The 408,165-nt window shown below is 70.2% G+C and carries 311 protein-coding genes, 6 tRNA genes, 1 rRNA gene, 1 other RNA gene and 4 pseudogenes; 173 read left to right on the top strand and 150 right to left on the bottom strand.

Going from position 1 to position 408,165, the window contains the following annotated elements; translation table 11 throughout:
- Positions 1-168: 168 nt before the first annotated feature.
- Positions 169-285: ribosomal RNA gene (gene rrf, locus ACFZDJ_RS07625) — 5S ribosomal RNA — on the top strand.
- 108 nt (positions 286-393) lie between these two features.
- Here the strand turns inward: rrf and ACFZDJ_RS07620 are convergent.
- Genes ACFZDJ_RS07620 through ACFZDJ_RS07600 form a run of 5 tightly spaced genes read right to left on the bottom strand, consistent with a single transcriptional unit; the run spans position 394 to position 5,992 of the window.
- Positions 394-1,704: a DUF58 domain-containing protein gene (locus ACFZDJ_RS07620; protein WP_391056774.1), complete on the bottom strand. Its 1,311-nt coding sequence runs from the start codon at positions 1,702-1,704 to the stop codon at positions 394-396.
- Positions 1,704-2,693, bottom strand: a complete 990-nt coding sequence (locus tag ACFZDJ_RS07615; RefSeq protein ID WP_384911216.1) for an AAA family ATPase — start codon at positions 2,691-2,693, stop codon at positions 1,704-1,706. Before ACFZDJ_RS07615 ends, ACFZDJ_RS07620 begins: the two co-directional genes overlap by 1 nt.
- Entirely contained in the window at positions 2,693-3,883 is a 1,191-nt protein-coding gene (locus tag ACFZDJ_RS07610; RefSeq protein WP_391056771.1) for a DUF4350 domain-containing protein, read from the bottom strand. Before ACFZDJ_RS07610 ends, ACFZDJ_RS07615 begins: the two co-directional genes overlap by 1 nt.
- Positions 3,880-4,626, bottom strand: coding sequence for a DUF4129 domain-containing protein (locus ACFZDJ_RS07605; RefSeq protein ID WP_391056768.1), 747 nt, complete (start codon positions 4,624-4,626; stop codon positions 3,880-3,882). Before ACFZDJ_RS07605 ends, ACFZDJ_RS07610 begins: the two co-directional genes overlap by 4 nt.
- Positions 4,627-4,630: 4 nt before the next feature.
- On the bottom strand, positions 4,631-5,992 hold the full coding sequence (locus ACFZDJ_RS07600; protein WP_391056766.1) for a glycerophosphoryl diester phosphodiesterase membrane domain-containing protein: 1,362 nt from the start codon (positions 5,990-5,992) through the stop codon (positions 4,631-4,633).
- A gap of 140 nt (positions 5,993-6,132) precedes the next feature.
- Between ACFZDJ_RS07600 and mtnA the strand changes: the two genes are divergently transcribed.
- The 7 genes from mtnA to ACFZDJ_RS07565 all read left to right on the top strand — a co-directional run bounded on the left by mtnA (position 6,133) and on the right by ACFZDJ_RS07565 (position 15,031).
- On the top strand, positions 6,133-7,278 hold the full coding sequence (mtnA, locus tag ACFZDJ_RS07595; protein WP_391056763.1) for an S-methyl-5-thioribose-1-phosphate isomerase: 1,146 nt from the start codon (positions 6,133-6,135) through the stop codon (positions 7,276-7,278).
- A gap of 8 nt (positions 7,279-7,286) precedes the next feature.
- A complete protein-coding gene (gene mtrA / locus ACFZDJ_RS07590) occupies positions 7,287-7,976 on the top strand; it encodes a two-component system response regulator MtrA (RefSeq protein WP_015659998.1) in 690 nt (229 codons plus the stop codon).
- A 1-nt stretch (position 7,977) separates the two neighbouring features.
- The gene (gene mtrB, locus ACFZDJ_RS07585; RefSeq protein ID WP_391056760.1) at positions 7,978-10,086 is read left to right on the top strand and encodes an MtrAB system histidine kinase MtrB; all 2,109 of its coding nucleotides are present in this window, start codon (positions 7,978-7,980) and stop codon (positions 10,084-10,086) included.
- The gene (locus ACFZDJ_RS07580) at positions 10,076-11,911 is read left to right on the top strand and encodes an LpqB family beta-propeller domain-containing protein (RefSeq protein WP_391056758.1); all 1,836 of its coding nucleotides are present in this window, start codon (positions 10,076-10,078) and stop codon (positions 11,909-11,911) included. Before mtrB ends, ACFZDJ_RS07580 begins: the two co-directional genes overlap by 11 nt.
- A gap of 210 nt (positions 11,912-12,121) precedes the next feature.
- Positions 12,122-13,072: a ComF family protein gene (locus ACFZDJ_RS07575; protein ID WP_390926732.1), complete on the top strand. Its 951-nt coding sequence runs from the start codon at positions 12,122-12,124 to the stop codon at positions 13,070-13,072.
- A gap of 313 nt (positions 13,073-13,385) precedes the next feature.
- Positions 13,386-14,078, top strand: coding sequence for a ribosome hibernation-promoting factor, HPF/YfiA family (gene hpf / locus ACFZDJ_RS07570; RefSeq protein ID WP_373306561.1), 693 nt, complete (start codon positions 13,386-13,388; stop codon positions 14,076-14,078).
- A 206-nt stretch (positions 14,079-14,284) separates the two neighbouring features.
- A complete protein-coding gene (locus ACFZDJ_RS07565) occupies positions 14,285-15,031 on the top strand; it encodes a response regulator transcription factor (RefSeq protein WP_067380003.1) in 747 nt (248 codons plus the stop codon).
- A 43-nt stretch (positions 15,032-15,074) separates the two neighbouring features.
- Here ACFZDJ_RS07565 and ACFZDJ_RS07560 read toward each other — a convergent pair whose 3' ends face one another.
- Both ACFZDJ_RS07560 and ACFZDJ_RS07555 read right to left on the bottom strand, forming a co-directional pair.
- Complete coding sequence (locus tag ACFZDJ_RS07560) at positions 15,075-16,250, bottom strand: DNA glycosylase AlkZ-like family protein (RefSeq protein WP_391056756.1); 1,176 nt, start codon at positions 16,248-16,250, stop codon at positions 15,075-15,077.
- 343 nt (positions 16,251-16,593) lie between these two features.
- Positions 16,594-17,172: a GNAT family N-acetyltransferase gene (locus ACFZDJ_RS07555; protein ID WP_384910761.1), complete on the bottom strand. Its 579-nt coding sequence runs from the start codon at positions 17,170-17,172 to the stop codon at positions 16,594-16,596.
- A gap of 244 nt (positions 17,173-17,416) precedes the next feature.
- Here ACFZDJ_RS07555 and secA point away from each other — a divergent pair, with 244 nt between their 5' ends.
- Entirely contained in the window at positions 17,417-20,233 is a 2,817-nt protein-coding gene (gene secA, locus ACFZDJ_RS07550) for a preprotein translocase subunit SecA (protein WP_168508986.1), read from the top strand.
- 143 nt (positions 20,234-20,376) lie between these two features.
- On the opposite strand, the gene ACFZDJ_RS07545 is transcribed toward secA, so the two are convergent.
- A complete protein-coding gene (locus ACFZDJ_RS07545; protein WP_391056754.1) occupies positions 20,377-20,961 on the bottom strand; it encodes an Rv3235 family protein in 585 nt (194 codons plus the stop codon).
- A gap of 354 nt (positions 20,962-21,315) precedes the next feature.
- Between ACFZDJ_RS07545 and ACFZDJ_RS07540 the strand changes: the two genes are divergently transcribed.
- Both ACFZDJ_RS07540 and ACFZDJ_RS07535 read left to right on the top strand, forming a co-directional pair.
- Positions 21,316-21,831, top strand: coding sequence for a DUF6912 family protein (locus ACFZDJ_RS07540; RefSeq protein WP_060897407.1), 516 nt, complete (start codon positions 21,316-21,318; stop codon positions 21,829-21,831).
- A gap of 46 nt (positions 21,832-21,877) precedes the next feature.
- A complete protein-coding gene (locus ACFZDJ_RS07535; RefSeq protein ID WP_168508984.1) occupies positions 21,878-22,549 on the top strand; it encodes an HAD family hydrolase in 672 nt (223 codons plus the stop codon).
- 228 nt (positions 22,550-22,777) lie between these two features.
- On the opposite strand, the gene ACFZDJ_RS07530 is transcribed toward ACFZDJ_RS07535, so the two are convergent.
- Positions 22,778-23,344: a DJ-1/PfpI family protein gene (locus ACFZDJ_RS07530; RefSeq protein ID WP_168492169.1), complete on the bottom strand. Its 567-nt coding sequence runs from the start codon at positions 23,342-23,344 to the stop codon at positions 22,778-22,780.
- Positions 23,345-24,055: 711 nt separating this feature from the next.
- On the opposite strand from ACFZDJ_RS07530, the gene ACFZDJ_RS07525 reads away from it, so the two are divergent.
- From ACFZDJ_RS07525 to ACFZDJ_RS07510, 4 genes are all read left to right on the top strand, one after another.
- Entirely contained in the window at positions 24,056-28,996 is a 4,941-nt protein-coding gene (locus ACFZDJ_RS07525; RefSeq protein ID WP_390926741.1) for an NAD-glutamate dehydrogenase domain-containing protein, read from the top strand.
- A 219-nt stretch (positions 28,997-29,215) separates the two neighbouring features.
- Positions 29,216-29,722: a GtrA family protein gene (locus tag ACFZDJ_RS07520; RefSeq protein WP_168508982.1), complete on the top strand. Its 507-nt coding sequence runs from the start codon at positions 29,216-29,218 to the stop codon at positions 29,720-29,722.
- A 105-nt stretch (positions 29,723-29,827) separates the two neighbouring features.
- Positions 29,828-32,737 (top strand): CDP-glycerol glycerophosphotransferase family protein, encoded by a 2,910-nt coding sequence (locus ACFZDJ_RS07515; protein ID WP_391056751.1) that lies wholly within the window; start codon positions 29,828-29,830, stop codon positions 32,735-32,737.
- Entirely contained in the window at positions 32,734-33,885 is a 1,152-nt protein-coding gene (locus tag ACFZDJ_RS07510) for a glycosyltransferase (RefSeq protein WP_385368779.1), read from the top strand. The genes ACFZDJ_RS07515 and ACFZDJ_RS07510 overlap by 4 nt, the downstream gene beginning before the upstream one ends.
- Before the next feature lie 148 nt (positions 33,886-34,033).
- On the opposite strand, the gene ACFZDJ_RS07505 is transcribed toward ACFZDJ_RS07510, so the two are convergent.
- Both ACFZDJ_RS07505 and ACFZDJ_RS07500 read right to left on the bottom strand, forming a co-directional pair.
- Entirely contained in the window at positions 34,034-34,858 is an 825-nt protein-coding gene (locus tag ACFZDJ_RS07505; RefSeq protein ID WP_248297710.1) for an ABC transporter ATP-binding protein, read from the bottom strand.
- A 1-nt stretch (position 34,859) separates the two neighbouring features.
- A complete protein-coding gene (locus tag ACFZDJ_RS07500) occupies positions 34,860-35,771 on the bottom strand; it encodes an ABC transporter permease (RefSeq protein ID WP_075029020.1) in 912 nt (303 codons plus the stop codon).
- Positions 35,772-35,942: 171 nt separating this feature from the next.
- Between ACFZDJ_RS07500 and ACFZDJ_RS07495 the strand changes: the two genes are divergently transcribed.
- The 3 genes from ACFZDJ_RS07495 (at position 35,943) to ACFZDJ_RS07485 (ending at position 38,640) form a co-directional block, all read left to right on the top strand.
- Positions 35,943-36,599 (top strand): TetR/AcrR family transcriptional regulator, encoded by a 657-nt coding sequence (locus ACFZDJ_RS07495; RefSeq protein WP_225900326.1) that lies wholly within the window; start codon positions 35,943-35,945, stop codon positions 36,597-36,599.
- 174 nt (positions 36,600-36,773) lie between these two features.
- Complete coding sequence (locus tag ACFZDJ_RS07490) at positions 36,774-37,967, top strand: histidine kinase (protein ID WP_391056748.1); 1,194 nt, start codon at positions 36,774-36,776, stop codon at positions 37,965-37,967.
- A gap of 25 nt (positions 37,968-37,992) precedes the next feature.
- Positions 37,993-38,640: a response regulator transcription factor gene (locus ACFZDJ_RS07485; protein WP_099922356.1), complete on the top strand. Its 648-nt coding sequence runs from the start codon at positions 37,993-37,995 to the stop codon at positions 38,638-38,640.
- Positions 38,641-38,711: 71 nt separating this feature from the next.
- Here ACFZDJ_RS07485 and ACFZDJ_RS07480 read toward each other — a convergent pair whose 3' ends face one another.
- On the bottom strand, positions 38,712-39,326 hold the full coding sequence (locus ACFZDJ_RS07480; RefSeq protein WP_391056745.1) for a WHG domain-containing protein: 615 nt from the start codon (positions 39,324-39,326) through the stop codon (positions 38,712-38,714).
- A 117-nt stretch (positions 39,327-39,443) separates the two neighbouring features.
- On the opposite strand from ACFZDJ_RS07480, the gene ACFZDJ_RS07475 reads away from it, so the two are divergent.
- Positions 39,444-40,403: an oxidoreductase gene (locus ACFZDJ_RS07475; protein ID WP_384910794.1), complete on the top strand. Its 960-nt coding sequence runs from the start codon at positions 39,444-39,446 to the stop codon at positions 40,401-40,403.
- A gap of 156 nt (positions 40,404-40,559) precedes the next feature.
- Here the strand turns inward: ACFZDJ_RS07475 and galE are convergent, their stop codons facing one another.
- The 3 genes from galE to ACFZDJ_RS07460 all read right to left on the bottom strand — a co-directional run bounded on the left by galE (position 40,560) and on the right by ACFZDJ_RS07460 (position 44,585).
- A complete protein-coding gene (gene galE / locus ACFZDJ_RS07470; protein ID WP_391056743.1) occupies positions 40,560-41,540 on the bottom strand; it encodes a UDP-glucose 4-epimerase GalE in 981 nt (326 codons plus the stop codon).
- A 113-nt stretch (positions 41,541-41,653) separates the two neighbouring features.
- Positions 41,654-43,249 (bottom strand): glycosyltransferase, encoded by a 1,596-nt coding sequence (locus tag ACFZDJ_RS07465; RefSeq protein WP_390928601.1) that lies wholly within the window; start codon positions 43,247-43,249, stop codon positions 41,654-41,656.
- Positions 43,250-43,304: 55 nt separating this feature from the next.
- Positions 43,305-44,585 (bottom strand): glycosyltransferase 87 family protein, encoded by a 1,281-nt coding sequence (locus tag ACFZDJ_RS07460; protein ID WP_391056740.1) that lies wholly within the window; start codon positions 44,583-44,585, stop codon positions 43,305-43,307.
- Positions 44,586-44,693: 108 nt separating this feature from the next.
- Between ACFZDJ_RS07460 and ACFZDJ_RS07455 the strand changes: the two genes are divergently transcribed.
- Positions 44,694-46,214: a glycosyltransferase family 39 protein gene (locus ACFZDJ_RS07455; RefSeq protein ID WP_391056738.1), complete on the top strand. Its 1,521-nt coding sequence runs from the start codon at positions 44,694-44,696 to the stop codon at positions 46,212-46,214.
- A 101-nt stretch (positions 46,215-46,315) separates the two neighbouring features.
- Here ACFZDJ_RS07455 and ACFZDJ_RS07450 read toward each other — a convergent pair whose 3' ends face one another.
- Positions 46,316-46,831, bottom strand: coding sequence for a MarR family winged helix-turn-helix transcriptional regulator (locus ACFZDJ_RS07450; protein ID WP_384910804.1), 516 nt, complete (start codon positions 46,829-46,831; stop codon positions 46,316-46,318).
- A gap of 124 nt (positions 46,832-46,955) precedes the next feature.
- On the opposite strand from ACFZDJ_RS07450, the gene ACFZDJ_RS07445 reads away from it, so the two are divergent.
- On the top strand, positions 46,956-47,369 hold the full coding sequence (locus ACFZDJ_RS07445; protein WP_054229732.1) for an organic hydroperoxide resistance protein: 414 nt from the start codon (positions 46,956-46,958) through the stop codon (positions 47,367-47,369).
- Positions 47,370-47,444: 75 nt separating this feature from the next.
- Here ACFZDJ_RS07445 and ACFZDJ_RS07440 read toward each other — a convergent pair whose 3' ends face one another.
- The 10 genes from ACFZDJ_RS07440 to ACFZDJ_RS07395 all read right to left on the bottom strand — a co-directional run bounded on the left by ACFZDJ_RS07440 (position 47,445) and on the right by ACFZDJ_RS07395 (position 65,747).
- A complete protein-coding gene (locus tag ACFZDJ_RS07440; RefSeq protein ID WP_391056735.1) occupies positions 47,445-49,085 on the bottom strand; it encodes a hypothetical protein in 1,641 nt (546 codons plus the stop codon).
- A 46-nt stretch (positions 49,086-49,131) separates the two neighbouring features.
- Positions 49,132-50,502, bottom strand: a complete 1,371-nt coding sequence (locus tag ACFZDJ_RS07435) for a hypothetical protein (protein WP_391056910.1) — start codon at positions 50,500-50,502, stop codon at positions 49,132-49,134.
- An 8-nt stretch (positions 50,503-50,510) separates the two neighbouring features.
- The gene (locus tag ACFZDJ_RS07430) at positions 50,511-52,721 is read right to left on the bottom strand and encodes a CDP-glycerol glycerophosphotransferase family protein (RefSeq protein WP_391056732.1); all 2,211 of its coding nucleotides are present in this window, start codon (positions 52,719-52,721) and stop codon (positions 50,511-50,513) included.
- A 1-nt stretch (position 52,722) separates the two neighbouring features.
- The gene (locus ACFZDJ_RS07425; protein WP_391056729.1) at positions 52,723-54,960 is read right to left on the bottom strand and encodes a CDP-glycerol glycerophosphotransferase family protein; all 2,238 of its coding nucleotides are present in this window, start codon (positions 54,958-54,960) and stop codon (positions 52,723-52,725) included.
- Between the two features lie 165 nt (positions 54,961-55,125).
- Complete coding sequence (locus tag ACFZDJ_RS07420) at positions 55,126-57,390, bottom strand: CDP-glycerol glycerophosphotransferase family protein (protein WP_390926767.1); 2,265 nt, start codon at positions 57,388-57,390, stop codon at positions 55,126-55,128.
- Between the two features lie 149 nt (positions 57,391-57,539).
- Entirely contained in the window at positions 57,540-58,448 is a 909-nt protein-coding gene (locus tag ACFZDJ_RS07415; protein ID WP_391056726.1) for an ABC transporter permease subunit, read from the bottom strand.
- On the bottom strand, positions 58,445-59,785 hold the full coding sequence (locus ACFZDJ_RS07410) for a carbohydrate ABC transporter permease (RefSeq protein WP_384910823.1): 1,341 nt from the start codon (positions 59,783-59,785) through the stop codon (positions 58,445-58,447). The genes ACFZDJ_RS07415 and ACFZDJ_RS07410 overlap by 4 nt, the downstream gene beginning before the upstream one ends.
- A gap of 7 nt (positions 59,786-59,792) precedes the next feature.
- Positions 59,793-61,226, bottom strand: a complete 1,434-nt coding sequence (locus tag ACFZDJ_RS07405) for an extracellular solute-binding protein (RefSeq protein ID WP_391056724.1) — start codon at positions 61,224-61,226, stop codon at positions 59,793-59,795.
- Positions 61,227-61,451: 225 nt separating this feature from the next.
- Entirely contained in the window at positions 61,452-62,285 is an 834-nt protein-coding gene (locus ACFZDJ_RS07400; RefSeq protein WP_391056722.1) for a 2-phosphosulfolactate phosphatase, read from the bottom strand.
- Positions 62,286-62,318: 33 nt separating this feature from the next.
- Positions 62,319-65,747 (bottom strand): FHA domain-containing protein, encoded by a 3,429-nt coding sequence (locus ACFZDJ_RS07395; protein ID WP_391056907.1) that lies wholly within the window; start codon positions 65,745-65,747, stop codon positions 62,319-62,321.
- Between the two features lie 478 nt (positions 65,748-66,225).
- On the opposite strand from ACFZDJ_RS07395, the gene ACFZDJ_RS07390 reads away from it, so the two are divergent.
- The 4 genes from ACFZDJ_RS07390 (at position 66,226) to ACFZDJ_RS07375 (ending at position 71,614) form a co-directional block, all read left to right on the top strand.
- Positions 66,226-67,980: a protein kinase gene (locus ACFZDJ_RS07390; RefSeq protein ID WP_390926773.1), complete on the top strand. Its 1,755-nt coding sequence runs from the start codon at positions 66,226-66,228 to the stop codon at positions 67,978-67,980.
- 147 nt (positions 67,981-68,127) lie between these two features.
- The gene (locus tag ACFZDJ_RS07385; RefSeq protein ID WP_384910838.1) at positions 68,128-69,369 is read left to right on the top strand and encodes a serine/threonine-protein kinase; all 1,242 of its coding nucleotides are present in this window, start codon (positions 68,128-68,130) and stop codon (positions 69,367-69,369) included.
- Between the two features lie 206 nt (positions 69,370-69,575).
- Positions 69,576-70,682: a peptide chain release factor 2 gene (gene prfB / locus ACFZDJ_RS07380; RefSeq protein WP_054229629.1), complete on the top strand. Its 1,107-nt coding sequence runs from the start codon at positions 69,576-69,578 to the stop codon at positions 70,680-70,682.
- 311 nt (positions 70,683-70,993) lie between these two features.
- Positions 70,994-71,614 carry an LPXTG cell wall anchor domain-containing protein gene (locus tag ACFZDJ_RS07375; RefSeq protein WP_391056719.1) on the top strand — a complete coding sequence of 207 codons (621 nt, stop codon included), beginning with the start codon at positions 70,994-70,996 and terminating at the stop codon, positions 71,612-71,614.
- A 162-nt stretch (positions 71,615-71,776) separates the two neighbouring features.
- On the opposite strand, the gene ACFZDJ_RS07370 is transcribed toward ACFZDJ_RS07375, so the two are convergent.
- Complete coding sequence (locus tag ACFZDJ_RS07370; protein ID WP_121415978.1) at positions 71,777-71,968, bottom strand: hypothetical protein; 192 nt, start codon at positions 71,966-71,968, stop codon at positions 71,777-71,779.
- Between the two features lie 392 nt (positions 71,969-72,360).
- Between ACFZDJ_RS07370 and ftsE the strand changes: the two genes are divergently transcribed.
- The 7 genes from ftsE (at position 72,361) to ACFZDJ_RS07335 (ending at position 78,839) form a co-directional block, all read left to right on the top strand.
- Positions 72,361-73,050, top strand: a complete 690-nt coding sequence (gene ftsE, locus ACFZDJ_RS07365) for a cell division ATP-binding protein FtsE (RefSeq protein ID WP_067379910.1) — start codon at positions 72,361-72,363, stop codon at positions 73,048-73,050.
- Between the two features lie 31 nt (positions 73,051-73,081).
- Positions 73,082-73,999 (top strand): permease-like cell division protein FtsX, encoded by a 918-nt coding sequence (gene ftsX / locus ACFZDJ_RS07360; protein WP_384910846.1) that lies wholly within the window; start codon positions 73,082-73,084, stop codon positions 73,997-73,999.
- Between the two features lie 67 nt (positions 74,000-74,066).
- Positions 74,067-75,233, top strand: coding sequence for a S41 family peptidase (locus tag ACFZDJ_RS07355; protein ID WP_390926777.1), 1,167 nt, complete (start codon positions 74,067-74,069; stop codon positions 75,231-75,233).
- Positions 75,234-75,302: 69 nt separating this feature from the next.
- Entirely contained in the window at positions 75,303-75,845 is a 543-nt protein-coding gene (gene smpB / locus ACFZDJ_RS07350; protein WP_054229635.1) for an SsrA-binding protein SmpB, read from the top strand.
- Positions 75,846-75,950: 105 nt separating this feature from the next.
- Positions 75,951-76,339, top strand: a transfer-messenger RNA (tmRNA) gene (gene ssrA, locus ACFZDJ_RS07345).
- A gap of 277 nt (positions 76,340-76,616) precedes the next feature.
- Positions 76,617-77,360 carry a hypothetical protein gene (locus ACFZDJ_RS07340; protein ID WP_391056716.1) on the top strand — a complete coding sequence of 248 codons (744 nt, stop codon included), beginning with the start codon at positions 76,617-76,619 and terminating at the stop codon, positions 77,358-77,360.
- Between the two features lie 75 nt (positions 77,361-77,435).
- Positions 77,436-78,839, top strand: coding sequence for a hypothetical protein (locus tag ACFZDJ_RS07335; protein WP_391056713.1), 1,404 nt, complete (start codon positions 77,436-77,438; stop codon positions 78,837-78,839).
- Positions 78,840-78,845: 6 nt separating this feature from the next.
- Here the strand turns inward: ACFZDJ_RS07335 and ACFZDJ_RS07330 are convergent, their stop codons facing one another.
- The 7 genes from ACFZDJ_RS07330 to ACFZDJ_RS07300 all read right to left on the bottom strand — a co-directional run bounded on the left by ACFZDJ_RS07330 (position 78,846) and on the right by ACFZDJ_RS07300 (position 89,759).
- Positions 78,846-81,779: a glycoside hydrolase family 3 C-terminal domain-containing protein gene (locus tag ACFZDJ_RS07330; protein WP_391056710.1), complete on the bottom strand. Its 2,934-nt coding sequence runs from the start codon at positions 81,777-81,779 to the stop codon at positions 78,846-78,848.
- An 11-nt stretch (positions 81,780-81,790) separates the two neighbouring features.
- Entirely contained in the window at positions 81,791-82,804 is a 1,014-nt protein-coding gene (locus tag ACFZDJ_RS07325) for a LacI family DNA-binding transcriptional regulator (protein WP_168508955.1), read from the bottom strand.
- The gene (gene yicI, locus ACFZDJ_RS07320; protein WP_391056709.1) at positions 82,804-85,122 is read right to left on the bottom strand and encodes an alpha-xylosidase; all 2,319 of its coding nucleotides are present in this window, start codon (positions 85,120-85,122) and stop codon (positions 82,804-82,806) included. The genes ACFZDJ_RS07325 and yicI overlap by 1 nt, the downstream gene beginning before the upstream one ends.
- An 11-nt stretch (positions 85,123-85,133) precedes the next feature.
- Positions 85,134-85,955, bottom strand: coding sequence for a carbohydrate ABC transporter permease (locus ACFZDJ_RS07315; RefSeq protein ID WP_168492121.1), 822 nt, complete (start codon positions 85,953-85,955; stop codon positions 85,134-85,136).
- Positions 85,952-86,929 carry an ABC transporter permease subunit gene (locus ACFZDJ_RS07310; protein WP_391056706.1) on the bottom strand — a complete coding sequence of 326 codons (978 nt, stop codon included), beginning with the start codon at positions 86,927-86,929 and terminating at the stop codon, positions 85,952-85,954. Before ACFZDJ_RS07310 ends, ACFZDJ_RS07315 begins: the two co-directional genes overlap by 4 nt.
- Positions 86,926-88,218 (bottom strand): extracellular solute-binding protein, encoded by a 1,293-nt coding sequence (locus tag ACFZDJ_RS07305; RefSeq protein ID WP_391056704.1) that lies wholly within the window; start codon positions 88,216-88,218, stop codon positions 86,926-86,928. The genes ACFZDJ_RS07310 and ACFZDJ_RS07305 overlap by 4 nt, the downstream gene beginning before the upstream one ends.
- 236 nt (positions 88,219-88,454) lie before the next feature.
- Complete coding sequence (locus ACFZDJ_RS07300) at positions 88,455-89,759, bottom strand: MFS transporter (protein ID WP_391056701.1); 1,305 nt, start codon at positions 89,757-89,759, stop codon at positions 88,455-88,457.
- Between the two features lie 83 nt (positions 89,760-89,842).
- On the opposite strand from ACFZDJ_RS07300, the gene ACFZDJ_RS07295 reads away from it, so the two are divergent.
- From ACFZDJ_RS07295 to ACFZDJ_RS07270, 6 genes are all read left to right on the top strand, one after another.
- Positions 89,843-90,826, top strand: coding sequence for a LysR family transcriptional regulator (locus ACFZDJ_RS07295; protein WP_391056698.1), 984 nt, complete (start codon positions 89,843-89,845; stop codon positions 90,824-90,826).
- 1,686 nt (positions 90,827-92,512) lie between these two features.
- Positions 92,513-93,340: a hypothetical protein gene (locus tag ACFZDJ_RS07290; protein ID WP_391056696.1), complete on the top strand. Its 828-nt coding sequence runs from the start codon at positions 92,513-92,515 to the stop codon at positions 93,338-93,340.
- A complete protein-coding gene (locus ACFZDJ_RS07285) occupies positions 93,340-95,550 on the top strand; it encodes a glycosyltransferase (RefSeq protein ID WP_391056693.1) in 2,211 nt (736 codons plus the stop codon). Before ACFZDJ_RS07290 ends, ACFZDJ_RS07285 begins: the two co-directional genes overlap by 1 nt.
- A complete protein-coding gene (locus ACFZDJ_RS07280) occupies positions 95,547-96,851 on the top strand; it encodes an acyltransferase family protein (protein WP_391056690.1) in 1,305 nt (434 codons plus the stop codon). The genes ACFZDJ_RS07285 and ACFZDJ_RS07280 overlap by 4 nt, the downstream gene beginning before the upstream one ends.
- Before the next feature lie 210 nt (positions 96,852-97,061).
- Positions 97,062-98,441, top strand: coding sequence for a nitrate/nitrite transporter (locus ACFZDJ_RS07275; RefSeq protein ID WP_384910890.1), 1,380 nt, complete (start codon positions 97,062-97,064; stop codon positions 98,439-98,441).
- Between the two features lie 100 nt (positions 98,442-98,541).
- A complete protein-coding gene (locus tag ACFZDJ_RS07270; RefSeq protein ID WP_390926797.1) occupies positions 98,542-99,702 on the top strand; it encodes a uroporphyrinogen-III synthase in 1,161 nt (386 codons plus the stop codon).
- Here ACFZDJ_RS07270 and ACFZDJ_RS07265 read toward each other — a convergent pair.
- Positions 99,651-100,205: an anthrone oxygenase family protein gene (locus ACFZDJ_RS07265; RefSeq protein WP_391056687.1), complete on the bottom strand. Its 555-nt coding sequence runs from the start codon at positions 100,203-100,205 to the stop codon at positions 99,651-99,653. The genes ACFZDJ_RS07270 and ACFZDJ_RS07265 overlap by 52 nt on opposite strands.
- A gap of 179 nt (positions 100,206-100,384) precedes the next feature.
- Here ACFZDJ_RS07265 and ACFZDJ_RS07260 point away from each other — a divergent pair, with 179 nt between their 5' ends.
- The 6 genes from ACFZDJ_RS07260 (at position 100,385) to ACFZDJ_RS07235 (ending at position 107,777) form a co-directional block, all read left to right on the top strand.
- The gene (locus ACFZDJ_RS07260; protein ID WP_390926801.1) at positions 100,385-100,972 is read left to right on the top strand and encodes an ABATE domain-containing protein; all 588 of its coding nucleotides are present in this window, start codon (positions 100,385-100,387) and stop codon (positions 100,970-100,972) included.
- A 293-nt stretch (positions 100,973-101,265) separates the two neighbouring features.
- Positions 101,266-101,802, top strand: coding sequence for a sigma-70 family RNA polymerase sigma factor (locus tag ACFZDJ_RS07255; RefSeq protein WP_054229655.1), 537 nt, complete (start codon positions 101,266-101,268; stop codon positions 101,800-101,802).
- 38 nt (positions 101,803-101,840) lie between these two features.
- Complete coding sequence (locus ACFZDJ_RS07250; RefSeq protein WP_390926802.1) at positions 101,841-102,629, top strand: zf-HC2 domain-containing protein; 789 nt, start codon at positions 101,841-101,843, stop codon at positions 102,627-102,629.
- An 83-nt stretch (positions 102,630-102,712) separates the two neighbouring features.
- The gene (locus ACFZDJ_RS07245; RefSeq protein WP_391056684.1) at positions 102,713-105,139 is read left to right on the top strand and encodes a UvrD-helicase domain-containing protein; all 2,427 of its coding nucleotides are present in this window, start codon (positions 102,713-102,715) and stop codon (positions 105,137-105,139) included.
- Between the two features lie 412 nt (positions 105,140-105,551).
- Positions 105,552-106,973 (top strand): malic enzyme-like NAD(P)-binding protein, encoded by a 1,422-nt coding sequence (locus ACFZDJ_RS07240; protein WP_390926806.1) that lies wholly within the window; start codon positions 105,552-105,554, stop codon positions 106,971-106,973.
- 522 nt (positions 106,974-107,495) lie between these two features.
- Complete coding sequence (locus ACFZDJ_RS07235; RefSeq protein WP_007382399.1) at positions 107,496-107,777, top strand: HU family DNA-binding protein; 282 nt, start codon at positions 107,496-107,498, stop codon at positions 107,775-107,777.
- Between the two features lie 157 nt (positions 107,778-107,934).
- Here ACFZDJ_RS07235 and murA read toward each other — a convergent pair whose 3' ends face one another.
- Entirely contained in the window at positions 107,935-109,281 is a 1,347-nt protein-coding gene (gene murA / locus ACFZDJ_RS07230; RefSeq protein ID WP_101404898.1) for a UDP-N-acetylglucosamine 1-carboxyvinyltransferase, read from the bottom strand.
- A gap of 280 nt (positions 109,282-109,561) precedes the next feature.
- Between murA and ACFZDJ_RS07225 the strand changes: the two genes are divergently transcribed.
- The 12 genes from ACFZDJ_RS07225 (at position 109,562) to ACFZDJ_RS07170 (ending at position 123,256) form a co-directional block, all read left to right on the top strand.
- The gene (locus ACFZDJ_RS07225; RefSeq protein WP_054229660.1) at positions 109,562-110,137 is read left to right on the top strand and encodes a YqgE/AlgH family protein; all 576 of its coding nucleotides are present in this window, start codon (positions 109,562-109,564) and stop codon (positions 110,135-110,137) included.
- 30 nt (positions 110,138-110,167) lie between these two features.
- Positions 110,168-110,464, top strand: a complete 297-nt coding sequence (locus tag ACFZDJ_RS07220; RefSeq protein WP_075029065.1) for a DUF3039 domain-containing protein — start codon at positions 110,168-110,170, stop codon at positions 110,462-110,464.
- A gap of 301 nt (positions 110,465-110,765) precedes the next feature.
- A complete protein-coding gene (locus tag ACFZDJ_RS07215) occupies positions 110,766-112,061 on the top strand; it encodes an extracellular solute-binding protein (RefSeq protein WP_391056905.1) in 1,296 nt (431 codons plus the stop codon).
- A gap of 4 nt (positions 112,062-112,065) precedes the next feature.
- Complete coding sequence (locus tag ACFZDJ_RS07210; protein WP_390926808.1) at positions 112,066-113,010, top strand: ABC transporter permease subunit; 945 nt, start codon at positions 112,066-112,068, stop codon at positions 113,008-113,010.
- A 2-nt stretch (positions 113,011-113,012) separates the two neighbouring features.
- Positions 113,013-113,861 carry an ABC transporter permease subunit gene (locus tag ACFZDJ_RS07205; RefSeq protein ID WP_390928607.1) on the top strand — a complete coding sequence of 283 codons (849 nt, stop codon included), beginning with the start codon at positions 113,013-113,015 and terminating at the stop codon, positions 113,859-113,861.
- A gap of 1 nt (position 113,862) precedes the next feature.
- Positions 113,863-115,539 carry a family 20 glycosylhydrolase gene (locus ACFZDJ_RS07200; RefSeq protein WP_391056682.1) on the top strand — a complete coding sequence of 559 codons (1,677 nt, stop codon included), beginning with the start codon at positions 113,863-113,865 and terminating at the stop codon, positions 115,537-115,539.
- Between the two features lie 280 nt (positions 115,540-115,819).
- On the top strand, positions 115,820-116,713 hold the full coding sequence (locus ACFZDJ_RS07195; protein ID WP_101404900.1) for a xanthine dehydrogenase family protein subunit M: 894 nt from the start codon (positions 115,820-115,822) through the stop codon (positions 116,711-116,713).
- Positions 116,710-118,344: a 2Fe-2S iron-sulfur cluster-binding protein gene (locus tag ACFZDJ_RS07190; RefSeq protein ID WP_391056679.1), complete on the top strand. Its 1,635-nt coding sequence runs from the start codon at positions 116,710-116,712 to the stop codon at positions 118,342-118,344. The genes ACFZDJ_RS07195 and ACFZDJ_RS07190 overlap by 4 nt, the downstream gene beginning before the upstream one ends.
- Entirely contained in the window at positions 118,341-120,647 is a 2,307-nt protein-coding gene (locus tag ACFZDJ_RS07185; RefSeq protein ID WP_390926814.1) for a molybdopterin cofactor-binding domain-containing protein, read from the top strand. The genes ACFZDJ_RS07190 and ACFZDJ_RS07185 overlap by 4 nt, the downstream gene beginning before the upstream one ends.
- On the top strand, positions 120,644-120,808 hold the full coding sequence (locus ACFZDJ_RS07180) for a hypothetical protein (RefSeq protein WP_266413573.1): 165 nt from the start codon (positions 120,644-120,646) through the stop codon (positions 120,806-120,808). Before ACFZDJ_RS07185 ends, ACFZDJ_RS07180 begins: the two co-directional genes overlap by 4 nt.
- 203 nt (positions 120,809-121,011) lie before the next feature.
- Positions 121,012-122,190, top strand: a complete 1,179-nt coding sequence (locus ACFZDJ_RS07175; RefSeq protein ID WP_391056676.1) for an SUKH-4 family immunity protein — start codon at positions 121,012-121,014, stop codon at positions 122,188-122,190.
- A 637-nt stretch (positions 122,191-122,827) separates the two neighbouring features.
- Positions 122,828-123,256, top strand: coding sequence for a hypothetical protein (locus tag ACFZDJ_RS07170; RefSeq protein ID WP_391056673.1), 429 nt, complete (start codon positions 122,828-122,830; stop codon positions 123,254-123,256).
- A gap of 226 nt (positions 123,257-123,482) precedes the next feature.
- Here the strand turns inward: ACFZDJ_RS07170 and ACFZDJ_RS07165 are convergent.
- A tRNA-Cys gene (locus ACFZDJ_RS07165) sits at positions 123,483-123,554 on the bottom strand.
- A gap of 218 nt (positions 123,555-123,772) precedes the next feature.
- On the opposite strand from ACFZDJ_RS07165, the gene ACFZDJ_RS07160 reads away from it, so the two are divergent.
- The 5 genes from ACFZDJ_RS07160 (at position 123,773) to dapE (ending at position 131,232) form a co-directional block, all read left to right on the top strand.
- Positions 123,773-125,215 carry an MFS transporter gene (locus tag ACFZDJ_RS07160; RefSeq protein ID WP_391056671.1) on the top strand — a complete coding sequence of 481 codons (1,443 nt, stop codon included), beginning with the start codon at positions 123,773-123,775 and terminating at the stop codon, positions 125,213-125,215.
- Positions 125,216-125,470: 255 nt separating this feature from the next.
- The gene (locus ACFZDJ_RS07155; protein ID WP_390926822.1) at positions 125,471-127,270 is read left to right on the top strand and encodes a DEAD/DEAH box helicase family protein; all 1,800 of its coding nucleotides are present in this window, start codon (positions 125,471-125,473) and stop codon (positions 127,268-127,270) included.
- A gap of 433 nt (positions 127,271-127,703) precedes the next feature.
- Positions 127,704-128,348: an IclR family transcriptional regulator gene (locus ACFZDJ_RS07150; RefSeq protein WP_101408088.1), complete on the top strand. Its 645-nt coding sequence runs from the start codon at positions 127,704-127,706 to the stop codon at positions 128,346-128,348.
- A 296-nt stretch (positions 128,349-128,644) separates the two neighbouring features.
- Positions 128,645-130,159 carry an amino acid permease gene (locus ACFZDJ_RS07145; protein ID WP_390926826.1) on the top strand — a complete coding sequence of 505 codons (1,515 nt, stop codon included), beginning with the start codon at positions 128,645-128,647 and terminating at the stop codon, positions 130,157-130,159.
- Complete coding sequence (gene dapE / locus ACFZDJ_RS07140) at positions 130,156-131,232, top strand: succinyl-diaminopimelate desuccinylase (RefSeq protein WP_391056667.1); 1,077 nt, start codon at positions 130,156-130,158, stop codon at positions 131,230-131,232. The genes ACFZDJ_RS07145 and dapE overlap by 4 nt, the downstream gene beginning before the upstream one ends.
- A 38-nt stretch (positions 131,233-131,270) precedes the next feature.
- Here dapE and ACFZDJ_RS07135 read toward each other — a convergent pair whose 3' ends face one another.
- A complete protein-coding gene (locus tag ACFZDJ_RS07135) occupies positions 131,271-132,965 on the bottom strand; it encodes a helix-turn-helix domain-containing protein (RefSeq protein ID WP_391056665.1) in 1,695 nt (564 codons plus the stop codon).
- 167 nt (positions 132,966-133,132) lie between these two features.
- Here ACFZDJ_RS07135 and ACFZDJ_RS07130 point away from each other — a divergent pair, with 167 nt between their 5' ends.
- Genes ACFZDJ_RS07130 through ACFZDJ_RS07120 form a run of 3 tightly spaced genes read left to right on the top strand, consistent with a single transcriptional unit; the run spans position 133,133 to position 135,861 of the window.
- On the top strand, positions 133,133-133,939 hold the full coding sequence (locus tag ACFZDJ_RS07130; RefSeq protein WP_391056662.1) for a chorismate synthase: 807 nt from the start codon (positions 133,133-133,135) through the stop codon (positions 133,937-133,939).
- Complete coding sequence (menC, locus tag ACFZDJ_RS07125; RefSeq protein ID WP_390926834.1) at positions 133,936-135,057, top strand: o-succinylbenzoate synthase; 1,122 nt, start codon at positions 133,936-133,938, stop codon at positions 135,055-135,057. Before ACFZDJ_RS07130 ends, menC begins: the two co-directional genes overlap by 4 nt.
- A 15-nt stretch (positions 135,058-135,072) precedes the next feature.
- Positions 135,073-135,861: a PDZ domain-containing protein gene (locus ACFZDJ_RS07120; protein WP_168508928.1), complete on the top strand. Its 789-nt coding sequence runs from the start codon at positions 135,073-135,075 to the stop codon at positions 135,859-135,861.
- An 82-nt stretch (positions 135,862-135,943) separates the two neighbouring features.
- On the opposite strand, the gene ACFZDJ_RS07115 is transcribed toward ACFZDJ_RS07120, so the two are convergent.
- A complete protein-coding gene (locus ACFZDJ_RS07115) occupies positions 135,944-136,414 on the bottom strand; it encodes an Lrp/AsnC family transcriptional regulator (RefSeq protein ID WP_054229681.1) in 471 nt (156 codons plus the stop codon).
- 122 nt (positions 136,415-136,536) lie between these two features.
- On the opposite strand from ACFZDJ_RS07115, the gene hppD reads away from it, so the two are divergent.
- Complete coding sequence (gene hppD, locus ACFZDJ_RS07110) at positions 136,537-137,682, top strand: 4-hydroxyphenylpyruvate dioxygenase (protein WP_391056660.1); 1,146 nt, start codon at positions 136,537-136,539, stop codon at positions 137,680-137,682.
- A 111-nt stretch (positions 137,683-137,793) separates the two neighbouring features.
- Here the strand turns inward: hppD and ACFZDJ_RS07105 are convergent, their stop codons facing one another.
- Positions 137,794-139,401 carry a tetratricopeptide repeat protein gene (locus ACFZDJ_RS07105; RefSeq protein ID WP_391056657.1) on the bottom strand — a complete coding sequence of 536 codons (1,608 nt, stop codon included), beginning with the start codon at positions 139,399-139,401 and terminating at the stop codon, positions 137,794-137,796.
- A 92-nt stretch (positions 139,402-139,493) separates the two neighbouring features.
- Here ACFZDJ_RS07105 and ACFZDJ_RS07100 point away from each other — a divergent pair, with 92 nt between their 5' ends.
- Positions 139,494-140,900 carry an FAD-binding oxidoreductase gene (locus ACFZDJ_RS07100; protein WP_384910958.1) on the top strand — a complete coding sequence of 469 codons (1,407 nt, stop codon included), beginning with the start codon at positions 139,494-139,496 and terminating at the stop codon, positions 140,898-140,900.
- A 133-nt stretch (positions 140,901-141,033) separates the two neighbouring features.
- Here the strand turns inward: ACFZDJ_RS07100 and ACFZDJ_RS07095 are convergent, their stop codons facing one another.
- Positions 141,034-141,513, bottom strand: coding sequence for an SsgA family sporulation/cell division regulator (locus tag ACFZDJ_RS07095; RefSeq protein WP_391056654.1), 480 nt, complete (start codon positions 141,511-141,513; stop codon positions 141,034-141,036).
- Positions 141,514-141,767: 254 nt separating this feature from the next.
- Here ACFZDJ_RS07095 and ACFZDJ_RS07090 point away from each other — a divergent pair, with 254 nt between their 5' ends.
- Together ACFZDJ_RS07090 and ACFZDJ_RS07085 are read left to right on the top strand one after the other, a co-directional pair.
- Positions 141,768-143,399: an RDD family protein gene (locus ACFZDJ_RS07090; protein ID WP_391056651.1), complete on the top strand. Its 1,632-nt coding sequence runs from the start codon at positions 141,768-141,770 to the stop codon at positions 143,397-143,399.
- 121 nt (positions 143,400-143,520) lie between these two features.
- The gene (locus ACFZDJ_RS07085; RefSeq protein ID WP_384910967.1) at positions 143,521-144,201 is read left to right on the top strand and encodes an RDD family protein; all 681 of its coding nucleotides are present in this window, start codon (positions 143,521-143,523) and stop codon (positions 144,199-144,201) included.
- 81 nt (positions 144,202-144,282) lie between these two features.
- On the opposite strand, the gene ACFZDJ_RS07080 is transcribed toward ACFZDJ_RS07085, so the two are convergent.
- The gene (locus ACFZDJ_RS07080) at positions 144,283-144,615 is read right to left on the bottom strand and encodes a hypothetical protein (RefSeq protein ID WP_390926844.1); all 333 of its coding nucleotides are present in this window, start codon (positions 144,613-144,615) and stop codon (positions 144,283-144,285) included.
- Between the two features lie 509 nt (positions 144,616-145,124).
- Between ACFZDJ_RS07080 and ACFZDJ_RS07075 the strand changes: the two genes are divergently transcribed.
- Positions 145,125-147,470 (top strand): immune inhibitor A domain-containing protein, encoded by a 2,346-nt coding sequence (locus tag ACFZDJ_RS07075; protein ID WP_390926846.1) that lies wholly within the window; start codon positions 145,125-145,127, stop codon positions 147,468-147,470.
- 121 nt (positions 147,471-147,591) lie between these two features.
- Positions 147,592-147,933, top strand: a complete 342-nt coding sequence (locus tag ACFZDJ_RS07070) for a hypothetical protein (protein WP_168508919.1) — start codon at positions 147,592-147,594, stop codon at positions 147,931-147,933.
- 40 nt (positions 147,934-147,973) lie between these two features.
- Here ACFZDJ_RS07070 and ACFZDJ_RS07065 read toward each other — a convergent pair whose 3' ends face one another.
- Positions 147,974-148,558, bottom strand: a complete 585-nt coding sequence (locus tag ACFZDJ_RS07065) for an isochorismatase family protein (RefSeq protein ID WP_391056647.1) — start codon at positions 148,556-148,558, stop codon at positions 147,974-147,976.
- A 275-nt stretch (positions 148,559-148,833) separates the two neighbouring features.
- Positions 148,834-150,162 (bottom strand): nicotinate phosphoribosyltransferase, encoded by a 1,329-nt coding sequence (locus ACFZDJ_RS07060; RefSeq protein WP_391056644.1) that lies wholly within the window; start codon positions 150,160-150,162, stop codon positions 148,834-148,836.
- Between the two features lie 119 nt (positions 150,163-150,281).
- Here ACFZDJ_RS07060 and clpS point away from each other — a divergent pair, with 119 nt between their 5' ends.
- The 7 genes from clpS to ACFZDJ_RS07025 all read left to right on the top strand — a co-directional run bounded on the left by clpS (position 150,282) and on the right by ACFZDJ_RS07025 (position 155,306).
- Positions 150,282-150,599 carry an ATP-dependent Clp protease adapter ClpS gene (clpS, locus tag ACFZDJ_RS07055; RefSeq protein ID WP_054229692.1) on the top strand — a complete coding sequence of 106 codons (318 nt, stop codon included), beginning with the start codon at positions 150,282-150,284 and terminating at the stop codon, positions 150,597-150,599.
- 98 nt (positions 150,600-150,697) lie between these two features.
- On the top strand, positions 150,698-151,303 hold the full coding sequence (locus ACFZDJ_RS07050) for a DUF2017 family protein (RefSeq protein WP_391056642.1): 606 nt from the start codon (positions 150,698-150,700) through the stop codon (positions 151,301-151,303).
- A gap of 423 nt (positions 151,304-151,726) precedes the next feature.
- Entirely contained in the window at positions 151,727-153,187 is a 1,461-nt protein-coding gene (locus ACFZDJ_RS07045) for an amino acid permease (protein WP_384910986.1), read from the top strand.
- A 122-nt stretch (positions 153,188-153,309) separates the two neighbouring features.
- On the top strand, positions 153,310-153,732 hold the full coding sequence (locus ACFZDJ_RS07040) for a Mov34/MPN/PAD-1 family protein (protein WP_168508916.1): 423 nt from the start codon (positions 153,310-153,312) through the stop codon (positions 153,730-153,732).
- A 101-nt stretch (positions 153,733-153,833) separates the two neighbouring features.
- The gene (locus ACFZDJ_RS07035; RefSeq protein ID WP_312638615.1) at positions 153,834-153,935 is read left to right on the top strand and encodes a putative leader peptide; all 102 of its coding nucleotides are present in this window, start codon (positions 153,834-153,836) and stop codon (positions 153,933-153,935) included.
- A 124-nt stretch (positions 153,936-154,059) separates the two neighbouring features.
- On the top strand, positions 154,060-154,338 hold the full coding sequence (locus ACFZDJ_RS07030) for a MoaD/ThiS family protein (protein ID WP_054229696.1): 279 nt from the start codon (positions 154,060-154,062) through the stop codon (positions 154,336-154,338).
- Between the two features lie 17 nt (positions 154,339-154,355).
- Positions 154,356-155,306, top strand: a complete 951-nt coding sequence (locus ACFZDJ_RS07025; RefSeq protein ID WP_099941603.1) for a cysteine synthase — start codon at positions 154,356-154,358, stop codon at positions 155,304-155,306.
- A 209-nt stretch (positions 155,307-155,515) separates the two neighbouring features.
- On the opposite strand, the gene ACFZDJ_RS07020 is transcribed toward ACFZDJ_RS07025, so the two are convergent.
- The gene (locus tag ACFZDJ_RS07020) at positions 155,516-155,986 is read right to left on the bottom strand and encodes a type II toxin-antitoxin system PemK/MazF family toxin (RefSeq protein ID WP_389596009.1); all 471 of its coding nucleotides are present in this window, start codon (positions 155,984-155,986) and stop codon (positions 155,516-155,518) included.
- Positions 155,987-156,245: 259 nt separating this feature from the next.
- Here ACFZDJ_RS07020 and ACFZDJ_RS07015 point away from each other — a divergent pair, with 259 nt between their 5' ends.
- Entirely contained in the window at positions 156,246-156,998 is a 753-nt protein-coding gene (locus ACFZDJ_RS07015) for an MBL fold metallo-hydrolase (RefSeq protein ID WP_168508912.1), read from the top strand.
- Between the two features lie 144 nt (positions 156,999-157,142).
- Here ACFZDJ_RS07015 and ACFZDJ_RS07010 read toward each other — a convergent pair whose 3' ends face one another.
- Positions 157,143-158,408: a PTS transporter subunit EIIC gene (locus tag ACFZDJ_RS07010; protein ID WP_101404929.1), complete on the bottom strand. Its 1,266-nt coding sequence runs from the start codon at positions 158,406-158,408 to the stop codon at positions 157,143-157,145.
- A gap of 180 nt (positions 158,409-158,588) precedes the next feature.
- Complete coding sequence (locus ACFZDJ_RS07005; protein WP_390926858.1) at positions 158,589-159,878, bottom strand: PTS transporter subunit EIIC; 1,290 nt, start codon at positions 159,876-159,878, stop codon at positions 158,589-158,591.
- Positions 159,879-160,052: 174 nt separating this feature from the next.
- Between ACFZDJ_RS07005 and ACFZDJ_RS07000 the strand changes: the two genes are divergently transcribed.
- The 4 genes from ACFZDJ_RS07000 to rdgB all read left to right on the top strand — a co-directional run bounded on the left by ACFZDJ_RS07000 (position 160,053) and on the right by rdgB (position 162,332).
- A complete protein-coding gene (locus ACFZDJ_RS07000) occupies positions 160,053-160,286 on the top strand; it encodes a glucose PTS transporter subunit EIIB (RefSeq protein WP_030569190.1) in 234 nt (77 codons plus the stop codon).
- Between the two features lie 157 nt (positions 160,287-160,443).
- On the top strand, positions 160,444-161,178 hold the full coding sequence (gene rph / locus ACFZDJ_RS06995) for a ribonuclease PH (RefSeq protein ID WP_390926861.1): 735 nt from the start codon (positions 160,444-160,446) through the stop codon (positions 161,176-161,178).
- Positions 161,179-161,302: 124 nt separating this feature from the next.
- Positions 161,303-161,695: a hypothetical protein gene (locus ACFZDJ_RS06990; RefSeq protein WP_391056639.1), complete on the top strand. Its 393-nt coding sequence runs from the start codon at positions 161,303-161,305 to the stop codon at positions 161,693-161,695.
- A gap of 34 nt (positions 161,696-161,729) precedes the next feature.
- Complete coding sequence (rdgB, locus tag ACFZDJ_RS06985; RefSeq protein ID WP_390926865.1) at positions 161,730-162,332, top strand: RdgB/HAM1 family non-canonical purine NTP pyrophosphatase; 603 nt, start codon at positions 161,730-161,732, stop codon at positions 162,330-162,332.
- Between the two features lie 52 nt (positions 162,333-162,384).
- Here rdgB and ACFZDJ_RS06980 read toward each other — a convergent pair.
- Both ACFZDJ_RS06980 and ACFZDJ_RS06975 read right to left on the bottom strand, forming a co-directional pair.
- A tRNA-Leu gene (locus tag ACFZDJ_RS06980) sits at positions 162,385-162,468 on the bottom strand.
- Positions 162,468-162,578, bottom strand: a pseudogene (locus ACFZDJ_RS06975) (HNH endonuclease); the annotation flags it as partial. The gene ACFZDJ_RS06980 and the pseudogene ACFZDJ_RS06975, both read right to left, overlap by 1 nt.
- Before the next feature lie 88 nt (positions 162,579-162,666).
- Between ACFZDJ_RS06975 and ACFZDJ_RS06970 the strand changes: the two are divergent.
- Complete coding sequence (locus tag ACFZDJ_RS06970) at positions 162,667-163,389, top strand: hypothetical protein (protein WP_168508907.1); 723 nt, start codon at positions 162,667-162,669, stop codon at positions 163,387-163,389.
- Between the two features lie 16 nt (positions 163,390-163,405).
- Here ACFZDJ_RS06970 and sugE read toward each other — a convergent pair whose 3' ends face one another.
- From sugE to ACFZDJ_RS06955, 3 genes are all read right to left on the bottom strand, one after another.
- The gene (gene sugE, locus ACFZDJ_RS06965) at positions 163,406-163,726 is read right to left on the bottom strand and encodes a quaternary ammonium compound efflux SMR transporter SugE (protein WP_095854410.1); all 321 of its coding nucleotides are present in this window, start codon (positions 163,724-163,726) and stop codon (positions 163,406-163,408) included.
- Between the two features lie 177 nt (positions 163,727-163,903).
- On the bottom strand, positions 163,904-164,206 hold the full coding sequence (locus ACFZDJ_RS06960; RefSeq protein WP_187285621.1) for a co-chaperone GroES: 303 nt from the start codon (positions 164,204-164,206) through the stop codon (positions 163,904-163,906).
- Positions 164,207-164,415: 209 nt separating this feature from the next.
- Positions 164,416-164,754, bottom strand: coding sequence for a DUF3618 domain-containing protein (locus tag ACFZDJ_RS06955; protein ID WP_391056637.1), 339 nt, complete (start codon positions 164,752-164,754; stop codon positions 164,416-164,418).
- Positions 164,755-164,899: 145 nt separating this feature from the next.
- Between ACFZDJ_RS06955 and bcp the strand changes: the two genes are divergently transcribed.
- Positions 164,900-165,367, top strand: a complete 468-nt coding sequence (gene bcp, locus ACFZDJ_RS06950; protein ID WP_067379715.1) for a thioredoxin-dependent thiol peroxidase — start codon at positions 164,900-164,902, stop codon at positions 165,365-165,367.
- Between the two features lie 25 nt (positions 165,368-165,392).
- Here bcp and ACFZDJ_RS06945 read toward each other — a convergent pair whose 3' ends face one another.
- Complete coding sequence (locus ACFZDJ_RS06945; protein WP_391056635.1) at positions 165,393-167,876, bottom strand: transglycosylase domain-containing protein; 2,484 nt, start codon at positions 167,874-167,876, stop codon at positions 165,393-165,395.
- 210 nt (positions 167,877-168,086) lie between these two features.
- Between ACFZDJ_RS06945 and ACFZDJ_RS06940 the strand changes: the two genes are divergently transcribed.
- The 4 genes from ACFZDJ_RS06940 to ACFZDJ_RS06925 all read left to right on the top strand — a co-directional run bounded on the left by ACFZDJ_RS06940 (position 168,087) and on the right by ACFZDJ_RS06925 (position 171,721).
- Complete coding sequence (locus ACFZDJ_RS06940) at positions 168,087-168,887, top strand: ABC transporter permease (RefSeq protein ID WP_384911022.1); 801 nt, start codon at positions 168,087-168,089, stop codon at positions 168,885-168,887.
- Between the two features lie 61 nt (positions 168,888-168,948).
- A complete protein-coding gene (locus ACFZDJ_RS06935; RefSeq protein WP_390926871.1) occupies positions 168,949-169,797 on the top strand; it encodes an ABC-2 family transporter protein in 849 nt (282 codons plus the stop codon).
- A 6-nt stretch (positions 169,798-169,803) separates the two neighbouring features.
- Positions 169,804-170,805: an ATP-binding cassette domain-containing protein gene (locus tag ACFZDJ_RS06930; protein ID WP_390926873.1), complete on the top strand. Its 1,002-nt coding sequence runs from the start codon at positions 169,804-169,806 to the stop codon at positions 170,803-170,805.
- A 10-nt stretch (positions 170,806-170,815) separates the two neighbouring features.
- A complete protein-coding gene (locus tag ACFZDJ_RS06925; RefSeq protein ID WP_391056632.1) occupies positions 170,816-171,721 on the top strand; it encodes a DUF1707 domain-containing protein in 906 nt (301 codons plus the stop codon).
- 113 nt (positions 171,722-171,834) lie between these two features.
- On the opposite strand, the gene ACFZDJ_RS06920 is transcribed toward ACFZDJ_RS06925, so the two are convergent.
- On the bottom strand, positions 171,835-173,166 hold the full coding sequence (locus ACFZDJ_RS06920; RefSeq protein WP_391056631.1) for a GDSL-type esterase/lipase family protein: 1,332 nt from the start codon (positions 173,164-173,166) through the stop codon (positions 171,835-171,837).
- Positions 173,167-173,461: 295 nt separating this feature from the next.
- On the opposite strand from ACFZDJ_RS06920, the gene ACFZDJ_RS06915 reads away from it, so the two are divergent.
- The 3 genes from ACFZDJ_RS06915 (at position 173,462) to ACFZDJ_RS06905 (ending at position 177,063) form a co-directional block, all read left to right on the top strand.
- Positions 173,462-174,889 (top strand): DUF445 domain-containing protein, encoded by a 1,428-nt coding sequence (locus ACFZDJ_RS06915; protein WP_384911036.1) that lies wholly within the window; start codon positions 173,462-173,464, stop codon positions 174,887-174,889.
- A gap of 94 nt (positions 174,890-174,983) precedes the next feature.
- Positions 174,984-176,480 carry an MFS transporter gene (locus tag ACFZDJ_RS06910; RefSeq protein ID WP_390926879.1) on the top strand — a complete coding sequence of 499 codons (1,497 nt, stop codon included), beginning with the start codon at positions 174,984-174,986 and terminating at the stop codon, positions 176,478-176,480.
- 76 nt (positions 176,481-176,556) lie between these two features.
- A complete protein-coding gene (locus ACFZDJ_RS06905; RefSeq protein WP_391056628.1) occupies positions 176,557-177,063 on the top strand; it encodes a hypothetical protein in 507 nt (168 codons plus the stop codon).
- A 49-nt stretch (positions 177,064-177,112) separates the two neighbouring features.
- On the opposite strand, the gene ACFZDJ_RS06900 is transcribed toward ACFZDJ_RS06905, so the two are convergent.
- The gene (locus tag ACFZDJ_RS06900) at positions 177,113-177,643 is read right to left on the bottom strand and encodes a levansucrase (protein ID WP_391056626.1); all 531 of its coding nucleotides are present in this window, start codon (positions 177,641-177,643) and stop codon (positions 177,113-177,115) included.
- Between the two features lie 16 nt (positions 177,644-177,659).
- Positions 177,660-178,184 (bottom strand): DUF2269 family protein, encoded by a 525-nt coding sequence (locus tag ACFZDJ_RS06895; RefSeq protein WP_391056623.1) that lies wholly within the window; start codon positions 178,182-178,184, stop codon positions 177,660-177,662.
- 194 nt (positions 178,185-178,378) lie between these two features.
- On the opposite strand from ACFZDJ_RS06895, the gene ACFZDJ_RS06890 reads away from it, so the two are divergent.
- A complete protein-coding gene (locus ACFZDJ_RS06890; protein WP_391056620.1) occupies positions 178,379-179,407 on the top strand; it encodes a helix-turn-helix domain-containing protein in 1,029 nt (342 codons plus the stop codon).
- Here ACFZDJ_RS06890 and ACFZDJ_RS06885 read toward each other — a convergent pair.
- Complete coding sequence (locus ACFZDJ_RS06885; RefSeq protein ID WP_390926888.1) at positions 179,317-179,823, bottom strand: MarR family transcriptional regulator; 507 nt, start codon at positions 179,821-179,823, stop codon at positions 179,317-179,319. The two genes, ACFZDJ_RS06890 and ACFZDJ_RS06885, sit on opposite strands and share 91 nt — an antisense overlap.
- A gap of 95 nt (positions 179,824-179,918) precedes the next feature.
- Between ACFZDJ_RS06885 and ACFZDJ_RS06880 the strand changes: the two genes are divergently transcribed.
- The gene (locus tag ACFZDJ_RS06880) at positions 179,919-180,302 is read left to right on the top strand and encodes a 4-oxalocrotonate tautomerase family protein (RefSeq protein ID WP_385369287.1); all 384 of its coding nucleotides are present in this window, start codon (positions 179,919-179,921) and stop codon (positions 180,300-180,302) included.
- Positions 180,303-180,430: 128 nt separating this feature from the next.
- On the opposite strand, the gene ACFZDJ_RS06875 is transcribed toward ACFZDJ_RS06880, so the two are convergent.
- The 6 genes from ACFZDJ_RS06875 to ACFZDJ_RS06850 form a co-directional block, all read right to left on the bottom strand.
- Positions 180,431-180,733 carry a hypothetical protein gene (locus ACFZDJ_RS06875; protein WP_351750768.1) on the bottom strand — a complete coding sequence of 101 codons (303 nt, stop codon included), beginning with the start codon at positions 180,731-180,733 and terminating at the stop codon, positions 180,431-180,433.
- A 98-nt stretch (positions 180,734-180,831) separates the two neighbouring features.
- The gene (locus ACFZDJ_RS06870) at positions 180,832-184,938 is read right to left on the bottom strand and encodes a discoidin domain-containing protein (RefSeq protein WP_391056618.1); all 4,107 of its coding nucleotides are present in this window, start codon (positions 184,936-184,938) and stop codon (positions 180,832-180,834) included.
- A gap of 323 nt (positions 184,939-185,261) precedes the next feature.
- Entirely contained in the window at positions 185,262-186,608 is a 1,347-nt protein-coding gene (locus ACFZDJ_RS06865) for a DUF222 domain-containing protein (protein ID WP_391056615.1), read from the bottom strand.
- Between the two features lie 641 nt (positions 186,609-187,249).
- A complete protein-coding gene (locus tag ACFZDJ_RS06860) occupies positions 187,250-187,711 on the bottom strand; it encodes a deaminase (protein WP_391056903.1) in 462 nt (153 codons plus the stop codon).
- Between the two features lie 32 nt (positions 187,712-187,743).
- Positions 187,744-187,944: a DUF397 domain-containing protein gene (locus ACFZDJ_RS06855; RefSeq protein ID WP_391056612.1), complete on the bottom strand. Its 201-nt coding sequence runs from the start codon at positions 187,942-187,944 to the stop codon at positions 187,744-187,746.
- Positions 187,941-188,789: a Scr1 family TA system antitoxin-like transcriptional regulator gene (locus ACFZDJ_RS06850; RefSeq protein WP_391056900.1), complete on the bottom strand. Its 849-nt coding sequence runs from the start codon at positions 188,787-188,789 to the stop codon at positions 187,941-187,943. Before ACFZDJ_RS06850 ends, ACFZDJ_RS06855 begins: the two co-directional genes overlap by 4 nt.
- Before the next feature lie 217 nt (positions 188,790-189,006).
- On the opposite strand from ACFZDJ_RS06850, the gene ACFZDJ_RS06845 reads away from it, so the two are divergent.
- Complete coding sequence (locus ACFZDJ_RS06845; protein WP_391056610.1) at positions 189,007-189,645, top strand: ATP-binding protein; 639 nt, start codon at positions 189,007-189,009, stop codon at positions 189,643-189,645.
- A 158-nt stretch (positions 189,646-189,803) separates the two neighbouring features.
- Here ACFZDJ_RS06845 and drmB read toward each other — a convergent pair whose 3' ends face one another.
- The 5 genes from drmB to ACFZDJ_RS06820 all read right to left on the bottom strand — a co-directional run bounded on the left by drmB (position 189,804) and on the right by ACFZDJ_RS06820 (position 201,934).
- Positions 189,804-191,669 carry a DrmB family protein gene (gene drmB / locus ACFZDJ_RS06840; RefSeq protein ID WP_391056607.1) on the bottom strand — a complete coding sequence of 622 codons (1,866 nt, stop codon included), beginning with the start codon at positions 191,667-191,669 and terminating at the stop codon, positions 189,804-189,806.
- Positions 191,666-194,914, bottom strand: coding sequence for a helicase-related protein (locus ACFZDJ_RS06835; protein WP_390926897.1), 3,249 nt, complete (start codon positions 194,912-194,914; stop codon positions 191,666-191,668). The genes drmB and ACFZDJ_RS06835 overlap by 4 nt, the downstream gene beginning before the upstream one ends.
- On the bottom strand, positions 194,911-196,815 hold the full coding sequence (locus ACFZDJ_RS06830) for a UvrD-helicase domain-containing protein (protein WP_390926899.1): 1,905 nt from the start codon (positions 196,813-196,815) through the stop codon (positions 194,911-194,913). The genes ACFZDJ_RS06835 and ACFZDJ_RS06830 overlap by 4 nt, the downstream gene beginning before the upstream one ends.
- Entirely contained in the window at positions 196,812-201,575 is a 4,764-nt protein-coding gene (locus ACFZDJ_RS06825; protein ID WP_391056605.1) for a sacsin N-terminal ATP-binding-like domain-containing protein, read from the bottom strand. The genes ACFZDJ_RS06830 and ACFZDJ_RS06825 overlap by 4 nt, the downstream gene beginning before the upstream one ends.
- A gap of 209 nt (positions 201,576-201,784) precedes the next feature.
- Positions 201,785-201,934, bottom strand: a complete 150-nt coding sequence (locus ACFZDJ_RS06820; RefSeq protein ID WP_390926902.1) for a hypothetical protein — start codon at positions 201,932-201,934, stop codon at positions 201,785-201,787.
- 589 nt (positions 201,935-202,523) lie between these two features.
- Here ACFZDJ_RS06820 and ACFZDJ_RS06815 point away from each other — a divergent pair.
- Genes ACFZDJ_RS06815 through ACFZDJ_RS06805 form a run of 3 tightly spaced genes read left to right on the top strand, consistent with a single transcriptional unit; the run spans position 202,524 to position 206,548 of the window.
- Complete coding sequence (locus tag ACFZDJ_RS06815; protein WP_390926904.1) at positions 202,524-204,674, top strand: helix-turn-helix domain-containing protein; 2,151 nt, start codon at positions 202,524-202,526, stop codon at positions 204,672-204,674.
- Positions 204,675-204,677: 3 nt separating this feature from the next.
- Positions 204,678-205,673: a hypothetical protein gene (locus ACFZDJ_RS06810; RefSeq protein WP_390926906.1), complete on the top strand. Its 996-nt coding sequence runs from the start codon at positions 204,678-204,680 to the stop codon at positions 205,671-205,673.
- Positions 205,670-206,548, top strand: coding sequence for a DUF6339 family protein (locus ACFZDJ_RS06805; protein ID WP_390926908.1), 879 nt, complete (start codon positions 205,670-205,672; stop codon positions 206,546-206,548). The genes ACFZDJ_RS06810 and ACFZDJ_RS06805 overlap by 4 nt, the downstream gene beginning before the upstream one ends.
- A gap of 18 nt (positions 206,549-206,566) precedes the next feature.
- Here ACFZDJ_RS06805 and ACFZDJ_RS06800 read toward each other — a convergent pair whose 3' ends face one another.
- The 5 genes from ACFZDJ_RS06800 to ACFZDJ_RS06780 form a co-directional block, all read right to left on the bottom strand.
- Complete coding sequence (locus tag ACFZDJ_RS06800) at positions 206,567-207,913, bottom strand: DNA cytosine methyltransferase (protein WP_390926909.1); 1,347 nt, start codon at positions 207,911-207,913, stop codon at positions 206,567-206,569.
- Positions 207,914-207,924: 11 nt separating this feature from the next.
- Positions 207,925-208,920 carry a DNA cytosine methyltransferase gene (locus tag ACFZDJ_RS06795; protein ID WP_390926911.1) on the bottom strand — a complete coding sequence of 332 codons (996 nt, stop codon included), beginning with the start codon at positions 208,918-208,920 and terminating at the stop codon, positions 207,925-207,927.
- The gene (locus tag ACFZDJ_RS06790; RefSeq protein ID WP_390928612.1) at positions 208,908-209,318 is read right to left on the bottom strand and encodes a DNA mismatch endonuclease Vsr; all 411 of its coding nucleotides are present in this window, start codon (positions 209,316-209,318) and stop codon (positions 208,908-208,910) included. The genes ACFZDJ_RS06795 and ACFZDJ_RS06790 overlap by 13 nt, the downstream gene beginning before the upstream one ends.
- Before the next feature lie 54 nt (positions 209,319-209,372).
- On the bottom strand, positions 209,373-212,261 hold the full coding sequence (locus tag ACFZDJ_RS06785) for a Z1 domain-containing protein (RefSeq protein ID WP_391056897.1): 2,889 nt from the start codon (positions 212,259-212,261) through the stop codon (positions 209,373-209,375).
- 119 nt (positions 212,262-212,380) lie between these two features.
- Entirely contained in the window at positions 212,381-213,961 is a 1,581-nt protein-coding gene (locus ACFZDJ_RS06780; protein ID WP_391056603.1) for an ATP-binding protein, read from the bottom strand.
- Between the two features lie 384 nt (positions 213,962-214,345).
- On the opposite strand from ACFZDJ_RS06780, the gene ACFZDJ_RS06775 reads away from it, so the two are divergent.
- Positions 214,346-214,822, top strand: coding sequence for a hypothetical protein (locus ACFZDJ_RS06775; protein WP_391056894.1), 477 nt, complete (start codon positions 214,346-214,348; stop codon positions 214,820-214,822).
- 84 nt (positions 214,823-214,906) lie between these two features.
- Here the strand turns inward: ACFZDJ_RS06775 and ACFZDJ_RS06770 are convergent, their stop codons facing one another.
- Complete coding sequence (locus tag ACFZDJ_RS06770) at positions 214,907-216,484, bottom strand: substrate-binding domain-containing protein (RefSeq protein ID WP_391056601.1); 1,578 nt, start codon at positions 216,482-216,484, stop codon at positions 214,907-214,909.
- A 240-nt stretch (positions 216,485-216,724) separates the two neighbouring features.
- Positions 216,725-217,744: a hypothetical protein gene (locus ACFZDJ_RS06765; RefSeq protein ID WP_391056598.1), complete on the bottom strand. Its 1,020-nt coding sequence runs from the start codon at positions 217,742-217,744 to the stop codon at positions 216,725-216,727.
- A gap of 188 nt (positions 217,745-217,932) precedes the next feature.
- Here ACFZDJ_RS06765 and ACFZDJ_RS06760 point away from each other — a divergent pair, with 188 nt between their 5' ends.
- Positions 217,933-218,778, top strand: coding sequence for a class E sortase (locus ACFZDJ_RS06760; protein ID WP_391056595.1), 846 nt, complete (start codon positions 217,933-217,935; stop codon positions 218,776-218,778).
- A gap of 28 nt (positions 218,779-218,806) precedes the next feature.
- Here the strand turns inward: ACFZDJ_RS06760 and ACFZDJ_RS06755 are convergent, their stop codons facing one another.
- The gene (locus ACFZDJ_RS06755) at positions 218,807-220,213 is read right to left on the bottom strand and encodes an MFS transporter (RefSeq protein ID WP_391056593.1); all 1,407 of its coding nucleotides are present in this window, start codon (positions 220,211-220,213) and stop codon (positions 218,807-218,809) included.
- 133 nt (positions 220,214-220,346) lie between these two features.
- On the opposite strand from ACFZDJ_RS06755, the gene ACFZDJ_RS06750 reads away from it, so the two are divergent.
- From ACFZDJ_RS06750 to ACFZDJ_RS06735, 4 genes are all read left to right on the top strand, one after another.
- Positions 220,347-220,874, top strand: coding sequence for a winged helix-turn-helix transcriptional regulator (locus ACFZDJ_RS06750; RefSeq protein ID WP_391056590.1), 528 nt, complete (start codon positions 220,347-220,349; stop codon positions 220,872-220,874).
- 76 nt (positions 220,875-220,950) lie between these two features.
- Positions 220,951-221,268: a DUF6412 domain-containing protein gene (locus ACFZDJ_RS06745; protein WP_391056587.1), complete on the top strand. Its 318-nt coding sequence runs from the start codon at positions 220,951-220,953 to the stop codon at positions 221,266-221,268.
- A 167-nt stretch (positions 221,269-221,435) separates the two neighbouring features.
- Positions 221,436-222,143 (top strand): membrane protein insertase YidC, encoded by a 708-nt coding sequence (locus tag ACFZDJ_RS06740; RefSeq protein WP_390928617.1) that lies wholly within the window; start codon positions 221,436-221,438, stop codon positions 222,141-222,143.
- Positions 222,144-222,266: 123 nt separating this feature from the next.
- Complete coding sequence (locus ACFZDJ_RS06735) at positions 222,267-223,124, top strand: fumarylacetoacetate hydrolase family protein (RefSeq protein WP_391056585.1); 858 nt, start codon at positions 222,267-222,269, stop codon at positions 223,122-223,124.
- Positions 223,125-223,333: 209 nt separating this feature from the next.
- Here the strand turns inward: ACFZDJ_RS06735 and ACFZDJ_RS06730 are convergent, their stop codons facing one another.
- Entirely contained in the window at positions 223,334-223,822 is a 489-nt protein-coding gene (locus ACFZDJ_RS06730) for a heme-degrading domain-containing protein (protein ID WP_390926928.1), read from the bottom strand.
- Positions 223,819-224,898, bottom strand: coding sequence for a Gfo/Idh/MocA family oxidoreductase (locus ACFZDJ_RS06725; protein WP_391056583.1), 1,080 nt, complete (start codon positions 224,896-224,898; stop codon positions 223,819-223,821). Before ACFZDJ_RS06725 ends, ACFZDJ_RS06730 begins: the two co-directional genes overlap by 4 nt.
- 48 nt (positions 224,899-224,946) lie before the next feature.
- On the opposite strand from ACFZDJ_RS06725, the gene ACFZDJ_RS06720 reads away from it, so the two are divergent.
- From ACFZDJ_RS06720 to ACFZDJ_RS06690, 7 genes and pseudogenes are all read left to right on the top strand, one after another.
- Positions 224,947-226,215, top strand: a complete 1,269-nt coding sequence (locus tag ACFZDJ_RS06720; RefSeq protein WP_391056580.1) for an ROK family protein — start codon at positions 224,947-224,949, stop codon at positions 226,213-226,215.
- A 224-nt stretch (positions 226,216-226,439) separates the two neighbouring features.
- A complete protein-coding gene (locus tag ACFZDJ_RS06715) occupies positions 226,440-227,513 on the top strand; it encodes a hypothetical protein (protein WP_391056577.1) in 1,074 nt (357 codons plus the stop codon).
- Positions 227,514-227,561: 48 nt separating this feature from the next.
- A pseudogene (locus tag ACFZDJ_RS06710) lies at positions 227,562-228,088 on the top strand (GntR family transcriptional regulator).
- Between the two features lie 314 nt (positions 228,089-228,402).
- Complete coding sequence (locus ACFZDJ_RS06705) at positions 228,403-229,182, top strand: HAD-IIA family hydrolase (protein WP_168491935.1); 780 nt, start codon at positions 228,403-228,405, stop codon at positions 229,180-229,182.
- Between the two features lie 126 nt (positions 229,183-229,308).
- Positions 229,309-229,947 carry a hypothetical protein gene (locus ACFZDJ_RS06700; protein WP_391056574.1) on the top strand — a complete coding sequence of 213 codons (639 nt, stop codon included), beginning with the start codon at positions 229,309-229,311 and terminating at the stop codon, positions 229,945-229,947.
- Between the two features lie 13 nt (positions 229,948-229,960).
- Entirely contained in the window at positions 229,961-230,626 is a 666-nt protein-coding gene (locus ACFZDJ_RS06695; protein WP_384911243.1) for a class F sortase, read from the top strand.
- A 372-nt stretch (positions 230,627-230,998) separates the two neighbouring features.
- A complete protein-coding gene (locus tag ACFZDJ_RS06690; RefSeq protein WP_391056573.1) occupies positions 230,999-232,015 on the top strand; it encodes a glycoside hydrolase family 6 protein in 1,017 nt (338 codons plus the stop codon).
- 91 nt (positions 232,016-232,106) lie between these two features.
- On the opposite strand, the gene ACFZDJ_RS06685 is transcribed toward ACFZDJ_RS06690, so the two are convergent.
- From ACFZDJ_RS06685 to ACFZDJ_RS06675, 3 genes are all read right to left on the bottom strand, one after another.
- Positions 232,107-234,044: a galactose oxidase-like domain-containing protein gene (locus tag ACFZDJ_RS06685; RefSeq protein ID WP_391056571.1), complete on the bottom strand. Its 1,938-nt coding sequence runs from the start codon at positions 234,042-234,044 to the stop codon at positions 232,107-232,109.
- A complete protein-coding gene (locus ACFZDJ_RS06680) occupies positions 234,041-236,056 on the bottom strand; it encodes a glycosyltransferase family 2 protein (RefSeq protein WP_391056569.1) in 2,016 nt (671 codons plus the stop codon). Before ACFZDJ_RS06680 ends, ACFZDJ_RS06685 begins: the two co-directional genes overlap by 4 nt.
- Before the next feature lie 492 nt (positions 236,057-236,548).
- Positions 236,549-236,622: transfer RNA gene (locus tag ACFZDJ_RS06675), tRNA-Lys, on the bottom strand.
- Between the two features lie 206 nt (positions 236,623-236,828).
- On the opposite strand from ACFZDJ_RS06675, the gene ACFZDJ_RS06670 reads away from it, so the two are divergent.
- From ACFZDJ_RS06670 to ACFZDJ_RS06615, 12 genes are all read left to right on the top strand, one after another.
- Positions 236,829-238,265, top strand: a complete 1,437-nt coding sequence (locus tag ACFZDJ_RS06670; RefSeq protein WP_391056566.1) for a peptidoglycan-binding protein — start codon at positions 236,829-236,831, stop codon at positions 238,263-238,265.
- A 45-nt stretch (positions 238,266-238,310) separates the two neighbouring features.
- Positions 238,311-239,468, top strand: a complete 1,158-nt coding sequence (locus ACFZDJ_RS06665) for an SPFH domain-containing protein (RefSeq protein WP_101404977.1) — start codon at positions 238,311-238,313, stop codon at positions 239,466-239,468.
- Positions 239,469-239,622: 154 nt separating this feature from the next.
- Positions 239,623-240,276 carry a lytic polysaccharide monooxygenase gene (locus ACFZDJ_RS06660; protein ID WP_391056563.1) on the top strand — a complete coding sequence of 218 codons (654 nt, stop codon included), beginning with the start codon at positions 239,623-239,625 and terminating at the stop codon, positions 240,274-240,276.
- 129 nt (positions 240,277-240,405) lie between these two features.
- Positions 240,406-240,900 (top strand): DUF3592 domain-containing protein, encoded by a 495-nt coding sequence (locus ACFZDJ_RS06655; protein WP_391056561.1) that lies wholly within the window; start codon positions 240,406-240,408, stop codon positions 240,898-240,900.
- Between the two features lie 26 nt (positions 240,901-240,926).
- The gene (locus ACFZDJ_RS06650) at positions 240,927-242,591 is read left to right on the top strand and encodes an AMP-binding protein (RefSeq protein ID WP_391056558.1); all 1,665 of its coding nucleotides are present in this window, start codon (positions 240,927-240,929) and stop codon (positions 242,589-242,591) included.
- 348 nt (positions 242,592-242,939) lie between these two features.
- Positions 242,940-244,136 carry an MFS transporter gene (locus tag ACFZDJ_RS06645; protein WP_391056891.1) on the top strand — a complete coding sequence of 399 codons (1,197 nt, stop codon included), beginning with the start codon at positions 242,940-242,942 and terminating at the stop codon, positions 244,134-244,136.
- Entirely contained in the window at positions 244,090-247,344 is a 3,255-nt protein-coding gene (locus tag ACFZDJ_RS06640) for a beta-ketoacyl synthase N-terminal-like domain-containing protein (RefSeq protein ID WP_391056556.1), read from the top strand. Before ACFZDJ_RS06645 ends, ACFZDJ_RS06640 begins: the two co-directional genes overlap by 47 nt.
- The gene (locus ACFZDJ_RS06635) at positions 247,341-253,019 is read left to right on the top strand and encodes a MupA/Atu3671 family FMN-dependent luciferase-like monooxygenase (RefSeq protein ID WP_391056553.1); all 5,679 of its coding nucleotides are present in this window, start codon (positions 247,341-247,343) and stop codon (positions 253,017-253,019) included. Before ACFZDJ_RS06640 ends, ACFZDJ_RS06635 begins: the two co-directional genes overlap by 4 nt.
- A gap of 6 nt (positions 253,020-253,025) precedes the next feature.
- Entirely contained in the window at positions 253,026-254,318 is a 1,293-nt protein-coding gene (locus ACFZDJ_RS06630; RefSeq protein WP_168508860.1) for a M18 family aminopeptidase, read from the top strand.
- 40 nt (positions 254,319-254,358) lie between these two features.
- The gene (locus ACFZDJ_RS06625) at positions 254,359-255,081 is read left to right on the top strand and encodes an alpha/beta fold hydrolase (protein ID WP_391056551.1); all 723 of its coding nucleotides are present in this window, start codon (positions 254,359-254,361) and stop codon (positions 255,079-255,081) included.
- A 68-nt stretch (positions 255,082-255,149) separates the two neighbouring features.
- Positions 255,150-255,998 (top strand): SDR family oxidoreductase, encoded by an 849-nt coding sequence (locus tag ACFZDJ_RS06620; protein ID WP_391056888.1) that lies wholly within the window; start codon positions 255,150-255,152, stop codon positions 255,996-255,998.
- Positions 255,999-256,026: 28 nt separating this feature from the next.
- Positions 256,027-258,552: an amino acid adenylation domain-containing protein gene (locus tag ACFZDJ_RS06615; RefSeq protein WP_391056548.1), complete on the top strand. Its 2,526-nt coding sequence runs from the start codon at positions 256,027-256,029 to the stop codon at positions 258,550-258,552.
- 33 nt (positions 258,553-258,585) lie between these two features.
- Here the strand turns inward: ACFZDJ_RS06615 and ACFZDJ_RS06610 are convergent.
- The 6 genes from ACFZDJ_RS06610 to ehuB form a co-directional block, all read right to left on the bottom strand.
- Positions 258,586-258,659: transfer RNA gene (locus ACFZDJ_RS06610), tRNA-Lys, on the bottom strand.
- A 102-nt stretch (positions 258,660-258,761) separates the two neighbouring features.
- On the bottom strand, positions 258,762-259,520 hold the full coding sequence (locus ACFZDJ_RS06605; protein WP_384911192.1) for an IclR family transcriptional regulator: 759 nt from the start codon (positions 259,518-259,520) through the stop codon (positions 258,762-258,764).
- 216 nt (positions 259,521-259,736) lie between these two features.
- Positions 259,737-260,513, bottom strand: a complete 777-nt coding sequence (gene ehuA, locus ACFZDJ_RS06600) for an ectoine/hydroxyectoine ABC transporter ATP-binding protein EhuA (RefSeq protein WP_391056885.1) — start codon at positions 260,511-260,513, stop codon at positions 259,737-259,739.
- Between the two features lie 10 nt (positions 260,514-260,523).
- A complete protein-coding gene (gene ehuD, locus ACFZDJ_RS06595; RefSeq protein ID WP_391056546.1) occupies positions 260,524-261,174 on the bottom strand; it encodes an ectoine/hydroxyectoine ABC transporter permease subunit EhuD in 651 nt (216 codons plus the stop codon).
- Positions 261,171-261,890: an ectoine/hydroxyectoine ABC transporter permease subunit EhuC gene (ehuC, locus tag ACFZDJ_RS06590; protein ID WP_390926963.1), complete on the bottom strand. Its 720-nt coding sequence runs from the start codon at positions 261,888-261,890 to the stop codon at positions 261,171-261,173. Before ehuC ends, ehuD begins: the two co-directional genes overlap by 4 nt.
- A complete protein-coding gene (ehuB, locus tag ACFZDJ_RS06585) occupies positions 261,887-262,816 on the bottom strand; it encodes an ectoine/hydroxyectoine ABC transporter substrate-binding protein EhuB (protein WP_391056543.1) in 930 nt (309 codons plus the stop codon). Before ehuB ends, ehuC begins: the two co-directional genes overlap by 4 nt.
- A 107-nt stretch (positions 262,817-262,923) precedes the next feature.
- Here ehuB and ACFZDJ_RS06580 point away from each other — a divergent pair, with 107 nt between their 5' ends.
- Positions 262,924-263,418 carry a DUF3830 family protein gene (locus ACFZDJ_RS06580; RefSeq protein ID WP_384911207.1) on the top strand — a complete coding sequence of 165 codons (495 nt, stop codon included), beginning with the start codon at positions 262,924-262,926 and terminating at the stop codon, positions 263,416-263,418.
- Positions 263,419-263,451: 33 nt separating this feature from the next.
- Here the strand turns inward: ACFZDJ_RS06580 and ACFZDJ_RS06575 are convergent, their stop codons facing one another.
- Both ACFZDJ_RS06575 and ACFZDJ_RS06570 read right to left on the bottom strand, forming a co-directional pair.
- A complete protein-coding gene (locus tag ACFZDJ_RS06575) occupies positions 263,452-264,867 on the bottom strand; it encodes an amidase (protein WP_391056540.1) in 1,416 nt (471 codons plus the stop codon).
- Between the two features lie 29 nt (positions 264,868-264,896).
- The gene (locus tag ACFZDJ_RS06570) at positions 264,897-265,820 is read right to left on the bottom strand and encodes a D-2-hydroxyacid dehydrogenase (protein WP_217566777.1); all 924 of its coding nucleotides are present in this window, start codon (positions 265,818-265,820) and stop codon (positions 264,897-264,899) included.
- 332 nt (positions 265,821-266,152) lie between these two features.
- On the opposite strand from ACFZDJ_RS06570, the gene ACFZDJ_RS06565 reads away from it, so the two are divergent.
- From ACFZDJ_RS06565 to ACFZDJ_RS06555, 3 genes are all read left to right on the top strand, one after another.
- Positions 266,153-266,935 carry an aspartate/glutamate racemase family protein gene (locus ACFZDJ_RS06565; protein ID WP_384911248.1) on the top strand — a complete coding sequence of 261 codons (783 nt, stop codon included), beginning with the start codon at positions 266,153-266,155 and terminating at the stop codon, positions 266,933-266,935.
- Complete coding sequence (locus ACFZDJ_RS06560; RefSeq protein ID WP_390926969.1) at positions 266,932-267,663, top strand: decarboxylase; 732 nt, start codon at positions 266,932-266,934, stop codon at positions 267,661-267,663. Before ACFZDJ_RS06565 ends, ACFZDJ_RS06560 begins: the two co-directional genes overlap by 4 nt.
- 324 nt (positions 267,664-267,987) lie before the next feature.
- Entirely contained in the window at positions 267,988-269,082 is a 1,095-nt protein-coding gene (locus ACFZDJ_RS06555) for an MsnO8 family LLM class oxidoreductase (RefSeq protein WP_391056537.1), read from the top strand.
- Between the two features lie 53 nt (positions 269,083-269,135).
- Here the strand turns inward: ACFZDJ_RS06555 and ACFZDJ_RS06550 are convergent, their stop codons facing one another.
- Positions 269,136-271,205, bottom strand: a complete 2,070-nt coding sequence (locus tag ACFZDJ_RS06550) for an EAL domain-containing protein (protein ID WP_391056535.1) — start codon at positions 271,203-271,205, stop codon at positions 269,136-269,138.
- Positions 271,206-271,762: 557 nt separating this feature from the next.
- Between ACFZDJ_RS06550 and ACFZDJ_RS06545 the strand changes: the two genes are divergently transcribed.
- Positions 271,763-273,268 carry a M6 family metalloprotease domain-containing protein gene (locus ACFZDJ_RS06545; protein ID WP_390928624.1) on the top strand — a complete coding sequence of 502 codons (1,506 nt, stop codon included), beginning with the start codon at positions 271,763-271,765 and terminating at the stop codon, positions 273,266-273,268.
- An 81-nt stretch (positions 273,269-273,349) separates the two neighbouring features.
- Here ACFZDJ_RS06545 and ACFZDJ_RS06540 read toward each other — a convergent pair.
- The 7 genes from ACFZDJ_RS06540 to ACFZDJ_RS06510 all read right to left on the bottom strand — a co-directional run bounded on the left by ACFZDJ_RS06540 (position 273,350) and on the right by ACFZDJ_RS06510 (position 279,848).
- Positions 273,350-273,423: transfer RNA gene (locus ACFZDJ_RS06540), tRNA-Lys, on the bottom strand.
- Positions 273,414-274,049, bottom strand: a complete 636-nt coding sequence (locus tag ACFZDJ_RS06535; protein ID WP_384918765.1) for a bifunctional DNA primase/polymerase — start codon at positions 274,047-274,049, stop codon at positions 273,414-273,416. Before ACFZDJ_RS06535 ends, ACFZDJ_RS06540 begins: the two co-directional genes overlap by 10 nt.
- A 193-nt stretch (positions 274,050-274,242) precedes the next feature.
- Positions 274,243-274,626 carry a hypothetical protein gene (locus ACFZDJ_RS06530; RefSeq protein WP_101404994.1) on the bottom strand — a complete coding sequence of 128 codons (384 nt, stop codon included), beginning with the start codon at positions 274,624-274,626 and terminating at the stop codon, positions 274,243-274,245.
- Positions 274,627-274,785: 159 nt separating this feature from the next.
- Positions 274,786-276,120: an AAA domain-containing protein gene (locus ACFZDJ_RS06525; RefSeq protein WP_384918768.1), complete on the bottom strand. Its 1,335-nt coding sequence runs from the start codon at positions 276,118-276,120 to the stop codon at positions 274,786-274,788.
- Complete coding sequence (locus ACFZDJ_RS06520; protein WP_390926975.1) at positions 276,117-277,721, bottom strand: hypothetical protein; 1,605 nt, start codon at positions 277,719-277,721, stop codon at positions 276,117-276,119. The genes ACFZDJ_RS06525 and ACFZDJ_RS06520 overlap by 4 nt, the downstream gene beginning before the upstream one ends.
- On the bottom strand, positions 277,712-278,899 hold the full coding sequence (locus ACFZDJ_RS06515) for a hypothetical protein (protein WP_391056882.1): 1,188 nt from the start codon (positions 278,897-278,899) through the stop codon (positions 277,712-277,714). The genes ACFZDJ_RS06520 and ACFZDJ_RS06515 overlap by 10 nt, the downstream gene beginning before the upstream one ends.
- Positions 278,850-279,848: a phosphatase PAP2 family protein gene (locus ACFZDJ_RS06510; protein ID WP_384918775.1), complete on the bottom strand. Its 999-nt coding sequence runs from the start codon at positions 279,846-279,848 to the stop codon at positions 278,850-278,852. Before ACFZDJ_RS06510 ends, ACFZDJ_RS06515 begins: the two co-directional genes overlap by 50 nt.
- A 275-nt stretch (positions 279,849-280,123) precedes the next feature.
- Here ACFZDJ_RS06510 and ACFZDJ_RS06505 point away from each other — a divergent pair, with 275 nt between their 5' ends.
- Positions 280,124-280,720 (top strand): histidine phosphatase family protein, encoded by a 597-nt coding sequence (locus ACFZDJ_RS06505; protein ID WP_390926978.1) that lies wholly within the window; start codon positions 280,124-280,126, stop codon positions 280,718-280,720.
- A gap of 21 nt (positions 280,721-280,741) precedes the next feature.
- Here ACFZDJ_RS06505 and ACFZDJ_RS06500 read toward each other — a convergent pair whose 3' ends face one another.
- Positions 280,742-282,190, bottom strand: coding sequence for a hypothetical protein (locus ACFZDJ_RS06500; RefSeq protein WP_390926980.1), 1,449 nt, complete (start codon positions 282,188-282,190; stop codon positions 280,742-280,744).
- 285 nt (positions 282,191-282,475) lie between these two features.
- On the opposite strand from ACFZDJ_RS06500, the gene ACFZDJ_RS06495 reads away from it, so the two are divergent.
- Together ACFZDJ_RS06495 and ACFZDJ_RS06490 are read left to right on the top strand one after the other, a co-directional pair.
- On the top strand, positions 282,476-282,922 hold the full coding sequence (locus ACFZDJ_RS06495) for a hypothetical protein (protein WP_384918781.1): 447 nt from the start codon (positions 282,476-282,478) through the stop codon (positions 282,920-282,922).
- A 74-nt stretch (positions 282,923-282,996) separates the two neighbouring features.
- The gene (locus ACFZDJ_RS06490) at positions 282,997-283,914 is read left to right on the top strand and encodes a fused MFS/spermidine synthase (protein ID WP_391056532.1); all 918 of its coding nucleotides are present in this window, start codon (positions 282,997-282,999) and stop codon (positions 283,912-283,914) included.
- 81 nt (positions 283,915-283,995) lie between these two features.
- Here the strand turns inward: ACFZDJ_RS06490 and ACFZDJ_RS06485 are convergent, their stop codons facing one another.
- Positions 283,996-284,523 carry a hypothetical protein gene (locus ACFZDJ_RS06485; protein WP_384918784.1) on the bottom strand — a complete coding sequence of 176 codons (528 nt, stop codon included), beginning with the start codon at positions 284,521-284,523 and terminating at the stop codon, positions 283,996-283,998.
- A 119-nt stretch (positions 284,524-284,642) separates the two neighbouring features.
- On the opposite strand from ACFZDJ_RS06485, the gene ACFZDJ_RS06480 reads away from it, so the two are divergent.
- From ACFZDJ_RS06480 to ACFZDJ_RS06470, 3 genes are all read left to right on the top strand, one after another.
- A complete protein-coding gene (locus tag ACFZDJ_RS06480; protein ID WP_168508839.1) occupies positions 284,643-285,344 on the top strand; it encodes a response regulator transcription factor in 702 nt (233 codons plus the stop codon).
- Positions 285,341-286,717, top strand: coding sequence for an ATP-binding protein (locus tag ACFZDJ_RS06475; RefSeq protein ID WP_391056529.1), 1,377 nt, complete (start codon positions 285,341-285,343; stop codon positions 286,715-286,717). The genes ACFZDJ_RS06480 and ACFZDJ_RS06475 overlap by 4 nt, the downstream gene beginning before the upstream one ends.
- Before the next feature lie 211 nt (positions 286,718-286,928).
- The gene (locus ACFZDJ_RS06470) at positions 286,929-288,416 is read left to right on the top strand and encodes a cellulose binding domain-containing protein (protein ID WP_391056526.1); all 1,488 of its coding nucleotides are present in this window, start codon (positions 286,929-286,931) and stop codon (positions 288,414-288,416) included.
- Positions 288,417-288,466: 50 nt separating this feature from the next.
- On the opposite strand, the pseudogene ACFZDJ_RS06465 reads toward ACFZDJ_RS06470, so the two are convergent.
- The 5 genes and pseudogenes from ACFZDJ_RS06465 to ACFZDJ_RS06445 all read right to left on the bottom strand — a co-directional run.
- Positions 288,467-288,598, bottom strand: a pseudogene (locus tag ACFZDJ_RS06465) (methyltransferase domain-containing protein); the annotation flags it as partial.
- Between the two features lie 60 nt (positions 288,599-288,658).
- Entirely contained in the window at positions 288,659-290,095 is a 1,437-nt protein-coding gene (locus tag ACFZDJ_RS06460; protein WP_391056523.1) for a GH1 family beta-glucosidase, read from the bottom strand.
- 129 nt (positions 290,096-290,224) lie between these two features.
- Complete coding sequence (locus ACFZDJ_RS06455; protein WP_067380947.1) at positions 290,225-291,133, bottom strand: carbohydrate ABC transporter permease; 909 nt, start codon at positions 291,131-291,133, stop codon at positions 290,225-290,227.
- A 12-nt stretch (positions 291,134-291,145) separates the two neighbouring features.
- Positions 291,146-292,159 carry an ABC transporter permease subunit gene (locus tag ACFZDJ_RS06450; RefSeq protein ID WP_391056879.1) on the bottom strand — a complete coding sequence of 338 codons (1,014 nt, stop codon included), beginning with the start codon at positions 292,157-292,159 and terminating at the stop codon, positions 291,146-291,148.
- A 5-nt stretch (positions 292,160-292,164) separates the two neighbouring features.
- Positions 292,165-293,496, bottom strand: coding sequence for an extracellular solute-binding protein (locus tag ACFZDJ_RS06445; protein ID WP_390926991.1), 1,332 nt, complete (start codon positions 293,494-293,496; stop codon positions 292,165-292,167).
- A gap of 429 nt (positions 293,497-293,925) precedes the next feature.
- Here ACFZDJ_RS06445 and ACFZDJ_RS06440 point away from each other — a divergent pair, with 429 nt between their 5' ends.
- Together ACFZDJ_RS06440 and ACFZDJ_RS06435 are read left to right on the top strand one after the other, a co-directional pair.
- Entirely contained in the window at positions 293,926-294,981 is a 1,056-nt protein-coding gene (locus ACFZDJ_RS06440; RefSeq protein ID WP_266582615.1) for a LacI family DNA-binding transcriptional regulator, read from the top strand.
- Positions 294,982-295,017: 36 nt separating this feature from the next.
- Complete coding sequence (locus ACFZDJ_RS06435; RefSeq protein WP_390926995.1) at positions 295,018-295,848, top strand: serine/threonine protein kinase; 831 nt, start codon at positions 295,018-295,020, stop codon at positions 295,846-295,848.
- Between the two features lie 2 nt (positions 295,849-295,850).
- Here the strand turns inward: ACFZDJ_RS06435 and ACFZDJ_RS06430 are convergent, their stop codons facing one another.
- The 5 genes from ACFZDJ_RS06430 to ACFZDJ_RS06410 form a co-directional block, all read right to left on the bottom strand.
- Positions 295,851-296,366, bottom strand: a complete 516-nt coding sequence (locus tag ACFZDJ_RS06430; RefSeq protein WP_391056519.1) for a GNAT family N-acetyltransferase — start codon at positions 296,364-296,366, stop codon at positions 295,851-295,853.
- 113 nt (positions 296,367-296,479) lie between these two features.
- Positions 296,480-296,552 (bottom strand) — tRNA-His (locus ACFZDJ_RS06425).
- A 106-nt stretch (positions 296,553-296,658) separates the two neighbouring features.
- The gene (gene orn / locus ACFZDJ_RS06420) at positions 296,659-297,261 is read right to left on the bottom strand and encodes an oligoribonuclease (protein WP_390926999.1); all 603 of its coding nucleotides are present in this window, start codon (positions 297,259-297,261) and stop codon (positions 296,659-296,661) included.
- A 131-nt stretch (positions 297,262-297,392) separates the two neighbouring features.
- The gene (locus ACFZDJ_RS06415) at positions 297,393-298,622 is read right to left on the bottom strand and encodes a helix-turn-helix domain-containing protein (protein WP_390927001.1); all 1,230 of its coding nucleotides are present in this window, start codon (positions 298,620-298,622) and stop codon (positions 297,393-297,395) included.
- A gap of 378 nt (positions 298,623-299,000) precedes the next feature.
- A complete protein-coding gene (locus tag ACFZDJ_RS06410) occupies positions 299,001-300,086 on the bottom strand; it encodes a hypothetical protein (protein ID WP_391056516.1) in 1,086 nt (361 codons plus the stop codon).
- 324 nt (positions 300,087-300,410) lie between these two features.
- Here ACFZDJ_RS06410 and ACFZDJ_RS06405 point away from each other — a divergent pair, with 324 nt between their 5' ends.
- Both ACFZDJ_RS06405 and ACFZDJ_RS06400 read left to right on the top strand, forming a co-directional pair.
- Entirely contained in the window at positions 300,411-300,938 is a 528-nt protein-coding gene (locus tag ACFZDJ_RS06405) for a universal stress protein (RefSeq protein WP_384918831.1), read from the top strand.
- Between the two features lie 182 nt (positions 300,939-301,120).
- Positions 301,121-301,690 carry a GPR1/FUN34/YaaH family transporter gene (locus ACFZDJ_RS06400; protein WP_384918833.1) on the top strand — a complete coding sequence of 190 codons (570 nt, stop codon included), beginning with the start codon at positions 301,121-301,123 and terminating at the stop codon, positions 301,688-301,690.
- 180 nt (positions 301,691-301,870) lie between these two features.
- Here ACFZDJ_RS06400 and glmS read toward each other — a convergent pair whose 3' ends face one another.
- Positions 301,871-303,688 carry a glutamine--fructose-6-phosphate transaminase (isomerizing) gene (gene glmS, locus ACFZDJ_RS06395; protein ID WP_168508827.1) on the bottom strand — a complete coding sequence of 606 codons (1,818 nt, stop codon included), beginning with the start codon at positions 303,686-303,688 and terminating at the stop codon, positions 301,871-301,873.
- A 13-nt stretch (positions 303,689-303,701) separates the two neighbouring features.
- Complete coding sequence (locus ACFZDJ_RS06390; RefSeq protein ID WP_075029205.1) at positions 303,702-303,959, bottom strand: hypothetical protein; 258 nt, start codon at positions 303,957-303,959, stop codon at positions 303,702-303,704.
- Positions 303,960-304,123: 164 nt separating this feature from the next.
- Here ACFZDJ_RS06390 and ACFZDJ_RS06385 point away from each other — a divergent pair, with 164 nt between their 5' ends.
- Positions 304,124-305,689 carry a fibronectin type III domain-containing protein gene (locus ACFZDJ_RS06385; protein ID WP_390928629.1) on the top strand — a complete coding sequence of 522 codons (1,566 nt, stop codon included), beginning with the start codon at positions 304,124-304,126 and terminating at the stop codon, positions 305,687-305,689.
- Between the two features lie 38 nt (positions 305,690-305,727).
- On the opposite strand, the gene ACFZDJ_RS06380 is transcribed toward ACFZDJ_RS06385, so the two are convergent.
- Positions 305,728-306,597: a DUF4429 domain-containing protein gene (locus tag ACFZDJ_RS06380; RefSeq protein WP_391056514.1), complete on the bottom strand. Its 870-nt coding sequence runs from the start codon at positions 306,595-306,597 to the stop codon at positions 305,728-305,730.
- A gap of 85 nt (positions 306,598-306,682) precedes the next feature.
- Between ACFZDJ_RS06380 and ACFZDJ_RS06375 the strand changes: the two genes are divergently transcribed.
- Entirely contained in the window at positions 306,683-308,269 is a 1,587-nt protein-coding gene (locus ACFZDJ_RS06375) for a family 20 glycosylhydrolase (protein ID WP_391056511.1), read from the top strand.
- 57 nt (positions 308,270-308,326) lie between these two features.
- Here the strand turns inward: ACFZDJ_RS06375 and ACFZDJ_RS06370 are convergent, their stop codons facing one another.
- The 6 genes from ACFZDJ_RS06370 to ACFZDJ_RS06345 all read right to left on the bottom strand — a co-directional run bounded on the left by ACFZDJ_RS06370 (position 308,327) and on the right by ACFZDJ_RS06345 (position 315,551).
- Positions 308,327-310,099, bottom strand: a complete 1,773-nt coding sequence (locus ACFZDJ_RS06370; RefSeq protein ID WP_391056509.1) for an IucA/IucC family protein — start codon at positions 310,097-310,099, stop codon at positions 308,327-308,329.
- Positions 310,096-310,665, bottom strand: coding sequence for a GNAT family N-acetyltransferase (locus tag ACFZDJ_RS06365; RefSeq protein WP_391056506.1), 570 nt, complete (start codon positions 310,663-310,665; stop codon positions 310,096-310,098). The genes ACFZDJ_RS06370 and ACFZDJ_RS06365 overlap by 4 nt, the downstream gene beginning before the upstream one ends.
- On the bottom strand, positions 310,662-311,948 hold the full coding sequence (locus tag ACFZDJ_RS06360; RefSeq protein ID WP_391056503.1) for a SidA/IucD/PvdA family monooxygenase: 1,287 nt from the start codon (positions 311,946-311,948) through the stop codon (positions 310,662-310,664). The genes ACFZDJ_RS06365 and ACFZDJ_RS06360 overlap by 4 nt, the downstream gene beginning before the upstream one ends.
- Positions 311,932-313,389, bottom strand: coding sequence for a lysine decarboxylase DesA (desA, locus tag ACFZDJ_RS06355; protein WP_391056501.1), 1,458 nt, complete (start codon positions 313,387-313,389; stop codon positions 311,932-311,934). The genes ACFZDJ_RS06360 and desA overlap by 17 nt, the downstream gene beginning before the upstream one ends.
- Before the next feature lie 153 nt (positions 313,390-313,542).
- Positions 313,543-314,397: a siderophore-interacting protein gene (locus ACFZDJ_RS06350; RefSeq protein ID WP_391056499.1), complete on the bottom strand. Its 855-nt coding sequence runs from the start codon at positions 314,395-314,397 to the stop codon at positions 313,543-313,545.
- Between the two features lie 104 nt (positions 314,398-314,501).
- The gene (locus ACFZDJ_RS06345) at positions 314,502-315,551 is read right to left on the bottom strand and encodes an ABC transporter substrate-binding protein (protein ID WP_391056497.1); all 1,050 of its coding nucleotides are present in this window, start codon (positions 315,549-315,551) and stop codon (positions 314,502-314,504) included.
- 369 nt (positions 315,552-315,920) lie between these two features.
- Here ACFZDJ_RS06345 and ACFZDJ_RS06340 point away from each other — a divergent pair, with 369 nt between their 5' ends.
- From ACFZDJ_RS06340 to ACFZDJ_RS06325, 4 genes are all read left to right on the top strand, one after another.
- Positions 315,921-319,652, top strand: a complete 3,732-nt coding sequence (locus tag ACFZDJ_RS06340; protein WP_391056495.1) for a LamG-like jellyroll fold domain-containing protein — start codon at positions 315,921-315,923, stop codon at positions 319,650-319,652.
- Positions 319,653-319,800: 148 nt separating this feature from the next.
- Positions 319,801-326,349, top strand: a complete 6,549-nt coding sequence (locus ACFZDJ_RS06335) for an RHS repeat-associated core domain-containing protein (protein ID WP_391056493.1) — start codon at positions 319,801-319,803, stop codon at positions 326,347-326,349.
- Positions 326,324-326,716 carry a hypothetical protein gene (locus tag ACFZDJ_RS06330; RefSeq protein ID WP_390927021.1) on the top strand — a complete coding sequence of 131 codons (393 nt, stop codon included), beginning with the start codon at positions 326,324-326,326 and terminating at the stop codon, positions 326,714-326,716. Before ACFZDJ_RS06335 ends, ACFZDJ_RS06330 begins: the two co-directional genes overlap by 26 nt.
- A gap of 213 nt (positions 326,717-326,929) precedes the next feature.
- Positions 326,930-327,058 (top strand): Imm1 family immunity protein, encoded by a 129-nt coding sequence (locus ACFZDJ_RS06325; protein ID WP_391056876.1) that lies wholly within the window; start codon positions 326,930-326,932, stop codon positions 327,056-327,058.
- Positions 327,059-327,226: 168 nt separating this feature from the next.
- On the opposite strand, the gene ACFZDJ_RS06320 is transcribed toward ACFZDJ_RS06325, so the two are convergent.
- The 7 genes from ACFZDJ_RS06320 to ACFZDJ_RS06290 all read right to left on the bottom strand — a co-directional run bounded on the left by ACFZDJ_RS06320 (position 327,227) and on the right by ACFZDJ_RS06290 (position 336,224).
- Positions 327,227-328,471, bottom strand: a complete 1,245-nt coding sequence (locus tag ACFZDJ_RS06320) for an IS701 family transposase (protein ID WP_391056874.1) — start codon at positions 328,469-328,471, stop codon at positions 327,227-327,229.
- A 115-nt stretch (positions 328,472-328,586) separates the two neighbouring features.
- Positions 328,587-329,024, bottom strand: a complete 438-nt coding sequence (locus ACFZDJ_RS06315) for a hypothetical protein (protein WP_391056490.1) — start codon at positions 329,022-329,024, stop codon at positions 328,587-328,589.
- Between the two features lie 493 nt (positions 329,025-329,517).
- Positions 329,518-330,180, bottom strand: coding sequence for a DUF4232 domain-containing protein (locus ACFZDJ_RS06310; RefSeq protein WP_391056487.1), 663 nt, complete (start codon positions 330,178-330,180; stop codon positions 329,518-329,520).
- Positions 330,181-330,509: 329 nt separating this feature from the next.
- Positions 330,510-331,670: an acyl-CoA dehydrogenase family protein gene (locus ACFZDJ_RS06305; RefSeq protein ID WP_352047054.1), complete on the bottom strand. Its 1,161-nt coding sequence runs from the start codon at positions 331,668-331,670 to the stop codon at positions 330,510-330,512.
- An 11-nt stretch (positions 331,671-331,681) separates the two neighbouring features.
- Positions 331,682-332,638: a hydroxymethylglutaryl-CoA lyase gene (locus ACFZDJ_RS06300; protein WP_168508815.1), complete on the bottom strand. Its 957-nt coding sequence runs from the start codon at positions 332,636-332,638 to the stop codon at positions 331,682-331,684.
- Entirely contained in the window at positions 332,635-334,593 is a 1,959-nt protein-coding gene (locus ACFZDJ_RS06295; protein WP_391056484.1) for an acetyl-CoA carboxylase biotin carboxylase subunit, read from the bottom strand. Before ACFZDJ_RS06295 ends, ACFZDJ_RS06300 begins: the two co-directional genes overlap by 4 nt.
- Before the next feature lie 14 nt (positions 334,594-334,607).
- Entirely contained in the window at positions 334,608-336,224 is a 1,617-nt protein-coding gene (locus ACFZDJ_RS06290; protein ID WP_391056482.1) for a carboxyl transferase domain-containing protein, read from the bottom strand.
- A gap of 98 nt (positions 336,225-336,322) precedes the next feature.
- Here ACFZDJ_RS06290 and ACFZDJ_RS06285 point away from each other — a divergent pair, with 98 nt between their 5' ends.
- From ACFZDJ_RS06285 to ACFZDJ_RS06260, 6 genes are all read left to right on the top strand, one after another.
- Positions 336,323-336,925 (top strand): TetR family transcriptional regulator, encoded by a 603-nt coding sequence (locus ACFZDJ_RS06285; RefSeq protein WP_391056479.1) that lies wholly within the window; start codon positions 336,323-336,325, stop codon positions 336,923-336,925.
- Between the two features lie 52 nt (positions 336,926-336,977).
- Positions 336,978-337,157, top strand: coding sequence for a hypothetical protein (locus ACFZDJ_RS06280; RefSeq protein WP_391056478.1), 180 nt, complete (start codon positions 336,978-336,980; stop codon positions 337,155-337,157).
- 36 nt (positions 337,158-337,193) lie between these two features.
- Positions 337,194-337,373 (top strand): hypothetical protein, encoded by a 180-nt coding sequence (locus ACFZDJ_RS06275; protein ID WP_390927030.1) that lies wholly within the window; start codon positions 337,194-337,196, stop codon positions 337,371-337,373.
- 261 nt (positions 337,374-337,634) lie between these two features.
- Entirely contained in the window at positions 337,635-338,792 is a 1,158-nt protein-coding gene (locus tag ACFZDJ_RS06270) for an acyl-CoA dehydrogenase family protein (RefSeq protein ID WP_384918904.1), read from the top strand.
- Positions 338,793-338,838: 46 nt separating this feature from the next.
- Positions 338,839-339,711 carry an acyl-CoA thioesterase II gene (gene tesB, locus ACFZDJ_RS06265; RefSeq protein ID WP_168508811.1) on the top strand — a complete coding sequence of 291 codons (873 nt, stop codon included), beginning with the start codon at positions 338,839-338,841 and terminating at the stop codon, positions 339,709-339,711.
- 53 nt (positions 339,712-339,764) lie between these two features.
- Positions 339,765-340,754, top strand: coding sequence for a cation diffusion facilitator family transporter (locus tag ACFZDJ_RS06260; RefSeq protein ID WP_390927033.1), 990 nt, complete (start codon positions 339,765-339,767; stop codon positions 340,752-340,754).
- Between the two features lie 37 nt (positions 340,755-340,791).
- On the opposite strand, the gene ACFZDJ_RS06255 is transcribed toward ACFZDJ_RS06260, so the two are convergent.
- Both ACFZDJ_RS06255 and ACFZDJ_RS06250 read right to left on the bottom strand, forming a co-directional pair.
- Positions 340,792-341,577: a phosphatase gene (locus ACFZDJ_RS06255; protein ID WP_390927035.1), complete on the bottom strand. Its 786-nt coding sequence runs from the start codon at positions 341,575-341,577 to the stop codon at positions 340,792-340,794.
- Positions 341,578-341,696: 119 nt separating this feature from the next.
- On the bottom strand, positions 341,697-343,232 hold the full coding sequence (locus ACFZDJ_RS06250; protein WP_391056476.1) for a PucR family transcriptional regulator ligand-binding domain-containing protein: 1,536 nt from the start codon (positions 343,230-343,232) through the stop codon (positions 341,697-341,699).
- Between the two features lie 221 nt (positions 343,233-343,453).
- Here ACFZDJ_RS06250 and ACFZDJ_RS06245 point away from each other — a divergent pair, with 221 nt between their 5' ends.
- The 7 genes from ACFZDJ_RS06245 (at position 343,454) to ACFZDJ_RS06215 (ending at position 353,825) form a co-directional block, all read left to right on the top strand.
- Positions 343,454-344,935, top strand: a complete 1,482-nt coding sequence (locus tag ACFZDJ_RS06245; RefSeq protein ID WP_391056475.1) for a sodium:solute symporter — start codon at positions 343,454-343,456, stop codon at positions 344,933-344,935.
- 197 nt (positions 344,936-345,132) lie between these two features.
- Positions 345,133-346,137, top strand: a complete 1,005-nt coding sequence (speB, locus tag ACFZDJ_RS06240; RefSeq protein ID WP_067380849.1) for an agmatinase — start codon at positions 345,133-345,135, stop codon at positions 346,135-346,137.
- A complete protein-coding gene (locus ACFZDJ_RS06235) occupies positions 346,134-347,825 on the top strand; it encodes a thiamine pyrophosphate-dependent enzyme (protein ID WP_391056473.1) in 1,692 nt (563 codons plus the stop codon). The genes speB and ACFZDJ_RS06235 overlap by 4 nt, the downstream gene beginning before the upstream one ends.
- Before the next feature lie 110 nt (positions 347,826-347,935).
- Entirely contained in the window at positions 347,936-349,213 is a 1,278-nt protein-coding gene (locus ACFZDJ_RS06230) for an AAA family ATPase (protein WP_391056470.1), read from the top strand.
- A complete protein-coding gene (locus ACFZDJ_RS06225) occupies positions 349,213-349,893 on the top strand; it encodes an RloB domain-containing protein (protein ID WP_391056467.1) in 681 nt (226 codons plus the stop codon). Before ACFZDJ_RS06230 ends, ACFZDJ_RS06225 begins: the two co-directional genes overlap by 1 nt.
- 94 nt (positions 349,894-349,987) lie before the next feature.
- Positions 349,988-352,606 carry an N-6 DNA methylase gene (locus ACFZDJ_RS06220; protein ID WP_391056465.1) on the top strand — a complete coding sequence of 873 codons (2,619 nt, stop codon included), beginning with the start codon at positions 349,988-349,990 and terminating at the stop codon, positions 352,604-352,606.
- Entirely contained in the window at positions 352,599-353,825 is a 1,227-nt protein-coding gene (locus tag ACFZDJ_RS06215) for a restriction endonuclease subunit S (RefSeq protein WP_391056462.1), read from the top strand. The genes ACFZDJ_RS06220 and ACFZDJ_RS06215 overlap by 8 nt, the downstream gene beginning before the upstream one ends.
- A gap of 65 nt (positions 353,826-353,890) precedes the next feature.
- Here the strand turns inward: ACFZDJ_RS06215 and ACFZDJ_RS06210 are convergent, their stop codons facing one another.
- From ACFZDJ_RS06210 to ACFZDJ_RS06200, 3 genes are all read right to left on the bottom strand, one after another.
- Positions 353,891-354,112, bottom strand: a complete 222-nt coding sequence (locus ACFZDJ_RS06210; protein WP_391056459.1) for a DUF397 domain-containing protein — start codon at positions 354,110-354,112, stop codon at positions 353,891-353,893.
- Between the two features lie 64 nt (positions 354,113-354,176).
- Positions 354,177-355,526, bottom strand: coding sequence for a tol-pal system YbgF family protein (locus tag ACFZDJ_RS06205; RefSeq protein ID WP_391056457.1), 1,350 nt, complete (start codon positions 355,524-355,526; stop codon positions 354,177-354,179).
- A 101-nt stretch (positions 355,527-355,627) separates the two neighbouring features.
- On the bottom strand, positions 355,628-356,026 hold the full coding sequence (locus tag ACFZDJ_RS06200) for a hypothetical protein (protein WP_391056454.1): 399 nt from the start codon (positions 356,024-356,026) through the stop codon (positions 355,628-355,630).
- 20 nt (positions 356,027-356,046) lie between these two features.
- Between ACFZDJ_RS06200 and ACFZDJ_RS06195 the strand changes: the two genes are divergently transcribed.
- The 3 genes from ACFZDJ_RS06195 (at position 356,047) to ACFZDJ_RS06185 (ending at position 360,943) form a co-directional block, all read left to right on the top strand.
- Positions 356,047-356,418: a hypothetical protein gene (locus tag ACFZDJ_RS06195; RefSeq protein ID WP_391056451.1), complete on the top strand. Its 372-nt coding sequence runs from the start codon at positions 356,047-356,049 to the stop codon at positions 356,416-356,418.
- Between the two features lie 162 nt (positions 356,419-356,580).
- Positions 356,581-360,156, top strand: coding sequence for a type I restriction endonuclease (locus tag ACFZDJ_RS06190; RefSeq protein ID WP_391056871.1), 3,576 nt, complete (start codon positions 356,581-356,583; stop codon positions 360,154-360,156).
- Between the two features lie 4 nt (positions 360,157-360,160).
- A complete protein-coding gene (locus tag ACFZDJ_RS06185) occupies positions 360,161-360,943 on the top strand; it encodes a YgjP-like metallopeptidase domain-containing protein (RefSeq protein ID WP_391056448.1) in 783 nt (260 codons plus the stop codon).
- Between the two features lie 48 nt (positions 360,944-360,991).
- Here ACFZDJ_RS06185 and ACFZDJ_RS06180 read toward each other — a convergent pair whose 3' ends face one another.
- Entirely contained in the window at positions 360,992-361,795 is an 804-nt protein-coding gene (locus ACFZDJ_RS06180) for an endonuclease I family protein (RefSeq protein WP_168508806.1), read from the bottom strand.
- A gap of 200 nt (positions 361,796-361,995) precedes the next feature.
- Positions 361,996-364,275: a glycosyltransferase family 39 protein gene (locus ACFZDJ_RS06175; RefSeq protein ID WP_391056445.1), complete on the bottom strand. Its 2,280-nt coding sequence runs from the start codon at positions 364,273-364,275 to the stop codon at positions 361,996-361,998.
- Positions 364,276-364,532: 257 nt separating this feature from the next.
- On the opposite strand from ACFZDJ_RS06175, the gene ACFZDJ_RS06170 reads away from it, so the two are divergent.
- The 3 genes from ACFZDJ_RS06170 to ACFZDJ_RS06160 all read left to right on the top strand — a co-directional run bounded on the left by ACFZDJ_RS06170 (position 364,533) and on the right by ACFZDJ_RS06160 (position 370,437).
- Positions 364,533-365,471, top strand: coding sequence for a serine hydrolase (locus ACFZDJ_RS06170; RefSeq protein WP_390927047.1), 939 nt, complete (start codon positions 364,533-364,535; stop codon positions 365,469-365,471).
- 53 nt (positions 365,472-365,524) lie between these two features.
- A complete protein-coding gene (locus ACFZDJ_RS06165) occupies positions 365,525-366,613 on the top strand; it encodes an esterase-like activity of phytase family protein (RefSeq protein ID WP_391056442.1) in 1,089 nt (362 codons plus the stop codon).
- Positions 366,614-366,690: 77 nt separating this feature from the next.
- Positions 366,691-370,437, top strand: coding sequence for an ABC transporter transmembrane domain-containing protein (locus ACFZDJ_RS06160; RefSeq protein ID WP_391056439.1), 3,747 nt, complete (start codon positions 366,691-366,693; stop codon positions 370,435-370,437).
- A gap of 2 nt (positions 370,438-370,439) precedes the next feature.
- Here ACFZDJ_RS06160 and ACFZDJ_RS06155 read toward each other — a convergent pair whose 3' ends face one another.
- Positions 370,440-370,916 carry a hypothetical protein gene (locus tag ACFZDJ_RS06155; RefSeq protein WP_391056438.1) on the bottom strand — a complete coding sequence of 159 codons (477 nt, stop codon included), beginning with the start codon at positions 370,914-370,916 and terminating at the stop codon, positions 370,440-370,442.
- Positions 370,917-371,146: 230 nt separating this feature from the next.
- Here ACFZDJ_RS06155 and ACFZDJ_RS06150 point away from each other — a divergent pair, with 230 nt between their 5' ends.
- Positions 371,147-371,473, top strand: a complete 327-nt coding sequence (locus ACFZDJ_RS06150) for a hypothetical protein (protein WP_391056868.1) — start codon at positions 371,147-371,149, stop codon at positions 371,471-371,473.
- Positions 371,474-371,580: 107 nt separating this feature from the next.
- Positions 371,581-373,029: a S28 family serine protease gene (locus ACFZDJ_RS06145; protein WP_391056436.1), complete on the top strand. Its 1,449-nt coding sequence runs from the start codon at positions 371,581-371,583 to the stop codon at positions 373,027-373,029.
- Between the two features lie 49 nt (positions 373,030-373,078).
- Here the strand turns inward: ACFZDJ_RS06145 and ACFZDJ_RS06140 are convergent, their stop codons facing one another.
- Complete coding sequence (locus ACFZDJ_RS06140; protein WP_390927055.1) at positions 373,079-373,711, bottom strand: hypothetical protein; 633 nt, start codon at positions 373,709-373,711, stop codon at positions 373,079-373,081.
- 159 nt (positions 373,712-373,870) lie between these two features.
- Positions 373,871-375,544, bottom strand: coding sequence for a glycoside hydrolase family 3 N-terminal domain-containing protein (locus ACFZDJ_RS06135; protein WP_391056432.1), 1,674 nt, complete (start codon positions 375,542-375,544; stop codon positions 373,871-373,873).
- A 546-nt stretch (positions 375,545-376,090) separates the two neighbouring features.
- On the opposite strand from ACFZDJ_RS06135, the gene aroA reads away from it, so the two are divergent.
- Positions 376,091-377,332 (top strand): 3-phosphoshikimate 1-carboxyvinyltransferase, encoded by a 1,242-nt coding sequence (gene aroA, locus ACFZDJ_RS06130; RefSeq protein ID WP_391056430.1) that lies wholly within the window; start codon positions 376,091-376,093, stop codon positions 377,330-377,332.
- A gap of 27 nt (positions 377,333-377,359) precedes the next feature.
- Here the strand turns inward: aroA and hemC are convergent, their stop codons facing one another.
- Entirely contained in the window at positions 377,360-378,295 is a 936-nt protein-coding gene (gene hemC / locus ACFZDJ_RS06125; protein ID WP_391056427.1) for a hydroxymethylbilane synthase, read from the bottom strand.
- An 83-nt stretch (positions 378,296-378,378) separates the two neighbouring features.
- On the bottom strand, positions 378,379-379,179 hold the full coding sequence (locus ACFZDJ_RS06120) for a TIM barrel protein (RefSeq protein ID WP_390927061.1): 801 nt from the start codon (positions 379,177-379,179) through the stop codon (positions 378,379-378,381).
- On the opposite strand from ACFZDJ_RS06120, the pseudogene ACFZDJ_RS06115 reads away from it, so the two are divergent.
- Positions 379,075-381,207 (top strand): annotated as a pseudogene (locus ACFZDJ_RS06115) (ABC transporter substrate-binding protein); the annotation flags it as partial. The gene ACFZDJ_RS06120 and the pseudogene ACFZDJ_RS06115 sit on opposite strands and share 105 nt — an antisense overlap.
- Positions 381,208-381,220: 13 nt before the next feature.
- Here the strand turns inward: ACFZDJ_RS06115 and ACFZDJ_RS06110 are convergent.
- A complete protein-coding gene (locus ACFZDJ_RS06110; protein ID WP_390927063.1) occupies positions 381,221-382,153 on the bottom strand; it encodes a GNAT family N-acetyltransferase in 933 nt (310 codons plus the stop codon).
- Between the two features lie 659 nt (positions 382,154-382,812).
- Positions 382,813-383,862, bottom strand: a complete 1,050-nt coding sequence (locus ACFZDJ_RS06105) for a LacI family DNA-binding transcriptional regulator (RefSeq protein WP_384905805.1) — start codon at positions 383,860-383,862, stop codon at positions 382,813-382,815.
- Between the two features lie 287 nt (positions 383,863-384,149).
- On the opposite strand from ACFZDJ_RS06105, the gene ACFZDJ_RS06100 reads away from it, so the two are divergent.
- Genes ACFZDJ_RS06100 through ACFZDJ_RS06090 form a run of 3 tightly spaced genes read left to right on the top strand, consistent with a single transcriptional unit; the run spans position 384,150 to position 387,279 of the window.
- Positions 384,150-385,301, top strand: coding sequence for a Gfo/Idh/MocA family oxidoreductase (locus ACFZDJ_RS06100; RefSeq protein ID WP_391056424.1), 1,152 nt, complete (start codon positions 384,150-384,152; stop codon positions 385,299-385,301).
- Complete coding sequence (locus ACFZDJ_RS06095; protein ID WP_391056422.1) at positions 385,298-386,452, top strand: DUF993 family protein; 1,155 nt, start codon at positions 385,298-385,300, stop codon at positions 386,450-386,452. Before ACFZDJ_RS06100 ends, ACFZDJ_RS06095 begins: the two co-directional genes overlap by 4 nt.
- Positions 386,449-387,279: a TIM barrel protein gene (locus ACFZDJ_RS06090; RefSeq protein WP_390927069.1), complete on the top strand. Its 831-nt coding sequence runs from the start codon at positions 386,449-386,451 to the stop codon at positions 387,277-387,279. The genes ACFZDJ_RS06095 and ACFZDJ_RS06090 overlap by 4 nt, the downstream gene beginning before the upstream one ends.
- A gap of 262 nt (positions 387,280-387,541) precedes the next feature.
- Here ACFZDJ_RS06090 and rbsD read toward each other — a convergent pair whose 3' ends face one another.
- From rbsD to ACFZDJ_RS06060, 6 genes are all read right to left on the bottom strand, one after another.
- Positions 387,542-387,931, bottom strand: coding sequence for a D-ribose pyranase (gene rbsD / locus ACFZDJ_RS06085; protein ID WP_168508783.1), 390 nt, complete (start codon positions 387,929-387,931; stop codon positions 387,542-387,544).
- Positions 387,928-388,827, bottom strand: a complete 900-nt coding sequence (locus ACFZDJ_RS06080) for a PfkB family carbohydrate kinase (RefSeq protein ID WP_390927071.1) — start codon at positions 388,825-388,827, stop codon at positions 387,928-387,930. Before ACFZDJ_RS06080 ends, rbsD begins: the two co-directional genes overlap by 4 nt.
- Before the next feature lie 112 nt (positions 388,828-388,939).
- A complete protein-coding gene (locus tag ACFZDJ_RS06075) occupies positions 388,940-390,889 on the bottom strand; it encodes a substrate-binding domain-containing protein (RefSeq protein WP_391056420.1) in 1,950 nt (649 codons plus the stop codon).
- Complete coding sequence (locus ACFZDJ_RS06070) at positions 390,879-392,423, bottom strand: ATP-binding cassette domain-containing protein (RefSeq protein ID WP_390927075.1); 1,545 nt, start codon at positions 392,421-392,423, stop codon at positions 390,879-390,881. The genes ACFZDJ_RS06075 and ACFZDJ_RS06070 overlap by 11 nt, the downstream gene beginning before the upstream one ends.
- Positions 392,420-393,454: a substrate-binding domain-containing protein gene (locus ACFZDJ_RS06065; protein ID WP_391056418.1), complete on the bottom strand. Its 1,035-nt coding sequence runs from the start codon at positions 393,452-393,454 to the stop codon at positions 392,420-392,422. Before ACFZDJ_RS06065 ends, ACFZDJ_RS06070 begins: the two co-directional genes overlap by 4 nt.
- Before the next feature lie 201 nt (positions 393,455-393,655).
- Positions 393,656-394,387 carry an NAD(P)H-binding protein gene (locus ACFZDJ_RS06060; protein ID WP_391056415.1) on the bottom strand — a complete coding sequence of 244 codons (732 nt, stop codon included), beginning with the start codon at positions 394,385-394,387 and terminating at the stop codon, positions 393,656-393,658.
- Between the two features lie 203 nt (positions 394,388-394,590).
- Between ACFZDJ_RS06060 and ACFZDJ_RS06055 the strand changes: the two genes are divergently transcribed.
- Both ACFZDJ_RS06055 and ACFZDJ_RS06050 read left to right on the top strand, forming a co-directional pair.
- Positions 394,591-396,855, top strand: coding sequence for an ATP-dependent RecD-like DNA helicase (locus ACFZDJ_RS06055; RefSeq protein ID WP_391056413.1), 2,265 nt, complete (start codon positions 394,591-394,593; stop codon positions 396,853-396,855).
- A gap of 363 nt (positions 396,856-397,218) precedes the next feature.
- A complete protein-coding gene (locus ACFZDJ_RS06050) occupies positions 397,219-398,508 on the top strand; it encodes a citrate synthase (protein WP_067370471.1) in 1,290 nt (429 codons plus the stop codon).
- Positions 398,509-399,089: 581 nt separating this feature from the next.
- Here the strand turns inward: ACFZDJ_RS06050 and ACFZDJ_RS06045 are convergent.
- The 4 genes from ACFZDJ_RS06045 to ACFZDJ_RS06030 form a co-directional block, all read right to left on the bottom strand.
- Positions 399,090-401,366, bottom strand: a complete 2,277-nt coding sequence (locus ACFZDJ_RS06045; protein WP_390927083.1) for a heavy metal translocating P-type ATPase — start codon at positions 401,364-401,366, stop codon at positions 399,090-399,092.
- A gap of 182 nt (positions 401,367-401,548) precedes the next feature.
- Complete coding sequence (locus tag ACFZDJ_RS06040) at positions 401,549-401,788, bottom strand: cation transporter (RefSeq protein WP_390927085.1); 240 nt, start codon at positions 401,786-401,788, stop codon at positions 401,549-401,551.
- 64 nt (positions 401,789-401,852) lie between these two features.
- Complete coding sequence (locus ACFZDJ_RS06035; protein ID WP_391056411.1) at positions 401,853-402,803, bottom strand: PrsW family glutamic-type intramembrane protease; 951 nt, start codon at positions 402,801-402,803, stop codon at positions 401,853-401,855.
- A gap of 201 nt (positions 402,804-403,004) precedes the next feature.
- A complete protein-coding gene (locus ACFZDJ_RS06030) occupies positions 403,005-403,721 on the bottom strand; it encodes a TetR family transcriptional regulator (RefSeq protein WP_390928634.1) in 717 nt (238 codons plus the stop codon).
- A gap of 443 nt (positions 403,722-404,164) precedes the next feature.
- Here ACFZDJ_RS06030 and ACFZDJ_RS06025 point away from each other — a divergent pair, with 443 nt between their 5' ends.
- Together ACFZDJ_RS06025 and ACFZDJ_RS06020 are read left to right on the top strand one after the other, a co-directional pair.
- Positions 404,165-406,402, top strand: coding sequence for an MMPL family transporter (locus ACFZDJ_RS06025; protein ID WP_391056408.1), 2,238 nt, complete (start codon positions 404,165-404,167; stop codon positions 406,400-406,402).
- 44 nt (positions 406,403-406,446) lie between these two features.
- Positions 406,447-407,481, top strand: coding sequence for a zinc-binding dehydrogenase (locus ACFZDJ_RS06020; RefSeq protein WP_390927091.1), 1,035 nt, complete (start codon positions 406,447-406,449; stop codon positions 407,479-407,481).
- Between the two features lie 108 nt (positions 407,482-407,589).
- Here ACFZDJ_RS06020 and ACFZDJ_RS06015 read toward each other — a convergent pair whose 3' ends face one another.
- Positions 407,590-407,787: an AlpA family transcriptional regulator gene (locus tag ACFZDJ_RS06015; RefSeq protein ID WP_168508774.1), complete on the bottom strand. Its 198-nt coding sequence runs from the start codon at positions 407,785-407,787 to the stop codon at positions 407,590-407,592.
- Between the last annotated feature and the right edge of the window lie 378 nt (positions 407,788-408,165).

Genomic DNA, 408,165 nt, shown 5'->3' with positions numbered 1-408,165 from the left:
GGTTGATAGGCCGGATCTGGAAGGCGGGTAACCGCTGGAGGTGACCGGTACTAATAGGCCGAGGGCTTGTCCTCAGTTGCTCGCGTCCACTGTGTTGGTTCTGAAACCACGAACAACCCCATGCCCAGGGCCACTGGGTGTGGTGCGGTAGTGACAGTTTCATAGTGTTTCGGTGGTCATAGCGTGAGGGAAACGCCCGGTTACATTCCGAACCCGGAAGCTAAGCCTCACAGCGCCGATGGTACTGCAGGGGGGACCCTGTGGGAGAGTAGGACGCCGCCGAACTCATTTTAGGGAAAACCCCCGTACCGGGAAATCGGTACGGGGGTTTTCTGCGTTCGGGATCATTTTTTTGGGCCTCTCGATTCGAGAGGCCCCCTTTTTTGTGCCGGTTTACAGCCGTCCCGCTGCCTTGAGTGCCAGATACGCATCCGCGAGGGCAGGCGCCAGGTTGTCCGGAACCGCGTCGACGACGGTTACTCCGTGCCGCTGAAGTTGTTCGGCCGTGCGATGGCGTTCCGTCTGGGCCTGGGCCGCGGCTGCCGCCTCGTACACCGCCTCGGCGCTTCCCCGAGCCGTAGCCATGTGCGCGATGTGCGGGTCGGCCACTGAAGCCACGAGCACTGTGTGGCGGTGGGTGAGACCGGAGAGTACGGGGAGCAGGCCCTCTTCGATGGGGGCCGCGTCGAGGCTGGTCAGCAACACGATCAGGGAGCGGCGAGGGGCCGTACGCAGGGCCGTGGCAGTGAGGCCGCGGGCGTCCGTTTCGACGAGCTCCGGCTCCAGGGTCGCCATCGCGTTGACCAGGGAAGGGAGGACGTCGCCGGCTGAGCGGCCCTGGACCAGGGCGCGTACCCGGCGGTCGTAGGCGAGGAGGTCCACGCGGTCACCGGCCCGGGAGGCCAGGGCGGCCAGGAGGAGTGCCGCGTCCATGGAGGCGTCGAGGCGCGGGGCGTCGCCCACGCGGCCGGCCGAGGTTCGGCCCGTGTCGAGGACCAGAAGGATGTGGCGGTCGCGCTCGGGACGCCAGGTACGCACGGCGACCGTGGTCTGGCGGGCCGTGGCGCGCCAGTCGATGGAGCGGGTGTCGTCGCCGGGGACGTACTCGCGCAGGCTGTCGAATTCCGTGCCCTCGCCGCGGGTCAGGACGCTGGTGCGGCCGTCGAGTTCGCGTAGGCGGGCCAGTTTGGAGGGGAGGTGCTTGCGGCTGGTGAAGGGTGGCAGGACTCGTACGGTCCAGGACACCTTGTGGCTGCCCTGGCGGGAGAAGAGACCGAGGGGGCCGTACGAGCGGATGGTGACGCGGTCCGCCTTTCTGTCGCCGCGCCGGGTGGGGCGTAGGCGGGTGGTGAGGCGTCGACGCTCGCCGGCGGGGACCGTCAGGCGGTGGCGGGAGGCGGCCACCTCGGTGCCCGGTTCCCAGCTGCTGGGTGGCCAGGCGTCACGGAGGCGGGCGCGCAGGAGGCGGCCGGAGGGGTTGGTGACGGTCAGGGTGACATCGGCGGTTTCGCCGAGGCGTACGGAGGTGTCGCCGGAGCGGGCCAGGCCGAGACGGCGTACGGGTGCGGCCAGGGCGGCGTCGCAGGCGCAGGCCAGGGCCAGGGGAGCGTTCACGGCGAGGATGCCCGCCCAACTTGGCTCCCAGATGCCGACGGGGAGTGTGCCGAGGGCCGCCAGCAGGGCGGCGCGTCCGGTGAGCGCCATCAGCGGGGGACGGGGACGTGGGCGAGGATCGCGTTGATGACCGAGTCGGCCGTCACGCCTTCCATTTCGGCCTCGGGGCGGAGCTGGATGCGGTGGCGGAGGGTGGGCAGAGCCAGGGCCTTCACGTCGTCGGGGATGACGTAGTCGCGGCCGGTCAGCCAGGCCCAGGCGCGGGCGGTGGCGAGGAGGGCGGTCGCGCCGCGCGGGGAGACGCCGAGGGTGAGGGACGGCGATTCGCGGGTGGCGCGGCAGATGTCGACGACGTAGCCCGTGATTTCGGGGGAGACCGATGTCTTGGCCACGGCGGCGCGGGCGGCTTCCAGGTCGGCCGGGCCTGCTACGGGGCGTACACCGGCGGCGCGCAGGTCGCGCGGGTTGAAGCCCTCGGCGTGGCGGGTGAGGACGTCGATCTCGTCCTGACGGGACGGCAGAGGGATCGTCAGTTTCAGCAGGAAGCGGTCCAGTTGGGCTTCGGGCAGAGGATACGTTCCCTCGTACTCGACCGGGTTCTGGGTCGCGGCGACCAGGAAGGGCTCCGGGAGCGGGCGGGGGGTGCCGTCGACCGTGACTTGGCGCTCCTCCATCGCTTCGAGGAGGGACGACTGGGTCTTGGGCGGGGTGCGGTTGATCTCGTCGGCCAGCAGGAGGTTCGTGAAGACCGGGCCGGGCTGGAACGAGAACGCGGCGGTGCGGGCGTCGTAGACGAGAGATCCGGTGATGTCGCTCGGCATCAGGTCGGGAGTGAACTGGACGCGCTTGGTGTCGAGTTCGAGCGCGGATGCGAGCGCGCGGACGAGCAACGTTTTGGCGACTCCGGGGACTCCTTCTAGTAGAACGTGTCCGCGGCAGAGGAGGGCGACGACGAGGCCGGTCACGGCGGGGTCCTGGCCGACCACGGCTTTGGCGATCTCGGCGCGCAGGGCTTCCAGGGAGGAGCGGGCGGCGCCCGGATCCCCGGCGTACCCGGCGTTGTCAGTGGTCGGGGCCATCATGAACGGCGTACCTCTCTTTCGAGGGCGTCGAGTTGGTCGGCGAGGGAGATGAGGGCCGCGTCGTCGCTGGGCGGCGGGCCGAAGAGGAGGGTGTGCAGGGCCTGTCCGTCGCCGTTGAGGCGGGCGGACAGGGCGGGGAGCAGTGCCTCGGGCGCATGCGCCTGGGCGGGGGAGACGCCGATGAGGGGGGCGAGTCGGGTGCGGGTGGTGGAGCGCAGAGCGGCGGCCGCGCGGTCGCGCGCGTTGGCCTTGCGGTAGAGGCGGGCGCGGCCTTCGACGGTTTCGGAGGCGCGGATGGCGACGGGGAGGCGTTCGGGTACGAGGGGGCCGAGTCGGCGTGCCCGCCAGAGGGCGGCCAGGCCTGCCGCGATGAAGAGTTGAAGGGTGCCCCAGAGCCAGCCCGAGGGGAGCAGATCGAGGAAGGTCTTTTTGCCCGCGTCGGTGGCCGAGGTGTCTGAGAGGGAGGGGAGGTACCAGACCAAGTGGGAGCGGGAACCGAGCAGTTGGAGGGCGAGCGAGGCGTTGCCCTGCTTGTCGAGACGGTTGTTGTAGAGGATGTCGGGGGCGCCGATGACGACGGTGTCGCCGTTCCCGGTGGCCGCCGGGATGCGCAGCAGGGTGGGCAGGCCGTCGCTGGGGTAGCAGACGTCGGCGCCGACGTCGTTGGTGCTGTAGCGGATGCCGCCGGTGTCGGCGCTGCCCGCGCGGCGGGCGGCTGGCAGGTCGCAGCCGGGGGAGAGCGTCGAGTCGAAGCTGATCGTGGGATCGGCGGTGACTCCTGGGGCGAGGGTGCCGAGGGAGGGCGAGTCGGGGGCGATCAGGATCGTGCGGCCGCCGGAGTTCTTGGTCGCCGCGCGGAGGCCGGCCTGCTGATGGTCGGTCAGCAGGTCCGGGGCGGCGACGAGGAGGGTGGTGTCGGCGCCGGCCGCGGCGCGGGCCTCGTCCAGGGTGGTGACCACACGCGTGGAGACCCCGCGGTCGCCGAGGAGTTCGGCGGTGGCGCGGCTGCCGTAGGGATCGGCGGAGCGTGGATCGAGGCGGCCGTGCTGGGCGCCGGAGCGGATCACGGCGATCGCGACGGCGGCCGCCAGCAGGATCACGACGGCGAGGACGATGCCTCGGGTGCGGGTCCACACCTGGCGGGCGGTGGGCGACGCCGAGGTGGACCTGAGGGTGGCCTCGGTCATGAGGCGGCCCCCTGGCGGCTGTTGTGGTCCGTGCTCTGGGCGCTGCTGGTGAGTACGGGTTTGGTGCGCTCGAGGTCGCGGTCGAGTTCGGTGAGGCGGTGGTATGTGTCGGAGCCCGCGGACCGGCCGCCGTATGTGACCTCGTCGAAGTCCCGGGCGGCGGCGCGCAGTCGGTCCGTGTGGGAGGGCAGTGTGCGGGCCGCTTCGGCGGCGGCCTCGTCCGCGGTGCGGCCGGGGCGTGGGTCGAGCAGGGCGCGCTCCTCGAGGGAGCGCACGACGGCGCGCATGCGTTCCTGGACGGCTTGGTTCCAGTGGCCCTGGGCGGCGTGTGCTTCGGCGGCCGCGCGGTGTTCGGCGGCGCTGCGGGGGCGATCGTCGAAGAGTGCGGCGGAGGAGGTGGGGGTGCGGTGCGGGGTGCCGAGGCGCCACCAGAGGGCGGCCACGACCGCCAGCACCGCCACCACGATGACGACAAGTCCGAGTGTGCCGCCGGGAGTCGCCGTGGAGGCGGCGCTGAACAGTTTGTCGACCCAGTCCCAGAAGGTGTTCAGAGCGCGTTGCACCGGGCTGGGGTCGTTCTCGTGGTACATCCGTTTGGACAGTTCGCGCTTGGCCGCCTCCCGTGCGGGGTCGCGCGGGATCGTCACCGGTGGTTCGTCGTCGCGCGGTAGCGCGAGTACGGCCGTGGCGCCGGTGTGCGGCAGTGCCAGTACCGCTGTGAGAACTCCCCCCGCCGGACTCACCGCATCAGCTCCCCGGAGTGGTGCCGGGGGTGCTGGAGCCGTAGTTCTGGACACCGGCGGCACGGGCCAGGTCGAGGTCGAGGGCCTCGCGGCGGATGCGCTGGTCGATGTAGAGGAGCACGGTGACGCCCGCGGAGATCGGGAAGGTGATCATGGAGCCGATCACCGAACCGATACCGCTGACGATGAGGAACGTCCAGCCGGGGCTGCCGCCGCTGCTCAGGAAACCGGCGACGCCGTCGCCGCTCAGGGCGGAGGCGATGAGGGCGAAGGGGATCACGACGATCGACGCCACGATGTTGGCGATGATCGTGGCGAGCAGTTGGATGCCGAAGACTCGCCACCAAGAGCCGCGGACGAGCTTCGCGGAGCGGCTCATCGACTTCAGGACGCCCTGCTTCTCCAGCATCAGGGCGGGCGAGGCGAGCGAGAAGCGGATCATCAGCCAGAGGGCGACGACGCCCGCGCCGAGCCCGCCGAGGACCGCGAGCGCGGCGCCCGCGCTGCTCGAGCCGGCGACGGCGATGAGCAGGCCGGGAAGAGTGCCGACGGTGATGATCGCGACGGCGATGAGCGGAAGCAGGAAGGTCAGGGCGAACAGCCTCGGCAACCGGGGTCTGGCGTCGCGCCAGGCCTCGGCGGTGGTCACCGGCTTGCCGAGTACCGCGCGGCTGGTCACGGAGGTGAGCAGGGCCGTGGCGACGATGGTGCCGAGCAGGCTGATGAGCACGACGACGCCGGAGCTCAGCAGAGTGTCGCCCAGGGCGCGGCTCAGCTCGCCGGCGGTGGCGCTCGGGTCGTTGAGGACGTCCGTGCTCGCGCTGTCGTCCAGGACCAGGCCCTGGAGCAGGATGACCGCGATCTGTGTGACGACGGCGACGGTGAGCGAGATGCCCAGGACGGTACGCCAGTAGGTCCGCATCGTGGAGACCGCGCCGTCGAGGATCTCGCCGACGCCGAGCGGGCGCAGGGGGATCACGCCGGGCTTGGCGGCGGGCGGCGGACCGCCCCAGTTGCCGCCCCAGCCACCGGGACCTCCTGGGCCTCCGTAGCCACGGCCGGGGCCTCCCCAGCCGCCGTAGCCTCCGCCCTGGCCTCCGTGGCCGCCCGCGCCCGGGGGCTGCTGACCGCCCCAGCCGGGGCCGGGGGGCGGTGGCGGCGGGGCCTGTCCGGGGCCCTGTGGGCTGGGAGCGGACCACTGGCCGGGCGGGGGCTGCTCCTTGGACCACTTCGAGGGCGGCTCCGGCTGGTTCGTGCCACCTTGGTCCACGGGCTGCTCCGGGGGCTCGGCGGTGCCGGAGTTGTCCGGCTCCTGCCCGTCGGAGGGGGCAGATCCGGGCGAGGCCCAGCCCGGAGTGTCTTTCATCGTCGCTCCTTCACGGTGCCCGTCCGCGGTCGCGGGGGCAGGTTGGCAGCCATCGTGCCACGGTGTGCCCGGCATGGGACCGGCCCCCGTATGGGGTGGACACCTTCAATTGTCCGCCTGCTACGGGGCAGACTGGGCGGATGGCTGATCAGTACGCGCAATTCCGCGAGGGCGACGGGCCACTGGAGATACCGGCGATCCGCTGGGACGAGCCGCCCGAAGGGCCGGTGCTGGTCGTTCTCGATCAGACACGGTTGCCGGCCGAGGAAGTTGAGCTGGTGTGCACGGACGCTCCCGCGCTGGTGGAGGCGATCCGCACGCTGGCCGTGCGAGGGGCGCCGTTGCTGGGTATCGCCGGGGCGTACGGAGTCGCGCTCGCCGCCGCGCGCGGCTTCGACGTGGACGATGCCGCCCAGGCGCTGGCGGGCGCCCGGCCCACCGCGGTGAACCTGGCTGTCGGTGTGCGCCGGGCGCAGACGGCGTACCGTGCCGCGCTCTCCGGCACCGGTGATCAGCGGCAGGCTGCCGAGGCGGCGCTCGAAGCGGCGCGGGCTCTGCACCGGGAGGATGCTGCGGCCAGTGCACGGATGGCCGAGCATGGGTTGGCGCTGCTCGACGAGCTGCTGCCGGGTGGCGGGCACCGGATTCTGACCCATTGCAACACCGGGGCGTTGGTGTCCGGTGGGGAGGGTACGGCCTTCGCGGTGGCCCTCGCGGCGCATCGGGCGGGGCAGCTGCGGAGGCTGTGGGTGGACGAAACGCGTCCGTTGCTGCAAGGTGCTCGCCTGACGGCTTACGAGGCGGCGCGCAACGGAATGGCGTACACCTTGCTCACGGACAACGCGGCGGGATCACTGTTCGCGGCGGGGGAGGTGGACGCGGTGCTCATCGGGGCCGATCGGATCGCTGCCGACGGTTCGGTGGCGAACAAGGTGGGGAGCTATCCGCTCGCGGTGCTGGCCCGGTATCACCATGTGCCGTTCATCGTGGTGGCGCCGGTGACGACGGTGGACCCGGACACCCCGGACGGAGCATCCATCGAGATCGAGCAGCGCCCCGGTCATGAAGTGACCGAGGTCACAGCACCCCAGGTGCCTGTGGTGGGAGTGGAAGCGGGAGGCGGGATACCGGTGGCACCCCTGGGGACCCAGGCGTACAACCCGGCATTCGATGTGACGCCCCCCGAGTTGGTGACGGCGATCGTGACCGAAGAGGGCGCTGTGTCGCCCGTGACAGCTGAGGCACTCGCTGAGCTGTGTGGCAGGTCACGCCAGGTAACGATTTAGTTAATGGGATGATGTCGTTTATGAAGGGACGAGTCCTTGTCGTCGATGACGACACCGCACTGGCCGAGATGCTCGGCATTGTGTTGCGTGGTGAAGGTTTTGAGCCGTCTTTCGTAGCCGACGGCGACAAGGCGCTGGCCGCTTTCCGTGAGACCAAGCCCGATCTGGTGCTCCTGGACCTGATGCTTCCCGGCCGGGACGGTATCGAGGTGTGCCGCCTGATCAGGGCGGAGTCAGGGGTGCCGATCGTGATGCTCACCGCGAAGAGCGACACCGTCGATGTCGTGGTCGGCCTCGAGTCGGGCGCCGACGACTACATCGTGAAGCCGTTCAAGCCAAAGGAGTTGGTGGCGCGGATCAGGGCGCGGCTGCGTCGTTCCGAGGAACCGGCGCCCGAGCAACTGGCCATCGGCGATCTTGTGATCGATGTGGCCGGTCACTCTGTGAAGCGGGACGGGCAGTCGATCGCCCTCACGCCGCTGGAGTTCGACCTGCTGGTGGCACTGGCCCGCAAGCCGTGGCAGGTGTTCACGCGGGAGGTGCTCCTCGAACAGGTGTGGGGCTACCGACACGCGGCGGACACCCGCCTTGTCAACGTCCATGTCCAGCGGCTGCGCTCCAAGGTCGAGAAAGACCCTGAGCGGCCGGAGATCGTGGTGACCGTCCGTGGTGTCGGTTACAAGGCCGGACCGAGCTGACATGTCCCGGGACAGTGCCGCTTCGGCGCCCGGTGAGTCGGGGGACCGTTCGGGGCGGCCTGTCGGCCGGAAGGTGACGGGCTCCCGGTGGGGACGCTTCTTGGAGGGCGGGCTGCTGCAGGGCGGAGTCCAGGGCAGCCCGGTCCTTCGGTTGTTCATGCGCTGGGTGCGCCGTCCGTTGCTGCCCGTGATGAGGCTGTGGCGGCGCAACATCCAGCTCAAGATCGTCGTCACGACGCTGCTGATGTCGCTGGGTGTTGTGCTGCTGCTCGGCTTCGTGGTCATCGGGCAGGTGCGCAACGGTCTGCTGGACGCCAAGGTGAAGGCCTCCCAGAGTCAGGCCACGGGTGGTTTCTCGGTGGCCAAGCAGAAGGCGGACGCGGCCGTGACGGCCAACGGCGACGACGGTTCGAGTCCGGACGGCCGCCCGTCCAAGAACGTCAGCCGCTGGATGAGCGAACTCGTCGTCTCCCTTTCCAGTGGCGGCCAGGGCGCCTTCGACGTGGTGACGCTCAGCTCCACCACGGCCGGCAACGGTGGCGCCGGGCTCGGGCCGCGTTCCTCGGGCGGCGTCGATCCGACACTGAGCATCCCGGAGAACCTGCGCGCCCGCGTCGACAGCAACACGATGGCGGCCCAGAGCTACACCAGGGTCGTCTACAAGGACGACACGGAGTCGCAGGCCGCGCTGGTCATCGGCAAGCAGATCCTGGACCCCAACGGAGACTCGTACCAGCTCTACTACCTCTTCCCGCTGACGCAGGAGGAGAAGTCGCTGAGCCTGGTCAAGGGGACGCTCGCGACGGCCGGACTGTTCGTCGTGGTGCTCCTGGGAGCCATCGCCTGGCTGGTGGTGCGCCAGGTCGTCACTCCGGTGCGGATGGCGGCCGGGATCGCCGAGCGGCTTTCCGCCGGGCGCCTGCAGGAACGGATGAAGGTCACCGGCGAGGACGACATCGCGCGGCTCGGTGAGGCCTTCAACAAGATGGCGCAGAACCTTCAGCTGAAGATCCAGCAGCTGGAGGACCTGTCGCGGATGCAGCGCCGGTTCGTGTCCGACGTGTCGCACGAGCTGCGTACGCCGCTCACGACCGTCCGGATGGCGGCCGACGTCATCCACGACGCGCGCGTGGACTTCGATCCGGTGACCGCTCGGTCGGCCGAGCTGCTCGCCGATCAGCTGGACCGGTTCGAGACGCTGCTCGCGGACCTGCTGGAGATCAGCCGGTTCGACGCGGGCGCGGCGGCGCTGGAGGCCGAGGCGATAGACCTCCGGGAAGTCGTACGACGTGTCGTCAGCGGGGCCGAGCCGCTCACCGAGCGCAAGGGCTCGCAGATACGCGTGGTCGGCGACCAGCAGCCGGTGGTCGCCGAGGCGGATGCCCGGCGGGTGGAGCGGGTGCTGCGCAACCTCGTCGTCAATGCCGTGGAGCACGGCGACGGCAAGGAAGTGGTGGTCAAGCTCGCCGCGGCGGGCGGGGCGGTCGCCATCGCGGTGCGTGACTACGGCGTAGGCCTCAAACCCGGCGAGGCGACCCGGGTCTTCAGCCGCTTCTGGCGTGCCGACCCGGCACGCGCGCGTACCACCGGCGGCACGGGGCTCGGGTTGTCCATCGCTCTGGAGGACGCCCGGCTGCACGGCGGCTGGCTGCAGGCGTGGGGTGAGCCGGGCGGCGGTTCGCAGTTCCGGCTGACGCTGCCGCGGACCGCGGACGAGCCGCTGCGAGGGTCTCCGATACCCCTGGAGCCCATGGACTCGCGGCGCAATCGTGGACTTAATGACGCGGGACTGCCCTCCGGCGGCGGCGACAAGCTCGCCACGGTGCCGATGCAGGCCGCGGGCGGGAAGGCGGCACCGCCGATGCAGCGGACGTCCGTGGTGCCGCGACTGGCCGGGGCGTCGCCCACGGCCGATCCGACGGCGCTGCCGGGCAACGGCGCGCGTGTGGTGCCGAGGCCCTCCGGGGCCGTGCGCCGGCCGGACGACATGCCTGCCGTAGGTGGGGAGCGGACCGTGCAGGAGCGTGGCCGGGGCGGCGGCGGGCCTGAAGAACTCGGACAAGGAGAGCCCGAGGAACTCGGGCAAGGGGAGGCTTTTCGTGGGCGCTGACCGCGAGGGGAGCGGCCGTCTGCGTCCTGCGCGTGTGGGGGTGTACATCGGCTGCGGCGCACTGCTGCTGACCGGGTGTGCCTCGATGCCGGACAGTGGGGATCTGCGCGGGGTCGAGTCGACGCCGAGGCAGGACTCGCAGGTCCGCGTCTTCGCGCTGCCGCCGCGCGAGAACGCTCCGCCTGCGGAGATAGTGCAGGGCTTCCTGGAGGCACTGACCAGTGACGACGCGCAGTACGAGACGGCGCGCAAGTATCTGACGGCGAGCGCCCGCAAGGCGTGGGATCCGTACCGCTCCACGACCGTCCTCGCGGACGGCCCCAACCCCGAGTCGGAGCGCTCGGGCACCAGGGAGGGCGACTACTCGTACACGCTCTCCGGCAGCAAGGTCGCCACGGTGGACGAACAGCACGCGTACGCGCCGGACGCCGGTTCGTACCGGACGACGGTGCACCTCACGCTGCAGAAGGACACCAAGCAGTGGCGTATCGACGCGCTGCCGCAGGGCGTGGTGATGGGCAACTCCGACTTCCAGCGCAACTACGTGTCCGTCAACAAGTACTACTTCGCCTCCAATGTGCACTCCGGGTCGGGCGGACTGCTGGGGACCGTCGCCGATCCCGTCTATGTGCGGGACAAGGTGGACCCGATGACGGAGATGGTCCGATCACTCCTGAAGGGGCCCACACGCTGGCTGGATCCGGTGGTGACGTCGAGCTTCCCCTCCGACACGGAGTTGAAGAAGGGCGTCACGTCGTTGTCGCCCGACGACCGCAACAGGGTGACGGTCCCGCTGAACAAGAAGGCCGACCGGGTCGGAGAGACCCAGTGCGACAAGATGGCCACCCAGCTCCTCTTCACGCTCCAGGATCTGACGCCCACGGGCGTCGACGAGGTGGAGCTGCAGCGGTCGAACGGTTCGCAGTTGTGCGTGGTCACCAAGAGCCGGGCACAGACCATCGCTTCGCACGGCACGGCCAAGCACCCCGAGTACGAGTACTTCATCGACGGCAAACAGCGGCTCGTACGGCTGCCCAGCGCCAACAGTGACAAGCAGCCCGAGCCGGTGCCCGGTGCGCTGGGAGTGGGCGACAAGAAGCTGCGGTCGGCCGCGGTGTCGCGGAGCGAGGACAGCGCGGCCGGTGTGTCGGCCGACGGGAGTTCGCTGTACGTCGGATCGCTGGTGTCGGGCGCCTCGCTGGGGGACGCGGTGCTGCACAGCCAGGGGGCGACGGCGGACGACCGGCTGACGACGCCCAGTTGGGACGGACAGGGCGACCTGTGGGTGGCCGACCGCGATCCGAAGAACCCACGGCTGCTCCTGCTGGAGAAGGGCGCGGGTACTCCGCTGGCGGTCACCGCGCCGGGCATCGACGGCCGTGTCCAGGCGGTGCGGGTGGCCGCCGACGGGGTGCGGATCGCGCTGATCGTGCAGAAGGACGGCAAGAGCTCACTGCAGATCGGGCGCATCCAGCGCGACACCAAGACCGGCGGACGGCCCCTCATCTCGATCCTGGAGCTGCGCTCCGTGGCGCCGCAGCTGGAAGAGGTCACCGCCATGTCGTGGGCCGGGGACAGCCGGCTCGTCGTCGTCGGGCGCGAGTCCGGTGGGGTGCAGCAGATGCGCTACGTCCAGGTCGACGGCTCCACTGCGGTGGGTGCCGCGCCCTCCGCGCTGACGGGGGTGAAGGAGGTCGCCGCGTCCGAGGACGAACGACTGCCGCTGGTGGCGCACTCGGAGGAGGACGGGATCGTGCGGCTGTCGTCCGGGGAGCAGTGGCAGAAGATCGTCAAGGACGGCACGGCACCGGTCTATCCCGGGTAGGGACCTTCTTCCTCCCGGGTAGGGATCTCGCCGGGCCTCCCTCTTCGGGCAGGCCCGGCTGCCGTACGGGGTGGACCTGACCGTCGTACGAGGTGGACCTGGCCGCCATTGCGCGGTGGGTCCCCCGGACGGGTGACGGCCGTGGAGTTGTCCACAGGCGGTTGTCCACAGGGGTGGCCGGTCGGCCCGCGCGTTGGCACAGTGGTGGGCATGCGGGGGTGGTGGCAGGACCTCACCGATCTGGTGCTGCCGGCCGAGTGCGGAGGCTGCGGAAGGCCTCGCACGGTGCTCTGCCCGGAGTGCCGTGCCGCCCTGAGCGGGGCCGTACCGCGCCGGGTGCGACCGGATCCGGAGCCGCCCGGGCTGCCGGTGGTGCACGCGGCGGCCCCATACGAGGACGAGGTGCGCGCGACGCTCCTCGCTCACAAGGAACGGGGGGCGCTGACACTTGCGACACCTTTGGGAACGGCCCTGGCGGGGGCTGTACGGGCAGGGCTGGGGCGTCTGTGCCTCCCCGTCCCGGAGAGGCTGCCCACTGCCTCGGACGGGTGCCTGAGGGGCGGCAACGGGCAACTGCGGCCCAGGGGTGGTCACGGGCGCGCCCCGCTTTCCGGTACAGGGCCTCTGCTGCTTGTTCCCCTGCCGTCCTCGCGGCAGGCGGTGCGGGCGCGGGGTCATGACCCGGCGCGGCGGATCGCACTCGCGGCGGCGGGGGAGCTGCGGCGCACGGGAACACCGGCCCGGGTGCTGGCCGTGCTGCGGCAGCGGCGCGCCGTGGCCGACCAGTCGGGGCTCAACTCGCGGCAGCGACTGGACAATCTCGCGGGCGCCCTGGAGGTGGCCGCCGGAGGTGTCCGGCTGTTGGCGAGTGGGGGCCCGGTCGTACTCGTGGACGACCTGATGACGACGGGCGCCTCGATGACGGAGGCGGCCCGTGCCGTACGGGCGGCGGTGGCGCGCATCGATCCGTACCTGGACGTCGATGCATGCGTCGCGGAAGCGGGGGAAGCAACGGGAGAACGGATGACCGAGGCAACGACAGCGGATACCGATCGGACACAAGCAGCCCGGGGAATGGCGGGTATGAGCGGAGTCGGCGACATGATCTGCGCGGCCGTGGTCGCGGCCCCGCCGGACTCTTTCGAAATAAACCGGAACTGACCGGGAACTTCCATCGTTGCAGGTAATGACCAGGTCAATTCACCTGAACGGAGGTACGCCGCAGTAGAGGGTGACGACATCCGTCCAGGCGAGATATGTTCGGTTGTGAGGCAATGGCGCAGGCCGTACCTCGCCCATCCGAATGTTGTGCTGCGGGTTTCTGAATCACCCGTAGCGATGGGGTGTAGATCTTGCCCATGGGGGAGGAGGAGGTGAAAGTCACCAAGTCCGAGGTTCCGGCACTCACCGGGGCCTGGTGCAAAAGGGAGACGCTCCGCCAGTGCAGCGGAGCAATCCGGGAACGGAGTTCTGCGTGGACATCGTCGTCAAGGGCCGCAAGACCGAGGTGCCCGAGCGGTTCCGCAAGCACGTGGCCGAGAAGCTGAAGCTGGAGAAGATCCAGAAGCTCGATGGCAAGGTGATCAGCCTCGACGTGGAGGTGTCCAAGGAGCCCAACCCCCGGCAGGCCGACCGTTGCGACCGAGTGGAGATCACGCTCCACTCCCGCGGTCCGGTGATCCGGGCGGAGGCGGCGGCAAGTGACCCGTACGCGGCACTCGACCTGGCGGCGGACAAGCTCGAAGCCCGCCTGCGCAAGCAGCACGACAAGCGCTACACCCGCCGCGGCAACGGCCGGCTCTCGGCCGCCGAGGTCGCCGACCACGTCCCCGGCGCCGCGACGCTCAACGGGAACGGGACCGTCGTCCACGAGGACGACACGGACAGCGTGCCGACGAAGAAGATCGGCTCCCTCGAGGTCATGGGCGAAGGCCCCCTCATCGTTCGCGAGAAGACCCACGTGGCCGCCCCGATGACGCTCGACCAGGCGCTCTACGAGATGGAGCTGGTCGGGCACGACTTCTATCTCTTCGTCGACTCCGAGACGAAGGAACCCAGTGTCGTCTACCGGCGGCACGCGTACGACTACGGCGTCATCCACCTCAGCACGGACCCCATGGTCACCCAGGCCGGACCGGACGCGCCGGGCGGTGCGCTCGGCGGCTGACCCGCCCCGATGACGGCTGAGCCGGTGCCCCTGGAGCGCGCGTGCGCCCCCAGGGGCACCGGTGTGCGACCACTTCGCGACCCGCTCTGTCACCGCACTGTCGTCCGGGCATGGAATCATGGCCGAACCGGCCCCAACCGGTGGGTCGTTGCCTCGGATTGGCGATGGCACAGGAACGCAGGCCACGGCCTTCAGGGGGAGGAACGATGGCGGACAGCTTCGGACCGATGCGTGATGGGGATGCCGACGGCGGCGTCGTCGGCATGGGCCCGGACGCGGGCTCTCCACGCAAGGAGCCCATTCGGGTCCTCGTCGTGGACGACCATGCCCTCTTCCGCCGCGGTCTGGAGATCGTGCTCGCGGCCGAGGAGGACATCCAGGTCGTCGGCGAGGCGGGTGACGGGGCGGAGGCGGTCGACAAGGCGGCAGACCTGCTCCCCGACATCGTGCTGATGGACGTACGCATGCCGAAGCGGGGCGGCATCGAGGCGTGCACCTCCATCAAGGAGGTGGCTCCGAGCGCGAAGATCATCATGCTGACGATCAGCGACGAGGAAGCCGATCTCTACGACGCGATCAAGGCGGGCGCGACCGGTTATCTCCTCAAGGAGATCTCCACGGACGAGGTGGCCACGGCCATTCGTGCGGTGGCGGACGGGCAGTCGCAGATCAGCCCGTCGATGGCGTCGAAACTTCTCACCGAGTTCAAGTCGATGATTCAGCGGACGGACGAGCGTCGGCTCGTGCCCGCGCCGCGGCTCACGGATCGCGAGCTGGAGGTTCTCAAGCTCGTCGCGACCGGGATGAACAACCGGGATATCGCCAAGGAGTTGTTCATCTCCGAGAACACCGTGAAGAACCATGTGCGCAACATCCTGGAGAAGCTGCAACTGCACTCCAGGATGGAGGCGGTGGTCTACGCGATGCGGGAGAAGATCCTCGAGATCCGCTGAGTCGGCGCCAGGCAGGTCGGGCCGGTCACTCCGGCCGGCCAGGTCAGGCCAGTGCGCGGGTGAGTTCCTTCGCGAGGGGCTCGCGGAGGTCCGGGGCGTCCACCCGTTCCACGCGTACGTTTGTGCAGTCCACCCAGCTCGCTGCCTCCAGCAGGGCCTGGGCCACGGCAGGGACCGCCTTGGCGCCGTCCAGCGTGACCTGTTTGGCGACCAGGGTGCGGCCCTCGCGGGCGGGGTCCACGCGGCCGACGAGCCGGCCCCCGGCGAGGACCGGCATCGCGAAGTAGCCGTACACCCGCTTCGGCTTGGGCGTGTACGCCTCCAGTCGGTGGGTGAAGCCGAAGATCCGCTCCGTGCGGGCCCGCTCCCAGATGAGTGAGTCGAACGGGGACAGCAGCGTCGTACGGTGGCGGCCGCGCGGCGGTGTCTCCAGGGCCGCCGGGTCCGCCCACGCGGGCTTGCCCCAGCCCTCCACCGTCACCGGGACCAGGCCCGAGTCCGCGATCACCGCGTCGACCTGTTCGCCCTTGAGACGGTGATAGTCGGCGATGTCCGCGCGCGTGCCGACGCCCAGGGACTGGCCGGCCAGGCCGACCAGGCGGCGCAGGCACTCCGTGTCGTCCAGCTCGTCATGGAGCAGGGGCTCGGGGACGGCGCGCTCGGCGAGGTCGTACACCCGCTTCCAGCCGCGGCGCTCCGTGCACACCACCTCGCCGTACATCAGCGCGCGCTCTACGGCCACCTTGGTGCCCGACCAGTCCCACCACTCGCTGGTCTTCTTCGCGCCGCCCAACTCCGTGGCCGTGAGGGAGCCTTCGGTGCGGAGCTGCTTGATGACCTGGTCGTAGGTGCCGTCCGGCAGGTCGTGGTTCCAGTGCGGGCGGGAGCGGTAGGCGCGGCGGCGGAAGGCGAAGTGGGGCCATTCCTCTACCGGGAGGATGCAGGCGGCGTGGGACCAGTACTCGAAGGCGTGGGTGTCGGTCCAGTAGGCCTGGTCCACGGCTTTGCGGCCTACCGCGCCCAGGCGGGCGTACGGGATGAGTTCGTGGGAGCGGGCCAGGACGGAGATCGTGTCGAGCTGGACCGCGCCGAGGTGTCGCAGGATTCCGCGGACGCCGGCCTTGCGGTCGGGGGCGCCCAGGAAGCCCTGGGCCCGTAGGGCGATGCGGCGGGCTTCTTCGGCGGAGAGGTCGGTGGTGGGACGCGGGAGGCTCGTCATGTTCCACACGGTAGGCGGTGCCACTGACAGTGGACTCGCCCCCGCCGCCCCTACCCGCCCCAGCCCCCGCCAGGGGCTCCGCCCCTGCACCCCGCCGGCGGGGATGCGCCCACGGAACCCCACTGGGGGATGCGCCCCGGCACCCCACAGGGACTGTGCCTCTGGACTCCCGAGGGCTGTCGCCCTCGCATCCAGCCGGGACTGCCCTCTCAGATCACCGCAAGGCTTCGCCCACCCCGGCGGGGCTGTGGCCCTGGACCCTCCTGGGGCTGTCGTCTCGGACCCGCTTCGGGCTGATGAGGTCTGGACTTGGCCTTGGACGGTGGGTGGGGTGGGGGGTGCTTTACGGGGTGGGGGGAGGGGACGGCAAGTACGGGGCCGTTGATGGCAGGCCCAGGTCTGAGGGGAGTAGGGAGCCGATCCAGCAGTCGCGGCGTACGCCTTTGTTGTTGAGGGCGGAGCGGAGGGTGCCTTCCAGGGTGAAGCCGGCGCGTTCGGCGACCGCGCGGGAGCCCTTGTTGCCGACCTCGGCGCGCCATTCCAGACGGTCGACGGCGAGGCTCGTGAAGGCCCAGCGGGCGGCGGTGAGGGTGGCCTCGGTGATGTAGCCGTAGCCGCGGTGCTCCTTGGCCGCCCAGAAGCCGACCTCGCCGACGCCCAGGGAACGCATGCTGATGGAGAGCATGCCCACCAAGTCCCCCGACAGGAGGAAGGCACCGAAGGTGAACATGGAGCCGTCCGCCCAGCCGTCCGGCACCATCTGGTCCGTGAAGCCCGTCGCATGCTCGCGGAGATAGGGCGAGGGGATCGTGGTCCAGCGCTGGATATCGGGGTCCTGGACGGCTTCGTACACCGCGTCGGTGTCGTGCGAGTCCACGGCGCGCAGGAGCAGCCGGTCGGTGTTGAGCGTGACGGGGTCCATCGGCCGATTCTGCTAGGGCCGCCGAAAGGGCGCCATTCCTTTGCGGCGAGTGACGGTTCGGTTACTTTTCGCAGCGCGGGCACGGCACCTTCCGCAACCCCTGTCCGTTGTCCTAGTGGCTGTCACTGGCAGACCTCCCGGCGCGGTGGGGTCCTCGCTTACGATGGCCGTTGCTCAAGCTGTGATTTGAATCTGACATTGAACCCGACCGTCCCAGGCCCGACCGGCAAGGAGACAAACCCCCGTGTCCGTCCTCTCGAAGATCATGCGTGCAGGCGAAGGCAAGATCCTGCGCAAGCTGCACCGCATCGCGGACCAGGTCAACTCCATCGAAGAGGACTTCGTCGACCTCTCCGACGCCGAGCTGCGCGCCCTCACTGATGAGTACAAGCAGCGGTATGCGGATGGGGAGAGCCTGGACGACCTGCTCCCCGAGGCCTTCGCCACCGTGCGTGAGGCCGCCAAGCGCGTCCTCGGTCAGCGTCACTACGACGTGCAGATGATGGGTGGCGCCGCGCTCCACCTCGGCTACGTCGCGGAGATGAAGACCGGCGAGGGCAAGACCCTCGTCGGCACGCTGCCCGCGTATCTGAACGCCCTCTCCGGAGACGGCGTCCACCTGATCACGGTCAACGACTACCTGGCCGAGCGCGACTCCGAGATGATGGGTCGCGTCCACAAGTTCCTGGGTCTGAGCGTCGGCTGCATCCTCGCCAACATGACGCCGGCCCAGCGCCGCGAGCAGTACGCGTGCGACATCACGTACGGCACGAACAACGAGTTCGGCTTCGACTACCTTCGCGACAACATGGCCTGGTCGCAGGACGAACTCGTCCAGCGGGGCCACAACTTCGCGATCGTCGACGAGGTCGACTCCATCCTCGTCGACGAGGCCCGTACGCCGCTCATCATCTCCGGCCCGGCCGACCAGGCCACCAAGTGGTACGGCGACTTCGCCAAGCTGGTCACCCGGCTGAAGAAGGGCGAGGCCGGCAACCCCCTCAAGGGCCTCGAGGAGACCGGGGACTACGAGGTCGACGAGAAGAAGCGCACCGTCGCCATCCACGAGCCCGGCGTCTCCAAGGTCGAGGACTGGCTGGGCATCGACAACCTGTACGAGTCGGTGAACACGCCGCTGGTGGGCTACCTGAACAACGCCATCAAGGCCAAGGAGCTCTTCAAGAAGGACAAGGACTACGTCGTCATCGACGGCGAAGTCATGATCGTCGACGAGCACACCGGCCGTATCCTCGCCGGCCGCCGCTACAACGAGGGCATGCACCAGGCGATCGAGGCGAAGGAAGAGGTGGACATCAAGGACGAGAACCAGACGCTCGCCACGATCACCCTGCAGAACTTCTTCCGCCTCTACGGCAAGCTCTCCGGCATGACCGGTACGGCGATGACCGAGGCCGCCGAGTTCCACCAGATCTACAAGCTCGGCGTCGTCCCGATCCCGACCAACAAGCCGATGGTCCGCAAGGACCAGTCGGACCTGATCTACCGCACCGAGGTCGCCAAGTTCGACGCGGTGGTCGACGACATCGCCGAGAAGCACGAGAAGGGCCAGCCGATCCTCGTCGGTACGACGTCGGTCGAGAAGTCCGAGTACCTTTCGCAGCAGCTCTCGAAGCGGGGCATCCAGCACGAGGTGCTGAACGCGAAGCAGCACGACCGTGAGGCCCCGATCATCGCCCAGGCCGGCCGCCGGGGCGCCGTGACCGTCGCCACGAACATGGCCGGTCGAGGCACGGACATCAAGCTCGGCGGCAACCCGGACGACCTCGCCGAGGCGGAGCTGCGTCAGCGTGGCCTCGACCCCGAGGAGCACATCGAGGAGTGGGCCGCAGCCCTCCCCGCCGCCCTGGAGAAGGCCGAGCAGGCCGTCAAGGCGGAGTTCGAAGAGGTCAAGGAGCTCGGCGGCCTCTACGTGCTGGGCACCGAGCGCCACGAGTCGCGTCGTATCGACAACCAGCTGCGCGGTCGTTCCGGCCGTCAGGGCGACCCGGGCGAGTCCCGCTTCTACCTGTCGCTCGGTGACGACCTGATGCGGCTGTTCAAGGCCCAGATGGTCGAGCGCGTGATGTCGATGGCCAACGTGCCGGACGACGTGCCGATCGAGAACAAGATGGTCACGCGCGCGATCGCCTCCGCCCAGTCGCAGGTCGAGCAGCAGAACTTCGAGACGCGCAAGAACGTCCTGAAGTACGACGAGGTGCTCAACCGGCAGCGCGAGGTCATCTACGGCGAGCGCCGCCGCGTCCTGGAGGGCGAGGACCTCCAGGAGCAGATCCAGCACTTCACGGACGACACGATCGACGCCTACATCGCGGCCGAGACCGCCGAGGGCTTCGCCGAGGAGTGGGACCTGGACCGGCTGTGGGGCGCCTTCAAGCAGCTCTACCCGGTGAAGGTCACCGTCGACGAGCTGGAGGAGGCGGCCGGTGACCGTGCCGGTCTGACCGCCGAGTTCATCTCCGAGTCCATCAAGGACGACGTCCACGAGCAGTACGCGGCCCGTGAGGAGCAGCTCGGCTCCGAGATCATGCGGGAGCTGGAGCGGCGGGTCGTCCTGTCGGTCCTCGACCGCAAGTGGCGCGAGCACCTCTACGAGATGGACTACCTCCAGGAGGGCATCGGCCTGCGCGCCATGGCGCAGAAGGACCCGCTGGTCGAGTACCAGCGCGAGGGCTTCGACATGTTCTCCGCCATGATGGACGGCATCAAGGAGGAGTCCGTCGGCTATCTGTTCAACCTGGAGGTCCAGGTCGAGCAGCAGGTCGAGGAGGTCCCGGTCGAGGACGCCGCGCCGTCGCTGGAGAAGAAGCAGGACGTCGTGCCCGCGGGTGCGCGTCCCGAGATCCGCGCCAAGGGGCTCGACGCCCCGCAGCGTTCCGACCGGCTGCACTTCTCCGCGCCGACCGTGGACGGTGAGGGCGGCATCGTCGAGGGCGACTTCGCCAGCGACGACGACGAGCCCGTGCGTTCCGAGGCGGACGGCCTCACGCGCGCGGAGCGCCGCAAGCAGCAGAAGAGCAACGGGCGGCGCCGCAAGAAGTGACCGATCGGCTCGCGAGAGCTGACGAGAGCTGAGTGGTGGTGAAGGGCCGGGCACCTGCGGGTGTCCGGCCCTTTGCGTTGCTCAGTGCGGGTTCAGGGGCCCGCGGGACTTGCCAGCGGGGCGTTCAGGGCCCCAGGAGCTGCTCAGTCGTCGTCCGGGCGGGGCATGCGGGGGCCGCCCAGTTCCACCGCCGTGCAGCGCCAGCGGAGGTCGGGGCCCTGTTCCAGGCGGAAGGCCATCGCGCGGAGCCGGTCGCCCGCGCCGATGCGGGCGAAGGCCTCGATCGCGCCGGGCCGTGGCACGTAGTAGCCGATGTCGCGGACGACCGGGTGGGTGCCGCGGGTGCGCAGGGGGCCGCGTTCGGCGAGCCAGGCCAGCTCGTCGTAGGCCCGGCCCGCGGTGTGGCGCAGCATGCAGTGGACGGGGCGTTGGCCGCTGAGCACGGCGAGGAGGCGGTCGGCGAAGAGGTCGGTGGGGCGGGGCTGCGGCGGCGAGGACGGCGGTGAGGACGGCGGCGACGGCAGTGGGTGGTCGACCGGTGGCGGCAGGAGGAGGGTGCGGGATGCGGCCTGCGCCGGGGGCGCCTGCGGTGGGCTGTCTCCCGGGGCCGGGCGGGGTGCGCCCGCGCCCGGGGTGCGCGGTGGTGTGGTGCCGGGGCGGCGGGTGTCGTGGCGGCCGGGTGGGCGGGTGCCCGGGCGGCGCTTCGTCCTGGTCATCACCTTGTTCATGCGTCGTCCCCGTTCATGCGTCGTCCCCGTTCGCCGCGACCGGTTGATACCGGGCGGTAACTTCGTGTTGGGGATCTTCTACGAGGCGGGAGCGGGTCTCCGCAAGGACGCCCGGCGCGCGCCGCGGCGGCCGGAAGGTTCACCTATCAGAGTGAGAGGGAGGGGCGGGAGGCCTGACGGGGCAGGGCTGCACCGGGTGAATCGCGGGCCGGGGGTGGACGCCGTACGGGGAAGGTACCGGGACCCGAAAGGGGACGCCCGCACGTATCCTGAAGGCCTTCCCGGGAGGCGCGGGACCGCCCTTCCGGGAGCCCTCCGACCCGGGAACCCTCCCGACTACGAAAGCGGCCAGCCATGCGCGTCTACGTCCCCCTGACCCTCTCCGGTCTCGCCGAGGCGTACAAGACGGGGGAGCTGGCGGCGGGACCGGTCGTCGCGTACGCCGTCACGCCCGCCTTGCGCGAGTGGTACCTCTCCGACGACATCGAGGAGCTCGAGTACGCGGCGCTGAACCGGGCCGCGCTGGCCTCGCTGCGGCTGCTCGCGGGGGAGTCGGGCGCGGTGCGGCGGCGGGTGGTCGTCGCGGTCGACGTACCCGACCGGGCCGCGGTCGCCGATCCCGACCGGGGGCTCGATCCGGTGGCGCTCGGTGAGGTGCGGGTGTCGGGTCCGGTGGCCCTGTCCAAGGCGGCCGCGGTGCACGTGGACGCCGATGACGCCGGGGAGGATGTCTCGGCCGCCGTGGACGCGCTCGGGGCGGCCGATCACGGGGACGACGACGCGCAGTTCATCGTGGACGGGGCCGAGGACCACGAGTTGTTGTGGTTCGCGACGCAGGAGATCCCCAACCTGGTCGGGCTGGAGGACTGAGCCTGCGCCGAGGGGCGTTGTCAGTGCGGGCGGGTAGTTTCTTGGTATGGGGAAGCAGGGCGCAGCAGCGCACATCGTGTGGGACTGGAACGGGACGCTGTTCCACGACAACGCCGCGATCATCGGGGCGACGAACGCCGCGTTCGCCGAGTTGGGGTTGGAGCCGCTCACGCTGGAGCGATACCGGGAGTTGTACTGCGTGCCGGTGCCGAAGTTCTACGAGCGGTTGATGGGGCGGCTGCCGACCGATGCCGAATGGGTGGTCATGGACGAGACCTTCCATCGGTACTACGCGGAGCACCGCATCACGTGCGAGCTCACCGAGGGGGCGACGACGTTGCTCGCGGACTGGCGGTCGGCGGGGCGCAGCCAGTCGCTGTTGAGCATGTATGTGCATGAGGAACTGGTGCCGCTGGTCAGGGGGTTCGGGATCGAGCCGCACTTCGTGCGGGTGGAGGGGCGGGTCGGGCCGTCCGGCGGCAGCAAGGCCGAGCACATGGTGCGGCACATAGGTTCGCTCGCGGGCGTGGACCCGGAGCGCACGGTGGTGATCGGGGACGCCGCCGACGACGCGGTGGCCGCCCTGCACGTGGGGGCGCGGGCCGTGCTCTACACCGGCGGTTCGCACAGCCGCGCCAGCCTCGAAGGGGTCGGCGTGCCCGTGGTGGACAGCCTGGAGGAGGCGGTCGAGGAGGCCGAGCGACTGATGGCGGCGTAGGCCTGTTGTTCGAGCTCGCTGCCCGGGGTGTGCGGTGCCCCTCGCCGGCGGGGCAGCCGCGTACCCGGCGCAGATCTCGCCGGCGGGGCAGCCGCGTACCCGGCGCAGACCTCGCCGGTGCTGAGCCGCGTACCCGGCTCACATCTCGCCGCACGCGAGCCGCCACGCCGCCGGCACCTCACCGCACGCCGGCCGCCTACCCCCGTCCGCCTCACCGCCCCGAGGCGATCAGTCCACCGGTGCCTTCGTCCTCAGCACCGTGAGGAACTCGCGCATCCAGGCCGGGTGGTCCGGCCAGGCGCGGGCGGAGACGAGGGTGCCGTCGACCACCGCCTCCGCGTCCTGGAAGGTCGCTCCGGCGGCCTGCATGTCCAGTTCCAGTGCCGGGTAGGCGGTGACGCGGCGGCCGCGCAGGGCGTCGGCGGCGGCCGTGAGGAGCGGACCGTGGCAGATCTGGGCCACGGGCTTGTCGGCGTCGAAGAAGGACTTGAGGATCTTGCGGAGTTCGGGGTCGTTGCGGAGGTACTCGGGCGCGCGGCCGCCCGGGATCACCACGGCGGCGTACTGGCCGGGGTCGACCTCCGAGAATGCGAGGTCGGCGGGCCAGGTGTAGCCGGGCTTCTCCGTGTACGTGTCGAAGCCGGGTTCGAAGTCGTGGACCACGAAGCGGAGCTGCTTGCGGGTGGGGGCCGCGATATGGACCTCGTAGCCCTCCTCGCGCAGGCGCTGGTAGGGGTACAGGACCTCCAGTGATTCCGCCGCGTCGCCGGTGACCATCAGGATCTTCGGTGTCATGTCGGTGCCGCTCCCTTCGGTAGAGCTTCGGTGGAGCTTCAGCGGGTCCCCAGCGGGTCCCAGCAGGTCCCAGCAGGTCCCAGCGGGTCCCAGCAGGTCCCAGTAGGTCCAGCAGGTCCAGCGGGTCCTAGCGGGACTTCAGAGGGGCTACAGGTCTATTCCGCCTCTGCTCCACCGCCCTCGTCAACGTGGTGCCGTAGGAGAGGGTTACCGGAGGACTGCACGTTCCCGTCCCTTTCGTCCCTGTGCATACTGTCAAAGTTCCACCCCCGGTTTTGTACACATACGGCTCATGACGGGCCCCGGGTAGGGAGCGATAGCCTGGTGGCGTGATCAGCGCGATATCTCGCGGGGGCCCAGTTGCCCCTGCCTCGCGCCCGGAGCGCACGGACGACATCCGTGACCGGGCGGCGATCGCTGATCTTCATGGGCGGGACGGAGCGGCGACCGCGTCAAGCACCAGCGGAAACGCGGACGCAAGCGGAATCGTGAGCGTGCTCCGTAGGCCGCGGACACCCCGGGGACGGACGACGCAGAGATCAGCGTCACAGTCGCCGCAGGTGCCGAGAATGGCCGATACCACCCCGCTCATCTCTCCATGCGGCATAGCGTCGGACCAGACCGGACACCCCGCGTCACGGCGTTACGTCGGAGAAGAGACCGTACTTCCTTCTACGTCACGCAACGGCGCGCGACAGGAGCCAGAGGACAATGCAGACCAAGCTGGACGAAGCCAAGGCCGAGCTGCTCGAGAGGGCTGCCCGGGTAGCTGAGAACAGCCCGGTCGGGGGGCACCTACCGACTGGGACGACGAGCGAGGGCACTCCGGACAAGGACACCGTGCTCGCGTTCCTCCAGCGCTACTACCTGCACACCGCCCCGGAGGACCTGACCGACCGCGACCCGGTCGATGTCTTCGGAGCCGCCTTCTCCCACTACCGACTGGCCGAGAACCGCCCCCAGGGCACGGCCAACGTCCGAGTGCACACGCCCACCGTCGAGGAGAACGGCTGGACCTGCAGCCACTCCGTCGTCGAGGTCGTGACCGACGACATGCCCTTCCTCGTCGACTCGGTCACCAACGAGCTGTCCCGGCAGGGCCGCGGCATCCACCTCGTCATCCACCCGCAGTTCGTCGTACGGCGCGATCTGACCGGCGAGCTCATCGAGGTGCTGCCCGGCCGGCCCACCATCGAGGATCTGCCGCACGACGCGCACGTCGAGTCCTGGATCCATGTCGAGATCGACCGTGAGACCGACCGTGCCGACCTGAAGCAGATCACCGCCGATCTGCTGCGCGTCCTGTCCGACGTCCGCGAGGCCGTCGAGGACTGGGAGAAGATGCGCGACGCCGCGCTGCGCATCGCGGAGGAACTGCCCACCGAGCCGACCGCCGACGACCTGCGTGACCTGGAGGTCGAGGAGGCCCGTGAGCTGCTGCGCTGGCTCTCGGACGACCACTTCACCTTCCTGGGGTTCCGCGAGTACGAGCTGCGCGACGACGACTCGCTGGCCGCCGTTCCCGGCACCGGACTCGGCATCCTGCGCTCCGACCCGCAGCACGGCGGTGACGACAGTCACCCGGTCAGCCCGTCCTTCGAGCGGCTGCCCGCCGACGCCCGCGCCAAGGCCCGTGAGCACAAGCTGCTCGTCCTCACCAAGGCCAACAGCCGCGCCACCGTGCACCGGCCGTCCTACCTCGACTACATCGGTGTGAAGAAGTTCGACGCCGAGGGCAACGTGATCGGTGAGCGGCGCTTCCTGGGCCTGTTCTCCTCGGCCGCGTACACCGAGTCCGTGCGCCGCGTCCCCGTGGTCCGCCGCAAGGTCGAGGAGGTCCTCAAGGGTGCGGGCTTCTCGCCCAACAGCCACGACGGCCGCGACCTGCTCCAGATCCTGGAGACCTACCCGCGCGACGAGCTCTTCCAGACGCCCGCCGACGAGCTGCGCTCCATCGTCACCAGCGTCCTCTACCTCCAGGAGCGGCGCCGGCTGCGCCTCTACCTGCGTCAGGACGAGTACGGCCGCTACTACTCGGCCCTCGTCTACCTCCCGCGCGACCGCTACACCACCGGCGTGCGCCTCAGGATCATCGACATCCTGAAGGAGGAGCTGAACGGCACCAGCGTCGACTTCACCGCCTGGAACACCGAGTCGATCCTCTCCCGGCTGCACTTCGTGGTCCGTGTCCCGCAGGGCACCGAGCTGACGCAGCTCAGCGACGCCGACAAGGACAGGCTCGAGGTGCGGCTCGTCGAGGCCGCCCGCTCCTGGGCCGACGGTTTCGCCGAGGCGCTGAACGCCGAGTGCGGCGAGGAGCGCGCGGCCGAGCTGCTGCGCCGCTACGGCAGCGCGTTCCCCGAGGGCTACAAGGCCGACCACACCCCGCGCGCCGCTGTCGCCGACCTGGTCCACTTGGAGAAGCTCACCCGCGACCGGAGCAAGGACTTCGCGCTCAGCCTGTACGAGCCGGTCGGTGCCGGTCCCGGCGAGCGCCGCTTCAAGATCTACCGCACCGGTGAGCAGGTCTCCCTGTCCGCGGTCCTGCCGGCCCTCAACCGCATGGGCGTCGAGGTCACCGACGAGCGCCCGTACGAGCTGCGCTGCTCGGACCGTACGACGGCCTGGATCTACGACTTCGGGCTGCGTCTGCCCAAGTCGCTGAACGGCAACGGCGACTACCTCGGCGACGACGGCCGTGAGCGCTTCCAGGAGGCCTTCGCCGCCACCTGGACCGGCGAGGCCGAGAACGACGGCTTCAACGCCCTCGTGCTGAGCGCCGGGCTGTCCTGGCGGCAGGCGATGGTGCTGCGCGCGTACGCCAAGTACCTGCGCCAGGCGGGCTCCACCTTCAGCCAGGACTACATGGAGGACACCCTCCGAAACAATGTCCACACCACGCGGCTGCTGGTCTCCCTCTTCGAGGCGCGGATGTCGCCGGAGCGCCAGCACGCGGGTGTCGAGCTGACCGACGCGCTGATGGAGGAGCTGGACGCCGCTCTCGACCAGGTGGCCAGCCTGGACGAGGACCGGATCCTGCGCTCCTTCCTCACCCTCATCAAGGCGACCCTGCGCACCAACTTCTTCCAGGAGGCGCTGGGCGGCAAGCCGCACGAGTACGTCTCCATGAAGTTCGACCCGCAGGCCATCCCGGACCTGCCGGCGCCGCGACCGGCGTACGAGATCTGGGTGTACTCGCCGAAGGTGGAGGGCGTGCACCTGCGCTTCGGCAAGGTCGCGCGCGGTGGTCTGCGCTGGTCCGACCGGCGCGAGGACTTCCGGACGGAGATCCTGGGCCTGGTCAAGGCGCAGATGGTGAAGAACACCGTCATCGTGCCCGTCGGCGCCAAGGGCGGCTTCGTCGCCAAGCAGCTGCCCGACCCGTCCGTGGACCGCGACGCCTGGCTCGCGGAGGGCATCCGCAGCTACCGGACCTTCATCTCGGCGCTGCTCGACATCACCGACAACCTGGTCGCCGGTGCGGTCGTGCCTCCGGTGGACGTGGTCCGGCACGACGGGGAGGACACCTACCTCGTCGTCGCCGCCGACAAGGGCACCGCGACCTTCTCCGACATCGCCAACGAGGTCGCCGAGAGCTACAACTTCTGGCTCGGGGACGCCTTCGCCTCCGGCGGCTCCGCCGGATACGACCACAAGAAGATGGGCATCACCGCGCGCGGTGCCTGGGAGTCCGTGAAGCGGCACTTCCGGGAGCTGGGCGTCAACACCCAGACCGAGGACTTCACCGTCGTCGGCGTCGGTGACATGTCCGGTGACGTGTTCGGCAACGGCATGCTGCTCTCCGAGCACATCCGCGTGGTCGCCGCCTTCGACCACCGGCACATCTTCCTCGACCCGACCCCGGACGCGGAGACCTCGTACGCCGAGCGCCGTCGTCTCTTCGAGCTGCCGCGCTCGTCCTGGGCCGACTACAACACCGAACTGATCTCGGCCGGCGGCGGAGTCTTCCCGCGGACGGCCAAGGCGATCCCGGTCAACGCGCACGTCCGTGAGGCCCTCGGCATCGAGGCCGGTGTCATGAAGATGACCCCGGCCGACCTGATGAAGGCGATCCTGCAGGCGCCGGTCGACCTGCTGTGGAACGGCGGCATCGGTACGTACGTCAAGTCGTCCGCCGAGTCCCACGCGGACGTCGGCGACAAGGCCAACGACGCCATCCGCGTCGACGGCGCCGACCTGCGCGTCAAGGTCGTCGGCGAGGGCGGCAACCTCGGTCTGACCCAGCTGGGCCGGATCGAGTTCGCGCAGCACGGCGGCAAGATCAACACCGACGCCATCGACAACAGCGCGGGCGTGGACACCTCCGACCACGAGGTGAACATCAAGATCCTGCTCAACGCTGTCGTGAGCAACGGCGATCTGACGGTCAAGCAGCGCAACAAGCTGCTCGCCGAGATGACCGACGAGGTCGGCGCGCTGGTCCTGCGCAACAACTACGCGCAGAACGTGGCGATCGCCAACGCGCTCGCCCAGTCGCCGAGCATGCTCCACGCCCAGCAGCGCTTCCTGCGTTTCCTGGTCAGGGAGGGCCACCTCGACCGGGCGCTGGAGTTCCTGCCCAACGAGCGGCAGATCCGTGAGCGGCTCAACTCCGGGCAGGGCCTGACCGGTCCGGAGACGGCCGTGCTCCTCGCGTACACGAAGATCACCGTCGCCGACGAGCTGCTCGCCACCTCGCTGCCCGACGACCCGCACCTGCAGAAGCTGCTGTTCGCGTACTTCCCCACCGCGCTGCGCGAGAAGTTCCGCGAGCAGATCGAGGCGCACGCGCTGCGCCGCGAGATCGTGACGACCATCCTGGTCAACGACACGGTCAACACGGGTGGTACGAGCTTCCTGCACCGCCTCCGTGAGGAGACGGGCGCGTCCCTGGAGGAGATCGTCCGGGCGCAGACCGCGGCCCGCGCGATCTTCGAGTCGAGCAAGGTGTGGGACGCGGTGGAGGCGCTCGACAATGTCGTCGCCGCTGACGTCCAGACCAGGATCCGGCTGCACTCGCGTCGTCTCGTCGAGCGGGGCACGCGCTGGCTGCTCAACAACCGGCCGCAGCCGCTCCAGCTCGCCGAGAACATCTCCTTCTTCCGCGAGGGCGTCGCGGAGGTCTGGGGCGAGCTGCCCAAGCTGCTGCGCGGTGCGGACCTGGAGTGGTACCAGCAGATCTTCGAGGAGCTGACGGGCGCCGGCGTCCCCGAGGAGCTCGCCACGCACGTGGCCGGGTTCTCCTCGGCCTTCCCGACGCTGGACATCGTCGCGGTGGCCGACCGCACGGGCAAGAACCCGATGTCCGTCGCCGAGGTCTACTACGACCTCGCCGACCGCCTGAACATCACCCAGCTGATGGACCGCATCATCGAGCTCCCGCGTGCCGACCGCTGGCAGTCCATGGCCCGCGCCTCGATCCGCGAGGACCTGTACGCGGCCCACGCGGCGCTCACCGCGGACGTGCTCGCCGTCGGCAACGGCACCTCGACCCCGGAGGAGCGCTTCAAGGCCTGGGAGGAGAAGAACGCCGCGATCCTGGGCCGCGCCCGCACCACCCTGGAGGAGATCCAGACCTCGGACTCGTTCGACCTGGCGAACCTGTCGGTGGCGATGCGCACGATGCGGACGCTCCTGCGGACGCACTCGTAGGCCACCTCTGGGTGCGCTTGACTCACTCGTGAGTGCACTTGTTTCACTCGATCGGATGTACGTCGATGGGGGCAGCCCCGGCCGGGATGGCCGGGGCTGCCCCCATTTGCGCAGGTAGGCGCAAGCGCTTCGGCCGCCCTCTTGCCTCGCTCTTGCAGATCTCTCGGGAAAACCGGAACTGGAATTTACCTATTGCTGATAAAAGGGACAATTGTGACTGTGAACCTCTCCGAGGGGCGGGCCCGTGTAGGCCGACAGGCCCCCGCACCGGCCCAGCCCGCACCTCCCGCCACTCCTCCCGGGGCGATCGAAAGGACCCGGCGGATCGTCCTCGAAGTGGTGAAGTTCGGGGCCGTCGGCGGTAGCGGTATCGCAGTCAACTTCCTGGTTTTCAACCTTCTCCTGCACGGCCTGATGTGGGCCCCGATGGCCGCCACGGTCATCGCCAGCTGTGTCGCCATGGGCAGCAATTACCTCGGCTTCCGCTTCTTCGCCTACCGTGACCGGGCCTCGCGCACCCGACGCCAGATCGTCCTGTTCTTCGCCTTCAGCGGCATCGGTGTCATCATGGAGAGCGCGCTGTTCTACATCGGCTACCACGGCCTGGGCATGGACACCCCGCTCGGCTCCAACCTGGCCAAGGCGCTGTCGATCGTGCTGGCCTCGGCGTTCCGTTTCCTGGTGTACCGCACCTGGGTGTTCGAGCAGGTGAAACACAGTCGTTAGACAGTCACCCGCAACCCTTGGCTGGCGATCGGCATCTACCTAGGTGATACGCAAATGGACTAGATCGCCTAGGTTGAACCATCAGGAATGTCTAGCATTAATAGGATGAGTGTGGATCACCCCTGCCCGCCAGCAGAAACAGCAGCCCTGCCCGCCGTGTCGGTGGTCGTGATCGTCTACAACGACGCGTCCCGGCTGACGACGGCCGTGCGCTCCGTTCTCGACCAGACCCTGCGCGCTGTCGAGGTCGTGATCGTCGACGACCGCAGCACGGACGGCTCGTACGACGTGGCGCAGCGGCTGGCCGCCGCGCACCCGGACCGCGTCCGGGCCTTCAGGCTGCCCGAGAACAGCGGCGGCTGCGGCGCCCCCCGCAACCACGGCATCCAGCAGGCCCGCGGCGACTACGTCCTCTTCCTCGACAGCGATGACGTCCTGGAGCGCAACGCCTGCCGCAACATGCTGGAGGCCGCCGAGTCCACCGGCGCCGACCTCGTCTCCGGCCTGTGCGTGCGTGTGCACGTCGACTCGCGCACCGGCAAGGAGGTCAAGTGGTACCCCTGGCTGTACGACCGCACCCGCACCCTGGAGTCCATCTCCGAGCTGCCCGACCTGCTGGTCTTCGACACGCTGTCGACGAACAAGTGCTACCGCAGGCAGTTCCTGCTCGATGAGGGCCTTCAGTTCCCGGTCGGGATCCACTACGAGGACCTGCTGTTCTCCGCGCAGGCCTACGTGGCCGCCCGGCGCATCACGCTCATCCCGAACCGGGTGTACGACTGGCGGATCGTCGAGAAGGCGGCCGCGAAGTCCATCAGCAACCGGCGTGACGAGATCGCCAACTTCACGCACCGCATGGAGATCCACCGCCGGGTCGACGAGCTCCTCGCCGAGCACGGTCTGCTGGAGCTGAAGTTCGCCAAGGACGTCAAGTGGCTCAAGCACGACCTGGTGCTGCACCTGCGCGAGCTGCCCTTCCGTGACGAGACCTACCGCCAGGAGTTCGCGCAGATCGCGCGTACCTACCTGGAGTCGATCGACCGCGTCGCCTTCGACGAGATCGAGCCGATCCACGCCATCTGCGCGTACCTCCTCCACGAGAGCGACTGGGACAACCTGCTGCCCGCCGTGGACACGCTCAGCAACCGCGACAAGATCTCCTCGCCGCTCGTCGAGCACGACGGACGCGTGTACTGGTGTGCCGAGCACATCGAGCACGACGCCTTCGCCCGGCACGTCCTGGACGTCACCGAGCTCGGCTACCACACCAAGCCGGTCGAGAAGATGTTCCTGCGCAACGCGCTGACCGGATACGAGGAGGCCGACGGCACCGTCCGGCTGGCCGGGCGCATCACCAACCCGCTCGGTGTGATCCCGCCCGACGCCCGGCTCTCCGCGCAGCTGGAGTTCTACGCCCGCCGTCCGGGCGTGCGCTTCCAGACCTTCCGCTTCCCCGTGGCCACCGTGCGCCACGAGGGCGAGGCCATCGCCTGGGAGGCCTCGGCCGACCTCGCCAAGGGCCTGCGCCCGCTCGGCATCGTGGACGCGGTCTGGGACGTACGCCTCCAGCTCGCCGTCGCCGGCGAGGGCGAAGGCGCCAAGACGGTCCGCACCACGACCCGGCTCACGACCTCCGAGCCCGAGCTGGCCCAGGGGCACCTGCCCGTCCGGCCCCGCCTCACCCGGCTGGTCGCCGACCGCATCGAGCCCGAGGTCTCCTCCCGCGGCCACCTCTCCTTCCGGCTCGTCCCGGACAAGAAGGCCAACGAACTCGTCCAGCGCGGTGTGCAGGGCCCGACCGGGCGGCTCGCCAAGACCGGCTACCGCAAGGCCAAGGCGCTGCGCAAGGAACTCGCCTCCGGTGACACCAAGCTCCGCGTCTACCACGACGTGTTCAGCCGTCTGCCCGTCAAGAAGGGCCTCGTCGTCTTCGAGAGCCACCTGGGCCGGCAGTACAGCGACAGCCCCAAGGCCATCTACGAGGAGATGCGCCGCCAGGGCATCGAGTTCGAGGCCGTGTGGGCCTACGCGGACAGTCCCCAGGGCTTCCCGGAGGACGCCACCCTCGTACGCCGCTGGTCGCTGCCGTACCTCAGGGCGCTCGCGCAGGCCGAGTACTGGGTGGACAACCAGAGCTACCCGCTGAAGGTCGCCAAGCGGCCCGAGACGACGTACATCCAGACCTGGCACGGTTCGGCGCTCAAGCGGATGGGCTTCGACGAGCCGGAGTGGAAGCTCAAGTCCCGTGAGGAGCAGGCCGAGCAGCAGAGCACCCTCGACCGCTTCGACCGCTTCCTGATCCGCTCCGAGCACGACGTTCGTACTCTCGCGCGGGCGTTCCGCCTCCAGGAGCGGACGCTGCTGCGGGTGGGCTACCCGCGCAACGACGCGCTCGTCCAGGCCAAGCAGCGCGAGGAGGCCACCGGGCAGCGGGAGCGCGGCGCACTGGCGGCCGAGTTCGGCATCCCGGAGGACAAGCAGATCCTGCTGTACGCGCCGACCTTCCGGCAGCGCGGCGGCAAGCGCCGGTTCGAGCTGCCCTTCGACGTGGAGCGCTTCGCCGACACCTTCGGCGACCGCTATGTCCTCCTGGTCCGCTCGCACTACCTCAACCACGTCGTGCTGCCGCCCTCCGTGCGCGGCCGGATCATCGACGTGACGAACTATCACGACATGACCCCCCTGCTGGCGCTCGCCGACGGTCTGATCACCGACTACTCGTCCGTGATGTTCGACTACTCCCTCCTCGACCGCCCGATGTTCTTCTTCACGTACGACTACGACGAGTACGTGCACGAGGGCCGCGGAACCTACTTCGACCTGCTGGAGAGGGCCCCCGGCCCGGTCGTCCGCACCGAGGACGAGCTGCACGCGGTCCTGGACTCGCTGGAGGAGCAGAAGGTGAAGTACGCGGCTCCGCGCGAGCGGTTCGTCGCCGACTTCGGCGAGTTCGACCAGGGCAACGCCGCGCAGAGCATCGTCGACCAGTTCTTCTCCCAGTGGAGGCGCGCGTGACCGCGTACAGCGAGCGGGACGTCTTCTTCGTCTCCAACAGCGTCGACGAGCTCGGCGGCGTGACCAGCTGGTCGCACCAGATGGCCCGGCTGTTCACCGAGCGCGGCCACCGCGTCCACGTCATCGGCATCACCGAGCCCGCGGTCGTCCAGGAGCTCGGCGAACTCCCGTACCCCACCACGACGTTGTACGACGCCCACCCGCCGCGCGTGGGCTCCGCGCGCGGCATCAAGGGGCGGCTCAACGTCGCCGAGCGCAGGCTGCGCGCCGAACGGGCGGCGGGCATGCGTGAGCAGGCCGCCAAGCTGACCCGGCTGTTCCGGGCCGCGCGTCCCGGCGCCGTCGTGATCGTCACGCAGGTGTGGGCGATGGAGTGGGTGGAGCTCGCCGACACCACCGGTCTGACCGTCATCGGCATGAGCCACGAGTCCTTCGCGTACTCGAAGGCGACCTCGCGCTTCGGGCGGGTGCAGAAGCACTACAAGGACGTCGACCGGATGCTCGCGCTCACCCGCGAGGACGCCGACCTGTGGATCCGCCAGGGCCTCGACAACGCGTCCTTCATGCCGAACCCGATCCCCTTCATGCCCGAGGTGCCCTCCTCGCGCACCGAGAACGTCGTCGTCAGCGTCGGCCGGCTCTCGGACCAGAAGGGCATCGACATGCTCCTCGACACCTGGGCCGAGGTGGCGCCCCGCCATCCCGACTGGACCTTGCGGATCTTCGGCTCCGGCGAGGACGAGGAGATGCTCAAGAAGCAGTGCACCGCCCTCGGCCTCGACGACTCCGTCGAGTGGATGGGCCGTACCAGCGACGTACCCGGCGCCCTGCGCGGCGGCTCCGTCTTCGTCCTGTCCTCCCGCGGCGAGGGCTTCCCCCTCGCCCTCATGGAGGCCATGGCGACCGCCCTGCCGTGTGCCGCCTTCGACTGCGCGCCCGGCGTGCACGAGATCATCCAGGACGGCGAGGACGGTCTCCTCGCGGCCCTGGGCAACACCGGCGAACTGGCCCGCCGCCTCGACACCCTGATGTCCGACAAGGACCTGCGCGACCGCATCGGCGAGGCGGCCCGCGTCAACATCCAGCGCTACACGACGGACGAGATCGTCCGCAGGTGGGAAGACCTCTTCACCTTCTTGGAGAGGTAGAAGTTCTTGGAGAGGTAGAAGTGAATGTGGTGGGCCGGATGATTCCGGCCCACCGAGGCGCGCACCGAAGGGGCGCGGGGAACTGCGCGCTCAGCCGCGCACAACCCGCAGCCGACAGCACACAGTTCCCCGCACCCCTGAGTCGCCCCTACTTCCCCGTGAACTTCTCGTACTCCGCGAGCACATCCTCCGTGGGCCCGTCCAGCCGAAGCTCCCCCCGCTCCAGCCAGAGCACGCGGTCGCACGTGTCCCGGATCGACTTGTTGTTGTGGCTCACCAGGAACACGGTGCCCGCGTGCTTGCGCAACTCCCGGATCCGCTCCTCGGAGCGCTTCTGGAAGGAGCGGTCCCCCGTGGCGAGGGCCTCGTCGATCATCAGCACGTCGTGGTCCTTGGCCGCCGCGATGGAGAACCGCAGCCGCGCCGCCATCCCGGAGGAGTACGTCCGCATCGGGAGGGTGATGAAGTCGCCCTTCTCGTTGATGCCGGAGAAGTCGACGATCTCCTGGTAGCGCTCCCTGACCTGCTCGCGGGACATGCCCATGGCGAGTCCGCCGAGGTAGACGTTCCGCTCACCCGTGAGGTCACTCATCAGGGCCGCGTTGACGCCGAGCAGCGAGGGCTGGCCGTCGGTGTAGATCTTGCCGTTCTCCACGGGAAGGAGGCCGGCGACCGCCTTGAGCAGGGTGGACTTGCCCGAGCCGTTGGTGCCGATCAGCCCGATGGCCTCGCCGCGGTAGGCGGTGAAGGACACGTCCTTGACGGCGTGCACCTTGCGTACGCCCGCGGCCTTCTCGGTCTGCTTGCGCCGCAGCATGCGGTTGAGCGCGGCGGTGGCGCTGCCCCGCCCCGCGCTGGTGCCGTTGACCCGGTAGACGATGTCCACGTGGTCGGCGACGACGGTGGGGACGAGCGCGTCGGCGCTGCCGGCCGCGCCCTGGGGCCGCGCGTCCTGCGTGAGGGTGTCAGCCATGTCAGCCACGTCCGTACGTCTCCTCGGCCTTCCAGAAATAGATGAAGCCGCCGACTCCGGCGAGCAGCGCCCAGCCGATCGCCAGCGCCCACACGTGGTGCGGCAGCTGGTGGGCGTGGAAGCTGTCGATCAGCGCGTAGCGCGTCAGGTCGATGTAGACGGCGGCCGGGTTGCTCTCCAGGGCGACCATCGCCCAGTGCGGCATGTGGCTGTGCTTGAGCGTCGAGGCGATGCTCCACATGACACCGGAGACGTACATCCAGGTGCGCAGCACGAACGGCATGAGCTGCGCGATGTCCGGCGTCTTGGCGCCCATGCGCGCCATGACCATCGCCACGCCCGCGTTGAAGACGAACTGCAGCGTCAGGATCGGCACGACGAGCAGCCACGACGCGCTCACGGGAATGCCGAAGCAGAGCAGGATGACGACCAGCGCGGCCATCGAGAACAGCAGCTGCTGGAGCTGCTGGATGGCGTACGACACCGGCAGCGCGGCCCGCGGGAAGTGCAGGGCTCGGACCAGGCCGAGGCTGCCGGAGATCGCCCGGGTGCCCGCCATGATCGAGCTCTGTGTGAAGGTCCAGATGAAGACGCCGGTGACCAGGAACGGCACGAAGTCGGGCACACCGTGCTTGGTGCCGAGCAGCACACCGAAGATGAAGTAGTAGACCGCCGCGTTCAGCAGCGGGTTCGCCACCTGCCAGACCTGGCCGAGCTTTGCCTGGCTGTACTGGGCGGTGAGCTTGGCGGTGGCGAAGGCGGTGATGAAGTGACGCCGTGCCCAGAGCTGGCGGACGTACTCCGGCAGGGTCGGGCGGGCGCCGCTGACGGTGAGGCCGTACCGGGCGGCGAGCGCCGCGGGATCGTCGGTGGGGGGAACCGACGTCGGCGGTGTGTGGAGGACCTGGCTCACATCCGCTGCTTTCGCTCGGGGGGTGGGATGCGCGGGCCGTCCTTGACGTTTCTTAACTGCCGCTTTGCCAGTCTCTTACGTCGGGACGGGACCGTATCGTCGCAACGCGAGACTATGGCTTCTCGACGTCGGAACGCAACCGTTTCGTCGTCACGCCCTATGCTGGAAGGCATGACGACGAACGCCGACACCACGAGTGCCGCCGCGAACGCGGGGAGTGCTGCCGGGAAGGCCCCGCGTCGTAGGGCTCCGGCGGGGGCGGCCGTGCTGCGCGAGGACGTGACCGAGGCGATCCGGGCCGCCGTTTTCGAGGAGCTCGCGGCCGTCGGCTACGCCCGGATGTCCATCGAGGGCATCGCGCGCCGCGCGGGCGTCGGCAAGACGGCGGTGTACCGGCGATGGCGTTCGAAACTGCACCTGGTGCTCGACCTGGTCTCCGCCATCGCGGTCCAGGGACTGCCCGCCCCCGACACGGGCTCCCTGGAGGGCGACCTGCGCCTGCTGTACGAGGTCACCTCCCGTGCGCTGCGCCACCCCGTGGCCGGCCAGATCATCCCGGACCTCCAGGCGGAGGCGGCCCGCAACCCCGACATCGCGGACGCCATGCAGAAGGCGCTGCGGGAAGGCCAGCAGGGAGTGGCGAGCGGGATCGTCGCGGCTGCGGCCGCGCGGGGCGAGGTGCGCGAGGGGATCGACCAGGAACTCGCGCTCGACCTCATGTCGGGCCCGCTGTACTGGCGGGCGGTGGTGGTCCGCGGGCCCAAGCTGCCGAAGGGGTACCTGGCGAGCCTGGCCCGGGCTACGGCGGCGGCGTTGCGGGCGCTGTGAGGGCGCCCGTCCGACGGGCGGGACCGGCTTGGACGGCAGGAGTGCCCTCATGAGGATGTTTCCTTCCAACGGGGCCTGGGGCGGCCTGTTTTCCGCGGTCGGTGTTCCCCGTTGAGATCGACTCTGCCGTCACCTGTTCGCCCACGGTGGCTGCCGTTCGCCTAACCTGTGCCCATGCGAGAGACGGTGCGGCAGGCGGCGCGGGCCACGGCCGGCCTCGTCATGTCCGCCGCGCTGGCCTTCGGCACGATCCTCTTCATCACCGTGCTGCTGATCACGGCCACGCTGACGCTCGCGGTCGTCGGCGCCGGGCTGCTGCCCGAGACGGTGCTGCTGATCCGGCGGATCGCCGGGGCCAAGCGGAACCTGGTGGTCCAGTGGACGGGCAAGGTGATCCCCGAGGCCTACCAGCCTATCGAGGGCCCACTGCGGCAACGGCTGCGCACGGCGGTCCGCGGCCCCGGCACGCTCGGCGACTTCCGCTGGATGATCTGCCACTACGTCTACGGCTTCCTCGGACTGCTCACCGCCCCGCTGTGGCTGCTGGGCCTGCCCGTCGACGGCGTACGGCAGGGGCTGCTGGGCCGTTCCCCGCTCGTCCTGCCGCTGATCGGCCGGCTCGCGGACCTCGACGCCGCCTGGTCCACCGCCCTGCTCAAGCCCTCCCCGGAGGCGCTGCTCGCCGTCCGGATCGAGGAGCTGACCGAGACCCGGGCCGGTGCGATCGCCGCGCACGGCGCCGAACTGCGCCGCATCGAGCGCGACCTGCACGACGGCACGCAGGCCCGGCTGGTCTCCCTGTCGATGCGCATCGGCATCGCCAAGCGGGCCTACGAACGCGACCCGGAGACCGCGCTCAAACTTCTCGAGGACGCGCAGAGCCAGGCCGAGGAGGCGCTGACCGAGCTGCGCCACGTCGTCCGTGGCATCCACCCGCCGATCCTCACCGACCGGGGACTGGCCGGCGCCGTGCGGGCGCTCGCCGCGAGCAGCGGGCTGGACGTCACCGTCGTCGTGGACGGCCTGGAGGACGGGGCGCAGAGCGGGTCCCGGGCCCCGGCGGCGGTCGAGGCGGCGGCGTACTTCGTGGTCGCCGAGTCGCTGACGAACGCGGCCAAGCACAGCGGATCCGAGCACGCCGAGGTGCGGCTGGTGCGCAAGCGCGGCGGGCTGAGCGTCCGGGTCGCCGACGAGGGGCAGGGTGGAGCTGGGGGCACCTCCCAGGCTTTCGGCTCTGGGGGAGAAGGGGGTGGCTCCGGGCTGCTCGGTATGCAGCGACGCGTGGCCGCGCTCGACGGGACCCTGCTGATGACCAGCCCCGTCGGGGGGCCGACCGTGATCGAGGTGGAGCTGCCGTGCGTGTGGTGACCGGGACAGTGGAGACGAGGCCGCCGTGCGTGTGGTGATCGCCGAGGACAACGCCCTCCTGCGGGAGGGGATGGTGCTGCTGCTGACCTCCGCCGGGCACGAGGTCGTGGCCGTCGCGGGCAGCGGCCCCGAGGTGCTGCCCGCCCTCCTCGAGCACCGGCCGGACGTCGCCGTGCTCGACGTCCGGATGCCGCCGGGCTTCCGCGACGAGGGCCTGCGCGCGGCCCTGGAGGCACGCAAGGAGATACCCGGCCTGCCGGTGCTCGTGCTCTCCCAGTACGTCGAGGAGTCGTACGCCGCCGAACTGCTCGGCGGTGGTGCGAGCGGGGTCGGCTATCTGCTCAAGGACCGGGTGGGCAGGGTCGACGAGTTCCTCGACGCGCTCGACCGGGTCGCCACGGGCGGTACGGCTCTCGACCCCGAGGTGGTCACCGAGCTCCTCACCCGCCGCCGTGACGACCCGCTCGACACGCTCACGCCCCGCGAGCGCGAGGTCCTGAAGCTGATGGCCGAAGGCCGCGACAACACGACCATCGCGAAGACGCTGGTCGTCACGGAACGCGCCGTCAGCAAGCACATCGGCAACGTCTTCCTGAAGCTGGGCCTGCCGCCGAGCGACAGCGGCCACCGCCGGGTACTCGCGGTACTGGCGTACCTCAACAGGGACTCGTAAACCGCACCGGGCACCGGAGTCCTGCCCATCCTGTGGATGACCCCTCGAACCCTTGAGGGCGGGGCATGGGGTCAGTGTGGTGTGGGGGTGTCCGGGGCGCAGCCGCGGAGGGTGTGGGCGATGACGTGTTCCAGGTCCCTGTCCAGGGTTTCGCTGGGCAGGGTGACGCTGACCGCGAGCCGCGCGAAGCCGTTGAGGGTGCTGAAGATCGGGATGGCGATGGTCTCCAGGGGGCCTTCGCGGACCTCGCCCCTGCGCTGGGCCGCCGTGATGAGTTCCGCGGCCAGGCCCCCCATGCTCTGGGAGGCCTTGACCAGGGCCTCGGACGCCTCCGGGTCGTGCTTGACGGCGAACATGAGGTCGAGGAGTTCCGCGTTGGCGGTGGCGAAGCCCACGTAGGTGCGGGCCAGGGCGCCGAGCCGGTCGGCGAAGGACTCGCCCGTGGTCTCCTGCGACGCGGTCAGGGTGGCCAGGAGCCGTTCGAAGCCGGCCAGGGCCAGCGCGTCCAGCAGGGCCTGCTTGTCCTTGAAGTGCCGGCTCGGGGCCGCGTGACTGACGCCCAGGTCGCGGGCGAGTTCGCGCAGGGACAGGGCGCCGGGGCCCCTCTCCTCGAGTGTTTCCTCGGCGCGGGTCAGCAGTGCGGCGCGCAGGTCTCCATGGTGGTAGCGGCGAGGGCGGGTCTGCATGCCCGACAGTCTATCCGGTATGTAACCGGCGACTACATTGTTGGCGCTGTCAGCTTTGTTGGCATCGTCATCATTGTTGTCGTTGACATCATTGTTGTCGGCGTCTACATTCGGGGCATGGCTACCAAGCACTCGGCTGACCAGAACAGCAAGTGGAACGCGGGCGGCATCGGTGACCAGCGCGGCCGCACGGCCGTGGTCACCGGCGCCAACAGCGGGCTCGGCATCGCCACCGTCGACGCCCTCGCCCGGGCCGGCGCCCATGTCGTCCTCGCGGTACGGGACCCGGAGCGCGGTGAGGCCGCCGCCCGCACCGTCAACGGAAGCGTCGAGGTGCGCCGACTGGACCTCGCGGACCTCGCGTCCGTGCGCGAGTTCGCCGCGTCCTGGCGGGGCGCACTCGATCTGCTGATCAACAACGCGGGCGTCATGAACATCCCCGAGGCCACCACGAAGGACGGCTTCGAGATGCAGTTCGGGACCAACCACCTGGGGCACTTCGCCCTGACGAACCTGCTGCTGCCGCACCTCACCGACCGGGTGGTCACCGTGTCCTCGGGGGCACACAAGGGGCCCGGCACCCCCCGCATCCACTTCGAGAACCTGAACCTGACCGGCGAGTACTCGCCCGTCGCCGCCTACAGCCAGTCCAAGCTCGCCAACCTGCTGTTCACCCTGGAACTCCAGAGCCGGCTGGCTGCCGCGGGGTCGTCCGTACGGGCCCTCGCCGCGCACCCGGGCTGGGCCGCCACCGGCCTCCAGGGCCGGGACGCCAGCGTGCTGCGGCGCGGGCTGATGGCGGTGGGCAACCGGTTCATCGCCCAGGACAACAAGGCCGGCGCCCTGCCCACGCTGTACGCCGCGACGCAGGACCTGCCCGGCGCCAGCTATGTGGGACCCGACGGGCTCGGCGAGATGCGCGGCGCGCCGACACTGGTCGGGCGCTCGGCCGCAGCCAGCGACCCGGTGTCCGCGGTCCGCCTGTGGGCGGCCTCCGAGGAACTGACCGGCGTCACCTTTCCCCGGCTGGAATCCGAGCAGATCCAGGGCCGGACCCCGCAGACCGTCTCGGTCTAGGTCCTGACAGCCCGGCAAGACCTGGACCGGCAAGACCTGGACCGACGGGCTCTGGGCCGACGGGGCCTGGGCCGACGGGGCCTGGGCCGACGGGGCCTGGGCCGACAGTGCCTGGGCCGACGGGGCCTGGACCGACAGGCTCTGGGGCGACGAGCCCTACGAGCGCGCCGCGCCGGGGTGCAGTCGTACCCACCCCGCCCATGCCGACGTGATCATGTCCTGGACGTCGTACTTCGCCTTCCAGTCCAGTTCCACCGCGATGCGGTCGGCGGAGGCGACGACGCGCGCCGGGTCGCCGGGGCGGCGCGGCGTGGTCACCGCGGGACGGTCGTAGCCGGTGATCGCGTTGATCCGGTCGATCATCTCGCGGACCGAAACGCCTTCTCCGCGACCGATGTTGAGGGTCAGGTCGCGGCCGGGAGAGGCCTCCAGGGCGCGGGCCGCGGCCACGTGGGCCTCCGCCAGGTCCACCACGTGGATGTAGTCCCGTACACACGTCCCGTCGGGCGTCGGGTAGTCGTCACCGAAGATGCGCGGCGGCGCGTCCTCCGTGAGCTTCTCGAAGACCATGGGGACGAGGTTGAAGACACCGACGTCGGCGAGTTCGGGGGTCGCCGCCCCCGCCACGTTGAAGTAGCGCAGCGACGCCGTGGACAGGCCCGTGGCGCGGCCCGTCGCACGGACCAGCCACTCGCCCGCCAGCTTCGTCTCGCCGTACGGGCTCATGGGTGCGCAGGGGGTCTCCTCCGTCACCAGGTTGACGTCCGGCATGCCGTAGACCGCGGCGGAGGACGAGAACACGAAGGAGCCGACGGACGCCGCCGTCACCGCCTCCAGGAGAACCCGCAGGCCCTCGACGTTCTCGCGGTAGTAGTGCAGCGGGAGGTCGACGGACTCACCGACCTGCTTCTTCGCCGCGAGGTGGACCACACCGGTGATCGCGTGTTCCTCGATCGTGCGGGCCAGCAGCTCGGCGTCCAGCGTCGAGCCGACCACCAGCGGCACGTCGGAGGGAACCCGCTCGGCGATGCCCGTGGACAGGTCGTCGTAGACCACGGCCTCCTCGCCCGCGTCCCGCATCGCGCGCACCACGTGCGCCCCGATGTAGCCGGCGCCGCCGGTGATCAGCCAGGTCATGAACGGTTGTCCCCTCGGGAGTGAGATAGGTGTGAGAGCGGTGTGAATCGGTGCGAGATCGGTGCTGCGAGATGTGAGAGCAGCGCCGGTGAGATCGCCGAGACGCTCGCGTATCAGTGAAGCAGGCGCTTGAGCCGACGGCGCACCACGTCGGTCATTCCTCCCCATCCGGGCGCCAGGCGCAGCGCCAGCGCCCCCGCGTGGGTGCGGTACGGCTGCACCAGCAGGACGCCGTAGCGCAGGTTCGGGACCGCGCGGCGGCGCAGCAGGCCCCCGCCGCCGACCGCGTGCGCGGTGACGTCCCGGCTCGAACCGTCACGGTAGTGAACCCGCAGCCGCAGGTCCCAGGTGCCCGAGCCCAGCGCCGACAGGTCCACCGGCAGCTCGCCCGACCAGGTGTCCCGGTCCGCGTCCGGTGTCAGCTCGACCGGCAGGCTCAGCCCGATCCGGCCCTCGTCCCGGTGCGTGAACTCCACGTCCGCCGAGGCCGGACCGGCCTCCGCGAGCCGTCCGTACAGGTCGTGCAGGCGCAGCCGCAGCCGTGCCGCACGCGCCTGGGGACGCAGTTCCGCGTCGACCGCGACGGGCAGCATGTGCGCGGGGCGTTCCAGGTAGTGGTCCAGCGTGACCTGGGGGAGGTCGTCCGACCAGACGGGCGTGCCGTCGGCGTCGCGGGCGTACGGCGGGCGCAACCGGGCCGGGCGGGCGGCGAGTTCCTTGAGGCGGGGCAGGTCGCGGGGCTCTTCGGAGGCGAGCACGACGCGGGCGATCAGCCGGCCCGGGGCGGTCGGGTTGACGGTGAAGTCGCCGGCGTCGAACGTCGACAGGTACGTGCGCGTGAGCTCCCACCAGCCCCGCCGGTAGTCGGCGTCGCGCAGCTCCAACTCGCGGGCGTACATGCGCAGTTCATGGTCGAGGAACTTGGCGTTGGCGGCCCGGGCGAGCTGCTTCTCACCGGCGCCGAGCAGGATCTCGTGGGCCGTGCGGTGCGCCTCGGTGCGGGAGCGCCAGTTCTCGATGTCCGCGCGGTCCAGCGAGATCGACAACTGCTGGGCGCCGCGCCGCACATGCCACACGTACACCGTGTCGGGGATCAGTGCGATGCGCGGTCCGGCGGCCAGCACGCGCGCGGTGAACACGAAGTCCTCGTAGGGGTGACGGCCCTCGGGGAAGCGGATCGTGTGTTCACGAAGGAAGTCGGTTCGGTACAGCTTGTTGACGCACAGCGTGTCGTGGACCAGGCGGGGCCGCTGCGACGGGTGGGGGATCAGCGCGGGCTTCGCGTACAGGTCGCGCTCCCAGGGGACCTCGCGGCCCGAGGGCAGTTCGCGGCGTACGCACAGACCCGCCGCGACCTCCGTGCGCTGGGCCCGCGCCGCTTCGAGCAGCGCGTCCACGGCGCCCGGCGGCAGCACGTCGTCGCTGTCCAGGAACATCACGTACGGGGCGGTGGCCGCGTCGATGCCGTCGTTGCGGGGGCTGCCGCAGCCGCCGCTGTTCTCGGAGCGGCGTATGACCTTCACGCGCGGCTCATCGGCGGCGAGGCGGTCGAGGAGGTCGGCGCTGCCGTCGGTCGAGCGGTCGTCGACGGCGAGCACCTCCCGGACGGCCGGGCCCTGAGCGAGTGCCGAACGCACCGCGTCCGTCACGTGGTCGGCGTCGTTGTAACCGATGACGACGACACAGACCTGCGAGTGGTGAGGTTTCATAGGATCCACGGGCCGAAATCGTAGGGCTTGACAGTAATTTTCCGTTAAGAGGTACTTAGTGGCCGGTCCGGAAGACGACAGGAATTGGGTGGGGGTTCCTTTCCTGCGTGTCGTTTTCCGGCCGATCCACCACGAGCACGGGAAGTCCGGAGTGCCAGAGCCGGGTGAAGGACAGCACCGCCGCGGCCGCCAGCAGACCGTTGCGGATGAGCATGAGCAAACAGCCCGTCCACGTGCTGTCGATGACCTCCCCGTACAGGGCAGGGTAGGCCACGGAGCTGACCGCCGTCGCCACGACGACGAGTGCCGCCACCGGGCGCTGTGTGGTGTGCCGCGAGGTCAGGCACACGGCGGCCAGACCGAGCAGCCACACCATGTACTGGGGGCTGATCACCCGGCTCGTCACCGTGAACATCAGCACGGCGGCGAACGCGGCGTCGTACGGCGTCGCCGCAGTCCAGTGCCGTGCGCGCACCCGCCACAGCAGCAGGAGCGCGAAGGAGACGGCCGTCAGGGCGAGCGAGAGGGTCGCGACGGTCTGGACGTAGGGGCCCACGAACTCCATCGCGCCGTATTGGTAGCGCACGCTGCCCCGCCAGCCCGCGTGGCGTGCGAAGCCGAGCACGGTGCCGCCGAGCGACTCGATCTGCACGCCCCGGCCCCCCTGCTGGCGCAGGAAGTCGAAGGGGTCGCTGAAGGCCGTCGCGAGGACGGCGAGCAGGGTGACCGCCGTGAGCGCTGCCGCCGTCCAGGCCTCCCGGCTCGTACGGCCCCGGGGCGTGCCGATGAGGGCGAGCGCGGGCCAGACCTTCACCAGGGCGCCGAGCGCGGCGAACGCGCCGCCCGTGCGCGGGGAGCGCTTCAGCGCCAGCAGGGAGACGACGGCGAGTGCCGTGACCTGTACGTCGTAGCGGGCGAGCGGGATGTGCAGCAGCAACGGCAGGCCCAGCGTCCACAGTGCCGCGCCGCGCAGGCTGCGGCCGGGTCTGCTGCCCGCGCGCGCCAGGGCCAGCACGATCACGGCGTCCGCGACGAGCGTCAGGGCCACGAAGGCGTGCGGGTACGTCAGGCCCGGCAGCAGCCCGGGCGAGAGCAGTACGGGGCCCGCGCCCGGCGGGTACTGCCACAGCCGGTCGCCCGCCGGATAGGCGCCGTGCGACAGGGTCTCGTACCAGCGGAAGTAGAGGTGACTCACCTCGCGGGAGACCCCGCCGCCGCCCAGCACGGAGAGGTCGTCGTGCGCGAGCAGCCACAGCATCAGGGCGCGGGTCGCCACCCAGGCGGCGGCGAGGGGGAACAGGCGGGATCGGCCTCGGGGGCTCAGGTATGCGCTCATCAACGCCGGATCGTAAGCTCTCGGATGCCTCGCGGGGGCCGATACGTCATCAAGAGCTAACGAAGGTTAGTTAATAGTAAGAATTTGGACATGGGGGTAAGAGTGTTAATGAAACGGTCCGGCGCCGACCGCCAGGAGGCTCCGGAGGCCTCGGCCGAGCGCGTGGCGCGGGTCGTCGCCGTGGGGCTGCCCATGGTCGTCATGCTCACGCTCGGCCTCTGGAGGCTCGACCGCGGGGGCATGTGGCGCGACGAGGCGGCCACCTACCAGGTCGCGCGGCGCTCGGTTCCGCAGATCTGGCATCTGTTGCACCACGTCGACGCGGTGCACGGTCTGTACTACCTCTTCATACATCTCGTCCTCGTCCCCGCCCCCAGCGAGGTCGCCCTGCGTCTGCCCTCGGTCGCCGGCGCCGCCGCGACCGCGGGTCTCGTCGCCGCCCTCGGGATCCGCCTGTGCAACCCTCGCGTCGGCCTCTGGGCGGGACTGCTGTACGCGGTCACCCCCCTGGCCGGGCACTTCGCCCAGGAGGGCCGCTCGTACGCCCTGGTCGCGGCCGGGGCGACGGCGGCGACCCTGCTCCTCGTGAGGGCCCTGCGCGGGGACAGGGGCTGGTGGGCGTACGGCGTGACCGTCGCCGTCACCTGCCTGCTGCACGAGTTCGCCGTACTCCTCCTGCTCGCGCACGGCGCGACCCTGGCGCTGACGCGGATGCCCTGGCGGGTGTGGTGGCGATGGGGTGTCGCGGCGGGGGCCACGCTGCTCGTCCTGTCGCCGCTCGCGCTCGTCTCCCACCGGCAGTCGGCGCAGGTGGCATGGCTGGCGGTGCCGAATCGCAAGAGCGTGGACCACCTGATGCACGCGTTCCTCAGCCAGGCCCAACTGGTGTTCGTGCCCTACGTGTTCCTGATCGCACTCGCCCTGTGGCGCCCGTTCTCGCGACGCGGCGAGGTGACCCTCCCGGCGGTCGCCCTGCCGCTGCTGCTGGTCCCGCCGACGGTCCTGATCGCGGTCTCCCGCTTCCGGCCGCTGTACGACGAGCGGTATGTGCTGTACGCGCTGGCGGGGGCGCCGCTGCTGGCGGCGGCGGGGGCCGAGCGGCTGACCGGATGGGTGTCGCGGCTGCCGAGCGCCGCGGCTCCCCGCCTCGTCGCCCTCGCCGGTGTCCTCGCCATCTCCCTCGTCCTCGCCGTCCAGTTCCCCCTGCTCCGCAAGGACCGCGACCCCGCCCGCCGTCCCGACAACCTGGCCGCCGTCTCCGCCGCCGCCGGTCGTGAACTGCGGCCCGGCGATCCGGTGTTGTACCTGCCGTCGCTCACACGTCGCTCGGCGCTGGCCTATCCGGCCGGCTTCCGCGGGGTGCGCGACGTCGCCCTGAAGACGTCCGCCACAGTGTCCGGGACGCTGTACGGGACGGAAGTGGGCCCGCGCGAACTGCGCAGCCGGCTCGACCGGCTCGACCGGGTGTGGCTGATCTGCGAACCGTTCGTGTTCCGGCCGCACTGGCATCCGGACACCTCGGTCGCGACCGAGGACACCAAACGCGCCGTACTCGCCGGGGAATTCACCCTGCGCGAGCAGATCGTCCGCAGGGGCGTCACCCTTCGCCTGTACGTACGCCACCGCTAGGACCTGTCCGGCGGATCATGCCGGAGACGCGGGGCTTGGCACGCACATCTGTGCTTATGAGGCGCCGTCGCTTCCCTCCGACCTGATCCGCCGGACAGGCCCTAGGAGACGTCCGCGCCGGCCGCGTCCAGGGTCGCGGGGTCGAGTGCCGCCGCGTCCAGCGCCGCCGTGAGCCGGTCGAGCCGGGCCTGCAGCTCCTGGATCTCCTCGAGGTTCGCGCCCGTCGCCGCGGCGATCCGGCGCGGCACGAGCAGCGCACGCTCGCGCAGGGCCGTGCCCTCGTCCGTGAGGTGGACGTGCACGGAGCGCTCGTCCACCGCGCTGCGCTCCCGCCGCACCAGACCGGCCGCCTCCAGCCGCTTGAGCAGCGGGGACAGCGTCCCGGAGTCGAGCCGCAGATGTTCGCCGACCTTCTTCACGGGCAGCTCGCCGTGCTCCCACAGCACCAGCATCACCAGGTACTGGGGGTAGGTGAGCCCGAGGTCCTTGAGGATCACCCGGTAGACGCCCCCGAAGGCGCGCGAGGCGGCGTTCAGGGAGAAGCAGATCTGCTGGTCGAGACGGAGGTAGTCCCCGTCGGACGGGGCCTGGGGGCTCGGGGTCGGCATGGCGGTCATGGCTCCAGGATAGCTCTTGCCCGCCATTAAGTTGTGCGCAATTGAATTGCGTGCTCTAATTGAGGCCGTGAGGCGGTCGGACCGGCTGCCCCGGCAAGACCTTGACTTGAGAGGGATGGTCTCCATGGACGCGCTCTACACCGCTGTCGCCACCGCCACCCACGGCCGCGAGGGCCGCGCCGTCAGCTCCGATGGCAAGCTCGACCTCCAGCTGGCCATCCCGGTGGAGATGGGCGGCAGTGGCCAGGGCACCAACCCCGAGCAGCTGTTCGCCGCCGGCTACGCCGCCTGTTTCGCCAGCGCCCTCGGCCTCGTCGGCCGCGCCGCGAAGGTCGACGTCAGCGAGGCCGCGGTGACCGGTGAGGTCGGCATCGGCAAGCAGGGCGAGGGCTTCGGCCTGGCCGTCACGCTCCGCGTCGAGCTCCCCGACTCCGTGGACGAGGCCACCGGCCGCAAGCTGGTCGAGCAGGCCCACCAGGTCTGCCCGTACTCCAACGCCACCCGCGGCAACATCCCGGTCGAGCTCGTCATCGAGTAGTTCGGGAGAGTTCCGTCGAGGTCGTGAAACGCGCCCTGCGCCCCGTGCCCCTTCAGGGGTGCGGGGAACTGCGCGTCAGGGGTGCGGGGAACTGCGCGTTCGGCCCCCACTGCCCGCGGTCTGCGAACACCTCTTCACGCACGCCCCCACCCGAGCCAGCACCTCGCCGGTCTGAGAACTCCAGGCCACCACCGTCGCCTCCTCCGGCACCCGACGCTCCCGGGTCAGCAACAGCCACCGCACGTGATACCGCCGCACCACCGCGGAGCGCCCGGCGCGCGTCGACGCGGGGTCGAGATAGCCCCGGACGGCCGTGAGCCGCCGTACCCGCTCCCGTTCGTCCAGTCCCGCGTCCGGCCACACGGGCGCGGCCAGGTTCGGGCCGTAGCCCGGGATCAGACGGGCGGCGTAGTACCCGTCGGCGATCACCACCTCGCCGGGCTTGATGTGCCGCGCCGCCCAGTCGTACGAGGGCCAGCGCGGCGGCTGGTCGAAACTCACCGGATCGAGTGAACGCGGTACGACGGCACCGGCCTGCACCGTGAGGAAACCGACGCAGGCGCCGACAGCCGCCACCACGCCCAGCGCCCGCCGCCACACCGGCCACGGCCGCGTCGCCGCCAGTTCGATCGCGAGCGCGAACTGCGGTGCCACGAGCGCGAGTCCCAGGATCCTGCCGTAGCTGTAGTGCCCGCTGACCCAGCCGTACGCCACCGCCAGGCAGTCCAGCGCGAACATCAGCACCAGTGGGTCACGCCAGGAGCGCCGCGCGCGCAGCCACAGTGCCGGTACCCCGATCAGCGCCAGCCAGAAGTGCCCGGGCACCCCCTCGTACAGCCGCCGGTGCATCGCGTCCATGCTGTGGTCCCCGGGCAGCGTGAGGACGTCGAAGTACGGCCAGAGGTGGGCGGTCAGCAGCGCCGTCGCCCCCGTGATCGCCCACCGGGCCGCCACGGCGGCGCGCCATCCCCGCTGCCACCCGGCCACGAACGCCACCGCCCCGAGCGCCGCCGCCGACGCGGTGATCGGATGGACGAGCAGGATCAGCCCGTAGAGGACGCCGAGCCCCTTGTACCCGGACAGGCTCCGCAGCCCGCTCGGGCCGACGTATCGGACCGGGCCGCCGATCCCTCCCGCGAGCGTGCCCGTGAGCGCCCAGGCCCAGAAGGTGAGCCCGATGGCGAACGTCGACGGATAGCCGAGGTTCCCCGTCATCGACATCAGCCCGAGGTAGCCGCTCGACCAGGCCCGCTCGGTACCCCACAGCAGCACCATCGCGAGCAGCGCGCACACCGGGGCCCAGGGGCGGCGGGGCGTCAGGACGCGGACGAAGCGGCCGATCCCCGTCAGCAGCACCAGCAGGTTCAGCGGCACCGAGAGCCGGACCACCTCCCAGCCCGCGAGGCCCGTCAGCCGGGCGAAGGCGCCCTGCGCCACGGTGTACGGCGAGTAGAAGGGGCTGCCCTCGCCCGGCAGGTCCGCCGTCGGATGGGCCGGATGCAGGAGGTTCGTCCGGAGGCGCTCGACGACCGCCGCGTGCTGGCCGAAGTCGCAGCACATCGGCACCCGCCAGGAGGCGAGGCACAGCACCAGCCCGAACAGTCCGCCGAAGACCTGATAGGGCGTGGGGCGCCAGGGGGCGCCGTGCAGCGCGGTCGCGCCGCGGGCGGTCCGCCGGACGAGGAGGTCGCCCTCGGTCTGAGCTGTTCGGGTCATTTGTCGTATATGCCCACCGAAGCCGACGGCTTTGCCGAACTTCACCTCATCGAGCGACTCCGACGTCCATTCCGGCGTCCATCCCGGCGTCCGTTGCGGTGTTCAGCCCCGCGTCCGCCCGAAGAGGGCCCGGCACCGTGTCGAGACCCCGCACCCGCGGCCGTACGACCTGTTCCAGCAGCAGCGGAAGTCCCACCACCGGCAGCACCCACGCCAGCACGATCAGCCGGTCGCCGTGGATGCTGATGTCGGGGTGTGCGGCCTGGTTGAGGACGCCGGTGAGCGCGCCCGCGACCAGGAACACCCCGAAGGCCGGACGCTGCCGCAGCGCGCCCCGGGCCCCGGCCAGCAGGGCCGTCAGGAAGAACGGCTCCCAGAGCTCGCGGCGCAGCCACTCCACCCAGAAGTTGACCTCCAGGTCCAGGAACTCCGGCCACGGGCGGCTGCGGTCGGGCCGGGAGAAATGGGCCGTGAGCAGGTCCTGGAGGGACTCCGACTCGGACGGGTAGCCCAGCACCTTCGCCGCGAGCAGGGTGACGGCCACCCCGCAAGCCGCCACCACCCCCACCTCCCGCAGCGGCCGCGCGAGCCTGCGCAGCGGTTGCCGGACCCCTCCGCGCCGGATGCCGAGCACCGCACACGCGCCCGCCAGGCACAGCCCGAGGAACAGGGCCTGCGAGTGCTTGACGGCGAAGAGCGCGGCCAGGGACCCGCCGACCAGCGCGGTCGCGGCCCGCGTCCGGCCCCCCAGAGCGAGTGCGCAGCCCCACAGCGCGGCCAGCGTCAGGGCCAGCAGCAGGCCCTCGGTCATGGGCCGCATGGCGGTCGTGCCGCACGGCAGGACGTAGAAGAGGGCCTGTCCGGTCAGCGCCGCGACGGCGGGGGCGCGCAGGGTGCGCAGCACCAGGAAGGCGAATACGCCCCCGGTGACCGTGATGAGGACACTCGACGTCCACAGGCCCCACTTCACACCGAGGACGGTGATGAAGGGGACCAGGAAGACCGGGTAGCCGGGGCGCGCCTCGAAGATCCGCATGAAGCGCGGCGGCATGAACGGCACGGTGTGGCCCGCCGTCTGACCGGCGCTCAGCCGCTTCGAGACCCACCCCCACTGGTCGCGTCGGCACTCCTCGACGACCTGCCCGGCCGGGCTCGGCTCGCGGAAGTGGACGACGTTGACGCTCTGGTCACGGCGCGCGATGGACGCCCGGCCGGCGCAGGCGTAGTCGATGGTGGCCGCGGCCGCCTCGTGCTTGCTCGCGCCGCGCAGACTCAGGGCGTACGACAGGTAGTTCTTGGTGTCGGGGGTGTCGCGGCCGGTGACGTTCGCGAGCTGGAGCACGGCGAACACGGCGGCCAGGACGATCACCCAGAACCGGGGCGGTCGCGGCTTCACGAACGGGCCGAGGACGGTCATGAGGGCGCTCACGACGGCGTGAGGACGTCGTGTCCCGCCTGCGCGGGCACCACCGCCACCGACACCGGGTGCTCGAGGCGCTCGCCGAGCATCAGCGTCCGTACCACCCGCTCGGCCGCCCGCCCGTCGTCGAACGCGCAGAACCGCTCCCGGAACCCGGCCCGCAGCCGTGCCGACTCCTCGTCCCGCCAGGACCCGGACGCGAACATCCACGCCAACTCGCGGTAGGAGCCGGCCACATGGCCCGGCGCGTCGGCCGTGATGTCGAAATATGCGCCCCGGCTCGCGGCGTACGCGCCCCAGTCGTCCGCGTGGATCACGATCGGCCGGTCCAGGTTGGCGTAGTCGAACATCAGGGCCGAGTAGTCCGTGATCAGCACGTCGGAGGCGAGCATGAGGTCCTCGACGTGCGGCTCGTCGGTCGCGTCGAGCACGACCCCGCGCCGGTGCAGCTCGGACAGGCCCCTCCCGCGCGAGGGGCCGTCCGTGAGCGAGGGGTGCAGCCGTACGAGGAGGGTGTGGCCCTCGCCGAGGTCGTCGGCGAACCGGGCGAGGTCGATCCGGTCGACGAGCCCGCCGCGGACGTAGTCGCGGCGCGTCGGCGCGTACAGCACCACCCGGTGGCCGGCCGGGATGCCGAGGCGGGCGCGGACCGCCGCACCGTCCTCGGGCCGGGCCCGTACGAGGACGTCGTTGCGGGGGCTGCCGGTGCGCAGCGAGGTGAAGTGGCAGGGGTAGGCGCGGTCCCAGACCAGTTCGGAGTGGCGGTTGGCGACCAGGCTGTAGTCCCAGCGGTCGGCACGGCGCAGCATCTGCGGCACGTCGAAGCCGTGCCGGGCGCCGGGCTTGTCGCGCAGGTCGGCTCCCATGTACTTCAGCGGGGTGCCCTGGTGGGTGTGCACATGCACGCTGCCCGCGCGCTTGACCAGGGTGCCGGGCCAGTTGACGTTGTTGATCAGATAAGTGGCGCGGGCGGTGACCCGGCGGTAGCCGAGCGAGTCCGGCAGGACGTACTCGACGCCGGGCGGCAGCAGCGGCACCTGGTCCTCGCGCACCACCCACACCCCCCGGACGTGCGGGGCGAGTTCGCGCGCCGCGTGATAGATCGCGCCCGGGTCGCCGAGCACCCCGCGGTGCGAGAACGCCGAGTACACCGCGAGGTCCGGGTCCAACGACCGGTGCTCGTACGCCGCGGACCAGCCGCTCTTGACCCGGGTGGCCGCCGCCCTGCGCACCTGGAGCCCGCGCCGCCCGAGTTCCGCGCCGAGCCGGCCGGACTGGCGCCGGACGAGGTAGGTCGCGTAACCGCCCTGAAGGACGCGCAGTTCGCGCGGCACCGGGCCGCCGCCCTTGTGCTTGCGGAAGAGGGCGGCCGTACGCCGGAAGAACTCGCCCTTGTCGGACGCGGGCAGCCGGTCCGGCTTGGCGAGGATGTCCAGACAGTGCTCGCCCATCTTGCGGTGCAGGAACGGGCGCCAGCTCGACAGCTGCGGGCGGGAGTCGACGAAGGCGAAGACCCGCTCGTACTGGTCGTGGATGTCGAAGTGCTTGCGGCTGGTGGTGGACAGGATGTTGCCCTGACGGCGCTGCCGGTAGTTCAGGCAGATCCGGTCCAGGGTGGCGATCCGCTCCGCGCTGAGCAGGACCGGGAAGGTCCAGGGGGTGTCCTCGTAGTAGCCGGGCGGGAAGGTGAAGCCCTCCCGCTCGACGAACGCGCGGCGGTAGACCTTGTTCCACACGACCATCAACAGGTCGAGGATCTCCGGGTGTTCGGCGGCCGTGAAGCAGCCGTCGCCGCCCTCGGCCAGCACCTGCGCGAGGACGTTGCGGCGCGTACCGCCCCACCAGTAGGTGCGCGCGTAGTCGAAGACCAGCACATCGGGGTCGGCCGTCTCGTCGAGGCGGTCGGCCATGGCGCGCAGGGCGCCCGGCGTGAGGGAGTCGTCGCTGTCGAGGAAGAAGAGGAAGTCCCCCGTCGCGTACGGCATTCCGGCGTTGCGGGCGCGGCCGAGGCCCACGTTCTGCGGCAGGTGCAGCACTCGCAGGCGCGGTTCGCGGGCGGCGTACTCGTCGAGGATCGCGCCGCAGCCGTCCGGCGAGCAGTCGTCGACCGCGATCACCTCGATGTCGGTGTACGACTGGTCCAGGACCGAGTCGAGGCACTCGCGCAGAAAGCCCTGCACCTTGAAGACGGGGACGATGACGCTGAAGCGGGGCACGTCAGCTCCTTACGAGGGTGGACGCGGCGGGGGCCGGAAGGCGCTCGGCGAGGGGGATCACCGGGGGGATCGCCTCGGGCGGCCGGCCCAGCAGCACCCTGCGGACGACTCGCTCGGCGGCCTGCCCGTCGTCGAACTGGCAGAAGCGCTCACGGAACGCGGCCCGCAGGGCCCGCGAGGAGTCGTCCGCGTAGGAGCGGTCACGGAAGGCCCCCGCGAGCTCCCCCGGGGTGCGCACCACCGGGCCCGGCGGTGCCTCCATCAGGTCGAAGTAGACGCCCCGCGTCTCCCGGTAGACCTCCCAGTCGTCCGCGTACACGACGATCGGGCGGTCGAGGTTGGCGTAGTCGAACATGATCGACGAGTAGTCCGTGATCAGCGCGTCGGCGGCCAGACAGACGTCCTCCGAGGACCGGTGCCGGGTCACGTCGATGATCCGGCCGCTGCTTCTGCCCCTGCCCTCGTCGTAGAAGTAGTGGGCGCGCAGGAGCACGACGAACTCGTCGCCGATCTCCTCGCAGAAGGCCTCCAGGTCGAGCCGGGACTCGAAGCCGGTGCTGTAGTCGCGGTGCGTGGGCGCGTAGAGGAGGGCGGTCCTGCCCTCGGGGACGCCCAGTCGGGCGCGGACGCGGGCCACGTCCTCGGCGGTCGACGTGTAGTAGACGTCGTTGCGCGGATAGCCGTACTCCAGGGCCTCGTACGTGCCGGGGAAGGCCCGCTCCCACATCTGGGTGGAGTGCCGGTTGGAGGAGAGGTTGTAGTCCCAGCGGTCCATCCGGGCCAGCAGCTTGGTGAAGCTGCCGGTCGCGGCGGCCACGATCGGATACGTCGACTGGTCGACGCCCATCGTCTTCAGCGGTGTGCCGTGCTGGGTCTGCAGGTGCACGCTGCCGGGCCGCTTGACGACACCGTCCGCGAAATTGGCGTTGTTGACCAGGTACTTGGCACGGGCCAGCACCTCCCAGGCGCGCGGGCTGCCGATCACCGCGTACTCCAGACCGTCCGGGACCTGGTCCACCGCGTCGGCCTCGACCAGGAACACCGAGCGCAGATGCGGGGCGAGTTCGAGGGCCTTGGCATGGATCGCGGCCGGGCTGCAGGCGTAACCGCGGCCCCAGTAGGCGCAGTACACGACGAGGTTCTCGTCGAGGGGGAGGCGCAGTTGCACGGCGTACCGTGCGCGGGCGCTCAGCCGTCGGGGACGTGGCAGCTTCCCCCAGGCTCCCGACTTCGCTCGACCAGGGGGGACCCCCATCCCCGCCCTCGTCATCCGCCGGCTGACGCCGCGCAGCGCGCGGAACGCGCTGTACGCGCCGGCCGCCAGGAGCCGGTACTGCACCCCGATGCGGCCCGGCGGCGGCCGGAACCCGGCGGGCCGGTGGCGCCGGTAGAGGCGGCCCGCACGCCGGAAGAAGGCCCGGCGCCGGTGCAGCGGAAGCCGCTTGGGATGGGCGGCCGACTTCAGAACCGCCGCGAAGAGGTCGCCGAACAGCGCCCGCGACCGCTCCACGGACAGCTCCTCCTCGGCCGCCCGGCTCAGCACCAGGTCGATCTGGTCGAGGAGCTGGAACTGGTGCTCGCCCGGCGTGTTCAAGCGGCTGCCCTGCCGCCGCGGCCGGTGCCGTACGACGACCTGGCGCAGCACCGCCAGCCGCCCGGCGGCGACCGTCACCAGGCCGCCCCAGCCGAGATCCGTGAAGTGCCCCGGGGGAAAGGCGAGGCGCCGCTCCCGCAGGAACGCCCGGCGGTAGGCCGCGCTCCACGCCGGAAGGCCCGCCCCGGTCAGCCGCGGCGCCCGGTCCGGGGTGAACACCCCCTCCGGGGTCTTCGGGAGCGGCGGTGTGCTGGTCTCGACGTCCCACCAGTGGACGCGTTCGTGCCCGAAGTAGAGGACGTCCACCTCCTCGCGCCCCTCCTGGAGTCTGTGGTCCAGGGCGGCCAGCGCGCCCGGCACCAGGACGTCGTCGCCGTCGAGGAAGAGCAGATACGTGCCGCCCGCCGCCCCGGTCCCGGTGTTGCGCGCCCCGCTCAGTCCGTCCGCGGGCGGTGAGTGCACCGGGGCGACCCGGGAGTCCCGCGCGGCGTACCCGGCGGCGACCTCGCCCGCCGGGGAGTCCGGCCCGTCGCAGACCGGGATCAGCTCGAAGTCGCCGAAGGACTGGTCGAGGACCGAGTCCAGTGCGAGGGCCAGGCGCCCGGCGACTCCATGAGTGGGGACGATGATGCTGAAGCGGGGCATTCTGCTCTTTCTCTGCTTACTTCACTGGGCTTGCTTCTCTGGTTGCTTCTTGGGCTACTGCTGGGGTGCCGGTGGGTGTCAGCGCCCGGGCCGCCCGGCGGGGCGCCAGGTGACGGGTCTCGTCGGTGTGGGCCGGGAGGGGCTGGAGGGCATGCCTGCTCCGGTTCAGAGGGTCTCGGCGACGGTGACGGGGGTGGCGGGCGCGGGCACGGTGGCCAGGGGAGTCCGGGTGCGGGCGGCGGCCGACGGGACCGGGTGGCGCTGCGCGGGCGACAGCACCCGCGGCAGCCCGCCGCTCTCGCCCAGCACGACATGGCGTACGACCCGCTCGGCGGCGCGCCCGTCCTCGTACGGGCAGAACCGCTCGCGGAACGCGGTCCGCAGCTGGGTCGAACGGGAGCCGCGCCAGTGGCCGGTCGCGAAGATGTCGATCAGCTCGTCCTCGCTGCGCGCGACCGCGCCCGGCGGGAAGTCCCGCAGGTCGAAATAGGTGCCCCGGGAGGCCTGGTACGCCTCCCAGTCGTCCGCGTGGATCACGATCGGCCGGTCCAGGACCGCGTAGTCGAACATCAGGGAGGAGTAGTCGGTGACCAGCGCGTCCGAGGCCAGGCAGAGGTTCTCGATGCTCGGGTGGTCGGAGACGTCGATGAGCCGGGCCCCGGAGCGGGTGCTCAGCGCGGCGGCGTACGAGTGGTGGGCGCGGGTCAGGACGACGAACCGGGGGCCGAGCCGGCGCAGGACGCGCTCCAGGTCGAGGGCGAGGCGCTGGGTGCGGCGGTAGTCGCGGTAGGTCGGCGCGTACAGGACGGCGACCGTGCCCTCGGGGATGCCGAGGGACTGGCGCAGCCGGGTGACGTCCGTCGAGGTCGCCCGCTGGAACACGTCGTTGCGGGGGAGGCCGTACTCCAGCGTCGTGTACGAGGCGGGGAAGACGCGCTCCCAGATCAGGGTGGAGTGGCGGTTGCCCGACAGGCAGTAGTCCCACTTGTCGGCGCTGCGCAGCAGCTCGGCGAAGTCGGTGTCACGTGCGGCCGCCGGGCGGTCCTGGAGATCGAGGCCCATGTACTTGAGCGGGGTGCCGTGCTGGGTCTGGATCATGATCTGGCCGGGGCGCTTGACCAGTCGGCGGTCGAAGTTGACGTTGTTGACGAGGTACTTGGAGCGGGCGAGCGCCGTCCAGTACGCCGTCGTACCGGGCCGCAGGCGGCGCGTCGAGGCCGGGATCGTGTGGTGGTGCTCGGGGTGCGCGATCCACGCCGTACGGATGTGCGGGGCGAGCTCGCGGAACGCGGACTCCAGGGCGCCCGGGTTGCAGCCGTGGCCGCGCCCCCAGTAGCTGGAGAAGACGGCTCGGTCGGCGCGCAGCGGCAGGCGGAGCTGGACGCGGTAGTGGAACTGGAGGGCGCCGCCGCGGACCTTGCGCAGCAGTCCCTTGACGCCGCGCAGGACCTTCTTGTGGGTACTCGTGGCCAGGCCGAGCAGGCGGTACGTGCGGTGGTTGCCGAGCCGGACCAGGGCGTGCCGCAGGCGGGTGCGGGGGCGGACGGGGGCGCCCGGGGCGCGGTAACGGCGGTAGTGGGTGCGGGCCTTGCGCAGGAACTCGGCGCGGGTGCCGCGCGGCAGCCGCCCCCGCTTGGTGAACACCGTGGAGAGGTGGTCGACCATGCGGCGGAACAGGACCGGACGCCAGCGTGCCAGCTCCGGGTGCGCGTCGAGATGCGCGAAGACACGGTCGTACTGCTCGAAGATGTCGAAGTGCCCCCGGCTGCTGGTGCCGAGGATGTTGCCCTGTCGGCGCTGGCGGTAGTGCACACAGACCCGGTCGAGGGTGGCGATCGTCTCGGCGGAGATCAGCGCCGGGTAGGTCCAGGGGGTGTCCTCGTAGTAGCCGGGCGGGAAGGACAGGCCCTCGCGCTCGACGAACTCCCTTCGGTACGCCTTGTTCCACACCACCATCAGGACCCTGAGCAGCCCCGGCCGGTCGTCGAGCCGGAAGGGCGCGGGGCCTCGCTCGCTGAGCTGCTCGGCGAAGTGGTTGCGGACGATGTCCCCGTTCCAGTAGGTGCGCGCGTAGTCGTAGACCAGGACGTCCGGTTCGGCGGTCTCCTTCAGCCGGTCGGCGATCGCGCGCAGGGAGTCCGGGGTGAGGGTGTCGTCGCCGTCGAGGAAGACCAGGTAGTCGCCGGTGGCGTGTTCGAGCCCCGCGTTGCGGGCGCGGCCGAGGCCCACGTTCCCCGGCAGGCGGACCGGGCGGACCCGGGAGTCGCGGGCGGCGAACTCGTCGATGATCGCGCCGCAGGCGTCGGGCGAGCAGTCGTCGACGGCGATCAGTTCGAGGTCCGGATAGGACTGCTCCAGCACGGATTCGAGGCATTCGTGCAGGTACGCCTGAACCTTGTACGCGGGGACGATGACACTGAACCTGGGCAAGGGACATCCATGGGTCGGCGCGGGCATACTGCCCGGCAACGGCCGAAGGAGTGACTTGGTTACGCCAGATGTGGCATACGGGGGATTCCGGGTGAACGCCGAGGGGCGAGCCGGTGTCCGGCTCGCCCCTGATGTGGTTATTTGTCCGGCTACTTCACCGCGCCCGCCATCACCCCGGACACGAACTGACGTTGGAACGCGAAGAACACGGCCAGCGGGATGACCATCGAGATGAAGGCGCCGGGCGCCAGCACGTCGATGTTGTTGCCGAACTGGCGTACCTGCGTCTGGAGTGCGACCGTGATCGGCTGGCTGCCCGCGTCGGAGAACACCAGCGCGACCAGCATGTCGTTCCACACCCACAGGAACTGGAAGATGCCGAGCGAGGCGATCGCGGGACCGCCGAGCGGCATCACGACCCGCAGGAACAGGCGCAGTTCACCCGCGCCGTCGAGCCGGGCCGCCTCCAGCAGCTCCCGGGGGATCTCCGCGAAGAAGTTCCGCAGCAGGAACACCGCGAAGGGCAGACCGAAGCCCACATGGAAGAGGATCACCCCGAAGATCGTGCCGAAGATGCCGATCTTGCCGAAGAGTTCGGCGATCGGGATCAGCGCCACCTGCACGGGGACGACCAGCAGACCGACCACCGCCAGGAACCACCAGTCGCGGCCCGGGAACTCCATCCAGGCGAAGGCATAGCCCGCGAGCGCGCCGATGACGACGACGAGGACGGTCGCCGGGACGGTGATCAGCACCGTGTTCCCCAGCGAACCGGTGATGTCACTGTTCTCCAGGAGCTTCTGGTAACTGTCCACGGTGAGCTGGGAGGGCTCGCTGAAGACCTTCCACCAGCCGGACGCGCTCATGTCCTCCGGTGTGCGCAGCGAGGACAGCAGCAGCCCGACCGTCGGCACCAGCCAGAACAGGCCGACGAGCAGGAGGAAGACCCGGACGATCCCGCCGCTGACACCGCTCGCGAGCCGGGAGCCGAGCGACTGCCTGGCCTTGACGCCGGTGAGGGGCGCGGTCTTCGTCGGACCGCCGACCTGGGTGGTCATCGCCGTACCTCCCGTCGCAGTCGACGCACGTTGAACCACACCACCGGGATCACGAGCAGCAGCAGGAACACGGCGATCGCGCTCGCGATGCCCGGCTGGTCCTCGGAGAAGCCCTTCCGGTACAGCTCCAGGGCCAGCACGTTCGCGTCGTCCTGGGACGAGCCCGGCGGGATGATGAAGACCAGGTCGAAGACCTTCAGCACGTTGATCATCAGCGTGACCAGGACGACGGCGAGGACGGGCGCGAGCAGTGGAACGGTGACCCTTCGGAACACCTGCCACTCATTCGCCCCGTCCACCCGCGCCGCTTCGAGGAGTTCACGCGGCACACCGGCGAGCCCCGCCGCGATGAGCACCATGGCGAAGCCGGCCCACATCCAGACGTACGCTCCGATCACGGCCGGGGTGACGAGCGACGGGCCGAGCCAGTCGACGCCGTTGTACGGCTCGCGGAAGTTGCTCGCCGGGAGCCGGAGCCGAGCCCCGTCGGCCTTGTCGGAGAGCGTGAAGGTGCCGTCGCCCCGCACCTTCGCCGAATCGACGACCTTGCCGTCCTTCACCGCCTCGATCTTCATCCCCACATAGCCGAGTTCGCCCGGGTCGACCTGGCCGAGCCTGCCGACGCCCTTGCCCCGGGTGAAGTCCTGCCAGGCGGTGCCGGTGACCTTGCCGGGCTCGGACGGTGCCTGTACGGCCTTCTTCGCGCCGCTCGGCATCTTGTCCGGGGCGACCCCGACGAGCGGAAGGGTGACGGACTGCCCGGCGTGCACGGCCTGTTGGGTGAGGAACCCGCCCTTCTCCGGCCGGAGCGGCGACTGCCGTCCCGGGTGGGCGTTCGGGAACGCCGACGACTCGGCGAAGGTGTCGTGCACCCCCACCCAGACCGCGTTCGCGACCCCCTTGTTCGGGTCCTGGTCGTACACCAGCCGGAAGATGATCCCCGCGGCGAGCATCGAGATCGCCATCGGCATGAAGACGACCAGCTTGAACGCCGTGCCCCAGCGGACCCGTTCGGTGAGGACCGCGAAGACGAGACCGAGCGCGGTCGCGACGGTGGGCGCGAACACGACCCAGATGACGTTGTTCTTGAGGGCGGTACGGATGCCGTCGTCGGTGAACAGCGCCTTGTAGTTGTCGACCCCGGCGAAACCGTCGCCGGACTGGTTGACGAAGCTGCGGATCAGCGAGTACCCGATCGGGTAGACCACGAGCGCGCCGAGCAGCACGAGACAGGGCAGCAGGAACAGCACCGCCACGGTCCTGCGCGTGCCGGTCACGCTCTTGCGCGTTCGGGCCGGAGGAGCCGGTGCGGTTCCTCCGGCCGTTGCCGACGTCATCGCCGGATCAGCTTCCGCTGCCGTACGCCGCCGCCGCGTCCTTCTCCAGCGTCGCCTGGGTGCCGGCGACGTCGGTCGGGTTCTTCAGGAAGTCCTGGAGGTCCTTCCACTCACCCTTGCCGGGCGTGCCGCCGAAGGCCTGCGGGGCCTGGTCGGACATGTCGAAGCGGAAGTCGTCGCCCGACGCGATCAGGGACTTGGCGATCTTCTGCTGCACCGCGTTCGGGTACGCCGAGTTCGGCACGTTCTTGTTGGGGGAGAGGTAGCCGCCCAGCTTGGCCTGGATCGTCGCCGCGTCCGGGGAGGCCAGGAAGGTGGCCAGTGCCTGCGCCGCCTTGGAGTCCTTCAGGATGACGGCCGCGTCGCCGCCGGACACCACGGGCGCCGCGCTGCCCACGGCCGGGAACGGGAACACCTTCGCGTCCGTGCCCACCTTGGCCTTGGTCTCGCCGATGTTGACCTGTGCGAAGTCACCCTCGAAGACCATGCCCGCCTTGGGCTGGTCGCCGCCGGTGAAGGTCTGGGTGACGGAGCCCGGGAACTCCGTCTGCAGGGCGCCGTTCGCGCCGCCCGCGACGTAGTTCTTCTTGCCCCAGATCCCGGCGAGGGTGGTGAGGGCCTGCTTGACGGACGGATCCGTCCACTTGATCTTGTGCTGGCTCAGCTGGTCGTACTTCTCCGGGCCCGCCTGGGAGAGATACACGTTCTCGAACCAGTCGGTGAGGGTCCAGCCGTCGGCGCCGCCGACGGAGAACGGAGTGACACCGGAGTCGTAGACCGTCTGCGCGGTGGTCAGCAGCTCCTGCCAGGTCTTGGGCTCCTTCGCGCCCGCGTTCTCGAAGACCTTGGCGTTGTACCAGATCAGCGACTTGTTGGCGGCCTTGTAGTACACGCCGTACTGCTTGCCGCCCACCTTGCCGATGTCCTGCCAGCCCTGCGAGTAGTTCTTGGCGAGTTCGGCCAGGGCCTCGGGACCGAGGGGTTTGGCCCACTTCTTGTCGACGGCCTGTTTGATGGCGCCGGGCTGCGGGAGCAGCGCGACGTCCGGCGGCTGGCCGCCCGCGATCTTCGAACCGAGGAAGTTGATGATCGGGTCCTGGGCCGCCACGAAGGTCACCTTCGCGCCGGTGCGCTTCTCGAACTCCGCTAGGACCGTCTTGAAGTTCTTCTGCTCCTCGCCGGTCCAGACGGCGGCGACTTCCAGGCTCTCGCCGTCGAGTTTGGGGAGGGTGACGGTGTCGCCGCTCGCACTGGCACTGCTCGTACCGCCGTTTTCCTTCTTGTCCTTGCTGCCACCGCCACACGCGGTGAGGGCGAGCGCGACGACGACGGCGGCTGCTGCGGCCTGTGCGGCCCTGGGTGACCTGCGGTTCTGTGCGGCTCTGCGTGACCTGTGCGTCGAGTGGTTGGGCGACCTGTGTGTACGAAGAGCTCTGTGCATCACTGCCCCGTTCTCGTTCTTCGTCGAACGTCCGGCGCTGTCCCGTGCGCTCTGGTCTACGCCTGGGGCATCGAGGGCGGCAAGAGCGCCTGCGCTGTCAAGTGGGTGATCGTGATTGGGTCGTGACGTGGGCGGCTGTGCGAACGCGGTGCGGACTCTGTGCGGCGGAGGCGCTCCGGCGGTGGAATGGGCGCACGGAGGACTCGAACGCCGGGTGATGGCGGGTCAGTCGGGCGGCGTGGGGTGGACGGTGCCGGTGTGGGCCGAGCCGTCGAGAGGGCTACCGGCGGTGTGAGTGCCCGCGGTGAAGGCGCCGTCGGTGAGGACGGGCACGGTCGTACTCGCGTCCACCTCGACCGCGATCGCCACGTCGTCGGCGAAGCCGCTTTGGGCCAGTTCCAGGGCGGAGGAACAGGCGGCCACGGCGCCGGCCGCGTCGGGGGTCCCGGTGTAGGCGGTCCCTGCGGCGGCGGCCTCGGGCGACAGCGGTCCGGCGCAGCCCGTCGCCCGGAGTGCGGCGATGACCGCTCCTGCTCCCATCAGGTCCTCCAGCCCGGGCCGCAGGCTGCCGTCCGGCCGGCGCTCGCCCGCGGCGATCACGGCGAGTGGCCGTTCGAGGGTCCCGTAGCCATGGAGCGCCAGCCATCGGCCGACGGCCGACGCGTTGCGCAGACAGCCCGCGACCACGGTCGATCCGGCCGCCGCCGCGGCGATGGCGGATCCGTTGGGCGAGGGGAGGACGAGCCGGGGGGTGAACGGGGCCCGACGCAGCGCGGCGGGGGACAGCGACCAGGGAGAGGCCGGGGTGACCGCCCGCCGTCCGACGGCCAGTTTCGCGGCGTTGTCCCGGGCGAAGACGGGCGCCGTCTCGTCCCGCCAGGCATAGGGGTGGACCCGGGTCCCCGCCTCGACGGCGACGTTCACGGAGGTGGTGAACGACAACACGTCCACCACCACGAGACACCCGACCCCGCCCGCGACCTGCTCCGCCCCACCGGCCTCCCACTCGAACCGGACCCCGTACGCCTGCTGCAGATACCAGTCACTCACGTCACTCATGACGGCCGAGTGTGGCGTACGGCCGTCGAAGACCTACAGCAACGACGGCATCTCCACCGCCGCCACCGACCTCGCCGCCCGCTCCAGCGCGCTGGCCAGCAGGGCCAGGTCCGTGGGGCCGTTGCCGAGTTCGCGGACGGGGCGGCGGGCCGGGGGGTCGCCCATGCGGTGCCATTCGAGGGGGACGACCGTGGGGCGGAGGGTGGCCGTGCGGGGGATGCGGCCCGTGACCCGGCCGGCCTGGAAGGGCGTGAGGCGACCGTCGGGAGTGGACAGGCGGCCCCGGCCGGGGGCGGGTTCGTCCGCGCCGGGGGACACCGGGTCGAGGGAGATACGGAGCGAGGCGGCGCGGCCCAGTTCGGTGGTCGCCGTGCGGCCGTCGTCCGCGGCGGCCGCCACCAGGTGCACACCGAGGCGGTCACCCTCGCGGGCGACGGCCTCCAGAGCCCGTACGACCGAACCGGCCGCCGGCCGTCCCGGGGAACCCAGCGCGGGGGAGAGCAGCGCGTCCAGGTCGTCGATGATGACGACGAGACGGGCCAACGGGGGGCCCGGATCCGTCCGTTCGCGGGCAGCCGCCGGGCGCAGCCGCAGGGTCGAACTGGGGGGCGCGTCGAGATCCGCGGCGCCGGAGGCGGAGGGAGAGGCCGGGCCGGGCTTCGCTCCCGGGGTGGGTTTGGGCGTGCGCTGGGCGACCATCCGGCCCGACACCTCGCCGCGCGTGTGCCACTCCGCGAAGCCGAGCCGGCCCAGAAGCTCGGCCCGCCGCTTCAGCTCGGCGCTGAGCGACTGGGCGAACTCCCGCATCCGTACGGGGTCGTTGGCGGTGAGGTGGGTGGTGACATGGGGCAGGTCCGTACAGACCCGCAGCCCCTCCGCTCCTTGGCCCGCGCCGTGGCCCCCGGTGCTGTCCCGACCGTCCATCAGCACGATCCCGAGCCGGTCGGGGCGCTCCGCGGCGGCCAGGGACGCGGCGATCGCGCGGAGCAGCTCCGTACGACCGCTGCCGGGCGGGCCCTCGATCAGCAGGTGCGGGCCCTCGGCGGGGAGGTCCACCGCGACCGGGCCGCGCGGCCCGGCGCCGAGGACGGCCCGGCCGCGGCCGCCGAGCGCTTCCGTGTCGTCCGCCGCGTCCGCCCAACGGGCCATGAGCGACGCAGGGGTGGCCCGGGCCAGCCCCAACTCGTCCAGCAGGCGGGCCGCTTGAGGGAGCGGCGCGGACACGCGCGCGTGGCGGTCGGCATGCGCCCCGTCCGTACGGAGGGGGGCGAGGGCGCGGGCGAAACGCTCCGCCCAGGCCAGTGACACCGCGTCCACCGCGGCGACCGTGCCGTGCCCCACGGGTCCCTCGGATCCCACCCGCATCAGCCGCAACGCCGTCGCCACGTCCCCGCTGAGCAGCGCGACCGCTCCGCACTCCCGGAACGCCGGTGACGCTTCGCAGGCCGCCTCGTACGTCTCCGTCACCGGGGACGCGGGCGACGCGGACACGGTCTCGGCCAGACACACCACATGTATGCCTGCCCGCGCGCCCTCGTGCGTCAGCCGCAGCACCGCCTCCCGTACGTCGGCGCCTCCGGGGTCCCCGTCCACGACGAGCACGGTGAACGGCCCCTCGAAGTCCCGGTCCCCGCCCGTCGGGTCCTCGTCGCGGGCCCAGGACGGGCGCCGTGCGCCGCCCCGCGCGTCCACGGGGACGCGATCGGCCTTGTCGTACGCACCCCGGGCGCCGCCCGTTTCCGTCAGCTGGTCCTCCAGGCGGCGCAGGAGCTCGTCCGTGCGGGCCGTCGCCTGTTCACGGTCGTAGGCGAGGAGGAGACGGCAGTCCTGGCCGTGGGTGGGGCGCAGATGCGGGAGCCAGCCGAGCCAGGACCACTCGGCGGTGCGCTCCTCCACCGTGCGGGAGCGGTCCGCGCTGATCAGGACGATGTCGAGGGCATCGGGGGAGTGCAGCGCGGCGAGCTGGGCGACCACCGAGCGGGCCAGCCCGGCCAGCCGCGCCCGCGGCCCCGCCAGGCCCAGTGAGCCGATCTCCCGCAGGCCCGCGGTCACCGGCACCGCCGGTACCAGCCCCGAACCGTCGGGCGCCGCCCGGTCCGCCGTCCCCAGCCGCACCGTCAGCGTCTCCGGGTGGCCCGGGCCGCGCTCCCACAGCCGCGGTCCCGGACCCAGCGCGGTGAGCAGCAGCGTCGCGGGATCGGGCCAGCTCTCCGGGGCCTGCGGGGGCAGGGAGGCCGTCAGGAACTCCGCCGCCCCGTCATCCCCGTCCGTGTCGTACGGATCCCCCGGTCCGGTGCCCGGCAGCTCGTCCCGGCCGCCGGCCAGCCGACGCGCCCACGCGCCGAACCCGCCCCGCTTGCGCACACCGGGCGGTACGTCGGTGCCCCGCGTGGGGGTGCCTTTGCGGGTGCCCGGCTCGGGGCCGGCCGCGGCTCGGGGCGCGGCTTCGCCCGCCGACGTGCCGGAGCCGGACGGCCGCGCGGGCCCGCCCTCGATCCGGGGCGCACGGCTCTCGATCCGGGGCGCCCGGCCCTGCTCGGGCACGACCGGGCCGTGCTCCTGCGCTCCGGGGACGCCACCCGCGGCCCCCCACTCCGCCGATCCGAAGCCGTGATGTGTGTCACCGACGGGCGGCACGGGCAGCGCGCCGGCACCGGAGCCGCCCCCCACGCGCGCGTGGGGCACGACAGGAGCGGAAGGACCGGCGGGGGCCGCGGGAGCGGTGGAGGACGACGAGGGGCCGGGGCCGGTGGGCGGCTTCGGGCGGGCGGCCGTACCGGTCGGGGTGGTGACCCTGACGTGGCCCTCCCCGTCGGGCGTCGTGCCCACCGGATCCGCGCCACCGGGCGGAGCCAGTCGCAGGGCGGACTCGCCGACGCGCAGGAGCGCGCCCTGCCCGAAGCGGACCGGGCGGGTGCCGACGTGGGTGCCGTCCAGCGTCGTGCCGTTCGTGGAGCCCAGGTCGGCGACCGAGACGCGGCCCTCGGGAGTGACCGTGACCGCGCAGTGCAGGCGGGAGACGTCGGGGTCGTCCAGCGGGACGTCCGCGTCGGCGGAGCGGCCGATGTCGATCCGGCCGCCGTGCAGCAGATGGACGCCGCCCGCGTCGGGGCCCGCGACGACATGGAGCCGGGCCGCGACCCCGTCCACGTCGGGACCGGGTTCGGCGGGGGAGCCCAGGGACAGCACGGCGCCGTCCGTCAGGGGCGGCTCGCCCAGCGTGCAGCGCTGGCCGTCGAGGCGCTCGGCGCCCGCGTACAGCACGACGGGACCTCCGCCGAGCTCGCGACCGCGGTCGTGCTGGCCCGCGCCCTCACCGCCGACCGCCGAGGCCAGACCTGTCGCCACCGCTGCCAACGCCGTCCCGGCGGGAGCGGTGACCAGCACATCGCAGGCCGCGGCCCGCCCCCGCGGCTCCGAGGGAGAGCCCAGCGGGTCTACGACGGTCAGCCGGATCTGCATCGCCGCCAGCGGTCCCTTCCGCGCAGGCACCCGCGAGGAGGGCGAGGCAGTGCCGCGGTCCCCCCACCGCAGATTCCCCCACCGCACACGGGCACGTCGGCCAGTACTGAAGGCATCCTCGCACCTGTCACTGACAACACGCCCGCCACCCACCGGCAAGTGATCTTGATTGGTCGGCTCTGCCCGTAAAAGTGCCTGACCAGTGCCCGACCGGTGCCCGCTTGAGATCGGTCACGTCGCCCCCGCGGGCGCCGTTCGGCAACCAACAGCCGCATGCGAGCGTCTTTCCATCGAACATGTACGGGACCGCGTACGTAAGCGCTTATGCGAAACACAGGCGCTTATGGGAAGCAGTGGAAGGCACAGGAAGACGACAGTCCGGTGCCAGGTGTCTCGGCACTACAGTGGGGCGGAAACCGCCGCAGCACGTTGACGACGGCGGACGGACCAGGCAAGCAAGCAACAGGGAGCGCATGACGTGCGGCCGGTAGGGAGCAAGTACCTCCTTGAGGAGCCGCTTGGGCGCGGCGCCACAGGCACCGTCTGGCGAGCCCGCCAGAGGGAGACCGCGGGCGCCGAGGCGGCCGTCGCCGGCCAGCCCGGCGAGACCGTGGCGATCAAGGTCCTCAAGGAAGAGCTCGCCAACGACGCGGACATCGTGATGCGGTTCCTCCGGGAGCGCTCCGTCCTGCTGCGCCTGACCCACCCGAACATCGTGCGGGTACGGGACCTCGTCGTCGAGGGCGACCTGCTCGCCCTGGTCATGGACCTGGTCGACGGCCCCGACCTCCACCGCTACCTGCGCGAGAACGGCCCGTTCTCGCCCGTCGCCGCCGCCCTGCTCACCGCCCAGGTCGCCGACGCGCTCGCCGCCAGCCACGCCGACGGCGTCGTGCACCGCGACCTGAAGCCCGCGAACGTCCTGCTCAAGCAGGACGGCGGCCAGATGCACCCGATGCTCACCGACTTCGGCATCGCCCGGCTCGCCGACTCCCCGGGCCTCACCCGGACCCACGAGTTCGTCGGCACGCCCGCGTATGTCGCGCCGGAGTCCGCCGAGGGGCGCCCGCAGACGTCCGCCGTCGACATCTACGGCGCGGGCATCCTGATGTACGAGCTGGTCACCGGGCGTCCCCCGTTCGCCGGCGAGTCCGCCCTCGAAGTGCTGCACCAGCACCTGAGCGCCGAGCCGCGCCGCCCCTCCACGGTCCCGGACCCCCTGTGGACCGTCATAGAGCGCTGCCTGCGCAAGAACCCGGACGAGCGGCCCAGCGCCGAGAACCTCGCCCGCGGGCTGCGCACCGTCGCCCAGGGCATCGGTGTACACGCCAACTCCGCACAGATCGCCGCCGCGGAGGGCGTGGGCGCGCTGCTCGCCCCCGACCCGGCGCCGGCCGCGGTGCCGGGCGTACCCGGTGCGGCCGACCCCACGCAGGTGCTGCCGCACGGCGCCCCGGGGGCCTACGACCCGAACGGCGCGACCAGCGTCCTGCCGCACACCGGCGCCCCCGGCATGCCCGGTGCCGCCGACCCCACCGCCGTACTGCCGCACCGCGGCGCGGCCGACCCGACCGCCGTCATGCCGCCGGTGCCCCAGCACCAGCCGGGCGGACAGCAGGGACAGCCGGGGCAGGGCGAGGACCCGCACCCCTGGCAGAACCAGCTGCGCGCGGCCCGGGACCGCAACGAGCAGACCCAGGTCCAGTACCTCGACCCCGACCAGGACCCGCTGCGCCGCCGTCCCCAGCGACAGGTCGCGCGACCCCAGCAACAGCAGCGCCCGCCGCAGGGCCAGCAGCCGCCGCCCGGATACGGGTATCCGCAGCAGCAACAGCCGCAGCAGTACGCGCAGCAACAGCCACAGCAGTACGCGCCCCAGCAGCAACAGCCGCAGCGCCGCCAGCGGCAGCAGCAGCCGCAGGGGTACGCCCCCGCGCCCCAGCAGCAGCCTCAGCGGTACGCGCCCCCGCCGCAGCAGCCCGAGGCGCCGGCGCCCCGGCAGTCGCGCGAGCCGCGGCAGCGCAGCGCCAACCCGATGAAGATCCCGGGACTCGGCTGCCTCAAGGGCTGCCTGTTCACGATCGTCATCCTGTTCGTCGCCGGCTGGCTGGTCTGGGAGTTCAGCCCGCTCCAGCATTGGATCGGGACGACCAAGGGGTACTGGGGTGTGCTGAAGGACGGGTTCAACACCGCCACCAAGTGGATCGGGGATCTCGGCGGTTCCGGTAATTAGCTCCCGCCGATTCCCTTTTGATTCCCGGTGAATCCCTCGCGACTCTGGGGATTTGTCGACATCTGACGGGTGATTTCCGTCTCCGGAGTGAAGGTTGGCTCTTCGGACGCGTACTTTTAGCGGCAACACGCGTCAGTAGGAGCAGTCTTGGCACGGAAGATCGGCAGCCGGTACACCGCCCACCAGATTCTGGGGCGGGGCAGCGCCGGCACGGTGTGGCTCGGCGAGGGACCTGAGGGGCCCGTCGCCATCAAGCTGCTGCGCGAGGACCTCGCGTCCGACCAGGAGCTGGTGGGCCGCTTCGTACAGGAGCGCACGGCTCTGCTCGGGCTCGATCACCCGCACGTCGTGGCGGTACGGGACCTCGTCGTCGACGGCAATGACCTCGCACTCGTCATGGACCTCGTACGGGGCACGGATCTGCGCACCCGGCTCGACCGGGAACGGCGGCTGGCGCCCGAGGCCGCGGTCGCGATCGTGGCCGACGTCGCGGACGGGCTGGCGGCGGCGCACGCGGCCGGGGTCGTGCACCGGGACGTGAAGCCGGAGAACGTGCTGCTGGACATGCAGGGTCCGCTGGGCCCGGGGGGCTCGCACCCCGCGCTGCTCACGGACTTCGGTGTGGCCAAACTCATCGACTCGCCGCGGCGGACCCGGGCCACGAAGATCATCGGGACGCCGGACTATCTCGCCCCCGAGATCATCGAGGGGCTGCCGCCGCGGGCCGCCGTCGACATCTACGCCTTGGCGACGGTGCTGTACGAGCTCCTCGCCGGGTTCACGCCCTTCGGGGGCGGGCATCCCGGTGCGGTACTGCGGCGGCACGTGACGGAGACCGTCGTACCCCTCCCCGGTATCCCCGAGGAGCTGTGGCAGCTGCTCGTGCAGTGCCTGGCCAAGGCGCCGGCGTCGCGGTTGCGGGCGTCCGAGCTGGGGGCGCGGCTGCGGGAGCAGCTGCCCTTGCTGGCGGGCATGCCGCCGCTGGACGTCGACGAACCGGACGGGGAGTCGGCGGAGGACGCCCCCGAGGCGGGCGAGACGGCGGAGCCGACGGCGCCGGCCTCGCGCGCGCGGCGGGGGGCGGTGCCGTTGGTGCCGGGGGCTGCGCCGGACTCCAACCGGGACACGCATACGTCGATGCGGGTGCCGGGGCCGGACGAGCTGGCGGGTGGGGCGCGCGGGACGGCTCGGGTGCCGCGGGCGGCGGGGGCGCCTCGGCCGGGGTCGGCTCGGCACCGGGCGTCGGCGCGGCGACGTCGGATCACGTTGGGGGTGGCGGGGGTCGTTCTTGTCGCCGCGGTGGGGGTCGGTACGTGGCTGGCCACGTCGGGTGACGACGCGGGCGCGACACCGCACGACACGAAGAACTCGGCCCCGGCGTCTCCCTAGCCCCCACTCCGACCCGGGGCTCCGCCCCCGACCCCGGGTTGTTTCGTCTGGCTGCGGGTGGGTGGGGGCTGGTCGCGCAGTTCCCCGCGCCCCTGGGGGCGGGGGCTTCGCCCCGAGCCCCGGGCCGGGAGCCCCCGGGGAGGGCTTGCGTCGCCCCCGTCGGGCGAGGGGCAAGCCTCGCTTGCGGCAGCCGTTACGCTGGAGGCGTGGCAGTCGTCGATGTATCCGAAGAGCTCAAGTCCCTCTCCTCGACCATGGAGTCGATCGAGGCCGTCCTGGACCTCGACAAGCTGAGGGCAGATGTCGCCGTGCTCGAGGAGCAGGCGGCCGCGCCGTCCCTGTGGGACGACCCGGACGAGGCGCAGAAGATCACCAGCAAGCTGAGCCACCTCCAGGCGGAGGTCAGGAAGGCCGAGGCGCTGCGCGGGCGTATCGACGATCTGAGCGTGCTCTTCGAGATGGCCGAGGAGGAGGACGACCCGGACACCCGTGCCGAGGCCGAGTCCGAGCTCGTCGCCGTCAAGAAGGCCCTGGACGAGATGGAAGTCCGGACGCTGCTCTCCGGGGAGTACGACTCCCGTGAGGCCGTCGTCACCATCCGTGCCGAGGCCGGCGGCGTCGACGCCTCCGACTTCGCCGAGAAGCTCCAGCGCATGTACCTGCGCTGGGCCGAGCGCCACGGATACAAGACCGAGCTCTACGAGACCTCGTACGCGGAAGAGGCGGGCATCAAGTCCACCACCTTCGCCGTCCACGTCCCGTACGCGTACGGAACGCTGTCCGTGGAGCAGGGCACCCACCGCCTCGTGCGCATCTCGCCGTTCGACAACCAGGGGCGCCGCCAGACGTCCTTCGCGGGTGTCGAGATCCTGCCCGTCGTCGAGCAGACCGATCACATCGAGATCGACGAGTCCGAGCTGCGCGTCGACGTGTACCGGTCGTCCGGCCCGGGCGGCCAGGGCGTCAACACCACCGACTCCGCAGTGCGCCTCACCCACCTCCCCACCGGCATCGTCGTCTCCTGCCAGAACGAGCGGTCGCAGATCCAGAACAAGGCGAGCGCCATGAACGTGCTCCAGGCCAAGCTGCTCGAGCGGCGCCGCCAGGAGGAGCAGGCCAAGATGAACGCCCTCAAGGGCGACGGCGGCAACTCCTGGGGAAACCAGATGCGTTCGTACGTCCTGCACCCCTACCAGATGGTCAAGGATCTGCGGACCGAGTTCGAAGTCGGTAACCCCGAGGCCGTTTTCGGCGGGGAGATCGACGGATTCATCGAGGCCGGAATTCGCTGGCGCAAGCAGCAGGAGAAGTAGTTCGAGGTATCAACATCACCTCGATGCCTCTTTGTCGACAAGGCAACTGCCGCCCATCGGGCGGCAGTTGCCTTTTGTGTGGGGGAATTCTGGGTTTTACGTCACAGTCACATGTCCGCACGGCAGGCAAATGTCATTGATCCGGACATCGCGTACGCAACGACCTTGACGTTGCTGTGAAAACTGGGAATGGTGGCGCGTGGCATGCGTATCTCTGGGGCGCATGTGAACCGGGGGGCTGAGAGCCACCTGTGACGCCGTGGCCCCGGGCGCTGCTCCATTGACGATCAGCTACTGGGGGTAGCAAACAAATGACCAAGAAGACGCGGATCCGCGTGGCACGCATAGCAGCCGGTGTGGTGATCGCCGCCGGTGCTTCGCTGACTGCCGCGGGTGCCGCCTCGGCTCTCGACATCAACGTCGGTGTCACGGTCGACGGAGACCCGAGCGCCACCCCGACCGTCACGGGCATTCCGACCGACCCGCCCACCACCCCGACCGACCCGACGACGGACCCGGGCACGCCGACGGACCCGGGTACGCCCACCATCCCGAGCACGCCGACCGGCCCGGCCACGCCGACCACCACGCCGCCGACGGACGAGCCCACCGACCCCACCGAGAACCCCACCGAGCCCACCGACCCGACGGACAGCCCGACGGACGGTTCCGGCACCGGCACCGGTGGCAATGACAGCAACCCCGACGGCGGCTCCAAGCCCGTCGAGCAGGGCAAGGGTTCCTCCGGCCTGACCGACACCGGCGCGAACACCTCGTCCGACACCTCCGCCCAGGGCAAGAAGGGGCAGCTGGCCGAGACGGGTGCCGCCGAGACCACGTTCCTGCTGGTCGGTGCCGCCACGATGATCGCGGGCGGTATCGGCTTCCGTCTGCTGCCGCGCCTCGCGAACGGCCGCGGCGCCGCTGCCTGACGCAGCTGATCGCAGCACAAGAGGGGCCCGGAGCAGCTTGCTCCGGGCCCCTCTCGCGTCAGACACATCAAGGATGCTTCAAAAGGTGACCGCCTCAGATGGTGACCGCCATAGCGATCGCCTCAGAGGGTGACTGTGGTCACACCGCCGCTCTCACGAGACTCATACCGTCTGGTGCGCCAGCAGTGCCATCGCCGCGATCAGCACGGCGAGCAGCGCGATCAGCGCCATCGGGTTCAGCCCCGCGAAGGGGCTCTCCTGCTGCAACCGCTCCCGGTTCGCGCGGCAGACCGGGCAGCGGCCCTCGCTGACGGGCGCCGCGCAGTTCGCGCACACCAATCGGTCGTACGTCATGCGCTTGCCCTCCTTGCGCCGTCCTCCGCCGTCTACATAACGCTGCGGGGAACGCAACCGTTCCCCTTCCACTGTGCCAGGTTCCGCGGGAAACGGCGCGGCTCGCCTTATCCTGCCCTGTGCTCCGCGGGTTAGGCGGGGAAACGGGCGCTTCCGGAGGGGCGGCCGGCGTCGGGATCGCGGCCGCCGACCGGTGGGGGCCGGGCGCGCAGCTCCTCGCGCCCCTACGGGGTGCCCGTACAAAGGCCCGTACAAAAGGGCCGCGCAAAAGACCTGCACAAAAACGCACAAGCACCGCACAACCCCCGCGCAACCCTGACCGGCGACTGCGCTCGTGCACCCGGTTCGCGTATGGTCACGCTCACCTACCCCCGGCGACCCGTGGTGCATCCGTGATCCGATTCGACAGTGTCTCCAAGGTCTACCCCAAGCAGACCCGCCCCGCTCTCAGGGATGTCACCCTGGAGGTCGAGCGTGGTGAGTTCGTGTTCCTCGTGGGATCCTCCGGCTCCGGAAAGTCCACCTTCCTGCGGCTGATCCTCCGCGAGGAGCGGACCAGCCAAGGCCAGGTGCACGTTCTGGGCAAGGACCTCGCGCGCCTCTCCAACTGGAAGGTGCCGCAGATGCGCCGCCAGCTGGGAACCGTTTTCCAGGACTTCCGCCTGCTGCCGAACAAGACGGTCTCCGAGAACGTAGCCTTCGCGCAGGAGGTCATCGGCAAGTCCCGCGGCGAGATCCGCAAGTCCGTGCCCCAGGTGCTCGACCTCGTCGGGCTCGGCGGCAAGGAGGACCGGATGCCCGGGGAGCTGTCCGGTGGTGAGCAGCAGCGTGTGGCCATCGCGAGAGCCTTCGTGAACCGGCCCAAGCTCCTCATCGCGGACGAGCCGACCGGCAACCTCGACCCGCAGACCTCCGTCGGCATCATGAAGCTGCTCGACCGCATCAACCGGACGGGCACCACCGTGCTGATGGCGACGCACGACCAGAACATCGTGGACCAGATGCGCAAGCGCGTCATCGAGCTGGAGCAGGGCCGCCTCGTCCGCGACCAGGCGCGCGGCGTCTACGGCTACCAGCACTGACGACGGTCCACGGAAAGGCTTAGCAGACGCCATGCGCGCCCAGTTCGTTCTGTCGGAGATCGGTGTCGGTCTCCGTCGCAATCTGACCATGACCTTCGCGGTCGTCGTCTCGGTCGCCCTCTCCCTCGCCCTGTTCGGCGGTTCGCTGCTGATGAGCGACCAGGTGAGCACCATGAAGGGCTACTGGTACGACAAGGTCAACGTCTCGATCTTCCTCTGCAACAAGAGTGACGCGGAGTCCGACCCCCACTGCGCCAAGGGGGCCGTGACCACCGAGCAGAAGGACCAGATCCTCAGCGACCTCAAGAAGATGACCGTGGTCGAGAAGGTCGCGTACGAGTCGGCGGACCAGGCGTACAAGCACTACAAGGAGCAGTTCGGCGACTCCCCGCTGGCCAGCTCCCTCACGCCGGACCAGATGCAGGAGTCGTACCGCATCAAGCTGAAGGACCCGCAGAAGTACCAGGTCATCGCGACCGCCTTCGACGGCCGTGACGGCGTGCAGTCCGTGCAGGACCAGAAGGGCATCCTGGACAACCTCTTCGGGCTGCTCAACGGCATGAACTGGGCCGCGCGCGCGGTCATGGCGATGATGCTCGTCGTCGCCCTGATGCTGATCGTCAACACGGTGCGCGTCTCGGCGTTCAGCCGGCGCAGGGAAACCGGCATCATGCGGCTCGTGGGCGCCTCCGGGTTCTACATCCAGGCGCCGTTCATCATGGAGGCCGCGGTCGCCGGACTGATCGGCGGAGGTGTCGCCTGCGGATTCCTCTTGGTCGCGCGGTACTTCATCATCGATCACGGCCTCGCGCTGTCCCAGAAGCTGAATCTGATCAACTTCATCGGCTGGGACGCCGTGTTTACCAAGCTGCCGCTCATCCTCGCGACGAGTCTGCTGATGCCCGCGCTTGCGGCGTTCTTCGCGTTGCGCAAGTACCTGAAGGTGTGACGCATGCCAAGGGGGCCGTACTGCCAACCGGCGGTACGGCCCTTTGCGTTGTCCTAGACTCACCGCCATGTCAGGCCGAGACCTGTTCTGCCAGCCCCGCCGCGCAGGCCGCGGGGCCGCCCTGACATTGCTTTTCGCGAGTGTCCTCGTCGCGGGGGCCGCGACCGGGTCCTTCGGTGATCCCGACCGGAAAACCGCGCCTCCTTCGGCGCGTTCGACCTCGGCGGCCCACCGCGAGACGGTCACCGACGCCGCCGCCGAGGCGATGGCCGACGGCAAGTCCCCCATGGAGGCCGCGGAGCGGGCCGTCAGCCGCAGCGGGGACCGCTGGGGCGCCGTCTACTCCCAGGGCGAGTACGAGGAGTTCGAGGAGGCCCTCGACGGCCAGTACACGGGCGTGGGGCTGTGGGCCCGGCGCGGGCGTGACGGCCGTATCGAGGTGACCCGGGTGCAGAGCGGCTCGCCCGCTGCCGCCGCCGGGATCCGTACGGGCGACCGGCTGCGCAGCGTCGACGGCGAGAAGGTGGACGGCCGGCCGGTCACCGAGGTCGTCTCGTTACTGCGCGGGGACGCGGACGACGCCGCCGCCGGTACGAAGGTCTCCCTCGGCCTGGAGCGCGGCACGCGCGCGTGGAGCCGGACGCTGCGCCGGGCGAGGCTGTCCACGGACTCCCTGACCGTCCACAGGCTTCCCGGCGGCGTCACCGTGATCAAGGTCGCCGCCTTCACCAAGGGCGTCGGCGACGCCGTACGGAACGCCGTCGAGCAGGCCCCCGAGCACGCCGGGATCGTCCTCGACCTGCGCGGCAACTCCGGCGGACTGGTCACCGAGGCCGTCACCGCCGCCTCCGCCTTCCTCGACGGCGGCCTCGTCGCCACCTACGACGTCAACGGCGCGCAGCGCTCCCTGCACGCCGACCCCGGCGGCGACACCACCAGACCCCTGGTCGCGCTCGTCGACGGCGGCACGATGAGCGCGGCCGAACTGCTCACCGGAGCCCTCCAGGATCGCGGCCGTGCGGTCGTCGTGGGCTCCAGGACCTTCGGCAAGGGCTCGATCCAGATGCCGAGCCGGCTGCCCGACGGCTCCGTCGCCGAGCTGACCGTCGGCCACTACCGCACCCCCGCCGGGCACGCCGTCGACGGGCGGGGCATCACCCCCGACCTGGAGGTGGACGCGGAGGCCCTGGAGCGGGCGGAGACCGTACTGAGCGGTCTCGGCGACCCTTCGTAGTCGCCGCGCTCGGTGCTCTTGTAATCGGCTTTCCCCCGGACCCCCCTGTAGTGCGAAAATGGCAGCACTATGAGTAAGGGAATGTACGTACCGAAGGAGTCCCAGCCCAAGCAGGGCGGAGGGGCCGCGAAGGCCAAGGACGGCAAGCGCAAGATCGTCGCGCAGAACAAGAAGGCACGGCACGACTACGCGATCATCGACACCTACGAGGCCGGGCTCGTGCTCACCGGCACCGAGGTGAAGTCGCTGCGCCAGGGACGCGCCTCGCTGACCGACGGCTTCGTCCAGATCGACGGGAACGAGGCGTGGCTGCACAACGCCCACATTCCCGAGTACAGCCAGGGCACCTGGACCAACCACACGGTGCGTCGCAAGCGCAAGCTGCTCCTGCACCGCGAGGAGATCGACAAGCTGGCGTCGAAGTCGGAGGAGACGGGTCACACGATCGTGCCCCTCGCCCTGTACTTCAAGGACGGCCGGGCCAAGGCCGAGATCGCGCTCGCCCGCGGCAAGAAGGAGTACGACAAGCGGCAGACCCTGCGCGAGAAGCAGGACCGCCGGGAGTCGGACCGCGCGATCGCGGCGGCGAAGCGGAAGCAGCGGGGCGAGTAGCCACGGGGAATACGGTGGCATCGACGTGCGTTGGTCACGTACGATGGGATCTGCACCTCACAGCGGGTGCGCAACCCTCCTCGGAGGGGCTTGAAAAAACAACATGGGGATGATCGGTTTCGACAGCGGCTGTCGAAGCAGGGGAAGCGTGTCGAGGAAGCGACAATGATCTCGTTAACCATATGTCGCAACCAATAATCGCCAATTCCAAGAGCGATTCCCAGTCCTTCGCCCTCGCTGCCTAATAAGCAGTGAGTGAAGGACCCTTAATGGGTGTCAGCCCGGGGGTGTTCCCGACCCGGACCCTGGCATAATCTAGGGAACTAAACCATCGAGCCCGGTCACGGGGTTCGATGGGAAATCAAACAGTGACTGGGCCCGTCGGCGACTTGTTCGCGTGATCACCGGGGCCGAGAAAATCGCAGCGAACTGCACACGGAGAAGCCCTGATTCTGCACCGGTGGACGCGGGTTCGATTCCCGCCATCTCCACGATCAGGAGGTCCTCCCGGACCTCCACATCCCATGTGGGCAAAGGCCCCGTCGCTTTCGAGCGGTGGGGCCTTTGTCATGCCCGGCGACCGACGCGCCGACCCTGCCGGGCCCCGGTTCTGCGCCACCACCAGCCCGCGGTTCGCGCTCGCGGACGTGACCGTGGCACATAAGGAGGTGACACCCGGTGGAGCGCTTCACCGCATTCGATTTCGGTGCCTCGTGGGTGATGAGTCCTTTCTCTGAACGGAGTGCATCGTCACATGGTTGGCCGTCCATCGTGATCGACAACGAACGCCGGCACCTGCTCGTCCGCGCCAGGGGCGAGCCGTCTCCGTTGTACGAGCCGGAGGGTCCCGAGACTTACGAGGACCCGGGCGCCTTCACCCGTAACACCCCGCTGAACGATGACGGGCTGCTCCTCCCGGCGGACTTGGCGGATGCGCTGCGTTCCTGGTCGTCGTCCCGCCCGGCGGACGGTTTCCCGTCCCGTCGGCACAGGCGGAGGCACGTCGAACGGGGCCTGGAGGTCGCCCAGGCGGTGGCGAGACACCTGGGCTCCGCATGGGTGGTGCGGTACTGGGACGAGAGGCAGGCCAGGGCGAAGTTCGTGTGCTGGGGATGCGGACGCCTGGACTGGGCCCTCGACGAGCACGGCGAGCCCCCGCACCCGCTCCACATCGTGGTCGAAGGCGAGTTCAAGTGGTATCCGCTCCGCGCGGAGGGATTCGGAGACTTCGCGCCGGACGGTCCCGTGGGCGGTCTTCATCTGTCCGAGGAACTGGTGGCCGATCTGTACACGTGGGCGAAGAGCATCGACACCACGGTGAACCTGGACCTGCGGGACCGGGAGGACGGCAAGTACGACGACGAGTGGGAGCGGCTGTTCCACGAAGGGACGGAGCTGGCCAGACGTGTCGCGCGCGAGCTCGGCCCTGCCCGGAAGGTGACCTACAAAGGTCTGGCGAACGGTGGTCCGGCCGCCATGACGTCGGTCACCTGGCAGGGGGACCGGGAGGTGTGAAAGTCCGTTGGACGCGACCGGTGAAGTGCGTTTCGTGTGTGCCGTGAGAGGCCTGAAAGGGTGGAGGGGACGACTGTGACGGGACGGCAAGAGCCGTACTACGTGGACTACGACGCAGACTTCGGGCTCAGTGGGCTGACCGAGGCGTTCACCCTCTCACCCGCTCCGCAGAACACCGGCGCGGCACTGGGGCTCGTGACGGCGAAACTCGACGCGTACGACCGTGAGTGTCCTGTGGGCAGCGTCGACCATCTCAGCGCGGATGAGCGGAGCATCCTCGGCTATGACACCAGCCACGACGAGTGGGGGTACGCCGAGGAGCTGCGCGAGGACGTGCGCGGGCTCGTCGAGTCCCCGCTGGCGGACGAGGCGATCCGGGCCGTATGGCGAGCGGCCGCCGGGGACGCGTGGGATCCCGCGGCGCACGGCATGAGCGCCCGTGACTGGCTGCGGCGCATCGACGAGACCTGCGCCGCACGCCCGCCCCGGAAAGTCCCCGGGCGGCGCCCAGCACCTTCCTCGTGGTGGGGCGCCTGGCGGCCGGCGGCCGACGAGGTGCGTGACGACGTCGTCGCGGAGATACGGTCCTGTCGCGAGCAGTCGGCAGGCCCCCTCCCTTCCCCCGGCCCCCTCCCTTCCCCCGACACCCTGTCGGCCCTCGAAGAGGTGGCCGCCCGCGTGCATCCCGATCTCGGCTTCCGGCTCTTCCTCCGCGCGCTGAAGGTGCACTCCGTGCGGATCGAAAAGGCGCGCTACGACCGGTTCCAAGCGCTCGGTGAGAGGTTCGGCCACGCCGCTCCGCTCATCGACTTCGGTCTCGACGTCGCGTGGCCGCCCATCGACACCGCCCGCCGCGATGCCACCTGGGACTTCGGGCTCTCCCACCTCGCCGGGCAGGCACATCAGGACTGGTGTGCAAACCGGGAGGAGCTCCGGAAGGCAGCCGAGGGCGACGGCATCGGGCAGACCCCGGGCTCCGGGGCGGCCGTCCTCCTGGAGGACGCGCTCCGGCTGCTGCGGTCCGCACTGCCCGACGCCGCGGTCACCGCCCTGTGGGCCGGCGCCTCGGACAGGCCAGGGAGTACCGACGGCCGGGACTGGCTTCGGCTGATCGCGGACGTGTGCCGGGAGCGGCTGAGGGAGGCCGCCCCCGCGTACACACCCGTTGTGGCGCCCGCCCGCACCGAACTCGCCGACACGGTGCTGCGGGAAGTCCGGGAGACAGCACCCGCGGTGGTGGACAAGGTCATCAGCCCCCACTGGCATCCCGTTCCCGCTACGGACGTCATGGACGCGCTGGAACACGTGGTCACCCGGATCGATCCCGATCTCGGGTTCCGGTTGTTCCTCCGCGTCCTGAACGCGCTGTCCGTGCGACTCACGCAGGAGCAGTACGACCGGTACGAGGCGATCGGCGAGCGCTTCGGGTACGGCGAGTATCACGTCTCCGACGTGGATCACCTGATCGAGGCCGGCTGACCCGCCTCAGCGCAGGGTGAACGTGGACAGCCGCACACCCCCGCTCAGCACCAGGTACACGCCCGTACGCCCCTTCGCCGCGCCGGAGAGGGCGGTGGTCACCGTCGTGTAGTCGTACGGGGATGCCGTGCCGTCCGTACGAGCGGTGCCGACGAGCGGGCCGGTCGGCGAGCCCAGCCGGACCTCGACCGTGCCGGACGAACCGGCGACGCGTGCGCTGAACTCGGACGCGCCAGAACCCAGTTGGGCATCCGCGAACCTCAGCCAGGCCCCGTCGGCCGTCGCGCCCACCGCCGTCCCGCGCGCCTTCGACTCGTCGACCAGACGGACGGAGGCGGGCGAGTAGTCGTCGAAGTTCTCGGCGCGCGTCATCTTCGTGAGGTCCCGGGGCGGGATCGTCTCGCCCCGCACCGTCCATGACGTCCGGGAGCGGATGTCCGAGGACGAGGCGCCGACCAGGACGTCGTACGTGCCGCTCTCCACCACCCACTTCGAGCGGGTGACGTCCCAGTGCGCGAGGTCCTTCGCATGGACCTTCAGCCGGACGGTCTTCGTCTCGCCCGGCTTCAAGGACACCCTCGCGTACGCCTTCAGCTGCTTCAGGGGCTGCTTGTCCCTCGATGCCCGCTGGTGGGTGTAGAGCTGTACGACCTCGTCGCCCGCCCGCTCGCCCGTGTTCGTGACCGCCACCTCGTAGCCGCCCAAGACGTGCTTCAGCGCCCCGTAGCGGAACGTCGTGTACGACAGGCCGTAGCCGAACGGGTAGAGCGGCTGCCCCTGGAAGTACTGGTACGTGCGGTCGGACTTGATGATGTCGTAGTCGAGGATCGAGGGGAGGTCCGGCATCGACCGGTACCAGGTCTGGGTGAGGCGGCCCGCCGGGTTCGTGTCGCCGTAGAGGACGTCGGCGAGCGCGTTGCCCGTCTCCTGGCCCGCGTGGGTGGTCCACAGGAGGGCCGGGACCTCCTTCTGGAGGGCGCCGAGAGTGGTCGGGTAGCTGTTCTCCACGATCACGACCGTCTTCGGGTTGGCCGCGCGCACCGCCCTGACCAGGGACTCCTGTGACGGGGCCAGGCCCATGTCGGTACGGTCGTGGTTCTCCCGGCCGTTGATCGACGGCATCGAGCCGACCACGACGACCGCCGTGTCCTTGCCCTTCACCGCGGCGACCGCCTCGTCCACACCGCTGCGGACGACGTCCTTGGAGTAGTGGGCGGCCCCCGACTTCTCGACCAGGCCCAGGGTGCCGTCGGGGCCCGTCGGGCCGAGGTAGACCGGGTTCGACCACCAGGACTCGGTGGTCTCGTATCCGGCGTACCGGAGCAGGTACGTGCCGTCGTCCTGCTGCTCCAGCTTGAACTGCTGCTGGACGTACCAACCGTTCGGCTGGACCTGGTCGTTGACGAAGTTCGACCAGTTGTATCCGACGTACTTGCCGTTGGCGGCCGAGCGCAGGGTCACGATGCCGGAGCCCCAGTCGAACGCGTCGAACTGGGCCGCCACCCCTGTCTCGGTGCTCTCCTTCAGGGCTCCACCGGCCTGAGACGCCCCCGCCGTCACGTACTTCCCCGTCGCCGTGTCCTTCAGCGCGATGCGGTCGACGCCCTCGCTGCTCCCCACCGGGGTACCCAGCTTCGTGGCGATGCCGTCGGCGGGCGTGACCGCGTACGGCAGTGTGCCCGAGTACCAGTCCGTATAGAGGGTGTCGGCGAGCGGTCCGACCACGGCCACGTTCTTCGCCGAGGTCTTCAGGGGCAGTACGCCGTTGTTCTTGAGCAGGACCGCGCTCTCCGCCGCCGCCTTGCGGGCCAGCTTCTGGTGGGCCGGGCTGTTGATCACGGACTGGTCGATCGAGCCGTATGTGCCGCCGTTCGGGTCGAACTCGCCGAGCCGGACGCGGACGGCGAGGATGTGGGAGACGGCCGTGTCGACGTCCGACTCCTTCAACAGGCCGGAGGTCAGGGCCGACGTGACGGCCGTGGTCGTCGGGGTCGAGTCGCCGTTGTTGTCCGTGAAGCTGTCGATGCCCGCCTTGAGCGCCGCCGCGTCGCCCTCGGCGAGGGTGTCGTAGTAGTTCTGGGTGCTGGGGAGCAGGTTGCCCGGGGCGAAGGCGTCGGTGACGTTCAGGAGATCTCGGGAGGTCCACGTCCGCACGACGTCGTCCAGGTCCGGGTTCACCGTGTCGGGGCGGCCGTTGACCAGGTTGTACGACGCCATCACGCCCGTCGTCGCGTCCGCCTCGACGGCCGGTTTGAAGGCCGCCTCGTCATACTCGTGCTGGACGCGTGGGCGCAGGTCGGAGGACGTGGTCGCGCGGTTCACCTCGTTGTTGTTGGCGAGGTAGTGCTTGAGGGTGGGAGCCGTCTTGAGGTGGTCGGGGTCGCCGCCGGTCAGGCCCTCGCCGTACGCCGTGGAGATCGAACCGGTGAGGTACGGGTCCTCGGAGTAGCCCTCCTCGTTGCGTCCCCAGCGCGGGTCGCGCAGCAGGTTGACCACGGGCGCCCACAGATTGAGGCCCCATCCGTCGGGGCGTTCCCGCTGGAAGCCGCGCGCCTCGTCGCCGACCGCCGAGCCGACCTGCTGGATCAGTGCCGGGTCCCAGGTGGAGGCGAGGCCGATCGCCTGGGGGAAGACGGTCGCCCTGCCGAGCCAGGCGACGCCGTGCAGGGCCTCGGTGCCGGTGCGGAAGGACTGGATGCCGAGGCGGGGGATCGCGGGTTCGTACTGGTGGAGGAGGGAGACCTTCTCGTCGAGGGTCAGCCTCCCGAGCAGGTCGTTCACTCGTTCGGTGACGGGGAGGCGGGGGTTGCGGAAGGCGTACGCGGGGTCGTCCGCCCCCGCCGGAACGGTGGCTGTCAGACCGGCGGTCAGCGCGAACGCCAGGACGAGGGAGGCCCGCTGTCTTCTCCCGCTTCCTCTGCTTCTCTTGCCTTTCCTCATGTCACGGCTCCTCAAGAGGTCAGCGTGCGCGGTGCGGTACTCGCGCGTTCCGTCAGCCGGGGTGCGAGGAGCGTGGCCTCGGGTACGTCGGTGCCGCCCAGCTTCTTCATCAGCAGTTCCACCGCCCGCGCGCCCACCTCGGTGGACGGGATGGCGACGGAGGTGACGGGGACACGGACGTTCTCGGCGAGCTCGTCCGGGCAGATCGCGGTGACGGAGAGGTCCACGGGAACGCGCAGACCGAGCTGCTCGAAGGCGTCGATCAGCGGTTCCAGGACCGGTTCGTTGTGCACGACGACGCCGGTGAGCGCCGGCTGCTCGCGCAGGAGCTGTTCGGCGATCCGGCGGGCGGCGGCGGGCGAGGCCTCGCAGGGATGGACGCAGGACGCGAGTCCGTTCCGGTCGGCTGCGGCGGTGAAGCCCTCCACCACGCGCTGGGCGAACGCCGTCCCCCGTACGTACACCTCCGGCGGCGACCCGACCAGCGCCACGACCCGGTGCCCGAGCCCCGCCAGCCGCTCGACGCACAGCTCGCCCGCCGCCTTGAAGTCCAGGTCGATGCAGGTCAGCCCGGCGGGCCCGGCAGGGAACCCGATGAGGACGGAGGGGCGGTCCAGGGCGCGCAGCAGCGGCAGCCTGGGGTCGTGGAGCTGGACGTCCATCACGATCAGGGCGTCCACGAGCGCGGTGTCCGCGACCCGCCGCAGCCCCTCCTCGCCCTCCTCCTGCGTCAGCAGCAGGACGTCGTGGTCGTGTTGCCGCGCCGCCGTCACCACCGACACCGCGAACTGCATCACCACCGGCACGTGGATGCCCGCCCGCAGCGGCACCACCAGCGCCAGGACGTTGGACCGGCTGCTGGCCAGCGCCCGAGCCCCCGCGTGGGGGCGGTAGCCGAGCTCGCGGATGCTGGCCTCGATGCGCTGCCGGGTCTCCTCGGAGATGGGGCGCTTGCCGCTGAGGGCGTAGGAGACGGTACTGGGGGAGACCCCGGCGTGCCGCGCCACATCGGTGATCTTCACCATCACTCGGACTCCAGCTCCAGCTCCAGCTCCAGTTCGGGTTCCAGGTCCAGGGACAGGAATCCCGTCCCCGCCTTCGCCCGTACCTCGCGTCCGCCCGCCGTCAGCCCCCAGGGCGCCGCCGGATCACTCGACGAGGCGCGCAGGGTGTTGCCCTCACGGACGACGGTGAAGGTCACCCCGCCCACCGGCACCGTGACCTGGGCGCCCCGCTCCAGGCCGTACGCGCGCAGGGTGACCCCGTCGGCGTAGACGTAGTCGGGCCGGTCGTCCACCGCGCCCACCGGGATCACCGCGCCCGGCCGCACCAGCAGCGGCACGCTCAGGAAGCCGTGCCGCTCGCGCACCCAGCGCGGACCGGTCACCGTCCGCCCCGTGAGGAAGTGGGTCCAGGTGCCGTCCGGAACGTAGTAGGAGACGTCTCCCTCGTCACTGAAGACGGGCGCGACCAGCAGGTCGGGGCCGAGCATGTACTGCCGTTCCAGATGAGCGCACCCCGGATCGTCGGGGAATTCGAGGACCATCGCCCGCATCATCGGTACGCCCTCCGCGTGGGCGGCGCGCGCGGCCTCGTACAGATAGGGCATGAGGCGGAGCTTCAGCCGGGTGAACAGCCGCAGCACGTCCACGGCCTCCTCGTCGAACAGCCACGGCACCCGGTACGAGGACGAGCCGTGCAGCCGGCTGTGGGAGGAGAGGAGGCCGAAGGCGATCCACCGTTTGAAGAGGGCGGGTGTCGGCGTTCCCTCGAAGCCGCCGATGTCGTGGCTCCAGAACCCGAACCCCGACATCCCAAGGCTCAGCCCACCCCGCAGCGACTCGGCCATCGACTCGTACGTCGCCTCGCAGTCGCCGCCCCAGTGCACCGGGAACTGCTGGCTGCCGGCCGTCGCCGAGCGCGCGAAGACGACGGCCTCCGCCTCGCCCCGGTGCTTGCGCAGCACCTCGAAGACGGTGCGGTTGTAGAGGTAGGTGTAGTAGTTGTGCATGCGTTCCGGGTCGGCGCCGTCGGCGTACGCCACGTCGACGGGGACCCGCTCGCCGAAGTCGGTCTTGAAGCAGTCGACGCCCTGGGCGAGCAGCGCCTCCAGTTTCGAGGCGTACCAGTCGCGGGCGGCCGGGCTGGTGAAGTCGACCAGTGCCATGCCCGGCTGCCACAGGTCCCACTGCCACACACTGCCGTCGGGCTTCCTGAGCAGATGACCCAGGGCCTTGCCCTCCGCGAAGAGCGGGGAGCGCTGCGCGATGTACGGGTTGATCCAGACGCAGATGTGCAGGCCCTTGTCCTTCAGCCGGGTCAGCATGCCTTCCGGGTCGGGGAACACGCGCGGGTCCCACTGGAAGTCGCACCAGTTGAACTCGCGCATCCAGAAGCAGTCGAAGTGGAAGACGGAGAGGGGGAGTTCGCGCTCCCGCATGCCGTCGATGAAGGAGGTGACGGTGGCCTCGTCGTAGGAGGTGGTGAAGGACGTCGACAGCCACAGGCCGAAGGACCAGGCGGGCGGGAGGGCCGGGCGGCCGGTGAGCTGCGTGTACGTGCGCAGGATGTCCTTCGGGGTCGGCCCGTAGATCACGTAGTACGTCAACTGCTGTGTCTCGGCGCTGAACTGGACCCGTGAGACCGCTTCCGAGGCGACCTCGAAGGAGACCCGGCCCGGATGGTCGACGAAGACTCCGTAGCCCGCGTCCGTCAGATAGAACGGCACGTTCTTGTAGGCCTGCTCGGTGGCGGTGCCGCCGTCGGCGTTCCACATGTCCACGACCTGGCCGTTCTTGACGAGCGGGCCGAAGCGCTCGCCGAGGCCGTAGACCTGGGTGCCGACCCCGAGGTTCAACTGCTCGCGCAGATAGTGGGCGCCGGTCGCGTCCCGCATGATGCCCATGCCCTTGGGGCCGCTGGTGGTGAGGACGCGGCCGTGGGCGAGGAAGTCGACGTGCCAGGGGGTGGTACGGGCGACCCGGACGGACAGGGCGCCCGCGGTGAGGGTCGCGTGCTCGTCGTCGTGCTCCACGGTGGGGGTGCCGTGCTCTTCCGGGGGACATCCCCCGGACCCCGGGACGCCCCTGTGCAGCTCGAAGCGGGGGCCGCGCGGTTCCTCGCCCTGGAAGTGTGTGAACGTGACGCCGATGACGTCCGGCATCGGCGCGTGCGCGCTGATCGTCACGACCGGTCCCTTCAGCAGGTCGCCGCGGTGGCGGATGGGCTGGGTCGGCGCGTGGATGTCGAGGGTTCCCTGTGCTGCGCTGACGTCGAGGACCTCGACCGGGTGGGCCGCGGTGACGCCTTCGCGCAGCAGCCAGTAGCCGTCGGTGAACTTCACGCCCACACCCCTTACTTGACCGCGCCCACGGCGATGCCGCGGGTCAGAGTCCGCTGGAAGACGAGGAAGAAGACGATCGCGGGGAGCACGCCCAGGAGGGCCGCCGCGTTGGTCATGGTCGCGTCCATCAGACGCTGGCCCTGGAGGACGCCGAGCGCCACCGACACCGTCTGGTTGTCGTTGGAGATCAGCATGACCAGCGGCAGCAGGAACTCGTTCCAGGTCCAGATGAAGAAGAAGACCAGGAGGACGCCGATGGTGGGGCGGCTGACCGGCACCACGATCCGCCACAGCACCTGCCACTTGTTCGCCCCGTCGATCCGGGCGGCCTCGATGATCTCGCGCGGGAACCGCCCGAGGACGGAGGACAGGAGATACGTGCCGAAGGCCGCCTGGACGACGGTGAACACGATGATCACGCTGAGCCGGGTGTCGTAGAGGCCCGCCTGCTTGCTCAGGTAGTAGATCGGGTAGACCAGCGCCTCCTGCGGCAGCATGTTCGCCAGCACGAAGAAGGCGAGGACCCAGGTGCGGCCCTTGATGCGGCCGATGCCGATCGCGTACGCGTTCAGGACGGACAGCACGGCGGCGCCGATCGCCACCGAGCCGGAGATCAGGATCGAGTTGACCAGCTTCTGGCCGTAGTCGACGCGCTGCCAGAAGTCCTTGAGGCCGTCGAGGTAGAGGCCGTGGGGAAGGCTGAGGGGCCCGTTCGAGGAGTACTCGGCCGGGGACTTGACCGCGTTGATCGCGACGATGCCGAACGGCAGCACCATGAACAGGGCCGCGATGATCAGGGCCACGAGGACGGGATAGCGGCGTACGGCGGTCATGCGCGGAGTCCTTCCTCGGCGTCCTCGGCGCGGGTCTGGAGCTTCAGACCGATCAGGGCGAGTACGAGGATGATCACGGTCAGCACGGTGGAGATCGCGGCGCCGTAGCCGACCTGGGTCTTCTCGAAGAAGGTGGTGAAGGAGAAGTAGGACGGCACGTCGGTCGCGCCGCCGGGACCGCCCTTGGTGAGGACGTACACCGCGCCGAACACCTTGAGCGCGGCGATCGTGCACCAGAGGAGGACGACGTAGATCTCCGGGCGGATCTGCGGCAGCGTGATGTGCCAGAAGCGGCGCCACCAGCCCGCGCCGTCCAGCTCCGCCGCCTCGTACAGCTGCGGGTCGACGCGTTGCAGCCCCGCCATGAAGACGACCAGCGGGAAGCCGATCTGCACCCACACCATCACGCCCATGACGCTGTAGAGGGCGAAGTCGGGATCGCCGAGCCAGTCCCGCTGGAGCGAGCCGAGGCCCACCGCCTTCAGGAGTGCGTTCAGGGAGCCGTTGTCGGGGGCGAGGATCCAGCTCCAGACGATGCCGGCGACGGCGATGGGCAGGACCTGGGGGAGGTAGAAACAGGCGCGCAGGACGGCGGCGATCTTCGTACCGAAGTGCTTGCCGACGAAGTCGAAGAGGGCGGCGGCCAGCACGAGCCCGAGGACCGTCGGTACGGCGGCCATGGCGACGACCATGAACAGGCTGTGCCGGAACGACGCCCAGAACTCGGAGTCGTGCGTCAGCTCGCGGTAGTTGGCGAGCCCCGACCACTTCGGCGAGCCGACGCCCTGCCAGTCGGTGAAGCTCACGCCGGTGTTCATCAGGAACGGGACGACGATCACCGCGAGGAAGGCGAGGACGCCGGGGAGAAGGAAGAGGGCGTAGGAGGTGTGGGGGCGGCGCGGGCGCGTCGTACGGCCGTGGTGCCGTTGGCGCCCCCGCACCACCCGGCTGCCCCGTTCGACGGTGACCGTCATGTCTTCGGCGCGCCCTTGTCGTACGCCGTCTGGAGCGCGCTCAGATAGGCGTCCGGTTTCTCGCTCCCCGTGATCAGCTTCTGGGTCTCGGAGACGAGGACGTCGTAGAAGCCGGCGACCGGCCAGTCCGGGTAGAAGGCCAGACCGTCCTTGCCGGAGAGCGTGTTGAAGTCGGCGATCAGGGTCTTCGCCTTCGGGTCGGTGATGGCGGCGGTGTCGGCGCCCACCGGGACCCCGCCCTTGTTGCCCAGCAGGTTCTGGATCTTCCGCGACATGGTGATGTCGATGAAGTCGTAGGCGAGGTCCTTGTTCTTGGCGCCCTTGGGGACGACCCAGAGGTTGCCGCCGGAGCCGAGGGTGAGGTTGCTGCCCGGCCAGAGGAAGGTGCCCCAGGCGAACTTGTTCTCCGTCTGGAACCGCCCGTACCACCAGCTGCCGCTGAACAGGATCGGGCTCTTGCCCTGGATGAAGGAGACGCCCGCGTCCTCGGCCTTGAGCGAGGTGGACGTCTTGCTGATGTAGCCCTTCTTCACCCAGTCGGCGAAGGTCGTGGCGGCGTACGTCCAGGCGGCGTCGTGGAAGTCCGTCCTGCCCTTGTAGAGCTCGTACTTGTCGACCCACGAGCGGTCGGCCTTGGAGAGGGCGAGCTGGTACAGGTACTGCTGGGCGATGTACTCGGCGCCCGCATTCGCCAGCGGGGTGATGCCCTTCGACACGAACGTGTCCATGGCGGCGGTGAGTTCGTCGAGGGTGGTGGGCTCCGCGATGCCGTACTTCTTGAAGAGGTCCTTGTTGTAGAAGACCATCGTGTACTCGGCGTAGTTGGGCACGCCGTACCACTTGCCGGAGCCCATGACCCCGTTGGTGTCGTACTGGCTGGTGGTGCGCACACCCGCGCTGAGCTTCTTGTCCCAGCCGCGCTTGGCCGCCTCGGCGGTCAGATCGGTGAGAAGCCCCTGCTTGGAGAGCAGTCCGGCCGTCGCGTTGCCCTTGTTGTACTCCATGATGTCGGGCGCGTCGTTCGAGTTGAGGACCATCGGGGCCGTCTTCTGGATCTGCTCGAAGCCCTTCTCCTCGAACTTCACCTTGACGCCGGGATGCTTCGCCTCGAACTCCATGACGGCCTCGTTCCAGGCCACGCCCATCGCGCTGTCCGGCGCTTCGTAGTGCCACAGCTTCAGCGTCTTGCCGTCCGAGGAACCGCTGTCCGAACTGCCACAGGACGCCAGCAGCAGGGAGCCCGCCAGGGCCGCCGCCGTCGCCACCGCACGCCTTCGTGTCGTCAACATCCATTGCCTCCGGGGGAGTTGGATGGGTTTCGGGACCGTCACGCAGCGTTCGTCGAATCGTTTCGATGCGTGACGTCGAAGCGCTTCGACGGGGGAAGGTATGTGGGGGTCCCGGGCGCGTCAATGGGGTGCGCGGGAATTGGGGCCGAGGGATTGGCGGCGGTTCGGCGGGTCGGACGAGCGGTAGGCGTCCCGTGTCCTTGACGCGCGGGTGGGCGTGAGCGGGTACGCGTCCGTCACCGGGCCCTGAGCCGGGAGAGGGCCGGTGGGATCGCGAGGGAGATCCCCAGCGCGCTCCCCGCCGCCGCGACCGGCACCCCGTACCCCGCCGTCGCCGAGATGTGTTCGACCACCCAGCCGCCGGTCGCCGAACCGCAGGCGATCCCGCCGAGCAGGCCCGTCACCGCGAGGGTCATGCCCTCGTTCAGCCGGCCCTCGGGAGTGCGCTGCTGGACGAGGGCCATGCCGGTGACCATGGTCGGCGCGGTCGCGGCTCCGGCGAGCAGCAGCGCGCCCGCCAGGGCCGGGAGCGAGCCGGTCAGGGAGGCCGCGAGCAGAGGGAGGGTCAAGAGGGCCGTCATGGCGGCGAGGCACAGCGGATGGCGCCGCTCGGCCGGACCGGTCGGCTTCCGCGCCCCGTACAGCAGCCCCGCCACGCACGACCCGGCCGCCTGGAGGGCGAGCACCGCGCCCGCCGCCGACCGGTGCCCCTGCGCGTCCGCGAAGGCGATCGTGACGACCTCCATCGAACCGAACACGGCACCGGTGGCGAGGAAACAGAGAAGCAGGGGCGGCATTCCGGCGGCCAGGAGGGGCGACTTGGAGGGGGTACGGGGCTGGGGCGGCGGTTCCGTCGAACGCTGGGCGGTGAAGATCAGCACGCCGGTCATCATCAGCACGCCGGCCACCAGCGTGCCCGCCTCCGGGAAGAACGTCCCGCACAGGAAGGCCGCGCACACCGGGCCCAGCATGAAACAGAGCTCGTCCGCAGCTTGTTCGAAGGAGTTTGCGGTGTGCGCGGCGGCCGGGTCGTCGCGGAGGAGGTGGGCCCAGCGGGCGCGTGACATGCCGCCCGTGTTGGGGGTGGTGGCCGTGGCGGCGTACGCGGCGAACAGGGTCCAGTCCGGCGCCCCGAAGCGCACGCACAGCAGCAGCGCGATGCTTCCCAGCAGGGCGAAGGCCGTGGCCGGCACCGCGATCCGGGCCTGGCCGTGGCGGTCGACGAGCCGTGCGGTCCAGGGGGCGACCAGCGCGGTCGCCGCGAGGCCGGTCGCCGTCACGGCGCCGGCGAGGGCGTACGAGCCGCGCGAGCCCGCGATCATGATCACCGCGCTGACGCTGAACATACCCATGGGGAGCCGGGCGAGCAGGTTCCCGACGGTGAAGGCGCGGGTGCCGGGGATGGTGAAGAGGCGGTGGTACGGGGTTGTCCGGCGGCGCGGGGCCGTCCGACGGCGCGGGCGGAAGTCGGCGATCACCAGGCTGTCGCCGGTGGCGGTGAGCAGGGGCAGGAACACGTGCTCGGAGGGCTGTTGCGGCATGGGTCAACCGTCGCCGGGTGTGGGGTGGACGGTCCAACACTTACTCCGTGGCCATTGACGCACCCGCGTTGTAAGTTCGCGCGATGCCCGCCCCTCTCCATCACCACCTCGATCCCCGACTCCTGCGCGGATTCCTCGTCGTCGCCGAGGAACTGCACTTCACGCGGGCCGCCGCCCGGCTGTACGTCGCCCAACAGGCCCTCAGTCGTGACATCCGGCGACTGGAGCGCGAACTCGGGGCGGAGCTGTTCGTGCGGACGACCCGGCAGGTGACGCTGACCGCCGACGGCGAGCGGCTGGTGCCGTACGCGCGGCGGGTGCTGGAGGCGCAGGACGCGCTTCTGTCCGCGTTCGCGGGGGACGGACCGGAGCGGCCGCTGCTCGTCGACGTCAACTCCCCGGGCCTCGTCTTTGACCGCGTCCTGGACCGGGCCCGTGCGCTCGCGCCCGACTGCGAGCTGATGGCCCGCTTCGAGAGCGGGCTCACCGGCGCGGCGGGGGAGATCCTCGCGGGGCGCCTGGACGCGTCGTTCGGACGGTTCGCGGGCCTCGATCCGGCGGTCCGGACCCGGCTCGAACAGCAGCCCGTACGGTACGAGCCGATGGCCGTGATCCTGCCCGAGGACCATCACCTCGCCGCCCTGGACGCGGTGCCGTTGGACGCGCTCGCGGGCGAGACCGTGTACGCCGGGGCGGGGAATCCGCGGACGCGGGAGTGGACCGACTTGGCGCTTCACCTTTTCGAGGGACGCGGTATCGCGCTGGCGCCACCCGCGCCGGTGGCCGTCGGAGCCGATGAGTTCCGGCGGGTCATGGCCAAGAAGCGGAACCCTGTCCTCGCTGTGGTGGATTTTCCGGCCATGTCTGAAACCGTGCGGAAACCGCTTGTTGGACCCGTGCCGTTGTCACCCGTGTCATTGGTGTGGCGGAAGGGGCTGGTGCACCCCGGGATCGATGCCCTTCGACGAGCCGCCGGCGAGCTGGCTGCAGAGGAGGGGTGGCTGCGGCGCCCAGCGGACGGTTGGATTCCGGCCAGCGATGAGCTGGTGATGGCGGGGCAGGATTGACACATAAGCACACGGGTCTTCTGCATGCGCTACATTCATGGTCCGGGTGCAGTGTGGTAAAGGGGGGCGCTCGGGACGGGTGGGGGCTCGTTCCGGACGACATATACGTAATACCCGGAGTCGTGCGCGCACCCGAAACCTGTCCCTGGGGGGATGTGCGTGCACGTGGAGAAGTGGCGGAAAGACGCCCAACCTGATCACCGAGATGTCGATCAGGCGGAGGGGTGTGGAGCCGGGGAGTCGGCCGCGCCGGCGGGGTCCGGAGAGTCGGTGGTGTGGCCCGAGCCCGCCCGTGCGACGTCGACGTGGCCGCAGATCGCGGGCGGCGCCACCGTGGGGCTCGCCGCGGAAGCGGAATCTGACACCGATGTCGAACGCGGTGTCGAAAGAGAGCCCGGAGCTGGCGTGGAAGGCCGATCGGGCGCCGATGCGAGAACGGGGACGGAACGTGGATCGGGCGCGGAGGGTGTGCTCGGCGCGGGCCGGTCGCCGGGTGCGGGCCGTTCGTCCGGTTCCGAGGATCTGTCCGGTTCGGTTCGTCCATCCGGTTCTGAAGTTCTGTCCGGTGCGGGTCGTTCGTCCGATATCGGTCGTCGGTCGGGTGTTGAACGACGGTTCGGTGTGGACCGTCGGGTGAGCGCGGACGACGACGCGGGCGCGGACCGCCTCGGCGCGGAGCGTCACGAAGAGGCGAACCATGGAGAAGCGGCGGATCTGTGGGCCGGGGCGGGCCGTCGTGCCGGGGTTGTCGACCGGGCGGCCGGACCGGACGACGTTGCCGGGGTGCCCGATCAGCCCGCCGGGCCGCGTGACCGTACGGGAGTGGATCGAGGAGAAAAGGCTGCCCTGGAGGCCGGGTTGGCCGGCCGGGCCGCGGCGGCTGCCCGTGCCGGGTCGGACCGTCGTGCCGGGGCTGCCGGGGCTGCCGGGGTTGCTGGGGCTGCCGGGACTGCTGGGACTGCTGGGACTGCGAGGTCTGCTGGGGTTGCCGGGACTGTTGGGACTGCGAGGGCTGCTGGGGTTGCCGGGACTGCTGGGACTGCCAGGGCTGCTGGGGTTGCCGGTGGGGCGGTCGGATCGGACGGTCTTGCCGGGGTGCCCAACCAGCCCGCCGGGCCCAAGTCCAGCGCCGGGGTGCCCGACCGGCCCGCCGGACCGCGCGACCGTGCCAGAACGGATCAGCGCGCCGGGGTGCTTGATCAGTCTGCCGGGCCGCACGACCGGGCCGGGGCGGATCGGCGTGCCGAGGCGACCAGCCAATCCGCTGGACCGCGTGACCGCATCGCACCGGATCAACTCGCCGGAGTGCCCGACCAGCCCACCGGACCGCGCGACCGCGCCGGAGCCGATCGCCGCGTCGGCAAGGACGATCGGCCGGTCACGGGTGGCTGGCCGGACGCGCGCAGGCGACCTGACGGCCTCGGCAGACCTGACACCCTCGGCAGACCCGACAGCCTCGGCCGATCCGACACCCTCGGCCGACCCGAGATGCCCAGCCGACCCGACACGTCCAGCCGACCCGACACGTCCAGCCGACCCGACACGCCCGGCCGACCCGACACGCCCGGCCGACCCGACACGCCCGGCCGACCCGAGAGGGGAGGCTGGCCGGTCGTGGACCGGAGGCCGGACACGCTCAGTCGGCCGGTAGCGGACCGCAGGCCGGACACGCTCGGTCGGTCGGCCGTGGGCCGTGGGGCCGACACGCCCGGCAGGCCCGCGGCCTCGCCCTGGGAGCAGTCCGGTGAGCCGGGACACACCCACGATCCGCACGAGGTGACGGTTCAACTCGACGGAGTCGGACGGCGCAAGACGGAGGGCTGGCTGGTTCAGCAGGCCAAGGACGCTCCCGGTGCCCAGGACGGCTCGGACGGCCCGGTGTTCGTCGACGAGTCCGGCCGCCGCAGCCGCAGGTTCCGCCGGCTCGGCATCCTCGTCGCCGTCGCCTGCGCGGTGTACGCCGTCGTCATCGTCGCCACGCTGCTGTCCGGGAACTCCAACGCGCCCTGGCTGCCGGTGCCCGGCCAGCAGGACGACACGCCGGCCGGGAAGGTCGAGACCTCGCCGCTGCCCACCGACTCGGTATCGCCGTCCGGTTCGAGCGGCGCCGCACCCGGCGCGAGCGCCTCGGTGAGCGACGGTACGGCCCCGGCACCGAGCGTCAGCCCGACACCGGGCGCCTCCGCGAGCGCCACCGGTCCGGGCACGTCCGCGGACCCGAAGCCCTCGACGTCCGTCACCACCAGGCCGAAACCGAGCACCAGCACCACCAGGGACCCCGTCACCCTGCCGTCCCTCCCGGTGTCCGACTCGCCCGACCCCAGCCCCTCGGAGGACGGCGCCGCCTCGCCGAGCCCCTCGGAGAGCACGGTCGGCGCCGGCGGCACCGACACGGTCGCCGACAGCCCCGTAGAACCGGGCCCCATCGCGTCCGAGCCCGGCATCACCCGCTCCTCGTCCCCGGAGAACCCGGTGAGCCCGGCGACCCCGCAGAACCTGGAGAACATCCTCTGATGGCATCCCGTACCAACGCGCACGGGCCCGCTCCCCGCGCGCGGCGTCCGGCACCCGATGTCCGGCGCCGACGGCTGCCCATGCGCTGGCTGCTGCCCTCGCTGCTCCTCGTCGCCATGCTGGCGATGCTGATGCTGCGCGGCTATGTGCACAGCGAGATCCTCGCCGACCACCGCATCCAGCCCGAGGCCGCCACCGACAAGGTGCCGGACAAGATCCTCGACGGCGGCCCGGTCATCGACACCCGCGGTGGCCGCACGAACAGCCTGAACATCCCTGACCACCGGCTCGTCCTCACCTTCGACGACGGTCCGGACCCCACCTGGACGCCCAAGGTCCTCGATGTTCTGAAGAAGCACCACGCCCACGCCGTCTTCTTCGTCACCGGCACCATGACCTCGCGCTATCCGGAGCTGGTGAAGCGCATGGTCGAGGAGGGCCACGAGGTCGGCCTGCACACCTTCAACCACCCCGACCTCTCCTTCCAGTCCACGAAGCGCATCGACTGGGAGCTCTCCCAGAACCAGCTGGCGCTGGCCGGCGCGGCGGGCATCCGCACCTCGCTCTTCCGGCCCCCGTACTCGTCCTTCGCGGACGCCATGGACAACAAGTCCTGGCCGGTGACGGAGTACATAGGCACGCGCGGTTACATCACCGTCGTCAACAACACCGACAGCGAGGACTGGCAGAAGCCGGGCGTCGACCAGATCATCCGCAACGCCACGCCCAAGGGCGGCAAGGGCGCGATCGTCCTGATGCACGACTCCGGCGGCGACCGCCACCAGACCGTGCAGGCGCTGGACAGGTTCGTGCCGGAGCTTCAGGAGCGCGGGTACCGGTTCCAGAACCTCACCGAGGCCCTCGACGCGCCCAGTGCGCACACCCAGGTCACCGGCCTCGAACTGTGGAAGGGCAAGGCCTGGGTCTACCTGGTGCGCGCCTCCGACAACGTCACCGGCGTCCTGGTCGTCGGCATCGCGATCATCGGCGTGCTCGTCTTCACCCGCTTCGGCATGATGCTCCTGCTCTCCGCCCTGCACGCCCGCCGGGTGCGACGCGAGGACTTCCGCTGGGGTCCGGCGCCGGTCACCGAACCGGTGTCGGTGCTCGTGCCGGCGTACAACGAGGCCAAGTGCATCGAGAACACGGTCCGTTCCCTGATGGCGAGTGAACACCCCATCGAAGTGCTCGTCGTCGACGACGGTTCGAGCGACGGCACGGCGCGGATCGTCGAGGACCTGCTGCTGCCGAACGTCCGCGTAGTGCGCCAGCACAACGCGGGCAAGCCCGCGGCCCTCAACCGGGGCCTGGCCAACGCCCGTCACGACATCGTCGTGATGATGGACGGCGACACGGTCTTCGAACCGGCCACCGTCCGTGAACTCGTCCAGCCGTTCGCCGACCCGAGCGTCGGCGCGGTCGCGGGCAATGCGAAGGTCGGCAACCGCGACTCCCTCATCGGGGCCTGGCAGCACATCGAGTACGTGATGGGCTTCAACCTCGACCGCCGGATGTACGACATCCTCGGCTGCATGCCGACCATCCCCGGCGCGGTCGGCGCCTTCCGCCGCTCCGCGCTGGAGAGGGTCGGCGGCATGAGCGACGACACGCTCGCCGAGGACACCGACATCACGATGGCCCTGCACCGCGACGGCTGGCGGGTCGTCTACGCGGAGAAGGCACGCGCGTGGACGGAGGCGCCGGAGTCCGTCCAGCAGCTCTGGTCCCAGCGCTACCGCTGGTCGTACGGCACGATGCAGGCGATCTGGAAGCACCGCAGAGCGCTCGTCGAACGGGGCCCGTCGGGCCGCTTCGGCCGGGTGGGTCTGCCGCTGGTCTCGCTGTTCATGGTCCTGGCCCCGCTGCTGGCCCCGCTGATCGACGTCTTCCTGCTGTACGGGCTCGTCTTCGGCCCGACGCAGAAGACGGTCCTCGCGTGGCTGGGTGTCCTCGCCGTCCAGGCGGCCTGCGCGGCGTACGCCTTCCGGCTGGACCGTGAGCGCATGAGGTATCTCATCTCGCTCCCGCTCCAGCAGATCCTCTACCGGCAGTTGATGTACATGGTCCTTCTCCAGTCCTGGATCACCGCGCTCACCGGAGGCCGGCTGCGCTGGCAGAAGCTGCGGCGCACGGGCGTCGTGGAGGCACCGGGATCGATCCCGCGGCAGCGGGCGGCACAGAGCGGGAACGATCGGAGGCCGGTCGCATGACCACGCACGAGTACACGGCGGGTGCGACGCCGCCGCTGGGATCGGCCCGGGTCCACCCCGAACCGGCACCATCGCCGACACCCACCCTGGGATCGGCCCCGGGACCAGCCCCGGATTCGGCCCCGCGGTCCGCTTCCGCGCCCAAGAAGCCCGGCCGTGACCGCTACCTGGACCTGCTGCGCTCGATCGCCCTGGTCCGTGTGGTCGTCTACCACCTCTTCGGCTGGGCATGGCTGACGGTCGTGTTCCCCTCCATGGGCGTGATGTTCGCGCTGGCGGGCTCGCTGATGGCCCGCTCGCTCAGCCGCCCGGCCCTCGGTGTGATCCGCGGCCGCGTCCGCCGCCTCCTGCCACCCCTGTGGGCGTTCAGCGCGGTGGCCCTCGCGCTGATGTTCGCGGGTGGCTGGAACGTGGTGAAGGACCCCGACAACGGCGGCACCTGGGGCCTCGTCAAGCTGATCGACTACGTCATTCCGATCGGCGCCCCGCCCTTCCCCTGGCACGTCGGCTCCAAGTCCGGCCTGCTGGAGGACACCTGGGCGGTCCAGGCGGCGGGCCCGCTCTGGTACCTGCGCGCCTATCTGTGGTTCGTGATCGCCTCGCCCCTGCTGCTGTGGGCCTTCCGCAGGGTGCCCTGGGCGACGCTGCTGGCCCCCCTCGCCCTGACGGCGGTCCTCGGCACCGGCCTGGTCACCATCCCCGGCGAGACGGGCAACGCGATCTCCGACTTCACGGTCTACGGCGGCTGCTGGGTCCTGGGCTTCGCCCACCACGAGGGCGTCCTGCAACGCGTCCCCCGCTATCTGGCGATCTCCTGCTCGGCCCTGCTCATGGCCTTCGGCCTGTGGTGGGCCTCGGGACACCTGGGCCCCGACGGCTGGGACCTGAACGACATCCCGCTCGCCCAGGCGGCCTGGTCCTTCGGCTTCGTCGTCATCCTGCTCCAGTACTCCCCGTCCTGGCAGGAACTCCCCGGCCGGCTGGCCCGCTGGGACAAGCTGATCACCCTGTCCAACAACCGGGCCGTCACGATCTACCTCTGGCACAACATGCTGATCATGGCCACGGTCCCGATCATCGACCAGGCCTACAACCTCCCGTTCATGCAGAGCGACAGCGCGGTGGCCGCGCTCGACTCCTCGTACATGGTGTGGATGTTCCTCCTGGTCTGGCCCCTCATCGGCCTGACGATCCTGGCCTTCGGCTGGATCGAGGACATCGCCGCCAAGCGCAGCCCGAGGCTGTGGCCCAACGGCGCGAAGAGGAAGCAGGGCGGCTCGCGGGGGAGTCACCGGGTCTAGACGCAGGCAGGGGGGCGACGGCACCCCGGACGTCCTCACCCGGACGTTCACATCCGGAAGTCCTCACCGTCGCCCCCTCCCCCTCGTGAGAGCAACGTTCCTTTCCGGTCACTCACAGCCACAGCCTCGAAACGCGTCCTCCCTACCTTCGGGACTCAGTCAGTCGTTGTACGACACCTGGGCATCGCACCGGAGAACCGTGGAGGCGTCATGACAGCCCCTAGTACAGCCCCCGCACCGAGCAGGGGAGGCCGCTGGATCCAGGAGTGGGATCCGGAGAACGAGACCTTCTGGAAAGAGACGGGTGAGAAGGTCGCCCGGCGGAATCTGCTCTTCTCCGTGCTCTCCGAGCACATCGGGTTCTCGATCTGGACCATGTGGTCGGTGATGGTGCTCTTCATGGGCCCCGAGTACGGGCTCACCCCGGCCGACAAGTTCATGCTCACCTCGATGGTGACGCTGGTCGGAGCCGTGGTGCGGGTGCCGTACACCTTCGCGGTGGCGATCTTCGGCGGCCGGAACTGGACCATCGTCTCGGCGAGCCTGCTGCTCGTCCCGAGCGTCGCCGCGTTCGCGGTGATGAAGCCGGGGACCTCCTTCAACACCTTCCTGCTGGTCGGGCTGCTCGCCGGCATCGGCGGCGGCAACTTCGCCTCCAGCATGACCAACATCAACGCCTTCTTCCCGTTGAAGAAGAAGGGCTGGGCGCTCGGCCTGAACGCGGGCGGCGGAAACATCGGCGTGCCCGTCATCCAGCTCGTGGCGCTCGCGATCATCGGCGCGAGCGGGGGGCCGAGGGTCCTGCTGGGGATCTACATTCCGCTGATCGTCGTGGCCGCCGTGCTCGCCGCCGTCTACATGGACAACATCGCGTCCGTGAAGAACGACACCGGCGCCGCCAGGGACGCCGCGAAGGACGCCCACACCTGGATCATGTCCTTCCTCTACATCGGCACCTTCGGGTCGTTCATCGGCTACAGCTTCGCCTTCGGGCAGGTGCTCCAGAACCAGTTCGGCCGCACTCCGCTGCAGGCGGCCTACGTCACCTTCATCGGCCCGCTGCTCGGCTCGCTGATCCGGCCCGTGGGCGGCTGGCTCGCCGACCGCTACGGCGGCGCGCGCATCACGCTGTGGAACTTCGTCGCCATGGCCGGCGCGACCGGTGTCATCGTCGTCGCCTCCACCCAGAAGTCGCTTCCCCTGTTCACGATCGCGTTCATCGCGCTGTTCGTGCTCACGGGGCTCGGCAACGGCTCGACGTACAAGATGATCCCGGGCATCTTCCAGGCCAAGGCCGTCGCCAAGGGCCTTGAAGGGGAGGAGGCGGCCTCCTACGGGCGGCGGCTGTCCGGGGCCTCCATGGGCCTCATCGGCGCGGTGGGCGCGCTCGGCGGCGTCGGGATCAACCTCGCCTTCCGGCAGTCCTTCCTCTCCTACGGCTCCGGCACCGGCGCCTTCGTGGCCTTCCTCGCCTTCTACGCGGTGTGCTTCCTGGTGACCTGGGCCGTATACCTTCGCGGCCCCGCCACCCAGACCCGTACGGCCACGGCCGCAGAGGCGAAGCCGCAGCTCAGCTACGTCGAGGTCTGACGTAACACGGGTGACATCAAGGGGTACCGAGCCTGTCACGGGGCGTTGACAGGCTCGGTCGGCCGTATCCGCACGAAGCCCCCAGCGCGAGACGAGAGCCATGGACGACGAACAGCAGCGACCGGCCCGGCAGGACTGCGGCCCCCTCGCGGGGTTCACCGTGGGCGTGACGGCCGCGCGTCGGGCCGACGAACTCGGGGCTTTGCTCCAGCGACGCGGCGCCGCCGTCCAGCACGCGCCCGCCCTGCGCATCGTGCCGCTCGCCGACGACAGCGAACTCCTCGCCGCCACCAAGGAGCTGATCGACCAGGCGCCCGACATCGTGGTCGCCACCACCGCGATCGGCTTCCGCGGCTGGGTCGAGGCCGCCGACGGGTGGGGGCTCGGCGAGGCCCTGCTCGGTCGGCTGCGCGGGGTCGAACTGCTCGCGCGCGGCCCCAAGGTCAAGGGCGCCATACGGGCCCAGGGACTGACCGAGGAATGGTCGCCCTCCTCCGAGTCCATGGCCGAGGTGCTCGACCGGCTCCTGGAGGAGGGCGTCGAGGGCCGCCGTATCGCCGTACAGCTGCACGGCGAGCCGCTGCCCGGGTTCGTGGAGTCGCTGCGGGTCGCCGGAGCCGAGGTCGTGGGGGTCCCCGTCTACCGGTGGATGCCGCCGGAGGACATCGGTCCCGTCGACCGGCTCCTCGACGCCACCGTCACCCGGGGCCTGGACGCGCTCACCTTCACCAGCGCGCCCGCCGCCGCCTCCCTGCTGTCCAGGGCCGAGGACCGCGGCCTGCTGTCCGAACTCCTCGCCGCCCTCCACCACGACGTCCTGCCCGCCTGCGTCGGCCCCGTCACCGCGCTCCCTCTGCAGGCGCACGGCATCGACACCGTCCAGCCCGAGCGCTTCCGGCTCGGCCCCCTCGTCCAGCTGCTCTGCCAGGAACTCCCCAGCCGGGCCCGTACGTTGCCCATCGCCGGCCACCGGGTCGAGATCCGCGGCCACGCCGTGATGGTCGACGGGGCGCTGCGGCCCGTACCGCCTGCCGGGATGTCGCTGCTGCGGGCCCTGTCCCGCCGCCCCGGCTGGGTGGTCGCCCGGGCCGAGCTGCTGCGGGCGCTGCCGGGCGCGGGGCGGGACGAGCACGCCGTCGAGACGGCCATGGCCCGGCTGCGTACGGCACTCGGCGCGCCCAAGCTCATCCAGACCGTCGTCAAGCGCGGCTACCGACTCGCGCTCGACCCGGCCGCCGACTCCAAGTACGCCGACGGGTAAGTCCGTCGGTACAGGAGCAGGGCGCGGGCGAGGCAGGCCAGGGCGAGCGTCGACAGCAGGGCCCGTACGACGTTCCAGGCGACCCAGGTGTCCTCGAACCTCTGGCGTACGGCGGCCGGGTCGGCGATCGTCGCGGGGTTCCCGGCGTTTGCCAGGCGGTTGTTGAGCGGGATGTTCACGGCGAGCGTGAACAGGAAGGCCAGCGCGTACGCGGCGAGGGCGGCGAACACCCACCACCGGTGGGGGGACTTCCGCGACTGCCAGGCGCAGACCGCCGTGAGCACCAGTGCGCCCATGAAGCTCAGGAAGAACACCGGGTTCTGGATCACGTCGTTGATGTTCTGCATGACCTCGATGAAGACGCGGTCGTCACTGCGGGCCAGTGACGGCATGATGTCGCAGGCGAAAATGTAGAAGACCCCGGCGATCAGGCCCATCGCGACCGTGGCCGCACCCAGGACACCTCCGGCGGTGATACGCCGCCCCGTGCTGTTCTCTGTCATGTCATCGAGTCAACCGGCGTGGTGCGGCTGCGGACATGGCCGAGGCGCGCGGTCCCATAAGCGGGCGTCCACCCCCCTGACCGGCACAGGTCTTCCGGTCGCGGGTGCAGCCATGCACTGTAGGGGGTACGACCCCTACCGACCCCTCACGGCGGTAACCCCAAGGTGGTGACAGGCACATGGCATCGGGCATGGCCACGGCCTCGTACGAGCTGAGGTTCGACTCCGGGCGGATCTGCCTGGACCTCCTGGCGACCACCCACCCCGAGGAACGGCTCGACGCGGTGGACCGGCTGCGCGCCTGGATCACCCGCTCCGGGCTCGTCCCCGCGGGCACCCCGCTCGCGGCGGCCGACATCTCCTGGCTCGTGGGCTTTCACGAACTACGCGCTCATGTCGCCCAGTTGGTCCGCGGTGAGCTGGACGCGCGGCCCGCCGACACCGCGCTCGCCCGCGTCAACGCCATCGCGCTCACCGCCCCGCCCGCCCCCTGGGCCGTACGCGCGGACGACGGCTCGCTGCGGCGTCGGCTGCACACCCCGCCCGGCTGCCCCGGGCTGCTCGCCGTCATCGCCCGCGACGCCCTCGAACTGCTCACCGACCCGGTGGCGCGCGCGAGCCTGAGACAGTGCGAGGGGGACAACTGCCCGATCGTCTACCTCGACACCTCCCGGGGGCGGCGCCGGCGGTGGTGTTCCAGCGAGGTGTGCGGAAACCGGGAGCGGGTGGCCCGGCACCGGCGCCGGGCGGCCCTCGCCCGCGCGTGAACCGTGCGTGACTTGCGTGAACCGTGTATGAAACGCGTCACAGCGTTGCGGTCCCGGCGACTCGATCCGGAGCCTTCGCTTCACCCCTATGTGATGTGTTGATCGCTTGTAGTGATCAACAAAGTTCCTTCACAACTCTTCCAAGAAATATGTCCCACCTCTTTGAACATGCGCACGCCCAGACACGTACTCCGGGACGAGCGACCGACTGGGGGATCCCCCGGACACCGGAGGTAGGCGTGCGCAAGGATTCCGCCGTGGCTGATGAACGAAGGTCAAGGGCCCGACATCGCATGAATCCGTCTGCGTCGGCTTCGTCGAACGAACCCGACGAGGAGCTGATGCGTGCGCTGTACCGGGAACACGCGGGTCCGTTGCTCGCGTATGTGCTGCGGCTGGTCGCGGGGGATCGGCAGCGTGCCGAGGACGTTGTGCAGGAAACACTCATCCGTGCCTGGAAGAACGCCGGTCAGCTCAATCGGGCGACCGGTTCGGTACGACCCTGGCTGGTGACGGTCGCCCGGCGCATCGTCATCGACGGCCACCGCAGCCGGCAGGCCCGGCCGCAGGAGGTGGACCCGTCACCGCTGGAGGTCATCCCCGCGGAGGACGAGATCGACAAGGCGTTGTGGCTGATGACACTGTCGGACGCGCTGGACGACCTGACCCCTGCTCACAGGGAAGTTCTGGTCGAAACGTACTTCAAAGGGCGTACGGTCAATGAGGCGGCCGAGACGCTCGGCATACCCAGCGGCACCGTGCGCTCCCGGGTGTTCTACGCCCTGCGGTCGATGAAGCTGGCGCTGGAGGAGCGGGGGGTGACGGCATGAACACATACGGGGGTTACGGAACGGGCGGTCCAGGAGCCATGCAGGGACCACGGGGACAACAGAACCCCGGTGACAACATTCACGAAACCGTCGGCGCCTACGCCCTCGGCATCCTCGACGACGCCGAAGCGACAGCCTTCGAGGCCCACCTCGCCACCTGCGAATGGTGCGGCCAACAGCTCGACGAGCTCGCCGGGATGGAACCGATGCTCGCCGCGCTCGCGGATCTGCCCGCCTCGCAGGGCACCCCTGCCATCGGTGAGTCGCTGGCCGCACGCCCGAGCCCACGGCTCGCGGAGCGGCTGGTCGACGAGGTGTCCGAGCGACGCGCGGTCAAGCGCCGGCGCGGCCTCTACCTGGTGGCGGCCGCGGCCGCGCTGATCATCGGCGGCCCGCTGACGGTGATGGCCGTCAACGGCGGCGGCACCACCACCACCGCGTCGCCCGACAAGGCGATGGCCACCAGCCCGGCCAAGGCCGCCTTCGACGTCATGACGGACAAGAAGTCGGCCACGGACCCGAGCACCAAGGTCAACGCGGTCGTCGCGATCGAGAAGAAGGACTGGGGCACCCACGCCGTCCTCCAGCTCAAGAACGTCAAGGGCCCGCTGAAGTGCTCCCTGATCGCGGTCGGCAAGAACGGCGAGCGCGAGACGGTGACCTCCTGGGCCGTCCCGAACTGGGGCTACGGCATCACGAACGCCAAGACGGAAGAGGCGAAGAAGCCCCTCTACGTCCACGGCGGCGCGGCCTTCAGCCCGAACGAGATCGACCACTTCGAGGTCATGACCTTCGACGGGAAGCGGCTCGTCGAGGTGAACGTGTGAGCGATCTCAGGGCGCGCACGTAGCCTCACGGGGTCCCCTTCGCGTACGGTTGACGGCTGCCCAGCACGTCAGAAGGGGGCCCGGTGGCCGCTCAGGCTCAGCAGGAAACCGCGCTCGACCAGATCCACGATTCCGCACAGGACGATTCCGTACGGGATCGTGAGATCAGCGTCGAGCAGCAACATCTGGACCGGGTGTACCGGCGCCTCGAGGAGAAGATCCACGAGGCGGAGTTCCTGATGAACGACGCCGCCCAGCGCGGCCAGGTCGGTACACCGGGGGCGCTCGCGGAGCGCGACGCCCAGGTGTTCCGCGCGGGGATTCATCTGAATCGCCTGAACAACGAGTTCGAGGACTTCCTCTTCGGCCGGATCGACCTGCTGCTCGGGAAGGACGGCCAGAAGGGTCCGGACGGCGCCTACACGGCCGTCGAACCGGCCGAGGGTGTCGTACAGGTGGACGAGACCGGTCAGTACGCCTCCATCGCCGAGACGCTCCACATCGGCCGCATCGGGGTGCTGGACGCGGACTACGCGCCGCTGGTCATCGACTGGCGGGCGCCCGCCGCGGCCCCCTTCTACCGCTCGACACCGGTCGACCCGGGCCGCGTCGTACGCCGCCGGGTCATCCGCTCCAAGGGCCGCAAGGTCCTCGGCGTCGAGGACGACCTGATGCGTCCCGAGCTCAAGGCCACCCTCGACGGCCGGGAACTCCCGGTGATCGGCGACGGAGCCCTGATGGCCGCGCTCGGCCAGGCCCGCAGCCACACCATGCGCGACATCGTGGCGTCCATCCAGGCCGAACAGGACCTGGTGATCCGCGCCCCCGCCGCGTCGGTGACCTACGTGGAGGGCGGCCCCGGCACCGGCAAGACGGCCGTGGCCCTGCACCGGGCGGCCTACCTCCTCTACCAGGACCGCCGCCGGTACGCGGGCGGCATCCTGATCGTCTCCCCGACCCCGCTCCTGGTCGCCTACACCGAGGGCGTGCTGCCCTCCCTCGGCGAGGAGGGCCAGGTCGCCATCCGTGCCATCGGCTCCCTCGTCGACGGCGCGGAGGCCACCCTGTACGACTCCCCGGCCGTCGCCCGTGCCAAGGGCTCGTACAGGATGCTCAAGGTGCTGCGGAAGGCCGCCCGGGGCGCGCTGGAGACGTCCGGCACCGGCCCGGGCCGGTCCACCGCCGACCGGGACCGGTCGGAGCAGCTCGCCTTCGGCGAGGAGGCCGCCCCGGCCCCCGCGGGCACCCCCACCCGCCTGCGCGTCGTCGCCTTCGGGCGGCGCCTGGAGCTGGAGGCCGCCGAGCTCGACCGCATCAAGCACAACGCGCTGAGCGGAACCGCGCCGGTGAACCTGCTGCGCCCGCGCGCCCGCAAACTGCTGCTGGACGCGCTGTGGGCGAAGTCCGGGGCCGGTACGCGGCACACGGACCCGGAGCTGGCCGCCGAGCTGCGGTCGTCCTTCGACGAGGACGTCGCCTCCGAGGACAGCTTCATCGACTTCGTGAACGCGTGGTGGCCGGAGCTGACCCCGCGGGGCGTCCTCGACGCCATGGCCGACGAGCGGCGCCTGGGCCGCTGGGCGCGGCGGATCCTCAACCCCGGCGAGGTGCGCCGGGTCGCGCGCTCGCTCAAGCGGGACGGGCTGTCCGTCCACGACGTGGCGATGCTGGACGAGCTCCAGGCGATCCTGGGGATGCCCGTCCGGCCCCGCAGGCGCCGAGAGCTGGACCCGCTGGACCAGCTCAGCGGTCTCGAGGAGCTCATGCCCGTACGCGAGGAGTCGCAGCGCGAGCGGGCCGAGCGGCTGGCGCAGGAGCGCGTCGAGTACGCGCACGTCATCGTCGACGAGGCGCAGGACCTCACGCCCATGCAGTGGCGGATGGTGGGCAGACGCGGCCGGCAGGCCACCTGGACCGTCGTGGGCGACCCGGCGCAGTCCTCGTGGTCGGACCCGGACGAGGCCGCGGAGGCCCGTGACGAGGCCCTGGGAAGCCGTCCCCGGCGCCGCTTCACCCTCACCGTCAACTACCGCAACCCCGCCGAGATCGCCGAGCTGGCCGCCAAGGTCCTCGCCCTCGCCATGCCCGGCTCCGAGTCCCCCTCGGCCGTACGGTCCACCGGGGTCGAGCCGCGTTTCGTGGCGACGAACAACGCGGGCGCCGGCGTACGGGACTCGCTCGCGGGGACCGTGCGCGCCGAGGCCGCGCGCCTGCTGGACCGTGTGGACGGCACGGTGGGTGTCGTGGTGGCCATGAACCGGCGCGAGGAGGCCGCCCGCTGGCTGGCCGGGCTCGGCGAACGGGTGGTGGCGCTCGGGAGCCTGGAGGCGAAGGGACTGGAGTACGACGCGACGGTGGTCGTCTCGCCGGCGGAGATCGCCGACGAGTCGCCCGCGGGGCTGCGGGTGCTGTACGTCGCCCTCACCCGGGCCACGCAGCAGCTGACGATCGTCTCCGGCGACCGCGACGAACCCGACGCGAACGGGGTGCCGGATCTGCTCCGGGACTGACGCCCCCGGGGCCGACGCCCCAGATGAACTCTCGGGGTGGGAATTGCCTTACGGGGATCGTTTGTTACCTTGGATGTGACACCGGCCCGATCCAAGCCCCCGGGCCCAACCTTCGTCGCTACGAGCGACCACTTGCCGCGAGGCGAGCATGGCGGGTCGGTGTCACTGAACGAGGAGAGGCTCACGTCACCTGACGTGAGCCTCTTTCGTTGTCCGGCTTTCGTCGGTCGACCGTTTCCTCTAGGGGCACGTCTTCTCGTATGGTGGAAGCCGCCTTCCGAAATTGTGCGCCCTACCTGCGAACAAAACGTTCGCAATCCGGGGCGGCTACCACGTACTGAGGGGTAGGTGCGACGATCGGACGGCGTACCCGCGACACAGCAGTACACGGTGAAAGCAGAGGAAGTCGGCCATGGCAACGGCGCCCAGCGTCTCCTACTCGATTACGGTCCGGCTGGAGGTGCCCGCGAGCGGAACCGCGGTCTCCCAGATCACCACGGCCGTAGAGTCCCACGGAGGCTCGGTGACCGGCCTCGACGTGACCGCCTCAGGCCACGAGAAGCTCCGGATCGACGTCACCATCGCCGCGAGCTCCACGGCCCACGCGGACGAGATCGTCCAGCAGCTGCGCGGCATCGAGGGCGTCACGCTCGGCAAGGTCTCCGACCGTACGTTCCTCATGCACCTCGGCGGCAAGATCGAGATGCAGTCCAAGCACCCGATCCGCAACCGTGACGACCTCTCCATGATCTACACCCCGGGCGTGGCCCGCGTGTGCATGGCGATCGCCGAGAACCCCGAGGACGCCCGCCGCCTCACCATCAAGCGCAACTCCGTTGCGGTCGTGACGGACGGCTCCGCCGTACTGGGCCTCGGGAACATCGGCCCGATGGCCGCCCTCCCGGTCATGGAGGGCAAGGCGGCCCTCTTCAAGCGCTTCGCCGGCATCGACGCCTGGCCGCTGTGCCTGGACACCCAGGACACGGACGAGATCGTCGCGATCGTCAAGGCCATCGCCCCCGGCTTCGCGGGCATCAACCTCGAGGACATCTCCGCGCCGCGCTGCTTCGAGATCGAGGCCCGGCTGCGCGAGGCCCTCGACATCCCCGTCTTCCACGACGACCAGCACGGCACCGCGATCGTCGTCCTCGCCGCCCTCACCAACGCCCTGCGTGTGGCGGGCAAGGCCATCGGTGACATCCGGGTCGTCATGTCCGGCGCGGGCGCGGCTGGTACGGCCATCCTGAAGCTGCTCATCGCCGCGGGCGTCAAGAACGCCGTCGTCGCCGACATCCACGGTGTCGTGCACGCGGACCGCGCGGACCTCGTCGACGCGGCCTCCGACTCGCCACTGCGTTGGATCGCCGACAACACCAACCTCGAGGGCCTCACGGGCACGTTGAAGGAGGCCGTGCGCGGCGCCGACGTGTTCATCGGCGTCTCGGCCCCGAACGTGCTCGACGGCGACGACGTGGCCGCCATGGCCGAGGGTGCCATCGTGTTCGCGCTCGCGAACCCCGACCCCGAGGTCGACCCGGCAATCGCCCGCCAGACCGCGGCAGTTGTCGCCACCGGCCGCTCCGACTTCCCCAACCAGATCAACAACGTGCTGGTCTTCCCGGGCGTCTTCCGCGGCCTCCTGGACGCCCAGTCCCGCACGGTCAACACCGAGATGATGCTGGCCGCCGCGGCCGCGCTCGCGGACGTGGTGACCGAGGACGAGCTGAACCCGAACTACATCATCCCCAGCGTCTTCAACGACAAGGTCGCGGGCGCGGTCGCCGGAGCGGTGCGCTCCGCGGCGAAGGCGGCGGGTGTGACCGCGGCGGAGTAGGGCACTCGGCGCTGGTGCGGGCGTCGCCGGGGGCTGCCGCCCCCGCACCCCGCACCGGCCCGGACGGCCTCGTCCTCGAACGCGAGACGGGCCGGGCGGCCCCGCCGGATGATCGCGGCCGGTGGTGATTCAAGCGGTGTGACTTGCTGTGACGATCGCCACGACCGCGGCGCGTCGGCGCGTCGCGGGATGCGGGGTCCCTGGCCGCCCTCTAGGGTGGCGGCCAGGCTCAGGCCTCCCAGGCCCTGCGGTCCGCTGCCGGGAGCGGACGGAGCGTCACCACACTGAGGCAGTGGCGCTTTTCGTGTGACTCCCAAGGGTGTTCGTGTGACTCCCAGGGGTGCCGGATTGGCTTTCCCGCCGCAGGTGGGGGCAGGATGCGTCTTCGGGCGCGAGGGTCTGGCTACGGACCCGGGTCCGGGGACCGACCGAGGGCCCTGGCAGCATCGGCTTCGCCGCATCCAACATGCGGCTCTGCCGCGTGGCACGCCTCAACGGCAAGAAGAACACGGGAGTAACAACATGAACCGCAGTGAGCTGGTGGCCGCGCTGGCCGACCGTGCCGAGGTGACCCGCAAGGACGCCGACGCCGTTCTGGCCGCGTTCGCCGAGACCGTCGGCGAGATCGTCGCCAAGGGCGACGAGAAGGTCACCATCCCCGGCTTCCTGACCTTCGAGCGCACCCACCGTGCCGCTCGCACCGCGCGCAACCCGCAGACCGGCGACCCGATCCAGATCCCGGCCGGCTACAGCGTGAAGGTCTCCGCGGGCAGCAAGCTCAAGGAAGCGGCCAAGGGTAAGTAAGCCGCGTCCGTGTGCCACGGGACGGCGCACGAACCGCAGTAACGCCAATGGGGCGGCCCCCTTGACCGGGGGCCGCCCCATCGTCGTACGTACGCCTGGAGCTGTCGCCCGCGCGACAGCGTGGCTGTCCGGACGACAGACAGCCGCGCCGTCCGAGCTATCCGAGCGCCTTGCCCGGCAGTTCCACCTTCGCGCCCAGCTCCACCAACTTCTCCATGAAGTTCTCGTAGCCGCGGTTGATCAGGTCGATGCCGTGGACGCGGGACGTGCCCTGGGCCGCGAGCGCGGCGATCAGGTACGAGAAGCCGCCGCGGAGGTCGGGAATGACCAGGTCGGCGCCCTGGAGCTTGGTCGGGCCCGAAACGACGGCCGAGTGCAGGAAGTTGCGCTGGCCGAACCGGCAGACGGAGCCGCCGAGGCACTCGCGGTAGAGCTGGATGTGCGCGCCCATCTGGTTCAGCGCGGAGGTGAAGCCGAGGCGGGACTCGTACACCGTCTCGTGGATGATCGACAGCCCCGTGGCCTGCGTCAGGGCGACCACCAGCGGCTGCTGCCAGTCGGTCTGGAAACCGGGGTGGACGTCCGTCTCCAGGGCGATGGACTTGAGCTGCGAGCCCGGGTGCCAGAAGCGGATGCCCTCGTCGTCGATCTCGAACGCGCCGCCCACCTTGCGGTAGGTGTTCAGGAACGTCATCATCGAGCGCTGCTGGGCGCCGCGGACGTAGATGTTGCCCTCGGTCGCCAGCGCCGCGGAAGCCCAGGAGGCGGCCTCCAGGCGGTCCGGGAGGGCCGCGTGGGTGTAGCCGCCGAGCGAGTCCACACCGGTGATGCGGATCGTCCGGTCGGTGTCCATGGCGATGATCGCGCCCATCTTCTGCAGTACGCAGATGAGGTCCTCGATCTCGGGCTCCACGGCCGCGTTGGACAGTTCGGTGACGCCCTCCGCGAGCACCGCCGTCAGCAGCACCTGCTCGGTCGCGCCGACGGACGGGTACGGCAGCTGGATCTTCGTGCCGCGCAGCCGCTGCGGGGCCTCCAGGTACTGGCCGTCCTCCCGCTTCTCGATCTTCGCGCCGAACTGCCGCAGCACCTCGAAGTGGAAGTCGATCGGCCGGCCGCCGATGTCACAGCCGCCCAGACCCGGGATGAACGCGTGCCCCAGACGGTGCAGCAGCGGGCCGCAGAAGAGGATCGGGATGCGCGACGAGCCCGCGTGGGCATCGATGTCGGCGACGTTCGCGCTTTCCACGTGCGACGGGTCGAGGATCAGCTCGCCCGGCTCCTCACCCGGACGGACCGTCACGCCGTGCAACTGCAGCAGCCCGCGCACGACGCGCACGTCGCGAATGTCGGGGACATTGCGCAGTCGGCTCGGAGCGCTGCCCAGCAGGGCGGCGACCATGGCCTTCGGTACGAGGTTCTTCGCACCGCGGACACGGATCTCGCCCTCGAGCGGGGTTCCGCCGTGGACAAGCAGTACATCGTCAGAGCCGTTGACGGTCATGTATCTCGCGTTCCGATGAGTTGGGCAGGAGTATGCGTCGGCAGGCCGGTTGGGCGGGAGCCGAAGAGCAAGGGTAATCGCCGCCTACCCCCCTTAAGTAAGCCCAAGGACCACCCAGCTAGGTCATAGCTTTGCCACAACACGAACCGTTCCGAATCGGGCACACGGGGTCACCGGTGACCGTGTGCGCGGGGGACGCTCCTCTGCGCCCTGAGCTGCATTCACTCGGGTACGGGTATTGGGTCCCCCTACGCGGGGAAGATGCGGGATCATGTCTGGCATGACCGAGGTGTCCTCGCTCACAGGGCGGCTGCTCGTGGCCACGCCCGCCCTGGCGGACCCGAACTTCGACCGCGCGGTGGTGCTGCTCCTCGACCACGACGAGGAGGGCTCGCTCGGTGTCGTCCTCAACCGGCCGACCCCGGTGGACGTCAGCGACATCCTGGAGGCCTGGGCCGACCTGGCCGGGGAGCCCGGCGTCGTCTTCCAGGGCGGCCCGGTGTCGCTGGACTCGGCGCTGGGCGTCGCGGTGATCCCGGGCGGCGTCGCCTCCGGGGAGCGCGCACCACTCGGCTGGCGGCGGGTGCACGGCGCGATCGGCCTCGTCGACCTGGAGGCCCCGCCGGAACTCCTCGCCTCGGCCCTCGGCTCCCTGAGAATCTTCGCCGGATACGCGGGCTGGGGCCCAGGTCAACTGGAGGACGAACTGACCGAGGGTGCCTGGTACGTGGTGGAATCCGAACCGGGAGACGTCTCCTCCCCGTCCCCGGAGCGCCTCTGGCGCGAGGTCCTGCGCCGCCAGCGCAACGAACTCGCGATGGTGGCGACGTATCCGGACGACCCTTCACTTAACTGATGTCCGTGACCTTCAGTACCCTTGGCCTTTATGAGCACTCTTGAGCCTGAGACCCAGCCCCAGCGAGGCACTGGGACGGGGACCCTCGTAGAGCCGACGCCGCAGGTGTCGCACGGCGACGGGGACCACGAGCGCTTCGCCCACTATGTCCAGAAGGACAAGATCATGGCGAGCGCCCTGGACGGCACGCCCGTCGTGGCCCTCTGCGGCAAGGTGTGGGTCCCGGGCCGCGACCCGAAGAAGTACCCCGTGTGTCCCATGTGCAAGGAGATCTACGAGTCCATGGGCGCCGGCGGCGACAAGGGCAAGGGCGGCCAGGACAAGTAACGGGCGCCGCCGAGGACCGGCGGCCCGACGATCACAAGGCCCTCGGGGCGCGTTCCGGCGCGCCCCGAGGGCCTTTGCGTCGTGTGCGCCGATGGTCTTTGCGTCGTAGCGCCGATGGTCTTCGCGCCGGGTGCCGTTGCACATGGTGCGCCCCGTGGTCACAGAGTGGTTGAGACCTCTTGTGGACATGTTCATGTAGTCCATAGCCTCCGGTGTGTTGTGCAGAGCGAAACCGCCATTGCGTATGTTGCAACGCCCCCCCATCGGAGGATGCTCGATGAAGCTCTCTGCGAAGCTGCCCGTGAAGCTCCCCGCCCGAACGGCCGTCGCCCTCGCCGCCCTTGTCGTCGCCACCGCCTGCGCCCCCCAGACCTCCGGCAACTCCTCCTCCGGAACGGACGAGAAGACCGGCACGCTGCGGGTCTGGCTCTTCCAGGAGGTCAACAACGGGCCGAAGGAGAAGGTCGTCGACGCGGCCGTCAGCACCTTCAAGAAGGCCCACAAGGACACCAAGGTCACCATCGAGTACATCCCTGTGGAGACCCGCGCCCAGCGCATGAAGGCCGCCTTCAACGACCCGAAGAGCGCCCCCGACGTCATCGAGTACGGCAACACGGACACCGCCGGATACGTCAAGGACGGCGGACTCGCCGACGTCACCAAGGAGTTCACCGACTGGAGCGAGGCCAAGGACGCCGACCCGACCGCCAAGCAGTCCGTGACGGTGGACGGGAAGATCTACGGCGCCCCGTTCTTCGTCGGCGTCCGCGCCCTTTACTACCGCACCGACATCCTCAAGGACCTCGGCCTCGAAGCCCCCAGGACCCAGGCCGAGTTGGTCTCCACCGCCAAGAAGATCCGTGCGGCCGAGCCCGGCCTCTACGGACTCGTGGTCGGCGGCGCGTACACGTACGGCGCGATGCCCTTCATCTGGTCCCAGGGCGGCGAGATCGCCCAGGGCAAGGGCGGCTCCTACGCCGCGACCATCGACAGCGCGGACGCCCAGAAGGGCATCAAGGCCTACACGTCGCTGTTCGGCTCCGACAACTGTCCCGCCGCCAAGTGCGCGGGCATGACCGGCAACGACACCGTCACCGCGTTCTCCTCCGGCAAGGCGGGCATGGCCATCGGCGGCGACTTCAGCCACGCCGCGATCGAGGCCGGGAAGATCAAGGGCAAGTACGCGGTCGTGCCACTGCCCGGTGTGAAGCCGGGCTCGGTGGCGCCGGCGTTCGCGGGCGGCAACAACATCGGCGTCCTGAAGAGCACCTCGCACCGCACCCTCGCCGTCGACCTGATGGAGCAACTGGCGAGCAAGAAGACCCAGAGCGAGCTCTTCGACGCCATGGGGTTCCTGCCGACGTACACCGACGTGCGGGACGAGGTCGCGAAGAAGCAGCCGTTCGTCGCGCCCTTCGTGAAGACCCTGGCCTCGGGCGCCAAGTTCGTGCCCGCCTCGGCCGCCTGGTCCCAGATCGACGCCTCGCTCGTCCTGCCGACGATGTTCCAGGAGGTCATCAGCGGCAAGAAGGACGTGGCGGCGGCCTCGAAGGACGCGGCGAAGAAGATGAACGACGCGTTCAGCTCCGTGGGGTGAGCGGATGACCACGCAAGAGGCCGTCGCCGAACCGGTCACGGTCCCGAAGGCCGTGGCCGGCGCCCCCGGCCGCCGGCGCGCCCGCTGGACCCCCTGGCTCTACCTCGCCCCCGCCCTCGTCGTCCTCGGCGCCCTGCTCGTCTACCCCATCTACCAGCTCGGCCTGATCTCGCTCCTGAAGTACACCCAGGCACAGGTCAGCGGCGGTGAACCGACCGCCTTCGAAGGATTCGGCAACTACACCGCCCTCTTCGCCGACGACCAGTTCTGGCAGGTCCTGATCGCCACGCTGGTGTTCGCGGCGGCCTGCGTGCTCTCCACCCTGGCCGTCGGCTGCGCCCTCGCCGTGCTCCTCACCCGCGTACGGGCCCTGCCGAGGCTCGCGCTGATGCTGGCCGCGCTCGGCGCCTGGGCGACCCCGGCGGTCACCGGGTCCACGGTCTGGCTGTTCCTGTTCGACCCCGACTTCGGGCCCGTCAACCGGGTCCTCGGAATCGGCGACCACTCCTGGACGTACGGGCGCTACAGCGCCTTCGCGCTCGTCCTGCTCGAAGTGGTCTGGTGCTCCTTCCCGTTCGTGATGGTGACGGTCTACGCGGGGATCCGCGCCGTACCGTCCGAGGTGCTGGAGGCGGCCGCCCTGGACGGCGCCTCGCAGTGGCGGATCTGGCGCTCGGTGCTCGCACCGCTGCTCCGCCCGATCCTGGTGGTCGTCACCATCCAGTCGGTCATCTGGGACTTCAAGGTCTTCACGCAGATCTACGTGATGACGAACGGCGGCGGCATCGCCGGCCAGAACCTCGTGCTGAACGTGTACGCCTACCAGAAGGCCTTCGCCTCCTCGCAGTACGGCCTCGGCTCGGCGATCGGTGTGGTCATGCTGGTGATCCTGCTGGCGGTCACGCTGGTGTACCTGCGGCTGCTGCGCAGGCAGGGGGAGGAACTGTGAGCCTGATACCCGGCTTCGTACGGCGTCCCCGGCGCCCCTGGCGGCTCGCCGCCGAGGCGTCCGCGCTGCTGATCGCGGTGGTCGTCGCCTTCCCCCTCTACTGGATGGTGCTCGGCGCCTTCAAACCGGCCGGGGAGATCGAGTCCACCGAGCCCCGGCCGTGGACACTTTCGCCCTCCCTGGATTCGTTCCGGCGCGTCTTCGGGCAGCAGGAATTCGGCCGCTACTTCGTCAACAGCCTTGTGGTGGCGGGGTCCGTGGTCGTCATCTCGGCGCTGATCGCGTTTCTCGCGGCGACAGCGGTCACCCGATTCCGCTTCCGTTTCCGGACCACCCTGTTGATCATGTTCCTGGTCGCGCAGATGGTGCCCGTCGAGGCGCTGACGATCCCCCTCTTCTTCCTGATGCGGGACTTCGGCCAGCTGAACACGCTGGGCTCGCTGATCCTGCCGCACATCGCCTTCTCGCTGCCGTTCGCGATCTGGATGCTGAGGGGTTTTGTGAAGGCGGTTCCCGAGGCGCTGGAGGAGGCCGCGTACATCGACGGGGCGAGCCGTACGCGATTCCTCTGGCAGATCCTTTTCCCGCTCGTCCTCCCGGGGCTGGTGGCCACGAGTGTCTTTTCCTTCATCTCGGCCTGGAACGACTTCCTGTTCGCCAAGTCCTTCATCATCAGCGACACCTCGCAGTCCACCTTGCCGATGGCCCTCCTCGTCTTCTACAAGCCCGACGAGCCGGACTGGGGCGGCGTGATGGCGGCGTCCACGGTGATGACGATTCCGGTGCTCGTCTTTTTCGTACTCGTACAGCGACGCCTGGTCTCCGGCCTCGGCGGAGCGGTGAAGGACTGACGTGAACGATGTGATTCCGGCGCCCCGCGCCGTCGAGGGCCCCCTGCGCTGCGGGGTCGAACTCGACGCGGAGACCACCCTGTGGGCCGCGCCCGGCACGGACGCCACGGAGCGCTGGCTGCGCGCCACGCTCGGCGCGGGGCTCGGCCTGCCGCTGCCACCAGGGCCGCAGGACGCCCGCAACGCCGTACGGCTGCTCCTCGACGACACCCTGGAGCCGGAGGCGTACAAACTCAGCGTCGTCGTCAACTGGGGCATCGAGATCCGGGGCGGCAGCGCGGCCGGGGTGTTCTGGGGCGCGCAGACGCTGCGGCAACTCCTCGGCCCCGATGCCTTCCGCCGTGCCCCCGTCCGGCCGGGGAGGACCTATGGAATCGCGCACCAGATCATCGAGGACGCCCCCCGATTCCCGTGGCGCGGCGTCATGCTCGATGTCTCCCGGCACTTCATGCCCAAGGACGGCGTCCTGCGTCACCTCGACCTCATGGCCGCCCACAAACTCAACGTCTTCCACTTCCACCTCACCGACGACCAAGGCTGGCGTGTTCAGATCAAGCGGTACCCGAAGCTGACGGAGGTCGGATCCTGGCGGGCGCGCACGAAATTCGGCCATCGTGCCTCGCCCCTGTGGGAGGAGAAGCCGCACGGGGGCTTCTACACGCAGGACGACATCCGCGAGATCGTCGCGTACGCGGCCGAGCGGCATATCAGTGTCGTCCCCGAGATAGACATCCCGGGGCACTCGCAGGCCGCCATCGCCGCGTATCCGGAACTGGGCAACACCGACGTCATCGACACGACCTCCCTGACCGTCTGGGACACCTGGGGCATCTCCAAAAACGTACTCGCCCCCACTGACAACACCCTGCGCTTCTACGAGGGGGTGTTCGAGGAACTCCTCGAGCTCTTCCCGGCGGACGCCGGCCCGCTCACACCGTTCGCGCCGTTCTCGGGGTTCGCGCCGTTCTCTGGGTTCGTGCACATCGGCGGCGACGAGTGCGCCAAGGACCAGTGGAAGCAGTCGCCGACCGCGCAGGCGCGCATCAGGGAACTGGGGCTCGCGGACGAGGACGAGTTGCAGTCCTGGTTCATCCGGCACTTCGACAACTGGCTCTCCGCGCGCGGGCGTCGGCTGATCGGCTGGGACGAGATCCTGGAGGGCGGGCTCGCGGCCGGGGCCGCGGTGTCCTCGTGGCGCGGCTACCAGGGCGGCATCACGGCCGCCCGCGCCGGCCACGACGTGGTCATGTGCCCCGAGCAGCAGGTGTACTTGGACCACCGGCAGGCCGCGGGTCCGGACGAGCCGGTGCCGATCGGATATGTCCGCACCCTGGAGGACGTCTACCGCTTCGAACCCGTTCCGCCCGAGCTCACCGAGATGGAGGCACGGCATGTGCTGGGCACTCAGGCGAACGTGTGGACCGAGGCGATGGAGGACCCGGCGCGCGTGGACTACCAGACCTTTCCCCGGCTCGCGGCCTTCGCCGAGGTCGCCTGGAGCGCCCTGCCCGCCCCCGCCGAGCGGGACTTCGCCGACTTCGAACGGCGGATGGCCGCCCACTACGGGCGGCTTGACGCCCTGGGAGTGGCCTACCGCCCGCCCACGGGCCCCCTTCCGTGGCAGCGGCGCCCAGGTGTGCTCGGACGTCCGATCGAGGGGGCGCCCCCAAACGTGTGAGGTGACTCCCGACCGGCGTGTCCCGGCCCGCTCGCCCCGACGCAGTGGCCCCACAAGGCAAAAGGCGCCCAAGGGCCACCGAAGAGTGGCAATCCGTACCGACCGGCGATGCCGTAGGAAAACGGACCATCTCCCTGGTGAGGGGGCGAATGCCTCCTAGCGGACCCCCGCGTCGAGGTCCGGGGAAGATGTGCCAGAGTTGCCACGTCCGCCCTGTCAGCACGTACCGTACGCGCAACACAGGTGGGACCAGGTGGGGCAGCGGGAAGGGGCAGCCGGTTTGACCACGCACGCACCGCAGGCGGCGCAGGCCGTGACGCTGCCCGCCTCGCTGGACGAGGCAGTGGCGGCGCTGGCCGCCATGCCCGCCGCCGTCCCCGTGGCCGGCGGCACCGACCTCATGGCCGCCGTCAACTCCGGACAGCTGCGGCCCGCCGCGCTCGTCGGCCTCGGCCGGATCAGCGAGATCCGCGGCTGGCAGTACCAGGACGGCCACGCGCTGCTCGGCGCCGGCCTCACCCACGCCCGTATGGGGCGCCCCGACTTCGCGGCCCTCATCCCGGCGCTCGCCGCCGCCGCGCGCGCCGCGGGACCGCCGCAGATCCGCAACGCGGGCACCCTGGGTGGCAACATCGCCTCGGCGGCTCCCACGGGGGACGCGCTGCCCGTGCTGGCAGCCCTGGAAGCCACGCTGATCATCGCGGGCCAGGGCGGAGCCCGCCGCGAGATCCCGGTGTCGCACCTGCTCGCGGGCATGGAGATGCTCCGCGGCGGCGAACTCATCGGCTACGTGCGTGTGCCGCTGCTGCACGCGCCGCAGGTCTTCCTGAAGGCGACCGGACGCACCGGACCCGGGCGCGCCATCGCGTCCGTGGCGCTCGTCCTGGACCCGGCGCGGCGCGGCGTGCGGTGCGCCGTGGGTGCCATAGCGCCGATGCCGCTGCGGCCCCTGGACGCGGAGGCGTGGGTCGCCCAGCTGATCGACTGGGACAACAGTCGGTCGATCGTGCCGGAGGCGCTCAACGCCTTCGGGGAGTACGTCGCCGCGGCCTGCATCCCCGATCCCGTCCCGGCCGAGGACGGCTCCGTACAACAGCTTCCGCCGGCCGTACTGCACCTGCGGCGCACCGTCGCCGCGCTGGCCCGACGAGCACTGGGGAGGGCACTGTCGTGACCGACGACCAGCACGGAGAGGGCACTCCGCGGACCAGCGGCAGGTGGGACCCCCTCCCGCAGGGGGACTACGACGACGGCGCCACCGCCTTCGTCAAGCTCCCCGAGGGCGGAATCGACGCCCTTTTGGCGGAACGTGAGACGCCCCTCGCGGCGCCCGGCCACGGCTATGTGCCTCCCCGGATCGCCGCTGCGCCCCCGGCGGCCGACCCCGGGGCGACGGGCACCTGGGCCGCACCGGCCGAGGCCGTCCAGTGGCCGGACCCCAACGCCGCACACCAGGAAGCCGTACGCCACGAGACCGGGCGCCAGGAGTCCGGGTATCAGCAGGCCGCGCACGACGGGTTCTCGTACCACCCCGGCGCCACCGGCCAGTGGGACTTCGGGGAGGCCGCCCGGGAGGGTGCCTCCTCCGGTCACCACCCGGCCGACGCGCCCGGGCACGACGTCACCGGACAGTGGTCGATTCCGGTCGCCGAAGGTGATCTTCCGGACGAATCGGGCGAGTTCACCACGTCGGCCCTGGTCGAGCAGTGGGGCGGCACCCCGCCGGCCACGCTCCCGGGCGGCGCGGCAGCGCCCTGGGCGACCACGGAGATCGGTGAGCCGTGGTCCGCCGCACCGCGAGCGGCGACCCCCGAGGCCCCGGGGGCCTCTGAGGGCCCCGTGGAGCCCGCGCGGCACACGCATGCGGAATCGGCCGCCGAGGCCGCCCAGGCGGCCGCGCAAGCCGCTCACGCGGCTCCTGAGCCGGTCGCCGGGCCCATGTCCGCGACGGCCGAGGCGTACGGGACCCCGGACGGGGTCGAACCGGACCCCGACCCGGCCACGCCGGCCGCCCCGGCAGCGGTCCCGGAGGACTCCTCGGAGTACGTTTCGGAGCGTCGTTCCGAGCACCCTTCGGAGCACCCCGAGTCCCCCGCGCCGGACGCCCCCGGCGCGGAGGCGAGCGACCCGGACACCCCTGCGCCGCCCCCGCACGACGAACACCCCCTGGCCTCCTACGTCCTGCGCGTCAACGGCGCCGACCGCCCCGTGACCGACGCCTGGATCGGCGAGTCGCTGCTCTACGTCCTGCGCGAGCGCCTCGGCCTCGCGGGCGCCAAGGACGGCTGCTCGCAGGGCGAGTGCGGAGCCTGCAACGTGCAGGTGGACGGGCGGCTCGTGGCGTCCTGCCTGGTGCCCGCCGTCACCGCCGCGAGCAGTGAAGTGCGTACGGTCGAAGGCCTCGCCGCCGACGGACAGCCCTCGGACGTGCAGCGCGCCCTCGCCAAGTGCGGCGCGGTGCAGTGCGGTTTCTGCGTCCCGGGCATGGCCATGACCGTGCACGACCTCCTCGAGGGCAACCCGGCCCCCACCGAACTCGAGACCCGCCAGGCGCTGTGCGGCAATCTGTGCCGCTGCTCCGGCTACCGCGGGGTCCTGGACGCCGTACGCGAGGTCGTCGCCGAACGCGAGGCGCACAGCGCGGCCGCCGCCGAGGCCACGCCGGACGTCGACGAGCCGCGCATCCCGCACCAGGCGGGGCCCGGCGCGGGCGGCGTCAACCCGTCGGCGTTCGAGGACCCTTCCCCGTACGACTCCCAGGCGCCGTATGAGCAGCCGTACGGCCAGGACGGAGGCCAGGCGTGAGCAACGAGACCGCGACCGCTACTCCCGCGGCACCCGACACCGGCCCCGAGCCGCTGCCGCACGGGCTCGGCGTGTCGCTGCCCGCCGCGGAGGCCCGCGCCAAGACGGAGGGCACCTTCCCGTACGCGGCCGACCTGTGGGCCGAGGGCCTGCTGTGGGCGGCCGTGCTGCGCTCGCCGCACCCGCACGCCCGCATCGTGTCCATCGACACCAGCCACGCGCGCGAGATGCCCGGCGTACGGGCGGTCATCACCCACGAGGACGTGCCCGGCGCCGCCCTGCACGGCCGCGGCCGTGCGGACCGTCCGGTGTTCGCCTCCGAGGTCGTACGCCACCACGGTGAGCCCATCGCGGCCGTCGCCGCCGATCACCCGGACACCGCCCGGATGGCCGCCGCGGCCGTCATCGTCGAGTACGAAGTGCTCGAGCCGGTGACCGACCCCGAGCAGGCGTTCGAGGCCGAACCCCTGCACCCCGACGGCAACCTGATCCGGCACATCCCGCTGCGCCACGGAGACCCGGACGCCGTCGGCGAGATCGTCGTCGAGGGCCTGTACCGCATCGGCCGCCAGGACCCGGCCCCGATCGGCGCCGAGGCCGGACTCGCCGTGCCCCGCCCGGACGGCGGCGTCGAGCTCTACATCGCCTCCACCGACCCGCACACCGACCGCGACACCGCCGCCGCCTGCTACGGCCTGGAGCCCGAGCGGGTGAAGGTCGTCGTCACCGGAGTGCCCGGCGCCACCGCCGACCGCGAGGACCAGGGCTTGCAGCTCCCGCTCGGCCTGCTGGCCCTGCGGACCGGCTGCCCGGTGAAGATCACCGCGACCCGCGAGGAGTCCTTCCTGGGCCACGCCCACCGGCACCCCACCCTCCTGCGCTACCGCCACCACGCCGACACCGAGGGCAGGTTGGTGAAGGTCGAGGCGCAGATCCTGCTCGACGCGGGCGCCTACGCCGACACGTCCGCCGAGTCGCTGGCCGCCGCGGTCTCCTTCGCCTGCGGCCCCTATGTCGTCCCGAACGCCTTCATCGAGGGCTGGGCCGTGCGCACCAACAACCCGCCCTCCGGCCATGTGCGCGGCGAGGGCGCCATGCAGGTCTGCGCCGCGTACGAGGCGCAGATGGACAAGCTCGCCAAGAAGCTCGCCCTCGACCCCGCCGAACTGCGCCTGCAGAACGCGATGGCCACCGGGGACGTGCTTCCGACGGGCCAGACGGTGACCTGCCCGGCCCCGGTCGCCGAACTGCTCCAGGCCGTACGCGACTACCCTCTGCCCGCGCTCCCCAAGGACACCCCCGAGGACGAGTGGCTGCTCCCGGGCGGCCCCGAGGGCGCCGGCGAACCCGGCGCCGTACGCCGCGGGGTCGGCTACGGCCTTGGCATGGTCCACATGCTCGGCGCCGAGGGCGCGGACGAGGTCTCCACGGCCACGGTCAAGGTCCACGATGGCGTCGCCACCGTCCTGTGCGCGGCCGTCGAGACCGGCCAGGGCTTCACGACACTGGCCCGCCAGATCGTCCAGGAGACCCTCGGCATCGACGAGGTGCACGTGGCGCCGGTCGACACCGACCAGCCGCCCGCGGGCCCCAGCTGCCGTGGCCGCCACACCTGGGTGTCGGGCGGAGCGGTCGAACGCGCCGCGAAGATGGTCCGTACGCAGCTCCTGCAGCCCCTGGCGCACAAGTTCGGCATGTCCACGGAGCTCCTCCAGATCACCGACGGCAAGATCACCTCGTACGACGGTGTGCTCTCGACCACCGTCACGGAGGCGATGGACGGCAAGGAGCTGTGGGCCACCGCGCAGTGCCGCCCGCACCCGACCGAGCCGCTGGACGAGGCGGGCCAGGGCGACGCCTTCGTGGGCCTGGCCTTCTGCGCGATCCGCGCGGTGGTGGACGTGGACATCGAACTGGGCTCGGTACGGGTGGTGGAGCTGGCGCTCGCCCAGGACGTCGGCCGGATCCTCAACCCCGCCCAGCTCACGGCCCGTATCGAGGCGGGCGTCACCCAGGGCGTCGGTGCCGCGCTCACGGAGAACCTCCGTACCGCCCGTGGCCTGGTCCGCCACCCCGACCTCACGGGTTACGCCCTCCCGACCTCCCTGGACGCCCCCGACATCCGCATCGTCAAGCTCGTCGAGGAGCGCGACGTCGTCGCCCCCTTCGGCGCGAAGGCGGCCAGCGCGGTGCCGGTCGTGACGTCCCCGGCGGCCGTCGCGTCCGCCGTACGGGCGGCGACGGGCCGCCCCGTCAACCGCCTCCCGATCCGTCCGCAAGCCGCCGTGGTGACCGCGTCATGAGCACCCCCGAGCCGACGACCCACGATCCCGAGCCGACGACCCACGATCCCGAGCAGCCGCGCTACGAGCCTCCGCCGAGCGTCGGGAAGCTGGCGCTGTGGGTACTGCTGTTCGTCGTGGCGGCCGTGGTGGTCGTCCTGGGCGGCGTGTACTTCACCTGAGACGGCTGACGGCTGACGGCCGCGGCAAGGCGCCCCCCGATGGCTTGAACCCGCGTGTTTCCGGGCCGTACGGCCTGCGTGCCTGCGGGTTTCCGGCGTTGTCAGTGGGGCGGCGTATGGTTCTCGGTCAGTGGGGAACTGCCGCTGGGCGGCGGCGAGTTCCCCGCGGGAAGCACATATGCGTTCACATGCGCGGGGGAGCCATGAGTACGACTGACACCGATGTCGTCGGCGCGATCACGCTGACCGAGGACGAGCTGGATCCATACATCACACACACGGACACACGGCAGTGGCTGACGGGGCCCGGGCTGCCGGCCGAGGGCACGCTGCTGGGCTTCGGCGCACTGCGGGAGCACGGGCTGCGCAGGGTCGCCGACCTCGCCGGTGACGCCGACAAACTCGCCACGGAGCTCCAGGACCAGCTGGTCGTGGGAGCCCTGCGGACCTTCGACCGGGACCTGGAGTCGATCGTCCTGGACGGGGCGACGGGGAAGGTCGCCACGACGTACTTCTTCTCCGACCCGGCTCTGATGGACCTCGCGCCCCTGGCCCCCTCCCTGGAAGCCCTGGTGCGCTTCTCGGCGGCGACAGAGGAACTGACGGCGTCCCGCGGACGGTTCGCCTCCTACGAGGGCCGGTTCGGCCCGAAGGCGGTCACGGAGGCCTCCGAGTCCCTCGCCGCGGTCTTCGGGGCGGGCGCGGGCGGCGAGGTGGCGCCGTACTGGCGGATGGCCGCCCTGATCCGCCCCCTCGCCCGGATCGCGGGCCCCGGCGAGGGCCTCGCCCTCGACCTGCCCAAGCGGCTGCTGGACGAGGAGTTCGGCGCGGGCGCGATCATGCGCTTCGAGGATGTCGACTTCCCGCCCGCGCTCGTGCACGAGCCGACCCGTCGCTTCCTGCGCGAGACCGGCCTGCCCGAGGACGGCCTCCTCTTCCAGCTGGACACGGAAGTGCCCCTGCCGGCCCTCACCGACTACTACGCGGACCAGCGCCCCGACGACTTCTCCACCGACGAACTCCCCCCTACGGCCGACCGTCTGATACGCCTCGGCTACCTCATCGAGGACACCAGCCTCGTGGTGGACGGCACCACGGGCGCGGTCCTCGCCTGGAGCGAGCCGGACATCACCCTGCGCCCCCTCAACGCCGACATCTCCACCCTCGCCTTCACCCTCTGGCTGCTCCACCGCGAGAAGGCCCTCGACGCGACCCACGACCTCACCGACTCCTACGAGCAACTGGCCGCCACCATGGCCCAGACCCTCGCCACGGTCGACCCGGTCGCCTGCGACCCCACCCCCACGCTGGAGGGCGACGACGGCTGGCGCTACTGGCCGGAGATATTCGAGGACGAGGCGGGCGGCACCCTCCACGGCTAGTCCACGGACGGCCACACCTCCCACGCACGGATCGGCCGCCCCCGAGCCACGGGAACGGCCGATCCACCTCGCAGGAGGCCGTGGTGGACCTCGACAGCGCGACAGCCGTGGGACGGGCTCGCGAGAGCCTGCCCGCTACCCGGGTCGCGCCGACGACGCGCGGCGAGCACTGGATCTACCTCGGGGTCACAGGAGTTCGGGGTGGCGCGCTTCCTTGCTGCACAGCATGCCCTGTGCCAAGGCGCTTCTCGCAGAGGCGAAGGTTCGCAACGGACTGATCCGGAAGACCGAGACGGACCGGCCGGACGACGACGACGGCGCGGCCGGGGCTCTCGTCTCAAACGCGTTGACAAAGGGGGCGGGCATTTGCGCCTGCCCCCTCCTCGTGTCACTAGCTGGCACTCGTCCAAAAGCCGCGCCAAAGCACTGAACGTGGCGAGTTGCTCCCATACATCCTGCTCGGTCAACTTGTCGCTCAGCGTTCAGACCGGAAACCACGACAAACAGGGGAAACGAGATAGCCCCGCGATGCCACGGTAGAAACATGATCGAAAAATATGTTCACCATCTAATTAGATGACGTAGTGTCACAACGGCTCGCCGGACTGCCCGAGCGAGCGTAAGGAGGGGGTACACGATGCGCCACAAGATCGCGGCCTTAGCCGCAACCACCGCTTTCCTCGCCGGCGGGGCACTCGCCACGGCGACGTCGGCGTCGGCAACTGTTGATCCGCCCAGCGGCGGTTGGGACCACACGTGGACCACCACGGACTCCACTCCGGGTGGCACGGTCTACATCGCTGAGTACGGCGACATCGTCTCGCTCTGCGACACGGACGCCGACGGATACGCTCCCCGGGTCCAAATCGCCAGCCAGGACGGTTCCGGCGCCTATGACATCCGCTACACACTCACCGCCTCGGGCGGAGAGGGAGCATGCGTCTCGGCCCGTGCTTCGCAGGGGGGCGTGTACGACCTCCCTGAGAACACTGAAATCGGCGTCACGATCTGGCTGGGTCCGAACCGCGACTATCAGGCCACGCACTATTACCTCAACGACAACTAGCCGGCGTGCAGGGGAGGAAATGCCCCTGCACGCCCTGCGTGGCCAACGCGCCGGCGCCGCTGGACCTCCGTCGCCAAACCTCTGAGGTCAACTGAGTCGGAAACCGGGACGGAAACCGGGACGGAAACCGGGACGGAAACCGGGACGGAAACCGGGACGGACGGTCAAAAGGGCGGCACCCTGCGGGGGTGCCGCCCCTTTCGTTCTGACCGGTCAGGACAGGTAGAGGCCGTGGCGGGAATTGAACCCGCGTAACTCGCTTTGCAGGCGAGCCCCTGAACCACTCGGGCACACGGCCGTTCTCAGGTGCGGCACGGCTCACTCGTTCCGAACCTGATGGGTTGAACGTAGGCGGGGCGGAGGATGGGCTCAAGGGGTGCGGCGGCGCTGCAACGGGACTGCCATACGCCGTTCATGAATGCCGGTTCTCGGACCCTGGGCGTACGACCAAAGGCCCAGACGATCACGGTCTTCGGACAGGAGTCACTGTCGGTTGTGGCCCTTACGCTGGCGGCCATGACAGCGCTGGAAGCACGTGACGCCGCGACCGCCCCGCCCGAGGACAAGGGCGCGGGAGGTGTGCTGAGCCGTCCCTACCGGGCGCTCAGCATCGGGATCGTGTTCGTGGAGCTGCTGATCGCCTTCGAGGCCACGGCCGTCGGAACGGCGATGCCCGTCGCGGCACGGGAGCTCGACGGGGTGTCGTTGTACGCGTTCGCGTTCTCGGCGTATTTCACGACGAGCCTGTTCGGGATGGTGTTCGCCGGGCAGTGGGCGGACCGCCGCGGGCCCCTGGCGCCGCTGACCACGGGGATCACGGCCTTCGCGGCGGGACTGCTGCTGTCCGGGACGGCCGGGACCATGTGGCTGTTCCTTCTCGGGCGGGCGGTGCAGGGGCTCGGCGGCGGTCTGGTCGTCGTGGCGTTGTACGTCGTCGTGGTGCGGGCCTACCCGGAGCGGCTGCGCCCGGCGATCATGGCGGCGTTCGCGGCGAGCTGGGTGATTCCATCCGTGGTCGGACCGTTGATCGCGGGCACGGTCACCGAACACCTGGGCTGGCGCTGGGTGTTCACCGGGATACCGGTGCTGGTCGTGTTTCCGCTGGCGCTCGCGCTGCCGCGGATACGACGGCTGTCGTCCGGGCGGTCGGCGGACGCGGGGACCGCCGGTCGCGAGCCCTTCGAGCGGCGGCGCATCCGGCTGGCGCTCGGGATCTCGCTCGGCTCCGGACTCCTCCAGTACGCCGCCCAGGACCTGGACCCGCTCTCGCTCGTCCCTGGCCTCGCGGGCGCCGCGCTGCTCGTCCCGGCCGTCCTCGGGCTGCTGCCGCGCGGCACCTACCGGGCGGCGCGCGGGCTGCCGTCCGTGGTGCTGCTGCGCGGGCTCGCGGCCGGGTCCTTCATCGCCGCCGAGTCCTTTGTGCCCCTCATGCTGGTCACCCAGCGCGGGCTGTCGCCGACGCTCGCCGGGTTCTCCCTCGCGGCGGCCGGCGGGACCTGGGCGCTGGGGTCGTATGTGCAGTCGCGGCCACGGACGGAGCCGTACCGGGACCGGCTGATGTTCCTCGGGATGGTGCTGCTCGCGGCGGCCATCGTCGCCGTGCCCAGCGTGCTGATTCCCGCGGTGCCCGTGTGGATCGTCGCCGTCGCCTGGGGGTTCGGCTGCTTCGGGATGGGACTGGTGATCGCCTCGACCAGCGTGCTGCTGCTGCGCCTCTCGACGCCGCAGGAAGTCGGCTCCAACTCCGCCTCGCTCCAGATCTCCGACGGCCTCTCCGACATCGTGCTCCTCGCGGCGGGCGGCGCGGCCTTCGCGGCGCTGGGCGGCGGCAAGGTCGCGGAGACGGCCACCTCGACGGCCGAGGGTTCCCACCCCACCGCGTTCGCCGCCGTGTTCCTGCCGATGGCGGGGGTGGCGTTGGTGGGGGCCTGGGTGACCACGCGATTGCGAGAGCGCTGATCTGGAAGGAGAGCGGTGTTCCGGTTCGGCCGAGTGCGGTCATCGGAACCGCCCGAGCTCGTACTGCCTGGTCATCGCCATGGCGGCCGGTGAAGAGCACGACATCGGGGTGATCGGTGGGCGGTCACGGTGTTTGTGAGGTGGGTCCCATCCGCGGGTGACCCGGCGTCGTCCGCGCGTTGACCACTCCGGGGCGCCGGTAGGGTGGCCCGGTTGTCATACGTAGCCGAGCCGCTCGACCAAACCACGGAGACCGTGACTACCACCGCCGCCAGCGCATCCACCTCGCACCACCTCTCACCCGCCTTCCCCGGCCGCGCCCCCTGGGGTACCGCCAGCAAGCTGCGCGCCTGGCAGCAGGGGGCGCTGGAGAGGTACATCCAGGAGCAGCCGCGCGACTTCCTGGCCGTCGCCACGCCCGGCGCCGGCAAGACGACGTTCGCGCTGACGCTCGCGTCCTGGCTGCTGCACCATCACGTCGTGCAGCAGGTGACCGTGGTCGCGCCGACCGAGCACCTCAAGAAGCAGTGGGCGGAGGCCGCCGCGCGGATAGGGATCAAGCTGGATCCCGAGTACAGCGCCGGTCCGCTCAGCAAGGAGTACCACGGCGTCGCCGTGACGTACGCGGGTGTGGGCGTGCGGCCCATGCTCCACCGCAACCGCGTCGAGCAGCGCAAGACCCTCGTCATCCTCGACGAGATCCACCATGCCGGTGACTCGAAGTCCTGGGGCGAGGCGTGCCTCGAAGCGTTCGAGCCCGCCACGCGGCGGCTCGCGCTCACCGGTACGCCCTTCCGGTCCGACACCAACCCCATCCCCTTTGTGACGTATGAAGAGGGAAACGACGGGATTCGGCGGTCTTCCGCCGACTACACCTACGGGTACGGGTCCGCTCTGGGGGACGGGGTCGTGCGGCCCGTCATCTTCCTCTCCTACAGCGGCAACATGCGGTGGCGCACGAAGGCGGGGGACGAGATCGCGGCCCGGCTCGGCGAGCCGATGACCAAGGACGCCATCTCGCAGGCCTGGCGCACCGCGCTCGACCCGCGCGGCGAGTGGATGCCCAGTGTGCTGCGCGCCGCCGACCAGCGGCTGACCGAGGTCAGGAAGGGCATCCCGGACGCGGGCGCGCTCGTCATCGCCTCCGACCAGGACTCCGCGCGCGCGTACGCCAAGCTCATCCGTGAGATCACCGGGACGAAGGCGACCCTCGTCCTGTCCGACGACACGGGCGCGTCCAACAGGATCGACGAGTTCAGCCACAGCGAGGACCGGTGGATGGTTGCCGTCCGCATGGTGTCCGAGGGCGTCGACGTGCCGCGGCTCGCCGTCGGTGTGTACGCCACCACCATCTCCACGCCCCTCTTCTTCGCGCAGGCCGTCGGCCGTTTCGTACGGTCCCGGCGGCGCGGCGAGACCGCCTCCGTCTTCCTTCCGACCGTCCCCGACCTCCTCGGCTTCGCGGGCGAGATGGAGGTCGAGCGCGACCACGTCCTCGACAAGCCCAAGAAGGAGGGCGAGGAGGACCCGTACGCCGAGTCCGAGCAGGAGATGGACGAGGCGAACCGGGAGCAGGACGAGGACACCGGCGAGCAGGAGCAGTTCTCCTTCGAGGCGCTGGAGTCCGAGGCCGTCTTCGACCGAGTGCTCTACGACGGCGCCGAGTTCGGGATGCAGGCCCACCCGGGGAGCGAGGAGGAGCAGGACTACCTCGGGATTCCGGGGCTGCTCGAACCCGACCAGGTGCAACTGTTGCTGCAGAAGCGGCAGGCGCGGCAGATCGCGCACAGCCGCAAGAAGCCCGACGACGAGGCCGACCTTCTCGAACTGCCCGCCGAGCGGCGGCCCGTGGTCTCGCACAAGGAGATGCTGGAACTGCGCAAGCAGCTCAACACCATGGTCGGCGCGTACGTCCACCAGAGCGGCAAGCCGCACGGCGTGATCCACACCGAACTGCGCCGCGTGTGCGGGGGGCCGCCGAGCGCGGAGGCGACGGCGGGGCAGTTGCGGCAGCGGATCGCCAAGGTGCAGGAGTGGGCCACCCGAATGCGGTGACGCTGGGCGCTGTGCCGGGGCGGTTGCGGTTCGTGGGGCGACGGGTTGTGCTTCGGCTGTGGGCCGGTGGGGGCTGGTCGCGCCCACGCGGCGGAGCCGCATGATGTCAGCGCCCCGCGCCCCTTTCAGGGGGCGCGTTCCTGTGCGTGTGCGCTGTACGTACGAGGACAAAGGTGCCGCAAAGGGGAAGAGTTCGTACCAGGTCATGACCGGATTCTGGACGGAGACTTCCGCTGAGCGAACCGGCTCGCTACTGTCCCGCTACGCACACGCCCCGTGGCAGCGCCGCCGCGGAGCGCAGCCGTGTAGCGACTCCGCCCGGGAAGAGCCCGGGTCGTCAGCCGACGGCGGCCTCTGAAGCGCGTCGCCGACGGGACTCGGAGACGCAACCGCCGCGAGGGGCCGCCGACCTCACCACTAAGGAGTGGGCGTCGTGACCGCGGAGACCTCTCAGACGCTCGACCGGGGACTGCGCGTCCTCAAACTGCTCGCCGACACGGACCACGGGCTGACCGTCACCGAGCTTTCGAACAAACTGGGCGTCAACCGGACCGTTGTGTACCGCTTGCTCGCCACGCTGGAGCAGCACGCACTCGTACGCCGGGATCTGGGCGGCCGCGCCCGGGTCGGCCTTGGGGTACTGCGGCTGGGGCGTCAGGTGCATCCGCTGGTACGGGAGGCCGCGCTGCCGGCGCTGCGCGCGCTGGCCGAGGACATAGGGGCCACGGCCCATCTCACGCTCGTCGACGGGACCGAGGCGCTCGCCGTCGCCGTCGTGGAGCCGACGTGGACGGACTATCACGTCGCCTACCGTGCCGGGTTCCGCCATCCGCTGGACCGGGGCGCCGCGGGCCGCGCGATCCTCGCCGCCCGGCAGCCCGGGCCGGCCGACGCCCCGGGATACACGCTCACGCACGGGGAGTTGGAGGCGGGTGCGAGTGGTGCCGCCGCTCCCCTGATAGGGGTGACCGGGGTCGAGGGCAGCGTCGGTGTCGTCATGCTCGCGGACTCCGTGCCGGAACGGGTGGGGCCGAGGGTCATGGACGCGGCGCGGGAGGTCGCGGACGCGCTGCGCTGACGCTCCGCGCTGTGCCGAGTCGACGCCTCCGCACTCCGTGGCGCTGAGGCCCCGCACCCTGCCGCGCTGACGCTCCGTGCTCCGCGCTCCCTTGCGTTGACGCTCCGCGCTCCGCCGCACTGCCCCCCCGCGGCCTGTCGCGCCGACGGTCCTTGTTTCCAGTCACCCCCTGGCTTTGGCCGACCCGCCAAACCACCCCCGCCATCTCTGGCCGATGCGCCCACCGCCCGTCGCCCCGCCCTCCGCATCATCAGGGCACTGAAGGCGGAACGGTGAACGGTGGAGGGAGACAAGGCGTGGAGACGGAGACGGTACGTACACGGCCGGACGTCGGCCGAGGAGGCGGACGGGCGGCTCGGCTGACCCGGCGTCAGGGCGTCGGATCGCTGGTCGCCGAGGCCGCCGGGAGCCCGCTCAGGCGGACGATGGGCGTCGGGCAGCTCACTTTGCTCAGCGTGGGCGCCACGCTCGGCACCGGCATCTTCGTGGTCCTCGGCCAGGCGGTGCCCGAGGCCGGTCCCGCCATCGTCGTGTCGTTCGTCCTGGCCGGTGTGACCGCGCTGTTCTCCGCGCTGTCGTACGCCGAGCTGGCCGGCATGATCCCGGGCTCCGGCTCCTCGTACAGCTATGCGTACGCCACCCTCGGCGAGCTCGTCGCCTGGGTGTGCGGCTGGTGTCTGATCCTGGAGTACGGGGTGTCCGTGGCCGCCGTCGCGGTCGGCTGGGGGCAGTACGTCAACGAACTGCTCGACCTGACCGTCGGGGTCACCCTCCCCGACACGCTCAGCGCGCCGCCCGGCGCCGGCGGTGTCCTCAACATCCCCGCCGCCGCCATCGTCGTCCTCGCCATGGTCGTGCTGCTGCGCGGAGCGAAGGAGAGCGCCGTCGCCAACACCGTCATGGTCGGCGTGAAGATCGCCGCCCTCGTGATGTTCTGCGCGGTCGCCTTCACCGCCTTCCGGGCCGGGAACTTCACGCCCCTCTTCCCGCTCGGCACCGCCGGCATGAGCGCCGGCGCCGCCTCGCTCTTCTTCTCCTACATCGGCTTCGACGCCGCCTCGACGGCGGGGGAGGAGGCGAAGAACCCGCAGCGCGACCTGCCGCGCGCGATCATCCTCTCCCTCGTCCTCGTCACCGCCCTGTACGTCCTCGTCGCGGTCGCCGCGCTCGGTGCGATGCCCTGGAGGAAGTTCGAGGGCACGGAGGCCACGCTGAGCCAGGTGCTCGTGCAGTCGGTCGGCGGCGGCAGCCTGTGGCCGATCCTGCTCTCCATCGGGGCGGTCGTCGCCACCACGAGCGTCGTGCTCACCGTGCAGTACGGGCAGATCCGCATCCTCTTCGCGATGTCGAGGGACGGGCTCGTGCCGCCGCTGTTCTCCAAAGTGCACCCCACCACCGGGGTGCCGCGCGCCAACACGGTCATCGTCTCCACCTTCATCGCCGTGCTCGCCGCGCTCGTCCCGCTGGGCGCGCTCGCGGACGCCACCAGCATCGGTACGCTCTTCGCCTTCATGCTGGTCAACCTGGCGGTCGTCCTGCTGCGCCGCCGCAGCCCGGAGGCACCCCGCTCCTTCCGGGTCCCCTTCTCGCCGGTGACGCCGATCCTGGGTGTGGGCTTCTGCGTCTACATGCTGTTCAGCCTGGGGTCGGACACCTGGGTCGCGTTCGGCGCGTGGATGGCCGTCGGCCTGGTGATCTACTGGCTGTACGGGATCAAGCACTCCAAGCTCGGAGACAAGCCCGGAGACAAGCCCGGCGAGAAAATCGGCGGGAAACTCGGCGACAAGCTCGGCGACGAGGAAGTGGCGTGAACACCCTCGACCTCACCGCCGACGTCGTCACGCTCACCCGTGCCCTCGTCGACCTCCCCTCCGAGAGCGGCGAGGAGGCCCGGCTCGCGGACGCCGTCGAGGCGGCCCTCGCCGCCCTCCCGCACCTCACCGTGGAGCGGATCGGCAACTCGGTGGTCGCCCGCACCGGCCTCGGCCACCCCGAACGGATTCTGATCGCGGGCCACTTGGACACCGTGCCCGCCGCAGGGAACCTGCCGTCCCTCCTGCGGGGAGACCTCCTGTACGGGCTCGGCGCCTGCGACATGAAGGGGGGCGTCGCCATCGCACTCCGGCTGGCGGCGACGCTCCCCACGCCCACCCGCGACCTCACGTACGTCTTCTACGAGTGCGAGGAGGTCGAGGGCGACCGCAACGGGCTCGGCCGGATCGCCGCCGTACGGCCGGAGTTGCTGAAGGCCGACCTCGCGATCCTCATGGAGCCGTCCGACGCCGGGGTCGAGGCGGGCTGCCAGGGTGTGCTGATGGCCGACATCACGGTCCGCGGCGAGCGCGCGCACACCGCGCGCGCCTGGCGGGGTGTGAACGCCGCGCACCGCGCCGGGGCCGTCCTCCAGCGCCTCGCCGACCACACCCCGGAACGGGTCGTGATCGACGGCCTGGAGTACCGGGAGGGGCTGAACGCCGTCGCCGTACGCGCCGGGGTCGCGGGCAACGTCGTCCCCGACGAGTGCGTGATCACCGTCAACTCGCGTTTCGCGCCGAGCCGTTCGGCCGAGGAGGCGGAGAAGTACGTACGGGATCTCTTTCCCGAGGACGAGTACGAGGTCGACGTCACGGAGGTCGTGCCGGGCGCGCTGCCCGGGCTCGACCGGCACGCGGTCGCCTCGCTCGTCCGCGTGCTGGACGCCACGCCCCGTCCGAAGCTGGGCTGGACGGACGTGGCCCGTTTCGCCGCCCTCGGCACGCCCGCCCTCAACTACGGCCCGGGCGATCCGGTCCTCGCGCACACGGCGGGGGAGTACGTCCCGGTGGCGCAGCTGCGGGCGTGCGAGGAGCGGCTGACGCGGTGGCTCACGCCGGGAGGCCGCTGAGCCACTCCAGCGGGAACTCGGTGAAGACGTGGGGTGCCTCAGTGGCGGCTGCCGAGCCCGCCCAGCGTCCTCAACTGGAGCCACAGCACCAGCCGTTCGTCGGGATCGTCGAGGTCGATGCCGAGCTGCTGCCGGGCCTGCCGGAGGCGGTAGCGGCAGGTGTTGGCGTGCACGGCGAGCAGCCGCGCCGCGCCCGCCATGTCGCAGCCCGCTTCCAGCCAGGCGACGAGGGTGCGGGCGTACTCGGTGCCGTGCTCGGCGTCGTACGCGAGGACCCGCCGCCATCCGCCCGCTCTCAACTCCCGTCGCTCGCCCAGGATTTCGGCAAGCCGCAGCAAGGTGACGCGCGGCCTCACCTCCTCCACGGTCGCCACCGGCAGCTCCGGGCCCAGAACCCGCAGGACGAGGTCGGCGTCGTCCCGGGAGGCCCGCACCTGCGCGAGCCCGGAGACCACGTCACCCAGCCCGGCCCGTACGGGCACCCGCAGCGCCTGCCCGGCCCGCCCCACGATGTCCTCCGCCAGCCCTCGGTGGCTGTGTCGATTCGTTCGCCTCCGGGGCGCTCCAGCCGGTGTCGAGCGACCGACCGTGCTCACCCCTCCGGGCCTCCGCGCGCTCGGCCGCTCGACACCGGCGCGCCCCTGCGGCTCACGGGCCCCGCCACGCTCCCCGACCGCCGGCAGCAGCGCGTACACGACCCCGTCGACGAGGACGCCCGCGTGCCGTCCGTAGCGCGCCTCGCACTGGAGGCGTACGAGGTCCAGGAGCCGTAGCGAGGTCTGTTCGACGTCCGCCGCCGAGACACTGGAGTCCAGGACGAAGGCGGCCACGCGCACGGGCGCCGGGTTTCCGTCCGGGCCCAGGCCCAGCCCCAAGCGGTGGGCGGCGCCCGCCGGGTCGGCGGTGCCGTCGAGCAGGCGGCGCAGCAGGTCGCCGTTCTGGTGGCGGGCCAGCTCCTGCGCGGCGCGGGCCCGCAGCAGGAGCAGCGCCGCCGTGGACGCGCCCTGGACGAGGGCCTCCTCGGCGTCCGGCGCGAGGCCGCCGTCGTCGACGACCCAGAGTGAGCCGAGGGTCTCGCCGCCGGCCCGGACGGCGACGGCGAGCCGCGGCAGGTTGTCGCTGCCCTCCAGCGCGGGCAGCCGGACCACGCCCTCGGCCGCGAACAGCACCCGGTACTGCTCCGAGTTGGCGGGGCTCCCGGGTACCTGGAGGCCGAGGATGCCCGTACGGCGGTCCTCGTCGACCGGCTGCCCGGCAACCGTCGAGTAGGCGAGGATCCGCTGCCGCGGGTCCTCGATCGCGGTGGCGCCGCCGACGGCCGCGGCCACCGCGTCGGCCAGCGCGAACAGGTCCCCCAGACCGCTCCCGGCGGCCGACGGCCGCGCCCCGATCGCGGAGGCGAGCAGCAGATGCACGTGGTGCCAGGCGGCGTCCTCGTCCACGGACAGCAGGGCCACACCCGCCGACTCCGCCTCCGCGAGCGGGCCGTCCGGGCCGCGTACGACCAGCCCGCTCATCCCCGCCTGCGCCGCCGCCCGCGCCAGCGGCCCCGCCGCGGACGCCCGCACCCCGACCGCGAGCAGCAGCGCCCCGGGCGCACGGGGCAGCGGCGTGTGGGCGTCGTACAGCAGCGCCTCGGTGACGGGCACGGTGAGCCCGGCGGGCGCGGTGTGCAGCCGTACGGAGGGGCCGCCGACGACGTCCAGCAGGTCACCGAGGGTGCAGGCGTCCACGAGGCTCCTTCCGGGGAACGGGAATGGGGATGGGGGTGGGGGTGGGGATGACAAGGATGGTCGGCCGGTTTCGGACGGGCGTGGTTGGCCGATCTCATCAGGAACGTACGCGCGTGTTGTCCTGATGTACAACGTGGGCGCCGCCGCGAGCTTCGAGACTCGGTTCCATGACCGAAGTGAGCATCCGTACCGTTCACGACGTCGCCGGGATCGGCGAGGTGGCCGACCTCTTCAGCGACGTCTGGCAGACGCCCCGCAGCAACCCGCCCTATCCGGCGGAGGTGCTGCACAGCCTGGTGCACGCCGGGGGTGCGGTGCATGCCGCGTACGACGGGACACGGCTGGCCGGAGCCGCCGTCGCCGTGTTCGGGGAGCCGGGGCGGCAGGACACGTACTCCCTGGTCGCCGCGGCCGATCGCGGGGTCGGGTACGCCGTGAAGCAGGCCCAGCGCGCCTGGGCCCTGGAGCGCGGCGCCCGCACCATGCGCTGGACCTTCGATCCGCTGGTCGGCCGCAACGCCCGCTTCAACCTGGTCAAGCTGGGGGCCACCGGCACGGAGTACCTGGTCGACTTCTACGGGCCCATGGCGGACGGGGTGAACGACGGGGACGAGAGCGACCGGCTGACGGTGACCTGGGATCTGGCCGCGCCCAGTACACCCAGTGCGCCCAGTGGGCCCAGTGCGCCCAGTACATCCGGGGAGACCGGCGACCGTGACGCCGCGCCCGCCACCCACCTCGCCCCCGACGACGCCTTCCTCGTCCGCCGCGACACCTCCGACCGGCACATCTGGTGCCGGGTCCCGGACGACGTCGTCAAGCTGCGCGCCTCCGACCCGGTGCTCGCGCTGCGCTGGCGCCACGCCGTCCGCGCGGTCTTCACGGAGGCCTTCGCCGAGGGGTACGTCGCCACGGGGATGTCCCGCGACGGCTGGTACACCCTCACCCGCCCCACCACGGAAGGCGCCTCATGAAACTCGAACGCGTCGAAGTCGTCCACATCGCGCTGCCCCTCGTCACCCCCTTCCGTACCTCCTTCGGGACCATGACGACGAAGGACACCTTCCTCCTGCACGTCGTCACGGACGCGGCCGAGGGCTGGTCGGAGTTCGCCGCCGACCCCGAGCCGCTGTACTGCTCGGAGTTCGTGGCCGGCGCCGAGATCGTGCTCCGTGACTTCCTGCTGCCGCGCGTGGCCGCGCTCCCGCATCTCACGGCCGCCGCGCTCGCCCCCGCGATGGCGAAGACCAAGGGGCACGAGCTGGCCAAGGCGGCCCTGGAGACGGCCGTCCTCGACGCCGAGCTGCGCGCGTACGGCATGTCGCTCGCGACCTACCTCGGAGCCGTCCACGACCGCGTGCCCGCCGGAGTGTCGGTCGGCATCAAGGACTCCGTCCCGGCACTCCTCGACGACGTCGAGCGCTACCTCGCCGAGGGATACGTCCGGATCAAGCTGAAGATCGAACCCGGCTGGGACCTGGAGCCCGTACGGGCCGTGCGCGAGCGCTTCGGGGACGCGCTGCCGCTCCAGGTGGACGCCAACACGGCGTACTCGCTCGCGGACGCCGAGCACCTGCGCCGGCTCGACGCGTTCGGACTGCTGCTCATCGAGGAGCCACTGGAGGAGAACAACCTCCACGCGCACGCACGGCTCCAGCAGCGCATCGCCACCCCCGTCTGCCTCGACGAGTCCCTGCACAGCGCCCGCGACACCGCCTCCGCGATCGCCATGGACGCCTGCCGGGTCGTCAACGTGAAGCCCGCCCGGGTCGGCGGCTACCTGGAGGCGCGCCGCATCCACGACGTCGCCCACGCGCACGGAGTGCCGGTCTGGTGCGGCGGCATGCTGGAGACGGGCATCGGCCGAGCCCCGAACCTGGCCCTGGCCGCCCTGCCGGGCTTCACCCTCCCCGGTGACACCTCCGCCTCCAGCCGCTACTTCGCCGAGGACATCACCGAGCCCTTCGTCCTTCAGGACGGTCATCTGCCGGTGCCGCGCACTCCGGGCATCGGGACCGAGCCGCTGCCGGAGGCGCTGCGCCGCTTCACCACCGCCCGGCGGGACCTGTACGGAGGCCGCGCCGAGCGGTGACGTTAGATTGATCCTGTGCTCTCTCGCCTCACACGCCTCCAGGCCATCGCCGTCTGCGCCGCTCCCGTCGTGGCCCTGCTCGCCACGGCGGCGTTCGCGCCGCTGCCGTTCTCCGTGGCGCAGCCCGGCATGACGGCGAACGTTCTCGGCGAGAACAAGGGCGACCCGGTGATCACGATCAGCGGAGCGCCCACCCGCACGACGAGCGGGCAACTGCGGATGACGACGATCGAGGCGACCGGGCCGGACGCGAGCGTCAGCCTCGGTGACGTGATCGACGGCTGGTTCCGTACGGACCGGGCCGTGATGCCGCGCGACTCGGTCTACCCGAGCGGGAACTCCGTCAAGGAGATCGAGCAGCACAACGCCGACCAGATGAAGCAGTCCCAGGACACGGCCACCGAGGCGGCGCTGTCCTATCTGCACGAGAAGAACGACGTGAAGGTCACGCTCAAGCTGGCCGACGTCGGCGGGCCCAGCGCAGGACTGCTCTTCACGCTCGGGATCATCGACAAGCTGGACGGCGACGGCAGCGGCGGCGACCTCACGGGCGGTCGCAACGTCGCGGGTACGGGGACGATCGACGCCGACGGCAAGGTCGGCGCGGTCGGCGGGGTCGCCCTGAAGACGCAGGCCGCCCGGCGCGACGGCGCGACGGTCTTCCTGGTCCCGAAGGCGGAGTGCTCGGACGCGAAGTCGGAACTGCCCAAGGGGCTGCGACTGGTTCCGGTGACCACGCTCAAGGGCGCGGTCGACGCGCTGGTCTCCCTGGAGAAGGGGAAGGGCTCGGTCCCCAGCTGTTAGCGGGCCGCGCCAGCGAGCGGCAGCTGCTGATGGCGGCTGCTCAGGTACTGCCAGAAGTTCACGCCACCTCCCCGGCCGTCGGTCAGTGCTCGGTCGCCGCCTGCTCCACCAGCGGGATGATCCGCAGCGGAACGGGGTTCTCCATGACGATCGCCGTGGAGGCCCGGACGATGCCATCAAAACCGACGACCCGGTCGATCACACGTTGGAGATCGGCGTTCGAGCGGGCCACCAGGCGGCACAGCATGTCGCCGCTGCCGGTGGTCGTGTGCAGCTCCAGCACCTCGGGGACGGTCGCCAAGTGCGCCCGTACGTCTGTGCCTTGTCCCTGCCGGATCTGCAGCGTCGCGAAGGCCGTGACGGGGTAGCCGAGCGCGGCCGGATCCACCTGCGGACCGAATCCCCGGATGACTCCATTCGATTGAAGGCGGTCCAGCCGGGCCTGCACGGTGCCGCGCGCGACCCCGAGCCGCCGGGACATCTCCAGCACGCCGATGCGCGGCTCCTCGGCCAGCAGCACGATGAGCCGGCCGTCCAGGTGATCGATTGCCATGCCGCCCTCCCGGGTGGTCATCATGTACAGAACGCCCGCAGGCGTGGGCGCTTTGCTGAGCACATTGTCCAGCTCTCTCGCAAACTATTGCGCACCTTGTGGAACGGAGAGAGTCTGCGGCCATGACGCAGACCACACACCTCACTCCCGACACCGCCCGGCAGGCAGACCCCTTCCCGGTCAAGGGAATGGACGCGGTCGTCTTCGCCGTCGGCAACGCCAAGCAGGCCGCGCACTACTACTCCACGGCCTTCGGCATGCGGCTGGTCGCCTACTCCGGACCGGAGAACGGCAGCCGCGAGACGGCGTCGTACGTCCTCGAGAACGGCTCGGCACGCTTCGTCCTCACCTCCGTCATCAAGCCCGCCACCACCTGGGGCCACTTCCTGGCCGAGCACGTGGCCGCGCACGGCGACGGGGTCGTCGACCTCGCCATCGAGGTCCCGGACGCACGCGCCGCGTTCGCGTACGCCGTCGAGCACGGCGCCCGCCCGCTCGCCGAGCCCTACGAGCTCAAGGACGAGCACGGCACCGTCGTCCTCGCGGCGATCGCCACGTACGGCGAGACCCGGCACACGCTCGTCGAACGCACCGGCTACGACGGCCCGTACCTCCCCGGGTTCACCGCCGCCGCCCCGATCGTCGAACCGCCCTCCCACCGCACCTTCCAGGCCATCGACCACTGCGTCGGCAACGTCGAACTCGGCCGCATGAACGAATGGGTCGGCTTCTACAACAAGGTCATGGGCTTCACGAACATGAAGGAGTTCGTGGGCGACGACATCGCGACCGAGTACAGCGCGCTGATGTCGAAGGTCGTCGCCGACGGCACGCGCAAGGTCAAGTTCCCGATCAACGAGCCCGCCATCGCCAAGAAGAAGTCCCAGATCGACGAGTACCTGGAGTTCTACGGCGGCGCGGGCGTCCAGCACATCGCGCTGAACACCAACGACATCGTGCAGACCGTACGCACCATGCGCGCGGCCGGGGTCCAGTTCCTGGACACGCCCGACTCGTACTACGACACCCTCGGCGAGTGGGTCGGCGACACCCGGGTCCCCGTCGACACCCTGCGCGAGCTCAAGATCCTCGCCGACCGCGACGAGGACGGCTATCTGCTTCAGATCTTCACCAAGCCGGTCCAGGACCGGCCGACCGTCTTCTTCGAGATCATCGAGCGACACGGCTCGATGGGCTTCGGCAAGGGCAACTTCAAGGCGCTCTTCGAGGCGATCGAGCGGGAGCAGGAGAAGCGCGGCAACCTGTAGGGATCAAACGCGGATATCTGTCACCTGTCACCTGTCAGCGGTTATCTGTCATCTGTCAGCGGCTATCTGTCAGCGGGCAGCGGGCAGCGGGCAGCGGGCATCTGTCATCTGTCAGCGTGACCCCGTGCGCCGCGGTGCCGGTGCCGATGCCGGTGCCGATGCGGGTGCCGATGCGTGTGGCCTGGGTCGACGGGGCGCCCGCGGGGCCGCCGGGTTCGCCGGATTCACGGCAGCGCCCGGCGGCCCGGCCGCGCCCTCCGGTTCCGTCGGGGTCTCGTCCTTCGGCTCGGGCAGCGGCTCCGCCGGCGGCTCGCCGAGGGCGGCCAGGGCCCGCCGGGCCTCGGGGGCGAGGACGGGGGAGAAGTACGGGTTGATCTGGAGGGACTCCGCGATGTGGCGGCGCGCCGGCGCGAGCAGGCCCAGCTCGCGTTCGATCTGCCCCCGGTGGAAGACGTACAGCGCGCTGCGGACGCCGCCGCCCTTCGTCTTGTCCGTCGCCTGCGTCGCGAACTTCAGCGCCTCCTCGTCCTCCTCGGCCCGGTGCAGCGCCCACCCCAGCGCGTCCGCGACGGCGACACCGGGCTGGCGCTTCCACTCCTCGCGCAGCCGGCGCACCGCGTCCTCCGGATCGCCGTGGTCCGCCTCGAACAGCCCGAGGACCAGTTCGTCGTCGACACCGGCCGCGGCGTCGGTGCGCACCCGCTCCCGCAGCAGGGCGTACTGCGTCCCTGCCGCGTCGCGCCGCCCCAGCGTCTCGTACAGCTCGCCCAGCTCCAGCGCGTACCGCGGATCGGGCTCCTGGGCGAGCGCCGTCTGGTAGGCACGCAGCGCCTCCGCGTTGCGCCCGAGCGCCGCCAGCGCACGCGCCTGTCCGGCGAGCGCGCCGTGCTGGTCGGGATCGTTGCTCAGCGCGGCCTCGTAGTAGCGCAGCGACTCCTCGCGGTCCCCGCGCTCCCAGGCGAGCCGGCCCGACTGCGCCAGCCAGGTCGCCCGCTCGGCCGGAGCGGTGGCGCCCGCCGTGGCGTCCGCGAGGGCGGCCACCGCGTCCTCGCGCCAGCCGCGGTCCCAGTACACCTGGGCGGCCTCGACCAGCACCGGTGGCCCGTGGTGCAGCCCTTGGAGCTTCTCCAGCGCGCCGCGGCTCGCCTTGTAGTCACCGAGACCGGTGCAGGAGTCGATCAGCAGCGGATACGCCGTCCACCGCTTCGGCGCCAGTTTCAGTGCCTCCTCGGCCCACTTCCGCCCGGTCCGGAAGTCGTTGCGGGCGTTGGCGAGCGCGGCCAGCCCCTCCAGCGCCGTCAGGTTCCCCTTCGGCTTCGTCTCCAGTGACGTGCGCAGCGCCTGCTCGGCCTTCGGGAAGTACGCGGGCGTGGCAGTCCGCTGCCCCTGCTCCACGTACGCCGCGCCGAGCACCGCCCACGACTGCTCGTCGCGCGGATGGGTGCGCAGATGGGCCTCGTGGTCCCCGATGAGCGCCACCAGATCGGGCAGCGCGGCGGGCACCCCGGCCCCCACCGCCGTCCCCGCCCGTGTCACCGGACCCGGCGACGGAGGCGCCGCGGCCCGCCGCGCCGAGGGCATCAGCACCAGCACCCCGCCGAGGACGACAGACCCCGCGACCAGGCCGATCAGCACGTGCTTGGCGACGGAGGGACGCCGCCCGGAGGGCCCCTGGGGCGCGAGCCCCGTGAGCACCGGCTGTCGCTCTTCGATCTCCATGCCGCTCACTGTGCGTCAATACGAAGACCACACCCCGGCACGCCAAGCCCCGCGTGGATGGGGTTCACACCGATGGCCCCGAGTGCGACGCTGTGATCATGAGCCGTATCGAAGCCCCGCGCGACGAAGTCACCGGCAACCTCGTGGACCGCCTGCTGAGCGGCCTGCCGGCCGAGGCCGTCCTCATCGACCCGGACGTCACGGCCTCGTACGCGAACGACATGGCGAGCTTCTGCGAGGCGGGCACCCCCGCCGTCGTCGTCCTGCCCCGTACCGTCGAACAGGTCCAGCACGTCATGCGGATCGCGACCGAGCTGCGTGTCCCGGTCGTCCCGCAGGGTGCCCGCACCGGCCTGTCCGGCGCCGCCAACGCCTCCGACGGCTGCATCGTGCTGTCGCTGGTGAAGATGGACCGCATCCTCGAGATCAACCCGGTCGACCGGATCGCCGTCGTGGAACCCGGCGTCATCAACGCCACCCTCTCCCGCGCCGTGAACGAACACGGTCTGTACTACCCGCCGGACCCCTCCAGCTGGGAGATGTGCACGATCGGCGGGAACATCGGCACGGCCTCCGGCGGCCTGTGCTGTGTGAAGTACGGGGTGACGGCCGAGTACGTCCTCGGCCTCGACGTGGTGCTGGCCGACGGACGGCTCATGTCCACCGGACGCCGTACGGCGAAGGGGGTCGCCGGGTACGACCTCACCCGCCTCCTCGTCGGCTCCGAGGGCTCGCTCGGCATCGTCGTACGGGCGATCCTGGCGCTCAAGCCGCAGCCGCCCCAGCAGTTGGTGCTGGCGGCGGAGTTCGGATCGGCGCGGGCCGCCTGCGACGCCGTGGTCCGGATCATGGAGGGCGGGCACGTCCCCTCCCTCCTCGAACTCATGGACCGTACGACGGTCAAGGCCGTCAACGACCTGGCCCACATGGGCCTCCCGGAGACCACCGAGGCGCTCCTCCTCGCCGCCTTCGACACCCACGACCCGGCCGCCGACCTGGCCGCCGTCGGCGCCCTGTGCGAGGCCGCGGGCGCGACGCAGGTGGTTCCCGCGGAGGACGCGGCGGAATCCGAACTGCTGCTCCAGGCGCGGCGGTTGTCGCTCACCGCGCTCGAAGCGGTCAAGGGCACCACTATGATCGACGACGTGTGCGTGCCACGCTCCCGGCTCGGCGACATGCTCGAAGGCATCGAGCGCGTCGCCGAGAAGTACTCCCTGACCATCGGTGTCTGCGCGCACGCGGGCGACGGCAACACCCACCCCACCGTCTGCTTCGACGCCGACGATCCCGACGAGTCGCGGCGCGCCCGCGAGTCCTTCGACGAGATCATGGCCCTCGGTCTGGAACTCGGCGGCACCATCACCGGCGAACACGGCGTCGGAGTCCTGAAGAGGGAATGGCTGGCCCGCGAGCTCGGACCGGTGGGCGTGGAGATGCAGCGCGGCATCAAGGCCGCCTTCGACCCACTGGGCATTTTGAACCCGGGCAAGGTGCTCTAGGACCCCACCTCGGCCGTACCCATGGGCCGAGTGCGGTCACCCCCGTCACGCCTGCACCAGGGCGGGCTCGGCCCCAGGCCGCGGACGCGGTACGCCGATCCGCCCGCCCGTAGGACACCGGCGCACGGCGGATTCACTCGCCGTCCGCCGACTCGTCCGACGGCCACGGGTCGCGCAGCCACAGTTCGTCGTGACAGCCCGGGGTCGGGGCCAGCAACTCGGCGAGGCCCTCGTCGAGGCCGAGTTGCTGGGCCTCGAAGCCCGGCGGGACCGCCCGCAGGGTGTGCTCCAGCCAGGCGGACACCTGCGCGGTGGGCGCTTCGAGGAGGGCGTCCCCGTCCGGGGAGCTGAGCGCCATCAGGACGACGCTGCGCCCCGCGACCTTCGTCGGCCACACCCGTACGTCGCCGTGCCCGCACGGCCTGAACACCCCCTCGACGAGCAGTTCACGGGCGAAGGTCCAGCTGACGGGATGGTCGGAGCCGATGTGGAAGGTGATCTGGACGGCGTACGGGTCGTCGGAGCGGTAGGTGAGCCGGGCCGGTACGGGGATGCTGTGTTCGGGCGACACGACGAGGTTGAGCTCGAGTTCGCGTTCCACCACGGTGTGCATGTCGATGCGCTTCCTTTCGGGTAGGGGCCCTCGGGGCGGGCCCGTACGAGTGGAGAGCGCGATCACGCGGAACCATTACGCGGGTTCGAAGAAGCTTTTTGGCGGGCGTTCCGAGGCCGTGTTCCGGGCGGCGACCGCTTGTGGCGGAACCTTGCTCGAAAGAGGTGGGTACGGCGGGAGCGCCGCTGACAGGCGCGCCCGTCTGATAGATGTGGAGCCCCCAAAAGCCCCCGAGCAGATACGGGACGACGGACATGAGCGCCCCAACCCCGGCCCCCGGCGACGACCGGCCCCGTGAAGGGTATTACCCGGACCCCTCCATTCCTGGATATGTCCGGTACTGGAACGGTGCCTCCTGGGTACCGGGTACGAGCCGTCCCGCGCCCTCCGACGGCGTACCGCTCACGCCGCCGTCCGGCAACCGGCCCACGGCCTCCGTTCCCGCGCCCGCTCCGGCCCCCGCCGAGGAGACCGGCCCGCACTTCTTCGACGAGGACCCGCAACCCGCAGCCGAGCCGCGCCGGGTGAGCCCGGCCGAGGCACAGCACGGCAGCAGGCCCGAGCCCGCGGCCGCGTGGGGCGCCGACCGCTCCCAGCAGACCGGGTTCGGCGGCGAGCAGGACCGCCGGGTGTCCTGGGGCGCGCCCCCGACGGCCGACCCGCGGCTGGCGCGCGCGGCCGAACCGGGAGACGCGGTCGTCCAGCCGGACGGTGAGTCCGCCCGCGCCGACGGCACGGCGACGATCCCGCCCGCGGACTTGGGCGGCGCCGCGCAACCTCCCGCGTCCGGCGGCACCGTGGTGTTCCGCCGCCCGACGGGACCGGCGCGGGCCACGGGCGCCGAGGGCGCGTCCGCGGCCCCGACGAGCGGCGCGCAGTTCGCCGGCACCGGTCACCCCGACGGTGCCGCGGAACCCGCTCCTTCCGAGGGCACCATGATCTTCCGCCCGTCCGCCCCGCGCACGGGGCCGCAGCGCGGGGCGCAGACCGGGGGCACGACTCCGGCCACCGGCGCACCGGGGGCGGACACGCCCGCGGCGGGCGGCCCGGCCGGGGCCGGGGGCGGCTTCGGCGCCGGGCAGGCCGCCCAGGCCGCGGCGGAGGCGGCGGCGGCCCAGTCCGCCGCCGCGCGGCAGCCGGCCACCCCCGCATCCGCCACCCCCTCCACCCCCTCCACCCCTTCCACCCCTTCCGCCCCTTCCGCCCCATCCACCCCTTCCGTGCCCCAGCAGTCCACCGGCCCCGCCGCCACGCCTCTCACCAGTGGCCCCGGTGGGGGACAGCCGTCCTGGGCCCAGCAGGTGCACCGGCTCGCGGGTGACCCGGGCGCCGACGGGCAGCCCGTCGTGCCGTGGAAGCCGCCGGTGGACGACGTGTTCCAGGCCGCCGCGCGCAGACAGTCCGAGGCGCGCCCGGCGAGTCTCGGCAGGCGACTGCTGGCCCGGATCGTGGACACCGCGGTCCTGGCGACCGTCACCGCCGTGGCGGCCGTACCCCTGGGCACCAAGGCGATCGACCACATCAACGAGAAGGTCGACGCGGCCAAGCGGTCCGGCCAGACCGTCACGGTGTGGCTGCTCGACGGCACGACCGCGGGCTACCTCGGGATCGTCCTGGCCGTCCTGCTCCTCTTCGGCGTCCTCTACGACGCGCTGCCCACCGCCAAATGGGGCCGCACCCTCGGCAAGAAGGTGTGCGGCATCGAGGTCCGGGACATCGAGGGCCACGAACCCCCGACCTTCGGGCGGGCCCTGCGCCGCTGGCTCGTCTACGCCGTCCCCGGCGTCCTCGTCATCGGTGCCGTCGGCGTCCTGTGGTGCCTGTTCGACAGGCCCTGGCGCCAGTGCTGGCACGACAAGGCGGCCCACACCTTCGTGGCCGCGTAGCCGCCCGTACGCCGTCGTAGTGGCCTGACGCTCAGCGCGGCGGCGCGGCCGCCGGGGGCCCGGTCCCCCGGACGGCCGCTCGCCGGATGCGCGGCGGCGGGGTTCGCGGTCGACTCGGGCCATGAGCAGCGAACCGCCGCCCCCGGGTTCGGGTCAGCCACCGGACGAGGATCCGTTCAAGAAGCAGCCCCCGCCCGCCGAGGGCGGCGGCGGCTCCCCGTACGACACCCCTCCGTCGCCGACCCCGCCCCAGGGCTCCCCGTACGACTCCCCGTACGGCGACCAGCCGCCTCCGCACGGCGGCGGCGACCCCTACGGCCCCGGCGGCCCCTACGGCGGCGACCCGCTGGCCGGCATGCCTCCGCTCGCCGACAGCGGCAAACGCACGGTGGCGAGGATCATCGACATGATCCTGGTGGGCATCGTGGTGGGGCTGCTGTCCTGGGCCTTCGGGGTCATGCAGTACAACATGAACGCCGACAAGATCGAGTACAGCAGGAGCTTCGGGCAGTCCGTGATCGCCGCGGTGCTCTACACCGGCTACGACACCATCATGATCAGCAGGTCGGGCCAGACCCTCGGCAAGAAGCTGTTCAACCTGCGCGTGGCCAACCTCGACAACGGCTCCACGCCCTCCGTGCAGACCACGCTGGTCCGCTCGCTGGTGCTGTGGATCCCGTTCGCGTTCTGCTGCGCGTGCATCTGGACCGCGATCGCGGGCGGTTGGAGCTTCTTCGACAAGCCCTACAAGCAGGGCCTGCACGACAAGGCGGCCAAGACGGTGGTGGTCAGCACGGGCTGAACGGGCTGAACGGGCTGACGTACGCGATCAGCCGCACTCCATGAGGAGACGGCTGACCGGGACAGCGGCGGGTTCGTGGAATCACGGGCCCGCCGGTTCGCGTACGGCGGAGACAGACGCCGACGACACGGACACGGACATGGACGCGGCGACGGACGCGGTCTCGCGCTGTGCGGGCACCCGCTCCTGAACGGGGGCCGGTGCGGGAGCCGGTACGGCGGCCACGGAGCCGGAACGCACGCGCTTCGGCAGCGGAACCGTTACGGCGACGAGCAGTCCGAGAGCGAGTGCCGAGAGGGTGATCACCGCGATCCCCAGGCCCGAACTCGTCTGAGACAGCAGCAGCATGGCGAGGGTGGAGAAGATCACGGTGCAGGAACCGTAGGCGAGCTGTGCGGCGGTCGGACGAGGCATGGCGATTCCTCGGGGTGGGGGTACTCCCCCCGTGCCTCTCGCGATGGGGGAGGATGCGGACAACAACGGGATCGGACGGCGACCGGGACGATCGACAACGGGAGTGGGGCCGCCGATCAGGGTGGGGCTGCGAATCGTGGGACGACAACGGTGTCGACTTGTCAATCCGTTGACATTCCAACGTTCCGCCAATCGACTCTATTCGCCTGCATGCCCGAGTGGAACGTCCGGTAAGCGTGACCTTACCCACGGTGCCGGAGCACAGGGGGCGCACGGAGTCATCGCGTCCACCAAGTGGACGGACGGACGCGCCCGTTGAGAGGGCCGATCACGGTTCGGATACCGAACTGCCGCTCCGCATAGTGCAGTTGCCAGGTTCAAGTCAAGATCTGTCTTTTCTTTGGTAACTCCGGTCGAATGTCGTCACTTGACACGCGTATACGCGCGCGGACCTCCATCACCCCGGGATCCCCCCATCCGCGCGAACGGAACGCAGGGGAGGACTTCAAGTGACCAGCAGACCATGGACGTTCAGAGCGGCCGCGGTGGGTGTGGCCCTCGCGGCGGCCACCGCCACGTTCTCGACGTTCGCCGTTGCGCAGGCGGATGATGCCGCATCGGCGGCGGCCTCGGCGAGCGCGAACCGCCACGAGCCCCAGCCGGCCGGCAACGAGGCCGAACACGACCTCGACGGCCCGCTCAGCAAGACCCAGGAAGCACAGCGCGAAGAGGCCCTGAACCAGGTCATATCCGGGGACGCGAAGGTCCAGGACCGGAACGGTTCGCAGGTCGTCAAGCTCAAGGGCAAGAACAAGTACGTCGAGCTCGGCCGCGAGAAGACCGACAAGATCTTCACGATCCTGGTCGAGTTCGGCGACCAGGTCGACAGCCGCTACGGCGGCACCGCGGGCCCGCTGCACAACCGGATAGCCGCGCCCGACCGCACCCAGGACAACAGCACGGCCTGGCAGGCGGACTACAACCAGGCGCACTTCCAGGACCTCTACTTCGGCACCGGCAAGAACACCGAGTCGCTGAAGAAGTACTACGAGAAGCAGTCCTCGGGCCGCTACTCGGTCGACGGCGAGGTCACCGACTGGGTCAAGGTCCCCTACAACGAGGCCCGTTACGGCTCCAACAAGGCGTCCACCGGCGCCTGGTACGCGGTCCAGGACGGTGTCACCGCCTGGGTCGCCGACCAGAAGGCGGCCGGCAGGTCCGACGCGGACATCAAGGCGGACCTGGCCAAGTACGACCAGTGGGACCGCTACGACTACGACGGCGACGGCAACTTCAACGAGCCTGACGGCTACATCGACCACTTCCAGATCGTGCACGCCGGTGAGGACGAGTCCGCGGGCGGCGGCGCGCAGGGCGAGGACGCGATCTGGGCGCACCGCTGGTACGCGTTCGGCACCGACGCGGGCGCCACGGGTCCGGCCGGCAACAAGCTCGGCGGCGCCGCGATCGGCGACACCGGCATCTGGGTCGGCGACTACACCATCCAGCCGGAGAACGGCGGGCTCGGCGTCTACGCGCACGAGTACGGCCACGACCTCGGTCTGCCGGACGAGTACGACACCACCAACTCGGCCGAGAACTCCACGGGTTTCTGGACCTTGATGTCCTCCGGTTCCTGGCTCGGCACCGGCAAGAACGCCATCGGTGACCTGCCCGGCGACATGAACGCCTGGGACAAGCTGCAGCTGGGCTGGCTGAACTACGACACGGCGAAGGCCGCGACGAAGTCGAAGCACAAGCTGGGTGTCGCCGAGTACAACACCAAGAACAAGCAGGCCCTCGTGGTCTCGCTGCCGGACAAGGCGGTCACCACCCAGATCGTCACCCCGGCGCAGGGCTCGACCCAGTGGTGGAGCGGCAGCGGCAACGACCTCAAGAACACGCTGACGCGTTCCGTCGACCTCACCGGCAAGTCGTCGGCCGCCCTCACGCTCGACGGCTGGTACGACATCGAGGCCGACTACGACTACCTGTACACCGAGGTCTCGACCGACGGCGGCGCCAACTGGACCGCGATCGACGGCACGGTGGACGGGCAGCCGATCCCGCGCGACGGCAGCGGCAAGCCCGCGCTGACCGGCACGGTGGACGCGTACAAGAAGCTGTCGTTCCCGCTCGACGCCTACGCGGGCCAGAAGATCGACCTGCGTTTCCGCTACCAGAGCGACGGTGGCGTGGCGCTGAAGGGCTTCGCGGCCGACGAGATCGCCGTGACCGCGGACGGTTCGGCGCTCTTCTCGGACAACGCCGAGACCGCGGACGCCGCGTGGACCGCCGCCGGCTTCTCTCGCGTCGGCGGGTCCTTCACCGACGACTACCCGCAGTACTACATCGCGGAGAACCGTCAGTACGTCTCGTACGACAAGACTCTCAAGACCGGTCCGTACAACTTCGGCTTCTCGACGACGCGTCCGTCCTGGGTGGAGCACTACCCGTACCAGAACGGCCTGTTGATCTGGAAGTGGGACACCTCGCAGAAGGACAACAACGTCAGCGCGCACGCGGGCTACGGGCAGATCCTGCCGGTCGACTCGCACTCCACCGCGCTGAAGTGGTCCGACGGCACGCTGATGCGCAGCCGGATCCAGTCGTACGACTCGCCGTTCAGCCTGTACCGCACGGACGGCCTGACGCTGCACAGCGCGGACGTGGCGACGAAGATCCCGTCGAAGCCGGGGGTGCCGGTCTTCAACGACCACACCAGCACCTACTACGACACGACGGCCCCGACCGCGGGTGTCAAGATCACTGACACCAACACCAAGATCAAGATCGTCAAGGAGGCCCGCGACGGGTCGACGATCTCCCTCGAAGTGGGCCCCGCGGTGAAGTAACCGGTATTTCCGCAGGTCAGGAGCGTATCGGCGGCGACCCCCTGGCGGGTTGCCGCCGATCGTGTTTAGGTGCGTCCTGTGGATTTCTTATTGACACCGGTGCGCGCGGGGGTGTGACTGCATGGCCGCAGGAGGTTTCTGCAAGCTGCCGAACGGCAGCGTGGTGGTGGCGCTGAACCTGCCCAGCCCGGCGGGCCCGGGGCCCGGCTGCGTGCGCTTTCTGGTCCTGGCCCAGAACCGCGCCCGCGCCCTGACGCGCCTGCGCAACCTCGGCCTGCGCGCGGTCTACCTCCGGGGGAACGCGGCCCCGCCCACCCCCGACGAGATCACCGCCGTCCTGCACCACCCCGACGGCCTCATATGGCGCACCACCCCGGACAGCGGCGTCCAGGGCCCCGACCTCACCCAGGAACTGTGGCGCCCGTTCAAATCCCTCCTGAGGCGCCCGGCGACACCGGCGTAGGGCTCTGTGCCGCCCTTCAGGCCACGGGTTGGACCACGGGTCAGACCACGGGCTTGCCCGTGAGCTCCACCCCGGCCGCCCGCAGCTCCTCCAGCGCCCGGTCCGTGGTCTCCTCGGAGACTCCGGCCGTGAGGTCCAGGAGGACCTGGGTGCGGAAGCCGCTCCGGACCGAGTCCAGGGCGGTGGCGCGGACGCAGTGGTCGGTGGCGATGCCGACCACGTCCACCTCGTCGATCTCGCGGGCGCGCAGCCAGTCACCCAGCGTGACCCCGTTCTCGTCGGCGCCCTCGAAACCGCTGTACGCCGCCGCGTAAGCGCCCTTGTCGAAGACGGCGTCCACCGCGCCGGAGGCGACCGCCGGAGCGAAGTTCGGGTGGAACCCGACCCCCTCCGTGCCGGCCACGCAGTGCGCCGGCCAGGAGTGGACGAAGTCGGGGTTGTCGGCGAAGTGGCCACCGGGAGCGATGTGGAGGTCACGCGTGGCGACGACATGCCGGTAGCCGGCGGGCGCCTGCCCGATCAGCTCCGTGATGGCGGCGGCCACATCGGCGCCTCCGGCCACCGCGAGGCTGCCCCCCTCGCAGAAGTCGTTCTGCACGTCTACGACGATCAAGGCGCGGCGCATGGTCGGTGTCCTTCGACTGTGTCGACTGTGGGGTCGGTGAATGTGGCAGGGGGTGTGCGGGACCGGCCTGTGGAGCCGAGCCTAGAGACTTCACGTGCGGCGCGGGAGGGGGCATTCGGTTACGGCCTGCTGCGGCGGCCGGTGCGGTGTGCGTGTTGCCGTTGCATTCCCGCTGACCGCCCGTTCATTCGTGTTTGCCCAAGGGTGGCCGGAGCCGGCCGGAGCGCCGCCCCGCGCGCGCTCCGGCGCACCCCGCGCACACCGCAGGGGCCGTATCAGATGTATTCCGTCGGAATGACCGGTTCCCCGCGCGAGAGCTGTGTCGCCGAAAGCGGCAGGTTGGCGCGGGAGGACGCGTGCCGGTCGCGTACGACGTCGAGGGGCTCGCGGGAGATGACCTGCCCGCCCTTGACGAGCTCCACCAGCAACTGTCGGTCGGCGAGGCCCACGGGGACCGCCCCGGTGCCGATCACCTCGGCCTCGGCGACCCCCCGCTCGTCGAGTCGGCGCGCGGCCCACTTGCGCCCGCCGATCGAGGTCTTGCCGCCGGTGGACTTCTTGGCCACGGGCGCCAGCGGAGCCTTCGGGTCCGCCGACTCGGCGCGGGCGACCAGCTTGTAGACCATCGAGCAGGTGGGATGGCCGGAACCCGTCACCAACTGCGTACCGACCCCGTACGCGTCGACGGGTGCCGCCGCCATCGAGGCGATCGCGTACTCGTCCAGGTCCGAGGTCACGATGATCCGCGTGTCCGTCGCGCCCAGCTCGTCCAGCTGCTGCCGCACCCGGTGCGCGACCAGCAGCAGGTCCCCGGAGTCGATCCGTACGGCCCCGAGCTCCGGCCCGGCGACGTCGACCGCCATCCGTACCGCCTCCGCGACGTCGTACGTGTCCACGAGCAGCGTCGTCCCCCGGCCCAGCGAGTTCACCTGGGCCTGGAAGGCGTCCCGCTCACGGTCGTGGAGCAGGGTGAAGGCGTGCGCGGAGGTGCCGACGGTCGGGATGCCGTAGCGGAAACCGGCGGCCAGGTCGGAGGTGGTCGTGAAGCCGCCGATGTACGCGGCCCGCGCCGCCGCCACCGCGGCCAGTTCATGCGTCCGTCGGGCGCCCATCTCTATCAGCGGCCGGCCCCCGGCGGCCGACGTCATCCGGGAGGCGGCGGCCGCGATGGCCGAGTCGTGGTTGAGGATGGAGAGGATCACCGTCTCCAGGAGCACGCACTCCGCGAAGGACCCCTCGACCCGCAGGATCGGCGAGCCCGGGAAGTACACCTCGCCCTCGGGATAGCCCCAGATGTCCCCGCCGAAGCGGTACGAGGCGAGCCACTCCAGGGTCGGCTCGTCCACGATGGCGTTCTCGCGCAGGAAGCCGAGGACGTCGGCGTCGAAGCGGAAGTTCTCGACGGCGTCGAGAACTCGCCCGGTGCCCGCCACGACGCCGTAGCGCCGCCCCTCCGGCAGCCGCCGCGTGAAGACCTCGAAGACCGAGCGTCGCTCGGCGGTCCCCGCGGCCAGTGCGGCCTGCAGCATCGTCAGCTCGTACTGGTCCGTGAAGAGCGCCGTCGAGGGAACGTCCACCGGCAGCCCAAGGTCCGCTGTGTTCATAAGGCCGAATGGTACCCCCATCTCGTCACTCTGACGATTTGTGGGGGCCGTTGTATTCCGGTGGTATCCCGTTGTATTCCGGGGGTCCGTTTGTGCGGGCCCCCCTCTCTGGTGGCAGCATGGGCCGTGTGACCGCTCCCGCACCCCTAGAGATCGAAAAGACCGAGTCGGCGGAGGAGGTCTTCGCCGTACCCGAGCCCGACGTCCCCTGGGTCACCATCGTGCACAACGACCCGGTCAACCTCATGAGCTATGTGACGTATGTCTTCCAGACGTACTTCGGCTACACCAAGGACAAGGCCACCAAGCTCATGCTCGACGTCCATCACAAGGGCCGGGCGGTCGTCTCCAGCGGCACGCGCGAGGAGATGGAGCGCGACGTACAGGCCATGCACGGCTACGGTCTGTGGGCCACCCTTCAGCAGGACCGGAAGTAGCGGGACCGGAAGCCGTCGGACCGGCGGCCGTCGGACCGGCAGCAGCCCGAGCCCTCCCTGTAAACCGCGAGCAGGACCGGAAGTAGCGAACTCACTCCATGCCAGGACACTTCGAACCGCTCCCCGGCGGCGGCGCGGCCGTCGCGCTCGACGAGGTCGAGATCTCCATCATCCGTTCCCTCGCCGTACAGCTCTTGGAGCTCATCGGTCCCGGCCCCGCGGAGAACGCCCCCGACGACCCGCTCGCCGAACTGTTCGCGGAGGGCCCCAGCGAACCGCCCTCCGACCCCGTGCTCCAGCGCCTCTTCCCGGACGCCTACGGCGGCCCCGACGTCGAGGCGTCCTCGCCGGAACAGGCGGAGGAGCAGCGTGCGTACTCCTCCGAGTTCCGCCGCTTCACCGAGAACGACCTGCGCGCCGGCAAGCGCGAGAACGCCCTCGCGGTGATCCGCTCGCTGGACGCCCTCACCACGGCGGGCGACGGAGGCGCGGTCCTCAAGCTCTCGCCCGAGGAGTCCGAGCAGTGGCTGCGCGCCCTCAACGACCTGCGCCTGGCGATCGGGGCCCGGCTCGACGTCGTCGACGAGGAGGACACCGACCTCCTCTACCGCCTCCCGGACGAGGACCCGCGCAAGCCGATGGTGATGGCGTACCTGTGGCTGGGCGGTCTCCAGGAGACGCTCGTCGAGACGCTGATGCGCTGACCGGGCGCCGAGATGCCCTGTTCGAGCGCCGAGGTGCCCTGTTCGGGCGCTGAGTGGGGAAGCGGTCGGTGAAGCGGCCGGTATGCCCTGACCAGGGGTTGGTTCAGGGTTCAATCGGTGTTCGCTCAGAGGACGCTCAGATCCGGATAACGATCCCGTCACCGTCATGGCCTGGTATGCACACCTGGGTGCTGTTTGTCCGCTTCTCCCTGTGGCATGCCTTACATCACCCGCGGGCTGCCCATGTTGCGGCCGTGATAAATCTTCACGACCGCCCGACAGGACACCACCCATGTCCGGTCGGGTGCGCCACCGAGCCGGCGACCGCCGGCCAGGCACAGCTCCATCACATCCGGGGGGATCGGAACCCGATCCGAGGCCAGAGGACTGGCTCGGACCGGCATGGAGAAAGGCGCACCACACATGACCTCATCGCAGGTCGACAAGACCGACGAGCCGCGTGCCGGCAGTGAGGCCGTGGGCGGCGACGCCCCCGAAGAGGGGTACGAGCGCGGGCTCGGCAGTCGCCAGGTCCAGATGATCGCGATCGGCGGCGCCATCGGCGTCGGCCTCTTCCTGGGCGCCGGGGCGAACATCGCCAAGGCGGGGCCCAGCCTCATCTTCATGTACGCCCTCGCAGGCGTGATCATCTTCTTCATCATGCGGGCGCTCGGCGAGCTGCTCCTGTATCGCCCGGTCTCGGGCTCCTTCGCGGAGTACTCCCGCGAGTTCCTCGGCCCGTTCTTCGGCTACTTCACCGGCTGGACGTACTGGCTGATGTGGGTGGTCACCGGCATGGCGGAACTCACCGCCGCCGCGATCTACGTCCACTACTGGTTCCCGTCCATCCCCCAATGGGTGACGGCGCTGGTCTTCCTGATCGTCCTCTTCGTGGCGAACCTGATCTCGGTGAAGCTCTTCGGAGAGATCGAGTTCTGGTTCTCGATGGTCAAGGTCACCGCCCTGATCGGCATGATCGTGATCGGCCTCGGCGTCCTCACCTTCGGCTTCAGCTCGGCCGGTGACACGGCCTCCGTCGCCAACCTCTGGCAGTTCGACGGCTTCTTCCCCAAGGGCATCGGCTCGTCCCTGATGACCCTCCAGGGCGTCATGTTCGCCTACCTCGCCGTCGAGCTCGTCGGCGTCACGGCGGGCGAGTCCGAGGACCCGGAGAAGACCCTCCCCAAGGCGATCAACACCCTGCCGTGGCGCATCGCGCTCTTCTACGTCGGCGCGCTCACGGTCATCCTCTGCGTCGTGAAGTGGACGGAGTTCGCCCCGGGCGTCAGCCCCTTCGTCGAGGCCTTCGCGAAGATCGGCATCCCGGCCGGCGCCGGCATCGTCAACTTCGTGGTCCTGACCGCCGCCCTGTCCTCCTGCAACTCCGGCATGTACTCCACGGGCCGCATGCTGCGCACCCTGGCGGACAACGGCGAGGCCCCCAAGGTCTTCAGCAGGCTCTCCTCGACCAAGACCCCGGCGTTCGGCATCACCGTCTCCATGCTCTTCATGGGCATCGGCGTGATCCTGAACTACATCGTCCCGGAGAAGGCCTTCGGCTACGTCACCTCGGTGGCCACCGCCGCCGGCATCTGGACCTGGCTGATGATCCTGGTCAGCCACATCCTCTACCGCCGCGCGGTCGACGCCGGACGCCTGCCCGCCTCCTCCTTCCCGGCCCCGGGCGGAGCGAAGTGCAGCTGGATCGCGGTCGTCTTCCTGCTCTTCGTCACAGGTCTCATCGCGTACGACGCCGACTCCCGCGTCTGCCTGTACGTGATGGCCGGCTGGGCCGCGGCCCTGGCCATCGGCTGGTGGGTGCTCAAGGCACGCAACCCCGAGGTCACCGAGCGCCGCGAGCCGGCGTTCGAGAAGGTCGGCTGACCTTCCCGGTTCAGCATGGCTGACCTCCCCGGTTCAGCATGGCCGACCCTCCTGGTTCAGCATGTGGGCCGCTCCGTACCACTCTTCGGTACGGAGCGGCCCTTCTGCTTATCCTGACCGACATGCTGACCATCACCCAGGCCCTCGTCGACCAGATCGTCGCGCACGCGCGCCAGGACCACCCCGACGAGGCGTGCGGCGTCGTCGCGGGCCCGGCCGGCTCGGGCCGCCCCGAGCGCTTCATCCCGATGCTCAACGCCGCCCGCTCTCCCACGTTCTACGAGTTCGACTCCGGCGACCTGCTGAAGCTGTACCGCGAGATGGACGACCGCGACGAGGAGCCGGTGATCATCTACCACTCCCACACGGCGACCGAGGCGTACCCCTCCCGCACCGACATCTCGTACGCCAACGAGCCCGGCGCGCACTACCTCCTCGTCTCCACGGCGGACGCGGACGACGCGGGTCCGTTCCAGTTCCGCTCGTACCGGATCGTCGAGGGAGAGGTGACGGAGGAGGAGGTCACGGTCGTGGACGCGTACTGATCCCGTCCTGACTCCGCCCCGATCCCGAACTTCGGGCAGAATTCATCCACCATCTGAGATCACACTCCGGGACCCGGACGGGGAATCGATACGATGAGCCCATGGTTTCCCAGGACGTGAGCGACAAGACGCCGGGCATGCTGCTCGTGGCGCGGCTGCACGTCGACCTGTGCAGGCTGCAGAGCGCCATCTGTACGCGCTGAAACCTGCCGCCGTACGGCCGTGAGCCACGGCTCCGCGGGGCCGCAACCGGCGTCCCGCCCTGCTGTTTCCGCGCTGCCGCGCGCCCACCGACCTGACTTTTCCTTCCGACAGGAGCCCGCAACCATGGCCATCGAGGTCCGCATCCCCACCATCCTCCGCACCTACACCGGCGGCGAGAAGGCCGTCGAGGGCGGCGGCGCGACCCTCGCCGAGCTCTTCGCCGACCTCGAGACCCGGCACGCGGGCATCCAGGCCCGGATCGTCGACGACGGCCAGCTGCGCCGCTTCGTCAACGTGTACCTGAACGACGAGGACGTCCGCTTCCTCGACGGCATCAACACCAAGCTCACCGACGGCGACAACGTGACGATCCTGCCGGCCGTGGCCGGCGGCATGGTCTGATCGGCTGCTGATCGCTGATGCGCTACGACTCCCCGCTCGCCGCGGTGGGCAACACCCCTCTGGTGCGCCTGCCACGGCTTTCGCCGTCCGCCGACGTCCGGATCTGGGCGAAGCTGGAGGACCGCAACCCGACGGGTTCGGTCAAGGACCGCCCGGCCCTCCACATGGTCGAACAGGCGGAGAAGGACGGCCGGTTGACGCCGGGCTGCACGATCCTGGAGCCGACGAGCGGGAACACCGGCATCTCGCTGGCCATGGCGGCGAAGCTCAAGGGCTACCGCATGGTGTGCGTGATGCCGGAGAACACCTCTCAGGAGCGGCGGGACCTGCTGGCCATGTGGGGCGCGGAGATCATCTCCAGCCCCGCGGCCGGCGGTTCCAACACCGCCGTGCGCGTCGCGAAGGAACTGTCGGCCGAGCACCCCGACTGGGTGATGCTCTACCAGTACGGGAACCCCGACAACGCGGGCGCCCACTACGCGACGACGGGCCCCGAGATCCTGGCGGACCTCCCCTCCATCACGCACTTCGTCGCCGGCCTCGGCACGACGGGCACCCTGATGGGCGTCGGCCGCTACCTCCGGGAGAACAAGCCGGGCGTGAAGATCGTCGCCGCGGAGCCGCGCTACGACGACCTGGTGTACGGCCTGCGCAACCTGGACGAGGGGTTCGTCCCCGAGCTGTACGACGCGTCGGTCCTCACCTCCCGCTTCTCGGTCGGCTCCGCCGACGCGGTCACCCGCACCCGTGAGCTCCTCCAGCAGGAGGGCATCTTCGCGGGCGTCTCCACCGGGGCCGCGCTGCACGCCGCGATCGGTGTCGGCAAGAAGGCGCTCGCCGCCGGTGAGTCCGCCGACATCGTCTTCGTCGTCGCCGACGGCGGCTGGAAGTACCTGTCGACGGGCGTCTACACCGCCGCGACCACAGAAGAGGCCATCGAAACCCTCCAGGGCCAGCTCTGGGCGTAGGGCTCCGCCCCAGGCCCCGTGAGGCGGTTTTTCGGCTGCGGGTGAGTGGGGGCTGGTCGCGCAGTTCCCCGCGCCCCTAAGGGGCGCTGCGCGCATCTTCAGCCCGTCCGGCGTTTGAGGACGAGGCCGTTCAGGCCGATCGGGGGTGTGGGGGCGGAGCCCCCGAGTAGGGAGGGGACGGGTAGGGGCGGCGGGGGCGAGGGACAGCCTCAGCCGGCCAGGTAGCGGACCTGGTCCCAGAGCACCGGATCCACCACCCCCACCCGCCGCCGGAACTCCCACAAGGGCACCTCGCGCAGCTCATCCGTCTCCAGGAAGCTCGCCCGCCCATGCGCATCGCCGACGGCACCCGGCGGCAGCGGAATCACCCCGGCCCGCTCGTCGTGGTACTTGCTCGTGATCTTCGCGACGGTCACCCGTTCGCCCCGCACGGCCAGCACCAGACACGGCCGGTCCTTCTCCCCGGGCCCGTCCTCGTACGGAACCTTCGCCCACCAGATCTCCGCCGGCCGCGGCCGAGGTATCCGCAGCCGTTCCCGCCGCCCGGGCGGCCGAGTCCGGCCGGCGGCCCGGTCTCCTCGGCGCCCTCGGCGTCCACGGCGCCCCCAGCCGTCCACCAGCGTCGCGACCAGCGCGAGCAGCACCACGGCCGCCAACGCGAGCCACCAGGACGTGTCCATACCAAAGAAGGTACCGGCGCGCACTCCGCCCCGCCCCCTACCGCGAGACCCAGGCATCCGACCTCCGGTCGACCGTCCATCCGAACCGGTGACACCACAGGTGAGTTCGCCCACAACAGCCCCTGGTGGAGGAGCGACCCGCCCTTTTGCGCCTTACGCTCGACGGACCGCACGACCCCCGTTCCCGTATCTGCATCCGAGTACCTGCACCCCGCATCTACTCTCTGCACTTCCTGTCAGCGCGGAGGTTCCAGCTCTTATGAAGCTCACCGTCGTCGGCTGCTCGGGGTCGTTCCCGTCCGCGGAATCGGCCTGCTCGAGCTACCTCGTCGAGGCCGACGGCTTCAGGCTGCTTCTCGACATGGGCAATGGTGCCCTTGGCGAGCTGCAGCGCCACTGCGGTCTCTACGACCTCGACGCGATCTTCCTCAGCCATCTGCACGCCGACCACTGCATCGACATGTGCGCGTACTTCGTCGCGCGCTACTACCGCCACGACGGCGGTCGCTGCGACCCGCTCCCCGTCTACGGACCCGAGGGCACGGAACAGCGACTGACCACCGCGTACGCGGACACTCCCACCGCCTCCTCGATGAGCGAGGTCTTCGACTTCCACACCGTCAAACCGGGCACGTTCGAGATCGGCCCGTTCACCGTGCACACGGAGCGGGTGCGCCACCCTGTGGAGGCGTACGGCATCCGTATCGAACACGACGGGAAGTCGCTGACCTACTCCGGGGACACCGGTGTCACCGACGCGCTGGACGAACTCGCCCGGGACACCGACCTGTTCCTCTGCGAGGCCGCGTTCACGCACGGCAAGGAGAACATCCCCGACCTGCACCTCAACGGTCGCGAGGCGGGTGAGAGCGCCGACCGCGCCGGCGCCCGCCGCCTGCTGCTCACCCACATCCCGCCGTGGACGGACCCCCGGATCAACCTGGCCGACGCCCGCGCGGTGTACTCGGGCCCCGCGGATCTGGCGACGCCCCGGGCGACGTACGAGATCTAGAAGCCGTCGTAGGGGATCCAGAGGCCGTCGTAGGAGAGGCCGCAGGAGAGCCGGAATTCGCCGCGGCGTCGGAGCCGCGGCCACCCGTACGTACGAAAGGGCCCCCGGAGGATTCTCCGGGGGCCCTCGGTCGTGTGCGGGGGGCTACTTGGCCTCCGCCTTCAGCAGCTCCGCCAGTTCCTCGTCGGACTCGCGGCCCGGCGTGGGGAGGTTCCACTTCGTGATGGCGAAGCGGAAGACCGCGTAGTAGACCACTCCGAAGCACAGGCCCACCAGGACCAGGCCCCACGGGTTGGTCGCGATGCCGAGGTTCAGGCCGAAGTCGACCGCGCCGGCCGAGAAGCCGAAACCGTCCTTCATGCCGAGCGCCCAGGTCAGCGCCAGCGAGATGCCGGTGAGGACCGCGTGGATGGCGTACAGGACCGGCGCGATGAACATGAACGTGAACTCGATCGGCTCGGTCACACCCGTCACGAACGAGGTCAGCGCGATCGAGAGCATCATGCCGCCGACGACCTTGCGGCGCTCGGGACGGGCGCAGTGCACGATCGCCAGGCACGCGGCCGGGAGGCCGAACATCATGATCGGGAAGAAGCCGGTCATGAACTGGCCCGCGGTCGGGTCGCCGGCCAGGAAGCGCGCGATGTCACCGCTCTTGCCGTGGTAGTCGCCCGCCTGGAACCACGGGTAGGAGTTCAGCAGGTGGTGCATGCCGATCGGGATCAGCGCACGGTTGGCGACACCGAAGATGCCGGCGCCGACGGCACCCGAACCGACCAGCTTCTCACCGAAGTTGTGCAGACCCGTGCCGAGGACCGGCCAGATGTAGCCGAAGACGATGCCGATCAGCAGACCGGCGAACGCGGACAGGATCGGGACGAGCCGGCGGCCGCCGAAGAAGCCCGCCCAGTCGGGCAGCTTGGTCCGGTAGAACTTCTGGTACAGCAGGGCGACGACTATGCCCATCACCACACCGCCCAGGACCTTGGCGTCCACGGGGGCGTTCACCATGACCACCTTGCCGTCGACGGCCGTGGCCACCTTCGGCAGGTTCTTGTCGGTGAACGTCGCCAGCACGTTCTTGAAGACCAGGTAACCGACCACCGCGGCGAGCGCCGTCGAGCCGTCCGACTTCTTCGCGAAGCCGATCGCGATGCCCACGGCGAACAGCAATGCCATATTGTCGAGGATCGCGTTGCCACCGGCCGTCATAAAGCCGGCGATCTTGGTGAGGAACGTGGGGAAGGACGCGCGCCCCAGCATGTCGGTGTTGCCGAGACGCACGAGGAGCGCGGCGGCGGGCAGTACGGCGACCGGCAGCATCAGGCTACGGCCGATGCGCTGCAGGACAGCCATCGCGCCGGAGCCCTTCTTCTTGTCGGCCGCGGGAGCGGCACTGGCCGTGGACACAACTTCCTCCAGTGTGCGTGGTCTATACCACTCGGTGGTGTAGACCTGTTGTAGCACGGTGAAGGTGAGATAAGGAACCCGCGAATTTTGTGGCCTGGGTCATAAGGGGAGGAATCAGTTCCGGGCGCGACGAAGCCGCGCGACCGGCACCCACCGGCCCGCGGTTCGTGAACGAACGGCCTACGCCTTGGTCGTGTCCTCGTGCTCCTCCTCCGACTCCCTCCCCGGAGTCTTCAGATCGAACTTCGTGATCGCGAACCGGAAGATCACGTAGTACGCGACCGCGAAGCACAGCCCGATCGGCACGATCGCCCACGGTCTGGTCGCCAGATGCCAGTTGATGACGTAGTCGATGACCCCGGCGGAGAAGCTGAAACCGTCGTGCACGCCCAACCCCCAGGTCACCGCCATCGACACCCCCGTCAGCAGCGCGTGGATCGCGTACAGCACCGGCGCGACGAACAGGAAGGAGTACTCGAGCGGTTCCGTGATGCCCGTGACGAACGAGGTCAGCGCGACCGACAGCATGAGCCCGCCGATCTCCTTGCGACGCTCGGGCCGGGCGCAGTGCGTGATGGCCAGGGCCGCCGCCGGCAGCGCGAACATCATGATGGGGAAGAAGCCGGACGTGAACTGTCCGGCGTTGGGATCGCCCCACAGGAACATGTTGATGTCACCGTGCACGGTCGTCCCGTCCGGCGCGGTGTAACTGCCGAACTGGAACCAGACAGGCACGTTCAGGAACTGGTGCAGGCCGATCACCAGCAGCGCCCGGTTGGCCACCCCGAAGACACCGGCACCCCAGGAGCCCAGCCCCACCAGCCAGTCGCTGAAGTGCTCAAGACTCCGTCCCACCGGCGGCCAGACCCACAGGCACAGCACGGCGAACGCGATGGCCACGAACGCCATGATGATCGGCACCAGCCGCCGCCCGTTGAAGAAGCCGAGCCAGTCGACCAGCCTGGTGCGGTGGTAGCGCTGCCAGAAGTACGCGGTCATCAGTCCCATGGCGATGCCGCCGAAGACCCCCGGATTCTGGTAGGTGAACGGGGCCACGGAGAAGTCGGCCGCCTGGCAGCCGATGTTCGTGAGGGCCTTCATCCCGCCCGTGCAGCTCACCGGGAACTGGCGCAGCACGTTGTAGTAGACGAGGAAACCGGCCACCGCGGCGAGCGCCGTCGACCCGTCCGACTTCTTCGCCATGCCGATGGCCACGCCCACGCAGAACAGCATCGGCAGCCCGAGTGAGCCGTCGAGCAGCGCGCCGCCCGCGCCCCGCATGATCTTGGAGACATTGCCCCAGCCGAGCCCTTTGTCGCCGAACACATCAGGCTGGCCGAGCCGGTTGAGGATGCCCGCGGCCGGCAGCACGGCGATCGGCAGCTGGAGGCTGCGGCCCATCTTCTGAAGACCCTGGAACAGCTTGTTCCAGCGGGCCCGTGCGGGCGCGGGGGCGCTGTCGGCACTCATGGGCGTCCTCCGGACGGGGCCGGGTTGGCGACTGCACGCCCACTGGTGTAGACCAGTCGACGAACGGTTGCGCTGTCGTGAACGCCATCATTCGGTACGCGCGACATGGCCGCTCGCAAAGATGGGCCAACTGTGGGTTACTGCGACAAAGCGGTTCTGATCAGGGAGTAGGACATGGCCACGAAGGCTGAGAAGATCGTCGCCGGGCTCGGCGGCATCGACAACATCGAAGAGGTCGAGGGCTGCATCACCCGCCTGCGTACCGAGGTCGTGGACCCGAGCAAGGTCGACGAGGCCGCCCTGAAGGCCGCCGGCGCCCACGGCGTCGTCAAGATGGGCACCGCCATCCAGGTCGTCATCGGCACCGACGCCGACCCCATCGCCGCGGACATCGAAGACATGATGTGAACCGAGAAGACATGATGTGAACCGACGCGAACCGACGTGAGTCGATCTGGGTCGATGTGAGTCGAAGGGGCACCCTTGAGCCCCGTACCTCACCCTTGAGGGGCCGCTTCCACAACCGGAGGCGGCCCCTCGGCCGTATGCCGCTAGGCTCAACGCCATGTCTCGAATCGACGGCCGCACCCCCGAACAACTGCGCCCCATCACCATCCAGCGCGGCTGGAGCAAGCACGCCGAGGGCTCCGTCCTCGTCTCCTTCGGCGACACCAAGGTGTTCTGCACCGCCTCCGTCACCGAGGGCGTCCCGCGCTGGCGCAAGGGCAGCGGAGAGGGCTGGGTCACCGCCGAGTACTCCATGCTTCCCCGCGCCACGAACACTCGCGGAGACCGCGAGTCGGTCCGCGGCAAGATCGGCGGCCGTACGCACGAGATCTCGCGCCTCATCGGCCGCTCCCTGCGCGCCGTCATCGACTACAAGGCGCTCGGCGAGAACACCATCGTCCTCGACTGCGACGTCCTCCAGGCCGACGGCGGCACGCGCACGGCGGCCATCACCGGCGCGTACGTGGCGCTGGCCGACGCGATCACCTGGGCGCAGGCCAAGAAGCTGGTCAAGCCCGGCCGCAAGCCCCTGACCGGCACCGTCTCCGCCGTCTCGGTCGGCATCGTCGGCGGGATCCCCCTCCTGGACCTCTGCTACGAGGAGGACGTGAAGGCCGACACCGACATGAACGTCGTCTGCACCGGCGACGGACGCTTCGTCGAGGTCCAGGGCACCGCGGAGGCCGAGCCCTTCGACCGCAAGGAGCTGAACGCCCTGCTCGACCTCGCCGTCGTCGGCTGCGACGAGCTCGCGGCGATCCAGCGGGCGGCCCTCGAGGCAACCGCGGAATAACCCTTCGCGTTCTTAGGGGTACGGGCGTACGGTCCAGCCGTGCGCCCCCGTCGGCCCCCGCACGGGCCGAGCCGACCGCGCCACGGGGTCGACCACATGTTTGTCCACGGGGAGGGACCGTTCCATGGCCGCGCGCCACCGACGCCGCACAGCCGCATTCGCCGTTGCCGCCGTACTTGTCGCCCTGCCGGCGGCGGTGGGCTGCGACGCCGTCAACAAGGCCCTGGATTGCGTCCAGACCGCCGACTCCATCGCCGACAGCGTCACCGACCTCCAGCAGGCCGTGGAGAACGCGGCGAACGACCCGACGCAGACCGACGAGTCCCTCAACGCGATCGAGAACAACCTCGACAAGATCGGCGACAAGACGGACAACGCCGACGTCAACAAGGCGGTCGACGACCTGAAGAAGGCCGTCGGCAACGTCCGTACGGCCGTCAAGAACGGCGACAACACCCCCGACGTCAGCCCGGTCACCGACGCGGCCGGAGAGCTGACGAAGGTCTGCACGTCGTGACGAGCGGCTCTCCGGCCCCTGGATACTGGTCCCCATGACCCGCCTGATCCTCGCCACCCGCAACGTCGGAAAGATCACCGAGCTGAAGGCGATCCTCGCCGACGCCGGTCTCGCCCATGACCTCGTCGGCGCGGACGCCTACCCGGACATCCCCGACGTCAGGGAAACCGGCGTCACCTTCGCCGAGAACGCCCTCCTCAAGGCCCACGCCCTGGCCCAGGCCACCGGCCTGCCCGCCGTCGCCGACGACTCCGGCCTCTGCGTGGACGTCCTGAACGGCGCCCCCGGCATCTTCTCCGCCCGCTGGGCGGGACGGCACGGGGACGACAAGGCCAACCTGGACCTGCTCCTCGCCCAGCTCTCGGACATCGCCGACGAGCACCGGGGCGCCCACTTCGCCTGCGCGGCGGCGCTCGCCCTGCCGGACGGCACGGAGCGCGTCGTCGAGGGCCAACTGAGGGGCACTCTGCGCCACACCCCCACCGGCACCAACGGCTTCGGCTACGACCCCATCCTCCAGCCGGAGGGCGACACCCGAACCTGCGCCGAACTCTCCCCCGAGGAGAAGAACGCGATCAGCCACCGGGGGAAGGCGTTCCGGGGGCTGGTGCCGGTGGTTCGGGAGTTGCTGGGCTGAGAGAGCCTACGAGAACGGCCTGCGTATCTTTCGATTCGCAGGCCGTTTGCTGTGCGGCGGAAGGGATTCGAACCCTCAAGCCGTTTCACGGGCCACAGATCCTAAGTCTGCTGCGTCGCCGTTGCGCCACCGCCGCTAGCCGCCTGCCATCGTACCGGGAGTCGCCCGCCGCCTTCTGCCTCCCCCGCACCAGGTGCTTGTGATCGCGTGGCAGTGGGGACACAGCAACCGCAGATTCTCACGCCGGTGCCGGGGCGACCGGACATGGCGTCCGACGTGTGGATCTCGTTCCGACGCGGCCCTGCGGGAAGCGGTCGCGGGTAGCCTTCGGCGGGTGACCGTGGAGTTCGACGTGGGTGCCGAATGGGCGGCCGTCGAGGACCGGGCGGGGGCCTGGCGCTTCGTCGAGGGCTTTGCCCGGTACTGGTGTGAGCCGATCAGTGCCCGTGACGGCTGTTCGTACGAGGAGTTGACCGATGCCGAGTACCGGCTCCGCTCGCCGCTGCCGATTGCCCTGTGGGATGTGTACGGGCTGCTCGGGAGGCGTGCGGACCTGACCGGCGTGCAGGATCCGCTGCTCCCGCTGGAGCAACTGCGCATCGTCGACGGTGCTTTGGTGTTCCGGTTGGAGAATCAGGCGGTCGCCGAGTGGGCCGTTCGGCAGGAGGACCTGGAGAAGGACGATCCGCCCGTGGTCTTCCGGCGTACGGACGGCGGCGCACATGACTGGTCCCCCTTCCTCGACCGCTTCTCCCTCGCCTGCGTCGAGATGGTGCTGTCCGAGTCCGTACTCGCCCATGACGAGAAACGCGCGGACAATCGCCCCCTCGAAGAGAGCGAAACCCTCGACGCGCCGCCGGCGGGGTTCGAGCGGCTGTCCTTGCCCGACTACCCGATGTGGGCCGTCGACGCAGCCGTGGTCCGCTGGTTCTCGTCCCCCGACGCCCTGCTCCGGGTGGACGCCGGTGACTGGCTGTGGGTCCTCGGCCGGACCGCGCCCGCCCTGGACGCGGTCCGCGCGCTTCTCCCCGGTGACTGGATCAACCGGCCGTTGTGAGGAGCCCCGCGCCCGGTCAGTGCCCCGAGGTCACCTTCAGGCCCACCACCGCCACCAGGAGCAGACAGACGAAGAAGATGCGGGCGGCGGTCGCCGGTTCGCCGAGGACGAGCATGCCCAGTACCGCCGCGCCGGCCGCGCCGATGCCGACCCAGACGCCGTAGGCGGTGCCGATGGGGAGGGACTTGGCGGCGTAGGAGAGGAGGACCATGCTCGCGATGATGCCCGCGCCGGTGAGGACGCTGGGGACGAGGCGGGTGAAGCCGTCGGTGTACTTCATGCCGATCGACCAGCCGACTTCGAGCAGACCGGCGACGAGCAGCAGGATCCAGGCCATGAGAGGCACCTCCGTGAGTGATCAACAGGGGTGCGTCGTCTTTGCCTGGGAGCTCTTTCGCTCTCCGCCCGGTACGGCGCGTCTCGTCGGGGTCCTTCCAACGCCTTCCACGGTAGCAAAGCACAGGCAAAAGGGGCTGGTGACCATGGTCACCAGCCCCGTCGGTTCAGCTGCGCCCTACAAATACAAGCCGGTCGAGTCCTCGGAGCCCTCGAAGCGGTCCGCCGCCACGGCGTGCAGATCGCGCTCGCGCATGAGCACGTACGCGATTCCCCGCACCTCGACCTCGGCCCGGTCCTCGGGGTCGTAGAGGACACGGTCGCCCGGTTCCACCGTCCGTACGTTCTGCCCGACCGCGACGACCTCGGCCCAGGCGAGGCGTCGGCCGACGGCCGCCGTCGCGGGGATCAGGATGCCGCCGCCGGAACGCCGCTCGCCCTCGGCGGCGTCCTGCCGCACCAGCACGCGGTCGTGCAGCATCCGGATGGGCAACTTGTCGTGGTGGGGGGTCTTCTTGTCCCGATTGGCGCTCACGTCCAGAACCTACCTGCCTTTGAGTCGTCCGTCCGCAGCCGGGTCGCGCCCGGCCGAGTCGAGTCGAGCCGATCGGGCCGGGGCTGAGTCGAGTCGAGCCGATCGGGCCGGGGTCGAGCCGATCAAGTCGGAGCCGAGCCGGGGTCGAGCCGTTGTCAGCGCTTGCGGCGCCGTGAGCCCGCCACCATCAGGCCCACGAACCCGACCGCGACGAGTGCGAGGGGCACGATGCGCTCCAGGCGCGGCGCGCCGTCCTCGGTGACGAACTGCCCCTTCACATCGCCGACCACCCGGTTCACGCCGACGTAGGCGCGGCCGAGCGTGTGGTCGATCTGGGAGGCGACCTTGGCCTTGGCGTCCCCGACGATCGTCTTCGGGTGGACGCGCACGCCGAGCTCGTCGAGCGTCTCGGCGAGTGTTTCGCGGCGGCGCTTGATGTCCGCCTCGATCTGCGCCGGAGTCCTGGTATCCGACGTTCTCGACGTATCCGACACCGCGCTGCCTCCGTGGTCGTGTTCCGATCTCTGCCTCTGTGCCGTCGACAGTCTGTCAGCTCGGGCCGCCGCTCACCCCTCGGCACCCCCATTACGCTCGTTCCCGTAGTTCCGTAAGCATTCACCCCGGCCACGTGAGGTACCGATGAGCGAGCGACTCCAGCCCGGCGACACCGCCCCCGCCTTCACCCTGCCCGACGCCGACGGCAACGAGGTCTCCCTCGCCGACCACAAGGGCCGCAAGGTCATCGTCTACTTCTACCCGGCCGCCCTGACCCCCGGCTGCACCAAGCAGGCCTGTGACTTCACGGACAACCTCGACGTGCTGGCCGGTGCCGGGTACGACGTCATCGGCGTCTCCCCGGACAAGCCCGAGAAGCTCGCGAAGTTCCGCGAGAAGGAGTCCCTGAAGGTCACCCTGGTCGGCGACCCCGACAAGACCGTCCTGGAGGCGTACGGCGCCTTCGGCGAGAAGAAGCTGTACGGCAAGACGGTTGTCGGCGTCATCCGCTCCACGGTGATCGTGGACGAGGAGGGCAAGGTCGAGCGGGCGCTGTACAACGTCAAGGCGACCGGGCACGTGGCGAAGATCATCAAGGATCTGGGGATCTGAGTCCCGGCGCGGGTCACTGCGCGGATCACTGTTTTCGTGACGTCAGTCCGCTCAGTGGCCCCGCTCCCGCGGTCGTCCCCGCCGTACCGCCGCCGTCCGTGGTCCCGCCCGACGGGGCCGCGGTGTCGCCGCCGGTGGTGGTGCCCGCGTCCGTCGTGCCGCCGGTGGTCGTCCCGTCGGTCGTGCCGCCCCCGGTGGTGGTGCCGCCGTCCGTCTGGCCCTGCGTCTGACCTTGGGTCTGACCCTCCGTCTGGCCCTGGGTCTGGCCGTCCGTCTGGCCCTGGGTCTGCCCCTGGGTCTCGTCCGAGGGCGGGCTCTGGGTGGCCGTCCCGCCGGTGGTCTGGCCCCCGTTGTCCTGGCCGCCGGTGCCGGGGGTCTGGTCGGTGGGGCCGGTGCTCGGGAGCTGCTGCTCCTCCGCGCCCGGCTGGAGCTGGAGGTCGAAGTCCTTCGCGCTGCTGCCCTTGAGCGCGGCCTTCGTGTACTGCGCCCAGATCTGCGCCGGGTAGCCGCCGCCGTTGATGCGGGCCTGGCCGAGGGCGCCGTAGAGCGACTCGTGGGTGCCGGTGTCGGGGTCCTGGCCCATGACGGAGACGACGGTGGCGAGGTCGGGGGTGTAGCCCGCGAACCAGGCCGCCTGGTCCTCCTCCGCGGTGCCGGTCTTGCCCGCGGCGGGCCGGCCGGCGGCCAGCGCGGCGGTACCGGTGCCGCCCTCGACGACGCTCTGCAGGATGGACGTGGTGGTGTCGGCGGCCTCCCGGGTCACCGCCTGCTCGGTGTCCTGCTTGGGCAGGCTCACGGCCGACGTGCCGTCCTTGGTGACCTTCTCGACGAGCGTGTACGTGCCGTGCTCGCCGTGGTTGGCGAGTGTCGCGTACGCCTCCGCCATGTCGAGGACGCTGGCCGTGGACGGGCCGAGCGCGATGGACGGGGTGGCGGTCAGGTCGGGGGTGTTGGAGGGGATGCCGAGGGCTTCGGCGGTCTGCTTGACCTTGCCGGGGCCGACGTCGACGGCCATCTGCGCGTACACCGCGTTGACGGACTTGTCGGTGGCGGTGCGTACCGTGATGGGCCCGTACGAGCGGTTGTCCTCGTTCTCGGGCGCGTACGAGCCGCCGCTCCAGCCCTGCACGGGGCGCTTGTTGGTGCCGTCGTAGACCGTGTTCGGGGTGATCGTGCGGCCGTCCTGCGTCTGCGAGCCGTTCTGCACGGCCGAGGTGAACACGAGCGGCTTGAAGGTGGAGCCGACCTGGTAGTCACGGCGTGTCGCGTTGTTGACGTACTGCTTGGTGTAGTCGATGCCGCCGTACATCGCGACGACCTTGCCGGTGGCCGGGTCGATGGAGACGCCGCCGGCGCGGACGTACCGGTCGACCTTGCGGTTCTTCTTGTCGAGGTTCGACATCACCTGGTTGTCGACGGCCTTGACGAAGGCGTTCTGCCGGGACTTCTGGAGGGTGGTCGTGATGCGGTAGCCGCCGGTGGTCAGGGTGTCCTCGTCGATGATCTTGTTCGAGACGAGGTAGTCCTTGACCGCCTGCACCAGGTAGCCGCGCTGGCCCGACATGGCGGCCGCGACCACTTCCTGCTTGGGCTGCGGGAACGTGACCTTGGCCCGGTCCGCCGGGGTCAGCCAGTTCTTCTTGACCATGCCGTCGAGGACGTAGTTCCAGCGGGCGAGCGCCGCGGACTTGTTCTCGGGGTGCGCGACCACGTCGTACTCGCTCGGCGCGTTCAGGAGCGCGGCGAGGTAGGCACCCTGACCGATCGTCAGGTTCTTGGCGTCGACGCCGTAGTACGCCTGGGCGGCGGCCTGGATGCCGTACGCGTTGCGGCCGTAGTAGCTGGTGTTGAGGTAGCCCTCGAGGATGTCGTCCTTGCTCTTCTGGCGGTCGAGCTTGATGGAGATGAAGAACTCCTTCACCTTCCGCGTGGCGGTCTGCTCCTGGCCCAGGTAGTAGTTCTTCACGTACTGCTGGGTGATCGTCGAACCGGACTGCCTGCCCTTGCCGGTGGCGGTGTTCCAGCCGGCGCGGATCATCGCCTTGGGGTCGACGGCCGACTCGGTGTAGAAGTCGCGGTCCTCGGCGGCGAGTGCCGCGTGCTGGGCGTCCTTGGAGATCTGAGCGAGCGTCACGTTCTCGCGGTTGACCTCGCCGTCGCGGGCGAGCTGGCTGCCGTCCGCGTACAGGTAGACGTTGCTCTGCTTGGTCGCGGCGGCGTTCGCGGGCGGGATCTTGACCAGGTAGTAGCCGAGTGCGAACAGGCCGATCGCGAGCAGTATCGCGCCGAGGAACGTGCCGAGCACCATCCGCCAGGTCGGGATGAGCCGCCCCCAGCCCGTCCGCTTCCGCCTGGGCTTCTTCCCCGCCTTGCCCGGCATCCCCGGCGCGTCCGTCCCACCCGGATCGCCGTCGCTGCCCGGCCCGCCCGGTGCCGCTTGAGGCGCCGGTTCCGGTTCCCTCGGGGCCCAGCCCTGGCTGCTCTGCTGCGGCTGCGGCTTGTCACTCATCTGTTCGCCGGACTCCTGTTTCGCATCGTACGTTCCCGTACGCCCTCATACGCCTGGTGCGCCCCCTGATGAAGACTGTCGCACCAAGCGTTCCGTTCCCGGATCCCGGCACGTGTCGCGCCTGAAAATGCCTGGCAGGCGAAGCCGGGCGGGGGCTAGGCTCCTGCGCTTCGGCCACAACGGCCCCTTTGACGCAAGGAGGACATCCTCGTGGGGACAGGGCGGTTGTACACGGCCGTCGCGGTGGGCGGGTTCCGGCGCTACGCCACCTATCGGACGGCGACGGCGGCAGGGGTGTTCACCAACACCGTCTTCGGGCTGATCCTGGCGTATGTCTTCATAGCGCTGTGGGACGAGAAACCGCACCTCGGCGGCTATGACCAGGCCCAGGCGCTCACCTATGTGTGGCTCTCCCAGGCTCTGCTCATGGCGATGGCGACGATGGGCGGCGGCTTCGAGGACGAACTGATCGAGCGCATCCGTACGGGTGACATCGCGATCGACCTGTACCGGCCCGCGGACCTCCAGCTGTGGTGGCTGTCCCAGGACGCGGGGCGGGCCATGTTCCATCTGCTGGGGCGCGGAGTGGTGCCCCTGGCGTTCGGCGCGCTCTGCTTCGAACTGGCGCTCCCCGCCGACCCGCTGACCTGGATCGCGTTCCTGATCGCGGTCGCGCTCGGAGTGGTCGTCAGCTTCTCGCTGCGCTACCTGGTGGCCCTGTCCGCGTTCTGGCTGCTCGACGGGGCGGGCGCGGCGCAGATGTCCATGATCGCGGGTGTCTTCTGCTCGGGGATGATGCTGCCGCTGAACGTCTTCCCGGGCGCGCTGGGCGAGGTCGTACGCGCCCTGCCCTGGTCGTCCCTGGTCCAGGGCCCCGCGGACGTTCTGCTCGGCACCGCGGACCCCCTCGCCACGTACGCCTTCCAGGCGAGCTGGGCGGTGGGGCTGCTGGCCCTGGGCCGGCTGATCCAGTCAGTGGCGACACGGAGGGTGGTGGTGCAGGGTGGCTGACTCGGCGGAGGTACCGGAAACCTCACGGGGCTCAGGGGACTCGGTCACCTCCGGGGAGCCGGTGGCTTCGGCGGTCCTGGGCGCGCCGCAGGGGACGTATGTCCGAGTGCGGGACGGAGTCCGCGCCTACCGGTTGATCGCCGGGATGTGGATCCGCTCCACGATGGCCTACCGCGCCTCCTTCGTGATGACCACCTTCGGGAACTTCGCGGCGACCGCCCTCGACTTCGTCGCCGTCCTGCTGATGTTCTCGCGGGTCGACCGGCTCGGCGGCTACAGCCTGCCCGAGGTCGCCTTCCTGTACGGCATCTCGGCCACCTCCTTCGGGATCACGGACCTGGTGGTCGGCTCGATGGACCGGCTCGGGCGCCGGGTGCGCGACGGCACCCTCGACACGCTCCTCGTACGCCCCGTCCCCGTACTCGCCCAGGTCGCCGCCGACCGCTTCGCGCTGCGCCGCCTCGGCCGGGTCACCCAGGGGCTGCTGGTCCTCGCGTACGCGATCGCCGTGCTCGACATCGACTGGACGCCGCTCAGACTGCTCATGGTCCCGCTGATGCTGCTCTGCGGCGCCGCCATCTTCGCGGCCGTGTTCGTGGCGGGCGGAGCCTTCCAGTTCGTCGCGCAGGACGCCTCCGAGGTGCAGAACTCCTTCACGTACGGCGGCACCACGCTCCTGCAGTACCCGCCGACCGTCTTCGCCAAGGACCTGGTGCGCGGGGCCACCTTCGTGCTCCCGCTGGCCTTCGTGAACTGGCTGCCCGGGCTGTACGTGCTGGGCCGGCCCTATCCGCTCGACCTGCCGACCTGGATCGCCTTCACCCCGCCCCTGATCGCGGCGGGCTGCTGCGCGCTGGCGGGACTCGCCTGGCGGGCGGGACTTCGTTCGTATCGCAGCACGGGGAGTTGAACCGACATGGAAACAGGCCTGATGACGGACCCGGTCAGGGATCCGGTGGGCGACTTCATCGCACTCGACGGCGTCGAGAAGGTCTTCGACGTCCGCAAGAAGACCGGCTTCCTGCGCAGCGAACGGCGCCAGGTACGGGCCGTGGACTCCCTCTCCTTCACCGTGGCGCGCGGTGAGATGGTCGGCTACATCGGCCCGAACGGCGCGGGCAAGTCGACCACCATCAAGATGCTCACCGGCATCCTCACCCCGAGCGCCGGCCGGGTGCGGGTGGCGGGCATCGACCCGTCCCGCGAGCGGACCCGCCTCGCGCAGCGCATCGGGGTCGTCTTCGGGCAGCGTACGACCCTGTGGTGGGACCTTCCGCTGATCGACTCCTACCGCCTGATGCACCGCATGTACCGGATCCCGGACGCCCGTTACCGCGAGAACCTCGACCGTTGTGTCGAACTCCTGGATCTGGAAGCCCTGTTGGACGTCCCGGTGCGCCAGCTCTCACTGGGGCAGCGGATGCGCGGCGACATCGGGGCGGCGCTGCTGCACGACCCCGAGGTCCTCTACCTCGACGAACCCACCATCGGCCTCGATGTGATCAGCAAGGCCAAGGTCCGTTCCTTCCTGCGGGACCTGAACGCCGAGCGCGGCACGACGGTGCTGCTGACCACGCACGACCTCACCGACATCGAGCAGCTGTGCCGGCGGGTGATGGTCATCGACCACGGGCGGCTGATGTACGACGGTCCGCTGACCGGGCTGCACGAGGTGGGGGAGAGCGAGCGGACCCTCGTGGTCGACCTGGAGCGGGAGCTCCCGCCGATCGAGGTGGACTCGGCGCGGGTGGTGAAGGTGGAGGGGCCCCGGCAGTGGCTCGCCTTCCCCGCGACGGCGTCGGCGGCCGAGCTGGTGGCGCGGATCGCGGCCGAATTCCCCCTGGTCGACCTCTCGGTGCGGGAGCCGGACATCGAGGCGGTCATCAGCCGCATGTACGCGGAGAAGGCTCTCTCGTAGGCTGGCTCCCATGACCGAGGATGCCCCTTCCAGGGGAAGCGACGACCAGCGACCGACGCCGCCGGACCCCGGACCCCCGAGCCCGGAGCTCCGGGCCTCCGACGCCGATCGTGAACGAGTCGCCGAACAGCTGCGGGACGCCCTCGCGGAGGGCCGCCTCGACATGGAGGAGTTCGAGGAGCGGCTGGAAGCGACGTTCAAGGCACGGACGTACAGCGAACTGGCGCCGCTCACCCGCGATCTGCCCGGCGTGCACGCCGTGGCCCCGGTCTCCATGGTCAAGCAGCCCGAGGAGAGCGGGAGTTGGGCGGGGCGGATCGTCGGCGGCGAGGGCTCGTCCTCGTGGGGTGTCGCGATCCTGTCGGGCTTCGAGCGCAAGGGCCGCTGGACGGTCCCCAAGCGCTTCAACTCCTTCGCCTTCATGGGCGGCGGTGAGATCGACCTGCGCGAGGCGAACTTCGCGGACCGCGAGGTCGTCGTCAACGTCGTCGCCGTCATGGGCGGCGTGAACGTCATCGTGCCGCCCGGCGTCGAGGTCGTCGTCCGCGGCATCGGCATCATGGGCGGCTTCGACCACCGAGAGGAGGGGCGGGCCGGGGACCCGGGTGCTCCGCGCGTGATCGTCACGGGCTTCGCCTTCTGGGGCGGCGTCGGCGTGGAGCGCAAACTGACCCGTGCCGAGCGGCTGCGCCTGAAGGAGGAGCGCCGCCAGGAGAAGCTGGAGCGCAAGAGCGCCCGCAAGGAACTGGAGGGCTCACGGCGGGACGGCCTCGGCGACATGTTCGACGCCCTGGACGACGCCCACGACCTCATCCGCGAACGCCACGAGGAACGCAGGGAGCGCCAGGAGGAGCGCCGGGAACGGCACCGGGAGCGCAGGGACGAGCGGCATCGGCGGAGGCACGGCGGCTGGTGAATCCCGGCCAGGTGGAGCGCCCCTTTCAGGGGCGCGGGGCTGTGACATTGGGCGGCTCCGCCGCGGGGGCGCGATCAGCCACAGCGCTGCCGCAGCCGAAAAACGACCGGACCCTACAGCTCCGCAGGCGCCGCCCCCTTCAGATCCCCGAGATCGAACACCTCCGCCATCCGCTCGTACCCCTTGTCGCTGGGGTGCAGATGGTCCCCGGAGTCGTAGTCGGCCCGCAGTCGCCGCGGATCGTACGGATCCCGCAACGCCGCGTCGAAGTCGACGACGGCGTCGTACACCTTCCCCGCCCGGATCTCCGCGTTGACGGCCCGGCGTACGGCGTCACGCGACCGTGAGTACCCGCGGTGCCCGCCGAAGGGCATCAGCGTCGCCCCGACGACCCGCAGTCCGCGCGCATGCGCCCGCCGCACCATCTCCCGCAGTCCGTCGGTGACGGTCGCCGGATCGACCTCACCCTGGTTGCGCAGGATGTCGTTGACGCCGAGGTCGATGACGACGGCCTTGACGTTCGTACGGCCGAGCACGTCGCGTTCGAGACGGTTCAGGCCGCTTGGGTTGTCGGCGGGCCGGCCGAGTCCTTCGGCCAGGACCTGGTTGCCGCTGATGCCCTGGTTGACGACGCTGTAGCGAGGCAGGTCGCCGGAGCCGGCCGCGGCGCGCAGCCGGTCGGCGAGGACGTCCGTCCAGCGGTGGTTGGCGCCCTCCGTGGAGGTGATGCCGTCGGTGATCGAGTCGCCCAGGGCGACGACGGTGCCGACGGATTCGTCGCTCAGTACGTCGAGCGCGGTGAGGTAGCGCCAGTGCGGGGTCTGCTCGGTGTACGCGGTGGCGGTCACGTCCTCGGTGCGGTCGCCCTGGGCGGCGTACGAGATCTGCCGTGCGTGCGGGTGGTAGGTGACCGGGCCGGACGAGGTCGGGGAGTACGTGGTCACGAGGACGTCGGAGTCGCGCGGGACGCGCACGCGCACGGCGTCGCTCATGATCTGCGCTCCGGCCGGGACGATCACGGTGGTGCTGCCGGAGAAGGTGAGACGGCGCATGGTGTCGGCCACCGCCGCCGCGTCGTTCTCGGCCGCGGCGACGGCGATCGAGGCGTGCGTGATGTTCAGCGACTGCTGTCCGTAGAGGTTGGACAGGGTGATGCGGGCTTCGGTGCCGCCGACGTCCGTGTGCACGACGTTGCGCAGGGAGCGGCCCGCCATGCCGTTCGTCTCGGTGCCGGGCTCGGCTCCGGCGGGGGAGGCCGACCAGGTGCCGACCCAGGTGCCGGCGGAGGCGGGGGCGGCCGAGTCGCGCGGGGCGCGGTTGTCGGCGGTGGCGTTGCGGCCGCCGGTACCGTCGTCGGCGGCGACACCCACGTATATGGCTCCGGATATGGCCACGATCACGGCGATGACGGCGGCCAGCAGGGCATAACCATGACGCTTGGTCATGCGGTGCGTGTCTCCTCGGGCGAGGGGAGCCCGAGGCTCCGAAGTGATGATCACATGATGGGGTACGGGGTGGAGAAGAAATCGACGGGACCCCCTCCCGTGGCCTCGAACGACCCTGCGACGCCCCGGAGGTGCCCCTGAGACGCCCCTGAGATTTCCCGGAGGCGGCCCCAGGATTCCCCTGAGTTCCCCCCGCCCGAACAGACGCAGGGAACTCCTGTTCCGTTCCGGGAGTCGGTCAGGAAGGGACAATGTGTACGGAGCCCTCGGACGGCGCGGCGAACGGGTGGAGTGAATGGAACGAACAGAACCGGAAGACGCGGGCGCCGAAGGGCAGCCCGCCCGGTCCGGCGCCTCCGGCAACCGCGCGAGGACCGCCGTCGACCAGGCCGAACGCGCGACGGCCGGCCCCGGCCGGGAGCGGCGCGCGACGACCGAACCCGGCCCGCCGAACCGCGCGATGACGTCGTTCAGCGCCGCCGACGAGGAGAAGCGTCGCGGTGTCCGCCAGATGAAACTGACGGCCACCGGCCTGCTGCTCTTCGTCGCCCTCGTGTACGTCCTCGCGACATGGGCGTCCCACGAGGGCGCCGGCCCCTGGGCCGGCTATGTCGCGGCGGCCGCCGAGGCCGGCATGGTCGGCGCGCTCGCCGACTGGTTCGCGGTCACGGCCCTCTTCCGCCACCCGCTCGGCCTGCCCATCCCGCACACCGCGATCATCCCCACCAAGAAGGACCAGCTGGGCGTCTCGCTCGGCGAGTTCGTGGGCGAGAACTTCCTCTCCTCCGACGTCGTACGACAGCGCCTGCGCGCCGTGGGCATCGGCAGCCGTCTCGGTGCCTGGCTCGCCCAACCGGAGCACGCCGACCGGGTCACCGCCGAGCTCGCCGCCGCGCTCAGAGGTGCCCTGACCGTGCTGCGCGACTCCGACGTGCAGGCGGTGGTCGGAGAGGCGATCACCCGCCGCGCCGACGCCCAGGAGATCGCGCCCGGCATAGGGAAGATGCTGGAGAAGATCGTCGCGGACGGCGGCCACAAGCGGGTCGTTGACCTGGTCTGCATCCGCGCCCACGACTGGCTGGTGCTCCACGACGAGCAGGTCATGGACGCGATCCAGGGCGGCGCGCCCGGCTGGACCCCGCGCTTCGTCGACAAGAAGGTCGGCGAGCGGGTCTACAAGGAGCTGCTCCGCTTCGTCACCGAGATGCGCGACGCCCCCTCCCACCCGGCCCGCGGCGCCCTCGACCGCTTCCTCACCGACTTCGCCTCCGACCTCCAGTCCGACACCGACACCCGCGCGCGCGTGGAGCGCCTGAAGGGTGAGGTGCTCGGCCGCGGCGAGGTCCAGGACCTGATCGCCTCCGCCTGGACGGCCGTACGGTCCATGATCGTGTCCGCCGCCGAGGACGAGCGCAGCGAGCTGCGGCTGCGCGTGCGGGCCTCCCTGCTCTCGCTGGGCGCCCGCATGGCCACCGATCCCAAGCTCCAGGCCAAGGTGGACCGGTGGGTGGAGGGCGCGGCGGTGTACGTGGTGACGACGTACCGGACCGAGATCACCTCCCTCATCACCGACACGGTGGCCGGCTGGGACGCCGAGCACACGACCAGGAAGATCGAGGCCCACATCGGCCGTGACCTGCAGTTCATCCGGATCAACGGCACGGTGGTGGGCTCGTTGGCCGGGTTGCTGATCTTTACGGTGTCGCGGATCGTGGGGGCGTAGATCCCTCTCGGGAGGGCGTGACCGCACTCGGGCGGGCGTAGGCAGTGCTCCGGAGGGAACCCGGGCAGGCGTCGCTCGGCGAGGAGGGAGCCTCATGTCCACCGTTGAGGAAAAGGGCCGGGGGGAAGGCCGGGATCAAGGCGGGGGCCGGGTCACCACCGCCGTTCCCGCTCGTCTCGACCGCCTCCCCTGGTCACGCTGGCACTGGACCGTGGTGATCGGCCTCGGCACGGTGTGGATCCTCGACGGACTGGAAGTCACGGTCGTCGGCAACATCGCCGGACGCCTCTCCGAGCCCGGCAGCGGCCTGCCGATCACCTCCGCGCAGGTCACCGGCACCGCGGCCGCCCTCTATGTCGCCGGCGCGTGCGTCGGGGCGCTGTTCTTCGGCCGCCTCACCGACCGCTTCGGCCGCAGGAAACTGTTCATGGTCACCCTGGCGGTGTATCTGGGGGCCACGGCCCTGACCGCCGTCTCCTTCGAGCCCTGGTGGTTCTTCACCTTCCGCTTCCTCACGGGCTTCGGCATCGGCGGCGAGTACGCGGCCATCAACTCCGCGATCGACGAGCTGATCCCCTCCCAGTACCGCGGCCGGGTCGACCTGATCATCAACGGCAGCTTCTGGCTGGGCGCGATCGGCGGCTCCCTGCTGTCGATCGTCGCGCTGGACACCGACCTCTTCCCGGCGAACATCGGCTGGCGGCTCACCTTCGCCCTCGGCGTGGTCCTCGGCCTGGTCATCCTCCTCGTACGCCGCAATGTCCCGGAGAGCCCACGGTGGCTGCTGATCCACGGCAGACAGGAGGAGGCCGAGCAACTGGTGGACTCGGTGGAGGAACGGGTCCGCGCCGACCTCGGCGGCCGCGAACTGCCGCCTCCCGCCGGGGAGATCACCATCCATCAGCGCAAGAGCATCGGCTTCCTCACCATCGCCCGCACGGTCTTCGCGACCTACCGCAAACGCGCCGCGCTCGGCCTCTCCCTCTTCATCGGCCAGGCGTTCCTCTACAACGCGATCACCTTCGGCTTCGGCGCGATCCTGACGAAGTTCTACGACGTCCCGGCGGGCGCCACCGGCTACTACTTCGCCGTGATCGCGTTCGGCAACTTCCTCGGCCCGCTGCTGCTGGGCAAGCTCTTCGACACGGTCGGCCGCCGCCCGATGATCTCGTCGACGTACCTGCTCTCCGGGCTGCTGCTGTTCGGCACGGCCTGGCTGTTCGGCCGGGGCTCGCTGAGCGCGGTGACCCTGACGGCCTGCTGGTGCGTGGCCCTCTTCTTCGCCTCGGCGGGCGCGTCGAGCGCCTATCTCACCGTCTCCGAGATCTTCCCGATGGAGACCCGCGCGATGGCCATCGCCTTCTTCTACGCCATCGGCACGGCGGCCGGCGGCATCAGCGGACCGCTGGTCTTCGCGAACCTCACCCAGTCCGGCGTGGTCGGCGACACCGTGCTGGCCTTCCAGATCGGCGCGGGCCTGATGTGCGCGGCGGGGCTGGTCGCCGCGTTCCTGGCGGTGAAGGCCGAACGACGCTCGCTGGAGGACATCGCGACCCCGCTGTCGGCGACGGCACCCGCCGACTCCGCCTGAGTACAGGAACCTGATCACGGGAACCTGAGTACGCGTACTCTGTCGGCCCGCCGCCCGGGCGGGGACCCTCGTACGCATGACCGAGAAGCTGTTAGGCCCTCTGCGAACGCGCCCCTGGCCGGAACGCTGGCTGACGCGCGTGCTCGGCGCCGCCCTCTCCGGCGCGGCGTACCTCCTCTGCCTCCCCTGGGACCTGCGCAACCGCCCCGGAGCGACCGGGTCGATCACTGAGACGACCTCGATGACCGTCCTCGGCGCCGTCCTCCTCGGCGTGGCCCTGCTGCTCCTGGCCGCCTACCTCGGCCGCCGGGACGCGCTGGCCTGGCCCCTGCTGCTGGTGGCGGGGCCGCCGGCCGCACTGATGTACGTCTCCTTCCACTCCCACCCGGAGCCCCCGGACGCGGCGGTCTGGCCGCTCACCTGGGCCTTCTTCACGCTGGTGGTCGCGGCGGGGGTGCTGATCGCGACGGCGGTGGCGAGGCGGTACCGGGCGGCGGACTGGGCGAAGTCCTCGGGCTCCGGCGACTCCGGCGACTCCTGGGACTCGTCGGACGAGGCGCTCAGCCTCGCCCGGTGGTGGTGACCGTCTGGCGGGGACGGGAGGAGGACTCACGGACCGTTGAAGCGACGATTCACGGACCGTAGAAGTACTGCGAGCCCTTCTCGATGAAGTACGCGGCGTAGATGCGCCCGAGGGCCGGCTTGCCGCGGTACATGCCCACGTACGGGCGGGAGGTGTCGACCACGACGGGCCGTGTCATACAGGCGAACCGGACGCGTTGGCGCTCCTCCGCCCACCGCACGGCGGCCGGGTCGACGCGGTCGCTGACCAGGACGGGGAAGGCGCCGACCCCGTTCTGCAGACCGACGGGCAGGCCGCCCTTGGTGTCCTTGGCGTACTTCGTCACCTGTTCGGTGAAGCCCTCGACGACGGGCACGGTGATCTCCGGAACCGCCGCGGCCACGGTGAACAGATAGAGCTTCGTCGCCATCCAGCGCAGCCGGAAGTCCGACCGTCGCCCCACCAGCACGGGCACCCCGGCCCAGTCCTCCCAGCGGGTGACGCACCCGTCGGCCGTCAGCCGGCCCTCCAGGGTGGCGAGGTAGGCCGCCGGGGCCGAGGGCGTCGACGGATCGTGTGGTCCGTACACCTGTCCATGCATGAGCCGGATCCTAGGGCTAGGCGCCCGTGGTGGACCCCGGTCGGACAATCATCAGGATCGTGACGGTGGCCCAGAGGAGGTTGAAGAGCCCGGTGACCATGGCGAGCCGGGCGGTGTCCCGCGGGCCGACACGGCTCGCTCCGGCGTACGCCGCACCCTGCCCGCCTCCCCCCACGCCTTCCTCTATGGACTCCTCCATGCCCTCTATGCCCTCCATGAGCGCGGTCTGCCGGGGCAGGACCAGCGCGGCGAGGACGACGGCGGCCAGGGCCGTCAGCGCGATCGAGGCGATCAGCCAGGTGTCGCCGAGCACACCCATGTTCTTGGCCGTGGCGAACCCGAACACGGGCACGGCGACGCCGACCGTCGCGTACAGACGGCAGATGCGGTGCAGCACGCGCACGGTGGAGAGGGCCTGGGCGTCTCCGGGCTCGGCGAGCGCCTTGCGCGCACTGGGCGGGAACATGCTGGCGGCGACGGTGACAGGCCCGACGGCGACGATCGCGGCGAGGACGTGCACGGCGAGAAGGAACTTGTTCACGGGCTGACGCTAGGGGTGCGCGCGATCTTGCAGAAGTGGCACTTCTGCCAGGGTCCAACGGATTCTCGCCACCCGCCGCGCCACAGGGAAGCGGCGGCCCGATCGCGGCACTACGAGGACTACGGCACTGTAGGCGCCCTACGAGGCTACGAGCCCCCCTTGGCCACAATCCGCCGTATGCCTACGCTCTGGCCATGCACACCGTGGCCGTACTGGCGCTCGACCAGGTCATCCCGTTCGACCTCTCCGCCCCGATCGACACCTTCGGCTGGGCCCGGCTGCCGGACGGACGGGAGCCCTACCGGATCCGGGTCTGCTCGCCCACGGCGGACGAGGAGGTGAGCGCGGGCCCGTTCATGATCCGCGCCCCCTACGGCCTGGAGGCGCTGGCCGAGGCCGACACGATCATCCTGCCCGGCGTCGCGAACCCGGCCGCCCCGCTCCCGCCGGGCGTGACGCAGGCGCTGCGCGCGGCGGCCGCGAACGGCACCCGGATCGCCTCGATCTGCGTGGGCGCCTTCGTCTTCGCCGCCACCGGCCTGCTGGACGGGCTGCGCGTCACCACGCACTGGGTCGCGGCGCAGAACCTGGCGGCCAGGTACCCCGCCGTGACCGTCGACCCGAACGTCCTCTACGTCGACAACGGCCAGTTCCTCACCTCGGCGGGCGCGGCCGCCGCTCTCGACATGTGCCTGCACATGATCCGCCAGGACCACGGTTCGGCGGTCGCCGCGCACGCGGCGCGGATGTCGGTCATGCCGCTCGAACGGGAGGGCGGCCAGGCCCAGTTCATCATCCACGACCACCCCCCGGTACCGGCCGGCGCCACGATGGAGCCCCTCCTCGCCTGGCTGGAGGAGAACGCGGAGCGTGAGCTGACCCTGGAGGACATCGCCGCCCATGCCGGCATGAGCACCCGTACGCTCAACCGCCGCTTCCGCGACCAGACCGGCACCACACCGCTCCAGTGGCTGTACCGCGCCCGGGTCCGCCGCGCCCAGTACCTCCTGGAGACGACCACGTACCCGGTCGAACGCGTCGCGGCCCAGGCGGGGTTCGGTTCACCGACGGCGTTCCGGGAGCGGTTCAAGCGCGTGGTGGGGACGAGCCCGTACGCGTACCGCCGGGCATTTCAGGTGACGGGACCCTCGGTCACGCTCTCGGCCTCGGGCGCGGCCTCGGCCTCGGGCGCGGAGTCCGTGTCCGCCGCCGCGGCCTCGTAGGCGCGCAAGGTGTCGATGACCAACTGCCGCTGATCGGGGGTCAGCGGTTCCAGCGCCTGACGCCAGGCGGTGGCTCCGCGCGCCAGCCACGCGGAGATGGAGGGCCGTTGGGCGTCGGTGATGCTGACGATGCGTCGCCGGCGGTCGGCCGGGTCTTCCCGCCGCTCCAGGATTCCCTTCCCGCTCAGCTCGCCGACCATGAGGCTGACGGTGGTCGGCGCGACTTCGAGGCGGGCGGCGAGGTCGTTCACCGTCAGAGGGCCGTCGAAGAGCAGGTACGACAGCAGCGACAGGTGTCGCGGAGCGAGCGCCAGCGACTGGAGCTCCTCGGGCACCGGGATGCGCTTGGCCCGCCCGACCATGCGAGGCATGAGCAGCAGCAGCGCCCTGACGGCGTCGTCGACGCTCGTTGACATCGTCCATCCCTCTAATTAGCTGTGAGGGCAAAGATGCTTTGCCCTCAAAGGGAACCTGGCGTCATGGTACCGATCCACGCGAACGGAGATCCCTCATGCCACACCTCACCGTGCAGATCCGCGAGGAGACGCTCGACGGAGACGTCGAACCGAAACTCGTCCGGGCGCTGACCGACGCGGTGGCCGCCGTGGTCGGGGAGTGGGCGCGTACGGTCGCGGTCGTGGAACTGTTCGGCGTCCCCGAGCACCGCTGGGGAACCGCGGGCATACCCGGCAGGGCACCCGCACCGCTCGTCACGCTCACCCTGCGTGAAGCGGGCCTGACCCACCCTCAGATCCCCGACGCGCCCGCCCGCTTGATCAGGTCCCTGACGGAAGCGGTGACCACGGTCCTCGGTGAGTCCGTACGGGAGCACGTCTCCGTGTTGATCGTGGGTGTCCCGGCCGGACGCTCGGGGGTGGGCGGGGAAGCCGCCTGACCCGGTGCCGACACAGTCGGCCCAGGAAAGGACCGCCGACGGGCTCAGCGCGAGGGGCGGGCCCGGCGGCGACCGTCGTACGTACTCAGGCCCGTACCGTCCTCAGGCCAGTACCGTCGCGTACTCGCTCAAGCCCGCCGGTCGGCCACGGCCCAGGAGGCGAGGGCCACGGCACCGGCGACGCCGAACACGGAGGGCCAGGCGCCCACCTTCTTGGCCAGCGGGTGGGACCCGGCGAAGGCGGCGACGTACGCGACGGTCAGCACCCCGGCAGCCTTCCCGCCGGCCTGCCGACGCCACTGCTGCGCGGCCGTGGCCCCGGCGGCGGCCAGCACCACCCCGCCGAGCTGCCGCTTCTTGGTCCACCGGGCCACGCCGTACCCGCCGATGAGCCCACCCGCGGCCACCGCCGCGGCCGGTACCTTCGCCATTGCTGCCTCCCGCTCCTGCCTGCGTCTGTCGAACAAACCGAGGCTAACGCGCACGAACGGACGCCCGACGACCGCCCTACCTCCGCCCTACCTCCGCGCTACCCCCGGGCGACCGTGCGGGGACTGTTGTAGGCGGACACGCTGAGCGCCGGACGGTTCGACGGCAGCGCGTGAGCCGGCCAGGACAAGGTGACCGTCCGCGACTCGCCGGGCAGCAGCCAGAGATAGTTGTCGCTGTACAGCGTCGGCAGGACGCGGTCACCGCTGTGATCGTCCAGCAGTGACATCCGGACCATCGGGGCGAGGGCCGACCCACGGTTCTTGACGACAGCGGTCAGTTCACGCCGGGTACCGGAGCGCGACACGCGGGTGATCGAGGCCGAGAGCCTGACCTTCGGGAGGTCGTTGAGTGCCTTCATCGCGGCCGGAGTCCGATGGCGCCAGTAGGTATTGGCCGAGAGCGTACGACCCGCGTGGTCCTCGAGGGTCAGACGCAGCAGGTGCAGATCGGGCAGGTCGTCGCTCCAGTCCACGGCGAAGGAGCGGGTGGTGGCGGCCGACGCGACATCGACCACGGCCTTCCTGGTCCCGCCGACCTGGCGACCGGTGAGGTCGTGGATCCGGGCGGTGACGGTCGCGCCCTCGACCGCGCGGCGCGTGTGGTTCACCACGAGGAGCTGCCATTTCAGCGGGTCGGCCTGGACGTGCAGGGGCTCGCAGGCGGTGCGGGCACCGTAGTAGGTGCCGTTGACGTCGAAGTCGTAGTCATAGGTCTGCCAGACGGTGCTGTGCCAGGCGGGGTGGGACATCCACAGCATGAGGCCGCTGGCGTCGTCCCACAGGTGGGCGTTCCACGCCTCGAACATGCTGCGCGCGTTCTCGTAGTTGACGAACTGCGCCTTGCGGGCGAAGTCGTCGAGGCCCGTCGCGGTGCCCAGGCGCGCCTCGATCGCCGCCCGGTACTGCTGCGGAGCCTGATTCCCGCGTTCACTCCAGTCGTGGTAGTACCACGCTCCGCCTATCGGCCACTCCTTCTCGTCGCCCACCAGATTGCGCATGCTCTCGGCGGTGGAGACGACCGGCATGCCGATCTCGGTGTGGAACCCGAAGCTGTTGCTGCCGTAGGTCGACGGGTCGTAGTACTTCTCGGGCTCCACCCAGTTGTAGGGGCCGCCGCCGGTGATGATGCCTCCGGCGGAGTTGTTCTGGTAGAGGATGCCCGGGGCCTGTTGCTCGACGGCGTCGCGCATGCCCTTGTCGATGGCGGCCGGCGGGTCGCCCTCGTTGGCGCCGCACCACACCACCACACAGGGGTGGATGCGGTAGCGCAGTACGGTGTCGCGCGCGATCGCGTTGAACGCGTCATGGTCCGGCGGGTCCATGGCCCAGGCATTGGGGAAGTCGTTCCACACCAGGATGCCGTGTTCGTCGCAACTGGCGTAGAACTCCTCCCGGTTGATGCTGCCGACCCAGTTGCGGATCATCGTGAAGTTCATGTCGCGGTGCATGCGCACCGCCGCGTCCATCCGCTCGGCCGGCATCCGCCGCAGCAGTTCGTCCCAGCCCCAGTTGCCGCCCCGGGCCAGCACCCGTACGCCGTTCACGCTGATCTTCAGCGGCACGGGGCTGTTGTCCACGGACTTCACGTCCGTCCAGGTGTCACCGTCGGACGACACCTGGATGACGTACGTCTTCGGATAGGCCTGCTCCCACAGGATGGCCACGCGGTCGAAACTCTGGGCGGAGCCGAGGTCGACCTGGATCCACTGGTGGTCCTCGTACTGCGACGACCACCGGCTGTCGGGGCTGCCGTCGGTGGCGGCGGCGGCCGGATGGTCGGACTCCTCCGTGGAGGCCGTGGCCGCCTTGTGCAGGGCCAGGTCGGTGCCCGGACGGGAGCTGTCGATCACCGACAGGGACCAGAGGGAGTTGCCCCAGCTGGTGTGGCGCACACCGCAGTTGATCCGCACGAAGCGGGCCGTGCGGGCGGTGAAGTCCTCCACCTGCAGGCTCGCCCGGTCGGTGTTGAACGGCAGCGGTACGGCGGTGTTGTCCACGGACTTCACGTCCGTCCAGGTCGAGTCGTCCGTGGACACCTGGACCACGTACGTCCGGGCGTAGGCCTGCTCCCACACGAGATCGACGCCGTCGAAGGACTGCGAGGACCCCAGGTCCACACGGATCCACTGATCGTCCTGGTAGGCCGAGGACCAGCGGGTGCCGGGGTCACCGTCGGTGGCGTTGCCGGGGCCGTGGTCGTCGCCGTCCGTCGTGGAGGAGGTGGCGCTCGCATGCAGGGCGAGGTCGGTGCCCGGCCTGGCGCTGTCGGTCACGGACAGGGTCCACAGGGAGTTGCCCCAGTCCGTGGCCCTGGTCAGGCACCTGACCCGCACATACCGGGCCTGCTGCCTTCCGACCTCCAGGGACTGGGCGCAGGCGTCACCGGACGAGGTGAAGGGCAGCGGCACGTCGTACTCGTAGCCGAACTGGCGGATACCGAAGCGGGTGGTGCGCCGGTCGCTCTGCGTCCCGTCGACCGAGGCGGCCAGGGTGAGGTCGTGAAGGTCGGGGCTGCCGAGCCCGTTGGGCCACCACAGTGCGGGGTTGCGCAGCCGCAGCCGGCTGAAGGCGTCCGGAGCGAAGGTGACGTCGACGCTCCGGCCGGCCGGGACGGTGACGGCCTTGGAGACACGTAGGTCGCCGAAGGACGCGGAGACGGTCGTGGTGTGCTCGGCCGCATCGGCGTTGCGGACCGGGACGGTGATGGTGAGTTCGGCGACGGAGGTGTCGGGCAGGTTCGGCAGAACCGTGTCCACCCGGGGGTCGCCGATGACCACGGGACCCGTGGATCTCAGCCGGACATGGTTCCAGATCCCCGAGACCCGGTCCCGTACGGCGGGCATCCAGTCCCACCCCGAAGCGGCCAGATACGTGGGCGAGTTGAGATTCATCTGGCCCGCGCCCGCGTCCACCCAGGACTCCCCGGCGGGACCCTTGTCGCCCGGGCTGCCGGGGACGGGCATCGGCGTGATCTTCACGGCCAGCGCGTTCTGGCCCTTCGTCCCCGTCTCGACGATCCACTCCGTCACGTCATGGGCCGAGCGGGCGAACGGGTAGGTGAGCCCTCCCACCTGATGTCCGTTGAGCCAGATGTCGGCCTGATGGTTGATGCCGTCGAACTCCAGCCAGACCCTGCGGCCATGACCGGTGCGCAGGCCGGACGGCAGCTCGAAGTCGCGCTTGTACCACCAGGAATGGCGGGAGAGCGCCTCAGGGATGTGCAGATTGTTCAGACCGGCGACCGGGTCCGGGAGCTTTCCCTGGTCGACGAGTGAGGCGAGGACCGTGCCGGGCACGGTGGCGGGCAGCCAGCCGCTGGTGTCCACGGTCGGCTTCGACAGGTCGGGGCCCTCGCCGTCGGCCCAGTCGTCCAGGGTCAGCCGCCAGCCGGACTCCAGTGGCACCGTGCCGTCCGCCGCGACGGCCAGCCCGGGAGCCTCGCCGTGGTGGATTCCCCAGTCGGTCCAACCGGTGGCCGAGGGCCGCCGCCCGCCGACCGTGCCGTACACCTCGAATCCATTCAGGCCGAGCGGATGGGGACTGGACCGCCGCTGAGCCGTCATCCGCACCCACCGCGCCGTCACCGACCGGGCCAGCGGGATGTCCACCACTCCACCCGTACCGGCGGTCGTGCGGTACACGCTCGTCCAGGAGCTGCCGTCCGTGGACGTCTCGACCACGAAGGCGAGCGCGTAACTGGACAGGATCTCCTTGCCGGTGGTGCCGTCCGCCTTGTTGCCGGTGGCGGGCGGCGTGAAGACCGGATCGCTCGCGTCGGCCTCGAAGGTGAGCCGGACCCGCGTCACCTGGCAGTCGGCCTGAAGATCGACCGAGATCCACTGCGGATCGTCCCCCGCCGCCGCGCGCCATCCGCTGCCCCGGACCCCGGGCGACGCGAGACGGTCGACCACGAACTCGCCCGGAGTCGGCGCGTAGTCCGTCGAGGAGACCTCGACGGGGCGGTAGGCGGCGAGTTCACCGGACGACGCCGCCGCGGTGAGCGCGTCACCGCGCCCGGCGGCCGTGCTCGTCGCCGGGAACAGAGCGTTCAGACCGAACCCACCGAGAAGAGTCGAACCCGTAGTGACCACCGACCGCCGGGAAGGACCGGACGGATCCCGCGGCGCATGTGACTGACCTGCCATGAACGTGAGTCCCATCAGAAAACAGCGCGGCCGACGAACACGCGGTGGCGCCGGAGCCGTGGCATGACAACGTTGCCAGGGGTTGTGACAACGTTGCCAAAGGTGGCCGCGAGCTCAAGCTTCTGTCAAGACCTCTCACACGATCACCGTGTTCTGGCGGCACGATAACTGTGCCCCGATGCGGTCACCACATGCAGAGCAGCAAGTCGCCCTGCGGCCAAGGGAGTCATGAAGCGGATCGCGGAACCTCCGGCGTGCGGCCACAAGGCGTGGCCTTCGCTGAAAGCCATCCGCCGAACCAGCGAACCAGAACGGTTGATCACTCACTCCCGATAAACGGGTGGCGCATTCCTGTACGTATGCCCGGTGGGACTCGTCCAACTGGCGATCCCCGTATGCGGATCCCGCGTCACCCTCCACCCGGGATGGTGGGTCTTCAGCCGGTGATGCCGCCGACACAACGGCTGCAGATTCTCAGGAACCGTCAGCCCACCCGCCTCAGGACGCTCGTGATCGAACGGCTCGACGTGATCGACATCGCAGCGATGCGCAGGCATCCGACAACTGGGAAAGGCGCAGTACTGGTCGCGGGCAATGACCTGCCGCTCGGCATCGGCCGTGGGCCGGTAGGTGGTCGGATCGACTTTCACGAGCAGCCCACTGCCAGGATCGGTAATGAGCCTCCGCCAGATCGTCCCCGGAGCAAAAGCGATCTCCCGCGCCTGCCCTGCGGTGATCGGCCCGTACCCCTTCAGCTCGGCGGGGCCGTCCTCGGCTCCAACCAGAACATCAAGAGGCACCGTGACCTGCACGACGGCAGCAGCGCGCCCCCGCACCGGACTCGCGCAATCTCCCACCACACCATTCCGATTGACCACAAGGTCGTACAACGCGTCGGCACGCTTCTGCGCCAGAGTCCGCCCGTCATTGTCGAACGTGGCCGCATGCGCATCGACGGCCTGTCCCATCTCGGCAGCCTGCTCAGCAGGCAGGACGGCGCCGAAGAGGGCCATCCCATCCTCTCGCGGATAAAGGACAGTCTCCCGATCCGCCTTGCGCCGCCGATGCCGCTCTTCAGCCCCGTCCGGATCGGCCCTATGAATCTGCCGACGCAACAAGGCCCGAGTCTGCCCGACGGCCAACTCCGGCATCTTCGCGACCACGACAGCCTCAACCTGCCCAGCCGTCTCCGGCTCGAGAACCGCACACAATTCCGTGACGGCCTCAGCCTGCAGATAGGAGATCTCCCCACGCTTCAGCAACTCCAGAGTCGCTCGATACCGAGCGCACAGCTGCTGCGCCACATCGAGCCGCCGCGAAGCGGTACCGCCGGCCAGCCGCAAGGCACAAGCCACTTCATCGCTCGTGGCATCCCACTCCCGCAGCAGCCGAGCATCGAACGCCTCACCGGCTGCGGCAGCATCGGTCCCAGAATCCGCGTACTCCCCAATCGCCGCCAGCACCTCGACTTGCATCCCCTGCATCCAGGCAAGATGCCTCTCGAACACAGCCAGGGCATCAATCCGCCCCCGCGCCGAAAGCCGCTCACCGGCCAACTCGACCAGCAACCCCAGGGTCTCCACCGAAGGCGCGCACGACCGCAATTCAGAGATCCACCCATCTGCCACCGCAGACGACACATCGACTTCGGACTCCACCGCAACAGCCACCGCGCTCACCCCCGTCCCCCATGAGAGCGCCGAACCTCACCCACCCACTAGCGGTCCGACCCTTCCATTATCGCTCACGGAGAGTGATATCCCCAGCTCATTGCCGCATTTCATCCGTCAGAATGATCCACCCCGGAACCGGGAACTCCGCCTGTCGCCGGCCAGCCGCCAGCCCACGCAGCGTGTCATCGCAACCGTGCCATACAAGATGACCAGTGCCCTGGCCCACCCGGACCATCCCAGACACGCTCGCGCCCCACCCTCCATCCGGAAGCCGCCAAACCAACCCGGCGTGCGCGGAAGGCCATAGGCGTCCCCCAAGCCACAAATTCCCGGCACCCGGCAACGCGAGGAAACCCCACCCCCACTTCCCCCGCCGCCCCCTTTCGGGCCGCCCGGCCAAGAGCACTCCGCGGTGGAGGGGTGAGAGTCAAGAGTGGAGCGCAGCGCAATCGGCGCAGCCGACGCCCGAAGGGCGCTCTTGACGCTCACCCCGGAACCGCCACACTTAGCAAAACCGGGCGGCCTTGGGTGCCTCGATGCCAACGTGATGTGAGTCGGCGTTCTCGCCGCTTCTCCATGAAGAGTCGAGGCAGCAGGCCGTCCTGACCATGCGGTGACTGTTCCTCTTCGGTCGGAGTTCAGATTTTGGGTTCGACGGGGAAAGGCAGTTTGTTAGCCCAACTGGCGAGAGCCGCGGCTGCGATTTCACGGGCCTTGCCATCGGCAGCTGTTTCCGTGAGCAGGGTTCGTCCGGCGTTGGGAAGGGCGAGCTGTCGGTAGAACTGAAGATCTTCGAAGCCGTTCACGGCGACGTCGTGGCTGTTGGCGGCGTAAACGAGGCGGGGGATACGGGCCCAGTAGCAGGCGACCAGACACATGGGGCAGGGCTGGCTGCTGGCGTACATCACGGCGTCTTCCATGAGGTGGCGCCCGAGTTCTGCACCGGCGGCACGGAGAGCCATGACTTCGGCGTGGGCGGTGGGATCCCGGAGTTCGACGACCGAGCTGGTGCCCGTGGCGATGATTTTCCCGTCGATGACGACGAGGGCGCCGAAGGGGGTTTTGCCTTCGTCTTCGAGGGCGTGCCGGGAGAGCTCGATGGCTTACGGGCGGGGGAATGCTGTCCTTCGAGTCATCCCGCCGATGCCGTAAGAAACTTGTGCCATGCCTCGGCCGACACTGTGACATGAGGGCCGCCCGGCACTTTGGAATCCCTCACCAGTACACCTGCGGGTACGAAGGCGGCCTCCACGCACTCTCCGCCGGCACCATTGCTGTAAGACGAGGTGAACCATGCCGGACGGCCGGGGTTCGTGGACTCTGCAACGCTCACTGTGCGAATTCCTTCAGGACGGACTTGATCAGTTGGGTGGAACGCTGAGGACTCAAGGCCGCGGCTCGTAGCCCGTCGAACGCCCTGGTGTACTCACGAACATGATGCTCTCCCTCCAGATAAACGGCATCGGTGATGCCGTCCCGGTACACCAGGTCCGGTGCTTCCTGTGCTGGGAAGCCCAGCATGGTGAAGGAGCCCGAAGCCGGATAGGTGCCCGAGTCGAACGGCAGGACCTGCAGGGTCACAGTCGGCAACTCGGCTGAATCCAAGACGCGTTCAAGCTGGTCTCGCATCAGTGCTCGATCTCCGATGATGTGGCGCAGCGCGGCCTCGTTCACAATGAACCAGGCGTCGGGGGCATCGGCTTGCGACAGCATGGTCTGGCGCTCCGCGCGCACCCGTACGGCCCTGTCGATGTCCTCGGCGGACATGTGGGCGCCGGTCGTGTGGAGTTCGCGGATGTACGGCTCGATCTGCATCAAGCCCGGGATCAACTCGCACTGGTACTGGCGAAAAGTGGAGGCGTCCTGCTCCAGGCCGATGTAGATGCTGAACCACTCGGGCACACCCGCTCCGTGGATTTGCCACCAGCCGCGCGTATTGGCCTGCCGGGCCAGTGACTTGAGGAATTCGCGAAGTTCGTCGGCGGTGGCGTAGAAGCGGCACAGCGCGTCGATGTCGGACGGCTGGACCCGGCCGATCCCCGTCTCCATCCGATTCACCTTGGAACCGCTCCAGTCCAGGGCCTCGCCGACCTGCGCGCAGGTCAGCGAGCTCCTCTCGCGCAGCTTCTTCAGCTCGATCGAGAGACGGCGGCGGCGTGCCGTCGGTGAACCAGCCATCTCAACCATCCCTTGAATAGTGGGTGTTCAGTCTCGCGCCAAGGTCCGTGCCTGCCAATCACTCGGAAGTGGGAATCCCGTCCTGCACATTGCACGCCGGGATGTGCCCGCGTCACTCTGGTTCACGACGCAACTCACCGTGAGGGTGCGTGACGCTCCGCTGATCATGTGGAGATGGCATGCGACGAGAGGGGTCTTCGTGATCCAGGAAGCGTGTATGTCACGGAAGCCGTGGGACCTGGACTTCACCGCGGAACCCGAGGAAGTGGCTGCCTTGCGCCGCCTCATGCGACTGCACCTGGGGGTGTGGGGCCTGCACGAGGTCACCGACGCGGCCCAGCTCTGTGTGAGTGAGCTGGTGTCCAACATCATCACGCACGTCGGCGCGGGCACCCCGGCCACGCTCGCGGTCTCGATGAACGGCGTTCATCTGCGCATCGAAGTCCATGACCCCGACACGCGCGCCCTACCCACGCTTCTCGACGCGAATGTCGAGTCCGAGTCCGGGCGGGGCATGGCCCTCATCGACGTGGTCGCCGCACGGTGGGGTGTCCAGCTCCGCCCCGACCGGAAGGTTACGTGGTGCGAGCTGGCGACGGGTCTCGCATCGCCGAACGGTCATGTGGAGGGCCCCGGCGTGCTGCGGGCCGAGGCCTTGCTGGAGCTGTGCGCGAATGCGAGACCGCCCCGACTGTCCGGGGCGGGAAGACTGGGGAGGGTTGTGGCCGAGGAGTCGGTGATCACGGCTATCACGGACTTCCTTCACTGGCTTCGGGCGCACGGCTGCGACGTGGACGATGTTTTGGACCGTGCCCAGTCCCGCTATGACGCCGAACTGAACGGCCCGGTGTGCTAATTGACCCGAAGGTCGAGCTCCTGACGCAGGAGCGCAGCGCCAAGGTCCGAGGAAAGCCACCTGTGCGGCCGCAGTGGTGGGAACCGGCAACGGAATGTCAGCTCCGCGCCGGTGTCGGGTCCCACCGGGATGGTGCATGGCCGGCGAACGGCCCGGATTCAGCCGGACACTATGTTCGCGAAGAAGCCGAGATGAGGATCTTCCGGGGTGCCGACGAGCAGCGCGCGGTCCAACAGGATGTTGTTGTGTTCGCAGCTCGTCTCCGGGAGCATCACGCAGGCGTGGCAGGCCGCCAGGTTGATTCCGCCGGCGCCCGACGCCTCGGTCTCCATGCAGAGCGGGTCCGAGGAACACCACTCGGCACGACGGACGGCCGAACGGACCGTGCGAGCGAGAATCTCCGGCTCACCTTGAGCGACCAGGCCACCCAGACTGCCCGCGGAGTCGCTCGTCGCCGTGTAAATGAGTACCCCGGCCATGTCGTCGGTGGCATACAAGCGTTCTCGCAGGGACGCGGCCGGGTAGCCTGCCTCCAGGCTCCACTCGTTGATGAGGATGTGAGCCAGGGTGTGCAGCAGCACCATGCGAGGGGTGGCGGGGGAGGAGACGACGCGGCTCGGGTCGTCGGCCCGCTGCTCCAACACCCGCTGGTGGGCGGTACGCATCCGTTCGATCCGGGCCGCCACCGCTGTGGCTTTCTCCCAGGCGCCGAGTCGATCCTCGTTCAGACGGAGAAAGACTCCCTCGCCCCGAACCTCCATGGCAGGGAGCCAACGCAGGGAGCGTTCGGACAGCGGCATCTCCTTGGGATCGGCCGTCGACTCTGCGTCGACGAGCCGGGTGAACGCCTTCAGGGCGCGCACCTCGCGGAGCTTCTTGACCAGCATCGGGCCGGTGACGCCTAGCGGGTCGAGCGCGCTCTGGTCGCCCAGCGGGGTCTCGCAGACGAACTCCTCCTCACGGGAGTGCTCGCTCTCCTCGTTGCCGGAGCGGAGACGCTCGTATTCCTTGTCGCGCAGGGCGCGATAACGATGGTCGAAGGAGGGCGCCTCGTCGCCAGTGGGGTCTTCCTCTCGCTCGGCGTCGAGGAAGGCCATGACTTCGTCGATCGGAACCGGGCTCTCACCTTTGAAGACGAACTTGAGGCACATCTCGACCTCTGTGCGGCTGTTCAGCTCGCGCAGTTGCTCCCAGTGTTCGGCGAGCGGATCCGCGCGGCCATTGCTCCACGGCGGGATGGAGAGCGCCGACTTCAACACCGGTTGCCAGACTGCCGACGAACCGCGCTGCAGGGTGCGAAGGGCGAGTCCGCATCCGCCCGTGGTGGCGGACGCACCGAGCCAGGGACGGGAGCCGCGGCACTTCAGGCCCAGGTCCTTGAGCGCTCTCCTCCGGAAGGAGCCCTCCATGGAGACCTCGGGAGCCTGCCCACAGGTGCAGGAGACGAGGATGGAGCGCAGCGAGGAAGTACGCCCGGACGTGCGCATCTTGAGCTTCCCCCCGCACTGTGCCGCCGTCGAGGCGTCACGGTCCGTGGAACGGTGCACCCACTGCCAGTACGGGAACTCGTCGAGGTGCCCGGCCTCGCAGGCGACGACGAAACGGGAGGGAACCAGGTCGACCTCGCACGTGCCGCAGATGCTTCGACCGGCCGGCGGGTTGAAGTCGCGATGTCGTTGCAGGTCGTTGCACTCGGGGCAGGAGTGCATCAAGGGAAAACGTCGGACCCGGACACCGTCTTTGCTCGTGTCGTCGGAAGCGGGCGGCAGCTGGAAGTAGTCGACGCCGAGCACTCGGGCCAGCCGCCGTTCGTGGATCTGCGGCGACTCATCACGGCTCCAACTCTGCTCGGCCTCGTCGAGTCCCGAGACGATGAAGGACTCATGGTCGACGGCGATGAGCGACCCGACGCCGTACGTGGTGATCGCCTGGGCGCGGCGGACCGCACCGCGCCGCGGAAAGTTGTGGGCGGGTGCGGCGCCGTCCGCGCCGGTTCGGCGACGGCGGGCGGGGGGCGGGGTCATCGGGTTCCCTCCATGAACAGGGCGGTCTCGGCGTCGACGTCACGCAGGCTCCACAACGTGGGATACGCCCCGGTGCCCTCGGACTCGTCGTCATAGGCCTTGAGGAGCGATGGTGCGCGACTGCCTCTCTGAGGCTCGAACAGCAGGCCGTTACGAATGTCGGCCTCGTCGCACCACCACCCGACGAACTCGTCGAAGGCCCGGGACACGGCGTTGGTCTCCTCCCGGGTGACCGCGTCCACGCGTTCCATAAGGATCGTCTTGATGGGGCCACGGAGTACGTCTTCGTAGGACTCGACCTTTCCGGCGCCATCGTTGGGTCGGGCGGCGGGGATCATGATGCGGGCGAGGGCGACGATCACCGCGTGCAGGCCCCGATATCGGGCGCGGGCGGAGAACGGTGTGACGGAGGTGGACTCGACCTCTCGGTACAGGGCCGAGTGGAAATGTTGGAAGCTCTCGTAGTGGGAACGGTCCCGAGAGCGCGTTGAGTTGAGCATGACCGCGACCAGGCCGGGGTGCGCGCGACCGACGCGGCTGGTCGCCTGGATGTACTCGGCGGTCGTCTGCGGCTGGCCCATCACGGCCATGAGACCGAGGCGGTCCACGTCCACGCCGACCGCGATCATGTTGGTGGCCAGGAGGACATCCACGGTGTCCTCGTCAGGCAGCCGCTTCTCGATGCCCTTGAGGCGGGTGGGGATCTCGCTGGCGTCGATACGGCTCGTCAGCTCCGAGTAGTTGACGACCGGGCGGACTTCCACCCCCTCACGCTCAGCGAGCACCTCCAGATAGGCCACCACGTCGTCGTGGACCTGAAGTTCGGCCGCGGACAGCAGCCGGAGGCTGTTGAAGTAGCCGACGAGACTCCAGTAGGCGTCGCGTACCTCGTCCTCGGTCTTCGCCTGCTTGGCCCGGTGCAGCAGGGTGGCATACGTGCGGATCAGGAGGGTGGCCTGGCTGGTGCCGGGGGCCAGAAGGCCGACGTAGCGGCGGCTCGCCTTTTCCTCGCGCGGTGTCTCCACGGCGAACCACGAGTCGCGGGCGTCGAGGCCGGCGGGCGGGAACTGCCGTACTTCGCGGGCGAAGAGGTGGCGTCCTTGGTCGGCTGCGCGACGGATGGTGGCTGTGGAGGCGATCACCTTGGGTCGGCCGGCGAGTGCGTCCACGGCGGTCTCGTAGAGGCCGGTGAGTGTTCCCAACGGGCCAGAGATGAGGTGGAGTTCGTCCTGGACAATCAGTTCCGGGGGCGGGGTGCCGCCGTCCGGGTCGTCGTCGCGGTTGAAGAGTGCGGAGGTCGCCGGACGCCACGGCATCGACGCGAACTTGTCCACAGTGGCGATCACCAGTGTCGGCCGCGCGTCGTACACCGCCTCGTCGATCAGGTGGACGGGCAGGCCGTCGGCGAAGTCGCAGTCCGCGCCGGGGCATCGGACGTGCATCCGCTTCGCGTCCTCGTCGGCTTCGTAGTTCCGTGCGTCGAGGCGGGTTCCGCACCAAGGACAGGCGTGCAACTGGACGGGATTCTCGGTGGCGAGGCGCTTGTCGAGATTCGCGCGGAGCTCGTCGAGCTTCAGGCCTGCCTCGGTCAGCGTGTTGGGGGTGGCCGAGCGGCCCACCCACATCCCGACGGAGAACTCTTCGTGGCCCAACTCGGGTGTTCGACGCCGCATGTGCTCCATGGCGCAGAGAAGGATCGCGGCGCGCTCGAACTGCTGGAGGGTGAGCAGCCGCAGCGTGTAGCGCATGAGGACGGTGACGCCGCCGCCGTCCGTGCCCTTGCGGATACGGCGCAGGAACGAGGTGAAGGCGATCAGGCCGAGGTAGGCCTCGGTCTTGCCACCACCGGTGGGGAACCACAGCAGATCGGAGATGTTCCGATCACGATGCTCGGGGTCGTCGATGCCGGCCAGGCACAGGAGTACGAACGCGATCTGAAAGGGACGCCAGCGTCCGGCGGTCGGTTCGGGGACACCGACGCGTCCGCCCTTCACCCAGGCGCTGCGAGCACGCTGGTCGGCCATGGCACGGTTGGCAAGTCGGAAAGCCTTCATCAGATCGGGCTTGGTCCGCAACAGCTCGATACCCTCGCGGACACGGTCGAGTGCCTCGCGGCAGGCCTTGACCTGCTCCCGCGCGGGTTCCTCGTGCGTCCCGCCGGCCAGATCCTCCGTCTCGGCCGCCTTGCGGTCGATCCAGCGTTCGTACCCGTCGGCGAGCCCTTCCAGAGCGGTCAGGATCTCGGCATCGGACTTCTCCGCCAGCCCCAGCATGGACAGCGCCGAGCTGTCGATCTCGGGGTTGGAGTCGGTGAGCAGCACCTCCACCGTCGGCACGAACTGGCTCCGCACCTCGGGGACGGCGATCTCCGGGGCGGTTTCGGTCATGCCGATAGGCCACGGATTCCAGTCCCATTCGGCGGCACAGCCGTGCCCGACGGCGAAGGTTGGGGCGTGGCGGTGCAGCAGCCGACTCGTGGCGACCTCCGGGTCGTGGGCGGCGTCCGGAGCCGGGCGTTCGACGAACGCGTCGGAGCCGTCGGCGGCCCGGACCGTCAGCCCGCACTGGAAGAGGGAGAACGCGTCCTGTAGATCCCACTCGCCGATCTTCTGCGTGTTGATCAGAGTGACCGTGATCGTGACCGTGCCGGTGGTCTTGTCAAGGCGACGGATGTTGACGTGCAGTGAGGCTTCGTCGCTGAGCGGGATCGGATCTTTCGGAGCGGCCTCGGTCACGACGAAGCGCTGGTCGGGGAGGGAGAGTTCCCGCCGGTGCCACCGTTCACGCTGGTCGGCGACGGTACGGGCCTCGGCGCGACGGGCCGGGATCCGCTTGCCGTCGGCGTCCGTGGGCTCGTAGACGGCCGCACGCGCCGAGACCACGATCCTGTCGCTTATGGCCGGCTTGACCGCGAAGGTCAGGCCCATCGAGGAGGGCCGCCTGTCCCCCGAAGCACCGACCTCCGGTGGGGTGCCGGACTCCTCGCCGTCGCCGCGGGTGCTGACGGGAGCGTCGTCCGGACCGTTTTGCTTGGCGGCCTCTTCCTCCTGCCGTTCTTTCGTGGCACGCGGATACAGCACGCCGGTCAAGTAGCGGTCGATCGGCGCGTCCTGGGTGAGTACCTCGTCCCGTTCGTCCGGCACGGCGTCCTCGGAGGGGCCCAGGAGTTCACGGCGGAGCCCCGCCAGGAGTTCCTCGTCCCGGACCCGGTAGTGCTCGGAGTGTCGGCCTGCCACCTGCGTCATGCGCCCTGCTCCTCGTAGTTGTCGGCTCTCCGGTACCGGCCGATGCCGGTGATCCGCGGGACGATCCACACGCCTCGGTCACCGAGACCGGCGTTCGTGCCGGCGGCGGTGCTGCCCGTCACGGTCTCCACGGTGTCGATCCGCAGGTCATGGATCTCGTCGGGCCACCAAGGGTCCCAAGTACGGTTCACCTTCTGCACTTGGAACAGGTCCTCGCGGAACCGACGCGAGGCCTCGCCGATCTCCTTTCCGTCGTGCACCAGAGCGTACGGCGGGCTCTGCGTCTCACCCATCGGCAGGTCGTGGAGCCTGCGCAGCAGCACCTCATGGCCGGAGCGCACCTGTTCCAGGAGATACGCCTGGGCGGCGACGGCATCGGTCTGATGACCGGGCGGGTCGTCCCAGCACACGTCGCCCGACTCGGCGACGATCCCGTACCTGTCGTACGACCGCCACGACCCGAGGTAGCGACGGCCGTGGCGCTGATTCCCTGCCCGCTTGAAGTGCGGCAGTTCGGGAGGAGCCACGTGGTACAGATCCTGGCGGGCGCGCGTCATGGCCACGTACAGGGCGCGGGCTTCGGCGGGAAGGTCCAACTCGTCCTGGTACCGCTTGTGGAGCTCGGCGAGGGCCGGTGGCGTCAGGACGATCGACCGTTCGAATTCCAGGCCCTTGGCCCGGTGCACCGTGGAGACGACGATACGGGAGGTCTCCGGGTCGGCCGCGTCGTCCGGGAACCTGCCCTCGGCGACCGCGCGGCGCAGCCTGTCCAGGTCCAGCACCCCGCGCCCTGCTCCGCGCGCGACCCTACGCAGCGCCGTCCACAGTGCGGCGGCGTCAGGTTCGTAGGGAAGAGGGATTTCCGAGAGGAGCGTACGGAACCGGTCCTCGGTAAGGCCGGTCGCCTCCGTGCGACGCAGCAGCTCGGCCACCCAGTACGGCACCGGACGCTCCTCCAGTGGGCGCCGAAGCCGGTGGTCGATTCCGTGCGCGTGCAGCAGACCGGAGACCATGAGGGCCTGCTGGTTGTCACGGGTGAGGACGGCGCAGGTGTCGGAGAGGTCCCGCAGGCCGTCGAGGGTGAACTCGTCGTCGAGGTCGCCCATGCCGTTCGCCGGATCCAGGAGGAGATCGCGCAGTTCGTCGTAGAGCTTCCCGGCCTCTTCCGGGTCGTTGACCTGCTGGAGAAGGGGGCCGTGCGCCAGAGCGACCCGGGCCTCGGCGGTGGTGGCCCGGAAGTTTCGCGTGAGACGCAGCTCCACGAGGTCGTCGGGGTAGGAGAAGCGCAGCCAGTCGAAGAACCGGCCGGTCTCGTCGGCGCGTTCGCCCAGGTCCTCGATCTGGAAGCCATACACGGACTGGGCGGCGTCTCCGACGACGGTGAACCCGCAGCTGTCCTGGTACCGGTCGAGAAGCGTCTCCACCAGCTCACGGCGCCCACCCAGCAGGTCCTGCACCTCGTCGATCACGACATGGGCCGGTGGCACCGCGTCGCCGACCTCCAGCGCGCCCTTCTCGATCGCGCGGGTCGCGGCGGCGATCCGCTCGTCGAAGCCGACCGCACCCCACTCGCCGTCCGGATGCGCCTGAAGGAGCACCTCATAGGCCCACGCGTCGAAGGTACGGGCGCGTACTCGGTGGGCTCGTTCCCCGTGCCGGGAGATCCGTTCGCGCAGTTCCCGGGCCGCTGCCCTGGAGAAGGTGAGCACCAGGATCTCGGCCGCCTCCAGCGCTTGGTCGGGGTCCTCGTGGCCGCACAGTGCGTCGAGCCGGCGTACCAGGGTGTGCGTCTTTCCCGCCCCGGCGCCAGCGGTGACCAGAACCCGCGCGTCCCACGGCTGCTCGACCACGGCCAGTTGCTCGTCGGTGAGCGGTGGGCTGTCCTGGTAGACGTCGGTCACTTCCGGCTCCAGAGGTGCTCGAACTCGGTGAAGGCGAGGTCGGTGTCGAAGTTGGTGATGTTGTCGCTGATGTTGAGGATCAGGCAGTTGTCCTTGCCGCCATTGCGTGGTCCGCGCAGTCCGCGACCGATCATCTGCTGGTACACGTTGTGGCTGTAGACCGGCCGGGCCACGACCACGGCACGCGTGGCCGGCGCGTCGAATCCCTGGGTGAGCACACCGTAGTTGGTGAGGACCCGGATGCGTCCGCTTCGGAAGTTCTCGATGCGAGTGCGACGGTCCTGCGTACTGGTCGTCGAGTCCACGGCGGCGGACGGGACGCCCCGGTCGTTGAGCATGGCTGCCAGGTATTTGGCATGGTCGACGGAGGTGGCAAAGAGCAGCGTCGGCCAGTCGTCCGGCAGCTCGGCCACCGAGTCGACGATGCGCCGACTGCGCCCGTGGTCGTCGGCGAGTCGCTGTTCGGCGGAACGGGAGAGCACGGCCATGCGGTCGGCGTGTGTCTTCTCGTCCCGTGTGAGTTCGATGCGGCCGCCCTCAAGGGTGCGGTGCTCGACCTGGGCGAGCATGCCCCAGTCCTGGAGGTCGCGATACGGGTCACCCGAGGGGAAGACTCCTTGGTCGAGTCGCCGGTTGCCGAAGCGGCTGACCAGGCGGCGGGTCTCCTCCTCGTTGGTGTTCCGGAACGGGGTGGCGGTCAGGCCGAGCAGATGCCGGCCGGTCTCGTACTGGGTGAGTCCCAACTGGCTCAGGATCTCGGTGTACCGCTTGGAGATGGCGGTGTGCGCCTCATCCACGATCACCAGCGTGGCCTCACGCAGCCAGGCGTACTGGTCGGTGCCCAGGCACCGTTCCAGCTTTGCGTCGGTGGCGACCACCAGGTGCGGGTGGTCGACGACGTTCCCGACCTCGTTGGTGGTCCACAGCCGGCTGATGGTGAGCGGGCGTTCGGCGCCCACCTTGCTCCATACGAACTTCCAGCTCTGGACAGCCTGTTCGCACAGCTCTTCGGTCTGCGCGATCCACAGCAGCGGACCCCTGAGGCCGCCGACCCGCTTCACCCAACGGATCACGGCCTCTGCGGTGACCCGGGTCTTGCCGGCGCCGGTAGGCAGGGACAACATGCCGCGTTGCGGGGCCAGCCGGTCGAGCATCGTGGAGATGTTCCGTACCAGGTCCTCCTGGTACTCGTGGAGACTCGGGAAGTCCCGAGGGCCCTCGACGGTCTCGAACGCGGGCGGGGACGGAGTCCTCGAACCGGCGAACGAGACAGGCAGTTTCAGTTCCGAGACGAACGCGATGGCTGCCGACGACCCTCCGTACCCGACCGGCGCGTTGGGGAAGCGTGCCTGGATGTCCCGGGCGTGCTGCTGGAGCACTCCGTCACCGTGCGCGTTGAACGCCATCTGCGCGATTCGGCGCCCGGACGGCTCCACGCCATCGGTCGCCTGCAACTCGGCCTCCATCAGCCCCTCCGGGAGGCCGGCCCGGAGCGCGGCGGCACCGATCAGCAGCTCGATCTTGGCCACCACGTCGGTGGTGTCGCGCACCGCCTTCTGTGCCGCCTTCAGCTCGCTGTCGCGAGCCATGCGGTCCTGGTGCTCCAGCACCGCGCGGCAACCGGCGGCGCCGAGGCCGAGGCCGAGTTCGCGGTCGATGAGACGCAGCATCGGCTCGGGCTCCAGAGGCACGCGGACCTTGACGGTGCCGTCCTGGCGCACGGCGTCCAAGGGGGAGGCGTGCGTGCCGTTCGGCGTACGGGTGACCTCCTCCAGTTCGCTGCACCGTTGCACCATGCTGTTCCGATGCCCACTGTTCAGGCGCTGCCGCAGAGCGGGGAACAGCTCGACCAGAGGCACGGGGTCACCCTCCGGTACTTCACGGGTCTCCCGGCTGATCACGTCGGCGTAGCGGAGCATCCCCCACTTCTCGATCATCAGCTCGGCATCCTCGGCGGTCGGTACGAGGAGCGCAGGGAGCTGTTCGGCACGGAGCGCCCGGTACTGAGCCGCTCCGACGGCGATCGTGATCTCGTCGTCGGGACGGGTGCCCCAGACCTCGCCGATCCGGCAACGGGTCAGGGAGTCCTCGGGGAAGTCCGCGCCGAACCGGGTCAGCATCACGTACGTGGCACCGACGAAGGAGTCGTCTTCGCTGTGGGTGACCTCGTCGAGAAGCGCGTCCCAACGGTCGGCGGGAACTTCGTCGACGGTGGTCGGGAGCCGTAGCCTGCGAGCCTTCTCGGGGGAGATGTCCGCGACCGGCAGTACGTCCCGGTAGCCGGCGAGCTGGGAGCCGACGGCCTCCTTCAGCGGCTTGATCCCCTGGGAGGTGGCCACCGTGCCGAACTTCCTCAGCATCCACCGGATCGGCGAGATCACCGCCTGGCGAGTACTGGTCTGCGCGCCGATCTGAAGCGTCCAGTTGTCCACCACGGCGTCGTCGGGCAACACCTTCAGGAAGGCGGCGCGTGATTCCTCGGAGAGAGCTCGGAAGAGGTGGAGCGGGCCACCGATCGCGGCGCCCTCGACCTTCATCCGGTTCAGCGTGGGGCGCGGGGCGCGACTGTCCAGGCCGCGCAGGTAGGCGGCGTGGACAGTCGCGCGATACTCCTCGAACCATGCCTCGTCCGCCCGGGGCTGCACCCCGCCGGACGGCCGCTCCCGCAGACCGACCTGGGGGAAGAACGGGGTGTCGTCGGAGTGGAACGCCATGTCGACGGCGATGCTCGGATCGCGCGTCGCGTCGACGACCGTACCCGGCAGCATGCAGTTCTCGACCGGCCGGAACCGGCCGTCGGCGGTCCGCACCCGGAGCGTCGAGCGCGCAGTGGGCACCCGCTCCAGGACCTTGTGGGCCAGGCGACGCACCCCCGCCTGACGGAACAGCTCCCAGAACCGCTCCCAGTCCGAGTCGCTGTAGTGATCGAAGCCCTGGTCGAGGACGCTGACGAACCGGCCCTCGACATCGGCCTCGCGAATGCCCAGGATGTTGAGCGCGTGAGCCAGCGACGGATCCTCGGCCAGTTTGTCGACCACGTACACCAGTGCCTCGCGCAGTCCGCCCTGGTCGGCGCGGCGGAACACCTTGCCGTGTACGGGGGCGATGAGACCGTGCTCCTCGGTGAGCACGATGTGGGCCGTGCGGGCCTCCTCGGCGTAGGGGGAGTGGGCCTCGATCATGTCCGCGAGGATTCGGATGGCCACTGCAGATGCTTCGGGGGTCCCGCTCTCGACCAAGGCCTCCAGCCACTCACGGACGCCGGTCCGTTCGTGTCCGGCCGCGCCGATGATGTGTTCGACCTTGCCGGAACGGAGGGCGTCCGCCTCCGCGCTCGGGTGCAGCCAGTTCGAGGGGCGCCCGGGGCACTCGTTCCACATCCGCAGCCAACCGGACAGCTTCCTCAGGTCCCTGTCGAGCCGCGGGTGGATCCGCAGTTCGGTAGGGACGCGCAGGACGCCGTCCTGGTCGGGCAGGGAGGGGCGGTCCGCGGTGCGGGCCCAGACCTCCCTCGTCAGGAACTCGTCGGCCCAGCTGATCGCCTCCTTGACGCGGCCGGGCAGCAGGGGGAGGTAGGCGGCCGGGTCCTCGGCCGGTGCCAGGGCGGGGAGGGAGTCGACGACCAGCTTCGCCGACACCCTGATCATTTCTTGGTTGAAGGGGGAGGAGTCCAGCAGGTTCTGCCTGTCCTCGTTGGTCTTCCAGGCTCCGTTGAGAATGCCGCTCAGCGACATTTCGTACTTGGTCGGGAAGAAGGACCAGAATTTGCCGCGTCCGCGTGACCGCGGGCTGACGTACAGGCCGCTCTCCGGATCCTTCTCCAGGGCCGGGACACCCCAGGCGAGGTCGAGCAGAAGCCGGTCGTGCAGCTCTCCGGCATCCGCGCGAGCACTCGGACCGGGCTCGTGGGTGGTGCTGAACACGCGCCACCGGTCAGTGGTGACGGCCTTTCCGGTCCGCTCCTCGACCACGGTGTGCAGGTCGTCGGTCTGTCGGGCGGTCAGCGTACGTCGGACCATGGGCCGGGGCCGGCGGTCCTCCAGCACGACCTTCGCGACGTGCGGGGAGAAGAGCTGGAAGCCCACCGGGAATTCCTCGCGAGGCTCGCCGTGGTCCTTGGCGCGACCGCCGTGCATGTCCCTGCCCAGCCGGTCGTCGGCCCTGGGGAGCAGAGGCAGTCGAACGACGGTGGTGGCCCAGTCCAACAGCTCGTTCAGGACATGATCGGCAGCGCGCTCGGCCTGCACGTCGAGAGGTCGGGCCATCCGCAGCACGGGGGCGTCGAAGTCCGGGCCGTAGCGTGCCGTCACGCCAGGTACGGCCTTGATCTGCGCGTACGACCAGGCGCGGTCGAATCCGAAATTTCCCGTGCTGCTGAAGAATTCGGGCGCGTCGGTTACCACGAGGACCGACTTGACGCCTACTCCGAAGCGTCCGATCTGCCCTCCACGCTTCTTCGACATGCTCATTCGAAGAATTGTCTCCGCGCCCTCAGGGGCGACCGGGTTACCCTCGTTCGCGCAGTACAAATGGGTGTCCGTGAGGATGATATAAACTCGTCCACCCGGCTCGTCGGCCATTTCGTCTGCCGCGTTCTGGACGAGTTCGAAGAGCTGGCGGTCGCCATATCCGCCCTGGGTGATCCGGCGCTCACCATTGGCGTGCTCGGCCACGAGACCAGCGTCCACCGCGTAAGTCTGCAGGACGCGTGAGGACTGTTCGAGAACGGTTTGGACTACGGAAGAGGACGAAGGCGGCACTGCTCTGCACTCCTGAGTTGTGAAAGTCCGAGTGAAATGTCAGCGATGGGGCCGGCCGCGCCGGCTTCGTCGAAGCTGGCGCGTGTGCCTGTCGTGGTGCTGGTGTATTGGCGTCGCAGTGCCTTCGGAGAACGTGAAGGCGTTGGGGGTTCGGGCCTGCCGAGAGGAACGGCTTGGGGCTGTGACCTGCTCCTTTGTTGCTACCTCGCTCAGGTTGTGGGGAACTCGTCCGGCGGCAGACCGGGAATCCTGCCGTCGGGACAGTCCTTCTCGGGCAGGTCGTAGTCCTGGAGAATCTTCATCACCTCGGCCTCGGCCTCGGTCTTGGCCGCGTTGATTGCCAGTTCGAATGAACTCATTTCCCGAGACGAAAACAAGAAGTCGTTGTATCCCTGCTCAATCATGAATGGCACACCCATATTCAGGTTGCACAGGGGTGAATTGGGCACACGTCCCCCGCGAAAATGGATGAAATCGATAGCGAATCCCCATTGGGATTCTTGTTGGCTGAGAACACTAGTGGGTGTTGGCCCGGTGCCGCCAGCCCTTTCGTCGAAATGCTTCTGCGTTGGTGGAGTGGCGACTTGGTGTGTGCCTCGGTCTCCTGTTGCGGGGCTGAATTTGGGTGCACTTCTCCCCGGGTCGCCCAGCCTTCCCGATTTCGGGTTTCGTGAGCGAGATGGGATCCCCATCGTCAACAACCGTATCGAGAGTCACCCGAAGGTGCAACCCCAACTCCCATTCATCCGGGGGGAGTTGATCGCTCCATTCATGGAAGTGGCGCATAAGGGGAGAGAATTGGCCATTCGAGGCAACTTGGACACCGAGTCAAAGGGGTCCAAGCGATGGGGGCGATCAACTGTTGGTTGACGCTTCCGTGCGTGTCAAATTAACCTCGTGGTCCACAGCACATGATCTGCATGGACTCCGAGGAAGAGCAGGTGACGCGTGGAGACAGGTGAGGAGTTCGGGCCTTGGCTGGCCCGACAGCTCAAGCTCGCGGGGAAGACGCAGGCCGAACTGGCCGACGAGCTCCAGCTGACTCGGGCCGCCGTGTCCGCGTGGATCACCGGCAGGTCGACTCCTCGCCCGACCGTTATGACGGACATCGCCAAGGCACTCGGCACGGACGTGGGTACGGTGCACACCCGCACCACCGACACCCAGGCCGGCCTGCCGGTCACCTGGTACCACCGTCCCGGCTACTCCGACGGTGGTCGTGACCTGGGCAATGCCGCTGCCTTCGCCTTCGACGCCGACGTGCAGGTCCTCGCCCGCGAGACCTGCCAGAACAGCCTGGACGAGCGCCTTACGGAGAACGGTCGTCCGGTCCGGGTCCGTTACACCCTGCACGAGCTCACCGGTGAGGCCCTGGACTCCTTCCGCGAGGCGATCCTCTGGAACGATCTCTTCCCGCACTACTCCGCCGTCTCGGAGGCCGCCGGTAACCAGAAGGTCGGTCGAGTCGTGGACGCCGGTGTACGCGACATGTACGAGAAGGGCCGCTTGGTCCTGCTGCGTGTTGACGACTACAACGCTTCCGGGCTCATCGGTGACGACTATGCGGACGGCAAGTTCGCCGCTGTGGTCAGGCGTCAGCTGGAGAGCCTCAAGTCCGGCCCCGGCGCGGGTGGTTCGTACGGCCTGGGTAAGGCGACCCTGTGGGCCACCAGCGCCCTCGGACTCGTGCTCATCAACTCCACTCTGTCCGTACCTCACGAGGGACGTACCGAGCGCCGGGTCATCGGCCGTCTCGAACTGCCGTGGCGGGAAGTGGACGGCGAGCCGTACGCGGGCCCGGCCTGGTTCGGGCGCCCCGATCCCGATTCGCCCGGTGCGATGGTCGCCCGTTCCTGGTGGGCGGACGAGGAGACCGTGGCACGCCTGTATCTGACCAGGGAGAGCGACGAACCCGGTACCTCCTTCCTCATCGTGGGCGCGCACGACGTCGCCAGCCTTGAGGGCAAGTCCGACGCCGACGACGAGTCCAGCGGCGACGAGGAGGGCGACGAGGACACGCGTGACATCCGCAAGATGCACGGCCGTCTGGTAGAGGCACTGGGACGTGACTTCTGGGCTGCGATGACCGGCGGCGGCAGCAGGCTCCCCCTTCTGGAGGTCTCTGTCCGTGCTTTGCAGAACGGCAAGGAGGTCGTGCCGGAGAAGCAGGTGGACCCGTCCGTCGAGCAGCCCGCCCGGGCTCGTGCCCTCAGGGCGCACTACGAGGGCACCACGGTGGATCGTCTCACCGAGGCCGGGCAGGTTGCGGCGCGGAGCGTCCCGCTGAAGTTGCCGCTCTCCGGCGGCGTCCATGGGACGTTCGGTACGCACCAGGCGGTCCTGTTGGTCACCCAGGCTGAGGGGGACAGAGACGGCGACGGGGGGAAGAACCAGGTGCACTCGTTGCGCGGCAACCGCATGACCGTCAAGAGGGTGGGGGTTCAGAGGCTGCCGCTTGGGACCAACCCCTTCCAGGCCGTTCTGTTGGTGGGCGAGGCAGCCGGAGAAACAGCCCCCTTCGCGAAGGAGGCCGAGGAATTCCTGCGTGCGGCGGAACCGCCTGAGCATGACCGCTGGGGACAGACGGAGGAGCTGACTCTGCGCTGGTCGCCGTCCGCATACCGGCGGATCAACGCGCTGACCGCCGAGGTCAATAGTGCGGTCAGGGAACTTGTCGCACGGCCGAAGCGCAGCAACCGCGAAGGCGGTGAGGCTGTACGCAAGGCGTTGACTGTGAGAACGAGGCCCAAGGCCAAGGCGCCCGCCGGGCCGGTGGTTCCGGTGCTGGACAAGCTCGACGCGACAGTCGGCGACGACGGGGAATGGCGGATCACCGCAGAAGTAAGCATCCCGCGTGGCGACGAGATCGTCCCCATGGTGCCGGTCGCGCAGTTGGATGTGCGTTCCGGAGGCCGTCCGAAGTTGGAGTGGGCGGAACTCGTGGCCGTCGAGGGCTGCGAGGTGGAGGGCGGGACCCTGCGCTTCCCGCCCGGTACGCGTCGCGCGAAGTTCCGAGGATCCACCGACGTCACCAGCCACCCGGTCAGGACCACGCTCACCCGCCTCGTCCTCGAACTCCGCGCCGGCAAGGGGGAGTGACGCGTGAAGATCTACCCGTACAAGCGGCTCAACCGGCCGGTCGCTCTCAGAGTGACCTCGGTCTCCCTCAAACTCTCGGACGGCACCCGCGACCAGCTGGAGACCACCGCGTACTCGACCCAGCAGCAGTCCGTCGCGCTTGGCATCGCCGGCCACACCGACTGGGTGAGCGCCACGATCGGCCTGTCGGCGACGTTGCCACCCGGGGCGAACGCGCCGGACGCGGCCTGGTCCGATCTGCGTGTCCTCGCCGTGCTGACCGACGGCGAGACCAATGTCCGCACCTCTGCGGATCTCACGCTCGACGCGGAGGGCGGGCGGGACTGGTCGGGGTCGCTGGAGGTGCTCCGTGACGACCACTTGGGTCGGGTTTCCCTCGCCGTGTACGCCGTCGGGACGGTGGACGGAGTGCGTGGACGGTCGATCGCCGAGACCGACCGGAGCTGGATCGTCGACACGGTCTCCGACGAGCCCGTCCGTGGGCTCCAACTGGACGTTCAGACGGCATCGTTCAAGAGGAGCTCCCGGGAGTGGCTCCAGGCCTACGCTGACGCGCCCTGGATCGTGGACGCCTCGGCCAGAGTCCCCACCGTGTTCGTGAACACCGACGTTGAGGGTGTCATCGGCCTGCTGGACAGCAACGGCTCGGGAATGGACAGCAAGGTACGTGACCTTCTGGTCGCCCAGATGGCCACCGACGTCTGGACCGCGGTGTTCCACGGTGCCATCGGGGATCTGGAGGTGGAACCCGGCGGCGGCCCGGTCTTCCCGACCGACTGGCAGGGCGAGGTGCTGCGGGAGATGCTCCCGGACGTCGTTCCCGGCGTCCACGTTGAGGAGGCCCTACGACAGGTCCACCGCCGGCGTACCGGTGAATCGGGTTGGGTCGAGCTACAGACCCGTATCCACTACGCGGCGGTCCGCCGTGCCGATGCCACCAAGGCGCTCGCCTATGTGATCCGCAGTCTGGAACAGATGAACCGCGAGAGTGAGACGTGATCACCCAACCGAACCATGTACCGGAGCGGCTGGCGCTGCTCGCCACCTCGGCCGTCGACCCGTTCCTCACCGGAGAGCTGCTCAGAGGCGAACAGGTACACGGCGGCATCGATCTGGCCAAGGTCGTCGAGCCGCTTCCCGAGGACGACGCCAGATGGTGGGTCGAGCCGATCCGAAGTCTGGTGGAGGACGCCATGTTCGAGTTCCGGGAGGACCGTACCCGAGCCGACGCATGGCTCGCGCCACGGCTTCATGCCACGCTGCGCCTGACACGGCGAGAAGCGGCGGACAAGCGGCTGTGGAACCACCTCGCACTGGCGGTGGCTCCCGACTACGTGGTCTGGCGTCACCTTTCGGAACCGACGGTGAAGAGGCCGGAAAGGCGTGTCGCCGCGGAGCGCTTCCGGGGACCTGCCGACCGGCAGTGTTTCTCACGCCTGTGGTGGGCAGCGGAGCTGTTCAGGAACGGGGCGGACTACGAGCCGGTCGAGGCAGCCTGTGGAAACCAGGACCTCATCCACAGCGTTCTGAAGAAGGAGATGATCGACCACCGTCCCACTGCTCAGGCCATGGTCCGCCTGCTGAAGAGCGGACTGGTCACCACGGGGCGAGAGGTCGATGGCCTCAGCGTCGCGATCAACGCGGCCGGCGCGACCCTGATCTACGACATCCTCGGGCAGGACCGGCCCCGTGACCCCGTCCACCTGCGCGACTGGATCGCGGAAGCGGAATCGGCGCCACCGGTCGAGCGGTACGAACTCCCGAAGGGGCCCGACGAGGACCCTGTCCCGGAGGAGTCCGTGGCCGCGCTCACCAGCTACTTTGCAGAACTGTTCGAGACTGCGCCGGTCAGGGGCAGGAAGCCCGGGGATTGACCTGGCGCCGGACTCGGACTACTTGGCCGACGCATTCTTTCCCTTGCGCGGGCGCATGGATGAGGGCGGCGGCACCTGGTCCTTGGCCTGCGGGCACCTGCTGGTGCAGTTGTCGGCGGCCCCGCAGCCATTGCTTCGCAGCTTGGCCCGCTGCTCCTCCGTGGCTGGCTGCCACGGCTTACTGAGTGCCTCTGGGTCCGGCTCGGGGAGTCCGAGAGCGGCGCTCAGCAGGTGCGCACCGAACAAGGGCGGTACGGCGTTCCCCACCTGCTGGGCCTGCGCCGTACCGGACCACGGATAGTCCGGTGGGAAGCTCTGCAGCATCCCCGCCTCGTTCATGCTGAACCGCGGGCCCTCGTAGACGATGTTCTCGTCCAGGTGCTCGAAGACCACGAAGCGGGAGATGCGACCGGTGACGGTGGTGGCGGGCTGCTGGTCGGTCCGCACTCCACGCCTCCCAGGGTTCCCCGAACTGCCGTAGTTCGAGCGGACCAAGAAGGGAGTGACACGCCCGGGATGTGAGCCCACCGGGTCCGAGAGGGCATCACGCATCGACCTCCAGGAGAGCCTGTCCTCGGCGCTCCCCGACGTGCCACTCTCGTCAAGGGTCGGCTGACGGACCTGGTCAGGTGCGCTCGTCCCGTTGTTCCGGTTCCATTCCTTCGCATCATAGGAACGGTGTGTAGGGGTGGGGAGCGAGGGCTCACCAAGCCCTTCGCGCCGAGCGATCAACACCGCGCGAGATCGCGTCTGCGGTACCCCATAGGTCTCAGTGTCCAGAACGCCGACGACAACCTTGTATCTGGTCCCGTCGGGGAGCCCTGTCTCGGCCAGCACCTTGGCGTAGTGCTCCCAGAGCGGAGCCACTGCGGGGACCTGCTCCAGGACGATCACATCGTACGGTCGGTTCTCACGGTTGGGGCTCCGCGTTGCCTGAATCGCGTACCGGAGAGGTTCGAGGACCAGCGCGGTGCGTGGATCGGGGAGATCCTTGAGTTCTTCGTCGATCTTCTTGTCGGAGTCACCTGGCATCAGCCTGTCGATGTACTTCTTGACCCTGTCCAAGGCCTGGCGCCCGGCGCCGTGCCCGGCCACTGAGTACGTCTGGCACGGAGGGCCACCGGCGAGCACGTTGATCTCCGGCGGCAACGACTCGAAGGCATCCTTGCGTACCGCGCTCACATCGGCGTGAAGGGTGTCCAGTCCGGCGGCGTACCGAGTCAGGCATGCGCTCCTGTCCCACTCGATACCGAGACTCGGGATGTCGAGCGAGTGACCGGCGACGTCCAGCCCTCCAGGACCTGCGAAGAGGTCAAGGATACGAGGCTGGTCGAGGATGGGCTTGTGGGACGCCGTGCTGGTCATGTGGCGGAAGTCTAGCCGGCCGAGGGGACTGGTGGATCCGGAATGAGCGCTGCGGCGACAGCCCGCCCCAGCGCCTTCCCCACGGGCGGTGGTGTCGCGTGGCCGATCTGGCGGTACCGGGCAGTCTTGCGCCCGGTGATCTCCCACGTCTCGGGAAAGCCCTGCAGCAGTGCCGCCTGCCTGGGCGTGATCTTCACCATGTGGTCCCTGCCGAGTTCGGGATCCCATACGAAGCCCGCGTCGGGAACCTCATCGCCCACGGTGTGACCGTTGACACCCATGGTCGCCCACTTCCGTTTGGCTCCCGTCGGTCCCAGATCTGCGCCGCCTCGGTTCTTCGAGCCGCCGACCAGGGTCGGAGCCGGTCGATCGGCCTGGGCGGCCCAACGGGCCGCGTCCTGCCAACCGCGCGCGGCCATGGACGGTTCCAAAACGGCACCGACCGTCGTCGGCCGCTGCACCGTCGGTGTCGGTGGCCGGAACGCCTCGGCCCACTGGCGCCCGATGGCGACCAGGATGCCCTGCTTGCGGTTCTGGGGCACGCCGAAGTCGACGGCGTTCACGACGAACCAGCTGAACTCGTACCCGAGGTGGGCCAGTTCGGCTCGCGCGAAATCACGAAACTGCTGGTAAGCGTCCGAGTGCGCGAGCTCGGGAACGTTCTCGATGAGTACCGCACGAGGCCTGATCGCATGGACGAGATAGACCGTGGCCTTCAGCAACTGTTCCTCCGCACGCGAATCGGCGCGTCCGACAGTCGCACTGGACTTCACTCGTGGCAGGCCGGCCGAGAGGAGGTCCACGTCGTGGCTCACGGGATGCTCGGCCGGGTCGAAGTCCATCAGGTCGGTTTGAAGGACGTTCCAGTGCGGCCGGTTGGCCCGCAGCGTGCTGACGGCGAGTTCGTCGTCGTCCAGCAGCAGGCGCGGCTCGAACCCCGCCTGCTCCAGTCCGAGGGCGAGGCCGCCCGCTCCCGAGCACACATCGACGAAGGTCAGATCCCCCACTTTTTCCCCCTCCTCGTGCGTTCTGCCAGACGCCACTCCACAGCCGCTCTCACCCGCACGGCTACTTCCTCGGGAGTCTCATGCTCCCAGAACCGCAACACCATCCACCCCTGCGCGGTCAGGTGCTCCGTCGTCTCCCGGTCGCGGGCCATGTTCCGGTCGAGCTTCGTACGCCACCACTCAGCGTTGGCTCTCGGTTGCGTGGCGTGATCCGGGCACCCGTGCCAGAAGCACCCGTCGATCAGGACGGCCACCTTGGCACGGGTGAACGCCACGTCGATGCGCCGCCGCGCCATGCCCGGTACCGGGTACTCCACGCGGTAGCGCAGGCCTGCGGCGTGCAGCAGGCGTCGCACTGCCAGCTCGGCGTTCGTGTCCTTGCTGGCCTGACGAGACATGCGCGCCGAGACGCCGGGGGAAGAGGGCCTCACGTTGTCCAATGGTGTCGCGCCTCAGGAGTGTGCGTCTTCTCGGTCGATGACGATCGCATCCTGCCGGCCCGAGTCGATCGCACGGAACCGAACCAGCGGGCGACCGGTGCCCACCGACGACTCCGGCGCGACGAAGGAGAAGGCCATGACAACGTCACCGGGTTCCACCGTCCCGTCGGAGGCGAGGCGGGGCTCGGACTCGACCACCGGGTAGAGCAGCAGTGCTCCTCGACGCGGGCGGACGAGCTGCTCGACCGGCGCGTTCCCGGCCGTCTCGAGGGCACCCGCGATGCGCAGGGCGGCCGCGCGGTGCTTGGGCTCACTGAGCGCGCCGAAGAGCGAGCCGCGCCGGCGGGTACGACGGGCTAGCGTGAACGGGCCGTGCCCCATGAGGCGGGCCTCCGTGCGTTTGGCCGAGGTCTGCAACGGCGTGATCACAAGCCAGTCGTCGATCGTCGCCGACTGGCGCCCCACTTCGAGCAGGAACTCCAGGTGCGGCGAGAACTGGCTCGGGATGGACCACCGCAGGTCGCACAGCACCCTGGTCAGCGTCTCGTGCGTGACCGTCCCCACCCGTGCCTCGTACGTGGGGTCGTCCCCGACCGACAGGCGCACCGGGTCCTGGCCCAGTGCGGCGAGTACGGGCTCCCAGCACTCGGTGTTGTCGGCCAGCTCGTCCGGGGTCTCCGGATAGGCGGTCGGCTCCACCCAGGTCCCCGGCGACCGTACCTCCACCAGCTCCGCATTGAACATCTTGTTCCGAGCCGACGGCTTCACCCACGGCAGATGCTGGGTCACCAGGGGTGGGATCTGGGCGGGGGTGACCTGGGGGCGGCCGTCCACCAAGGGTGCGTAGCGGGCCAGCTCGGCGCGGAAGAGTTCCTCGTCGCGGCAGATCGCCTCGAATGCCTCGTACAGGTCGACCGTCTTGGCGTTGCGGCCCTTGCCGAGCTGCTCCTCGCGGCCGATGTACAGCCGGACGAGGTCCCGGTAACCGGGGCGGAAGCCGAACCAGCGGCCCATCTGCATCAGGGTGTCGGCCTGCTGCGTCGTGCGGCGGTAGTACGTGATCGTCAGGCCCGCGACAGTGAATCCTCGGGACAGCTTGGTGCCGCCGACGAGGATCTTCCAGACGTTCGGGGTGCGGTCGAAGTCGAGGTCGGGCTGGGCGTAGTCGCGTTCGCTCTCGCCGTTGACGACAATGACGGGGGTGCCGCCCCTGTTGATGAGTTGGCGGGCATCACTGACGTGCGGCTTGAGGTCCGCGTACGTAGCGGGAGTGGGCAGGGAGCTGTCCGCGTAGGTGTGGAAGTCCTTGTCGAAGAGGGACGCCAGACGAGCGTGGCCCTCCGGGCCCGTGTACGCGGCCTTGTCCCACATGGTGTTGATGCGCAGGGCGAGCGCGGCGTGCTCGGCCATACGGACCGATTCGTGCACGAGCATCGTGTGGTGCCGGAACTCGTCGGAGGGGACGCCGTGGGCTTTGCGGTAGAGCTTCAGAGCGCCCGTGAGCATGAAGGCGTCCAAGGCTTCCTGGAGGCGGTCGCCCGTGGAGTCGTAGATGCCCCGGACATGCTTCTTCTCGGCCTCGGCTTCACCCTCGTCGAAGGTGTCCAGGTCATGGAAGTCCTGAACGCCCATATAACCGGTGGGACGCGGGAGGGAGATCAGGAAGTCGCGCGGGAAGAGGTCCTCTTCGTCACCCGGGTCGATGAACACGTTGGCGAAGGGAGTCGCGGTGTAGCCGACGTACTGGGCGCGAGGCAAGAGGTTGAGTAGCTTGCTGATCTGGCCGTTGATCGCGGTGCGGGTGACCTTGCCGTCCTCCCACTTCTTCGGGTCGGTCGTGTTCACCGAGGCCTGGTCGGACTCGTCGTCGATGATCAGGGCCGGTATCTCGCCGAGGATCGGGCCCATCTTCTTGAGGTCCTTGACCAGCTTCTCCAGCACCGACTTGTTCTTCTTCACGACCATGACGCGTGCGCGGGCAGCATGCAGGTTCGCGGGGTCGTACAGGGGACGGGTGCGGTCCGGCTTCTCGAACTCCAGGGCGCTGATGCCGCGTTCCAGTGCCATGTAGTCACGGTCGCGCGAGGTCAGACGCTCGATGTCGAAGGCGCCGAGCATGGAGGGGCGGGCACCGAACGAGACGAATTTCGCGGGCCAGTCCTCGTCGTCCTGGTAGTCGATGCCGACCAGGGCGTCCAGGTCGTTCGGGTCGGCGGCGCCCAGGATGTTCTCCTGGCCGATCAGTTCCATGTCGAGACGGCGCTGGGTCTGGCCGCGCAGCAGGTTCAGGGTGCCGCCCAGAACGATGACCAGGCGGTAGCCCGCGTCGATGGCCTTGGCGGTGACGCCGGTGAAGTTGGCGGTCTTGCCGGACTGCACGTAGCCGACGACGAGTCCGCGCGCGCCATAAGGGTCGTCACGGGTGGGGTCGGCAAGCCGTTCCACGACCGCATGGGCGGCCTCGTCCAGACTGGAGACCGCCGCGTCGCTCCAGCCCTTGCGGCGCAGCAGTCGCTCGTACGAAGTCCAGTAGAAGGAGCGGTTCGCCGCCTGCCCCCGGGTGTACCAGGGCTGGAACTCGCGGCTGATGGTGACAGGACCCGGTTCCGTGTGGACCGGGACCGCACCGTCGAAGGCTTTGCGTAGATCCGTTTCGAACGCGAGCTTGTCGTAGACCTCGGCGCGGCGCTCCGGGGTGCGCGGCGCGCTGGCCGACCACGTGGGGGACTGTTCGAAGTCCCATGCGGTGAGCTTGCGGCGCCAGAGGGCGAGCAGCTCGTCGCCGGGGCCCGCGGCCAGGATGCGGTCGTGGAAGCTGGTCATGTCCGTGTCCGACGGTTCGTCGGTGTCGGCGAGCGCGAAGGCGAGCTTGGCGAAGTGCTTGGGGCCGCGTCGGCTCATCGCGTCGAGGACTTCGCCGTGGAGGTCGGTGACGCGGTCAGGAGCGGGCGTGTTCTCGGCGGTCACGGCGGCTGGGTGGCCTCTCTGGTGTACGGGAAGATGCGGGGGAGAGGGGTGGACTAACCCTCGGTGCGGGCGAGTTCGGCCCGTACCGCGGTGACGAGCACGCTGTTCCACAGGGCGACCTTGTCGGTCTGATTGGCCCAGACCCGCTCCTTCTGGAAGATCTCGTTGAGCATCAGATAGAGAAGGCTCTTGAGGACCGGGGCGTCGTTGGAGCCCCCGCGCCGGCCGCCGTTGAAGGCGTGCCTGTAGTCCTTGTTGAGGAAGACCAGGCGCTCCTTGTGGTCGATCGTGAAGACCAGTTCGGCGGAGTCGACGCCGGGCGGCACGTCGAGTCTGGCCCAGGTGAAGGTGATGGGGTCGTCGCCCTCCAGCTGGGGCAATTCGTCCCGCAGCGTCCGCTTCAGCTTCGGGTCGATGCCCTTGCCGGGCGGGATGACGGCCATGCGCTTGACCTCGGTACGCCGCTTGGCGGCTTCGCGGTAGGTCGTCTCCGCCTCACGGATGAATTCGGTGAAGCTGTGGCCGGCGGTGGAGTCGGCCGCTTTCTCCAGCCCGCGGGCGAACGCCGGGGTGACCTGGACGCCGTCCTTCTTGACGGTCAGGGCGAACACGTCGTTGGGCTCGGGCGGCAGGTCCACGGCGATCCGGGCGAGAGCGAAGTGGCCCTCCGGGCTGCGGGTGTCGTTCCAACCGCCGGCCTGGACGAGTCTGTCGTTGCGGTAGAGGTAGAAGCCTTGGCGCTCGGCGAGCGGGCCGATGCCTCGGTAGGCGACCAGGGGAGACTTGGGCGGCCATATGTGCGCGGTGAGCGCGACGTCGCCGACGCCCTCGACAGGCGCGACGTACGTACGGGGATAACCCGGGCGGCCCGGGACCCGATAGCCGAAGGGGTCGATGTGCTCCACGCTCCGGTGGTCGAGTTCCTCCCGGGTGTGGACATCCTCGACGACGATGTCCACGTGGAAGCCATCGCGGGCGAGGAAGCGATGGAGGTGGAGACCGAGGTGGGTCTCGAGCCGTTCGATCGCGTCATTGAGGTAGCGGTCGGTCTGACCGGTGGTGATGGTCTCGAACGCGCGGACCTGGTCCCAGCGCACGATCGTGCCGTGCCAGTCGATGATCCCGTCGTAGCGGTCGACCAGGTCCTGGCTGTACGTCGCATCGACGATGTCGCAGGTGAAGTCGGCCTGCGCGCGGGCGGTGAGCCAGCGGCGGCCGGCCGACGGGCTGCGCTTGGTCCGGCTGATCACGGTGAGCGCGTCGGCGTGCGAGAGGGAGGCGGCCTTCAGCCCGGCGCCGAAGTGTCCGAGGGCCCCGGCGGCGTACTTCTCGCGCCCGCCGACGGTCATCGCCGTGTCCAGGCTCGTCTCGTCCATGCCGTGACCGTCGTCGATGACGAGCAGGCCGACGAGGCGGTCCCGTCCGCCGCGCTCGCCGGTGTCCCGTAGGAAGCTCACGACGACGTTGTGGGCTCCTGCGTCGATCGAGTTGTCGATCAGGTCGGCGATGGCCGCCTCGAAGCCGTAGCCCTGGTGCGCGAGCGATTCGAACGACCTGGCCGCCGGGGGGAGCCGCTTGCTTCCGCTGGTGGGTACGTCGAATTGCCAGTCCGAAGACGGTTGGTAGGGCGGCATACAGGTGTTCCTCGCGGGCCGGGACATGCCCGGGATGCGAGCGGGCATGCCAGTTCAGCTGGTTGCATGTGACGTTAGCGTGAGCGAGTTGTGAAGGAGTAACGGGATCGGAACAAATGCGCTCGATGTCCCTGGATGCGTTCCAGGGGGCGAACCGTAGGAGGCGTGGGGGAGGCGTCCAGGGTCGGGAGGTGCTCCTCGCGGCGGTGGGATCGAGGCGGCGTTCGCCCTGGCCTCTTGGGCGCTGGACACGGGGCTCCAGTACCGTTGCGGCCGGATCGTGGAACGCTCCCGTGCGGTCCGCCGGTCGTTGTCGTCTGCCCAAGGTGGTACGGGATTTCGATGAACGCCTTTACGGCGTCTACCTGTAGGAGGGGATTGGCCGTGCGCGTGGGGATTACCGGGCATCGGGGTCTGAGTCGAGACGTTGAGCAGCAGGTTCGCCGGCTTCTTGAGGTGGCTGTTCGCGAAATCGATGCGGCTGAATTGGTGGGGGTCTCGTGCATCGCGGACGGCCCGGATGCGTGGTTCGCGGAGGCGGTGCTGAAGCACGGCGGAGCTCTCGAAGTCGTCGTTCCCGCTGAGCAGTACCGCGAAGGTCTCCCGGAGAGTCACTGGCCGGTCTACGACGCGTTGATGCGTCGTGCGGCACAGGTGCATCACACAGGCATGGCGGCGTCGGACTCGGACGCGCACATGGCGGGCAGCGAGATCTTGGTGGGCTTGACCGAGGAACTGTTCGCTGTCTGGGACGGGAAGCCGGCCTGGGGGTACGGGGGCACTGCCGATGTGGTGTCGTACGCCGAACGGAACGGGGTCCCAGTACGCGTGTTGTGGCCAGAGGGTGCAACACGTGGGTAGGACCGCTGCTTGTGCCATGCGGCTTCAGGACCCCCGCCGCCCCGCACTCAACCCGCAGCAGCGGCGGCCGTCTCTCACCCGAGGCTAACTAGGACGGCAAAGCAATGGCTTCGCCAGTTCGGCGCACGGGCGGTCGCCGTGGGAGCGGATGATGTCCTTGCCGACCTCGTTGGCGAGGTAGCGCAGGAATCCCGCGGCGAGGGAGTTCGCGGGCGGCTCTCCGTAGGTGTACGCGTACTCGGTCTGCCAGTACGGGTATGCGCCCTCGTCCGCGCCTTCGAGGGTGGCCGGGTAGCCGTTGATGCGTACCTGCTGGACGTCGTCGTGTGCGGTGGCGGCGCCGACCTCGCTGTGGCCGAGGGCTCCGGGCGTTGAGGCCACGGTGCTCAGGAGGGTCTCGGTGTCAGTGACCTCGCAGCGGCTGGCCTTGGTCTCGTCCAGCGCCGTGCAGTCGTTCGCGGTGACGGCCAACAGGGGTTTGTTGCCCAGTACTTGGCGTTCCAGTGTGGTCCGGGTGCCCGAGCCGGGGTTGCGGCTGACGAGGTGGATGGGCACGTTGTTGCCCTTCACCTGGCTCCAGTTGGTGATCTTTCCGGCGTAGATGTTCCTGATCTGTTGCAGGGACAGGTCCTGGACGCCGGCGTCCTTGTTGACGACCAGGGCGAACAGGGACAGGGCGACGGGTCTGGGGAGCAGTTGTGGACGGCCGTCGCTCTTGGGCCCGTCGCTGAACGCCAGCCGGTCACCGAGTCCCTGGCTGCCCGTCGGTTTGGTCTTACGCCCCGCCGCGGCCAGGGCGTCGAGCCCCGACACGCTGCCGTGGAACGTGTCGGCGGTGATGGGTATGAAGGCGTCGGGGCAGGTCCTGTGGTACTGCTTCGCCGCCTCCTGGAGCACTGGCGCGAACGCGGTGGAGCCGGACAGGGTGAGCGTCCCAGTGGCGCAGTCCAGTGGTGCGGCCGTGGCATCGTGCCTGGTGAACGTGAGGATGGACTGGACGGCGCTGACCATGACGAGGAGGGCGAGCACCCACCTGACCGGCTTCGAGGCGAACGGGTAGTACTCGGTCTTCTTGATCTTCCCGCGGCGTACTCCGCCCACGATGCTCGCGACGACCTCGGGCTCGGGGAACTCCTCGTCCGTGAAGCTCTCCTCGCGTTCCAGGACCGCCAGCACCTTGTAGTGGTCGCCGCGGTTCAGTTTCACCTTGGGCAGTTCGATGACGCCGTCGGTGACCCCGAGGCCGGGGACGCGCGGTGTGGGGTGCTGGTCGTCGCTGCTCGGCGTGAAGAAGCCGCGCAGCTCGTTGCGGCTGAGTTCGGTCACGACCATGCCGACGACGCGGCGGCCCCGGCACTTGACCTGGATGCCCGCGTGGCCCCGGTCGGGCGCCAGATAGCTGTTCTCCACGATGGGGGCCCAGCCGCTGTTCTCGATCCGCAGCAGCACGAAGGACGGATCACGCAGCGGGCCGCCGTTGGTCCGCTGCATCTGATGAAGCACCCCGGCGTACGGTAAGGCGCGTTCGTCCCGGGCCGTCGTGTCCATCTGGACTCGGTAGCCCAGCCGTTTGCGGCCGACGAGGACGAACTCCCAGAGCGCCGCGATCCCGGGAAGGGCCAAGCCCAGTACGGCGAACGCGAGTTGCCAGGAACCGGTCACGGTCGACTCCCGCAGAAGAAGGGGCTGGGAGGGCCATGGTGGCGGTCGGGTTCCCGGGGCGCCGGGGGTGCTCAGATCCTTGCGATTGATTTCACCGGGGCGTCACCTGGGACACCTGGGGTTCGCCGGGCAGGGCGACGCCATGACTTCGGGAGCCGGGGGGGTAGCTGATGACGCCCGGTACCCCCGGCCCCGAGGCCGGGGAGCCGGGGGGAAGAGAGTCGCGTTACTCGGCTGTGGCTACTCGTTGGTGGTCCCGTGGCACTCCCCATACCCCCGCCCCGCCCCACACCAGCACTCAACCCCCCGCTGCGGCGGCCAAGCCACCGCCAGCCCCCGTGCCGCCAGCGTCGTCGCGTACTGCGGGAGCAGGGTCGCGTCCGACGGGGAGGAGGCCTCCGAGGCGGCGAAGGCCTCGTAGGACGGGACGGTTCCCGTGACGATGCCGAGGTTCGGGGTGCCGGAGGTCGCCAGTTCCCGTAGCGAGGCCTCTATGGTCGCGAGGTGTTCCTCGTGGGAGGGGTACTCCGAGGAGAGGGTGGGGTACGCCGTCAGGAGTTCCGTCAGTTCGGTGGTCGGCCAGTGGAGGATCGCCACCGGGAACGGGCGGGACAGTGCCTCCCTGAACGTGCCCAGCTCCGCCCTCAGGCGGGAGATTTCCGCCTGGAGTTCGGCGGGGTTGTCCGAGCCGAGGGACCAGACGCGCTTCGGGTCGTGGAGTTCGTCCAGGGAGACCGGGGACGAGTGGAGGGTGTCGGCCAGGGTGTCCCAGTTGTCGTGGGCCGCACCCAGCATGCGGCGGACACGGTGGCGGCCGAAGAGGAGCGGGTGGGTGGAGTACGGGGGCTCCGACGTCTCCGTGAGGAGGAGCTGTGCGGCCTGGGTGAACGTCTCCTGCGCCGCTTCCAGTTCGTCGTGGGACTCCAGGGCCTCGGCCACGATCACCCAGGGGGCCGGGTCCCGGGGCGACGCGGCGCGGATGCCGTCGATGATCGCCCGGGCCTCGGCCTCGTGGCCGTACTCCCACAGGTTCGACGCCTTGAGGGCGCGGACCAGATGGGGGTGCTCCAGGGGCGTCGAGGACGACAGCAGGCGGTCGTAGAGCGCGGTGGCTCCGGGGCGGTCGCCGGCCAGTTCGAGGTGGGCCGCGGCCTGCACGAGCAGGTGTTCGGCGTCCTCGGGGTAGAGGCCTGCGGTCCGCTCCAGGCGCGCTGCTTCGGCGTTGTGGTCGACGTGTTCGGCAGACGTGTCGGGGCGCATGGGGGACACCGTACTGCCGATGCCGTACGAGGGAGAGATACCTGCAGGCCAGAGGGCGGGATCTCTTCGTTGCCCTTGAGTGCCGACGAATGGTTCGGGCGGTCATGGGGCTGGTGAGTTCGGGGCGCAGCCCTTATCTTGCGGGCCCGGTCAGGGAGGCGAGGCAGTCGAGGAGACGAGGCATCGGAATGCGGGCTCCCGGCATCGTGCGGCGCGGACTCGGGGTTCCCGGCGTCGTGGATCACGGCACTCGGCGGCGGCGGGCCGCGTACCGGCGGGTGGTGTGGGGCGGGGGCGAGGTTCTCGTCACCGTCGGCCTCCTTCTCCTGCTTCTTGTCGTGCATCAGCTCTGGTGGACCAATCGGCAGGCCCGGGAGGGCGCCGAGAGGAAGGTCCAGGCGTTGGAGAAGGAGTGGGGGAGCGGGGAGGGGGAGGGGAAGAGGAAGGGCGAGGGGCAGGATCAGGGGGCGGGGGTGTCGGGTGCGGGGAGTGGTTCGGGTGGCTCGGCGGGGGGTGGCGCGTCCTCCGGAGGTGGCTCCGGGGCGTCCACCGGGAGTGGGCGGGCGCAGGGAACGCCCCGGTCGTCCCAGGCGTACGCCGTTCTCTCCATTCCCCGGCTAGGTCTTCGTGTGCCCGTCGCGGAGGGGGTAAGCAAGCGGGATGTCCTCAACAAGGGGTACGTGGGGCACTACCCGCACACCCAACAGGCCGGACAGGCCGGGAACTTCGCGCTCGCGGGGCATCGGAACACTCATGGGGAGCCGTTCCGGTACATCAACCGGCTGCGGCGGGGGGACGAGATCGATGTTGAGACGGCGGCGGGGCGCTACGTCTACGTCGTCGACAAGACGCTTCCGCAGACCTCCGCGCATGACGGAGGGGTCATTCGGGAAGTGCCGCGCAGTACCGTTCGGCCCGCCTACGGGTACAGCGTGCCGGGGTACTACATCACCCTCACCACCTGCACGCCCGAGTACACCTCCCGGTATCGGCTCGTGGTGTGGGGCACGTTGACCTCCATGCGCCCCCGTTGACCACGATCACCGCCCCGCCCGGCCGGCGTCAGCCCCGCTCCCGAAGAGCCAGCAGGCTCGCGCCCGCCACCAGCGCCAGCCCCGCCGAGACCGCGATCGCGATGTCCGCGCCGTGCGCGAGCCCGCCCGTGGAGGTGACGATCGCGATGGTCAGGGCCACGCCGGCGCAGGAGCCGATGTAGCGGAACGTCTGCTGCGCGCCCGAGCCCATCGCGGCGCGGGTCGCGGGGACGGACTCGACCGCGACGAGCGGCAGTGCGGCGTTGAGGAGCCCGCTGCCGACGCCGGAGACGAGGAAGCCGGGCAGCAGGCGGGTCCATGAACCGGCGTCGAGCGCACCGAGCATCGTCAGGACGCCGGCCGCGTGCAGCGCGAAGCCGAGGGCGAGTTGGTGGCGCGGGGAGATCCGGCCCGCGAGGCGCCGCACCTGCAGGGCGACCCCGAAGGACAGCCCGGACCAGAGCAGGAACAGCCACGCCGTGTCCAGCGCGGACAGGCCCAGGGTCTGCTGGAGCAGCGCCGGCAGGAAGCTGAACAGGCCGATCACCGCGAGGCCGGTGAACAGACCGCTCGCGGAGGAGGCGAGGAAGCGACGGTGGCGGAGCAGGGAGAGGTCGATCATGGGCGTACGGGTTCGGCGTTCGACGAACGCGAACGCCGTTGTCAGGACGGCGAACGCCGCCAGCAGGAGGCCCACCGACGGGCGCAGCCAGCCGTCCCGGCCCAGGGTGAGCGCGGCCACCAGGGCGACGAGCGCCAGGCCGAAGGTGAAGGCGCCGGCCAGGTCGGGGCGACCGCCTCGGGAGGCCCGGGACTCGGTGAGGGCGCGGGTGCCCAGCAGGGCGACCAGGAGCGCGGCGCCGCCCAGGACGGCGTACGCGATCCGCCAGTTCAGGGTCTGGGCGATCGCACCGGCGAGCAGCGGACCCAGGGCTATGCCGCCGCTGACGAACGCGCCCCACACGCCGGTCGCGTGCAGCCTGCCGCGGGCGGTCGGGAAGGCGTGGACGAGCAGGCCCAGGCTGCTGGCGAGGATCGCGGCGCTCGCCGCGCCCTGCGCGACCCGGGCCAGCGTGAACAGCCAGGTGGAGGTCGCGAGCGCGCCGAGCGCGGTGGTGATGCCGAGGGCGACGGTGCCGGAGAGGAAGATCCGGCGGCGGCCGTAGTCGTCGGCGAGGCTGCCCGCGACCAGGAGCAGTGCGGCGAGGCCCAGCGGCGTGCCGTTGAGCAGCCAGGCCTGGGCGGAGACGGGGGTGTGCAGTGCGGCGGCGGTGTCGGGGAGCGTGACCATCGGCGCGGTGTACGTCATCAGGGCCACGGCGGTGGCGGCGCTGGTGACGGCGAGGGTGGCGGTCGCCCGCGGGGGTGTCTCGGGGTGTGTGCCGGGGGGTGCCGAAGACGCCTTCGCGGTGGTGGCGCGGTCGAGCTGGGACATGGTCTGCCCTTCGGGCTCCGGAGCGGATCGGTGGAGAGGTAGGTTCAGTCAATGAACCAGCCTGGTGGGTCGACCGTAGCATCTTAGGTTCGTTCACTGAACCGACATGTCGAAAAGTGGCTACAGTGGGGTCATGGCTCTCGGCAAGGACTACGCGACGCAGGAGTGCTCGATCGCCAGCGCGCTCGAGATCGTCGGCGAGCGGTGGACGCTCCTCGTCGTGCGCGACGCGCTCTACGGCGTACGGCGCTACAACGACTTCCTCGTCCACCTCGGCATCCCGCGCGCCGTCCTCGCGTCCCGACTCCAGGCGCTGACCGCCGAGGGCATCCTCGAGAAGCGCCGCTACCGGGAGTCGCCGCCGCGCGACGAGTACGTCGTCACCGACCGCGGCATCGCCCTGTGGCCGACCCTGCGCTCGCTCGGGCGGTGGGGCCGCGAGCACCTCGGCGAGGCGCCGCTGCGCTACTTCCGGCACGCGACCTGCGGTACGGAGCTCGGCCCGTACGGCGAATGTGCCGCGTGTGGAACCGTCGTACCCGTCCCGGACGTCGAAATGGTGCCGGGACCCGGACTCGATCCGGACCCGGCGGATCCGGTCAGCCGGGCGCTGCTCAAGCCGAGGAGGCTGCTGGAGCCGATCGACACCGGTCACGCGTAAGACCGACACCGGTCATGCGTAAGCAGGTACGGGGGACGTGAGCCCGCGTACGAGAGGGCGAGAGGAGGGGTGGTCCGTGGTCCGGAGCTCGGCGAACGTACGCCCCGTCGCCCTTCTGCTCGTGCTGCTCCTCGAACTCGCCGTGCTGGACGCAGGCAGCCTCCCGGCAGCCGTCGCCGTCGCGTTCACCGCGACCGCCGCGGCCGGTGCCGCGCTCGCCGTATGCGCCCTCATCGGCTCGCGCCGCGCGTCCGCCGTCCCGCGTACGCGGGTTCGTACGGCGATCCGCGACCGTGAGCACCGTACGGCGTTCCTGCCCCAACGTGATCCCGACGCCTCGGGGCGTCCGCGCCCCCGAGCGCCCGGGCGGGCCCTCCTGACGGCCGCCGCGTAGGGATCCCAGCAGGACTCGCCAGAACTCGCCAGTCGTACAACCCCAACCCCTGTCTGCGTACCCCGCGCGGGTCGTCATGCCGACGCGTCATTTCTCATTCCGGCACGACGAGACCCCCGGAGGGCTCATCCATGTCCACCTCCATGTCTGCTTCCGCGTCCGCACCCATGTCCGCTTTCGCCGGGCTGGTCGAGCGGCTCGCCGATCTGCTCGAACCGCTGTTCCATGCTTCCGCGGCCGCCGCCGCGATCGTCCTGTTCACCGCGCTCGTACGACTGCTCGTGCATCCCCTGTCCCGGGCGGCGGCGCGTGGACAGCGGGCGCGTGCCGCGTTGCAGCCGAGGATCGCCGAGTTGCGCAAGAAGCATCGGAAGGATCCCGAGAGGTTGCGGAAGGCGGTGCTGGAACTGCACGAGAAGGAGAAGGTGTCGCCGCTGTCCGGGATTCTGCCCGGGCTTCTTCAGCTGCCGGCTTTCTTTCTCCTGTACCACCTGTTCTCCAGCTCCACCGTCGGCGGTGAGGCCAATGAGCTGCTGAGCCACCAGCTGTTCGCCGCGCCGCTCGGCGACCGGTGGGTCGACGCGCTCGGGGGCGGTGGAGTGTTCGGTGCCGCCGGGCTCGTCTACCTCGGTCTGTTCGTGGTCGTCGGCGCGGTGGCTACCTTCAACTACCGGCGTACGAAGCGGACGATGGCCGCCTCGGTGCCCGCGGCCGGCGGGGCGGAAGTGCCCGGCCTCGGTGCGGTGAGCGCGTTTGTGCCGTTCCTGTCCTTCTTCACACTCGCCACCGTGGCGGTGGTGCCGTTGGCCGCCGCGCTGTACGTGGTGACCAGTACGGCCTGGAGTGCCGTGGAGCGAGCGGTCCTGTATCCCTGAGGGTGTGGCGGCGGTCCAGTCCGTGAACGGGGTATTGCGGAGTGGACGTGCAGCTTGGAGGATCGACCAGTCCTCCGATGGCTGCACCCATCGGCGGCTGCCCGCGATCGAGGGAGATTGATCATGAAGCTGCTGCGAGTCGGTATGGCGGGATCGGAGCGGCCCGCGCTGCTCGATGCCGAAGGGATTCTCCGGGATCTGTCGGGTGTCGTGCCGGACATCGACGGGGCGCTGCTCGCCGACGACGCGGCGCTCGGGCGGGTCCGTGCGGCCGCGGAGTCGGGGGAACTGCCCGTGCTGGACGCGGACGGGCTGCGCGTCGGGCCGCCGCTCGCCCGGATCGGCAAGATCGTCTGCATTGGGCTCAACTACCACGATCACGCTCGCGAGACCGGGGCCGAGCCGCCTGCCGAGCCGGTGATCTTCTTCAAGGCGGCGGACACGGTGGTCGGGCCGGACGACACCGTGCTCGTGCCCCGCGGGTCCGTCAAGACCGACTGGGAGGTCGAACTCGCGGTCGTCATCGGGCGTACCGCCCGCTATCTGGAGTCGCACGAGGAGGCGCTCGCGCGTGTCGCCGGGTACGCGGTGGCGCACGACGTCTCCGAGCGGGAGTTCCAGATCGAGCGCGGGGGGACGTGGGACAAGGGGAAGAACTGCGAGACGTTCAATCCGCTGGGGCCCTGGCTGGTGACGGCGGACGAGGTTTCCGACCCGCAGGATCTTTTGCTGAAGCTGTGGGTGAACGGTGAGCTGAAGCAGGACGGGACCACGGCCGAGCAGATCTTTTCGGTGGCGGAAGTGGTCCGGTACGTCAGTCAGTTCATGACGCTCTATCCGGGGGACGTCATCAATACGGGGACGCCGGCGGGGGTTGCCTTGGGGCAGCCGGAGCCGAAGCCGTATCTGCGGGCCGGGGATGTGGTGGAGCTGGAGATCGGGGGGTTGGGCAGGCAGCGGCAGGAGTTCAAACCCGCGTAGGCACTCCGTTGGGTTTGGCGGGGGGTGCGGGTGGGTTTGGGGTGCGTTGTCGGGTGCCGGTTCGTTGTGGCTGGTCGCGCAGTTCCCCGCGCCCCTGAAAGGATGCGCAGTTCCCCGCGCCCCTGAAAGGATGCGCAGTTCCCCGCGCCCCTAAAAGATCGCGCAGTTCCCCGCGCCCCTGAAAAGAAGCAGGGGCGCGGGTGCGGGACTTACCTTCCCAGGAACTGTTGGAGCGCCTTGACGACCATGGCGTGGTCTTCCAGTTGGGGGAGGCCCGAGACCACCACCGTGCCGATGACGCCCGTGCCCTCGACCGTGAGGGGGAACGCGCCGCCGTGGGCCGCGTAGGTGTCGGGGTCGAGGCGGGAGGAGGCCTCGAAGGTGGTGCCCTTGGCGCGGAAGCGGGTGCCGACGAGGAGCGAGGAGCAGCCGTAGCGCTCGACGACGCGGCGCTTGCGGTCGATCCAGGCGTCGTTGTCCGGGGTCGAACCGGGCAGGGCCGCGTGGAAGAGCTGCTGGCCGCCGCGGCGGATGTCGACGGCGACCGGAGCGGCGGCCTCGCGGGCCATGCTCACGAGCAGAGTGCCCAGGGTCCACGCGTCGTCGTACGTGAAGTGGGGGAGTACCAGTTGCCGCTCCTGGGACTCCAGTTCCGTGATCTGTTCCGCGAGCAGCCGCGCGGTGTCCTCGGTGCTCACAGGGACACCGCCGTGCCCTCGGTGGCGGAGCGGCGGGCCGCCTCCAGGACGTCGAGGGCGGCCGCGGCCTCCTGTGCGGTGACCGGGTTCGGGGCGCCGTCGCGGAGGGCGGCGGCGATGGCCGCGTAGTACGCGGGGTACGCGCCGGGGAGCGTGGGCTCGGGGCGGCCGCCGCCCGTGAGCGGGGACTCGCCGGAGCCGACGCGGCCCCACAGGGACTCGGGCTCGACACCCCACTCGGCGGTCGCGCCGGGACGCCTGCCCTCGCGCAGGTCCGCCTCCTGCGGGTCGAGGCCGTGCTTCACGTAACCGGCCGCCGAGCCCAGGACGCGGAAGCGCGGGCCGAGTTGGGCGGTCGTCGCGGAGACGTAGAGGTGGGAGCGGACGCCGTTCGTGTGCGTGATCGCGATGAAGGTGTCGTCGTCGGTCTGCGCGCCGGGGCGGCGGACGTCCGTCTCGGCGTACACCGAGGCCGCGGGGCCGAAGAGGACGAGAGCCTGGTCGACGACGTGGCTGCCGAGGTCGTAGAGGAGACCTCCGATCTCTGCCGGGTCGCCGGACTCGCGCCAGCCACCCTTGGGCTGTGGGCGCCACCGCTCGAAACGGGACTCGAAGCGCCATACGTCGCCCAGCTCGCCCTCGTCGAGCAGCTTGCGGAGGGTCAGGAAGTCGTTGTCCCAGCGGCGGTTCTGGAAGACGGACAGGAGCAGGCCGCGCTCGTCCGCCAGCGCGGCCAGCTCGCGGGCCTCCGCCGCCGTACCGGCGAGGGGCTTGTCGACGACGACCGGCAGGCCCGCCTTGAGGGCGGCGGTCGCGAGCGGGACGTGGGTCTTGTTCGGGGAGGCGAGGACGATCAGGTCCAGCTCGCCGGCGCGCGCCCAGAGCTCTTCGGGCGTGGCGGCGAACGAGACTCCGTCGCCGAACTCGGCGCGGGCCTGCTCCTGCCGCTCCGGGTTCGAGGTGACGATCGTGTCCAGGGCCAGGCCCTCGGTCGTGGCGATCAGCGGGGCGTGGAAGACGGAGCCCGCGAGGCCGTAACCGACGAGGGCCACGCGCAGGGGAGGAGTACCAGTCATGACGTCCACTTTCGCAACGCTGTTGCCAAAGTGCAAGCGCGGGGGACAATGGCGTACGTGAACAGGACCAATGCCGAGTCCGGAGTGAATCTGCTCGCCCTGCGCAGCCACAACGCCGCGCTCGTGCTCGATCTGCTGCGCACGGCGGGGGAGGGCGGCATCAGCCGGCTCGAACTCGCCGAGCGCACCGGGCTGACCCCGCAGGCCGTCAGCAAGATCACCGCTCGGCTGCGGGCGGACGGGCTGGCGGCGGAGGCGGGGCGCCGCGCGTCGACCGGCGGCAAGCCGCGGACCGTGCTGCGGCTCGTGCCCGAGGCCGGGCACGCGGTCGGGCTCCACCTCGACCGCGACGAGGTGACGGTCGTGCTGTGCGACCTCACCGGCGCGGTGGTCGCCGAGCGGCGGGTTCCGCTCGATCTGGGGGCCGGGGCGGAGGCGGTCGTCGAGTCGGCGGCGGCGGAGGTCGAGGCGCTGCTCGCGGGGGCGGGGGTGTCCGTACTGGGCGTGGGCGTCGCCCTGCCGGGGCCGCTCGACCATGCCCGGGGTGTGCTGCATCGGGTCACCGGGTTTCCCGAGTGGGACGGGTTCCCGCTGCGGGATGCGCTGGCGGGGCGGCTCGGGGTGCCCGTGGTGGTGGACAAGGACACGAACGCGGCGGCGTTGGGGATCGCGGTGGTGGGGAGTGGGAGCGAGAGGGGGAGTGGGAGTGGGAGTGGGAGTGGAGTCGGGGCGTCGGGGGGTGTCTCCGCCGGCTCTGCCGACTCTCCCGGCTCTGCTGACTTTCCCGGCTCTACCGGCTCCTCCGGCCCTTCCAGCTCCTCCGGCCCTTCCAGCCCCTCCGGCCCTCTCGAATCCTTCGCCTATCTGCATCTCGGTACGGGGCTCGGGGCGGGGCTCGTGATCGGTGGGGGCGTGCACCGGGGGGCGCGTACCGGGGCTGGGGAGTTCGGGCATCAGGTCATTCAGCTGGACGGGCCGCCGTGCGGCTGCGGCAACCGTGGCTGCATCGAGGCGTTGTGCCTCGCCGCGGTGGACCGCGGTGCCGTGGGTGAGGCGGCGCGGGTGCTCGGGGTGGGCGCCGCGAATCTGGTGGGGCTGCTGGACATCGACCTCGTGCTGCTCGGCGGGCGTACCGTCGCGGCGCATCAGGAGGCCTTCGTACGGGGTGTCGGTGCCGTTCTTGAGGAACGGGCTCGGCTGGAGGGCGTGGACGACGGGGCGGTTCCGGTGCGGGTGGCGCCCGGCGGGGCGCGTGGGGTCGCGGAGGGCGCGGCGCAGTTGCTGCTGGCGCCGTTGTTCGGGCGCGGGGAGGGCTGAGCGGCGCGGCTGGTCGGGGCGATCTCCGGGGCCGGGCGGCTCGGCCGTTCGAGGGGACGTCGGGGGCCGGGCGGGGTGTGTCGCGGGCGTGGCGGGGTGGTGGGCGCAGATCGGTGTGGGACGGTCACGGGGCCGTTGCCCTGTACGCCGTCGCCCTCACCGCCCGACGCTCCCGATCCCCCTCTCGACCCCCTCCCGCCGCCCTTGATCGGCAAAGGCCCCTCATGCGACTGCGCAAGACCAGCCCCTTAGCCCTGACCGCCGTTGCCCCCGCCCTGGGCCTCGGGCTCGCACCACCGCCCGCCGCACAGGCGCTGACGCCTGTCGGGCCCACCGCGAGCCCCCGCCCCACCTGTGCCGCGCCCGACACCCGGGCCTTCCCGATCAAGACCCGGATCCATGGCGGGCCGGACGCCTATGACGTCGGCGGCGACTTCCGGACCTGGTACATCGACCTGACCAACACCACCGCGCACACCTGCGGCAACATCCACCCGATCGTCGTACTCGTGGACAGCAAGCGGGTGCTGCGGCCGGAACAGACGCAGCTGGAGTTCTACGAGGGGGAGCGCACGCATCCCGTCCAGTTCGAGAAGAGCGACCAGGACGAGAACGTCGGGGCGTTCGACGACGGGTTCCCGGGGTTCACGGTCGGACCCGGCCGGACGCTCACCGTGAAGGTCCGGCTCTCCGTGACCTCCGACGCCGCGGTGCCGAACGACGTCGTCGCCAACGCGGCCGTGGTGCAGCGCCACAACAACGACGGGGACTGGGTGGGGGAGTCGAACGCGTACCGCTTCCGGATCGACGACGAGAGCAGGACGAGCGACGGCGACGTTGTGGAAGCAGGGGGCACGGGGGGCACCGGGAGCACGGGGGGCACGGGGGACAGCGGTGACGGTGGGGGCAGCGGTGGCGCCGGCGATGGCGGAGGCGGCGGCGGTACGAGCGCGGCTCCCGACGCCAGCGGCACCGCCACGGGAAGTAGCACCGGTAGCAGCACCGGTAGTAGCACTGGCGGCGTCACCGGCACTGGCACCGGCAGCCCCACCGGCGCCGGTGACGGTGACGGTGACGGTAATGACGGCGGTGACGGCGGTGACGGTGGTGGCGGCGGTCGCGACGGCGGTGACCATGACGGTGACGCCGCAGGAAAGGAAAGGAACGGGTCCTCGTCCGCGGACGAGCTGGCCATGACCGGGCCGCGCGGAGCCGCCCTGGCGGTGGGCGCCACCCTGCTCGCCGCCGGGGGCGTGCTGCTGGCGGCCTCCCGCTGGTCCCGGTCCCGGCGTCGCTGAACCCTCCCACCGGCGCACCGCCCCTACCGCGTCCGCGACCATCCCCCCGTGCACTACCCGAACGACCAATCGCCCGGCGCCCCCGTCCGCTCAGGCATCCCGGAGCACGGCCGTATCCCGAAGTACTACGCGGTCAAGGCGCACATCGCCGTGCTGATCGAGGAGTTGGGCGAAGGTGGACCCCTCCCCACCGAGCGCGATCTCGCCGAGAAGTACGAGGTCGCCCGCGAGACGGTACGGCAGGCCCTGCGGGAGTTGCTGCTCGAAGGGAAGCTGCGGCGGCAGGGGCGCGGCACGGTCGTCGCGGGACCGAAACTGGAGCAGCCGCTCTCCCTCGCGAGCTACACCGAAGACGTACGGCGGCAGGGGCGCACCCCCGGTTGTACGCTCATCTCGCTCGGATCGAGACGGTGCCGGCGACGCCGCGCGAGGCGCTGCTCATCGGTACGCCGCCCGCGCTGCCGATGCTGCTGATCCACCGGGTCTCGCGGGACACGAAGGGGCGGCCGCTGGAGCGGGTGCGGACGCTGTACCGGGGGGACCGCTTCTCGTTCACGGCCCACTTGGGCAGTTGACGTTCACCGCGCACCTCGGCGGCCGACGCGCGGCGTGCCGGGCGGGCTCGGGCCCGTCCCTTCGGCCACGTAGCCGCCCGTCGCCGTCGCCCTGACCGAGCTCATGGACGGCGTCGCGCTCCTCGAGCCGGACCGGGCCGACATCGACAAGGACCTGACCTCGTACGTCGAGGACCGGAAGACGGCCACGGGAAGCTGACACTCCACCCTGACTAGGCTGGGGGCGTCGGCACATCGTCGTTCCGGCGCCCCCGGATCGTGTGCGTATGTACGCCAGGACGGCAGTACGCCAGGACGGCAGGAGAACCAGCACCATGGCAGAGCGCAAGCCCATCGAGTCGTGGCTCACCGACATGGACGGCGTCCTCATCCACGAGGGTGTGCCGATCCCCGGCGCGGACGCCTTCGTCAAGAAGCTGCGGGAGTCCGGGAAGCCGTTCCTGGTGCTCACCAACAACTCGATCTACACCGCTCGCGACCTGCACGCCAGGCTGCGGCGCATGGGCCTGGACGTGCCGGTCGAGAACATCTGGACCTCCGCGCTCGCCACCGCCAAGTTCCTGGACGACCAGCGGCCCGGCGGCACCGCGTACGTCATCGGCGAGGCGGGCCTGACCACGGCGCTGCATGACATCGGGTACGTCCTGACCGACCACGAGCCGGACTACGTGGTCCTCGGCGAGACCCGTACGTACTCCTTCGAGGCCATGACCAAGGCGGTCCGGCTGATCAAGGGGGGCGCCCGGTTCATCGCCACCAACCCCGACGAGACCGGCCCGTCCACCGAGGGCCCGCTGCCCGCCACCGGCGCGGTGGCCGCGCTGATCACCAAGGCGACCGGCAAGCAGCCGTACTTCGCCGGCAAGCCGAACCCGCTGATGATGCGGACGGGGCTCAACGCCATCGGGGCGCACTCCGAGACCAGCGCGATGATCGGCGACCGGATGGACACGGACGTCCTGGCCGGCCTGGAGGCGGGCATGGTGACCTATCTCGTCCTCACCGGGCTGACCACCCGCGAGGAGATCGAGCAGTACCCCTTCCGGCCCTCCAGGATCGTGGACTCGATCGCGGACCTCGTCGAGCGGATCTGACGCCGCACGCACCGAGGGTCACCGGCGGGCCCCAAACCATTCGAGACCCGTTTGGAGCAGTTGGGGGCGTTTGAGGATGCGTCCCGGGGCCCGGAGGGGGAGTCTCCAGGTATCTGGAGGTTCACGATGGGTTCATGTCGACTCGCTCTCTGTGCACGACTCACTCTCTGTGCCGGTGCGGTGCTCGCGGCGGCGTTCACTCCCGCCGCGTACGCGGCGGACGGCGGCGTCTCCGTCTCTCCCGTGTCCCCGGCTCCCGGCAGCGACATCCAGCTGCGGGCGCTGGGCTGTACGGGGACGACCGGTACCGCGGTCTCTACGGCGTTCGTCGCGGACGCGCGGCTCACCGGCCAGGGCGGGGTGCTCGTCGGTGACACCCGCGTCCGTTCGTCGGCCGCGGCCGGTACCTACGAGGTCAAGGTCAGCTGTGACGGCCGCCAGGACCGGGTGACCGGCACGGTCACGGTCGCCGCGGCGGGCGGTCCGACCTCCCTGAGGTCCGCCCTCGCCGTCCCGACCCCCTTGAGGTCCGCCCTCGCCCTCCCGACCCCCTTGAGGTCCGCCCTCGCCGTCCCGACCGGCCTCGCCTCGCCCGTCGCCCCCGTGCACGCGGGTGGTGGCGGCACCGCGCACTTCGCGTCCGTGGACGCCCGCTCGTCGAGCCCCGGCACCAAGCACGCGGTGATCGGCCTCGTCCTCGCGAGCGCCGCCGCGGTGGCGGTCGCGGTCCGCAGCGCGCGCCGGGGCCACGACACCCGGGACTGACATGTCCGACGACATGCCCGAACACGGGCGTTCCTCCGGCGCCGGCCGGCTGCTGACCGGTGTCGCCTGGGCGGTGCTGCTGCTCGGGCTGTGGCTGTGGGGCCGTGAGCTGACCGACGTACGGCAGGGGATATCGGCGCCGACGACGGGGGACATCGCGGCGGTCGGACGACCGCCCGAGGTGCTGCTGCCGCCCGCGCTGAAGCCGCTGACGAACGCCGCGCCGCAGCGCATCGACATTCCCTCGATGGGGGTGCAGGCGCCGGTCGTGGGCCGCGGGCTCGACGGGCAGGGGGCGATCGATCCGCCGCCCTTCGACCAGCCGGGCGTGGTCGGCTGGTACGCGGCCGGTGTGCGGCCGGGGGCGGCCGGGACCGCGCTGTTCGTGGGGCACGTCGACACCCAGACCCGGCCCGCGGTCTTCTACAAACTCAGCACGGTACGGCCGGGGCAGACGGTCCGGGTGGTCCGCGACGACGGGACGGTCGCCGAGTTCACCGTGGACGACGTGCAGGTCTTCCCGCGCGACCACTTCGACGCCCGACAGGCCTACGGGCCACGGGAGTCGGGGCGGGCCGAGCTGCGGCTCGTCACCTGCGGCGGCACCTTCGACCGGGTGAGCCGCACTTACACCGCGAACGTGGTCGTGTCGGCGTACCTCACGGGCCGCGGACGATGAATCGGGTGACCCGCAGACGATGAATCGGGTGACCGCGGCCGGTGCCCGGTCACCGGTTCCACCTGTTCCGGTCACCGGTTCCACCTGGCCCGGTCGGCGGTTCCACCTGGCCCGGTCGGCGGCCCGCTCCCCCGGGAGCCGCCGACCGGGCTGGTCCTCGACCGCGCGCGCACGGGCTGCGGGAGTAACCCGGCGGTCGGCGCGGGAGGTTCAGGGTCCGTTTGAGGCAACTCTAGAACGTATGAGCGTTCTGGCCTAGGACCTGTCCCCGGGGCTGTAACAGCTCACCGACAAGGGGTGGGCGATCTCGTGGGCGAGGCGCCACCTATGTCACGATTGACCCCAAGGACAGTGCACCCGAGGGGGAGTTGCATGTACGGCAGTAAGGGGGCCGGGGCTCGGGCGTCCGTTGCGGTGGTGGGGGCGTTGCTGGTGCTCGCGGGGTGTTCCTCCGGGGGCGGCGGCGACAAGAGCGACGGTTCCGGTTCCAAGGTCACACAACAGCCCAAGAACTCCGACCCGTTCTGGGTCAACCCGGCGGGCAACGCGGCCGAGCAGGTCGTCGCGTACGTCAAGGCGGGCAAGAAGGACGACGCCGAGCAGATCCGCAAGATAGCCGAACAGCCGACCGGCGAGTGGATCGGGCCGGAGAACCCCGAGCAGGAGGCGCGCGGTTTCACCGAGGCGGCGCAGCAGGCCGACCGGGCGGCCATCCTGGTCCTCTACAACATCCCGCACCGCGACTGCGGCCAGTTCTCGCAGGGCGGCGCGGCGGACGGCGACGCCTACAAGGCCTGGATCGACGGGGTCGCCCGCGGTATCCAGGACCGGCCCGCCACGGTGATCCTGGAGCCGGACGCCATTCTGCACCTGGTCAACCAGTGCACTCCGGCGCAGTTCCAGGAGGAGCGGTACTTCCTTCTCGAGACCGCGGTCACCAAGCTCAAGGCCCTGAAGAACACGAAGGTGTACCTCGACGCGGGCAACGCGGGCTGGGGCCACCCCGACCAGATCTTCCAGCCGCTGAAGCGGGCGGGCATCGACCAGGCCGACGGCTTCTCCGTCAACGTCTCCAACTTCTACTCGACCCGGGACTCCATCGCGTACGGCAAGCAGCTGTCCGCGAAGGTCGGCGGCAAGCACTTCGTCATCGACACCAGCCGCAACGGAAACGGCCCCTACACGGCCGGCGACGCGGACGAGAACTGGTGCAATCCGCCGGGGCGCGCGCTGGGTGAGACCCCGACGACCAAGACCACCGATCCGCTCGTCGACGCGTATCTCTGGGTCAAGCGGCCGGGTGAGTCGGACGGCGAGTGCAAGGGGGGTCCGAAGGCGGGCGACTGGTGGCCGGAGTACGCACTGAAGTTGGCCAAAGCTTCAAACTGACGGCAAGTTCCCCGCGCCTTCAGGGGCGCGGGGAACTGCGCGCTCAGCCCCCACTCAGCCGCAGCCGAAACCGGCCCGACCCAGCGGAGCGCTACGGCACCTTGACCCACTGGGCCTTGCTCGGGGTCCCCTGGTCGTCCGTCACGAACAGCATGTACCAACCGGACTCCACGAGATTCCGGTTCTTCGGCACGGTCACCGTGACCCCGTTCTTCGTCTTCTTGAAGTCCAGCGCGATGGAACGCTGGTCGACGTCGGTGACGTGCGTGGACGCGCTCGGCCGGATCAGCCGGGCCGTCCTGATGGTCGACGCGTGCTGCGAGGTGAACGTCGCCGAGCCGCCGCGCGCGATCGTCTTCGGGCCGCCGGTCAGATCGGGCCGCGAGTCCCGGTAGAGGTACGGCGGCGTGTAGATCTCGATGCGCTGCTCGAACGTGGCCGGTTTGGTGTTGGCCTTGTCCGCGTAGAGCGAGTTGGAGCCGAAGAACATCACCCGGCCGTCGGGCAGCAGGATCGAGCCCGAGTGGTAGTTGCGGCCCACCAGCGGATCGGCGACCCGGTCGAAGGTGTTCGACTTGGTGTTGTAGATCCGCGCCTGGAGGATGTTGGAGTCGCTGCGCCCCCGGTAGTCCTCGGAGCCGCCGGAGACGAGGACGGTGTCGTCCGGAAGGATCGAGGACTGCGGGTAGCGGGTGCCCTTCTCAAACTCGGGCCCGTCCACGAACCTCGGGTTCTTGTCCTTGAGGTCGATCAGCCGGGTCTTCTTGCTGGACAGCTTGGACTCGCCGACCCCGCCGCCGCCGATCACCATGTACTTCTCGTCCTGCGCGGGCGGCAGCAGCACCGTGCCGGACGTCTCCATCATGTTGGGGTCGCTCAAGCCCGGCAGCTTGGTGAACTTGTTGCTGGCCACGTCCCAGATGCCGGGGTCGCGGCCCACGTTGTCCGGTCCGTAGCCCGCGTTCGAGCCCGAGTAGAACATCTCGCCGTTCTGCATCAGGGAGATCGCCGGGTAGGTCGGGAACTGGCGGATTCCCTTGGTGTACGTCCACTTCTTGGTCTTCGGGTCGAACACCTCGTTCTTGCCCGGGACCAGCTGGCCGATCTCGTCCAGACCGGAGAGGCTGAGGATCTTGCCGTCGCTCATGGTCGTGAGCGTCGGGTACCAGCGTGCCTCGTTCATCGGGTCGACCTTGATGTACTCCTCGGCGACCGGATCGAACTCGTACGCGTCCCGGATGCCCTGGAAGTCCTTCTTGTCCAGGGCGAGCTTCTGTGCGATGCCGTAAGTGTTGCGGGCGTCGGCGCCGGTCAGGCCCTGGATGCGGTAGTTGTCCTGGGTGCCCGTCTCGTACTTCTGGCCGCTCTGCTGCGCCTCGACGTAGATACGGCCGAGGCCCGGGTCGTTGCGCAGGAACTTGCCGGTCGCCTTGTCGAAGACCTTCGTCGCGCGCGGGACGAGCACCGGGTCCTTGGAGACGAACGTCTTGCCGTTCTCCTTGCCGGTGAACTTGGTGCCCGCGGGCAGCGTGATCGGCTTGTCCGGGTTCTCGTTGTGGACGACCATCAGGCCGCCCGCCTTGGTGACGTCACCCTTCAGGGTCTCGTACCGCTTGGTGCCGCCCGCGATCAGCAGATTGCCGTTGGCGAGCTGGGTGTGGCCCGTGCAGAACAGGTCGGCCGGCGTCGGGATCTTCTTGATGGTGCCCTTGACCGGGTCCCAGATCCGCGTGTCGAACTTCTTCGCGTCGAAGTTGTCCTGGTTGTTGCCCGAGCCCGCGATCAGCAGGATCTTGCCGGTGTGCAACAGGGCCGCGTGGATGGTGTTCTGTCTGTACTCCTTGGGGAACTGGATGATGTCCCAGTGCCCGTTCTTGGCTTTGTACTCGGGCTTGTTGATCGTGTACTCGTGGTATTTCTCCGTGCTGAAGCGGTACACCCACGGCCCGTTCATCCCGGCCAGCGCGAGCACCACCGCCCCGCCTATCGCAAGACGACGAGCACGGCGGCGACGGGCACCGTCTTTCATTTCTTACGTCCCCCAAGGGAAATCTGCATGGTCTGGTCATTGCCTCCGCCGCTGCCGCCGCCCTCTGCCGCAGCCCAGCTGGGCTTGTGCTGCGGGGCATGCGGGGCATGCGGCGCGTGCGGGGCGTGCGGTGCGTGCGGTGCGTGTTGCTCCTGCTGGGGCGCCGAGGCCTGAGCGGGCAGCGGCACCGTCTCCTCGGGTGAGGCGGGCGCCGCCGACGGCTTCTTCTTCGCCTGGCGCAGCGCCCACCGCCAGGCGAGGATCGGCGAGGCGGTGATCAGCAGGGCGAAGGAGGCCCAGGTGATCATCGCGGGGTGGGAGTGCCCGAGCAGGAGTCCGGCGACGATCGAGCCGGCGAAGACCAGGATGAAGAACAGGTGGATCCGGAAGGTCCCGAACAGTGTGTCGGGGCTGGCCGAATCGCCCTTGGGGGTCACCACGAACTTGCTCTTGCGGCGCAGCACCGCGTCCATCAGCGAGCGGGCGTAGATCGGCGCGGAGAGCGCCGACATGATCATGCCCGCCACGCCGCCCGAGCCCTCGGGCTCGTGCGGGGAGACGTTGTGCCGGCGGTTCCACACGTACAGGCCGATCTGCAGCGCGGAGGCGTTGCCGTACAGCATCAGCCAGACCGTCGGGTCGATGTTCACACCGGATGCGCCCAGGCCCAGGAAGAGTGCGCAGCTGAGGGCCGCGAGGATCCAGTTGAGGGCGGACATCGGGTAGAAGATGATCATCATGGTGTAGTTGAAGAGCTTGCTCGGCGGAAGCGAGAAGAAGCCCTTCCAGTACTGCTTGAGGATCGTCTCGTAGGTGCCCCGGGACCAGCGCAGCTGCTGGGTGAAGAAGTCCGTCCAGGCGTTCGGGCCCTCGCCGACCGCGAGGACGTCCGGGGTGTAGACCGAGCGCCACTTCCTGCCCGTCGCCGGGTTCTTCGCGCGGTGCATCTCGAAGCCGGTCGCCATGTCCTCGGTGATCGAGTCGTACAGACCGCCGATCTGCTTGAGCGCCTTGATGCGTACGGCGTTGGAGGTGCCCACGAACATCGGCGCGCCGTAGCGGTTGCCGGCCCGCTGGATCAGCGCGTGGAAGAGGAACTGCTGCGACTCGGCGGCCTTGGTGATGGGGTTGTCGTAGTTGCCGTAGACCTGCGGGCCGATGACGAAGCCGATGTCCGGGTCGCGGAAGAAGCCGAGCATCCGCTCCAGGTAGTTGGGCAGGGGCACGTGGTCGGTGTCGACCGAGGCGAAGAAGTCGTACTCGTCGCCGTGCGCCTCCAGCCAGGCGTTGTAGTTGCCGTGCTTGGTCTTGGCGCGGTGCGGGCCCTTGGCCTGGTTCCACTTCGCGACGCCCTTGCGGGAGAAGTGGTGCACGCCCAGGCGCTCGCAGACCTCCTTCACCTCCGGGTCGTCACCCTCGTCGAGGAGCCAGATGTGCAGAAGGCCCCGGTGGCGCAGCTTGACGGCCGCCTCCAGGGTCTTGGTCACCATGGCGAGGGGTTCCTTGCCGGGTACGAAAGAGGTGAGGAAGGCGACTCTGGTGCCGGTCTCCGGGACCACCGGGATCGGGTCGCGGGCGACCAGGGTGGCGTGCGCGTTCGACAGCACGTTCATGCAGCGGAAGAACTCGATCAGACCGATCGAGACCAGCATCACGATGTCGAGCACCGGCAGGAAGTCGTAGGCCGGGTAGTCGCGTTCGGTCCAGTGCTCCGGCTGGAGCAGCCAGCCCAGCAGGATCAGCGACAGCAGCGGCGCGGCGCCCAGCATCAGAGCGGCTCGTACGCGGTGCGGCTCCTGGGACAGCAGCGAGCGGTACTGCACCTTGTACGGCTTGTTCGGATCGGGCTGTGTGAGGGGACCCGCGAGCCGGCTGTAGTGCTCGTAGTCGTATCTCGGCAGGGTCTTCTTGATCCTGCGGAAGTTGCTGCCGGTCCGGTGCGATGGCATCCGGAGCTGGGTCGTCTCAGACGGGTCGAAGTTCTGCCGGGCGCCCGTCGGCGTCGACGTCATGAGTCATTCCCCCCGCACGCACGTCCAGGTGCGTGTTCGTCGGTTCTTGTCGCCCGTTCGAGTCCCCCTTGACCGTCACGGACGCATGCTGGCAGGTCGGCATCACCACATCCTCCACACAACGGAGACATAGAAATGCGACCTTCCGGTTGCATGATGCCCCCCTCGGCATCGGTTCATGAACGGGGCCCCCAACCCCCCATGGTCGCAACCGGCCATACCCCCAACTGTCAGGTATCGACAGTCCCTTGAAGCCCAGGGTTCTACGGTGTTCATCATGATCGCAAGATGCGAAACGCGGTGTTAACCGGTCATACGCGCTAATTGGGATGCGTGTACGAAGATGGGGTCACCGCCCCATACGCCGGGCGCATATGCCCGGTCCGTATGCGCCTCTGTGCACCTCTTTGTGCTGGTTCTCCCCGCGGGGGGCTCGCCTCGCCCGTAAAGCCGAAGGGCCCCTCACGCTGGTGAGGAGCCCTTCGGTGTCGGTGCGCCGCCAGGGACTCGAACCCCGGACCCGCTGATTAAGAGTCAGCTGCTCTAACCAACTGAGCTAGCGGCGCTTGCTGACCCGAGAACTCTACCCGACCGGGGAGGGTGCTCCGGACCACGGGGGTGCCGTGAAGTGAGCGGTGAGGTGTCCCGAACCGGCCGAAAGTGGTCCCTGTACATCATTCGGACCGTCAACATGCGACAAGAGACGACAGTTGCGAAACTGGCGAGTGTGCAGAAGTGCGGAGATATGAACCTGTGGTGTGAGGGGAATCTCATGGAGGCTCCGGTGTTCGAGGAATTCGATCCCGCGAGCGATTGCGATTGCCCCGGATGCGTGCACTGGCGGCGCGTCATTCCCCCTTCCGTACTGCCCGGGCCCGTGGGACACCCGGCGGCGCGGGGCGCGCTGCTGCTGGCCGCGGCGGGCACCGTCCTCGCCGCGGGCCAGTCGGTGCCGGCCGTGGCCGCCGCGCACGGACCCGCCCGGCCGGGCGACCCCCGAGGTGACGAGCCCGGCACCCCGCAGGGTGACAAGGCCCCGCTGCGCGGCGTGGACGGGGGCCCGGCGGGGTCCGCGAAGCCCGGGGCCGGGGGCGAGCTCCCCGCGACCACCCGGGCGGCGATCATCAACCGGGCCAAGAAGTGGGTCGCCTCGCGGGTGCCGTACAGCACGTCCGAGTACTGGGCCGACGGATACCGGCAGGACTGTTCGGGCTTTGTCTCGATGGCCTGGAACCTGCCGGGAAACGAGTGGACGGGCAGTCTCGGCACGTTCGGCGTACGCGTTTCACGCGACCAGTTGCAGCCCGGCGACATACTCCTCTTCCACAATCCGGCGGATCCCGAGAAAGGCTCGCACGTCGTTCTGTTCGGCGGCTGGTCGGACTACACCCACACGTATTACCTCGCCTATGAACAGACGCGCCCGCACACCCGCGGGCAGTCCACTCCGTACGCCTACTGGACCAACTCGGACCGCTATGTGCCCTACCGCTACAAGGGGCTGGCCGAGGGGAAGAGCGGCGCGGCGGCCTCGGCGCCGGGGGTCACGAGCAGCCGCTACCCGGGCCGGTCCTTCTTCGGCCCCGGCGCGGACAACCCCCAAGTCACCCGGCTGGGCCGGCTCCTCGTGGAACGCGGCGCGGACCGCTTCTACCCGACCGGATCCGGATCGAGCTGGTCGGACGCGGACCGGCGGGCCACCCAGGCGTTCCAGCGGGCGCAGGGCTGGCGCGGCACGGACGCGGACGGGCTGCCGGGGCCGGGGACCTGGTCCTCTCTGGTGGGGAGGAAGGGCAGGGACATTTCGGCGCCGGGGAGGCCGACGCCGGGGGCCCCGGCGGTGGGCGGACCGGGGACGAAGGGTTTATCGGCCCCGTCCGTGCCCGCCGCCCCCTCCGTCCCGACCATTCCGTCCGTCCCGACCATTCCGTCCGTCCCGACCATTCCGTCCGTGCCGTCCGTGCCGTCCGTGCCCGGCTATCCGGGGCGCGGGCTGTTCCGGCCGGGCGCCGACAACGAGTTCGTCACCCGGCTCGGGGAGCAACTCGTGAAGAAGGGGTTCGGCACGTACTACACGTCGGGTCCGGGGCCGCGCTGGGGCGAGGCGGACCGGCGGGGCGTCGAGGCGTTCCAGCGGGCGCAGGGCTGGCGCGGCGGCGCGGCGGACGGCTGTCCGGGGCCGGAGACCTGGCGCCGGCTCTTCTTGTGACAGGGCCGGGATCACTCTTCCACGCGCGGAGGCATGGAGGCAGCTATGAGTACGACGACTTCACCCACCCCGGAGTCCGGGGGGACGCCGGAGGGCGGCGCTTCCCGGTCCGCCCGGCTCATCCACAACGAGGCGACCACCGAGATCCCCGTCCATCTGCTCTTCCGGGACGACCCCGAACCGGTCTCCGTGCCGCTCTCGCCCGCCGTGGTGGGGCGGCGGCGCGGCACGGGCGAACAGCCCCGGATCCGGCGTCCCATGCTGGGCCGGGCCCCGCGCCCGGTGCCGGAGGTCGACCCCGAACTGGTGGAGCGCCCCGCACGGGTGCTGCCCGGAGTGGCGGGTGTGCTGGCCGGTGCCTGCGGGGTGGCCGGATGTGTACTCACCACCTGGTGGTCGGGTGTGCTGCCGCACAGCGCGGGGAGGGTGATCGGGCTGCCCTGGTACGCGGGCGCCGGGCTCGGCCCCGCGCAGTGGGCCGCGTACGCCGGGGCCGGCGCGCTCGGACTGTTCGGGTTCGGCGGGCTCTCCCGCGGCCGGACCGGGCGGGCCTGGGTGCTCGGCCTCTTCGGCCGCTACCGGGGCACGGTCCGGCGCACCGGGCTGCTGTGGATCAACCCGATGGTGCTGCGGCGCCGGGTCGACGTACGGCTGCGGCACTGGCGCAGTGAGCCGATGTCGGTGGTCGACGCGAACGGGGTCGCGCTGCGGGTGGTGGTGCTCGTGGTGTGGCGGGTCAAGGACACCGCGCGGGCCGTGCTCGGCGTCGAGGACCACGAGACGTATCTGCGCGAGTGCGTGGAGGCGGCGATGTCGCGGATGCTCTCGCAGCTGCCGGCCGAGGCGCCGCCCGCCGTCATCAAGGACGTGGCGACTCTGCGCAACACGGACGCGGTCGGCGAGGTGCTCACCGGGATGATCGCCGCGGACACCGCGCCGGTCGGCCTGGAGGTGTTCTCGGCGCAGCCGACCCGGATCGAGTACGCCCCCGAGGTCGCGGCCGTGATGCAGCGCCGCCGGATCGCGACCCTGGACGCCCAGCACCGTGACACCGTGCTCACCTCCGTCGTCGACTCCGTCGAGGACACGGTGACCCGGCTGACCATGCGCGGGCTGGTCGAACTCGACGACTACGAGCGCAAGGCGCTGGTGAAGGACCTGACGGTGGCGTTCTACACGGGGCGCAGGGAGGCCTCGCCGTGACGGGGACCGACAGCGGGGCCGTGACGGGGACCGACAGCTTGGTAATTGGTCTGGACATGTTCAAGTCGTGGCAATAATCTGGGACTTGGTCTAGACCTGAAAATCGCGCGCACGGCTCACGAGAACCTCCCCCACGTCCTCCAGGAGCGGCAGCATGCGCATACGGACGCCCAGGACCCCTGCGGCAAGGGTCCGTGCCACCAGGAAAGCCAAGCTGTACGCCGCTGTCGTGGGCCTCGCCACGGCGGGCACGTTCGTGCTCTCCACCGGCGGAGCCGACGCACACGGCTACACCGACCAGCCCCTCAGCCGGCAGAAGTTGTGCGCCGCCAACGGCGGCAGTGTTGCCAACTGCGGTGACATTCAGTGGGAGCCCCAGAGTGTCGAGGGCCCGAAGGGCTTCCCGGCGGCGGGTCCCGCGGACGGACAGATCTGCTCCGCGAACCACACCAACTTCGGCCAGCTCGACCAGCCCAAGACCCCCTCGGGCGCGGCCTGGCCGACGACCAGGGTCACCGGCGGGCAGAGCTACACCTTCCGCTGGCAGTTCACGGCCGTGCACGCCACGACCGACTTCAAGTACTTCGTCACCAAGTCCGGCTGGAACCAGAACCACGCACTGACCAGGGCGGACCTGAACACCACCCCGTTCCTGACCGTCCCGTACAACGGGCAGCGCCCGCCGTCCACGCTCAGTCACACCGGCACGCTGCCCTCCGGACTGAGCGGTCACCATGTCATCCTCGGCGTCTGGACGATCGCCGACACCGCGAACGCGTTCTACTCGTGCGCGGACGTCACGTTCTGAGCGCGTCCCGACCGGAAATGTTCTGAGCCTCTCTTGAGGAGCTCGCGCACCCCCCACGGGTAGGTTCCACGCACGTCGACATGACCATGACGGCGTGCGTGGAGCTGTACCGGACAACGGGGGAATGTCGTGGACGTGTTCTTCTATGCCGTGCCAGGGCTGATCATGGCCGTTGCCATATTCATGGCGGTCGCGGTGATCCGTCGCTCACTGGACATGAACCGGGCTTGGAGCAGCGGGCTGACTGCCGAGGCGCGCTGTTTGCGGTCCTTCACGACGACCAGCGGTGGCGGGGGCGACACCTCTGTGAGTACGACCCTGCACCACGTGTACGAGTTCATGACGCGCGACGGCCGCTCGGTCCGCTTCGAGGAGAAGAACGGCCCGGCGACGATCATCGAGGGTGACATCGTCACCGTCCACTACATCGCCGAGCGCCCGGAGAAGGCCACGGCTCACACGCCGAGCCGGGGCAAGCTGGCTGCGGGAACCGTGGGCATCTTGATCTTCTGTACGGTGATCATCCTCTTCTGTGTCGGCTTCATCGTGGGTGTCCACGGGTTCTTCTCGATGGACGACTCGTCCGGCGGGGACGACTTCGAAGGCACGGGCCTCCCCTTCTGACGGTCCGTCAATTATCGTGCGCCCCCATGGGGTCCATGAGGCGTACCGTCGCGGAACTCGTACAGGAACGGTGGGGCGACCACCGGCCGGGGCTGTGGTTCGAGGGGCGGGTGCGCAGCCACCACCAGGTGGCCGCGGGCGCCGCGGCGCGGGCGGCCCTCCTCGCCGACCTGCTGCCGCCCGGCGCCGCACCGCACGTCGGGGTGCTGCTCGACAACACCCCCGAATATCCGCTCTGGTTGAGCGCGGCGGCCCTCTCCGGTGCCGCCGTCGCCGGGATCAACCCGACCCGGCGCGGCCCCGAACTGGCCCGCGACATTCTGCACACCGAGTGCCGTGTCCTGGTCACCGAGCGGACCCACCTGCTGCTCCTCGACGGCCTCGAACTGCCCGGCGTACGCGTCCTGGTCACCGACACCGAGGCGTACGGGGAACTCCTCGTACCGTACGAGGGCGCGAAGCCGGACGCGGCGCCCTCCGTGTCACCGGACGCCCGCCTCCTCCTCTACTTCACCTCCGGCTCGACCGGCGCCCCCAAGGCCGCGATCTGCACCCAGGGACGGCTGGCCGCCGCCGGGCGCTCGCTCGTCGAGCAGTTCGGGGTGCGCCCGGACGACACGCACTACATCTGCATGCCGATGTTCCACGGCAACGCGGTGATCGCCGACTGGGCGCCCGCGCTGGCGGCGGGCGCGGGGATCGCGCTGCGGCGGCGCTTCTCGGCGTCTGGGTTCCTCGCGGACGTACGGGCCTGCGGGGCGACGTACTTCACCTATGTGGGCCGCGCGGTGCAGTACCTGCTGGCCACGCCCGCCCGCGGCGACGACCGTGACAACCCGCTGCGGATGGGCTTCGGGACGGAGGCCGGGGCCGTGGACGCGGCCGCCTTCGAGAAGCGCTTCGGGGTACGGCTGGTGGAGGGGTACGGCTCGTCCGAGGGCGGCGCCGCCATCCAGTGGACGCCCGGCGCCCCGGCGGGCGCGATCGGGCGGGCGGCACCCCGCGACGACCTCGCGGTGGTCGACCCGGAGACAGGGGCCGAGTGCCCGCCCGCCGTCTTCGCCGAGGACGGGAGGCTTCTCAACGGGGACGAGGCGATAGGGGAGTTGGTGAACCGCGGACCCAACCCCTTCGAGGGCTACTGGCGCAACCCCGCCGCGGACGCCGACCGCCGCCGCGAGGGCTGGTACTGGACCGGGGACCTCTTCTACCGCGACAGCGACGGCTTCCTCTACTTCGCCGGGCGGGCCGACGACCGGCTGCGCGTCGACAGCGAGAACCTCGCCGCCGCGATGATCGAGAACATCCTCACCCGCCACGAGGACGCCGCCGCCGTGGCGGTGTACGCGGTGCCGGACCCGGTGGCCGGGGACCAGGTGATGGCGGCGATCGCGCCGCGCGAGGGGGCCGGATTCGACCCGTCGGCCTTCGCGGCCTTCCTCCTCGACCAGCCCGACCTGGGGACCAAGATGGCACCCCGCTTCGTCCGGATCGTGACGCGGATGCCGGTCACCGCCACCAACAAGATCCACCGGGTGGGGCTGCGCCGCGAGGGCTTCCGCTGTGCCGACCCGGTGTGGTGGCGGCCGCCGGGGCAGTCCGCGTACCGCAGACTGCGCGAGCCGGACATCGACGGGCTGCTGGCCGAGTACCGGGCGCGCGGACGCGAGAAGTTGCTGCCGACCGGGTAGATTCCGGGCGCGCTTCCCGCGCGGGGGGTGCCCGCCGGCCGGAACTTTCGGCGACCCGGCGGACGTCCCGTCTCAGAGAGTCCCGGGACAGAGGAATCCCCTCCGCCCCACAGGGGGAGGATGCCTCCGGACAACTGTGCCGTGCGCGCCGAGGAAAGCCGAAGAAAGAGGGAACATGCGTCACCTGATCCGGGTCGTGAACATCGCCGGTGCCGCACCGCCATCGGGCGCGTGGGGGCGGGCGGCGGTCCGGGGACGGCGCGTGGCGCGGCACCGGTGACGGCCGAGGGGCGCTACCGCGTCCTGGTCGCCGGCTACTCCGTCTCCTCGTACGGCACCTTCCTCAACATGGTGGCGCTCAACCTGTTCGTGTACGCCACCACCCACAGCGCGCTCGCCATCGGACTGTTCATGGCGGTGCGGCTGGGCGCGGGGTTCCTGGCGGGGACGGTCGCGGGGCGCGTGCAGGCCCGGTTCGGGGTCAAGCCGGTCATGCTGTGGGCCAATATCGCCCAAGCCGTTGTCATGTTCCTGCTGGTAGTGACGCCGGACGGGGGACTGCGGACCGGCGTGCTGTTCACGGTGTCCGCGGCCGTCGGGGCGTGCAGCACCGTGTTCATGGTCGCGCTGCGCAGCTCCATCCCCGACCTGGTCGGCGCGGAGCGGCGCGCCTGGGCCAACTCACTGATGGTGGGCGGGCGTTCGCTGGCGATGGTCGCGGGGTTCGCCTCGTCCGGTGTGGTGGTGCCCTGGCTCGGCTTCACCGCCGCGTTCCTGGTGGACGCGGCGAGCTTCGTGGTGTGCGCGGCGGCGGTCGCGTGGCTGCCGGGCATCGAACGCGCCCCCGAGCCCCCGCGGGCGCCCGACGAACCCCGCGAGAAGCGCGGCGTGTGGGCCGCGACGACGGCGCTGGCCACCGTGCCCGCGCTCGGCCTCATGATGTGCCTGCGCACCGTCGACGCCCTCGGCTCCTCCTCGCACAACGCGGCCCTGCCCGTCTACTCCAGCACGCTCCACCCGGACGACCCGGCCGCGTTCGTCAGCCGCTTCTGGCTGTTCTGGGCGCTGGGCAACGTCCTGGCGCAACAGGTCATCCAACGCTGGGCCACACGCTCCGGACGGGCCGTCGGCGCGCTCGGCTTCGGCCTCGGCACCATCGTCATGTCCTCCGCCTTCATCCTCGGCTTCGCCGGGTTCCCGATGGCGGCGACCGTGCTGATCGCCCTCGTCGCGGGCGCCGCGGACGGGCTCACCGAGGTGTCGTACACCTCGCATCTGCAGACCCTGCCGGAGACCCTGCGCGGCCACGCCTTCGGGCTCACGGCGACGGTCGAGAACCTCGGCTTCGGGATCGGCATGATCGGGGTGTCGGCGGCCCTCGAATCGTTCTCCGCGTTCACCGTCGTGGCCTGGTCGCACGGCCTCGCCATCATGGTCGCGGGGATCTACCTGCTCCGGTTGTACGCGGTCCACGGCGCCGGCAAGGAGGGGACGAGCGGTGCGTACGGCAGTCGTCGGGATGGCGCTGAGATTTCCGGGAGCTGACACCCCCGACGGGTACTGGCGGGACATCCGGGCGGGCGTGACGCACGTACGGCGGTTCACCGACGCCGAGCTGGCGGCGGCCGGGTTCGCCCCCGAGGAGTACGGCGCGCCCGACTTCGTGGCCGCGAGCGCCCCGCTGCCCGGCATCGACGGCTTCGACGCGGCCTTCTTCGGGATGAGCGCCCGCGAGGCCACGGTCACCGATCCGCAGCAGCGGCTGTTCCTGGAGTGCGCGCACCACGCCCTGGAGGACGCGGGGTACGCGCAGCCGCGCGCCGGGGTGCGGATCGGGGTGTGCGGGAGCACCGGCTACCGGCTGTACTCGCTCCACAGCTATCTCGCCAACAACCTTCGGGAGGAGGCGGATTCGGGGGAGTGGCAGCGGCAGAAGCAGGCGCAGGTCGGCAACTACCCCGATTTCGCGGCCCCTCGGGCGGCCCACCGGCTCGGACTGACGGGCCCGGCCCTGAACGTGGCCACGGCCTGCTCGTCGTCCCTGGTGTCCGTCCATCTCGCCTGCCAGGCCCTGCACTTCGGCGACGCGGACCTCATGGTCGTCGCCTCTGCCGCCCTGCACGTGCCCCAGGTCACCGGGCACCGGCACGTACGCGGATCGACGATCTCGCGCTCCGGGACCGTGCGCGCCTTCGACGCCGACGCGGACGGCACCGTCGGCGGCAACGGCGTCGCCGCCGTCGTCCTCAAACCGCTGGAGAGGGCGCTCGCCGACGGCGACACCGTGTACGCGGTGATCGCCGGGTCCGCCGTCACCAACGACGGCGCCGACCGGGCCGGGTTCGCCGCGCCGGGCTCCACCGGCCAGCGCGACGCCGTGCTCGGCGCGCTGCGCGCGGCCGGGGTGCCCGCCGACTCCGTCGGCTACCTGGAGGCGCACGGCACCGGCACGCTCAAGGGCGACCCGATCGAGTTCGCCGCCCTCACCGAGGCGTTCCGGCTGCACACCGACCGCACCGGCTTCTGCGCGCTGGGCTCCACGAAGTCGGCGATCGGCCACCTGGACAGCGCGGCCGGCCTTGCGGGGCTGATCAAGGCGATGCTGGTGCTGCGGCACGGGGAGATACCGCCGCTGGTGAACCACACCCGCCCCAACCCGGCCCTGGACGTGACCGGGAGCCCCTTCGTCCTGCCCACCCGCGCGCTGCCCTGGCCCGCCGAGGAGGGCCGCCCGCGCCGGGCCGGGGTGCACTCCATCGGGATGGGCGGGACGAACGCCCACGTGATCCTGGAGGAGGCGCCGACCCCGGCCCCCCGCCCGCCGGACCGTGGGCAGGCCCCCGCACTGCTGCCGCTGTCCGGCCACACCCCCGAGGCGCTCCTCGCCTCCGCACGGGCCTTCCGCGACCATCTCACCGAACACCCCGGGACCGACCCCGCCGACCTGCTCCTCACCACCGCGCTCGGGCGACGGCATCTGGAACACCGGCTGGTGGTCACCGCCGCGGCCGGCGACACGGCGGCGGCGCTGGACGCCTTCGTGCGGGGCGAGGCGGGGGCGTACGCGCACGGCGTCGCCGGGGCGGAGGCGGGCGGCGGACCGGTGTTCCTCTTCACCGGCCAGGGCAGCGGGTACGACGGGATGGGCGCGGCGCTCGCCGAGCGGTTCCCGGTGGTGGCCCGCACGTTGGAGGAGTGCGCGGGGATCCACCGGGACGAGACGGGCGAGGAGGGATTCCTCGACCGGTTGCTGGGCGGCGCCGACGGTGGTCCTGCGGAGGCAGCGCGGGCGCGGGACCCGGAAGGAGAGCGGGCCCGGGACCCGCAAGGAGCGCGGGTCTGGGACACCGCCTTCGCTCAGCCCGCGCTCTTCGCCCTCCAGGTCGCACAGGCGCGGCTGTGGCGGCGGTTCGGCGTCGAACCGGTCGCGGTGGCCGGGCACAGTGCCGGGGAGTACGCGGCCCTGTGCGTGGCCGGGGCGCTGACGCTGGAGGACGGGCTGCGGCTGGTCTGTGAACGGGGGCGGCTGATGCGCGACGGCACCCCGGCCGGGGGCATGCTCGCGGTGTTCGCCGCCGAGGACGTCGTACGGAGGCTGGTCACCGAGGTCGACGGACTCGAACTCGCCGTGGTCAACGGGCCGGGGCAGTACGTCGTGGGCGGACCGCCCGAGGCGGTGGCCGCCGCCCACGCCCGGCTCGCGGAACGCGGCACGCCCGCGGAGCCTCTGCCGGTGGACCGCGCGTTCCACACCGCCCTGCTCGACCCGGTCCTGGCGGAGTTCCGGGACGCCTGCGGAAAGATACGACTGCGGCCCACCAGGACCGAGTTCGTCAGTGGTCCGGACGGGGTCCGGCACCCGGTGGGCTGGCTGCCGGACGCCGACCACCTCGTACGGGGGACCCGGCGGCCGGTGGACTTCGCCGCCGTACTGCGCACGCTGGAGCGGACACCCGGGCGGCCGGTCCAGCTGGAGATCGGTCCCGACGCGCCCCTCACCGGGCTCGTCCGGCGCGCCCGGCCGGATACCGCCGCCGTCCCCACCCAGCGTCGCGACGACCGTGGCCTTGGCACCCTCTGGGCGGCCGTCGCCCGGCTGCACTGCGCGGGCCACCGGCTCGACTGGGCGGCTCTCCTCGACGGCTGCGACGCCCGCCGGATCCCGCTGCCGCCGTACCCCTTCCAGCACCGGTCGTACTGGACAGGACCGCCGCCCACCCCCTTGGCCGACGACCGCAAAACGGAGGACGGCATGACCGAACAGGCCGTACTGGCACGGGTGCTGGCACTCAGCGCTCGCCATCTCGGATACGCGCCGCAGGAGATCGCGGCGGAGCGGACGTTCGTCGGGCTCGGCGCGGACTCGCTCCAGCTCATAGGAATGGTGCGGCAGCTGGAGGCCGAGTTCGGGATCGAGATCGGAATGCGGGAGATCCTGGAGGAGGCGGGGACCCCACGGCTCGCGGCCCGGCTGATCGCGGAGCGGACGGGGCAGGGGGCGGCCACCGCGGGCGTCACCCCGGACGACGAGCCCGCGCATGCCACCCCCGCCGACGAGCCCGTGCACGTCACCCCAGCTGACGAGCCGGTGCACGTCACCCCCGACGACGAGCCCGTCCACGCCACCCGTGCCGAGGTCGAGGAACTCGCCCGCCAGATACGCCAACTCGCCGAGACCCAGACCAGAATGCTCGGTCAGCTCTCCGAGGCCGTGGCCCTGCTCACCGAGGGCCGCAAGGCGGTCGGAGGATGACCACGGCCCAGACCAGCCCCGAGTCGCGGGCGAGCGCCGAGGCCGTCGCCCGAACCGTCGCCGTCTCCGGACGGCTCGACGAACTCCTGACGGCGGCCCGTCACCGCACCGAGCCCCCCGCCGAGCCGCTTGCCGAGCCCCCCGCCGAGCCGCTTGCCGGGCAGCCCGCCGAGCCGCTTGCCGGGCAACCCACCGGGCAACCCCTCCACCACGAACCCAACAGCCCCCATGGCCCCCACGTCACCCTCCCCCCTGACTCCGGCATGTCCGGCACCGGTGCGAGCGAGGCCCAGCGGGCCCACGCCGACGACCTGGTCCGCCGCTTCACCGAGCGGACCCGCACGTCGAAGGAGCTGGCCCAGCGGCACCGGACGGTGCTGGCGGACAGCCGGGCCGTGGTCGGCTTCCGGCGGTCGACGAAGGAGATGCAGTACCCGATCGCGGCCCGCTCGGCGCACGGCGCCCGGCTGACGGACGTCGACGGCAACGACTACACCGACATCACCATGGGCTTCGGCGCGCTGCTGCTCGGCCACGAGCCCGCGCCGGTGACGGAGGCCGTCCGCCGGCACCTCGCCGACGGACTGCGCCTCGGACCGCGCTCCGAGGACACGGGCGTGGCCGCCGAACTGCTCGCGGAACTCACCGGCATGGAGCGGGTGGCGTTCGCGAACTCCGGCACCGAGGCCAACTCCGCCGCCCTGCGGCTCGCCCGCGCGGCCACCGGACGCGACCGCGTGGTCATGTTCCGCGGCTCCTACCACGGCCACATCGACTCGGTCCTCGGCCGCCCGGGCCCCGACGGCCGCCACGCCGTCCCCGTCTCGCGAGGCATCCCCGTGAGCGCGGTGTCCGAACTCCTCGTCCTCGAATACGGCAGCCAGGAGAGCCTGGACGTCGTCGACGAACTCGGCGACACGATCGCCGCGGTCCTCGTCGAACCGGTCCAGTGCCGCAACCCCGCCCTGCGCCCCGTCGCCTTCCTGCGCGCGCTGCGGGAGCTGACCACCCGGCGCGGAATCGTCCTCCTCTTCGACGAGATGCTCACCGGCCTGCGCCCCCACCCCCGCGGCGCCCAGCACCACTACGGCGTCGTCCCCGACCTCGCCACCTACGGCAAGGCCCTCGGCAGCGGTCACCCCATCGGCGCGATCGCGGGCCGCGCCGACCTCATGGACGGCATCGACGGCGGTTTCTGGCGGTACGGGGACGACAGCCGCCCGACGCGCGAGACGACCTTCTTCGGCGGTACGTACATCCAGCACCCCCTGTCGATGGCCGCCGCCCGCGCGGTCCTCACCCACCTCAAGGAGCGGGGCCCGGGGCTCCAGCAGACGCTGAACGCCCGCACCGACGCCCTCGCCGCCGACCTCGACGACTTCTTCAGCGCCGAGGAATTCCCCCTGGAAACAGCCCACTTCGGCTCCATGTTCCGCTTCACCCACCGCGCCGACATGGAACTGCTCTACCACCACCTCCTCCTGCGCGGGATCTACGTCTGGGAGTGGCGCTCCTTCTACCTCTCCACCGCGCACACCGACAACGACGTCGAACGGATCACGGACGCGGTGAAGGACTCACTGCGGGAGCTGCGCGCGGGCGGCCACTTCCCGACGACGGGCCGCCGCGGCCGACGTCACAGCCACGGCAACGCCTCCGAGCGGCCCGCCCCCGACTTCGGCGTCTACTTCTTCGGCGACCACCCCGACGGCGAGGACAGCGCCCAGGCCTACGAACGGCTGATCGAGACCGCACGCTTCGCCGACACCCACGACTTCAGCACGCTCTGGCTGCCCGAACGCCACTTCCACTCCTTCGGCGGCCTCTTCCCCAACCCGTCCGTCCTGGCCGCCGCGCTCGCCCGGGAGACCCGCCGCATCCGTCTGCACGCGGGCTCGGTGGTCCTCCCGCTGCACGACCCCGTGCGGATCGCCGAGGAGTGGGCGGTGGCCGACAACCTCTCCGGCGGCCGGGTCGGCATCGGCTGCGCGAGCGGCTGGCACGCGAACGACTTCGCCCTGCACCCCGACCGCTTTACCGACCGTACCGAGATCGCCTTCCGACACCTGGAGGACGTACGGCGGTTGTGGCGCGGCGAGAGCGTCGCGCGCCGTACCGGCGAAGGGCACCCCATCGACGTACGCCTGCATCCGCGACCCGTGCAGGAGCTGCCGCCGATGTATCTGGCGACGTCCGGGCGGCGTGCCTCGTACGAGGAGGCGGCCCGCCGCGACCTCGGGATCGTCACCAACCTCATGAACCAGACGGTCGAGCAGCTCGCGGCGAACATCCGCCACTACCGCCGGCTGCGCGCCGAGGGCGGCCTCGACCCCGACGCGGGCCGCGTCACCGTCCTGCTCCACACCCACCTCGCCGAGGACCATGCCGCCGCCCGGGCCGCCGCGCGCGAGCCGATGAGCCGCTATCTGCGCTCCTCCCTCCAGATGCGTTCCGCCGCCAGCGCCCTCGGCGGACGCCCCGAGGACATGGCCGACGCGAGCGAGGCCGACCTCGCCTACCTCTTCGACCGCGCCTACGACCGCTACTGCGACCAACGGGCCCTGATCGGCTCCCCGGACACCTGCGCGGCCACCGTCGACGCGCTGCGGGCCGCGGGCGTCGACGAGATCGCCGCCCTGGTCGACTTCGGACTGCCGCCGGAGGAGATGCGGGCGGGCCTGGAGCAGCTGGACGTGCTGCGCCGCCGCTACCACGAGCCCCCGACGGAGGTACGCGAACGGCGGGCTCCCGCGACCCCCGCCCAGCGCCGCCTCTGGCTCGCCGCCGCACTGATCGCCAACCCGGCCGCATACAACGAGATCCAGGGCGTACGGCTGCGGGGTCCGCTGGACGTCGAGGCGCTGCGGACCGCCGTGGACGGCCTCGTCCGCCGCCACGACGGGCTGCGGACCGCGTTCGTGGCCGGGGGAGACGGGGTCTTCCAGGTCGTAGGGGAGGACCGGGACCGGGCACGTGCGGCCCTGACCGTCGACGACGTCCGGGGCCGGGACGCCGACGAGGTGATCCGGGCCGCCCTGCGGGAGGAGAGCACCCGCGCCTACGACCTCGCGTCGGGGCCGCTGTTCACGCCCCGGCTGCTGCGGCTCGCCGACGACGACCACGCGCTGATCCTCGCCATGCACCACCTCGTCACCGACGGCCACTCCGCCGGGCTGGTCGCCGCCGACCTCGGGGAGCTCTACCGGGCGGCGGTGGAGGGGCGTGCGCCCCGGTTCGAGCGGCCCGCCGGGAGCACGCTCGACACGATCGCGGCGACCGGGGGAGCGGACGACCTGGACTGGTGGCGCGCCCACCTCGGGGACGGGCCGGGCGCGCCCGCGCTGCCCACGGACCGGCCGCGCGCCCGTACCGTCGCCGGACGGGGCGGGGCCGTGGGGCTGCGGCTCGGCCCGGAGCGGGCGGGGCGGCTGCGGGAGTGGAGCGGGCGGCAAGGGGCCACCCTGTTCGCGACGCTGCTCACCGCCTGGCGGATCGTGCTGCGCCAGTACGCCGGACAGGACGACTTCGTCATCGGGTCCACCTTCGGCCGCCGCACCCCCGAGACGCGTGACACCGTCGGCTTCCACGTCTCCCTGCTGCCGCTGCGCGGAACCCTGACCGACGGCACGACACTCACCGACGCCGTACGCGCCACCCGGGACACGCTCTTCGCCGCCGACGCCCGCCAACACGTCGACCTGGACGCCCTGTCGGCGACCCGCCACCCCGACCCGGGCAACCCGCGCCCCCTCGTCACGGTCTCCGCCGACCTCGACACCGCGCCCCTGACCGCCCTCGCCCTGCCCGGCCTGCGCGCCACCCCCCTCGACGGCGGCACCGAGTCCGCACCCCTCGAACTCGCCCTCATGGCGACCCGGCTCCCCGACGGAGACCTCGACCTGCGTCTGCGCCACGACGCCGACCTGTTCGACGAGGCGACGGCACGGGGGTACCTGGACCGTCTGGAGAGCGTGCTGGCCGGCATGACGGCGGGCGCCGCGGAGACGGTCGGCGACCTGACACCGGGTTCCGCCACCCCGGGCACCCCCGACGACGCCCACCGTCTGCGTACCCTCTGGCAGCACACCCTCGGCACCGCCGGTGATCTCGACCCGGACGCCAACTTCTTCGATCTCGGGGGGAATTCGATCGGCGCGATCAGACTGGTGAACCGGGTCCGGGACAGCTTCGGCGTGGAATACCCCTTGGCGGACTTCTTCGCCGACGCCACGCTGGGGGCGATGACCGCCCGGCTCGCGCCACCCCGGGGCGTGACCGTGGTGGACACGGCGCCCGTCAGCGACCAGCAGGCCCGCATGATCGCGGGCGTCCTGGGCATGCCCCGCCCCGAGGTGTGGAACATCCCCACCCGGATCCGTTTCACCGGCCCCCTGGACGTGGCCGCGCTGCGCACGGCGGTGGCCGGGCTGCTCGACCGCCACCACGGACTGCGGTGCCGCTTCGTACCGGGAGACGGGCAGCCGGTTCCGTCGAACGGAACGGACGACGGGACCGGCTGGCGGCAGGAGGTTCTCGACGTGCCGCCCCCGGCGCTTCCCGTCGAGGACCTCACCGGCATCGCGGCGGAGTCCGAACGGCTCGCGCGCGCGGAGGAGTTGTGCCGGGAGACCGCCGCGACGCCCATCACGGTCACCGGCTCCGTACTACCCGTACTGCCCGTCCTGCGGCTGCTGCGCGTCGCGCCCGACCGGTGGACGCTGATGTTCGTCGTGCACCACATCTGCGTCGACGGCTGGTCCCTCTCCCTCCTCCTGGACGAGCTCGCCGCGCTCTACACGGCCGCCGCCGCGGGCCGCCCGCACGGTCTGCCCGAACCGGCGGCGCAGTGCACGGACTACGCCCGCTGGCAGCGCGAGCACGCCGACCCGGCCGAGGAGGCCCGCAGGACGGCGTACTGGACCCGGTATCTGGAGGGGGTCCCGGCCGCGGTCGAGATCCCCGGCGACCGGGCCCGGCCCGCCGTGCCGAGCGGACACGGCGACACCCTGCGCGGTACCGCCTCCGGTGAACTGCGCAGAGCCGTCGAGGAGTTGGCGGCGGCCCGGCACACCACGCCCTTCGGGGTCGCGGCCACGGCGCTCGGCGTACTGGTCGCCCGCCGGTCCGGGACGCGGGACATCGTGATGGGCACGCCGTACGCGCACCGCGAGCGCAGCGCGTTCGAGTCGATGGTCGCGCTGACGTCGACCGGCGTGGTCGTCCGGGTGACGCCCGACCCGGACGAGACGCGTGGCGCCCTCGTGGAGCGCACCGGCGCCGGCGCCCTGGAGGCGACGGCCCACGTCCTGCCGACCGCGCGGATCGTGCGCGCCCTGCGCGAGAGCGGCGCCCGCGCGGTGCCCGAGCGCTTCCCGCTGACCATCGCCTTCCAGAACTCCCTGGACACGGACATCGAGATCCCCGGACTCGACGTCGAGGTCGACGACCTCGCCCCGCCCGTGTCCCGCGGTGACCTCTCCTTCGGTCTCGCCCCGCGCCGCGACCCGGCCAAGGGCTACCGCACCTTCCTGGAGTACTCCGCCGATCTGTGGGACCCCGCCACGGCTCAGGAGCTGCTCGACGACTGGCAGGCCGTCCTCGCCGAACTGTGCACTCGGCCGGACGCGCCCGTCGCTTCACTCCTCAACCCTCTCCAGCCCCTCCGAAAGGCGTGAGCGCCCATGTCCCCCACACATGACCGCAGTCACAGCGACGATCTGCTCTCCTTCGTCCGCTCCAGCCCCTCGCCCTACCACGTGGTCGCGAACGCGGCCCAGCGCCTGGAGAAGGCGGGCTTCCAGGAGCTGCGCGAGACCGACGACTGGACGGCCGGTGCCGAGGGCGGCCGGTACGTCGTCCGCGCCGGAGCGCTGCTCGCCTGGTACGTCCCCGCGGGCGCCCCGGCCCGCACCCCGTTCAGGATCGTCGGCGCCCACACCGACTCCCCGAACCTGCGGATCAAGCCCGAGCCCGACACCGGCTCCGCGGGCTGGCGGCAGATCGCCGTGGAGATCTACGGCGGGGTCCCCCACAACACCTGGCTCGACCGCGACCTCGGCGTCTCGGGCCGGCTGACACTGCGCGACGGAGCCAGCCGCCTCGTCTGTGTCGACCGGCCGCTGCTGCGCGTGCCCCAGCTCGCCATCCACCTCGACCGCGCCGTCAACGAAGGCGTCGCTCTCGACCCGCAGCTGCACATGACCCCGCTGTGGGGACTCGGCCCCGCCCGGCCCGGCGCCCTGCTCGCCCGGGTCGCCGCCGAGGCGGACACCGACGTCGCCGAGGTCCTCGGCTGGGACCTGATGCTGCACGACATCCAGCCGCCCGGCTACCTCGGCGCCGACGAGGAGTTCCTCGTCTCATCGCGTCTGGACAACCAGGTCTCCGTGCACGCGGGCGTCACCGCGCTGGTCGCCGCCGCCACCGCCGCCCGGCCGCCCGCCCACATCCCGGTGCTCGCCGCCTTCGACCACGAGGAGGTCGGCAGCGGCTCCCAGTCGGGCGCCCAGGGCCCCCTGCTGGAGCGGGTGCTCGGCCGGTCCGTCGCCGCGCGCGGCGGCAGCGCCGAGGACTTCAACCGGGCCCTGGCCGGCGCCTTCTGCGTCTCCGCCGACATGTCGCACGCCGTGCACCCCAACTACGCCGAACGCCACGACCCGGACCACCACCCCCTCCCCAACGGCGGCCCCGTCGTCAAGGTCAACGTCAACCAGCGGTACGCCACCGACGGCACCGGAGTCGCCGCCTTCGCCGCGGCCTGCGAGCGCGCCGAGGTGCCCTGGCAGCCGTTCGTCTCCCACAACGCCATGCCGTGCGGCACCTCGATCGGCCCGATCACCGCGGCCCGGCTGGGAGTCGCCACCGTCGACGTGGGCGTACCGGGGCTGTCGATGCACTCCGCGCGGGAGCTGTGCGGGGCGCAGGACCCCGGTCTGCTGGCCCGGGTCCTCACCGAGTTCGTCACCACGGGCTGAGCCCCGGCCCCTCTGTAACCGGAACCAAGACTCGGGAGCGATGTCAGCAGTGGAAGAGACCCACCTCGTCTGTCTGCCCTTCGCCGGGGCGGGCGCGTCCTTCTTCAAGCCGTGGCAGGACCGGGCGCCGGAGGGGCTGCACGTCCTGCCGGTGCAACTCCCCGGCCGCGAGGAGCGGTTCGTGGAGGAGCCCTACACGGACGCGGCGCGGGCGGCCGCCGAGGCGCACAGCCAGGTGACCCGGCAGCTCCCGGAGGGCGCGCGGGTGGCGGTGTTCGGGCACAGCCTCGGCGCGGTGCTCGGCTTCGAGCTGGCACACCGGCTGGAGGCCGAGCCCGGCGTCCGCCTCGACGCCCTCCTCGTCAGCGGCGCGCCGGGCCCGTGGAGCGGCCGCGCGGACCGGGCGAGCGGTCTGCCCGACGCGGAGTTCCTGGCCCGGGTGCGCACCTTCGCCGGATACGCGCACCCGGCCCTGGAGCACCCGGAGATGCGCGAGCTGCTGCTCCCGCTGCTGCGGGCCGACGTACGGATGCACGAGACGTACCGGCCCGCCTCCGACCGCCCGCTCGCCGCCCCGGTCCTCGCCCTGCGCGGCCGCGACGACGAGCTGGTGAGCGCGGCCGAGGCCGCCGAGTGGTCCCGCGCCACCACCGGAAAGCTCACCACGGCGGAGCTGGACGGCGGCCACATGTACCTGACGGAGAACCCGGGCGCACTCCTGCGCCTGATCGGGGCCGAACTCCGCGCCGGACGCGCTCGGTGAACCCGGTGAACCCTGTGAACCCGGTGAACCCGGTGAACCCGGTGAACCCGGTGAATCCGGTGAATCCGGTGAATCCGGTGAGCCCGGGCAGCCCCAGGCTCTCGGACAAGGTCGCCCTCGTCACCGGCGCGGCCCGCGGCATCGGCCGGGCGACCGCCGTCGCCTTCGCCCGCGAGGGCGCCGACCTGATGCTCCTGGACATCGCGGCGGACCTCCCGGGTGTGGCCTACCCGCTGGGGTCCGAGAGCCAGTTGGCGCACACGGCGGAGCTCTGCCGGGAGACGGGCGCCGCCGTCCGTACGGCCCGGGTCGACGTACGGGACCTGGCCGCGGTGCAGTCGGCGGTGAAGGAGACGACGGCCCGCTTCGGACGGCTCGACGTGCTCGTCAACAACGCCGGGATCGCCGCCCCCTCCGGCCGGGCCGCCCACGAGATCGAGGAGCACGAGTGGCAGCTGATGCTGGACGTGGACCTCTCCGGGGCCTGGCGCACGATCCGCGCGGCGGGCGCCCTGATGACCGCGCGGGGCGCCGGCTCGATCATCAACATCGCCTCCACGGCCGGGCTGGTCGGCTACCGCCACTTCGCCGGGTACGTCGCCGCCAAGCACGGCCTGATCGGCCTGACCAAGGCGGTCGCCCTCGACTACGCGCCCCGCCGGGTGCGCGTCAACGCCATCTGCCCCGGCTCGGTCCGCGACGACCCCCGTGTGGAGGGCCGGATGCTCGCCGAGATCGCCCGCGCCCTGGACGTGCCGGTCGCCGAGCACGAGCAGACCTTCGTCCAGGCCCAGCCCATGAACGCCCTCGTCGAACCGGACGACGTAGCCACCGCCGCCCTCTGGCTCGCCTCCGACGAGTCCCGCCAGGTGACCGGCACCGTCCTCACGGTCGACGGAGGCTTCTCGGCCCGCTAGGTCCTGTCCCCACGGTTGGAGACCGAACGTGACGTGTCACGCCCTCGCCGCGCGCCTTCCCGCCGCCGTCGATCCCGGGCCCCTCCTCGACGCGGCCGTACGCGGCTGGTGGCCCGAACTGCCCGAGCGGTGGCCGGTGTTGTGGAGCGACACGGTGCCCGCGCGGTTCGCCGCACACCGACTGCGGACCGAACTCCACCGGCCGCTGGACGTATCGGGCCCGGCGTTCCGCGCGGTCCTGCTGCGGTACGAGGACGGGGGCGCCCATCTGGTGCTGGTGGCGCACCACGCGCTGCTGACCCCGGGCGTGCTCCAGGACATCGCCCACGTCCTGCTCGGCCACCGCCCGGCCACCGAAGTGACCGCTCCCCTCGGCTGCGACGAGCCCCCGAAAGGCCCACACAGGCCCCGTATCGACTGGGCGACGGGCGAGGAGGGGGCCGGTGACCGGACGGGCAGGGTCACCGTCCCGGTACCGGCCGGGGCCCCTGCTGCGGCCCTGGTCCTCGCACGCTACGAGCACCGCGACCCGGGGGACGGACTACCCGCGTACGCCACGGTCCTCGCCGAGGTGGGCCCGGTGGACCCCACCTTCAGTCACAGACTCCCGTTCCAGTCGGCCCCCTTCCCCCTCACCCTCGTCCCGCGCGGGACCACCGTCGAGCTGCACCACCAGCTCCGGCACATCGACGAAGCCTCCGCCCGGGCCTTCGTCCGCCACCTCACCCACGTGCACGGTCAGCTGGGCCACCGCCCCCTCGCGGAGATCGAACTGATCCCCCGCGAAGAGGCGGAGCGCCTGCTCCCGCCGCCCGCCGGCTTCCTCGGGTCCGCTGTTCCCTCCCGTATCGACACCGCCTTCGACGCCCGCGCCGACCGCCACCCCGACGCCCCCGCCCTCACCCACGACGGCACCACGACGACGTACGGGGCACTGCGCGAGCGCGCCGAGCGCCTCGCCGCCGGACTGCGCGCCGCCGGGGTACGTCCCGGTGACCGGGTCGGCATCCGGCTGGAGCGGGGCGCCGACCTGGTGGCGACGATGCTCGCGGTGCTGAAGGCGGGCGCGGCGTACGTACCGATGGACCCGGCGCACCCCGAGGAGCGCCTCGACCGTACGGCGCGCGACGCGGGCGTACGGCTGGTCGTCCGGGACACCGCGTCCTACCTGGGCGCCGCGCGGGCCGACCGGCTGCCGCAGGGCTCCCCGCGGGATCCCGCCTACGTCATCCACACCTCCGGTTCGACCGGCCGCCCCAAGGGGGTCGTCGTCCCGCACGCCAATGTTCTCGCCCTCCTCGACGCCACCCGCGAGGACTTCGCCCTCACCGCCGACGACACCTGGACGTTCTTCCACTCCGGCGCCTTCGACTTCTCGGTGTGGGAGATCTGGGGCGCCCTGCTGACCGGCGCCCGGCTGGTGGTCGTGGACCACTGGGTGGCGCGCTCGCCGGAGGACTTCCACGCGCTGCTCGTACGGGAGTCGGTGACCGTCCTCAGCCAGACGCCGTCGGCCTTCGGGCAGTTGCGGGCGGTGGACCTCAGCGCGAAGGAACGGCTGTCGGTGCGGCTGGTGGTGCTGGGCGGGGAGGCGCTGGACACCCGGCCGCTGCTCGGCTGGTTCGACCACCACCCGGAGGACCGCTGCCGCCTCGTCAACATGTACGGGATCACGGAGACCACCGTCCACGTCACCGCGGCGACCGTCACCCGGCGCGAGGCTCTGGCGGCCTCCCGCTCGGTGGGCCGCCCGCTGCCCGGCTGGTCGGTGTTGGTGCGCGACGAGCGGGGGCGCCCGCTGCCGACGGGCGCGGCGGGGGAGATCTGGGTGGGCGGGGCCGGACTCGCCCTCGGATACCTCGGGCGGCCCGAGCTGACGGCCGAGCGGTTCGTGAACGATCCGTACGGACCTGGTCGGTGGTATCGCAGCGGTGACCTGGGGCGGCTGCGTGCCGACGGTTCACTGGAGCACCTGGGGCGGATCGACAGTCAGGTGAAGGTGCGCGGACACCGGATCGAGCCCGACGAGATCCGGGCGGTGCTGCTGGAGGACCCGGTGGTCACGGCGGCGGCGGTGGTGCTGAGCGGGGACGCCTTCGAGGACGCGGCGGGGGTGCGGATCGACGCGTATGTCGTGGCCGACGGGGACACCGGTGACGTACGCCGTCGGGCCGCCCGGCTGCTGCCCGACCACATGCTGCCGACGACCGTCACCGCCGTCCCCGCGCTGCCGCTCACCCCGAACGGCAAGCTGGACCGCGACCGTCTGGCGGCGACGGCACCCACGAGGCCCGCACCGGTGCCCGCGCCCACCGGAGACCTGGTGACGCCCCCCACGGGAGACCTGGTGACGGCCCTCGCCGGAGTCTGGGAGGAGATCCTCGGTGTCCCCGTCGGCCCGGACGACAATTTCTTCGAGCTCGGCGGGAACTCGCTCTACGCGATCCGTGTCGGCACCGCCCTGCGGGAACGCGGGCTGCCCGCGCTCCCCATGCGGCTGCTCTACACGACCCCGACGGCCCGCGCCCTCGCCGAGGCGCTGGGACATGTTTGAAGGCCCCCCACAACCGTGAAGGGCCTTCTCATGTGCGCCGCCAGGGACTCGAACCCCGGACCCGCTGATTAAGAGTCAGCTGCTCTAACCAACTGAGCTAGCGGCGCATGACTCCCGCCTCCCGCTCTCGCGGTCGGCGACAAAAGAAATACTACCTGGTCCGGACGGGTGCTTCCGACCACCCAGGGCCTGATCCAAAAGTGCAGGTCCTAGATGGCCAGGGAGAGCAGGACGGGGGTGGCGCCGCGGTTGAGGGTGTCGGCGGCGCGGCGCAGGCGGTGGGCGTGTTCGATCGGGAGGGAGAGGGCGAGGCAGCCGACCGAGGAGCCCGCGGTGATGGGGACGGCCGCGCAGACCGTGCCGATCGCGTACTCCTGGAGGTCGAGCACCGGCACCGTGGCCGGCTGGGCGTCGAGCCGGGACAGCAGCAGCCGCTCGTTGGTGATGGTCCGCGAGGTGAGGCGGGCCATCTTGTGGCGGGAGAGATGGTCACGCCGGGCGTTCAGGTCGAGCTGGCCGAGGAGGCTCTTGCCGACCGCGCTGGCGTGGGCCGAGGAACGGAAGTCCACCCATTCGTTGACCGCGGGGGTCGCGGGACCCTCGGCGCACTGGGTGACGTGCACCTCGCCGTCGATGTAGCGGCTGATGTAGATCGCGGCGCCGACCGAGTCGCGCAGCCGGTCGATGGTCTGCTGGAGTTTCTCGCGCAGCGCCTGGTCGCGACTGCGGGCGGAGCCCAGCCGGCCGAGGGCGGCGCCGGCGACGTACGCGCCGTCGACGACCTGCTCGACGTACCCCTCCCGGCGCAGCATCCGCAGCAGTACGGTCAGGCGCTCCGCGCCGAGGCCCGTCTGGCGGGCCAGCTCGACGTCGGTGACACCGCCGGAGTGCCGGGCCACCGTCTCCAGGACGCGCAGGGCGTCCTGGGCCGAGTGGTACGGCGCGGTCGGCTCGTTCATCAGCGCCACGGTTTCCCCCTGCGCTTTTTGGGCCATCGATCCGGACAGCTGAGCTCCTCCACGATAACTGTCAAACGCTCGGTGGGGAGGGGCTGTTGGCGAGAAAGTCGGCGCGCTCCGGTTCGCCCAACAGGAGTGCGACACTCTGGCATATGCCGAGGTCATGGCTCAGTGGGCATGCCACGCGGTCCGGACCTCACACCTTGTCGCGTTCACTTTTTGTAGTCACAGGATCGCGCTGAGGAATTCCCGGGTCCTTTCGTGCTCCGGATCGGTGAAGATCCGGTCGGGCGAACCGGACTCGATGACATGGCCAGAATCGAACATCAGCACCTGGTCCGAGATGTCACGGGCGAAATTCATCTCGTGGGTCACACAGAGCATGGTGATGTCGGTGGTGCGGGCGATGTCGCGGAGGACGTCGAGGACGCCCGTGACCAGCTCGGGGTCGAGCGCGGACGTCACCTCGTCCAGGAGCAGCACCTGGGGCCGCATCGCCAGTGCCCGTGCGATCGCCACCCGCTGCTGCTGTCCGCCGGACAACTGACTCGGGTAGGCGTCGCACTTGTCCGCGAGGCCCACCATCTCCAGCAGCTCCCGGGCCCGCGCCTCGGCCTCGTCCCCGGACAGCCCGAGGACGGTGACCGGTGCCTCGGTGATGTTGCGGAGCACCTTCATGTTCGGGAAGAGGTTGAACTGCTGGAAGACCATCCCGATCTTCTTGCGGACCTCCCGGATCTGCTTCTCGGGGGCCGGGTGGAGCCGCTCACCGGCGACCGTGATCGTGCCCTCGTCGGGCTTGGCCAAGGTCATCAGCAAGCGCAGGATCGTCGTCTTGCCGGAGCCGGACGGACCGATCAGCGTGACGTGCTTGCCGGAGTCGACGCGGAAGTCGAGGCCGTCGAGGACGGTGTTGTCCCCGAAGCGCTTGGTGACCTTGTCGAAACGGATCAGCTCGCCGCCGTCCACCGGCGGATTGGTGTGCGCGTCGGGGTCTTTCATCAGGGGGGTGTCAGCGGACAAGACGTCGCTCCAGGGCTCGCAGAAGGAGGGAAGCGGGATAGGAAATGAGGATGAAGGCCACGCCGATGACCGTGAGCGGCTCGGTGAACTGGAAGTGCTCCTGCGAGTACAGCCGCGCCTCGCCGAGCATCTCCAGCACGGTGATCGCCATCAGCATCGGGGTGTCCTTGAGCATCGAGATGACGTAGTTGCCGAGCGCGGGCACCACCCGGCGGATCGCCTGCGGCAGGATCACCGCGGTCCAGGTGCGCCGCAGCGGCAGGTTGAGCGCCGTGGCCGCTTCCCACTGGCCGACCGGCACGCCCTCGATGCCGGCCCGGTAGACCTGCATCGTGTACGTCGAGTAGTGCAGCCCGATCGCGACGACACCGGTGGTCAGCGCGGAGAACGTGACGTTCCACTCGGGCAGCACGTAGAAGAGGAAGAACAGCTGCACCAGCAGCGGGGTGTTGCGGATGAACTCCGTGACGACCCCGACCGGCCAGCGCACCCAGCGCGTCGGCGTGCGCATCAGCAGGGCCCACACCAGACCCAGGGCGAAGGAGATCACCGAGCCGAGGGCCAGCGCCTGCAGGGTGACCAGCAGTCCGTCCCAGAAGTGCGGCATGAAGTCGCGCACCGCGCCCCAGTCCCAGTTCATGCGGCACCTCCCGTCGCACCGACGCCGGTGGCTTCCGCGCGCCGAAAGGTGCTCGTGGCGGGCTGGGGAGCCTTGCCGATCCCGGCCTTCAGCCGCCGCTCCAGCGCGCGCATCAGCCGGGTGATCACGAAGGCGATCGCGAAGTAGATCAGCAGGACGTACGCGTAGATCTCCGCGCTCTGCTGGAGCGCGAGCCGCACGAGGTTGCCGCTGAAAGCCAGATCACCCATGCCCATGATCGACACCAGGGCCGTGCCCTTGAGCAGCTCGACCAGCAGGTTGCAGAAGGAGGGGATCATCTCGGGCACCGCCTGCGGCAGCAGGATCAGGCGCATCCGCTGCCAGGGCGTGAAGCTGAGCGCGATGCCGCCCTCGCGCTGGGCGGGATCGACGGCGTTCAGGGCGCCGCGCACGATCTCACTGCCGTACGCCCCGTAGGTCAGCCCCAGGGCCAGCGTGCCCGCCCACATCGGGACGAGCTGCCAGCCGAACGCGAGCGGCAGCACGAAGTACACCCAGAAGATCATGATCAGTGCGGAGGTGCCGCGGAACACCTCGGTGTAGAAGCCCGCGAGGAAGCGGACGATCCACCGCCGCGAGGTGCGTGCGACACCGACGGCGAACGACACGGCCCCGGCCACCAGCGAGCCGAGGAACAGCAGCTGGACGGTGACCCAGACGCCTTTGAGTACGAGTTCCCAGAGTCCCGAGGTCATCCGCGGCAGAGCTCCTTCGCGGTCATGTCGGTCATCTCGGCCCGGGTGAACCCGAAGGGCCGCAGGATGCGGAACAACTCCCCGCTGGCCTTCAGCTTCTTCAGTTCCACGTTGAAGGCGTCGCGCAGCCGCGTCTCGGCGGAACGGAACGCGAAGCCGCCGCCGTCGATGTGCGGCTTGCCTTTCACCAGGGGCGCGAACGGCTTCGTGCTCTCGGCCTTGCGGGACTTCTTGACGACCTCGCGGCTGGCCAGCGCGGTCCCGGCGAAGACGTCGGCGCGCCCCGCCTCGACGGCGTTCAGTCCGGCCACCTGATCCGGCACGATCAGGATGTCGCTCTCCTTGTACCCGGCCTCGATGGCGAACTGGATGTCCGCATAACCCGTGCCCGTCGCGAACCTGGCCTTCTTCGCGACGACGTCCTTGTAGTCGTGCAGCCCCTTCGGATTGCCCTTGCGCACGACGAACGCGTCCAGCATCTGATAGTCCGGGTCGGCGAAGATGACCTGCTGACAGCGCTCCGGGTTGATGTACATCCCCGCGGACACGACATCGAACTGCTGTGAGTTCAGGCCAGGGATGAGCGAGCCGAACTCGGTCGGCACGGGCTGCACCCGGTCGACGCCCAGCCGCTTGAAGACGACCTTGGCGAGTTCGGGCGCCTCGCCCGTCAGCTCGCCGTTCTTGTCGATGTAGCCGAACGGGATCTCACCGGCTATGCCCAGCCGTACGACGCCCTGCGCCTTGAGCCGGCCGAGGAGATCACCGCCGTTGTCGGACGCGGTGGCGACCCGGGTGCAGCCGGCGGCGCCCAGCGCGCCGACGGCACCGAGCGCGGAGACACCCGCGAGCAGCGACCGCCGACTCGGACTTCGTTTCTCCGCGTCGGTCCCGTCATTCCCGTCATTCCTGAGTGGTGGAGCCATGGCCGCGCGGCTACCCGAGAGCATGCGAAGTATTCGGATCGATTTCGGCCCCGTACGACGGCGAGTGACGTCGAGGCGCCCTTGACTCCGGGGAGACCATGGAATGCATGGCTGATCGATTCATCGAGGTCTCGCTGGTCAAGCGAGGAATCCACTGCACGGCGAAACTGCTGGACGACCGGGCGCCGATCACCTGCGCGGCGGTGTGGGACGCGCTTCCCCTGGGCGGCGACGTCTACCACGCGAAGTACGCACGCAATGAGATCTACGCCCTTTTCCCGCCTTTCGCGAAATCGGAGCCACCACTGGAAAATCCGACAGTTACGCCTATTCCTGGAGACCTCTGTTATTTCGCCTTCGCGGGCACGGAACTGGGCACCAAGGCCTACGGCTACGACACCGACGTACGCCCCGGCACCACGGTCGTCGACCTCGCCCTCTTCTACGAACGCAACAACCTGCTGCTCAACGGGGACGTGGGCTGGGTCCCGGGCATCGTCTGGGGCCAGGTGACCGAGGGCCTGGAGGCGATGGCCGAGGCCTGCAACGACCTCTGGCGCTCGGGCGCCCAGGGCGAGACGCTCAGCTTCCGTAGGGCGTAGGGCGTAGGGCGTAGGGCCGCGGGGCCGTGGGGCTCAGGGGCGTCCCTGGAACCCCGGCGGCGGAGCCACCCCCGCGGCGCCCGTCTCGTACAGGACGTGTGCCGTGCGCAGGACGAGGTCGTCGCGGTGGCGGGCGGCGACGATCTGCAGGCCTACCGGGAGACCGTCGCCGTCCGTGCCGACCGGGACGCTCGCGGCGGGCTGCTGGGTCATGTTGAAGGGGTACGTGAACGGGGTCCACCCCGTCCAGCGGCGGTGGCCGGAGCCCGGCGGCACCTCCACCCCCGCCGCGAACGCCGTCAGCGGCAGGGTCGGCGTCACCAGCACGTCGTACGACTCGTGGAAGCGCCCCATCCGCCGCCCGAGCTCCATCCGGACGTCCACCGCGGCCAGGTAGTCCAGCGCGCTGGACCGGGCGCCCCGCGCGCAGATCTCCCGCAGCCCCGGGTCCAGGGACTCCCGCTGCCGTGGCCCGAGCCGCTGGGTCACCCGGGCCGCACCGCCGAACCACAGGACGTGGAAGGCCTCCACCGGGTCGGTGAGATCGGGGTCGGCCTCGGTGACGTACGCGCCGAGCCCCGCGAGCCGCTCCACCGCCCGCCGCACCGCCGCCGCGACGGCCGGCTGGACCGCGACCTGCCCGCCGAGGGACGGCGAGTACGCGACCCGCAGCCCGCGCACATCACCCTCAAGGGCCTCGACGAACGACCCGTCCACCGACCCGAGTGCCGACCAGTCACGGGCGTCCGGCCCGCTGATCACGTCCATCATCAGCGCCGCGTCGGCCGCGTCCCGTGTCATCGGCCCCACGTGCGAGAGCGTCCCGAACGCGCTCGCGGGGTACAGCGGCACCCTCCCGTACGTCGGCTTCAGACCGAAGATCCCGCAGAACGCGGCCGGGATGCGCACACTGCCGCCCCCGTCCGTGCCCAGCGCCAGCGGACCCGCCCCGAGTGCGACGGCCGCCGCGCTGCCGCCGCTGGAGCCGCCCGCCGTGCGCGTGACGTCGTACGGATTGCGGGTGACCCCCGACAGCGGCGAATCCGTGACGCCCTTCCAGCCGAACTCGGGTGTCGTCGTCTTCCCGAGGAACACCGCCCCGTGCTCGCGCAGCCGGGCGACGGACGGCGCGTCCTCGTCCCAACTCCCCTGGGGATCAACCGTCCTGGAGCCGCGCAGGGTCGGTCCGCCACGCAGCAGCAGGATGTCCTTGACGGAGACCGGTACCCCGTCCAGCAGCCCGGCCGGCTCACCCCGCCGCCAGCGGTCCGCGGACCGCGCCGCCCGCGCGAGGGCCGCGTCCGCGTCGATACGCACGAACGCGTTCACGGCCCGCTGGATCTCCACGGCCCTGCGCAACGCCGCCCGCGTGGCGTCCACGGGGCTGAACTCGCCCTTGCGGTAGCCGTCGAGGAGTTGTACCGCGGTCAGCTCGACGAGTTCCGGCATCGGCCCCTCCAGAGGAAGTCGAGGAAGTCTCAGTGTCCCGGTACGTATCCGCGCTTCTTGTCGACCACGTTCGGCAGCGGTCTGCCCGCCTCCCAGCGCTCGTACATCTCCACGAACTGTGCCCCGAGTTCGTCCCGCCAGCCGACCGTGTCCCCGCTCATGTGCGGCGACACGATCAGCCCGGGGACACCCCACAGCGGGCTGTCCGGGCCGAGCGGCTCGTCCTGGAAGACATCAAGGGCCGCGCCCGCGATCCACCGCTTCGACAGCGCCTCGGCGAGCGCGTCCTCGACGACCAACTGCCCCCGGCCGACGTTGATGAAGCGCGCCGAGGGCTGCATCATCCCGAAGCGCCGCGCGTCGAACATGCCGTACGTGGCCTCCGTGAGCGGCGCCGCCGACACCACCCAGTCGGCGCGCGCCATCAGCCGGTCGAGCTCCTCGGGCCCGTGGATCCCGGTGCGCGCGGTACGCCCCACCAGGGCCGTCGTCACCTCAAGCGCCTTGAGCGTCTTGACGATCGTCCGCCCGATCGGCCCGGAACCGACCACACACGCGCGCGTGCCCGCCACCCGCTGCGACTCCCGGTGCCGCCACTCCCGCTGCCGCTGCAGGTCCCACGTCCTCGGCAGGTCCTTGGCCATCGCGAGGACCAGCGCGGCGACGTACTCGGCGATCGGCCGGTCGAAGATCCCGCGCGCGTTGGTCACCACCGTGTCGGACGCGGCGAGTTCGGGACACATGAGGTGGTCGACGCCCGCGCTCGCCGTGTGCACCCAGCGCGGCCGGGGACCCTCGCCGGGCCAGGCGCGGCGCACCGCGTGCGAGGTGAAGTCCCAGACCAGCAGTACGTCCGCGCGCGGCAGCCGCTCGGCCAGCGTCGACTCGTCGGCGTGCTCGATCCGCACCCGGCCGGTGAGTCTGCCGAGGCGCGGGAGCGGCTCGGCGTCCAGGACGAGGAGGGTGGTGCGGGACCCGGCGCCGGACCCGGATGCCGGGGCCGACGCGGATACGGGGCGGGGCGGGCGAGGGAAACCGTTTCGCAATGCGAGTCCGCTTTCCTGAGAGTTCCGAGAGTTCGGAGAGTCCCGAAGGGTTTCGGAGGCTTCCTGAGTTCCTGAGTTCCTGAGTTCCGGAGAGGACGAACCCGCGGGGCGGGTGGGGGTGGCCGGAGCCGTCTGAGATGCGCGGATTGACCACGCTCGCACCCGAACCTACCTTCGTCAACACGGACGCACACACGGTCCGTTGCCCCTTCGTCTCCCTTCGTGAGGCCGGTGCTGCCATGGACGTCTCCTTTCTCGGCGGCCCCCGCCCACAGCGCGGGATCGGCGTCGTCGCCCCCTTCGACTTCGCCCTCGACCGCGAGCTGTGGCGCTGGGTCCCCGACGACGTCTCCCTGCATCTGACCCGCACCCCGTTCGTGCCGGTCGAGGTGAGCCTGGACCTGGCCCGCCTGGTCTCCGAGCACGAGACGCTCGGCGACGCGGTCCGCGCGCTGAACGCGGTCGCGCCCGAGGTCGTGGCGTACGCGTGCACCTCCGGAAGCTTCGTCGGCGGGGTCGCGGGCGAGCGGGCGATGTGCGAGGCGATGACGCGGGCGGGGGAGGTGGCGTCGCTGACCACCTCCGGCGCACTGCTGGAGGCGCTCACCGAGCTGGCCGCCCACCGCATCGCTCTCGTCACCCCCTACACGGTCTCGGTGACCCAGTCCCTGGAGGAGTACCTCGCCGAGGCGGGCGTCCATGTCACCGGGCGTGCCTTCATGGGCCTGACCAGGCACATCTGGAAAGTTCCGTACCGTGATGTGGTCGACATGGCCCGACGCGCGGTGCGGGGCGAAGGGGCCGACGCCCTCTTCATCAGCTGCACCAACCTGCCGACGTACGACGTCATCCCCCAGCTGGAGGCGGAACTGCGCGTACCGGTGATCTCGGCCAACCAGGTGACGATGTGGGCGGCACTGCGTCACCTGGGTACCCGGGCGGTGGGCCCCTATCAGCGGCTGATCGATCAGTCCGCGCGCGGGGGACCTGTACTGCCGGAAGAACAGGAAGGTTGGGCATGACCGCACTCGGATTCCTCTACCCGGGCCACTCGGCCGAGGACGACTACCCGCGTATCGAACAGCTCCTGGGCAGCGACGTCCGCCTGCAGCTGGTCCACACGGACATCGGGGAGGACGCCCACCGGATCGACGCGCTGCGCGAGATGGGCTCGCCGGCCCGGCTCTCGGCGGGCGTCGAGGAGTTGCGGCTGTCCGGCGCGGAGGCCGTGGTCTGGGCGTGCACCAGCGGCAGCTTCGTGTACGGCTGGGAGGGCGCCCACGAGCAGGTGCGCGCCCTGGCCCGGGCCGCCGGGCTGCCGGCCTCCTCCACGTCCTTCGCGTTCGCGCACGCCGTCCGGGAGATCGGGGCCCGGAGGGTCGCGATCGCGGCGACCTATCCGCAGGACGTGGCGGACCTCTTCGCCGGGTTCCTTCGGGAGGCGGGGGTGGAGGTCGTGTCGAGCAGGGCCTCAGGGATCATCACGGCGGCGGAGGTCGGGACCTGGGGCGAGGCGGAGGTCCTCGCGCTCGCCCGGGCCGGCGACCACCCCGACGCGGACGCCGTCCTTGTCCCCGACACGGCCCTCCATACGGCGGCGCACCTGCCGGCCCTGGAGAAGGACCTCTCCAAGCCGGTCCTCACCGCCAACCAGGTCACGGTCTGGGAGGCCCTACGCCTCGCCGACCGCAAGGTGAACGCCCCCACCCTGGGCACCCTCTTCACAAAGGAGCCCATCATCCAGGTGTGACGCCCCCGGGGTGTCCACTTCGTCTGCGGCCGGGTGGGGTCCGTCCGCGCAGTTCCCCGCGCCCCTGGAAGCCTGGGGCGCCGGGGCGTAGCCCCGTGCCCCAGGGGCGCGGGGAACTGCGCGCCAAGCCCCCACCGGCCCGCAGCCGAAGAAGCCACCTCGGGGGTCTGGGGGCGGAGCCCCCAGGTTGAGGATGGGACGGGTAGGGGCGGCGGGGGCGAGAGACTCTCCGCGCGTACCGGGGCGCGGTGCCGGGAATAAGCGGGGACTGTCTCCTGTTGGCGACCGGAGGACAGCAACACGTACGCAACAGGAGGCACCCCGGTGGACGAAACGGACGAGATCCGAGGCACCGCGCAAGGCACCGCGCCCGTACCCCTCTCCGTACTGGACCTGGTCACCGTGGGCGCAGGCCGCACCGCGACCGACGCCCTGCGCACCAGCGTCGCCATCTCCCGCCTCGCAGAGTCCCGCGGCTTCCACCGCTACTGGGTCGCCGAACACCACTCCATGCCGGGCGTGGCCTCCTCCTCACCCGCGGTGATCCTCGCCCACCTCGCCGCCCACACGACCCGCATCCGCCTCGGCTCGGGCGGCGTCATGCTCCCGAACCACGCCCCCCTGGTGATCGCGGAGCAGTTCGGCACGCTGGAAGCCATGGCCCCGGGCCGAGTGGACCTGGGCCTGGGCCGAGCCCCCGGCACCGACGGCGCCACCGCCGCCGCCCTCCGCCGCACCGACCGCCTGAACGAGGGCGCCGACGACTTCCCCGAGCAGCTCGCGGAGCTGACCCGCTTCCTGGACGACGACTTCCCGGCCGGCCACCGCTACGCCCGCATCCACGCGGTCCCGGGCCCCGTCCAGTCGACCTCCCCGGGCGGCGTACAGTCCCCGCACCGCCCCCCGATCTGGCTCCTCGGCTCCTCCGGCTTCAGCGCCCGCCTGGCCGGAGTCCTCGGCCTCCCCTTCGCCTTCGCGCACCACTTCTCGGCCCAGAACACGATCCCGGCGCTGGACCTCTACCGCGAGTCCTTCCGGCCGAGCGCCGTGCTGGACGCCCCGTACGCCCTGATCGGCGTCTCCGCCCTCGCCACGGACGACGAGAAGGAGGCCCGCCGCCAGGTCAGGGCCGCGGCCCTGAACATGGTCCGTCTGCGCACCGGCCGCCCGGGTCTCGTCCCGACCCCCGAGGAGGCGGAGGCGTACGACTTCAGCCCGATGGAACGTGAGTTCGTCGACTCCTGGAACGCCAACGTCATCCACGGCACCGCGGACGAGGTCCGCGCCGGCCTCGACGACCTCCACAAGCGCACCGGCGCCGACGAGCTGATGCTCACGGGCAACGCCCACGGCGGCGACGTACGCCTGCGCTCGTACGAACTGATCGCGGACGCGTACGGGCTGCCGAACGCGGACTAGCGCCCGTTCGCCGTCGAGCTCTCTGTCAGAAGCTCTCTGTCAGAAGCTCTCCGTCAGGAGCTCGCCGTCAAGAGGGCGGAGATACGATCCGGCGCCACCGGGCGGGAGTACAGCCAGCCCTGCCCGGTGTCGCAGCCGATCCCGCGCAGCCGGGTCGCCTGGGAGGCGGTCTCCACGCATTCGGCGGTGACCGTCAGGCCCAGCCGGTGGGCGAGTTGGATGAGGGCCTCGACGATGACCTCGTCGGCGGGGTTGGGGTGGGCGCCGCCGTCATCGCCGTCGGGCCCCTCGTACTGGAAGCCGCGGACGAAGGAGCCGTCCAGCTTCAGCACGGAGACCGGCAGGCGGCTGAGGTAGGCGAGGTTGGAGTAGCCGGTGCCGAAGTCGTCGATGGCGATGCGGACGCCCATGTCGCTGAGGGCCTGGAGGGCCTGGAGGGGCCGCCCGGCCGAGCCCATCACCGCCGACTCCGTCAGCTCCAGCTGGAGCAGATGCGGGGCGAGACCCGTCTCCGCGAGGATCTCCGCCACATCCGCGACCAGGTCGGAGTCCCACACCTGCCGTACGGCGACGTTGACGCTGACGAAGATCGGCGCCGCGTCCGGGTGTTCCAGCTGCCAACGGCGGGCCTGGCGGCAGGCCGTGGCCAGTACCCAACGGCCGAGCTGCACGATCGAACCGTCTTCCTCGGCCAATCCGATGAACCGATTCGGCGTCAGCGTGCCGAACTGCGGATGGTTCCAGCGGACCAGCGCCTCGACCCCGAGCACCCCGCCGTCCTCCATGCCCACCAAGGGCTGGTACTCCAGGGCGAATTCGTTCCGGTCGATCGCCGCCCGGAGGGTGGAGGAGAGCGCCTGACGGGTCATCCGGTGGGCGTTGCGCTCCGGGTCGAACAGCGTCCAGCGGCCCTTGCCGTCCGCCTTAGCCCAGTACAGCGTGGTGTCCGCGGCCTGCATCAGATGGGTCGCGCTCGTCCCGGCGACGCGCCGCTCGACGACCCCGATCGACGCGGAGACCGACAGCCGCTGCCCGGAGAGGTCGAAGGGCGCCTGCAGTGACTTCAGGACGGACTCGGCGAGGTCGGCCAGCTGGTCCGTTCCCGTCGAGTCCTCGACCAGCAGGGCGAACTCGTCGCCGCCCAGCCGGGCGACCAGGGGAGTGGCCCCCCGGGCGTAACCCGCCTCGTCGGCGCAGCGCGTCAGCCGTTCGGCCACGGCCGCGAGCAGCCGGTCGCCGACCCGGTGGCCGAGCGTGTCGTTGACCGCCTTGAACCCGTCCAGGTCCAGATAGCAGAGCCCGATCCGGCCGGTGCCGCCCTCCTCGTACGCCTCCGCCTCCAGGGCGGACGAGAGCCGCTCGAAGAACAACGTGCGGTTGGGCAGCCGGGTCACCGGATCGTGCATCTGCAAGTGCCGCAGCCGCGCCTGGAGTTCACGGCGGGCGCTGATGTCCGCGATGGACAGCAGCACCGCCTCCTCCTGCGCGGGCAGCGGCGCGACCGTCACCTGCACCCAGAGCGAGTGCCCGTCGGGGTGTTTGAGGCGGCGGGCGCAGCGCAGCCGGGCCTGTCGGCCGCGCAGTACCTCGCGGTACGCGTGCCAGGCGCGGGCGTCGGAGGCCAGATCCACCAGATCGGCCGCGATCCGCCCCACGAGCGCGCCCGATCCGGTGCCGAACAGCGCGCCGAGCGACTCGTTGGCGGTGACGACCAGACCCTCGCGGTCGACCACGGCCATCGGAAGGGGCGCGGCGCCGAAGGCGGCACGGAACGCACCGGGAGATGGCGAGGTCCCGGCGGGCGGGACGAGCGCCGCATCGGGGACGGACTCGGAAACGCCAGGAATTGACTCGGGCGTGTCGGGGATGGACTCGGGCGTGTCGAGGGGGGACTCAGGCGTGTCGAGGGTGCCGAGGGGTGTTTCCGCCGGGGCGTACGAGCCGGGAGAGGCACCGGCGCAAGGGGATGCGCCGGGGGGTGAAACAGCGGAGACGGATGCGCTGGGAGGCACCTCGGCGTACGTACGAGGAGACGTACGCGGAGATGTGTCGATGTGACGCTCTGTGACGGCCGACCGGATGAGATCTGCCGTGGGCGTCGGCCCTTCGGACGTTCCGCTCACCGCTCGCTCCCGCAGTGCACTCGTTCTTCGTATGGGTCTCTCGGGTGGTCGGCCGGTGCTGGACGGCCGAACAAGCCGTGTCCGTGCAGGAAAGTGTGCCGATCATAGAGGCTGGTTCCGGAGCCTTCCAGCCACAGTCCAGTGTCCCGGAACAACCACCGGTTCTGACAGATCGTTTCTGCCTGCATCTGGACCGGTTCCTGCGCCTGGCGATCGCATGTGACGTTCCGTGAGTGTTCGGGGTGTCGTTCGGGGTTTCGGCTGCTCACGGCTCCTCACTCTTCTGGTGCAGGCAAACAGGGCGAAGCGTCACGAACTACCCCAGGCTGGGTGCGGTGTCCCGAAAACCGCATCCGGAGGTCGACGTGCCGCGTCAGCGCCCCCTGAAGGGTCTCGCCCGAGAGGCCCTGCGGCGTCGAAGCCGTGATGTGCCGCGGGTTCCTGACGTCCTGACGGTTCTCGGCGTGCCGCGGGTCCTCGCCCGTCCGGGTGCGCTGTGGGCCTTCGCCCGTCCGGGCGTGCCGCACTGGCGCAGCGCCGCGGCCGTGTTCACCTCCATGTCGGCGCTGGCCGCGACTTCCCTGATCACGGGCCCCGCGCTCGCCGAACCCCTCTTCTCCCCCTGCGCCCTGAAGCGGACCGAGGCCCACCACTCGGAGGGCCTGGACACCTGGAACGCCGACTATCCGCGCCCCACCCGCCCCCTCGACGCGGTGCTCGTCTATCTGTCCTTCCCGGACTCCCGGCCCCGCACCACGCCCGCCGAACTGGCCGCCGACTACTTCCCGGCCACCAGCCAGTTCTTCGAGCGCGCCTCGTACGGCAAGTTCACACTGCGCCCGCATCCGCAGCGCGACTGGATCCGGATGCCGCACACCTCCACCTCGTACGCCATAAAGCGCGACTGGAACGCCGCACGGCGCGGCGACTATCTGCGTGACGCGGTCGCCGCGGCCGACCGGCAGGTCGACTTCTCCCGCTACGACATCGTCTACTTCGTGGCCGACCCGGACGCGCCGGGCGTCGACTCCGACGCGACGAAGGTCGTCAACCTCGATACCCCCATCGAAGCCGACGGCAAGGACATCCGCCGCGTCGTCACGGTCTTCGAGAAGCACCCGCCGGACCACCTCGTCCTCGCCCACGAGACGGGGCACGTCTTCGACCTGCCCGACCTCTACCACCGCCCCGCCGACGGAAAGGGCGACTGGGACACCTACGTCGGCGACTGGGACCTCATGGGCAGCCAGTTCGGCCTCGCCCCCGACCTGTTCGGCTGGCACAAGTGGAAACTGGGCTGGCTGGAAACGCGCCAGGTGGCCTGCCTGCGGGAGCACGGGACCACGAGGCTGACCTTGGAGCCGCTGGAGTCGGGTCCGGTGACGGGCGGGGCGGGGACGGCGGCATCAGGGGCGCCGGCTTCCGTCGCGAGCGCCCCTGCCCTGGCCGGTCCGACACCGGCTTCGGGCCCCGGGAGGCCGCCCTCGGACTCGGAGGGCTCCGCCTCGGGGCCCGGGGGCTCGGTTCCCGGTCCCGGGGGGGCCGTCTCGGGCCCCGTCTCCGGGGGGTCTGTCCCGGGCTCCGGGGCGCCCGTCTCGGGCCCCGTCTCCGACCCCGTCTCCGGGGGGTCTGTCCCGGGCTCCCGGGCGCGGACCTCGGCCCCGGCCCTGTCGGCCTCGCGGGCGGTCCTGCCGACCTCGGCACCGGGGGCGCGCATCTTCGGTTCCGGCCGCGGTACCAAATTGGCGGTCGTCCGTACGGGTCCCGACAGCGCGCTGGCCTTCGAGGCGCGCACCTCGACGGGCAACGACGGCGCCACCTGCACACAGGGCGTCCTGATCTACCGCATCCGCAGCGAGGCCGACTCCGGCGGCGGCCCGGTCGAGGTCATCGACGCCCACCCCCACTCCGAGTCCTGCTGGGGTGAATCGGTCTACCCGCCCCTGGCGGACGCGCCCGTCGGACTCGGGGAGAGTTTCACGGTCCCCGGCGAGAAGGTGCGCGTCGAGGTCGAGGACCGGACGGCGTCCGGGGCGTGGACGGTGAAGATCACGACAGGCTGAGCCCCTCGCCCGCGCGGAGCCGGGCATGCAAGAAGACACGTAAGAGGCCCCTCGCTTTCGCGAGGGGCCTCTTACCGTCTGTGCGCCGCCAGGGACTCGAACCCCGGACCCGCTGATTAAGAGTCAGCTGCTCTAACCAACTGAGCTAGCGGCGCCTGCTGACGTCGTAGACCTTAGCATCCTGATCGGCGGGAGGAAAAATCGATATCCGCACCGCGGCGGAGGCGGCCGTGCGGGCCGCCCGGACGGCCGCCCACACCAGGATCTCGGGCCCCGGAAGCCACGGATGCCGGGTGTCGGGGGCCACCAGCCAGCGGGACGTGAGGTGGGCGACGGGGCTCAGTGCGGGCACGGTCACGGCGTCGCCGACCCCGTGGCAGAGCAGCGGAGGAATGGCGTGGACGCGCCCGGATTCCCCCGACGCACCCGCCCCCCACTCCTCCCACTCCAGGAGCGACGGCAGGCGCTGTGCGGTGCCCGGCGCGCTGAACAGCAGCATCCGCCCGCGGTGCACGGCCACCGGGCCGGAGCCCGGCCCCTCGTCCCACAGCCGGTCGAGCATCCGCCGGCCGAAGATCGCGGGTACGTTGACGATGTCGAAGGCGCTGCCGCAGGGCAGGACGACCGGGGCGGTCGGGCGTTCCTCCCAGAGGGTGAGGGTGCTGCGCGGATACGTTCCTGCCGAGGCGAGCCAGGCGGCTCCGTCCGGGGTGACGCCGCAGACGTCGAACCGGTCGGGCAACGGGGCGGCGGAGCTTGCCGAATTCCGTGTGCTGCTCATGCCTGTCAGATCTACCGTCGGTAAGCATCCGCCCTCCGAGAGTTGCGAGAACCCGGGACAGAACGCCGGGGAGGGAGTACCTTGCCCCCTTGGCATATGCCAGACCTCTGGGCTGTCAGGGGCGCGGGGAACTAGGCGACAAGCCCAGGCGGCGGGGCCGAGAGAGCGCGGCGGCTACACGGGACCGAACGGCTCACGCATGGTCGCCCACCCCATGCCCGAGCCCCCGCCCGTCCCCCTCGACCCCCCGCAACAGATCCCGCCCGAACTCGACCATCTTCTTCGCATAGTCCTCGGTCCACTCGGCGCGCTCCGCGATCGCAGCCGGCGTAAGCCGGTCGAACCGCCGGGGATCAGCCAGCTGCGCGGCGGCGATCGCCTGGAACTCGAGCGCCCGATCGGCCGCGGCGCGAAACGCGAGCGTCAGCTCCGTGGCCCGCGCCAGCAGCGCCCGAGGATCGTCGATCGACTCGAGATCGAAGAAGTGCTCCGGATCACCGGCCGCCTCCGCGGGCTCGAAGAGCAGGGGCGCGGGGCGTAGCCGCGGTTCGTTCCGACGCGGCGTGGGCTCCGCCATGTCTTCTCCTCCTCGTACGGTTCAGGGGCCCGCTTCGTGGGTGGGCCACCGTCCATTCTCCCCCGTCCGCGCAAGTAGGCCCGTGTGAGCGGACCCGCACAACCGTGCAAGCCGGACCCACGGCCACCACCTATGGATCCGCTGTGATCCGAGGTGGATCTACGGTCGCCACACCACCCGATGCTCCGCCAAATGCGACAGCACCGCGTGATTGGCCTCCCAGCCGTCGGGAAACTTCACCGTGACCCCCAGCTGCACCGGCTCCGTCGACGGATGGTCGTCCAGCAGTTCCGTCACTCCCGCCCGGCACACCACGATGCACGCGTGCCGATGCCGCGAGGCGAGGACGCACAGCCGCCCCGTCTCCAGATGGAACGCGGTCGCGTCGGGCCGTCCGGACAGCGGATGCAGCACCACGGTGACATCGAACTCCCGCCCCTGAAGCCGATTCGCCGTGTCGACGGTGACGTCCGCGACGCCGAGGTCGGCGAGCGCCGCCCGCACGGCCGCCGCCTGGTCCCGGTGCGCCGTGCCGACGGCGATCCGGTCGGCGGTCAGCGGCACCGGTTCCTCCGCCCGCTCCGAGGTGGCCGCACCGCCCCGGTCCAGCAGCCGTCGTACGACCTGGGCCACCGCCCGTACCGCCTCCGGGTCCGTACGCGGCGTGTGCCGGGCCGGCAGCTCCAGCAGTCCCCAACCCGCCTCCGCCGCCTCGTCGATGACCCGGTCGGGACCCGAACCGTCCGACGCCACACCGAACTTCAGCCGCCGGTCACCATGGCCCGTGCCGCTGCGGAACGGCGTGTACGGGTAGAACGCGTCCGAGACGAGCGGCGCCGCGGAGGCCGGCAGCCGCCAGGACACCGGGAGGCGGTGCTGCGGCAGTTCGGGGTTGTGGGCCAGCAGTGTCGTCACCGCGGACGCCGACGGGTCGTACGACAGCCCCGCCCACTGCTCCGAGCCGACGATCGCGAACGGGTCCAACTGCCCGGGGTCGCCCACGAACAGCGCCCGCTCGAAGAGCCCCGCCACGGCCAGCAGCGCGTCCGACCGCATCTGGTAGGCCTCGTCGACGATCGCGTGCCGCCACGGCTCGACCCCCTTGACGTGGGCCCACTTGGCGGCGGTCGAGACGACCACGTCCAGTCCGGCCAGATCGCCGGCCTTCGTGGACTTGCGGACGTTCGGCAGGTCGTCCAGCGCCTTGTCGTAGGGGTCGGGATCGCTGCTGTGCAAGCGCCCTACCGGCAGCTCCGCGTTCTTCTCGGCGAGTCGCAGCACCAGGTCGTCGACCTGGGCGTTGGTCTGCGCGATGACCATCAACGGGCGTCCTGCGGAGGCGAGTTCGAGCGCCGCGCGGACGACGAGGGTGGATTTCCCGGCGCCCGGGGGAGAGTCGACCACGACGCCGCGGTGCGTGCCGTGCAGGGTGTCGCGCAGGATCGCGTCGGTGGCGCGGCCGGCCGCGGCTCCGGGATCGAAGACGGTGGTCACAGGAGGTCCTCCTCCGTCATCGGGTCCGGCTGCGGCACCGCGTCGGGCTCGCCCGGCGGTCCGCCGTGCGTCCACGGGGTCTCCTCCGGGTCGGGCAGCTTCGCGCCGCCCCGCTGCTCGTGCTCGAAGAGCGTGAAGCAGAGGTGGTCCCCCTTCTCCGGCACGGACCCGGTCTCGGGTTCCTTGCCGCGCCCCATCTTGTCGACGATCCGCAGGACCACCAGCCCGTCGCCCCCCGATGACTCCTCGTACCCGACGAACTCGGCCGCCTGCGGCTTTCCGCCCAGCGACCGGTACACCTTCGTCCGCTCCCCGAGGTGCGGCCGGTCGTCCGTGCGCACGGTCACCAGGGGGCGGGGGCTCGGCCGCTTGCTCTCGCTGTACGCCATGACGACATCCGTGACCTCACCCGCGAAGGCCTCGCCGACCAGCCGCCGCCCGGCCATGACCAGCGGATCGTCGAGGGCTTCCTGCGCGTCCAGGCGGGCCTGCTCGCGCTCGCGCGTGGCCAGCTTGTTCGCGGCGGTGACCGCGTCATCTCGGCGTGGCTGCGGGGGCTCGCCCGCGGTGATCCGGTCGCGGTGGCCGGTGAACGACCAGCGGTCACGGGTCCACCGGTCGGCCGCGTGGGTGCCCTCGGGGAGCGTCCGCAACAGGTCGAGGCCGCGCCACACCGCGTCCCAGGTGGGCCGGGTGATCTGCTCGACGAGGGCGTGGATCTCCCGCTCGGCGGCGGTGAGTTCACCGAGCCGGTCGTCCGCCTCCAGGCCGTCCTCGGCGGCGGCGAGGGCGGTCCGCGCGCGGTCGTAGCGCTCGATGGCGGGAGCGAGCAGTTTGTTGTCGAAGGCGGGGTCGGTGGCCGGTCCCGCGGGCGGGCACACGAGCTGCCCCCGGGCATCCCGCCGCGACTCGGCCCGCAGCGCGGCCTGCGCGCCCGACGCACCCTCCGGGGGGTCTATCCAGGCGAGCAGCGCCCCCAGGTGCTGGTCCTCCAGGCTGCTCTGGCCGGTCGCCCAGTGCCGCGACAGCACGTCGGTGAGGGCGAGCAGCAGGGCGGAGCCGGGCACCCGGGCCCGCTCCCCGAAGTGCGTCAGCCACCGCCCGAGCAACGGCACCCGGGGCGGCGCCGGATGGGGCGCCTCCGGCTCCTGCTCCGCGGTGCGCCGAAACCGCATGGAGCGGCCGAGGAGCCGTACGAACTCCACACCCGCGCGGCTCGGCACGATCAGCTGCGGGGCGTCCGCGCACAGTTCGACCTCGACCTTGACGCGCTTGCCGGTCTCGGGATCGGTCTCGCTGCGCTCGGCCGCCTCGACGTCGTCGGCGTAGGTGTCCACGTACGGCAGTACGACATCGGCCAGCTCCGCGAGGAACGCGAACCGCAGGTCGCGGTCCCGGGGTTGCGGCACGACCAGCAGGCGGGGCGCGTCCCGGTCCGTGCCGACCAGCGCCCCGAGCGGGGCCCCGGCCTCACCTGCGGTGGTCAGCGGTACGAACACCAGGGGCCGCTCGGCGAGGTGCCGGTGGCGCACGGTGGCGACGGGCTGGGCCCGCCCGCTCTCGACGGCCTCCAGCCGGGCGAGGGTGGCGATCAGCGACAAGGGGCCACCTCCGGGAGGACTTCGCCGGCCGGCTCCTGTCGGCCGGCGGGCGGTGTCGCGTGCCCCAGCAGGGCCTGTGACCGCAGCGCCGCGGCCCTGCGCAGGGCCACGACCGCCGGGTCGTCGGGGTCCCCGGCCGCGCCGTGGGCCGCCGCCAGGACCTCACCGATCGTCGTCAGCCCGCCCAGCTCGGAGCGGAGCGACCGCCCCAGGGCCGTCACCACACCCTCGGCGCGGGAGCGGTCGCGGCAGTGGAAGGCGAGCTCGCAGGCGGCCAGGCACTCGGGGGCGTAGGTCGCGGAGACGGACTCGACGGCGGTCGTCAGGTCGGCGGCCGGGAGGTCGGGGGCGAAGCAGGTGCCCTCGGGGAGGGTGTCCGCGATGTCCTCGACACGCGTGAGGCGGGCCAGCTGGCGGCGGGTGACCGCGCGCTGCTTGCGGATGTCGACGGCGGACGCGGTGGGCAGGTTGGAGAAGTCCTTGGGGCAGACCAGCAGGACCCGGTGGCGGACGTCGGGACCGGCATCGCTGTCGCCGAGGCGCGCCGCCACCTCCTCCAGGGCGAGCACGTACACCGCGGACTGGCGGGCGGCGGCGCCCACCTTCGCCGGGTCCGCGGAGCCGTCCAGCATCGGGAAGGACTTGATCTCGACGACCGTCCAGCTTCCGTCCGGGTGGACGACGACGGCGTCCGGCTCCAGGAAGGCGGGGGAGCCCGCGACGTCGAGGGCGAGCATGGGGTGGTCGAGCAGGGTCCAGGCGCCGGCCGTGGTGGCCTCGCGCAGGGCGAGCGCCGTACGGGCCGCGCGCCCTTCGGGGCCGACCGCGCTCAGGTCGGGGACGACACCGGCCGCGGGCGGCTCGGCGCCCGGGTCCAGCTTCTCGTGCACCAGCCGCAGCAGCTCAGCGCCGCCGTCGGCCTTGACCCGGGCCTCGAACGCGTTCCCCCGCATGAAGGCGAACTGGGACTGGCCGAAGGCGGACGGTGAGCCCAGCGCGTCCGCCAGCTTCGCCTTGTCGACACCCGCGCCGTCCAGCAGGGCGCGCCGCTCGCACCCGGGGTTCGCGGCGAGCGCCGCGAGGGCCCGCGCGTCCAGCGCCTTGGGCGGTACGGCGGGACCGCGCAGCTCAGCGAGCCGCTGTCGCAGCGCCTTCTCCCGCGTCCGCAGGGGAGGCACCCGGCTCGGCTTCGGGCCCGGTTCGGGACTCGCGCTGTCGGGGAATTCGCTCACCCGTGGAAGTCTGGCATCCGCCACTGACAATTGAGGAACGTGCGCCGTGCGAGGCGCCCGCGATCCATGGGATGCGGGCACTCAGCAGCCCCTGCACGCGGTCCGCGAGCCGCATCACGTACGGGGTCAGCAGCAGCCCGATCCCCATCACGGCGGCGCCCGCCGCCGCGTCGAGGAAGTAGTGGTTGGCGGTGCCCATCACGACGATCGTGGTCAGCAGCGGATAGGCGATGCCCGCGAGCCGGACGACGGGCGTGCGGCCGTAGCGCCACAGCATCACTCCGCACCACAGCGACCAGCCCACGTGCAGGCTGGGCATCGCCGCGTACTGGTTGGTCATGCCGCCGAGGCCGCGCGGCGCGCTCGCCTCGCCGCCCCACCAGCCGTACGAGCTGTACTGGGCCATCGTGTCGACGAAGCCGTGGCCCGCGGAGAGCAGCCGGGGCGGGCAGGTCGGCATCAGTGTGAAGCCGATCAGGCCGATCAGCGTGGATGTCATCAGCCAGGTGCGGGCGGCGCGGTAGCGCACGGCCCGGGAGCGGAAGAGCCAGATCAGGATCGCGGGCGTCACCAGGTAGTGCAGCGACGCGTACCAGAAGTCGGCGGGGACGCCGAGCCAGGCCTCGCGGGTGAACAACCGGTTCAGCGGGTGCTCGGCGTTGAGGTGGAGGACCTTCTCGATGCGCAGGATCTCCAGGCCGTGACCGACGGCGTCGTCGGTGTCGCCCCGGGCGAGCAGCCGGCCCGCCGAGTACGACGCGTACACCATCACGAGCAGCGGCAGCTCGGTCCACCAGCGCAGCCGGGTGTGCGATGCGGCGGCGCGCAGTTCGGTCCACCGGCGGAGCCGGGCGCGCGGTGCCGCCTCGGTCCGCCGTGCATCGGTCTGCGGCATCCGATCGTCCTCCCCCATCTGCTTGCGTGATCTGCTTGCGTGACCTGTGGCTGTTGCTTGCGTGACCAGCCGATTGCGCCCCGGTGACACGGCCATCCGATTTTACGGTGTATGTGAACGGCTTAAGGAGGCGCCCCCTGGTCGTCAAAGACGCAGAGATCTCCCGCCGGGTTGCCCGACGCGGAGGTGAGACATGATGGAATCACCCATCTCTCAGGTCCGCGTCTCTTCCTCGTCCCGCACGTCCTCCACGCGAACCGGAAAGGCTTCTTTTCATGGCACCGCGCATCCTGCTGGCCCGGCACGGTCAGACGGAGTGGTCACTGTCCGGCAAGCACACCGGCAGGACCGACATCCCGCTCCTGGAAGAGGGCCGACGCGGCGCCAAGGTGCTGGGGGAGCGACTGCACCGGGCGCCCTTCGACGGACTGGCGGGGGTCGAGGTGCGCACCAGTCCGCTGGCACGCGCGCGGGAGACGTGCGAACTGGCCGGCTTCGGTGAGCGTGCCACCACCTGGGACACGCTCATGGAGTGGGACTACGGCGCGTACGAGGGCATGACCCCGGCCGAGATCCAGGCGGTCCGCCCGGGCTGGTTCATCTGGCGCGACGGCGTCCCCGAGGGGGAGACCCTGGAGCAGGTCACCGCGCGCGCGGACGAGGTCGTCGCCTGGGCCCGCGCGGAGGACCGGGATGTGCTGGTCTTCGCGCACGGGCACATCCTGCGCTCGATCGGCGCCCGCTGGCTCGGCCTCCCGCTCGACTTCGCGGCCCGTATCCGCCTCAACCCGACCTCGCTGTCGGTGCTCGGCTGGGCCTACGGAGAGCCCGCGATCGAGGCGTGGAACGACTGCGGGCACCTGACCGCGTAGGCGCAAGGCCGGCGGCCGGGATCACGGGATGCGCGGCAGACTCGCGTGGCGCTCGAGGAACGCCGACACACCCGACGCCCGGCGGTGCGGCAGCAGTACGCGCGCGGTGCCCGCCAACATGGTCTGGATACGCGACGACTGGACCTCGCCCAGCAGGTCGAGGACGCGCAGACCCGCGAGGGCGGCCTCGTCGGGGCGGCCGCCGCGCGCGAGGTCGTCGGCGAGCTCGGCCGTGTAGAGGGCGATGTTGCGGGTGAAGTGCGGGTCCTGGAGGTGCGCGGCGCGCCGGGCGTGCCGGGCCGCGCGGGTCCAGTCGCCCAGCGTCGACCAGCACTGCGCCTCCAGGCCCTCCAGTTCGGCCTCTCCGTAGAAGGTCATCCACTCGGGATCGGTCTCCGAGGGGCCGCGTTCGAAGAGTGTCTGCGCGCGGACGAGCGCCTGCTCGCACCCCGTGCGGTCGGCGAGTCCGGCCCAGCCGCCCGCCTCGCGCAGCGCGAGCAGCGAGAGCAGTCGCGGGGAGCCGAGCGGGCGCGCCGCGCGCTGTGCCGCCTGCGCCGCGCGCACCGCCTCGCGCGGTCGCCCCGCGTCGCGTGCCAGGAACGCCGTGTTGCAGAAGGCGTGCGCCTCGAGGGCCGGGTCGCCGGACATCCTGGCGGTCGCCAGTGCCTCGGCGTAGTGCGAGCGCGCGTCCTCGAAGCGCCCGGAGTCGTGTGCCAACCAGCCCACCGAGATCGCCAGTTCGCCCGCCCCCGCGTACAGCCGGTCGGCGGTGGTCTGCCGGGTGGTGCCCGCGTCGAGCAGCTCGTAGGCCGTCCGCAGCGGTGCGGCGGCCCGCCGGTAGAGTCCGTCGGCCCCGTGCCGGTCGTCGAGCAGCCGGATCCGGCGGACGGCCTCTTCGAGGGCGCCCGCCTCGGAGGTCCCCACCCGGTGGACACGGCGGTCCGCGGCTGCGGCCGGAGCGCCGAAGGCGACTCCGAAGGGGCCCAGTGAGGCCGCCGCCACGGTGGCGGTGCCTCCAGTCATGAATGCGCGACGTTGCACGTCGCTCTCCTCGTGGTTCTCGTGCGTGTCGTACGGGTCCTGCGTGTCATACGTCTCGTGCGTCTCCTCCGTCTCACCGGTGGCGTTCGTCGGGCTCGTGGTGTGGGGAGGGGGCGCTTCGTCCGTGCCGCGCGCCCCTCGGCCGCGTACGGACGAGCGGGGCGAGAAGCCCAGGTCGGTCAGCGTGCGGCCGGGGAACATGTGCAGGAACACTCGTTCGTAGGCGTAGTTGGGGCAGCGGATCTCGCCTGCCTCGACCCGCCCGACGTAGCGCGCGTCACAGCTGACCCGCTCTCCGATCTCGCGCGCGGCCCTCCGCACCGCCGCGGCGAACTCGCCCGGCGAGCGCTGTGCGCGCAGCCGCCGGAAGGCGAGATTCGGCCGTGGTGGCCGGGGGGACTGGGACGAGGTCACCGCTGACGACGCCATGGCCGGGCCCTCTCTTGCGAACCGTCGAACCATGCCGGACTCAAGGCGAGTTGTCCGTGTTGCGGCGTGTGTCGCCTTGTCCCGGCGGAGCAAGAACGTACCTGCTGTGACGGTGTCGCCACGCTGGGTTTGGCTACAAAACGGATATCTCATCCACGATCTGCCATGAACTGCCATCCTTTGCGGCTGAGTTGTGCCGTAGCCGTTGACGTTCTGACGCGTTGAACCCTGTGGACCGGGAGCGCACCCGAACTCCCGACCCACTCGTGCAGGAGGAGGGGTTCCGTGTTGGAGGCCGGGATGGAGAGCACCGAGTTTCGTACGCGGCTGTCGACCGCCGAGCACCGGCCGTCCCCCGAGTGCGACGCCCCACCGGAGCCGGTCGCCGACTGCGACCTCGTGACGGTTCCGGCGCGCCAGGGGCTGGAGGCGGTCGACATCCTCCGCCGCGGCGCCTGCGACTCCGTCGGGCCCGTCCTGCTCGACGACGGCTGCGACACCCTCGGCTTCCTGGTGCCGCCCGGCACCGCGGACGCCTGGGACGTGCCGGGCAGCACCTGTACCCAGACCAACGGCCGCGGCCTCAGCCTGGTGGCACCCGAGCCCCCGGTCGAGGGCTCGGACTGGCTGCTGCCGCCCGGCACCGCGGACCTCGCGACCGACCCGGCCGTGCTGCGGGCGGCGCTGGGCGAGGCGGCCCGGCTGATCGAGGCCGCGGACAACTGCCGCTGACCCCGCAAACACCGGGCGGCCGCCCCACGGGTTGCCGCTGCGCCGACCTCCCTGTACGGCCTGATAATGGCAGGATGGGAAGGTCGAGGAGCAAGCGGTCCGACGACGCGCGGGGCGCGGCGCGTGACGCGTCGCGCGGTTCGCGCCGCGGGCAGGCGTCCGCCGACGCCGTCGTCGAGACGGTCGAGGGCGGCCTCGCCGAGCTGATACCCGACCGGGACCGCCCGCGCGCCTGGACCCTGCTCATCGACGGCGCCCCCCAGTCCCACGTCGACCTCGACGACCCCGCCCATCTGAGCTTCGAGTACCAGCGCCGCCTCGGCCATGTCATCGACCTCGTGGCCCCGCCCGGCAAGCCCGTGCACGCCGTCCACCTCGGCGGTGGCGCCTTCACCCTCGCCCGCTACACCGCCGCGACCCGCCCCCGCTCCACCCAGCAGGTCGTCGAACGCGACGGGGCCCTCGTCCAACTGGTCCGCCGTGAACTCCCCCTGGACCCGAACGCCCGCATCCGGGTGCGTTCCCTGGACGCCCGCGAAGGCCTCGCCAAGGTCCCCGACGGCTGGGCGGATCTGGTGATAGCGGACGTGTTCAGCGGCGCCCGCACCCCCGCGCACCTCACCTCGGTCGAGTTCCTCACCGACGTCCGCAGAACCGTCAAACCCGGTGGCCTGTACGCCGCCAACCTCGCCGACGGCCCCCCGCTGGCCCATCTGCGCGGCCAGATCGCCACCGCCGCGACCGTCTTCCCCGAGCTCGCCCTCATCGCCGACCCCACGGTCCTGCGCGGCAAACGCTTCGGCAACGCGGTCCTCGTGGCCTCCGGTCACCCCCTGCCCCTGGCCGAACTCACCCGGCGCGCCGCCTCGGACCCCCACCCGGCCAGACTCGAACACGGCAAACAGCTCACCGACTTCACCGGAGGAGCGGTGCCGGTACTGGACGCGGCGGCGGTGGCATCCCCGGCCCCGCCGGCTTCCGTGTTCCGGTGAGTGTGACGCGGCCCAAAGGGGCGCGGGGAACGGCGCGCCCAGCCACAGCAAACCCGCACCCGACCCGCAAAGCCGGCGCAGCTAGTACGTGCCGATCTCCACCCGCGGCGGCCCGTCGTGCCACGTACAGAACACCGACACCCGATCCGCCCCCGAAGCGAACTCCACCCGAATCCACGACTCCGTCTTCCACACCTGCATCGACCACCCCGAACCCGGCGTGGCCGAGACGAGCGTCGCGGAGGTGGTACCGAGATCGAAGACGGCCCGCCCCCCGTCGGTGTCGTAACTCTTGACCTGCCCGGCGGGTCCCGAGGCGCTCGGACTCGGGTCGGCGGAGGGCGATTTCGAGGGGGCCGGCGTCGCGGTCGGCCGCGGACTCGTCGTCGGTTTCGAGGCGGATGGACCCGGGCTCGCCGGTGGCCGACCCGTCGACGAGGCAAGCGGCTTGGACCCCTGTGTCGTCGCCCTGCCCACCGTGATGGGCAGCGCGCGCGGCGGATCGTAGGCCGTCCCCGTCATGACCGTGTGGACGCCCCACCACGACAGCGTGACCGCCGCGCCCGTGGCGAGCGACCAAGCCAGTACGTGTACGAATCCTCGGAGCATCGCGGGCCATACTGCCTCACGCGCCCCATGGGTGTCTCCCATGTCTTCTGACAGAACGGCGGCCCGAGTTATCCACAGGCACCGGACCGGCATCGCACAGATGGCGTACGGTGCGGCGCATGGCAAGTGTGCTCGTGGTCGAGGACGACCAGTTCGTACGCAGCGCTCTCATCCGGCATCTGACCGAAGCCGCGCACACGGTGCGCAGTGTCGGCACCGCCCTTGAGGCGCTGCGCGAGGTTGCCCATTTCTCCTTCGACGTCGTCATCCTGGACCTCGGACTGCCCGATCTGGACGGGGCCGAGGCGCTGAAGATGCTGCGCGGCATCACCGACGTCCCGGTGATCATCGCAACCGCGCGGGACGACGAGACGGAGATCGTCCGCCTGTTGAACGACGGGGCGGACGACTATCTGACCAAGCCGTTCTCGGTCGAGCACCTGTCCGCGCGGATGGCCGCCGTCCTGCGCCGCTCGCGGGCGACGGGCGATACACCCCCGTCGCCGGTCATCAGGGTCGGCGGCCTGTCCATCGACCCGCTGCGCCGCCAGGCCGAGCTGGACGGCGCCCGACTGGACCTCACCCGGCGCGAGTTCGACCTGCTCGCGTTTCTCGCCGGGCGGCCCGGTGTCGTCGTCGCGCGCAAGGAGCTGCTCGCCGAGGTGTGGCAGCAGTCGTACGGGGACGACCAGACCATCGACGTCCATCTGTCGTGGCTGCGCCGGAAACTGGGCGAGACGGCGGCGAGGCCGCGCTATCTGCACACGCTCCGCGGGGTCGGCGTGAAGCTGGAACCACCGGGCTTGGAGCCGCCGCGATGAGGTGGGCACTGGTCAAGGTGTGCGTGGCGGTGACCACGATGGTCGTGGTGGCCTTCGCGGTCCCACTGGGGCTCGTCATCAAGGAGATGGCCAGGGACCGAGCCTTCTCGAACGCCGAGCGGCAGGCCGCGGCCATCGCGCCCGCGCTGTCCATCACCACCGACCGGGACCAGCTGGAGCGGGTCGTCGCCTCCGCCGGCTCGGGCGACGGGATGGCCGTGCATATACCGGCGAGCGACGGCGCCAAGGCGGTCGACATCGGACGGCAGCGCGCCGCCGCCAAGGACATCGCGACCACACGCAACATCGGCCGGGCCTCCACCGCGGAGGTCCCCGGCGGTTCCATCCTGCTCCAGCCCACCGCGCTGAGCTCCGGCGAGATCGCGGTCGTCGAGGTGTACGTCCCCGAGTCCGAGGTCAGCAACGGGGTCGGCACCGCCTGGGCGGTGCTCGCCGGGGTCGGGGTCGCGCTCATCATCGGCTCGGTCGCGGTCGCCGACCGGCTGGGGGTACGGATGGTGCAGCCGGCACAGCGACTGGTCGAGGGCGCGCATGAGCTGGGGGAGGGGAAGCTCGGCGCAAGGGTGCCCGAGGAGGGGCCGAACGAACTGCGGCTGGCGGCGGTGGCGTTCAACTCGATGGCGGATCAGGTCGTGCAACTCCTGGCGAACGAGAGGGAGTTGGCCGCTGATCTCTCGCACCGCCTGCGGACCCCGCTGACCGTGCTGCGCCTCAACACGGCCTCGCTCGGTGACGGGCCGGCCGCCGAGCAGACGCGGGCGGCGGTGGCGCAGTTGGAGCGGGAGGTCGACACGATCATCCGGACGGCCCGGGAGGCCAAGCCGCAGACGGCGGCGACAGTCATCGGCGCCGGGTGCGACGCGTCCGAGGTCGTCCGCGAGCGGATGGACTTCTGGTCGGCGCTCGCCGAGGACGAGGGGCGCAAGGTGCGGGTCGCGGGAGTGGACCATCCCGTACGGATACCCGTCGCCCGGGCCGACCTCGTCGCCGCCCTCGACGCGCTCCTCGGGAACGTGTTCCGGCACACCCCGGAGGGCACGGCCTTCGCGGTCGACGTGCACAAAAGCGAGGACGCGGTGATCGTGCTGGTGTCGGACGCGGGCCCGGGCATCATGGACCCGGAGGCCGCGATGGCACGGGGGAAGGGTTCCGGGAGCGACGGTTCGACCGGCCTCGGCCTGGACATCGTGCGCCGGCTCGCGGAGTCGACGGGCGGGGACGTGCGGATCGGTTCGTCGGTGCTGGGCGGCACCGAGGTGCGCATATGGATCCAGCTGGACGGGCGGGCTCCGGTGCGGCGCGGGCACAGGGGAGCCGTGCGGCGGCGTAGGCGAGGCGTGGGCGTGAGCTGACGCAGGTCGGCGCGAGTCGGGCGTTGGCGTGGGCCCGGCGAGGGCCGGGCGTGTGGCCAAATTGGTCTCTACCTTTAATCGTCCCCGATGCCTTCCTTAAGCGCACCATAAGATCGCCGACGTGCGTCCCGATCAGGCGCTTTGCCCGATTCCGGATCGCTAGCGTGCTGCTCACCCCACCCCCCGTGAACCGCGAAGGCAGGCACACGCGATGAGCACTACGCACCGGCGCAAGGTCAGTGGCAGGAACAAGGCGATAGGCGGGATCGTCGCCGCGGCCGTGGTCGGCGGTGGCGCCTTCCTGTTCTCCGGGACCGCGCTGGCGGCCGGCGTCGGTGCCGCGTACACCAAGACCAGTGACTGGTCGACGGGTTACACCGCGCAGTACGTCATCACCAACGACACCGGCCAGGCGAAGGGGGACTGGACGCTGGAGTTCGACCTGCCGTCGGGCGCCGGGCTCAGCTCGCTGTGGAACGGAACATCGACGGTGAGCGGGCAGCACGTCACCGTCAAACCGCCGTCCTGGGACAAGGACGGGCTGGCGGCCGGCGAGTCGGTCACCGTCGGCTTCGTCGTCAACGGCACGGCGGACCCGAAGGGCTGTGTCATCGACGGCGCCAAGTGCTCGGTGGACGACGGCGCGACGCCGGAGCCGAGCGGCCGCCCGACCCAGTCGCCGACCCCGACCCCGACTCCGACATCCACCGCCACTCGGCCCCCCACGTCGACCCCGACCCCCACGTCCACCCCCACCCCCACCCCCACTCCTTCGGCCTCGCAGACCACCGGCAGTGGCACGACGACCGGCGCGGGCTTCGCGCCGTACGTCGACACCTCCCTCTACCCGGCCTTCGACCTGGTCGGCAGCGCCACGGCCACCGGTGTGAAGGACTACAACCTGGCCTTCATCACCGACGGCGGCGGCTGTACGCCGAAGTGGGGCGGGGTGACCGACCTCGCCAGTGACGGCGTGGCGTCGCAGATCGGCGCGCTGCGGGCGAAGGGCGGCGACGTCCGGGTGTCCTTCGGTGGCGCCTCGGGCTCGGAGCTGGCGACGACCTGCTCGTCGGCGGACGCGCTGGCGGCGGCGTACGGGAAGGCCGTGGACGCGTACAACCTGACCAAGGTCGACTTCGACGTCGAGGGCGGCGCGCTGCCGAACACGACCGCGAACACGAACCGGGCGAAGGCGATCGCGAAGCTCCAGCAGCAACACCCGAACCTGGACGTGTCCTTCACCCTCCCGGTCATGCCCGAGGGCCTGACCCAGGACGGCGTGAACCTGCTCTCCAGCGCCAAGTCCAACGGTGTGAAGATCTCCGCGGTCAACATCATGGCGATGGACTACGGCCCCTCGTACAACGGTGACATGGGCACCTACGCCGAGCAGGCCGCCACCGCCACCCAGGCCCAGGTGAAGAGCGTCCTCGGGCTGTCGGACAGCGCGGCGTGGAAGGCCGTCGCCGTCACCCCGATGATCGGCGTCAACGACGTCGCCTCCGAGATCTTCAAGGTCGACGACGCGGCCCAACTGGTCGACTTCGCCAAGTCGAAGGGCCTCGGCTGGCTCTCCATGTGGTCCGCCGCCCGCGACAAGCAGTGCCCGGGCGGTGCGAAGAACTCCGCCGACGCGACCTGCAGCTCGATCGTGCAGGACGCGGGCGCGTTCTCGAAGGCGTTCGGCGCGTACAAGTAGCGGACCCCGCCAGGGGGTTACCCGCCGTGGCGGAACAGGGCCGTCCAGTGAGCCCAGGCGATGGCCGTAGGGGAGAGGTCGACCGCGTCCCCCTGGAAGCCCGCGGCGGCCAGATGAAGGGCGTTGCGCCCCGGCCCGCAGCCCAGATCGAGGGCGCGGCACCCCCCCAGGTGCCGCGCCCCCTCCCCCGCTTCCCCCGGACAGAAGGACTCTGTGGCCTGCTCGCCCCAGGGGCGAGTGACCTACTCGGCGTCGGTCGGCGTCGTCGGCGGCAGGGAAGCCGTCCGGGCCACCTGCCCGTACCAGTGCGCGCTGGACTTGGGCGTACGGGCCAGGGTCGCGTAGTCGACGTACACCGCCCCGAACCGCTTGTCGTAGCCGTACGCCCACTCGAAGTTGTCCATCAGGGACCAGAGGTAGTAGCCCCGCACGTCCGCGCCGTCGGCGATCGCACCGCGCACCGCCGCCAGATGACCGTGCAGATACGCGATGCGCTCGGGGTCGTGGACGCGGCCCTCCGGGTCCGGCTTGTCGTCGTAGGCCGCGCCGTTCTCCGTGATGTACAGCGGCAGACCCGGGGCCTCCCGCGAGTAGCGCATGATCAGGTCGTGCAGGCCGGTCGGGTCGATCGTCCAGCCCATCTCCGTACGCTCGCCCGGGGTTTGGTGGAACGCGACATCGTCCGCACCCGGCCACGGCGAATAGGCACTCGCCCCGTGCCCGTCCGCGCGCGGGCCGTCCGCCGACTTCTCCGCCGCCGACACCAGCGCCGGGGTGTAGTAGTTCAGACCGAGCGCGTCGAGCGGCTGCTTGATCACCGCGAGGTCGCCGTCCAGGACGTACGACCAGTCCGTGATCGAGGAGGTCTCCGCGAACAGGCCCTCCGGGTAGGCGCCGTGCAGCATCGGGCCGTGGAAGACGCCGTTGGCCAGGTTGTCGATGCGCCGGACCGCCGCCAGGTCCGCCGGGGACGGGGAAAGGGGCCTGACCACCGACGAGTTCAGGCTGACCGCGACCGTGTTGCGGGCCGGCATCACGGACCTCAGCGCGGTGGTGCCCAGGCCGTGCGCCAGGTTCAGGTGGTGGGCGGCCTTGAGTGATGCCGCCGCGTCCGTACGGCCCGGCGCGTGCACACCCGAGCCGTAGCCCAGGAACGCGCTGCACCACGGCTCGTTCAGGGTGATCCACTGCTCCACCCGGTCGCCCAGCGCCTCGCCCACGATCTGCGCGTACTCGGCGAAACGAAACGCCGTGTCGCGCTCCGGCCAGCCGCCCGCGTCCTCCAGGTCCTGTGGGAGGTCCCAGTGGTAGAGGGTGATGGCCGGCTTGATGCCGTGCGAGAGCAGTTCGTCGACGAGGTTGCGGTAGAAGTCCAGGCCGCGCTGGACAGCGGGGCCGCGGCCCGTCGGCTGCACCCGGGACCAGGAGACAGAGAAGCGGTACGCGGACAGGCCCAGCTCCGCCATCAGGGCCACGTCGTCGCGGTAGCGGTGGTAGTGGTCGACAGCGATGTCACCGGTCTCACCACCGGCCGTCTTGCCGGGCGTGTGGCTGAAGGTGTCCCAGATGGAGGGCGTACGGCCGTCCTCCCGCACCGCCCCCTCGATCTGGTACGCGGAGGTCGCCGCGCCCCAGAGGAAGGCGGGGGGAAAGGTCACGGGCGATGCGGACTCAGGCATGGAAGCGCTCCCATAGGAGGTCGTGGAGACCGACAGTAAGAAGAGGGGGAGGGAAGAGGCAGAGAAGAGGGGGGAGGAGGGGCCGGGGCGGCGGTGGCCCGGCTCCCCTTCTCCCACCGGTGAACGAGGTCAGCCCTTGACGGCGCCCTGCATGATGCCGCCGACGATCTGCTTGCCGAACAGGGCGAAGACGAAGAGCAGCGGCAGCGTGCCGAGCAGCGCGCCCGCCATGATCAGGGACTGGTCGGGAGTGAAACCGCGGCCGAGGCCCGCGACCGCGACCTGCACGGTCGGGTTGCCGGTCTGGGTGAGCACCAGGAACGGCCACAGGAAGTCGTTCCACGTCTGTACGAACACCAGCATGCCGAGCACCGCCATGGCGGGCCGGGCGGCCGGGAACACCACGTGCCAGATCACCCGCCAGCTGCTCGCGCCGTCGACGCGGGCCGCCTCGATCAGCTCGTCCGGCAGCGCCTGGATCAGGTACTGCCGCATGAAGAACACCCCGAACGCGCTCACCAGCGACGGGAAGATCACCGCCTGGAGCTGGTCCGTCCAGTCGAGCTTGGCGACCATCATGTAGAGCGGGATCACGCTGAGCTGCGGCGGCACCATCATCGTGCCGACGACGATCAGCATCAGGGCGCCACGGCCCTTGAAGCGCAGCTTGGCGAAGGCGAACCCGGCGAGCGTCGACAGGAAGACCACGGTCACCGCGGAGACACCCGCCACGAACGTGGTGTTGACGAACGCCTCGCCCAGGTTGGCCTCCGTCCAGGCGACGTCGAGATTGTGGAAGAGGTTCGAGCCGAACCAGAACGGCGGCGGGGACTGCGCCAGCCGGTTGGTGTCGCGGGAGGCGGCGATCGCGGTCCACACCAGGGGGCCCAGCGAGCCGATCGTGAACAGCGCGAGGATGACGTACGCGAGGGGTCCCGCGTGCATCTGCCCGCCCGCGCGCGCCGACTTGGGGCGCCGCAGACGCTTCGGCGGTTCGGGTACCGCGTCCGCCGGGGGTTTCGTCAGGGTCGTCGTCACGGCCGGTTCTCCTTAACTACTGGCGCGCAGCCGGCGCGAGATGACGTAATTGACGATCCCGATCACGATGAGGATCAGGAACATCGTCCAGGCGATCGCGGAGGCGCGGCCCAGGTGCTGGTTCACCCAGCCCTGCTCGTAGAGGTACAGGCCGAGTGTCTGGAACTGGTGCTCGGCGCCGCCGGAGGCGCCCTTGTTGGCGTCGAACAGCAGCGGCTCGCCGAAGACCTGGCTCGCGCCGATGGTCGAGACGACGACGGTGAACAGGATCGTCGGCCGCAGCGACGGCAGCGTCACATGGAAGAACTGCTGCCAGCGGTTGGCCCCGTCCAGGGCCGCCGACTCGTACAGGTCCTGCGGGATCGCCTGCATCGCCGCCAGGTAGATCAGCGCGTTGTAGCCGGTCCACCGCCAGATGACGATCGTCGAGACGGCGATCTGCGAGGGCCACTTGTCGTTCTGCCAGTCGATCCTGTCGAAACCGATGGCGTGCAGCGCCCAGTTGATCATGCCGTAGTCGCGGCCGAACAGCAGCACGAACACGAGCGAGGCGGAGGCGATCGACGTCGCGTACGGCGCGAGCATCATGACCCGGTAGAAGATCGAGCCGCGCAGCTTGTAGTTGAGGATGTGGGCGAGGCCCATCGCCATCAGCAGCTGCGGGACGGTCGAGATGATCCCGATGGTCAGGGTGTTCTTCGCCGCGTTCCAGAAGAAGTCGTCGTCGAAGATGCGGGTGTAGTTGCGCAGGCCCGCCCACTGCATGTCGGTGGGCGCCGTCAGCTCCACCGTGTGCAGCGAGGCCCAGCCCGTGTAGATCAGCGGGAACAGGCCGAACGCGAGGAACAGCAGGAAGAACGGTGAGACGAACGCGTACGGGCTCCACCGTATGTCCCGCTGCCAGCGGCGGGACAGCCGGTTGCGGCGCCGCTGTTCCTTCTCGTCGGGTACCGCGGCGGGCGGACGGCCCGGGGCCGCGCCCCCCTCCTCGGTGGGGGGCGCGGCGGTGTCGTGCCGGGTGGCCATACCGGTCACTTCTCCAGGTTGTTGTCGATGGTCTTGGTGGCCGTGTTCCAGGCCTCCGCGGCCGACTTGCCCTTCGTGACGAGGATGACGCCGTTGTCGGTCAGACCCTGCTGGATGATCTGGTCCTTCGGGCCGATCACCTGGGTCGGGATCGCCTTGGCGGCCTCGGCGAAGACCGTGCCGATCGGTGTGTCACCGGTCATCGTGTTCTTCGCGCCGGTCACCTGGGGCAGGCTGTAGGCACCGGGTGCGCTCGGGAAGCTGCCCTGCACGTTGAACAGCTTGGCCTGCTGGGCGGGCGCGGTCAGCCAGGTGACCAGCTTCTCGGCCTCCGTGACGTGCTTGCCGCTCTTGGGCACGGCCAGGAAGGTGCCACCCCAGTTGCCGGACTTGGGCGCGGCGGCCACGTCCCACTTGCCCGCGGCGTCCGGCTTCGACTTGCCCTTGAGGTAGCCGAGCATCCACGGCGGGCAGGCCACCGCGGCGAACTTGCTGTTGGCGATCGTCGTGTCCCAGGCCGGCTGGAACTGCGTCTGCGCGCCGACCAGCCCCTCCGAGGCGGCCTTCGCGGTCAGGTCGAAGGCGGACTTGATGGCCGGGTTCGTCTTGTAGATGACCTTGCCGGAGGAGTCGTAGAACTTCTCCTGCTCACTGCTGATGACCGCGTTGAGCAGACCACCGGGGGAGTCCATGAAGGTGGTGCCGCTGGGCGCCTTCTTCTTGTACGTTTCACCGGCGGCGACGAGCTTGTTCCAGTCGCCCGCCCACAGCTGCCCGACCTTGTCGCGGTCGGTGGGCAGGCCGGCCTGCTGGAAGAGGTCCTTGCGGTAGCAGATCGCCATCGGGCCGATGTCGGTGCCGAGTCCGATCGTCTGGCCGTCCTGGGTCGTGGCCTGCTGCCACTTCCAGTCCAGCCAGTTGCTCTTGCTCACGCCCGAGACCTTGGACAGGTCGACGAGCTTGCTCGCCTGGGTCTGCACGACCTCGGCGATGTTGCCGACTTCGACGGCCTGGACGTCCTGCAGCCCGCTGTTGGTGGTGAGGTGGTTGACGAGCGCCGGGTAGTAGTTCTCGTTGCGCTCGACGACGTTCTCGGCGATCTTGATGTTCGGGTTGAGCTTCTCGTACTCGGCGTAGAGGCCGGCCTCCTTGAACCCCTGAGTGCCGAAGAGACCCAAGGTGATCGTGGTCTTGCCCTTGCCTCCGCCCGTGTCACTGCTGCTCCCACCGCTGCTTCCACCACTGTCGTCGGCACAGCCGGCCAGCAGCCCTGTGGTCAGCGCGGCGACGGCCGCGAGGGCCCCCAGACTGCGGGACCGACGGGTGATCGTGCGCATTGCGTCCTCCTGTTGCCTGACGTGCCGACCCCCCGGCCAACTGCACTGTTGGGCCCGTTGTTTCTCGCTGCGGCTCGGGCGGGGAACGTGCGGGATGTGTATGTGTCAGGTACCGTGGGAGCGCTCCCACAGGTGATGTGTTGAAGAGTCGTCGGTTCGCGCGGGGGTGTCAAGGGAGCCGACGCGGAGAGATGCGTTCAGTTATCGGCCTGTTAACTAACTCCGGGGAGCGGGAGGGAGGGGGACGGCGGACGGTTGAAGTGGCTCGTGTCAGTGGGGTATTGGCCCCGGCGGAACGGTCGATCGACGGCCCCTGGCCGAGATCGGCACGGAACCGTTCACGTACGGGTTGCCGAGGTCCCGGTGGTGAACGGGGCTGTTAGATTCCAGGCCAGTCGCGGAGCGCGCGACGTCGACGGGAGGCGGACCATGGCAAGCCACGGAGCGCGGGGCCGGGGAGGCGGCCGGCCGACCTTGGAAGAGGTCGCGGCACGCGCGGGCGTGGGCCGCGGCACGGTGTCCCGGGTGATCAACGGCTCCCCGAGGGTCAGCGACGCGACCCGCGCGGCCGTCGAGGCGGCGGTCGCCGAACTCGGCTACGTCCCGAACACGGCGGCACGCGCCCTCGCCGCCAACCGCACGGACGCGATCGCCCTCGTCGTCCCCGAGCCGGAGACCCGCTTCTTCGCGGAACCGTACTTCTCGGACATGCTGCGCGGCGTCGGCGCGGAGCTCTCCGACACCGAGATGCAGCTGCTGCTGATCTTCGCGGGCAGCGACCGGGAACGGCAGCGCCTCGCCCAGTACCTGGCCGCGCACCGCGTCGACGGTGTACTCCTCGTCTCCGTCCACGCCGACGACCCGCTGCCCGACCTCCTCTCCCAGCTGGAGATCCCGGCCGTGATCAGCGGTCGCCGCTCGGCGGACGAGACTCTGCCGTCCGTGGACTCCGACAACTACGGCGGAGGCCGCATGGCCGTCGAGCACCTGATCGCCCGGGGATGCCAGAGGATCGTCCATCTGGCGGGGCGTCTCGACGTCTTCGGCGCCCAGCGCCGCGTCGACGGCTACCGCGAGGGTCTGCGCGCGGCCGGACGCGAGGCGGACGACCGGCTGATCATCCCGGGCGACTTCACCGAGGAGGGCGGCCGGCGCGCGATGACCGAGCTGCTGGCCCGCTGCCCGGACCTGGACGCGGTGTTCGCGGGCTCGGACGTGATGGCGGCGGGCGCCCGCCAGGTCCTGCGCGAGGTGGGCCGCCGCATACCGGACGACGTGGCCCTCGTCGGCTACGACGACTCCGCCATCGCCCGCCACATGGACCCGCCCCTGACGAGCGTGCGCCAGCCGATCGAGGAGATGGGCCGCGCCATGATCGACCTGCTGCTCGGGGAGATCGCCGACCGCCGGCCCGCGGTCTCGCGCGGTCTGGAGAAGCGGCAGGTCGTGCTGCCGTCCGAACTGGTGGTGCGGGCCTCGTCCTAACGCGCGGAAAGGCTTCGATAGGGCAATCTGATCGGTATGGTCCTCCATCCGTTGCTCGGAGTCGATGAAGTGCCCGCCATGGAGCCCTACCTGGGCAGGGTGGGGGAGGTGTTCCAAGCGTTCCCGGAGCAGGACTCGGGGTGCGTGTCGTACGGCGTCCGTCTGCTCGACGGGGCGCGCTGGTTCGTCAAGGAGGCGGTGACCGACGACGGACGGCACTCGCTCGAACGGGCCTGGGCCTTCCACCGGGCCGTACGGCACCGGGCGATCGTGCCGCAGGTCCACCGCATCGCCGTGGGGCGCGGCGGCGCGGCGGTGGTGATGCCCTGGCGGGAGGGCGAGGTGCTGTATCCGGCCATGGTGGGCGGACGGCGCGACCGTACGAGCCCTGGCACCCCCATGGCCCGTTTCCGCGCCCTGCCGATCTCCCGCGTCCTGGCCGCCTTCGAACGTGTCCTCGACGCCCATCTCGCGGTGGAGGTCGCCGGGCATGTCGCGGTCGACTTCTACGACGGCGCGCTGCTGTACGACTTCAGGGGCGACGTCGTCCACCTGGTCGACCTCGACGAGTACCGGCCGGGACCGTTCGTGGTCGAGGAGGAACGCCTGCCGGGTTCGCGCCGGTTCATGGCCCCCGAGGAGTTCGTGTGCGGGGCCGTGATCGACACCCGTACGACCGTCTTCACCCTGGGCCGCACCGCCCGGCTCCTGCTGGACGCGGGCGACGAGGAACGCGCCTGGCGGGGCACCCCGGCCCAGCAGGCGGTGATCGTCCGGGCGACCCGGTCCGACCCCGAGGAACGCTTCGAGGACGTCCACCGGTTCGCCGACGCGTGGCGGGCCGCCAATCACCCGCACGAGGGCTGAGGTCACCGCCGTAGCGGCAGCTCCCACCGGACTTCGCCGTCCTGGTACCGGTCGGTCGGGCCCAGCCCGGCGGCCGCGGCGACGACCGCGGAGGCCCGGTGGTCGGGATGGACGTGCGCGACGACCGTACGGACGCCGGGCTCCTCGCCCAACCGGCCGACCAGCCCCCGCGTCGCCTCCCCGGCGAACCCCCGCCCCTGCCAGGGCATGCCCACCACCCAGGCGATCTCCGCGACCTCCCCGGTGACCGTCGCCTGGACCGTACCGACGAGACACCCCTCCTCGCGCAGCCGCAGGACCCAGTTGCACCAGAGGACGGCCGGGTCGGGGGAGCCCGCGACGAGGCGTTCATAGCGTGAACGCAAGGCCTCGGGAGTGGCGGGTGTGCCGCCGATGAACGTGTGCAGCGCGGGGTCGGACAGCACCTCGGCCATTTCCCCGGCGTGCTCGACACGGAGAGGCAGAAGATCGAGGCGGTCGGTGCGCAGGGTGTGGGTGGGCAGGTGGGGTGGGGGCATTGGGTGAGCCTAGAGGGCACACCGGACACGCACGGACTCGGCCGTACGGCCGCACGGCACGCCGTACGACTGAGGCCCGGTCCGCTTGTGCGGACCGGGCCTCAGTCGATCAGGGTGAGTGACGGGACTTGAACCCGCGACATCCTGGACCACAACCAGGTGCTCTACCAGCTGAGCTACACCCACCACGACCGGTCTTGGTTTCCCTGACCGGCCGAGAAAAAGTGTACAGGGTCCGAAGGGGTGCTCGCGCCAGGCTTTCTCCGGGGTCCCTCGGGGCCCCGGACATGCGTCATTCGGTGGACACCACGTGCTTCGCCGCGATGGCGCGGGCGGTGTCCGAGTCGGGGCCGGGCTGCGGGACGAAGATCGCCTCGCGGTAGTAGCGGAGCTCCGCGATGGATTCGCGGATGTCGGCGAGGGCGCGGTGGTTGCCGTTCTTCTCCGGGCTGTTGAAGTAGGCCCGGGGGTACCAGCGGCGGGCCAGCTCCTTCACCGAGGAGACGTCCACGATGCGGTAGTGGAGGTAGTCCTCGAGGGCCGGCATGTCGCGCGACAGGAAACCCCGGTCCGTGCCGACCGAGTTTCCGCACAGCGGGGCTTTGCCAGGGTCCTTGACGTGCTCACGTACATAGGCGAGGACCTGTGCCTCGGCGTCGGCCAGGGTCGTGCCCTCGGCCAGTTCGTCGAGGAGGCCCGAGGCCGTGTGCATCTGGCGCACCACGTCCGGCATCGTCTCCAGCGCCCGCTCCGGCGGGCGGATCACGATGTCCACCCCTTCGCCGAGCACGTTCAGTTCCGAGTCGGTGACCAGTGCGGCCACCTCGATGAGTGCGTCCTCCGACAGCGAGAGCCCGGTCATCTCGCAGTCGATCCACACCATGCGATCGTTCATGGCCCTAACCCTACGGCGCGCTCCGGCGCACGGGCAGGTCCGGGACGGCGGTGACCTGCGTGGTGGCCTGGGACGGCGGCGGCCCGGGACCCTTGTCGGGTTCCGGGCCGCCACCGTCTCGCGTCATTGCCTCAGGGCGCGCTGCGCTGCCCCGGCAGGCGCCCGGCCGCGTACAGTTCGGTGCCCGTCTTGCCCGGCTCCGTCGACAGGGACGTCGAGGGGCCCAGGGCGGTGGCGGCCGCCGTGCGGCGGGTCTGCAGCGGCACCGGGCTCTCCTGGCTCAGGGCAGGCGGTGGCCCGGCCTGGCCCGCGGAGCCGTCCACGTCCGACGGCCGTTCCGACTGCGGCCTGCGCGCGCGGTACGCCGCCCGGTACGCGGCCGGGGACGAGCCGAGCTGGCGCCGGAAGTGACCCCGCAGCGCGACCGGCGAACGGAAGCCGCAGCGTCCGGCGACCTCGTCGACCGAGTAGTCGGAGGTCTCCAGCAGCCGCTGCGCCTGCAGTACGCGCTGAGTGATCAGCCACTGCAGGGGAGCGCTCCCCGTGAGCGAGCGGAACCGGCGGTCGAAGGTGCGGCGGCTCATGTACGCGCGTGCCGCCAGCGTCTCGACGTCGAACTGCTCGTGGAGGTGCTCCAGCGCCCAGGCGACGACCTCCGCGAGGGGGTCGGCGCCGATCTCCTCTGGTAAAGACCGATCGAGATAGCGCTCCTGACCGCCGCTCCGGCGCGGGGGCACGACCAGACGGCGGGCCAGCGCGCCGGCCGCCTCGTTGCCGTGGTCCGTCCGCACGATGTGGAGACAGAGATCGATTCCGGCCGCCGTACCCGCGGAGGTCAGCACGTCCCCGTCGTCCACGAAGAGTTCTCGCGGGTCGACGTGGACCGACGGGTAGCGCTTGGCCAGCGTCGGTGCGTACATCCAGTGGGTCGTCGCCGGTCGGCCGTCCAGCAGTCCGGCGGCGGCCAGCACGAAGGCGCCGGTGCACAGTCCGACTATGCGGGCTCCCTCCTCGTGCGCCCGGCGCAGCGCGTCGAGCGCCTCCTCCGGTGGCGGAGAGGTGATCGAACGCCAGGCCGGCACCACGACGGTGCCCGCCCGCGAGATCGCCTCCAGGCCATGCGGCGCGGTGAGTTCCAGGCCCCCTGTGGTCCGCAGCGGGCCTTCTTCGCCGCCGCACACCAGAAGTCGGTAGCGCGGCACGCCGGCGTCCTGGCGGTCAATCCCGAACACCGACAGCGGTATGGAACTCTCGAAGATGGGGCCGCCGCTGAACAGCAGCACCGCGACGATCTCCTTGCGGCGTCGCCCGGAAAGTTTCCGGGCCGCGGCTTCCGGCGCGGCAGTGGAGTCGTGGCTCATACTGCTAAGCCCCCCTCGGTGGTCGCGGCTCCTCGGTTGTGTCGCTCCTGCACGTTTCCCCTCGGTCCTGCACGAGTCCCCCGCCGTAAGACAGTCAAGATCGAATCTACTGTGTCCCGTGGCGCCAAGGTGACCAGTTCGGCACTCGGCAGAATGTCGACATGGCAACTTGGCGTGAAGCATTCGATCACGAAGCGTTGCACTCGTGAGCCTTGCAGGGAAGTGCGCCTCGTGTCAGTGGCCAATCCCCATAGGGTGCGTACGCCCTCCAGAGGCCTTTCGGTGCAGGTGGAACGCGGGTTGGGGGGTCGTTCGAGCAAGGGACGCGCGGGTGACCGAAGTTGGCTGAAAAGAATCGGGGGCGTGCGCGCAAACCGGTCAGTCAACCGGCTTCTTTCCTTCGCCGTGACGCCCGCCCCTGTGCGCCCCCGAGCCACTACTGCCCTGCAAGCCGTTCATGATGTGCGAGTCGGCCAAATCCTGCGTGCCACGGTGCCGTGCGGGGCGCTCGGGCGGGACGCCGCCGCGAGGGGCGTCGCGCCGTGTGTCCTGGTCGCGCGTGTCCCGGCCCCGAGCGTCCCGGACACGGGTGTCCGGATCCTGTGCGTCCTGGACCCGGGTGTCCGGATCCTGCGCGTCCCGGTTCCAGTCGCTCGGGTTCCACGTGATCAGGTTCTGCGGGGCCCGGTCCCAGGTGATCAGGTTCTCCGGGTACCCGTCTCGCTCGGCCGGGTTTCCCGGGGTCCGGTCCTGTCCGGTCGGGTTCGCCGTGTCTTGGGCCCGTGCGCCGGGATTCCGTCCGTCCGGATTCCGTGCCTGCCGGTCCCGTGCGTCCCGGTCCCGTGCGTCCCGGTCCCGTGCCTGCCGGTCCCGTGCGTCCCGGTCCCGTGCGTCCCGGTCCCGTGCGTCCCGGTCCCGTGCCTGCCGGTCCCGTGCGTCCCGGTCCCGTGCGTCCCGGTCCTGCGCGGCGCGGCCCTGGTCGCTCCGGGCCCCGGCACCCGGAGCCCCGGCCCCGGCGCTCCGGGTGCCGGGGGTGGTCCCCTCGGCGTGGGCCGTCTCGCCATGGACCCCGTCGTCCCGGGCACCGGGGTCTCTCCCCCCGCGGGGCGCCTCGGTGCGACCCCGGCGGCCATGCCTGGGGCGGCCGTGGTGGTGGTGCGGGATGCCACCGTGGCGGCCGGTCCTGCTGTGCCGGGCCCGGGGTGAGACCGGCTCGTCCGCATGGAGGCGGGCCGCGACGCGCTCGGACTGGCGCAGGAGGACCCGGCAGGCACCGGTCACGGCCGCCAGGCCCAGCGCCGTACCGGCCGCGCCGGCCAGGGAGGTGCCGAACCCGACGAGGACGACGGGGACCAGGACGCAGCTGAAGGCCGCCCACCGCACCACCTCGCTCGCCGTGTCCGGCCCGGGTGACGTGGCGGGTGCCGGGGAGGAGGGGTCGGACGCGGTCTCTGGTCCTGGCACGGTCTGCTCCCTGGTTACCTGGTACTCCAGTGCTCTCCATGGCGGTGGCTCATCGGTTCAACGCGTGTTCGACCCGCCGGTCACCTACGAAAGACCGCGCGCCTGGGTGAACCCTGTGCAAACCGCCTGTACGGGGCAGCAACCATTGCGTTAAGGGCGCCTCTCATGCATGCTCCGGGGAACGCCGCGCAGTGCGCGCGAGATCTGGGCAGAGGAGGCGTGCCGCCGTACCCTTGGGGGTATGGGGTTGGGAAGATGATTCCCGGACACAGCTCTGCCGCACGTTGTCGTCCCCACCACGAGGATCTAAACGCCGAGATACCCATGGCCGGTCACGAATTCTTCGATCCCGCGGACCGCAAGCGCCCGCTCGCCGATCCCACGTCGGCCGAGCCCCTGGCGGCGGAAGAACCCCGCCAGTCCTGCGATCCTGCCTTCAAGCACGGCGTCGTCGTCGGTTTCGACGGTTCGACGTCCAGCGAGCGCGCCCTCGCCTACGCGATCGGCATGGCCCACCGCTCCGGCTCGGGCCTGATCATCGTGCATGTCGCGAACCGGCTGCCCACCACCGTGTGGGCGGGCTGTGAACCACCGGTCTTCGTCGACGTGCCCGACCACCGCACCGAGGTACTCGGCCTTGAACTCGCGTGCGCCGAATATCTGGCCGAGGTGCCCTGGATCCTCGTCGAGCGCGGCGGTGACATCTGTCATGAACTCGAAGAGGTCGGACGGGAGTACGAGGCGGACGCGATCGTCGTCGGCTCCACGCACGGCATCGTCGGGCGCATCTTCGGCTCCGTGGCCGGACGGCTCGCGAAGCGTGCGCGGCGCCCGGTGATCGTCATCCCCTGACGCATCCCCCGACAGACCCCCTGACCTACCGTCAACTCCCTTTGGCGGGTGCCTGGAACGGCATGAATCTACTCACGCGTAGAGGTGGTTTGTGCCCTTGTGAAGGGTACATACCGGTCACCGGACCAACCGCACGGCCGGTACCACGCAGCACAACTGCACATGCATGAAGGGAGCCCGCCGTGGACAATGACGTCTCCGCGGGAAGCATCACCTCGACCCTCGGCCACCTCGCGCTCGGCCTCACCCTGTTGCTCTTCGGCCTCGGTCACACCCAAGTGATCGACGGCGTGACAGCGGCCGACTCCGTCTCGCTCGCCACCTATGTCGGTGGCATCGCGCTCTTCGTAGCCGGGCTGTTCGCCTTCCGCGACCACGACGCCTTCACCGGTACGGCCTTCACGGCGCTCGGCGCGTTCTGGTTCACCTGGGGCGTCACGGCCGGCACGCAGATGTCCGCCAACGCGACCGGTCTCTTCCTGCTCCTGTTCGCGCTCGTCGCGCTGAGCCTGACCGCGGGCGCGAGCGGCGCCTCACTTCTCACCCGAGGAACGTACGCGCTGCTCTTCGTCGCCCTTCTCCTGCTGGCCGTCGGGCAGTTCGGCGACAGCGGGGGTCTGGGGAAGGTCGGCGGCTGGTGCGCCGTCGCCGGCGGAGCGCTCGCCTGGTACGGGGCCACGGCGGCCATGGCTCACTGGCCCACCACGCTTCCGGGACGCGCCGCCGGCCGGGGGGTGACGGCCACCGGCTGACGTCGGCGCGGGCCGGGGCATGGGCGGCCCCGGCCCCCTGAAGGAACGGGTCCCTGTGCGCTGGTGGCGTGGCACAGGGACCCGTTCTCGTTCTTTGCGCCTAAGCCGGCGCCGCTCTCGCGGAGTTGGTTGCGCGCCGCGGGGGTTCCGCAATTGTCGCTTCGGTGGGCTGGTGGATTTTTACTCCACCGTCACCGACTTGGCGAGGTTGCGGGGCTTGTCGATGTCGCGGCCCAGGGCCAACGCAGTGTGGTAGGCGAGGAGTTGCAGCGGGATGCCCATGAGGATCGGGTCCAGCTCGTCCTCGTTCTTCGGGACGACGATCGTCTGGTCGGCCTTCTCCTGCTCCTGGTGAGCCACCGCGAGGATCCTGCCGCTGCGGGCCTTGATCTCCTCCAGGGCGGCGCGGTTCTTCTCCAGGAGGTCGTCGTCGGGGACGATCGCGACCGTGGGCAGCGCGGGCTCGATGAGCGCCAGCGGGCCGTGCTTGAGCTCGGAGGCGGGGTAGGCCTCGGCGTGGATGTACGAGACCTCCTTGAGCTTCAGGGAGGCCTCACGGGCCACCGGGTAGCCCCGGACGCGGCCGATGAAGAGCATCGAGCGGGCCTCGGCGTACTCCTCGGCCAGCTTCTTGATCTCGTCCTCCTGCTCCAGGATCTCGGAGATCTGCGCGGGCAGCTTGCGCAGGCCCTCGATGATCCGCTTGCCGTCGCGGACCGACAGGTCGCGGGTGCGGCCGAGGTGCAGGGCGAGCAGCGCGAACGCGACGGTCGTGTTGGTGAAGCACTTCGTCGAGACGACGCAGACCTCGGGGCCCGCGTGGACGTACATGCCGCCGTCCGCCTCGCGGGCGATCGCCGAGCCGACGACGTTGACCACACCGAGCACCCGCGCGCCCTTGCGCTTCAGCTCCTGCACGGCGGCCAGTACGTCGTACGTCTCACCGGACTGGGACACGGCCACGTACAGGGTGTCGGGGTCGACGACCGCGTTGCGGTAGCGGAACTCGGAGGCCGGCTCGGCGTCCGCGGGGATACGGGCGAGCTCCTCGATCATCTGGGCGCCGATCATGCCCGCGTGGTACGAGGTGCCGCAGCCGAGGATCTTCACGCGGCGGATCTGGCGCGCCTCACGGGCGTCCAGGTTCAGGCCACCGAGGTGCACGGTGGAGAACCGGTCGTCGATACGGCCGCGCAGCACCCGGTCCACGGCCTCGGCCTGCTCGTGGATCTCCTTGTGCATGTACGTGTCATGGCCGCCCATGTCGTACGAGGCCGCCTCCCACTCCACGGTGGTCGGCTCGGCGGTCGTACGGGTGCCCTCGGTGGTGTACGTACGGAAGTCGTCGGCCTTGAGGGTGGCCATCTCGCCGTCGTCCAGAGTCACTATCTGGCGGGTGTGGGTGACCAGGGCGGCGATGTCCGAGGCGACGAACATCTCCTTCTCGCCGATGCCGAGGACGACCGGGGAGCCGTTGCGGGCCACCACGATGCGGTCGGGGAAGTCGGCGTGCAGGACCGCGATGCCGTACGTGCCCTCGATCACCCGGAGTGCGTCGCGGACCTTGTCCTCGAGCTTCTCGGCCTGGGAGCGGGCGATCAGGTGGGTGAGGACCTCGGTGTCGGTCTCCGAGAGGAACTCGACGCCGTCCGCCTCGAGCTTCTTGCGCAGGTCGGAGGCGTTGTCGATGATGCCGTTGTGGACGACCGCGACCTTGCTGTCGCCGGACATGTGGGGGTGCGCGTTCACGTCGGAGGGGGCGCCGTGAGTGGCCCAGCGGGTGTGGGCGATGCCGGTGGTGCCCTTGAAGCGTGCGGGGACCTTGGCCTCGAGATCACGGACCCGGCCCTTGGCCTTGACCATCTTCAGACCGGCCGACTTCGGCGTCGTGACGACGATGCCCGCCGAGTCGTAGCCGCGGTACTCCAGGCGCTGGAGGCCTTCGAGCAGCAGCGGTGCCACGTCACGCCTGCCGATGTATCCGACGATTCCGCACATATATATGTATTCCTCAGCCGTAGACAATGCGGCGCAACTGCCTGAGCGTGAGCTCCGGCGGCGCGACCGCGCGGTACTTCAGGTCCGCCTCGATCCGTTCGAAGATCGTCGCGTTGACCAGGCCCTGGGCCTGGAGCTCGCGGTGGCGGCGACGGACGTAGTCCTCGGTCGTCTCGTCGAAGTAGGCGAGCACGTCCTGGACCACCCGCAGTGCCTCGCCCCGGTTCAGGGGGGTGGAGCGCGTCAGGTGATCAACAAGTTCGTCGTGCACCCGTTGATCCTGGGGTACCAAGAGCCGTTTCGCAAGAATCCTGCCCGATATCGGGCAGGTGACTGTTGAAGGTCTTATGGGGGTCTGTTAGCAAGCTGTCCATCCTGCGTCTTGTGCCGCGTCGATTGCCGGGAGCAACTTCTGTGGCCATGGACACTCCACGCATGGGCGTACCGGAGAAGCTCGCCGAGCGCATGACCATGGCAGAGCAGCACGAGTATCTCCGCGCCAAGTTCTCCCGGCGCAACATGATCAGAGGCGGGGCCGTGACCCTCGGCGCCGTCGCGGGCGGCACCTTCGTGCCCGGCGCCGTCGCACAGGCCGCGGTCCCGACGCGGGCCACCGCCACCTCGACCGAGAAGGTCGACGGCGCCCTCGTCGCCCCCTTCGGCCGTCACCTCGCCTTCGGCAATGACCCGCGTACGGAGATCACGGTCTCCTGGCAGGTTCCGGCCGAGGTGAAGAAGCCGTTCATCCGCATCGGTGCCCACCCCTGGGACCTCTCCCGCAAGATCGAGGCCGAGGTCCGCACCCTCTACACCCCGGCGGGTGTCGGCGCGAGCGGCGACCACACGCAGTACTACCTGCACGCCAAGCTCACCCACCTGCGCCCCGGCAAGACGTACTACTACGGTGTCGGCCACGCGGGCTTCGACCCCTGCGCGCCCCACCTGCTGGGCACGCTCGGCACCTTCACCACCGCGCCCTCGCACGCCGAGCCGTTCACCTTCACGGCCTTCGGCGACGAGGGCGTCGGCTACCACGGCCTCGCCAACGACGCCCTGCTGCTCGGCCAGAACCCGGCCTTCCACCTGCACGCCGGCGACATCGCGTACGCGGACCCGGCCGGCGCGGGCAAGAAGGAGGACACCGGCTTCGACTCGCGCATCTGGGACCAGTTCCTCGCCCAGACCGAGACGGTCGCCAAGCAGGTCCCGTGGATGCCTGCGTACGGCAACCACGACATGGAGGCCTGGTACTCGCCCAACGGCTACGGCGGCGAGGAGGCCCGCTGGACGCTTCCGGACAACGGGCCCGACAAGAAGAACCTGCCCGGCGTCTACTCCTTCGTCTACGGCAACACGGCGATCATCTCGCTGGACGCCAACGACATCTCCTTCGAGATCCCGGCGAACCTGGGCATCTCCGGAGGAACGCAGACGAAGTGGCTGGAGGGCCAGCTCAAGAAGTTCCGGGCGTCCAAGGACGTCGACTTCATCGTGATCTTCTTCCACCACTGCGCGTACTGCACCTCCACGGCGCACGCCTCGGAGGGGGGCGTGCGACAGGAGTGGGTGCCGCTGTTCGAGAAGTACACGGTGGACCTGGTCATCAACGGCCACAACCACCAGTACGAGCGCACGGACGTCATCAAGGGCAACGCGGTCACCAAGAAGCTGCCGATCGGCGGCACGGCGTACCCGGAGACCGACGGTGTCGTGTACGTGACGGCGGGCGCGGCCGGGCGGAGCCTGTACGCGTTCACCGCCCCGGAGTCGTACGAGGGTCACGAGAACGAGGTCGACTCCGTCGCCTCCTTCATCAACCTCAAGGACGGCAAGCAGAACGAGACGGTCGCCTGGTCCCGGGTGCGCTACCTCAACTACTCCTTCCTCCGGGTGGATGTCACGCCCGCGCACCAGGGTCGGCTGGCCACGCTGACGGTGCGGGGGATAGCCGAGACGGGCGCGGAGGTTGACCACTTCACGGTGGCTCGACGGGTTCGTTAGCCGCGGGACGGCCGGCGGGCGGTTCTCGTCGCGGATTTCTACATCCGCTTGAGGACCGCCCGTTTGGCTGTCGCGAACTCCTCGTCGGTCAAGATGCCGGACTTGTGGAGTTCGCCCAGTTCGCGCAGGCGGCGGAGCAGGGCGTCGTGGTCGTCCTCCGGGGCGATCGCGGCGGGCTGCTCCGCCGCCTGCGCGGCTTCCGGGAATGCCGTGGGATGCGGGAGCCGGGCCTGTACCGCCGCCGCGACCAGGGCCATCAGCGGGTCCTTCTTGAAGCCCCACAGCTCGACGGAGTGGGGGTCGTACTTCGGTGGGGCCTTGGTCTCCGCGCCACGGACGGTGAAGCGGAGGTAGCCGTTCTCCAGGCCGACCGCGGGGTGCCACTCGACGGTGGTGAGGTCGGCGAGGGCGAGCGAGCGGGCGCCGGCGGCGGACTTGGAGTCCTCGGTCTTCCAGTTCCACTCCAGGCGTACGTGCTCGCCGTCGAAGCTCGCGGTGCCGTCGCCGGCGGAGACGGACAGCGGTACGGAGGGGCCCGGGAGCAGATAGCTGTCGACCGGGTCGGCCGGCACCCGGTCCAGAAACAGCGCGTCCCGGACCTCGTCGACGACGTACTCGGCGACGCCGTAGCGGTCGGACTCCACGGCGAGCTGGTAGGGGTCGTTCGGCTCGGCGAGCTTGCCGCCGGTCGCCTGGAGCAGCGGGTCGGCGCCGTCGCGCAACCGGAGCCGCAACCGCCCGCTCTTCTTGCCCTGTTCGAAGGAAATCCCCGCCAACGCTCCCAGCGGGACAGTCAGTTCACCCAAGGTCTTGCGGAGCAGGCTCACGTTCTTGTCGCGCCCGGGAGTCAGCCGCAGCGCGTCGCCGTCGAAGGTCCACGTCCCGTCCTTCTGGATGATTTCCGCCATGAGGGGGATTGTTTCACCGGGTCTGCGGAAGAGTGGTCTATACCCATCCGCAATTCGTTTGCAGGGTCCTTCGAAGGGAGCGCATGTGAGACAGCACAGAACGCCCCGCCTCCTCGGTACGCTGCTGCTCGTGGCGGCCGCCGGTATCTCAGTCGCCGGTGCGGCACACTCCGAGTCGGGCCGCACCGCGACCCCGCTCGGGCAGGTGGTGCCGGCCCCCGCCTCGGTCGACGCGGGCGGATCCCCGTACCGCATCACCGACAGCACGCGTATCCGGGTCGAGGACTCGCCTCAGGCCCGCCGGGTCGGCGCGTATCTGGCCGACGTCCTGCGTCCCTCCACCGGGTACCGACTGCCCGTCACCACGCACGGCACGGGCGGTATCCGGCTGCGGATCGCGGCGGGGTCCACGGGTGCCGAGGGCTATCGCCTGGACAGCGGGCACAGCGGCGTCACCATCACGGCCGCCGCGCCCGCCGGGCTCTTCCACGGCGTCCAGACGCTGCGCCAGCTGCTGCCCGCCGCCGTCGAGAAGAACTCCGTGCAGCGCGGCCCCTGGCTCGTCGCCGGCGGCACCATCAAGGACAGCCCGCGCTACGGCTACCGCGGCGCGATGCTCGACGTCTCCCGGCACTTCTTCGGCGTCGCGCAAGTCAAGCGCTACATCGACGAGTTGGCGCTCTACAAGGTCAACAAACTGCATCTGCACCTGAGCGACGACCAGGGCTGGCGCATCGCGGTCGACTCCTGGCCGCGGCTCGCCACGTACGGAGGGTCCACGCAGGTCGGCGGCGGGCACGGGGGCTACTACACCAAGGCCGACTACAAGGAGATCGTGCGGTACGCGGCCTCCCGCTATCTGGAGGTCGTCCCGGAGATCGACATGCCGGGCCACACCAACGCCGCGCTCGCCTCGTACGCCCAGCTGAACTGCAACGGGACCGCGCCCCCGCTCTACACCGGCACCGACGTCGGATTCAGCTCGCTGTGCGTGGCGAAGCCCGTGACGTACGACTTCGTGGACGACGTCGTGCGGGAGCTGGCGGCACTCACGCCGGGCAAGTACCTCCACATCGGTGGGGACGAGGCCCACTCCACCAGCCACGCCGACTACGTCGCCTTCATGGACAAGGTGCAGCCGGTCGTCGCCAAGTACGGGAAGACGGTGGTCGGCTGGCACCAGCTGACCGGGGCGCACCCGGTGAAGGGCGCGATCGCGCAGTACTGGGGGCTCGACGACACCAGTGCCACGGAGAAGGCGCAGGTCGCCGAGGCCGCGCGGAACGGGACGGGGCTCGTGCTGTCGCCCGCCGACCGGGTCTACCTCGACATGAAGTACACCGCGGACACCCCGCTCGGGCAGGACTGGGCGGGCCTGGTGGAGGTGAAACGGTCGTACGACTGGGATCCGGGCGCCTACCTTCCGGGAGCCCCGGCTTCGGCGATCCGGGGCGTCGAGGCGCCGCTGTGGACGGAGACCATCGTCACGGGGGCCGACATCGACTACATGACCTTCCCGCGGCTGCCCGGAGCGGCCGAACTCGGCTGGTCGCCCGCGTCGACGCACGACTGGGACACCTACAAGGTGCGGCTCGCGGCGCAGGGGCCGCGCTGGGAGGCCCTGGGGATCGGCTACTACCGCTCGCCCCAGGTGCCCTGGCCCACGGCGTAGACGGCCCAACGGGAAGGACGGGGCTCAGGAGGACCGTACTCCTGAGCCCCATCGGCCTCAGAGACCCGCGATCGGGTTCTTCAGGCTGCCGACCAGCTGGAGTGCGCCGGACGGATCGGCCAGGTCCACCATTTGCCTGTTGTTGCGCAGCTGGAGCCGGTTCAGGCAGGACAGCGCGAACTCGGGCGCGAACATGTCGTACTGCCGGAACTTGTCGGCGAGTTCGGGCGCCGACTCCTGGTACTCGCGTACGGACTCGGCGACCGTCCGCCAGAAGTCGTCCTCGTCGAGGATGCCCTCGCCGGCCAGGTCGGCCGCCAGGAAGCGGAAGAAGCAGTCGAAGACGTCCGTGAAGATGGACAGGAGTTTCTTGTCCTCGGGGACCTCGACGCGGATCCGCTCGACCACGGGCGGCAGCACCGCCTGCGGGTCCATGACGGCGATCTCCTCGGCGATGTCCTTGTAGATCGCGCGCTGCACGGCGCCGTCCTTGAGGACGAGGATGACGTTCTCGCCGTGCGGCATGTAGACCAGGTCGTAGGCGTAGAAGCTGTGCAGGAGGGGCGTGAAGTAGGCGCGCAGATAGCGGCGCAGCCACTCCACGGGGGTCAGCCCGGACCGCTCGATCAGCGCGCCCGCGAAGGAGGCGCCCGTGTGGTCGACATGGACGAGGGAGGCCATGGTGGCCAGGCTCTCGCCCTCCTGGAGCGAGGGGACCGGGCTCTCGCGCCACAGGGCCGCGAGCATTTTGCGGTACGGGGAGTAGCGGTCGGTGGCGGCCTCGTACTCGAGGTGGCGGTAGCCGACGGCGGCGCGTTCGCGGATGACCGACAGGCCGGTGGACTTGAGCACCGGGTCGTTCTCGACGAGCTGGGCCAGCCAGTCGTTGATCGCCGGGGTCGCCTCCATGTAGGCGGCGGACAGACCGCGCATGAAGCCCATGTTGAGGACGCTCAGCGCCGTCTTCACATAGTGCTTCCCGGGGCTGGTGGTGTTGAAGAACGTCCGGATGGACTGCTGGGCCAGGTACTCGTCGTCGCCCTCACCGAGGCAGACCAGGTGGCGCTGGGCGACCTCCGCCGCGAAGGTCACCGAGAGCTTGTTCCACCACTGCCAGGGGTGGACGGGGATGAGCAGGTAGTCCTCGGGGTCCAGGCCCTGTTCGGTGAGGGCGGCGGAGAACCGCTCGACCGTCCCGGCGCCCAGCTCCTCGCGCACGAAGGACTCGTACTCGATGCCGACACCCGCGGTGAAGGCGGCCCGGGAGCGGTGCGCGGCCAGCCACACCAGCCGGATCGGGCTCGCGGTCTCGGGCGCGTACGAGAGGTACTCGTGCACGCCGAAGCCGAGCCGCCCGTTGTTGGCGACGAAGCAGGGGTGGCCCTCGGTCATGCCGGTCTCGATCTCCTGGAAGGAGGCCTTCGCGAGCTCGGCGGACGGGATCTGCGGCTTGGTGAGTTTGAAGCAGATGCCCGAGAGGGTGGAGGAGATCTCCTCCAGGTAGACCGGCAGCACCTCGTCGCTCAGGCCCAGCGACGTCTTCAGCTCGATGAAGAAGTCGAGTGCGGCGAGCGGGAGTTCGGCTCCGTCGCGGTGGCGGGTGATCGAATCGGGGTCGACCTGCCAGTGGCCGAGGGTGCGCAGGGTGGCGGTGAAGCGGTAGCGGGTCAGACCGTCGTCGCTGCGGACGACGTACCCGCCGTCGCCGTCGGCCTCCGGAGTGATGAGGCGCTCGTGCGCGAACTCGGCGAGGGCCTTGCGGACGAGGAGGCGGCCCGCGCGCTCCCAGCGCTCGGGGGAGAGGTGGGCCACGGCGTCGGCGAGGCTCATACGGCCACCCCCGCCGCCCGCTCGAACCGCTCCCGGGTGCAGAAGCTCAGCAACGCCCTTTTCTCCGGCTTCTCTATCTCGCGCTCGGGCACGAACCCGACGGCTTCGTTCAGCGCGTGCACGGCCGTGTTGCGCACGTCGGGCTCGACGACGACCCGTGCGGTCGTCGGATCGGCGAACAGGTGCTCCATCACCGCGGTGATCACCGCCCGGGTGAACCCGTGCACCGGCGTCTCCGCCGGCGCGACCAGGAAGTGCATGCCGACATCTCCGGGCGCGGGCTCGTACAGACCGACCAGCTCCACGTGCGCCGGGTCGTACCGCTCCATCAGGAACACGGGTTCGCCGTCCAGCGACCCCAGGAACGCGTCGTGGTACTCGCCGGCCGCGATGGCCATGTACTCGCGCTCCACGTCGTGCAGTTTCGCCTCCTGCATCATCCAGAAGGCGGCCTTGGGATGCGTCACCCAGCCGTGCAGCAACTCGGCGTCCTGGAGGGGGTCGAGAGGGCGGATGGTGAAGGTGCCCACGCCGGTGGTCGTGTCTGTACGGCTCGTTGTGCTCATACGGCGAACTCCTGGAACGCGATCGTCTTCTCGACCGGGTAGTACTCGGTGCCGAGCAGCTCACGGATGATGGACGCGTTGCGGTACGGGCCCATGCCCAGGTCGGGGCTGGTGATGCTGTGGGTGTGGACGCCCGCGTTCTGGAGGAAGACGCCGCGGCCCGTGGTGTCGATGGCGTAGTTGCGGGCCACGTCGAAGTTGCCGCGGGTGTCGTAGCGCAGCCGGTCGCGGACCGGCTTCAGGAACGCGGGTTCGGCGTACTTGTAGCCGGTGGCCAGGATCAGGCCCTCGGAGCTCAGCTCGTAGTCCTTGCCCTGCTCCTCCTGGCGCAGGCCCAGGGTGTACGTGCCGTTCTCGTGAGCGGCCGTGTTCAGGGAGGAGTTGGTGAGCAGTCGCGTCGGGACGGGGCCGCCGAGGTTCTTCTGGTAGAGCAGGTCGAAGATCGCGTCGATCAGTTCGCCGTCGATGCCCTTGAACAGGCCCTTCTGCTCCCTCTGGAGGCGGTAGCGGGTCGGCTCGGGCAGCGCGTGGAAGTAGTCGATGTACTCCGGGGAGGTCATCTCCAGCGTGAGTTTGGTGTACTCGAGCGGGAAGAAGCGCGGGGAGCGCGTGACCCAGTTCAGCCGGTAGCCGTGGACGTCGATCTCGCTGAGCAGGTCGTAGTAGATCTCGGCGGCGGACTGGCCGCTGCCGACGAGCGTGATCGACTTCTTCGCCTGGAGCTCCCGCTTGTGCTGGAGATAGCGGGAGTTGTGGATGAAGTCGCCGCCGAGGTCCGCGCAGGCCTCGGGGATGTACGGGGGTGTTCCGGTGCCCAGGACCAGATGGCGGGCGCGTAGCACCTCACCGGCCGTCGTCCGTACGTGGTACAGATCGCCCTCGTACGTCACTTCCTCGACCGTCGTGCTGAAGCGGACGCTGCTCAGTTTCGAGGCGGCCCAGCGGCAGTAGTCGTCGTACTCGACCCGCAGCGGGTAGAAGTTCTCGCGGATGTAGAAGGAGTACAGCCGTCCGGACTCCTTGAGGTAGTTGAGGAAGGAGTACGGGGAGGTCGGGTCGGCGAGGGTCACCAGGTCCGACATGAACGGGGTCTGGAGGTGCGCGCCCTCCAGGAACATCCCCGAATGCCACTCGAAGTCGGGCTTGGACTCGAGGAAGACGCCGTCCAGTTCGGCGATCGGCTCGGTGAGGCAGGCGAGGCCGAGGTTGAAGGGCCCGAGCCCGATGCCCACGAAGTCGTAGGTCTTTCCAGTGGCTTCGACGGATTCAGGAAGCGCGGTCAAGGGACTCTCCCAGGTACTGCTCGGCGTGGCCGGCGATCAGACCGAGCACGGCGGCGATGTCGTCGGCCGTGGTCTCGGGGTTGAGCAGGGTGAACTTCAGGTAGTGGCGGCCGCCGACCTTGGTGCCCGCGACGACGGCGTCACCGGAGGCGAACAGGGCCTTGCGGGCGTACAGGTTGGCGCGGTCGATCTCGGCCGGGTCGGTGACGGCGGCCGGGATGAAGCGGAAGACGAGGGTGGACAGGGACGGCTCGACCACCACGTCGAAGCGGGGGTCGGCGACGAGCAGCTTCCAGCCCTCCTGGGCCAGGTCGCAGACCTCGTCGAAGAGTTCGCCGATGCCGTCGGCGCCCATCACACGCAGCGTCATCCACAGCTTGAGGGCGTCGAAGCGGCGGGTGGTCTGCAGGGACTTGTCGACCTGGTTGGGGATCCGCTCCTGGACCATGCGGCGCGGGTTCAGATACTCCGCGTGGTAGGTGGCGTGGCGCAGGGTGGCGGCGTCGCGGACCAGCACGGCGGACGAACTCACGGGCTGGAAGAAGGATTTGTGGTAGTCGACGGTGACGGAGTCGGCGCGCTCGATGCCGTCGAGGCGGTGCCGGTTCTTCAGGGAGGTGAGCAGTCCGCAGCCGTAGGCCGCGTCCACGTGCATCCAGGCGCCGAACTGGGCGCACAGCTCGGCGATCTCGGGCAGCGGGTCGATGGAGCCGAAGTCGGTGGTGCCGGCGGTGGCGACGACGGCCATGGGGATCAGACCGTCGCGCTCGCAGCGCTCCAGTTCGTGGGCGAGGGCGAGCGTCTGCATGCGCTTGTCGTGGTCGACGGGGATCGAGACGACGGAGTCCGCGCCGAGGCCCAGGAGTGTGGCCGACTTCTTGACGCTGAAGTGGCTGACCTCGGAGGCGAAGATGCGGAGTTTGGCGGCGGTGTCGCCCGGTTCACTCCCCGGCTTGGCCTCCTCGCGGGCCAGCAGCAGGGCCTGGAGGTTGGACTGGCTGCCGCCGCTGGTGAACACGCCGTCGGCGGCCGGGCCGAGGCCGATGCGCTCGTTGGTCCAGTCGATGAGCCGGCGCTCGATGAGGGTGCCGCCGGCCGACTGGTCCCAGGTGTCCAGGGAGGAGTTGACGGCGGACAGGACGGCCTCGCCGAGCACGGCGGGTATGACCACCGGGCAGTTGAGGTGCGCGAGGTAGCGCGGGTGGTGGAAGTAGATCGCGTCCCGGAGGTAGACCTCTTCGAGCTCGTCGAGGACGGCGCTGGTGTCGTGCAGCGGGCGGTCCAGGTCGATCTGCTCGATACGGGGGGCGAGGGCGTCGACCGTGACACCCGTGAACGGTCGGTCGGTGGTGGCGAGTTTGGCCGCCACCCGCTCGATTCCTTCGGTCACGGAGCGGCGGTACCGCTCCGCGGTCGTGTCATTGAGCAGGTGCGAGCGCATGTGGGGGTCCTCCGTGCGGGAGAGTCCGAGCGGGACGGGTGGGGCGAGGGCTGGGCCGGGACGAGAAGGGGGCGGGGTCCCGGCGTTCAACTTAGGTTAGCCTAACCTAAGTCGATCTGCGACCCCGCCCCACCTGTGACTTCTCGCGAACGGTCAGTCCTGCTCGCGCAGTTGCTCCTCGGTCAGCCCGCGCCGCCAGTAGCCGACGAAGGTGACCCGCCTGCGGTCGATGCCACGCTCGCGCACGAGATGACGGCGCATCTCCTTCACGCACCCGGACTCCCCCGCGATCCAGGCGTACGGGCTCGCGGTGGCCGGCAGCCGGGCGGCGCGTACGGCGTCGACGGCCATGGGGGCCCCGTCGTCGCGCACGAGCCAGGTGATCTCCGCCTCGGCGGTGACCAGCAGGTCCTGGATGTCCTCGGCGTGCTGGACCTCCAGCCAGGCCCGGACGCGGGTGTGGGCGGGCAGCGACTCGAGGATCGCGGAGGCGGCGGGCAGCGCGGTCTCGTCCGCCCACAGGACGACCAGGTCGGTGTCGGCGGGCGGACGGAAGCGGATCGCCCGGTTGTCCTCGATCGCCGGGCCGAGCAGTACGACGCGGTCACCGGCCGCCGCGCGGGAAGCCCACTGGGACGCGGGACCCGCGGGGACCTCGGCGTCCGGCTCCACACCGTGCAGGACGAAGTCGATGTCGATCTCGCTGGTACGGCCCCGGGCGTCCCGGCGCAGCGCCCGCAGCGTGTATGAGCGCATCACCGCCCGTTCGTCGTCGGGGAGTTCGCGCCAGCCCTGCCACCAGCTGTCGCCCAGCTCGTAGGGGACGGCGGGCTCGGTCTGGCCGGGGTGCGGCAGGAAGAGGGAGAGGCTCTGGTCTTGGCCGTGGGAGGCGAAGGCCACCAGGTCGTCACCGGCGAAGGTGATCCGGACCAGCGACGGGCCGAGCCGCCTCGTCCGTACGACCTGGAGGGAGAAGAAGCGGAACGGGGCGGCTATGGCCGTCGTCATGGGTGCTCCTGAGTCATCGTCAGGGGTTCACGTCTGGGTTCACTTCGCGGGTTCACTTCGCGGGTTCACTTCAGGGGTTCGCGGCAGGGATTCACCGCGGGGTGTCAGGCGACCTTCTTGGCCTTCTCGATCGCCTCGGCGAGGTTGTCGAGGAGCGGGGTGCACTTGTCGTACGACACGATCGGCTCGGGGGAGCGGGCGATGACCTGGCCGGCCTTGACGGCGGGCAGCTTCTTCCAGGTGGCCTCGGTGATGTCGGCCGGCTGGATGGTCGCGCTGCGGTCGTCCATGATGATGATGTCCGCCGGGTACTTGTCGACGTTCTCCCAGCTCAGGTTCTCGAACCAGCCGCCGCTGGCCTTCAGGGCCTTGGCGGAGGGCTCGACGATGTTCACGCCGAGCGCCTTGAAGTACTCCAGGTCGATGGAGAGGTTCGAGCCGGAGACGTAGAAGATGTCCTGGCTCGCGGAACCGGCGAGCACCTTGATCTCGGGGCGGGCCTTGGCCGCCGTGCGCAGCCGCTCCGCGGCCGTCTCGAACTTCTTCTTCGCCTCGGCGATCCTGGCGGACTTCTCGTCGGCGCCCAGCGACACGGCGAGCGCGAGCATGCGCTGCAACGACACGGGCATCTGACGGTCGTAGACGGAGATGCCGACGCTCGGGGCGAGCTTGAGGATCTTCGCCTTGGACTCCTCGGGGACGTACCAGAGGGTGCCCGCGGAATCGAACATGGTGGAGATCAGCACGTCGGGCGCGAGGGTCGCGTACTTCTCGATGTTGAACTGGCCCCACTCGTTGCCGAGGACGGTCAGCTTGCTGACGTCCATGTCGCCGGCCTGGACGTCGGCCTTGCCGTCCTTGGTCGTGGTCGGGCCGAAGACGCCCTTGGCCTCGACGCCGTAGTCGTGGAGGGCGGCGGCGACACCGGTGAAGGCGACGATGTTCGCCGGGACCTTGTCCAGCTTCACCGTCGTGCCGCGGTCGTCCTTGAAGGTCCAGGGGCCGGACTTGGCGGCGGCGGCCTTCGTCGACTCCGAGCCACCGCTTTTGCCGTCGTCGTCGCCACAGGCGGCGAGAACGGCGCCGAGACCGAGGGCGCCGCCGGCGGCGAGGATGCCGCGTCGGGTGAGGTGGGTGGCACGGGCGTTGGACATGTGTGTGGCTGCTTTCGGCACGGGGCGGGAGCGCCCGCCGGACGAGTTCGAAGGTAGGTTAGCCTAACCTCACCAATTGTCCAGGGTGCGTGGCGCCTACCGAAATCTGCGGGCTGCCTGGGTGACGGCTTGGTCGGCGAGGCTCAACTCCCGTGTGACACACGTCGTTTTCAGACATGATGCGCGCTCAACGAGACAAGTGCTGCTCGCCCGCCGGATCAAACCTGGATGCATCGGGGTATAGAGGGAGCTGATATGCGTAATGAACGTTGACTGGCTTAAGTAATGACGTCTTTACTCTTCGCTTACTGTAAGAATCCTGTGAGCGGAGTGAAAGCGGTGAAAACGGGGTGGGGCGTCGTGGCGCCCATGTGGAGGTCGCGAAGACTGTCCGGCCTGCTGTTAGGGGGCGTGGCCGCGTCGTTGGCGCTGTCGGCGCTGCCCGTACTCCCGGTTGGGACAGCCGTGTCGGCGGCTGCCGTGGACGCAGGGCCGGAGGTGGTGGGCGAGTCGACCGCGCTGGCCCAGGCGCAGGCTTCCGGTGAACCCGTAGAAGTGACGGCGGACCGCACCGAGTACTCGACCACCAGCGCCAATCCAGACGGATCGTTCACGCTGAGGCAGGCGACCACACCGCAGCGGGTCAAGAACAGCGACGGGTCCTGGAGCGCCGTGGATCCCACGCTGGAGCGTAGGGCCGACGGCCGTATCGCCCCCAGGGGAGCGGTCGTTGACCTTTCCTTCTCCGGCGGCGGTCCGGGTTCGGACATGCTCGACCTGGCCAAGGACGGCCGGTCGATCACCTTGGGGTGGGCCGGTCCGCTGCCCGAACCGACGCTGGATGGTGCAACAGCCACCTATGCCGAGGTGTTGGCCGGGGTGGATCTTCAACTGACGGCCACGGCTGAGGGCTACCGCGAGGTGCTTGTCGTCAAGACGTCCGAGGCCGCTCAGAACCCCGCGCTGGATCAGGTCAGGCTCGCGGCCTCGGGGGACGGTCTGACCGTGGTGCCCGGCGCCGGTGGCGGTCTCAGGGCCCTCGACGAGGACGGCAACGCGGTCTTCCGTGGGCCCGCCGGGCAGATGTGGGATTCCGCCGGTGGAACCGAAACCGGGTCGAAGACTCAGCTCTTGAGGTCCGCTGCGGACGTACCCGCGAACGGGGGACCGCGGGACGACCCTTCGCAGCCCGGTGACGGCGACGCCAGTGCCGTGCTACCGGTCAAGGTGGACGACGGCACCGTAGCTGTGCACCCGGACTTGTCATTGCTGCGCGGCACAGGCACGGTCTACCCGGTCTACATCGACCCCTCCGTTGGCCTGGGTGTCTCGGAGCGCACGAAGCTCTCCTCCGACGGCGACAAGTTCTGGATGTTCGACGGGGACAAGGGTGTCGGCAAGTGTGGCACCGCGGACGGCTACTCCTGCGGCAGCGGCTACGTAGACCGCATGTACTTCGAGTTCGCGCCCACCAAGCTGGCCGGCAAGTACGTGCTGGACGCGACCTTCCGCGCCCGTGAGACATGGTCGTTCAACTGCGATCCGCACTGGACCGACCTGGTGCGCACGGACAACATTTCCGAGGGCACCCGGTGGCCGGGACCCAAGCAACTCGACCTGATGGGTGACCGCTACGTCTCGGCGGGACGAGGCTCCCTGTGCAGCCCGGACCAGCCGGATGCGTGGATCGAGTTCAACGACAACCCCGATGAGCCGGACGAGAATCTGAAGAACACGGTCCGCTCGTTCGCGGATGGCAAGATCAGCCGTCTGACTCTGATGCTGCGGGCCAAGGACGAGGGCGATCCGCGGGCCTGGAAACGCTTCGACGACAGCGCCGAGCTGCAGGTCACCTTCGCCTACAAACCCGGTGTACCTACGGACGTCGGCCTCATTCCGGGCAATGGCACCACCGCGTACTGCAAGAAGTCGTCCACCGATCCGCTCATCGTGACGCGCAAGGATCCGATGGTGCAGGCCCGGGTGCAGACCCTGGTGGAGGCCCACAAGGGCAGCGAGGAGGGCTCCCTGCAGGCCGAGTACGTCATCGAGCGCGGTGACGACTCGCCCTGGCACGAAGCGTGGACCGGTTACATGCCGAACCCCGGTTGGCACCCCGACGAGACCCTGGAGAAGCTGCGCACCAACGACCGTGCTGATGGGGGCCTGTATCGCTACAGGGCGCGGACGCAGTCGCACTGGTCCTACGACGGCAAGAGCGGCGACCTCTGGTCCTCCTACAGCTCCTGGTGCTACTTCAAGATCGACTCGCTGGCACCGAAGATGCCCCGTATCACTGCCGTTTCCCCCTACACCGAGTGCGGCACACTCTGCGACGGTAAGGGAGGCCCAGGTGTGCCCGGTTCCTTCACCTTCCAGCCCAACGCCGCCGACATCGACGCTGCCGGGAACACCGACGTCAAGGCCTATGAGTGGAAGCTGCTGTCCACTCCGGCCCGGCAGGTAGCCGGCAAACTCAAAGCCGACGTCAAGGATGTGACACCTCCGCTTTCAGGCACCCAGGTTCTCTCGGTACGGGCCAAGGACGTCTACGACCGGTGGGGTACGCCCGCGGAGTTCATCTTCAAGGTGGCTCCAGCCGCAGGCGCGGTCGGCCGCTGGCACTTCGGCGACGGGGCACCCGGCTCCGGGGTGACGGTGGCGAAGGACACCGCCACCGAGGGAACCCGGCACGACGCCACGCTGCAGACCGCAGGCGCGGGCTGGTCCACCCTGGCGCGCCGCGGCGACGCCGACTACTCACTGTGGCTCAATGACGGCTCGGACGACACACTGCGCTCGGGTTACGCCGCCACCGCAGTCCCGGCCGTGAACACCAAGGACTCCTTCACCGTCTCGGCATGGGTCTACCTGACGGACGCCTCGCAGAACCGTGTGGTGCTGTCGGCGCCCGGCACATACGGGTCGGCGTTCACGCTGTACTACTCCACGAGCTACAAGAAGTGGGTTTTCAACCGCACCGCCGCGGACGTCAAGGACAGCCCGGTCTACCTGCGGTCAATCGCTGACGCCGGGCCGCAGCCGCTGAATGCGTGGACACACCTGGCAGCCGTATTCGACACAGGAAAGGACACGGACAAGACGAACGACACCATCCAGCTCTTCGTCAACGGCCGCCCACAGGGCAAGCCGGTGGTGTTGAACTCGTTGTCCACCGCATATCAGCCGTGGACGTCCTCGGCCGGTCTGCAGTTCGGCCGCTCCCTGGTCGGCGGCGTCTATGGGGAGAACTTCCGCGGGCGCGTCGACGAGGTCTCCGTGTGGCAGGACGCCCTGAAGCCGGAGCAGATCGCCGAGGAGGCGCAAGTCCTGCAGGACGGCGTTGCGGCCAACGAACTCGTGGCGTACTGGGACGCCACATCCTCGACCGGCAACCAAGTCAAGGAGGTGTCCCCCTACCCCGCGCCGGCGCTGTCACTGTCACCCACGGGGGCCGTGCTGGACGAGGAGAACAACGCCCTTGTCCTGGACGGAACGTCGGGCTACGCCTCGGCGACGGGCCCGGTGACTGACGAGACCGGCTCGTTCACCGTGTCGGCGCACGTGAGGCTGGACTCGTTGAAGCTGGCGTCCAAGCCGGTGGGCTATCAGGCCCAAGTGGCGGGACAGGCGATCGGCGGTGAGTCCTCATGGGCGCTGTGGGTGGTCAAACCCGACACCGGCGTCTACCAGTGGAAATTCACCCGCACCGCCGTCGGAACGGATGGCAAGGTCACCCAGAGCGCGGAGGTGGCCGCCGGTGATGTCGCCGAAACGGACACGGGGGTTGATGTCACCGGCGTCTTCGATGCGCAGGAGGGGTGGCAGTGGACCGACCCGGGCGATCCGTCCAGGACCGAGGATCGGATGGGGCAACTGCATCTGTACGTTGGAGAGTTCGAGCAGCCCGGTGAGGACAGGTCAGGGTTCTCCGCGCTCCAGCAGGGCACCGGAGCTCTCTCCGCAGGCGGCCGCGGCACGGCTGTCGGATCCACGGGCTACTACCTGCCCGGCGCCCTGGACTCGCTGAGGGTCTGGACCGGAGCCATGACCGCCGACCAGGTCCGCTCACAGGTCCTGGCTACCCCAGACAACATCTGAGCCCAAGCCATCGTCCATCGCCGGGCGGCCCGCGCCGTGAGCGCGGCCGCCCGGCAGCGGTGGCACGTGCGCTGTTCCTCTTCTTTCTCCCATCCAACCCAACGGCACGCGCCGGGCTCAAGGCTGCCCGCGTGCAGGAAGAAGTCACATGAACCCCTTCGGCATACCACGGCCTGGACCGGGCCGCGGTGGCGGAACAAGAAGACGCTGGTCCCGCCGCATAGCCGCGGCCACCGGACTGGCCTTGGTTCCCGGCCTTCTCACTCCCGTCGCCTTCGCGGCGGACGCTGATCCGCTGGGCGACCCCGGACTGAAGGCGCCACGCGCCGCCAAGGTCAGCCCGTTCACCGCCGAGGTGAACAAGAAGGCCGCCGACACGGTGAAGAAATCCGCCGCGGCGGATCAGGCCGCGGCCGCGCGGGCCCACCTCGACCAGCGGCGACGGACCACTTGGCCCACATCGGGCAGGACGTCCCTGAAGGTCCCGTCGAAAGGCACGGTCAAGGCGGCCCCGGGTGCCCTGCCCGTCACTGTGGCCAGGCCCGCCAAGGGCAAGGCGGCCGCGTCTCTGACGGTGCAGGTGCTGGACCAGAAGGCGGCACGGTCGCTCGGTGTCAAGGGCGTGGTCCTGAAGGTCACCGGCCCCACGGGCGGTGGAAAGGCCCGCCTCGGCTTGGACTATTCGGCCTTCGCCTCGGCCTACGGCGGCGACTGGGCCGGGCGCTTGCAACTCTCCCGGCTGCCGGACTGCGCTCTGGATGATCCGTTCAAGGCGAAGTGCCGCAAGCGTACCGGCCTCGACTCCAGCAACGACCGTGCGAACGACCGCATCTCGGCACCGCTGAGTCTTGTGTCCAACGGCGCGCCGATGATGTTGGCGCTCGCGGCCGGTACCGGCGCCAAGTCGGGCAGCGGTGACTACAAGGCGACCTCGCTGTCCGCTTCGTCGACCTGGGAGGCAGGGGGTTCGTCGGGCACGTTCACGTGGTCGTATCCGCTGCGAGTGCCGCCCGCCGCAGCGGGTTCCGAGCCCGCCCTGTCGATCTCGTACGACTCTGGCAGTGTCGACGGGCGTACCGCGAACACGAACAACCAGGGCAGCCAGATCGGTGAAGGTTTCGACCTGACCTCGTCCTTCATCGAGCGCAAGTACGGCTCGTGCGATGACGACGGGCAGAGCGAGAAGTACGACCTGTGCTGGAAGTACGACAACGCGTCGTTGGTGCTGAACGGCAAGGCGACGGAGCTGGTCAAGGACGACACCACGGGCAAGTGGCGGCTGAAGAACGACGACGCCTCCACGGTCACCCACTCCACCGGCGCGGACAACAACGACGACAACGGTGAGTACTGGACGGTCGTCACGGGCGACGGCACGAAGTACGTCTTCGGCCTGGACAAACTCGACGGTGCGGGCGCCGACGACCGCACCGAGTCGGTGTGGACCGTGCCAGTGTTCGGGGACGATGCGGGGGAGCCCGGATACTCCGACGGGACCAGCTTCTCCGGCCGGGACAAGAAGCAGGCCTGGCGCTGGAACCTCGACTATGTCGAGGACACCCACGGCAACGCGATGTCGTACTGGTACACGGCCGAGCACAACAACTACGACAAGCTCGGCGATGACAACACCGGTACCGACTACGTCCGCGGTGGCTACCTGAAGGAGATCCGTTACGGCCAGCGCGCCGGCGCGCTCTTCTCAGCCTCTCCGGTCGCTTCGGACAAGGTGGTCTTCACCTATGACGAGCGCTGCCTTGCCTCGGGCAGCGGTTGTGACTCGATGACCAAGGACACTCGCGACAACTGGCCGGACGTGCCGTTCGACGCGGTCTGCAAGGACGATAACAAGTGCACCGGCAACGTCAGCCCGGCGTTCTTCACCCGCAAGCGGATGACGGCGATCACCACCTATGCCTGGAACGAAGCGACTTCCCCCCCTGCCTTCGAGCCGGTGGACGTGTGGTCCCTCAAGCAGCTGTACCTCGACCCCGGTGACACCGGCGACTCCACCGACCAGTCCCTGTGGCTGGATGAGATCAAGCACACTGGCAAGCGCGGCACGGACCTCTCTCTTGATCCGGTCAAGTTCAGCCATGTGATGCTGCCTAACCGAGTCGACGGCGCGGCTGACGACATCCTGCCGTTGAACAAGCCTCGCCTGAAGACCGTCACGTCCGAGACCGGCGCGCAAACGATCGTCACTTACATGGACGCCGACTGCACCGCGGGCGGCAGCAAGCCGAAGGTGGACGAGAACGCCAAACGCTGCTACCCGGTCGACTGGTCTCCCAACGGGGAGAAAAACCCCATCCTCGACTGGTTTCAGAAGTACCCGGTCAGCTCGGTGTCCACCACCGACCCGCAGGGCGGCTCCGAAGCCGTCCAGCACACCTACCAGTACTCCGGTGGCGGTGCCTGGCACTACAACGAGGACCCGATGACTCCTGCCAAGGAGCGCACCTGGTCCATCTGGCGCGGCTTCGGCAAGGTCACCCACCTCACGGGCAATTCCGGGCGCACGCAGAGCAAGACCGTCACCGTGTACATGCGGGGCATGAACGGAGACCGTGTCCTGGGCTCGGACGGGAAGACCCCGGACGCGGATGCCCGTAAGCCGGTGAAGGTCTCCGGCATCAAAGCCGCGGAGATCACCGACTCGGACGAGTACGCGGGATTCACCCGCGAATCGGCCACCTACGACGGTGACACCGAGGTCTCGGGCACGATCAGCGACCCCTGGTCGAAGCGGACGGCGACCCAGCACAAGTCGTACGCGGACACCGAGGCGTACTACGTGCGCACGGTGGCCACTCACGCTCGTACGAACATCACCAGCAAGCTCACCCCGTACGACCGGGTGCGCACGGTGAAGACCACCTACGACGACTACGGCATGGCCGACACCGTCGAAGACCAGGGTGACGACGCGGTCAAAGACGACGAGAAGTGCACCCGCACCTGGTACGCCCGAAACGACGACAAGGGTCTCAACTCCCTTGTCTCGCGCACCCGTACCGTCGCCAAGACCTGTGCCACCGCCGACTCGGCGCTCGACCTGCCCGGGGACTCGTCGCGTCCGGGCAACGTCATCTCCGACACGGCGACGATCTACGACGACACCGCGGCCACCGTCTGGTCCGCGAGCCAGAAGCCGACCAAGGGCGATGCGGTCTGGACGGGCCGGGCCAAGGGCTACGGCAGCGATGACACTCCGGCCTGGCAGAAGACCGCGACGAGCTCCTACGACACTCTGGGCCGTCTGCGTGTGGTCAAGGACGCAGGCGACCGGCTCGTCGCCGACACCACGTACGTTCCGGTCGACGCAGGACCGCTGACCTCCACCAGCGCCAGCAACTTCAAGGGGTACACGACCACCAGTGCGGTGGACTTCGCCACTGGTGCGACGGTGAAGAGCACCGACCCCAACAACAAGGTCACGGAATCCGAGTACGACAGCCTCGGACGTGTCACCAAGGTGTGGCTGCCCAACCGTCTTACGGTCCTGAAGAAGACACCGAACTACGTCTACGACTACAAGATCACAAGCTCGGCCATGTCCTGGGTGTCCACCAGCGCTCTCAAGGGTGATGGCTCCGGCTACAACACGAGCTACACCTTCTACGACTCGCTCCTGCGTACCCGGCAGACCCAGTCCCCGACCCCGCAGGGTGGTCGGCTCATCTCCCTGGGCCTGTACGACTCGCGAGGGCTGGCCATCACCCAGCAGTCCGACATCTGGGACAGCACCTCGACGCCGGCGTCCACGCCGGTCGAAACCTCCGAGGGTCAGGCCCCGATCCAGACGGACACGACCTACGACGGCGCCGAGCGTGCGATCAAGGCGGTGACCAAGGTCCACAGCGCGACCCGGTGGACCACCGAGACCACGTACACCGGTGACACTGTGTCCACGACAGCTCCTGCGGGCGGTCAGGCGACGGCGGTGGTCACCAACGCTCTGGGGCAGACGACGGAACGCCGCGAGTACCCGGGCCCCAAGCCGACCGGTACTGCTTACACCACGACCGACTACACCTACCGGCCGAGCGGCCAGCAGGAAACGATCACCGGCCCCGATCAGTCGAAGTGGTCGTACGAGTACGACCTGTTCGGACGCCAGACCGCGGCCGTCGATCCGGACAAGGGCAGGGCGGCGACCGAGTACAACGTCCTCGACCAGGTCACGAAGACCGTCAACGCCAACAAGGCTAACAACACACTCCTGTATGAGTACGACGATCTCGGCCGCAGGACCGGCATGTGGAAAACCGACAAGACGGATACCAACAAGCTCGCGGCCTGGGGCTTCGACGCTGTAGCCAAGGGACAGCAAGACACCGCCACGCGCTATGACGGTGGGGTCGTCGGCAAGGCCTACACCCAGAAGGTCACGTCGTACGACAACCTCTACCAGGTCACGGGAAGCCAGCTGCTCCTGCCTGAGACCGATCCGCTGGTGACCGCAGGCGTGCCGAAGACGCTGTCGTTCACCACCAGTTACAACCTGGACGGCACCGTGGATCAGTCCGCAGCACCGGCGGTAGCCGGCCTCGCGGCGGAGACGGTCAAGTACGGCTACAACTCCACCGGCCAGCAGCTCACCTCAAGAGGGACGACGGGCTATCTCCAGGGCGCCGGGTTCTCTCCGCAGGGCGACCTGGCGCAGCTCGCCCTGGGCATGGACGGGGGTGATTCGGCGAAGAAGGCCTATCTCACCTGGCTCTACGAAGAAGGCACCCGGCGTCTCACCCGGGCCCAGGTGACGGACGACGTTCACAGCTACCCGGTCCAAGACCTGAACTTCAAGCAGGACGACGCGGGCAACGTCACGTCCATCTTCGACACCACCACCCAGGGCGGCATCGCCAAGGCCGACTACCAGTGCTTCGCCTACGACGGCTACAGCCGTATGACCGAGGCCTGGACGCCAAAGAGCGCGGACTGCGCCGCGACGGGCCGCGCGATGTCCAACATCGACGGCGCGGCTCCGTACTGGACGTCCTACACGTACAACGCAGGTGGTCAGCGCCAGACGGAAACCCAGCACGCGACATCAGGTGACAAGACCACCACGTACAAGTACGACGACACCACGGACAACAAGCCCCACACGCTGGACAAGACGACGGGCGCCACGACCGGTAGTTACGTCTACGACAGCACGGGCAACACCATCACCCGTCCGGGCCCCGCGGCTCAGCAGACGCTGGCCTGGAACACCGAGGGCAAGCTGGCGGGGCTCACCGAGGGCACGAAGGAGACCAGCTACCTCTACGACGCCAACGGCGAACTGCTGATCCGGCGGGCGAAGGGCGACGGGGACACGATCCTCTACCTGGGGGGCGGCACCGAGGCGCGGCTGACAGTCAAGGGAACGACGAAGACCCTGTCAGGCACCCGCTACTACGCGGCCAACGGCCAGACCATCGCCTGTCGTACGGCGGTCTCCGGCACCACGGGCACGAAGCTCAGCTTCCTGGCCGGGGACCATCACGGCACGTCGAGCGTCGCGTTGGACGCGAGCACGTACGCGATCACGAAGCGCTACAGCTCGCCGTTCGGCGGATCACGCGGTACGAAAGCGACCACCTGGCCCGACGACAAGGCCTTCCTCGGCAAGCCGGCCGACGCATCGACGGCCCTGACGCACGTCGGCGCCCGCGAGTACGACCCGTCGATCGGCCAGTTCATCAGCGTCGACCCGGTCCTCTCGGTCGATCAACACCAGTCACTCAACGGTTTCAGCTACGCCGGCAACAGTCCCGTCACCCAGTCCGACCCCACGGGTCTGCAATACCCCGCTGACCAGGGAAGCAGCGGCGGCGTGAACGGCACCGGGTGCTATTTCGTCCTTCAGGACCCGTGCGGCGGCGTCACCACCAAGCCCGGCGGTGGCGGTGGTGCGGGCGGTAGCGGCTGCTACTACGTGCTGGCCGATGCGTGCGGAACTGCTGGTGGGGGAGGCGGTGGCGGAACATCCCACACCAGCAGCTCCGGGAACGTGATCGTCTTCGCTGAAGTTCCGCAAATGAAGGAGGCACCGAGGCAGTACGTTTGGCAGGCCCCGAACGGAGTGTGCGTCTGGGCAGCAGCCAGTAGTTGCGAAACCGTTCAGGAGAGCCAATCGGTGCATGCGGACGACATCGAAGACCTGCCGTGCCCTTCCGGCGAATCCAAGTGGGTCTGCAGCGCCCGCAACAGTCTTTACAAGTTCGGTGTCATGACTGGGATGACCGGTGGATCTCTTGGCTTCTTCGGACTACGGTCAGGCACTCGTTGGAATCAGACAGTACGTCTCCCGGAAGGCTTGACTAGATCACAATTCTCTGACATTGGACAAGTGTTTCGAAAGGGCCTCAACCTCGAGGCAGACGTCGTAGTACAGGGCAGTCGTGTGACGGCGAACATGACGGGAGCATCGGACCTCGACATTGCCGTGCGTGTGACGCCGGAGACGTTCGACGCCATGGTTGCCAAGCGCTGGTCGAACGTGAAGTCCGATTCCGCGAGGGCACGCACCAGAGACCGGGCGATCGAGACCGGTAAGATCACGGCGGGTGACTCTATACCAAAGCTCAGCGGGTTACGCAGTCAGGTCCAGGGCATTCTGGGTGACGAAGTGGACCACGTCGATGTATCGATCATCAAGATGGGAGGAGATTTCGACAATGGACCATTCATCGGCATCAGGTGACGAGCTTGCCGGTATTGGCCTGGACTGTTCCATTTATATCGACTCGGACAACCGGGAAGCGATCCTGCGCTGCGTCGCACACAGCCTCGGAGGCAGCATCGAGGCATCCGATATGGTCAGGGCTTCAGCAGTCAAGGCGTATGTTGCGCACAACGATTACGAGATCGACTCAGCGAATAGGTCTGATTTCGTGGCCTGGCCGTCTGTCGTAGAGTGCGAGCAGGCTTCAGGAGCTAGCGCAGAGGCGTTTGTGAACGCCATTGGCGAGTGCCTGAGTGCCCTATGGCATGCGGGTTTTCGAGCCGTCGCCGCATGCGAATTCGAGGATCGCCTTCCGCACTCTGGGGGGGTCGATCTCTTCAGCTGATGCGGCATACCCGGCGGCCTACCCTCGTGGTAGGCCGCCTGTCGCGGCTAATCCCTCGAAGGGGTACGGCGGGCTGATCTGATATGTCAGTGCTGAGCGCGCCGAGAGGGTTAAAGACGGAATATCAGAACACGCCTGGGTATCGGATAACACGAACCTGCCCAAGTTCGACCCTCGTGTCGTCCGCGACCCCAGCTTTCCGAGGTCCATGATCTGCGGAGTGTTATCCCGGTCCCGCTGGTCCGAGAGGCTATCGAGGAGTTTTGCAGAGTCGGAACAGGGGATCGTCCAACGTGCGTTAAATGGGTTCACAGTGACACCCACGGAGCGAGGCTCGATTAGCCGGAGTTTTTGACGTCTTTGGACGCGGGGCGTCGTATAGGGCGAAGTAGGACTCTGGGCGGGGAAGTCGCACGTTGCGTTGCAGCGTCCCCGCCCCTCTCTGCCTGCGTGGGGGCGACCTCTTCTTCCCAACCGGTCGGCGCCTAGTACTCCAGCTGTAGATCTTGATCATGACCGTTGAGCGGTCTGGCGCTGGTGATGGCTGGTGCGGGCACGGGCTTGGTGTCGTCGGCGCCAGTGTGACCAGCTGAGTCGATGCGCCAAGCCGCGGGCACGCTGGGCGACGAATGCGGCGAAGAGGCGCTGAATCTCGCCGCACGTCAGTGGGGCGAGTCCTGGCGGTGCGGCCGTGGTGATCCCTTCGATGGCGGCCGTGACCACGAGGAAGGCGTGCGCGAGCATGGCCAGGGTGGTCCAGCGGTGCCAGGAGGTCCAGCGGCGGACCTGGTGCTCGTCCAGCCCGGTCAGTCCCTTGGCGGACTGGAAGGTCTCCTCTATGGTCCAGCGGCGCCCGGCCACTTTGACCAGCGCGGTCAGCGGGACAGGGCAGGCCGAGTAGCAACGATAGAAGGCGAGTTCACCGGTGCGCTGGTTGCGTCGGACGAGCAGCGATCGGTGGCCCGTACTGTCCGACGGACTGTCGATCTCGACCTGGGCCCAGTCGTAGAGGCGGTGGCCTTTGGCACCGTCTCCTGCCGAGAGCTGCTGCCAGGCTTTCTTCGGCAGGCAGTGGGCCAGCACGCCTGCAGGGAAGACGCCCGCGCGCGTGGGGATCGGCCGCTTGCGCGAGACGGCCAGAACGTAGCCGATCTGACGACTCTCCAACTCTGCGCTCAGGTGAGGGTCACCGCCGTAGACCTCGTCGCCGGTGACCCATGCGGCTGGCACGCCGGCGTCCAAGGCCTGGGCGACCATCTCGGTGGCCAGGGCGGGCTTGGTGGCGAAGCTCAAGTCTTCCGGGATGCCCGCTGCCCGGCACCGGTCAGGGTCCTGCGTCCAGGAGCGCGGGATGTAGAGGCGCCGGTCGATGGCAGCGTGCCCGGCCGAGGAGGAGTAGACGAGGTAGACGGCCACCTGGGAGTTCTCGATCCGCCCCGCGGTGCCGGTGTACTGGCGTTGCACCCCGACGCTCGCGGTCCCCTTCTTCAGATCACCGGTCTCGTCCACCACCAGGACAACGTCCTCGTCTCCGAGGTGCTCAACTACGAAGTCCCGTACGTCGTCACGGACTCGGTCCGCGTCCCAGGATGCACGGCTGAGCAGGTGCTGCATGCCGGCCGGACTGGTGTCGCCGGCGTGCTCGGCGATCGTCCAGCAGTTCTTCCGCGGTAGCTCCGCGAGCAGGCCCAGAACGAACGCCCGTGCCCTGCGCCGCGGCTCCACCCGGGAGAACCGGCCTGCCACCCACGCCATCAGGTCCTCGAACACCGGCTGCCACCGGGCAGGGTCTACGCTGTGGCTCACGGCCACCGGCTGATCTTCGTTTGTCCACACAACCGACGATGATCAATGGTGGCCGTGTCCGCTTCTATGCCATCCAGCAGTACAGGCTCTCCTCCTGCTCACCGATGGCCCGTGCCAGGTCGGCAAGGCCGCTCAGGACCTCGGTTGCCGTCTCCAGGTCGAATACCTCGCCGTCTGCCGCGCGCTCCTGCACCCACAGCTGGCTGACCTCGACAAGCCGGTGCTCATCGGCAGCGGCAAGCGCATCCTGAAGCACCCGGGAAGCAGCGAGGATCACCGGGCCCTCACCATCGCCTGGGTCGGCAACGACTTCGGGCTCATCAGCGGCAACGAGTTCTTCGAAGCTGCGACCGGTGAAGATGCTCTCCCACTCGATCAGTGCCTCTTCGGCATCGAAGTTGCCGTACGTCAGCGACTCGAAGACCCCATCGGGGCCGCCTTCCACGACGGCAGCGGCAGCGTCGCGGTCCGGCGCCAGGAAGAACTTGATGATGATGCTCACCGAGGCATAGTGCCTACTCAACAGGCCCGGGTCTACTTGCCGGAAGCCGGCAGTACGCGACCAGCCAAACCGAGACGGCCTCCACTCAAGCGCCAAGATCAAGATCTACAGCTGGAGTACTAGGCGCCAGCAGGCAGCGATGTGACCGCCGCTCGAGCGGCTGGCAAGAGGAGCTGCCTCACGCTGCGCGCTTGGTCCTCCCACGGTCCCCGAACTTTCCCGGCAGTCGGTGCCTGGCTGGGGGCATGTTGCTCGAAGTCGTAAGTTGGCGCGGATCTTGCTTTTCGTGGAGGTGGTCCGTCCCTGTGGGAGTGGCGGCGACGTATATCGTCCGGGACGGTAATGGTGCGGCTGCCTCGTTGGGCCCCCTCATCCTGCTACATGGGGGTTGGTTTGACGCCCTGTGACAACAGCAGCGCTTCCATGGCGAACCCCACTGCCGCAGAGCGGACAGCGGTCGCTCTGCGGCAGTGGGGTGTGGGGCGGGAACGGGTCAGGCGCCAGTGCCTGCCTGGAAGGCCGTCAGGTTCGCGGCGGAGGAGACGGGTACCGCGCCGCCTGTCCAGTCCACCTTCAGGGAGACCTTTTCGTCCGGCGGCGTGATCAGGATCCCCGTGGGCGTGGCCTTACGGGCCCCACTGACCTCGGGGTTGCCGAAACTCAGTCCGGCCCAGGCGCTCTTGCCCGGCGCCAGCGTGATCTTGGTGGGGCTGCCGGAGCCGCGCTTGGGGTCCGGTCCCAGCTGCTTGCCGGAGCCGTCCACGAAGGCGACGCCCGGGTAGCCGTCGATGGTGCACGTGCGCCCGGAGAAGTTGGTCACGACAAGCGGGAAGTTCTCCTGCCCGGCGCCCGGGTTGTTCTCGCCGACGTTCCCGCGCAGTTGGGAGGCCGTGCAGCGAGTGCTCGTGGCGCCGCCCCCGGAGACCGAGGTGCCGCCGGAGCCCTTCGGCGCACCGGTGCCGGTGGAGGCGGCGCCCGTGTTCGTCGTGGTGTCGGCGGCGCTCGAGTCATCACCGGAGGCCTGCTGGCCCGACCCGGATGTCGTCTTCGGAGCGCTGGCGGTGCCCTGGCCGTCGTTGCAGGCTGTCAGCAGGCTCAGGGCGGCCACTGCACCGAGCGCGGACGCCACACGTCGTGCCGTCAGGAAGGTTGCCATGTCTGTTTGCTCCTTGAAACTTACAGCCCGAGACGAGCGTGTGAACGGCGCCATGTGCCCCGTCATCCCTGTGTGATGCACGCCGGCGCGGAAAAGTTCGCGCGTATCTCGGGGCGCCGTGGCGGCGCCCCCGCATGGCCAGGGGCTGTCCGCCAGCGAGGATCGGCCGGAGCCGTAGCGGGATTGGCAGATCTGGGCCGCCCGCGACCTCCGTACAGCGTGGTCACGACCGTCGGACCTGGCCCAAATCCGCCAGTCGCCCTTTCCCTGAACGGCGCGGATGTGCCCGAGTCAGGGGGTGTTCACGGGGCCTCGGCGCAGGCGGGCGCTCAGCCCGTCAGCCCCAGCTCCCTCGCGATCAGCATCCGCTGTACCTCGCTCGTGCCCTCGCCGATCTCCAGGATCTTGGAGTCGCGCCACATGCGGGCCACCGGGTACTCGTTCATGAAGCCGTAGCCGCCGTGGACCTGGGTGGCGTCGCGGGCGTTGTCGACGGCGATGGTGGAGGAGTAGAGCTTGGCGACCGCCGCCTCCTTCTTGAAGGGCTCGCCCGCGACGAGACGGGACGCGGCGTCGCGCCAGCCGACGCGGGCCATGTGGGCCTTCATCTCCATGTCGGCGATCTTGAACTGGATGGCCTGGTTCGCGCCGATCGGGCGTCCGAACGCGTGCCGCTCCTTGGCGTACTTCACCGACTCGTCGACACAGCCCTGCGCGAGGCCGGTCGCCAGGGCCGCGATGGCGATGCGGCCCTCGTCCAGGATGCGCAGGAACTGGGCGTAGCCGCGGCCCTCCTCGCCGAGCAGGTTCGCGGCCGGGACGCGGACGTCGGCGAAGGACAGCTCACGGGTGTCGGAGGCGTTCCAGCCGACCTTCGAGTACGGGGCGGCGACCGTGAAGCCGGGGGTGCCGGACGGGACGATGATCGCGGAGATCAGCGGCTTGCCGTCGGGCCCCCGGCCGGTGACCGCGGTGACCGTGACCAGGCCCGTGATGTCCGTGCCGGAGTTGGTGATGAAGCACTTGCTGCCGTTGATCACCCATTCGTTCGTGTCCGGGTCGAGGCGGGCCGTCGTGCGGGTCGCGCCTGCGTCCGAGCCGCCGTCCGGCTCCGTCAGGCCGAAGGCGCCGAGGATCTCGCCGGAGCACAGGCGGGGGAGCCACTCCCGCTTCTGGGCCTCCGTGCCGAAGAGGTGGATCGGCATCGCGCCGAGCGAGACGCCGGCCTCCAGGGTGATGGCGACGGAGGAGTCGACGCGGGCGAGCTCCTCCAGGGCGATCCCGAGGGCGAGGTAGTCGCCGCCCATGCCGCCGTACTCCTCGGGGAAGGGCAGTCCGAACAGGCCCATGCGGCCCATCTCCCGCACGATCTCGTACGGGAACTCGTGCCGCTCGTAGAAGTCGCCGATCTTCGGGGCCACGACGTCGTGTGCGAACTCCTCGACCGTGCGGCGGAGTTCTTCGAGTTCGGGGGAGAGGCGGTGGTCCAGGGACATGGGGATCATTCCTTGTGGGAGAGGGCTTTGACCGTGCGGGACGGGCTGGGTCGGCCCAGTCGCTCGGCCATCCACACGCTGGTGGCGGTGAGGCGGGCGAGGTCGACACCGGTGTCGATGCCGAGGCCCTGGAGCATCCATACGAGGTCTTCGGTGGCGAGGTTGCCGGTGGCGGACTTGGCGTAGGGGCAGCCACCGAGGCCTCCCGCGGAGGCGTCGACGGTGGTGACGCCGTGCTGGAGGGCGGCCAGGGTGTTGGCGAGCGCCTGGCCGTAGGTGTCGTGGAAGTGCACACCGAGCACGCTGGTCGGCACGCCCTCCTCGTTCAGCTCGGCGAGGAGGGTCTGCACATGACCCGGCGTCGCCACGCCGATCGTGTCGCCGAGGCTCAGCTCGTCGCAGCCCATGTCCATCAGGGCCTTGCAGACGCGTACGACCTGGTGGATGGGGACCGGCCCCTCCCAGGGGTCGCCGAAACACATCGAGATATAGCTGCGGACGTGCACCTTGTCCGCCTTGGCCCGGGACACCACCGGCTCGAACATGGCCAGGGACTCGTCGACGGTCCTGTTGAGGTTCGCCTTCGCGAAGGACTCCGTCGCGCTGGCGAACAGGGCGACATGGCGGGCGCCGAGGGCCAGCGCCCGGTCCAGACCCCGTTCGTTGGGCACGAGGACCGGGAGGTGCACCCCCGAAGACCTGCCCAGGTCGCTCACGAGCGGGAACAACTGCTCCGCGTCCGCCAGCTGGGGCACCCACTTGGGGTGGACGAAGCTGGTGGCCTCGATGGTGGTCAGGCCCGAGTCCGCGAGGCGCCGGACGAACTCGGCCTTCACCTCCGTCGGCACGGTCGCCTTCTCGTTCTGCAGCCCGTCGCGCGCGCCGACCTCGTAGATCCGCACCCGGGCGGGCAGCTCCGGGGCCGGTACGACCATGGGGAGGCCGAGTTCGGGGGTGCTCATGTCGTCTCCTCGTACGGTGTCGTCTCCTCGTACGGCGTGATCACGGCCAGCACCTGGTCCATGGCGACCGTGGTGCCCGGAGTGACGTCCAGCTCGCTGACGGTCCCGGCGTGCGGGGCGGAGACGACGTGCTCCATCTTCATCGCCTCGACCACCAACAGGCTCTGTCCCGCGATCACTTCGTCGCCCACGGCCACTTTCACGACGGTCACCGTGCCGGGCATGGGCGCGGTGAGCGAGTCCATCCCGGCGTGTGCCGCGCCGGTGAGGGAGGCGGCCACGGGGTCGTGGTCGCGCACATGCCAGGCGTCACCTTCGCGGCCGAGCCAGTCGCCGGCGCGGTGGAAGGTGTGGCGTACGCCGTCGAGGGTGACGGAGACCTGGCCGGGGGTGACGGTGTTCGTGCCTCGCGGACGGTGAGCGACGGGTTCGAGTCCCGGCGCGCGCAGGTGGAACACCACGGGTGCGGGCTCGCCGCCGAGGCGCCAACCGCTGGGTACCGAGAAGGGGTCGGTCCAGCCGCCCTCCGCCGGGGCCAGCGACGACAGCCGTACCGCGGCAGCGGCGTCGTACACCTCCTCCGGTACGTCACCGCAGCCGGAGAGCAGCCCTTCCGCCTCCCGCTCCACCAACCCGGTGTCCAGGTCCCCCGCCACCACCGCCGGATGGGCCAGCAGCCGGCGCAGGAATCCGGCGTTGGTCTGCACGCCGAGCGTGACCGTCTCCGCGAGGGCGGCGCGCAGCTTGCGCAGCGCGGTCGCGCGGTCGGGCCCGTACGCGATCACCTTGGACAGCATCGGGTCGTAGAGCGAACCGACCTCTGTGCCCTCGCTCAGCCCCGAGTCGGTGCGCACGCCGTCGCCCTGGGGTTCGTGCAGGGCGAGGACCGTGCCGCCGGACGGCAGGAAGCCGCGTGCGGGGTCCTCGGCGCAGATGCGTGCCTCCACCGCGTGCCCGGTGAGGGTGATGTCCTCCTGCCCGTACGGCAGTCGCTCGCCCGCGGCGACCCGCAGCTGCCACTCCACCAGGTCGAGCCCCGTGACCAGTTCGGTGACCGGGTGCTCCACCTGGAGGCGGGTGTTCATCTCCATGAAGTAGTACGACGACGGGTCGGAGCCGGGGACGATGAACTCGACCGTGCCCGCGCCCTCGTACCCGCAGGAGCGGGCCGCCTGGACCGCCGCCTCGCCCATCGCGGCGCGGGTGCCGGCGTCGAGGAGCACGCTCGGCGCCTCTTCGATGATCTTCTGGTGGCGGCGCTGGAGGGAGCACTCGCGCTCGCCCAGGTGGACGACGTTGCCGTGGCCGTCGGCCAGGACCTGGATCTCGATGTGCCGGGGGCGGTCGACCCAGCGTTCGACGAGGAGGGTGTCGTCGCCGAAGGAGGCGCGGGCCTCGCGGCGGGCCGCGGCGATCTCGTCGCCCAGCGCCGACGCGTCCCGCACCAGTCGCATGCCCTTGCCGCCACCGCCCGCCGACGGCTTGAGCAGCACGGGCATGCCGATCTCCCGTGCGGCCTCGGCCAGCTGAGCGTCCGTGAGCCCACTGCCGGACGAGCCGGGAACGACCGGGACCCCGGCCGCCTTCACCGTCTCCTTGGCGCGGATCTTGTCGCCCATCAGCGCGATCGCGTCCGCGGGCGGGCCGATGAAGACGAGCCCGGCCTCGGCGCACGCGCGCGCGAACGAGGCGTTCTCGGCGAGGAAGCCGTACCCGGGGTGCACCGCCTGGGCCCCGGTGCGAGCGGCGGCTTCGAGGAGCCGCTCCACCGTCAGATAGCTCTCGGCGGCCGGCGCCGGACCGATCCGTACCGCCGTGTCCGCCTCGCGCACATGCCGGGCGTCGGCGTCCGCGTCGGAGAAGACGGCGACCGAGCGGACGCCGAGCGCGCGCAGGGTGCGGATGACGCGTACGGCGATCTCGCCCCGGTTGGCCACAAGGACTGTGTCGAACATCTCGGGCACCCTCATCACATCCGGAAGACGCCGAACTGGGGGTCACCCAGTGGCGCGTTGGCGCAGGCGGTCAGTGCGAGCCCCAGCACCTGCCGGGTCTCCAGCGGGTCGATCACGCCGTCGTCCCAGAGACGGGCCGTCGCGTAGTAGGCGCTGCCCTGCCGCTCGTACTGGGCGCGGATCGGGGCCTTGAAGGCGTCCTCGTCCTCGGCGGGCCAGGAGTCCCCGCGCGCCTCCAGCTGGTCGCGCTTGACGGTCGCGAGGACGGACGCGGCCTGCTCGCCGCCCATCACGGAGATCTTGGCGCCGGGCCACATCCACAGGAAGCGCGGCGAGTACGCCCGGCCGCACATCGAGTAGTTGCCCGCGCCGTACGAACCGCCGATCACCACGGTCAGCTTGGGCACGCGGGTGCAGGCGACGGCCGTGACCATCTTGGCGCCGTGCTTGGCGATGCCGCCGGCCTCGTACTGGCGCCCCACCATGAAGCCCGAGATGTTCTGCAGGAACACCAGGGGGATGCCGCGCTGGTCGCACAGCTCGATGAAGTGGGCGCCCTTCTGGGCGGACTCGGAGAACAGGATGCCGTTGTTGGCGACGATCCCGACCGGGTGTCCGTGGATGCGCGCGAAGCCCGTGACCAGGGTCTGCCCGAACTCCGCCTTGAACTCGGCGAAGCGCGAACCGTCCACCAGGCGCGCGATGACCTCGCGTACGTCGTAGGGGGTGCGGGAGTCGACGGGCACCGCGCCGTACAGCCCGTACGGATCCACCTTGGGCTCGACGGACTGCTCGACCGCCCAGGGGAGGGGCCCGCGCGCGGGGAGCGTGGCCGCGATGTTCCGTACGATCCGCAGCGCGTGCGCGTCGTCCTCCGCGAGGTGGTCGGTGACGCCCGACACACGCGCGTGGACCTCGCCGCCGCCCAGCTCCTCGGCGGTGACGACCTCGCCGGTGGCGGCCTTCACCAAGGGGGGCCCGCCGAGGAAGATCGTGCCCTGATTGCGCACGATCACGGCCTCGTCGCTCATCGCCGGGACATACGCGCCGCCGGCCGTGCACGAGCCGAGGACCGCGGCGATCTGCGGGATCCCCGCCCCCGACATCCGCGCCTGGTTGTAGAAGATCCGCCCGAAGTGCTCGCGGTCCGGGAAGACCTCGTCCTGCATGGGCAGGAAGGCGCCTCCGGAGTCGACGAGATAGACACAGGGGAGGCGGTTCTCGAGCGCCACCTCCTGTGCCCGCAGGTGCTTCTTCACGGTCATCGGGTAGTACGTGCCGCCCTTGACGGTGGCGTCATTGGCGACGATCACGCACTCGCGGCCGCTGACCCTGCCGATCCCGGCGATCACCCCCGCGGCCGGGGCCTGCCCGTCGTACATCCCGTGGGCGGCCAGCGGGGCCAGCTCCAGGAAGGGCGAGCCCGGGTCGAGGAGTGTGTCCACGCGCTCGCGCGGGAGCAGCTTCCCGCGCGCGGTGTGGCGCTCCCGGGCCCGCTCACCGCCGCCGAGGCGCGCCTCGGTGAGCTTGGCGCGCAGCTCCTCGCCGAGGGCGCGATGGGCCGCCTCGTTGGCCCGCCAGGCCTCCGACGCGGGATCTGCCGCGCTCGTCAGCTCCGGTGCTTCGTGCATGTCCCGCGGTCCCCTCACCAGTGGTCCACCAGTTAATGAGCGTTAACGCATGTCATCCAGGTTAACGACCGCTAACCTCCCTGTCTAGAATTGCTTCCATGGCCACGAGAACCGACGCCCCCACCCGACGCGAGCAGATCCTCAAGGAGGCTGCCCGGCTCTTCGCCGAGCGAGGCTTCCACGGCGTCGGGGTGGACGAGATAGGAGCGGCGGTCGGCATCAGCGGCCCCGGTCTGTACCGGCACTTCGCGGGCAAGGACGCGATGCTCGCCGAGCTGCTGGTGGGGATCAGCGGGCAGCTGCTCACCGGCGGCAAGCGCCGGGTGGCGGAGGCCGACGGGGGCGCGGAGGCGGTCCTCGACTCGCTCGTCGAGGGGCACATCGACTTCGCGCTCGACGACCGTCCCCTGATCACCCTGCACGACCGCGAGCTGGACCGCCTGCGCGACAGCGACCGCAAGCTCGTACGGCAGTTGCAGCGGCAGTACGTCGAGCTGTGGGTGGAGGTCGTGCGCGAGGTGTATCCGGCCCTCACCGAACCCACCGCCCGCTCGGCGGTGCACTCGGTCTTCGGCCTCCTGAACTCGACACCCCACCTCGGGCGGCCCGGGGCGCTGCCGGGGCGCGGCATGACGGCGGCCCTGCTGCACCGGATGGCGCGGGGCGCCTTCGCGGCGGCCGCCGGGGACGCCGTTCTTTGATTCGGGCCTTTTTTCGAGCGGCGGCTCTGTCCCCTGCGCCATGATGGCGACCATGAACGGACATACGGCCACGGACGGACGCAGGGCCATGGACGGACACATGGCCACGGACGGACGCACGGCCGCGCATGGACGCACGGCCATGGACGGACCCGCTTCCGACTGGGTGACCCTCTTCCGCTTCGAGAACGTTCCCGGCCGCCCGCGGCCGGGGCGGCTGATGGCGGTTTGACTGCGTGACCGGGGTATCGACTGGGACCCCTTCGCCGTGTGCGATGTCCGGATCGACCTCATGTGCGGGGTCCGGTCGGACGGCCGCTGGCACGGCACCGTCGTCGTCCGCGTGCGCGCCGACACCCTGCGCCGGCTCGGCCTCCATCCCGATCAGCCGACTTCGGCGCCGGCCGACCCGCTGCCGCCCAAGTGGTGGGGTCCTTGGGCGCGTTGATCCGTGATTCGTGATCGTGGGACAGGCTGACGGCCTTCGCGCGTTCTCGCCCGGCCGGGCCGGCCGGGCCGGGGCGGGCGTGACGAGCGTCATGGGGGAGGGCGGCCGATGACTCTGGACGGTCGTCGTGACCGACGGGTAACCTGACATCTGAGCAAGCGCTTAGATTTGGGGCCGCAACCATCAATTGAGGAACCCAGACGGCGCGCAACCAGGTACGCGAGAGCGGCGCCGGCTTAGGCGCAAGGAAGGGTGGCGGCGGTGCGCCGTACGGTGTTCAACGAGGATCACGAGGCGTTCCGGGAGACCCTGCGGGCCTTCATAGAGGCCGAGGTCGTTCCCGTCTACGACGAGTGGTTCGCCGCGGGCCAGGCGCCGCGCGACTTCTACTACAAGCTCGCCGAGCTCGGTGTCTTCGGCATCCGTGTCGACGAGGAGCACGGCGGCGCCGGCATCGACTCGTACAAGTTCGAAGCCGTGATGTACGAGGAGACGGCCCGCGCGGGCGTCCAGTTCGGCGGCTCCGGTGTGCACGTGCTGCTCGGCCTGCCGTACATCAAGATGCTCGCCACCGACGAGCAGAAGAAGCGGTTCCTGCCGAAGTTCGTCTCCGCCGAGGAGATGTGGGCCCTCGCGATGACCGAGCCGGGCACCGGCTCCGACCTCGCGGGCATGAAGACCACCGCGAAGCTCTCCGAGGACGGCACGCACTACGTCCTCAACGGCGCCAAGACCTTCATCACCGGTGGCGTGCACGCCGACCGCGTCATCGTCTGCGCCCGTACCTCCGCCCCGACCGCCGAGGACCGCCGCTTCGGCATCTCCCTCTTCGCCGTCGACACCAAGTCCGAGGGCTACTCCGTCGGCCGCAAGCTCGACAAGCTCGGCCTGAAGACCTCCGACACCGCCGAGCTGGCGTTCGTCGACGTGAAGGTCCCGGTCGAGGACCTGCTCGGCGAGGAGAACAAGGGCTTCTACTACCTCGGCCACAACCTCGCCTCCGAGCGTTGGGGCATCGCCTTCGGCGCGTACGCGCAGGCCAAGGCCGCCGTCCGGTTCGCCAAGCAGTACGTGCAGGAGCGGGTCGTCTTCGGTCAGCCCGTCGCCGCCTTCCAGAACACCAAGTTCGAGCTGGCCGCCTGCCAGGCCGAGGTGGACGCGGCCGAGGCCGTCGTCGACCGCGCGCTCGAAGCTCTCGACGCCGGCGAGCTGACCCCCGCCGAGGCGGCCAGCGCCAAGCTGTTCGCCACCGAGGTCGCGCACCGCGTCATCGACCGCTGCCTCCAGCTGCACGGCGGCTACGGCTTCATGAACGAGTACCCGATCGCCCGCCTGTACGCGGACAACCGCGTCAACCGTATCTACGGCGGCACCAGCGAGATCATGAAGTCGATCATCGCGAAGGACATGGGCCTGTAAGGCCCGCGAAAGATCACCGGAAACAACTGCACGGTACAACTGACGTATGAGTCAGGCACTTGAGTCCCTGCTCGATCTGCTCGACCTGGAGCGGATCGAGCAGGACATCTTCCGCGGCCAGTCCCGCTCCGCCGTCGTCCCGCGCGTCTTCGGCGGGCAGGTGGCGGCGCAGGCACTGGTGGCCGCCGGGCGCACGGTCCCCGAGGACCGGCACGCGCACTCCCTGCACGCGTACTTCCTGCGTGCGGGGGACCCCGGCGCGCCCATCGTGTACACGGTGGACCGCATCCGCGACGGGCGCTCCTTCACCACCCGCCGTGTCGTCGCCATCCAGCACGGACAGCCGATCTTCCACCTCTCCGCGTCCTTCCAGACGTACGAGGAGGGCATGGAGCACCAGGCCGAGATGCCGTCCGCGCCCGACCCCGAGACGCTGCCCACGGCCGCCGAACTGCTGCCGCTGTACGCCGATGTCATCAAGGACCCCGTCGTCGTCGAACGGCTCCTCGAAGCGCGTGAGTCCGTCGACCTGCGTTACGTCGACGCGCCTCCGTACGGCACGGTCGGCGAGACCCGCGAACCGCACTCCCAGGTGTGGTTCCGCACGAACGGCAAACTGTCCGACGATCCCCTCCTGCACGTCGTCCTCGCCACCTATGTCTCCGACATGACGCTCCTCGACTCGATCCTGCTCGCGCACGGGCGCGGTGGCTGGGTGACCGGGGACGTCGTCGGGGCCTCGCTGGACCACGCGATGTGGTTCCACCGCCCCTTCCGCGCCGACGAATGGCTGCTGTACGACCAGGAGTCGCCGTCCGCCTCCGGAGGCCGCGGCCTCGGCCAGGCCCGCATCTACACCCAGGACGGACGGCTGGCCATTTCGGTGATCCAGGAGGGTGTGGTCCGTATCCCTCGGTAGGGCGGGGCCTGCCCGGTAGGACTGACGGGGGGCCCACCCGGTAAGACTGGGGCATGGCCATGACTGAAGCGGGAGCCGGACAGCAGGACGACGACGGTGGCGGCGAGAGCACCTTCACGGTGATCGTCGCCGCCCTCGCCAATCTGGGGATCGCGGTGGCCAAGGCGGTCGCGGGCGTCATCAGCGGATCGAGCGCGATGCTGTCCGAGGCCGCGCACTCGGTGGCCGACACGGTCACCGAGGTGCTGCTGCTCACCGCGCTGAAGCGCAGCGAGAAACCCGCCGACGAGGACCACCCGCTCGGCTACGGCCCCGAACGCTACATCTGGGCGATGCTCGCCGCCGTCGCCACCTTCGTCGGCGGCGCGGTGTTCTCCCTCTACGACGGCATCCACACCCTCGTCGCGGGCGAGGAGCCGGGCGACCCCCTCGTCTCGTACATCGTGCTCGCGGTCGCCTTCCTGCTGGAGAGCTTCTCCCTGCGCACCGGCGTACGCCAGGCGCGCGGGGAGGCGGAGCGTATGGGGGCGCCCTTCAAGCGCTACCTCCGGTACACCCCGGACACCGCCGTGAAGGCCGTGGTCCTGGAGGACTCGGCCGCGCTGATCGGCCTCGTCCTCGCGGCGGGCGGCCTGCTCGGCGGACAGCTCACCGGCTCCGGCGTCTGGGACGGCATCGCGTCTGTCTGCATCGGTCTCCTCCTGCTGTACGTCGCCTGGGTCCTCGGCCGCTCCAACGCCGAGCTGCTGATCGGCCGCCCCCTCCCCAAGCCGATGCGGGAGCGGATCCGGGCCGAACTGCTCGCCGTGGAGCACGTCGAGGCCGTACTGGAGCTCACGACCCTCGTACAGGGGCCGCGCGAGGCGCTGGTCGCGGCCAAGGTCGACTTCAGGGACGTCTCGACCGCCGCCCAGATCGAATGGGCCTGCGAACAGGCGGAGGCCCGACTGCGGCAGGCGTTCCCCGTGGTGAGCCGGGTGTACCTCGACCCGACACCGGGGTACGCCCAACGCCGCCACGAGGGACTGAACCCTTGGCCGTGACAGGGGATTTCGCCCCCCTGCCCCCTGCCGCCCGTTCTTACAGGGTCGCCGCGGAGAGCAGATACGCCGTCAGCGGGTCGTAGAACCGCGGGCTTGTGACGTGGTCGTCGAGGGGGACCGTCACCTGGAGCGTGCCCTCGGACTCGGCGAGGAAGAGGGCCGGGTCGTTGCAGTCGGCGTAGCCGACGGAGTCGATGCCGAGCTGGCCCGCGCAGCCGGCCCAGCCGTGGTCCGCGACGACCAGGTCGGGCAGGGGGCGGCCCGCACCCTCCAGGCCCTTGAGGATCGCGCGCATCGGCTCGCCCGAGTGGGTGTGCCACAGCGTGGCCCCGTGCTCCAGCACCGCCACGTCCGCGAACTGCATGACGTACCCCTCGTCCGTCTGCAGCCCGTCCGGAATGACGACGATCTCGCAGCCGGCGCCGCGCAGCGCGGCGGCGGTGGCGCGGTGCACGTCGAGCAGGCCGCCGGGGTGGCCGGTCGCGAAGAGCACCCGCTGCTCACCGTCCGCCGCCTTGCGCAGCCGCGCCGCCATCCGGTCCAGGGCGTCGATGGTCAGCTCGGGGTCGATGGTGTCCTGGCCGTAGCGGTACTCCGGGTCGTCGTTCACACCGCACCGCTCCGCCATCACGGCGAGCACGTCCTGCTCGTCGGTCCAGCGGTCGCCGAGTTCCAGGCCGAGCCAGAAGTTGCGGTCGCCGTTGGCGAGCTTGCGGTAGTGGGAGAGGTTGTTCTCGCGGGGCGTGGCGACGTCGCCCGCGATACGGGTCGTCACCAGGTGGTCGACGAGCTCAGTGCGGCTGGGGGTCCCGGATATCGGCATGCCACCCATTGTGCCGGGGCGCTCCGCTGGGAGGGCGGTTGTCCTGAACCGTGGGATGTGGGTCACTCGGCGTGAGACGACCGTTGTTGTTTTCCCGCCCACTCGCCCTCAGAACTCCCTCAACTCTCCCGCAGCGCGAACCACAACTCCATCCGTACGTCCGCGTCGTCGAGGTCCGCCTCCAGCAACGCCGCACACCGTGCGATGCGTTGGCGGACGGTGTTGCGGTGGACGCAGAGGGCGACGGCCGTACGGTCCCAACTGCCGTGCAGGGACAGCCAGGTGCGAAGGGTCTCGGTGAGGGCGGGGGTGGCGGCGATGGGGGCGAGGAGGGCGCGCGCGTGGGCCTCGGCGTCGGCGGGGGGCACGAGGTCCGCCAGGGCGGGGCGCTCACCGTGGCGGACGAGGGGCGTGCGGGTCGCCCGGGCGCGCGCCAGGGCGCGGGCCGCCTGCCCGTCGGCGGACGCCCACTCGTGCGGGCCGACCGCCGCGCTGACCCCGCAGACCCAGCCCTCCTGCGCGGTCGGCTCGCGGTCACCGGGGACGAGGACGCGTACGACACCCCCGCCGGTGTCGATGAGCGCGGAGCCCAGCGCCGCCCCCAGCGCGGACGCGGCGAGGGCGTCCGGCGCCGGGCCGTCCGCCGCGGGGCGGGCGTGCACGACGGTCCACCGGTCCTCGCCGAGCAGCGGGGCCACGTCCTCGGGCGCGGCACCCAGCAGGAGTCGTACGAGCGCCGCCGAGCGCGCCGCGCCGCTCCCGCTCTGCTGCTCCCCGGTGAGGAGGGAGAGGAGGACGGCCGCGACGGAGGCGATGGTGTGGTCCCCGGGATCCCGGCGCGGCGCCGCGACCCCGAGGACGAAGCCCTGCCCGCCGCCGAGGGCGTACGCGGCGAGGTGGGTGCCGCCCACGGTGTCGGTGGCGGAGGAGGGGGTGGGAGTGGGGGCGGAGGGGGGAGCGGAGGCGGGGGTGGGGCCCCGGGGGCCCGCGGTCTGGGTTCCCCCGGGGCGCACGACGGCGGCCAGGGTGCCGAGGGCGGTCACGGGGCCCGCCTCCGGCGATCTCCCCGCGCGGGCCAGCTCCGCGCCGTCCGGGCCGTACAGCACCGCCCAGCCGCTCACCCGCTGGGCCAGCTGCCGCAGCACCGCCGCCACCGGGTCCGGGCGCGCCGCGGCGGCCGCCAGGCTCTGCTGGGCCTCGGTGACGCGCCGCAGCTCCGCCAGCCGGGCCTGCGCCATCAGCTGCCACACCGCGCGGGCCACGCCCGAGAAGGTGGTCTGGGGCGGGACCTCCAGCAGGGGCAGGCCGTAGGTGTCGCAGGCCGCGACCAGGGCGCGCGGGACCGTGTCGTGCACCGGCGCCAGGCCGAAGCCGAGCGCCGCGCCGCCCGCCGCCACGATCCGGGAGACGTAGTCGTCGAAGTAGGTGCCCGAGCCCGCCGCCTCCGGGATGTGCACCCCGGCGGTCAGCAGCAGCTCACCGCCCAGCAGATACGGGTACGGGTCCGCCATCTCCGACGTGTGCGCCCAGTGGATCACCGTGTCCGGGTCGATGGGGCCCGCGATGTGGCGCAGGCCGAGGTCCTCCCGGGCCAGGAGGGCGGACAGCGGGATCGGTGGGGTGGGTGGGACTGGTGTGGCGGATGTGTCCGGCATGGTGGACGTTCCCTCCATCCGGATCGGCTGCAATGGATGAAACGTACACTTCAGAGTCATCTTCCGGCCACCTAAGGTCAGTGCCGTCGGCAGCCGCGGGTACGGGCGTATGTCCCCGCGATCAGCTGCCGGACTCCCGGCCGGGTATCGCTCGCCCGGCCCGCGTCCCCACGTCCATCTGCACGACACGCCACCGATGAGTGCGCGAAGGAGGGCCCCCTATGGCCGTCGACTACACAGTGATCGTCGTCTATCTGGCCGGCATGCTGGCCATGGGCTGGTGGGGCATGCGCCGCGCCAAGTCGAAGAGTGAGTTCCTGGTGGCCGGGCGGCGTCTGGGCCCCGCGATGTACTCCGGGACCATGGCCGCGATCGTCCTCGGCGGCGCGTCCACCATCGGCGGCGTCGGGCTCGGATACCAGTACGGGCTCTCCGGCGCCTGGATGGTGTTCGCCATCGGCCTCGGGCTCCTCGCGCTCTCCGTCTTCTTCTCCGCCCGCATCGCCCGCCTGAAGGTCTACACCGTCTCCGAGATGCTCGACCTGCGCTACGGCGGCCGGGCCGGTGTCATCTCCGGTGTCGTCATGTGGGCGTACACCCTGATGCTCGCGGTCACCTCGACCATCGCGTACGCCACCATCTTCGACGTCCTCTTCGACATGAACCGGACGCTGGCGATCATCATCGGCGGCTCGATCGTCGTCGCGTACTCCACGCTCGGCGGCATGTGGTCGATCACCCTCACCGACATGGTGCAGTTCGTGGTGAAGACCGTCGGCGTGCTGCTTCTGCTCCTGCCCATCGCCGTCGTCAAGGCCGGCGGGTTCAGCGAGATGAAGGCCAAGCTGCCCACCGAGTACTTCGACCCGCTGGGCATCGGCGGCGAGACGATCTTCACCTACGTGCTGATCTACACGTTCGGCATGCTCATCGGCCAGGACATCTGGCAGCGCGTGTTCACCGCCGGCAGCGACAGGACCGCCAAGTGGGGCGGCACCGTCGCCGGCACCTACTGCCTGGTGTACGCCCTCGCCGGCGCCGTCATCGGCACGGCGGCCAAGGTGCTCTACCCGACGCTGCCCAGCGCCGACACCGCCTTCGCGACCATCGTCAAGGACGAGCTTCCGGTCGGCGTACGGGGCCTGGTGCTCGCCGCCGCCCTCGCCGCCGTGATGTCCACGTCCTCCGGCGCCCTCATCGCCTGCGCCACCGTCGCCAACAACGACATCTGGGCCAAGCTGCGCGGGGCCGTACAGCGCGACGGCGGGATGCGTGACGGCGAGGCGCACGACGAGGTCAAGGGGAACCGGCTCTTCATCCTCGTCATGGGCGTCGCCGTGATCTGTACCGCCATCGCCCTCAACAACGTCGTCGAGGCGCTGACCGTCGCGTACAACCTCCTCGTCGGCGGTCTGCTCGTCCCGATCCTCGGCGGACTGCTGTGGAAGCGCGGGACCGTGCACGGCGCGCTCGCCTCCGTCGTCGTCGGCGGGCTCGCGGTCGTCGGGCTGATGGCGACCTACGGCATCCTTGCGAACGAGCCCGTCTACTACGGGCTGCTGTCCTCGCTGGCCGCGTACGTGATCGTCTCCCTGGCCACGCCCGCGACCGACCCGGCGGTCCTGGCCGCCTGGCGCGAGCGGCTGGCCGGGCGCGGCGCGGATGCCGAGGGCGAGGCCGAGCCGGCGGCCGTGGTCGCGTGAGCGCTCTGCGGTAGGCCGGAAGCGTGTGAGGCTGCGGGCCGGATGTGGCTGGTCGCGCAGTTCCCCGCGCCCCTTCCGGGGCGCGGGACGCGCTCATGAACTTCGGGCCGGCCGGCCCGGGCGGATCCTGTCAGCGGGGTCCGCGACACTGGAAAAAGCACAACGCATCACCCCGTACCACCTGGAGGAGTCCGACGATGAGCAGCACCGAGTTCCCGGCAGCAGGCGGCAGCCAGCCACGCGGCCCCGTCGACTCGTCCCGCGTCCCGCGGTACGCGGGCCCCGCGACCTTCGCCCGGCTGCCGCGCCTCGACGAGGTCGGCCGCGCCGACGTCGCCGTGGTCGGCGTGCCCTTCGACTCCGGGGTCTCCTACCGGCCCGGCGCCCGCTTCGGCGGCAACGCCATCCGCGAGGCCTCCCGCCTGCTGCGCCCGTACAACCCGGCGCAGGACGCCTCCCCCTTCGCCCTCGCCCAGGTCGCCGACGCCGGCGACATCGCGGCGAACCCGTTCAACATCAACGAGGCCGTGGAGACGGTCGAGGCCGCGGCCGACGAGCTGCTCGGCACGGGCGCCCGCCTGATGACGCTGGGCGGCGACCACACCATCGCCCTCCCGCTCCTGCGCTCCGTCGCCAAGAAGCACGGCCCGGTGGCCCTGCTCCACTTCGACGCGCACCTCGACACCTGGGACACCTACTTCGGCGCCGAGTACACGCACGGCACCCCGTTCCGCCGGGCGGTGGAGGAGGGGATCCTGGACACGGAGGCCCTCTCCCACGTCGGCACCCGCGGCCCGCTGTACGGCAAGCAGGACCTCACCGACGACGAGAAGATGGGCTTCGGCATCGTCACGTCCGCCGACATCTACCGGCGTGGCGCGGACGAGGTCGCCGACCAGCTGCGCCAGCGCATCGGCGACCGCCCGCTGTACATCTCCATCGACATCGACTGCCTCGACCCGGCGCACGCCCCCGGCACGGGTACGCCGGAGGCCGGCGGCATGACCTCCCGCGAGCTGCTGGAGATCCTGCGCGGACTGTCCTCCTGCAACCTGGTCTCCGCGGACGTGGTCGAGGTCGCGCCCGCGTACGACCACGCCGAGATCACGGCGGTGGCCGCGTCCCACACGGCGTACGAACTGACGACGATCATGTCCCGCCAGATCGCGGCGGCCAGGGCTCAGGAGGCCGGGAACAAGTGACTCACGACCACGACCTGGTGCTCCGTCCGTCGGCGGCGCAGACGGAGGCCGCGCTGAATCCGCCCCCCGGCCGCAACGGCGGAGACCTGGTCGTGGAGACCCTCTCCGGTCTCGGCGCCACGACCGTCTTCGGCCTGCCCGGCCAGCACGCCCTCGGCATGTTCGACGCCCTGCGCCGCTCCTCGTTGCAGTACATCGGCCTGCGGGTGGAGAACAACGCGGGGTTCGCGGCCGACGCGTACGGCCGCATCACGGGTGAGGCGGCGCCCCTGCTGCTGTCCACCGGCCCGGGAGCGCTGACCTCCCTGGCCGCGCTCCAGGAGGCCGCCGCGGCCTCCGCCCCCGTCCTCGCCATCAGCAGCCAGATCCCCACCGCGGGACTGGGCGGCGGACGCCACGGCTATCTGCACGAACTCCCTGACCAGCAGGCGTCGTTCAGGGGGGTCGTCAAGTCCGTCCACACGGTCCGTACGCAGTCGCAGATCCCCTCCGCGATCGCGGCGGCCTGGGAGTCGGCCCTGACCGCCCCGCACGGCCCGGTCTGGGTGGAGATCCCGCAGGACGTCCTGCTCGCCGAGACCCACCTGCCGCAGGTCACCGCGATGGACGCGACCCCGAAGGACGTCGTCCCGCGCCCCGAACTCACCGCGCTGGCGGCCCACTTGCTGTCCACGGCGGCCCGCCCCGCGATCATCGCGGGCGGCGGGGTCGTACGGTCGGACGCGTCCGGCAAGCTGAGGTCGCTGGCGGAGAAGCTGAACGCGCCGGTCGTCACCACCTTCGGCGGCAAGGGCGCCTTCCCCTGGACCCACTCGCTCTCGCTCCAGTCCTGGCTGGAGGACCGGCACACCACGGACTTCCTGGAGGACGCGGACGTCCTGCTGGTCGTCGGCTCCGGCCTCGGCGAACTGTCCTCGAACTACCACACGTTCAAGCCCCGCGGCCGGGTCATCCAGATCGAGGCCGACCTCGGCAAGCTGGAGTCCAACCACCCGGCGATCGGCATCCACGCGGACGCCAGGCTCGCGCTCTCCGCGCTCCTGGAGACCGTCGAGGACCGCCCCGACCCGACGGCGGCGGACCGCGTCCGTGTGCTGCTCGACCGGGTGGGGGAGCGTATCGCCGCACAGGAACTCACCCTGGAACAGGAGGTGCTGGCGTCCGTCCGCCGGGCCCTCCCGTCCACCTCCCCGTCCTTCTGGGACATGACCATCCTGGCGTACTGGGCGTGGTCCGCCTTCGACCCGCGCGGAAAGAACACCATGCACTCCGCCCAGGGCGCGGGCGGCCTCGGCTACGGCTTCCCGGCGGCCCTCGGCGCGGCGGCGGCCGATCCCACCCGCCCGGTCCTCGCGGTCTCCGGCGACGGCGGCGCGTTGTATTCGATCGCCGAACTCGCCACGGCGAGGCAGTACGACCTGAACGTCACCTGGCTGATCGTAGACGACGGCGGTTACGGCATCCTGCGCGAGTACATGACCGACACCTTCGGCCAGCCCACGGCGACGGAGCTGACCCGCCCCGACTACGTGGCGCTGGCCGAGTCCTTCGGCGTCCCGGGGGTCCGTACGACCCCCGAGACCCTGGAGGAGGACCTGGCGAAGGCCTTCGCGAGCCCCGGCCCGTCCGTGGTGCTGCTCCCGGCGGTGCTGCGGATGTTCGCGCCTACCCACCTGGGCTCGGCCTGATCGGCTGTGCGCGGTGACCTCCACAGGATATGTTCCGTGAGGTCGCAGGCGTCCCCGACCGAGCTGATGTCAGAAGCGGCCATTACTCTGAGCCCGGAGAGGAGGACGGTGTGCTGCTGAGGTTCCGCGTCGCGAACGTACGGTCCCTGCGAGACGAGCAGGAGCTGTCCTTCGTCGCGGCGGGCGACGAACGGGGCGGATCGGCGAACCCGGTGGATCTTGCAGGCGGCGGATCCATCTCCGTCTTCCCGCTGATCGGCATTTTCGGGGCCAACGCCTCCGGCAAGTCGAACGTGCTGACCGCGATGACGGACATGAGCAAAGCGGTGCTCAACTCCTATGCGCGCTGGGCTTCTTACGACGGCATCCCGCGCCAGGTCTTCGCCCTGAGCCCCAAGAGCGAGAGCGAACCCTCCTTCTTCGAGGTCGACGTCGTCATCGACTCCGTCCGCTGGACATACGGCTTCGAGCTCAGCGCCAAACGCGTCGAGTCGGAGTGGCTGCACAGCTACCCACGCGGTCGCCGTCAGGAATGGCTCGACCGTGACGCCTCCCGACCGGATGTCTTCAAGTGGCCCGGTGAACGTGTCAGGGACCGTGCCCAGCTCGTACGGCGTACGCGGCCGAACGCACTGCTGCTCTCCACGGCCGGCACGGACAACCACCCGCAGCTCTCTCCGCTCTTCCACTGGTTCCGCCGCAACTTCTGGATGATCAACCCGGAGGTCGAGCGGGACGAGCGAGCGCGGTACACCACGAAGGAACTGTCGGGGCCGAGGGCCACCAGGATCCAGGAGCTGCTGCGGGTCGCCGACCTCGGCATCACCGGGGCGACGGTTGTCCAGGAAGGCCCGGGCCGGGACGCGGTGAAGCTGATGCACCAATCGGCTGCGGGGGACGTGTCCTTCGACTGGCAGGACGAGTCCTACGGCACTCGCTCCTGGTTCGCCCTCCTCGGCCCCATGCTCCTCGCCCTCGACGAAGGCGCGGTCCTGCTCGTCGACGAACTCGACGCGAGCCTGCACTCCCGCTTCGCCGCAGAGGTCGTCCGGCTCTTCCACGATCCGTACGCGAACCCCAAGGGCGCGCAGCTGGTCTTCACGTCGCACGACGCGACGGTGCTCACCACTCCGAGCGGCGAGCGTCTCCTCGACCCCGGACAGGTGTGGCTGACGCAGAAGGACAAGGACGGCGCGACCGAGCTGTATCCGCTCACCGATGTGGAGCCGGGCGAGGACGAGGACCTCACGCAGTCCTACCTCGCGGGGGCCTTCGGCGGGGTTCCGGCCCTCCTGGAGGGACAGATCGCGCGGCGGCTGCTGGTGGCGCGCGAGGCCGGCGCATACGACGAGACAGACGACCGAGCGGACCGGGCGGGGCGGGACTGATGGGGCGGGCGCAGAAGGGCAAGGACTCGTGGGAGCGTCCGGCCCGGCAGGGTGGACAGCGCAAGCGCCAGATCTTCATCTTCACGGAGGGCAAGGTGACCGAGCCCTCGTACCTCGACATCCTGAAGGACCAGGGCGTACCGCTCGCCGACAAGGTCCCGGTGGAGATGCACATCGCCAATCGCAGGGCGGACAGCGGGCGCAAGCCGCTCGACCTCGTGGAGCAGGCGATCAGGCTGAAGCGCGAAGAGGACCGTAAGGCGATGCGGGCCAAACTAGACAGGAAGTTCCTGCCTCAAGTCTGGTGCCTCTTCGATCACGACAGGTACAAGTACATCCGCGACGCGCTGGAGCAGGCGGATGCGGCAGGCATCGGAGTCGCTTTCTCGCATCCGTGCTTCGAGGTGTGGCGCCTCGCTCACTACAAGCCGGTCAGCGGCTCATTCGCCGGGGTGTGCGGCGGTGCGGCCGAACGATTGCCGTTTCAGCGCGGCTCCCAGGACGCCAAGACGCCGAAGGTCGTCCTGCCGCACCAGGTCCTGGGCAGCTACAAGACGGCGCGGAAGAACGCCGAGCGGATGAACAGCCAGCACGCGGCGCATGTGGCCAAGTGGGACCGGGACCCGTACACGGACGTGCACGAGTTCGTGGAGAAGGCACTCCACATCGACACGTACTGACCCGTCGGCCTTACGTACGCACTGATTTCGGTATGGCCCCGGCCGGGCAATAAGGTCTCTCTGTTATCTCAGGTCGGGTCGTAGGGAGTCGTACGTGGCCAAGCTCACGCTCGCCCAGTTGGAACGGCATCTGTGGGCCGCCGCGGACATTCTGCGCGGCACGATGGACGCCTCCGAGTACAAGGACTACATCTTCGGGCTGCTCTTCCTGAAGCGCGCCAACGACGAGTTCGAGGCGGCCAGGGGCAGGCTCAGGGAATACGCGGTCGAGGAGCTGAAGCTCAGCGACGAAGATCTTCCCGGCTACCTGGAGCAGGCGGGCCCCTACCGCAAGCGCGATGTGCTGTACGTGCCGGAGGAGGCCCGTTGGCACAAGGTCTCCGCCGCCACCCACAACATCAACGAGATGACCCTGCGTCCCGCGCTCCAGGCGCTCGAAGGGCAGAACACCAAGCTCAAGGGTCTCTTCGATCACCTAGACTTCAACCGTATCGGCGGATCGGGCGCCGCAGCGGGTGCGGCCAAGCTGGCCGACCAGCGCCTCCAGCTGCTCATCGCGCACTTCGGGCGGATCCGGCTGCGCACGGAGGACTTCGAGTTCCCCGACCTGATCGGTGCCGCGTACGAATACCTGATCAAGGAGTTCGCGGACACGGCCGGACGCAAGGGCGGTGAGTTCTACACCCCGCGCGCCGTGGTCCGCATGATGGTCGAACTCCTCGCGCCCACTGAGAACATGAGGATCTACGACCCGTGCGTCGGCTCGGGCGGCATGCTCATCCACGCGGCGGAGTATGTGGAGGAGCACGGCGGCGACACCTCGTCGATGTTCTTCGCCGGGCAGGACGCCAACTCCGGCTCCTGGATCATGTCGACGATGAACATGGTCCTGCACGGGGTACGTCGCTTCGACCTGGCCACCGGGGACACGCTCTCGCAGCCGGCGCATGTTCCGCGCTCGGACGAGGACCGCTTCGACGGGGTGCTCAGCAATCCGCCGTTCTCTCTGGACTACGTCCTCGCGGACCTGGCCCATCCGGCTGAGCGTGCCAAGTACGGGAAGACGAGCGAGCGCGGCAAGGCCGACCTGATGTTCCTCCAGCACATGCTGTGGGAGGCCAAGCGGGAGAGCCCTTGCGGGGGCATGGTGATCACGGTCATGCCGCACGGGGTCCTGTTCCGGGGCGGCGGCGAACAGGCCATTCGTACGGAGCTATTGGAGAAGGACGCGGTGGAGGCGGTCATCGGCCTCGCGCCGAACCTCTTCTACGGGACGGGCATCCCGGCCTGCGTTTTGGTGCTGCGTCCGCCGGGGCGGAAGGATCCGGCGCGGGCGGGCAAGGTGCTGTTCATCAACGCCGACCGGGAGTTCCATGCAGTGAAAGCGAAGAACGCCCTTCTTCCTGAACATGCTGAAAAAGTCGTCTCGACGTTCCATTCGTACGCGGAGGTGCCAGGCTTCTCGCGGATTGTGACGCGCGAGGAGCTCGCCGCAAACAACGACAACCTCAACATCCGCCGCTACGTCGACAACACACCCTCGCCTGAACCGCAGGATGTGCGGGCTCACTTGGTCGGCGGGGTGCCGCGCGCCGAGATCGAGGCGAAGAAGCCGCTGCTCGACTCATATGGGATCGAGGTTGCCGATCTGTTCGAGGAGCGGGAGCCGGCGGACCCGGCGTATGTGGACTTCCGGGGTGAGGCGGCGGGTGGCCGTCCCGAGCTGAGGGAGCTGGCCCGTCCTCGGGAGGAGGCGCTGCGGGCGGAGTTCGGCATGTGGTGGGAGGAAGAGACGCAGAGGCTTGAGGTGGTTGCGGCCACCCCCGAGGTGCTTGCATCGTCTACGCCCTCCGAGCGCAAGGCCGCGTTGATGGCGGTTCGGGGACAGTTGATGGAGTCGTTCGTGGAGAGGATGGGCCGGGTCGGGTTGCTGGACCGGTACGCGTTGGCCGGTGCGGTGGCCGGGTGGTGGTACGACGCGAAGTACGACCTGCTCGCGCTGTCGGAGAACGGGTTCGGGGGTGTGGTCGACGGGTGGGTCGAGAACGTCGACACGATGCTTTCGCCTGAACAGGACGCGCGGACGAAGAAGTTGCGTACGAGGACAGCGGCGGAGCGGCGGCAGGCGTACGACCACAAGGTGGTTGCCGCCATCGCTCTGGACTTTTTGGAGGAACTGGCGGAGGCCGATGCCCAGAAGGCGCAGGCTGATGCGCGGTTCAAGGAGTTGAGCGCACGGCTTTCCGGAAGCGTGGAGGAGCCGGAAGCTGACGCTGATCCGTCCGATGGTGAGGATGACTCGGAGGAAGTCATCCTGAGCATCGAGGAGTTGGCCGAGCTTACGGCCGAACTGGCGAAGGTGAAGAAGGCGCGCACGAAGGCGGGCGCGGACATCAAGCGCCTTGAGGCGGACTTCCACCGGCATCCGTACCCGAGCGATCCGCCGACCCTGGGGGAGGAGTCGCCTCGGTTGTTCCGGGCACGGGAGGAGATGGATGCGGAGGGGGAGCGCCGGGTCGTGCTCGACCTGCTGCGGGACGATCTGGCGGCGAAGCTGGACGGCCATGTGGTGCGGTGGCAGCGGGAGTTGGCGGCGTCCTATGAGACGTGGGAGCAGAAGTACGCGGTGTCGCTGAGGGAGATTCGGGCGGGGCGGGAAGCTACGGCGAGGAAGTTGGACGGGTTCCTTGAGGGGATGGGACTGAGTGTCTAGTGAAGGAGGGCAGTGGCCTCTCGAACCACTCGGACGTCTCTGCCAAGTGAGTTCTGGAACGACTCCTAGCAGGGCGGCCGGTTCTCGGTACTTCACTCATCAGGGCATCCCGTGGGTGAAGACCCTGGATCTCAACGAAGGATCACTTGAAGCGACTGATGAATCACTGACTGAAGTTGCTGTCGCCGAGACGGGAGTGCGTGTCTACCCGGCACAGGTGGTGCTCCTTGCGATGTACGGCGGTTGGGAGCAGATCGGCCGCACGGCGATTCTTGCAGTGCCAGCAGCAGTCAATCAGGCGATTTCGGTCCTGGAGGTTGGCTCACAGTTGGAGCCGCGCTACCTATTGCTTGCTTTGCAGCACGGTAAGCCGCGGTGGAGCCGCTATGCGGCGAGCACCCGCAAGGATCCGAACATCACCAAGTCGGACGTTTTGGAGTTCGGAGTCCTAGTCCCACCGCTGCCAGTTCAGCGGCGGATCGTTGAGGTGATCGACAGTTTCACTGAAATGGAGCGCGGGATTGAGGCTTCAATCTCCAAACTCCGTAAAGTGCGCCGGGGTGCCCTGATGGCGTCGATGGCGGCTATCGCAAGTGAGGAGCCACGGGCAGGCTGGGTGCGCGTGCCGTTGAAGGACATCGTTCCGTCAGTCGAATACGGGGTTTCCGAGGCCCTTGACAGGGACGCTCGCGGTGTACCTGTGCTGCGCATGAACAACATTCGGAACGGCAGGATCGATGCGGATGAGCTCCGATATTGTCCGGCGCCGGTTCCTGCGAAGTTGTTTCTCCGACAGGGGGATGTCCTGTTCAACAGGACCAACAGCATGGAGCACATTGGTAAAACAGCGATGTGGCGTGACGAGCTGTCGAGCGCAACATTCGCGTCGTATCTGGTGCGCCTAATCCCTGACCTGCTGCGTGTGACCCCGGAGTACCTCGTCGAATGGTTGATGCACCCTCTGGTTCGGCAGCGGGTTCGATCTATTTCGACGGTTGCCGTGCAACAAGTGAATGTCAATCCGTCCCGGCTTCGGGAGCTGGAGATTGACCTTCCGATCGATCTGGCTGAGCAGCGGCGCATCGTGGCTATGTTGGAAGCCTGCGACGATCAAATCGAGCGCGAGAATGAAGAGTTGTACAAGCTCCGCGAACTCAAGCAGGGGCTTGTGGACGACCTGTTGTCGGGGCGGGTTGCGGTATCTGCTGTGGCGGCCTGAGCGAACGACGTCCGGCCCGCGCCATGGGGCGGGGCGCGGACCAGACGAATCGTGGTGGGGAGTGGTCAGGCGGAGAGGCTTCCGTCCTTGACGGCTGCAACGAACGACGTCCAGCCGGCTGACGGGAAGACCAATGCGGGTCCCTGAGGGGCCTTGGAGCCGCGGACAGGGACACCTGAGGGGTGGTTGTCCAGGACCTCCAGGCAGCTGCCGCCCTCACTGCCGCTGTAGGAGGACTTCCGCCAGCCGTTCGGTAACCCCGCGTTCAAGAGGGTTCGGTCAGTCATCGCGTTTCGTCGTCCTCCACTGTTACCCAGGCGCATGCGCCGACGCTCCTGAATCGATCGAACCTCACGCAGCCTTGGCCGCAGCCACCTCGCGTGCGCGAAGTGCAAGCTCTCGCACAGGGCGGGCAGTTGGGTGTCGGCGTAGTTCCGTGCTCATGGTGCGGAAGTGGTCGTCGCCGCGGTTGGACGAGACGTGTTCGTACTCGTCCAGGAACCGTGACCAGCTCTCGCAGGCCGCGTCCAAGTGGCCGACGCGTAGCTGGCGCTGCGCGAGGAGCGCATAGGCGTGCACGCGGCCCTGGCGTTCCTGCTTTGGCTGAAGGCGGATCGACTGTTTCAGGGCGTTGATCGAGCCCGCGAAATCCTGCTCCTCGTACAGGACATGGGAGACCTGGAAGAGGTAGGCGGTCTGGTCATAGCCGCCGATCGCATCCCTGCGGTTGTCCGCCTTCGACAGTGCGTCCTCCGCCTCCTTCAGGCGGGTGTGGGCTTGTTGCCTCAGGCTCACCATGGACGCGGAGTGGGCCTGCTGGCCGCGTAGGAATGCCACGAGACGCGGCCCCGCAGAAGGTGCCGCTTCTGCTGCGGAGTCCGCGAGTTCCAGAGCCTTAGGTCCGTACCCCAGGTTGGAAGCCTGGAGGGACATGCCGCGCAGGGTCCTGCAATAGGTGACGTGGTCTTCCGCCTCGCGGGCCAGTCCGAGGGCCTGGACGTAGTAGCGCTGTCCGAGGCCGTGGGACTTCTCGTACATGGCCATCCAGCCGGTCAGATACGTGAGGTCGGACGCGGCGGCCAGCATGTCCTTGCGGACAGGTTCCGTGGCCTGTGCCTGGAGCCAGGGGCCGACGGTATTGACGAGGAACGCGGACGCCATGGGCATCGCGTGCCCGGCACCGAGTTCGTCGAGGATGTCCGCAATCCGGTCTGTCATGGTGCGGATCGACTGCACCTGTGAAGAGCCGATTCGAACGGTCTTCTTGCCGGGAGTAACCGATTCATCCGCCGCTCGTGCGGGGAGGGTGAACGCGGGAACTGACAGTGCGGCGGAGAAGACCGTGGCAGCCAGCACGCTGCGGCGGGACGGATCCATTGTTGCCCTTCCGAGGTCGATCAACTCCTCGACAGTGTCGGTGTTTTGGGAACCGACGAGTGACGGCGCCGGTAACAGGCCGGCTTCCGTATGGGTGACGGGTCGTCCGAGCCGCGCCGAAAGGGCCTCGACGATCAGAGGTCTGACCTGGGGCTTTGGTTGAACTCCTGCAATCCAGTGCGCGACTGCGGTGCGGTCGTACGTCAGGGCGAGTCCTGCCTGAGGGCCGAGGCGATTCACCTGCTGTGCGAGTTGGGTCCTGGTCCATCGTGCCTGGTCAAGCAGGTTGTCCAGGGCGCGGTTGGGGGTGCGTTTCCGTGCCATGTCCTCAACTCCCGGCGGCTTGCATGGCGTACAACGACGGCGTTCACGGTGTTCACGGTCCCACCGTCTTCCAACGGTACCTGCGGAGGGTGTCGGAGCGGTTACCTCTTGCACATGCGCCGAGCGATCTCGGCCGAAAGGAGGACCCCCGCGACCGCTTGCGACGGCCCGGGGGCATGGCCCTCAACCGCACTGGAGTTGAAGACGTGTTGCACCATATCGCCTGTCTCATGGAGCCGCTGTTGCGGTGGCTCCTCCCTACCTCGGGCCGTCATCGGTTGACAGGGGTGCCGCCTGTCCACGTACGACCTCTCCCGCACACCTCCATCCTCCGCGGCGAAGACTCCACCCTGGTCCGCCCCTACCTCCTCGCGCACGAACAACGCGAGCACGGCAAACAGCAGCGCGTCCGGCGCCGAGCCCTTTGGCTTGCCGTGCACGGCGTCGACGTAGGGCCACGGCGCATTCACGGCGTCGACGTAGGTCCGGGCCGAATCCAAGGCATCGAGGTGGCTGCCGCATGATCTACGAGAGCCACGACGTCGACGTCGCCGCCACAGTCAGCCGGCCCCGTCTCCTTCCCTGGGCCAACCTCGACGGCAATCCCTGCTACCTCCTCACCGACAACACCGGCACCAGTCACCTCTCCCGCGTCGCCGACAACGTCGAAGCCGTCCAGCTCGGAATGGCGGACGACCTCCTCGACCATGCCGCCGATCTGCTCGGTGACAGCAAGGCCACCGCGCCCCAGCTCCGGTTTCTCGCCGCCCGATTGACCGAATCGCTCCACGATGTGCATCGCATCGCCCGGAGCCGGGGAACCCGCCTCCCCGCGCCCCACGACGACCCGGCTCTCGACGGCATGTCTGAGGAGGAGGACCCCGGCACCTGACCCGCCCGCCCCTGCTGGGCGTGCGGACGTACCGCCACAAAGGCCCGTACGTCCGCACGCTCAGGCATGCCCTCCGTTCGTATCCCCTCCCTCACCCCGCTCCCGAGGCGCAGAATGGATCTCCGGTGAACGGGTGGACGTACGGAGAGGTGCGGGGCCTTGGTGGTGCACGTCGAGCGGGACGAGGTGGAGCGGCCGTTTGTCGCGCAGTTGGAGGCCATGGGATGGACGCACGTTCCGGGCGCGGAGTTGGACACGCTCGACGCGGCTGTGCCCTTACTCGTCGACCAACTCGGGCCCGCGCTGCGACGGATCAACCTCCGTGGCAGTGACGGTCAGCCCTGGATGGGCGAGGACGACATCAAGCGTGCGGTCGGCGAGCTTGCCTCCCTCTCCCTCGGTAAAGGCGTCGTGGACGCGAACCTCGCCGCCACCGACATGCTGCTCCATGGCTGGACGCTTCCCTCGCCCTCCGCCACGCACGGTGGTCCGTCCGCCACCGTCCAGTACGTCGAGTGGCACCCGGACCGTGTCACGCGCAACACCTTCACCGTCGTCGACCAGCTCCGCGTGCGCAGCCGCTCCGGTGAGCTGTCGATACTCGATCTCGTCCTCTTCGTGAACGGCATCCCGCTCGTCGCCGTCGAGTGCAAGAGCGCCGATCTCGCCGAGCCCGTCCGCAGTGCCGTACTCGATCTTCGGCACTACGCCGGGAACCCCGTTCTGGACCTCGACGCCACCAGTACTCCGGTCCCGGCCGGTGCGCCGGAACTGTTCCGGACGGTGCAGCTCCTTGTCGCCGCGACCGGCGAGACCGCCCACCTGGGGACCGTCACCTCCGAGCCCGAGCACTTCCACCCGTGGCGCAGTGTCGAACCGGAGGAAGAGGGAACGCTGCGGCGGGAGCTGCGTACCGCCGGGTTGCTCGCGGGCGACGCAGAATCGTCTGCGCCCGCGCCGCTCGGCGAGCAGCAGAAGCTCGTCGGTGTGGTCCTGCGGCCGGCCGCCCTGCTCAACGTCGTACGGCACTACGTGATCCCGATGGCCGTCGAGTCCGGCGCGGACGGTGGGGCCGTACGCACTGTGAAGGCCGTCGCCCGGCACCAGCAGTACCGGGCCGCCGAGAAGGCCGTACGCAGACTGCTGACCGGGCGGGCCCGTGCCGGGCGGGACACGGATGACGAGCGTGGCGGTGTCATCTGGCACACGCAGGGCTCCGGCAAGTCGCTGACCATGACGTTCCTTGTGCGTCGGGTCCATCTGCACCCCCGGCTCAGCGAGTTCATGGTGGTTGTCGTCACCGACCGCACGCAGTTGCAGACCCAGCTCTCGCGGACGTTGAAGCTCAGCGAGTCCGATGTCGAGACGGCGAAGACCCGGACACAGATGGAAGGGCTGCTGCGTGACGGCGGGCGGCGTGTCGTCTTCGGGATGATCCAGAAGTACGGCACCGGATTCACCTTCGCCGGGGACGCGGAAGGCAGCGGGGACGACCGGGACCTCGTCGAGGAGAGCGAGGAAGCCGGACAGGGAGAAGGCGAACCCCAGGGCCCCGTACCGAACTTCCCCGAGTGCAACACCTCGCCGGACATCCTCGTCCTCGTCGACGAGGCACATCGCTCGCACACCAGCGTCCTGCACGCCGCCCTGCGCAAGGCGATCCCGAACGCCGCCAAGATCGGGTTCACGGGTACGCCGATCATCACCGGACGTGAGGAGGACACGCGCCGGATCTTCGGGCGGGGCGACTCGCCGCGCGGCTTCCTCGACGAGTACCGGATGGAGGACGCCGAGCACGACGGTGTCGTCGTCCGCATCCGCTACGAGGGGCGGACGGGGGAGGGTGAGGTCCGTGACGGGGAGGTCCTCGACGCGGGGTTCGACGACCTAGTCCGAGACCGTACTCCCGAGGAGCGTGCCGCGCTGCTCAAGCGGTGGCCCACCGAGCGGGACGTCGCCGAGTCCGTTCCCATGATCGAGGCGAAGGCCGAGGACATGCTGGAGCACTGGGTGACCACCGTGCTGCCCGGCGGATTCAAGGCACAGGTCGCGGCGGTCAGCCGGAAGGCGGCCGTGCAGTATCACCACGCTCTGCGCAAGGCCCGAGACGAACTGCTCGCAGAGTTGACCGAGTTCGATCCGGAGTCCGTGGCCGGGATCCCGCTGGAGGATCTGTCGGGCAGGCTGCGTTATCTGCACCAGGCCCATCAGTTCCGGGCGTTGCTGCGTCGGATCGACTTCGTACCCGTCATTTCGCCGGGGTCGGGGCACAAGCGGGGAGAGTGGAGGGAGTGGACCGACACCGGGCGCCAGGAGGCGTACACCGAGCGTTTCCAGAAGGCGTTCCCCGAGCTGGTCCCCGATCCGGAGTGGGTCGCCGTGACCCCCTTCAACCCGCCGCAAGCGCCGACTCCGCCCACCGATTCCGACGGTGGCACGAACGCCCCGTGGTCCGCTGCCGCGAACAGCGAGCCGTCGCCGCTTCCCATCCAGGTGCCCGACCCCGTGCACCCCGACAGCCCCATAGCCTTCCTGATCGTAAAATCCATGCTGCTCACGGGATTCGATGCCCCACGCGAGCAGGTGCTCTACCTGGACCGGCCCATTCGTGACGCCGAACTGCTCCAGGCCGTCGCGCGTGTCAACCGCACATCGCCGGGCAAGGAGGTCGGCTACGTCGTCGACTACTACGGTGTCTTCGAGCATCTCTCCAGCGCGCTCGCCGGGTACCGGAACGCCGACGTCACCGACACCATGCGCGCGATGTCCTACGAGGTGGGGGCCCTCGGGCCCGCTGCCGACAGGGTCCGGGACTTCCTGCGACGCAACGGCGTCGACGACGCTCAGCTCGACCAGCTCGCCAAGCTGGGGCCTGCGGCTCTCGCGCTGCAATCCGAATCCTTGCGGTTCGACTTCGACGAGGTGCTGCACGCGTTCCTCGCCACGCTCGAGCGTGTCCTTCCGCATGAGGACGCTCTCGACTACGTTGCGGACGCCAGGCGCTGGAGCCTGCTCCAGAAGCGGGTACGCCGCCTGTGCCGGGACGACGAGGGCGGCACGTTCACTCTGCGCCGGTACGGCCGCAAGGTCCGGGCCATGATTGCCGACCACCTCGAGGGCCCGGAGATCGACCAGGTCATTCCGCCGGTCTCGCTCACCGCGCTCACCTTCGACGACGCCGTGCGGCGACTGCCGCCGGAGGAGGCCGCGGCGGAGATGGGGCATGCGCTCCGCTTCCATCTGGAGGAGCGGACGAAGCGGGAGGACCCCGCGAAGTACGAGCGGCTCTCCAAGCGCCTGGAGGAAATCCTGCGCACGATGCCGGGCCGCTTCGAGGAGCAGGTACAGGAGTTCGGCCCGCTGATCGAGGAGGCCAGGCAAGAACAGGAGGAGTCCCCGGAGCTCGCCGGTCTCACGCCGCTCGAACAGAGGGTGTACCGGTTGGTGGAGCAGATCCTGGAGGACACCCCCGGGATCAGGCTGGCAGGCAGCGGTGACGTCAGGCAGCTCACGGGCAAGGTGTGCGACGCGGCCACCCAGGTCATGGCCAGGGCCTCGTACCAGGGGCAGCACCAGGACATCAGCATGCTGGCCGGGGACCTCCACGAGGTCCTGCTCAGCGGCGGTGTCCGGCCCGTGGGTGCGGACTGGACGCCATTGGAGAACGCGGCTGAGCGCCTGGCGTCCTTCGCGCAGGACAACCTTCGACAGTTCCGGGGCAGGGCGAGGGGAGAATAGGCGGGTGACCGCGCCGGCCGACCCTTCGACGTCTTCCAGCCCCGAAGCCCCCCTCACTGTGGACGGGCTGTCTCTTCGGGTGCGCGCCAGCGCCCGCAGGAGACGCTTCGCGCTGACTGTCGAGGCCGACGCGACCCTCACCCTGCACACCCCTGCCGGGCGTCCGGTGGCCGAGGCGGAACAGTTTGTACGAGCCCATCGGGACTGGCTGCTGACCAAACTGCGCGAGCGGGAGCGCACACGTCCGCTCAACCCCGCCAAACAACTCGTCGACGGAGAGGTCTTCCGCTATTTGGGGCGCACGTATCGGCTGGCCGTTTCCGACGAGGAAGGGGCGGCCGGGGGCGTCCGGCTGATTGCGGGACGTCTTGTCATGAGCCCGGACCTGGCGGCGGAGCCGCAGGCGGGACGGGCAGCGCTTGTCGACTGGTACTGCCGGGCGGGCCGGAACTGGACGGGGCATCGACTTCAGCCCTGGGCAGCCCGCATGGGCGTGACCGAGCCGGAACTTGAGGTACGGGACCTGGGGGACCGATGGGGTTCATACAGGCCGCCGCAGGACGGGACGGGCGCCGAGGGCGGCCTGATGAGTCTCGGGTGGCCGCTCTTCCAACTGCCCATGCATCTGATCGACTACGTCATCGCACATGAACTGGCCCACGTGAAAGTGCCGGGGCACCGAGAGGACTTCTGGAGGCTGCTGCGGATTGCACTGCCCGAGTACGAAGATCGGCGGGCGGACCTCGACGAGCTGGGGCGGCGACTCTGGATGGGCGATATTCGGTAGGCTGGGCTGAACTCCCGTACGAAAGGGGGAGTTCAGCCGCAGTACGGCCTACCAGATCGCGTCGACCCACTCCGGGTGGTCGATGAACGGGTTGCGGTTGTGCTGGTAGGTGTCGTAGATGACCTGGTTGCGCTTCTCCTCGAAGGCGCTCGGCGGGTCCTCGTCGCTCCACTCCTTGAGTACGGAGAGCTTGCCGATGTACGGGTTGCTTCCGTTGTTCACCTTCTCGTTGGGCTCGAGGTCGGCGAAGCCGTCGCCGCCGTCGTAGCGCACCGCCATGTAGAGGATCATGCGGGCCACGTCGCCCTTGTCGGCGTCGCGCGGCTCGAACGAGTCGGAGTCGGTGAGGCTGCCGCCCCCGCCGCTGACCGTGCTGCCGCCGTTGTCGAAGTCCTTGTTGCCCCGGATGCTGTTGACCTGGACGTCCGCGGGACGCAGGTGGTGCAGGTCCGTGCCGGGACCGGTCACCTCGCCGAAGTCGCCGTGGGACTTGGCCCACACGTGCTCGCGGTTCCAGTCGCCCGTGTCACCGCCGTTGAGGGACTTGGCGCGCGAGGTGCCGCTGTACAGCAGGATCACGTTGTTGCTGTTGTTCGGGTCCTGGTCGGTGACCTTGAGGGCGTCCCAGACGGCGGAGTACGAGATCTTCGTCTGGCTGCTGATGATCGTGTGCAGCGAGGACTTCAGGCTGCTGCCGGTCTTGCCGACCGCGTTCTTGTAGTACGTGCTGTCGTACGCGGTCGTCGTGGCGCTCGCGGGGGTGGCGGTCATCGTCGGCAGGGTGAGGCCTACCAGGACGGCTGAGGTGGTCAGCGCCAGCGTCTTCCAGCGGCGTATGTGCGTGGCGGGCATGGTGGGGGCGTCCGTTCTACGCGGGTTGATTGAGCGGGCAACCGGAGCGTGACATGAACATGCGATTCAGGGAATGAACGGAGCGTGTCGGTTGGGTGACGGAAAACGGCAAGTCGCTTGTTGTGCGCGCGATATGACGCACCGGAAGGCCCCCGCCCATGGGGCACATGGGCGGGGGCCTTCCGGCACTTGAGGGGTGGTCAGTTCAGGTCGGACGGGTCCAGGCGGTAGAGCGTCGAGGCCGACTGGGCCGACTGGCCGTTCTCCGACTCGGAGCCCGTGGCCGAACTCGACTCGGACGACGAGGTCTTGCTGTAGGCGCTCTCCTTCACCGCGGTGGCGTTCTTCTGCACCCAGGCGGTGACCGCGGAACTGGTGCTGTTGTTGCCGCCCATTCCGCCGCCCATGCCCGAGCCGCCGACCTGGATGTAGTGAAGCTCGCCCTTCTTCACCAGCTCCTTGAGCCTGGCGACCGTCATGCCCTTGTCGGTGCCGGTGAAGCCGTACATGGAGATGACGGGCTTGTGGGTGCTCAGGATCAGCTGCCCGGCGCTCTGCGAATTGGACACCGCGAGCAGCCACTTGGCGCCGTCCTGGTGCTTCTCCAGGTACGAGATCAGCTCGCTGCTGGTCTCACCGCCCATGCCGCCACCGCCGCCGAAACCGCCGCGCTGACCGCCCGTGCCGCCCGGGGCCGTACCGTTCTCGCCACCGCCCTGGCCGCCCGGGAACTCGCCGTTCTGGCCGCCCGTGCCGCCGGGGAAGCCGCCGTTCTCGCCGCCCTGTGGGGCGCCGCCGGGCAGTTCGCCGGCTCCACCGCCGCCGGGTGTCGCCTGGCCGCCCTCCTGGCCGGCCGCTTGGCCGCCCTGCTGGGTGCCGCCGGGCATCTCGCCGCCGCCCGGACCCCCCGCGTTGCCGCCGGGGCCACCCCGTCCGCCGCCGAAGCCGCCTTGGCCGGTGGACGGTCCGGCGGTCGGATTGGTGCCGCCCATGCCGCCGCCCGCGCCGCCCGCACTGGCCGGGACGGCGAACGAGTACGCCGCCGGGCCCGCGAGAGCCGCGACGACCGCCGCCGCCAGGGACGCGGCCAGCAGCCGTACGCGGTTGCCGGAGCGGGAGACGAACAGGCCGACGACGGCCAGCGCCATGACCACCGCGATGGCCGGCCACAGCCAGGTGTTCCAGTCGGTGGCCCGGCGCAACAGCACGACCGCCCAGATGCCGGTGACCGCGAGCCCGGCGGGCAGCACCCAGGACCAGCGGACGTCACCACCGCGCAAGGCACGGAACAGCATGACGCCGCCGCCACCGCACAGGGCCGCGATGCCAGGGGCGACCGCGGTCGTGTAGTACGGGTGCATGGTGCCCTCGGCCGTGGCGAACGTCAGGTAGTGCAGCAGCAGCCAGCCGCCCCACAGCACCAGCGCCGCACGAGTCGGGTCGATGCGCGGGGCGCGCCCGCACAGCACGAGGCCGCCGGCGAGGGCGATGCCCGCGAAGGGGATCAGCCAGGAGATCTGGCCGCCCAGGATGTCGTTGAACAGCCGGCCGAGCCCCGCGGAACCGGAGAAGCCGCCGCCACCTCCGCCACCGCCGTTGCCCTCGCCGCCGAGGACGCGGCCCAAGCCGTTGTAGCCGAAGATCAGGTTCCAGGCGGTGCCGTCCGTCGAACCGCCGATGTAGGGACGGTCGTCGGCGGGCACCAGCGAGACGGCCGTCGCCCACCAGAAGCTGGACACGGCCAGGGCCACGGCGGCCAGCAGCAGGTTGCGGATCCGCTTCGCCCAGCCGAGGTGCGACGCGTACAGATAGACCGCGAAGACGGCGGGCAGCGCGATGTAGCCCTGGAGCATCTTCGTGTTGAAGGCGAGCCCGAAGCAGACCGCCGAGCCGAGCAGCGGCAGCAGCCTGCCGTCGCGGGTCGCGCGCAGTCCGAGGGCCGCGCCCGACACCATCAGGAGGAGGAGCAGGGTGTCGGGGTTGTTGTCGCGGTTGATGGCGACGGTGATCGGGGTGAGCGCGAGCACGAGCGCGGCGAGCGCGGCGGCGGCGTGGCCGAACACCCGCTTCACGGAGGAGTGCAGGATCCAGATGGTGCCGAGGGCGGCCACGACCATCGGCAGCATCATCTGCCAGGTGCCGAAGCCGAAGATCCGGCACGACAGGCCCATGACCATGAGTGCGAGCGGCGGTTTGTCGACGGTCAGGAAGTTGCCCGCGTCGAGCGAGCCGAAGAACCACGCCTTCCAGCTCTGGGTTCCGCTGTAGATCGCAGAACTGTAGAAGCTGTTGAGGCCGGAGCCGGACAGGTTCCAGGAGTACAGCACCGTGGCCAGCGCCATGATCGCGATCAGGGCGGGGAGGGACCAGCGGGGCGCGGCGGGGGTGGGCGACGGCTCCTGGGGCGGCTCGGCGGCCGGTGCGCCGGGGGCCACGAAGGGGCCGGGAGCCGGGGGCAGTGGGTCGGTGGCAGATGTCACCAGTGCACCATGCACACCGCCGATGGGTACGGGCTGTGCTCTGTCTGGGGGCGAGCTGTGGATGGATGAGACGCGGGTAAGAGAGCCGGGCGCCCGCCGCTCCTCCGGCGGCTCTCCGCGGCTTCAGGGCGACCCCCTCGCTACCCCGAACCCCCGTCCGCAGAACACGCGTACAACTTTCGGCCACCCAGACGAGTCATGAGAGACGAGTGCGCCACAGGCGCGCTCGTATTGGTTGAAGGGGATGGGGAACCTCCATGACTCACCGGATATCCCGGCGTGCCCGTGTGCTCGCGGCGGGCCTCGGCGCCGGGGTGATCGTGCCGTTCGCGGCAGCCGCCGCGCCGGCCGCCGCCGCCACGGCACCGCAGGTCAGCTGTACGTCGAGCAAGACGGGCCTGGCCGCCAAGCTGCAGAAGGACATCACCACGGCGCTCAAGGGCCGCGCCGGCACCGTCGCCGTCGGTCTCTACGACCGTTCGACGAAGACCACCTGCACCCTGCGGAGCAGCACGGCGTACGACTCCGCCAGCGTCGTCAAGGCCACCGTGCTGGCCACGCTGCTGTGGGACGCCAAGAAGCACAACCGGTATCTGACCACGCGTGAGCAGAGCCTCGCCACGGCCATGATCACCAAGTCTGACAACAACGCCACCAGCACGCTGTGGAAGCAGCTCGGTGTGACCAAGGTGAAGGGTTTCCTCACCGCCGCCGGGATGACGCAGACCAAGCCGGGTGCCAACAACTACTGGGGTCTCACCCAGATCACCGTCCGGGACGAGCAGAAGCTGCTCGCGCTCCTCACCGCCAAGAACTCCGTGCTGAGCGACAACTCCCGCGCCTACGAGCTGAAGTTGATGGGCAAGGTCATCTCCTCGCAGCGCTGGGGCACCCCGGCCGGAGCGCCCTCCTCGGTCGCCGTGCACGTCAAGAACGGCTGGCTGTCGCGTGCCACGCACGGCTGGCGCGTGCACAGCATCGGCACCTTCAACGGCGCGGGCCACGACTACATGATCACCGTGCTGACGCAGGACAACAGCACCATGCAGTACGGCGTCAACACCATCCAGGCCGTCGCCAAGGCCATCCACAAGGACCTGGTGCCGACCCCGTCCACGACCAGCGCGAGCGTGCTGCGGTACGTGCCCACGAGCAACCCCCAGGAAGCGATCCCGGCGGTGCCGTCCGCGGGCTGACGCTTCACGAGGCGGTCTCCCGCGCGTCACCCGGCCGTCCTACCGTGACCGGCATGCTCATGAGATCCGTACTCGCCACCGTCACCGCCGGCCTGGCGGCGGCCACCTGTGTGACCGCCGCCGCTCCGGTCAACGCCCAGAGCGGCACAGCCCCGAGCGTCCCCGCCTGCTCGCCCGCCGTCTCGATCACGAGCTACTCCGACGCGCTCGACAAGACGACGTACGACGGCACCTTCGTCGGCAACCTCTCCGCGCTCGCCGTCGACCGCGACGGCGAGATCGCCGCGCTCTCCGACCGGTCCTCGCTCTTCACCCTGGACCGCGAGACGCTGAAGCCGACGAGCGTCGTGAACCTCGTCGACGAGAAGGGCGCCGCGCTCGACTCCGAGGGCCTGGCCGTGGACCTCCCCCGCTCTCGGCTTCGCTCGAGCGGGGGGACCCCCACCGGCACCCGTCTGGTCACCTCCGAGACCGAGCCCTCCGTACGCCGCTACGAGCGCGACGGCACCCTCGTCGGGAGCCTCCCCGTACCGGACGCGCTCAAGGTCGCTCCCGCGGGCCGCGCCACCTCCAACCTCACCTTCGAAGGGCTCACCCTCCTGCCCGGCGGCCACACCCTGCTCGCCGCCATGGAGGGGTCACTGAGCGGTGACACCGGCGGCATCGTGCGCTTCCAGACCTGGGAGCGCACGCGGCACGACTTCCGGCTCGCCGCCCAGTACGGCTACCGCACCGACTCCGGCCTCGGCGTCTCCGAGGCCCAGGCCACCCCCGACGGCCGCCTTCTCGTCCTGGAGCGCGGCTTCACCGCGGGCGTCGGCAACACCGTCCGCCTCTATCTCGCCGACCTCCGCCACGCCACGGACACCCGCCGCGTCGACACCCTGACCGGCCAGGACGGTGTGCGGCTGGCCCGCAAGACGCTCCTCGCCGACCTCGTGAACTGTCCTTCACTGGGCGCCCAGGCCAAGCAGCCCCAGCCCAATCCCCTCCTCGACAACATCGAGGGCCTGACGATCACCGGCCGCACCCCGGACGGCCGTCTCGGGCTCCTCCTGGTCAGCGACGACAACCAGAACGCCGTCCAGACCACCCGCCTGTACTCCCTGAGCGTCCGCCTGCCACACACGGTGAACGGCTGATTATTGCGGAGGGATGAAATCCGCTTCTTTCAGCGTTGGTGTCTTCCGGCGGAGTGAGATCTACGGAAGGCACCGGCGTGGTACTGGAGCAAGGGGACAAGGGCGGCTGGGCACAGCGGCTCGCCGGGTACGCGTGGCGGTACCCGAAGTACGTCCTGCTCGCGCTCGGCTCCTCGCTCGGCGGCATGGCGGTCCTGGCGGTGGTCCCGCTGATCACCAAGGTGATCATCGACGACGTCATCGGGAACCACAGCAAGGCCATGGCGCCCTGGGCGGGCGCGCTCATAGGCGCGGCCGTCCTCGTCTACGTCCTCACCTTCATCCGCCGCTACTACGGTGGCCGCCTCGCCCTCGACGTCCAGCACGACCTGCGGACCGAGATGTACAGGACGATCACCCGGCTCGACGGACGACGCCAGGACGAGCTGTCCACCGGCCAGGTCGTCGGCCGTGCCACCAGCGACCTCCAGCTGATCCAGGGCCTGCTCTTCATGCTCCCGATGACCATCGGGAACGTGCTGCTCTTTTTGATCTCTCTCGGGATCATGGCCTCGCTCTCCCTGCCCCTCACCCTGGTGGCGCTCGCCGTCGCCCCCGCTCTCTGGGTCGTCGCCAAGCGCAGCCGCTCCAAGCTGCACCCCGCTACCTGGTACGCGCAGGCGCAGGCCGCCGCCGTGGCGGGCGTCGTCGACGGCGCCGTCAGCGGCGTACGCGTGGTGAAGGGCTTCGGGCAGGAGGACCAGGAGACCGGGAAGCTCCGGGACGTCGGACGGCGGCTCTTCGCGGGGCGGCTGCGGACCATCCGGCTCAACGCCAAGTACACCCCGGCCCTCCAGGCCGTGCCCGCCCTCGGCCAGGTCGCGATGCTGGCGCTGGGCGGCTGGCTCGCCGTACGCGGACAGATCACGCTCGGCACCTTCGTCGCGTTCTCCTCGTACCTCTCCCAGCTCGTGGGGCCGGTGCGGATGCTCGCCGTGGTCCTCACCGTCGGACAGCAGGCCCGCGCGGGCGCCGAGCGCGTCCTCGAACTCATCGACACCGAGCCGTCGATCAAGGACGGCACCAAGACCCTCCCGGCCGACGCGCCCGCGACCGTCGAGTTCGACGACGTGTCCTTCGCCTACGAGGACGGGCGGCCGGTGCTCGACGGGCTGAGCTTCGAGATCCGCCCCGGCGAGACCCTCGCCGTGGTCGGCTCCTCCGGCTCCGGCAAGTCGACGGTCTCGCTCCTGATGCCCCGCTTCTACGACGTGACGCACGGCGCCGTCCTCATCGGCGGCCACGACGTCCGCGAGCTGACGCAGGAGTCGCTGCGCGCCGCGATCGGCCTGGTCCCCGAGGACTCCTTCCTCTTCTCCGACACCGTGCGCGCCAACATCGCCTACGGCCGCCCGGACGCCACCCAGGAGGAGATCGAGACCGCGGCCCGCGCCGCGCAGGCGGACCGTTTCATCGCCGAGCTGCCCGAGGGCTACGACACCAAGGTCGGCGAGCACGGCCTCACGCTCTCCGGCGGCCAGCGCCAGCGCGTCGCCCTCGCCCGCGCCATCCTCACCGACCCCCGCCTGCTCGTCCTCGACGACGCCACCTCCGCCGTGGACGCCCGCGTCGAGCACGAGATCCACGAGGCGCTCACGCATGTCATGGAGGGGCGCACCACCCTCCTCATCGCCCACCGCCGCTCCACCCTCAACCTCGCCGACCGCATCGCCGTCCTCGACGGCGGCAGCCTCGCCGCCATCGGCACCCACGAGGAACTCCAGCAGCGCTCCCCGCTGTATCGCCGCCTCCTGACCGACCCGGACGAGCTGGGCGGCGTCTCGCCCGGTCACGCCCAGCCCGTCGTGCCCCAGGAGGACACCTCCGTACGGGACGAGCTGGACGCAGAGTTCGACGCCGAGCGCGGGGTCACTCCCCATCTGTGGACCGGCGACCGGGAGCCCAAGGACAACGCCCTGTCCGGCATGCCCGCCACGCCCGAACTCCTCACCCTGGTCGAGGCGCTGCCCCCGGCCACCGACACCCCCGGCATCGACGAGGCGCGTGCGGTCAGGCCCGAGGAGTCGTACGGGCTGCGCAGGCTGCTGCGCGGCTTCGGTCTCCCGCTGCTCGTCAGCCTGGGTCTCGTGGCCGTGGACGCGGGCATGAGCCTGCTGCTGCCCGTGCTGATCCGGCACGGCATCGACCAGGGTGTGTCCCGGATGGCCCTCGGCGCGGTGTGGGCCGCCGCGACGCTGGCGCTGGTCACCGTGCTTGTCCAGTGGACCGCGCAGATCGGCGAGACCCGGATGACGGGCCGGACCGGCGAGCGGGTCCTCTACTCCCTCCGCCTGAAGATCTTCGCGCAGCTCCAGCGCCTCGGACTCGACTACTACGAGCGGGAGCTGACCGGCCGGATCATGACCCGGATGACGACGGACGTCGACGCGCTGTCGACGTTCCTCCAGACGGGCCTGGTCACCGCGTTCGTCTCGGTCGTCACCTTCTTCGGCATCATGGGCGTGCTGCTGGTGATCGACGTCCAGCTCGCGCTGGTTGTCTTCATCACCCTTCCGCCGCTGGTCATCGGCACCTTCTTCTTCCGCCGGGCGAGCGTGAAGGCGTACGAACTCGCCCGCGAACGGGTGTCGGCGGTCAACGCCGATCTCCAGGAGTCGGTCTCCGGACTGCTGATCCTGCAGGCGTTCCGGCGCGAGCGCACGGGCGGGCAGCGGTTCGCGGAGGGCAGCGACAGCTATCGCAGGGCGCGCATCCGCGGTCAGTGGCTGATATCGATCTACTTCCCGTTCGTGCAGCTGCTGGCGTCGGTCGCCTCGGCCTCGGTGCTGATCGTGGGCGCGCACCGGGTGGACGCCGGCACCCTCACGACGGGCGCGCTGGTCGCCTACCTCCTCTACATCGACCTGTTCTTCGCGCCCGTGCAGCAGCTCTCGCAGGTCTTCGACGGCTACCAGCAGGCCACGGTCTCGCTGGGCCGCATCCAGGAACTGCTCCAGGAGCCGACCTCGACGAAGGCCGCCGAGGCACCGCTGGACGTCCTTTCCCTGCGGGGCGAGATCGCCTTCGAGGACGTCGACTTCGCGTACGGCGCCGCCGCCGAGGCAGACGCGGAGGCGGCGCTCAGCGGTATCTCGCTGAGCATCCCCGCCGGACAGACCGTCGCCTTCGTCGGCGAGACCGGCGCGGGCAAGTCCACACTGGTGAAGCTGGTCGCCCGGTTCTACGACCCGACGGGCGGGCGGGTGACGGTCGACGGCACGGATCTGCGCTCGCTCGACCTGACCTCGTACCGGCACCGGCTCGGCGTCGTCCCCCAGGAGGCGTACCTCTTCCAGGGGACCGTCCGGGACGCCATCGCCTACGGGCGCCCCGACGCCACCGATGCCGAGGTGGAGGCCGCGGCCCGTGCGGTCGGCGCCCACGACATGATCGCCACGCTCGACGGCGGCTACCTCCACGAGGTCGCCGAGCGCGGCCGCAACCTCTCCGCGGGCCAGCGCCAGCTGATCGCGCTGGCGCGCGCCGAACTCGTGGACCCGGACGTGCTGCTCCTCGACGAGGCGACGGCGGCGCTGGACCTGGCGACGGAGGCCCTGGTCAACCAGGCCACCGACCGCCTCGCCGGACGCCGTACGACCCTCGTCGTCGCCCACCGCCTGACGACGGCCGCCCGCGCCGACCGGGTCGTGGTCATGGACCACGGCCGCGTCGCCGAGGACGGCACCCACGACGAACTCCTCCAGCTGGGCGGCCATTACGCGGAGTTGTGGAGGACGTTCGTCGGAGCCCCGGAGGAGGAAGAGCCGGTTCCCTCGTCGGCCTGAGTTCAGCTCTTCGCCTTGATGTCGGAGATCTTCTTCGTGGCCAGGTCCGACTGCACGGTCAGATAGGTGTACGTGGGGTGCTGGGCGGAGCCCCAGGTGAGGCGCACCGTCGACCAGGTGTGGCCCGCGCCGCTGTCTCCCGCCGTCACCTTCCACGCCCGCGGCACGTCCTGCGCGCGGAGCACCCCGTCGGCATGCTCGCGGCTCTCCCACTTCGCCAGGCGGGTGCGGAGATCCTTGGTCAGGTAGAAGGTGCGCAGCTGGGAGCCGAGGTGACCGCCTCCCTCGTCGGTGACCGCGTCGATGTAGGCGCCGTAGAAGTCGGCCACCCGGTCGTAGGCGGGACCGTTGGCACCGCTGCGGGCGGGCGGGGGAGCGCTGGAACCGGCGAACGCGGGCACGGAGGCACCCGCCGTGGCGAGGAGCGCCGCGGCGACGAGCGCGCCGACGGCCGTACGTGAACGTGACGTGCGGGACATGGATGAGCACCTTTCATTCGTTTTTCTGACCAGTTGGACACCGAACAAAGGGGTGCGGTTGCCCCAAACGTGGAAGAAAACCTCTCTCGGACGAAGGCAACCATCCGATGTACGTCCTGCGTCCGTACACCAGTACGCTGAATGGCCGGGGGAGGACGACAGTGGACCGTTGTGGTGCGATACGCCGGCGCCTGGCGCTGGGCCTTGCGGTGTTGACCGCGGCCGGGCTGATGGCGTTGATGAGCCCAGGCAGCGCGCAGGCGGCCGACTCGTACTGCTCGGGTCGCAAGGTCAGAACGCTCACCTTCTCGACCGGCTCCGTCCAGATCTACAAGCGCGACGGCTATGTCTGCGCGATGACCGTGCCCAACAAGCAGCAGTCCCGCAAACGGTCGATGTCCGTCAGCGTGCAGGCGCGTGGCAACCGGCCCGTGGTCGACGAGGGCAGCTTCTCGCACCACGCGGGCCCGGTGACCGTCCACGCGGGCCACCGCTGCGTCCGCGTCAAGGGCTCGGTCGGATCGGGTTCGGTGAGCTCGGACTGGATCCTCTGCTGAGCCGGCAAGGGCACAGCCTTCCCATAGGGTTTTCCCCATCTCCCCTGGTGCGCCTGTGAGTTGCTCCGATAGCTTCCAGCGCACATCCGTTTCACAGGGGAGTGTGCATGCGCAAGGCGCTCAGATGGCTGCTGGCGCTCACGGTGCTCATAGGCACGTTGAGCACGGCGGGAGCGGCCACCGCCGCCCAGCCGGAGGCCGCACCAGGCACCACAAGCACGGACACCGACATCAAGGACAGGCTGCTCGCGATACCGGGCATGAGCCTGATCGAGGAGAAGCCGTACACCGGCTACCGCTTCTTCGTTCTCAACTACACCCAGCCGATCGACCACCGGCACCCGTCCAAGGGCACGTTCCAGCAGCGGATCACCGTGCTGCACAAGGACGTCTCCCGCCCGACGGTCTTCTACACCGGCGGCTACAACGTCTCGACGAACCCCGGCCGCCGTGAGCCCACCCAGATCGTGGACGGCAACCAGGTCTCGATGGAGTACCGCTTCTTCACCCCGTCCCGGCCCGACCCGGCCGACTGGTCGAAGCTCGACATCTGGCAGGCGGCGAGCGACCAGCACCGCATCTTCGAGGCCCTCAAGCCGATCTACCACCAGAAGTGGCTCTCCACGGGCGGCTCGAAGGGCGGCATGACCGCCACGTACTACGAGCGCTTCTACCCGCGCGACATGGACGGCGTCGTCGCCTACGTCGCCCCCAACGACGTGGTGAACAACGAGGACTCGGCGTACGACCGCTTCTTCGAGAACGTCGGCACCAAGGAGTGCCGCGACAAGCTGAACGCCGTGCAGCGCGAGGCGCTGGTGCGGCGCGCGCCGCTGGAGAAGAAGTACGAGGCGTACGCCGCCGACAACGGCTACACCTTCACCACCATCGGAAGCCTCGACAAGGCGTACGAGGCGGTCGTGCTCGACTACGTGTGGGGCTTCTGGCAGTACAGCCTGCTCTCGGACTGCGACTCGATCCCGGCCGACGCCGCCCACGCGACCGATGACGCGATCTGGAACTCCGTCGACACCATCTCCGGCTTCTCGGCCTACGCCGACCAGGGCCTGGAGACGTACACGCCGTACTACTACCAGGCGGGTACGCAGCTCGGCGCGCCCACGATCCACTTCCCGAACATCGAGAAGAAGTACATCCGCTACGGCTACCAGCCGCCGCGGAACTTCGTGCCGCGCTCGATCCCGATGAGGTTCCAGCCGTGGGCCATGGCGGACGTGGACTCCTGGGTCCGCCACCACGCCGACCACATGCTCTTCGTCTACGGCCAGAACGACCCCTGGGGCGCGGAGCGCTTCCGGCTCGGCAAGGGCGCACGCGACTCGTACGTCTTCACCGCCCCCGGTCTGAACCACGGTGCCAACGTCGCGGGACTCGTCCCCGACGAGAAGGCCCTCGCGACGGCCCGCATCCTGGAGTGGGCGGGTGTCGCCTCGGCGACGGTCCAGGAGAACCCGTCGGCGGCGAGGCCCCTCGCGAAGTTCGACGCGAAGCTGGACCAGCGCGACATCGAGCGCGAGCCCGCACTGCGACCGTAACCCGGTTCACCCGCCGCAACCCGGTTCACCGGCTGCGTCCGCCCCTCGGCTACACCGGGCGGGCGCAGCCCACCGGTCTACTGCCGCCCAGTTGGACATAGAGGGCCGTGGACGACGGGCACTTGGCGCGGTCGAGGACCGCCGACGTCACCTTGTACTCCGGGGGCTTCTTGCCCTTGCCGTCGCACGCGGTCTCCCGCACCTGCCCGTCGCCGGAGCTGTAGACGCAGTCGCCGACGATGGTGCGGGGACCGCCGCCGCCGCCCGGATCGCCGGGGTGCGGGGCCTCCAGCTTGCGCATGCAGGCGTAACCCTGGGGGACGACCCCGTCGCCGTTCTCGTCCGAGGCGGGCCGGGTCTCGCTGATGTGCAGCACGAAGTCCGTGGTCGCGGGACACAGCGGCCCGTCGGCCACCTTGCCGTCGTAACGGGCGATCACCCGCGCGGCGGCCCGTTCGCTGCCGCAGGGCACCTCGGTGAAGCTGGTCGTCCCGAAGGAACTGCACTCGTCGACCGCGAGGAACACCGCCCCGTAGCCCGAGGGCTGGGTCGACGTCGTCCCCGCGCCGGGCTCGGCGCTCCCCGAGTCCGACCAGCGGTCGCATCCCGCGAGCGCGGCGACGGCCAGCAGCAGCGCGCAGAGCACCCCAACGGAACGCCGACCCGACGAGCTGGCTCGCATGGATTCCCCCCGATACCCCCGCCCAGCGTGACCCGTCGCGACGGGCACACGCCAGACATCCGGGGTGCTTTGCGTCCTTTGGGGGTGGTGCGCCGGGTGTGCGGCGTAGGGCCTGTACGCCATTCCCCACCCGGGGCGGTACGTCGGCCCATACCGGACCTAGTACGTCAATCCGTACCCGATCGGATACAGCGCCTTCGTCGGGTCGTCCGCCCGCTGCACCTCCACCGGCAGCCTCCCGCGGGGCCTCGCGCTGCCCGCGATCACTCGGGCGGCGGCGCGCAGTTCGACGTCCGTCCAGGAGTAGGCAGCCAAATAAGCGCGCACGTCAGGGAGTTGGGCCACGTCATACGGGTTGCGGATCGCGATCGCGACCACCGGGACGCCGGTGGCGACGAGCCGTTCGACGAGGGTCTTCTGCGACCCGGTCGCCGTCACGTTGTACGTGCCGACGACGACCGCGTCCACGCCCCTGGCAGCCGCCACCGCGCTGTCGATGCCCTCCGCGGAGGGCGCCGTTCCCGTGGACAGCGCCGTCGCCGTGAAACCCAGCTCGGTGAGGGCGGTCGCGAGGACGGTCGTGGGCGGTCCGTCGGTACCGGACGGCGAGGCGGGATCGGCGCCCACGACGAGGACGCGCGGGGTGCGCCGGCGCGAGAGCGGGAGCAGGCGCTCCTCGTTGACCAGCAGTGTCGTCGTGCGCTCGGCGATCCGGTCGGCCGTCCTGCGGTGCGCGGCGGTGCCGACCGTGTGGTCGACGCCGGTGTCGCTGACGTACGGGTTCTCCAGCAGGCCCAGCTTGGCCTTGAGGCGCAGGACGCGCAGGACGGACTCGTCGAGGCGGGCCTCGGTGAGCTCGCCGCCGCGCACGGCGTTCAGGACCGCGTGCCAGGCCACATCGATGGACGGCGGGTTGAGGAGCTGGTCGACACCGGCCTTGAGTGCCAGCACGGGGACGCGGTCGTCGCCGTACTTCGTCCGGACGCCCTCCATGCCGAGCGAGTCGGTCACCACGAGCCCGTCGTAGCCGAGTTCCTCGCGCAGGATGCCGGTGAGGATGGGGTGGGAAAGCGTCGCGGGGTCCCCGGACGGGTCGAGCGCCGGGACCATGATGTGGGCGGTCATGACCGAGTCGATGCCGGCGCGGACGGCGGCCCGGAAGGGCACGGCGTCGAGGGACGACCACAGCTCGCGGCTGTGCGTGATGACGGGGAAGCCGAAGTGGCTGTCGACGGCGGTGTCCCCGTGCCCCGGGAAGTGCTTCGCCGTGGCCGCGACCCCGACGCTCTGATAGCCCTTCACCTCTGCCGTCACCAGCCCGGCCACGGCGTCCGGATCGGCGCCGAAGGAGCGTACGCCGATGACCGGGTTGGCCGGGTTGACGTTCACGTCGGCGACCGGGGAGTAGTCCTGCCGGATGCCGAGGGCGCGCAGCTCGGCTCCGCCGAGGCGCCCGACCGTACGGGCGTCCTCCCGCGAGCCGCCGGCGCCCAGCGCCATCGCGCCCGGGAACAGTGTCGCGGGCTTGCCCACCCGGGCCACCGCTCCGTACTCCTGGTCGGTGGAGATGAGGACGGGCAGCCCGCGCGGCTGGTCGAGGGAGACTTTCTGGATGCCGTTCGAGAGGGCTGCGATCTGGTGCGGGTCGCGGGTGTTGTGCGTCCAGGTGAAGTAGATGATCCCGCCGACGCGGTACCTGGCGATCAGCTCGGCGGCCGTCCTGACGCCGAGCTCCTCCAGGTTGGCGTCGATGTCGGCCTGGTCGGGTGCGGTGGCCGAGTGGCCGTACACCCGCATCACGAAGAGCTGGCCGACCTTCTCCTCCAGCGTCATACGGGAGACGAGAGATCGGAGTGACGAATCGTCAGGTCGGTCCTCGGCCGCCCGGACGGAGCTGGTGCTCAAGGTCAGGGCCGCGGTGGTCCCGGCGGTGGCGGCGAGAACGGTACGTCTGGACGGTCTGGAAGATCTCGATGGCCCCACGTGCGCTCCTCCCTCATGAAGGAAACTTCCGAGGAGTCACGAATATCCAGGAAGTTTCTTCCAGTCAAGGGTGTGCACAGTATCCCGAGGAGGGGCCGTCACCGGCGCAGTTGGAGGGGGGCGCGCCGGTGACGGCGTGCTGTCGGCCGCAGGCGGCGGAGAGGGTGGTCAGCATTCGCAGCCAGCAGCGAGGCCGACACCGCTCTGCGGAGACTCATCCGGCAGCATGCGGATTGGACGAACCGGTGCGGGTCGGGGTTCCCCGGTTTCCGCCGGTTCGGGGAATTGGTGCGGGTGGGGCGAATGGGTGGGACGGTTCGACGCCGGGCTCGCGCAGACAGGTCCATTTGGCGGACGCTCCCGCGCCGGAGCAGGTCGGGGAGCCAGCATGAGGACATGGCCGTCGTCGACATCCCCGGTTCCAAGTCCATCACCGCGCGTGCGCTCTTCCTGGCGGCGGCGGCCGACGGGGTCACCACCCTCGTACGGCCGCTCCGGTCGGACGACACGGAAGGTTTCACGGAGGGCCTGACCCGGCTCGGCTACCGCGTCGGTCGCACCCCGCACGTCTGGCAGATCGACGGCCGCCCCCAGGGCCCGGCGGCCACCGACGCCGACGTGTACTGCCGCGACGGCGCGACCACCGCCCGCTTTCTGCCGACCCTCGCCGCCGCCGGACACGGCACCTACCGCTTCGACGCCTCCCCGCAGATGCGCCGCCGCCCACTGCTCCCGCTCACCCGCGCCCTGCGCGACCTCGGCGTCGACCTGCGGCACGAGGAGGCGGAGGGCCACCACCCGCTGCGGATCGCGGCGTCCGGGGTGGAGGGCGGTGACGTGATGCTCGACGCGGGCCAGTCCTCCCAGTACCTGACCGCCCTCCTGCTGCTCGGCCCGCTGACCCGCAAGGGCCTGCGCATCACCGTCACGGACCTGGTCTCGGCGCCGTACGTCGAGATCACGCTCGCGATGATGCGGACGTTCGGCGCGTCCGTGCGCCGGGAGGGCGAGGTGTTCGTGGTCTCGCCCGGCGGCTACCGCGCCACCACCTACGCCGTCGAGCCCGACGCCTCCACCGCGAGCTACTTCTTCGCCGCGGCCGCCCTGACCGGCCGCGAGGTGACGGTTCCTGGCCTGGGCACCGGCGCGCTCCAGGGCGATCTGGGCTTCGTCGACGTACTGCGGCGGATGGGGGCGCGGGTGGAGGTCGGCTCCGGCGGGACGACGGTCGCCGGCACCGGCGAACTGCGCGGCCTCACGGTCACCATGCGGGACATCTCCGACACCATGCCGACGCTGGCCGCGATCGCGCCCTTCGCCTCGGGCCCGGTCCGCATCGAGGACGTCGCCAACACACGTGTGAAGGAGTGCGACCGCCTGGACGCCTGCGCGGAGAACCTCCGGCGGCTGGGCGTACGGGTGGAGACCGGGGACGACTGGATCGAGATCCGCCCCGGTGCGCAGCCCGTGCCGGGCGCGGAGATCAAGACGTACGGTGACCACCGCATCGTCATGTCCTTCGCGGTGACCGGACTCCGCGCGCCGGGCGGCGTCTCGTTCGACGACCCCGGCTGCGTACGGAAGACGTTCCCCGCCTTCCACGAGACCTTCGCCGACTGGGCCGGCCCGCTGGGGTGATCAGCGGGGAGGATCAGGGGGGAGTGATCAGTGGGGGATGTCGTCGATCAGCTCGCGGGCGCCCTGACGCAGCAGGGCGACGGCGACGGACGTGCCGAGCGTCGCGGCGTCGAGGCGGCCCGCCCACTCGTGGGCGTTCAGTACGGTCTTGCCGTCCGGGGTGAACACGCAGGCGCGCAGGGACAGTTCGCCACTGCGGTGGGCCTTGGCGAAACCGGCGATCGGTGAGTTGCAGTGGCCCTGGAGGACGTGCAGGAACATCCGCTCCGCCGTGGCCTCGCGGTGCGTGTTGGGGTCGCCGAGGTCGCTGATCGTCTCGATCACCTCGGTGTCGCCCTCACGGCACTGGAGGGCGAGGATGCCCGCCCCGATCGGCGGCATCATCGTCTCGGGCGACAGGATCTCCGTGATCACGTCCGCCCGGCCGATCCGCTCCAGCCCCGACACCGCCAGCAGCAGCGCGTCCGCCTCACCCGCCGCCAGCTTCTCCAGCCGCCGGTTGGCGTTCCCCCGGAACGGCACGCACTCCAGGTGCGGGTGCGAGGCGGCCAGCTGGGCGCCCCGCCGTACCGACGAGGTGCCGATCCGCGTCCCCCGCGGCAGCTCGTCCAGCGTGAGCCCGTCCGGGTGCACGAGGGCGTCCCGGATGTCGTCCCGCGCCAGGAACGCGGCGAACATCGTCCCCGCCGGGAGGGGACGATCCGCGGGGATGTCCTTCACGCAGTGCACCGCGAGATCGGCCTCACCGGCCAGCAGCGCCGCGTCGACCTCCTTGGTGAACGCGCCCTTCCCCTCGACCTTGGCGAGGTCTCCCATCCACTTGTCACCGGTCGTCTTCACGGGCACGACCTCGGTGCGGATGTGCGGATGGAGCGCGCCCAACTCGGCCCGGACTCGCTGCACTTGGGCCAGGGCCATGGGCGAGTCGCGGGAGACGATACGGATCAGTTCCGGTGCCGACATGGCGTCCACGATAGCCCGTCGGCGAGGCGCGGCGAGCCGTGGGAAGCCGGTCCGGGCGGGTGTGCGTGTCCCCGGAACCGGTCCTAGGCGGAGTCGTTCAGCAGGCGCCCGAGGTGCTCCCGACCCGGCCCCAGCAGCTCAGGAAGCGGCGCGACCCCCTCGTACCACCGCTTCTCGTACTCCCAGCACAGCCAGCCGTCCCAGCCCTCCCGGGAGAGGAGTTCCACACAGTCGGCGAGGGGCAGGACGCCCGCGCCGAGGGGGAGCGGGGTGGTGTCCTCGGCGGAGGCGATGTCCTTGACCTGGAGGTAGCCGAGGTAGGTGCACAGGGCCGCGTAGGTCTCCGCCGGCTCCTCGCCGCCGAGCCAGGTGTGCATGACGTCCCACAGCGAGCCCACGTGGTGGTGCCCGACCAGGCCCAGGATCCTGATCGCGTCCGCGCCGGTGCGGTGCGAGTCATGGGTCTCCAGCAGGATCCGTACGCCAAGGTCGGCGGCGTACTCCGCCGCCGTGCCGAGCCGCCGGGCCGCCGTCGCGTCCGCCTCCTCGACGCTCTGCTCGGAACTCGCGCCCGGAAAGACGCGTACGAACGGGGCGCCCAGGTCGTGGGCGAGGTCGAGGAGCTCCTTGATCTCGGCGACGACGGTGTCGTCGTCGCCCGGTGCCGCCACCCGCGCGTAGCCCGCCACGCCGAGGATCTCGATGCCGCCCGCCTTGAACGCGGCGACCACCTCGGCCCGTTCTGCCGCCCCGATCCCGGGGTGCACCGGCTCCTCTGGATGCGCGCGCAGCTCCACGCCGTGGTAGCCGTGCGCGGCGGCGAGTCGTACGACGTCGGGGATGGGGAGCCCGGGTACGCCGAGCGTGGAAAATGCCAGCTTCATGCGCACGGACCCTACTCGCGTGCCGATGTCGGCCGTTGTCGATCAAAAGGAGAGTCGAAAGGAAAATCGGTGGTGGGTGGTTCGGGAGGTCCTTTTCCACAAGCACTACGACGTGCCCTTTGTGTCGCTAAGATGCCGAAATCGCCGGCGTGCGGGGGAAGCATGCGACTTGATATCGAAGTGCTCGAAGACGACGGGAGACAGCTTCGCGCACTGCAGCGCTGGCTGATGCGGGATCCGGACACGGCGAAGGCGAGTCTTTCCCTGCGGGACCGTCAGGAACGACCGGGCACCACGGGCGGCGGCCTGGAACTGATCAACGTGGTGCTCAGCAACGCCGTGGGCCTCGGCGGACTGCTCCTCGCCGTCGCCAACTGGCGCCAGTCGCGTGGGAACGGGCCCGAGGTGCGGGTGGAACACCGCGGTGTCACCGTCACCGTGAGCGGAGCCGACCCGCGGCACATCGAACGGTTGGTGCGGCAGCTGTCCGGACCGGGCTCCGAGGCCGGTGACGACACGCCGGACCCCGGCATGTCCGACCGTCCCTACACCGCCCTGCGCTACCAGGACATCCGTGAGCTGCTCCTGAGCCCCCAGGTCCGGGCCCGCCGCAAGGTCGTGATCCTCGACTGCTGCTGGAGCGGTCTCGCCCTGCACGGTGCGATGTCCGCCACGGGACTGGGCGGGATGTCGGACATCGGCGGCACGTTCGTGCTGACCGCGACCTCGGAGACCCGGACGGCGCTCGCACCGCCGGGAGAGACGTACACGGCGTTCACGGGCGAGCTGATCGGCGCCCTCGAACAGGGGGTTCCGGAAGCGCCGCCGCTGCTGACCATGACGACGCTGTACCGCCATCTGCATGACGCCCTGGTGTCCAAGGGGCGTCCGACGCCGCAGCAGCGCAACGGCAACACGGCGGGCGCGATCGCCCTGGCCCGCAACCGCTACCGGTGGCCCGCGCTCGAACCCGAACCCGAGCCCGAGCCGGTCGAGCAGCCGTCGCCACCGCCGGAGGACGTGAAGCCGCTCCCGGTGGCGTTGAACCTCATCGAAGGAGGGGGATCGGACGGGGGGTCTTCGGGCGGCACGGGATCCGGTGCGGATACGAAGGCCAAGGGCGGCCTGACCGTAAGGATCGGCGTGAGCGCACCCCTGAGCGGCCAATTAACCGAGCTCGGCCAAGGCATCAAGAACTCGGCGGAACTCGCCGCCGAGGCGGCCAACACCGAGAACCTCGTCCCGGGCGTCACCTTCAAGATCAAAGCTCTGGACGACAAGGCCCCGCCCAGCGTTGGGCAGCAGAACGCCGTCGAGTTCGTCGCCGACCGTGATGTCGTGGGGGTGGTGGGTCCCCTGAACGCCGGTGTGGCCCAGGCCATGCAGAGCGTGTTCTACGCCGCCCACCTGCCCCAGATCTCGCCGTCGAACACCGCACCGGCTCTCACCCTGGGCGATGACTATCGGAACGGCACGATTTCCAGGCCGTACAACACCTATTTCCGCACGGTGGCCAATGACACGGCGCAGGCACTTGCCGCTGCCAAGTACCTGTACCGGACAGACGGGCGCCGCAAGGCATTCGTCATCGATGACAAGCAGACCTACGGCGTCTCACTGGTCCAGTCGTTCAAGAAGGCGTTCCGCGACGAGGGCGGGACCATCGTGGGGGAGAGTCAAGTGGATGCCACCCAGCGCGACTTCGCGGCGCAGATCGCGAAGGCCCGGGGAGCGGGGGCCGACGTCGTGTACTTCGGGGGCCAGTACGACGTCGGGGGCCCGCTGAGCAAACAGCTCCACGCCGAGTGTCCCAACGGTTCCTTGGCGGGCGGCGACGGCCTTCTGGCGACCAAATACGCCGACCTGGCCGGCACCGCCGCCGAAGGCGACATCTGCACCATGGGCGGCGCCGTTCCCGACTCGCTTGCCTCGGCCAAGACCTTCATCAAGGACTACAAGGCGGCGGGCTACAAGGCCCCGTACGGCGCGTACGGCGGCTACGCCTATGACGCGACCACGGCACTGATCCGGGCCTTCAAATTCACTCCTCCGTGCCGTGCAGATCCAACCGCCAGTCCTGACCGGTCAGGTCCGCGCCGAACGAGCGGTGCGGTTTCTCGGCGACGAGGACGAAACCGTGGCGCTGGTAGATGCGGCGGGCGGCGGAGAGCACGTCGTTGGTCCACAGGACCAGGTCCCGGTAGCCGCCGTCCCGTGCGAAGTCGATGACGGCCTCGACCAGCCGGTCGCCGATGCGCAGCCCGCGCGCGTCGGGCTCGACGAGGAGGAGACGGAGGCGGGCGGTCCCGGGCGCGTCGTCGCGTACGCACATCACGCAGCCCACCGGCCGTCCGTCCAGCTCGGCGATCCACACCCGCTCCAGGTGCGGATCGTGGTCCTCGGCGAAGTCCGCCACGATCCGGGCGACCAGTCCCTCGTAGTCGGTGTTCCAGCCGTACTCGGCGGCGTACAGCGCGGCGTTGCGCTGCACGATCCAGCCGAGGTCGCCGGGGCCGGGGTCGCGCAGGACGACATCCTCGCGGCGGGGCGGGCGCCCGGAGGAGAGCAGCGTGCGCACGGTGTGCATCGCCTCGGCGAGCCGGGGGCGGTCGTCGGCCGGGACGGTCGCCAGGAGTGCCCCCACCGATTCCCGTGAGCGCTCGTCCAGCAGGGCCGCCGTCTTCCTGCCCTGTGCGGTGAGTGTGATGCGCCGCCGCCGCGGGTCCCGCTCCGAGGGTGTCCGCTCGATCAGGCCGTCCTGCTCGAACTTGTTCAGGATGCGGCTCAAGTAACCGGCATCCAGGGACAGTTCGGTGCGGAGGTCGGCGGCGTCGGTGCGGGGGGAGTGGGCGAGCTCGTACAGCACGCGGGACTCGGTGAGGGTGTAGGGGGCGTAGAGGTGGCGGCCGTAGTCGAGGGCGCCGATGACGTTCGTGTAGAAGCGGTTGAAGGAGCGGATGTCCTGGACGGTCATGATCACTCAACCCCGGATGATCGGTGCCGGTTGCTCGGACGTGATAGTTGACTCAGTCAGAGGTATGGGTCGAGCCTACGGCTTCGGCCAAGCGTGGGCAACGGTCGGGCAACTCCCCGGTGCCGACCAGTCGTTCCCCCCCCGTCAGGAGAAGGGGCACCGTCCGCACGTGTGATCGCGGGGGCCCGGTGGGTGGGTCGGGGCCGTGCCGGTACGTCGAGCCCGTCGCCGCCGGATCAGGCGTGGGCCGGGCAAGGGAGCCGCTGCTCGATCCGAACGTAAGCGACGGGCTTGCGACGCACCGCCACGGCCCCTTCCGTGCGTCACTCGGCTGGGCGAGTGGGACTGCACGGTCCCTTCCGTGCGTCACTCGGCTGAGGGCGAGTGGGACTGCACGGTCCCTTCCGTACGTGGTTCGGCTGAGGGTGGGTGGCGGCTGGTCGCGGCGTTCGCCGCGCTCCTCAGGAGCGCCGGGGCGCAGCCCCGTGCGCCAGGGGCGCGGGGAACTGCGCGACCGGCCCCCACCGGCCCGCAGCCGAAGAACCCACCTCGGGGGTCTGGGGGCGGAGCCCCCAGGTAGGGATGATGGGGGTCCCCCCTGCTCGAGCGAAGCCGAGAGCTTGGGGGAGGGTAGGGGCGGCGGGGGCGAAAACCCCCGTTCAGGCCCGCGGCACCCCCGTAGAGCCCCGCACCATCAATTCCCCCCGCACCGTCGCGATCCCGCCCGGCGGCGGCTCCTCGCGGCCCATCGCGATGCGGCCGGCCCGGGCCCCCGCCTCCGACAGCGGCAACCGCACCGTCGTCAGCGCGGGTACCGCGTCGATGCTGAAGGGGAGGTCGTCGAAGCCGGCGACGGACACGTCGTCGGGGATACGCAGGCCCGCCTCGCGCAGCGCCGCGCACGCGCCGAGGGCGACGGTGTCGTTGGCGGCGACGACAGCCGTCAACGACGGGTCGCGGCGCAGGAGTTCGAGCGTCGCCTCGTAGCCGGCGCGACGGTCGTAGCGTCCGTGCACCGTGCGACGCGGATCGTCCTCGATGTCGTGCGCGGCCAGCGCGGCGCGGTGTCCCTCCAGACGGTGCCGGGTCGTCGTCCGCTCCTCAGGGCCCGCGATGTAGCCGAGCCGGCGGTGGCCGAGCCCGATCAGGTGCTCGGTGAGCTGCCGGCCGCCGCCCCGGTTGTCGAAGGTGAGCGCGATCGCCTCGGGGGCGTCGGGCGCGGGCGGCCGTCCGCACAGGACCACCTGGGTCCCCGCGTCCCCGAGCTTGCGCAGCTTCGCCGCGACCGCCGCGGCGTGCGGCGCGTCCTCGACGGCACCGCCCGTCAGGACGACCGCGGCGGCGCGCTGGCGCTGAAGGAGCGTGAGGTAGGTCAGCTCACGCTCCGGGGAGCCGCCGGTGTTGCATACGACCCCGAGCCGTTCGCCGCCCGCACGCCCCCCGGGGCCGCCGATCTCCGACTGGATCGCGGCCGCCATGATCCCGAAGAAGGGGTCGGCGATGTCGTTCACCAGGATGCCGACCAGGTCGGAGGTGGCTGCGGCCAGCGAACTCGCGGGCCCGTTCAGTACGTAGTCCAGGTCGTCCACCGCGCGCAGCACCCGCTCGCGCGTGGACGCCGCGACGGGATAGTTCCCGTTCAGCACCCGGGACACGGTCGCGGGCGAGACCTGCGCCCGCGCCGCCACGTCCGCCAGGGTCACGGTCATCTCGTCGTCCTCCGGTCACGCATCTCGTAGCACCTCATCGTGCTTCTCGTGCTCGCTGTGCTCTTCGGCCTGCCGTACCCGTCGTGCTCGTAGTGCTCGTAGTGCTCCATCCGACCGTGCTCACGCCCCCTACGTCCAGCCGTCCGGACGGTCGAACATCTCGTCGTCCGTATGGTCTTGTCCAATCGGCTCGACAGAGGCTAACTTCTTCTTGAGTAGAAAGCGCTTGCTGTCACGTTCACCAGTGGGGCGTACGCGGCGCGGAACCCGCGTACGAAGGGAATCACGTGACACGCAAGACGGTGCGAATCGCCATGAACGGCGTGACGGGGCGCATGGGCTACCGCCAGCACCTCGTCCGCTCGATTCTCGCCCTGCGCGACCAGGGCGGCCTCGACCTCGGCGACGGCACGGTGCTGTGGCCCGAGCCGGTCCTCGTCGGCCGCCGCGAGCACGCGCTGAAGGCGCTCGCCGAGCAGCACGGCCTGGAGCACTGGTCGACGGACGTGGACGAGGTCCTCGCCGACCCGACCGTGGACCTCTACTTCGACGCCCAGGTGACTTCCGCCCGCGAGGAGGCCATCAAGAAGGCCATCGCCGCGGGCAAGCACATCTACACCGAGAAGCCCACCGCCACCGGCCTCGACGGCGCCCTGGAGCTGGCCCGCCTCGCCCACGAGAAGGGCATCAAACACGGGGTCGTGCAGGACAAGCTCTTCCTCCCGGGGCTGCTGAAACTCAAGCGGCTCATCGACGGGGGCTTCTTCGGACGGATTCTTTCCATCCGCGGGGAGTTCGGCTACTGGGTCTTCGAGGGCGACTGGCAGAGCGCCCAGCGGCCCTCCTGGAACTATCGCGCGCAGGACGGCGGCGGCATCGTCGTCGACATGTTCCCGCACTGGGAGTACGTGCTCCACGAGCTGTTCGGCCGGGTCACCTCCGTCCAGGCGCTCACCGCCACCCACATCCCGCAGCGCTGGGACGAGCAGGACAAGCCGTACGACGCCACCGCCGACGACGCCGCGTACGGCGTCTTCGAGCTGGAGGGTGGCGCCATCGCCCAGATCAACTCCTCCTGGGCGGTGCGCGTCAACCGCGACGAGCTGGTCGAGTTCCAGGTCGACGGGACGGAGGGGTCGGCCGTCGCCGGGCTGCGCAACTGCCGCGTCCAGCACCGGTCCGCCACCCCCAAGCCGGTCTGGAACCCGGACATCCCGGCCACCTACTCCTTCCGCGACCAGTGGCAGGAGATCCCCGACAACGCCGAGTTCGACAACGGCTTCAAGGCGCAGTGGGAGCTGTTCCTGCGGCATGTGTACGCCGACGCCCCCTACCAATGGGACCTCCTCGCCGGCGCCCGCGGCGTCCAGCTCGCCGAACTGGGGCTGAAGTCCTCGGCCGAGGGCCGCCGTCTCGACGTGCCGGAGATCTCGCTGTGACCATTCGACTGCCGGGTTCGAACGGCGTGTTGAGGGCCTATGAGCCGCGTGCCACCCCGCTCGCCCTCGCCACCGGCGCGCCCTTCACCTCCCGTACGGTCTTCTCGGCCGCGCATGTCGTCGCCGACCCGTTCGCGGACGTCTCGCCCGACTCGGCCGCCGCCGTGGACTGGGACGCCACCCTCGCGTTCCGCCGCCACCTGTGGTCCCACGGGCTCGGCGTCGCCGAGGCGATGGACACCGCGCAGCGCGGGATGGGCCTCGACTGGGCGGGCGCGGCGGAACTCATCCGCCGGTCGGCGGCGGAGGCGAAGGCGGTCGGGGGCCGTGTCGCGTGCGGTGTCGGCACCGATCAGCTCACCGGGCCGGCCTTGCTGCCGGAGGTGCGCACGGCGTACGAGGAGCAGCTCGCCCTCGTCGAGGAGTCGGGGGCGCAGGCCATCCTCATGGCCTCCCGGGCGCTGACGGCGACCGCGAAGGGGCCCGAGGACTACCTGGAGGTCTACGGGCATCTGCTCCGCCAGGCGTCCGAGCCCGTGATCCTGCACTGGCTCGGCCCCATGTTCGACCCGGCCCTCGAGGGCTACTGGGGGTCGGGCGACCTGGACGCGGCGACGGACGTCTTCCTGGAGGTCATCGCGGCCCACCCGGACAAGGTCGACGGCATCAAGGTCTCCCTCCTCGACGCCCAGCGCGAGGTCGACCTGCGCCGCCGCCTGCCGCAGGGCGTCCGCTGCTACACGGGTGACGACTTCAACTACCCCGAGCTGATCGCGGGCGACGAGCAGGGCTTCAGCCACGCCCTGCTCGGCATCTTCGATCCGCTGGGTCCGCTCGCGGCGGAGGCGGTACGGGTGCTCGACACCGGAGATGTGAAGGGCTTCCGTGAGCTTCTCGACCCCACCGTCGAGCTCTCCCGCCATCTTTTCGAGGCGCCGACCCGGTTCTACAAGACGGGCGTCGTCCTGCTGGCGTGGCTGGCCGGGCACCAGGAACACTTCACCATGGTCGGCGGGCTCCAGTCGGCCCGCTCGCTGCCGCACTTCGCGCGGGCGTACGAGCTGGCGGACACCCTGGGCCTGTTCCCGCACCCGGAGCTCGCCGAGGCCCGGATGAAGACCCTGCTGGCGCTGTACGGAGTGACCTCATGAGCAGTCTCGCCCGTTTCTCCCTCAACCAGATGACGGTCAAGCAGCTGTCGATGCCCGAACTGGTCGAGTCCTGCCTCGAGCTGGGGATCCCGGGCGTCGGACTCTGGCGTGAACCCGTCCAGTCGTACGGCCTCGACGCCACCGCCAAACTCGTCCGCGACGCCGGTCTGGCCGTCACCACGCTCTGCCGCGGTGGCTTCTTCACGGCGATCGACCCGCGGGAGCGGACGCGAGCGCTCGACGACAACCGTGCGGCCGTCGACGAGGCCGCGACCCTCGGCACCGACACCCTGGTTCTGGTCTCCGGGGGTTTGCCGGCCGGCTCGAAGGACCTGCGCGGCGCGCGGGAGCGGATCGCCGACGCGCTGGGGGAGCTGGGCCCGTACGCCGCCGAGCGGGGCGTACGGCTGGCCATCGAGCCCCTGCACCCCATGTACGCCGCGGACCGTTGTGTGGTGTCCACCCTCGCCCAGGCCCTGGATCTCGCGGAACGTTTCCCCGCGGACCAGGTGGGCGTCACCGTCGACACGTACCACATCTGGTGGGACGACACGGCTCCCGCGCAGATCGCCCGCGCGGGCGCCGGCGGCCGTATCCACACCTTCCAGCTCGCGGACTGGACGACGCCGTTGCCCGAGGGCGTCCTCAACGGCCGCGGTCAGATCGGCGACGGTTCGATCGACATGCGGGAGTGGCGGGGGTACGTCGAGGCGGCGGGATATTCCGGGCCGATCGAGGTCGAGCTGTTCAACGACGGGCTGTGGGCGCGGGACGGGCGGGAGGTGCTGGCGGAGACGGCGGCACGGTTCGTGGAGCACGCCGGGTAGCCGGTCGGCTGGCCGCCGTCACTTCTCCCGCCCAGGGTGGACACGCCCTGGAGCGGGGCCTCCGAGCATCCCGAAAAAATCTCGGAAGGCCGTGCAACCCTTCCCCCACCCCGCGTGTCGTACTTGGCATCAGGACTTCTGGAGGGGGATCCGGGGGGATCGCGGGGGTTCTGATGCAGGAGGGGAAAACCGAGGGGCCTGGTCGACGGACCGGGCCCCTCGAAGCATGTCGGGCACTGTGCCGAACCCGTCGGGCGTCGGGTCAGAAGAACACCCCGCACCGCAGCAGCACATTCGCGTACGGCCGCGCCTCTCCCGTGCGGACGATCAGCTTCGCGCCCGCCGACAGCGACTTCAGTTCCTCGTGGGAGACCGTCGACAGCGTGGGGAAACGGGCGTCCAGCAGGGCCGTCGCCTCCGGGTTCGCCCCGCGGACCTCGCGCGCGGCCGTGGCGCCCTCCACCACGAGTTCCTCCAGCAGCCCGTCGAGCACCTCGGCGAAGGACGGCACGCCGGCCCGGAAGGCCAGGTCCACGACGCGCGGACCGGCGGGGATGGGCATCCCGGCATCGCAGACGAGCACCCCGTCCCCGTGGCCCAGCTCGGCCAGCGCGCCCGACAGATGGCGGTTCAGGATTCCGGCCTTCTTCATGGCGACGCGACCTCTTCGGCCGTCGGGAAGGACTCCTGCGCGCCGGCGCGGGTGACCGCCGCCGCACCGACGCGGGCGGCGTACGCGGCCGCCTCGGCGAGCGGCTCGTCGAGCCCCAGCCGCCACGCCAGTGCCGCCGTGAACGCGTCCCCCGCGCCCGTCGTGTCCACCGTCTCCACCTTCACCGACGGCACCCGCGCGGCGCCCTCGGCGGAAGCCACCAGCGCGCCCCGCGCGCCCAGCGTGATCACCACCGAGCGCGGGCCGAGGGCGAGCAGGGCGGACGCCCAGTCCTGCGGGGAGTCCCCGAGATCCGTGCCGACGATCACCCGCGCCTCGTGCTCGTTCACGATCAGCGGATCGCAGGCCGCGAGCACCTCGGCGGGCAGCGCCCGCGGCGGCGACGGGTTCAGTACGAATCGGCTGCCGGGAGCGAGATTCCGTACGACCTCCACGACCGTCTCCAACGGGATCTCCAGCTGCGCCGAGACCACCCGGGAGGTCGCCAGGAGGTTTCCGGCGGACTGTACGTCCTCGGGTGTGAGGCGGCCGTTGGCACCCGGCGAGACCACGATGCTGTTGTCCCCGGAGGGATCCACCGTGATCAGCGCGACCCCGGTCGGCGCCCCGCCGACGAGCACGCCCGCCGTGTCGACCCCGGCGGCCCGCTGCGAGTCGAGCAGCAGCCGCCCGTGCGCGTCGTCGCCGACCCGGGCCAGCAGCGCCGTACGGGCTCCGAGGCGGGCGGCGGCGACCGCCTGGTTGGCGCCCTTGCCGCCCGGGTGGACGACGAGGTCGGAGCCGAGCACCGTCTCGCCGGCCGCGGGCCGCCGCTCGACCCCGATCACCAGGTCGGCGTTGGCCGATCCCACGACCAGCAGGTCGTAGTCGTACATGAACTTTCTCCCTATGAAGGTGAGTCATGAAGGTGAGTCGACACAACAGGGCGAGCCGCCCGGCGGCGCGCGGAGGTCGTCCGCGGCGCGCTTTCCGGGCGGCCCGCTCAGGTCATCCGCCGAAGCCGGCCACATTCTCCTTCGTGACCACCTTCACCGGCACCATCACCGTCTTCTCGACCTTCTTGCCCTCGGCGGCGTTCAGCGCGTTCTCCACCGCGATCCGGCCGAGTTCCGTCGGCTGCTGGGCCACGGACGCGTACATCGTGCCGTCCTTGACCGCCTTCAGGCCGTCCGGTTCGCCGTCGAAGCCGATGACCGAGACCGACGTGCCGGCCTTGGAGCCGAGCGCCTTGATCGCGCCGAGCGCCATCTCGTCGTTCTCGGCGAAGACGCCCTGGATGTCGGGGTGCGCCTGAAGCAGGTTCGTCATCACGTCGAGGCCCTTGGTGCGGTCGAAGTCCGCGGGCTGCCGGGCGACGACCTCGATGCCCGGGTAGGCCTTCAGACCCTCGGCGAAGCCCGCGCCGCGCTCACGGCTCGCGGACGTTCCGGCCAGACCCTGCAGGATCACGATCTTGCCCTTGCCGCCCAGCTTCTCGGCCATCGCCTTGGCGCCGAGCTTGCCGCCCGCGATGTTGTCGGAGGCGACCAGCGCGGCCGTGTCGGCCTTGTTCACGCCCCGGTCCACGCCGACGACGGGGATGCCCGCCTTGTTCGCGGAGCGGACCGCCGGGCCCGCCGCGTCCGAGTCCACCGGATTGACGATGATCGAGCCGAGACCCGAACTGGTGAAGTTCTGGAGCTGGTTGGCCTGCTGCGAGGCGTCGTTCTGCGCGTCCGTGACCGTCAGGTCCACGCCGAGCTTCTTCGCCTCCTGCTGGGCACCCGACTTGATCTGCACGAAGAACGGGTTGTTCAGGGTGGAGAGGGACAGGCCCACCTTCTTCGTCGCCGACGAGGAGCCGTTGTGCAGGAAGGACATCGCACCGACGACGGCCGCCGCGACCACGGCCGCGATGATGTACGTCGCCGCCTGCTTGCCCCTGCCGCCGGGCGCACCCGCCCCGGCGGCCACCGGAGTCGCCCCGGCCTTGCGCCGCACCGTGTCCAGCAGCACCGCCAGCGCGATCACGACACCGATGACGACCTGCTGCCAGAAGGCGGAGACGGAGAGCAGGTTCAGACCGTTGCGGAGCACCGCGAGGATCAGGGCGCCGATCAGCGTGCCGGACGCCTTGCCGGTGCCGCCCGCCAGGGAGGCGCCGCCGATGACGACCGCGGCGATCGCGTCCAGCTCGTAGCCCTGCGCGGCCTGCGGCTGCGCCGAGGACAGGCGGGAGGCGAGCACGATGCCCGCGGCGGCCGCGAAGAGACCCGACAGCGCGTAGATCGCGAGCTTCTGCCTCTTCACCCGCAGGCCCGAGAGGCGCGCGGCCTCCTCGTTGCCGCCGATCGCGTACATGGAGCGGCCGATGTACGTACGGCCCAGGATCAGGGCGGTGATCAGGCCCATGACGACCATCACCAGCACAGGGACCGGCAGCCAGCCGCCGAGGGTGTCACCGAGGTGCGAGACCGAGTCGGGGAAGGCGATCGGCGAGCCCTGCGAGATCACCAGGGACAGACCGCGGCCCACCGACAGCATGGCGAGCGTCGCGATGAACGGCGGCAGCTTCCCGTAGGAGATCAGGACGCCGTTGACCAGGCCGCTCGCTATGCCGGTCGCGACCGCGAGGATCAGCGCCATCCAGACCGGGACGCCCTGGGAAGTCGCCATCCAGGCGAGGACGGTGGCGGACAGCGCGGCGACCGAGCCGACCGACAGGTCGATGCCCGCCGAGACGATCACGAAGGTCACGCCGAAGGCGAGGATGGCGGTCACGGCCGCCTGGACGCCGATGTTGAGCAGGTTGTCCGTCGTCAGGAAGTCGCCGGACAGCGCCGACATCGCGATGACGAGGGCGATGAGCGCGGTGAGCGCCCCGTTGTCGAGCAGAAGGCGGCGGACCGCCGAGACGCCACTCGCGCCCGTAGTGCTCTTGAGCGTGTCAGTGGCCACGGGAGCCCTCCACAGCGGTAACAGAGTTGGTGGTCGGTGTGCTGACGGCGAGTGCCATCACGGAGTCCTGGGTCGCCTCGTCGGCGGACAGTTCGCCCGCGATCCGGCCCTGGGCCATCACCAGCACCCGGTCGCTCATGCCGAGCACCTCGGGCAGATCGCTGGAGATCATCAGGACGGCCGCGCCGGCGGCCGTCAGTTCGTTGACGAGCTGGTAGATCTCGACCTTGGCGCCGACGTCGATGCCACGGGTCGGCTCGTCGAGGATCAGCACCTTGGTGTCGGCCAGCAGCCACTTGCCGATGACGACCTTCTGCTGGTTGCCGCCGGAGAGGGTGCGCACGTGCTGGCCGAGACCGGCCATCCGGACGCCGAGCTGCTCGGCGATCCGCGCGGCGGCCTCCCGCTGGCCCTTGAGGTCGACGAGCCCGCCATGGGTCGCCGCCCGCATGGTGACCAGGCCGAGGTTCTCCTCGACGGAGGCGTCCAGGAGCAGCCCCTGGCCCTTGCGGTCCTCGGGGATGAGCCCGATCCCGGCCGCCATCGCCGCGTTCACGTCGTGCCGCCGCAGCTCGGAACCGGCGACCTTGACGGCCCCCTTGTCGTACGGATCGGCCCCGAAGACCGCTCGTACGACCTCCGTACGCCCGGCCCCCACGAGCCCCGCGATACCGACGACCTCACCGGCCCGCACCTCGAAACTCACGTCGTGGAAGACCCCGTCACGGGTCAGCCCCTCGACGGTCAGCAGGGCGGTCCCGGAGCCGTCGTCACCAGTGGCCCGCACGCGTGGATACTGCTGCTCGATCGACCGCCCCACCATGAGCCGTACGAGCTCGTCCTCGGTGGTGGAGGCCGGGACCTGCCCGACGCTCTTGCCGTCCCGGATGACGGTGACCCGGTCCCCCAGGGCGGCGATCTCCTCCAGGTGGTGCGTGATGAAGACGATGCCGACACCGTCCTCGCGCAGCTGGCGCACGATGGCGAAGAGTTTCTCGACCTCTTCGGAGGTGAGCACCGCGGTCGGCTCGTCCATGATCAGAACGCGGGCGTTCAGGCTCAGCGCCTTGGCGATCTCGACCATCTGGAGACGTGCGATACCGAGTTCACGCACCCGCGCGCGCGGGGAGACGCTGACCCCGACCCGCTCCAGCAGTTCGGCGGCCTCGGCCTCCATCGTCTTCCGGTCGATCAACCCGTAGCGGCGCGGCTGCCGCCCCAGGAAGATGTTCTCCGCGACCGTCAGATCGGGAACGAGGTTGAACTCCTGGTAGATGGTCGCGATCCCGAGGCGCTCGGAGTCCTGCGCACCATGGATGCGCACCTCCTCGCCGTCGACGAGGACGCGCCCGGAGTCGGGCTGGTAGGCGCCCGAGAGCATCTTGATGAGCGTGCTCTTGCCGGCACCGTTCTCGCCGAGCAGCACATGCACCTCGCCGCGGCGCAGATCGAAGTCGACGCTGTCGAGCGCGACCACGCCGGGGAAGGTCTTTCGGATGCCCTCGATGCGCAGCAACTCGTCCTGGTTGCTCACGACTTACTCCTGTTCGTTACGGGGGAGTGCGGGGTGGGGGCCGGTTCGCCGCACGAGCGGCGGACGACGAGACGGGCGGCGAGGGTGACCGACTGCGGGGGCCGCCCCTCGATCCGGTCGACGAGCGCGCGTACGGCGGCCCGCCCCAGCTCGCCGGTCGGCTGGGCGACCGCGGTGATCGGCGGATCGGTGTGCACGAACCACGGGATGTCGTCGAACGCCGCGAGCGCGATGTCCTCGGGAACCCGCAGCCCGCGCGCGCGGACCGCGTCCAGCGCGCCGAGCGCCATCAGGTTGTCGGCGGCGAAGACGACCTCGGGTGGTTCGGGCAGGTCGAGGAAGCCCTCGGTGACCCGCCGTCCGCTCTCGGCCTGGAAGTCGCCCTGGCCTATGTAGGCGTCCGGGAGCGGCAGCCCGTGTTCGGCCATGGCCTCCCGGAAGGCCTCGACGCGCTCGCTGCCGGTGGTGGTCGCCGCGGGCCCCGCGATGATCGCGAGCCGGCGGTGTCCGAGCGCGTGCAGATGCGCCACGAGATCCCGGACCGCGGTCCGGCCGTCCGCCCGTACGACGGGCACGTCCACGCCCGGGATCCAGCGGTCCACGAAGACCATCGGTGTCCCCGCTCGCGCGGCGTCCAGCATTCCGGGGGAGCCGCCGTCGGCGGGGGAGACGAGCAGTCCGTCGATCCGCCGGTCCAGCAGGGTCCGTACGTGGTGGTCCTGGAGGTCCGGCCGTTCGTCGGCGTTGCCGATGATCACGCTGTAGCCGAGGGCGCGGGCCTCCTCCTCGACGGAGCGGGCCAGCTCGGTGAAGTACGGGTTGAGCACGTCGCTGATGACCAGGCCGAGGGTGCGGGTCTGGTCGGTGCGCAGGGAGCGGGCGACGGCGTTCGGGCGGTAGCCCAGGGTCTGTACTGCGGCCAGCACGCGGGTGCGTGCGTCTTCGCTGACCGATGGATGATCGTTCAGGACGCGCGAGACCGTGGCGGCGGATACGCCGGCCTCGGCGGCAACGTCCTTGATGCTCGCCATCGCCGCTCCACCTCCTCGTGGAATCGATTACACGGAGGATTGGAATCGATTACACGAGCATTAATCAAGACCTCAACCACATGCCGAGATCGGATCGTGATGAACGGCGCTCGGATGAGCGGAGTGAGGTGGGGGGTGGGGCAGGGGGTGGGGCAGGGGTGGAGCACCCGCCCCTCGTGGATCGCGGGTGCTCCAGAGGGGCTACTTCAGCCAGTCGGTGTAGTGGGTGGGGGCGATGCGGGCGCCCTTCTTGGTGGTGAGGACGTCGCCGTGGACCGCGGCGAACATGCCGGCGGTGTCGTCGACGGTCACCGAGCGTTCGTCGCCCTTGAAGGTGAGGGTGATCCGGCCCAGTTCGTCCAGCGGGTAGGTGTCGGGCCCGCCGACGTCGAGGGTGCCGCCCAGGGGTGATCCGGCCGCGACCTCGGCGACGGTGGCCGCGACGTCCGCCGCGGCGATCGGCTGGATGGGGGTGCGGGGCAGGCGGACGGTGTCGCCGTCGGTGGTCCAGGACAGGACGGCGTCGACGAACTCCATGAACTGGGTGGCGCGGACGATGGAGTACGGCACGGGGCCGGCCTTGAGGATGTCTTCCTGGAGGGCCTTGGCGCGGTAGTAGTCGAGCTCCGGCACCTGGTCGGTGCCGACGATGGACAGGATGACGAAGTGTCCGACGCCCGTCCGCTCGGCCGCGGCCAGGAGGTTGTCCATCGAGGTCCGGAAGAAGGTGGCGGAGGCGTCGTCGAAGGTGGGGGAGTTGGTCAGGTTGACGACCACGTCGGCGCCGGCCAGCGCCGCGTCCACGCCCTGACCGGTGAGGACGTCGACCCCGGTGGACAGCGAGTGCGCCACCGCCTCGTGTCCGGCCGCGTTCAGGTCCCGGACGACCTGCGACCCGATCAGCCCGGTCCCGCCGATGACTGCGAACTTCATGAGACGTCCTGCCCTTCACTCGTTGTCACTCGTCGATCATTGTCCGTTATGAATCTTATGTACCTTTAGGTCGCTTCATTCATCGACTCGGCCCACTGGGCGGCATCAGCGGTCGGCTGAACGGGAGCGAGGTGCAGGTCCGCCCGCCCGCCGCTGTCCGTCGCGGCGCCCCGGCTGTCAGTCGTCACAGGTACCTTCGGATCATGTCCAATCAGGCGGGGAACCGGCAGATGCAACTGGCGGTCGTCGAGGGCGTGCTCGAGCGGATCACGTACGCCAACGAGGAGAACGGGTACACGGTCGCGAGGGTGGACACCGGCCGAGGCGCCGGCGATCTGCTCACCGTCGTGGGCGCACTCCTCGGCGCCCAGGTGGGCGAGTCGCTCCGGATGGAGGGCCGTTGGGGCTCCCACCCGCAGTACGGCAAGCAGTTCACGGTGGAGAACTACACGACCGTCCTGCCCGCCACCGTCCAGGGCATCCGCCGCTACCTCGGCTCCGGCCTGGTCAAGGGCATCGGCCCGATCTTCGCCGACCGCATCACCCGGCACTTCGGGCTGGACACGCTCCAGATCATCGAGGAGGAGCCGAAGCGCCTCATCGAGGTCCCCGGCCTCGGCCCCAAGCGCACCAAGAAGATCGCCGACGCCTGGGAGGAGCAGAAGGCGATCAAGGAGGTCATGCTCTTCCTCCAGACCGTCGAGGTGTCGACGTCGATCGCGGTGCGCATCTACAAGAAGTACGGCGACGCGTCGATCTCGGTCGTCAAGAACCAGCCCTACCGCCTGGCCGCCGACGTCTGGGGCATCGGCTTCCTCACCGCCGACAAGATCGCCCAGTCCGTCGGCATCCCGCACGACAGCCCCGAGCGCGTCAAGGCGGGCCTTCAGTACGCCCTGTCGCAGTCCGCCGACCAGGGCCACTGCTTCCTCCCCGAGGAGCAGCTGATCGCCGACGCGGTGAAGCTGCTCCAGGTGGACACGGGCCTGGTCATCGAATGCCTGGCGGAACTGGCGGAGCCGACCGAGGACGAGGACGAACCCGGTGGCGTACGGGAGCCGGGCGTCGTACGCGAGAAGGTCCCCGGTCCCGACGGCGGCCCGGACACCGTCACGGCCGTCTACCTGGTCCCCTTCCACCGCGCCGAACTCTCCCTCTCGGCCCAGCTGTTGCGCCTCCTGCGCACCACCGAGGACCGGATGCCCGGTTTCCACGACGTGGCCTGGGACAAGGCACTGACCTGGCTGAAGGGGCGTACGGGCGCGGAGTTGGCGCCCGGTCAGGAGGAGGCCGTCCGGCTGGCGCTCACCAAGAAGGTCGCGGTGCTCACCGGGGGCCCCGGCTGCGGCAAGTCGTTCACGGTCCGCTCGATCGTGGAGCTGGCGCGCGCCAAGCGGGCGAAGGTCGTGCTCGCGGCGCCGACGGGCCGTGCCGCCAAGCGACTCGCCGAGCTGACCGGAGCGGACGCCTCCACCGTGCACCGGCTCCTGGAGCTCAAGCCGGGCGGGGACGCGGCGTACGACAAGGACCGGCCGCTGGACGCCGACCTGGTGGTCGTGGACGAGGCCTCCATGCTCGACCTCCTCCTCGCCAACAAGCTGGTCAAGGCGGTGCCGCCGGGCGCCCACCTGCTGTTCGTCGGGGACGTCGACCAACTCCCCAGCGTCGGCGCGGGCGAGGTCCTGCGCGACCTGCTCGCCGACCGGAGCCCCATCCCCTCCGTCCGTCTGACCCAGGTCTTCCGCCAGGCCCAGCAGTCCGGAGTGGTGACGAACGCGCACCGGATCAACTCCGGGCAGCACCCCGTCACCGACGGCATGAAGGACTTCTTCCTCTTCGTCGAGGACGAGACCGAGGAGGCCGGGCGGCTCACCGTGGATGTGGCGGCACGGCGGATTCCGGCCAGGTTCGGGCTCGACCCGCGCCGGGACATCCAGGTGCTGGCGCCCATGCACCGCGGCCCGGCGGGCGCGGGCACCCTCAACGGCCTGTTGCAGCAGGCGATTACGCCCGGCCGCCCCGACCTGCCCGAAAAACGCTTCGGCGGCCGGGTCTTCCGGGTCGGCGACAAGGTGACCCAAATCCGCAACAACTACGAAAAAGGGGAGAACGGCGTCTTCAACGGCACCGTGGGCGTGGTCACCTCACTCGACTCCGAGGAGCAGCGTCTGACGGTGCTGACGGACGAGGACGAGGAGGTCCCCTACGACTTCGACGAACTCGACGAGCTGGCCCACGCGTACGCGGTGACGATCCACCGCTCCCAGGGCAGCGAGTACCCCGCGGTGGTGATCCCGGTCACCACCGGCGCGTGGATGATGCTCCAGCGCAATCTGCTCTACACGGCGGTCACCCGGGCCAAGAAGCTCGTCGTCCTGGTCGGCTCCCGCAAGGCGATCGGCCAGGCGGTCCGCACGGTGTCGGCGGGCCGCCGCCACACATCCCTCGATCACCGCCTCACCACGTGACGGCCCGGCCCTCGAACACCGGGTGCCCCGAGGCGGTCTGGGGGCGCGGGGAACTGCGCGACCAGCCCCACCGGTCCGCAGCCGAAAAAGGACGCCCCCCGGGGTCCGGGGCGGAGCCCCGGGGGATGGGAAACCCACCCCCATCCCGGGCATCACAAAAAATGATCGATCAAATGAGTCGCAAAGGTCACACAGCACTTCCGGAACCAGGGCGAAGGGGGGCAGGATGAGCAGGTTGGCGGCACTGAGTGCCGCCAATAGGCCCAATGGTCGACCCCGAGTGCACTCTCCAGGGCCAAATGGGGGATGGTAGAGACAGTCAGGGCACCTCGAAGAAGAGGCACAACGTCGGTGAGGGATGACGTGAGCGACAACTCTGTAGTACTGCGGTACGGCGATGGCGAGTACACCTACCCGGTGATCGACAGCACCGTCGGCGACAAGGGCTTCGACATCGGGAAGCTCCGCGCCCAGACCGGGCTGGTGACGCTGGACAGCGGGTACGGCAACACCGCCGCGTATAAATCCGCGATCACCTACCTCGACGGTGAGCAGGGCATCCTCCGGTACCGCGGCTACCCGATCGAACAGCTGGCCGAGCGCTCCACCTTCCTTGAGGTGGCCTCTCTGCTGATCAACGGCGAGCTGCCGAACGTGGACGAGCTCTCCACCTTCAAGAACGAGATCACGCAGCACACCCTGCTGCACGAGGACGTCAAGCGCTTCTTCCAGGGCTTCCCGCGCGACGCCCACCCGATGGCGATGCTGTCGTCGGTGGTCAGTGCCCTGTCGACGTTCTACCAGGACAGCCACAACCCGTTCGACGAGAAGCAGCGTCACCTTTCGACGATCCGCCTTCTTGCCAAGCTTCCGACGATCGCGGCGTACGCCTACAAGAAGTCGATCGGTCACCCCTTCGTCTACCCGCGCAACGACCTCGGGTACGTCGAGAACTTCCTGCGCATGACCTTCTCGGTCCCCGCCCAGGATTACGAGCTCGACCCGGTCGTCGTCGCCGCGCTCGACAAGCTGCTCATCCTGCACGCCGACCACGAGCAGAACTGTTCGACCTCCACCGTGCGCCTGGTGGGCTCGTCGCAGGCGAACATGTTCGCGTCGATCTCCGCCGGCATCAGCGCGCTGTGGGGTCCCCTGCACGGTGGCGCCAACCAGTCCGTGCTGGAGATGCTGGAGGGCATCCAGGCCTCCGGCGGCGACGTCGACTCCTTCATCCGCAAGGTGAAGAACAAGGAGGACGGCGTCCGTCTGATGGGCTTCGGCCACCGCGTCTACAAGAACTTCGACCCCCGGGCGAAGATCATCAAGGCGGCGGCGCACGACGTCCTCTCGGCGCTCGGCAAGTCCGACGAGCTGCTGGACATCGCGCTCAAGCTGGAGGAGCACGCGCTCTCCGACGACTACTTCGTCTCGCGCAGCCTCTACCCGAACGTGGACTTCTACACCGGTCTGATCTACCGCGCGATGGGCTTCCCGACCGAGATGTTCACGGTCCTGTTCGCCCTCGGCCGCCTCCCGGGCTGGATCGCCCAGTGGCACGAGATGATCAAGGAGCCCGGCTCCCGCATCGGCCGCCCGCGCCAGATCTACACGGGCGAGGTCCTGCGCGACTTCGTCCCGGTCGAGGCCCGCTAGCGGCAGGTCACGTACAAGAAAAACGGAAAGCGCCCTGCTACCGGTCCCCCCACGGGCCGGCAGTCAGGGCGCTTTCCTTGTCCCGGTGCGGATTCCCCCCACGGGATCCGGCCGGGCGTCTGTGGGACAGCGCCTGAATCGCTGCGAGCGTGCTGACGCGTTGCTCCCGGCCGGCCGGGCTGACCGGACCGACCGTGAGCAAAACGAGCAAAACTCTCTGTACTACTGCGGTGCTCATGTACTGCTGGGGTGCGGTCTGCCGGGACCCGTACCGACGGGAGGGCCGCTCAAAGCTCCCCGCTGCACGTGCCCCGGCAACGCAGTTCCGGGAACGTCCCCCAAGACATCCCCAGATGTCAGAGACGCCCCCCAAGACGTCTCCGGCATCGCCAACTTAGACTCACGAACCCCTTCGATGGTTACGTTCGCATCACTGTGATCTGCGTCTCTTGCGTATGTCCTGAAGATACGCAAGAGCCCTGATATGGCAATCGAGGCCCAAGCGTAAGGAAGATGCGCGAGCCTTGTGAAGAGCTTATGTGAGGCTCCCGTTGGACTCTAGGGGGACTCTTACTCCGTCGTCATGAGAATGTCCTGAGTCGAAGGCTGTTCGTCACCACGAACACCGACGAGAAGGCCATCGCGGCCCCCGCGATCATCGGGTTGAGGAGTCCGGCCGCGGCGAGCGGCAGTGCCGCCACGTTGTATCCGAACGCCCACACCAGGTTCCCCTTGATCGTGGAGAGGGTCTTGCGCGACAGCCGGATCGCGTCCGCGGCCACGCGCAGATCCCCCCGGACCAGCGTCAGGTCGCTCGCCTCGATCGCCGCGTCCGTGCCCGTCCCCATGGCGAGGCCCAGGTCGGCGGTGGCGAGCGCCGCCGCGTCGTTCACCCCGTCGCCGACCATCGCCACGGTCCGCCCCTCACTCTGGAGGCGCCTGACGACGGCGACCTTGTCCTCGGGCAGCACCTCGGCGATCACCTCCCCGGGGTCGATGCCGACGGCACGCGCCACGGACTGGGCGACCGCCCGGTTGTCCCCGGTGAGCAGGACCGGTGTGAGCCCCAGGCCGCGCAGCGCGCGCACCGCCTCGGCGCTGGTCTCCTTGATCGCGTCGGCGACGGTCAGGACACCGAGTGCCACCCCGTCCCGGGCGACCACGACGGCCGTACGTCCCTCCGCCTGTGCCTCGGCCTTGGCGCGGGCCAGCGCCTCCGGGAGCGCGCCCTCGTGGAGCCGCCCCACCTGGACGTCGTGACCCTCCACGCGCCCGCGCACGCCGAGCCCGGGGACGTTCTCGAAGTGCTCCACCGGGGGAAGGTCACCAGCCCGCTCCTGAGCGCCCGCGGCGATCGCCTGGGCCACCGGATGCTCGGAGGCGTGTTCCAGGGCGCCTGCGAGCCGCAGGAGCTCCTTCTCGTCGGTGTCGGCGACGACGTACACCTCCCGCAGTGTCATCCGTCCCGTCGTCACCGTGCCGGTCTTGTCCAGGACGACCGTGTCGACGCGGCGCGTGGACTCCAGGACCTCGGGGCCCTTGATGAGGATGCCGAGTTGCGCGCCGCGGCCGGTGCCGACCATCAGGGCGGTCGGGGTCGCGAGGCCGAGGGCGCAGGGGCAGGCGATGATCAGCACCGCGACGGCCGCGGTGAAGGCGGCGACCGTGTCGCCGGTGACGCCGAGCCACACCCCGAACGTGCCGAGCGCGATCACCAGCACCACCGGCACGAAGATCCCGGAGATCCGGTCGGCGAGACGCTGTACCTCGGCCTTGCCGTTCTGCGCGTCCTCGACGAGCCGCGCCATCCGCGCGAGTTGGGTGTCGGCGCCGACCCGGGTCGCCTCGACGACGAGCCGTCCGCCGGCGTTCACGGTCGCGCCGGTGACGGCGGAGCCCACCGTCACGTCCACCGGCACCGACTCGCCCGTCAGCATGGAGGCGTCGACGGCGGAGGAACCCTCCACCACCGTCCCGTCGGTGGCGATCTTCTCGCCGGGCCGCACGACGAAACGGTCGCCCGTCGCCAGCCGCGCGACCGGGACACGGACCTCACGGCCGTCCCGTAGCACCGCGACGTCCTTGGCCCCCAGCTCCATCAGCGCCCGCAGCGCGGCTCCGGCCCGCCGCTTGGAGCGGGCCTCCAGGTAGCGGCCGAGCAGGATGAACGCGACGACACCCGCGGCGACTTCGAGATAGATCGTCGACGACCCCTCCGTACGCGAGACGGTGAGGTCGAAGCCGTGCCGCATGCCCGGCATGCCCGCGTTCCCCCAGAACAGCGCCCACAGGGACCAGCCGAACGCGGCGAGCGTGCCGACCGAGACGAGGGTGTCCATGGTGGCCGCGCCGTGACGCGCGTTGGTGAACGCGGCCCGGTGGAAGGGCAGTGCGCCCCAGGCCACGACGGGTGCGGCGAGGGTCAGCGAGAGCCACTGCCAGTTGTCGAACTGCAGCGCCGGGACCATCGACATCAGGACGACGGGGAGGGCGAGCAGGGCCGAGACGACGAGCCGTTCGCGCAGGGAGGCGAGTTCGGGGTCCTCGTCGGCGGCGCCGGCGTCGGTGGCCCGTTCCGGCGTCTCGAGGCGTGGCGGCGGGGGTTCCTCGGCCGTGTATCCCGTCTTCACGACGGTGGCGACGAGGTCGGCGACCTGTACCCCCACCGGGTACGAGACCTTCGCCTTCTGCGTCGCGAAGTTGACCGTGGCGGTGACGCCGTCCATGCGGTTGAGCTTCTTCTCGACGCGGGCCGCGCAGGAGGCGCAGGTCATTCCGCCGATGGTGAGCTCCACCTCCGACGGCGCGGCTGTCGCGGTCGTCACGGCTATGGCCGGCTCGGGTGCTGCGGTGGTCATGGTCGGGCTCCAGGGAATGAGCCGGGCCGTACGGAGCCAGTATCAGCTGGTCGGTACGGCCCGGTGTGGAGAGCTGTGTGAAGCGCTGGGTGGTGCGGGTGACACAGGTGATGCGGGTGATGTGGGTGATACGAGGAACCGGAAGGCGCGGGGGAGCGACCGGTAAGTGCGAGGCCGGTGACTCAGGCCTGGACGGCGAGCTCGAAGCCCGCTTCGTCGACGGCGGCGCGCACGGCCTCCTCGTCGAGCGGCGTCGCGGAGACCACGGTCACCTCGCCGGTGGCGGCGACGGCCTTCACCGAGGTGACACCGGGGATCTCGGAGATCTCGCCGGAGACGGAGCCCTCGCAGTGCCCGCAGCTCATTCCGCTCACCTGGTAGACGGTCGTGACGGAACCCGGGGTGTCGGTCTGCGCGGTCATGGCGTACTCCTCGTCGAGGCGTGTGGGGTTCGGGTGACTTGCTCAGGTAGTCAAGACTATACCCCTAGGGGGTATTTCTCCAAGCGAAGTCGCGGCGTGTCAGTGAACGAACCCAGCCGACCCCCGCGAGCGCGACGATGATCAGGCCGCCCACCGAGAACAGCGTGAAGAGATGTTTCTGCTCGTCGGTGGGCCCCTGCAGGTACCCCAGCTCGAACAGCGTCCGGTCGAGCCCCGTCGTGGTCAGCCGCGCGACCAGCCAGAGCGCGATGCCGTGTGTCGAGTCCCACAGGGCGTGCAGCAGTGACACGCCGACGTAGCTGCCCGCCACCGGGCCGGCGTACTGGAAGCGCCCTTGCGGGTTGCGGTACGTGAGCAGCGCCGCTCCCGTGATCGCCGTCCACAGGCCGTGCCCGAAGGGGGTGAGGAGCCCGCGCAGGATCTCCGTCTCCAGCAGTGCGCGCAGATCCAGTCCCTTGAGGGAGAAGGCGGCGTTGAACGCGTACCCCGCGCTCTCCAGTGCCGCGAAGCCGAAGCCGACGCTCGCGCCGAGCACGAGGCCGGCCCGCAGTCCCCGGAGCCGGGGGTGGCGGCGCAGGACGAACGCCAGCGCGGCCAGCTTCGCGGCCTCCTCGATCAGTCCGACGCCGACGCACCTCGACAGCGAGGGGTGGAGCAGGTGGTTCTCCATCACCGACGCGCCCAGCACCCCGAGGGTCCCGCCGGTCAGGAAGCAGCCGAGGATCACCTGGACGCCGAGGTCGCGGCCGTGGCGCTCGTACGCCCAGAGCGTGAAGACGACGGGTGCCAGGAAGCTGCCGAGCAGGATCAGGGTCGGCAGCAGTGTGGTGTTCCTCGTCGTGTACGTGACGATCACCGTCAGCGTCCAGAGCGCGAGCCCGCCGCCCAGGCAGCGTCGCCACAGTCCGGTGCGGATCTGGGGGTACGACGGCGGGGGCTGCTGGGGTCCGGGAATGCGGGCCCGGGGCGCGCCGGGCGGCTGATTCTGGGTCACGGCTTGCCCCTTGGGCTCGGTCTGATTTATCCGAACCTTATGGCAGATGTCCACTATGTCGCAGTATGGGGTACTCCGCCATGATCGAGGCGTGGGCGGCCGTGCTCGACGGCCGGGTCGCCTTGTGCGGTCGGGGGGTTGGGCCGTGCGTGGTCATCGGGTTGGGGTCGTGCGTGGTCGGGGGGTTGGAGCTGTGCGTGGTCAGGGGATTGGAGCCGTGAACTCCGCGGGGTCGGTGGTGAGGTCCGCCGGGGTGAGTGTCCTGTCGCGGATCAGCGGCTCCAGGTAGCGGAGCAGGACGTCCTTCAACTCTCGGATGTACGCCTCGCGCTCGGCTCCCTCGTTCGAGAGGACCAGCTCCAGGCCGGCCTTGTAGATGCCCAGGCACACGTGCGCGATGCGCGTGACCTCGGTGGCGGGCGCGTCGGTCATGAGGGAGGAGAGCAGCCCCTCTATCCGCGAGATCAGGGTCGCGTGCAGGGCGTCGTGATCCTCGGCGATCCGGCCCGGGATGTCGGGGCCGTGCATCAGTGCGAAGAACACGGGGTGATCGCAGTTGAAGGCGATGAACCGGTCGACCGCGGCGCCCACGGCCTCCTCCAGCGGGGTCCTGGGGTCGACCGGGGCCAGTGCCTCGCCGTAGGTGTCGCGCATCTCGTGCATGAGCCGGTCGCCCAGCTCGATCGCGATGGCCTCTTTGTTCGGGAAGAACTGGTACAGCGTGCCCGGCGAGACGCCCGCCTCGCGGGCGATGGCGTTGGTGCTGGCGGCGGTGTAGCCGGTGGTGCAGAAGACGGAGGCGGCGGCCTCCAGCAGCTGGGCGATCCTGCGCTCGCCGCGGGCCTGCCGTCGGCGGGGGCGCTCGTCGGCGGTGTGCGCGTCGGCGGTCTGTCTGTCGACGGCCTGCGCGTCGGCGATGCGCTGCGTCTCGGGCTTGTCGGGCACGAGTTATCCCCAGCTCTCCGAACGTGATTGACAAACGCGAGCGGTCGCTCGCATTCTAGTGAAACGCGAGCGATCTCTCGTGTTTGCCATTCTATGGCAATGGTCTACCCCTGCCGCCTGCGCACACGACCGGATGGTTGGACGGACGCCGCCGCGCGGACAGGGGGTCACGGTGAAGGGGACACCGCACGATGACCGAAGTCAACAGCGCGGATGACGGCCACGGGAGCGGCGCGGGGCGCGGGAGGGGCGCGAGCGCCGACGCGAGCGCGGGCGACGAACCGCGGGTGGGTGGAGGCCCGCCGGAGAGCGGAAGTCCGCCGGGGAAGAGCGGTCCGCGGGCGGGTGACGGCCGACGGGTGGGCGATGGCCCGCGAACCGGTCGCGGTGCCCGGGTCGGTGGCTGGACCCGGTTCGTGACCGCGCGCCCCCGGCTCTCCCTGTTCGTCGCACTGCTGCTCACCGCGCTCGCCGTGGTCGCCGGCAGCGGGGTCGCCGACCGGCTGGGCAGCGGCGGCTGGCAGGACCCGACCGCCGAGTCGACGTACGCGACCAAGGCGCTGGAGCGGGAGTTCCCCGCCTCGCAGCCCAATCTGCTGCTCCTGGTCGACTCGGGGCGCGCCACGGTCGACGCTCCCTCGGTCGCGACCGAGGCGAAGCGGCTCGCGGCGCGGCTCGCCGCCGAGCGGGGCGTCACGGGGGTCGGTTCGTACTGGGCGTCGGGCACGCCGGCGCTGAAGGCGAAGGACGGCCGCGAGGCGCTGATCGCCGCGCGGATAACGGGCGACGAGAAGACGGCGAGCGAGACCCTGGACCGCCTGGCGCCCCGCTATCGAGGGACGCACGGGCCGGTCGAGGTCAGGGTTGGCGGCCCGGTCGCGGTGCAGCACGAGATGCAGACGACCATCCGCGAGGACCTGACCCGGGCCGAGATGATCGCCCTGCCGGTGACCCTCGTGCTGCTGGTGATGGTCTTCGGCAGCGCGATCGCGGCCCTGCTGCCGCTCGGCGTGGGCATCGTCGCGATCCTGGGCACGAACGCGGTACTGCGCGGCCTCACCGAGTTCACCGACGTCTCGGTCTTCGCGATGAACCTCACCACGGCCCTGGGACTCGGCCTCGCCATCGACTACGCCCTGTTCATCGTCCGCAGATTCCGCGAGGAACTGGCCAAGGACGCCGCGCCCTCCCCGAACTCTCCACCGCGTTCGAGCAGGGAAGACGCCATCACGGCCATCGCCACGACCCTGCGCACCGCGGGCCGCACGGTCCTCTTCTCCTCCCTCACGGTCGCCGTCTCCCTGGCCGCGATGCTGCTCTTCCCGCAGTACTTCCTGCGCTCCTTCGCCTACGCGGGCATCGCCGTGGTGCTGCTGGCCGCAGCCGCCGCCCTGGTTCTGCTCCCGGCGGCGCTGGTGCTGCTCGGCCACCGGGTGAACTCGCTGGATCTGCGCCGCCTGTTCCGGCGCGGCCGGCCGACGGCGAGCGCGGACGGGGCCGCCTGGGGGCGCATGGCCGCCCTCGTCATGCGCAGGGCGCCGGTCTTCGCCGTCGCCACCACCGTCGGGCTGATCGTGCTCGGACTGCCCTTCCTGGGCGTGAAGTTCGGCACCGCGGACGACCGCCAACTGCCCTCGGGTGCCGAGTCCCACGTCGTCCAGCAGCACATACGGGACGGCTTCCCGGGCAGCCCCGGTGGTGCCCTGGAGGTGCTCGCGGAGGGCCGGGCGAGCGAGGCCCAGTACACGGCCTACAAGGACCGGATCGCCGCACTGCCCGAGGTGCTGCGGGTGGACGGGCCCCTGGCGCAGGGTGACTCGGCCTACTTCACGGTGCTGCCGAAGGGCGAGTCCGTCGGCGACGGAGCCCAGCGGCTGGTGCGCGAACTGCGCGCGACACAGGCCCCGTTCGACACGGCGGTGACCGGCACGGCGGCGGTCCTGGTCGACTCCAAGCACGCGATAGCCGACCGGCTCCCCTGGGCCGCGGCCTTCATCGCGATCGTCACCCTGCTCCTGGTCTTCCTCCTCACCGGCAGCGTGCTGATCCCGATCCAGGCGGTGCTGCTCAACGCGCTCAGCCTGACGGCGATGTTCGGCGCGGTGGTCTGGGTCTTCCAGGACGGCCATCTGTCGGGCCTGCTCGGCTTCACCAGCCCGGGATCGATAGAGACGACGCTCCCCGTCCTCATGTTCTGCGTCGCCTTCGGCCTCTCCATGGACTACGGAGTGTTCCTGCTCTCCCGGATAAAGGAGGAGTACGACCACACGGGCGACCACCGGGAGGCGGTCCGCTTCGGCCTCCAGCGCACCGGCGGACTGATCACCGCGGCCGCGGTCATCCTCGCCGTGGTGATGGTCGCGATCGGCACCTCACGCGTGACCAACACCAAGATGCTCGGCCTGGGCATCGCGCTCGCCGTGCTGATGGACGCGATGGTCGTCCGCAGTCTGCTGGTCCCGGCGGTCATGCGCCTCACGGGCCGCGCGACCTGGTGGGCACCGGGGCCGCTGCGGCGCTTCCACGACCGGTTCGGACTGAGCGAGGGCGAGGCGGAGCCGGACAGCACCTCGCAGGCGGACGACCAGGCGGACGACCGGGAGGACCATCGGGAGGACGACCGGGAGCGGGACAAGGTCGAGGCGCGCGGATAGCGTTCGCTCCGGAAGGGTGATCTTCGGGCGGAGGGGCGAGACGGATGCGGGCAGTGGTGTTCGAGCGGTACGAGGAGCCGGCCGAGGTGCGCGAGGTGGCGGACCCGGTGCCCGCGGAGCACGGGGTGGTGGTGCGGGTCGAGGCCACCGGGCTGTGCCGCAGCGACTGGCACGGCTGGATGGGGCACGACCCGGACATCACGCTGCCGCATGTGCCGGGCCACGAACTCGCGGGGACCGTCGAGGCGGTCGGTGCGCGGGTGAGCGGCTGGCGCCCCGGCGACCGGGTCACCGTCCCGTTCGTCTGCGCCTGCGGAACGTGTCCCTCCTGCGCGGCGGGAGACCAGCAGGTGTGCGAGCGGCAGACCCAGCCGGGGTTCACCCACTGGGGTTCCTTCGCCCAGTACGTGGCACTCGACCACGCCGAGGTGAACCTGGTGGCGGTGCCGGACGAGCTGTCCTTCGCGACGGCGGCGTCGCTGGGCTGCCGGTTCGCCACGGCGTTCCGCGCGGTGGTCGCGCAGGGCCGGGTGGCGGCGGGGGAGTGGGTCGCGGTGCACGGCTGCGGAGGCGTGGGACTGTCGGCGGTGATGATCGCGGCGGCGGCCGGGGCGCGGGTCGTGGCCGTGGACCTCTCACCCCAGGCCCTGGACCTGGCGCGGAAGTTCGGCGCGGTGGAGGCCGTGGACGCCTCGCGGGTCGGGGACACGGCGGCGGCGATCCGGGAGCTGACCGGCGGCGGCGCCCATCTCTCCCTCGACGCGCTCGGCTCCCCGGTCACCTGCGCCGCCTCGGTGAACGGTCTGCGCCGCCGGGGGCGCCACGTCCAGGTCGGTCTGCTGCCCGAGGACCCCGCGGTTCCGATGGCCCGGATGATCGGCCTCGAACTCGAACTCCTGGGCAGCCACGGCATGCAGGCGCACGCCTACCCCCGCATGCTCGAACTGGTCCGCGCCGGGGTGCTCCGCCCCGACCTCCTGGTCACCTCCACCATCCCGCTGGACGCGGTCCCTGCGGCCCTGGCGGCGATGGGGGCGGCGCCGGGGGCGGGGGTCACGGTCATCGAACCGTGGAGCTGAGCCCGGACAGGGGCCGTGCCCCGCACCCGGGCGAGGGGCGGGGCACAGCGCGTGGGCGCGGCGAGTGGACACCGTGCGTGCGTGTGGCGAGCGGGACGGGGCCCGTGGTCAGTCTCTTCGGCCGCGGTTTCCGGGGCGGGAGGCGACCCAGGCGCGGACGGTGTCCGCGTACCAGAAGGGCTTCCCGCTCTCCACGTGGTCGGGCGGCGGCAGCAGTCCGTGCTTGCGGTACGACCGCACGGTGTCCGGCTGCACCTTGATGTGCGCCGCGATCTCCTTGTACGACCAGAGCCTACGGTCGGTCATGGGTGGCACCTCCCTGCGCGCGTCGCGGCGGCGGCCGGGGGGTGGCCGTCGGGGGAGCCGGGCGCTGCGCTGGCGATCACAAAGCCTGCGCTCGTTGAACGAGACAGAGTGACCGCGGGGCAGGGCCTGTTGGACGGGTGTGACACAAGACCTGCGTACACGCGACATGTGTGACAGGGCGGTGGTCTTTGTGACACGCGTGACGCATTCGCGCCGAGAGGACCATAGAGCCGAGGGGACCGTCGAGGCGTATGCGCGTCGGGGGACCGGTGGCGGGCCGGGTGCGTCGTGCGTACGTGAGCGGTGGGCCGGACCCGCACTGGATCCGGCCCACCAGCTCCCCGCACCCCCTCGGAAGCCGCCCGCGTCCCCCCGTCG

The sequence above is a fragment of the Streptomyces sp. NPDC007896 genome (assembly GCF_042959425.1).
Lineage (GTDB): Bacteria > Actinomycetota > Actinomycetes > Streptomycetales > Streptomycetaceae > Streptomyces.
Note: the sequence above shows the minus strand (reverse complement) of the source record. Positions and strands in the feature narration are given on the sequence as shown.

Coding starts and splice junctions, on each gene's coding strand:
- ACFZDJ_RS06760 (WP_391056595.1), top strand. CDS start 217,933: ATGCGGGCTCCCGGCATCGTGCGGCGCGGACTCGGGGTTCCCGGCGTC.
- ACFZDJ_RS07170 (WP_391056673.1), top strand. CDS start 122,828: ATGCGCCACAAGATCGCGGCCTTAGCCGCAACCACCGCTTTCCTCGCC.
- ACFZDJ_RS06735 (WP_391056585.1), top strand. CDS start 222,267: ATGAAGCTGCTGCGAGTCGGTATGGCGGGATCGGAGCGGCCCGCGCTG.
- ACFZDJ_RS06845 (WP_391056610.1), top strand. CDS start 189,007: ATGTCACGGAAGCCGTGGGACCTGGACTTCACCGCGGAACCCGAGGAA.
- smpB (WP_054229635.1), top strand. CDS start 75,303: ATGAGTAAGGGAATGTACGTACCGAAGGAGTCCCAGCCCAAGCAGGGC.
- ACFZDJ_RS06870 (WP_391056618.1), bottom strand. CDS start 184,938: ATGGCAGGTCAGTCACATGCGCCGCGGGATCCGTCCGGTCCTTCCCGG.
- ACFZDJ_RS06915 (WP_384911036.1), top strand. CDS start 173,462: ATGGAACGAACAGAACCGGAAGACGCGGGCGCCGAAGGGCAGCCCGCC.
- ACFZDJ_RS07310 (WP_391056706.1), bottom strand. CDS start 86,929: ATGACGGTCACCGTCGAACGGGGCAGCCGGGTGGTGCGGGGGCGCCAA.
- ACFZDJ_RS06785 (WP_391056897.1), bottom strand. CDS start 212,261: ATGAGCCGACGCGGCCCCAAGCACTTCGCCAAGCTCGCCTTCGCGCTC.
- ACFZDJ_RS07615 (WP_384911216.1), bottom strand. CDS start 2,693: ATGGCCCCGACCACTGACAACGCCGGGTACGCCGGGGATCCGGGCGCC.
- aroA (WP_391056430.1), top strand. CDS start 376,091: ATGGCCGTCGTCGACATCCCCGGTTCCAAGTCCATCACCGCGCGTGCG.
- ACFZDJ_RS07180 (WP_266413573.1), top strand. CDS start 120,644: ATGAGCACCCCCGAGCCGACGACCCACGATCCCGAGCCGACGACCCAC.
- ACFZDJ_RS06090 (WP_390927069.1), top strand. CDS start 386,449: ATGAGCAGTCTCGCCCGTTTCTCCCTCAACCAGATGACGGTCAAGCAG.
- ACFZDJ_RS06405 (WP_384918831.1), top strand. CDS start 300,411: ATGGCCGGTCACGAATTCTTCGATCCCGCGGACCGCAAGCGCCCGCTC.
- ACFZDJ_RS07285 (WP_391056693.1), top strand. CDS start 93,340: ATGGCATCCCGTACCAACGCGCACGGGCCCGCTCCCCGCGCGCGGCGT.
- ACFZDJ_RS06460 (WP_391056523.1), bottom strand. CDS start 290,095: ATGCCTGAGTCCGCATCGCCCGTGACCTTTCCCCCCGCCTTCCTCTGG.
- rph (WP_390926861.1), top strand. CDS start 160,444: ATGTCTCGAATCGACGGCCGCACCCCCGAACAACTGCGCCCCATCACC.
- ACFZDJ_RS07280 (WP_391056690.1), top strand. CDS start 95,547: ATGACCACGCACGAGTACACGGCGGGTGCGACGCCGCCGCTGGGATCG.
- ACFZDJ_RS06670 (WP_391056566.1), top strand. CDS start 236,829: ATGGAGGCTCCGGTGTTCGAGGAATTCGATCCCGCGAGCGATTGCGAT.
- ACFZDJ_RS06645 (WP_391056891.1), top strand. CDS start 242,940: ATGGTGGCGCTCAACCTGTTCGTGTACGCCACCACCCACAGCGCGCTC.
- ACFZDJ_RS07425 (WP_391056729.1), bottom strand. CDS start 54,960: ATGCCCCGCTTCAGCATCATCGTCCCCACTCATGGAGTCGCCGGGCGC.
- ACFZDJ_RS07225 (WP_054229660.1), top strand. CDS start 109,562: ATGACCGAGGTGTCCTCGCTCACAGGGCGGCTGCTCGTGGCCACGCCC.
- ACFZDJ_RS07540 (WP_060897407.1), top strand. CDS start 21,316: ATGCGCGTCTACGTCCCCCTGACCCTCTCCGGTCTCGCCGAGGCGTAC.
- ehuA (WP_391056885.1), bottom strand. CDS start 260,513: ATGAAAGACCCCGACGCGCACACCAATCCGCCGGTGGACGGCGGCGAG.
- ACFZDJ_RS06545 (WP_390928624.1), top strand. CDS start 271,763: ATGTCGGCGCTGGCCGCGACTTCCCTGATCACGGGCCCCGCGCTCGCC.
- ACFZDJ_RS06295 (WP_391056484.1), bottom strand. CDS start 334,593: ATGTTCGACACAGTCCTTGTGGCCAACCGGGGCGAGATCGCCGTACGC.
- ACFZDJ_RS06040 (WP_390927085.1), bottom strand. CDS start 401,788: ATGACCGCGCAGACCGACACCCCGGGTTCCGTCACGACCGTCTACCAG.
- ehuC (WP_390926963.1), bottom strand. CDS start 261,890: ATGACCTCGGGACTCTGGGAACTCGTACTCAAAGGCGTCTGGGTCACC.
- ACFZDJ_RS07085 (WP_384910967.1), top strand. CDS start 143,521: ATGAGCAGCGAACCGCCGCCCCCGGGTTCGGGTCAGCCACCGGACGAG.
- bcp (WP_067379715.1), top strand. CDS start 164,900: ATGAGCGAGCGACTCCAGCCCGGCGACACCGCCCCCGCCTTCACCCTG.
- ACFZDJ_RS07565 (WP_067380003.1), top strand. CDS start 14,285: ATGGCGGACAGCTTCGGACCGATGCGTGATGGGGATGCCGACGGCGGC.
- ACFZDJ_RS07050 (WP_391056642.1), top strand. CDS start 150,698: ATGCCAGGACACTTCGAACCGCTCCCCGGCGGCGGCGCGGCCGTCGCG.
- ACFZDJ_RS07175 (WP_391056676.1), top strand. CDS start 121,012: ATGAGTACGACTGACACCGATGTCGTCGGCGCGATCACGCTGACCGAG.
- ACFZDJ_RS06715 (WP_391056577.1), top strand. CDS start 226,440: ATGCGACTGCGCAAGACCAGCCCCTTAGCCCTGACCGCCGTTGCCCCC.
- ACFZDJ_RS06280 (WP_391056478.1), top strand. CDS start 336,978: ATGAACGGACATACGGCCACGGACGGACGCAGGGCCATGGACGGACAC.
- ACFZDJ_RS07440 (WP_391056735.1), bottom strand. CDS start 49,085: ATGACCCGAACAGCTCAGACCGAGGGCGACCTCCTCGTCCGGCGGACC.
- ACFZDJ_RS07070 (WP_168508919.1), top strand. CDS start 147,592: ATGGCCGCAGGAGGTTTCTGCAAGCTGCCGAACGGCAGCGTGGTGGTG.
- ACFZDJ_RS06105 (WP_384905805.1), bottom strand. CDS start 383,862: ATGACCGTGACCCTGGCGGACGTGGCGGCGCGGGCGCAGGTCTCGCCC.
- ACFZDJ_RS07465 (WP_390928601.1), bottom strand. CDS start 43,249: ATGAAACCTCACCACTCGCAGGTCTGTGTCGTCGTCATCGGTTACAAC.
- ACFZDJ_RS07475 (WP_384910794.1), top strand. CDS start 39,444: ATGGCTACCAAGCACTCGGCTGACCAGAACAGCAAGTGGAACGCGGGC.
- ACFZDJ_RS07260 (WP_390926801.1), top strand. CDS start 100,385: ATGGCATCGGGCATGGCCACGGCCTCGTACGAGCTGAGGTTCGACTCC.
- ACFZDJ_RS07375 (WP_391056719.1), top strand. CDS start 70,994: ATGACCAAGAAGACGCGGATCCGCGTGGCACGCATAGCAGCCGGTGTG.
- rdgB (WP_390926865.1), top strand. CDS start 161,730: ATGACCCGCCTGATCCTCGCCACCCGCAACGTCGGAAAGATCACCGAG.
- ACFZDJ_RS06110 (WP_390927063.1), bottom strand. CDS start 382,153: ATGACCGTCCAGGACATCCGCTCCTTCAACCGCTTCTACACGAACGTC.
- ACFZDJ_RS06065 (WP_391056418.1), bottom strand. CDS start 393,454: ATGGCGAGCATCAAGGACGTTGCCGCCGAGGCCGGCGTATCCGCCGCC.
- ACFZDJ_RS06580 (WP_384911207.1), top strand. CDS start 262,924: ATGGCTGATCGATTCATCGAGGTCTCGCTGGTCAAGCGAGGAATCCAC.
- ACFZDJ_RS06835 (WP_390926897.1), bottom strand. CDS start 194,914: ATGACGCAGGTGGCAGGCCGACACTCCGAGCACTACCGGGTCCGGGAC.
- ACFZDJ_RS06630 (WP_168508860.1), top strand. CDS start 253,026: ATGTCCCCCACACATGACCGCAGTCACAGCGACGATCTGCTCTCCTTC.
- ACFZDJ_RS07480 (WP_391056745.1), bottom strand. CDS start 39,326: ATGCAGACCCGCCCTCGCCGCTACCACCATGGAGACCTGCGCGCCGCA.
- ACFZDJ_RS07265 (WP_391056687.1), bottom strand. CDS start 100,205: ATGACAGAGAACAGCACGGGGCGGCGTATCACCGCCGGAGGTGTCCTG.
- ACFZDJ_RS07020 (WP_389596009.1), bottom strand. CDS start 155,986: ATGGACACGTCCTGGTGGCTCGCGTTGGCGGCCGTGGTGCTGCTCGCG.
- galE (WP_391056743.1), bottom strand. CDS start 41,540: ATGACCTGGCTGATCACCGGCGGCGCCGGCTACATCGGGGCGCACGTG.
- ACFZDJ_RS06690 (WP_391056573.1), top strand. CDS start 230,999: ATGTACGGCAGTAAGGGGGCCGGGGCTCGGGCGTCCGTTGCGGTGGTG.
- ACFZDJ_RS06345 (WP_391056497.1), bottom strand. CDS start 315,551: ATGTCCAACGCCCGTGCCACCCACCTCACCCGACGCGGCATCCTCGCC.
- ACFZDJ_RS06700 (WP_391056574.1), top strand. CDS start 229,309: ATGGGTTCATGTCGACTCGCTCTCTGTGCACGACTCACTCTCTGTGCC.
- ACFZDJ_RS06885 (WP_390926888.1), bottom strand. CDS start 179,823: ATGTCAACGAGCGTCGACGACGCCGTCAGGGCGCTGCTGCTGCTCATG.
- ACFZDJ_RS06180 (WP_168508806.1), bottom strand. CDS start 361,795: ATGCCCGCCACGCACATACGCCGCTGGAAGACGCTGGCGCTGACCACC.
- speB (WP_067380849.1), top strand. CDS start 345,133: ATGAGCAGCACCGAGTTCCCGGCAGCAGGCGGCAGCCAGCCACGCGGC.
- ACFZDJ_RS07490 (WP_391056748.1), top strand. CDS start 36,774: ATGCGAGAGACGGTGCGGCAGGCGGCGCGGGCCACGGCCGGCCTCGTC.
- ACFZDJ_RS07610 (WP_391056771.1), bottom strand. CDS start 3,883: ATGACCGAGGCCACCCTCAGGTCCACCTCGGCGTCGCCCACCGCCCGC.
- ACFZDJ_RS07015 (WP_168508912.1), top strand. CDS start 156,246: ATGAAGCTCACCGTCGTCGGCTGCTCGGGGTCGTTCCCGTCCGCGGAA.
- ACFZDJ_RS06470 (WP_391056526.1), top strand. CDS start 286,929: ATGAGCACTACGCACCGGCGCAAGGTCAGTGGCAGGAACAAGGCGATA.
- ACFZDJ_RS06350 (WP_391056499.1), bottom strand. CDS start 314,397: ATGACGACGGCCATAGCCGCCCCGTTCCGCTTCTTCTCCCTCCAGGTC.
- ACFZDJ_RS07160 (WP_391056671.1), top strand. CDS start 123,773: ATGACAGCGCTGGAAGCACGTGACGCCGCGACCGCCCCGCCCGAGGAC.
- ACFZDJ_RS06120 (WP_390927061.1), bottom strand. CDS start 379,179: ATGAAGCTGGCATTTTCCACGCTCGGCGTACCCGGGCTCCCCATCCCC.
- ACFZDJ_RS06150 (WP_391056868.1), top strand. CDS start 371,147: ATGGCGTTGATGAGCCCAGGCAGCGCGCAGGCGGCCGACTCGTACTGC.
- ACFZDJ_RS07235 (WP_007382399.1), top strand. CDS start 107,496: ATGAACCGCAGTGAGCTGGTGGCCGCGCTGGCCGACCGTGCCGAGGTG.
- ACFZDJ_RS07575 (WP_390926732.1), top strand. CDS start 12,122: ATGCGGGGGTGGTGGCAGGACCTCACCGATCTGGTGCTGCCGGCCGAG.
- ACFZDJ_RS06320 (WP_391056874.1), bottom strand. CDS start 328,471: ATGGCGTGGGTGGCAGGCCGGTTCTCCCGGGTGGAGCCGCGGCGCAGG.
- ACFZDJ_RS07560 (WP_391056756.1), bottom strand. CDS start 16,250: ATGACGAGCCTCCCGCGTCCCACCACCGACCTCTCCGCCGAAGAAGCC.
- ACFZDJ_RS06080 (WP_390927071.1), bottom strand. CDS start 388,827: ATGTACGACTACGACCTGCTGGTCGTGGGATCGGCCAACGCCGACCTG.
- ACFZDJ_RS07250 (WP_390926802.1), top strand. CDS start 101,841: ATGCAGGGACCACGGGGACAACAGAACCCCGGTGACAACATTCACGAA.
- ACFZDJ_RS06170 (WP_390927047.1), top strand. CDS start 364,533: ATGACTCACCGGATATCCCGGCGTGCCCGTGTGCTCGCGGCGGGCCTC.
- ACFZDJ_RS07525 (WP_390926741.1), top strand. CDS start 24,056: ATGCAGACCAAGCTGGACGAAGCCAAGGCCGAGCTGCTCGAGAGGGCT.
- ACFZDJ_RS07395 (WP_391056907.1), bottom strand. CDS start 65,747: ATGCAGATCCGGCTGACCGTCGTAGACCCGCTGGGCTCTCCCTCGGAG.
- glmS (WP_168508827.1), bottom strand. CDS start 303,688: ATGTGCGGAATCGTCGGATACATCGGCAGGCGTGACGTGGCACCGCTG.
- clpS (WP_054229692.1), top strand. CDS start 150,282: ATGGGCCGTGTGACCGCTCCCGCACCCCTAGAGATCGAAAAGACCGAG.
- ACFZDJ_RS07370 (WP_121415978.1), bottom strand. CDS start 71,968: ATGACGTACGACCGATTGGTGTGCGCGAACTGCGCGGCGCCCGTCAGC.
- ACFZDJ_RS06505 (WP_390926978.1), top strand. CDS start 280,124: ATGGCACCGCGCATCCTGCTGGCCCGGCACGGTCAGACGGAGTGGTCA.
- ACFZDJ_RS06385 (WP_390928629.1), top strand. CDS start 304,124: ATGGGCGTACCGGAGAAGCTCGCCGAGCGCATGACCATGGCAGAGCAG.
- ACFZDJ_RS06660 (WP_391056563.1), top strand. CDS start 239,623: ATGCGCATACGGACGCCCAGGACCCCTGCGGCAAGGGTCCGTGCCACC.
- ACFZDJ_RS07410 (WP_384910823.1), bottom strand. CDS start 59,785: ATGACGTCGGCAACGGCCGGAGGAACCGCACCGGCTCCTCCGGCCCGA.
- ACFZDJ_RS07315 (WP_168492121.1), bottom strand. CDS start 85,955: ATGACCGCCGTACGCCGCTATCCCGTCCTCGTGGCCCTGATCATCGCG.
- ACFZDJ_RS06635 (WP_391056553.1), top strand. CDS start 247,341: ATGACCACGGCCCAGACCAGCCCCGAGTCGCGGGCGAGCGCCGAGGCC.
- ACFZDJ_RS07445 (WP_054229732.1), top strand. CDS start 46,956: ATGGACGCGCTCTACACCGCTGTCGCCACCGCCACCCACGGCCGCGAG.
- ACFZDJ_RS07505 (WP_248297710.1), bottom strand. CDS start 34,858: ATGGCTGACACCCTCACGCAGGACGCGCGGCCCCAGGGCGCGGCCGGC.
- ACFZDJ_RS07060 (WP_391056644.1), bottom strand. CDS start 150,162: ATGAACACAGCGGACCTTGGGCTGCCGGTGGACGTTCCCTCGACGGCG.
- ACFZDJ_RS06880 (WP_385369287.1), top strand. CDS start 179,919: ATGCCACACCTCACCGTGCAGATCCGCGAGGAGACGCTCGACGGAGAC.
- ACFZDJ_RS07555 (WP_384910761.1), bottom strand. CDS start 17,172: ATGGACCCCGTCACGCTCAACACCGACCGGCTGCTCCTGCGCGCCGTG.
- ACFZDJ_RS07305 (WP_391056704.1), bottom strand. CDS start 88,218: ATGTTGACGACACGAAGGCGTGCGGTGGCGACGGCGGCGGCCCTGGCG.
- sugE (WP_095854410.1), bottom strand. CDS start 163,726: ATGGCCTGGATCCTGCTGCTCGTCGCCGGTCTGCTCGAAGTCGGCTGG.
- ACFZDJ_RS06340 (WP_391056495.1), top strand. CDS start 315,921: ATGTGGAGGTCGCGAAGACTGTCCGGCCTGCTGTTAGGGGGCGTGGCC.
- ACFZDJ_RS07210 (WP_390926808.1), top strand. CDS start 112,066: ATGACCACGCAAGAGGCCGTCGCCGAACCGGTCACGGTCCCGAAGGCC.
- ACFZDJ_RS06725 (WP_391056583.1), bottom strand. CDS start 224,898: ATGACTGGTACTCCTCCCCTGCGCGTGGCCCTCGTCGGTTACGGCCTC.
- ACFZDJ_RS06255 (WP_390927035.1), bottom strand. CDS start 341,577: ATGCCGATATCCGGGACCCCCAGCCGCACTGAGCTCGTCGACCACCTG.
- ACFZDJ_RS06565 (WP_384911248.1), top strand. CDS start 266,153: ATGGACGTCTCCTTTCTCGGCGGCCCCCGCCCACAGCGCGGGATCGGC.
- ACFZDJ_RS06800 (WP_390926909.1), bottom strand. CDS start 207,913: ATGACCAGCACGGCGTCCCACAAGCCCATCCTCGACCAGCCTCGTATC.
- ACFZDJ_RS07330 (WP_391056710.1), bottom strand. CDS start 81,779: ATGAGGAAAGGCAAGAGAAGCAGAGGAAGCGGGAGAAGACAGCGGGCC.
- ACFZDJ_RS07535 (WP_168508984.1), top strand. CDS start 21,878: ATGGGGAAGCAGGGCGCAGCAGCGCACATCGTGTGGGACTGGAACGGG.
- ACFZDJ_RS06905 (WP_391056628.1), top strand. CDS start 176,557: ATGACCGAGAAGCTGTTAGGCCCTCTGCGAACGCGCCCCTGGCCGGAA.
- ACFZDJ_RS07115 (WP_054229681.1), bottom strand. CDS start 136,414: ATGGCAATCGATCACCTGGACGGCCGGCTCATCGTGCTGCTGGCCGAG.
- ACFZDJ_RS07530 (WP_168492169.1), bottom strand. CDS start 23,344: ATGACACCGAAGATCCTGATGGTCACCGGCGACGCGGCGGAATCACTG.
- ACFZDJ_RS06930 (WP_390926873.1), top strand. CDS start 169,804: ATGGAAACAGGCCTGATGACGGACCCGGTCAGGGATCCGGTGGGCGAC.
- ACFZDJ_RS07295 (WP_391056698.1), top strand. CDS start 89,843: ATGCCCGCCCCTCTCCATCACCACCTCGATCCCCGACTCCTGCGCGGA.
- ACFZDJ_RS06055 (WP_391056413.1), top strand. CDS start 394,591: ATGTCCAATCAGGCGGGGAACCGGCAGATGCAACTGGCGGTCGTCGAG.
- ACFZDJ_RS06020 (WP_390927091.1), top strand. CDS start 406,447: ATGCGGGCAGTGGTGTTCGAGCGGTACGAGGAGCCGGCCGAGGTGCGC.
- ACFZDJ_RS07415 (WP_391056726.1), bottom strand. CDS start 58,448: ATGACCACCCAGGTCGGCGGTCCGACGAAGACCGCGCCCCTCACCGGC.
- ACFZDJ_RS06045 (WP_390927083.1), bottom strand. CDS start 401,366: ATGACCACCGCAGCACCCGAGCCGGCCATAGCCGTGACGACCGCGACA.
- ACFZDJ_RS07080 (WP_390926844.1), bottom strand. CDS start 144,615: ATGCCTCGTCCGACCGCCGCACAGCTCGCCTACGGTTCCTGCACCGTG.
- ACFZDJ_RS07220 (WP_075029065.1), top strand. CDS start 110,168: ATGAGCACTCTTGAGCCTGAGACCCAGCCCCAGCGAGGCACTGGGACG.
- ACFZDJ_RS07275 (WP_384910890.1), top strand. CDS start 97,062: ATGACAGCCCCTAGTACAGCCCCCGCACCGAGCAGGGGAGGCCGCTGG.
- ACFZDJ_RS06450 (WP_391056879.1), bottom strand. CDS start 292,159: ATGGCCACCCGGCACGACACCGCCGCGCCCCCCACCGAGGAGGGGGGC.
- ACFZDJ_RS06750 (WP_391056590.1), top strand. CDS start 220,347: ATGGCTCTCGGCAAGGACTACGCGACGCAGGAGTGCTCGATCGCCAGC.
- ACFZDJ_RS06225 (WP_391056467.1), top strand. CDS start 349,213: ATGGGGCGGGCGCAGAAGGGCAAGGACTCGTGGGAGCGTCCGGCCCGG.
- ACFZDJ_RS06285 (WP_391056479.1), top strand. CDS start 336,323: ATGGCCACGAGAACCGACGCCCCCACCCGACGCGAGCAGATCCTCAAG.
- ACFZDJ_RS07255 (WP_054229655.1), top strand. CDS start 101,266: ATGAATCCGTCTGCGTCGGCTTCGTCGAACGAACCCGACGAGGAGCTG.
- ACFZDJ_RS06890 (WP_391056620.1), top strand. CDS start 178,379: ATGCACACCGTGGCCGTACTGGCGCTCGACCAGGTCATCCCGTTCGAC.
- ACFZDJ_RS06695 (WP_384911243.1), top strand. CDS start 229,961: ATGCCCGAACACGGGCGTTCCTCCGGCGCCGGCCGGCTGCTGACCGGT.
- ACFZDJ_RS06145 (WP_391056436.1), top strand. CDS start 371,581: ATGCGCAAGGCGCTCAGATGGCTGCTGGCGCTCACGGTGCTCATAGGC.
- ACFZDJ_RS06480 (WP_168508839.1), top strand. CDS start 284,643: ATGGCAAGTGTGCTCGTGGTCGAGGACGACCAGTTCGTACGCAGCGCT.
- ACFZDJ_RS07515 (WP_391056751.1), top strand. CDS start 29,828: ATGAGTGTGGATCACCCCTGCCCGCCAGCAGAAACAGCAGCCCTGCCC.
- ACFZDJ_RS06875 (WP_351750768.1), bottom strand. CDS start 180,733: ATGGCGAAGGTACCGGCCGCGGCGGTGGCCGCGGGTGGGCTCATCGGC.
- ACFZDJ_RS06370 (WP_391056509.1), bottom strand. CDS start 310,099: ATGAGCCTCGCCGACGCCGTGGCCCACCTCTCCCCCGAGCGCTGGGAG.
- ACFZDJ_RS06920 (WP_391056631.1), bottom strand. CDS start 173,166: ATGACCAAGCGTCATGGTTATGCCCTGCTGGCCGCCGTCATCGCCGTG.
- ACFZDJ_RS07000 (WP_030569190.1), top strand. CDS start 160,053: ATGGCCACGAAGGCTGAGAAGATCGTCGCCGGGCTCGGCGGCATCGAC.
- ACFZDJ_RS06535 (WP_384918765.1), bottom strand. CDS start 274,049: ATGAGCAGCACACGGAATTCGGCAAGCTCCGCCGCCCCGTTGCCCGAC.
- ACFZDJ_RS07325 (WP_168508955.1), bottom strand. CDS start 82,804: ATGGTGAAGATCACCGATGTGGCGCGGCACGCCGGGGTCTCCCCCAGT.
- ehuD (WP_391056546.1), bottom strand. CDS start 261,174: ATGAACTGGGACTGGGGCGCGGTGCGCGACTTCATGCCGCACTTCTGG.
- ACFZDJ_RS06205 (WP_391056457.1), bottom strand. CDS start 355,526: ATGGCACGGAAACGCACCCCCAACCGCGCCCTGGACAACCTGCTTGAC.
- ACFZDJ_RS06140 (WP_390927055.1), bottom strand. CDS start 373,711: ATGCGAGCCAGCTCGTCGGGTCGGCGTTCCGTTGGGGTGCTCTGCGCG.
- ACFZDJ_RS07400 (WP_391056722.1), bottom strand. CDS start 62,285: ATGAGTGACGTGAGTGACTGGTATCTGCAGCAGGCGTACGGGGTCCGG.
- ACFZDJ_RS06490 (WP_391056532.1), top strand. CDS start 282,997: ATGGGAAGGTCGAGGAGCAAGCGGTCCGACGACGCGCGGGGCGCGGCG.
- ACFZDJ_RS07300 (WP_391056701.1), bottom strand. CDS start 89,759: ATGCCGCAACAGCCCTCCGAGCACGTGTTCCTGCCCCTGCTCACCGCC.
- ACFZDJ_RS07455 (WP_391056738.1), top strand. CDS start 44,694: ATGAAACGGTCCGGCGCCGACCGCCAGGAGGCTCCGGAGGCCTCGGCC.
- ACFZDJ_RS06900 (WP_391056626.1), bottom strand. CDS start 177,643: ATGCATGGACAGGTGTACGGACCACACGATCCGTCGACGCCCTCGGCC.
- ftsX (WP_384910846.1), top strand. CDS start 73,082: ATGCGCGCCCAGTTCGTTCTGTCGGAGATCGGTGTCGGTCTCCGTCGC.
- ACFZDJ_RS06435 (WP_390926995.1), top strand. CDS start 295,018: ATGGTCCTCCATCCGTTGCTCGGAGTCGATGAAGTGCCCGCCATGGAG.
- ACFZDJ_RS06330 (WP_390927021.1), top strand. CDS start 326,324: ATGGACCATTCATCGGCATCAGGTGACGAGCTTGCCGGTATTGGCCTG.
- murA (WP_101404898.1), bottom strand. CDS start 109,281: ATGACCGTCAACGGCTCTGACGATGTACTGCTTGTCCACGGCGGAACC.
- ACFZDJ_RS06300 (WP_168508815.1), bottom strand. CDS start 332,638: ATGAGCACCCCCGAACTCGGCCTCCCCATGGTCGTACCGGCCCCGGAG.
- ACFZDJ_RS06820 (WP_390926902.1), bottom strand. CDS start 201,934: ATGAGTTCATTCGAACTGGCAATCAACGCGGCCAAGACCGAGGCCGAG.
- ACFZDJ_RS06680 (WP_391056569.1), bottom strand. CDS start 236,056: ATGACGTCGACGCCGACGGGCGCCCGGCAGAACTTCGACCCGTCTGAG.
- ACFZDJ_RS06625 (WP_391056551.1), top strand. CDS start 254,359: ATGTCAGCAGTGGAAGAGACCCACCTCGTCTGTCTGCCCTTCGCCGGG.
- ACFZDJ_RS06260 (WP_390927033.1), top strand. CDS start 339,765: ATGGCCATGACTGAAGCGGGAGCCGGACAGCAGGACGACGACGGTGGC.
- hemC (WP_391056427.1), bottom strand. CDS start 378,295: ATGTCGGCACCGGAACTGATCCGTATCGTCTCCCGCGACTCGCCCATG.
- ACFZDJ_RS07270 (WP_390926797.1), top strand. CDS start 98,542: ATGGACGACGAACAGCAGCGACCGGCCCGGCAGGACTGCGGCCCCCTC.
- ACFZDJ_RS06665 (WP_101404977.1), top strand. CDS start 238,311: ATGAGTACGACGACTTCACCCACCCCGGAGTCCGGGGGGACGCCGGAG.
- ACFZDJ_RS06250 (WP_391056476.1), bottom strand. CDS start 343,232: ATGCCGGACACATCCGCCACACCAGTCCCACCCACCCCACCGATCCCG.
- ACFZDJ_RS07545 (WP_391056754.1), bottom strand. CDS start 20,961: ATGAACAAGGTGATGACCAGGACGAAGCGCCGCCCGGGCACCCGCCCA.
- ACFZDJ_RS06790 (WP_390928612.1), bottom strand. CDS start 209,318: ATGTCTCGTCAGGCCAGCAAGGACACGAACGCCGAGCTGGCAGTGCGA.
- drmB (WP_391056607.1), bottom strand. CDS start 191,669: ATGACCCCGCCCCCCGCCCGCCGTCGCCGAACCGGCGCGGACGGCGCC.
- ACFZDJ_RS07090 (WP_391056651.1), top strand. CDS start 141,768: ATGAGCGCCCCAACCCCGGCCCCCGGCGACGACCGGCCCCGTGAAGGG.
- ACFZDJ_RS06510 (WP_384918775.1), bottom strand. CDS start 279,848: ATGCCGCAGACCGATGCACGGCGGACCGAGGCGGCACCGCGCGCCCGG.
- ehuB (WP_391056543.1), bottom strand. CDS start 262,816: ATGGCTCCACCACTCAGGAATGACGGGAATGACGGGACCGACGCGGAG.
- ACFZDJ_RS06475 (WP_391056529.1), top strand. CDS start 285,341: ATGAGGTGGGCACTGGTCAAGGTGTGCGTGGCGGTGACCACGATGGTC.
- ACFZDJ_RS06685 (WP_391056571.1), bottom strand. CDS start 234,044: ATGAAAGACGGTGCCCGTCGCCGCCGTGCTCGTCGTCTTGCGATAGGC.
- ACFZDJ_RS06780 (WP_391056603.1), bottom strand. CDS start 213,961: ATGCCGCCCTACCAACCGTCTTCGGACTGGCAATTCGACGTACCCACC.
- ACFZDJ_RS06135 (WP_391056432.1), bottom strand. CDS start 375,544: ATGACGCTGGAGGAGAAGGTCGGCCAGCTCTTCGTGATGCGGGTGTAC.
- ACFZDJ_RS07355 (WP_390926777.1), top strand. CDS start 74,067: ATGTCAGGCCGAGACCTGTTCTGCCAGCCCCGCCGCGCAGGCCGCGGG.
- ACFZDJ_RS07460 (WP_391056740.1), bottom strand. CDS start 44,585: ATGAGCGCATACCTGAGCCCCCGAGGCCGATCCCGCCTGTTCCCCCTC.
- ACFZDJ_RS06165 (WP_391056442.1), top strand. CDS start 365,525: ATGCTCATGAGATCCGTACTCGCCACCGTCACCGCCGGCCTGGCGGCG.
- ACFZDJ_RS06925 (WP_391056632.1), top strand. CDS start 170,816: ATGACCGAGGATGCCCCTTCCAGGGGAAGCGACGACCAGCGACCGACG.
- ACFZDJ_RS06720 (WP_391056580.1), top strand. CDS start 224,947: ATGGCGTACGTGAACAGGACCAATGCCGAGTCCGGAGTGAATCTGCTC.
- ACFZDJ_RS06440 (WP_266582615.1), top strand. CDS start 293,926: ATGGCAAGCCACGGAGCGCGGGGCCGGGGAGGCGGCCGGCCGACCTTG.
- orn (WP_390926999.1), bottom strand. CDS start 297,261: ATGAACGATCGCATGGTGTGGATCGACTGCGAGATGACCGGGCTCTCG.
- ACFZDJ_RS06155 (WP_391056438.1), bottom strand. CDS start 370,916: ATGTCCCGCACGTCACGTTCACGTACGGCCGTCGGCGCGCTCGTCGCC.
- tesB (WP_168508811.1), top strand. CDS start 338,839: ATGAGTCAGGCACTTGAGTCCCTGCTCGATCTGCTCGACCTGGAGCGG.
- ACFZDJ_RS06990 (WP_391056639.1), top strand. CDS start 161,303: ATGGCCGCGCGCCACCGACGCCGCACAGCCGCATTCGCCGTTGCCGCC.
- ACFZDJ_RS07045 (WP_384910986.1), top strand. CDS start 151,727: ATGACCTCATCGCAGGTCGACAAGACCGACGAGCCGCGTGCCGGCAGT.
- ACFZDJ_RS06765 (WP_391056598.1), bottom strand. CDS start 217,744: ATGCGCCCCGACACGTCTGCCGAACACGTCGACCACAACGCCGAAGCA.
- ACFZDJ_RS07240 (WP_390926806.1), top strand. CDS start 105,552: ATGGCAACGGCGCCCAGCGTCTCCTACTCGATTACGGTCCGGCTGGAG.
- ACFZDJ_RS07005 (WP_390926858.1), bottom strand. CDS start 159,878: ATGAGTGCCGACAGCGCCCCCGCGCCCGCACGGGCCCGCTGGAACAAG.
- ACFZDJ_RS07035 (WP_312638615.1), top strand. CDS start 153,834: ATGGTTTCCCAGGACGTGAGCGACAAGACGCCGGGCATGCTGCTCGTG.
- ACFZDJ_RS07105 (WP_391056657.1), bottom strand. CDS start 139,401: ATGGAGATCGAAGAGCGACAGCCGGTGCTCACGGGGCTCGCGCCCCAG.
- ACFZDJ_RS07130 (WP_391056662.1), top strand. CDS start 133,133: ATGACCGAAGTGAGCATCCGTACCGTTCACGACGTCGCCGGGATCGGC.
- ACFZDJ_RS07405 (WP_391056724.1), bottom strand. CDS start 61,226: ATGCACAGAGCTCTTCGTACACACAGGTCGCCCAACCACTCGACGCAC.
- ACFZDJ_RS06310 (WP_391056487.1), bottom strand. CDS start 330,180: ATGGCAACCTTCCTGACGGCACGACGTGTGGCGTCCGCGCTCGGTGCA.
- ACFZDJ_RS07600 (WP_391056766.1), bottom strand. CDS start 5,992: ATGAAAGACACTCCGGGCTGGGCCTCGCCCGGATCTGCCCCCTCCGAC.
- menC (WP_390926834.1), top strand. CDS start 133,936: ATGAAACTCGAACGCGTCGAAGTCGTCCACATCGCGCTGCCCCTCGTC.
- ACFZDJ_RS06245 (WP_391056475.1), top strand. CDS start 343,454: ATGGCCGTCGACTACACAGTGATCGTCGTCTATCTGGCCGGCATGCTG.
- ACFZDJ_RS06500 (WP_390926980.1), bottom strand. CDS start 282,190: ATGGCGTCGTCAGCGGTGACCTCGTCCCAGTCCCCCCGGCCACCACGG.
- mtrA (WP_015659998.1), top strand. CDS start 7,287: ATGATGTCGTTTATGAAGGGACGAGTCCTTGTCGTCGATGACGACACC.
- ACFZDJ_RS06850 (WP_391056900.1), bottom strand. CDS start 188,789: ATGGCTGGTTCACCGACGGCACGCCGCCGCCGTCTCTCGATCGAGCTG.
- ACFZDJ_RS06195 (WP_391056451.1), top strand. CDS start 356,047: ATGATCTACGAGAGCCACGACGTCGACGTCGCCGCCACAGTCAGCCGG.
- hppD (WP_391056660.1), top strand. CDS start 136,537: ATGACGCAGACCACACACCTCACTCCCGACACCGCCCGGCAGGCAGAC.
- ACFZDJ_RS06485 (WP_384918784.1), bottom strand. CDS start 284,523: ATGCTCCGAGGATTCGTACACGTACTGGCTTGGTCGCTCGCCACGGGC.
- ACFZDJ_RS06945 (WP_391056635.1), bottom strand. CDS start 167,876: ATGAGTGACAAGCCGCAGCCGCAGCAGAGCAGCCAGGGCTGGGCCCCG.
- ACFZDJ_RS07495 (WP_225900326.1), top strand. CDS start 35,943: ATGACGACGAACGCCGACACCACGAGTGCCGCCGCGAACGCGGGGAGT.
- ACFZDJ_RS07620 (WP_391056774.1), bottom strand. CDS start 1,704: ATGGCGCTCACCGGACGCGCCGCCCTGCTGGCGGCCCTCGGCACACTC.
- mtrB (WP_391056760.1), top strand. CDS start 7,978: ATGTCCCGGGACAGTGCCGCTTCGGCGCCCGGTGAGTCGGGGGACCGT.
- ACFZDJ_RS06290 (WP_391056482.1), bottom strand. CDS start 336,224: ATGCACGAAGCACCGGAGCTGACGAGCGCGGCAGATCCCGCGTCGGAG.
- ACFZDJ_RS06380 (WP_391056514.1), bottom strand. CDS start 306,597: ATGGCGGAAATCATCCAGAAGGACGGGACGTGGACCTTCGACGGCGAC.
- ACFZDJ_RS07030 (WP_054229696.1), top strand. CDS start 154,060: ATGGCCATCGAGGTCCGCATCCCCACCATCCTCCGCACCTACACCGGC.
- ACFZDJ_RS06650 (WP_391056558.1), top strand. CDS start 240,927: ATGGGGTCCATGAGGCGTACCGTCGCGGAACTCGTACAGGAACGGTGG.
- ACFZDJ_RS06060 (WP_391056415.1), bottom strand. CDS start 394,387: ATGAAGTTCGCAGTCATCGGCGGGACCGGGCTGATCGGGTCGCAGGTC.
- ACFZDJ_RS07065 (WP_391056647.1), bottom strand. CDS start 148,558: ATGCGCCGCGCCTTGATCGTCGTAGACGTGCAGAACGACTTCTGCGAG.
- ACFZDJ_RS06705 (WP_168491935.1), top strand. CDS start 228,403: ATGGCAGAGCGCAAGCCCATCGAGTCGTGGCTCACCGACATGGACGGC.
- desA (WP_391056501.1), bottom strand. CDS start 313,389: ATGCGCTCGCACCTGCTCAATGACACGACCGCGGAGCGGTACCGCCGC.
- ACFZDJ_RS06755 (WP_391056593.1), bottom strand. CDS start 220,213: ATGTCCCAGCTCGACCGCGCCACCACCGCGAAGGCGTCTTCGGCACCC.
- ACFZDJ_RS07435 (WP_391056910.1), bottom strand. CDS start 50,502: ATGACCGTCCTCGGCCCGTTCGTGAAGCCGCGACCGCCCCGGTTCTGG.
- rbsD (WP_168508783.1), bottom strand. CDS start 387,931: ATGAAGAAGGCCGGAATCCTGAACCGCCATCTGTCGGGCGCGCTGGCC.
- ACFZDJ_RS06365 (WP_391056506.1), bottom strand. CDS start 310,665: ATGAGCACAACGAGCCGTACAGACACGACCACCGGCGTGGGCACCTTC.
- ACFZDJ_RS07040 (WP_168508916.1), top strand. CDS start 153,310: ATGCTGACCATCACCCAGGCCCTCGTCGACCAGATCGTCGCGCACGCG.
- ACFZDJ_RS06530 (WP_101404994.1), bottom strand. CDS start 274,626: ATGGCGGAGCCCACGCCGCGTCGGAACGAACCGCGGCTACGCCCCGCG.
- ACFZDJ_RS07450 (WP_384910804.1), bottom strand. CDS start 46,831: ATGACCGCCATGCCGACCCCGAGCCCCCAGGCCCCGTCCGACGGGGAC.
- ACFZDJ_RS06575 (WP_391056540.1), bottom strand. CDS start 264,867: ATGCCGGAACTCGTCGAGCTGACCGCGGTACAACTCCTCGACGGCTAC.
- ACFZDJ_RS07025 (WP_099941603.1), top strand. CDS start 154,356: ATGCGCTACGACTCCCCGCTCGCCGCGGTGGGCAACACCCCTCTGGTG.
- ACFZDJ_RS06740 (WP_390928617.1), top strand. CDS start 221,436: ATGTCCGCTTTCGCCGGGCTGGTCGAGCGGCTCGCCGATCTGCTCGAA.
- ACFZDJ_RS06430 (WP_391056519.1), bottom strand. CDS start 296,366: ATGCCCCCACCCCACCTGCCCACCCACACCCTGCGCACCGACCGCCTC.
- ACFZDJ_RS06910 (WP_390926879.1), top strand. CDS start 174,984: ATGTCCACCGTTGAGGAAAAGGGCCGGGGGGAAGGCCGGGATCAAGGC.
- ACFZDJ_RS06445 (WP_390926991.1), bottom strand. CDS start 293,496: ATGCGCACGATCACCCGTCGGTCCCGCAGTCTGGGGGCCCTCGCGGCC.
- mtnA (WP_391056763.1), top strand. CDS start 6,133: ATGGCTGATCAGTACGCGCAATTCCGCGAGGGCGACGGGCCACTGGAG.
- ACFZDJ_RS06960 (WP_187285621.1), bottom strand. CDS start 164,206: ATGCTGCACGACCGCGTGCTGGTGCGGCAGGACGCCGCCGAGGGCGAG.
- ACFZDJ_RS06210 (WP_391056459.1), bottom strand. CDS start 354,112: ATGACTGACCGAACCCTCTTGAACGCGGGGTTACCGAACGGCTGGCGG.
- ACFZDJ_RS06560 (WP_390926969.1), top strand. CDS start 266,932: ATGACCGCACTCGGATTCCTCTACCCGGGCCACTCGGCCGAGGACGAC.
- ACFZDJ_RS06015 (WP_168508774.1), bottom strand. CDS start 407,787: ATGACCGACCGTAGGCTCTGGTCGTACAAGGAGATCGCGGCGCACATC.
- ACFZDJ_RS06335 (WP_391056493.1), top strand. CDS start 319,801: ATGAACCCCTTCGGCATACCACGGCCTGGACCGGGCCGCGGTGGCGGA.
- ACFZDJ_RS06415 (WP_390927001.1), bottom strand. CDS start 298,622: ATGAGCCACGACTCCACTGCCGCGCCGGAAGCCGCGGCCCGGAAACTT.
- ACFZDJ_RS07095 (WP_391056654.1), bottom strand. CDS start 141,513: ATGCACACCGTGGTGGAACGCGAACTCGAGCTCAACCTCGTCGTGTCG.